Origin of the sequence: Streptomyces sp. MMBL 11-1, from assembly GCF_028622875.1 — a bacterium.
Taxonomy (GTDB): Bacteria; Actinomycetota; Actinomycetes; order Streptomycetales; family Streptomycetaceae; genus Streptomyces.
On record NZ_CP117709.1, the window covers coordinates 6892179 to 7353551 of the forward strand.

At 72.0% G+C, this 461373-nt stretch carries 362 protein-coding genes, 3 tRNA genes, 11 pseudogenes and 3 riboswitches (1 of these 379 cut by a window edge); of the genes and pseudogenes, 257 read left to right on the top strand and 119 right to left on the bottom strand.

All coding sequences use genetic code 11. The features are described 5' to 3' along the window. Nucleotides 1-224 precede the first annotated feature (224 nt). Nucleotides 225-2945 (bottom strand): non-ribosomal peptide synthetase, encoded by a 2721-nt coding sequence (locus PSQ21_RS30540; protein WP_274034535.1) that lies wholly within the window; start codon nt 2943-2945, stop codon nt 225-227. Nucleotides 2946-3193: 248 nt separating this feature from the next. Between PSQ21_RS30540 and PSQ21_RS30545 the strand changes: the two genes are divergently transcribed. The 9 genes from PSQ21_RS30545 (at nt 3194) to PSQ21_RS30585 (ending at nt 19246) form a co-directional block, all read left to right on the top strand. Beyond that, entirely contained in the window at nt 3194-4018 is an 825-nt protein-coding gene (locus tag PSQ21_RS30545) for an FkbM family methyltransferase (RefSeq protein WP_274034536.1), read from the top strand. Between the two features lies 1 nt (nt 4019). Further along, entirely contained in the window at nt 4020-4781 is a 762-nt protein-coding gene (locus tag PSQ21_RS30550) for a thioesterase II family protein (protein WP_274034537.1), read from the top strand. A gap of 34 nt (nt 4782-4815) precedes the next feature. Then, complete coding sequence (locus PSQ21_RS30555; RefSeq protein ID WP_274034538.1) at nt 4816-5820, top strand: ornithine cyclodeaminase family protein; 1005 nt, start codon at nt 4816-4818, stop codon at nt 5818-5820. Continuing rightward, nucleotides 5817-6737: an MBL fold metallo-hydrolase gene (locus PSQ21_RS30560; RefSeq protein WP_274034539.1), complete on the top strand. Its 921-nt coding sequence runs from the start codon at nt 5817-5819 to the stop codon at nt 6735-6737. Before PSQ21_RS30555 ends, PSQ21_RS30560 begins: the two co-directional genes overlap by 4 nt. A 203-nt stretch (nt 6738-6940) precedes the next feature. Further along, nucleotides 6941-8797, top strand: coding sequence for an FAD/NAD(P)-binding protein (locus tag PSQ21_RS30565; RefSeq protein WP_274034540.1), 1857 nt, complete (start codon nt 6941-6943; stop codon nt 8795-8797). 106 nt (nt 8798-8903) lie between these two features. Next, nucleotides 8904-12848 (top strand): non-ribosomal peptide synthetase, encoded by a 3945-nt coding sequence (locus PSQ21_RS30570; protein WP_274036015.1) that lies wholly within the window; start codon nt 8904-8906, stop codon nt 12846-12848. An 813-nt stretch (nt 12849-13661) separates the two neighbouring features. Then, complete coding sequence (locus PSQ21_RS30575; RefSeq protein WP_274034541.1) at nt 13662-15008, top strand: helix-turn-helix domain-containing protein; 1347 nt, start codon at nt 13662-13664, stop codon at nt 15006-15008. A 26-nt stretch (nt 15009-15034) separates the two neighbouring features. Continuing rightward, entirely contained in the window at nt 15035-17590 is a 2556-nt protein-coding gene (locus PSQ21_RS30580; protein ID WP_274034542.1) for an amino acid adenylation domain-containing protein, read from the top strand. Nucleotides 17591-17812: 222 nt separating this feature from the next. Then, a complete protein-coding gene (locus PSQ21_RS30585) occupies nt 17813-19246 on the top strand; it encodes a condensation domain-containing protein (RefSeq protein WP_274034543.1) in 1434 nt (477 codons plus the stop codon). On the opposite strand, the gene dpgD is transcribed toward PSQ21_RS30585, so the two are convergent. Next, entirely contained in the window at nt 19243-20046 is an 804-nt protein-coding gene (gene dpgD / locus PSQ21_RS30590; protein ID WP_274034544.1) for an enoyl-CoA-hydratase DpgD, read from the bottom strand. The genes PSQ21_RS30585 and dpgD overlap by 4 nt on opposite strands. A 153-nt stretch (nt 20047-20199) precedes the next feature. Here dpgD and dpgA point away from each other — a divergent pair, with 153 nt between their 5' ends. The 4 genes from dpgA to PSQ21_RS30610 are packed head-to-tail and all read left to right on the top strand — an operon-like array spanning nt 20200 to nt 24647. After that, on the top strand, nt 20200-21225 hold the full coding sequence (gene dpgA, locus PSQ21_RS30595; RefSeq protein WP_274036017.1) for a 3,5-dihydroxyphenylacetyl-CoA synthase DpgA: 1026 nt from the start codon (nt 20200-20202) through the stop codon (nt 21223-21225). Nucleotides 21226-21242: 17 nt separating this feature from the next. After that, the gene (gene dpgB, locus PSQ21_RS30600) at nt 21243-21971 is read left to right on the top strand and encodes an enoyl-CoA-hydratase DpgB (RefSeq protein ID WP_274034545.1); all 729 of its coding nucleotides are present in this window, start codon (nt 21243-21245) and stop codon (nt 21969-21971) included. Next, on the top strand, nt 21968-23326 hold the full coding sequence (dpgC, locus tag PSQ21_RS30605; RefSeq protein ID WP_274034546.1) for a (3,5-dihydroxyphenyl)acetyl-CoA 1,2-dioxygenase DpgC: 1359 nt from the start codon (nt 21968-21970) through the stop codon (nt 23324-23326). Before dpgB ends, dpgC begins: the two co-directional genes overlap by 4 nt. Nucleotides 23327-23339: 13 nt before the next feature. Then, entirely contained in the window at nt 23340-24647 is a 1308-nt protein-coding gene (locus tag PSQ21_RS30610) for an aminotransferase-like domain-containing protein (RefSeq protein ID WP_274034547.1), read from the top strand. A gap of 101 nt (nt 24648-24748) precedes the next feature. Here PSQ21_RS30610 and metH read toward each other — a convergent pair whose 3' ends face one another. Further along, nucleotides 24749-28339 carry a methionine synthase gene (gene metH / locus PSQ21_RS30615; RefSeq protein WP_274034548.1) on the bottom strand — a complete coding sequence of 1197 codons (3591 nt, stop codon included), beginning with the start codon at nt 28337-28339 and terminating at the stop codon, nt 24749-24751. 19 nt (nt 28340-28358) lie between these two features. Further along, a riboswitch (S-adenosyl-L-homocysteine riboswitch) is annotated at nt 28359-28436 on the bottom strand. A 175-nt stretch (nt 28437-28611) separates the two neighbouring features. Between metH and PSQ21_RS30620 the strand changes: the two genes are divergently transcribed. From PSQ21_RS30620 to PSQ21_RS30675, 12 genes are all read left to right on the top strand, one after another. After that, nucleotides 28612-28833 (top strand): MbtH family protein, encoded by a 222-nt coding sequence (locus PSQ21_RS30620; protein ID WP_274034549.1) that lies wholly within the window; start codon nt 28612-28614, stop codon nt 28831-28833. 37 nt (nt 28834-28870) lie between these two features. Continuing rightward, nucleotides 28871-29245 (top strand): ectoine synthase, encoded by a 375-nt coding sequence (locus tag PSQ21_RS30625; RefSeq protein WP_274034550.1) that lies wholly within the window; start codon nt 28871-28873, stop codon nt 29243-29245. A 41-nt stretch (nt 29246-29286) separates the two neighbouring features. After that, complete coding sequence (locus PSQ21_RS30630) at nt 29287-29967, top strand: cyclase family protein (RefSeq protein ID WP_274034551.1); 681 nt, start codon at nt 29287-29289, stop codon at nt 29965-29967. Between the two features lie 76 nt (nt 29968-30043). Then, complete coding sequence (locus tag PSQ21_RS30635; protein WP_274034552.1) at nt 30044-30628, top strand: cysteine hydrolase family protein; 585 nt, start codon at nt 30044-30046, stop codon at nt 30626-30628. A 15-nt stretch (nt 30629-30643) separates the two neighbouring features. Next, nucleotides 30644-31657 carry a hydrogenase expression/formation protein HypE gene (gene hypE, locus PSQ21_RS30640; RefSeq protein WP_274034553.1) on the top strand — a complete coding sequence of 338 codons (1014 nt, stop codon included), beginning with the start codon at nt 30644-30646 and terminating at the stop codon, nt 31655-31657. Nucleotides 31658-31689: 32 nt separating this feature from the next. Continuing rightward, nucleotides 31690-33993, top strand: coding sequence for a carbamoyltransferase HypF (gene hypF, locus PSQ21_RS30645; RefSeq protein WP_274034554.1), 2304 nt, complete (start codon nt 31690-31692; stop codon nt 33991-33993). 28 nt (nt 33994-34021) lie between these two features. Then, nucleotides 34022-36700, top strand: a complete 2679-nt coding sequence (locus PSQ21_RS30650; protein ID WP_274034555.1) for a non-ribosomal peptide synthetase — start codon at nt 34022-34024, stop codon at nt 36698-36700. Next, a complete protein-coding gene (locus tag PSQ21_RS30655) occupies nt 36697-41025 on the top strand; it encodes a condensation domain-containing protein (RefSeq protein WP_274034556.1) in 4329 nt (1442 codons plus the stop codon). The genes PSQ21_RS30650 and PSQ21_RS30655 overlap by 4 nt, the downstream gene beginning before the upstream one ends. A gap of 230 nt (nt 41026-41255) precedes the next feature. After that, entirely contained in the window at nt 41256-42008 is a 753-nt protein-coding gene (locus tag PSQ21_RS30660; RefSeq protein ID WP_274034557.1) for a thioesterase II family protein, read from the top strand. A 190-nt stretch (nt 42009-42198) separates the two neighbouring features. Further along, nucleotides 42199-43512 carry an MFS transporter gene (locus tag PSQ21_RS30665; protein ID WP_274034558.1) on the top strand — a complete coding sequence of 438 codons (1314 nt, stop codon included), beginning with the start codon at nt 42199-42201 and terminating at the stop codon, nt 43510-43512. Nucleotides 43513-43770: 258 nt separating this feature from the next. Next, a complete protein-coding gene (locus PSQ21_RS30670) occupies nt 43771-49455 on the top strand; it encodes a non-ribosomal peptide synthetase (RefSeq protein WP_274034559.1) in 5685 nt (1894 codons plus the stop codon). A gap of 94 nt (nt 49456-49549) precedes the next feature. Next, nucleotides 49550-53323 (top strand): amino acid adenylation domain-containing protein, encoded by a 3774-nt coding sequence (locus PSQ21_RS30675; protein WP_274034560.1) that lies wholly within the window; start codon nt 49550-49552, stop codon nt 53321-53323. Nucleotides 53324-53388: 65 nt separating this feature from the next. On the opposite strand, the gene PSQ21_RS30680 is transcribed toward PSQ21_RS30675, so the two are convergent. Continuing rightward, entirely contained in the window at nt 53389-56946 is a 3558-nt protein-coding gene (locus PSQ21_RS30680; protein WP_274034561.1) for a condensation domain-containing protein, read from the bottom strand. Nucleotides 56947-57269: 323 nt separating this feature from the next. On the opposite strand from PSQ21_RS30680, the gene PSQ21_RS30685 reads away from it, so the two are divergent. The 6 genes from PSQ21_RS30685 (at nt 57270) to PSQ21_RS30710 (ending at nt 62194) form a co-directional block, all read left to right on the top strand. Then, nucleotides 57270-57416, top strand: a complete 147-nt coding sequence (locus PSQ21_RS30685) for a hypothetical protein (protein WP_274034562.1) — start codon at nt 57270-57272, stop codon at nt 57414-57416. 3 nt (nt 57417-57419) lie between these two features. Continuing rightward, the gene (locus tag PSQ21_RS30690) at nt 57420-58184 is read left to right on the top strand and encodes a hypothetical protein (RefSeq protein ID WP_274034563.1); all 765 of its coding nucleotides are present in this window, start codon (nt 57420-57422) and stop codon (nt 58182-58184) included. A 4-nt stretch (nt 58185-58188) separates the two neighbouring features. Continuing rightward, nucleotides 58189-59763 carry an amino acid adenylation domain-containing protein gene (locus tag PSQ21_RS30695; protein WP_274034564.1) on the top strand — a complete coding sequence of 525 codons (1575 nt, stop codon included), beginning with the start codon at nt 58189-58191 and terminating at the stop codon, nt 59761-59763. A 76-nt stretch (nt 59764-59839) separates the two neighbouring features. Then, on the top strand, nt 59840-60214 hold the full coding sequence (locus PSQ21_RS30700; protein WP_274034565.1) for an acyl carrier protein: 375 nt from the start codon (nt 59840-59842) through the stop codon (nt 60212-60214). Further along, the gene (locus PSQ21_RS30705) at nt 60204-61316 is read left to right on the top strand and encodes an acyl-CoA dehydrogenase family protein (protein ID WP_274034566.1); all 1113 of its coding nucleotides are present in this window, start codon (nt 60204-60206) and stop codon (nt 61314-61316) included. The genes PSQ21_RS30700 and PSQ21_RS30705 overlap by 11 nt, the downstream gene beginning before the upstream one ends. Further along, on the top strand, nt 61313-62194 hold the full coding sequence (locus tag PSQ21_RS30710; protein WP_274034567.1) for an acyl-CoA dehydrogenase family protein: 882 nt from the start codon (nt 61313-61315) through the stop codon (nt 62192-62194). The genes PSQ21_RS30705 and PSQ21_RS30710 overlap by 4 nt, the downstream gene beginning before the upstream one ends. Nucleotides 62195-62304: 110 nt before the next feature. On the opposite strand, the gene PSQ21_RS30715 is transcribed toward PSQ21_RS30710, so the two are convergent. Further along, nucleotides 62305-62595 carry a phosphopantetheine-binding protein gene (locus PSQ21_RS30715; protein WP_274034568.1) on the bottom strand — a complete coding sequence of 97 codons (291 nt, stop codon included), beginning with the start codon at nt 62593-62595 and terminating at the stop codon, nt 62305-62307. A gap of 6 nt (nt 62596-62601) precedes the next feature. After that, entirely contained in the window at nt 62602-63870 is a 1269-nt protein-coding gene (locus PSQ21_RS30720; RefSeq protein WP_274034569.1) for an MFS transporter, read from the bottom strand. 320 nt (nt 63871-64190) lie between these two features. On the opposite strand from PSQ21_RS30720, the gene PSQ21_RS30725 reads away from it, so the two are divergent. The 3 genes from PSQ21_RS30725 (at nt 64191) to PSQ21_RS30735 (ending at nt 68332) form a co-directional block, all read left to right on the top strand. After that, nucleotides 64191-65264: a 2,3-diaminopropionate biosynthesis protein SbnB gene (locus PSQ21_RS30725; protein ID WP_274034570.1), complete on the top strand. Its 1074-nt coding sequence runs from the start codon at nt 64191-64193 to the stop codon at nt 65262-65264. A 339-nt stretch (nt 65265-65603) separates the two neighbouring features. Next, on the top strand, nt 65604-67421 hold the full coding sequence (gene ggt / locus PSQ21_RS30730) for a gamma-glutamyltransferase (protein ID WP_274034571.1): 1818 nt from the start codon (nt 65604-65606) through the stop codon (nt 67419-67421). Between the two features lie 173 nt (nt 67422-67594). Next, nucleotides 67595-68332: a glycoside hydrolase family 75 protein gene (locus tag PSQ21_RS30735; RefSeq protein WP_274034572.1), complete on the top strand. Its 738-nt coding sequence runs from the start codon at nt 67595-67597 to the stop codon at nt 68330-68332. 48 nt (nt 68333-68380) lie between these two features. Here the strand turns inward: PSQ21_RS30735 and map are convergent, their stop codons facing one another. Then, nucleotides 68381-69148 carry a type I methionyl aminopeptidase gene (gene map, locus PSQ21_RS30740; protein ID WP_274034573.1) on the bottom strand — a complete coding sequence of 256 codons (768 nt, stop codon included), beginning with the start codon at nt 69146-69148 and terminating at the stop codon, nt 68381-68383. 73 nt (nt 69149-69221) lie between these two features. Here map and PSQ21_RS30745 point away from each other — a divergent pair, with 73 nt between their 5' ends. The 24 genes from PSQ21_RS30745 (at nt 69222) to PSQ21_RS30860 (ending at nt 94085) form a co-directional block, all read left to right on the top strand. Further along, complete coding sequence (locus PSQ21_RS30745; RefSeq protein WP_274034574.1) at nt 69222-69491, top strand: helix-turn-helix domain-containing protein; 270 nt, start codon at nt 69222-69224, stop codon at nt 69489-69491. Between the two features lie 57 nt (nt 69492-69548). Then, nucleotides 69549-69929 (top strand): PPOX class F420-dependent oxidoreductase, encoded by a 381-nt coding sequence (locus PSQ21_RS30750; protein WP_274034575.1) that lies wholly within the window; start codon nt 69549-69551, stop codon nt 69927-69929. A 230-nt stretch (nt 69930-70159) separates the two neighbouring features. After that, complete coding sequence (locus PSQ21_RS30755; protein WP_274034576.1) at nt 70160-71002, top strand: nitrilase-related carbon-nitrogen hydrolase; 843 nt, start codon at nt 70160-70162, stop codon at nt 71000-71002. Beyond that, on the top strand, nt 70999-72282 hold the full coding sequence (locus PSQ21_RS30760; RefSeq protein WP_274034577.1) for an aspartate aminotransferase family protein: 1284 nt from the start codon (nt 70999-71001) through the stop codon (nt 72280-72282). The genes PSQ21_RS30755 and PSQ21_RS30760 overlap by 4 nt, the downstream gene beginning before the upstream one ends. 100 nt (nt 72283-72382) lie before the next feature. After that, on the top strand, nt 72383-73783 hold the full coding sequence (hydA, locus tag PSQ21_RS30765) for a dihydropyrimidinase (protein ID WP_274034578.1): 1401 nt from the start codon (nt 72383-72385) through the stop codon (nt 73781-73783). A 165-nt stretch (nt 73784-73948) separates the two neighbouring features. Then, nucleotides 73949-74947, top strand: coding sequence for a TIGR03842 family LLM class F420-dependent oxidoreductase (locus PSQ21_RS30770; protein WP_274034579.1), 999 nt, complete (start codon nt 73949-73951; stop codon nt 74945-74947). Between the two features lie 54 nt (nt 74948-75001). Next, on the top strand, nt 75002-75355 hold the full coding sequence (locus PSQ21_RS30775) for a YciI family protein (protein WP_274034580.1): 354 nt from the start codon (nt 75002-75004) through the stop codon (nt 75353-75355). A 38-nt stretch (nt 75356-75393) separates the two neighbouring features. Next, nucleotides 75394-76641, top strand: coding sequence for an RNA polymerase sigma factor (locus tag PSQ21_RS30780; protein ID WP_274034581.1), 1248 nt, complete (start codon nt 75394-75396; stop codon nt 76639-76641). A 220-nt stretch (nt 76642-76861) separates the two neighbouring features. Further along, entirely contained in the window at nt 76862-77350 is a 489-nt protein-coding gene (locus tag PSQ21_RS30785) for a PhzA/PhzB family protein (protein WP_274034582.1), read from the top strand. A gap of 45 nt (nt 77351-77395) precedes the next feature. Further along, the gene (locus PSQ21_RS30790; RefSeq protein WP_274034583.1) at nt 77396-78637 is read left to right on the top strand and encodes a 3-deoxy-7-phosphoheptulonate synthase; all 1242 of its coding nucleotides are present in this window, start codon (nt 77396-77398) and stop codon (nt 78635-78637) included. Further along, the gene (locus PSQ21_RS30795; RefSeq protein WP_274034584.1) at nt 78634-79257 is read left to right on the top strand and encodes an isochorismatase family protein; all 624 of its coding nucleotides are present in this window, start codon (nt 78634-78636) and stop codon (nt 79255-79257) included. Before PSQ21_RS30790 ends, PSQ21_RS30795 begins: the two co-directional genes overlap by 4 nt. Continuing rightward, nucleotides 79254-81128 (top strand): anthranilate synthase family protein, encoded by a 1875-nt coding sequence (locus tag PSQ21_RS30800; protein WP_274034585.1) that lies wholly within the window; start codon nt 79254-79256, stop codon nt 81126-81128. Before PSQ21_RS30795 ends, PSQ21_RS30800 begins: the two co-directional genes overlap by 4 nt. Nucleotides 81129-81151: 23 nt before the next feature. Next, nucleotides 81152-82300 (top strand): PhzF family phenazine biosynthesis protein, encoded by a 1149-nt coding sequence (locus PSQ21_RS30805; protein WP_274034586.1) that lies wholly within the window; start codon nt 81152-81154, stop codon nt 82298-82300. Nucleotides 82301-82310: 10 nt separating this feature from the next. After that, nucleotides 82311-82946, top strand: coding sequence for a phenazine biosynthesis FMN-dependent oxidase PhzG (gene phzG, locus PSQ21_RS30810; protein WP_274034587.1), 636 nt, complete (start codon nt 82311-82313; stop codon nt 82944-82946). 49 nt (nt 82947-82995) lie between these two features. Next, the gene (locus tag PSQ21_RS30815; RefSeq protein WP_274034588.1) at nt 82996-84618 is read left to right on the top strand and encodes a flavin-containing monooxygenase; all 1623 of its coding nucleotides are present in this window, start codon (nt 82996-82998) and stop codon (nt 84616-84618) included. 136 nt (nt 84619-84754) lie between these two features. Beyond that, nucleotides 84755-85084 (top strand): antibiotic biosynthesis monooxygenase family protein, encoded by a 330-nt coding sequence (locus PSQ21_RS30820; RefSeq protein WP_274034589.1) that lies wholly within the window; start codon nt 84755-84757, stop codon nt 85082-85084. 41 nt (nt 85085-85125) lie between these two features. Then, nucleotides 85126-86322 (top strand): FAD-dependent monooxygenase, encoded by a 1197-nt coding sequence (locus PSQ21_RS30825; RefSeq protein ID WP_274034590.1) that lies wholly within the window; start codon nt 85126-85128, stop codon nt 86320-86322. An 83-nt stretch (nt 86323-86405) separates the two neighbouring features. Further along, entirely contained in the window at nt 86406-87407 is a 1002-nt protein-coding gene (locus tag PSQ21_RS30830; protein ID WP_274034591.1) for a UbiA family prenyltransferase, read from the top strand. Nucleotides 87408-87584: 177 nt separating this feature from the next. Further along, complete coding sequence (gene mvk / locus PSQ21_RS30835; RefSeq protein WP_274034592.1) at nt 87585-88592, top strand: mevalonate kinase; 1008 nt, start codon at nt 87585-87587, stop codon at nt 88590-88592. After that, nucleotides 88582-89607, top strand: a complete 1026-nt coding sequence (gene mvaD / locus PSQ21_RS30840) for a diphosphomevalonate decarboxylase (protein WP_274034593.1) — start codon at nt 88582-88584, stop codon at nt 89605-89607. Before mvk ends, mvaD begins: the two co-directional genes overlap by 11 nt. Nucleotides 89608-89609: 2 nt before the next feature. Then, nucleotides 89610-90734: a phosphomevalonate kinase gene (locus PSQ21_RS30845; RefSeq protein WP_274034594.1), complete on the top strand. Its 1125-nt coding sequence runs from the start codon at nt 89610-89612 to the stop codon at nt 90732-90734. After that, nucleotides 90724-91839, top strand: a complete 1116-nt coding sequence (gene fni, locus PSQ21_RS30850; protein WP_274034595.1) for a type 2 isopentenyl-diphosphate Delta-isomerase — start codon at nt 90724-90726, stop codon at nt 91837-91839. Before PSQ21_RS30845 ends, fni begins: the two co-directional genes overlap by 11 nt. Next, entirely contained in the window at nt 91836-92897 is a 1062-nt protein-coding gene (locus PSQ21_RS30855) for a hydroxymethylglutaryl-CoA reductase (protein WP_274034596.1), read from the top strand. The genes fni and PSQ21_RS30855 overlap by 4 nt, the downstream gene beginning before the upstream one ends. 3 nt (nt 92898-92900) lie before the next feature. Continuing rightward, nucleotides 92901-94085 (top strand): hydroxymethylglutaryl-CoA synthase, encoded by a 1185-nt coding sequence (locus PSQ21_RS30860; protein ID WP_274034597.1) that lies wholly within the window; start codon nt 92901-92903, stop codon nt 94083-94085. A 94-nt stretch (nt 94086-94179) separates the two neighbouring features. Here the strand turns inward: PSQ21_RS30860 and PSQ21_RS30865 are convergent, their stop codons facing one another. Continuing rightward, the gene (locus PSQ21_RS30865) at nt 94180-95553 is read right to left on the bottom strand and encodes a hypothetical protein (protein ID WP_274034598.1); all 1374 of its coding nucleotides are present in this window, start codon (nt 95551-95553) and stop codon (nt 94180-94182) included. Between the two features lie 341 nt (nt 95554-95894). Here PSQ21_RS30865 and PSQ21_RS30870 point away from each other — a divergent pair, with 341 nt between their 5' ends. Beyond that, nucleotides 95895-98051: an MMPL family transporter gene (locus PSQ21_RS30870; protein WP_274034599.1), complete on the top strand. Its 2157-nt coding sequence runs from the start codon at nt 95895-95897 to the stop codon at nt 98049-98051. 43 nt (nt 98052-98094) lie between these two features. On the opposite strand, the gene PSQ21_RS30875 is transcribed toward PSQ21_RS30870, so the two are convergent. Next, a complete protein-coding gene (locus tag PSQ21_RS30875) occupies nt 98095-98856 on the bottom strand; it encodes a hypothetical protein (RefSeq protein WP_274034600.1) in 762 nt (253 codons plus the stop codon). A gap of 299 nt (nt 98857-99155) precedes the next feature. Here PSQ21_RS30875 and PSQ21_RS30880 point away from each other — a divergent pair, with 299 nt between their 5' ends. The 4 genes from PSQ21_RS30880 (at nt 99156) to PSQ21_RS30895 (ending at nt 105336) form a co-directional block, all read left to right on the top strand. Next, nucleotides 99156-99545 carry a hypothetical protein gene (locus PSQ21_RS30880; RefSeq protein ID WP_274034601.1) on the top strand — a complete coding sequence of 130 codons (390 nt, stop codon included), beginning with the start codon at nt 99156-99158 and terminating at the stop codon, nt 99543-99545. A gap of 138 nt (nt 99546-99683) precedes the next feature. Then, entirely contained in the window at nt 99684-101168 is a 1485-nt protein-coding gene (locus PSQ21_RS30885; protein WP_274034602.1) for an amidase, read from the top strand. Nucleotides 101169-101370: 202 nt separating this feature from the next. Further along, a complete protein-coding gene (locus tag PSQ21_RS30890; RefSeq protein WP_274034603.1) occupies nt 101371-103593 on the top strand; it encodes an NADP-dependent isocitrate dehydrogenase in 2223 nt (740 codons plus the stop codon). 123 nt (nt 103594-103716) lie between these two features. Further along, a complete protein-coding gene (locus PSQ21_RS30895; protein ID WP_274034604.1) occupies nt 103717-105336 on the top strand; it encodes a molybdopterin-dependent oxidoreductase in 1620 nt (539 codons plus the stop codon). Between the two features lie 52 nt (nt 105337-105388). Here the strand turns inward: PSQ21_RS30895 and PSQ21_RS30900 are convergent. Beyond that, nucleotides 105389-106445: pseudogene (locus PSQ21_RS30900) on the bottom strand (lipoate--protein ligase family protein). A gap of 385 nt (nt 106446-106830) precedes the next feature. On the opposite strand from PSQ21_RS30900, the gene PSQ21_RS30905 reads away from it, so the two are divergent. The 3 genes from PSQ21_RS30905 to cobF all read left to right on the top strand — a co-directional run bounded on the left by PSQ21_RS30905 (nt 106831) and on the right by cobF (nt 112587). Then, nucleotides 106831-109266, top strand: coding sequence for a protein kinase domain-containing protein (locus PSQ21_RS30905; RefSeq protein ID WP_274034605.1), 2436 nt, complete (start codon nt 106831-106833; stop codon nt 109264-109266). A 70-nt stretch (nt 109267-109336) separates the two neighbouring features. After that, on the top strand, nt 109337-111649 hold the full coding sequence (locus tag PSQ21_RS30910) for a protein kinase domain-containing protein (protein ID WP_274034606.1): 2313 nt from the start codon (nt 109337-109339) through the stop codon (nt 111647-111649). A 146-nt stretch (nt 111650-111795) separates the two neighbouring features. Beyond that, entirely contained in the window at nt 111796-112587 is a 792-nt protein-coding gene (cobF, locus tag PSQ21_RS30915) for a precorrin-6A synthase (deacetylating) (RefSeq protein WP_274034607.1), read from the top strand. 89 nt (nt 112588-112676) lie between these two features. Here cobF and PSQ21_RS30920 read toward each other — a convergent pair whose 3' ends face one another. Then, a complete protein-coding gene (locus tag PSQ21_RS30920) occupies nt 112677-112874 on the bottom strand; it encodes a hypothetical protein (protein ID WP_018961481.1) in 198 nt (65 codons plus the stop codon). A 328-nt stretch (nt 112875-113202) separates the two neighbouring features. Further along, nucleotides 113203-113417: riboswitch (cobalamin riboswitch) on the top strand. 165 nt (nt 113418-113582) lie between these two features. Here PSQ21_RS30920 and metE point away from each other — a divergent pair. Beyond that, the gene (gene metE, locus PSQ21_RS30925) at nt 113583-115907 is read left to right on the top strand and encodes a 5-methyltetrahydropteroyltriglutamate--homocysteine S-methyltransferase (RefSeq protein WP_274034608.1); all 2325 of its coding nucleotides are present in this window, start codon (nt 113583-113585) and stop codon (nt 115905-115907) included. Nucleotides 115908-116271: 364 nt separating this feature from the next. Here metE and PSQ21_RS30930 read toward each other — a convergent pair whose 3' ends face one another. Then, nucleotides 116272-117234 (bottom strand): electron transfer flavoprotein subunit alpha/FixB family protein, encoded by a 963-nt coding sequence (locus tag PSQ21_RS30930; RefSeq protein WP_274034609.1) that lies wholly within the window; start codon nt 117232-117234, stop codon nt 116272-116274. Nucleotides 117235-117306: 72 nt separating this feature from the next. Next, nucleotides 117307-118092 carry an electron transfer flavoprotein subunit beta/FixA family protein gene (locus tag PSQ21_RS30935; protein ID WP_274028607.1) on the bottom strand — a complete coding sequence of 262 codons (786 nt, stop codon included), beginning with the start codon at nt 118090-118092 and terminating at the stop codon, nt 117307-117309. 169 nt (nt 118093-118261) lie between these two features. Here PSQ21_RS30935 and PSQ21_RS30940 point away from each other — a divergent pair, with 169 nt between their 5' ends. Both PSQ21_RS30940 and PSQ21_RS30945 read left to right on the top strand, forming a co-directional pair. After that, nucleotides 118262-119059: a TetR family transcriptional regulator gene (locus PSQ21_RS30940; protein ID WP_274036019.1), complete on the top strand. Its 798-nt coding sequence runs from the start codon at nt 118262-118264 to the stop codon at nt 119057-119059. 126 nt (nt 119060-119185) lie between these two features. Further along, complete coding sequence (locus PSQ21_RS30945; RefSeq protein WP_274036020.1) at nt 119186-119554, top strand: Zn-ribbon domain-containing OB-fold protein; 369 nt, start codon at nt 119186-119188, stop codon at nt 119552-119554. Between the two features lie 36 nt (nt 119555-119590). Here the strand turns inward: PSQ21_RS30945 and PSQ21_RS30950 are convergent, their stop codons facing one another. Next, complete coding sequence (locus tag PSQ21_RS30950; protein WP_274034610.1) at nt 119591-120286, bottom strand: type 1 glutamine amidotransferase domain-containing protein; 696 nt, start codon at nt 120284-120286, stop codon at nt 119591-119593. A 459-nt stretch (nt 120287-120745) separates the two neighbouring features. Here PSQ21_RS30950 and PSQ21_RS30955 point away from each other — a divergent pair, with 459 nt between their 5' ends. The 5 genes from PSQ21_RS30955 (at nt 120746) to PSQ21_RS30975 (ending at nt 125821) form a co-directional block, all read left to right on the top strand. Next, entirely contained in the window at nt 120746-121591 is an 846-nt protein-coding gene (locus PSQ21_RS30955) for an inositol monophosphatase family protein (protein ID WP_274034611.1), read from the top strand. Nucleotides 121592-121685: 94 nt separating this feature from the next. Next, nucleotides 121686-123101, top strand: coding sequence for a phytoene desaturase family protein (locus PSQ21_RS30960; RefSeq protein ID WP_274034612.1), 1416 nt, complete (start codon nt 121686-121688; stop codon nt 123099-123101). A gap of 45 nt (nt 123102-123146) precedes the next feature. Beyond that, nucleotides 123147-123680, top strand: coding sequence for an O-acetyl-ADP-ribose deacetylase (locus tag PSQ21_RS30965; protein ID WP_007456644.1), 534 nt, complete (start codon nt 123147-123149; stop codon nt 123678-123680). A gap of 102 nt (nt 123681-123782) precedes the next feature. After that, on the top strand, nt 123783-125255 hold the full coding sequence (locus PSQ21_RS30970; RefSeq protein ID WP_274034613.1) for an AlkA N-terminal domain-containing protein: 1473 nt from the start codon (nt 123783-123785) through the stop codon (nt 125253-125255). 29 nt (nt 125256-125284) lie between these two features. Further along, a complete protein-coding gene (locus PSQ21_RS30975; RefSeq protein ID WP_274034614.1) occupies nt 125285-125821 on the top strand; it encodes a methylated-DNA--[protein]-cysteine S-methyltransferase in 537 nt (178 codons plus the stop codon). A gap of 44 nt (nt 125822-125865) precedes the next feature. On the opposite strand, the gene PSQ21_RS30980 is transcribed toward PSQ21_RS30975, so the two are convergent. Beyond that, a complete protein-coding gene (locus tag PSQ21_RS30980; RefSeq protein WP_097872151.1) occupies nt 125866-126450 on the bottom strand; it encodes a TMEM165/GDT1 family protein in 585 nt (194 codons plus the stop codon). A 376-nt stretch (nt 126451-126826) separates the two neighbouring features. Here PSQ21_RS30980 and PSQ21_RS30985 point away from each other — a divergent pair, with 376 nt between their 5' ends. Beyond that, complete coding sequence (locus PSQ21_RS30985) at nt 126827-127231, top strand: (2Fe-2S) ferredoxin domain-containing protein (RefSeq protein ID WP_274034615.1); 405 nt, start codon at nt 126827-126829, stop codon at nt 127229-127231. A gap of 133 nt (nt 127232-127364) precedes the next feature. Continuing rightward, nucleotides 127365-127565 (top strand): type II toxin-antitoxin system VapB family antitoxin, encoded by a 201-nt coding sequence (locus tag PSQ21_RS30990; protein ID WP_274034616.1) that lies wholly within the window; start codon nt 127365-127367, stop codon nt 127563-127565. A 71-nt stretch (nt 127566-127636) separates the two neighbouring features. Here the strand turns inward: PSQ21_RS30990 and PSQ21_RS30995 are convergent, their stop codons facing one another. Next, nucleotides 127637-128134: an NUDIX domain-containing protein gene (locus tag PSQ21_RS30995; protein WP_274034617.1), complete on the bottom strand. Its 498-nt coding sequence runs from the start codon at nt 128132-128134 to the stop codon at nt 127637-127639. Between the two features lie 138 nt (nt 128135-128272). Between PSQ21_RS30995 and PSQ21_RS31000 the strand changes: the two genes are divergently transcribed. Further along, complete coding sequence (locus PSQ21_RS31000; protein ID WP_274036022.1) at nt 128273-129391, top strand: glycerate kinase; 1119 nt, start codon at nt 128273-128275, stop codon at nt 129389-129391. A gap of 249 nt (nt 129392-129640) precedes the next feature. Here the strand turns inward: PSQ21_RS31000 and PSQ21_RS31005 are convergent, their stop codons facing one another. Then, nucleotides 129641-130360 (bottom strand): PucR family transcriptional regulator, encoded by a 720-nt coding sequence (locus PSQ21_RS31005; protein WP_274034618.1) that lies wholly within the window; start codon nt 130358-130360, stop codon nt 129641-129643. Nucleotides 130361-130623: 263 nt separating this feature from the next. Here PSQ21_RS31005 and PSQ21_RS31010 point away from each other — a divergent pair, with 263 nt between their 5' ends. From PSQ21_RS31010 to PSQ21_RS31030, 5 genes are read left to right on the top strand one after another with little or no spacing between them, the layout of a single operon-like run. Beyond that, nucleotides 130624-131421 carry an ABC transporter ATP-binding protein gene (locus tag PSQ21_RS31010; RefSeq protein WP_274034619.1) on the top strand — a complete coding sequence of 266 codons (798 nt, stop codon included), beginning with the start codon at nt 130624-130626 and terminating at the stop codon, nt 131419-131421. Next, nucleotides 131418-132218: an ABC transporter ATP-binding protein gene (locus tag PSQ21_RS31015; RefSeq protein WP_274034620.1), complete on the top strand. Its 801-nt coding sequence runs from the start codon at nt 131418-131420 to the stop codon at nt 132216-132218. The genes PSQ21_RS31010 and PSQ21_RS31015 overlap by 4 nt, the downstream gene beginning before the upstream one ends. Next, complete coding sequence (locus PSQ21_RS31020) at nt 132215-133105, top strand: branched-chain amino acid ABC transporter permease (protein ID WP_274034621.1); 891 nt, start codon at nt 132215-132217, stop codon at nt 133103-133105. Before PSQ21_RS31015 ends, PSQ21_RS31020 begins: the two co-directional genes overlap by 4 nt. Further along, the gene (locus PSQ21_RS31025; RefSeq protein ID WP_274034622.1) at nt 133098-134270 is read left to right on the top strand and encodes a branched-chain amino acid ABC transporter permease; all 1173 of its coding nucleotides are present in this window, start codon (nt 133098-133100) and stop codon (nt 134268-134270) included. Before PSQ21_RS31020 ends, PSQ21_RS31025 begins: the two co-directional genes overlap by 8 nt. Next, nucleotides 134267-135520 carry an ABC transporter substrate-binding protein gene (locus tag PSQ21_RS31030; protein WP_274034623.1) on the top strand — a complete coding sequence of 418 codons (1254 nt, stop codon included), beginning with the start codon at nt 134267-134269 and terminating at the stop codon, nt 135518-135520. The genes PSQ21_RS31025 and PSQ21_RS31030 overlap by 4 nt, the downstream gene beginning before the upstream one ends. A gap of 33 nt (nt 135521-135553) precedes the next feature. Here PSQ21_RS31030 and PSQ21_RS31035 read toward each other — a convergent pair whose 3' ends face one another. The 10 genes from PSQ21_RS31035 to PSQ21_RS31080 all read right to left on the bottom strand — a co-directional run bounded on the left by PSQ21_RS31035 (nt 135554) and on the right by PSQ21_RS31080 (nt 147829). Continuing rightward, on the bottom strand, nt 135554-137740 hold the full coding sequence (locus PSQ21_RS31035; RefSeq protein WP_274034624.1) for a bifunctional serine/threonine-protein kinase/ABC transporter substrate-binding protein: 2187 nt from the start codon (nt 137738-137740) through the stop codon (nt 135554-135556). A gap of 32 nt (nt 137741-137772) precedes the next feature. Then, a complete protein-coding gene (locus PSQ21_RS31040) occupies nt 137773-138621 on the bottom strand; it encodes a hypothetical protein (RefSeq protein WP_274036023.1) in 849 nt (282 codons plus the stop codon). A 286-nt stretch (nt 138622-138907) separates the two neighbouring features. Then, nucleotides 138908-139735 (bottom strand): CDP-diacylglycerol--serine O-phosphatidyltransferase, encoded by an 828-nt coding sequence (gene pssA, locus PSQ21_RS31045; RefSeq protein ID WP_179892369.1) that lies wholly within the window; start codon nt 139733-139735, stop codon nt 138908-138910. Nucleotides 139736-139757: 22 nt separating this feature from the next. Continuing rightward, nucleotides 139758-140405, bottom strand: a complete 648-nt coding sequence (locus tag PSQ21_RS31050) for a phosphatidylserine decarboxylase (protein WP_097869728.1) — start codon at nt 140403-140405, stop codon at nt 139758-139760. Nucleotides 140406-140585: 180 nt separating this feature from the next. Then, nucleotides 140586-141791 carry an acyl-CoA dehydrogenase family protein gene (locus PSQ21_RS31055; RefSeq protein WP_274034625.1) on the bottom strand — a complete coding sequence of 402 codons (1206 nt, stop codon included), beginning with the start codon at nt 141789-141791 and terminating at the stop codon, nt 140586-140588. Between the two features lie 49 nt (nt 141792-141840). Further along, complete coding sequence (locus tag PSQ21_RS31060; RefSeq protein ID WP_274034626.1) at nt 141841-142344, bottom strand: MaoC family dehydratase; 504 nt, start codon at nt 142342-142344, stop codon at nt 141841-141843. A gap of 2 nt (nt 142345-142346) precedes the next feature. Then, nucleotides 142347-143321, bottom strand: coding sequence for an HpcH/HpaI aldolase/citrate lyase family protein (locus PSQ21_RS31065; protein ID WP_274034627.1), 975 nt, complete (start codon nt 143319-143321; stop codon nt 142347-142349). After that, entirely contained in the window at nt 143318-145330 is a 2013-nt protein-coding gene (locus tag PSQ21_RS31070; RefSeq protein ID WP_274034628.1) for a protein meaA, read from the bottom strand. The genes PSQ21_RS31065 and PSQ21_RS31070 overlap by 4 nt, the downstream gene beginning before the upstream one ends. 9 nt (nt 145331-145339) lie before the next feature. Further along, on the bottom strand, nt 145340-146677 hold the full coding sequence (gene ccrA, locus PSQ21_RS31075) for a crotonyl-CoA carboxylase/reductase (protein ID WP_274034629.1): 1338 nt from the start codon (nt 146675-146677) through the stop codon (nt 145340-145342). Between the two features lie 354 nt (nt 146678-147031). After that, the gene (locus PSQ21_RS31080; RefSeq protein WP_274034630.1) at nt 147032-147829 is read right to left on the bottom strand and encodes a GNAT family N-acetyltransferase; all 798 of its coding nucleotides are present in this window, start codon (nt 147827-147829) and stop codon (nt 147032-147034) included. A gap of 156 nt (nt 147830-147985) precedes the next feature. On the opposite strand from PSQ21_RS31080, the gene PSQ21_RS31085 reads away from it, so the two are divergent. Beyond that, nucleotides 147986-148762 carry a restriction endonuclease gene (locus PSQ21_RS31085; protein ID WP_274034631.1) on the top strand — a complete coding sequence of 259 codons (777 nt, stop codon included), beginning with the start codon at nt 147986-147988 and terminating at the stop codon, nt 148760-148762. On the opposite strand, the gene PSQ21_RS31090 is transcribed toward PSQ21_RS31085, so the two are convergent. After that, entirely contained in the window at nt 148749-149567 is an 819-nt protein-coding gene (locus tag PSQ21_RS31090) for a TetR family transcriptional regulator (RefSeq protein WP_274034632.1), read from the bottom strand. The genes PSQ21_RS31085 and PSQ21_RS31090 overlap by 14 nt on opposite strands. A gap of 91 nt (nt 149568-149658) precedes the next feature. Further along, entirely contained in the window at nt 149659-151440 is a 1782-nt protein-coding gene (locus PSQ21_RS31095) for a 3-hydroxyacyl-CoA dehydrogenase family protein (RefSeq protein WP_274034633.1), read from the bottom strand. 356 nt (nt 151441-151796) lie between these two features. Here PSQ21_RS31095 and PSQ21_RS31100 point away from each other — a divergent pair, with 356 nt between their 5' ends. Then, entirely contained in the window at nt 151797-152381 is a 585-nt protein-coding gene (locus PSQ21_RS31100; protein ID WP_274034634.1) for an adenylosuccinate lyase, read from the top strand. Nucleotides 152382-152504: 123 nt separating this feature from the next. Here PSQ21_RS31100 and PSQ21_RS31105 read toward each other — a convergent pair whose 3' ends face one another. From PSQ21_RS31105 to PSQ21_RS31115, 3 genes and pseudogenes are all read right to left on the bottom strand, one after another. Further along, entirely contained in the window at nt 152505-154091 is a 1587-nt protein-coding gene (locus tag PSQ21_RS31105; protein WP_274034635.1) for an alpha/beta hydrolase, read from the bottom strand. A 155-nt stretch (nt 154092-154246) separates the two neighbouring features. Continuing rightward, nucleotides 154247-155284 carry an Rv2578c family radical SAM protein gene (locus PSQ21_RS31110; protein WP_274034636.1) on the bottom strand — a complete coding sequence of 346 codons (1038 nt, stop codon included), beginning with the start codon at nt 155282-155284 and terminating at the stop codon, nt 154247-154249. Between the two features lie 553 nt (nt 155285-155837). Beyond that, nucleotides 155838-156567 (bottom strand): annotated as a pseudogene (locus tag PSQ21_RS31115) (IS5 family transposase); the annotation flags it as partial. 36 nt (nt 156568-156603) lie between these two features. Between PSQ21_RS31115 and PSQ21_RS31120 the strand changes: the two are divergent. Continuing rightward, on the top strand, nt 156604-157233 hold the full coding sequence (locus PSQ21_RS31120) for a class I SAM-dependent methyltransferase (RefSeq protein WP_274034637.1): 630 nt from the start codon (nt 156604-156606) through the stop codon (nt 157231-157233). A 66-nt stretch (nt 157234-157299) separates the two neighbouring features. Here the strand turns inward: PSQ21_RS31120 and PSQ21_RS31125 are convergent, their stop codons facing one another. Continuing rightward, complete coding sequence (locus PSQ21_RS31125) at nt 157300-157581, bottom strand: hypothetical protein (protein ID WP_274034638.1); 282 nt, start codon at nt 157579-157581, stop codon at nt 157300-157302. A 768-nt stretch (nt 157582-158349) separates the two neighbouring features. Between PSQ21_RS31125 and PSQ21_RS31135 the strand changes: the two genes are divergently transcribed. Further along, entirely contained in the window at nt 158350-158754 is a 405-nt protein-coding gene (locus PSQ21_RS31135; RefSeq protein WP_274034639.1) for a hypothetical protein, read from the top strand. Here PSQ21_RS31135 and PSQ21_RS31140 read toward each other — a convergent pair. Together PSQ21_RS31140 and PSQ21_RS31145 are read right to left on the bottom strand one after the other, a co-directional pair. Continuing rightward, nucleotides 158719-159518 (bottom strand): annotated as a pseudogene (locus PSQ21_RS31140) (IS5 family transposase). The gene PSQ21_RS31135 and the pseudogene PSQ21_RS31140 sit on opposite strands and share 36 nt — an antisense overlap. 190 nt (nt 159519-159708) lie before the next feature. Continuing rightward, nucleotides 159709-160026 (bottom strand): DUF6221 family protein, encoded by a 318-nt coding sequence (locus PSQ21_RS31145; RefSeq protein ID WP_274034640.1) that lies wholly within the window; start codon nt 160024-160026, stop codon nt 159709-159711. A gap of 46 nt (nt 160027-160072) precedes the next feature. Between PSQ21_RS31145 and PSQ21_RS31150 the strand changes: the two genes are divergently transcribed. After that, nucleotides 160073-160840 (top strand): transposase, encoded by a 768-nt coding sequence (locus tag PSQ21_RS31150; RefSeq protein WP_274034641.1) that lies wholly within the window; start codon nt 160073-160075, stop codon nt 160838-160840. Nucleotides 160841-160903: 63 nt separating this feature from the next. Here PSQ21_RS31150 and PSQ21_RS31155 read toward each other — a convergent pair whose 3' ends face one another. Further along, nucleotides 160904-161059 carry an HNH endonuclease gene (locus PSQ21_RS31155; protein ID WP_274034642.1) on the bottom strand — a complete coding sequence of 52 codons (156 nt, stop codon included), beginning with the start codon at nt 161057-161059 and terminating at the stop codon, nt 160904-160906. Between the two features lie 1439 nt (nt 161060-162498). On the opposite strand from PSQ21_RS31155, the gene PSQ21_RS31165 reads away from it, so the two are divergent. The 6 genes and pseudogenes from PSQ21_RS31165 (at nt 162499) to PSQ21_RS31190 (ending at nt 169277) form a co-directional block, all read left to right on the top strand. Next, the gene (locus PSQ21_RS31165) at nt 162499-163299 is read left to right on the top strand and encodes a MerR family transcriptional regulator (RefSeq protein WP_274034643.1); all 801 of its coding nucleotides are present in this window, start codon (nt 162499-162501) and stop codon (nt 163297-163299) included. Next, nucleotides 163296-164510, top strand: a pseudogene (locus PSQ21_RS31170) (glycosyltransferase). The gene PSQ21_RS31165 and the pseudogene PSQ21_RS31170 overlap by 4 nt, the downstream one beginning before the upstream one ends. 144 nt (nt 164511-164654) lie before the next feature. Further along, nucleotides 164655-165087: pseudogene (locus PSQ21_RS31175) on the top strand (transposase family protein); the annotation flags it as partial. A gap of 811 nt (nt 165088-165898) precedes the next feature. After that, entirely contained in the window at nt 165899-166042 is a 144-nt protein-coding gene (locus tag PSQ21_RS31180; protein WP_274034644.1) for a hypothetical protein, read from the top strand. Between the two features lie 105 nt (nt 166043-166147). Then, nucleotides 166148-166591 (top strand): SRPBCC family protein, encoded by a 444-nt coding sequence (locus PSQ21_RS31185; protein ID WP_274034645.1) that lies wholly within the window; start codon nt 166148-166150, stop codon nt 166589-166591. A gap of 220 nt (nt 166592-166811) precedes the next feature. Then, nucleotides 166812-169277 carry an MFS transporter gene (locus PSQ21_RS31190; protein WP_274034646.1) on the top strand — a complete coding sequence of 822 codons (2466 nt, stop codon included), beginning with the start codon at nt 166812-166814 and terminating at the stop codon, nt 169275-169277. A gap of 139 nt (nt 169278-169416) precedes the next feature. Here the strand turns inward: PSQ21_RS31190 and PSQ21_RS31195 are convergent, their stop codons facing one another. Next, nucleotides 169417-170322, bottom strand: a complete 906-nt coding sequence (locus tag PSQ21_RS31195) for a LysR family transcriptional regulator (protein ID WP_274034647.1) — start codon at nt 170320-170322, stop codon at nt 169417-169419. Nucleotides 170323-170452: 130 nt separating this feature from the next. On the opposite strand from PSQ21_RS31195, the gene PSQ21_RS31200 reads away from it, so the two are divergent. Next, a complete protein-coding gene (locus PSQ21_RS31200) occupies nt 170453-171457 on the top strand; it encodes an aldo/keto reductase (protein WP_274034648.1) in 1005 nt (334 codons plus the stop codon). A gap of 20 nt (nt 171458-171477) precedes the next feature. Here PSQ21_RS31200 and PSQ21_RS31205 read toward each other — a convergent pair whose 3' ends face one another. Next, nucleotides 171478-171702, bottom strand: coding sequence for a hypothetical protein (locus tag PSQ21_RS31205; RefSeq protein WP_274034649.1), 225 nt, complete (start codon nt 171700-171702; stop codon nt 171478-171480). A 328-nt stretch (nt 171703-172030) separates the two neighbouring features. Here PSQ21_RS31205 and PSQ21_RS31210 point away from each other — a divergent pair, with 328 nt between their 5' ends. The 6 genes from PSQ21_RS31210 (at nt 172031) to PSQ21_RS31235 (ending at nt 179650) form a co-directional block, all read left to right on the top strand. Then, nucleotides 172031-172864 carry a M55 family metallopeptidase gene (locus tag PSQ21_RS31210; protein ID WP_274034650.1) on the top strand — a complete coding sequence of 278 codons (834 nt, stop codon included), beginning with the start codon at nt 172031-172033 and terminating at the stop codon, nt 172862-172864. After that, nucleotides 172857-174200, top strand: coding sequence for a M20/M25/M40 family metallo-hydrolase (locus PSQ21_RS31215; RefSeq protein ID WP_274034651.1), 1344 nt, complete (start codon nt 172857-172859; stop codon nt 174198-174200). Before PSQ21_RS31210 ends, PSQ21_RS31215 begins: the two co-directional genes overlap by 8 nt. A gap of 78 nt (nt 174201-174278) precedes the next feature. Next, nucleotides 174279-176294 carry a prolyl oligopeptidase family serine peptidase gene (locus PSQ21_RS31220; protein ID WP_274034652.1) on the top strand — a complete coding sequence of 672 codons (2016 nt, stop codon included), beginning with the start codon at nt 174279-174281 and terminating at the stop codon, nt 176292-176294. Then, on the top strand, nt 176291-177253 hold the full coding sequence (locus PSQ21_RS31225; protein ID WP_274034653.1) for a S66 peptidase family protein: 963 nt from the start codon (nt 176291-176293) through the stop codon (nt 177251-177253). The genes PSQ21_RS31220 and PSQ21_RS31225 overlap by 4 nt, the downstream gene beginning before the upstream one ends. Nucleotides 177254-177515: 262 nt before the next feature. Continuing rightward, the gene (locus PSQ21_RS31230) at nt 177516-179273 is read left to right on the top strand and encodes a CocE/NonD family hydrolase (RefSeq protein ID WP_274034654.1); all 1758 of its coding nucleotides are present in this window, start codon (nt 177516-177518) and stop codon (nt 179271-179273) included. Nucleotides 179274-179410: 137 nt separating this feature from the next. Then, nucleotides 179411-179650, top strand: coding sequence for a LapA family protein (locus PSQ21_RS31235; protein ID WP_274034655.1), 240 nt, complete (start codon nt 179411-179413; stop codon nt 179648-179650). A gap of 156 nt (nt 179651-179806) precedes the next feature. On the opposite strand, the gene PSQ21_RS31240 is transcribed toward PSQ21_RS31235, so the two are convergent. From PSQ21_RS31240 to PSQ21_RS31250, 3 genes are all read right to left on the bottom strand, one after another. Then, complete coding sequence (locus PSQ21_RS31240) at nt 179807-180160, bottom strand: VOC family protein (RefSeq protein ID WP_274034656.1); 354 nt, start codon at nt 180158-180160, stop codon at nt 179807-179809. A gap of 180 nt (nt 180161-180340) precedes the next feature. Continuing rightward, on the bottom strand, nt 180341-181150 hold the full coding sequence (locus PSQ21_RS31245) for a class I SAM-dependent methyltransferase (RefSeq protein ID WP_274034657.1): 810 nt from the start codon (nt 181148-181150) through the stop codon (nt 180341-180343). 117 nt (nt 181151-181267) lie between these two features. Next, entirely contained in the window at nt 181268-182782 is a 1515-nt protein-coding gene (locus PSQ21_RS31250) for a bifunctional phosphatase PAP2/diacylglycerol kinase family protein (protein ID WP_274034658.1), read from the bottom strand. A gap of 324 nt (nt 182783-183106) precedes the next feature. Between PSQ21_RS31250 and PSQ21_RS31255 the strand changes: the two genes are divergently transcribed. Then, nucleotides 183107-184339, top strand: a complete 1233-nt coding sequence (locus tag PSQ21_RS31255; protein WP_274034659.1) for an aminotransferase class I/II-fold pyridoxal phosphate-dependent enzyme — start codon at nt 183107-183109, stop codon at nt 184337-184339. A gap of 127 nt (nt 184340-184466) precedes the next feature. Here PSQ21_RS31255 and PSQ21_RS31260 read toward each other — a convergent pair whose 3' ends face one another. Together PSQ21_RS31260 and PSQ21_RS31265 are read right to left on the bottom strand one after the other, a co-directional pair. Then, complete coding sequence (locus PSQ21_RS31260; RefSeq protein WP_274034660.1) at nt 184467-185117, bottom strand: DedA family protein; 651 nt, start codon at nt 185115-185117, stop codon at nt 184467-184469. Further along, nucleotides 185114-185887: an MBL fold metallo-hydrolase gene (locus tag PSQ21_RS31265; RefSeq protein WP_274034661.1), complete on the bottom strand. Its 774-nt coding sequence runs from the start codon at nt 185885-185887 to the stop codon at nt 185114-185116. The genes PSQ21_RS31260 and PSQ21_RS31265 overlap by 4 nt, the downstream gene beginning before the upstream one ends. A 292-nt stretch (nt 185888-186179) precedes the next feature. Between PSQ21_RS31265 and PSQ21_RS31270 the strand changes: the two genes are divergently transcribed. Continuing rightward, nucleotides 186180-188357 carry a phage holin family protein gene (locus tag PSQ21_RS31270; RefSeq protein ID WP_274034662.1) on the top strand — a complete coding sequence of 726 codons (2178 nt, stop codon included), beginning with the start codon at nt 186180-186182 and terminating at the stop codon, nt 188355-188357. Between the two features lie 58 nt (nt 188358-188415). Here PSQ21_RS31270 and PSQ21_RS31275 read toward each other — a convergent pair whose 3' ends face one another. Beyond that, on the bottom strand, nt 188416-189468 hold the full coding sequence (locus tag PSQ21_RS31275; protein ID WP_274034663.1) for a LacI family DNA-binding transcriptional regulator: 1053 nt from the start codon (nt 189466-189468) through the stop codon (nt 188416-188418). Nucleotides 189469-190413: 945 nt separating this feature from the next. On the opposite strand from PSQ21_RS31275, the gene PSQ21_RS31280 reads away from it, so the two are divergent. The 3 genes from PSQ21_RS31280 to secD are packed head-to-tail and all read left to right on the top strand — an operon-like array spanning nt 190414 to nt 194251. Continuing rightward, entirely contained in the window at nt 190414-191130 is a 717-nt protein-coding gene (locus PSQ21_RS31280) for a rod shape-determining protein (protein WP_274036028.1), read from the top strand. Between the two features lie 47 nt (nt 191131-191177). Beyond that, nucleotides 191178-191780, top strand: a complete 603-nt coding sequence (locus tag PSQ21_RS31285) for a hypothetical protein (protein WP_274034664.1) — start codon at nt 191178-191180, stop codon at nt 191778-191780. Nucleotides 191781-191815: 35 nt separating this feature from the next. Next, nucleotides 191816-194251, top strand: coding sequence for a protein translocase subunit SecD (gene secD, locus PSQ21_RS31290; RefSeq protein ID WP_274034665.1), 2436 nt, complete (start codon nt 191816-191818; stop codon nt 194249-194251). Between the two features lie 129 nt (nt 194252-194380). Here the strand turns inward: secD and PSQ21_RS31295 are convergent, their stop codons facing one another. Beyond that, the gene (locus PSQ21_RS31295; RefSeq protein ID WP_274034666.1) at nt 194381-195211 is read right to left on the bottom strand and encodes a helix-turn-helix domain-containing protein; all 831 of its coding nucleotides are present in this window, start codon (nt 195209-195211) and stop codon (nt 194381-194383) included. Nucleotides 195212-195311: 100 nt separating this feature from the next. Between PSQ21_RS31295 and PSQ21_RS31300 the strand changes: the two genes are divergently transcribed. Further along, nucleotides 195312-195617, top strand: coding sequence for a 4a-hydroxytetrahydrobiopterin dehydratase (locus PSQ21_RS31300; protein ID WP_274034667.1), 306 nt, complete (start codon nt 195312-195314; stop codon nt 195615-195617). A 78-nt stretch (nt 195618-195695) separates the two neighbouring features. Here the strand turns inward: PSQ21_RS31300 and PSQ21_RS31305 are convergent, their stop codons facing one another. Then, nucleotides 195696-196658 (bottom strand): LysR family transcriptional regulator, encoded by a 963-nt coding sequence (locus PSQ21_RS31305; RefSeq protein ID WP_274034668.1) that lies wholly within the window; start codon nt 196656-196658, stop codon nt 195696-195698. A gap of 117 nt (nt 196659-196775) precedes the next feature. Further along, a complete protein-coding gene (locus PSQ21_RS31310) occupies nt 196776-197699 on the bottom strand; it encodes an NmrA family transcriptional regulator (protein ID WP_274034669.1) in 924 nt (307 codons plus the stop codon). A gap of 151 nt (nt 197700-197850) precedes the next feature. On the opposite strand from PSQ21_RS31310, the gene PSQ21_RS31315 reads away from it, so the two are divergent. After that, entirely contained in the window at nt 197851-198861 is a 1011-nt protein-coding gene (locus PSQ21_RS31315; RefSeq protein WP_274034670.1) for an AraC family transcriptional regulator, read from the top strand. After that, on the top strand, nt 198858-199823 hold the full coding sequence (locus PSQ21_RS31320) for a class I SAM-dependent methyltransferase (RefSeq protein ID WP_274034671.1): 966 nt from the start codon (nt 198858-198860) through the stop codon (nt 199821-199823). The genes PSQ21_RS31315 and PSQ21_RS31320 overlap by 4 nt, the downstream gene beginning before the upstream one ends. 45 nt (nt 199824-199868) lie before the next feature. Here the strand turns inward: PSQ21_RS31320 and PSQ21_RS31325 are convergent, their stop codons facing one another. The 4 genes and pseudogenes from PSQ21_RS31325 to PSQ21_RS31340 form a co-directional block, all read right to left on the bottom strand. After that, nucleotides 199869-200354 carry an RICIN domain-containing protein gene (locus PSQ21_RS31325; protein ID WP_274034672.1) on the bottom strand — a complete coding sequence of 162 codons (486 nt, stop codon included), beginning with the start codon at nt 200352-200354 and terminating at the stop codon, nt 199869-199871. Nucleotides 200355-200466: 112 nt separating this feature from the next. Further along, complete coding sequence (locus tag PSQ21_RS31330; RefSeq protein ID WP_274034673.1) at nt 200467-201303, bottom strand: aldo/keto reductase; 837 nt, start codon at nt 201301-201303, stop codon at nt 200467-200469. A 174-nt stretch (nt 201304-201477) separates the two neighbouring features. Beyond that, nucleotides 201478-203277, bottom strand: a complete 1800-nt coding sequence (locus tag PSQ21_RS31335) for an AMP-dependent synthetase/ligase (RefSeq protein ID WP_274036030.1) — start codon at nt 203275-203277, stop codon at nt 201478-201480. A 345-nt stretch (nt 203278-203622) separates the two neighbouring features. After that, nucleotides 203623-204515: pseudogene (locus PSQ21_RS31340) on the bottom strand (LysR family transcriptional regulator). A gap of 360 nt (nt 204516-204875) precedes the next feature. On the opposite strand from PSQ21_RS31340, the gene PSQ21_RS31345 reads away from it, so the two are divergent. Beyond that, nucleotides 204876-205901: a bile acid:sodium symporter family protein gene (locus PSQ21_RS31345; protein WP_274034674.1), complete on the top strand. Its 1026-nt coding sequence runs from the start codon at nt 204876-204878 to the stop codon at nt 205899-205901. A gap of 107 nt (nt 205902-206008) precedes the next feature. Here PSQ21_RS31345 and fdhD read toward each other — a convergent pair whose 3' ends face one another. Next, a complete protein-coding gene (gene fdhD, locus PSQ21_RS31350; protein WP_274034675.1) occupies nt 206009-206857 on the bottom strand; it encodes a formate dehydrogenase accessory sulfurtransferase FdhD in 849 nt (282 codons plus the stop codon). A gap of 250 nt (nt 206858-207107) precedes the next feature. On the opposite strand from fdhD, the gene PSQ21_RS31355 reads away from it, so the two are divergent. The 16 genes from PSQ21_RS31355 (at nt 207108) to PSQ21_RS31430 (ending at nt 228417) form a co-directional block, all read left to right on the top strand. After that, on the top strand, nt 207108-208067 hold the full coding sequence (locus PSQ21_RS31355) for a beta-ketoacyl-ACP synthase III (RefSeq protein WP_274034676.1): 960 nt from the start codon (nt 207108-207110) through the stop codon (nt 208065-208067). Nucleotides 208068-208237: 170 nt separating this feature from the next. Further along, nucleotides 208238-209419 (top strand): ROK family transcriptional regulator, encoded by a 1182-nt coding sequence (locus tag PSQ21_RS31360; RefSeq protein WP_274034677.1) that lies wholly within the window; start codon nt 208238-208240, stop codon nt 209417-209419. Nucleotides 209420-209631: 212 nt separating this feature from the next. Continuing rightward, nucleotides 209632-211155 (top strand): sugar ABC transporter ATP-binding protein, encoded by a 1524-nt coding sequence (locus tag PSQ21_RS31365; protein WP_274034678.1) that lies wholly within the window; start codon nt 209632-209634, stop codon nt 211153-211155. Then, nucleotides 211152-212204 carry an ABC transporter permease gene (locus PSQ21_RS31370; RefSeq protein WP_274034679.1) on the top strand — a complete coding sequence of 351 codons (1053 nt, stop codon included), beginning with the start codon at nt 211152-211154 and terminating at the stop codon, nt 212202-212204. The genes PSQ21_RS31365 and PSQ21_RS31370 overlap by 4 nt, the downstream gene beginning before the upstream one ends. 80 nt (nt 212205-212284) lie before the next feature. Beyond that, entirely contained in the window at nt 212285-213319 is a 1035-nt protein-coding gene (locus PSQ21_RS31375) for a substrate-binding domain-containing protein (RefSeq protein WP_274034680.1), read from the top strand. Between the two features lie 71 nt (nt 213320-213390). Then, nucleotides 213391-214635, top strand: a complete 1245-nt coding sequence (locus tag PSQ21_RS31380; protein ID WP_274034681.1) for a Gfo/Idh/MocA family protein — start codon at nt 213391-213393, stop codon at nt 214633-214635. A gap of 6 nt (nt 214636-214641) precedes the next feature. Then, nucleotides 214642-215646: a sugar phosphate isomerase/epimerase family protein gene (locus tag PSQ21_RS31385; RefSeq protein ID WP_274034682.1), complete on the top strand. Its 1005-nt coding sequence runs from the start codon at nt 214642-214644 to the stop codon at nt 215644-215646. 290 nt (nt 215647-215936) lie between these two features. Beyond that, nucleotides 215937-219647, top strand: a complete 3711-nt coding sequence (locus PSQ21_RS31390; RefSeq protein WP_274034683.1) for a ThuA domain-containing protein — start codon at nt 215937-215939, stop codon at nt 219645-219647. A 93-nt stretch (nt 219648-219740) separates the two neighbouring features. After that, complete coding sequence (locus PSQ21_RS31395) at nt 219741-220943, top strand: inositol-3-phosphate synthase (RefSeq protein WP_274034684.1); 1203 nt, start codon at nt 219741-219743, stop codon at nt 220941-220943. Further along, entirely contained in the window at nt 220940-222286 is a 1347-nt protein-coding gene (locus PSQ21_RS31400) for an SCO3242 family prenyltransferase (protein ID WP_274034685.1), read from the top strand. Before PSQ21_RS31395 ends, PSQ21_RS31400 begins: the two co-directional genes overlap by 4 nt. Further along, nucleotides 222283-223155 (top strand): sugar phosphate isomerase/epimerase family protein, encoded by an 873-nt coding sequence (locus tag PSQ21_RS31405; RefSeq protein ID WP_274034686.1) that lies wholly within the window; start codon nt 222283-222285, stop codon nt 223153-223155. Before PSQ21_RS31400 ends, PSQ21_RS31405 begins: the two co-directional genes overlap by 4 nt. Then, nucleotides 223149-223838 (top strand): EboA domain-containing protein, encoded by a 690-nt coding sequence (locus PSQ21_RS31410; RefSeq protein WP_274034687.1) that lies wholly within the window; start codon nt 223149-223151, stop codon nt 223836-223838. Before PSQ21_RS31405 ends, PSQ21_RS31410 begins: the two co-directional genes overlap by 7 nt. After that, entirely contained in the window at nt 223838-224686 is an 849-nt protein-coding gene (locus PSQ21_RS31415) for a TatD family hydrolase (protein WP_274034688.1), read from the top strand. The genes PSQ21_RS31410 and PSQ21_RS31415 overlap by 1 nt, the downstream gene beginning before the upstream one ends. A gap of 7 nt (nt 224687-224693) precedes the next feature. Then, entirely contained in the window at nt 224694-225869 is a 1176-nt protein-coding gene (eboE, locus tag PSQ21_RS31420; protein WP_274034689.1) for a metabolite traffic protein EboE, read from the top strand. Then, the gene (locus tag PSQ21_RS31425; protein WP_274034690.1) at nt 225866-227260 is read left to right on the top strand and encodes a nucleotide pyrophosphatase/phosphodiesterase family protein; all 1395 of its coding nucleotides are present in this window, start codon (nt 225866-225868) and stop codon (nt 227258-227260) included. The genes eboE and PSQ21_RS31425 overlap by 4 nt, the downstream gene beginning before the upstream one ends. An 80-nt stretch (nt 227261-227340) precedes the next feature. Next, on the top strand, nt 227341-228417 hold the full coding sequence (locus tag PSQ21_RS31430) for a sugar phosphate isomerase/epimerase family protein (protein WP_274034691.1): 1077 nt from the start codon (nt 227341-227343) through the stop codon (nt 228415-228417). 95 nt (nt 228418-228512) lie between these two features. Here PSQ21_RS31430 and PSQ21_RS31435 read toward each other — a convergent pair whose 3' ends face one another. Then, entirely contained in the window at nt 228513-229817 is a 1305-nt protein-coding gene (locus PSQ21_RS31435; RefSeq protein ID WP_274034692.1) for a DUF2254 domain-containing protein, read from the bottom strand. 164 nt (nt 229818-229981) lie between these two features. On the opposite strand from PSQ21_RS31435, the gene PSQ21_RS31440 reads away from it, so the two are divergent. The 12 genes from PSQ21_RS31440 to PSQ21_RS31495 all read left to right on the top strand — a co-directional run bounded on the left by PSQ21_RS31440 (nt 229982) and on the right by PSQ21_RS31495 (nt 246156). Further along, nucleotides 229982-230069 (top strand) — tRNA-Leu (locus PSQ21_RS31440). A gap of 612 nt (nt 230070-230681) precedes the next feature. After that, nucleotides 230682-231707: a YihY/virulence factor BrkB family protein gene (locus tag PSQ21_RS31445; RefSeq protein ID WP_274034693.1), complete on the top strand. Its 1026-nt coding sequence runs from the start codon at nt 230682-230684 to the stop codon at nt 231705-231707. A gap of 200 nt (nt 231708-231907) precedes the next feature. Further along, nucleotides 231908-232924 carry a LacI family DNA-binding transcriptional regulator gene (locus PSQ21_RS31450; protein WP_274034694.1) on the top strand — a complete coding sequence of 339 codons (1017 nt, stop codon included), beginning with the start codon at nt 231908-231910 and terminating at the stop codon, nt 232922-232924. Continuing rightward, nucleotides 232921-234507 (top strand): sugar ABC transporter ATP-binding protein, encoded by a 1587-nt coding sequence (locus PSQ21_RS31455; RefSeq protein WP_274034695.1) that lies wholly within the window; start codon nt 232921-232923, stop codon nt 234505-234507. Before PSQ21_RS31450 ends, PSQ21_RS31455 begins: the two co-directional genes overlap by 4 nt. Further along, a complete protein-coding gene (locus PSQ21_RS31460) occupies nt 234497-236455 on the top strand; it encodes an ABC transporter permease/substrate-binding protein (RefSeq protein ID WP_274034696.1) in 1959 nt (652 codons plus the stop codon). The genes PSQ21_RS31455 and PSQ21_RS31460 overlap by 11 nt, the downstream gene beginning before the upstream one ends. A gap of 56 nt (nt 236456-236511) precedes the next feature. Next, on the top strand, nt 236512-237435 hold the full coding sequence (locus PSQ21_RS31465) for a ribokinase (protein WP_274034697.1): 924 nt from the start codon (nt 236512-236514) through the stop codon (nt 237433-237435). Next, nucleotides 237432-237821: a D-ribose pyranase gene (rbsD, locus tag PSQ21_RS31470; protein WP_274034698.1), complete on the top strand. Its 390-nt coding sequence runs from the start codon at nt 237432-237434 to the stop codon at nt 237819-237821. The genes PSQ21_RS31465 and rbsD overlap by 4 nt, the downstream gene beginning before the upstream one ends. Nucleotides 237822-238106: 285 nt before the next feature. Next, on the top strand, nt 238107-239546 hold the full coding sequence (locus tag PSQ21_RS31475; RefSeq protein WP_274034699.1) for a hypothetical protein: 1440 nt from the start codon (nt 238107-238109) through the stop codon (nt 239544-239546). A 107-nt stretch (nt 239547-239653) separates the two neighbouring features. Beyond that, nucleotides 239654-240913, top strand: coding sequence for an AAA family ATPase (locus PSQ21_RS31480; RefSeq protein ID WP_274034700.1), 1260 nt, complete (start codon nt 239654-239656; stop codon nt 240911-240913). Beyond that, complete coding sequence (locus tag PSQ21_RS31485) at nt 240910-242154, top strand: vWA domain-containing protein (RefSeq protein ID WP_274034701.1); 1245 nt, start codon at nt 240910-240912, stop codon at nt 242152-242154. The genes PSQ21_RS31480 and PSQ21_RS31485 overlap by 4 nt, the downstream gene beginning before the upstream one ends. 227 nt (nt 242155-242381) lie before the next feature. Then, nucleotides 242382-242768 carry a hypothetical protein gene (locus tag PSQ21_RS31490; RefSeq protein ID WP_274034702.1) on the top strand — a complete coding sequence of 129 codons (387 nt, stop codon included), beginning with the start codon at nt 242382-242384 and terminating at the stop codon, nt 242766-242768. Nucleotides 242769-242844: 76 nt separating this feature from the next. After that, nucleotides 242845-246156, top strand: coding sequence for an NACHT domain-containing protein (locus PSQ21_RS31495; protein ID WP_274034703.1), 3312 nt, complete (start codon nt 242845-242847; stop codon nt 246154-246156). On the opposite strand, the gene sph is transcribed toward PSQ21_RS31495, so the two are convergent. The 5 genes from sph to PSQ21_RS31520 all read right to left on the bottom strand — a co-directional run bounded on the left by sph (nt 246056) and on the right by PSQ21_RS31520 (nt 251311). Next, nucleotides 246056-247036, bottom strand: a complete 981-nt coding sequence (gene sph, locus PSQ21_RS31500) for a sphingomyelin phosphodiesterase (protein WP_274034704.1) — start codon at nt 247034-247036, stop codon at nt 246056-246058. The genes PSQ21_RS31495 and sph overlap by 101 nt on opposite strands. Before the next feature lie 213 nt (nt 247037-247249). Next, nucleotides 247250-247897 (bottom strand): class F sortase, encoded by a 648-nt coding sequence (locus PSQ21_RS31505; RefSeq protein WP_274034705.1) that lies wholly within the window; start codon nt 247895-247897, stop codon nt 247250-247252. A gap of 102 nt (nt 247898-247999) precedes the next feature. Continuing rightward, on the bottom strand, nt 248000-248470 hold the full coding sequence (locus PSQ21_RS31510; protein WP_274034706.1) for a hypothetical protein: 471 nt from the start codon (nt 248468-248470) through the stop codon (nt 248000-248002). A gap of 104 nt (nt 248471-248574) precedes the next feature. Then, a complete protein-coding gene (locus PSQ21_RS31515; protein WP_443334411.1) occupies nt 248575-250611 on the bottom strand; it encodes a sensor histidine kinase in 2037 nt (678 codons plus the stop codon). Then, entirely contained in the window at nt 250604-251311 is a 708-nt protein-coding gene (locus PSQ21_RS31520; protein WP_274036035.1) for a response regulator transcription factor, read from the bottom strand. Before PSQ21_RS31520 ends, PSQ21_RS31515 begins: the two co-directional genes overlap by 8 nt. A 326-nt stretch (nt 251312-251637) precedes the next feature. Between PSQ21_RS31520 and PSQ21_RS31525 the strand changes: the two genes are divergently transcribed. The 15 genes from PSQ21_RS31525 to PSQ21_RS31595 all read left to right on the top strand — a co-directional run bounded on the left by PSQ21_RS31525 (nt 251638) and on the right by PSQ21_RS31595 (nt 274469). Next, nucleotides 251638-252939 (top strand): cytochrome P450, encoded by a 1302-nt coding sequence (locus PSQ21_RS31525; RefSeq protein WP_274034707.1) that lies wholly within the window; start codon nt 251638-251640, stop codon nt 252937-252939. Further along, nucleotides 252936-254186 (top strand): cytochrome P450 family protein, encoded by a 1251-nt coding sequence (locus PSQ21_RS31530; protein WP_274034708.1) that lies wholly within the window; start codon nt 252936-252938, stop codon nt 254184-254186. Before PSQ21_RS31525 ends, PSQ21_RS31530 begins: the two co-directional genes overlap by 4 nt. Nucleotides 254187-254217: 31 nt before the next feature. Next, nucleotides 254218-255042, top strand: a complete 825-nt coding sequence (locus PSQ21_RS31535) for an ATP-grasp domain-containing protein (protein WP_274034709.1) — start codon at nt 254218-254220, stop codon at nt 255040-255042. Nucleotides 255043-255159: 117 nt separating this feature from the next. Next, nucleotides 255160-256722, top strand: coding sequence for a VMAP-C domain-containing protein (locus tag PSQ21_RS31540; protein ID WP_274034710.1), 1563 nt, complete (start codon nt 255160-255162; stop codon nt 256720-256722). Continuing rightward, the gene (locus PSQ21_RS31545; protein WP_274034711.1) at nt 256719-257819 is read left to right on the top strand and encodes an AAA family ATPase; all 1101 of its coding nucleotides are present in this window, start codon (nt 256719-256721) and stop codon (nt 257817-257819) included. The genes PSQ21_RS31540 and PSQ21_RS31545 overlap by 4 nt, the downstream gene beginning before the upstream one ends. Then, nucleotides 257819-262273, top strand: coding sequence for an FxSxx-COOH system tetratricopeptide repeat protein (fxsT, locus tag PSQ21_RS31550; protein ID WP_274034712.1), 4455 nt, complete (start codon nt 257819-257821; stop codon nt 262271-262273). Before PSQ21_RS31545 ends, fxsT begins: the two co-directional genes overlap by 1 nt. Nucleotides 262274-262364: 91 nt before the next feature. After that, nucleotides 262365-263528, top strand: a complete 1164-nt coding sequence (locus PSQ21_RS31555) for an alpha/beta fold hydrolase (protein ID WP_274034713.1) — start codon at nt 262365-262367, stop codon at nt 263526-263528. Next, on the top strand, nt 263525-264664 hold the full coding sequence (locus PSQ21_RS31560; protein WP_274034714.1) for an effector-associated domain 2-containing protein: 1140 nt from the start codon (nt 263525-263527) through the stop codon (nt 264662-264664). Before PSQ21_RS31555 ends, PSQ21_RS31560 begins: the two co-directional genes overlap by 4 nt. Nucleotides 264665-264768: 104 nt before the next feature. After that, the gene (locus PSQ21_RS31565; protein WP_274034715.1) at nt 264769-264960 is read left to right on the top strand and encodes a hypothetical protein; all 192 of its coding nucleotides are present in this window, start codon (nt 264769-264771) and stop codon (nt 264958-264960) included. A gap of 68 nt (nt 264961-265028) precedes the next feature. After that, nucleotides 265029-266936, top strand: a complete 1908-nt coding sequence (locus PSQ21_RS31570) for an aKG-HExxH-type peptide beta-hydroxylase (protein ID WP_274034716.1) — start codon at nt 265029-265031, stop codon at nt 266934-266936. A gap of 212 nt (nt 266937-267148) precedes the next feature. Next, a complete protein-coding gene (locus PSQ21_RS31575; RefSeq protein WP_274034717.1) occupies nt 267149-268651 on the top strand; it encodes an aldehyde dehydrogenase family protein in 1503 nt (500 codons plus the stop codon). Between the two features lie 101 nt (nt 268652-268752). After that, on the top strand, nt 268753-270372 hold the full coding sequence (locus tag PSQ21_RS31580) for a GMC family oxidoreductase (protein ID WP_274034718.1): 1620 nt from the start codon (nt 268753-268755) through the stop codon (nt 270370-270372). Then, on the top strand, nt 270369-271508 hold the full coding sequence (locus tag PSQ21_RS31585; protein WP_274034719.1) for a quaternary amine ABC transporter ATP-binding protein: 1140 nt from the start codon (nt 270369-270371) through the stop codon (nt 271506-271508). The genes PSQ21_RS31580 and PSQ21_RS31585 overlap by 4 nt, the downstream gene beginning before the upstream one ends. After that, nucleotides 271508-273493, top strand: a complete 1986-nt coding sequence (locus PSQ21_RS31590; protein WP_274034720.1) for an ABC transporter permease — start codon at nt 271508-271510, stop codon at nt 273491-273493. The genes PSQ21_RS31585 and PSQ21_RS31590 overlap by 1 nt, the downstream gene beginning before the upstream one ends. Before the next feature lies 1 nt (nt 273494). Further along, nucleotides 273495-274469 (top strand): ABC transporter substrate-binding protein, encoded by a 975-nt coding sequence (locus PSQ21_RS31595; RefSeq protein WP_274034721.1) that lies wholly within the window; start codon nt 273495-273497, stop codon nt 274467-274469. Between the two features lie 58 nt (nt 274470-274527). Here the strand turns inward: PSQ21_RS31595 and PSQ21_RS31600 are convergent, their stop codons facing one another. From PSQ21_RS31600 to xylB, 5 genes are all read right to left on the bottom strand, one after another. Beyond that, nucleotides 274528-275895, bottom strand: coding sequence for a cytochrome P450 (locus PSQ21_RS31600; protein WP_274034722.1), 1368 nt, complete (start codon nt 275893-275895; stop codon nt 274528-274530). Between the two features lie 114 nt (nt 275896-276009). After that, a complete protein-coding gene (locus PSQ21_RS31605) occupies nt 276010-276450 on the bottom strand; it encodes a hypothetical protein (RefSeq protein WP_274034723.1) in 441 nt (146 codons plus the stop codon). A gap of 150 nt (nt 276451-276600) precedes the next feature. Beyond that, nucleotides 276601-277446 carry a hypothetical protein gene (locus PSQ21_RS31610; protein ID WP_274034724.1) on the bottom strand — a complete coding sequence of 282 codons (846 nt, stop codon included), beginning with the start codon at nt 277444-277446 and terminating at the stop codon, nt 276601-276603. After that, nucleotides 277446-278726 (bottom strand): VWA domain-containing protein, encoded by a 1281-nt coding sequence (locus PSQ21_RS31615; protein WP_274034725.1) that lies wholly within the window; start codon nt 278724-278726, stop codon nt 277446-277448. Before PSQ21_RS31615 ends, PSQ21_RS31610 begins: the two co-directional genes overlap by 1 nt. 157 nt (nt 278727-278883) lie before the next feature. Continuing rightward, the gene (xylB, locus tag PSQ21_RS31620; RefSeq protein ID WP_274034726.1) at nt 278884-280368 is read right to left on the bottom strand and encodes a xylulokinase; all 1485 of its coding nucleotides are present in this window, start codon (nt 280366-280368) and stop codon (nt 278884-278886) included. Between the two features lie 220 nt (nt 280369-280588). Between xylB and xylA the strand changes: the two genes are divergently transcribed. Further along, nucleotides 280589-281755 (top strand): xylose isomerase, encoded by a 1167-nt coding sequence (gene xylA, locus PSQ21_RS31625; protein ID WP_274034727.1) that lies wholly within the window; start codon nt 280589-280591, stop codon nt 281753-281755. Between the two features lie 101 nt (nt 281756-281856). Here the strand turns inward: xylA and PSQ21_RS31630 are convergent, their stop codons facing one another. The 4 genes from PSQ21_RS31630 to PSQ21_RS31645 all read right to left on the bottom strand — a co-directional run bounded on the left by PSQ21_RS31630 (nt 281857) and on the right by PSQ21_RS31645 (nt 285095). Then, nucleotides 281857-283104: an ROK family protein gene (locus PSQ21_RS31630; protein WP_274034728.1), complete on the bottom strand. Its 1248-nt coding sequence runs from the start codon at nt 283102-283104 to the stop codon at nt 281857-281859. Nucleotides 283105-283232: 128 nt separating this feature from the next. After that, the gene (locus PSQ21_RS31635; RefSeq protein WP_274034729.1) at nt 283233-283892 is read right to left on the bottom strand and encodes a DUF305 domain-containing protein; all 660 of its coding nucleotides are present in this window, start codon (nt 283890-283892) and stop codon (nt 283233-283235) included. Beyond that, nucleotides 283889-284539, bottom strand: coding sequence for a DUF3105 domain-containing protein (locus PSQ21_RS31640; RefSeq protein WP_274034730.1), 651 nt, complete (start codon nt 284537-284539; stop codon nt 283889-283891). The genes PSQ21_RS31635 and PSQ21_RS31640 overlap by 4 nt, the downstream gene beginning before the upstream one ends. 124 nt (nt 284540-284663) lie before the next feature. Next, nucleotides 284664-285095, bottom strand: coding sequence for a hypothetical protein (locus PSQ21_RS31645; protein WP_274034731.1), 432 nt, complete (start codon nt 285093-285095; stop codon nt 284664-284666). 135 nt (nt 285096-285230) lie between these two features. Here PSQ21_RS31645 and PSQ21_RS31650 point away from each other — a divergent pair, with 135 nt between their 5' ends. The 8 genes from PSQ21_RS31650 to PSQ21_RS31685 all read left to right on the top strand — a co-directional run bounded on the left by PSQ21_RS31650 (nt 285231) and on the right by PSQ21_RS31685 (nt 294173). Continuing rightward, the gene (locus PSQ21_RS31650; RefSeq protein WP_274034732.1) at nt 285231-286946 is read left to right on the top strand and encodes an FUSC family protein; all 1716 of its coding nucleotides are present in this window, start codon (nt 285231-285233) and stop codon (nt 286944-286946) included. Beyond that, entirely contained in the window at nt 286943-287449 is a 507-nt protein-coding gene (locus PSQ21_RS31655; RefSeq protein WP_274034733.1) for a MarR family winged helix-turn-helix transcriptional regulator, read from the top strand. Before PSQ21_RS31650 ends, PSQ21_RS31655 begins: the two co-directional genes overlap by 4 nt. Nucleotides 287450-287911: 462 nt before the next feature. Next, on the top strand, nt 287912-289552 hold the full coding sequence (locus tag PSQ21_RS31660) for a sensor histidine kinase (RefSeq protein ID WP_274034734.1): 1641 nt from the start codon (nt 287912-287914) through the stop codon (nt 289550-289552). Then, on the top strand, nt 289549-289956 hold the full coding sequence (locus PSQ21_RS31665) for a roadblock/LC7 domain-containing protein (RefSeq protein WP_006128841.1): 408 nt from the start codon (nt 289549-289551) through the stop codon (nt 289954-289956). Before PSQ21_RS31660 ends, PSQ21_RS31665 begins: the two co-directional genes overlap by 4 nt. Further along, complete coding sequence (locus PSQ21_RS31670; protein WP_026290056.1) at nt 289953-290324, top strand: DUF742 domain-containing protein; 372 nt, start codon at nt 289953-289955, stop codon at nt 290322-290324. The genes PSQ21_RS31665 and PSQ21_RS31670 overlap by 4 nt, the downstream gene beginning before the upstream one ends. After that, a complete protein-coding gene (locus PSQ21_RS31675) occupies nt 290305-290919 on the top strand; it encodes a GTP-binding protein (RefSeq protein ID WP_274034737.1) in 615 nt (204 codons plus the stop codon). Before PSQ21_RS31670 ends, PSQ21_RS31675 begins: the two co-directional genes overlap by 20 nt. Nucleotides 290920-291084: 165 nt before the next feature. Beyond that, the gene (locus tag PSQ21_RS31680) at nt 291085-292671 is read left to right on the top strand and encodes a cytochrome P450 (RefSeq protein WP_274034738.1); all 1587 of its coding nucleotides are present in this window, start codon (nt 291085-291087) and stop codon (nt 292669-292671) included. 155 nt (nt 292672-292826) lie between these two features. Continuing rightward, nucleotides 292827-294173: a 6-phospho-beta-glucosidase gene (locus PSQ21_RS31685; protein ID WP_274034739.1), complete on the top strand. Its 1347-nt coding sequence runs from the start codon at nt 292827-292829 to the stop codon at nt 294171-294173. An 85-nt stretch (nt 294174-294258) separates the two neighbouring features. Here the strand turns inward: PSQ21_RS31685 and PSQ21_RS31690 are convergent, their stop codons facing one another. From PSQ21_RS31690 to PSQ21_RS31700, 3 genes are all read right to left on the bottom strand, one after another. Further along, nucleotides 294259-294708 (bottom strand): SRPBCC family protein, encoded by a 450-nt coding sequence (locus PSQ21_RS31690; RefSeq protein WP_274034740.1) that lies wholly within the window; start codon nt 294706-294708, stop codon nt 294259-294261. A gap of 276 nt (nt 294709-294984) precedes the next feature. Next, the gene (locus PSQ21_RS31695; RefSeq protein ID WP_274034741.1) at nt 294985-295422 is read right to left on the bottom strand and encodes a hypothetical protein; all 438 of its coding nucleotides are present in this window, start codon (nt 295420-295422) and stop codon (nt 294985-294987) included. Beyond that, nucleotides 295416-295892: an ATP-binding protein gene (locus tag PSQ21_RS31700; protein ID WP_274034742.1), complete on the bottom strand. Its 477-nt coding sequence runs from the start codon at nt 295890-295892 to the stop codon at nt 295416-295418. The genes PSQ21_RS31695 and PSQ21_RS31700 overlap by 7 nt, the downstream gene beginning before the upstream one ends. A 207-nt stretch (nt 295893-296099) precedes the next feature. On the opposite strand from PSQ21_RS31700, the gene PSQ21_RS31705 reads away from it, so the two are divergent. The 4 genes from PSQ21_RS31705 to PSQ21_RS31720 all read left to right on the top strand — a co-directional run bounded on the left by PSQ21_RS31705 (nt 296100) and on the right by PSQ21_RS31720 (nt 298674). Continuing rightward, nucleotides 296100-296960 (top strand): helix-turn-helix domain-containing protein, encoded by an 861-nt coding sequence (locus tag PSQ21_RS31705; RefSeq protein WP_274034744.1) that lies wholly within the window; start codon nt 296100-296102, stop codon nt 296958-296960. Beyond that, the gene (locus PSQ21_RS31710) at nt 296960-297196 is read left to right on the top strand and encodes a DUF397 domain-containing protein (protein ID WP_018955330.1); all 237 of its coding nucleotides are present in this window, start codon (nt 296960-296962) and stop codon (nt 297194-297196) included. Before PSQ21_RS31705 ends, PSQ21_RS31710 begins: the two co-directional genes overlap by 1 nt. Before the next feature lie 158 nt (nt 297197-297354). Continuing rightward, nucleotides 297355-298164 (top strand): SAM-dependent methyltransferase, encoded by an 810-nt coding sequence (locus PSQ21_RS31715; protein ID WP_274034747.1) that lies wholly within the window; start codon nt 297355-297357, stop codon nt 298162-298164. Between the two features lie 75 nt (nt 298165-298239). Then, on the top strand, nt 298240-298674 hold the full coding sequence (locus tag PSQ21_RS31720) for a YchJ family protein (protein WP_274034748.1): 435 nt from the start codon (nt 298240-298242) through the stop codon (nt 298672-298674). 21 nt (nt 298675-298695) lie between these two features. On the opposite strand, the gene PSQ21_RS31725 is transcribed toward PSQ21_RS31720, so the two are convergent. The 7 genes from PSQ21_RS31725 to PSQ21_RS31755 form a co-directional block, all read right to left on the bottom strand. After that, nucleotides 298696-300789: an MDR family MFS transporter gene (locus PSQ21_RS31725; RefSeq protein ID WP_274034750.1), complete on the bottom strand. Its 2094-nt coding sequence runs from the start codon at nt 300787-300789 to the stop codon at nt 298696-298698. Between the two features lie 157 nt (nt 300790-300946). Next, nucleotides 300947-301810, bottom strand: coding sequence for a hypothetical protein (locus PSQ21_RS31730; protein WP_274034751.1), 864 nt, complete (start codon nt 301808-301810; stop codon nt 300947-300949). A gap of 129 nt (nt 301811-301939) precedes the next feature. After that, entirely contained in the window at nt 301940-302116 is a 177-nt protein-coding gene (locus tag PSQ21_RS31735; RefSeq protein WP_274034753.1) for a hypothetical protein, read from the bottom strand. A 484-nt stretch (nt 302117-302600) separates the two neighbouring features. After that, complete coding sequence (locus PSQ21_RS31740) at nt 302601-303821, bottom strand: acyl-CoA dehydrogenase family protein (RefSeq protein WP_274034754.1); 1221 nt, start codon at nt 303819-303821, stop codon at nt 302601-302603. 4 nt (nt 303822-303825) lie between these two features. Beyond that, complete coding sequence (locus PSQ21_RS31745; RefSeq protein ID WP_274034756.1) at nt 303826-304299, bottom strand: SCP2 sterol-binding domain-containing protein; 474 nt, start codon at nt 304297-304299, stop codon at nt 303826-303828. Between the two features lie 180 nt (nt 304300-304479). Further along, nucleotides 304480-304740 carry a hypothetical protein gene (locus PSQ21_RS31750; protein ID WP_274034757.1) on the bottom strand — a complete coding sequence of 87 codons (261 nt, stop codon included), beginning with the start codon at nt 304738-304740 and terminating at the stop codon, nt 304480-304482. A 203-nt stretch (nt 304741-304943) separates the two neighbouring features. Next, nucleotides 304944-306158: a helix-turn-helix domain-containing protein gene (locus PSQ21_RS31755; protein ID WP_274034759.1), complete on the bottom strand. Its 1215-nt coding sequence runs from the start codon at nt 306156-306158 to the stop codon at nt 304944-304946. 812 nt (nt 306159-306970) lie between these two features. On the opposite strand from PSQ21_RS31755, the gene PSQ21_RS31760 reads away from it, so the two are divergent. From PSQ21_RS31760 to PSQ21_RS31845, 18 genes are all read left to right on the top strand, one after another. Further along, a complete protein-coding gene (locus PSQ21_RS31760; RefSeq protein ID WP_274034760.1) occupies nt 306971-307906 on the top strand; it encodes a hypothetical protein in 936 nt (311 codons plus the stop codon). A 212-nt stretch (nt 307907-308118) separates the two neighbouring features. Further along, nucleotides 308119-308775, top strand: coding sequence for a hypothetical protein (locus PSQ21_RS31765; RefSeq protein ID WP_274034761.1), 657 nt, complete (start codon nt 308119-308121; stop codon nt 308773-308775). 448 nt (nt 308776-309223) lie between these two features. Beyond that, nucleotides 309224-310720 (top strand): DUF6801 domain-containing protein, encoded by a 1497-nt coding sequence (locus PSQ21_RS31770; RefSeq protein ID WP_274034763.1) that lies wholly within the window; start codon nt 309224-309226, stop codon nt 310718-310720. A gap of 532 nt (nt 310721-311252) precedes the next feature. Continuing rightward, nucleotides 311253-312239 (top strand): ABC transporter ATP-binding protein, encoded by a 987-nt coding sequence (locus PSQ21_RS31775; protein WP_274034765.1) that lies wholly within the window; start codon nt 311253-311255, stop codon nt 312237-312239. Beyond that, a complete protein-coding gene (locus tag PSQ21_RS31780) occupies nt 312236-313108 on the top strand; it encodes an MlaE family ABC transporter permease (RefSeq protein ID WP_274034767.1) in 873 nt (290 codons plus the stop codon). Before PSQ21_RS31775 ends, PSQ21_RS31780 begins: the two co-directional genes overlap by 4 nt. A 3-nt stretch (nt 313109-313111) precedes the next feature. Then, nucleotides 313112-313915 (top strand): MlaE family ABC transporter permease, encoded by an 804-nt coding sequence (locus PSQ21_RS31785; protein WP_007454792.1) that lies wholly within the window; start codon nt 313112-313114, stop codon nt 313913-313915. After that, nucleotides 313915-315204, top strand: coding sequence for an MCE family protein (locus tag PSQ21_RS31790; protein ID WP_274034770.1), 1290 nt, complete (start codon nt 313915-313917; stop codon nt 315202-315204). The genes PSQ21_RS31785 and PSQ21_RS31790 overlap by 1 nt, the downstream gene beginning before the upstream one ends. Next, nucleotides 315201-316232: an MCE family protein gene (locus PSQ21_RS31795; RefSeq protein WP_274034772.1), complete on the top strand. Its 1032-nt coding sequence runs from the start codon at nt 315201-315203 to the stop codon at nt 316230-316232. The genes PSQ21_RS31790 and PSQ21_RS31795 overlap by 4 nt, the downstream gene beginning before the upstream one ends. Beyond that, nucleotides 316229-317248, top strand: a complete 1020-nt coding sequence (locus PSQ21_RS31800; protein WP_274034773.1) for an MCE family protein — start codon at nt 316229-316231, stop codon at nt 317246-317248. The genes PSQ21_RS31795 and PSQ21_RS31800 overlap by 4 nt, the downstream gene beginning before the upstream one ends. A gap of 1 nt (nt 317249) precedes the next feature. Beyond that, on the top strand, nt 317250-318392 hold the full coding sequence (locus tag PSQ21_RS31805) for an MCE family protein (protein ID WP_274034774.1): 1143 nt from the start codon (nt 317250-317252) through the stop codon (nt 318390-318392). Continuing rightward, nucleotides 318389-319612, top strand: coding sequence for an MCE family protein (locus tag PSQ21_RS31810; protein ID WP_274034776.1), 1224 nt, complete (start codon nt 318389-318391; stop codon nt 319610-319612). The genes PSQ21_RS31805 and PSQ21_RS31810 overlap by 4 nt, the downstream gene beginning before the upstream one ends. Then, nucleotides 319609-320844 (top strand): MCE family protein, encoded by a 1236-nt coding sequence (locus PSQ21_RS31815; RefSeq protein ID WP_274034778.1) that lies wholly within the window; start codon nt 319609-319611, stop codon nt 320842-320844. Before PSQ21_RS31810 ends, PSQ21_RS31815 begins: the two co-directional genes overlap by 4 nt. Further along, nucleotides 320841-321362: a hypothetical protein gene (locus tag PSQ21_RS31820; protein ID WP_274034780.1), complete on the top strand. Its 522-nt coding sequence runs from the start codon at nt 320841-320843 to the stop codon at nt 321360-321362. The genes PSQ21_RS31815 and PSQ21_RS31820 overlap by 4 nt, the downstream gene beginning before the upstream one ends. Then, a complete protein-coding gene (locus PSQ21_RS31825; RefSeq protein WP_274034781.1) occupies nt 321359-322045 on the top strand; it encodes a hypothetical protein in 687 nt (228 codons plus the stop codon). The genes PSQ21_RS31820 and PSQ21_RS31825 overlap by 4 nt, the downstream gene beginning before the upstream one ends. 209 nt (nt 322046-322254) lie before the next feature. Then, on the top strand, nt 322255-322752 hold the full coding sequence (locus tag PSQ21_RS31830) for a hypothetical protein (protein WP_274036037.1): 498 nt from the start codon (nt 322255-322257) through the stop codon (nt 322750-322752). 50 nt (nt 322753-322802) lie between these two features. Then, nucleotides 322803-323564 carry a hypothetical protein gene (locus PSQ21_RS31835; RefSeq protein ID WP_274034782.1) on the top strand — a complete coding sequence of 254 codons (762 nt, stop codon included), beginning with the start codon at nt 322803-322805 and terminating at the stop codon, nt 323562-323564. Nucleotides 323565-323589: 25 nt separating this feature from the next. Then, entirely contained in the window at nt 323590-324873 is a 1284-nt protein-coding gene (locus PSQ21_RS31840; RefSeq protein WP_274034783.1) for a lytic transglycosylase domain-containing protein, read from the top strand. Nucleotides 324874-325035: 162 nt separating this feature from the next. Further along, the gene (locus tag PSQ21_RS31845) at nt 325036-325764 is read left to right on the top strand and encodes a hypothetical protein (protein WP_274034784.1); all 729 of its coding nucleotides are present in this window, start codon (nt 325036-325038) and stop codon (nt 325762-325764) included. 128 nt (nt 325765-325892) lie between these two features. Here the strand turns inward: PSQ21_RS31845 and ppk2 are convergent, their stop codons facing one another. Next, on the bottom strand, nt 325893-326861 hold the full coding sequence (ppk2, locus tag PSQ21_RS31850) for a polyphosphate kinase 2 (RefSeq protein WP_274034785.1): 969 nt from the start codon (nt 326859-326861) through the stop codon (nt 325893-325895). Nucleotides 326862-326993: 132 nt separating this feature from the next. Continuing rightward, nucleotides 326994-328055: an ATP-dependent DNA ligase gene (locus PSQ21_RS31855; protein WP_274034787.1), complete on the bottom strand. Its 1062-nt coding sequence runs from the start codon at nt 328053-328055 to the stop codon at nt 326994-326996. A 76-nt stretch (nt 328056-328131) separates the two neighbouring features. Between PSQ21_RS31855 and ligD the strand changes: the two genes are divergently transcribed. Further along, complete coding sequence (gene ligD / locus PSQ21_RS31860) at nt 328132-329160, top strand: non-homologous end-joining DNA ligase (RefSeq protein WP_274034789.1); 1029 nt, start codon at nt 328132-328134, stop codon at nt 329158-329160. Beyond that, nucleotides 329157-330221, top strand: a complete 1065-nt coding sequence (locus PSQ21_RS31865) for an ABC transporter permease (protein ID WP_274034790.1) — start codon at nt 329157-329159, stop codon at nt 330219-330221. The genes ligD and PSQ21_RS31865 overlap by 4 nt, the downstream gene beginning before the upstream one ends. Nucleotides 330222-330235: 14 nt before the next feature. On the opposite strand, the gene PSQ21_RS31870 is transcribed toward PSQ21_RS31865, so the two are convergent. Both PSQ21_RS31870 and PSQ21_RS31875 read right to left on the bottom strand, forming a co-directional pair. Continuing rightward, nucleotides 330236-332470 (bottom strand): OmpL47-type beta-barrel domain-containing protein, encoded by a 2235-nt coding sequence (locus PSQ21_RS31870; RefSeq protein ID WP_274034791.1) that lies wholly within the window; start codon nt 332468-332470, stop codon nt 330236-330238. Continuing rightward, complete coding sequence (locus PSQ21_RS31875; protein WP_274034793.1) at nt 332467-334971, bottom strand: ThuA domain-containing protein; 2505 nt, start codon at nt 334969-334971, stop codon at nt 332467-332469. Before PSQ21_RS31875 ends, PSQ21_RS31870 begins: the two co-directional genes overlap by 4 nt. A 270-nt stretch (nt 334972-335241) precedes the next feature. On the opposite strand from PSQ21_RS31875, the gene PSQ21_RS31880 reads away from it, so the two are divergent. Further along, nucleotides 335242-336291, top strand: coding sequence for a multicopper oxidase domain-containing protein (locus PSQ21_RS31880; RefSeq protein ID WP_274034795.1), 1050 nt, complete (start codon nt 335242-335244; stop codon nt 336289-336291). Between the two features lie 43 nt (nt 336292-336334). Here PSQ21_RS31880 and PSQ21_RS31885 read toward each other — a convergent pair whose 3' ends face one another. Next, entirely contained in the window at nt 336335-338551 is a 2217-nt protein-coding gene (locus PSQ21_RS31885; protein WP_274034796.1) for a DEAD/DEAH box helicase, read from the bottom strand. Between the two features lie 336 nt (nt 338552-338887). Here PSQ21_RS31885 and PSQ21_RS31890 point away from each other — a divergent pair, with 336 nt between their 5' ends. Together PSQ21_RS31890 and PSQ21_RS31895 are read left to right on the top strand one after the other, a co-directional pair. Next, nucleotides 338888-339682 (top strand): VOC family protein, encoded by a 795-nt coding sequence (locus PSQ21_RS31890; protein WP_274034797.1) that lies wholly within the window; start codon nt 338888-338890, stop codon nt 339680-339682. Between the two features lie 109 nt (nt 339683-339791). Then, on the top strand, nt 339792-340046 hold the full coding sequence (locus tag PSQ21_RS31895) for a WhiB family transcriptional regulator (RefSeq protein WP_274034798.1): 255 nt from the start codon (nt 339792-339794) through the stop codon (nt 340044-340046). A 137-nt stretch (nt 340047-340183) separates the two neighbouring features. On the opposite strand, the gene PSQ21_RS31900 is transcribed toward PSQ21_RS31895, so the two are convergent. The 4 genes from PSQ21_RS31900 to PSQ21_RS31915 all read right to left on the bottom strand — a co-directional run bounded on the left by PSQ21_RS31900 (nt 340184) and on the right by PSQ21_RS31915 (nt 346135). Beyond that, nucleotides 340184-341158, bottom strand: a complete 975-nt coding sequence (locus PSQ21_RS31900; protein WP_274034799.1) for an acyl-ACP desaturase — start codon at nt 341156-341158, stop codon at nt 340184-340186. A 187-nt stretch (nt 341159-341345) separates the two neighbouring features. Then, nucleotides 341346-343745, bottom strand: coding sequence for an excinuclease ABC subunit UvrA (locus tag PSQ21_RS31905; protein WP_274034801.1), 2400 nt, complete (start codon nt 343743-343745; stop codon nt 341346-341348). A gap of 133 nt (nt 343746-343878) precedes the next feature. Beyond that, nucleotides 343879-345510 (bottom strand): ABC-F family ATP-binding cassette domain-containing protein, encoded by a 1632-nt coding sequence (locus tag PSQ21_RS31910; protein WP_274034803.1) that lies wholly within the window; start codon nt 345508-345510, stop codon nt 343879-343881. Between the two features lie 208 nt (nt 345511-345718). Further along, entirely contained in the window at nt 345719-346135 is a 417-nt protein-coding gene (locus PSQ21_RS31915) for an SsgA family sporulation/cell division regulator (RefSeq protein ID WP_274034804.1), read from the bottom strand. Nucleotides 346136-346343: 208 nt separating this feature from the next. On the opposite strand from PSQ21_RS31915, the gene PSQ21_RS31920 reads away from it, so the two are divergent. Then, nucleotides 346344-347480 (top strand): WD40/YVTN/BNR-like repeat-containing protein, encoded by a 1137-nt coding sequence (locus PSQ21_RS31920; protein WP_274034806.1) that lies wholly within the window; start codon nt 346344-346346, stop codon nt 347478-347480. A 97-nt stretch (nt 347481-347577) separates the two neighbouring features. Here PSQ21_RS31920 and PSQ21_RS31925 read toward each other — a convergent pair whose 3' ends face one another. Together PSQ21_RS31925 and PSQ21_RS31930 are read right to left on the bottom strand one after the other, a co-directional pair. Continuing rightward, a complete protein-coding gene (locus tag PSQ21_RS31925) occupies nt 347578-348444 on the bottom strand; it encodes an alpha/beta fold hydrolase (RefSeq protein ID WP_274034807.1) in 867 nt (288 codons plus the stop codon). Nucleotides 348445-348514: 70 nt separating this feature from the next. Beyond that, nucleotides 348515-348811 (bottom strand): YciI family protein, encoded by a 297-nt coding sequence (locus PSQ21_RS31930; RefSeq protein WP_274034809.1) that lies wholly within the window; start codon nt 348809-348811, stop codon nt 348515-348517. A 106-nt stretch (nt 348812-348917) separates the two neighbouring features. Between PSQ21_RS31930 and PSQ21_RS31935 the strand changes: the two genes are divergently transcribed. The 3 genes from PSQ21_RS31935 (at nt 348918) to mmpA (ending at nt 350345) form a co-directional block, all read left to right on the top strand. Then, nucleotides 348918-349610 carry an endonuclease V gene (locus PSQ21_RS31935; RefSeq protein ID WP_274034811.1) on the top strand — a complete coding sequence of 231 codons (693 nt, stop codon included), beginning with the start codon at nt 348918-348920 and terminating at the stop codon, nt 349608-349610. Nucleotides 349611-349682: 72 nt separating this feature from the next. After that, complete coding sequence (locus PSQ21_RS31940; protein ID WP_274034813.1) at nt 349683-350120, top strand: glutaredoxin domain-containing protein; 438 nt, start codon at nt 349683-349685, stop codon at nt 350118-350120. 81 nt (nt 350121-350201) lie between these two features. Further along, on the top strand, nt 350202-350345 hold the full coding sequence (gene mmpA / locus PSQ21_RS31945) for a morphogenic membrane protein MmpA (protein ID WP_274034814.1): 144 nt from the start codon (nt 350202-350204) through the stop codon (nt 350343-350345). A gap of 21 nt (nt 350346-350366) precedes the next feature. Here mmpA and PSQ21_RS31950 read toward each other — a convergent pair whose 3' ends face one another. Next, entirely contained in the window at nt 350367-351557 is a 1191-nt protein-coding gene (locus tag PSQ21_RS31950) for a saccharopine dehydrogenase family protein (RefSeq protein ID WP_274034816.1), read from the bottom strand. 209 nt (nt 351558-351766) lie between these two features. Between PSQ21_RS31950 and PSQ21_RS31955 the strand changes: the two genes are divergently transcribed. The 4 genes from PSQ21_RS31955 to PSQ21_RS31970 are packed head-to-tail and all read left to right on the top strand — an operon-like array spanning nt 351767 to nt 357537. Next, nucleotides 351767-352915 (top strand): CaiB/BaiF CoA transferase family protein, encoded by a 1149-nt coding sequence (locus tag PSQ21_RS31955; protein ID WP_274034818.1) that lies wholly within the window; start codon nt 351767-351769, stop codon nt 352913-352915. Nucleotides 352916-352923: 8 nt separating this feature from the next. Next, nucleotides 352924-354066: an acyl-CoA dehydrogenase family protein gene (locus tag PSQ21_RS31960; RefSeq protein WP_274034819.1), complete on the top strand. Its 1143-nt coding sequence runs from the start codon at nt 352924-352926 to the stop codon at nt 354064-354066. Between the two features lie 42 nt (nt 354067-354108). After that, nucleotides 354109-355323, top strand: coding sequence for an acetyl-CoA C-acetyltransferase (locus tag PSQ21_RS31965; protein WP_274034820.1), 1215 nt, complete (start codon nt 354109-354111; stop codon nt 355321-355323). Between the two features lie 42 nt (nt 355324-355365). Then, entirely contained in the window at nt 355366-357537 is a 2172-nt protein-coding gene (locus PSQ21_RS31970; protein ID WP_274034821.1) for a 3-hydroxyacyl-CoA dehydrogenase NAD-binding domain-containing protein, read from the top strand. Nucleotides 357538-357561: 24 nt separating this feature from the next. On the opposite strand, the gene PSQ21_RS31975 is transcribed toward PSQ21_RS31970, so the two are convergent. Next, nucleotides 357562-358293 carry a MerR family transcriptional regulator gene (locus PSQ21_RS31975; protein ID WP_274034822.1) on the bottom strand — a complete coding sequence of 244 codons (732 nt, stop codon included), beginning with the start codon at nt 358291-358293 and terminating at the stop codon, nt 357562-357564. Nucleotides 358294-358841: 548 nt separating this feature from the next. Here PSQ21_RS31975 and PSQ21_RS31980 point away from each other — a divergent pair. Next, a complete protein-coding gene (locus PSQ21_RS31980) occupies nt 358842-360227 on the top strand; it encodes a M14 family metallopeptidase (RefSeq protein ID WP_274034823.1) in 1386 nt (461 codons plus the stop codon). A gap of 73 nt (nt 360228-360300) precedes the next feature. Beyond that, complete coding sequence (locus PSQ21_RS31985; protein WP_274034824.1) at nt 360301-362067, top strand: BCCT family transporter; 1767 nt, start codon at nt 360301-360303, stop codon at nt 362065-362067. A gap of 107 nt (nt 362068-362174) precedes the next feature. Here PSQ21_RS31985 and PSQ21_RS31990 read toward each other — a convergent pair whose 3' ends face one another. Then, the gene (locus tag PSQ21_RS31990; protein ID WP_274034825.1) at nt 362175-363116 is read right to left on the bottom strand and encodes an FAD-dependent oxidoreductase; all 942 of its coding nucleotides are present in this window, start codon (nt 363114-363116) and stop codon (nt 362175-362177) included. 124 nt (nt 363117-363240) lie between these two features. On the opposite strand from PSQ21_RS31990, the gene PSQ21_RS31995 reads away from it, so the two are divergent. After that, the gene (locus PSQ21_RS31995; RefSeq protein WP_274034826.1) at nt 363241-364878 is read left to right on the top strand and encodes an ABC-F family ATP-binding cassette domain-containing protein; all 1638 of its coding nucleotides are present in this window, start codon (nt 363241-363243) and stop codon (nt 364876-364878) included. Nucleotides 364879-364936: 58 nt separating this feature from the next. Here PSQ21_RS31995 and PSQ21_RS32000 read toward each other — a convergent pair whose 3' ends face one another. Next, on the bottom strand, nt 364937-367372 hold the full coding sequence (locus PSQ21_RS32000) for a Tex family protein (RefSeq protein WP_274034827.1): 2436 nt from the start codon (nt 367370-367372) through the stop codon (nt 364937-364939). Between the two features lie 201 nt (nt 367373-367573). Next, nucleotides 367574-368443, bottom strand: a complete 870-nt coding sequence (locus PSQ21_RS32005; RefSeq protein WP_274034828.1) for an SCO6745 family protein — start codon at nt 368441-368443, stop codon at nt 367574-367576. Nucleotides 368444-368682: 239 nt separating this feature from the next. Here PSQ21_RS32005 and PSQ21_RS32010 point away from each other — a divergent pair, with 239 nt between their 5' ends. After that, nucleotides 368683-369645, top strand: a complete 963-nt coding sequence (locus PSQ21_RS32010) for a GlxA family transcriptional regulator (protein WP_443334412.1) — start codon at nt 368683-368685, stop codon at nt 369643-369645. Between the two features lie 122 nt (nt 369646-369767). Then, nucleotides 369768-370403 (top strand): DJ-1/PfpI family protein, encoded by a 636-nt coding sequence (locus tag PSQ21_RS32015; RefSeq protein WP_274034830.1) that lies wholly within the window; start codon nt 369768-369770, stop codon nt 370401-370403. On the opposite strand, the gene PSQ21_RS32020 is transcribed toward PSQ21_RS32015, so the two are convergent. Then, nucleotides 370393-371157, bottom strand: coding sequence for an enoyl-CoA hydratase/isomerase family protein (locus tag PSQ21_RS32020; RefSeq protein ID WP_274034831.1), 765 nt, complete (start codon nt 371155-371157; stop codon nt 370393-370395). The two genes, PSQ21_RS32015 and PSQ21_RS32020, sit on opposite strands and share 11 nt — an antisense overlap. An 80-nt stretch (nt 371158-371237) precedes the next feature. Here PSQ21_RS32020 and PSQ21_RS32025 point away from each other — a divergent pair, with 80 nt between their 5' ends. Both PSQ21_RS32025 and PSQ21_RS32030 read left to right on the top strand, forming a co-directional pair. Then, nucleotides 371238-371879 (top strand): HdeD family acid-resistance protein, encoded by a 642-nt coding sequence (locus tag PSQ21_RS32025; RefSeq protein ID WP_274034832.1) that lies wholly within the window; start codon nt 371238-371240, stop codon nt 371877-371879. Nucleotides 371880-372025: 146 nt separating this feature from the next. Continuing rightward, nucleotides 372026-372481: an ATP-binding protein gene (locus PSQ21_RS32030; RefSeq protein WP_274034833.1), complete on the top strand. Its 456-nt coding sequence runs from the start codon at nt 372026-372028 to the stop codon at nt 372479-372481. A 27-nt stretch (nt 372482-372508) separates the two neighbouring features. Here PSQ21_RS32030 and idi read toward each other — a convergent pair whose 3' ends face one another. From idi to galE, 4 genes are all read right to left on the bottom strand, one after another. Then, a complete protein-coding gene (idi, locus tag PSQ21_RS32035) occupies nt 372509-373102 on the bottom strand; it encodes an isopentenyl-diphosphate Delta-isomerase (protein WP_274034835.1) in 594 nt (197 codons plus the stop codon). A gap of 147 nt (nt 373103-373249) precedes the next feature. After that, on the bottom strand, nt 373250-374518 hold the full coding sequence (locus PSQ21_RS32040; RefSeq protein WP_274034836.1) for a bifunctional class I SAM-dependent methyltransferase/N-acetyltransferase: 1269 nt from the start codon (nt 374516-374518) through the stop codon (nt 373250-373252). A gap of 239 nt (nt 374519-374757) precedes the next feature. Further along, nucleotides 374758-375699, bottom strand: a complete 942-nt coding sequence (locus PSQ21_RS32045; protein WP_274034838.1) for a cation diffusion facilitator family transporter — start codon at nt 375697-375699, stop codon at nt 374758-374760. Nucleotides 375700-375879: 180 nt separating this feature from the next. After that, nucleotides 375880-376857, bottom strand: coding sequence for a UDP-glucose 4-epimerase GalE (gene galE, locus PSQ21_RS32050; RefSeq protein ID WP_274034840.1), 978 nt, complete (start codon nt 376855-376857; stop codon nt 375880-375882). Nucleotides 376858-377199: 342 nt separating this feature from the next. On the opposite strand from galE, the gene PSQ21_RS32055 reads away from it, so the two are divergent. The 17 genes from PSQ21_RS32055 (at nt 377200) to PSQ21_RS32135 (ending at nt 395243) form a co-directional block, all read left to right on the top strand. After that, the gene (locus tag PSQ21_RS32055; protein ID WP_274034841.1) at nt 377200-378954 is read left to right on the top strand and encodes a DUF5941 domain-containing protein; all 1755 of its coding nucleotides are present in this window, start codon (nt 377200-377202) and stop codon (nt 378952-378954) included. Next, nucleotides 378951-379688: a phosphocholine cytidylyltransferase family protein gene (locus PSQ21_RS32060; RefSeq protein WP_007452390.1), complete on the top strand. Its 738-nt coding sequence runs from the start codon at nt 378951-378953 to the stop codon at nt 379686-379688. The genes PSQ21_RS32055 and PSQ21_RS32060 overlap by 4 nt, the downstream gene beginning before the upstream one ends. Continuing rightward, on the top strand, nt 379676-380737 hold the full coding sequence (locus PSQ21_RS32065) for an iron-containing alcohol dehydrogenase family protein (protein WP_274034843.1): 1062 nt from the start codon (nt 379676-379678) through the stop codon (nt 380735-380737). The genes PSQ21_RS32060 and PSQ21_RS32065 overlap by 13 nt, the downstream gene beginning before the upstream one ends. Next, nucleotides 380715-381494, top strand: coding sequence for a CDP-alcohol phosphatidyltransferase family protein (locus PSQ21_RS32070; RefSeq protein WP_274034844.1), 780 nt, complete (start codon nt 380715-380717; stop codon nt 381492-381494). Before PSQ21_RS32065 ends, PSQ21_RS32070 begins: the two co-directional genes overlap by 23 nt. An 8-nt stretch (nt 381495-381502) precedes the next feature. Further along, a complete protein-coding gene (locus PSQ21_RS32075) occupies nt 381503-382375 on the top strand; it encodes a glycosyltransferase family 2 protein (RefSeq protein WP_274036039.1) in 873 nt (290 codons plus the stop codon). Between the two features lie 102 nt (nt 382376-382477). After that, nucleotides 382478-383407, top strand: a complete 930-nt coding sequence (locus tag PSQ21_RS32080) for an ABC transporter permease (protein WP_274034845.1) — start codon at nt 382478-382480, stop codon at nt 383405-383407. Continuing rightward, nucleotides 383400-384185 (top strand): ABC transporter ATP-binding protein, encoded by a 786-nt coding sequence (locus PSQ21_RS32085; RefSeq protein WP_274034846.1) that lies wholly within the window; start codon nt 383400-383402, stop codon nt 384183-384185. The genes PSQ21_RS32080 and PSQ21_RS32085 overlap by 8 nt, the downstream gene beginning before the upstream one ends. A gap of 412 nt (nt 384186-384597) precedes the next feature. Beyond that, the gene (gene hpnC / locus PSQ21_RS32090; protein ID WP_274034848.1) at nt 384598-385509 is read left to right on the top strand and encodes a squalene synthase HpnC; all 912 of its coding nucleotides are present in this window, start codon (nt 384598-384600) and stop codon (nt 385507-385509) included. A gap of 29 nt (nt 385510-385538) precedes the next feature. Continuing rightward, the gene (gene hpnD / locus PSQ21_RS32095; protein WP_397992167.1) at nt 385539-386459 is read left to right on the top strand and encodes a presqualene diphosphate synthase HpnD; all 921 of its coding nucleotides are present in this window, start codon (nt 385539-385541) and stop codon (nt 386457-386459) included. Nucleotides 386460-386577: 118 nt separating this feature from the next. Further along, nucleotides 386578-387963, top strand: a complete 1386-nt coding sequence (hpnE, locus tag PSQ21_RS32100) for a hydroxysqualene dehydroxylase HpnE (protein WP_274034850.1) — start codon at nt 386578-386580, stop codon at nt 387961-387963. A 29-nt stretch (nt 387964-387992) separates the two neighbouring features. Further along, the gene (locus PSQ21_RS32105; protein ID WP_397992131.1) at nt 387993-389063 is read left to right on the top strand and encodes a polyprenyl synthetase family protein; all 1071 of its coding nucleotides are present in this window, start codon (nt 387993-387995) and stop codon (nt 389061-389063) included. Nucleotides 389064-389169: 106 nt separating this feature from the next. Then, on the top strand, nt 389170-391170 hold the full coding sequence (gene shc, locus PSQ21_RS32110) for a squalene--hopene cyclase (RefSeq protein ID WP_274034852.1): 2001 nt from the start codon (nt 389170-389172) through the stop codon (nt 391168-391170). Next, on the top strand, nt 391170-391817 hold the full coding sequence (locus PSQ21_RS32115; RefSeq protein WP_274034853.1) for a phosphorylase family protein: 648 nt from the start codon (nt 391170-391172) through the stop codon (nt 391815-391817). Before shc ends, PSQ21_RS32115 begins: the two co-directional genes overlap by 1 nt. 5 nt (nt 391818-391822) lie before the next feature. Then, the gene (gene hpnH / locus PSQ21_RS32120; RefSeq protein WP_274034855.1) at nt 391823-392842 is read left to right on the top strand and encodes an adenosyl-hopene transferase HpnH; all 1020 of its coding nucleotides are present in this window, start codon (nt 391823-391825) and stop codon (nt 392840-392842) included. Between the two features lie 95 nt (nt 392843-392937). Then, complete coding sequence (locus PSQ21_RS32125; RefSeq protein WP_274034857.1) at nt 392938-394335, top strand: aspartate aminotransferase family protein; 1398 nt, start codon at nt 392938-392940, stop codon at nt 394333-394335. A gap of 62 nt (nt 394336-394397) precedes the next feature. Continuing rightward, nucleotides 394398-395006 (top strand): helix-turn-helix domain-containing protein, encoded by a 609-nt coding sequence (locus PSQ21_RS32130; protein ID WP_274034859.1) that lies wholly within the window; start codon nt 394398-394400, stop codon nt 395004-395006. A 63-nt stretch (nt 395007-395069) separates the two neighbouring features. Continuing rightward, the gene (locus tag PSQ21_RS32135; protein WP_203685451.1) at nt 395070-395243 is read left to right on the top strand and encodes a DUF6126 family protein; all 174 of its coding nucleotides are present in this window, start codon (nt 395070-395072) and stop codon (nt 395241-395243) included. Nucleotides 395244-395276: 33 nt separating this feature from the next. On the opposite strand, the gene PSQ21_RS32140 is transcribed toward PSQ21_RS32135, so the two are convergent. Beyond that, entirely contained in the window at nt 395277-396089 is an 813-nt protein-coding gene (locus tag PSQ21_RS32140) for a tyrosine-protein phosphatase (protein ID WP_274034861.1), read from the bottom strand. 443 nt (nt 396090-396532) lie between these two features. Beyond that, a riboswitch (cyclic di-AMP (ydaO/yuaA leader) is annotated at nt 396533-396693 on the top strand. A 2-nt stretch (nt 396694-396695) separates the two neighbouring features. Between PSQ21_RS32140 and PSQ21_RS32145 the strand changes: the two genes are divergently transcribed. Then, nucleotides 396696-397643 (top strand): M23 family metallopeptidase, encoded by a 948-nt coding sequence (locus PSQ21_RS32145; RefSeq protein WP_274034862.1) that lies wholly within the window; start codon nt 396696-396698, stop codon nt 397641-397643. A gap of 161 nt (nt 397644-397804) precedes the next feature. Continuing rightward, nucleotides 397805-398632, top strand: coding sequence for an SGNH/GDSL hydrolase family protein (locus PSQ21_RS32150; protein WP_274034863.1), 828 nt, complete (start codon nt 397805-397807; stop codon nt 398630-398632). Nucleotides 398633-398655: 23 nt separating this feature from the next. On the opposite strand, the gene PSQ21_RS32155 is transcribed toward PSQ21_RS32150, so the two are convergent. Genes PSQ21_RS32155 through PSQ21_RS32180 form a run of 6 tightly spaced genes read right to left on the bottom strand, consistent with a single transcriptional unit; the run spans nt 398656 to nt 404923 of the window. Further along, entirely contained in the window at nt 398656-399579 is a 924-nt protein-coding gene (locus PSQ21_RS32155; protein WP_274034864.1) for an STM4011 family radical SAM protein, read from the bottom strand. Nucleotides 399580-399586: 7 nt separating this feature from the next. Then, nucleotides 399587-400972, bottom strand: a complete 1386-nt coding sequence (locus PSQ21_RS32160) for an STM4012 family radical SAM protein (RefSeq protein ID WP_274034865.1) — start codon at nt 400970-400972, stop codon at nt 399587-399589. Further along, on the bottom strand, nt 400969-401826 hold the full coding sequence (locus PSQ21_RS32165; protein WP_274036042.1) for an STM4013/SEN3800 family hydrolase: 858 nt from the start codon (nt 401824-401826) through the stop codon (nt 400969-400971). The genes PSQ21_RS32160 and PSQ21_RS32165 overlap by 4 nt, the downstream gene beginning before the upstream one ends. Nucleotides 401827-401869: 43 nt before the next feature. Then, nucleotides 401870-403027, bottom strand: coding sequence for an STM4014 family protein (locus tag PSQ21_RS32170; protein WP_274034866.1), 1158 nt, complete (start codon nt 403025-403027; stop codon nt 401870-401872). Next, entirely contained in the window at nt 403008-403967 is a 960-nt protein-coding gene (locus PSQ21_RS32175) for an STM4015 family protein (RefSeq protein ID WP_274034867.1), read from the bottom strand. The genes PSQ21_RS32170 and PSQ21_RS32175 overlap by 20 nt, the downstream gene beginning before the upstream one ends. Nucleotides 403968-403972: 5 nt before the next feature. After that, nucleotides 403973-404923: an STM4015 family protein gene (locus PSQ21_RS32180; protein WP_274034868.1), complete on the bottom strand. Its 951-nt coding sequence runs from the start codon at nt 404921-404923 to the stop codon at nt 403973-403975. A gap of 214 nt (nt 404924-405137) precedes the next feature. Between PSQ21_RS32180 and PSQ21_RS32185 the strand changes: the two genes are divergently transcribed. Next, nucleotides 405138-405464, top strand: coding sequence for a hypothetical protein (locus PSQ21_RS32185; RefSeq protein ID WP_274034869.1), 327 nt, complete (start codon nt 405138-405140; stop codon nt 405462-405464). 85 nt (nt 405465-405549) lie between these two features. Then, on the top strand, nt 405550-406551 hold the full coding sequence (locus PSQ21_RS32190) for a DUF6745 domain-containing protein (RefSeq protein ID WP_274034870.1): 1002 nt from the start codon (nt 405550-405552) through the stop codon (nt 406549-406551). Between the two features lie 146 nt (nt 406552-406697). Here the strand turns inward: PSQ21_RS32190 and PSQ21_RS32195 are convergent, their stop codons facing one another. Next, a complete protein-coding gene (locus tag PSQ21_RS32195) occupies nt 406698-407354 on the bottom strand; it encodes a TetR/AcrR family transcriptional regulator (protein ID WP_274034871.1) in 657 nt (218 codons plus the stop codon). A 119-nt stretch (nt 407355-407473) separates the two neighbouring features. Here PSQ21_RS32195 and PSQ21_RS32200 point away from each other — a divergent pair, with 119 nt between their 5' ends. Further along, nucleotides 407474-407914 (top strand): PPOX class F420-dependent oxidoreductase, encoded by a 441-nt coding sequence (locus PSQ21_RS32200; protein WP_274034872.1) that lies wholly within the window; start codon nt 407474-407476, stop codon nt 407912-407914. A gap of 98 nt (nt 407915-408012) precedes the next feature. Then, complete coding sequence (locus PSQ21_RS32205) at nt 408013-409212, top strand: MBL fold metallo-hydrolase (RefSeq protein ID WP_274034873.1); 1200 nt, start codon at nt 408013-408015, stop codon at nt 409210-409212. Nucleotides 409213-409258: 46 nt separating this feature from the next. On the opposite strand, the gene PSQ21_RS32210 is transcribed toward PSQ21_RS32205, so the two are convergent. After that, entirely contained in the window at nt 409259-409756 is a 498-nt protein-coding gene (locus PSQ21_RS32210; protein ID WP_274034874.1) for a hypothetical protein, read from the bottom strand. Between the two features lie 168 nt (nt 409757-409924). On the opposite strand from PSQ21_RS32210, the gene PSQ21_RS32215 reads away from it, so the two are divergent. Together PSQ21_RS32215 and PSQ21_RS32220 are read left to right on the top strand one after the other, a co-directional pair. Next, nucleotides 409925-410404: a hypothetical protein gene (locus PSQ21_RS32215; protein ID WP_274036044.1), complete on the top strand. Its 480-nt coding sequence runs from the start codon at nt 409925-409927 to the stop codon at nt 410402-410404. 140 nt (nt 410405-410544) lie between these two features. Continuing rightward, nucleotides 410545-410973 (top strand): pyridoxamine 5'-phosphate oxidase family protein, encoded by a 429-nt coding sequence (locus PSQ21_RS32220; RefSeq protein ID WP_274034875.1) that lies wholly within the window; start codon nt 410545-410547, stop codon nt 410971-410973. Nucleotides 410974-411136: 163 nt separating this feature from the next. Here the strand turns inward: PSQ21_RS32220 and PSQ21_RS32225 are convergent, their stop codons facing one another. Continuing rightward, nucleotides 411137-412582 (bottom strand): glyceraldehyde-3-phosphate dehydrogenase, encoded by a 1446-nt coding sequence (locus PSQ21_RS32225; RefSeq protein ID WP_274034876.1) that lies wholly within the window; start codon nt 412580-412582, stop codon nt 411137-411139. A 420-nt stretch (nt 412583-413002) separates the two neighbouring features. On the opposite strand from PSQ21_RS32225, the gene PSQ21_RS32230 reads away from it, so the two are divergent. Genes PSQ21_RS32230 through PSQ21_RS32250 form a run of 5 tightly spaced genes read left to right on the top strand, consistent with a single transcriptional unit; the run spans nt 413003 to nt 417170 of the window. Further along, nucleotides 413003-415183 carry a sensor histidine kinase gene (locus tag PSQ21_RS32230; RefSeq protein WP_274034877.1) on the top strand — a complete coding sequence of 727 codons (2181 nt, stop codon included), beginning with the start codon at nt 413003-413005 and terminating at the stop codon, nt 415181-415183. Beyond that, nucleotides 415180-415614, top strand: coding sequence for a roadblock/LC7 domain-containing protein (locus tag PSQ21_RS32235; protein ID WP_097870478.1), 435 nt, complete (start codon nt 415180-415182; stop codon nt 415612-415614). Before PSQ21_RS32230 ends, PSQ21_RS32235 begins: the two co-directional genes overlap by 4 nt. Before the next feature lie 2 nt (nt 415615-415616). Then, complete coding sequence (locus tag PSQ21_RS32240; protein ID WP_012378185.1) at nt 415617-415988, top strand: DUF742 domain-containing protein; 372 nt, start codon at nt 415617-415619, stop codon at nt 415986-415988. After that, nucleotides 415966-416589 carry a GTP-binding protein gene (locus PSQ21_RS32245; protein WP_274034881.1) on the top strand — a complete coding sequence of 208 codons (624 nt, stop codon included), beginning with the start codon at nt 415966-415968 and terminating at the stop codon, nt 416587-416589. Before PSQ21_RS32240 ends, PSQ21_RS32245 begins: the two co-directional genes overlap by 23 nt. Then, on the top strand, nt 416586-417170 hold the full coding sequence (locus tag PSQ21_RS32250; RefSeq protein ID WP_274034883.1) for a GAF domain-containing protein: 585 nt from the start codon (nt 416586-416588) through the stop codon (nt 417168-417170). The genes PSQ21_RS32245 and PSQ21_RS32250 overlap by 4 nt, the downstream gene beginning before the upstream one ends. 26 nt (nt 417171-417196) lie before the next feature. On the opposite strand, the pseudogene PSQ21_RS37845 reads toward PSQ21_RS32250, so the two are convergent. From PSQ21_RS37845 to PSQ21_RS32265, 3 genes and pseudogenes are all read right to left on the bottom strand, one after another. Then, nucleotides 417197-417644 (bottom strand): annotated as a pseudogene (locus tag PSQ21_RS37845) (substrate-binding domain-containing protein); the annotation flags it as partial. Between the two features lie 21 nt (nt 417645-417665). Next, on the bottom strand, nt 417666-418079 hold the full coding sequence (locus tag PSQ21_RS32260) for a hypothetical protein (protein WP_274034886.1): 414 nt from the start codon (nt 418077-418079) through the stop codon (nt 417666-417668). Nucleotides 418080-418226: 147 nt separating this feature from the next. Further along, nucleotides 418227-418421: pseudogene (locus tag PSQ21_RS32265) on the bottom strand (sugar phosphate isomerase/epimerase); the annotation flags it as partial. Nucleotides 418422-418589: 168 nt separating this feature from the next. On the opposite strand from PSQ21_RS32265, the gene PSQ21_RS32270 reads away from it, so the two are divergent. Next, entirely contained in the window at nt 418590-418988 is a 399-nt protein-coding gene (locus tag PSQ21_RS32270) for an MmcQ/YjbR family DNA-binding protein (protein WP_274034887.1), read from the top strand. A gap of 222 nt (nt 418989-419210) precedes the next feature. Here the strand turns inward: PSQ21_RS32270 and PSQ21_RS32275 are convergent, their stop codons facing one another. Together PSQ21_RS32275 and PSQ21_RS32280 are read right to left on the bottom strand one after the other, a co-directional pair. Further along, entirely contained in the window at nt 419211-420113 is a 903-nt protein-coding gene (locus tag PSQ21_RS32275; protein ID WP_274034889.1) for a transketolase family protein, read from the bottom strand. A gap of 69 nt (nt 420114-420182) precedes the next feature. After that, complete coding sequence (locus PSQ21_RS32280) at nt 420183-420893, bottom strand: transketolase (protein ID WP_274034891.1); 711 nt, start codon at nt 420891-420893, stop codon at nt 420183-420185. A 127-nt stretch (nt 420894-421020) separates the two neighbouring features. Here PSQ21_RS32280 and PSQ21_RS32285 point away from each other — a divergent pair. The 7 genes and pseudogenes from PSQ21_RS32285 to PSQ21_RS37910 all read left to right on the top strand — a co-directional run. Further along, nucleotides 421021-421094 (top strand) — tRNA-Pro (locus tag PSQ21_RS32285). 408 nt (nt 421095-421502) lie between these two features. Next, nucleotides 421503-422363 carry a DUF4132 domain-containing protein gene (locus PSQ21_RS32290; RefSeq protein WP_274034893.1) on the top strand — a complete coding sequence of 287 codons (861 nt, stop codon included), beginning with the start codon at nt 421503-421505 and terminating at the stop codon, nt 422361-422363. Continuing rightward, the gene (locus tag PSQ21_RS32295; protein WP_274034894.1) at nt 422360-427555 is read left to right on the top strand and encodes a hypothetical protein; all 5196 of its coding nucleotides are present in this window, start codon (nt 422360-422362) and stop codon (nt 427553-427555) included. The genes PSQ21_RS32290 and PSQ21_RS32295 overlap by 4 nt, the downstream gene beginning before the upstream one ends. Next, nucleotides 427552-428790: an AAA family ATPase gene (locus PSQ21_RS32300; RefSeq protein ID WP_274034896.1), complete on the top strand. Its 1239-nt coding sequence runs from the start codon at nt 427552-427554 to the stop codon at nt 428788-428790. The genes PSQ21_RS32295 and PSQ21_RS32300 overlap by 4 nt, the downstream gene beginning before the upstream one ends. Before the next feature lie 3 nt (nt 428791-428793). Continuing rightward, a complete protein-coding gene (locus tag PSQ21_RS32305) occupies nt 428794-432714 on the top strand; it encodes a vWA domain-containing protein (RefSeq protein ID WP_274034897.1) in 3921 nt (1306 codons plus the stop codon). After that, nucleotides 432711-434546, top strand: coding sequence for a hypothetical protein (locus tag PSQ21_RS32310; protein WP_274034899.1), 1836 nt, complete (start codon nt 432711-432713; stop codon nt 434544-434546). The genes PSQ21_RS32305 and PSQ21_RS32310 overlap by 4 nt, the downstream gene beginning before the upstream one ends. A 12-nt stretch (nt 434547-434558) precedes the next feature. Continuing rightward, nucleotides 434559-434651: pseudogene (locus PSQ21_RS37910) on the top strand (IS5/IS1182 family transposase); the annotation flags it as partial. Between the two features lie 60 nt (nt 434652-434711). Here PSQ21_RS37910 and PSQ21_RS32315 read toward each other — a convergent pair. After that, entirely contained in the window at nt 434712-435428 is a 717-nt protein-coding gene (locus tag PSQ21_RS32315) for a DUF899 domain-containing protein (RefSeq protein WP_274034901.1), read from the bottom strand. Between the two features lie 63 nt (nt 435429-435491). On the opposite strand from PSQ21_RS32315, the gene PSQ21_RS32320 reads away from it, so the two are divergent. Both PSQ21_RS32320 and PSQ21_RS32325 read left to right on the top strand, forming a co-directional pair. Next, on the top strand, nt 435492-436163 hold the full coding sequence (locus tag PSQ21_RS32320) for an alpha/beta hydrolase (protein ID WP_274036045.1): 672 nt from the start codon (nt 435492-435494) through the stop codon (nt 436161-436163). Nucleotides 436164-436297: 134 nt separating this feature from the next. Continuing rightward, nucleotides 436298-436727 (top strand): annotated as a pseudogene (locus PSQ21_RS32325) (phospholipase domain-containing protein); the annotation flags it as partial. Between the two features lie 90 nt (nt 436728-436817). Here PSQ21_RS32325 and PSQ21_RS32330 read toward each other — a convergent pair. Continuing rightward, entirely contained in the window at nt 436818-437723 is a 906-nt protein-coding gene (locus PSQ21_RS32330) for a DUF2510 domain-containing protein (protein ID WP_274036046.1), read from the bottom strand. Nucleotides 437724-437982: 259 nt separating this feature from the next. Between PSQ21_RS32330 and PSQ21_RS32335 the strand changes: the two genes are divergently transcribed. From PSQ21_RS32335 to PSQ21_RS32355, 5 genes and pseudogenes are all read left to right on the top strand, one after another. Continuing rightward, nucleotides 437983-438714, top strand: a complete 732-nt coding sequence (locus PSQ21_RS32335; RefSeq protein ID WP_274034902.1) for a FadR/GntR family transcriptional regulator — start codon at nt 437983-437985, stop codon at nt 438712-438714. A 269-nt stretch (nt 438715-438983) separates the two neighbouring features. Then, nucleotides 438984-439751, top strand: coding sequence for a (Fe-S)-binding protein (locus PSQ21_RS32340; protein WP_274034905.1), 768 nt, complete (start codon nt 438984-438986; stop codon nt 439749-439751). Further along, on the top strand, nt 439748-441301 hold the full coding sequence (locus PSQ21_RS32345) for a lactate utilization protein B (RefSeq protein ID WP_274034907.1): 1554 nt from the start codon (nt 439748-439750) through the stop codon (nt 441299-441301). The genes PSQ21_RS32340 and PSQ21_RS32345 overlap by 4 nt, the downstream gene beginning before the upstream one ends. Next, complete coding sequence (locus tag PSQ21_RS32350; RefSeq protein WP_274034909.1) at nt 441298-441930, top strand: LutC/YkgG family protein; 633 nt, start codon at nt 441298-441300, stop codon at nt 441928-441930. Before PSQ21_RS32345 ends, PSQ21_RS32350 begins: the two co-directional genes overlap by 4 nt. Nucleotides 441931-442037: 107 nt before the next feature. Continuing rightward, nucleotides 442038-442822, top strand: a pseudogene (locus PSQ21_RS32355) (sulfite exporter TauE/SafE family protein). An 18-nt stretch (nt 442823-442840) separates the two neighbouring features. On the opposite strand, the gene PSQ21_RS32360 reads toward PSQ21_RS32355, so the two are convergent. Then, entirely contained in the window at nt 442841-443302 is a 462-nt protein-coding gene (locus PSQ21_RS32360; RefSeq protein WP_274034911.1) for a hypothetical protein, read from the bottom strand. A gap of 111 nt (nt 443303-443413) precedes the next feature. Beyond that, nucleotides 443414-443893, bottom strand: a complete 480-nt coding sequence (locus PSQ21_RS32365) for a DUF309 domain-containing protein (protein WP_274034912.1) — start codon at nt 443891-443893, stop codon at nt 443414-443416. 110 nt (nt 443894-444003) lie between these two features. Here PSQ21_RS32365 and PSQ21_RS32370 point away from each other — a divergent pair, with 110 nt between their 5' ends. Both PSQ21_RS32370 and PSQ21_RS32375 read left to right on the top strand, forming a co-directional pair. Further along, complete coding sequence (locus tag PSQ21_RS32370; RefSeq protein WP_274034914.1) at nt 444004-446658, top strand: ATP-binding protein; 2655 nt, start codon at nt 444004-444006, stop codon at nt 446656-446658. A gap of 49 nt (nt 446659-446707) precedes the next feature. After that, nucleotides 446708-446781, top strand: a tRNA-Pro gene (locus PSQ21_RS32375). A 235-nt stretch (nt 446782-447016) separates the two neighbouring features. On the opposite strand, the gene PSQ21_RS32380 is transcribed toward PSQ21_RS32375, so the two are convergent. Further along, entirely contained in the window at nt 447017-450325 is a 3309-nt protein-coding gene (locus tag PSQ21_RS32380; protein ID WP_274034915.1) for an AAA family ATPase, read from the bottom strand. 231 nt (nt 450326-450556) lie between these two features. On the opposite strand from PSQ21_RS32380, the gene PSQ21_RS32385 reads away from it, so the two are divergent. Continuing rightward, a complete protein-coding gene (locus PSQ21_RS32385) occupies nt 450557-451837 on the top strand; it encodes a S8 family serine peptidase (protein WP_274034917.1) in 1281 nt (426 codons plus the stop codon). A gap of 84 nt (nt 451838-451921) precedes the next feature. On the opposite strand, the gene eccCa is transcribed toward PSQ21_RS32385, so the two are convergent. Continuing rightward, nucleotides 451922-455845 carry a type VII secretion protein EccCa gene (gene eccCa, locus PSQ21_RS32390; protein WP_274036048.1) on the bottom strand — a complete coding sequence of 1308 codons (3924 nt, stop codon included), beginning with the start codon at nt 455843-455845 and terminating at the stop codon, nt 451922-451924. Between the two features lie 273 nt (nt 455846-456118). Between eccCa and eccD the strand changes: the two genes are divergently transcribed. From eccD to PSQ21_RS32420, 6 genes are all read left to right on the top strand, one after another. Then, nucleotides 456119-457501, top strand: a complete 1383-nt coding sequence (eccD, locus tag PSQ21_RS32395) for a type VII secretion integral membrane protein EccD (RefSeq protein WP_274034919.1) — start codon at nt 456119-456121, stop codon at nt 457499-457501. A 116-nt stretch (nt 457502-457617) separates the two neighbouring features. Continuing rightward, nucleotides 457618-459063 (top strand): type VII secretion protein EccB, encoded by a 1446-nt coding sequence (gene eccB / locus PSQ21_RS32400; RefSeq protein ID WP_274034920.1) that lies wholly within the window; start codon nt 457618-457620, stop codon nt 459061-459063. Nucleotides 459064-459325: 262 nt separating this feature from the next. Then, nucleotides 459326-459673, top strand: coding sequence for a hypothetical protein (locus tag PSQ21_RS32405; protein ID WP_274034921.1), 348 nt, complete (start codon nt 459326-459328; stop codon nt 459671-459673). Between the two features lie 66 nt (nt 459674-459739). Continuing rightward, the gene (locus PSQ21_RS32410; protein WP_274034922.1) at nt 459740-460039 is read left to right on the top strand and encodes a hypothetical protein; all 300 of its coding nucleotides are present in this window, start codon (nt 459740-459742) and stop codon (nt 460037-460039) included. Between the two features lie 37 nt (nt 460040-460076). Beyond that, nucleotides 460077-460454, top strand: coding sequence for a hypothetical protein (locus PSQ21_RS32415; protein ID WP_274034923.1), 378 nt, complete (start codon nt 460077-460079; stop codon nt 460452-460454). A gap of 97 nt (nt 460455-460551) precedes the next feature. Next, nucleotides 460552-461373, top strand: the beginning of a protein-coding gene (locus PSQ21_RS32420; protein WP_274034925.1) for a hypothetical protein. The gene runs 1263 nt beyond the window's last position; only the first 822 of its 2085 coding nucleotides appear in the window; it begins with the start codon at nt 460552-460554; its stop codon lies beyond the right edge, outside the window.

Genomic DNA, 461373 nt, shown 5'->3' on the forward strand with positions numbered 1-461373 from the left:
AGGCCCCCTGACCGCGGTGCCCCGACGGTCCAGGACCGCCCCTGCCCGAGCCCGTGAGCCTCGCCCGCCAGGCCACGGCCCCGACCCTGAGTGGCGGGCGCGTCCCTCGCTCCTGCCCTCGTCGACTTCCGCCGCCGGATTTCCGCAAGCCCTTCGGCCCGTGGCCACCTCTACGCGAGGTGGCCACGGGCCGAAGGGCTTGGCGGGGCGTGGGTGGCGGGCGCTCAGGCGTCGGCCGCCCTGAGCGCCGCCACCACGGCGCGAATCGTGGGGTCCCGATAGAACTGCCGCAGCCTCAGAGTGGGCAGACCCTCCGCGCGCATCATCGCCGAACTCCTTACAGCGAGAACCGAGTTGCCGCCCACCTCGAAGAAGTCGTCGTCCAGTCCGATCGAGACGCCGAGCAGTTCGGTCCACAGCTCCCTCAGCCGGGCGGCCAGGTCGTCGTCGGCCGTGGGCGAGTCGTCGTCCTGTGCGGTCCGCCCGGTGGCAGTGGGCGCCGGAAGGCCGGCCACATCGACCTTTCCGCTGGTGGTCAAGGGCAGCGCGCTCAGTTCCGTCATCGTCGCGGGGACCATGTAGTCCGGCAGGACGCTCCCGGCCCGCTTGCGCACCACGGCCAGATCCTCGCCGCTGTCGCCGTCGAGCACCACATACGCGTCGATGCGGGCGTCCGTCGTGCGGTTGCCGTCCGCCTCGCGCACGACCACGGCGGCGGCCCGCACGGACGGGTCCTCGAGCAGCACCGAGCGGATCTCGTCCAGTTCGATACGGAAGCCCCGCACCTTGACCTGGTTGTCGATGCGGCCGAGGTGTTCCAGGACACCGTCGGGGCGCAGACGCCCCCGGTCGCCGCTGCGGTACATCCTGCCCCCGTTGTACGGGTCGGGCAGAAACCGCTCCGACGTCAGGGCCGGCTGGTTGACGTAGGCCTGCGCCACACCGGCGCCACCGACGTGGATCTCGCCGGCGACACCCGGCGGCACGAGGCGACCCGAGCTGTCCGTGACGTACACATGCCACCCCGGCAGCGGTGCCCCCACCGAGCGCGTGGCCTTGAGGGCCAGTTCCCGGCTCAGCGTCTGCGCGGTGACATGGACGGTGGTCTCGGTGATGCCGAACATGTTCACCACCCGGCACCGGTCCTCGGGATGCTCGTCGAACCAGGGAAGCAGCATCCTGGCGTCCAGCGGCTCTCCGCCCAGGATGACCAGGCGCACGGGCACGGCCGCATGGTCCACGGCGAGGAGATGACTGAGCGCCGAGGGCGTCTGGTTCAGCACCGTGACGCCCTCGCGCACCAGCAGATCCCGGAACTGTTCGGGGTCGCGCGAGGTGAAGTACGGCACGATCACCAGGCAGCCGCCGGTCAGCAGGCAGCCCCACATCTCCCAGACCGAGAAGTCGAACGCGCTCGAGTGGAACAGCGTCCAGACGTCCGACGGCGCGAGACCGAAGTCCTCACGGGTGGCCTCGATGAGGCTCAGGACATTGCCGTGCTGAACGGCGACTCCCTTGGGGCGACCGGTGGATCCTGACGTGTAGATCGCATACGCCGTGTCCCGCGCCCCAACCCCTCCGTCCGGTCCGGTCGCGTCCACGGACTCGTCGGCGACCAGCTCATCGGGCGTCAGCACGCGAAGGCCGCCCTGCCGCGGGAACTGGGCGAGCCTGGTGATCACCAGGCCCACCGCGGCGTCGTCCGCGGTGTAGGCGAGGCGCTCGGCGGGATACGCGGGGTCCATCGGTACGTACGCGGCGCCCGCCTTGAGCACGCCGAGCAGCGCGACGACCAGTTCCGCCGAACGCTCCAGGCACACGCCGACCCGGTCGCCGGGGCGCACGCCCCGAGCCCGGAGGCCGGCCGCCCAGAAGGCCGCCAGTTGATCGACCTCGGCGTAGGTGAGCTCGATGTCGTCCTCGCGTACGGCGACGGATTCCGGCGCGGCGGCTGCGACGCGGGCGAACGCCCCGTGCACCGTGCTCGCCGACGCGGGCGGCGCTTCGGCCGAGGTGCCCAGGCGTACGACCCTGGCCCTCTCCTCATCGTCGAAGAGGGCTGCATCGGCAGCGGAGATGCCCGGCGACGAAATCAACTGCGTGTGCACATGCGCCAGATGGCGTGCGAACTGTTCGGCCGTCGCCGGCGACACATGGCCCGGCAGATGGTCGCAGCGCAGCACCGGCCGGCCGGAATCCTCGCGGGTGACCGAGAACGTCAGCGGAAAGGCCGGTTCGAGGCAGGGGGCGTACTCCTCGCCCGCGCGTGGCTCCTCGTCGAGACCCGGCAGGATCCCCACCAGGACCGGGCGGTCCACAGGTACCGGTTCCCGCCCCCGTACGTCGTCGAGGGTGCCGTGCACCCGCAGGGCGACGACGCCCGCGTCGGTGCCGATGACGACCTCGTCCCCCGTGTCGCCCTCGTCCGAGCGGTCGGCGTAGCGGGACAGGGTCACGGCGAGCGCGGCGCGCCAGGTGGCCTCGTCGACGGACACGTCGAGCGGCAGGGCCACAAGCGTGGTGGCGAAAGGCCCACCCGGTGCGTCGGCGTTCCCCCAGTCGGGCGCGTCGGCGAAGACCGGCCCCGGCCTGGCGTCGCCGACGGGCGCACGCTCGAGCTCCGCGCGGGCAGCCGACAGGTCGCCGGCGGCCAACGCGGCGGCCAGACGGCGCAGTTCGGCACGGCCCCATTGCCCGCGCGGCGCGGTGACGACAAGGTCGGCGGGCCCGTCCGGGTAGCGCAGGAGTACGGCGTGGGCGCCGTCGCCGCCCTCGCCCGCGGTCGTGCGCCACAGCTGTGACGTACGGGAGTCGTCCGAGGGCGCCGCCGCGTGCGTGACCCGTATGCGGGGCACGTCGGCGGTGCCCCACCGACGCGTCACATCCTCCACCCGCGCCGGGTCGCTCAGTCGGACGCGAACCGCGTGGTTCAGTGCCGCCGCCATAGTGCGTGCTCCTCCACGTTCAGGGATGACCCGGGTACGGTACGGCGCCGGTCACGGGGCGAACGGCATTATCGGCGGCGTCTCGTCGGCAGTGCGTACCGCGTCCGAGCGGGCGTGAGCGGCAGCACGGATGCCGGCCGCGACCGGCAGCGCGCCGCTGGTCACAGGCCCTCCGACCGGCGAATCCGCCTACCGGCCGCCTCCGGTACTGCCGGTGCGCGCCCCGGCCGGTGCCTAGCCTCGGCGCCATGGCAGCAGGTGAAGGAGTCCCCACGGTGCCGGTGAAGCGAAAACTCCCCAACGGTCTTTCCGTGTACAGCCTCAACGGCAACGAGACGGACTACCTGTACCGGGAGATCTTCCACGACGAGTCCTATGTCCCGCCGCACGGAGTGCGCCTCGGGGAGAGCCCGACCGTGCTCGACATCGGTGCCAACATCGGCCTCTTCACCCTGTTCGCCCTGAACAAGTGGCCGGACGCACGGGTGTTCTCCTTCGAGCCGGTCCCGGATGTCTTCGACGTTCTGCGGCGCAACACCGGGCATCTGCCCGGCGTACGGCTGCACAACCTCGCCCTGGGCGACACCGACCAGCGCCGGCGGCTCACGTACTACCCGAACTACACGATGATGTCCGGCTTCGACGCCGACCCGAAGGTCGACAGGGCGCTCGCCTCGTCGTTCATCGGCAGCGTCGCCGACTCCCTCGACGAGGACCTGCGGGAGGCGTTCATCGACGAGGTGGAGGAGCTGGTCGACGACGCCCTCGACGAGCGGCGGTCCGTGGACTGCGACGTACGACGCGTGGACACGTTCGTCGCCGAGGCGGGCATCGGCCACATCGATTTCCTCAAGGTGGACGTGGAGGGGTTCGAGGTCCCTGTGCTGCGGGGCATCGGCGACGAACTCTGGCCGAGGATCGCCAACGCGGCGGTGGAGGTCGCCGACCGCGACGGCGCGCTCGCCACGGTGATCTCCCTCTTCGAGAGCAACGGCCTGCGCACCCAGGTCCGGCAGGCGACGGAGTACCGGGAGACCGATCTCCACACGGTCTTCGCTCGGCAGGTGGCGTGACGTGGCTCGATTCTCTCCGGCGTTGGACCCGCGCGGTCTCCTCGCCGCCAAGAGGTGGATCGTCCGTCCGCAACGGGTCGCGGAGCCCCGGCTCCGGCTGTTCTGCCTGCCGCACGCGGGTGCGGGGGCGGCGGCGTTCACTCCCTGGGCCAAGCTGGTCGGGCACGACGTCGAACTCTGCGCGGTCCGCTTCCCCGGGCGGGAGAACCGCATCGAGGAGCCGCTCTTCGAGGACCTCCAGCGGCTCGTCGACGAACTGGAAAGGGCGGTCACGCCGTTGACCGACCGGCCGTACGCCATCATCGGACACTGTTCCGGCAGCATCGTCGGGCTGGAACTGGCGCGCCGGCTGAGGGACCGGGGCAGGCCGGGGCCCAGGGCCCTGATCGTCTCGTCCATCCCGGGGCCGAGCCGGCGCACCTCGGAATCCATTCACCTGCTGCCGCGCACGGAGTTCTTCGAGCGGGTCGCGCGGTTCGGTGGCATCGACGAATCCGTGCTCGATTCGCCCGAGATGATGGAGCTTTTCGAGACCACCATGCGGACCGACTTCCGCATGGTCGAGCAGGCCCCGTACGTCCCGGCCGAGCCGCTGGACGCACCCGTCGTCGCGGTGGGCGGGCGCGACGACCCCTTCGTGAGCTACGACGACCTCGAGGCATGGCGCGGCGAGACGAGCGGGGACTTCACCCTCCACCACCTCGATGCCGGGCACTTCGTCCTGGACGAGGTCATGGATCTCGTGGTGAGGACTCTCGTGTGACCGACGCCCGACGCGACTTGGAGGAGATGGACAGATGGCGCTGATGCTGAGCGACGACGAGGTCAGAAAGGCGACGGACGTTCCAGGGGTGCTCGACGCACTCGACCGGGCCTATCAGGAGGAGCACGCCGGCCGCGCGACGATCACCGAGCGGGTGAACCTGCGCTTCGGATCGGGCTGGCTGCGCATCATGGCCGCCTCCCTGCCCGGCCTCGGAGTGGTCGGATACAAGGAATTCCACCTGGTGGGCAGCACGGTGAGGTTTCAGATCAACCTCTTCGACATCCACACCGGCGAGTTCCTCGCCGCCCTGGACGGCAACCACCTCACCGTCCTGCGCACGGCGTCGACCGCGGCCCTCGCGGCCGCTCGCCTGGCGCCGGACGCCTCCAAGGTCGGGATCATCGGCTCCGGCGCCGAGGCGCGGATGCAGGCCACCGTGCTCAGCCGGCTCATCGACGTGGAGCGCATGGTGGTGCACAGCCCCCGCAAGGAGCGGCGCGAGCTGTTCGCCACGGAGCTGTCCGAGCGGCTCGGCATCGGCATCGAGCCGAGCGCGGACGGCGCGGCGACGGCCGCCGACGCCGACCTCGTCATGGTGGCGACCAACACGGGAGGACGGGGACCGGCCTTCTACGCCGACTGGATCCCCGAGACGGCGCACATCAGTTCCACCGGATCGACCCTCCCCGAGGAGCGTGAGCTGGACTCCGAGGTGTGGCGCTTCCCCGAACTCATCGTGGTGGACCGCGCCCAGGCCCTGGAGGAGTCGGGCGACGCCATCGCGGCCGCCGAGACCGGCGCCCTGGACACCGCGCGGGTCATCACCCTCGCCGAGCTGTGCGGGCGGCCGGCGGACGGCCCGCGGCCGAAGCGCACCCTGTTCAAGTCCGTGGGCTCCCCGCTGCAGGACGTGGCAGTGGCCGCGTACGCCTATCGGAGCGCGAAGGACAGGGGACTCGGCACCCCGCTGCCGGACTTTCCGTCGGTGAAGGGCAGCGTTCCCGTGGTCGCCGGCGCGGGGCGGAGCGGCGCATGAGCCGTGAATTCGCCTCGCGGACCGTGGAGATCGCCGAGGGTGTGCACGCCTACGTGCAGCCGGACGGCAGCTGGTTCCTCAACAACACCGGCTTCATCACCGGCCGGCAGGGCGTCATCAGCATCGACACCTGCGCCACCGAACGCAGGACCCGCGCCTATCTCGACGCGATAGCCGACGTCACGCGCGCGCCGGTCCGCACCCTGGTCAACACCCACCACCACGCCGACCACACGTTCGGCAACCACCTTCTGCCCGGCGCCACGATCGTGGGCCACGAGCAGACCCGCGCCGAGGTCATGGCCTTCGGCCGACCCGTCAACCGCGGTGTGTGGAACGACGTGGAGTGGGGCGAGTTCCAACTGGCCCCGCCCTTCGTCACGTACACCTCCGGAGTCACCCTGTGGGCGGACGACGTGCGCTGCGACGTCACACACGTCGGCACGCCGGCGCACACGACGAACGACTCGATCGTCCATCTGCCCGACCGATCGGTGCTGTTCGCGGGCGACCTGCTCTTCGAGGGCGGCACACCGTTCGTCCTGATGGGATCGCTCGGCGGCACCATCGACGTCCTCGAAAAGGTCGTACGCCCTCTGGGCGCCCGGACCATCGTGTCGGGCCACGGCCCTGTCAGCGGCCCCGAGGTGATCGACGACATGCTCGCCTACCTGCGCTTCGTGGCGGACCTCGCCCGCCGTGCGAAGGCCGCCGGACTCACGCCCCTGGAGGCGGCTCTGGAGACCGACCTCGGCGCCTTTGCCGACCTCCTGGACGCCGAGCGCATCGTGGGCAACCTGCACCGCGCCTACGCCGAACTGGACGGGGCCGAGGCGGGGGCGCGCATCGACACCGCCGCGGCCTACCGGGACATGGTCACCTACAACGGGGGCCGCCCCCTCACGTCGCACGCCTGAGGGCGGGCACCGGAGCCGGACTCATCGACGACACCAGGCTCGCTGCCGCTCGCAGCCGCGCCACACGACGACAAGGACTCGGGCACACACATGCCGCACCGGTTGCACCCTGACGCACCATCGCCGGCCCGCCGACGGCTCCTCGCAGGTCGTTCGGGCCGTCGCACGCCGTTCCGCACCCCCGTGGGCAGGGCGGTGGCCTCATGACACGGCCCTGGCGCATCGCCGTCGTCGGCAGCGGCCCCCGCGGGCTCATGGTGACGGAGCGGCTGGCCGCCCGGCTCGCGCGGGAGCCGGCACACCGCCCGGTCGAGCTGTACGTGATCGACGAGGTCGAGGTGGGATGCGGCCGCGTCTACCGCACCGATCAACCGGAGTGGTTCCTGATGAACACTCCGGTGGGACTGATCACCGCCTTCTCGGGCGCGTCGGACGGCGGCCCCGCCCGCGCCGGGGCGGGCCCGTCACTCGGCCAGTGGTGGCAGGCCCACCTCCCCGGCCACCCGGGACCCGAGGGGTACGCGCCCCGCGCCGTGTACGGCAGATATCTGCGCTTCGCCCTGGACGCCATCGAGTCCGGGCTGCCGCCGCGTGTCCGGCTGACTCGCGTACACGACTCCGTCCTCGACCTGGAGCCGACGGCGAACGGCCACCGCTTGACACTGGCCGGCGGGACCTCCCTGGACGTGGACCGGGCCGTCCTGACCACCGGCCACGCCCGGCCACCGGTCGACGCACCCCTGCGGGACCTCGCGGAATTCGCCGCCCGCCATCCCGGACTGCGGTGCATCAGTGGCGACTCACCGGCCGAGATGCCCCTGGACACCGTGCCGGCCGGCGCGGCCGTCGGGGTGCTCGGCCTGGGGCTGTCGTTCTTCGACGTCATGGCGGCCTTCACCACGGGGCGAGGCGGCGTGTTCGCGGAGGGCGCGGACGGCGAACTCGTGTATCACCCGAGCGGTGCCGAACCCGTCATGGTCGCCGGGTCCCGCAGTGGGCTTCCGCTCATGGCCAAGGGAGACAATCGCAGACCGTCCGGGTTCGCCTACCGGCCGCTGCTGTTCACCTCGGAACTCGTACGGCGTCACGCCTCCGGGCCGACCCTGGACTTCGCCGCCGACGTCCTGCCGCGGCTCACCGCCGAGATCGAATGTGTCTACTACGCCACCGCGCTGCGGCGAGCACATGGCGAAAGGGCCGCCGCCGCCTTCACGGACGAGGTGGTGAGCCTCGACGGTGCCACGCTGCCGGACATACGCGCCGTCGCCGATCGGCACGGCGCCGCGGACCTGGCCCCGATCGACCTGGAGACACTGGGAAGGCCCTACGCGGGACGCACCTTCGATGACCCGAAGGAGTTCGACGGCGAGCTCGCCGGCCTGCTCCGCGTCGCCGTCGAGGAGGCCGAGCGCGGAAACGTCGACTCACCGCTGATGGCCGCTCTCGACGTCATCCGGGACACCCGCTGGGTGGTGCGCGAGTGCGTCGACTTCGGCCGGCTCAACCCCGCCTCGCATCGGGACGACTTCCTGGGTGCCTTCGTCCCGGCGAGCTCGGTCCTGGTGGCCGGCCCGCCACCGGTCCGCATACGTCAACTGCTCGCCCTGATGGACCGCGGTCTGCTGCGCGTGGCCGGACCGGAGACGTGTGTGGACGGCGACTCGGTAAGCGGCCGGTTCAGGATCTTCTCCCCCCGCGTCGTGGGGTCGAGCACACCGGTCGACATCGTCATCGACGCCCGCGTCCCCGTGCCCGACCTCGGCCGGGACCCCGCACAGCTGACCGCGAACCTGCGGGCGCGTGGTCTGTGGACGGAGTTTGTCAGCCAGGACGCCGACGACAGATTCGAGACGGGGGGCGTCGCGGTCACCACGGCGCCGTTCCATCCGGTGGATCGCGACGGCCGGCCGGGCACGGGACTCTACGTGCTCGGCGTGCCCACCGAGAACACCCGGTGGTTCACCCAGGTCGGATTCGCCCGCCCCGGTCCGTGGGGGGATTTCGTCCGCGACGCCGACGCGATCGCCGAGCACGCCCTCGCGGAGGCCGCGACCCCGTAGGCCGAGCGCTTCCGGGCGAACCTCCCTGTTGCCGGCACCTCGCCTTCTGCCCTGAAACGAAATGAGCCGCCGACCCGGCGTGAGGAAAGGGAGCTCCACCGTGTACATGCCGTCCGTCAGGCAGCAGGGTCTGTGGTTCCTGGGCCGCCAGGAGGGATGGTCGGCGACGTACAACGTGCCGGGTGCGGTGTGGCTCGCGGGCGCACTGGACCGGGAGGCGCTGTGTGCCGCGTTGGCCGACGTGGTGGGCCGGCACGAGAGCCTGCGGACCGTGTTCGAGGTGCGGGAAGGGGCGCTGTGGCAGCGGGTCGTGGAACCGGTGAACCTGGATGTGCCGGTGCTCGACGTGGTGCCGGACGACGTGCCCGGGATGTTGGCCCGTCTGGCACGGGTGCCGTTCGATCTGGCGGTGGATCTGCCTTTTCGGGCTCACCTGCTGAGAGTGGCGGAGCACCGGCATGTGCTGTTGCTGGTGCTGCATCACATCGCGACGGACGGTGCGTCGGACGGGCCGATGTGGCGGGATGTGGCGGTGGCGTATCGGGCGCGGTCGGCGGGCCGGGCGCCGGAGTGGGAGCCGTTGCCCGTGCAGTACGCGGACTTCGCGGTCTGGCAGCGGGAGTTCCTGGGGGATCCGGGGGACGAGGGAAGCGAGGCCTGGCGCCAGTTGGCCTACTGGCGGGAGGCGCTGGCGGGGCTTCCCCAGGAGGCGGTGGTGCGTCCGGACCGGGCCAGGCCGGCGGTGGCGTCGCATCGCGGTGTGACGCGTTCGGCGGTGTGTCCGCCCCAGGTGCACGCGCGCCTGGCGGAGATCGCGCGGGAGACGGGCACGTCGTTGTTCATGGTGGTACAGGCGGCGACGGCGTCGTTGTTGTCACGCATGGGCGCGGGCCAGGACATCCTCATCGGCGTCCCGGTCGACGGGCGTACCGACGAGGCCTTGGACGACCTCGTCGGCTTCTTCGTGAACACGCTGGTGCTGCGGACGCGTACGGACGGGGACCCGTCGTTCCGTCAGTTGCTGGAGCGGGTGCGGCGCACCGACCTCGAGGCGTGGGCGCATCAGGACGTTCCGTTCGACTGGGTCGTGGAGGCACTCAACCCGGAGCGGACCTCGGCCCGCAACCCCTTGTTCCAGGTGCTGATGACCCTGCACGACGGGGACGCCGTGTCCGTCGATCTGCCCGGTCTGAACACCCGCTTCGAGCCGGTGGACACGGGCATCGCCAAGTTCGACCTGTCCTTCGGCTTCACTCCACATCGCACCGACGCGGGCGGGACGGGCGAGTTGGTGTTGACCGTGGAGGGCAGCGCCGATCTGTACGAGCCGGAGACCGTCCACTCGCTGGCCGGGCGGCTGGTGCGGCTGATGGAGGCGGTGTCCGCCGACATGGACGTGCCGCTGTCGGCGATCGACTTGTTCGAGGACGGCGAGCGGGAACGGGTCACCTCGGGGCGGGCTCGGACGGGGGAGTTTCCCACCTCCACGTTGGTCGAGTTGTTCGAAGCACAGGTGGTCCGGCGACCGGACGCGGTGGCGGTGGTGTCGGACGACGAGCGGGTCTCGTACGCGGAGTTGAACGCGCGGGCGAACCAGCTGGCGCGGGTGCTGGTGGCGCGAGGTGCGGGGCCCGAGTCGTTGGTGGCGGTGCTGCTGGGGCGTTCCGTGGACCTGGCGGTGGCCCTGCTCGCGGTGCTGAAGTCGGGAGCCGCGTATTTGCCGATCGATCCGGAGTATCCGGCGGAACGGATCGCGGCGCTCTTCGAGGAGGCCGAGCCGCTCCTGGTCGTCACCACCACGGCGGCCACGTCATCGCCGCCCGGCCACATCGGCGCGTCATGCGTGGTGCTCGACGCGCCCGACACCCGCCTCACCCTGTCCGCGCAGGACACCACCGACCTCACGCACGCCGACCTCAAGGATCGGCTGCTGTCCACGCACCCGGCCTACGTGATCTACACCTCGGGCTCCACCGGGCGTCCCAAGGGCGTCACCATCGCCCACGGCAGCGTCGTCGCCATTCTCGACGCCACCAGGGAGCAGTTCCGCTTCGGCGCCGAAGACGTGTGGACATGGTTCCACTCCTACGCCTTCGACATGTCGGTGTGGGAGATGTGGGGCTGCCTCGCGTACGGCGGGACGTTGGTCACGGTGCCGTTCGAGGTCTCCCGATCTCCGCGGGACTTTCTGCGGCTGCTGGAGCGGGAGCGGGTGACCGTGCTGTGCCAGACACCCTCCGCCTTCTACCCGTTGATCCGCGAGGACGCCGAGGCGGCTCCCCGGCTCGCCCTGCGCACCGTCGTCTTCGGCGGTGAGGCCCTCGACTTCGGGCCGTTGGGGAAGTGGTACCAGCGGCATCCGGACGACGTGGTGACGCTGGTCAACATGTACGGGATCACCGAGACGACCATCCACGCCACCTATGCGGCTCTCGACCGGGAGATGGCGGCCGAAGCAGCCGGCCGGAGCCTGGTGGGATCACCGTTGGCCGGGCTGCGGACATGGGTGCTGGACGCGGCGTTGCGTCCGGTACCGGTGGGCGTGGCCGGCGAGTTGTTCGTCGCGGGACCGCAGTTGGCCCGGGGGTACCGGGAGCGTCCGGGGCTGACCGCGCAGCGGTTCGTGGCCTGTCCGTTCGAGCCGGGGGAGCGGATGTATCGCAGCGGGGACCTGGCCCGTTGGACCGGTGAGGGACAGTTGGAGTATCTCGGCAGGATCGACGACCAGGTACAACTGCGCGGATTCCGCGTTGAGCTGGGTGAGGTCGCGACCGTCTTCACCAGCCACCCGAAGGTGGCCAGGGGCGCGGTGACCGTGCGCGAGGACACCCCGGGAGACCAGCGTCTGGTGGCCTACGGAGTGCCCGTGGACGCCACGGTGACCAGTGACGAGCTGCACGCCCACCTGCGCGAGAGGCTGCCCGGCTACATGGTTCCCAGCGTGTTGTTGGTGGACGAGCTGCCGCTGACCGCGAACGGGAAGCTGGACCGCAGGGCACTGCCCGCGTGGGCCCCAGCCGGTCAGGAGGCGTCGCGCGCCGCCGTGACGCCTCTGGAGAAGCGGTTGTGCGCGCTCGTCGCCGGGGTGGTGGGCGTGCCCGAGGTGGGCGTGGACGACAACTTCTTCAACCTCGGCGGCCACTCCCTGCTCGCCGTCCTGTTCCTCGACCGCGTCAACGACCTCACCGACACCGACCGGGCCCTGACCATCCGCGACCTCTATCTGACCCCCACCGTCGCCGGGCTCGCCGAACGCCTGACCGCCGGCACCCCCGACCTCCCCAACAACCCCATGGAACCGGCCATCACCATGCGGGAGGGTGCCGGCGAGCCACTGTTCTGCCTGCCGATGAGCTCCGGACTGAGCTGGGCGTTCTCGGGTCTCCTGCCGCACATCGACGAGCGCAGGCCGGTTGTCGGGCTCCAGTCCGAACAACTCCTCGCCCCGGGGGCCGGGCCGCGCGACTTCGGCGTTCTGGCCGACGCTCACGTCGCACGGATACGGGAACTGCGGCCGCACGGCCCCTACCACTTGCTGGGCTGGTCGTTCGGCGGCGTCCTCGCGCACGCGGTCGCGGTGCGTCTGGAGGCGCTGGGGGAGCGGGTGGCGACCCTCGCCCTCCTCGACGCCCGGCCCCTGCCCGAGGAGCGGCCGGCGTCGGCGGATCGGCGCTGGGTCCTGCAGGTGCTGCTCGGTCAGGTGGCGGACACGGCCCCCACGCCCACGACGGACGAGGAACTGGTGGAACTCGTACGTGCGCACGATCCGCTCCTTGCCGCGCTCGAGCCGGAGCAGGCCGCGGCCGTCGTGACCACCACGATGGGGAACGGCGATGCGTTCCTGGGTCATCAGGTCCTCGACGAGTTCCACGGAGATGCCGTCTTCTTCAACGCGGCACGCACCAGTGTGAGCTCGGGCAAAGCGGCCTGGGGTCCTTATGTCCGGGGAAACATCCATGAATACGACATCGACTGCGGGCACATGGAGATGACGGGGCGTGGGCCACTGCGCGCCATCGGAAAACTGCTCGACGCCCACCTGTCAATGTGAGGCATTTCTCTTGAGGGGAGCCCGCAAGGCCACGATCGGATGTTCGGCGGATGTCACGAATGGTAAAGGTTTTTTCAAAACTCTCGGTTCGGTGATCGCCCGGACGGGAGGAGTTGAGCAATGTCCATCATGTGGACAGCGTGGTTCCGGGTTTCCCTGACGGGAGGGCGAACACGGCAATACGTGGCCGAAAGTAAGCTTGCGCGGTGGCGCGAAACGCCCACCTCATATGGGCGGGCTTCGACCGGTCGCCTAGCCTCCCGGCGGTTGTCCTTGCAGGTCAGGCGGGCGCTGAGGGGCGTCGGGAGGAGGCGCGGGGTGAGGAGGGGAGGGAGCGGCGGGTGCATGCTTCGTCCTTACGAACGCCAAAGCTGTGGCATGTGTTAATCCTCTTTCGTTGCGAACCTGTTGTGTGTTGTTATGTGTTTGCTGCGCGACCGCACGGTCGTCTCGGTAGTTGAGATTACGTAGTACGGGGGTATAGCGCGTGAATCCGACATCTGGCGCCTCGTGTGAGGAAACGATTTCTCGGTCCTGGGGTGGGAGAAAAACCGTGCCGAGTGAGCCGCCGACGGTGTGCGGGAGAACTCGATGGACGGGCGGTGCGGCGGCCGACTCATTGGCGAGCCGGTAGCCAGGAGCTCATTCACTGAATCTCTTGCGGCTGTCCCCTCGGGGGGCGGCCGAAATCTCGTGCCCTCATACGGCGCTGACTTCTCGGCTGTGCCGAGAACAGATTTCCCGGCGTAGTGGGCTCATCGATTCGGCACGTCCTGCGGCGAGTCGAAGGATCTTCGGGAGGCGGCAAACATCGTGAACCTCGGGTCGAACATACGGTTCGGTATCCTGTTGCGAAACGCGCGAAAGCGCGTCGGCATGACCCAGAGGCAACTCGCCGAGCTTTCCACCATCAGCGTCCGGGCCATCCGGGATCTCGAACTGGACTGCACCAAGGCCCCGCGCGCCCAGACGATCAGCCTTCTCGCGGACGCGCTGCGCCTCAGCAAGGCGCGCCGGGCGGAGCTGGAGGCCGCGGCGGGACTGGCCTCGGGCCATTCGCTCATCGAGGACCTGGTGGCACCGCCGGCCCTGCTCGGCCCGATCGTCGGCCGTGAGCACGAAACAGCCTCCCTGACCGACCTGCTGGAGTCCTCCGGGCATCGACTGCTCAAAGTCGTCGGCATGCCGGGCATAGGCAAGAGCCGACTCATTCAGAAGGTCGCGAACGACCTGCACCAGAGCGGCCGGATGTCGGTCATCCATCTGGCCCGGGAGTCGGCGGCCCAAGGGGGCAAAGGGGTTATGCCGAGCGGACTGATCGACCGGATCGCCGACCGGATCGGCTGTGAACCCACAGCGGACGACGTGACCGGCGCGCTCACGACCAACGAAGTCCTGCTCACCGTCGACGGCCGGGATCTGGACGAGGACGGCGAAATCGAACTGAGGCTGCTCCTGCACCGCTGTCCCGGACTTCGCGTGCTGTACGAAACCTGCGAGACCTCGTCGACCTCCGACACCTGTGCCTTCTCGGTCTTTCCGCTCGCCGTGCCCGAATGGCGTCAGGGCAAGCCGACCGGCGCGGACTTCGCCGCGTACCCGACGGTGCAGCTCATGCAGTCGCGCTGTGGGCAGTTGTATCCGCAGGCCGTGTCCGATCCGGACGTCCTGGCCGCGCTCGCCGGCATCTGCTGGCTGCTCGACGGCATTCCCTCGGCGCTCGAGTCGGCCGCTTCCTGGCTGCTCGTCCACGAACCGGCGCAACTCCTGGACGCCGCCGCGCGTTCGCCGCTGATGCTCCTGACCTCGCCGGTCGTCGCCGACGATGCGCTGACCTCGTGGCTCAGGCGGACCGTGGCGTCCTTGGCGCCGGACGACGCCGTCGGGCTCCGCCGCCTCGCAGGCGTCGACCCCTGGACCGCCGAGGAGGCCATCCGCCTCCTGCACCGCTCGCCTGCCGAAGCGCTGCGCGTCATCCATCTGCTGCGTGCCTGCGGCCTGGTGCGCCGGGTCAACTCCGGCAACGGCGAACGTCCCCGCTTCACGGTCCTGAATCTCGTACACCACCTCCTGGACGCGGAGGGGGCCGCCGCCCGCGGCCCGGTGCAGTGTGCGGCGGCCGGATCCGTCCACCGCACCGAGGCCGACCCGGTGCTGTGAGGACACGACTCAGACGAGGTGTGGAAATGTCCTTCTCTTTGGTGTGCCTGCCCTTCGCGGGGAGCGGCGCGGGGTTCTACCGGCAGTGGGCCCAACTGTCCGCGCCGGGCGTACGCGTGGTCGCGCTGCAGCTCCCGGGGCGCGAGGAGCTCTATAACGAGGAGCCGTACACGGACGTACGGCAAGCCGCACGTTTCGCGGCCGAGCAGACGATCCTGGCGACCGCCGACGGCGCCGGGCCGGTCGCCCTCTTCGGGCACAGCCTCGGCGCCGTGCTGGCGTACGAGACCGCGAGGGAGCTGCGGGCCCGGGATTTCGGCCGGCTGAACCACCTGTTCGTCAGCGGCTCGGCGGGGCCGTGGGAAACCCGTCCGCGGACCAGTGACCTCGACGACGACGCGTTGGCCGCCCACGTCGAGGAGATCACGGGATACCGGCACCCCGCGTTCGGCAACCCCGAACTGCGCGAGCTGTTGCTCCCGTTGCTCCGCGCCGACACCGTGATGCACGAGCGGTACCGGCCGGTATCCGGCGCATCGGCTCTGCCGATACCGGTCACCGCGCTGCGCGGCGCCGACGACACCCTCGTCGCGCGCGACAGCCTGGAGCAGTGGAGCGCGACCACCACGACGCGCTTCGCCATGGAGGAGGTCCCCGGCGGGCACATGTACCTGACCGAGCGGCCGGCCGAGCTGCTGGAGAGAATCGCCGGTCTGGTCGACGGCAGTGCCCACCCCGAGCCACCCCCGTCACCGCCGGCGCTCCACCGGGACGACACGGCCCGGCCGGTTCCGGAGGGGACGCTCCTCGATCTGTACGGGACGTGGGTCGAGCGGTCACCGGACACCGTCGCGGTGCGCAGCGGTGCGGACGCGTTGTCGTACGCGGAACTGGACGAGCGCGCCAACCGGCTGGCCCGCCGTCTGAGGAGCATGGGCGTGGGCCGGGAGACCAGGGTCGGCCTGTGCCAGCCGCGCGGGAACGACATCGTGGTGTCGATCCTGGCGGTGTGGAAGGCGGGTGGCGCCTATGTGCCGCTGGATCCCGAGCACCCCGAGGACCGGCTGGCCTACATGCTCCAGGACAGTGGCGCCGCGGTCGTGCTGGGCACAAGGGAGGCGGTCGAGGGCGTCCCGGTGGGCGAGGCGCGTGTCGTCCTGCTGGACGAGGCCGCCGATGCCATCGCCGCCGAGTCCGCCGAGCCCCTGGACACCGTGCTCGACCCGCGTCAACTCGCCTACGTGATCTACACATCGGGGTCGACGGGGCGGCCGAAGGGCGTGGCCGTCGCCCACCGCGGCCTGGTGAACCTGGCCGCGGCGATGCGCCCGGTCCTCGGCGTCTCCGAAGGAGTCGTCGCGTTGCAGTTCGCGTCGTTCAGCTTCGACGGCTCGGTGCTGGACCTGGCGGTCACGCTCGGGGGAGGGGGCACCTTGGCGATCGCCTCGCGCGAGGAACGCACCGAGCCCGTGGCCCTGGCGGACATGATCCGCTCGGCCGGGGTGAGCGTGGCCAGTGTGGTCCCGTCGCTCCTCGGTGTCCTCGAACCGGCCGCGGTCCCGGGGGTGGAGAACTGGGTGCTGGGCGCGGAACGCCTGAACGCGGCCCTGGCGAGTCGCTGGACCGCTCGCTCCCGGGTGTGGAACACCTACGGCCCCACCGAGGCGACAGTGATCACCACGGCCGACCCGGTCCCGCACGCGATCACGCCGGCGGACCCGCCGCCGGCCATCGGCCGTCCGATCGACAACGCATCGGTCTTCGTCCTCGACGACGCCCTGCGGCCGGTCCCCGTCGGTGCGACGGGGGAGCTGTACATCGCGGGGCCCGGCCTGGCCCGTGGCTATGCCGGACGGCCCGGTCCGACCGCCGAACGGTTCGTGGCCTGCCCCTTCGGCGAAGGCGCCCGCATGTACCGCTCGGGCGACCTCGCCCGCTGGTCCGAGGACGGGCAGCTGCAGTTCGTGGGCCGGGCGGACGAGCAGGTCAAGATCCGTGGCTTCCGGGTGGAGCCGGGTGAGGTCGAGGCCGTGGTCGCGGCCCACGGCGGCGTGGGCCAGGCAGTGGTCGTCGTCCGTGAGGACCGGCCCGGGAACAAGCGTCTGGTCGCCTACGTCGTGCCCGCAGCCGGCCACGAGGTGGACGTCGCCGAGGTCCGGGCGTTCGCGGGCGCCCGTCTGCCGGACTACATGGTGCCGACGGTCATGGTTCTGGACGCTCTGCCGCTCACGGTGAACGGCAAGACGGACAAGGCCGCCCTGCCCGCCCCCGATCCGGGGGCCGGTACGGGCAGGGCCGCGCGAACCGCCACCGAAGAAGTGCTGTGCGCGTTGTTCGCCGAGGTGCTCGGCCTTCAACACATCGCCGCCGACGACTCGTTCTTCGAGATCGGCGGCTCGTCGATCCAGTCGATGCTGCTGGTGTCCCGCGCCCGCAGGGCCGGGCTCGTCATCACCGCCCGTCAGGTCTTCGAGCGGCAGAGTCCGGCGGGTCTGGCCGCCGTGGCCGTCGCGGCCGAGGAGGGCACGGTGACGGCCGCCGCGCCCGCCGGGGACGTACCGTCGGCTCCCGTGAGGGCCTGAGCCCGGGCGGCGCGGCCTCCTCACGGCGGCCGCTGCCGCGGCCACGTGACGCCTCGGTACTGCCGCAGTAGCTGCCTCCGCCGGTCTCGCCCGACTCCTAGTCTCCGTAGGAACAGCCCTGCGGCGGGGCGTGGCGTTCGAGACCTGGCGCCGCGGTCTTCCTCGGCACCGGTGTCAAGGTGCGCGCCGGCATGAACAGCATGGAGGAGAACAGTGATTCCCGTGTCGCCGGGGCAGCACCGGCTGTGGCTGCTCGACCGGTTCGAGCACACCGGCTGGACCTACAACATCGTCGTCCAGGCCAGGATGGCGGGCCGGATGGACATCGCCGCGCTGGACGCCGCCGTCTCGGACGTCATGACCCGGCACGAGGCCCTGCGGACGAGCTTCCCCGAGGTGGACGGCACGCCGCACCAGCGGATAGCCCCCGCCGCGCCCGAGGACCGGCGGCTGCATGTGGTGCGGGCGCGGGACGCCGGCCCCTCCGCGTTGGAGGACAGCGGTCGGTACGTCTTCGACCTGACGCGCGAAGCGCCGGTCAGAGCTCTGCTGTTCGAGGTGGCCGACGGGGAGTGGGTGCTCCAGCTGGTGCTCCACCACATCGTGGTCGACGGATGGTCGGTGCGGCCGTTGATGCGCGACCTGGGGCAGGCGTACCGGGCGCGGTGCCAGGGAGAGGCGCCGGACTGGGAGCCCCTGCCCGTGCAGTTCGCCGACTTCGCCCTGTGGCAGCGGGAGGTGCTCGGATCGGCAGACGACCCGCGGTCGCTGCTGGCCGAGCAGACGGACTTCTGGCGTTCGGCCCTGGAGGGTATGCCTGCCGAGCTCGCGCTGCCCGTGGACCGGGAGCGTCCGCGGACCACCACCCGCCGCGGCGGTTCGGTGCCGTTCACGACGGACGCCCGCCTGCACCGGCGGGTGCGCGAGGTCGGCCACGCGTGCGGAGCCACGCCGTTCATGGTGTTCCACGCGGCGCTGGCCGCCCTCTTCAGCCGCCTCGGAGCGGGCGACGACATTCCGCTGGGCACGGTCACCGCCGGCCGCTCGGACGAAGCCCTCAACGATCTGGTCGGATTCTTCGTGAACACCCTCACCCTGCGGACGGATGTGTCCGGCGACCCCACCTTCCGTGACCTGATCGCCCGGGTCCGGGATTTCGACCTCCAGGCATTCGACCACCAGGACGTTCCCTTCGAGGCAGTCGTCCAGGCCATGGCTCCCCGGCGTCGGCCCGGCCGGCACCCCCTCTTCCAGACCATGCTGGCCATCCAGAGCCACGAACCGGCCGAACCGGACTTCCCCGGCCTGTCCGTCACGATGGAGAAGGCGGAGTCCATCGAGCTCCACTCGGCCAAATTCGACCTCTACTTCGACCTCGCCGAGACCTGGACGGCGGACGGCGAACCCGCGGGCATCGCGGGACACCTCGTCTACTCGGCCGACCTGTGGGAGGAGCGCTCGGCCGCCGCCCTCGCCGAGCGCCTGACCGTCGTACTGGGGGCGCTGGCCGCCGACCCCGGGACCCGTGTCTCCGAGCCCGACATCCTGCTCCCGTGGGAGCGCGCCCTGCTCACCGGGGAGGGGGACGACGGAAGCAGGGGAAGCCACGAGCGCTTCGCGGCTTCCCGGCCGATCCACACGTCGTTCGACGCCTAACGCGCTTTCCAGCGGGGAGCGCGCTTCTCGCTGAAGGCACGGGGACCTTCGATCGCATCCTCGCTGTGCATACGTCGTTCTTCCCACGGATAGCGGGTCGCAAATGCTGATTCCAATGACATGCTCGCCGACGTGATGGCGGCTTCCTTGATCGCGCGGACGGAGAGGGGGGCGCAACGCCGGATGTCGGCGACCCAGCTCTCGACACACGCGTCGAGTTGCTCGGCCGGCACCACCTCGTTGACGAGGCCGAGTTCAAAAGCGCGCCGCGCGTCCATCGGACGTCCGGTCAGAAGGTGCCCCATCGCGATCTTCCACGGTATCTGCCGGGTCAGTCGGAACACACCGCCCGCCCCTGCCATGAGCCCCAGTTTCGCCTCGGGAAGCGCGAACACCGCCTCCTCGGAGGCGATGACGATGTCGCACGAAAGGGCAAGCTCGAAGCCTCCCCCCATGGCGTATCCCTGGACCTTGGCAACGATCGGTTTGGCCAGGTCGAACCGTTCTGTCAACCGGGGCCAGCCAGGCTTTCCGCGACTGCCGAACGTGGAGGGAGACGCGGTCCCCGCGCGGTCTCGGCCGGCCAGCTCCTTCAGATCCTGACCCACCGAGAACGCTCGGGAACCGGAGCCGGAAAGGACGGCAACCCACATGTCATCGTCCGCCTCGAAATCATCCCATATCTCGGCGAGCTCCTCATGCATCTCCAGATCCATCGCGTTGAGGACCTCGGGCCTGTTGAGCGTTATCCGCGCAACGTTGTCCTTCTTGTCGTATTGCACTCGTGAAAGTCGCCGCATGGGCGTGATTATAGCCCCGGCGCCGGCGGCGGTGAAGTGTGAGTGCAACCATGTAGGTCTGGAGAATCTAGCGTGAAATTGGTTGAGGTGTCGGCACCCGAAATCGCGGGTGTGGGTACTGCCGTGCCGGTGACTTCTTATACGCAACAGGAAATGCTGGATGAGTTCGACATCGCCGATCCGCGGGTGCGGTCCATCTTCCTGAACAGCGCGATCGAACGTCGAGGCCTGACGCTGCCGCCGTCGCTGCCGGATGGTTCGCGCGCCACGGAGACCCAGGGCGAACTGCTGCGCAAGCATCGCGCCAACGGTCTGTCCATGGGGCGGGAGGCGTTGGAAGCGTGCCTGAAGAGCGCGAACGCGACGGTGGCGGATGTTCGCTACCTGTGCTGCGTCACGACCACCGGAATGCTGACCCCGGGCTTCTCCGCGCTCCTCATGAAGGAGCTGGAAATGGACCGGCACTGCTCGCGTCTTGATGTCGTGGGAATGGGGTGCAATGCTGGCCTGAATGCGCTGACGGCCGTGGCGGGGTGGGCGGAGTCGCATCCCGGAGAACTGGCGCTGATGGTGTGTATCGAAGCCTGTTCGGCGGCTTATGTGTTTGACGGGACCATGCGGACTGCCGTGGTCAACAGTCTTTTCGGCGATGGCTCGGCCGCCGTCGCGGTCCGATCGCCGGGGTACCGGCGTGCGACCGACCGGGAGGGAGTGGGGCTGGTCGGTGACACGCTGGCCCCGGCATTGCTGCGCTTTTCGAGTTTCATCATTCCGGAAGCAGTGGACGCCATGCGTTACGACTGGGACGACAGCCATGGAAAATACAGCTTCTACCTTGATCCCGATGTTCCTTATGTGGTCGGAGCGCACGCCGAGCTCGCCCTCGACCGGCTGCTCGAGGGAACCGGACTGCGGCGCTCGGACATATCCCACTGGGTCGTGCATTCCGGAGGGAAGAAGGTCATCGACTCGGTGCGTGTGAACCTCGGCCTGACCCGTCATGACGTACGCCATACGACCGGCGTACTCCGGGACCACGGCAATGTGTCGAGTGGATCGTTCCTCTTCTCCTATGAGCGACTGGTTGCCGACAACTGCGTCAAACCGGGCGAGTACGGCGTCCTCATGACCATGGGGCCCGGGTCGACCATCGAGATGGCTCTGGTCGGCTGGCGATGAAAGGTGACTCTGAATTCATGACCACAGAACTTCCCGGCGCAGCAGCACCAGAGGGAACCGGCCTCTACGTGAAGGTGGACGGTGCACGTGCACCGGCGGAACTGACGGCCTTGATCAACTCGGTCTGCGATCAGGCGGAGAAGCAGCCGGACGGAGCCGCGGTGATCCTCGATCTCGGCGAAGCGCCGGATGAGCACGGACCGTGGCCCGGCGATGTGACCATCCAGACGGTGAACCGCTGGGAGCGGGCCGTACGGCGTGTGGAGAGCCTCGACGGCATCACCATCGCCGTGGCACGGGGAACGTGCGGCGGGCACGCCCTGGACCTGCTCCTCGCCGTCGACTTCCGTATGGGCGTCCCCGGCCTCCAACTGCGGCTGCCCGTCAACGACGGCCACATCTGGCCCGGCATGCTGCTCTACCGCCTGGTGCGGCACCTCGGACTGGCGGCGGCTCGACGGATCGTCATGCGCGGCGCCGACCTGTCGCTCGGCCAAGCCGTCGACCTCGGCCTGATCGACCAGCTCGCCGACGACGTGGAGGGCGCCGTGCACGCCGCGACAGCACTCACGGGACGGATGGCGGACCGGGAGACGGCGGTGCGCCGGCAGCTGCTGCTCGAAGCCGCGTCCGTGGAGTACGACGATGCGCTGGGGGCCCACCTCGCCGCCTGCGACCGCGAGTTGCGCAGGCTGCGGAACGAGCGGCCCACCGCCTCGGTGCCGGCGGGGAGGTCTCGGGCATGAACACGGTGGATGCCTCCGACGCGGCGTCGGTGTGGTCGATTCCCGAGCCGAAGTTCATCGATGCTCTCGACAGCGACGCGCAGACCCTGGCCGGACATGTGGCCACGTGCGAGGCGGTCCTCGCCACGCTGCCGCCCCGACCCGGTCGGGACACCCCCCAGCAGCGCCGCGCCGAAGCGGCCCTCGCCGCGTCCAGGTCGGCGCGCCGCGGGTTCCTCGCCCTGCACACGGATGCCGTGTACGACGTACTGACCGAGGGCCGTTCCCGGTACGTGCGCCTGCCGAACCTGGTCCAGGCGGCGGCGGAACGTTTCCCGGGGCTGGTTCCCACCCCGGCCCACATGGCATCGGAGCGCGCGTTCATCCAGGCCGAGCGGGACGGGCGCGAGATCGACCAGGCCATCTTCTGCGGCGCCGTCCTGCACTCCCGGGCCGCGGGCACCCACCTCATCGACGCGATGCTGATGCCCACGCCGCGCGCCGAGCAACTGCTCGGTGACTTCCGCGCGACAGGACGCGTCGAGTTGACATCGGTGCACGTCGAGCGGCGGGGACACGTGGCCCACGTGACGTTCCGCAACGCGCACTGCCTCAACGCCGAGGACAACCAGCTGATCGCCGACATGGAGACGGCGGTGGACCTGGTCCTGCTGGACGACCGGGTCAGCGTAGGAGTCCTCCGCGGCGGGGAAGTCGAACACCCCCGGTACCAGGGCCGACGGGTGTTCAGCGCCGGCATCAACCTCAAGGACCTGCGCAACGGCGCCATTTCGTTCGTGGACTTCCTGATGGGGCGCGAACTGGGCTACATCCACAAGATGTCGCGCGGCCTCCTGACGGACCCGGCGGGTGTCATGGAGTCCGACCGGCTCACCCAGAAGCCGTGGATCGGGGCGGTCGACTCCTTCGCCATCGGCGGCGGGATGCAACTGCTTCTGGTCCTCGACCGGGTGATCGCCGAGGAGGAGGCGTTCTTCAGCCTGCCGGCCGCGGAAGAGGGAATCGTGCCCGGGCTGGGAAACCTGCGCCTGACGCGGCTGACCGGGGCGAGGTTCGCCCGGCAGGTGATTCTCGGCGGTCGCCGCATTCGGATGACCGATCCGGAAGCAGCCCTGGTGTGCGACGACATCGTGCCCGCGAAGGACCTGGACGAGACCGTGGAACGTGCCGCCCGCGAGTTGGGCGCACCCGCGGTGGCGGCGAACCGGCGGATGCTCAACCTGGCAGAGGAGCCGCTGGACCACTTCCGCGCATACCTGGCCGAGTTCGCGGTCACCCAGGCCGCCAGGGCCTACAGCGCCGACGTCCTGTCCAAGGTGGAACAGCGCTGGCAGCGTTCACTGCCCCGGACGTAGGAGGCCCATCCTCATGCGACTGCATTCCTCCTCACTGCACGGCTCACTGGAGGATCCCGTTCTGGGCTCCATCGGGTTCCTCAACGAGGTGATGGGCGACTTTCCGGAAGCCATATCCTTCGCGCCCGGCGCACCCCACCCGGACACGCTCGACGACGTCGACGTCCAGCGCTACGTGGACGCCTTTCTCGACCATCTCGTCCACGAGGGCAGAACCCCCGAGCAGGCACGCCGGCTGCTTCTCGAATACGGCCCCAGCCGGGGAATAGTCAACGGCGTCGTCAGTGACGCCCTGCGCCGGGACCACGGCATCGATGCCGCGCCCGGCGCGCTGGTCATCACCGTGGGCGCGCAGGAAGCGATGTTGCTGGTGCTGCGCGCGCTCTTCCGGCCGGCCCAGGGCGTGCTCGCGGTGGCCAATCCATGCTTCGTGGGCATCATCGGCGCCGCCCGGCTCCTGGACATCGACGTGAAGCCGGTCCACGAGAGCGCGCACGGGATCGACCTCGACGGTCTCGCGGAGACATGCCGTACGGCCCGCGAGGAGGGCCGGCCCCTGCGCGCGCTGTACGTGGCGCCGGACTTCTCCAATCCGGGCGGTGCCCGCATGTCGCTGCACTGCCGCCGGCAGCTTCTGGACCTCGCGGACCGCGAGGACTTCCTAATCGTCGAGGACAACGCGTACGGCTTCACGGCGACGAACGGGTCGGAGCTGCCGTCGCTCAAGGCCCTGGACGCCCGTCGGCGGGTGGTGCACATCGGCACCTTCGCCAAGGTCGCCTTCCCCGGGGCCCGGGTCGGCTATGTGATCGCAGACCAGCAGGTCACGTCGTCGAGCGGCACCAAGCTGCTCGCGGACGAGTTGGCGGCGCTGAAGAGCCTGGTCACCGTGAACACGTCCCCGCTGTGCCAGGCGGTGATCGGGGGGATGCTCCTCGAACACGGCGGCTCCCTGGTCGAACTGAGCCGCCGCAAGTCCGAGATCTACCAACGGAATCTGACCTGCCTGGTCGACGCGCTCGACCGGTATGTCGGTGACACGCTGCGCCCCGGCATCCGGTGGAACCGCCCCCAGGGAGGGTTCTTCGTACGGGTGCGCCTTCCGGTCCCCGTGGACGGCGCCCTGCTCCAGATCTCGGCCGGCGAATACGGAGTGCTGTGGACTCCGATGAAGCAGTTCTACCTTGACGAGGCCGGCGATCACCAACTGCGGCTCTCATGCAGCTACCTGGATGTCGACGACATCGAGGAAGGGGTACGGCGCCTGGCCGCGTTCTTCGCGAACGAGATCGCGTCCCCGCACCGGGGCCGCACGATGTGAGGTGCGCGCACAGCGGCATCGGGCGAACCGGCCGGACTCCAGCACGAAGTCCGGCCGGCTCTCGGCCGAGGTCCGGCCGGGCCCACTCGATCGTCAGGGGCTCAGGTCAAGTTGGGCCGCAGCCACTTCTCCACCTCGGCCTGCTCGCAGCCGCGACGGGCGGTGTAGTCGGCGAGCTGGTCCCGCCCGATGCGGCCGACGCTGAAGTAGCGCGACGCCGGGTGCGCGAAGATCAGTCCGCTGACGCTGGCGGCCGGGGTCATCGCGTACGACTCGGTCAGGCCGATCTGCTCGGACTCGGCGTCGAGCAACCGGAACAGCTCCTGCTTCTGGGAGTGGTCGGGGCTTGCCGGGTAGCCGAGCGCGGGCCGGATGCCGCGGAAGCGTTCCGCGTGCAGGTCCTCGAGGAGCGGGTCGGCGTCGGGCTCGAACCACTCCCGGCGCGCCTTGAGGTGGACGTACTCGGCGAACGCCTCGGCGAGCCGGTCGGCGAGGGCCTTGACCATGATCGCGCGGTAGTCGTCGTGCTCGGCCTCGTACCGGGCGGCCAGCGTCTCGGCGCCGTGGACCGAGACCGCGAAGCCGCCGAGATGGTCGCCCGACGGCGCCACGTAGTCGGCCAGGCAACGGTTCGGCCGGCCCATCGGCTTGACCGTCTGCTGGCGCAGCATCGGAAACGTGACGTCGCCGACCACAATGTCGTCGCCCGCGGAGTGCGCCGGCCAGAAGCCGTACCGGCCGCGTGCCCGGAAGGCGTCACCGGCCACGATCTCGTCGAGCATGGCCTGGGCGTCGTCGTACAGCTCACGGGCCGCGGGCTCCTTGAGGACCGCCGGGTACTTGCCCTTGATCCCCCAGGCGAGAAAGAGGAACTGCCAGTCGATCAGCTCACGCAGCGAGGCGATCGACGGCGACACGCTGCGTGCCCCGGTGAACTCGGGCGTCGACAGCTCGGAGAAGTCCACCGACTCGTGGTTGGCACGGGCCTCGGCGAGGCTCAGCTGCGCCGCGCGCTGCCGGTTCGCGTGCTGATCCCGCAGCCGTTCCTGCTCGGCGCGGTTGGCGACGTCCAACTCGGCCGCCCGACCGGCGTCCAACAGGTTCGACACGACTCCCACCACGCGCGACGCGTCGAGGACGTGCACGGTCGAACCGTCGTACTCCGGCGCGATGCGCACCGCCGTGTGCTGCTTCGACGTGGTCGCGCCGCCGATGAGGAGGGGCAGGGTGAGCCCGCGCCGGCGCATCTCGCCGGCGACCGCGACCATCTCGTCGAGGGACGGCGTAATGAGGCCGGACAGGCCGATCGCGTCGGCGTTCTCGGCGATGGCGGTCTCCAGGATCTTCGCCGCGGGCACCATCACCCCGAGGTCGATGACCTTGTAGTTGTTGCAGCCGAGAACCACGCCGACGATGTTCTTGCCGATGTCGTGGACGTCGCCCTTGACGGTGGCGAGCACCACCTTGCCCTGGCCGTGTCCGGAGGCCTTCTCCTTCTCCATGTACGGCTCGAGGTGCGCGACCGAGCGCTTCATCACCCGGGCGCTCTTGACCACCTGCGGCAGGAACATCTTCCCGGAGCCGAACAGGTCCCCGACGACCTTCATGCCGTCCATCAACGGCCCCTCGATGACATCGAGCGGCCGGCCGAACAGCTGCCTGGCCTCTTCGGTGTCCTCCTCCACGAAGTCGACGATGCCGTGCACCAGCGCGTGTGACAGACGCTCCTGGACCGAGCCCTCGCGCCACGACAGGTCGACGGCCCGCTTGGTGGCCGATCCGGTGACCGTGGAAGCGAAGGACACGAGGCGGTCGGTGGCGTCCGCGCGGCGGTCGAACAGCACGTCCTCGATGAGTTCCAGGAGATCGGCCGGGATGTTCTCGTAGACGGCGAGCTGGCCCGCGTTCACGATCCCCATGTCGAGGCCGGCGCGGACCGCGTGGAGGAGGAACACCGAGTGCATGGCCTCGCGCACCACGTCGTTGCCCCGGAAGGAGAAGGACAGGTTGGAGATGCCGCCACTGATCCGTGTGCCCGGGCACCGCTGCTTGATCAGCGGCAGGGCGTCGAGGAACGCCTTCGCGTACCCGTTGTGCTCGGCCATGCCGGTGGCCACGGCCAGCACGTTGGGGTCGAAGATGATGTCCTGCGGCCTCATCCCGACCCGGTCGACCAGCAGGTCGTAGGCCCGGCCGCAGATCTGCACCTTGCGTTCGGCGGTCTCCGCCTGCCCCTGTTCGTCGAAGGCCATCACCACGACGCCGAAGCCGAAGCCACGGATCTGCCGGGCCTGGGCGAGGAAGGCCTCCTCGCCCTCCTTCAGGCTGATCGAGTTGACGACGCCCTTGCCCTGCACGCACCGGAGACCGGCCTCGATCACGCTCCACCGCGAACTGTCGATCATGATCGGGATGCGGGCCACCTCGGGCTCGGTCGCGATCAGATTCAAGAAGGTGGTCATCGCCTGCTCGCTGTCGAGCAGATCGGCGTCCATGTTGACGTCGAGCAGGTTGGCGCCGCCACGGACCTGGTCCAGAGCGACATCGACGGCGGCCTGGTGGTCGTCCGCCTCGATCAGTCGGCGGAACTTCGCCGACCCCGTGACGTTGGTACGCTCGCCGATCATCACGAAACCCGTGTCGGCACCGATCTCGAACGGTTCCAGGCCGCTGAACCGGGTCATGGCGGGCCGCTCGGGCAAGGGCCGTGGGGTGCGGCCCCGCACGGTGGCGGCCACCTGCTCGATGTGTTCCGGCGTGGTGCCGCAGCAGCCGCCCACGATGTTGACCAGGTCGTCCTCGGCGAACTCGCCGATCAGCCGGCCGGTCTCCGCCGGACTCTGGTCGTACCCGCCGAACGCGTTCGGCAGACCGGCATTGGGGTGGCAGGCCACGTAGGCGTCCGCGATCCGCGCCAACTCGGCCACGTACGGGCGCATTTCGGCCGCGCCGAGCGAGCAGTTCACCCCGACCACCAGCGGCTCGGCCCGCTCGATCGACTGCCAGAACGCCTCCATGGTCTGGCCCGACAGGGTGCGCCCACTGAGGTCCACGATGGTGGCGGACAGCCAGAGCGGCAGCTGGGGAGCGGCCTCGCGGGCGGCGGCGAGCGCGGCCTTCGCGTTGAGCGTGTCGAAGATCGTCTCGATCATGAGCAGATCGACGCCGCCCTCGGCCAGGGCGGAGATCTGTTCCGCGTAGGCCGACTTGACCTGATCGAAGGTGACGGCCCGATACGCCGGGTCGTCCACCCGCGGCGACATCGACAGGGTGACGTTCAGCGGGCCGACGTTGCCCGCCACGAACCGGCCGCCGGCCTCGTTCGCCGCCTGCCGGGCGATTCGCGCGCCCTGCAGGTTCATGTCGCGGACCAGGTGTTCCAGGGCGTAGTCGGCCTGCCCGATGCTCGTCGCCGTGAAGGTGTTCGTGGTGACGATGTCGGCACCGGCCGCCAGGTACTTGCGGTGCACATCCAGGATCAGGTCCGGCCGGGTCAGATTGAGCAGGTCCGGGTCACCCGTCACATCACGGGTGTGCGACGCGTCGATGACGTCCCCGCGGAAGTCGGCGGGCTTGAGGTCGAGTCCTTGGAGCAAGGTGCCCGAGGCTCCGTCCAGGACCAGAATGCGCTCGCTCAGCATCCGTCGCAGAGCGGCGGTACCCCCGTCGCCCCGGTCGCTGTACACATCCATTGCCGACACCTCCGTCACATTCCCGGAGGCGCCCTTGTCGGATCGAAGCATGAGCCGAGCGTGGCGGGCTGAGCCCGTTGCAGCGCCTCTCGGCTCCCGAGATCCTATCGAATCATCTGATGCACCAGAAGACCAGGCTGACCGGCGCGGTTGCGGCCACTGAGCGCGAACTGCCGCCAGGGCGCCGCTCTCGTTGCCGATTCGGGGCCGCCGGGTCTCCTACCGTCCTTGCTCATTGGTTGTGTCGACGGTCATGCGCGAGGTGAAGATCGGTGAGCGCTCTATTCGATGATGCGGACGGCGAGTTCCTCGTCCTGGTGAACGCGGAGAAGCAGCACTCGCTGTGGCCCGCGCTCGTCGACGTGCCGGCGGGCTGGGAGACCGTGCGGGGGCGTGACACCCGGGAGAACTGCCTCGACTACATCGAGAAGCACTGGACGGACATGAGGCCGGCGTCCCTTGTCGCCGCCATGGAAAAGGAAGCACACAGCTGAATGCGTGTGCGCGGGGCATATGGGCGGGGAGGAACAGGTGATTGTTCGTCGACTTGACGAAGCGCTGTCGGTCGACTGGGGCAACGGCGTGAGTCGCCGTCTGCTGCTCGAGTCCGACGGCATGGGCTTCACGGTGGCCGACACCATCGTGAACGCTGGTACCAGTTCACGTCTTCAGTACCTTGACCATCTTGAAGCGGTCTACTGTATTTCCGGAACCGGCGAGATCACGGAGCAGAGCGGCGTGGTCCATCCCATCGGGCCCGGAACCATGTATGCGCTGAACGAACACGATGCGCATTCGATCACCGCGCATGCGGAGCAGGACCTGCATCTCGTGTCCGTGTTCTTTCCCGCCTTGCGCGGGCCGGAGCGGCACGACGTCCGGTCCACTGCCTATTCGAGCTACTGACCGGCACGGGCCGTTCTCGACACGAAGGAGAAATCTGATCCATGACCGCACGCGACGACTTTACTCTGGTGGATCTGAGCCACAAGATCTTCGCTGGGATGGAGACCTATCGAGGGCTGCCCGGGCCTGAGATATCCACACATCTGAGCCGTCAGGAATCTCGCGGTCACTATGCGCCGGGTACGGAATTCCACATCGGTCGGATCTCCATGGTCGGAAACACCGGCACCTATGTGGACAGTCCCTTCCACCGTTTCGAGAACGGCACCGACCTGGCGGACCTGCCGCTCGAGAGGCTGGCGCACCTGCCCGCCCTGCGTATCAGCGTCGACCCGGTGAAGCGCGCCATCGAGGTGGCCGACCTCGAGAAGTACGAGGTCTCCGGCCGCGCGGTCCTGCTGCACACCGGCTGGGACCGGCACTGGGGTCAGGAGGAGTACTTCCACGGTCACCCGTATGTCACCAGAGCGGCAGCCGTCTGGCTGGTCGAACAGGGCAGCAGCCTGGTCGGAATCGACAGCCTCAACATCGACGACACCGACGACTCGGAGCGCCCCGCGCACACCACGCTTCTCGACGGCGGAGTTCCCATCGCCGAGCACCTGACGAGGCTGGAACTGGTCCCTGAAGACGGAAGTCGCTTCTCGGCGGTGCCGGCCCCCGTCGCCGGTTTCGCGACGATGCCGGTACGCGCGTACGCCCTGGTGCCCGCGGCGGAGTGATGCCTGCCTGCTGGGCGAAGTCGGGAATGCCGGCCTCTCAGAAGTGGCCGGAAGATGAGGGACTAGGGAGCCTGTAATGCCCAAAGTGGCGGTGCTGACGAACGACCTCCAGTACGATCTGGTCAACAAGGACGAGGAACGCAAGGCCGTGGTTGGCGCGGTCATCCCGAAACTGGCCGCATTCTTGGACACGTTGCGTTCGCTTGACGTCCTCGTCGTCCATCTCCAGCTGATCAACCGCCCCGACGACCCGCGGGCGGAGCGTTACGACGGATGGCTGCCGGCGACCGAGGACTCTCCCGGCAACGCGGTGCTCGCCGAAATCGTGGCCGATGGCGACCTCATGGTGCGCAAACATCAGGCGAGCGGTTTCTTCGGAACCGATCTGGACGAGCAGCTTCGCAAGGCCGGGGTCTCCGACCTGATCGTGGTCGGCATGCATACGCAGATCTGCGTCCAGACCACGGCGGCGGACGGCTTCTTCCGGGGCTACAACGTTGTCGTACCCCGGGAGGGTGTTATTTCCATGCGGCAGGAGGATGCGCAGCGGGCGCTCGACTGGATCGCCTCCTTCTGCGGTGGTGTCACCGATATGGAAGATGTCGTCGACCGGGTGCGCGCGGGTCGACTTCACGACCTCATGCCGACCCCGGCTTCTTGAAAGAAGGCCGAGCCGATGTCCAACGAAACAATCAAGCTCGACCACGGTGCCGGCGGAGGGATGAGCCACGAGCTCATCAACGACGTCATCGCGAAGACGCTCGGTGACGTCTACACCGGGCTCATGGAGGACAGCGCGGATGTCCCCCTCGACACCGCCCGCATCGCGATCACGACGGACTCGTTCGTGGTCAATCCGCTGTTCTTCGGCAATGGCGACATCGGCAAGATAGCCGTCGCCGGAACGGTCAACGACCTGGCGGTTTCCGGGGCGAGGCCCCGCTATCTCACCCTCGCCCTCATCATCGAGGAGGGGTTCGCCATTTCCGACCTGGTCCGTGTGCTGGAAAGCGTGCGGGCCACGGCGCTGGAGGCCGGCGTGCTGATCGTCGCGGGGGACACCAAGGTGGTCCACCGGGGTGAGGCGGACGGGCTCTACATCAACACCGCGGGTGTCGGTCTGCACGACCGCCCGGAGCTGAAGCTCAGCTCGCGCGGCATCCGGCCGGGCGACGGCGTCATCGTCACCGGAAACCTCGGCGACCACAGCGTGCATCTGCTGTCGTTGCGCGAGGGCCTCGGCTTCGAGACGAGGGTGCTCAGCGACTGCGCCCCGTTGAACGGGGTGCTCGCCGATCTCTTCGACAGGTGCGGAGCCGGAATCCGATGCGTCCGTGACGTCACGCGTGGTGGACTCGGAACCGTGCTCAACGAGTTCGCCTCGGACTCCGCCGTGGACATCCAGCTCGAGAGTTCAGCCCTTCCCGTCCGGCACGAGACGCGCATGGCGGCCGACATGCTCGGTGTGGACGTGATGTACCTCGCCAACGAGGGCGTGCTCTGCGTCGTCGCCGACCCCGCCGCGGTGCCAGGCGTCCTGGAGGTCCTGCGCGACCACGAGGTGACGGCCACGTCACGGCTGGTCGGAGAGGCGATCGCCGGCGACGGGCGGGTGTGGCAGCAGGACGAGCAGGGGGCACGCACCTCGGTCGACCTGCTGTACGGCGCCCAACTGCCCCGTCTGTGCTGATCATGTCCGGACAGCGGCTGCTACGCCGAAGGATGAGCGTGAGCGGTGTGGTCCAGGGCGTGGGGTTTCGGCCCTTCGTCCACCGCATCGCGACCGAACGAGGTCTGGGCGGCTGGATCCGCAACGAGAACGGCGGGGTCACCCTCTGTGCGGAGGGGACCGCCGAGGCGGTCGCGGCGTTCACGGAGGCCCTGCGTACCGAGGCCCCGCCGTTGGCGGTCGTGGAGGACTGCGACTTCACCGACGAGCTCATCAGCCGCGCGGAACGGGAGTTCCGCATCGAGCAGAGCGTGGCCACGGGGCGGCAGCGGGCCTCCGTACCCGCCGACACGCACGTGTGCGACGCGTGTCTGGCCGAGCTCATGGACCCCGACGACCGGCGCTTTCGCTATCCGCTCATCAACTGCACCGACTGCGGTCCGCGCTTCAGCATCATCAGGGACACCCCCTACGACCGCCCGCTGACCACCATGGCGGACTTCACCATGTGCCCGGTCTGCCAGGCCGAGTACGACTCGGTGACCGACCGGCGGTTCCACGCGCAGCCCAACGCCTGCGCCACGTGCGGCCCACGGGTCACCCTGTCCGGGCACGACGGGGCCGGCCGGGACGAGGACGACGCCGTCGAGGCGGCGGCGAAGCTGCTGGGCGACGGGGCCGTCGTCGCCGTGAAGGCCCACGGCGGCTACCAGTTGATGGTCGACGCCCTCAACGACGAGGCGGTCGAGCGGTTGCGCCGCCGCAAGGAGCGGGGCGGCAAGGCCTTCGCGGTGCTCGTCAAGGACACGTCCGTACTCAAGGAGTACGCGTTCGTGTCCGACGCCGAAGCGGCCGCCCTCGAATCCCCGGCGCGGCCCATCGTGTTGGTGCGCGCCAGGCCCGATTCGGCGATCTCCCGGCATGTGGCGCCGGGGCTCGGCACCCTGGGCGCCATGCTGCCGTCCACCCCTGTGCAGCACCTGCTGCTCGCCTCGGGCCTGTCCGTGCTCGTGGCGACCAGCGGCAACGCCCCGGGCGAGCCGATGGCGACCACCGCCGCGGCGGCGCGGCGCGACCTGGCGCAGGTGTGTGACGCCTACCTGGAACACGACCGGCCGATCCAGTCACGCGTCGACGATTCCATCGTGCGCGTCGTCGATCTGCCCGACGGCCCGCGACGGCAGGTCATCCGGCGCGCGCGGGGCCATGTCCCGGCGTCGATCACCACGCCGGTCCCGGTGCCCGCCGTGCTCGCGCTCGGCGCCGAGCTGAAGAACACCGCCTGCCTGGCAGCCGGGCGCCAACTCGTCCTCTCCCAGCACATCGGTGATCTGAAGTCCGAAGGGAATCTTCAGTTCCTGAGCGAGGCGGTGACGCATCTGCGCGCGCTCACGGGGATCGAACCGGAGGCGGTCGCACACGATCTGCACCCCGACTTCCGCAGTACCAAACTGGCCGCCTGCCAGGGGCTGCCCATGATCGGCGTACAGCACCATCACGCCCACATGGCCGCCTGCATGCTCGACAACGGCTTGGACGAGCCGGTCATCGGGGTCATCTTCGACGGCACGGGGCTCGGCACCGACGGCACCGTCTGGGGCGGCGAGTTCCTCGTGGGCGACTACCGGGGGTTCGAGCGAAGGGGACACCTCGGGCAGTTCCGCCTGCCCGGCGGCGACAAGGCGGTGACGGAGCCGGACCGGGTGGCGGTGGCGCTCCTGGAGGCCGCGTTCGGCGCGGACGCCGTCGGACTCCTCGACATCGCAGGGCTCCGGGGCAGGGACCGGGGCGAGCGCGAGATCCTGCTCAAGATGGCCGCCCGCGGGGTCAACTCCCCCCTGACGTCGAGTGCGGGCAGGCTTTTCGACGGCATGTCCGCGCTGCTGGGTGTCTGTTCCCGGATCGGCTACGAAGCCGAGGCGGCCATCAGACTCGAGGAGCTGCTGGACGGCGACCACGGCGCCACCGACCCATGGCCGACCGTGCTGTACGCCGCCGAGGACCGGCACGTCGTCGATGTGCGCCCCTGGGTACGGGCCGTCGTCGCATCCGCGGGGTCGCTCGACGCGGCCGAGGTGAGCCGACGCTTCCACGAGAGCCTGTCCCACGCCGTCGTCGAGGTGTGCGCGCGGCTGCGGCGCGAGGCCGGCCTTGACGCCGTGGTCCTGAGCGGGGGCGTCTTCCTCAACCGGTACCTGTCGGAGCGGGTCGCGCACCTGCTGTCCCAGGCCGGATTCCGTGTCTACACGCACCAGCGGATCCCCATGACCGACGGCGGCATCTCGGCCGGTCAGGCCATGGTCGCCGGGGCGCTGCTGCGAGAGCGGGCCGACGCCGAGCGGCTCGTCACCGGTTGATCTGTTCGACTCAAGGATGGTCCTTGTCATGACACTTGCCCGCATCGCGGGAACCCCCCGGATTCCGCACGAGGAGATCCTGTGCGGTCTGTGCGCCGAGGTCCTGAACCTGGACGTGGTGTTCGGGCACGAGAACTTCGTCGCGCTCGGCGGCGACGCGGAGGCCGGGACGCGGCTGCTCGACGCCGTGCGTGCGGCGCTGCGGTGCGACGTGAGCCTGGAGGAGCTCCTTCAGGCACCGTCCCTGGCAGCCGTCGCCGCCCGCCTCGCCCCGCCTCGCCCCCGGGTCCCGGGGAGGACGGCGGCGGGGGAGTGGACGTCCTCGTCGCTCGCCTTCTGGCGCCGCGCACTGGAGGGCATGCCGCAGGCGCTCGAACTGCCCGCGAACCGCCCTCGGCGGAGCACCGCCGCACAGCGCGCCGAGAAGGTGCCGATCACGCTGGACGCCGCCTTGCACGCCCGGTTGGCGGGACTCGCCAGATCGCGGGGAGTGACGCTCTTCATGCTGCTCCAGGCCGGTCTGGCCGCCTTGCTGACGAGGCTGGGGTGCGGGGAGGACGTCCCGGTCGGCACCCATGTCGCCGGTCGTACGGACGAGGCGGCGGAGGACGTCGTCGGCGCCCTCGCCGACACGATGGTGCTGCGCACGGACACGACGGGAAACCCCACCTTCACCGAGTTGCTCGCCAGGGTGCGGGACTGGGACCTCGACGCTTTCGCGCACCGGGACGTCCCCTTCGACCGACTGGTCGACGAGATGCGCGCCACGCGGTCGTCCTCCCGGCACCCGCTGTTCCAGGTGCTGTTGGACGTCCATCGCCACAGCACCGCCCAGGGGCGCACAGCCGGCCCCGACGCACGTCCTGAGGCCGTGGACACCGAGGGCCCCCGGTACGACCTGGCCTTCGACGTCCACGAGAGCTTCCGGCCGGGCCACGCCCCGGACGGCATGACCGGCACACTCACGTACTCGGCCGATCTCTTCGACCAGGAGACGGCGCTGTGGCTGGTCCGCCGGTGGGTGTCGGTGCTCGGACAATGTGTGGACCGGCCGGACGTGAGGCCCGCGGATCTGGACGTCCTGGACCGGCAGGACGTGCGGCGGCTGCTCGTGGAGGGGAACGGCACGGGCACCCAGCACGCGGCGGACTCCCTCATCCACGAACTCTTCGAGGCGCAAGCGGCGTCGCTGCCCGATCACGTCGCCTTGACGCACGGCGACGCGTGGTTGAGCTACGCCGAACTCAACGCGAGGGCCAATCGCCTCGCGCACGCCCTGATCGCACGAGGCGCGGGCCCGGAGCGGCTCGTCGCCCTCGGCATGAGCAGGTCGATGGACCTGGTGACGTCGATTCTGGCGGTTCTGAAGGCGGGCGCCGCCTACGTCACCGTCGACCCGTCCCTGCCCGGCGAGCGGGTCCGGCTGATGCTCCAGGAGGCGGATCCCGCCCTCCTCGTCACGGTCGACGCGTGGCACTCGGGAGTCTTCGCGGGCCAACAGGTGCGGAGCCTGGTACTCGACGACGCACACGTCCAGGAGGAGCTGCGCTCACAGCGCGTGCACAATCCGGGCGACGCGGACCGCAACGGCCCCCTTGCCAGGGAGAACCTGGCCTATGTGTTCTACACGTCCGGCTCGACGGGCCGGCCGAAGGGCGTCGCCGTCACGCACACGGGCGTGAGCAGCCTCGCGTCGACCGTCCGGGAGAGGTTCGCGCTGGGACCCCACTGCCGGGTGCTGCAGTTCGCGTCCTTCATGTTCGACATGTCGGTGTGGGACCAGTGCATGAGCCTGTTCAACGGCTGCACGATGGTGCTCGTCGAGGACGACCGCCGGGTGGGCCCGGACCTCGTGGACCTCATCACGGAATGCGGGGTCACCCATGTGACGCTGCCGCCCGCCGCGTTGGCGTCCATCCCGGAGGACTGGGAGTTCCCGCCCGACCTGGTGCTGATCACCGGTGGTGAGGCGCTGTCGGTCGAGGACTTCCGGCGCTGGTCGAAGGTGGCGACCGTGCACAACTCGTACGGTCCGACGGAGACGACGGTGGTCTCCACCCTGTGGAGCGGCACGGAGGACGGCGTCGGCACGACGGTCCCCATCGGCGGCCCCATCCACAACACCGCACTGTACGTACTCGACGAGCGGATGCGCCTGGTGCCGCCTGGGATGATCGGCGAGCTGTACATCGCGGGGCCCGGAGTGGCGCGCGGGTACATGGCGCGCCCGGACCTCACCGCCGAGCGGTTCGTGGCGGACCCCTTCGGCGCCCCCGGGACCCGGATGTACCGCTCCGGAGACCGGGTGCGCAGGCGCCGCGACGGCGTCATCGAGTTCTGCGGCAGGAACGACGGGCAGGTCAAGATCCGAGGCTTCCGGGTCGAACTGGGCGAGGTCGAGGCCACGGCCCTGAACCACCCCCACGTTCGCGGTTGCGTCGTGATGCTCCGCGAGGACAGGCCGGGCGACAAGCGTCTCGTCGCCTACGTCGTCACCGACTCCTCCTCGACCGATGTGCCGGAGCTGCGGCGGCACATGCGCGGCAGGCTGCCCGAGTACATGGTGCCGGCGGCGTTCGTGCTCCTCGACGCCCTGCCGCTGGCGCCGAACGGCAAGGTGAACCGACGGGCACTGCCCAAGCCGGAGTTGGCCGGCTCGCTGGCGACCGGAGCGGTGGCCGGGGCTCGAAGCAGAGGAGAGACATGATCCCCCCGTCGTACGGCCGGCAGGTCACCCGGCCGGAGCGGCCGACAGGCCGGGCCGAGACCCTCACGGAGCCGGAGGGCGCCCGGAACCACGGCCCCTCGCTCGGTGTCCTGTTCGAGCGACAGGCGGATGCGCGGCCGAACGCGGTCGCTGTCGACTCGGGCGGCGAGCGGATGACGTACGCCGCACTGGACGCGCGGGCCAACCGGCTCGCCCACCATCTGCGGCGGCAGGGAGCCGTCCGCGGCACCGTCGTCGGGATCGGTGACGGTCCGGGCCTGGACGCGGTGGTGGCGCGACTGGCCGTGGTGAAGGCGGGAGCCGCGTACGTCACCGTGGATACCGGCGGCGATACGGCACAGCCGCTCGTCCCACCCCGGTTCCCGGTGAGCGTCGGTGTGGTGCTCGGCCGCGGAGCCGATCCGGCGCGCCTCCGGGGGCGACTGCCCGCGGGAGTACGCCTGATCGCGCTCGACGACGACGCGGCCCTGATCTCCGCCGAACCCGACACGCGGCCCTCGTCCTGCGTGAGCGGCCTCGACGTGGCCTGCCTGGTGCCCCGTCGAGCCCGCGACGGTCAGGCCCTGTGGGAGCTGGTCCCGCACCGTGCCGTGGCTCACCGCCTCTCCGGTCCGTCGTCCCCGGGCCCCGACGCCGACGCCGACGCCGACGCCGACGCCGACCGATCGTGGAGCGGGACGCCCCAGCCGGAAGGCCGCGGGGTGGACCGCTGGTGGGCGGCGCTGCTGCGCGGCGGGACGTGCACGGTCGCGGACGACACCGATCGGGCCGCCGAGCCACCGCACGAGGACCTGTGGCCCGTCCACCGCCCGGCCGGGGTGGGCGGTGCCTTCGTGCTGGACAGCCGCCTGAGACTGCTGCCCCCTGGTGTGGTGGGAGATCTGTACCTGGCCGGCGAGGGGCTGGGCTACGGATACGGTGACCGGCCCTCGCTGAGCGCGGAGCGCTTCGTCGCCCATCCCCTGGGCGCCTCCGGCCAGCGGATGTACCGCACCGGCGAACGGGCCCGCTGGCGGTACGACGGCTCCGTCGAGCTCGTGCCGCGGGACGCCGAGCCCCGGCCCGAACTGCTGCTGCCGGCCAGCGTGGGGGGAGCGCCCGCAGCTCCAGCCGCGCCGCGTACCTCGCGGCAGGAGATCCTCTGCGGCATCTTCGCCGACATGCTCGGACGGGAAACGGTGGGCGTCCATGACGACTTCTTCGACCTGGGCGGCCACTCGATCCTCGCGGCCCGGATCGCAGGCCGCGTACGCACCCTCTTCGGCGTCGAACTGGACCTGAGCGCCGTGTTCCGGGGCCCGACCGTCGCACAGCTGGACGCCAGGATCAGCCGGTCCGAGCAGGTGCGGGCCGTGCTGCGGCCCGTGGAACCGCGGCCGGCCCTGCTCCCGGCGTCACCGGGCCAGCAGGGCCTGTGGATGGTGGACCAGATCCAGGGCCCGAACGCCTCGTACAACATCCCCACCGCGCTGCGGCTCCAGGGCGCGCTGGACGCCGGCGCGCTCGAAGCGGCCGTGAACGACCTCGTCGTACGGCACGAAGCGCTGCGCACGACGTTCCGCAACCACGACGGCGCCCCCCACCAGCACGTCGTCCCCGAGCCCGAGGCCCGTGTCCACCTGGAGCGTTCCTCGTGCCGGCACGCCGAGCTCCCGGACTTCCTGGCGGCGTTGGCCGGCCGGCCCTGCGACCTGGGCGACGGACCACTGATCCGGGCGTTCCTCGTCTCGCTGGACCCCGATGAGCATGTGCTGCTGCTGCTCATCCACCACATCGTCTCCGACGGCGCGTCCCTGGATCCGCTCCTCGGGGACCTGTCGACCGCCTATGCGGCGCGACGCGAGGGAGCGGCTCCGCGCTGGGACCCGCTGCCTGTCCAGTACGTCGACTACGCCTTGTGGCAGCGCGAGTTGCTCGGCTCCGAGGAGGACCCCGACAGCGTGCTGTCGCGCCAACTCGACTTCTGGAGAGGCACACTTGCCGGGCTGCCCACGGAACTCGACCTGCCCGCCGCACGGCGCAGGCCCGAAACCCCCTCGTTCAGGGGCGAGCTGGTCCCCCTGACCGTCGGAGCCGACCTGCATCGCAGGCTCGTCGCCCTCGCCCGCCGGCAGGGCGCGACCATGCTCATGGTGCTCCAGACGGGCCTCGCGGCGCTGCTGTCCCGGCTCGGCGCCGGGACGGACGTCCCCGTCGGCACGGTGGTCAGCGGCCGGACGGACGAGGCGCTCGACCAGCTGATCGGGTTCTTCACGAACACGCTGGTGTTGCGTACGGACCTCTCGGGCAACCCGACGATCACCGAACTCCTGGACCGGGTACGGGCGACGGACCTGGCCGCCTTCGCACACCAGAACGCGCCCTTCGAGCGCCTGGTGGAGCTCCTCAACCCGGAGCGGGCCGCGGCACGGCACCCGCTGTTCCAGACGATGCTCGTACTGCAGGGGCGCGGGCAGCCCCAGCCGGACTGGCCGGACGTACAGGTCGAGCCGTTCGAAGTCGGCAACGAGACAGCCAAGTTCGACCTCTCCCTGTGGCTGCGCGAGGACTACGTCGACGATGTCCCCGCAGGGCTGAACGGCTCGTTCGAGTTCTCCGTCGACCTCTTCGACCGCACGACGGTCGAGGATCTCGCCACCCGCTTCGTACGTGTTCTGGAAGCGATGGCCACGGCCCCGGACACCCGTCTCGCGCAGGTCGATCTGCTGTCCGCGGAGGAGCGGCAGGCCGTGCTCGCGCTCAGCGGCGCCTCGGCGGACGTACCGGCGACCGGGCGGATCCACGAGCTGTTCGAGGCCCGGGCACGGCTGCACCCCGACGCGATCGCGACAGCACACGGTGACCGACAGCTCCGCTACGGTGAACTGAACGCCCGTGCCAACCGGTTGGGACGCCACCTGGTCGAGACCGGCGTGACACGGGGGATGTCCGTCGGCGTCTGCCTCGAGCGCGGTCCCGACCTGGCCGTGGCGGCCCTCGCGGTCCTCAAGACCGGCGCCGCCTGCGTCCTCCTCGATCCGACGCTCCCCCCTGAGGACATCGCCCGGGTGCTCGACGTGACGGCCGCCCGGCATCTCGTCGACCGGGCCGGTGACGCGACGGGCGTACGATCCGGGACGACCGTGAGCCTGGACCAGGACGCCGCGGCCATCGACGCGCGCTCCGCCGCGAACCTCGACATCGGCGGCCACTTCGGCGATCCGGCGTGTGCGACGGTCACCGCGGTGGCGGCGGGCGGGAAGCCGGAGGTCGTTGTGGCCTCGCACCTGGCCGTGGTGGGCACATGTGCCGCGCTCGGCCACCACGCGTTCGGTCCGGACGACGTGTACCTGCCGTGTTCGCCCCTGTCGGAGCAGACGTTCGTCACGGAGCTGTTCGGCGCGCTGCTGCATGGCGCGCGGTGCGTGCTGGACCCCGGACAGACCCCCGGTCCCGCAGCCGTCGAACTCCTCGTGGCGAAGCACGGGGTCACGGTCCTGCGGCTGCCGGAGAGCCTGTTCGCCCGGCTGCTCGACGAGCGTCCGGCGGCGCTGGGCGGAGTGCGGTACGTCCTGACCGGCGCACAGGACACGTGGGCCGCTCGTCTCGCCGAGGCACTGCGGGACTTCCCGGACCTGCGTGTGCTCAGCGGTTACGGCCCCGCGGAGAACACCGGCCTCACCACCTGCCATGAGGCGGTGGCCGAGGCACCGGAGGGGTCGCCCGTACCGATCGGCGTGCCGGTGACGAACCAGCGCGCCTACGTGCTCGGCCCCGGCCTGGAACTCGTCCCGGTCGGAGCCGTCGGCGACCTGTACGTGGCCGGAGTGGGGCTGGCCCTGGGCTATGCGCATCGACCCGCCTTGACGGCCGAACGGTTCATCGCGAATCCGTACGGCACGCCCGGCGAGCGCATGTACCGCGCGGGGCGGCTCGCGCGCCGAAGGGACGACGGCGTCCTGGAACTCGTCGGTCCGGTGGGCGGGCGGAAAGGGGCACCGGACCCCGGGGCGCTGCCCGACGGGGGAGCCCCCGGTGCGTCCGCCGAGGCGGAGGACAAGCCGCGAACGGAGCGCGAGGAACTGCTGTGCGCGCTGTTCGAGGAGGTCCTCGAGGCCGTGGGTGTCGGCGTCCACGACAACTTCTTCGACCTGGGCGGCCATTCGCTGCTCGCGTCCCGCCTGGTGGTGCGGATCCGGAGCCACCTGGGCATCAAGGCGTCCGTCGGCGATGTCATGGCGGCCCCGACGGTGGCGGGTCTGGCCGAACGACTGGAGCAGGCTCCCAAGGTCCGGCCGCGCCGCAGGAGTACGACACCGAGCTGACGGGCCGGTTCGCGGACCCGCCGAAGCCACTGCGGAGGAGGGGCGTCCTGGAGCACCCAAGATGCCGCCATGATGCCGCCCGAGGCTGCCGCTCGGTCAGGACCGGGGAGTTACGGTGAGGGCGGGCATCGGCCGGCGGCGGGCGAAGACGCCGGGGTGGACGCGTGATTTTGGCGCGGACGATGATTCCGGGCGGACGAAGATTTCGGGCGGACGAAGGGGAACGGACCGTGGCAGGAGCATCGAGGGCCGACGCCTGGATCCGGCGGTTCCATCCCTCCCCCCAGGCCACTGCCCGCGTCGTCTGCCTGCCGTACGCCGGTGGGGCCGCGCCGTACTACTTCCCCCTCTCGAAGGCGCTGTCGCCCATGACGGAGGTGCTGGCGGTCCAGTACCCGGGCCGGCAGGACCGGTACAACGAAGCCTGCATCGAGGACATGGCGACCCTCGCCGACCGGATCACCGACGAGCTGATCCCGTGGACCGACCGCCCGCTCGTGCTCTTCGGCCACAGCATGGGTGCCGGCGTGGGCTTCGAGATCGCGCTCCGGCTCGAAGAGCGAGGGATCAGGCCGCTCGGACTGTTCGCGTCCGCGCGGCGCGCTCCCTCGATCGCCGGTGACCAGCGCCACCACCTGGCCAGCGACGAGGAGTTGGTGAAGGAGCTGGTACGGCTGAACACATCCAACGCCGAACTACTCGCCGACGCTTCGCTGTTGCCCCTCGTGCTGCCGACCATCCGCAGTGACTACCGCGCCTCCGAGCTCCACCTGAGCCCGTCGTCCGCGCGGCTGCACTGCCCGATCATCGCCCTGACCGGCGACGACGATCCCGTGGTGGCCGCCGACGACGTGAAGGGCTGGAGCCGGCACACCTCGGGCGACTTCCGGATGCGGGTCTTCCCGGGTGGGCACTTCTACCTCGACGACCATGCCAAGGCGGTCCGGCAGGAGATCACCGAACACATCGCGTCCGCGGCCTGATGCCACGGCGGCAACGCCGGTAACTGCCTCTCTCCGTCCACCCGTTCCCGCCCGGGAGCGCAGGCCGTCGTGCGCGGGCTGCCTCCGGCCTGCCTCCCCAGCTGCCCGTCGACGCGGTCGGACTCGAGTACGGTAGCGCCGCACGACGCAGGAAGCCCTCTGAAAGGCGCGCCAGGTGACAGGAGACAGCATGACCGACCCGGGTGCCGGTGCCGGTGTCGGAGAGCGCAAGCGCCGCAAGGGGGTGCTGCGACACCGCGACTTCCGGTTGCTGTGGATCGGCGAGACCACGAGCAAGGTCGGCAGCAGTATGTCGATCGTCGTGATGCCGTTGGTGGCGATGACGACGCTGGACGCCAGCACCTTCCAGGTGAGCGCGCTCGCCGCGTTGACCTGGCTGCCGTGGCTCGTGGTGGGCCTGCCGGCCGGTGCGTGGGTCGACCGACTGCCCAGCCGCCGCGTCATGCTGGTCTGCAACGCGGTCTCCCTGGTCAGCCTCGGGAGTGTGCCGGTCGCCGCCTGGACGGGTGTGCTGACCATCTGGCAGATGATGATCGCGGCGCTCGTCGCCGGCACCGCGGCGGTCTTCTTCGAGACCGCGTTCCAGGTCTATGTACCCTCCCTGGTGCCCTCGGAAGAACTGGTCGAGGGCAACGCCAAACTGCAGGGCAGCGCCGCCGCGGCACATATCGCCGGGCCAGGGATCGGCGGTCTGCTCGCCCAAGCCGTCGGCGCGGTGTGGGGCGTGGCCGCGGACGCGCTGTCCTTCCTCGTGTCGTCGGCCTGTCTGGCGTCCATCCGGGACGACGCCGGGAGCGAACGGCCGCCCGCCCGCAAGAACGGGAGTCTCCTGCGGGACATCAGGGAGGGCCTGCGCTTCGTGTTCGGCGATCCCTATCTGCGTATCTTCACGCTGAACGGGGCGGCGGCGAATCTGGCGCTGCAGGGCTTCACGGCCGTCCTGGTGGTGTTCATGGTCAGGGAACTGGACGTCAGCGCCGGTGCGGCCGGCCTCGCGATGGCCGGAACCAGCGTGGGGGGAGTGATCGGGGCGACGATCGTCCCGTGGGTCACCCGCCGTTTCGGCAGCGCGCGCGGCGTGCTGCTCGGTCAGGTGACGGTCCCCTTCGCGTTGCTCATCCCGTTGGCAGGACCGGGCGCGGGACTGACGCTCGTGGTGGTGGGCGGACTCATCATCTCGCTCGGCGTCATGATCGTGTCCGTGGTGAAGCGCAGCTTCGTGCAGGAGTACTGCCCCCGGCCGATATTGGGCCGTGTGATGGTCAGCATGCAGTTCCTCAACTACGGGGCCATACCGGTCGGCGCACTGCTCGGGGGCGCCCTGAGCAGTGCGTTCGGATTGCGCGCCACGGTCTGGGTGATGACGAGCGCGTTCGTACTGACCACCTTGATGCTGCTGTTCAGTCCCATCCGCCGGCATCGAAACCTGCCCACCGCGCCTCCCGGACAGACGGAAGCCGACAGCCGGCCGGTCGCCCGGTGACCAGGCCGGACGCTGTGTGATCTGCTCCCCGCACATCGGTGCCCGCGCCTTCCTGTACGACACCCACGGCCCCGACGCTCCCGCCCCCTGCCGAGGCGCCGTTCCGTGGCTGGGGACAGCCACCGGCGTTCTGCCGCTCAAGGTGCCGCAGGCCGCCGGTCGAGCGCACTAGCGTGAGACAAACCTGACCTCTTGAAAGGAACCGAGCGATAGCGGGCGATGACGCCACAGGCTCGGGCAAGGAATTGGAGCCCCAGGTTGTTCTCACCCACCGTCAGACAGCAGGGTCTGTGGTTTCTGAGCCGGCAGGAAGGGCCGTCCCCGACGTACAACGTGCCGCTCGCCCTGTACCTCGAAGGGGATCTGGACCCCGAAGCCCTCCGGCTCGCCCTGGGTGATGTGGTCGGCCGCCATGACACACTGCGCACGGTCTTCGAGGACGTCGACGGCAACCCCCGCCCGCGCGTCCTTGAACACGAGGACGACGGCGTCGCACTCTCCGTGGCCGACGTCGCCGAGGAGGAGCTCGACGCGGCCCTGGTCAGGCTGAGCCGGATCCCCTTCGACCTCGGGAAGGACCGCCCGCTGCGCGCCCACCTGCTGGCCACCGGCGAGCGCGGGCACGTACTCCTCCTGGTGATGCACCACATAGCCACCGACGGCGCTTCGGTGCGGCCGCTCGTCAAGGACCTCGGCGAGGCCTACCGTGCGCGCACCGAGGGGAACGCGCCGGACTGGGAGACGCTCGCCACGACGTACGGCGCATATGCCGAGTGGCAGCGCGAGGACCTCGGCGACCCGTCGGACCCGGAGAGCGAGGCCGCCCGGCAACTGTCGTACTGGCGTCAGGCGCTCGCCGGTCTGCCCGAGGAAGCCCTGATCCGGCCGGACCGTCCGCGTCCCGCCGTCGCGTCGCACCGGAGCCGGACCCATACCGTCGGCTGCTCCCCGCGGATCCACGCCCGGCTCCTGGAGATCGCCAAGGAGACCGGCACCACGCTGTTCATGGTGCTCCAGGCAGCGACCGCCGTCCTGCTGTCCCGGACCGGCGCGGGCGACGACATCCCGATCGGTGTGCCCGTCGAGGGCCGGGACGACGAGGACCTGGAGGACCTGGTCGGCTTCTTCGTCAACAGCGTCGTGCTGCGGACGAGCACCGCGGGCAACCCGTCCTTCCGTGAGCTGCTCCAGCGGGTCCGCGACACCGACATCGCCGCCTGGTCGCACCAGGACGTGCCGTTCGACTGGGTCGTCGAGGACCTCAACCCCGAGCGATCCCACCAGCGCAACCCGCTCTTCCAGGTCCTCATGACCGTGAAGGACTCCGACGCCGGGGCGGTGGAGATGGCCGCCGGGCTGAGCGCCCGTATCCGCCCGGTCGACCTCGGCACCGCCAAGTTCGACCTCTCCGTCGGCTTCACCCCGGAGCGCACCGCGCACGGCGTCCCGGACCGCCTGATGGTCGAGGTCGAAGGCGCCACCGACCTCTACGAGGAGGCGACGGTACGCGCCGCCGCCGAGCGTCTGGCCCGGGTCCTGGAGGCGGCGGCAGCCGACCTCGACCGGCCGGTCCTGGACATCGACCTGCTGGACGCGCGAGAGCGCCGGCACGTGCTCACCGAGTGGAGCGGCACCCTCGGGGCCCGTCCCGCCGCCACGCTCACCGAGCTGTTCGAGTTCCAGACGGCGGACAGGCCCGACGCCGTGGCCGTCGTGGACGGAGCCGAGCGCCTCACCTACCGCGAGCTGAACGCGCGCGCCAACCGCCTCGCGCGGCTGCTCCGGGCGCGTGGGGCGGGCCCCGAGGAGCGCGTCGCGGTGCTGCTGCACCGCTCCGCCGACCTGGCCGTCGCCCTCCTGGCCGTCCTCAAGACGGGCGCGGCCTACCTGCCGGTGGACCCGGCCTATCCGGCGGAGCGCGTCTCGGTCGTCTTCGAGGACGCGCGGCCCGCACTGGTCGTCACGTCCGAGTCCGCGGCGGACCTGCTGCCGCCGACGACGGCGGCGCCGATCCGGCTCGGTGACGAAGGCGTCGAATCCGATCTCGCCGCCCAGGACCCCGCCGACCTCACCGACGCCGACCGGATCGCACCGCTCGACCCCCGGCACCCCGCCTACGTGATCTACACCTCCGGCTCCACCGGCCGCCCCAAGGGCGTCGCCGTCCCGCACGCGGGCGTGGTCGCGCTCCTGGACGCCACGCGTGAGCGGTTCGCCTTCGACGGCGACGACGTGTGGTCGTGGTTCCACTCGTACGCCTTCGACATGGCGGTGTGGGAGATGTGGGGCGCCTTCGCGTACGGCGGCTCCCTGGTCACCGTCCCTTACGAGGTGTCGCGCTCACCGCGGGACTACCTGGCCCTCCTCGCCGAGGAGAAGGTCACGGTCGCGTGCCAGACCCCGTCGGCCTTCTACCCGCTCATCGCGGAGGAGGCCAGGAGCACACCCCAACTCGCGCTGCGCACCGTGGTCTTCGGTGGTGAGGCGCTCGACCTCGCGCAGCTCGCCCCCTGGTACGACCGGCACCCGGACGACGGCGTGAGGCTGGTCAACATGTACGGCATCACCGAGACGACCATCCACACCACGTATCTGGCCCTCGACGCGCGCACGGCGGCCCGGTCGCCGGGGCGCAGCCTGGTGGGGCTGCCGGTCGCGGGCCTGCGCACCTTCGTCCTGGACGGCCGGCTCCAGCCGGTACCGGTCGGTGTGGTGGGTGAACTGTACGTGGCGGGACCGCAGTTGGCGCGCGGCTATCTGAACCGGCCGCATCTGACCGCCGAGCGGTTCGTGGCCTGCCCGTTCGAGAGCAACGGCGAGCGCATGTACCGCAGCGGCGACCTGGCCCGCTGGACCCCGCAGGGGCAGCTGGAGTACGTGGGCCGCGCCGATCACCAGGTCAAGATCCGCGGATTCCGCATCGAACCGGGCGAGATCCAGGCCGCGCTCGCCGAACACCCCGACATCGTGCGCAGTGCTGTGATCGTGCGCGAGGACACGCCGGGTGACAGGCGCCTCGTCGCCTACGTCGTGGCCGGCGAGGCCGGGGTGTCACCCAGCGATGTCCGAGGCCGGCTGCAGCGCAGGCTTCCCCACTACATGGTGCCGACGATCGTGCCGGTCGACGACCTGCCGCTCACGGTGAACGGCAAGCTCGACCGCGGGGCGCTTCCCGCGCCGGGTGCCGCGGGCCGGGCCGGCGACCGCTCCCCGATCACGACCCGCGAGCAGATCCTCTGCGAGCTGTTCGCCGAAGTGCTCGGCCTGCCCCTGGTCAACCCCGAGGACGGCTTCTTCGAGCTCGGAGGTCACTCACTGCTCGCCACCCAGCTGGTCAACCGCGCGCGGGCGGTCCTGGGGGTCGAGCTGCACGTGCGTGAGGTGTTCGAGCATCCGACCCCCGCCGACCTGGCCCGGGTGGCCCGGGAGGCCATCGCGGACCGCCCGGCGCTCGTTCCGATGGAGCGGCCACCACGCGTTCCGCTCGCGTTCCAGCAGCAGGGCCTCGGGTTCCTGCAGCGCTTCAACGGCCTCACCAGCGCCTACAACAACCCCTACGCCCTGCGGCTCACCGGTGGACTGGACCCCGAGACCCTGCGGCTGGCCCTGCGGGACGTCATCGACCGGCACGAGATCCTGCGTACGGTGTACCGGACCATCGACGGCGAACCCCACCAGGTCCTTCTCGACGACCCCACCCGGGCACCGGACTTCTGGCAGCAGCGGGAGTGCGACCCCGACGGGCTCGACGCGCTGCTCCGGGCGGAGGGGAACCGGCCCTTCGACCTGTCCGCCGAACTGCCGCTGCGCGCCCTGCTGCTGCGCACGGGACCCGAGGAGCATGTGCTCCTGCTGGTCTTTCACCACATCGCCGCGGACGGCTGGTCGGTCGATCCGCTCTTCTCCGACCTCGCCACGGCCTTCGCCGCCCGTGCCGGCGGGAAGGCCCCGGAGTGGCGTCCACTGCCCGTCCAGTACGCCGACTACGCGCTGTGGCAGCGGGCCCTGTTCGCGCCGGACGTGCGGGACCGCCACCTGGACTACTGGGTGCGGACCCTGCGCGACCTGCCGCGTCAGCTGCCGGTCAACACCGACCGGCCGCGGCCGGACACGGCGGGGCAGCACGGCGCCCACGTGGGCATCGCCATCGACGCCGACCTCCACGCCAGGCTGATCGAACTGGCGCAGAACCATCGCGCCACCCTGTTCATGGTGCTGCACGCCGCCTTCGTCGGCCTCCTTCACCGCAATGGCGCCGGCACCGACATCCCGATCGGCATCAACGCCTCCGGCCGCGACGACGACGCCCTGCGCCACCTCATCGGCATGTTCGTCAACACCCTTGTCCTGCGCGTCGATGCGGGCGGCGAGCCGACGTTCCAAGAGCTCCTTGAGCGCGTGCGGGAGACCGACCTCGACGCCACCGTCCACCAGGAAGTGCCCTTCGAGCAGGTCGTGCGGGCGGTGAACCCGCCGCGCACGGCCGCCCCCAACCCGCTCTTCCAGGTGATGTTCAGCGTCGGCACCAAGCAGGCGGCCCTCGAAACCCGACTGGCGGGGCTCCGCACGGAGGTGACCGCCCTGGAGACCACGGCCCCCAAGTTCGACCTCACCCTGAACCTGACGCAGCACCGGACGGCCACCGGGAGGCCCGGCGGCATCACCGGAGAGCTGCAGTACGACACGGCTCTGTTCGACCACACCACCGCCGAAGCCATGGTCGAGGAGTTCACCTCGCTCGTGGCCGAGTTCGAGGCCGACCCCTCGCGCCCGATCAGCGGGCAGGCCTCCCCTTCGGGGAAGGCGTCCGTCACCACCAGGGCCCCCCGGCCACCGGCGGCCCCGGCCGACGGCGGACCCGGCCCGCACCCGCGGACCACCGCGGCGCCCAACGCGTACACGCAGGCGGTCGCGGAGATCTTCGCGAAGGTCCTCGGGGTGCCGTCCGTGGGCCCCGAGGAGAACTTCTTCAACCTCGGCGGCTATTCGCTGCTCGCCGCCGAACTCGTCGAAGAACTGCGGTCCACGCTCGGTGTCGACGTCGCCATCCGTGACCTCTTCCGCGCGCCGACCGTGGCGGGGCTCATCGAGCAGACGCGCATGGGTGAACAGTCCGGGAACACCACGCTGTTGCCCCTGCGGACGTCCGGCGATCGCCCCCCGCTGTTCTTCGTCCATCCCGCGATGGGCCTGAGCTGGTGCTACAGCCACTTCCTGCCGCATGTTCCGGCGGATCGTCCGGTGTACGGACTCCAGGCCGGGGGAGGGACGACGCGGCCGGTCACGGTCGAGGAGATGGCCGAGGCCTACCTGGAATCGGTCCGCGAAGTGCAGCCGCACGGCCCCTACCATCTGCTCGGCTGGTCCTTCGGCGGGCTGGTCGCCCACGCGATGGCGACCCGACTGCAGCAGGACGGCGAGGACGTGTCGCTGCTCGGCGTCCTCGACGCCTACCCGGCCGACCCGACGGCCGGCCCGGTGGCCCCGGACCTGCGCAAGGCCGTCGCGTCGCTGCTCCACGATCCGACCACCCTCACCGACGAGCACGAGATCCACGACATCGCCCAGGCCGTGCGGTTCCTGCGCGACAAGGACCTCATCCTCGGCTCGTTCGACGACCGGACGATCCGTACGGCACTGGTGTCGACCACCCACCATGTCGCTCTCGCCCACGCGTTCACCCCCCGCCTCTATACGGGAGACCTGCTGCTCCTGCGCGCGATGTCCGACATCCACGGGGAGCCCCCTCCTCCGCAGGTGTGGGAGACGTACGTGGAGGGCCGGGTCATCGACCACCAACTGGACTGCGGACACCAGGAGATGAGCGACCCCGGGACCGCTGTCGAGATCGGCGCCGTCATCAGGCGGGCCCTGTCCGGGTCGAGCGTGACCACGGCCGACGCTTTGCCGGTCGAACCCGACCAGGAGACAGCCACCGCATGAGCGACCGACGCGCGGACTCAGCTTGGACCGTACGGAACGATGCCCGTGCCCTGACGACGGCAGAACGTCGACGAGACGAGTAGTGATGGTGAGCGTGGACAACGAAATCCAGCAGGGGCTCCGCGAGGTGTTCGCGGACGTCCTGGGCGTGGCTCGCGTGGAGGCGCAGGACTCGTTCCTCGCCCTGGGCGGCGACTCGCTGACCGCACTCCGGCTGAGCAAGCGGATACGCGCCCGGCTCGACGTGGAGCTGACGGTACGGGACGTCTTCGACGCCGGGACGCCGGCCGCCCTGGCCTCCCTGATCGCCGGGGCGCGAACCGCGCGGCCCCAGGACCCGCCGCCCGAAGCGCACCGGGACAGCGCCCCGCTGAGCTTCGCCCAACACGGCGTGTGGTTCCGCGAGCGGTTCGAGGGGCCCGGCGCCGACCTCACCGTGCCGCTCGCACTGCGGCTCGAGGGCACCCTCGACCGGGACGCGCTGCGCGCCGCCCTGGACGACGTGGTCGCCCGGCACGCGGCGCTGAGGACCGTGCACCGCGCCGTCGACGGCGTACCGACGCAGCAGGTGGTCGAGGCGCGCGCCGGGTTCCACTTCGAGCGGGTCGCGCAGGAGGCACTCGACGCGCGCCTCGCCGGCCTCGCCGCGTACACCTTCGACCTCACCACCGAGATCCCGCTGCGGACCTGGCTCCTGCGGACGGGCCCTGAGGAGCACGTCCTGCTGTGCCTCGCGCACCGCATCGCCGTGGACGAGACATCCCTCGGAATCCTGGCCGGGGACCTCCACACGGCCTACTCGGCCCGTCTCGCCGGCGCCGCCCCCGATGGGCGACAACCGAACGCGCGGTACGTGGACTTCGCGTTCCGCCAGCGGAACCGGGCGCGTACGGACCCGCTCGGCGCGTCCCGGCTCACGGAGCGCGTCAAGGCCCTCACCGGCATGCCGGACGAACTGGCCCTGCCCTACGACCGGCCCCGGCCGGCCGCCCTGTCGCACCGCGGCGGGGAGACACGGTTCCACCTCGGCGCCGAAGCCCACGGACAGCTGGCCGAGTTGGCCCGGGAGCGGCACGCCACCCTTTTCATGGTGGTCCAGGCCGCGGTGGCGACCGTGCTCGGCAAGCTCGGCGCCGGCGACGACATCCCCCTCGGCACCCGCGTCACGGGCCGCGTCGACGCCGCCCACGACGAGGTCGTCGGCCGGTTCGAGAACCTGCTCGTCCTGCGCACCGACGTCTCCGGCGACCCCGGCTTCGCCGACCTGGTCTCCCGGGTCCGCGAGGCGGACCTCGACGCCTACGCCGACCAGGACATCGCGTTCGAGCAGCTGGTGCACGCGGTCAATCCGCCCCGCTCGCAATCCCGGCACCCCCTCTTCCAGGTCCTCGTCACCACCGGGCCGGGCGCACCGGCGATCCGTCTGGCCGGCCTCGTGGCACAGCGGCTCGACCGGTGGCGCGCACCGGTCCGGCACGACCTCACCGTCCACTTCGAGGCGCGGCACACCGCGGACGGCACCCCCGACGGCCTCGACGTCGAGGTCGGCTACAGCACGGACCTCTTCGACCGGGACACCGCGCAGGCCCTGGGCGAACGGCTGCTCCGGGTGCTCACCGCCGCGGCCGGCGACCCACTGCGCAGGCTCGGGGAGATCGACGTACTCGATCCGGCCGAACGGCATCGGCTGCTGGTCGAGTGGAACGACAGGGCGACGTTCGACGTCCCCCGCGTCACCCTGCCCGACCTGCTCGCGGCCCAGGCCGCCCGCGCCCCCGGGCTGCCCGCCGTGCAGATGGACGACACCGTCCTCACGTACGCCGAACTCGACGCCCGGTCCAACCGCCTGGCTCGGCACCTGATCGCCCACGGCGTCGGCCCGGAGACCGTGGTGGCGCTCGCGATGCCCCGCTCCGTCGACGTGATCGTGGCCCTGTGGGCGACGCTCAAGGCCGGCGGCGCCTATCTGCCCATCGATCCGAGCTACCCCGCCGACCGCATCGCGTTCATGCGCGAGGACGCCAAGCCCGTCCTCACCCTGACCGAACCCGTGGACGTCGACCACCTGCCGGCGACCGCCATCACGGATGCCGACCGCCTCGCGCCGCTGCGCCCCGAACACCCCGTCTACGTCATCTACACCTCCGGCTCCACCGGCCGCCCCAAGGCCGTCGTCATGCCGGGCCACTCCCTCGTCAGTCTGCTCACCTGGTACGGGACCACCCTCACCCCGGGCCGGATGGCGCAGTTCTCCTCGCTGAGCTTCGACACCTCCGCCTTCGAGGTCCTCTTCGCCACCCTCAGCGGCGGCTGCCTCGTGGTGCCGCCCGAGGAAGTGCGGCGCGACATCGATCTGTTCGCGCGCTGGCTCGTGGACCACGACGTCCACGACATGAACCTGCCCAACCTGGTGCTCGACGCCCTCTGCGAGGTCACGGAGCGCACCGGCATCGAGCTTCCCGAGCTGCGGATGATCGCCCAGGGCGGCGAGGCGCTGACCCTCTCGCCGCGCCTCATGCGCTTCTTCGAGCCGCCCCGGCGCCGACTCGACAACTACTACGGGCCCACCGAGACCCATCTGGCGATCGCCCACTCCTTCCCGGCGGCGCCCGCCGACTGGCCCGACGAGCCGCTGCTCGGCCGGCCGATCGGCAACATGCGCGGGTACGTGCTCGACGGCCGGATGAAGCCCGTGCCGGCCGGTGTCGTGGGCGAACTGTATCTGGCGGGCGAACAGCTCTCCCGCGGCTACCTCAACCGTCCGGGCGCGACGGCGTCCCGCTTCGTCGCCAACCCCTTCGACCGGCCGGGCAGCCGGATGTACCGCACCGGCGACTTGGTGCGGTGGCGCAAGGACGGCCACCTGGTCTTCCTCGGCCGGGTCGACCACCAGGTGAAGATCCGCGGCTTCCGCATCGAACTCGGCGAGATCGAGGACGTGCTGCGCCGCCATCCCACCGTGGCGCAGGCGGCGGTGCTCGCTGTCGAGGACCGCCCCGGCACCAAGCGCCTGGTCGCCTATGTGGTCTCCGAAACCGGCCCGGTGGACCCCGCCGCGCTGCGTGCGCACGTCGCCGGGACGCTGCCCGACTACATGGTGCCGTGGGCGTTCGTCCAGCTCGACGAGATGCCGCTCAACCCCAACCGCAAGCTGGACCGCAAGGCCCTGCCCGCGCACCGGGGCCACACCGCGGGGCGTGCCCCGCGCACTTCCGTGGAGAAGGCGCTGTGCGGGATCTACGCCGAGGTGCTCTCCGCGTCGGCTGTCGGCATCGACGACGACTTCTTCGATCTGGGCGGCAGTTCGCTGACCGCGCTCGAACTGACCGCGCGCATCGGTGCCGCCCTGGGGGTCGAACCACCGCTCAGGACGGTCTTCGAGCAGCCCACCCCGGCAGCACTGGGCCGGCTCATCGAGGCCCGCGAGGGGGAGCACCGCCCCCAGGAGCCGGGCAGCGTGCGGGACGCGGGACCCACCGCCTCGCCCACCGCGTCCGCGGACAGGAGTCGCGCGGCCGCCACGGAGGGCCGGCGCCAGGGCCTGTCCGGTGCCGTCCCGGGCCGGCGTCCGGGCCTGCCCGGCCCCGAAGCGCGCACGAGCCTGCTGCGCGATCTGTTCGCCGAGGTCCTGGAGAGCGACCCGGTGTCCGAGGACGACAACTTCTTCGCCCTGGGCGGCCATTCACTGCTCGCCACCCGTCTGCTCAACCGCGTCAAGGACGACTTCGGGGTCGAGGTCCCGCTGAAGTCCCTGTTCGACCACCCCACACCGGCGGGGTTGGCGGGGGCCCTCGACGCCGCTCGCGCAGCCCGCCCCGCGCTGCGGACCCGACCCGCGCTGCGGCCACGTCCGCGCGACACCACCTGATTCACGGGGGCGTACGCACCCCGAAGCGTCGGCGCTCCCGGCACAGCCTGGGAGCGCCGACGCTTTCAGCCGTCCGCGTCGACGACGCCCAGAGCCGACAGGCGTACGTCCGGATCGTCGAGGACCGCCTTGAGGACGGCCTTGTAGTCGTCGACGGCGCGCGCGATCGTGGTGCGCTCGTAGAGGGCGACGGGGAACTCCACGGTTCCGGTGATGCCGGCGGGCGCACCGTCGTCGTCGAGCCGCTCGGTCAGCGTCACGTCCAGATCGAGCTTGGCGGTGACACCGCGCATGGGCACCGGCTCGACGGCGAGGCCGTCCGCGGCGAACGCGAGCGGTGCGTGGTGCTCAAGGGCGAAACCCACCTGGAACAGCGGATTGCGGGAGACGACACGCGGCGGATTGAGCTCGTGGACGACAAGGTCGAACGGGACGTCCTGATGCCCGAACGCGGCCAGGTCCGCGTCGCGTACGTGCCGGAGGAACGCGCGGAAGGGGACGTCCCGCGACAGGTCGGTGCGCAGAACGACGGTGTTCGTGAGGAACCCGACCAGATCGTCGAAGGCCTCTTCCACCCGCCCCGCGACCGGGGTGCCGACGGGAATGTCGCTTCCCGCGCCGAGGCGGGCGAGCAGCGCGGCGAACCCCGCGTGCAACACCATGAACAGGGTCGTCCCCGTCTCCCGCGCCAGGTCCGCGAGGCCCCGGTGCAGCTCCGGCGGCACCGTGAACGCGACGGTGTCCCCGGACGAGTCGTACGCGCCCCGTCTCGGGCGGTCCGGCGGGAGCGTCACCTCGTGCGGCAGCCCCGCCAGCGTGTCCCGCCAGTGCCGCAGCTGCCGAGCCGCCAAGGAGTCCGCGTCGGCCGCGTCGCCCAGCGTGGCGAGTTGCCAGAGAGCGTAATCCGCGTACTGCAGAGGCTCGTTGGCCGGCCGGTCGGGGGCGCGCCCGGCGCGCCGGGCGGCATAGGCGGCCCCGAGGTCCCGCAGGAACGGCTCATGGGAACCACCGTCGAACACGATGTGGTGCATCACAAGGAGCAGCACATGGTCGCCCGCGCCGATCTCGATGAGGTGCGCTCGGATCAGGGGGCCGTCGGCCAGATCGAAGACATGGGAGTAGCAGGCCGTCAGGAGATCGGACAGGGCCGTCTCGGAGCTCCCGGCACGCCGCAACTCGACGTGGGCCTCGCCCGGCGACAGCAGGTACTGGAAGGGCTCGCCCTCGTCGGCGGGGAAGATCGTGCGCAACGCCTCGTGCCGGGTGACGACGTCGCCGATCGCGTGGCCGAGCGCGGTCGCGTCCAGGTCGCCGCGCAACCGCAGGGTGACGGGGACGTTGTAGGAGGCGCTCGGCCCCTGGATCTGGTCGAGCATCCACAGTCGCAGCTGGGCCGGCGAGAGCGGAACGTGCTCGGGGCGCGGCGTGACCCGCCGTGGTGCGGCCCCGGCGCCCCGGGCCGACCGCCGGATCAGGGCGCCGAGCCGGGCCGGTGTGGGCGCCCGGAAAACGGAGCCGAGTTCCAGATCGATCCCGAACAGCGCCCGGATCCGGCCGACCACCCGCACCGCCAGGAGCGACTGACCGCCGAGGTCGAAGAAGTCGCCGTGGACGTCGACGGACGCGACGCCCAGGACGTCGGCGAAGATGCCGCAGACGACCTCCTCGGCGGCCGTGCGCGGCTTGCGGAGCCCACCGTGCGAGGCCGTCGCCCCGGTGACGGCGTCGTCCCCGGCGCGCGGCGGGAAGTCGATCAGGCCGTCGGCCCCGCGTCGCGCGCTGTGTCCGGTGGGCCGGGGCGAACCGTCGTCGACGAGGGTGTGCAGCTCGCCGAGGACACCGAGCGGGGCGAGCCTGCCGGTGGCGTCGAGGACGCGGAGGGCGCGGGCGTGCGCGCCGTCCGGGACGTAGCGCACGCGCAGGCGCGGGTGATCCTCCAGGAGGGCCGACAGGACGCCGGGCGGCGGGAGTTCACCGGCGACGGTGACACGGCGCAGGCCGTCGAAGAGCGAGGGGTGCTGGGCGAGCATCGTGGCCAGCGTGCGCGTGGGCAGCCCCAGCGCGCCGGCGTCGTGCTCCCTGACGAGGTCCGCGACGCGCGTGGGGTCGGCACCGGCGCCCGCCACCACGGCGATGCCGTCGTGCGACCGCGCGAACCACCAGGGCCGGTCCGCCTCCCCGCCGGCCCCGGACGGGTCCAGCAGCAGGATGTCGCTGTCGCCGATGCCGTCGTCGTGCGGCCGCTCGGTGGCCGACTCCCCGGTCAGGAAAGGGCGTTCCCAGTCGAGCAGGAGATCGGGTCCGGACAGGTGCGCGTCGGGGTCCTCGGCGAGGGCCCCGAGGAGAAGGGTGAGCCGCTGCGAGATCGCGGCGGCCGATCGCTCGTCCCACAGGTCGGCGGCGTGGACGAGATGCCCCCGGAGGCCGGCCGGTTCGCCGTCGGCGTCCCAGGTCTCGGACAGGTCGAAGTACAGATCGAACTTGGCGGAGTGGAGTTCTACGGCCTCCGACTTCTGCATCGTCACCGAGAGGCCGGGAAAGTCCGGCTCGGCGGGCTCGTGGCTCTGGATGGTGAGAATGGTCTGGAACAGCGGGTGGCGACCGGGCAGACGCGGCGGCCTCACGATGTGAACGACGTCCTCGAACGGGGCGTCCTGGTGGTCGAACGCGTCCAGGTCGAAGTCCCGCACACGTGCGATGAGTTCACGGAAGGGGGGATCGCCCGACACGTCCGTGCGCAGCACGAGGGTGTTGACGAAGAATCCGACCAGGTCGTTGAGGGACTCGTCCGCACGCCCCGCGGTGACCGTGCCGACGGCGATGTCGTCGCCCGCTCCCAAGCGGTGCAACAGCGCTGCCAGAGCCGCGTGCACCACCATGAACAGGGTGCCGCCGCACTCCTGGCCGAGCGCGCGCAGCCTGCGATGAAGGACCGCGTCCGTGCTGAAGGGCACGGCGCCGCCCCGGTGCCCGGGTACCGACGGCCGCTCCCGATCGACGGGCAGCGGCAGTTCGGCCGGCAGACCCGCGAGCGCCGACCGCCAGAAGTCCAGTTGCGCGGAGAGCAGCGACGACGGGTCGTCGGCGGAGCCGAGCACATCGCGCTGCCACACGGCGAAGTCGGCGAACTGCACCGGCAGCGGCTCCCACGAGGGCCGAGCGCCGGTGCTGCGGGCCGCGTACGCCTGTGCCAGATCGTGCATCAGGGGACGTACCGACCACCCGTCGACCACGATGTGGTGGAGCACCAGCTGCAGGACGAACCGGCCTTCGGCCACGGTGAAGAGCACCGCCCTGACCGGTGCCTCCCGCGTCAGGTCGAAGACGTACCGGGCGTTCTCGTCGAGGGCGGCGACTTCGCCGCCGGGCAGGTCCACGACGTCGAGCCGGCCCGCCTCGACGTCGGCGGGTGCGATCAGCTGCCGCGGTGCGCCGTCCACCTCGGGAAAGCTCGTGCGCAGCGCCTCGTGCCGCGCGAGCACATCGCGGACCGCCGCGTCCAGCGCCTCGACGTCCAACGGCCCCTCGATCGCGGCCTGGACCACGACGTTGTACGTCCAGGCGGTCCGCTCGAAGCGGTCCAGGAGCCACAGCCGGTGCTGGCCGAATGAAACTGGAATCACGGCTCTCCCTCAGGCGTCTCCCGGCGACGTTAGAGGCAGCGCCTGCCCGGCACGGGCACTCCGTGCGGCACTACCGAGGCACTCGCGCAGGTCGTGAACGGGACAGGGGGCCGGCGCGCACAGGGCGCGGGCGCGGTGACGCACGAGCCGTCGCGACAGCCGACGCACGAGGTGACGCACGAGGTGACGTACGAGGAGAGGCGGGGCGAACTGCCGCCCGGCCGCCGCCGCCGCTGCCGATCCCGAAGCGCCAGGTCTCCTACGTTCGGGACGCATCGTATGCGGCCGTCGCAGCTCGACACAGGCAAGGTGGTGGGGATCCGGTGGGCGTTCTGTTCGATGACGCGGACGGTGGGTTCGTCGTCCTGGAGGGGGCGGACACGCGCACCGCGTCGCTGATCACCGCCAAGGAGCGGGACGCGCGTGGTGCCGCACCGGTGGCCGACGCGCCGGCTCCGGCCGGGAGGTAGCCCGTGGTGACCGGCGCGTACACGATCCTCGCCCTGGAGTTCCGAGGCGTCGGGGACCGGGCCGATTTCGGCTTTCTGACCCGTGAGGTCGACGGGGTCGACCTCACCCGTGTCGACCCGCTCGTCCACCATGTCGAGCAGCCGCTCGGACTCGCCGAGCAGGCCTCGCTGCTGGCCGAGGCCCTGCCGAACGCGCCCGCACTGGTCCTGGCGTACTGCGGCACGGCCGCTCTCGCGCTGCATGTCGCCGAGCTGACCGGCGCGCCCTCGTTGCTCGTGGACCCGTATCCCGTCACGGCCGACGACATGCGCCGCGACTTCATCGGTCTGTGCGAGTCGACCGGCGCCGATCCGACCGGCCTCGTGGACCCCGCGGCCGACCCCGATCCGGCGCGCTGGGCCAAGGAGCTGTACCGGGCCCGCGACGCCATGGCGGCACCGCACGGCGGCGACGACGTGGCCTATGAGCTGGTCGACGACATGCTCGACCGCTATCGCGCCTGGCTGCGCTTTCTGCAGGCGAGCAGGTCCGCCGCGCCCGCCGCGCCCGGCGGTGCGGTCACCGCGATCACGGCCCGGCCCGATCCGCGGCTCGGTCTGCTCCTCGTCGACAGCGGCGTCGCACAGGTGCACCGGGTGGAGGGCGGGACCGGAATTCTCGACTCGCCGGAGGTACGCGGCCTGCTGGCGGCCACCGTCGAACGGCACCGCCCCGCGAGCGACGCCCCGGGCGAGCCGGCAGCCGTCGATTTCCGTGATGGAGGGTGAGTTCATGCAGCGTGTACCGGTCGCCGCGCAGGCCACCTTCGAACAGGCCGTCCCCGACAAGCCCGGCGCGCACGCGGGCACCTTGCCCGCCCTGATCGGGGCGACCGCCGAGCGTGTCCCGGACGCGGTCGCCGTCGTGGCCGCGGGGGAGTCGGTCACGTACGCCGAACTCGTGGCGCGCGCACGCGGGCTGGGGCGTGAGCTGGTGCGTGCCGGCGCCGAGCCGGACGGGTTCGTCGGAGTCGCCGTCGACCGCTCGGTCGACAGCGTCGTCGCTCTCCTGGGCACACTGTTCGCCGGGGCCGCGTACGTTCCCATCGCCGTGGACCTGCCCGAGGACCGCGTCCGGCTCATCGCGTCCGACGCCACCCTGCGGCTCGTCACCGGTGTCGACGCGGCGATCGCCCGGGCCGCCGGCGCGCGTTTCGTGCCCGTCGACGCCCCGGCCGGGCTCGACACCGCCGCGCCCGCGCCCCCCGAGGTCCACCCGGACCAAGCGGCGTACGCGATCTTCACCTCGGGCTCGACCGGGCGCCCCAAGGGTGTGGTCATATCCCACCGCTCCGTGGTGGGATCGACCCTGGCCCGCTTCGGGGTCTACCCCGAGCCGGTGGCGTACGCGGTGCTCGCGCCGCTGACCATCGACGCCGCCGCCGCGGGGCTCTACTTCACCCTCGTGGCGGGCGGCCGGGTGGTGATACCGGACGAGGAGTCGATCCGCGATCCGCAACTCCTCGCCGACCTCCTCGTCGGCGAGCGGGTCAGCCACCTGGACGGGCTCCCCTCGCAGTACGCCGCGTTGCTGAGCTTCCACCCGGAAGCCGCGGCGGGCCTGCGCTGTGTGATCACCGGCGGCGAGGCCCTGCCGTTCCCGCTGGCACGCAAGCATGTGACCGACCTGCCGGGCGTGGAGCTGCACAACGAGTACGGTCCGACCGAAAGCACGGTGTGGGCCACCACGCACCGGTGCACGGACGCCGACACCGGCCCGCACGTCCCGATCGGCAGGGCGGTCGCGGGGTTGCGCGCCGAGGTCCTCGACGACGAGCTGCGGCCCGCGGCGCCCGGTGAGGCCGGCGAGATCTGGCTGTCGGGACCCGGGCTCGCGCGGGGCTATCTCGCCCGGGCGGCCCTGACGGCCGAGCGCTTCACCGCCCGTGTCGACCCGGGCGGATCCGGTGAACGCATGTACCGCACCGGCGACTTGGGCCATGTCGACGAGGCGGGGGAGATCGTGTACCACGGCCGTTCCGATCACCTGGTCAAGGTGCGGGGCCACCGGGTCGAACTCGGCGAGATCGAGGCGCGGCTCCGGGAGCACCCGGGCCTGCTCGATGTCGTCGTGGTCCCGCACAGCGGCGTCACCGGCGTCCGACTGGTCGCCGTGACCGTGCTCGCCGCCGACGCGACCGTGGGAGCGCGGGAGCTGACGGCCTTCGCGGCGCGCCGACTGCCCTCCTACATGCTGCCCGTCCTGTGGCGCAGTACCGACGCGCTGCCGCTGGCACCGGGCGGCAAGGTCGACCGGCTGCGACTGCGGGCCGAGGCGACCACCGTGGGCTCGGCGCTGCCCGCCTGACCCGCCACCCGACCAGACCCGCGTGGGGCGCACCGTCCCGCCGGGACACAGCACCGAGAAGCGGAGGTCCAGCACCATGATCGACCGTGCCGATGAAGTGAACCAGGCCCGGCAGGACGGCACGGGGACGAGCGACGCGGACGATGTGTCCGCGCTTGTGCTGTCCCTCGCGGGCGAACTCCTGGAGCGCGCCGACGTCGCGTTGGACGAGGACTTCTTCTCCGCCGGGGGCGACAGCGTCCTCGCGATGCACCTCGTCGGCCACCTGGCCCGGCAGACCGGCGTCAGGGTGCGGGTGTCGCTCCTCTTCAACCACCCGGTGCTGCGGGACTTCGTCGAGCAGGTCGAGCAGCTGCGCGCCGACAGCGACGCGTCCGAGGCCGCCGGTGCCGCGCCGGCCGGATCGCTGGCCGCCGCCCTGAACGCCCGGAGCGCCGCCGGTGCGTCGTGAACTCGAACCGGGACAGGCGGCGCTGGTCGCCGAGGTCGACGAGGTGCTCGACGCCCTCGGCCCGGACCCGGACGTCCACGAGGCGTTCGCGGCCCTCGGCGAGGCCCGCCTGATCGCCGTGCACTACCCCGCCGCGTACGGCGGCCGTGATCTGTCGTTCGCCCACCACGCGGCGGTGTCGGAACGCATCGGACTGCGCGGCCTGCCGGACGTGGCCCACCTGATCACCGTCCAGGGCGTCGGCTGCCCCATCCTCGTGTTCGGCACCGACGCGCAGCGCGGGCGCTGGCTTCCCGAGATCGCCTCCGGGCGTCTGCTCGCCAGCCTGTTGCTCTCCGAGCGTGACGCCGGCAGCGATCTGACGCGCATCACCACCCGTGCCCGGCCCGACGGCGACGGCTGGCTGATCAGCGGCCGCAAGACCTGGAGCCTGCTCACCCCGTGGTCGCGGGTCGCGCTGTGCTCGGTGCGGACCCGCAGGGAAAGCAGCCGCTACGACGGGATCTCGCTTTTCCTGGTCGACCTGGCCGACCCGGGCGTCGACATCGCGCCGACCCCGCGCGCCGCCGGTGAGCCTTACTACACGGTGACCCTGAACGACGTACGCGTCACACGTGACGCCCTCGTCGGCGAGGAGCACAAGGGGTGGGCGCTGCTGCCCACCGTGATCGGCTTCGAACGCGGGGGTTTCGACTACCTCACCCGGGCCCAGTCCTGGCTGGCCGCGGCGGGCGCGGAGCTCGCCGCCCTGCCGGCCGGCGAACAGGAGGCGCAGGCGGCCGATCTCGTACGGTGCGAGTTCCTGGTCGAGAGCGCCCGCGCGCTCGCCTACCACGCGGCCGGCACCGCCGACGGCCTGGAGACCGACGAGATCGACACCGCCTACGCCAAGCTCTCCAGCGGCCTGGCCGCGCAGGCCCTGACGCGTTGGGCCACCGAGGAGTTGCTGTCCCGCCCGGCCGCCGGCGAGGACGGCCGGCATCGTGCCGTGCTGCGCGCGGCGGCGGCCGAGGCCCCGGAGCTGACGGTCTCCGGCGGCGCGCAGGAACTCCAACTCGACCTCATCGCGGGCGAACTCATGATCGGCAGGTCCATCCGGTGAACCTCGAACTGGATCCCGTACAGCGCCGGCTGGTCGAGACCATCGCCAAGGGCGACGCGGCGGCGCCCCCGCAGGCCTCGGGCTGGGACGTGTTCGACGCCATCGGTCTGTCCGCGCTGCTGGCGCCGGAACCCGGCGCCGCACCGCTGCTCGGCACCCTCGAATGGTGCCTCGTCCTGGAGGAGCTGGGGGCCGGCCTTCGCTCCCACACGCTGGTGCGGTCGGTGCACGCCTTTCTCGACGTGTACGTGGCACGGGCGCGGGACGGGGCCGCCGCCGAGGCGTTCCGGACCTGGGCCGACGCGCAGGGCGCGGCGCCGCGCGCCGATGACCCGCTGCTGCTGCGGGAGGCCGACGACGTGTGGCGGTTCGTCGATCCGTGTCCGCCCGCGTTCGCCGCGCTGCCGGACGGGATCACCCTGGACGCCTCGACCGCGCGGGCCGTCCACGACCGTGGGCTGCTGCTGGTCGCCGCGTACGCGTGCGGAGTGGCACGACGCTGCCTCGCGTCGGCACAGGACCGTGCCGGTAGCAGGGTGGTCGCCGGCCGGCGCCTGCTCGAACACCAGGGCACCGGACATCGCATCGCGCGGGGCGCCGTCGATCTCACCCTCGCTCGCGCCGGGTTGTGGCGCGCGGCGCAGGCCGAGGACGAGTCGGAGCGCGCCGGACATCGGGCTCCGGCGGCAGCGGCGGCGTGTGTGTCGGCCGCACTGGACTGCGCCCATACGGTCGTCCAGGTCTTCGGCGCGGCCGGCACGAGCGCCCCGCAGGTCGTCGCGATGTTCCGTACGGCCTGCGCACTTCCGGCGGTGAGCGGCTCACCGCGTGCCCTGTGGGCCGAGGCCGGTGCACGCAGGATGAGAAGCCTCGTCTGACAACGGCGACGGCCGGTGCCACGAGAGTTCCTCGTGGCACCGGCCGTCGCCGTGCCGGGCGTCGCGGGCCGGACGAGACTTCGCGGACACGACCTCCCGGGCTCGTACACCTACGGCTCGCGGCTCACACGCCGGGTCAACGGTGCCGGGGCCTTGGGCGCCTGGGCCGCGCGGACCGCGAGCTCGGCGACCGTGGGGGCGGCGAAGACATCCGGGACGGAGATCTTCACACCGAGGCGCGTGCGGATCCTGGCGGCCAGGCGTATGGCGAGCTGGGAGTGCCCGCCGAGATGGAAGAAGTCGTCGTCCGTGCCGATGTCCTGCGGCGGCAACTCCAGTATCTCGGAGAAGAGTTCGCGCAGTGCGGCTTCCGCGTCGACGGTGGAGAGTTCGGTGGTCATGGCGATTCACTGCCCTGGGGTCGGAGTCGGGTGGGGTGGGGTGCCGGGCTGTTTCGGTTCCGGGGCGAGCGCGGTCGGTGTCATGTGCCGCCACACGACGGGCGTCAGGACGCACATCGCGGCGAAGGCCACCCAGAACGGGGCCGTGATGCCGAGGGCGCGGGCCACGAAACCGCCGAGCAGCGCGCCGATGGCGTAGCCGCCCATGCTGAAGAGCAGACAGACGCTGTTGACCCGGCCGAGCATCTCGGCCGGTGTGACCCGCTGGCGCAGCGTGACGCCGATGATGCCCCAGATCGTGGCGTGCGCGCCGAAGACGACCAGCGTGATCGCGGCCACCCAGGGCAGCCGCGTCGCCGCCAGGACGAGATGCGTCAGGGTCTCCGTGATCAGGCCGAACCTGAGGAGCGCGGCCGAACCGAACCGTGCCTCCAGGCGGGAGACCGCGAGGGTGCCCACCACGCCGCCCACGGCCGTGGCGGCGAGCAGGAAGCCATAGCCGACTTCGGTGAGGCCGAGACGTTCCCGCGAGAACAGCACGTACGTCGCGTAGGTGCCGCCGTACGTGACGTTCATGAGCCCCATGGTCACCGCGAGCGTGCGCAGCGCCCGGTGATTCCACAGCCAGCGCAGCCCCTCGGCCATCTCCTTGCGGATGGATCCACGGCGGGCGGGCCCGGCCCGTGCCGTGTCGACTGCGCCGGGCCCCCGGCGCGGCAGGCTGAGGACGAGCAGCGCGCCCAGGGCGTAACAGGCCGCGTCCATGCCGAACGGGACGGCGGCCGCGACGGCGAACAGCCAGCCGCCCAGGGGCGGTCCCGCGAACTGGTTGCAGACCATGCGGATGCCCGAGAGCCCGGCGTTGGCCCTGGGCAGATCGGCGTCGGCGACCACGCTCGGCAACAGCGCCTGGCCCGCGTTGTCCGACAGAGTGGCGCCGACGCCGAGCAGGAAGACCGCCGCGTAGACGGTGGGGACGTTCGCCCATCCCTGCCACACCAGAAGGGCGAGTGCACCCATCACCACCGCACGCATGACGCCCACGGCGCCCACGACCAAGCGGCGGTCGACGCGGTCCACCAGCACACCGCTGACGAGGGAGAAGAGCAGCCACGGCAGCTGTTGGGCGAACACCGCCCCCGCGACGACCGCCGGGTCGCCGCTGATGCTCGCCATGAGCAGCGGGCCGGCCGCGACCGTGACGCCGTCTCCGAGGGTGGACATACCGGAGGCGAGCCAGAGTCTGGCGAAGTCACCCTTGAAAAGGACAGTCATGAAGGCGAGATCCCGGTGAGCACGGTCGGAGCCGACGGGCGACTCGTGGGCGGTGGAGGATCAGGAGATCCGCGAGCTGTGAGCCAGCGGCCCCGGCCGAGGTGAGCGGTGCGGACGGGAACGAGCACGGTCCGATCGCGCAGGTCCCGCTGTCGAGGCTAGGCCCCGGGCTCCGCACGCACCGGCACTTTCGGGAGCACTTTCGGCAGCACGAAGGAGGCGGAAGAGCGGCAGAACCGGGGCGGTTCCGCGGCAACTACCGAGGATCGCGGGCAGGTTGCCCGCACACGCTCCGCACACCGCTCTGCTCCGGTGCACCCTTGGACACGATCCGCGCGGACCCGCGTGGCCGGCAGTGGACCTGTGTGACCGAGGAGGGGGAACGGGCAATGGGCGACGGGGTTCTGGTGCTGGGCCGAGAGCAGGTGGCCGCCTGTCTGGCCGACCGTCACCAAGAGATCGTGACGGCGGTACGGTCGGCCTATGAGGCGCACGCGGCCGGAACGGCGACCGTGCCGTTCTCCGTCTTCCTCACCGATCCCTCGCGCCCCCGGGACCGCATCGTCGGCATGCCCGCATACCTGCGCGCCGACGAACGCGCCGGAATGAAGTGGATCTCGTCCTTTCCCGGCAACGTCGATGCCGGAAAGGACCGGGCCTCCTCCGTCATCGCCGTCAACTCCCTCGCCGACGGCCGTGTGACATCGTTGATGGAAGGCTCCGAGGTCAACTTCGCCCGCACAGGGGCAAGTGCGGCCCTCGCGGCGCGGACGCTCCACACCGAGGAGCGGCTCAGCACGCTCGGTGTCATCGGCTGCGGCCCGATCAATCTCGCCATCGTGCGGAATCTCCTCGCCGAGTACGGCGGAGAGTGCCGCGTCCTGCTCTTCGACGTCGTCGAGGACCGCGCCCGCCTCTTCGCGACCCGGGTGCGCGCGTTCGCGCCCGGGTCCGACGTCGGGACGGCGGGGTCGACCGATGAGGTGCTCGGCGCCGCGCCGTTGGTGTCGATCGCCACGAACGTCCGAGAGCCGCACATCGCGAGCCTGACCGGCTGTCCCGACGGCGCCACGATCCTGCACATGTCGGTGCGCGACATCGCCCCCGGGGAACTGGAGCGGCGCGACAACGTCGTGGACGACCCCGACCACATCTGCCGGGTCGGCACCTCGCTGCACCGGATCGAACAGCGGCACGGCAACCGGGACTTCATCCGCTGCACGCTGGGCGATGTGCTCCTCGGCCGCTCCGCGCCCCGCCGTGACCGGGACGAGGTGCTCGTCTACTCGCAGTTCGGCCTCGCGATGCTCGACATCGCGGTGGCGGCCCATGTCCAGGAGACGGCGGAGAAGGCCGGCATCGGCACCCGGGTCCCCGACTTCCACGGAGGATGACCCCGAGGCCGCCGGATCGCTCGGAGCGAGGCGGGATCGACCGCGTGCACCACGGGAGGCACAGCAGGGCAGGCGCTGGGTCGAAGACCGTGGGCCGAGGCGATGAAGAGGCATCCGTCACCGCGACCGGCCCTCCTCCGTCCACCGGGGACGCCGCCGTACGCGGGCAAGCAGAGCCCGAGGCGCCACCCGCGAAGCGGCGTCCGCCCGGACTGCCGGCCCGGGCCGCCCCGGGCGCGCGATGGTGTCGGTCATCCGGGTAGCCGTTCGAGGCGGTCCTGACGATCCGGCTCCCCCGGGGCTAACCTGCGGCGGGAGATCCGTTGACTGGAGGTACGTATGCGCCGTTCCGTCGGCCGGAAAACGTCGCTGTTGGCCGTCCTCGCCGTGGTCGCGTCGGTGGGGGCCGCCGCCCCGGTGGCCTCGGCACCGTCCACCGCCCCGCGCCCCGTGCCACCCAAGTCCCCGGTGGCGGTGGGCCACGGGGGAGCGGTGGCGAGCGTCGACCCGGACGCGTCCGCCGCCGGGATCGAGGTGCTGCGCAAGGGCGGCAACGCGGTGGACGCGGCCGTGGCCACCGCCGCCGCTCTCGGCGTGACCGAGCCGTACTCGGCGGGCATCGGCGGCGGTGGCTACTTCGTCCACTACGACGCGAAGAAGCGCACCGTGCGGACGATCGACGGCCGCGAGACCGCACCGCGCAGCGCGGACGCCTCGCTCTTCCTGGAGAACGGCAAACCGATCCCCTTCGAGGAGGGGGTGACCAGCGGCCTCGGTGTCGGGACCCCCGGCACCCCGGCCACCTGGGAGCGGGCCCTGGACGCGTGGGGCAGCAAGTCCCTGCGTACGCTGCTGAAACCGGCCGAGCGCCTGGCCCGGGACGGCTTCGTCGTGGACGACACCTTCCGCTCGCAGACCGCCGCCAACCAGGCCCGGTTCGCCGACTTCCCCGCCTCCGCCGAGCTCTTCCTGCCGGGCGGTGAACTTCCCGCCGTCGGCTCGGTGTTCAAGAACCCCGACCTGGCCCGTACGTACGAGAAGCTCGGCCGTAAGGGCGTCGGGGAGCTGTACCGGGGCGAGTTGGCCGACGACATCGTCCGTACGGTGCGCAGGCCGCCCGTCGACCCGGACGCCACCCGGGTGGTGCGGCCCGGCGATCTGACCCGCGCGGACCTCGCCGCCTACCGGACCCTGCGCAAGGACCCGACGAAGGTGAACTACCGGGGCCTGGACGTCTACGGCATGGCCCCCTCGTCGTCCGGCGGCACCAGCGTCGGCGAGGCGCTCAACATCCTGGAGTCCACCGACCTCTCGCGCGCCGACCGGGTGCGCTACCTGCACCGCCTGATCGAGGCGAGCCGGATCGCGTTCGCCGACCGGGGGCGCTGGGTCGGCGACCCCGCGTTCGAGGACGTCCCCACCAAGGAGCTGCTGAGCCAGCGGTTCGCCGACGCGCGCGAGTGCCTGATCCGGGACGACAAGGCGCTGACCAGCCCCCTGGCGCCGGGCGACCCGCGCGACCCCGAGCGGTGCGGCAGCGGCGGCACGGCCGCGCCCACCACGTTCGAGGGGGAGAACACCACCCACCTGACGACGGCCGACAAGTGGGGCAACGTCGTCGCCTACACCCTGACCATCGAGTCCACCGGCGGCAGCGCCATCACCGTGCCAGGCCGGGGCTTCCTGCTCAACAACGAACTGACCGACTTCTCCTTCGCGCCCGCCAACCCGGCGGTGCACGATCCGAACCTGCCGGGACCGGGCAAGCGGCCGCGCTCGTCGATCTCCCCGACCATCGTGCTGAAGCACGGCGAGCCGGTGCTCGCGCTCGGCTCGCCGGGCGGGGCCACGATCATCACGACCGTGCTCCAGTCGCTCACCGGACACCTGGACCGGGGACTCCCGCTGGTCGACGCGATCGCCGCGCCGCGCGCCAGTCAGCGCAACGCGCCGACGACGGAGATCGAGCCGGAGCTGTGGAACAGCCCGGTCCGCGCGGAGCTGGAGAAGCTCGGCCACTCCTTCAAGCGGAACCCGGAGATCGGGGCCGTCACCGGGGTGCAGCGACTGCCCGACGGCCGCTGGCTGGCGGCGGCGGAAAAGGTGCGCCGGGGCGGCGGCTCGGCCATGGTGGTGCATCCGGGCGGCGGTCACTGAGCCGGCCGGACGCAGCAGGGGCCCGGGGCCGGTATCGCGTGGCACAGCGCGCGGTGCCGGCCCCGCGGCCTTGGCGCGCGACCACCCTGCCGGTCCGGGACGGGCGGGGAGGGGCGCGCCGCCGCAGGGGACCCGTACGGGTCTCTCGTCCACGGGAAGGGGCCCTCCGCACGATGCGCACCCGCATGCTCGCCCTGACATCCGCCGCCTGCGGCGCCGCGCTGCTCGGAGCGGCGGCTCTGCCCGCCTCCGCCACCGGCGCCGGACTCGGCCCCGGCCAGGAGCCGGAATCGGCCGCGGTGGACGCCGCCGGAGAGGAGGCGACCGCGGTGACCGCCGCGGAACTGCTGGCCGAGGTCCGCGCCTGCGCCCGGATCTCGAAAGGCGCGTACCGCACGGACAGCGGCAGCGCGAAGGCCACGGTTCCCGTCTGCGGCGCCCAGGACGCCGTCTTCTGGAAGGCGGACATGGACATCGACTGCGACGGCCGCAGGACCGAGGCCTGCAACCGGAGGACCGATCCGAACTTCCTGCCGGAGACCGCGTTCCAGACCTCCCGCGGCGAACCCCTGGACTCGGCCGAGCTCCCCCACGTGGTCGTGCCGGGCCCGGGCAAGGTGTGGGACTACCGGAAGTCGGGGCTCACCGGCGGCAGTGTCGTGGCGGTCGTGTACCGGGACCGGGTGCGATACGGAGTGATCGGCGACACCGGCCCCACGGGCATCATCGGGGAGGCGTCGTACGCCATGGCGAAGGCCCTGGGCATCGACCCCGATCCGTCGACCGGAGGGGCCGAGTCCGGGGTCACCTACATCGCGTTCACGAACTCCCGTGTCTCCCCGATCGAGAGCTCCGCGCGGGCGCGGAGCCGGGGAGCGGCCCTGGCCAGGGAGTTCGTCGGACGCTCCTAGGTTCTGTCGGTCCGGAGCGGTCCGCGGCCCGTGGCCCGTACGGTGTGCTCACAGCGTGGTCAGGACGCGCGGGCCGTCGTCCCGGATCGCCACCGTGTGCTCGGCGTGCGAGGCACGGCTGCCGTCCGTCGTCCGCAGCGTCCAGCCGTCCTCGTCGTGGCGGAACTCGTCGCCGCCACCGCCGATCAGCATGGGTTCGATCGCCAGGACCATGCCGTGCCGCAGCACCATGCCGCGCCCCGGCCGCCCCTCGTTCGGTACGGACGGGTCCTCGTGCATGGACCGGCCGATCCCGTGGCCGCCGTAGCCCTCCAGGATGCCGTAGCCCGCGTTCCGGCAGACCGTGCCGATCGCGTGGGCGATGTCGCCGATCCGGTTGCCGACCACGGCCGCGCCGATCCCGGCCGCCAGGGCCTCGTACGCGGTGTCGACGAGCCGGGTGTCCTCCGGGCGGGCCTCTCCCACGATGAAGCTGATCGCCGAGTCACCGGCCCAGCCGCCCAGGAGGGCCCCCGCGTCCACGCTGACCAGGTCCCCGTCGCGCAGCGGTTCGGCCGAGGGGATGCCGTGCACGACCGCGTCGTTGACCGAGACGCAGACGACGGCCGGGAACGGGGTGGACGCGAAGTGCGGCTTGTAGTTGAGGAAGGGGGAGGCGGCTCCGGCCCCGCTCAGCACTTCGCGGGCCGCCTCGTCCAGGTGGCGGGGGGTCACGCCGACCGCCGCCACCTCCCGCGCGCGGGTCAGCATCTGCGCGACGACCCGGCCGGCCTCGCGCATCGCTTCGATGGACGTATCTGTCTTGATGTGCACCATGCCGATTACTATACCGGTCGAAGTGGTATAGTAATGACGGTATAGAAATGGCATTCCGTAGTAGGATGGGCCCATGGTCCGCACCCCCCTGACACCCGAAGAGCGCCTGCGCGGCGAACGGCTCGGCATGGTGCTCCGTGCGGCGCGCGGGGAACGCAGCATGGCCGCCGTCGCCGCGAGCGCCGGAATCTCCGCGGAGACGCTCCGGAAGATCGAGACCGGCCGCGCGCCCACGCCCGCCTTCTTCACCGTGGCCGCCCTCGCCGGAGCGCTGGGCCTCTCCATGGACGAGATCCTCGGCCGCTGCGCGCCGGAACCGGCCGCCGCTCCGCTGATCGCGTAGGGCCCTGGGGCGCGCCCCGACCGGCGGGCCGCCCCTCCGGACGCGTAGGGTCGCGCCGTGACCCTCCAGGACTTCGCACGCAGCGAGTACGTCAGCCTGACCACGTACCGGAAGAACGGCACACCCGTCGCCACGCCCGTCTGGGCCGCCGCCGATGGCGGTGTGCTGTACGTCTGGACCCGCTCCGACTCGTGGAAGGTCAAGCGGCTGCGCAACAACGGCAAGGTCGTTGTCACCGTCTGCGACGTGCGCGGCAGGATCGCCGAAGGGGCCCCCAGCGCCGAGGGCGCCGCGAAGCTCCTCGACGAGGACGGCACCCGCGCGGTGCGCGGACTGCTGGCGCGCAAGTACACCTGGAAGTTCTGGCTCGTCGACCGGCCCGCGACGGTCGTACGGCTCGGCAAGCGCCCGCACACCGGGATCGCCATCACCTTCTGAGCCCGGCCCGCCGAGGCGGCCGAGGCCCCCGGAGTCACCTTGAACGCCACCGGAGACCGGGACCGTATCCGTTGTGGACCGGTCGGGTGCGAAACATGATCGACTCCGCCGGTTCACGGCGATGGTCTTGCCCCGCCGGACGGAGGGGCTTACGTTCTCCATCCATGCACCGATCTACGTGCGTAGAGAACGCGTGCAGGCTCTCTGACGCCGCGTCGAAGGAGCAGCTCATGTCCCACGTCGTACGCGCCGCACTCGTCCAGGCGACCTGGACCGGCGACACCGAATCCATGATCGCCAAGCACGAGGAGCACGCGCGCGAGGCCGCCCGGCAGGGCGCGAAGATCATCGGCTTCCAGGAGGTGTTCAACGCCCCCTACTTCTGCCAGGTCCAGGAGCCCGAGCACTACCGCTGGGCCGAGCCGGTACCCGACGGGCCGACCGTCAGGCGTATGCGGGACCTGGCCCGTGAGACCGGCATGGTCGTCGTCGTACCGGTCTTCGAGATCGAGCGGTCCGGCTTCTACTACAACACCGCGGCCGTGATCGACGCCGACGGCTCGTATCTCGGCAAGTACCGCAAGCACCACATCCCGCAGGTCAAGGGATTCTGGGAGAAGTACTACTTCAAGCCCGGCAACGCCGGCTGGCCGGTCTTCGACACCGCGGTCGGCAAGGTCGGCGTCTACATCTGCTACGACCGGCACTTCCCCGAGGGCTGGCGCCAACTCGGACTCGGCGGAGCCCAGTTGGTGTACAACCCCTCGGCCACCTCGCGCGGACTCTCCAGCCACCTGTGGCAGTTGGAGCAGCCCGCCTCCGCCGTCGCCAACGAGTACTTCGTCGCCGCGATCAACCGGGTCGGCCAGGAGGAGTACGGCGACAACGACTTCTACGGAACCAGCTACTTCGTCGACCCGCGCGGCCAGTTCGTCGGGGACGTGGCCAGCGACAAGGAAGAGGAACTCCTCGTCCGCGACCTGGACTTCGACCTGATCGAGGAAGTCCGCCAGCAGTGGGCCTTCTACCGGGACCGACGGCCCGACGCCTACGACGGGCTGGTGGAGCCGTGACCGGACTGCACGAGCGCCACCTCGCCGTCAGCCCCGAGTGGCTGGCCCTCTACTACCGCCACCCCCTGGAACTCACCCACGGCGAGGGCCGCCACGTCTGGGACGCGGACGGCAACCGCTACCTCGACTTCTTCGGCGGCATCCTCACCACGATGACCGCCCACGCCCTGCCCGAGGTGACCAAGGCCGTCGCCGAGCAGGCCGGGCGCATCATCCACTCCTCCACCCTCTACCTCAACCGCCCCATGGTGGAGATGGCCGAGCGGATCGCCGCCCTCTCCGGCATCCCCGACGCCCGGGTCTTCTTCACCACCTCCGGCACCGAGGCCAACGACACCGCGCTGCTGCTCGCCACCGCGTACCGCCGCTCCAACCAGATCCTCGCGATGCGCAACAGCTACCACGGCCGGTCCTTCTCCACGGTCTCCATCACCGGCAACCAGGCATGGTCGCCCACGAGCCTGTCCCCGCTCCAGACCTTGTACGTCCACGGCGGCGTCCGCAGCCGGGGACCGTACGCCGAGCTCAGCGACGAGCGGTTCATCCAGGCGTGCGTCGCCGACCTGGAGGACCTCCTCGGGCACACCCGCCGGCCCGCCGCCCTGATCGCCGAGCCCATCCAGGGCGTCGGCGGCTTCACCTCTCCGCCCGACGGCCTGTTCGCCGCGTTCCGGGAGGTCCTGGACCGGCACGGGGTGCTGTGGATCTCGGACGAGGTGCAGACCGGCTGGGGCCGTACCGGCGAGCACTTCTGGGGCTGGCAGGCGCACGCCCAGAACGGGCCGCCGGACATCCTCACCTTCGCCAAGGGCATCGGCAACGGCATGTCCGTCGGGGGAGTGGTGGCCCGCGCCGAGGTGATGAACTGCCTCGACGCCAACTCCATCTCCACCTTCGGCGGTTCGCCGGTCACCATGGCCGCGTCGCTCGCCAACCTCTCGTACCTCCTGGAGCACGACCTCCAGGGCAACGCGCGGCGCGTCGGCGGGCTCCTCATCGAACGGCTGCGGGGCGTCGCCGCCGGCTCGCCCGCCGTACGCGAGGTGCGCGGCCGCGGCCTGATGATCGGCATCGAGCTGGTGAGGCCCGGCACCGACGAGGCCGACCCCGAAGCCGCCGCGGCCGTCCTCGAAGCGGCCCGCGCGGGCGGGCTGCTCATCGGCAAGGGCGGCGGCCACAGCACCAGCGTTCTCAGGATCGCCCCGCCGATGACCCTGACCGTCGCCGAGGCCGAGGAAGGCGCGGCGATCCTCGCGGAGGCCCTGCACGCGGCGGGCTGACCCCCGCCCGGCGGAGCCCGTACGTACCCGAACCGCGCGGGGCGGCCCCCCGGCCGTACGCCCAGAGGGCCGGCGGGCGCCCCGAGTTAAGGAGACTCCCATGAGCCGCACCGTCATCCACGGCGGCCTGGTCATCACCGCGTCCGACGAGATCCACGCCGACGTGCTCGTCGAGGGCGGCCGGATCGTCGCCCTCGCCGCCCACGGAACCGACGCCGCCGCGAGCTGGAGCGCCGACCGGCGGATCGACGCGGCGGGCAAGTACGTCATCCCGGGCGGCGTCGACGGGCACACCCACATGGAGATGCCGTTCGGCGGGACGTACGCCGCCGACACCTTCGAGACCGGCACCCGGGCCGCCGCCTGGGGCGGCACCACCACCATCGTCGACTTCGCGATCCAGAGCGTGGGCCGCTCCCTGCGCGAGGGGCTCGACGCCTGGTACGGGAAGGCCGACGGCAACTGCGCCATCGATTACGCCTTCCACATGATCCTCGCGGACGTGAACCCCTCCTCGCTCAAGGAGATGGACCTCCTCGTCTCCGAAGGGGTCACCTCCTTCAAACTGTTCATGGCCTACCCCGGCGTCTTCTACAGCGACGACGGCCAGATCCTGCGCGCCATGCAACGGGCCTCCGGCAACGGCGGGTTGATCATGATGCACGCGGAGAACGGCATCGCCATCGACGTCCTGGTCGAGCAGGCGCTCGCCGAGGGCCGCACCGACCCCCGCTACCACGGGGACGTACGCAAGGTCGCCCTGGAGGCCGAGGCCACCCACCGCGCCGTCCAGCTCGCCCGGGTCGCCGGATCCCCCCTCTACGTCGTCCACGTCTCCGCCGACGAGGCCGTGGCGGAGATCGCCGCCGCCCGCCACCGGGGCCTCCCCGTCTTCGGCGAGACCTGCCCGCAGTACCTGTTCCTGTCCACCGACAACCTCGCCGAGCCCGGATTCGAGGGCGCCAAGTACGTCTGCTCCACCCCGCTGCGTCCCAGGGAACACCAGGAAGCCCTGTGGCGGGGCCTGCGGAACAACGAACTCCAGGTCGTCTCCACCGACCACTGCCCCTTCTGCTTCTCGGGTCAGAAGGAGATGGGCCGCGGCGACTTCTCCAAGATCCCCAACGGCATGCCGGGCGTCGAACACCGCATGGACCTGCTGCACCAGGCCGTCGTGGACGGGCACATCACCCGCCGCCGCTGGATCGAGATCGCCTGCGCGTCCCCGGCCCGGATGTTCGGCCTCTACCCGAAGAAGGGGACCATCGCCCCGGGCGCCGACGCCGACATCGTCATCTACGACCCGGCCGCCGAGCAGACCCTCTCCGCCGAGACCCACCACATGAACGTCGACTACTCGGCGTACGAGGGCAAACGCATCACCGGAAAGGTCGAGACCGTGCTGTCGCGCGGCGAACTCGTCATCGAAGGACGGAAGTTCACCGGCCGTGCCGGACACGGCATGTACACCCCCCGCGCCACCTGTCAGTACCTGGACTAATCTCGCCGATCACGCCGGGCTCGCGGGGTCTGGTGCCGCACCTCGCGGCGTTGTCGTCACTACCGACGCTCCGCGTCGACTCCCTCCTCCGCCTTGCGATGCACGGCACCAGACCCCGCTCCCTGATCCGGCCTGATCGACAAGACACCCCTAGGAGATCCCGCCATGGACTTCGGACTCGTCCTCCAGACCGACCCGCCCGCCTCCGCCGTCGTCGGCCTGATGCGCCGCGCCGAACGCAACGGCTTCCGCTACGGCTGGACCTTCGACTCGGCGGTGCTCTGGCAGGAGCCGTTCGTCATCTACAGCCGCATCCTGGAGCACACCGACCGGATGACCGTGGGCCCGATGGTCACCAACCCGGGCACCCGCACCTGGGAGGTCACCGCCTCCACCTTCGCCACCCTCAACGACATGTACGGCAACCGCACCGTCTGCGGCATCGGGCGCGGCGACTCCGCGATGCGCGTCGCGGGCCGCCGGCCCAACACGCTGGCCCGCCTCGGCGAAGCCATCGACGTGATCCGGGACCTCGCGGAGGGCCGGGAGGCGACGGTCGACGGGCGGCCGGTGCGGATCCCGTGGGTGAAGGACGGGCGGCTGCCGGTGTGGATGGCGGCGTACGGGCCCAAGGCCCTGGCCCTGGCCGGGCAGAAGGCCGACGGCTTCATCCTCCAGCTCGCCGATCCCTTCCTCACCGAGTGGATGATCAAGGCGGTACGGGACGCGGCCTCCGACGCCGGGCGGGACCCGGACTCCGTCACCATCTGCGTCGCCGCCCCCGCCTACGTCGGCGACGACCTCGACCACGCCCGGGAGCAGTGCCGCTGGTTCGGCGGGATGGTCGGCAACCACGTGGCGGACCTGGTCGCCCGCTACGGCGAGCACTCCGGCCTGGTCCCCGATGAGCTCACCGACTACATCGCCGGACGCTCCGGCTACGACTACAGCCACCACGGGCGCACCGGCAACCCGGACACCACCTTCGTCCCGGACGGGATCGTCGACCGGTTCTGTCTGCTGGGTCCCGCCGAGGCGCACATCGAGAAGCTGCGGGCGCTGCGGGACATGGGTGTCGACCAGTTCGCGCTGTACGACATGCACGACGCCCGGGAGGCGACCATCGACGCCTACGGAGCCGAGATCATCCCGGCCCTGAGCTGATCGGTACGGTAGCCTGTGCAGCCGTTCGGGCATCGACGGGGGAGGCACGGATACGTGGCGCAGTACTTGTTGTTGGTGTACGAGGACGAGCCCATGACGAGTGCGCTGCCCTCGGAGGAGGAAGCGGCGCTCGTGGGCCGGTTCCAGGACTTCATGCGGCGCAACGGGGCGAGCGTGGAGCGGGGTCAGCGGCTCCACCCGACCTCCACGGCCACCTCGGTGCGGCGGGACGCCGAAGGCGGCGTCCGGATCAGTGACGGGGCGTTCGTCGAGTCCAAGGAAGTCGTCGCCGGGTACTTCCTGATCGAGGCGGAGAACCTCGCCGAGGCGCTCAGGCTGGCCGAGGAGGTTCCCGTGCCCAACGGCGGGATCGAGGTCAGGCCGATCCGTTCCGTGCCGGGCGCCTGAATCGCTGTCGCCCGCGCACACGAGTTCTCGGAGCGGCCATGGATGCGACCGTCGCGGACGCCGTCGCCAGGGCACACAGCAGGCAGTGGGGTTTCGTGCTCGCGGCCACCGTGCGCGTCGCCCGGGATCTCGACCTCGCCGAGGAGTGCGTCCAGGAGGCCTATGCCCAGGCGTTGCGGCAGTGGCCGCAGGAAGGGGTGCCGAAACGGCCCGAGGCATGGCTGACCACGGTCGCCCGGCGCCGTGCCGTGGACGCCCTGCGCCGCCTCGACACCTTGCGCGGCAAACTGCCGCTGCTGGCCGGTGACGACACCGCTCCGCCCGCGGACCAGGACCTCGTCGACCGCGATATTCCGGACGACCGGCTGCGGCTGATCTTCACCTGCTGCCACCCCTCGTTGGATGCCGACACCCGGGTCGGTCTCACCCTGCGGCTGGTGTGCGGTCTGTCCACCGCCGAGGTCGGCCGGGCGCTGCTCGTCTCGGAGCCGACGATGGCGGCCCGTATCACCCGTGGCAAGAAGAAGATCAAGACCGCCGGAATCCCCTACAGGGAACCGTCGCCCGAGGAGCTTCCCGCTCGGCTCGACGCCGTGCTGGACGTCGTGCACCTCGTCTTCAGCACCGGGCACACCGCGCCTTCCGGGGAGCGACTGCAGCGACGTGACCTGATCGAGCGGGCGCTGCATCTCGCGCGCGTACTGCACCAGTTGCTGCCCGCCCAGTCCGGCGCGGCGGGGCTGCTCGCGCTCGTTCTCCTCACCGACGCGCGCCGCCGCGCCCGCACCCGTCCCGACGGTTCGCTGGCGCTGCTCTCCGAGCAGGACCGGACGCTCTGGAACGCCGAGGAGATCCAGGAGGGGCTGCGGCTGGCCGCGTCCGCCCTGCGGCACCGGCCGCCGACCCGGTACGCGCTGATGGCGGCGACCGCCGCCGTGCACGCGCGGGCTCCGAGCTGGGAGGCCACCGACTGGCCCCGCATCGTCGACCTCTACGACGACCTGCTGCGGATCTGGCCGTCACCGGTGGTGGCGTTGAACCGCGCCATCGCCGTCGGACAGGCGTACGGCCCGGAGGCCGGCCTGCGGTGTCTGGCGCAGCTCTCCGCCGAACCCAAGCTGACCGACTACCAGTACTTCGCCGCTGCCCGGGCGGACTTCCTGCGTCGGCTGCACCGCTTCGACGAGGCACGGGCCGCCTATCGGGAGGCGCTCGCGAGGACCACGAACGCGGTGGAGCGGGAGTTCCTCCGGTCGCGCATCGATGAACTGGGTGCTCTCCCGTAACCACTGCCGGCCCTGTGCATTGCTCCTGAAATGCCGAGATTCCCCGCCCGGTCGCCACGGAATGATCGGTATCCATGCCTCCGCTTAAAGTGCGCAGAGCGCAAGCGGAAGGCGCGCATTCTCGTGAGGCAGCCGAAAATTGCCGCCGCGGAGGGCGCATTGGTACTGTCCGGCGGACGTCGAACATCTAACGTCGAAAACTTCATCAGGCGGGGGAAAAATGTCTGAGTCGAATGCTCTTGTCGGCGCCGAGGAAGCAACCCGGACGCGCGAGCACAATCGCAAGATCGTTTCGCGGTACATGAACACGCGCGGTCAGGATCGCCTACGGCGTCACGAATTGTTCACCGAGGACGGACAGGGCGGTCTCTGGACCACGGACACGGGTGAGCCCATCGTCATCCGAGGCCGTGACCGGCTGGCCGAGCACGGGGTGTGGTCCCTGCGCTGCTTCCCCGACTGGCAGTGGATCGACATCGAAATCTTCGACACGCAGGACCCGGACCAGTTCTGGGTGGAGTGCAACGGTGTCGGAAAGATTCTCTTCCCTGGTTACCCGGAGGGGCGCTACGAGAATCACTTCCTGCACCACTTCACCTTCGAGGGTGGAAAGATCAAGCGGCAGCGGGAATTCATGAACCCCGTCCAGCAGTTCCGCTCCCTGGGAATCGAGGTGCCGAAAATCGTGCGGGAGGGAATCCCGACGTGAATCGGAAAAGAAATCTGCATCTCGTTCTCTGGTAACCCTACGGGGGTGGGATCGAACGTGAAATGTCAGGCTTCTTCGAAGCAATCACTGTCGGCTGCTCAGCAGCCGGAATGGGGCGATCGGCATCAGGTTGCCCAGGTCCGCAACGTCCTGGCGGCCACCGGTTCGCTCGTCGACACCGAACAGGTCCTCGCGTTGCGCGGGGCGCTGGCGGCGGCGGCGCGCGGTGAGGCTCTCGTCCTGCAGGCCGGCGACTGCGCCGAGCATCCCGACGAATGCCGCGCGACCCCCCTGGAGGCCAAGGCCGCCCTGGTCCACCGACTCGCCGATCTGCTGGGCGCGGAGTCGGGGCTGCCGGTCATCCGGGTCGGCCGGATCGCCGGCCAGTTCGCCAAACCCCGCTCGCGTCCCTTCGAGGAGACGCCCGGGAGCGGCCGGCTCCCCGTCTACCGGGGACACATGGTCAACCTGCCCGCACCGGACGCTCACAGCAGGCGGCCCGATCCCCTGCGGCTGCTCATGTGCTTCATGACGGCCCGCGAGGCGATGGAACACCTCGGATGGCGGGCCGACGCGGACTGGCAGGCGCGACAGGCCGAGGACCGGCTGTGGACCAGCCACGAAGCGCTGCTGATGGATTACGAGCAGCCGCAGCTCCGTCCGGCCGGAGACGGCCGCCTGCTGCTCGGGTCGACGCACTGGCCGTGGATCGGCGAGCGCACCCGGCAACTCGACGGCGCCCATGTGGACCTGCTGTCCCGCGTCGTCAACCCGGTCGCCTGCAAGGTCGGGCCGGACATGACACCGGACGAGCTGGTCGGACTGTGCGCCCGTCTGGATCCACAGCGCGACCCCGGCCGGCTCGCGCTGATCGTGCGGATGGGCCCGGACCTGGTCACCGCTCGGCTGCCCGCCCTGGCCCGCGCGGTCCAGGACGCGGGCCACCCCGTGCTCTGGCTCTGCGATCCCCTGCACGCCAATACCGTCAAGCGTCCCGACGGGACCAAGACACGCCACGTCGCCACGGCCGTGGACGAGGTCCGCAGGTTCTCGGAGAGCTTGAACGGCGTGGGCGCGCAGGGCCGCGGTCTCCATCTGGAGACCAGTCCGTACGCGGTGGACGAGTGCGTCGGGGGTCCCGCGGGCGCGGTGCCGGAGGCCGTGGGCGCCGCCAGCCTGTGCGATCCCAGGCTCGGTCCGGCGCAAGCCGCCGAGGTCGTCTCGGCGTGGTCGGCCGTGGGCGGTCCGCGCGGCGCATCTGTTCTGACGAGGCGGGGGTTGTCATGAGCCTGAAAATCGAAGTCGAACCGTACGACCTGCCCACCCGGCGGGACATGCCCGTCGGCGTGGTCGACTGGACCGTCCGGCCCGAACGAGCCGTGCTGCTCGTCCACGACATGCAGAGGTACTTCCTCGAGCCGTTCGAACCCGGTATGCGCGCCCGGTTGATCGATACCGCGGCCGCCCTGCGCAAGCGCTGCGCGGCTCAGGGCGTCCGTATCGCCTACACCGCCCAGCCGGGCCGTATGACGCCGAAGGACCGGGGCCTGCTCCGGGACTTCTGGGGACCAGGTATGACCAGCTCGGAAGCGGACCGCGTGATCACCGACGAGCTGACCCCGGGCGCCGAGGACTGGACGTTCGTGAAGTGGCGTTACAGCGCCTTCTTCCGCACCGACCTGCTGGAGCGGATGCGGGCCGAAGGCCGCGACCAGCTGGTGGTGTGCGGCGTGTACGGACACGTCGGCATCCTCACCACCGCCCTGGAGGCCTACAGCAACGACGTACAGGTCTTCCTCCCCGGGGACGCGATCGGTGACTTCTCCGCCGACCGGCACCGGCAGACGCTCCAGTACGCCGCCGACTGCTGCGCGAGGGTGGCCACGGCCGAGGACCTCGTGCCGTGACGGCCGATCTGCTCGACGCCGTGCTCGATGACACGGTCGGGGACTACGCCCTGATCTGTCGCAGTGACGAACGCGGCCGACACGTGCAAGTGATCGCGGGGGAGACCGGTCGTCCCGCGTCGCTCGCGGCGATCGACTTCCCTCGCCGCCCGGCCGCCGGCACCGCCTCCAGCGACATGCTGGTCGTGGTCCCCTACCGGCAGCTCGCCGAGCGCGGTCATCCCGCGGTCGACGACGGCGCGCCCCTCCTCGCGATGCGGGTGACGGCCCAGGAGCGCCACCCGGTCCCCTCGGTGCTCGGCCGGCTGCCGGACCGCCGCGTAAGCCTGGAGAACGGTCACTTCGACGCGGACGACCGTGAGTACGCCCAGTGCGTCGCATCGGTGCTGGCCGACGAGATCGGCACCGGGCAGGGAGCCAACTTCGTCATCAAGCGCACCTACCTCGCCGACGTCGTCGATCCCGGTCCGGACGCCGCCCTGTCGGCGTTCCGTCACCTGCTCGCGGCCGAGCGGGGAGCGTACTGGACCTTTCTGGTGCGCACCGCCGGATCCACCATCGTCGGCGCTTCACCGGAGCGCCATGTCGGTCTGATCGACGACGTCGTCCGGATGAACCCGATCAGCGGCACCTACCGCTACCCGGCCGGCGGCCCGACGCTGAGCGGTGTGACCGACTTCCTCGCCGACCGCAAGGAGGCCGAGGAGCTGTACATGGTGGTCGACGAGGAACTGAAGATGATGTGCCGGCTCTGTCTGCCCGGGACGGTGTCGGTGACCGGCCCGCACCTCAAGGAGATGGCCAGGGTCGCGCACACGGAGTACCACATCGAGGGACGCACGGACCGGGGCGTCCCGGAACTGCTGCGCGAGACGATGTTCGCGCCCACGGTCACCGGCAGCCCGGTCGAGAACGCGGCACGGGTGATCCAGCGCCACGAGCCGGGCGGCCGACGCTATTACAGCGGCATCATCGGCCTGGTCGGCAGCGACGGCGCCGGCCGCCCCACGCTGGACTCGGCGATCGTGATCCGCACCGCCGAGATCGACCCCGCCGGGCGCCTGTCCCTCTCGGTCGGCTCCACCCTGGTGCGCCACTCCGATCCGCTGGGCGAGGTGGCCGAGACCCGGGCGAAGGCCTCGGCCCTGCTGGCGGCGTTCGGGGAGACGGAGCCCCGCCGAGGGTTCGCCGCCCACCCCGAGGTGCTCTCCTCCCTGCGCCGGCGCAATGAGGGCATCGCCGGCTTCTGGACCACGTCCGACCCCGTGGGACACGCCCGCTCCACCGCGCTGGACGGGCACAAGGTGCTGGTCGTCGATGCCGAGGACACCTTCACCTCCATGCTCGAACACCAACTGCGCGCGCTGGGGCTCGGCGTCACGGTGCGGCGTTTCGACGAACCGTACGAGACCCGGGACCACGACATGGTCATCCTGGGCCCCGGACCGGGTGATCCCCGCGACCCCGGCGATCCGAAGGTCGCCGCGCTGGACGCCGTCATCGCTGAACTGCTCGCCGCGCGCCGTCCGATGCTGGCCGTCTGCCTGAGCCATCAGGTCCTCTGCCGACGGCTCGGCCTCCCCGTGCTGCGGCGCGCCCGGCCCAACCAGGGCGTGCAGCGGCGGATCAGTCTCTTCGGCAAGTCCGAACGCGTGGCCTTCTACAACACCTACGAGGCCCGTGCCACCGCCGACCGCCGGGACACGGGAGCGGGAGTGCCGGTGGAGATCTGCGGCGATCCGGACACCGGGGAGATACACGCGCTGCGCGGCCACCGGTTCGCCTCGTTGCAGTTCCACCCGGAGTCGCTGCTCACGGTCGACGGGCCTCGCATCCTCACTGACATGACGGAATGGGTACTGGGCGAATGAATCCAAGGGAACGGACGAACCCCATGAACCTGGAGATCGCCTGGTGGGATCTTCAGGACGCCTTCACCACGGTGGACGACCTCGAACGGCACCTGCGCGAGGACGGCGTCGTCGAGGAGTGGAAGCAGGTCAGCGGCCTGCACGAGAAGCACTGGATCGCCGACCGGGCAGGCAACCGCTGGGGCGCGGTCATGATCTGGGACGGCGAGCGTCCCGCCGGCCTCCCCGAGAACAAGGCCGCGCAGCTGATCGGCGCTCCCGTGACGCACCGCGAGCGGTTCGAGGTCCAGGCCGCGGTGCGCGGGCCGGGCAGCGGACGCGGCGCCTCCCATCGGTACGTCGTCGTCGACGCCTTCGCGAACGAGCCCCTCCGGGGCAATCCGGTCGCGGTCTTCTTCGGGGCGAGCGACCTGACCGCCGATCGGATGCAGCGGATAGCGCAGGAGATGAACCTCTCCGAGGTGACGTTCCTGCTGCCGCCCACCACCGGTGACGCGGACCTGCGGGTCAGGATCTTCACCCCGGTCAACGAACTGCCCTTCGCCGGGCACCCGTTGCTTGGGACCGCCGTCGCGGTCGCACTGGACCGCGGAAGGGACCGGCTGCGGCTGGAGACCGCGATGGGCGTCGTGCCCTTCGAGGTCGTCCGCGCTCCCGGCGGAGACAGGGCGCATGTCTCGATGGAGCAGCCGATCCCCGAGTGGCGCCCCTACGAGCACGCCGACGCCCTGCTCGCGGCGCTGGGCCTCGACTCCTCCACCCTGCCGGTGGAGATCTACCGCAACGGCCCCCGGCATGTGTTCGTCGGACTTCCCGACGTCGCCGCGCTCAACGCCCTGCACCCCGACCACCGGGCGCTGGCCGCGTTCGAGGACATGGCCGCGAACTGCTTCGCCCCGGACGGCGAGCACTGGCAGACCCGGATGTTCTCGCCCGCGTACGGCGTGGTCGAGGACGCGGCGACCGGCTCCGCGGCCGGCCCGCTCGCCATCCACCTGGCCCGGCACGGACTGGTCCCGTACGGCAGGACCATCGAGATCCACCAGGGGGTCCGGCTCGGCAGGCGCTCGGTCATGGCCGCCGAGGCGACGGTCGACACCGCCGGAGAGATCGACCGCGTACGGGTCGGCGGCCACGGGGTCGTCGCCGCGGAGGGCACCATCCGCGTCTGACGGGGGAGAAGTGAGCAGCGAACTGGAAAGCATCACCGGCGTCGTCGACCTCGACTTCCCGGAATACGACAACCCGCCCCCCGAACCGATGAAGCCGGCCCTCGCCTGGTTGCGAGCGGCCGTCGAGGGCGGTGTCCGCGAACCGTACGCCCTGGCCCTGGCCACGACCGACAGCGCCGGCCGCCCCTCCAACCGGATGGTCGCCGTCAGCGACGCGTCCACCGAGGGGCTGCTGTTCACCACGCACAGCACCAGCCGCAAGGGCCGTGAGATCGCCGCGACGGGCTGGGCGTCGGGCCTGTTCTACTGGCGGGAGACCGCACGGCAGCTGTGCTTCTCGGGCCCCGTGGCCCTGTTGGACGAAGAGGAGAACGACCGGCTCTGGCACGGCCGCGCGCCCGGTCTGCACCCGATGACCACCGCCTCCAGGCAGAGCGAGTCGCTCGACGATCCCCGGCGGCTGCGGCAGGAAGCCGACCGGTTCGCGGCCGAGGGCGCCCCCCTGCCGCGACCGGAGCGCTTCGTCGGATACCGGCTCCGGCCGCACTCCGTGGAGTTCTGGTCCGCCGCGGAGAGCCGCCTCCACCGGCGGCTGCGATACGAGCGGACGGACACCGGATGGCATGTCACCAGGCTCCAGCCGTGATCCTCGGCACCGCGCACGCCCACACCCGTCGAAGCTTCGAAAGGCAGCCATGAAGGACCGACCGACCCACCTGGACTCCATCGTCATCGGTGCCGGAATCGCCGGCATCTACATGCTGCACAAACTGCGGGACGAGGCCGGCCTCACCGTACGAGCCTTCGACAAGGCCGGCGACGTCGGCGGCACCTGGTACTGGAACCGCTACCCGGGCGCGGCCGCGGACGTCGACAGCATCGTCTACCGCTACTCCTTCGACAAGGAGATGCTGCGGGAGTGGCAGTGGAAGACCCGCTACGCCACACAGCCGGAGATCCTCGCCTACCTGAAGGCGGTCGTCGACCGGCACGACCTGCGCAAGGACATCCAGTTCGACACGGCCGTCGAGTCGCTGACGTACGACGGAGCGACCCGGCTGTGGACCGCGCGGACCGACAGCGGCGAGGTTTTCACCGCGCGGTACGTGGTCAGCGCGCTCGGACCGCTGTCGAGCGCCAACTTCCCGGACATCCCGGGCCGTGAGAACTTCGCCGGCCCGATCGTGCACACGGGGGCCTGGCCCGCGGACCTCGACATCGCGGGCAAGCGCGTCGGGGTCGTCGGCACCGGCTCCACCGGTACGCAGTTCATCTGCGCGGCCGCCAGGACGGTCGAGCACCTCACGGTCTTCCAGCGCTCCGCGCAGTACGTCGTTCCCTCCGGCGACAGGCCGCTCAGCGAGGAGTACCTGGCGGAGGTCCGGGAGAACTACGACGAGATCTGGGAACAGGTCTTCGACTCCCGGGTCGGCTGCGGATTCGAGGAGAGCCGGACTCCGGCGATGAGCGTCTCCGCGGCCGAACGCGAGCGCGTCTTCGAGGAGGGATGGCAGGCGGGCAACGGCTTCCGGTTCATGTTCGGCACGTTCGCGGACCTTCCCTTCGACCCGGCGGCCAACGAAGCCGCCGCCTCCTTCATCCGCTCGAAGATCCAGCAGACCGTGCGGGACCCGGAGACGGCCCGCAAGCTCATGCCGACGGACTTCTACGCCAAGCGGCCGATCTGCAACACCGGTTACTACGAGACCTACAACCGCGACAACGTCACCCTGGTGTCCACCAAGGAGACCCCGATAGCGAGGATCACACCGACCGGTGTGGTCACCGAGGACGGAACGGAGCACGAACTGGACGTCCTGGTCTTCGCCACCGGCTTCGACGCCATGGAGGGCGGCTACCACCAAATGGACATACGAGGGCGCGACGGCGTGCGGCTGGGGGAGCACTGGGGCGACGCTCCGAGCAGCTACCTCGGCATCGCCATGAACGGATTCCCCAACCTCTTCATGGTCTTCGGACCCAACAGCGTCTTCTGCAACCTGCCGCCCGGACTGGAGACCCAGGTCGAGTGGATCGCGCGGCTGGTCGGCGCGGCGGAGGAGCGCGGGATCACCCGCATAGAGGCGACCGCCGCCGCCGAGGAGGGCTGGACCACACAGTGCCGGGAGATGGCGGAGCACAGCCTGTTCGCCCAGACCGAGTCCTGGATCTTCGGCACGAACATTCCCGGCCGCAAGCGGCGCACGCTGTTCTTCTTCGGCGGCCTCGGCGCCTACCGGCAGCGGCTGAGCGAGATCGTCGCCGCCGGCTACGAGGGCTTCACCCTCGACGGCCGGACGGCGCCCGTGGCGGTCTGAGCCAGGGCACGGCGCGGCCGGCGGAACTCGCGCTCCGTCGGCCGCGCCGGCTCGATCGAATTACCTCCGACGCGCATTCCGTATGAGTCAACGCAGCTGTTGTCCAGGGCTTTTGGCCGTCGATATTTTGGGCGTCATGAGTGAGACGATAATTCGCCCGAGTGGCCATCTCGTAACTCTGGTCAATGTCTTCGATGTGGATCCGGTGAAACAGGAAGAACTCGTCACCGTACTCAACGAGGGACTTGAGAAGGTCTTCCGCCACCGGCCCGGATTCGTGTCCGCGCACATCCTCGCCTCCAAGGACGGCAGCCGCGTCGTGAACTACGTCCAGTGGCGCAGCGCGCAGGACATCCAGAACACCCTCGCCGACCCCGCCGCGCAGGAGTACGCGCGGCGCACGGGCGCGCTCGGAAAGCCCGCGCCCGCCGTGTACTCGGTGGTCGCGGCGGTCACCGCCGCCTGACCCGTCCCACGCCCGCCCCGGGCAGAAGGGTGACAGCCGCCATGAGCAAGGCTGCACAGACCGCCGTCGTGATAGCCGGCGCGGGCATCGGAGGCCTCACGGCCGCGCTCGCCCTGCACGCACGAGGGCTCCCCGCCACCGTCCTGGAGGCCGCCGCGGAGATCCGGCCGCTCGGTGTCGGTATCAATATCCAGCCCGCGGCGGTCGCCGAGCTGATCGGACTCGGTCTCGGCGACGCTCTGGCGGCCACGGGGATACCCACCCGCGAGCACCGGTACCTGAACCACCGCGGGGCCACCCTGTGGACCGAACCGCGAGGTGCGGCGGCAGGTCATCCGGCGCCGCAGTACTCCCTCCACCGGGGCGAGTTGCAGATGCTGCTGCTCGAAGCGGTGAAGGAGCGGCTCGGGGCCCGGGCGATCCGCACCGCGACCGAGGTGCGCGGATTCCACCAGGCCGGAGACCGGGTGTTCGTGCACACGACCACGCCGTCCGGCGAGGCGGAGGTGACCGAGGCGGACGTGCTGATCGGCGCGGACGGACTGCGATCGGCGGTACGGTCCCAACTGCACCCGGACGAACCGCCCCTGCGCACGACGGCGGTGCGGATGTGGCGGGGGCTGACCGAGCTGCCCGCGTTCATCGACGGGCGGACGATGATCATCGCTGCCGACGACCGGGCCAGCCGGTTCGTCGCCTACCCGTGCTCCAGGCGGCACGCCGAGCGCGGCACCGTCCTGCTCAACTGGGTCTGCCTGGCCGTTGCCGAGGGCGGCGGCCCGGGCTCCGGTGTCGAACCGGGCCGACTGGAGGACCTGCTGCCGCACTTCGCGGACTGGGAGTTCGACTGGCTCGACATCCGCGGGACGCTCGCGGCCAGCCCCGAGATCCTGCACTACCCGATGGTCGACCGCGACCCGCTGCCCACCTGGGGCGACTCGCGGGTCACCGTCCTCGGTGACGCGGCCCATCCGATGTATCCCATCGGCGCGAACGGCGCGAGCCAGGCCGTCCTCGACGGTGTCGCGGTGGCGGCCGAGCTGTCCGGGGGCGGTGATCCCGCCGCCGCGCTCCACCGGTACGAGGCGGCCCGCCGGCCCGCCACGACCGCGATCGTGGAGGCCAACCGCGCGATGGACCGTTCCGAACGCGCCCTCGCCGCACGCCTGGACGGCGATGTCTCCACCGAACTCCGCACCATCACCGATGACTACCGCGCGGCCGTCGAACGGCCGTGACCGACGCCGGGCCCGCTCACCCGGGCAGGCCCTCCGTCCCAGCGCCTGCTTCTTTCGTTCCGAACGAGAAGGGTACGCACTCCGTGTCCAGCACGAGCGCCACCACACTCGGCTCACAACTCGCCGAGGTATTCACCGACTCCCGCGGCGTGCCCGTCGAACGTGCCCCCCTGGGCACGCGCCTCAAGTACGCCCTCGTCATCCGCCGCATCGAGTTCCTCCCGATCCACCTGGTCATCGGCCTCGTGCCGACCGTGCTGGGAGCCCGTACCTGGGGTGAACTCGCCTCGGTGAACGCGATCGTCGCCTTCCTGTTCTGCGTCACCCACATGCAGGTCGCGGACATGCTGAACGCCCTGGCCGACCGCCGGCTGGACGCCACGTACAAGGCCCGCCAGCCCCAGGCCGTCTACGGCCTGGGCGTACGCAAGGTCATCGTCCACATCGCGGTCACGACAGCCCTCTACCTCGGCGCGTCGGTCTTCCTCGCCGTCCGCACCGGCCACTGGGACCTGGTGGTGATCGCGTTCGCCGGCTGGCTGACGGGCGTCCAGTACTCGCTGCCCCCGCTGCATCTCAAGAGCGCCGGAATCCGGCAGCTGCCCACCCTGCAGTTCGGTTGCGTCTTCATCCCCGGCATCTTCGCCCTGCGGTCCTTCGAGCACGGCCTGGAGTGGGGCAGCGTCGTGATCATCATCGGCCTGTCGCTGGCGCTGACGGGCACGTTCGTCACCAACCACGCCGAGGACTACCTGGAGGACCGGCAGTTCGGCATCCGCACCTACGTCCTCGCCCTGGGGATCCGCCGGGCGATGCTGGTGCAGTCGACGATGCTCGCCATCGGCGCGCTCCTCGTCCTCGGCGCGGCCTGGTTCGCGTCCGGCTTCACCTGGGGGCTGGTCCTCTACGCCGTTGTCTGGGTGGTCACCCAGCGCTTCATGTGGACGGTCACCCGGGGCACCCGCGGCTCGTTCGACGAAGCGCTCGCCACCGTGCGCAAGCACGCGCTGTCGCTGCCGTACCACGGTGTGGCGATGGGCTTCACGAACGTGGCCCTGGCCCTCTTCGTCCTCGGGGGGCGCTGAGACCGTGGCCGGTGGACCGGCGCCGGCGGTGACCCCGCCGGCCCGGCCCCCGGCCCCCGGCGACCGGGGAACGTCATGCGAGCATTTCCGGCGATTCCATGGATCTGTTGTCCGCCGCTATCCGGTCATGGATTCTCGACGGAGAAATTCGACGCAGGGAAAAAGGAGTTGAGTGCGTTGACTTTGCCGACCTCGGCACAGGGCGCGCCGGGCAACTCGAAAAGCCGGGAGTTCGGCATCGGATGCGCCCACGGGAAAGTGATTCTGCTGGGGGAGCACGCCGTCGTCTACGGGGCCCCGGCGCTGGCCCTTCCGGTCGCGGAGCTGACGGTCACGGCGAGCGCCGCGCGGTCCTCGCACCCCTCCGCCGTCGCCGGGGACGTCACCTTCACCGTGGCGGGGGCATCCGGACCGGTGGTGCTGGAGGGCGCCGACGGACTCCGGAGCCTGGTGGCGGAATTCGAGCGAGCGGCGGGTGTCACCGGCCGTCCGCATCTGGACGTGATCATCGACTGTGTGATCCCGGCCGGCCGGGGGCTCGGCTCCAGCGCCGCGTGCGCGCGGGCCGTGGTCCTCGCGCTCGCCGACCTCTTCGGCGTCGAACTCGACGCCGGAACCGTGTTCGACCTCGTGCAGGTCGCCGAGAACGTCGCGCACGGCCGGGCGAGCGGCATCGACACCCTCGCCACCGCTTCGCCGTATCCCGTGCTGCTGTCCGGTGGCGTCGCCCGCGAACCGCGGATCGGGTTCGACGGCCGGATCGTCGTCGCGGACAGCGGGGTCGCCGGCCGGACCAAGGACGCCGTCGAACTGCTGAGGCGTGGCTTCGAGAGCGACCCGGCGGCGGGGGAGGAATTCGTCACCGCGGCCACGGAGCTGACACGCGGGGCCGTGCGCGACCTCGCCGACGGTCGGGCCGCGGCCTTCGGGAGACGGCTGACCGCCTGTCACGAGCTGCTCGCCGGAGCGGGACTCAGCACCGACCGCATCGACGCGCTGGTCCGGGCGGCACTCGCCGCGGACGCCTTCGGGGCCAAGATCAGCGGCGGCGGCCTGGGAGGCTGCGTGATCGCCTCGGCCGAGGGGCCGGAGCACGCCCAGCGGGTCGAGCGGCGGATGCGTGCGGCCGGGGCGGTGCAGACCTGGGTCGTGCCGATCGAGAGGTACACCGGACATGCCCGTTGACGCCCGCGTCCCGGACGACGGCGCCACCGCGGTCGCTCATCCGAACATCGCCCTGGTCAAGTACTGGGGCAAACGCGACGAGCGGCTCGTCCTCCCCGTCACCGACAGCCTGTCGCTGACGCTGGACGCCTTCCCGACGACCACCTCCGTACGGCCGGGCCCGGCCGTGCCCACGGACGAGGTGACGCTGAACGGCGAACCGGCCGACGACGGGTTCCACCGCCGCGTCACCGCCTTCCTGGACCTGGTCCGGGCCCGGGCGGGGAGGACCGAGCGAGCTGTCGTGACCACCCTCAACTCGGTCCCGACCGGGGCGGGCCTGGCGTCCTCCGCGAGCGGCTTCGCCGCCCTGGCCGTGGCCTCGGCGGCCGCGTACGGGCTCCGGCTGGACGCCACCGCGCTCTCCCGGCTGGCCCGGCGCGGATCGGGTTCGGCCGCCCGGTCGGTCTTCGGGGGGTTCGCGGTCTGGTACGCGGGCCCGGAGGCCGACGCGGGGGAGGACAGGGGCCGGGACCTCGCCTCCTACGCCGAGCGGGTCCCCGCCGAACTCGATCCGGCGCTGGTGATCGCCCTGCTGGACAGCGGCCCCAAGGCGATCTCCAGCCGGGTGGCCATGAGGCGGACCGTCCAGACCTCACCGCTGTACCGGCCGTGGGCCGAGTCGAGCCGGGCGGACCTCGCCGGGATGCGCGAGGCCCTGTCCCGCGGAGACCTCGAAGCGGTCGGGGAGATCGCCGAACGCAACGCACTCGGCATGCACGCCACGATGCTCGCCGCGCGCCCGGCGGTGCGCTACCTGTCGCCCGCCTCCCTCACCGTGCTCGACGCGGTGCTGGAACTGCGGCGGGCGGGTGTGCCGGCCTACGCGACGATCGACGCGGGACCCAACGTGAAGGTGCTGTGCCGGCGTGTCGACGCGGACCGGGTCGCCGGGGCGGTGCGTGCCGCCGCGTCGTGCCGAACGGTCGTCACCGGTCGCGGTCCGGGCGCCCGACTGCACAGCGGGGTCCGGTGACCATGACCCGCACGGTGACCCGGCACGCGCCGGGCAAACTGTTCGCCGCCGGGGAGTACGCGGTCGTGGAGCCGGGCAACCCGGCGATCCTGGTGGCGGTCGACCGGCGGGTCTCCGCCACGGTGACCGCCCCCGGCAGCGCCGGCGCCGATGTCGTGATCACCTCGGACCTGCTCGCTCAAGAGGTGCGGTTGCGATGGCACGGTGACCGGCTCGCCGGCCTCGGCCCGGTGGACGACCGACTGGCGCACGAAGCCCTGGCGCACGTGGTGTCGGCCGTCGAGGTCACCGACCGGCTGCGGGCCGAGCGCGGGCTGCCCGCCTCCGCGCTCCACATCACGATCGGCAGCCGGCTGCACGACCGGGGCAGGAAGTACGGCCTGGGCTCCAGCGGAGCGGTCACCGTGGCGACCGTCGAGGCCACGGCCGCGTACCGCGGGATGGAACTGCCGCCCGGGGCACGGTTCCGGCTGGCCCTGCTCGCGACGGCGCGGATCGACCCCGGCCCCTCCGGCGGTGACCTCGCCGCCAGCACGTGGGGTGGCTGGATCGCCTACCGGGCGCCCGACCGCGGGGCCGTGCTGGAGTCGGCCCGGCGCCGGGGCGTGGAGGAGACACTGCGTGCCCCCTGGCCCGCGTGCGAGGTCCGGCCGCTGCCGTCGCCCCGCGGACTCGCCCTCGTCGTCGGCTGGACCGGACGGCCCGCCTCGACCGCGGCCCTGGCGTCGGGCCTGGACACGAGCGACTGGCGGGGCGGCCCGTCCCACCGGGACTTCCTGGCCGCCAGCGCCGACTGCGTCCGTGCCGCGATCCGCGCGATCGAGGACGGCGACCGAGCCGGCCTGCTGGACCGGTTCCGTGCCGCACGGCAGCTGCTCGCCCGCCTGGACGAGGAGACCGGACTCGGCGTCTTCACCCCGGAGCTGCGTGCGCTGTGCGACGAGGCCGAGGCCGCCGGCGGAGCGGCCAAACCCTCGGGCGCGGGCGGCGGCGACTGCGGCATCGCCCTGCTGCCCGACGAAGCACCGGAGCGGATCGCGCGGCTGAGGGCCCGCTGGAAAGAGGTCGGAATCGTGCCGTTGCCCCTCCGCCCCGCCGACCGAAGGGACCAGAGCAATGATCGCTGAACGCAAGGACGACCATGTCCGGCTCGCCGTCGAGCAGCAACACGGACCCGGCGGCCGCAACCAGTTCGACGACGTGTCCTTCGTCCACCACGCGCTGGCCGGCCTCGACCGGCCGGAGGTGTCCCTGCGGACCCGGTTCGCGGGCATCGAATGGCCGGTCCCCCTGTACATCAACGCGATGACCGGCGGCAGCGCCAGGACCGGCGTCATCAACCGGGACCTGGCGATCGCCGCGCGCGAGACCGGCGTGCCGATCGCGTCAGGATCCATGAGCGCCTATTTCAAGGACCCGTCGTCGGCCGACACGTTCGCCGTGATGCGCCGGGAGAACCCGGACGGGTTCCTCATGGCGAACATCAACGCGACGACCACCGTCGACGACGCGCGGCGGGCCGTCGGTCTGCTGGGGGCCGACGCCCTGCAGATCCACCTCAACACCGTCCAGGAGACGGTGATGCCGGAGGGCGACCGGTCGTTCGCCTCCTGGGGCCCGCGGATCGAGGAGATCGCGGCCGGTGTGGACGTACCGGTGATCGTCAAGGAGGTCGGGTTCGGGCTGAGCCGCGAGACCGTGGCCCTGCTCCAGAAGCTCGGCGTCCGGGTCGCCGATGTCGGCGGTCGCGGCGGGACCGACTTCGCCCGCATCGAGAACGGCAGGCGCGATGGCGCCGACTACGCCTACCTCGACGGCTGGGGGCAGAGCACGGCCGCCTGTCTGCTGGACGGGCAGGGAGCGGGCATTCCGCTGCTCGCCTCCGGTGGCGTCCGCCACCCGCTCGACGTGGCCCGCTCGCTGGCCCTCGGCGCCGCCGCCGTCGGTGCCTCCGGCGGATTCCTGAAGACCCTTCTGGACGGCGGGGTGTCCGCGCTGGTCGAGCAGATCTCCACCTGGCTCGATCATCTGGCGGGACTGATGACCGCGCTCGGCGCGCGCACACCGGCCGAGCTGACCCGGTGCGACGTGCTGGTCCACGGGGCCCTGCGGGACTTCTGCGTCGACCGGGGCATCGACACGCGCCGGACAGCCCAACGGTCCGGCTTCCTCAACACCACGGACCGCACCACGGACCGCACGATGGACCGCACGACGGGGAGCACACGATGAACGACACGTACGAGACCGCCGGGGTCCCCATGAGATGGGTGGGGCCGTTGCGGATCTCCGGGAACGTCGCCGTCACCGAGACCGAAGTGCCGCTAGCCACCTACGAGACACCCCTGTGGCCGTCCGTGCAGCGCGGCGCGAACATCTCCCGGCGCACCGAGCGGGGGATCGTGGCCACGCTCGTCGATGACCGGATGACGCGATCGGTGCTCGTCGAGGCGGAGGACGCGCAGGCCGCCCATGCCGCGACCCGGCAGCTCGACGCGCGTATCGACGAACTGCGTGAGGTGGTACGCGGTTGCAGCAGATACGCCGAACTGCTCGGCATGCGGTACGAGATCGCGGCCGATCTGCTGTTCATCCGGTTCGAGTTCAGCACCGGTGACGCCTCCGGCCACAACATGGTCACCCTCGCGGCCGACGCCCTGCTGGCCCACATCCTGCGGACCGTTCCGGATATCGCGTACGGGTCGATATCCGGGAACTACTGCACGGACAAGAAAGCCACCGCCGTCAACGGAATTCTGGGCCGCGGCAAGAACGTCGTCACCGAACTCCTCGTGCCGCGTTCGGTGGTCGTCGAGAGGCTGCACACGACGGCCGCGAAGATCGCTTCCCTGAACGTACGCAAGAACCTCATCGGCACGCTGCTGGCGGGCGGAATCCGCTCGGCCAACGCCCATTACGCGAATATGCTGCTCGCCTTCTATCTGGCGACCGGCCAGGACGCGGCCAACATCGTCGAGGGATCGCAGGGCGTCACCATCGCCGAGGACCGCGACGGTGACCTGTACTTCTCCTGCACCCTGCCGAACCTGATCGTGGGCACGGTGGGCAACGGCAAGGGACTGGGCTTCGTGGAGGCCAATCTCATCCGCCTCGGCTGCCGGGCCGACCGTCCCACCGGAGAGAACGCGCACCGACTCGCGGTCGTCGCGGCCGCGACGGTCCTGTGCGGTGAACTCTCGCTCCTCGCCGCGCAGACGAACCCCGGCGAACTCATGCGCGCGCACGTCCGTCTGGAACGCGACAACGAGACGACCCGGATCGGGGTGTAGGACATGACCGGGAACGGCGTCACCGGCACCGTCGGAATTCACGACCTGTCCTTCGCGACGACACGGTTCGTCCTGCCCCACACGGAACTGGCCCTCCACAACGGCGCCGACATAGCCAAGTACCACATCGGTATCGGCCAGCGGGCGATGAGCGTGCCCGCCGTCGACGAGGACATCGTGACCATGGCCGCGACCGCGGCCGCCCCGGTGGTCGCCCGGCACGGCACCGACGGCATCCGGACGGTGGTGCTCGCGACGGAGTCGTCCATCGACCAGGCGAAGGCCGCCGGTGTCTACGTCCACTCGCTCCTCGGCATGCCCTCCGCCGTCCGGGTCGTGGAACTGAAGCAGGCCTGCTACGCCGGCACCGCCGCACTCCAGTTCGCCCTGGGGCTCGTCCACCGGGACCCCGCCCAGCGCGTCCTGGTGATCGCCACCGATGTCGCGAAGTACGACCCGGACAGCCCCGGTGAGGCGACCCAGGGGGCGGCCGCGGTCGCCATGCTGGTCTCGGCGGACCCCGCGCTCGTCCGCGTGGAGGAGCCCTCGGGGCTGTTCACCGCCGACGTCATGGACTTCTGGCGTCCGAACTACCGGGAGGCCGCACTGGTGGACGGGCAGGAGTCCATCTCCGCCTATCTGCAGGCGGTGGAAGGGGTGTGGAAGGACTACCGGGAGAAGGGCGGGCGGGCGCTCGGCGAGTTCGCCGCCTTCTGTTACCACCAGCCGTTCACGAAGATGGCCTACAAGGCGCACCGGCACCTGCTGCACTGCTGCGGCGAGGACACCGATGACGCCGTGGTGGACCGTGTCCTCGGGCGGACCACGGCCTACAACACCGTCATCGGCAACAGCTGCACCGCCTCCGTGTACCTGGCCCTGGCCGCGCTGCTCGACGACGCGGACGACCTGAGCGGGCGGCCGGTCGGGTTCCTCAGCTACGGGTCCGGCAGTGTCGCGGAGTTCTTCGCGGGGACCGTCGTTCCCGGCTACCGCGCGCACCTGCGGACCGCCGCCCACCGCGAGGCGGTCTCCCGCCGCCGGCCGATCGACTACGCCGCCTGCCGCGAGCTGCGCGCGCACTCCCTGCCGACCGACGGCGGCGACCACCTGGTGCCGACGCAGACAGAGGGGCCCTACCGGCTCGCCGGGATCAGCCGGCACAAGCGCCTGTACGAGGCGCGCTGAGGGCTGTCCCGTCCACCCCTGGTGGCTGCCCGCCCGGGTGCGTCCCGCGGCCGCCTCGGGCCGCGGGACGCACCGCCGCACATCGGCTCCTCCGTCAGGAGGCGGCGCCGGGTGCCCGATGGTGGGTGCGCGGCAGGGCGGCCCGATGCGCGGGCTCCGTCCCGCCCGCTGCCATCAGGTGCAGCCGGCTGGTCATCTCCATGCTCCGGCGGTGCAGATCCGCCGGGTTGAGGCAGGCGTAGGTGTCCGCGACGATCGCCTTGTCGTGGGCGGTGACCTCGTGGTGGCGCAGAGTGCGGTGGTACGGGGTGGCCGTGTCGTACTCCTTGCGGCGCGGGCCCCCGTTCTCATCGGCGGGCACGGAGTGCTGCTGCGGGTAGAAGTAGTTGGTGAGGGTGGACAGCGCCGCCCAGATCTGGTTGAGCAGCACCAGTTGCGCGGTGGTGTCGTACCGGTGGTCGCCGGTGATGGTCCGCAGCAGGCTCCAGTTCTTCTGGCCGACGTGGTGGTTGCCGCTGTACGTCGGGCGTGCGTGCGTGAACGTCACCCGGCGCTGCCCGCACCAGCCCAGCAGGATGTCCTCGGCCTCGGAACCGGAGTTGCCCGAGTCGAGCCCCAGCATCGGGAACGGCAGGATCCGGGCGACCTCGTCCAGCGCGTACGGCACCCGGTTGACGTTGCGGATCGTGCGGTTCTCCGACCAGCCGGTGGCGATGTCGGTGACGGTCACCGTCCGCAGGCAGCCGTCCTCCGGCCCGTCGCCGTCGTGCCGGACGACCGTGATCTCCATGAAGCCCGGCCGGGTGTGGTCCCACTCGGCCCAGTTGAGCAGGGGGAGTTCGTTGCGCAGCAGCGATCCGGCCCGGATGTGCTTGGGCACCACGGTCCGCTGCCGCTGCTCCGCCAGCCGTCGGTCGATCGTCGCCGCCGACATGCCCATCAGCAACTCGGCGGTCTCGTCACTGATGTCCAGCTCGCCGTGGCGGCGCAGCACCGGCACCAGGTGGGGCAGGACCGGGGCCAGCCGCTTGCCCGCGGGCCGGTCCAGTACCTTCCAGCAGAGCGTCAGGGCGGCGACGACATCGGCGTCGTACTTGGTACGACCGGTGCGCGGCGGCCTGGCGGCCTGCGGGCGCGCCACCCTCAGCAGCGCCTTGCGGGCGTGGCTGCGGTGCCATCCGGTGACCGCGCACAGGTGGTCGAGGATCTCCGACTTCTCCTGCTTGCCCGCCTGGGCGTAGCGGGTGGCGACCGTGTTGGCCAGGGCCTTGCGTTCGGCGAGCGTGCAGGCCGTCGTTCCGGTCGGGACGACGGCGGATTCGGTGGCGGGCGCGTCCGGTTCGCCCGGGAAGGAGCGTCGCGGTGTCCGGGCCGGCCGGCCGGCCCAGGGCGCGAGCGCCCCCGCGAGGCCGGGCCCGGGTCTGTTCCCTGTGTCGATCCGCAGTTCGGTGATGGCTGAGTCCGTCACTGTGTCCCCCATGATCGGCGGCCTCTTGATGAGACCCTCGCCCTATGCGTCGAGCGGGGGACGCGCCAGATCGACAACCTGGCTGCGGAAGGGGCGATTTTTCGACGACGTTGGCTGAATGCGCACGCGCACTTTTCGTGCGGCAACCCAGCCGTAGTGATCGGTTCGGCGGCTGCCTACGCTCGCTGTGTTCATCGCAGGCAACGAGATCAGAGGTGGCCGGTGGCAGGGGTGCAGGGATGCTGACCCGAGTTGTTCGTCTTGCAATCAACCGACCCAAGATGGTGCTCATCGCCACGCTGATCACGGTGTTTGTGTGCGGGGTTTTCGGGGCGTCCGTCATGGACCGTCTGAAAGCCGGTGGTTACACTTCCCCGGATTCCGAGTCGGCGCGGGCCGTGACCGTCGTCAACGACCATTTCAGCGGCGTGCAGCCGAACCTCATTGTCGCGGTCACCTCCGACGAGGGCGCGGACAGTGCCCAGGCGCGCTCCGCGAGCGAGACCCTCGCGTCATGGCTCGGCCAACGCGACGACGTGGACGGCATCCAGTCCTATTGGAGCCTCGGCCCGGAGGCCGGATCCCCGCTGCGCAGCGAGGACGGTGACACCGGGCTCGTCACGGCCCACATCGACGCCAGTGAGACCGAGCTGCCGAAGGTCTCCGACGAGCTGCTGGACGAGGCGCCGCGGCCGGACGGGGTGACGGTCCGCGTCGGCGGCTACGGCCCGCTGATGGCGGAGATGAACTCCACGGTCACCAGGGACGCCACCATCGGCGAGGCCGTGGCCTTCCCGATCGCGCTCATCGTGCTGATGATGGTCTTCGGCAGCCTGATCGCGGCCGGTCTGCCGCTCCTGATCGGTGCCGTCTCCATCGTGACGACGCTCGCGGTCCTGCGCCTGGTGACCCTGTTCGCCGATGTGAACATCTACGCGCTCAACATGACGACCGTGCTCGGCCTCGCGCTCGGCATCGACTACAGCCTCCTCATGGTGAGCCGCTACCGCGAGGAACTGCGCGCCGGGCTCGCCCCCGCGGACGCCGTGCTGCGCGCCGGTCAGACGGCGGGCCGTACGGTCGTGTTCTCCGGGATCACCGTCGCGCTCGCGCTGGCCGCCCTGTTCGTCTTCCCGGTGTTCTTCCTGAGGTCCTTCGCCTACGTGGGCGTCGCCGTCGTCCTGGTCAGTGTCCTGACGGCGGTGCTCGTCCTGCCCGCGGCCCTCATCCTGCTCGGCGACCGGGTCGACAAGTACGACATCCGGGTTCCCCTGCGACGCCGCCTCAAGCTCAAGCCGCCGCGCGCGGTCGAGCCCGAGGACACCCGCTGGTACCGCATGGTCGTCGCTGTCACCCGGCGCGCCGTCCCGGTCGCCGTCCTGACCACCGCCCTGCTGCTGCTCCTCGGCGCACCCTTCCTGTCGTCGAAGTGGGGCTATCCGGACGACCGGGTGATCAGCGCTTCCGTCTCGGAGAGCCGTCAGGTCGGCGACATGCTGCGCGAGGACTTCGCGGAGGACGCCGCCGCCTCGACCACCATCGTGCTGCCCGACTTCGACGGCCCGGACCAGAAGCTCGCCGCGTACGCGACAGAGCTGTCCCGGGTCGACGGGGTCTCGGACGTGGCCAGCGGCGCCGGCTTCTTCACCGACGGCGCGCAGGTCGGGCCGGGACGCGCGGCCCTCACCAACGAGGCGGGCGCGGTGCTGCGGGTCGGTACGGCCCTGGACCCCTACGCGGAGGAGGGCAAGCAACTGCTGGCGGACCTGCGCGCCGTGGACAGCCCCGGGAAGACCCTGTTCGCCGGAGCCGCCGCGGAGAACCAGGACGTCATCGACGCGCTCACCGAGCCGTTGCCCTACGCGGTGGCGCTGATCGCGCTCGCCATGTTCGTGCTGCTGTTCCTGTTCACGGGCAGCGTGGTGCTGCCCCTGAAGGCGCTGGTGATGAACACGCTGTCACTGGCCGCCGCGTTCGGCGCGATGGTGTGGGTGTTCCAGGAGGGGCACCTGTCCGGGCTCCTGGGCTTCACGGCCACCGGTTATCTCGTCGCCAACGTGCCCGTCCTCATGTTCTGCCTGGCCTTCGGCCTGTCGATGGACTACGAGGTATTCCTGCTCTCCCGCATCCGTGAGGAGTGGCTCGCCTCGGGCCGCACCACCACCGAGGACAACACCCACGCCGTGGCCATGGGCGTCGCCCGCACCGGGCGTGTCTTCACCGCCGCAGCCGTCCTCATGGCCATCGTCCTCACGGGCATGGGCATCTCGAAGGTGTCCTTCATGCAGCTCTTCGGTCTGGGGCTCGCCCTGACCGTTCTGGTGGACGCCGTGATCGTCCGATGTCTGCTCGCCCCGGCGATGATGCGTCTGATGGGCCGCTTCAACTGGTGGGCGCCGGCTCCGCTGCGGCGCCTCCACGACCGTATCGGCCTGACCGAGGAGACGGCACCGCCGTCCGGGAGGACCGCCGCCGGTCAGGGGGCGATCACCCCCTGACCGGCTCCGGGCGTCCGGCCGTCCAGGAGGACGGCGCCGCGGGCTATACGGGTTTGACGCTGCGGCCCAGCAGGGCCGTGACGTCCACCGTCTCGTCGGCCGGGGGAGTGGCCGTCGGCACCGGCCGGTCGAAGCCGGAGAAGTCCACGGTCCCTTCCTCGTCGGCGTTCCGCACGGTGATCCGCACCGGGTACGGCGTGCCCTCGGCGGCCACGTAGGCCGTCAGCCGCTCGCCGTCCTCGGTCCGGGTCACCGGTACGGCGGGCGCGCCGTTCACCTCGGTCTTCTCGCCCTTCGTCAGCGTGCCCCGGTCAGCGGTGCCGGCGTTGTCGCTGATCAGTTCGCGGAAGGTGTCGAGGTCGCAGACCTCGGTGACGCTGAGCAGCCGGGGGTTGTCCGCCGAGGCCTTCATGTAGCGGCCGTCGAGGATCGCGTCGAAGGTGGTGCCGCCGATCGGCACGTGCTTCTTCCAGAAGGCGGCGTCCGGCTTCAGCCAGACGTCGTCGCCGCGCTTGACGATCTCCACCGAGCCGTCGTCTCCCATGTCCACACTGCCGGTGCAGTTCCCCTCGCGGTCCAGAGTGAGGTCGAGGTTCATGTCCGGGCCGCTGCCGTCGAGGCTGCCGCGCGCGCTGAGACGCAGGGAGTCCACATCGAGCAGTGCGTCGCGCGAGCGTTCGACGATCTCCTCGGCGCTGAGCGAGTCGAGGTCGTCGTCAGCCTGCGGCAGGGTGCCACCCGTCACGGTGAGAGCGACGGCCGCCGCACCCGCGGCCGCCCGCGCGGCCCATCGGTGTCCGCTCACGTCGCCTCCTCGCAAAGGCCCCGGTCAGGGGTCGCGATCCATGGTGGCCGGCACTTTCGAGCGTACGCCGACAGCCCGGGCGCCGCCCGGCGCGTGCACGGAGAGTGAAGCGCGGCGGTGTTTTCGGCCACGGAGGGTGGGCAGAGCTGCGGTGATCCCGCCCGGGATCACGTACGCGACGCACCACGAGCACGTACGCGACGCCGTACCGGAAACGCACCCGCACCGGAAGCGCACACGCCACCGGAAACGCACGCCGCACGCACCGCGGAGAACCGCACGCACCACGAAGGAGCACCATGAACCTGTTCACGGGGACGAGGAGCAAGGGCGGCACGGCCAGGGGGAAGCGCCCCCGGTCCGCCCTGCCGGCGCTCGCCGCCGCGTCGACGGCGGCCGCGCTGGCCGTGGTCCCGGTCACCGCGACCACGGCGACCGCCGCCCCGGGCGCCATTCCGCCCGGCCTCTCCTGCGACACCGGCAAGCACGCCATCGACGACTACACGGGCTTCGCGCTCTGCCGCAACAACGGCAGCCGGACGGAGACCTTCTGGGTCCACCTCGTCTGCGGCTGGTCCCCGGACGTCGACGGCAATCACGTCACTCTCAGGCCCGGCGAGTCCGGCCAGTCCACCGCCCACTGCGGGAGCCTGGGCACCGGCATCGGCGAGATCCACGTCCGCCCGTGACCCCGGGGCGATAGACCCGGGCCCCGTTCCGGCCGGAACGGTTGAGCGGGCCGCCTCCGCTCGTTACCCTCCAGTAAGTACGGGCGGGCGCAACCGGGTCGACCGGTCGGCCCGCACCACGAGGGAGGCGGCACGCCCATGTCCTCAACCGAGCCCACCGACCGGACCGGCCCGGCCGTACGGGATCCCGCTCGCGCCCCCCGCCCCGCGGCTCCCGGGCCGCGGCCGGGGCCCGGACTCGCGGAGAGCGCCCGCAGGCTCGCCGACGCCACCACCACCTCCTCCGCCCTCGTGGCCGACGCCCTCGCCCGCGTCGAGGCCACGCAGCCCACCCTCAACGCCTTCCGCCACCTGCGGACCGAAGCGGCCCTCGCCGAGGCGGCGGAGGCCGACCGGCGGCTGGCGGCGGGGGAGCGGCTGCCGCTCCTCGGCGTGCCGGTAGCCGTCAAGGACGACACGGATGTGGCGGGCCTGCCCACCCACTTCGGCTGCGACGGGGAGCTGCCCCCGGCCGCCCACGACAGCGAGGCGGTCCGACGGCTGCGCGCCGCCGGGGCGGTCGTCGTCGGCAAGACCAACTCCTGCGAGCTGGGCCAGTGGCCCTTCACCGAAGGCCCCGCCTTCGGCGCCACCCGCAACCCGTGGAACACCGCGCACACCCCGGGCGGCTCCTCCGGCGGATCGGCGGCGGCCGTCGCCGCCGGGCTCGTCCCCGCCGCCCTCGGCTCGGACGGCGCCGGATCCGTGCGCATCCCGGCCGCGTGGACCCACCTCGTCGGCATCAAACCGCAGCGCGGGCGCATCTCGGTCCACCCGCACCGCGACGCCTTCCAGGGGCTCACCGTGAACGGCCCCCTCGCCCGTACGGTCGCCGACGCGGCGCTGCTCCTGGACGTCGTCGCCGGAGCGCACCCCGAGGACTTCCACCGCCCGCCCGCCGTGCGCGCCGCCGACGCCGCCCGCCGCGACCCGGGCCGGCTGCGCATCGCCCTCGCCTGGCGCCCCCCGCTCACGCTCACCGGCGCCGGACCGGACCCGGAGGTGCGCCGGGCCGTCGCCGCGCTCGCCGAGACCCTCGCCCGGCTCGGTCACCACGTCGAGGAGGCCCGCCCCCGGTACGGGCTGATCGGCCTCGCCTTCGTGCCCCGCGCCACCGCCGGCATCGCCGAATTCGCCGCCCGCCACCCCGAACCGGCCCTGCTCGACCCGCGCACCCGCAGCGCCCTGCGGACCGGGAAGCGGCTGGGCGGGCGGGTGGTGCGGGCCGCCCGCGCCCGTGAAGTGCGCCAGCACCGCAGGATCGGCGCCCTCTTCGACGCCTCCGGATTCGACGTGCTGCTCACCCCGACCACCGCCGCGCCGCCGCCCCGGATCGGCGCCTTCGACCGCCTCGGCGCCTGGCGCACCGATCTCACGATGACCGCCGCCTGCCCCTACGCCTGGCCGTGGAACGTCCTCGGCTGGCCCGGGGTGAACGTCCCGGCCGGCTTCACCCGGTCCGGGCTCCCCGTCGGCGCCCAGCTCCTGGGCCCCTCCCGGAGCGAGGAACGGCTGATCGCGCTCGCCGCCCAATTGGAGGACGACCTGCGCTGGCACGAGCACCGGCCCCCGAACCACCCGTGACACCCCCCCGAACCGCCAGTGACACCGGCCCCGGCCCCGTGACGCGGGCCCGGCGCCTCACGCGGCGAGCCGACGGAGGCCGGGCCCCGGGGCGCCGAGGCACCCACGGTGCGTGAAGCCGTACGGGGGCCTTGTGGAGCCCGGCACGGTGAAGAGATATCTTGATGTCAAGCAATGTTGCAGACGTGGAGCGGAGCACCCGGTGACTGACTCGACCATCATCTATACGCACACCGACGAGGCCCCTGCCCTGGCGACCTACTCGTTCCTGCCCGTCGTCGAGGCCTACGCCTCGACCGCAGGCGTCACGGTCGAGCGCCGTGACATCTCCCTCGCGGGCCGGATCATCGCCAGTTTCCCGGAGCACCTCAAGGCCGAGCAGCGTATCGATGACGCACTCGCCGAGCTCGGCGAGCTGGCCAGGACCCCCGGCGCGAACATCATCAAGCTGCCGAACATCTCGGCCTCGATCCCGCAGCTCAAGGCCGCCATCGCCGAGCTCCAGGAGCAGGGCTACGCCCTTCCGGACTACCCGGACGAGGCGCGGACCGACGCGGACAAGGACGTCCGCGCCCGCTACGACAAGGTCAAGGGCAGCGCCGTGAACCCGGTGCTGCGCGAGGGCAACTCCGACCGCCGCGCCCCCGCGTCCGTCAAGAACTACGCCAAGGCCCACCCGCACCGCATGGGCGCCTGGACTGCCGACTCGAAGACGAACGTCGCCACGATGGGCGTCGACGACTTCCGCTCCACCGAGAAGTCCGCGGTCGTCGCGGAGGACGGTTCGCTCCGCATCGAGCTGCACGGTGACGACGGCACCACCACCGTGCTCCGCGAGTCCGTACCCGTCCTCAAGGGCGAGGTCGTCGACGCGGCCGTCATGCGCGTCGCCGCGCTGCGCGAGTTCTTCACCGCGCAGGTCGCCCGCGCCAAGGCCGAGGGCGTGCTGTTCTCCGTGCACCTCAAGGCCACCATGATGAAGGTCTCCGACCCCATCATCTTCGGCCACGCGGTCCGCGCGTTCTTCCCGAACACCTTCGCCAAGTACGGCGAGCAGCTCGCGGCGGCCGGCCTCACCCCGAACGACGGCCTGGGCGGCATCCTCAAGGGCCTCGACTCGCTTCCGGACGTGGGCGCCGAGATCCAGGCGTCCTTCGAGGCCGAGCTGGCCGAGGGCCCCGCCCTCGCGATGGTCGACTCGGACAAGGGCATCACCAACCTGCACGTCCCCAGTGACGTCATCGTCGACGCCTCCATGCCCGCCATGATCCGCACCTCGGGTCACATGTGGGGCCCCGACGGCAACGAGGCCGACACCATCGCCGTCCTCCCGGACAGCAGCTACGCCGGTGTCTACCAGGTCGTCATCGACGACTGCCGCGCCAACGGCGCCTTCGACCCGTCGACCATGGGCTCCGTGCCCAACGTCGGTCTGATGGCGCAGAAGGCCGAGGAGTACGGCAGCCACGACAAGACCTTCGAGATCCCCGCCACCGGCACCGTGCGCGTCGTCGACGCGAACGGCGCGGTCGTGCTGGAGCAGGCCGTCGGCGCCGGTGACATCTTCCGGATGTGCCAGACGAAGGACCTGCCGATCCAGGACTGGGTCAAGCTCGCGGTCACCCGCGCCCGCGCCACCGGCAACCCGGCCGTGTTCTGGCTGGACGAGACCCGCGCGCACGACGCCAACCTGATCGCCAAGGTGAAGACGTACCTCGCCGACCACGACACGGACGGCCTGGACATCTCCATCAAGTCCCCGGTCGAGGCCACCGCCTTCTCCCTGGAGCGCATCCGCCGCGGCGAGGACACCATCTCCGTCACCGGCAACGTGCTCCGTGACTACCTCACCGACCTCTTCCCGATCCTGGAGCTCGGCACCAGCGCGAAGATGCTCTCCGTCGTCCCGCTGATGAACGGCGGCGGCCTCTTCGAGACCGGTGCGGGCGGCTCGGCGCCCAAGCACGTCCAGCAGCTCGTCAAGGAGAACTACCTCCGCTGGGACAGCCTGGGCGAGTTCCTGGCCCTCGCGGTCAGCTTCGAGCACCTGGCGACCACCACGGACAACGCGCGGGCGCAGGTCCTCGCCGACACCCTGGACCGGGCGACGGGCACCTTCCTCAACGAGGACAAGTCCCCGAGCCGTCGCCTCGGCGGCATCGACAACCGCGGCAGCCACTTCTACCTGGCCCTGTACTGGGCCCAGGAGCTGGCGCGGCAGACCGACGACGCGAAGCTCGCCGAGGCGTTCGCGCCGCTCGCCAAGACGCTGACCGAGCAGGAGGAGACCATCGTCGCCGAGCTGATCGCGGTGCAGGGCTCCCCGGCCGAGATCGGCGGCTACTTCCAGCCCGACCCGGCCAAGGCCGAGGCGATCATGCGCCCGTCCGCCACGTTCAACCAGGCCATCGCGACCCTCGGCTGACCTGACGCGAGGCGGCCCCGTCCGCCTCACCGCCCCGCCCCGGCAGGCTCCGCGCCCGCCGGGGCGGTTCGCGTTCGGAGCCCGTACGGGTCACGGACCAATCCACCGGGGCAAGGGCTCCGAATGACGACCGTGAGGATCACCCGGAAAGCACTGACCCGCTCCACGCTCGCCGCCCTGAGCGGACTCCTCGCGGGATGGGCCTCGCTGGCCGTCGCCGAGCTCGTCTCGGCGGCCGTCCGGCCCGAGGCGGGTCCCGTGACAGCGGTCGGCGGAGCGGCCATCGACCGGACGCCCGCCGGGGTGAAGGACTGGGCGATCCGGAACTTCGGCGAGGACGACAAGCTCGTCCTGCAACTCGGCATCGTCGTCACGCTCGCCCTCTTCGCCCTGGCCGTCGGCCTGTTGGCGCTGCGGCACCGGCGGGCCGGCTCCGCGACCGTCCTGCTCTTCGGTGCGGTCGGCGCGGCGGCCGCCGTCGGCAGGCCGGACTCCACGGGCCTCGTGGACGGTCTGCCGTCCCTGCTGGGGGCGGTCGTCGGGGCCGTACTGCTGTACGTCCTCATCGGCCGGCTCACCCGCCCGCACCGGATCACCGGTCAGGAGCGGGGGCGGGGGAGCGGGCAGGACGACGAGCAGGAGCGCGAGGCCGGCTGGGACCGGCGGGGCTTCGTGATCGCCGCCACGGCCGCGGCCGCCGCGTCCACCGCGGCGGGCGCCGTCGGCCGGATGCTGAACGGCCGCAGCAGCCGGAACGCCGTCGCCTCCCGCGAGGCCGTGACGCTGCCGGCGCCGGCCTCACCCGCGCGACCGGTCCCGGCGGGCGTACAGGTGAGGGCCCGCGGCATCAGCTCCTTCACCACGCCGAACGACACGTTCTACCGCGTGGACACCGCCCTCGTGGTCCCCAAGGTCGACGCGGACTCCTGGCGGCTCCGCATCCACGGCAAGGGCGTACGGCGCGACCTGGAGTTCACCTACCAGGACCTGCTGGAACGCCCGTTGATCGAGCGGGAGATCACGCTCACCTGCGTCTCCAACGAGGTCGGCGGCCCCTACGTCGGCCACGCCAGGTGGATCGGCGTCCGGCTCGCCGACCTGCTCAGGGAGGCCGGGGTGAAGCCGCCGTCCCGGCGCGGCCCGGCCGACCAGCTCGTCGCCCGGTCCGTGGACGGCATGACGCTCGGCACCCCCGTCGAGGACGTCATGGACGGCCGCGACGCGATGCTCGCGCTCGGGATGAACGGCGAACCGCTGCCCTTCGTCCACGGATTCCCCGTCCGCATGGTCGTCCCCGGCCTGTACGGGTACGTCTCGGCCTGCAAGTGGATCGAGGACATCGAGCTCACCACGTTCGACGCGTACGACCCGTACTGGGTGAAGCGCGACTGGGCGCGCGAGGCCCCGATCAAGACCCAGTCCCGGATCGACACCCCCAAGCCCTTCGGGCGCCCGGAGGCCGGAACGGTCATGGTGGCCGGAGTGGCCTGGGCCCAGCACCGCGGCATCGAGAAGGTCGAGATCCGGGTGGACGACGGGCCGTGGCGCCCGGCGCAACTCGCCGAGGAGGCCACCGTCGACACCTGGCGCCAGTGGTCCTACCCCTGGAAGGCGACCCCCGGCGTCCACACCCTGACCGTCCGCGCCACCGACGGCACCGGCGAGCTCCAGACCGAGGAGCGCACCAGGACCGTCCCCGACGGCGCGAGCGGCCGGCACTCCGTCGTGGTGACCGTCGACTGACCGCCCGGGCGCATCCGGGCACCACGTTTCCACCGCGCCCCGGGCCATCCTTCTACGGCACCCGGGCGGTCCACTCCGAACTTGGTGCGTACGAGCTCCTCGGCGCGCGCCAGCTCGGCGTCCGTCACGCTGCCCGCGGTGAGCCCGTGACGCTTGCGGAACGACTCGATCATGCGCTCGATGACGGTCCGGCGGGGGAGCCCGGTCTGCCGCCGCAGCGGGTCGACGCGCTTCTTCGCGGACCGGGTGCCCTTGTCGGACATCTTCTCCCTGCCGATCCGCAGCACCTCCAGCATCTTGTCGGCGTCGATGTCGTACGCCATGGTCACGTGGTGCAGCACGGCGCCCGGCCCGCCGTCCGGCCCGACCATCCGCTTCTGCGCGGCCCCCGCGATCTTGCCGACCTCGGTGGCGATGTCGTTGAGCGGCTGGTACCAGGCCTTGATGCCCATGTCGCCGAGGGCTTCCAGGACCCAGTCGTCCAGGTAGGCGTAACTGTCGGCGAACGACAGCCCGGAGACCAGGGACTGCGGGACGGCGAGCGAATAGGTGATGGTGGAGCTCGGCTCGGCGAACATCGCGCCACCGCCGGAGATCCGGCGTACGACGTTCACCCCGTGCCGCTCGACGCCCGCCGGGTCCACCTCGTTGCGCAGCGACTGGAAGCTGCCGATGATCACGGCGGGGGAGTCCCACTCCCAGACCCGCAGCGTCGGCGGCCGCAGCCCCGCCGCGACCTCGGCGGTGATCACTTCGTCCAGCGCCATGTGCAGAGCGGGCGACTGCGGGGCCTCGTGGATCAGCTGCCAGTCGTAGTCGCTCCACTCCGTGGCCTGCGCGAGCGCCCGGCGTACGGCGACGGCGACGCCCTCCGCGCTCAGGCCGAGCATCACCGTGGAGTCGGGCAGCGCCGCCTCGATCCGGGCCGCGAGCCCGGCCGTGTCGGTGTTGGCCGGGGCGCCCTCCAGGGCCGCGTCGATCGCCAGGATCGCCTCGTCGGGTTCGAGGAAGAAGTCCCCGGCGACGCGGACGTCCCGCAACGCCCCGCCCGCCACCTCCAGATCCACCACGACCAGCTTGCCGCCGGGAACCTTGTACTCACCGTGCACAGCGCCGCCTCCAGCTTTCGTTCCGCGGTCCGGCTCGGGGAATGAGCCGGACACAACCGGATGTAACGCGCATCGGGGCGTGGATCATCCCGCGCCGCCGGGCCCCGGCCCCGACCGGGCGCCTGAGCGGGGACCGTGCGCTGGTCAGGGCGGCCGTGGACGGTCCGGCGGCCGGGCCGGCCCCCGGCCCCCCTCCATGGGGTGGTCTGCGACGCGCCCGCATGCGAGGGTGATCACCGATACGCAGTGATGACCAGCGACATCTCAACAGGGGGACGCGTCATGCAGGTTCGCCGGGCCGGAGCCACGCCACCACCACCCGCGGCCCATGCCCCGGGCGTCACCCGCAGGTGCCCCACGACGTGCGGGGGGAGGGCGCGGCAGCATGCTCGGTGAGCTCCTGGACCGTTCCCCCCGCCGGATCGGCCCCTACCGGACCCTCGCCCGCCTCGGCGCGGGAGGCATGGGCGAGGTGTATCTGGGGGCCGATACGCGGCCCCGGCGTCCCCACACCGGCCCGCAGCTCGTGGCCGTCAAGACGGTGAGGGCGGAACTGGTCGGCGACCCGGCGCTGCGCGACCGGTTCCGCCGGGAGACGGAGACGGCCCGCTCGGTCGACAGCCGGTTCACGGCCCGGCTGCTCGCCGCGGACGCGGATGCCGCGGAGCCGTGGCTGGCCACCGAGTACGTGGCGGGGCCGACCCTGGAGCGGGCGGTCCGCGCGGCGGGCCCCCTGCCGGTCGAAACGGTCCACCGCCTCGGTCTCGGCCTCGTACGGGCGCTGCGCGGCATCCACCACGCGCGGGTGCAGCACCGCGACCTGAAGCCGACGAACATCCTTCTCGGCGCCGAAGGTCCCAAGGTCATCGACTTCGGCATCGCCCGCGACTTCGGGGCCGGCACCCTGACGGCGACCGGCGTGATGGTCGGGTCGCCGGGCTACATGTCGCCGGAGCACGTGCGGGGCGGACGGCATGTGGTGGCCGCGTCGGACATCTTCTGCCTGGCGTCGGTGCTGTGTTACGCGGCGAGCGGTACGCCTCCGTTCGGGGAGGGTCCGCTGGCCGCCGTGCTCTACCGGATCTCGCAGGCCGACGTCGATCTGACGGGCGTACCGGACCCGGTGCGAGAACTGATCGAGGACTGTCTGCACCCGGACCCCTCGTCCCGCCCCGACACCACCGTCCTCGAGACCCGCTTCCGGACCGTGACCGACCTGCCGGACGCCGCGTACGACGGCAGCCTCTGGCCGCCCGGCGTACGGGAGTTGGTGGCGGCGGACGAGGCCGAACTGGCCGGACTGCTGGAGGCGGCGGGCGCGATCGCCGCCGCGCCCCCCACGATGCCGGGCGCGCCCCCGGTGCACAGCGCGGAAACGGTCACCGGCCCTCCGCCGCCTCCGGCGACCCCGCCGGCCGGCCCGCGGTCCGGACCGCGCCGGCGCACGGTCGTCGCCGTGATCGCGGCGGCGCTCGCCGCCGGTGTGCTCGGCGCCTTCGGGCTGCGGGCCCTGGAGGGCGGCGGGGACGACGGCGACAAGGCGTCCGGTGCCGCATCCGGCTCCCCCTCGCCCTCCGCGTCGGCGGACATCGCTCCCGGGGCCGGTCTCAACCGGTACGGCGTCGACGGCAGCCGCTACTTCCCCGTCGACTCGACGGTCCGTCCGGACGGCTGGAAGCCATGGTCGGCGAAGCTGGACACGCGCCCCTGGGACTGCGCCCTGAACCGTGTGCTGTTGGTCTGCCGCACCGTGGACGGAGGCCTCGCGGCGGTCCGCGCGTCCGACGGGGAACCGCTGTGGAACGCGGCGTCGCCCGACCCCGGCGGCCTGCCGGACAGGGGTAACCGTGGTATGCGCATTCCGGGCAACGGCAGCGCCCCCCTGATCCAGGGCGACACGGTCGTCTCCGCCGAGGCCGGCATGGTCCGCGGCCGGTCCGCCGCGGACGGAGAGGTCCGCTGGGAGCACGACACGGGTCTGGGGCCCGAGGCGGAGAGCGTCGGAAACGCACTGCTGGGCGACGGCGTCGCGTTCTTCACCCTGGGCTCCGGGCCGAGTCCGACCGTCCACGCCTACGACGTCGGCACGCGAAAACACCTCTGGAAGCGGTCCCTGGTGTCGCATGACGCGCCGATGGCCGCATCCGGGATGTACGGCCCCGACGCGTTCACGGAGGGCAGGCTCATCGCCCGGACGGACGGCGGCATGACCGCGTTCGGCGCGAGGACCGGGGAGCCGACTCCCCTGGGGGTGCCCGGGAACGGCTTGTGCGGTGCCGTGCTGGTCCACAACGGCCACATCTACTGCGACACCGAGAAGCCCGCGAACGCCGGGGAGGCAGGGGAGGGGACCACCGTGACGCTGGACGCGGTGACGCTGCGGCCGGTCGACGAAGGCGGCCCGCGCACCGCTCTCGAACGGAACGGGGCAGAGGGCGCGGTCCCCGCCAACGGCATGACGTACAGCCTGCGGTTCGGCGCTGGAGGCCGTGTCGAGCTCACACCCCATGGCCCTCCGCACGGGACCCACACGGTCGCCCCGCCCCGGGAGGAAGGGGAAGAGGGCGGAGAGTTTCCCTCCATGGAACCGGTGATCGTCGGAGACACGGCGGTGTACGCCGACAACCGTCGCCTCTACACACTGCCGTTGGACGGCGACGAGCGAGCCCGGCGTGAGATCGACGGCGGGCCGGGCGATCGAGGCCCGGCCGGCCTCGATTCCGAGCACCTGGCCTGGGCGCCGCACGTGATCTCCCTGGGCGGAGCGCTCTTCGTGATCTACCACGACGGAACCGTGCGGTCCATGAAGCTTCCCGCCTGAGACACCCGTCCCCGCCCACTCGGCCCATCGAACCACCCCGGCCCGGTAACTGACTTGGAGTCCCTTCGTCGTGTTGCGTCCGCTCGACGCCGATGCCCCTGACCACGTGGGCCCGTACCGGCTGCTCGCCGGCCTCGGCTCCGGAGGCATGGGTACGGTCCACCTCGCCCTGCCACCGGACGGCGGCCCCGACGACCTCGTCGCACTGAAGACCGTCCGCCGCGACCTGGACCTCGAGGGCGACTTCCGGATCCGGTTCCGACGCGAGGCGGAGGCGGCGCGCGCCGTACGCGGCCCGTACGTCTCCGCGCTCGTCGGCGCCGAACCGGAAGCCGAACGACCCTGGCTGGCCACCCAGTACGTCGCCGGGCCCTCGCTCGCCGACGCGGTGGCCCGGCACGGCCCGCTGCCCGTCGACGCGGTGCGCCGACTCGGTGCGGACCTCGCGCGGGGCCTGGCCGCCGTGCACGGGGCGCGACTGGTGCACCGGGACCTGAAACCTGCCAACGTCGTCCTCGGCGCCTCGGGCCCACGGCTCATCGACTTCGGCATCGCCCAGGCCTACGACGCGACGGCGCTCACCGCGACCGGCATCATGGTCGGCTCGCCGGGCTTCATGTCCCCCGAGCACATCGACGGCGGCCGTTCGGTGACCTCCGCGTCGGATGTGTTCTGTCTCGGTGCCGTCCTCTGCTTCGCCGCCACGGGGCACGGGCCGTTCGAGGACAGTGAACTCGCCGCGATGGTGCACCGCATCGTGCAGGGAGAAGCTGAACTCTCCCATGTTCCGACGGAGTTGCGGGATGTCGTGGCCGACTGTCTGCGACAGGAACCCGGCCGCCGCCCGACGACGGACGACCTGATCCGCACCCTGGACCCGGACGCCGCCTCGGCCCGCCCGGGAGCCGTGCGGGCCCCCCGCCGGGAGCCCTTCCCCTGGCCGGACGGTGTGCGCGGCGCGATCCGCGCGTACGAGACGGCCGTTGGCCGAGCGCTCCTCGCACCCCCGGCCCCCCGGAAGGCACTCGTCGGTACGCCGCCGGGCCCCGGCGCGCCACCCCCGGTTCCCCCGCAGTCCTCGGCGCCGACCCCGAAACGGGCGGGAAGCCGGTTGCGCCGGTCCCTCGGTGCCGGTGCCGCTCTCCTCGTCGGCACGCTCACGGTCGTCCTGCTGAACCTGCCGGGCGACGAGAAGGGCCCGGGCGGGGGTGCGGCGTCCTCGGGGAACCCGGGCGGGTCCCCGGAGAGCACGAAGAGCCCCGGCCCCGCCACCGTCCGCACCGCCCCCGTGGCCGTCGACGCGACGGGTGACTTCGGACCGGACGCGCTGGACCGCACGCTGCAGCCCGAAGGCTGGCAGCCGTGGATCACGTCCGTCGAAGGAAGAGGCGGCGCGTCGGACTGTTCGCTCAGCGGCACCGTGCTCGTCTGCGTCCGGTGGGACCGGGACAGGAGGCGAGGCCACCTGGAGGCGAGGAACGCGGCCGACGGCACACCCGCGTGGCGCTACCCCGCCGGCAGCGGCGGAGAGGACCTCACCTCACTGCCCTACGCCGAACTGGACACCAGGCACGTCTACACCACCTCGACCGACGGCACCGGTGTCGACGTGCTCGATCTCGGCGATGGAAAGCGGGTGGCGAGGCTGCCGGGCCGCACGGGGTACCTGTCGGCCGCCGCCCGGGTCCACCAAGGACAGCTCTTCGTCTCCTACGTCGCGGAGGGCGGGCCGGCCGAGGCCGGGGACGTGTTCCTCCGCGCGTACTCCGTCAAGGACCGCGAGAAGCAGTGGGAACGCGCGATGCCCTCCGCGCAGGCCCAGTCGTTGGACATCGCGGGCGACCGTCTCTGGGTGACCGGCGGGGACACCCGCACCCTGGACCCGAAGACCGGCGAGGACCTGGACAGGGTCTCCGACCACTGTCCCCGTCCGAGGCGGGGGGACCCGTACGTCGCCTGTCTGGACGCGGTGCGGGAGACCCGAACGCTCAGGAAGGTCAGCGACACACGTGTCGACATGCTGCACGGCGCGCGGCACGAGAAGGTGGTGTTCGTACGAGGCAGGGGTACGGCGAAGGGCTCCGCGTACCTCAGCGCGCTCGACCCGCGGACCTGGCGCGAGCAGTGGTCGCTGCCCTGGAACGGCGAGGACTCCGTCATCGTGGCCGGTGACCGGGTCCTGGTGATCGGGGCCGGCGAGCTGCGGGGATTCGACCTGGAGCAGGGCACGGCCGTGGCGAGCCGGTCCACGCTCCGCGGCTGGCCCCGGGAGGGAGAGGCCGTCGACGCTCCCTCGATGCGGCCGTCCAGCGTCCTGGTGTCCGGCGGCTCCTTCTACCTGACCTTCGAGGACGGCACCCTTCTGTCCGCCCCCGTTCCCTGAGCCGGTGACCCGGGACCGGGTGGGTGGGGCGCCGGCGGCGGCCGGGGCCCGCGGCCCCTTCTCCACCGCGCCACCGCCCTGCCCGCGCACCTGGCCGGACGTCCCGGCAGGACCGCCTCGTCCCGTTCCTGGCATGATCGGCCGACATGAGCGACGCACCCCGCCACCTCCTCGTCATCGGCATGGGCGCCGGCGACCCCGACCACCTGACCCTCGCCGCGGTGAAGGCCATGCGCCGGGCCGACGTCTTCTTCGTGGTCGGCAAAGGCAAGGAGAAGGAGTCCCTCACCCGGCTGCGGCGGGACATCCTCGACGAACACCTCACCGGCCCCTACCGCGTCGTCGAGGCCGAGGACCCGTGGCGGGACCGCACCCAGCAGGACGGCGGGCGCTACACCTCGGCGGTGCGCGACTGGCGTCACCGCCGCGCCCACATCTGCGAACGCCTGATCATCGAGGAACTCGCGCCGGGACAGTGCGGAGCCTTCCTGGTGTGGGGCGACCCGTCCCTGTACGACAGCACCCTCGCGATCCTCGACGACATCCGGGGCCGGGGCACGGTGGAATTCGGCCATGAGGTGATCCCCGGCATCAGCAGCGTCTCCGCCCTCGCCGCACGCCACGGCGTCACCCTGAACCGGGTCGGCCGCCCCATCCACATCACCCCCGGCAGGCGTCTCGCCCAGGGCTTTCCCGAGGACGACGGCGACATCGTCGTGATGCTCGACGGCCACGAGAGCTTCACCCACCTGACGGGCAGGGGCCTGTGGATCCACTGGGGCGCGTACATCGGCACCCCCGACGAGATCCTGGTCTCCGGCCCGCTCGACGAGGTCGCCGGCCGGATCAGGCGGCTGCGCGCGGAGGCCCGCGAACGGCACGGCTGGATCATGGACACCTATCTGCTGCGCCGACCGCCCGGCACGGGCGGCGACTGACGGCCGATGGCGGACGGGCCCACGTCGAGGCGCGGGCGGCGAGGGTCTCCGCACCTCGTCGTCGGACCCGACAGCGGTCCCGGGAGTGCTCAGCGCCGGGTCTCGTGCGCCCTGATCACGCCGAGCCCGTGCCCCAGGCTCGGGCATTCGGCGGTGAGGTCGTCGCCCCGCACCAGGTAGTCGTGCACCCGGCCGTCCGCCGGCCGTTCGATCGCGCGATACAGCGTGCCGTTCACGGTGATCGTCCAGTCGTCGCCGTCCTGGGCCCACCCGACTGTCTTCTTCATCTGGCGTTTTCCGTTTCCTCGGTCGGCCTCGCCGTGGGTCGGCGGCCGTGTAGTGGGAAGAAGAACGGCTTGTGACGCTCGGTGGTTCCGCAGTCCCTACGCCATTCGGTTACATCTGTGTCACTGTCACGCCCAGTGGACGCGCCTGACCTGACCAGCGGTCAGCACGCGGCCGACGAACGGCCGAACGAGCGGAAAACGGGCGTGGCAGGCCGCGGTGCCCCGCCGCGACGGAGTCCGACCCGGGGACGGGAGCGCTCGCCGCCCCGTCGCCCCGTGGCACCATCCGAAGTGTGAACAACAGTGCGCACGGGCCGGGCGTCCGTCTAGGCTGACCGGCGCAGCTGGTTCGCCCTGTCCGCCAGGCAGGGTGTCGTAAGAGGGAACCCGGTGGGAATCCGGGACTGCCCCGCAGCGGTGAGTGGGAACGACCGCCGTCATACGCACTGGGCCCGGCCGGGTCTGGGAAGCGACGGTCATTAGGTGTCTGCCCCGGCAGACGTGCCCGCGAGTCCGAAGACCTGCCCGTTGCCCGCACGCGACCGTTCGCGTGCGGAGATCTCGGTGACCTCGTGGGCGGGTCGGCGTGACCAGCGGGCGGACGGACACGGTTCTACGTGTTCCGGTCTCCGCCCGACGTGTCATCCCCTCGCGTTCGCGTCCCGTCCCGGGATCTGTCCCGCAGACACGCTCGCGAAGGAGAGTCACGTGACAGCGAAGCCCGCAGCCGCGGCAGCACAGACCACCGTGTACGGCTACCCCCGCCAGGGCCGGAACCGCGAACTGAAGAAGGCCATCGAGGGTTACTGGAAGGGCCGCGTCGACGCCGACGCCCTCCGGGAGACCGCCGCCGAGCTGCGCCGGGGAACCTGGCGGCAGCTCGCCGAGGCCGGAGTCCACGAGGTGCCGACCGGTGACTTCTCGTACTACGACCATGTCCTGGACACCAGCGTCATGGTCGGCGCAGTCCCCGAGCGGCACCGCGAGGCCGTCGACGCCGACGCCCTCGACGGCTACTTCGCCATGGCCCGGGGCACACAGGACGTCGCCCCGCTGGAGATGACGAAGTGGTTCGACACGAACTACCACTATCTGGTACCTGAGTTGGGCCCGGACACGGTGTTCTCCGCCGACTCCGCCAAGCAGGTCGCGGAGTTCCAGGAGGCGCTGGCCCTCGGTCTCACGCCCCGACCGGTGCTGGTCGGACCCATCACCTATCTCCTGCTCGCCAAGGCGGCTCCCGGCGTGGCGGTGGACTTCGAGCCGCTGACCCTCCTGGACCGGCTGCTCCCCGTGTACGCGGAGGTCCTCGCCGACCTGCGCGCGGCGGGCGCCACGTGGGTGCAGCTCGACGAACCCGCGCTCGTCCAGGACCGCACCCCTGCCGAGTTGAACGCCGCCGCCCGCGCCTACCGCGAGCTCGGCGGACACGCCGACCGGCCCCGACTGCTGGTCGCCTCCTACTTCGGGCGGCTCGGCGAAGCGCTGGCGGTCCTGGCCAAGGCCCCCGTCGACGGGCTGGCCCTGGACTTCACCGAGTCCGGCGCGGGGAACCTCGACGACCTCGCGGCGGCCGGCGGGCTGCCCGGCAAACGGCTGGTCGCCGGTGTCGTGAACGGCCGCAACATCTGGATCAACGACTACGAGAAGTCGCTCGCCACCCTCGGCACTCTCCTCGGCCTCGCCGACCGGGTCGACGTCTCCGCCTCCTGCTCCCTCCTGCACGTCCCGCTGGACGCCGACGCCGAGCAGAGCATCGATCCGGGCATCGCCCGCTGGCTCGCCTTCGCCCAGCAGAAGACCCAGGAAATCGTCGTCCTGGCCCGTGGTCTGGGCGGCGGCACGGACACCATCGCGGCCGAACTCGCCGCCAACCGCGCCGACCTGGCCTCCCGCACCGACGCGGCGCTCACCCGCGACCCGGCCGTCCGCGCCCGTGCGGCGGCCGTCACCGACGCGGACGGCCGCCGCTCCCAGCCGTACCCGGAACGCGCCGCCGTCCAACGCGCCCACCTCGGACTGCCGCTGCTGCCGACGACCACCATCGGCTCCTTCCCGCAGACCACCGAGGTGCGCACCGCACGCGCCGACCTGCGGGCGGGGCGGATCGACGAGGCCGGATACGAGGAGCGCGTCAAGAACGAGATCCGCGAGGTCATCTTCTTCCAGGAGAAGGCCGGACTGGACGTCCTGGTGCACGGCGAGCCCGAACGCAACGACATGGTCCAGTACTTCGCCGAGCAGCTCACCGGATACCTCGCCACCGAGCACGGCTGGGTGCAGTCCTACGGCACCCGGTATGTCCGGCCGCCGGTCCTCGCGGGCGACATCTCGCGTCCCGGGCCGATGACGGTGCGCTGGACGACGTACGCGCAGTCGCTGACCGCACGCCCCGTCAAGGGCATGCTCACCGGTCCGGTCACGATGCTGGCCTGGTCCTTCGTCCGCGACGACCAGCCGCTCGCCGACACCGCCCGTCAGGTGGCTCTCGCCCTGCGTGACGAGGTGAACGACCTGGAGGCGAGCGGCGCTTCGGTGGTCCAGGTCGACGAGCCCGCGCTGCGCGAGACGCTGCCGCTGCGGGCGGCGGAGCACGCCGCGTACCTGGAGTGGGCGACGGAGTCCTTCCGGCTCGCCACCTCCGGGGTCCGGCCGGACACCCAGATCCACACCCACATGTGCTACGCGGAGTTCGGTGACATCGTCCAGGCCATCGATGATCTCGACGCCGACGTCATCAGCCTGGAAGCGGCCCGCTCCCATATGCAGGTCGCCCGCGAACTGGCCGCCCACGGCTACCCCCGCGAGGCGGGCCCGGGCGTCTACGACATCCACTCCCCGCGCGTCCCCAGCGCCGAGGAGGCGGCGTCCCTGTTGCGCGAGGCACTTGAGGCCATCCCGGCGACACGCCTGTGGGTGAACCCGGACTGCGGCCTGAAGACCCGCGGCTGGCCCGAGACCCGGGCCTCCCTGGAGAACCTGGTCGCCGCCGCGCGGGAGATCCGCGCGGAGCTGCCCACCGAAGCGGCGTGATCCGGGCCGCCCTGTCCCGACTACGCTCCGGGGAACGGTAGGTCGGGCGCCGGCGGGACGACCGTACTGCGGCAACGCGTTCCTTCGCGCGGTCGGAGTGGGGTCAGCCTCACCGGCGGGTGCCCGGCGGTGGATCTTTCCGTGACCGGTGCCGCCCCGCGCACGGGACGGCACCGGTCACGGGGCGGGTGGCCCGCTGGGCCGCTCGATCCGCGCGCCCCGGCGCCCCGACGCCCTGAAGAAGTCGGTCACCCTCCGGGCAGCTCGGCCGCCGGGAGTTCGGCGACGGGGGACCTTGCGGTGGCCGAAGCGGAGGCGGCCGAGGATACCGATCCCCCCGGGGCGGGGGGTGTTCGCCGGGGGGTCAGCCCTTGCGGGTGTTGATCTCCTCGGTGAGCTGGGGCACGACGGCGAAGAGGTCGCCGACGACGCCGTAGTCGACGAGTTCGAAGATCGGGGCCTCGGCGTCCTTGTTGATCGCGACGATCGTCTTCGAGGTCTGCATGCCCGCCCGGTGCTGGATCGCTCCGGAGATGCCCGAGGCGATGTACAGCTGCGGGGAGACGGACTTGCCGGTCTGCCCGACCTGGGAGGTGTGCGGGTACCAGCCCGCGTCGACCGCCGCACGCGAAGCGCCCACCGCCGCCCCCAGACTGTCCGCGAGGGCTTCGATGAGCGGGAAGTTCTCCGCGCCGTTGACGCCCCGGCCGCCCGAGACGACGATCGCGGCCTCGGTCAGCTCCGGGCGCCCCGTCGACTCACGTGCCGTCCGCGAGACCACCTTCGTACCCGAGGCCGTCTCGCCGAACGACACCGTCAGCGCCTCGACCGTGCCGGCGGCGGCGGCCGGCTCGACGGGGGCGGAGTTCGGCTTGACCGTGATCACCGGAACGCCCTTGGAGACCCGGGACCTGGTGGTGTAGGAGGCGGCGAACACGGCCTGCGTCGCCACCGGGCCCTCGTCCCCGGCCTCCAGATCGGTGGCGTCGGTGATGATGCCCGACCCGATCCGCAGCGCGAGACGAGCGGCGATCTCCTTGCCCTCGGCCGAGGACACCACCAGCACCGCCGCGGGGGAGACGGCGTCGAACGCGGCCTGCAGCGCGTCGACCTTCGGCACCACCAGGTAGTCCGCGAACTCCGGGGCATCGGAGGTGAGGACCTTCACCGCACCGTGCTCACCCAGCACACCCGCAGTGTTCCCGGCACCCGCGCCCAGGGCCACCGCGACCGGGTCACCGATCCGACGCGCCAGCGTCAGCAACTCCAGCGTCGGCTTACGGACCGCACCGTCCACATGATCGACCAGAACCAGAACTTCAGCCATGACAACGCACTCCAGACAGACGAGAGAAGAGAAGGAGAAAAGAGAGGGAGAGGGAGGACCGGCCGTGCGGGATCAGATGAACTTCTGGCCCGCGAGGAACTCGGCGAGCTGCTTACCGCCCTCACCCTCGTCCTTCACGACCGTGCCCGCCGTGCGCGCCGGACGCTCCGTCGCGGAGTCGACCGCCGTCCACGCACCCGCCAGACCGACCTCGTCCGCGTCCAGCTCCAGGTCCTCCAGATCCAAGGACTCCACCGGCTTCTTCTTCGCCGCCATGATCCCCTTGAACGAGGGGTAACGCGCCTCACCCGACTGGTCGGTCACCGACACCACCGCCGGCAGCGACGCCTCCAACTGCTCCGAAGCGGTGTCACCGTCACGCCGCCCGGTCACCACACCCCCGGCCACCGACACCTCGGACAACAGCGTCACCTGCGGCACCCCCAGCCGCTCCGCCAGCAGCGCGGGCAGCACACCCATCACCCCGTCGGTGGAGGCCATCCCACAGATCACCAGGTCGTACCCGGTCCTCTCGACCGCCTTCGCCAGCACCAGCGACGTGCCCATCACATCACTGCCGTGCAGATCGTCGTCCTCGACGTGAACCGCCTTGTCCGCACCCATCGACAACGCCTTGCGCAACGCGTCCTTGGCATCCTCCGGACCCACCGTCACCACGGTGATCTCCGCATCGTCCGCCCCGTCCGCGATCTGCAACGCCTGCTCGACCGCGTACTCGTCCAGCTCCGACAGCAGACCGTCGACATCCTCACGGTCCAGCGTCAGGTCATCGGCGAAACGCCGGTCACCGGTCGCGTCGGGCACGTACTTCACACAGACAACGATCCTCAAACTCACGCCGGCTCTCCTGCCTACCTGGGTGTGGTCCCACCTGGGTGTCATTCGTACTGATGGAGAGATTATGGCACTCAGTACCCTCTGTAAAGGTACGCAGTGCCAAAATGCTCCTTCCGGTGCTACGTTTCGCCGCATGAGCGAGGCACGAGGATCCGAGAAGAAAGCGCCCATGCGGGAGGTGCTCGCCCAGGCGGCCTTCCAGCTCTTCCTGGAGCGGGGCTTCGAGCGGACGACCGTGGACGACATCGTGGCGCGGGCCGGAGTGGGCCGCCGCTCGTTCTTCCGCTACTTCCCCTCCAAGGAGGACGCGGTCTTCCCGGACCACGAACGCTGCCTCGCCGAGACGACCGAGTTCCTGGCAGCCGTCGACGACAGCGACCCGGTCGGCGCGGTGTGCGACGCCGCGCGCATCGTGCTGCGGATGTACGCCGCCAACCCCGAGTTCTCCGTGCAGCGTTACCGCCTCACCCGGGAGGTGCCGGGGCTGAGGACGTATGAACTGTCGGTGGTGCGCCGCTACGAACAGATTCTCGCCGGGCACCTGCGGAGCAGGTTCGGCCGGGATGGCGACGGGGAGCTGCGGGCCGAGGTGATCGCCGCCTCGGTGGTCGCCGCGCACAACAACGGGCTGCGGCTGTGGCTGCGTTCGGGCGGGGTGGGCGACCCCGAGGTGGCCGTCGATCACGCGCTCGCCCTGGTGCGCGAGGTGTGGGAACGGCCCGCGGGGAAGGAGGGCGGCCCGTCCCCGTCATCGTCGCCGACGCTGCCGTCGCCGGAGGGGCGGAGGGAGGGCGGGCTCCCGGTCGGTTCCGCGTCCGGCCCCGCCGCGGCCCTTCCCGCGACCGGGCTTCCCGCTGCCTCCTTTCCCGTCTCCGGCGACGGTGAGGTGATCGTGATGGTCGCGCGGAAGGGCACCCCGATGTGGCGTGTCGTGCGGCAGATCGAGGCAGCCGTCGGAGAGAGCTGAGTACCAATGGGCACTCAGTGCCTTTACGGTCCGGCACTGAGTGCCATATGGTGCGGACGCGCCCGCAGTGCAGGTGCGAGCGCGTCCGAGTCGAGCGCAGGGGGTCGAGCCGTGTCCCAGACAGTCATGGGCACCGTCCAGAAGGCGCACGAGGAGTGCGGCCTCTCCTACAACCGCTGCCGCTGGTGCGGCACCGCCTCGTTCCGGCGGCTGCTGTGCCCGGTGTGCGCGTCGAGCGAACTGGAATCCGAACGCACCACCGGCCACGGCGTGGTCGTCCGGACCGCCGTGGTCCACCGCTACACCGAGGCGGCGCGCAACGAGTCCCTCGTGCGGTTCTCCGAAGGGTTCGTCTTCCGCTGCCGGATCGTGGGGGCGGCTCCGCACCTCGTGACGGTCGGCGCCCGCGTCCGGCCCGTCCCCGGGGGCGAGCCGGAGACGGGCGAGGTGGTCCTGGAACTCTGTGACCCGCCCGCACGGCGCGACTGGGTCTGAACGTCCCGGCCGGCCGGTGAACCGCCGGTCGGCCGGTCAGCTCAACCGGTTGAGCATCTCGGCGGCCAACGGCGCGGAGGACGCCGGGTTCTGACCGGTGATCAGGTTGCGGTCGGTGATGATGAACGGCGCCCAGGGCTCGCCCTCCTGGAAGTCGGCGCCGAGCGCCACCAGTCGGTCCTGGAGCAGCCACTTCGCCTTGTCCGCGAAGCCAGCCTGGGTCTCCTCGGCGTTGGTGAAGCCGGTCAGCCGGTACCCGGCGAACGCGTTCCCGCCGTCGGGTCCGGTCGCGGCCAGCAGCGCCGCCGGACCGTGGCAGACCACGCCCAGCGGCTTGCCCGAAGCCAGCACCCGGGCGAGCAGCCGCCCGGAGACGGGGTCCACCGCGAGGTCCTCCATCGGGCCGTGGCCGCCGGGGTAGAAGACGGCGTCGTACGCGTCCGGGTCCACGTCCTCCAGCGCGACCGGCCGCCGCAGCTCCTCGAACGCCTCGAGACCGGCCGCCACCGCGTCGGCGCCCTCCTGGCCGCCGTTGACGTCGGGCGTCAGGCTGCCGCGGTCCACGGTCGGGACGACGCCGCCCGGGGTGGCGACGACCACCTCGTGCCCGGCGTCGGTGAACGCCCGGTAAGGAGCCACGGCCTCCTCGGCCCAGAAGCCCGTGGGGTGGGCCGTGCCGTCCGCCAGGGTCCAGTGGTCCGCGCCGGACACCACGAAAAGGATCTTTGCCATGTCGTACATCTCCGTTGGTCGGGGTGGCTGACCAGGCCGACGGTAGGCCCGGCCGGGCCAGGATCCGCCTCCCGCCCGCGTGTGCCGTGAAGAGGCTTCCGACGGGGCGGCGGCGATCGGCCGTCCGGCGGATCGCCTGCCCCCTCGAAACGCTCCGAATCATCCGGAGCGCTCCCGGCGAGCTCAGTCCCGGTGCCTCCCGGCCGCTCGCGCGACCAGCGCCTCCGCGTTGCCCGAGAGCCGGGCGGCGACCGCGTCGGCGCGGAGCGGGTGGGCGGCCGGCTCAGCGGCCGGCGGTCCCGTCGGGCCCGGATCGACCCGGGTCGAGGCACCGAACCCGACCCGGTCACGGGCCGTCCCGCGGGCGTGGGGGAGCAGCGGTTCCCAGCCCGAGCCGGGCTGGGACGTGGGGCGTCACCCGGGGGCGAGGGCTGCTCCCGGCCGTGTTTAGCTGGAGCCATGATCGATGACTTCCTGTACGGGACCGACGGACACACCGGAGCGACGGCCGAGGTCGAGGCCGCCGTGCGCGCCGCCGCCGCGGCCGAGATCATGCCGCGCCACCGGAAGCTGGCCGCCCACGAGATCATCGAGAAGAACGGCCCGCACGACCTGGTCACCGCCGCCGACAGGATGGCCGAGGAACATCTCACCGCCGCCCTCACCGAGCTGCTGCCCGGCTCGGTCGTCGTCGGCGAGGAGTCCGTGCACGCCGACCCGGCGGTCTACGACGCCCTCGGCGGCGACGCCCCGGTCTGGATCGTCGACCCGGTCGACGGCACCCGCCAGTTCGTCCGGGGCGAGGCCGGCTTCTGCACCCTGGTCGCCCTCGCCCAGCACGGCGAGGTCCACGCCTCCTGGACGTACGCCCCGGTCCTGGGCGAGATGGCCGTCGCCGTACGCGGCCGGGGCGCCACGCTGAACGGGACGCCGATACGCTCCGGGTCGCCCGCACCCGGCGCCGTGCTCAAGGTGGCGATGTCCCACCCCGACTACACCGACGAGGCCCAGAAGCGGGCCCTGTTCGGCCTGCGCGTCGAAGGCGTCGCGGCCCGCCCCTGCGGCTCGGCCGGTCTCGAGTACCTCGCCGTCGCCCGCGGCGCCCTGGACGCCACCGCCTTCAGCTGGGAGTACGCCTGGGACCACGCCGCGGGTCTGCTCCTGGTCACCGAGGCGGGCGGCGCCCAGTCGACCCTGTCCGGCGCCCCGTTCCGTATCGCGGGCGGCAATGACCTGCCGTTCACGGCCGCCCGCGACGGGGCCACCGTCCAGCGCGTCCTGGCCGCCCTGCGCACGGACGGCTGACCGGCCCGGCCGGACCCGGGGTACCCGCGTCCGCACGGTCGGTGGCGGCGCATACCCTGGGGGTCCGTCTGCCGGCCGACGAAGGAGTCCCAAGGTGCCGTCGATGCTCGATGCGGTCGTGGTGGGCGCGGGGCCCAACGGACTGACCGCCGCAGCCGAACTGGCCCGCCGGGGCCTCGCGGTGGAGGTCCACGAGGCGCACGACACGGTCGGCGGGGGAGCCCGCACCGAGGAGCTGACCCTTCCGGGGTTCCGGCACGACCCCTGTTCCGCCGTACACCCCCTCGCGATCGGCTCACCCGCGTTCCGGGCGATGCCCCTGGCCCGGCACGGCCTGGAGTGGCTGCACCCCGAGGTCGACCTCGCCCACCCCTTCCCGGACGGCACCGCCGCCGCGCTCACCCGCTCCGTCGGCGAGAGCGCGATGTCGCTGGGGGCCGCCGACGCCGGTGCCTACCGCCGCCTGATGGCGCCCTTCGTCGGCCGCTGGGACACCCTGGCCGCCGACTTCCTGCGCACCCCCTGGGACGGCCTGCCCCGCGACCCCTACCGGCTGGCCCGCTTCGGTCTGCTCGGCCTCCGGCCCGCCACCTGGGTCTCCCGCCGTTTCTCCGGCGAGAAGGCCCGCGGCCTCTTCGCCGGGCTCGCCGCCCACGCCATAGCTCCCACCAGCGGATTCGCCACCTCGGCCATCGCCCTCGTCTTCGCGCTCGCCGCCCACGAGAACGGCTGGCCGGTGCCGCGCGGCGGCTCCCAGGCCATCTCCGACGCCCTCGCCTCCTACCTCCGTGAACAGGGCGGCACGATCCGCACCGGCAGCGAGGTCAAGCGCCTGGACGAACTCCCGCCCGCCCGCGCCTACATCTTCGACACCTCGCCCTCCGCGCTCGCCCGGATCGCGGGCCTCGGCTCCGCGTACCACCGCTACCGCTACGGCGCCTCCGCCTTCAAGATCGACTACGCGCTGTCGGGCCCCGTCCCCTGGACCGCGCCCCAGGCCCGCCGCGCGGGCACCGTCCACATCGGCCCCGACGCCGGAACCATCGACACCGCGCTGAAGGCGGCCGTCGAGGGCCGCGACCCGAGCGTCCCCTTCCTCATCACCGCCCAGCCCAGCATCGTCGACCCCTCCCGGGCCCCCGACGGGCGCCATGTCTTCTGGGTGTACGGGCACGTCCCGGCGGGCTGGGAGGGCGACGCGACCGACGTCATCGAACGCCAACTGGAGCGCTTCGCACCCGGGTTCCGCGACCTGGTGCTGGCCCGCGCCCTCTCGGGCCCGCCCCAGCTCGCCGCGCGCAACGCCAACTACGTCGGCGGCGACATCGCCTGCGGAGCCTTCGCCGGCCTCCAGACGCTGATCCGCCCCAAGCTCGCCCGCGTCCCCTACGCCACCGCGCACCCCGCGGTCTTCCTCTGCTCCTCGGCCACCCCGCCCGGACCGGGGGTCCACGGCATGTCCGGCCACCACGCCGCCAAGGCCGTATGGCGACGGCTGCGGGCCTCCTGAACGGACCGGGCGGCGCGGCCCCCCGGCGCGCGGCATGATGTCCGCATGAGTACATCTGTCTCCCCCGCCGTACGCCTGGTCCGCGGCGACATCACCGACCAGTCCGTCGACGTCATCGTCAACGCGGCGAACTCCTCGCTGCTCGGCGGGGGCGGAGTCGACGGCGCCATCCACCGGCGGGGCGGGCCCGACATCCTCGCCGCCTGCCGCGAGTTGCGCGCCTCGCACTACGGGAAGGGGCTGCCCACCGGGCAGGCCGTCGCCACCACCGCCGGACGCCTCGACGCCCGGTGGATCGTGCACACGGTCGGCCCGGTCTTCTCCGGCGCTCAGGACCGCTCCGCCCTGCTCGCCTCCTGCTACCGCGAATCCCTGCGCCTGGCAGCCGAGTTGGGGGCCAGATCCATCGCGTTCCCGGCGATCTCCACCGGCATCTACGGCTGGCCGATGGACGACGGGGCCAGGATCGCCGTACGCACGGTCCTGGCGGAGACCGTGGAGCCGGTGGAAGAGGTGCGCTTCGTCCTCTTCGACGCCCATGCGTACGTGGAGTTCGAGGAAGTCCTCGCGATGCGCTGAGACCGCGCCCCGCGGTCACCGGGACGGCTGTCGGATTTCCGCGCGAGGGCCCTGTCGGATTTCCGCCAGCCAAGCCGCTGACCGGTGCACCATCCTGGAACCATGCACACCGACACCGAGCGCTGCGTGCGGGCCGTCCAGTCCAAGGACGCCCGCTTCGACGGCTGGTTCTTCACCGCGGTCCTCACCACCCGGATCTACTGCCGCCCCAGTTGCCCCGTCGTGCCGCCCAAGGTCCGCAACATGACCTTCTACCCGAGCGCCGCCGCCTGCCAGCAGGCCGGATTCCGGGCCTGCAAGCGGTGCCGCCCCGACACCAGCCCCGGATCCCCCGAGTGGAACGCCCGCGCCGACTCCGTCGCCCGCGCCATGCGCCTGATCCGGGACGGGGTCGTCGACCGCGAGGGCGTGCCCGGGCTCGCCTCCCGGCTGGGCTACTCCGCGCGACAGATCGAACGCCAGCTGCTGGCCGAGCTGGGCGCCGGCCCGCTGGCCCTGGCCCGCGCCCAGCGGGCGCAGACCGCCCGCCTCCTCATCGAGACGACCGCGCTGCCCATGGCCCAGGTGGCGTTCGCCGCGGGCTTCTCCTCGATCCGCACGTTCAACGAGACGGTCCGCGAGGTCTTCGGCCTGGCCCCCGGCGAACTGCGCACCCGGGCCGCCCGGGGGCCCCGGCCCGCCGCCGTACCGGGCGTCATCGCGCTCCGCCTCCCGTACCGGGCCCCGCTCAACCCCAGCAACCTCTTCGGCCACCTCGCGGCGACCGCCGTCCCCGGCGTCGAGGAGTGGCGGGACGGCGCGTACCGGCGCACCCTCACCCTCCCGTACGGGCACGGCGTCGTCGCCCTGAGTCCGGCGCCCGACCACATCGCCTGCCGTCTCTCCCTCACCGACCCCCGCGACCTCACCCGGGCCATCAGCCGCTGCCGCTGGCTCCTCGACCTGGACGCGGACCCGGTCGCCGTCGACGCCCAGCTGCGCACCGATCCGCTGCTCGCCCCGCTGGTCGACGCGGGCCCCGGCCGTCGGGTGCCCCGCACGGTGGACGGGGCGGAGTTCGCCGTACGCGCGGTGCTCGGCCAGCAGGTCTCCACCGCCGCCGCCCGCACCCACGCCGCCCGGCTGGTCACCGCCCACGGCGTCCCGGTCGAGGACCCCGAGGGCGGGCTGACCCACCTCTTCCCGACCCCGGAGTCGCTGGCGGGCCTCGACCCGGAGGCCCTCGCGCTGCCGCGCACCCGCCGCACCACGCTCACCACCCTCGTCGCCGCCCTCGCGGAGGACCGGCTCCGGCTCGACACGGACACCGACTGGGACGGGGCCCGCGCCGAACTGGCCGCCCTGCCCGGCTTCGGCCCCTGGACGGTCGAGTCCATCGCCATGCGGGCCCTCGGCGATCCCGACGCCTTCCTCCCCACCGACCTCGGCATACGCCGGGCGGCCGAGCGGCTCGGCCTGCCGGCCACCCCCGCCGCCCTCACCGCACGGGCCGCTGGCTGGCGCCCCTGGCGGGCGTACGCCGTGCAGTACCTCTGGACGGTGGACGACCACCCCATCAACCACCTGCCCGGCTGACGCCGGACGCTGACAAGGAAACGGCTCCCATGACCACGACCACCATCACCCCCACCTCTCCGGTGACCAAGCGGCACACGGTCCTCGACAGCCCCTTCGGCCCGCTCACGCTCGTCGCCACCGACGGGGTCCTCTCCGCCCTCTACATGACCGACCAGCGCCACCGCCCGTCCCAGGAGACGTTCGGGGTCCCGGACCCGGAGCCCTTCGGCGAGGCGATCCAGCAGCTCACCGCGTACTTCGCCGGGGACCGCACCACCTTCGACCTCCCGCTGAACATGGCGGGCACGCCGTTCCAGCGGAGCGTGTGGGCGGAGCTGCTGAAGATCCCGTACGGGGAGACCCGGACGTACGGCGAGCTGGCCGAGGAGCTCGGCAAACCGGGCGCCTCGCGGGCGGTCGGACTGGCCAACGGCAAGAACCCCGTCGGGATCATCGTGCCGTGCCACCGGGTGATCGGAGCCTCCGGGAGCCTCACCGGCTACGGCGGCGGCCTGGACCGCAAGCAGCGGCTGCTCGCCTTCGAGAGCGGGCGGAAGGACGACGGGGTGCGGACGCTGTTCTGAGAGCGGACCGGGGGCGTGCCGAAGCCGGTACGCCCCCGCGCTCCTCAGCCGGTGAAGATCTCCACGGCCGTCCAGACGGCGAGGCCCAGCATGCAGATCCCGCCGATGCGCTGCACGGTCTTCAGCGGTACGCGCTTCGCGATGAACCGGCCCGCCAGCAGCGCCAGCGCCGACACGGACATCAGGGCGGCGGCCGCACCGATCGCCGTGGACCAGGTGCCGTTGCTCGCCGCGAGGTTGGCGGTGGTGATCTGCGTCAGGTCGCCCCACTCGCTGATGAAGACCGCCATGAACGCGGTCGTGTACACCGGCCAGAACCCGGTCACCGTCTTCACCTCGGCGTCCTCGTCGTCGTCCCCGCCGCTGCCGCGCAGCAGCATGAACGCGCCGAACGCGAAGAGCGACGCCGAGACGAGCTTGACGATCCAGTCGGGCAGCAGCCCGATGAGGCTGCCCGCGCCGACGGCGATGGCGACGTGCACGAGGAACGCGGACGAGGTGCCGAACCACACGTAGAGCGGGCGCATCCGCGTGCCCATGGCCAGCGACGCGAACATCGTCTTGTCGGGGAGCTCCGCGAGGAAGATCAGCCCGAAGGCGGTGATGATCGCCAGAGGGTCGAGGTGCATTCCGGGTGGCTTTCTGTTCGAGCCGGGCCCCGGATCTTCGCGAAGCGCCGCTCGGGCTCTCGGAGGACCACTCGGCCCGGCATGACGGCAGCGCCCACAGGACGTGGACGTGTTCATACAGGACCGAAGGTCTCGCCCGCCCGTGCCCGTCCCTCGCGGGACACACGAGCCCGGCCACCGGGAACCCGAAGGCTCCAGTATGTCGACGACCGGTTTGCGGGGCTACTCCCCTTCGCAGCCGTCCATACTACCTCACCCGGACGGACACGGGTGCTGGTGTTCGAACCGCAGGCGCCTCGGTAGAGTCGTGATGATCACCCGGCCGGCGTGGTCCGCAGCCATCCGACTCCATCCCACCGCGACGGGAAGTGCCCCCATGAGCCGCCGCCCCCGCAAGGACGCGCCCGCCCAGGGCGCCCCCCGGCCCACCGTCAGCGTCTGCCGGGGCTGCTGCTGCGGCACCGGGAAGATCCCGGGCGTCGACCACGCGGCCCAGCTGGCACGGCTGCGCACCGGTCTTGAGGGGGCCGCCACCGTACGGGCGGTCGAGTGCCTGGACGCCTGCGAGCAGGGCAACGTGATCGTCGTGCAGCCCTCCGCCGAGGGCCGCCGCGCCGGGGGCAGGCCGGTCTGGCTGGGCCTGGTCAACGACGAGCACGCCGAGCAGGACATCGTGAACTGGGCCTCGGCGGGCGGCCCGGGGCTCGCGGACGCCCCGGACATCCTCGACCTGTACGTCTTCCAGCCGTCGCGCCGGGTCAGGGCGGGTCTGGACGACTGAGACCGCCTCCCCGGACGGTCACCGGTACGGGGTGGGCTCTGACGCGCGCACCGATCCACCGGGAATCGCGGGCAGCCCGGAGAGAATCGGCGACCCGGCGTGCGAGCGCATTTCGCCGGTGTACAGTCCGCGCATGGCCAAGGTGACTGTCAGTCTGGATGCCGAACTCGTCGTCGAAGTCATGGTGCTCGCCGGAGTCGGAAGCCCCCAGGACGCCGTGGAACTGGTGGTGCGCGACTACATCGCGCGCGGCCACCGCACGGAGGCCCTGGTCGCCGACCGCGAGGGGGCGGTCCGTGACGTGGAGGTCAAGCCGGAGGCACAGCAGGGCTGACCGCCGGACACGGACCGGGCGAGCACGGCCGACCGCCTGTCCGGCGGCGGGGCCGGGCAGCTCTGGCCGGCCTACGCGACCGGCTCGCCGTCCTCCAGCTCCACGGCCCCGCCGCCGGACGCCAGGGCCGCCAGCGCGGACCGTACCCGGCCGCCGAGCGAGCCGAGCAGATAGCCGTCCAGATCGGCGGGCGCCACCAGCCTCCAGGAGAGCAGTTCGTCCTCCTGGAGCCGGATCGCCGCCAGTTGGTCCGCGGTGAGCACCCCGCCGTCGTACAGGTACGCGACGATCGGCGGGCGGCCGGCGCCCCGCACCCAGTCCACGGCGAGCAGGCGCCCCGGCGCCAGGTCGAGGCCGATCTCCTCCGCCGTCTCGCGCCGCGCGGCCTGCCGGGGGCCCTCGCCCGTCTCCGACTCGACGGTGCCGCCGGGCAGCGCCCAGCCCTCGCGGTAGTTCGGCTCGACGAGCAGGAGCCGTCCCTCGACGTCGCGGAAGAGCGAGGCGGCGCCGGACAGGACCCGGGGGAGCCCGGCGATGTACGTGGTGTAGCCGGCGTCGGGAGTCGTCACGGCCGACAGCGTAGTGGCGTGAGCCGGATCGCGCGGCCGTGGACGGCCATGGGCAGATCCGGGGGTGTGCGGATAAGGTCGGGGCGGCGCGACTGCCTGTTCGAAAGCAAGGGATGCAAGGTGACGGACGGAGCAGATGTGGAGACCGCGCGCGTGCTCGTGGCGGCGGACAAGTTCAAGGGCTCGCTCACGGCCGTGCAGGTCGCGGAGCGGGTGACGGCCGGGCTGCGGCGCGTCGTCCCCGAGGTGCGGGTGGAGACCCTGCCGGTCGCGGACGGCGGCGACGGTACGGTCGCGGCGGCGGTGGCCGCCGGATTCGAGCGCCGCGAGGCGCGGGTGACCGGCCCCCTCGGGGACCCGGTGACGGCGGCGTACGCCCTGCGCGGGTCCACCGCCGTGGTGGAGATGGCCGAGGCCTCGGGCCTCCAGCACCTGCCCGACGGGGTGTTCGCCCCGCTCACGGCCACCACGTACGGCTCGGGCGAGCTGCTGCTGGCCGCCCTGGAGGCGGGGGCGACGACGATCGTGTTCGGGGTCGGCGGCAGCGCCACCACGGACGGCGGCGCGGGCATGCTCGCCGCCCTCGGAGCGCGCTTCCTGGACGCGGACGACAAGCCCGTGGGCCCCGGCGGCGGCCCTCTCGCGGAGCTGGCCCGGGCCGACCTCTCGGGGCTCGACCCCCGGCTGGCGGACATCGACCTGGTCCTGGCCAGCGACGTGGACAACCCGCTGACGGGGCCCAAGGGCGCCCCCGAGGTGTACGGCCGTCAGAAGGGCGCGAGCGAGGAGGACATCGCGGTCCTCGACGCGGCCCTGGCGCACTACGCCTCGATCCTGGGTCCGGAGACGGCGGGCCTGCCCGGCGCGGGCGCGGCCGGAGGCATCGGCTACGGGGCGCTCGTCGCCCTCGGCGCCCGCTTCCGCCCCGGCATCGAGGTGATGCTCGACGTGCTCGGCTTCGCCCCCGCGCTCGCCCGCGCCACGCTGGTCATCACGGGCGAGGGCTCGCTGGACGAGCAGACGCTGCACGGCAAGGCCCCGGCCGGGGTCGCCGCCGCCGCCCGCGCGGCCGGGATCGAGGTCGTCGCGGTCTGCGGCCGGCTCGCCCTGGCCCCGGAGGCCCTGGAGAAGGCGGGCATCAGCCGCGCCTACGCCCTGGCCGACCTGGAACCGGACCCTGCCGTCTCCATGGCCCAGGCCGGGCCGCTGCTGGAGCGGACGGCGGAGTCGATCGCCCGGGACTTCCTGCCGCGCTGATGGGGAGCGGGCGTACGGGGGGCAGGCGTGCGGGTAGCTGACCGTTGGGGGAGAGCGCGGGGAGGGGCCCGAGCAGACGCCGGGCCTTTACCGCACCCCGGGCCGTCGCGCCTCGCGTCGGCCCGGGGTGCGCCGCATCCTGGGCCGTCGCGCCTCGCCTTGCCGCGCCCGCGCCTCGCCTTGCCGCGCCCGCGCCTCGCCGCGCCGGGCCCGCATCTCGCCCCGCCCGCACCACGCACGCCCCTCGCCTCACGCCCGGGCGGACGACAGTCTCAGTACGTCCAGCGCCAGCACCAGGTCGACCAGCTCACGTGGCCGTGACAACGAGCGCCCGGTCAGCCGCTCCAGCCGTCGCAACCGGTTGAACACCGTGTTGCGATGACACCGCAGCCGTACCGCGGCCCGCCCCACCGAACCCCCGCACTCCAGCCACGCCTCCAACGTCCCCACCAGCACCGCCCGCTCCGCCGGAACCAGTGCCAGCAGCGGGCCGAACACCTCCGCGAGGAGCCGGGCCGACAGCTCCGGACCGCTTACCAGCAGGGCCGTCGGCAGCCGCTCGTCGAGCCGTACAACCTCCCGGCTCGCGGGCGCACACGTCAGCAGCGCCGTGCCCGCGAGCCGCCGCGCCGCGCCCAGCTCCGCCGGCGAGCCCACCACCGGACTCATGCCTCCCGGCCCCGCCCCGTGCGCCCCGAGCCACGCCACCGCCCCGGCCGGGCCCGCCGCACCCAGCAGCACCACCGCGACGTCCCCGTCCTCCGCACCGCACCACCACCAGCGCGCCCCGTCCCCGTCCGGGCCCTCCGCCACCGCGCCCTCCGGCACGGGCGCGCCCAGCACCACCACCGCGTAACGCCCTCGTTCCGGCAGCCCGAGGCCGCGCGCCGCACGCTCCACCAGGTCCGGTGGCGCCCCGCCGGCAAGCAGCGGGCCGAGCAGGGCCCCGTACCGCGTCCCACGCCGCATCCGCCGCTCCGTCCCCGGTTCCGGGCGTTCCTGATGACCGATGAGGATGCCAGCGCCCGCGCGGGCGGGCGCCCGCCCGTCACCGCGTCTGTGCGCGTGCACAACGAGGCCCTTCGTTCGCTGGTCGCCCGCATCGAGTCGGTCCCGCGCCGTGGACGCGCCTCCCGCCCGGTGCTGGTCTGTGGCACCACACACGACGCCATGCCTTCACCGATGAGCACGACAGGTGAACACGGGACGACAAGGCGGAAGGAGGAGGACGCATGGCAACGCTAGAGATCCGCGGGCTGTCCGTCGGCTACGGCCCGGTCCGGGCGCTGCGCGACATCTCCGTCGATGTGCCGGACGGCGGGATCACCGCCGTGCTCGGCGGCAACGGCGCGGGCAAGACCACGCTGCTGCGGGCCGTGTCGCGGACCCTCGGCTTCCACCGCGGGACGGGCACCGGCACCATCCGGTTCGACGGCCGCCCCCTGGAGGGGCTGCGGCCCGCCCAGGTGGTGGCCGCCGGAGTGGTCCAGGTACCGGAGGGCCGACAGGTCTTCGCCCGGATGACGGTGGCCGACAACCTGCGGGCGGGCGCCCTCGGGGCGCGCGGCGGACGCAAGGAGACGGGCGCCGCACTGGCCCGCGTCCATGAGCTGTTCCCGGTGCTCGCCGACCGCGCGCACCAGCGGGCCGGGCTGCTGTCCGGCGGCGAGCAGCAGATGCTGGCGATGGGCCGCGCCCTGATGGCGGGGCCCCGGCTGCTCCTGCTGGACGAGCCCTCGCTCGGCCTCGCCCCGCTGATGGCGGCCAGGATCGCCGAGACCGTCCAGGAGATCAACGCGAGCGGCACCTCCGTCATGCTCGTCGAGCAGAACGCGGCGATCGCGCTGCGGCTCGCCTCCACGGCGTACGTCCTCGACGTCGGCGAGGTCGCCCTGTCCGGGCCCGCCGACGAACTCGCCACGTCCGACGAGGTCCGCCGCCGCTACCTCGGCGTCGTCGACGAGGACGCGGCGGCGGACGCGGACCCGGCCGCCCGCACCCGGCGCACCCTGAGCAGGTGGTCCGCGTGACCACCACCGCCACGGCCTCCGCGCACAGCACGACGGCCGCACTCGCCGTCCAGGACGTCACCGTCCGCTTCTCCGGACTCACCGCCCTCGACGGCGTCTCGTTCACCGTCGAACCCGGCAGTGTGCACGCCGTCATCGGGCCCAACGGCGCGGGCAAGTCCACCTGCTTCAACGTCCTGTCCGGCGTCTACCGCGCCACCTCCGGACACGTCCGCCTCGGCGGCACCGAACTCACCGGGCTTCCGCCGCACGCCATCGCGGACCTCGGGGTCGCGCGCACCTTCCAGAACCTGGCGCTGCCCCCGCACGCCACCGTCGCCGACAGCCTCCTGCTCGGCCGCCACCGGCTGACCCGCTCCGGGTTCCTCGCCACCGGCCTGCGGCTGCCCTCCGCGGCCCGCGAGGAGAGACGCCACCGCGACCGGGTCCGCGAGATCGCCGGATTCATCGGCCTGGAAGGGGAGTTGGAGCGCCCGGCGGGATCGCTGCCGTACGGACAGCAGAAGCTCGTCGAGCTGGGCCGTGCCCTCTGCATGGAGCCGAAGGTCCTGCTGCTGGACGAGCCGATCGCCGGGATGACCGCGGACGAGCGCCGCCGTACCGCCGCCGTCGTGGCCGACGTACGCGACAGCCTCGGTATCTCCATCGTGCTGGTCGAGCACGACATGGGGGTGGTGATGCGGCTCGCGGACGCGGTGACCGTACTCGACTTCGGACGACGGATCGCCGGGGGCACCCCCGCCGAGGTCCAGAACGACCCGGCCGTCGTCCAGGCCTACTTGGGAGCACCTCAATGACCACGTCTCTCGAACTCCTCCTCGGCGGCCTGTCGATCGGCTCGGTGTACGCGCTCATCGCACTCGGGTTCGTCGTCATCTTCAAGGCCACCGAGGTCGTCAACTTCGCCCACGCCTCCCTGCTGCTGGCGGGCGGCTACGTCACCGCCGTGCTCCACGACGACATCGGGTTCTGGCCCGCGCTGCTCGTCGGGATCGCGGGCGCGGCGTCGGTCGGGGCGGCCATCGAGTTCTTCGTGATGCGCCGCTACCGGGGCAGCGACCACAGCGTCCTGGCCATCGTCACCATCGGCGTCGACATCCTCCTGATCACCGAACTCACCCGCCGGATGGGCACGGACGTGCTCGCCCTCGGAGACCCCTGGGGCAACGAGGTCGTCCACATCGGCGGCATCACCCTCGCCCAGACCCGGATCGCCGCGTTCCTCGCCGCCGGGCTGCTGATCACGGTGTTCCTGCTCGCCTTCCGCTACACCTCGTGGGGCGTCTCGATGCGCGCCGCCGCCGAGAACCCGCAGACGGCGGCGCTCATGGGCATCAAGCTGGGGCGGGTCTCGCTCGCCGCCTGGGCGGTCGCCGGAGCGCTCGCCGCCGTCGCCGCCCTCTTCCTCACCGTCTTCCCGACCCCGGGCCTGGAGCGTGCCACCTCGCTCGCCGCGCTCAAGGCGTTCCCCGCCGCGATCCTCGGCGGACTCGACTCCACCACCGGGGCGCTCGCCGGGGGACTCATCGTCGGCGTCACCGAGTCGTTCGCCACCGGCTACCAGAGCGACCTCTCCTTCCTCGGCCGGGGCATCGGCGACCTCGCGCCCTACCTGGTGATGGTGGCGGTCCTGCTCATCCGGCCCGCGGGACTCTTCGGCACGAAGGAGCTGGCCCGTGTCTGACACCACCGCCGAAGCCGCCCCGGCCCCCGACGCCCCCGCCACGCAGGCCACCGCACCCGGCGGCAGCACGGAGAGCCTCACCGACCGGCTGCGCCGACCCCGTACGTACGCCGTCCTCATCGGCTCCCTCCTGCTCCTCGTCCTCCCCTTCTACCTGGACCGCTTCTGGCTCCAGGCCGGACTCTTCGCGATGGCGGCGGCGATCGGCGCCATCGGGCTCAACCTGCTCACCGGCGCCACCGGGCAGCTCTCCATGGGCCACGCGTTCTTCCTCGCCGTCGGCGCGTACGGCTACTGCGTCCTGGCGGGCGGGAGCAGCACCGAGAACGGGCACACGCTGACCGGACTCGGGCTGCCCACCTGGCTGGCCGCGATCCTCGCCGTACTGCTCGCCGGAGCGGCGGGCGGGCTCTTCAGCCCCATCGCCGGCCGGCTGCGCGGCGCCTACCTCGGCATCGCGACCCTCGCGCTGATCTTCATCGGGCAGCACGTCCTGTTCAACGCGGGCTCACTGACCGGCGGATACAACGGCCGGGCCGTACCGCCGCTGTCGCTGTTCGGCTTCACCTTCGACGACACCGAAGTCGTCGTCGCCGCGGTGCCGTTCGGCTCCTCGGAGAAGCTCTGGTACGCGGGCCTGGTCGCGCTCCTGCTGAGCGCGCTGTTCGCCCGGGGGGTGCTGCGCGGACGGCCCGGACGGGCCATGAACGCCATCCGCGACCACCGGATCGCCGCCGGGGTGATGGGCGTGCCGGTGGCCCGCTACCGGGCCGGCGTCTTCGTCCTGTCCTCGATGTACGCGGGCCTCGCGGGCGTCCTGCTCGCCCTGGTCTTCCAGCGGACCGTGCCCGAGTACTTCGGCATGATCCTCTCCCTCGAATACCTCGCCATGATCGTCATCGGCGGGCTCGGCAGCGTCGGCGGAGCCGTGATCGGCGCCGCCTTCGTCACCCTGCTCCCGCAGGTGTTCACGCACTACAGCGACTCCCTGCCGCTGGTCTCCGCCCCCGGCACGGGCGGGCTGGCACCCGGGGAGGCATCCCGCTATCTGTACGGCGCCGCGGTGGTCGCGGCGGTCCTGTTCCTGCCCGGCGGCCTCGCCCGCCTCGGCCTCGCCCGCACGAAGAACCCGAAGACTCCGAAGAACCCAGGGGAGAAGTCATGAAACTCAGAGTGCTCACGGCCGTGGTCGCGACCCTCGCCGTCACCCTCGTCGGGTGCAGCGGAAAGGCGACCGACGACAAGGCGGCCGAGGAGGGCGAGGGCGGGATCAAGACGGGCCCCGGGGTCTCCTCCTCGACGATCTCCCTCGGTGCGCTGACCGACATGACCGGCGTCTACGCCTCGCTGGGCAAGAGCGTCACGCAGGCGCAGCAGCTGTGGGTCAAGCAGACGAACGAGGAAGGCGGCATCTGCGACCGGAAGATCGAACTGACGGTCCGCGACCACGGATACGATCCGCAGAAGGCGATCGCCGCCTACACCGAGCTGGAGCCGAAGGTGGTGGGCTTCGCCCAGTTCATCGGCTCCCCGTTCGTCGCCGCCGTCGAGCAGCGCATCGACGGCCAGGACAAGGGCCTCGTGCTGCCGCAGGCCTGGTCGGCGAATCTGCTGGGCTCCGCGTACATCCGGGTCATCGGTGCCTCCTACGACGTCGAGACGATCAACCTCATCGACTATCTCCTCGCCGAGAAGCGCATCGCCAAGGGCGACAAGATCGGCCATGTGTACTTCGAGGGCGACTACGGCGAGAACGCGCTCGTCGGCGCGAAGCACGCGGCGAAGGAGGCCGGGCTGACCATCGTCGAGCAGAAGATCAAGCCGACCGACAACGACATGACGGCCCAGGTCGCCGCCCTCAAGCAGGCCGGGGTCAAGGCCGTGATCGTCAGCGCGGGCCCGCGCCAGGCGGCCTCGCTCGTCGGCGTCGCGGCGGCCACCGGCTTCGCGGTCCCGGTCGTCGGGAACAACTCGGCCTTCGCCCCGCAGCTGCTGAAGACCCAGGCGGGCCCCGCCCTGCTCAAGGACTACTACATCGCCGCCTCCACACTGCCCATCGGGGACCCGGGCGACGGCCCCGCCAAGCTCGCGAAGGAGTACGCCGCCCAGTACCCGAAGGACGTCCTCGACAACGGCGTCGTCGCCGGCTACACGGCGGCCTCCGTGTTCGGCGAGGCCCTGTCGAAGGCCTGCGACGACAAGGACCTGACCCGCGAGGGCATCGACAAGGCGCTGCTCACGATCAAGGGGTACGGGAGCGAGTTCGGGGTGTCGCACGACTTCTCGGACCCGAAGGCACCGTCCACCCGGGAGAGCGTCATCATGAAGCCGGACGCCGGTGCCGCCGGCGGGCTGAAGGTGGTCCGGCCGGCCGAGGTCGCCGAGGCCGCCGAGTCCTTCACCGCCGGTTCCTGACCGCCGCCGGGGGGTCCGGCCGGTGACGCCCGGTCAGACCTCCCGGCCGTCCGTCCCGATGTAGCGGAAGCGCCCCCGCTCCACGCGGTAGACGAAGACCCCGGTCCCGGTGTACATCCCGTTGGCGGGCTCGAAGGCGTAGCTCTTGGACACGCCCTTGTACGAGGTCGTCCGCAGCGCGGGCAGCAGGTCCTGGCGGCTCACCTGCTCCCGGCCCAGCCCCTCGACGCAGGCGGCGATGAGTCCCACCGCGTCGTACGCCTCCGCCGCGAACAGCGGGGGCGCGCCGCCGAAGCGCTTGCGGTAGGCGGCGGCGAACGGGTGCACCGAGGGCACCGAAGCGGGATCGGCGGCCGTCGAGACGACCAGCCAGCCCGCCGCGTCCTCGCCCGCCTCCGCCAGGAACCGGGGGTCGTGCACGGCCTGGGTGGCGATCTTCGGCCCCAGGAACCCGGCCCTCGTCAGCGACTTGGCGAACCGTCCGGCATCCCGCCACCCGCCCCCGTACACCACCGCGCCCGGCCGCTTCGCGGCGATCCGCACGGCCTGCGCGTCCAGATCGCGGGCGCCCTCCCGCACGGTCTCCGCGAGCACCGTGCGCCCGTTGCCGCGCAGCCCGGTGTCGAGGAAGCGGGTGGTCTGCCGGCCGTACTCGGTGCCGTCGTCCACCAGCGCGACCCGCTCGATCTCGTACGCCCCGAGGAACTGGGCCACCGGCAGCATCTGCATGTCGTTGCGCGGCCGGGCGCACAGGAAGATCCGGTTCAGGTGCCGGATGTCCCCGTCGACCACGCTGAGCAGGGGCAGCGCCGCCTCGTCGTACGCGACCAGCGCCTCCCGCGCCGCGTCCGTGCCGGTCGCGCCCAGGGCGGCCACCAGCAGCGGGTCCTCGGCGAAGCGGCGCACCGCCGCCCTCGCCCGCTGCTCGTCGCCCCCGTCGTCGATCGTGGTCAGCCGCAGCGTGAACGGCGCGTCCCCGCGCGCGTTGTGCTCCGCCACCGCGAGCCGCGCCGCCCGGTCCTGTCCCGTGCCGAGGGCCGCCGACGGGCCGCTGAGGTCGGCCTGGAGTCCGATGCGCAGCTCCGGGCGGGCCGTCTTCCCGCCACCCCCCTCGCCGCCGCCCGTTCCCCCGCCGTCGCCGGAGGAGACCAGCCAGGCGGCGGTACCGCCCGTCGCCGCGAGCGCCGCGCCGCCGGCGACGTACGCGAGGAAGCGGCGACGGGCGGGGGAGGCCGGCAGGGCGGCCGTGTCCCGGCTGCCGGTTCCGGTCCCCGCCGTGCCGGTGCCCGGCTCCGCGCCCGGGCCGCCCGCCGTGCCGGCGTCCAGGCTCGTCGCGTCGATGTCGGGCAGGGCGAGCATCCGCGCCGAGCGCTCGGCGATCAGATGGGTGACCGGACCGGGCAGCCAACTGCCGCCCGACACGTCCTCGGCGAACGCCCGGCGGATGTCCGCCGCCGCCGGACGGTCCCCGGGGTCCTTGGACAGGCACGCCTCGACGACCGGCACCAACCCGGGCGGCAGCGCGCTCAGGTCCGCCGCGTCGTGCACGGTGCGGAACAGCATCGCCTCCGCCGGACCGCTGCCGAACGGCCGCCCGCCGGTGGCCGCGTACACCAGGACGCAGCCCAACGAGAAGACGTCGCTCGCCGGGCCGATCCGCCGCCCCTGCGCCTGCTCGGGCGAGAGGAAGCCGGGGGAGCCGACGATCACGTCCGTCGCCGTGAGGACGGTGTCGTCCAGGGCCCGCGCGATCCCGAAGTCGATCAGCCGGGGCCCGTCCAGCCCCAGCAGGACGTTGCCGGGCTTCACGTCCCGGTGCACGAGCCCCGCCGCGTGGACGGCCTCCAGCGCCTCCGCGAGCATCGAGCCCAGCGCCCGCACCCCGCGTTCCGGCAGCGGCCCCCCGCTGCCGACCGCCTCGCTCAGCGCGGGCCCGGGCACGAACTCGGTGGCCAGCCACGGGGCCGGCGCCTCGGTGTCGGCGTCGACGACCGGCACCGCCCACCGGTTGCGTACCTGCCGGGCGATGGCCACCTCCCGCCGGAAGCGGGCGCGGAAGGCGCTGTCGTCGGCGTACTCCGCGCGGATCAGCTTGATCGCCACCAGCGCGCCACCGGGCGACCGGCCCAGCAGCACCACGCCCATGCCCCCGGCGCCGAGCCGGCCGAGGACGCGGTACCCGGCGACGCGTGCCGGGTCGGTGGAACGGAACGGTTCCATCAGGGGTCAGTGCCTTTCGTCCGGGCCGGCGGTCACTTCAGTTCCAGCTCGACGCGGTAGAGCACCTTGGCGCCGCCCTCGGCGGCGATCCGCAGCAGGTCGCTGTTCTTGTAGCCCTTCGCGCCCTTGACCGACACGGCCGTCGTCACCGGACCGATCCGGGACTTGGTCCACACGTAGTCCTGGATCCCGCCCGACCCCGGGCCGCTGTACTTTCCCGCCTCGAACAGCGACGCGTCCGCGTTGCGCACGTCCTTCTGGTCGAACCGCAGCGACATCAGACCGCTGAGGCGCTGCCCGCCGCCCAGCTCCTGCCGCGGGCAGCGGAAGCTCTCCTGGACGGTGTCCTCGATCTCCTTCTCGGCACCCGCCACGCTCCGGTGCACGGTCACGGTCACCGCTCCCCGGACGCGGCCCCTGCCGTCCCGCGCCGGTACGTCGAGCCGCCGGGTGAAGCTGTCCAGCACCCCATCGGGCAGTGCGGAGCGGCTCCAGACACAGGAGTCCGCCAGCACGGGCCAGGTGCCACCGCTCTCGTACGGTGTGTGCCGGACCATCCCGGCGGTCCAGTCGGTCTCCCCGAGCGCGGCGCTACGGGTCAGCTCCCGCGCCCGGTCCGCGTCCTTCGGCACCCGCGCCGGGTTCGGCGTGAAGGAGTAGGCGCTGGGCAGCACCCCGGGCAGCGTGGACTCCTTCGTGTCCGGCTTCCCCGTCACGTCCGTCTTCGTGCCGTCGGCCGCCCGGCCGCCCTGCTTCGCCGATCCGCTCGGCTCCGGGTCCGGCCCGCTCCCGTCCTTGGACGCCGACCCGCCGCACCCGGCCAGTAGCACCCCCGCCGCCGCGACCGCCACTACGCGTGTTCCCACCGGCATCAGCTTCATCATCGGGCCCCCGGTCCCCTGGTCCGTACCCCGGCCGAACAGCCCGGGCGTCGGTAGCGAGGCGACTCTAGAAGCGGGCAGCGCCCCGGTGACGGGAAGCCGGTACTCAACCGGTCGGCGGAACGGCTCAGCCGACAGCGGGGTTTCGCCTCTGGCGCACCGGCGCGCGGGATGGTAAGCGCCGCACACGAGTGCCGGGGAACGCCCGAGCGTGCCGGGGACACGCACGAGGGCCCCGGATGCCGGGAAGCATCCGGGGCCCTCGCCCTGATTCGTTCATCCGCCGCTACGGCAGCTGTGCCGCCCGCGCCTCGCGCCGGTTGTCACGGAACGTGTTCACCCGTCGTGCCGTGGCGAACAGCGGGATCACCGCGCCGAGCACCACCTGGAGCGCGCAGCCCGTCTGGAGCAGCAGCTGACCGCCGGGCGCGTCGAACGCCCACGCGGCGAGCAGGCCCATCGCGGCCACGATCCAGCCGAGCATCGCCACCGCGAGGATGCCCCGCGGCTTGGGGTACTCCACCCGGCTCACCATCAGCCATGCCACACCGACGATCGCCAGCAGGGTCGGCGGGAAGGGCAGCTCCAGGAGCACGATCGAGACGACCGTCAGCGCTCCGAAGGGGCTCGGCATGCCCTGGAACATGCCGTCCTTCAACGTCACGCAGGAGAATCTCGCAAGCCTGAGCACCACCGCCAGCAACACGACGATCGCCGCCAGCGCCGACACCCGCTGATGGGCGTCGTCGGCGACCATGCCGTACACGAGCACGAAGTAGGCCGGTGCGAGCCCGAAGCTGATGAGGTCCGAGAGGTTGTCCAGCTCGGCGCCCATCGGCGAGGAGCGCAGTTTGCGCGCCACGAGACCGTCGAACAGGTCGAAGATCGCGGCCATCAGCATGAGGATCACGGCGGTGGCGGCCGAGTGCCGGGCCATGCCCGTCTCGTCGCTGCCCGTGAGGTGCGGGATCAGAATGCCCGTGGTGGTGAAGTACACCGCCATGAACCCGCACGTCGCGTTACCGAGCGTGAGCGTGTCCGCTATCGACAGCCGCATCGAGAGCGGCATCTCCTCCGCGCCGTCGACGTCGCTCTCGTCGTCGGCCTCCGGCACCCAGCCGGCCTTGGTATCAGGATCAATCACGGTCAATTCGAGTCACCCCCGCGGTGGTGGCCTGACCGACCTCGACCGCGACATCGATACCCTCCGGGAGGTAGATGTCCACGCGGGACCCGAAGCGGATCAGGCCGATGCGCTCGCCCTGCTCCACCTTCGTGCCCTGGGGGAGGTACGGCACGATCCGACGGGCGACCGCTCCCGCGATCTGCACCATCTCGATGTCGCCGAGCTCCGTGTCGAAGTGCCAGACAACGCGCTCGTTGTTCTCGCTCTCCTTGTTGAACGCCGGAACGAAGCCGCCCGGGATGTGCTCGACCGACGTCACGGTGCCCGCCAGCGGAGCACGGTTGACGTGGACGTTGAGCGGGCTCATGAAGATCGCGACGCGGGTGCGCCCGTCCTTCCACGGCATGATGCTCTGCACCACACCGTCGGCCGGGGAGATGACCCGGCCGTCAGTGATCTCGCGCTCGGGGTCACGGAAGAACCACAGCATGCCCGCCGCGAGCGCGGTGGTGGGCACAGCCGCTGCTGCCCAGCGCCCCGACTTGCGGGCGCGGGCCAGGCTGAGGGCTGCGGTGGCGACGGTCGGCAGGAGCCACGGCGATGCTCCGCGGGCGATGCGGACCCCGCCGCGGGATGCGGAGGAAGTGCTGTCGGGCATGAATGACCTTCGTAGCGGATGATGCCGCGCTGGCAACGGGGGACGGCGGCTTTCCGGCGATGCTATCGGTTGCCGGGCGCAACTGGGCAAGCCAGCAGCCGAGTCGGACGGCGGAATGGCACCCGCCGAGGGTGACCTGGTGTGATGTTCTTCGCCACCAAATCGCCTCGAAAGGGACAATCAGCCCTGGAATCGGTACTCCTCCAAGAGGCGCCGGCCAATGATCATTTTCTGGATCTCGGCGGTACCTTCACCGATCAGCAGCATCGGTGCCTCACGGTAGAGGCGCTCGATCTCGTACTCCTTGGAGAAGCCGTAACCGCCGTGGATACGGAAGGCGTCCTCGACGACTTCCTTGCAGTACTCGGAGGCGAGGTACTTCGCCATCCCTGCCTCCAGGTCGTTTCGTTCCCCGGAGTCCTTTTTGCGTGCCGCATTGACCATCATCGCATGAGCGGCTTCGACCTTGGTGGCCATTTCGGCCAGTTTGAACTGGATCGCCTGGTGCTGGGCGATCGGTTTGCCGAAGGTGTGGCGCTGCTGTGCGTACGAAACGCCCAGCTCGAACGCACGTTGCGCGACCCCGCAACCACGCGCGGCGACATTCACCCGCCCGACCTCGACGCCGTCCATCATTTGGTAAAACCCTCGGCCGGTCGTGCCCCCGAGGACACGATTGGCCGGAATGCGCAGGTCGTCCATGATGAGCTCGGTCGTGTCGACGCCCTTGTAGCCCATCTTGTCGATCTTTCCGGGGATGGTCAGGCCGGGCCGGACCTCTCCGAAGCCGGGCTCCTTCTCGACCAGGAAGGTCGTCATCGACTTGTGGGGCGCCGTGCCCTCCGAGTGGCCTTCGTCACTTCGGCAGAGCACGGCCACCAGAGTCGACGTTCCGCCGTTCGTCAGCCACATCTTCTGGCCGTTGAGAACGTACTCCTCGCCGTCCCTCACGCCCTTCGAGGAGATCGCCGAGACGTCCGAGCCGAGCGCCGGCTCCGACATCGAGAAGGCCCCGCGCACCTCGCCCAGCGCCATCCGCGGCAGGAAGGTGTCCTTCTGCTCCTGCGTGCCGTGCTGCTTGAGCATGTAGGCCACGATGAAGTGCGTGTTGATGATGCCCGACACGCTCATCCAGCCGCGAGCGATCTCCTCCACGCACAGCGCGTAGGTGAGCAGCGACTCGCCCAGACCCCCGTACTCCTCGGGGATCATCAGCCCGAACAGGCCGAGTTCCTTCAGTCCCTCGACGATTTCCGTGGGGTACTCGTCGCGGTGCTCCAGCCGGGTCGCGACAGGAATGATCTCCTTGTCGACGAAATCCCGGACCGTGGCGAGGATTTCCCGCTGGATGTCGTTCAGACCGGCGGTCTGGGCGAGTCGCGTCATGGCTGCTTCTCCTGTGGCTTCACGCGGATGGTCTCGGGGCGTCGGGCGGTCAGCTGGCGGGCGTCGGGCGGCCGGGCTGCTCTCCGCCGCGCTCCTTGATGTACGTCTCGGTGGGGACCATCACCTTGCGGCGGAACACGCAGACGACGGTGCCGTCCTGCTTGTAGCCCCTGGTCTCCACGTACACGACGCCGCGGTCGCTCTTCGACTTCGACGGCGTCTTGTCCAGCACGGTCGTCTCGCCGTAGATCGTGTCGCCGTGGAAGGTCGGCGCGATGTGCTTCAGCGATTCGACCTCAAGATTGGCGATGGCCTTTCCGGAGACGTCCGGCACCGACATGCCGAGCAGCAGCGAGTAGACGTAGTTGCCGACGACCACGTTCTTTCCGAAGTCGGTGGTGCTCTCCGCGTAGTTGCTGTCCATGTGCAGCGGGTGGTGATTCATGGTCAACAGGCAGAAGAGGTGGTCGTCGTACTCCGTGACCGTCTTTCCGGGCCAGTGCTTGTATACCGCACCGACCTCGAACTCCTCATAGGTGCGTCCGAACTGCATGATCAGGCCTCCGGGGCTTCGAACTTGGAGGTGCGCCGCATTCCGGCGGCCCGGCCCTTGCCCGCGATGACGAGCGCCATCTTGCGGCTGGCCTCGTCGATCATCTCGTCGCCGAGCATCGCGGAGCCCTTCTTGCCGCCCTCCTCGGAGGTGCACCAGTCATACGCGTCGAGGATCAGCTCCGCGTGGTCGTAGTCCTCCTGCGAGGGCGAGAACACCTCGTTCGCCGCGTCGACCTGACCCGGGTGCAGCACCCACTTGCCGTCGAAGCCGAGCGCGGCGGCGCGGCCGGCCACCTCGCGGTAGGCGTCCACGTCGCGGATCTGGAGGAACGGGCCGTCGATCGCCTGGAGGTCGTGGCTGCGGGCCGCCATCAGGATGCGCATCAGGATGTAGTGGTAGGCGTCCGCCGGGTAGCCGGGCGGCTGCTGGCCGACGACCAGGGTCTTCATGTTGATCGAGGCCATGAAGTCGGCCGGGCCGAAGATCAGCGTCTCCAGGCGGGGCGAGGCGGCGGCGATGGCGTCGATGTTCACCAGGCCCTTGGCGTTCTCGATCTGCGCCTCGATGCCGATCCTCCCGACCTCGAAGCCCATCGTCTTCTCGATCTGGGTCAGCAGCAGGTCCAGCGCCACGACCTGCTGGGCGTCCTGGACCTTCGGCAGCATGATGCAGTCGAGGTTCGGACCCGCGCCCTCGACGACCGTGATGACGTCCCGGTACGTCCAGTGGGTCGTCCAGTCGTTGACCCGCACGACCCGGGTCTTGCCGCTCCAGTCACCGTTGTTCAGCGCGTCCACGATGGTGTGGCGCGCGCCCTCCTTGGCGAGCGGCGCGCAGGCGTCCTCCAGGTCCAGGAAGACCTGGTCCGCCGGGAGGCCCTGGGCCTTCTCCAGGAAGCGCGGGTTCGAGCCCGGCACGGCCAGACACGAACGGCGCGGGCGCAGACGGTTGACCGAGGGGGTGGGCGTGGTCATGCGGGGACCTCCAGAGGGTCGAGCTTGTTCGCTTTCCGGATCTCGTCGACGATACGGCCGATGATCTCGGTGATGCCGAAGTCCTTCGGGGTGAAGACGGCGGCCACACCGGCTTCGACGAGTGCGGCGGCGTCGGCCGGCGGGATGATGCCGCCCGCGATCACCGGGATGTCCGGGGCCCCGGCCTCGCGCAGCCGGTGCAGGACGTCGGGGACCAGCTCCGCGTGCGAGCCGGACAGGATCGACAGGCCCACGCAGTGCACGTCCTCGGCGATCGCCGCGTCGGTGATCTGCTCGGGGGTCAGCCGGATGCCCTGGTAGACGACCTCGAACCCGGCGTCCCTGGCCCGTACCGCGATCTGCTCGGCCCCGTTGGAGTGCCCGTCCAGCCCCGGCTTGCCGACCAGCAGGCGCAGCCGCCCCACGCCCAGGTCGGCGGCGGTACGGGTGACCTTCTCGCGGACCAGGGCGAGCGTGCTGCCCGGCTCGGCGGTGACCGCCACCGGGGCCGAGGAGACCCCGGTGGGCGCGCGGAACTCGCCGAAGACGTCCCGCAGGGCCCAGGACCACTCGCCGGTGGTGACGCCCGCGCGGGCGCACTCGACGGTGGCCTCCATCATGTTCTCGGTGCCCGCGGCGGCCTTCTTCAGCGCGGCCAGCGCCTCCGAGGCCCGTGCGTCGTCGCGGTTGTCCCGCCACTCGTGCAGGGCGGCCACGACCCGGGCCTCGTTCTCGGGGTCGACCGTCATGATCGCGCCGTCGAGGTCGGTGGTGAGCGGGTTGGGCTCGGTGGTCTCATAGATGTTGACGCCGACGATCTTCTCGTCACCCGCCTCGATCCGGGCCCGCCGCGCCGCGTGCGAGGAGACCAGCTCCGACTTGAGGTAGCCGGACTCGACGGCCGCCATCGCGCCGCCCATCCGCTGGATCCGGTCGATCTCCGCCAGCGACTCCTCGACCAGCGAGTCCACCTTGGCCTCGATGACGTGCGAACCGGCGAAGATGTCCTCGTACTCCAGCAGGTCGCTCTCGTGCGCCAGCACCTGCTGGATCCGCAGCGACCACTGCTGGTCCCAGGGCCGGGGCAGCCCCAGCGCCTCGTTCCAGGCCGGCAGCTGTACGGCGCGGGCGCGGGCGTCCTTGGAGAGGGTGACGGCCAGCATCTCCAGGACGATGCGCTGGACGTTGTTCTCCGGCTGCGCCTCGGTCAGCCCGAGGGAGTTGACCTGGACGCCGTAGCGGAAACGCCGCTGCCTGGGGTTCTCGATGCCGTACCGCTCGCGGGTGACGCGGTCCCAGATGCGGCCGAAGGCGCGCATCTTGCACATCTCCTCGATGAAGCGGACGCCCGCGTTCACGAAGAACGAGATCCGGGCGACCACGTCCCCGAACTTCTCCTCGGGCACCTGGCCCGAGTCGCGGACCGCGTCGAGCACCGCGATGGCGGTCGACATGGCGTACGCGATCTCCTGGACCGGGGTGGCCCCCGCCTCCTGGAGGTGGTAGCTGCAGATGTTGATGGGGTTCCACTTGGGGATGCGGTTGACCGTGTACGTGATCATGTCCGTGGTCAGCCGCAGCGAGGGCACCGGCGGGAAGACGTGCGTCCCGCGCGAGAGGTACTCCTTCACGATGTCGTTCTGCGTGGTCCCCTGGAGCTTGTCGGGGTCGGCCCCCTGCTCCTCCGCGACCACCTGGTAGAGCGCCAGCAGCCACATGGCGGTCGCGTTGATCGTCATCGAGGTGTTCATCTGCTCCAGGGGGATGTCCTGGAACAGCCGCCGCATGTCACCGAGGTGCGAGACGGGAACACCGACACGGCCCACCTCGCCGCGGGCGAGGATGTGGTCCGGGTCGTATCCGGTCTGCGTGGGCAGATCGAAGGCGACCGAGAGCCCCGTCTGGCCCTTGGCGAGGTTGCGGCGGTACAGCTCGTTGGACGCCTCGGCGGTCGAGTGACCGGCGTACGTCCGCATGAGCCAGGGCCGGTCCTTCTGACGTTCGTTCATCGGGGAACCTCAGACGTTGCGGAAGCGGTTGATGGCGTCGATGTGCTGCTCGCGCATGTCCTGGTCGCGCACGCCGAGGCCCTCGCGGGGGGCCAGGGCGAGGACGCCGACCTTGCCCTGGTGCAGGTTGCGGTGGACGTCGTACGCGGCCTGGCCGGTGTCCTCCAGGGAGTAGACCTTGGAGAGCGTCGGGTGGATCTTGCCCTTGGCGATGAGCCGGTTGGCCTCCCACGCCTCGCGGTAGTTGGCGAAGTGCGAGCCGATGATGCGCTTGAGGGACATCCACAGGTAGCGGTTGTCGTACTCGTGCATGTAGCCCGAGGTGGAGGCGCAGGTCGTGATGGTGCCGCCCTTGCGGGTGACGTAGACCGAGGCTCCGAAGGTCTCGCGGCCCGGATGCTCGAAGACGATGTCGATGTCCTCTCCGCCGGTGAGTTCGCGGATGCGCTTGCCGAAGCGCTTCCACTCCTTGGGGTCCTGGGTGTGCTCGTCCTTCCAGAACTTGTAGCCCTCGGCGTTGCGGTCGATGACCGCGTCCGCGCCCATCGCCCGGCAGATGTCGGCCTTCTCCGGGGAGGAGACGACGCAGATCGGGTTGGCGCCGCCGGCCAGGGCGAACTGGGTGGCGTAGGAGCCGAGTCCGCCGCTGGCGCCCCAGATCAGCACGTTGTCGCCCTGCTTCATGCCCGCGCCGTTGCGCGAGACGAGCTGGCGGTACGCGGTCGAGTTGACCAGGCCCGGGGACGCGGCCTCCTCCCAGCTGAGGTGCCGGGGCTTGGGCATCAGCTGGTTGGACTTGACGAGCGCGATCTCCGCCAGGCCGCCGAAGTTGGTCTCGAAGCCCCAGATCCGCTGCTCGGGGTCGAGCATCGTGTCGTTGTGGCCGTCGGAGGACTCCAGCTCGACCGAGAGGCAGTGCGCGACGACCTCGTCGCCCGGGTTCCAGGCGTTCACGCCGGGCCCGGTGCGCAGGACGACGCCCGCCAGGTCGGAGCCGATGACGTGGTACGGCAGGTCGTGGCGCTTGGACAGCTCGCTGAGCTTTCCGTAGCGCTCCAGGAAGCTGAACGTCGACACGGGCTCGAAGATCGAGGTCCAGACGGAGTTGTAGTTCACCGAGCTGGCCATCACGGCGACGAGGGCCTCGCCGGGGCCGAGTTCGGGGACCGGGACGTCGTCGAGGTGGATCGACTTGCGCGGATCCTTGTCGCGGGATTCGAGCCCCGCGAACATCTCCGCCTCGTCCTTGTGCACGGTGATCGCGCGGTAGGACTCGGGGAGGGACAGGGCCGCGAAGTCCGCGGCGGTGCTGTCGTGCGATTGGATCGCGTCCAGGATTTCCTTCACGGTGTTGCCTCCGGTGATGCGGCGTCGAGGGAACGCTCGAGGGGCCCTGCTGGCAGGGGGAGCGGTGCGGTGTGGAGGTGTTGCCGTCGGTTCGGCAGGTGGAGCTGGCTTTGCCCGGTGGAGCAGAAGGTGCCTGTGACGCAGGCGTCCGGGCGCGCAGCACGGTGGTTGCGGGGACAGCCGGCGTACGTATGAGGTCTCAGCACGCCGGCCGCCCGGACACCTTCAACGTATGGCACTCCGTGACACCTGACAAGGCACCCAGTGCCAACAATTTCTCTCACTTGTCATCCCGTGGGCACGCATGAGCAACACGATGGGCGTTACGGGACGTTCTGTCCTGCTGGCAGGCGGTTACCCGGCCGGGCGGTACACATACGGCGTCGTCGTGCCGAGCGCCGTGAAGCCGAGCCGGGTCAGGATCGGGGCCGACATGTCCGTCGCGTCGACCTGGAGGTAGCGGTAGCCGCGCTCGGCGGCCACGGCCGCCCGATGGGCGACCAGGGCCCGGTACAGGCCTCTGCCACGCCACTCGGCGACCGTTCCGCCGCCCCAGAGTCCGGCGAACGCGGTACCGGGACACAGCTCCATACGGGCCGAGCTGACCGGCTCCCCACCGGCCATCGCCACCAGCGCCACGAAGTCGTCCGGAGCCCGCTCCAGCCGCGTCAGCACCTGGTGGCGCAGCCGGCCCGCGTCCGTGCCGAACGCCCGCTCGTGGGCCAGCGCCATCAGCTCGGCCCCGGCCGCGTCGGTCACCGGGCGCAGGGTGACGCCCTCGGGCAGCCCGGGACCGGGCAGGGAGGTCAGGGCCTCGACCGGGGCGACGAGCAGCGTCTCGGGCGGATCCGGTACGAATCCGGCCTCCCGCAGCCGGTCGCCCAGGTCGGCCGGCCGGTCATGGGAGTACAGCTTCCACTCGAATTCCGTGTGGCCCAGTGCCGTGTAGTGCCCGATCTGGGCCCTGATCGCCGCGTCGGCCCCCGTGGCGTCCAGCTCGGGGTCCGACCAGACGACGCCGTTCCAGTCGTCGGGGCCGCCGACCTGGCGCACCACGGGCCCGGCCCGCCCGACCTCGACCCCGGGGCCCTCGGGGCGGGCGTGCTCGCGCATCGTGCGGTCGTACAGGTCACGTACTTCGTCGGTTCGCATCCGCGCACCTCAGCACAGCGGTGATCGGTAAACCAGCGGGTTTCGGTCGCCGCCCGCGCGGAACGGCTCGGTGCGGACGCGTCGAAAGCCCAGCTCGGGGCAGGTGTGCGGAAGCAAGTGATCATGAAATGGTGAGAAAGCGGAGGTGCGGCACCGATGGCGATACCGATCCGCAGACGGAGCACCCGGGAGCGACGCGCTTCCTTCGACCTCCGGCGCACGGCCTTCGGCTTCGTGCTGTGCGCGCTGATCCTCGTGGGCGGCGGCATGGCGCTGCGGGCCGCCTGGCGCAGCGCCGGACTTCCCCCGCTCGCCGCCGTGCCGGCGGCCGTCCTGGCTCTCGCGGCTGCCCTCGTGGTGCTGCGCCGCCGTAGGGCGCGCCGGGTCGCGGCGGCCGTCACGGACGCGGCGTACGGGGTCGTCGACGCGGGCCTCGCGGAGCTGGACGCCGCGGAAGCGGCTCGCGACCAGGCCCGTCCGGAGCCCCCGGAGCACGCCGGTCAGGTCGACTACGCGGAGCTGGACCCGTACGCCTTCGAGGAGGCCGTGGCCGAACTCTGCCGGCGCGACGGCTGCCCGGAGGCCGAGGTGGTGGGCGGCGCGGGCGACCTGGGCGCGGACGTCCTGGCGACCACCCCGGACGGCCGCCGTCTGGTCGTGCAGTGCAAGCGATACGGCCCTACGAGCCGGGCCGGATCCCAGGACCTCCAGCGGTTCGGCGGCACCTGCTACGCGGTGCACGAGGCGGATGTCGCGCTCGTCGTCTCCACCGGAGGCTTCACCGGACCCGCGCTCGACTACGCGGAGCGGTGCGCCATCCTCTGCTACGGCCCCGAGGAGCTGACGGCCTGGAGCGAGGGCGTCGCACCGCCGCCCTGGGAGGCGGCGGTGGTCCCCGCCGAGGGGCCGGCCGCCGAACTCAGCGGTCCTTGAGCGCCTGTTGGATCGTCCGCATGACCTCGTCGAGGGGGGCGTCGGTGCGCGCCACCGCGACGAGCACCTCGCCGTCCGCGGCCACCGTCGCGGCCGGGGCACGCTCGGGCTCGGCCCCGGGCGCCCGGCCCGCTCCGATGCCCGTGCCGAAGGTGTCGCGCACGATGGCGAAGGCACGGTCGAGCTGCGCCTCCACATCGCCCTGCCCGCCCGCCCGCAGCCAGCGGCGCAGCACATGGTTGTGCGCGGTGACCACGGCGGACGCGGCGACCTCCGCGAGCAGCGGGTCGTCGTTGCCCACATGGTGGTCGCGCTCGTCGAAGTGGCCCAGGAGATAACGGGTGAACAGCCGCTCGTAGCGGGCGACCGAGGCGATCTCGGCCTCCCGGAGGGTCGGCACCTCACGGGTCAGTTTGTAGCGGGCCACGGAGACGGCGGGCTTGGCCGCGTACATCTTCATGACTTCCTTGATGCCGCGGCAGACGGTGTCGAGCGGGTGCTCGTGAGCGGGGGCGGCGTTGAGGACGGCCTCGGCCCTGACGAGGGTGTCGTCGTGGTCCGGGAAGATGGCCTCTTCCTTGGAGCGGAAGTGGCGGAAAAAGGTCCGCCGGGCGACGCCCGCGGCACCCGCGATCTCGTCGACGGTGGTCGCCTCGTAGCCCTTCGTGGCGAAGAGCTCCATCGCGGCGGCGGCCAGTTCACGGCGCATCTTGAGCCGTTGGGCGGCGGCACGCGTCCCCGCGGTGGTGGTCTCCGGGGCGTCGGTCGCGGCGGTGGCACGGGGTGACTTGGCGGGCTGGGACATGGCATGAACGTAACGCATCGGTGCGGGAGAGCGCGCCTGCGGGGGCGGACCGCCGGAGGGTCCCAGCAGCCCGCCCCACCCGGCTCCCGGGTCAGCGACGGGCATATTCGCGGAAGCCGCGCCCCGTCTTGCGGCCGAGGCACCCCGCGGCGACCAGGTGCTCCAGCAAAGGCGCGGGGGCCAGGCCCGGGTCGCGGAACTCCGCGTGCAGCACCTTCTCGATGGCCAGCGACACGTCCAGGCCGACCACGTCGAGCAGTTCGAACGGGCCCATCGGGTAGCCGCCGCCCAGCTTCATCGCCGCGTCGATGTCGTCCAGCGAGGCGTAGTGCTCCTCGACCATCTTGATCGCGTTGTTGAGGTACGGGAACAGCAGCGCGTTCACGATGAACCCGGCCCGGTCCCCGCAGTCCACCGGGTGCTTGCGGATCTTCGAGCACACCGCGCGGACCGTGGCGTGCACGTCGTCGGCGGTCAGGACGGTCCGGACCACCTCGACCAGCTTCATCGCGGGCGCCGGGTTGAAGAAGTGCATCCCGATCACGTCCTCGGGCCGCGCGGTCGCCCGGGCGATCGCGACGACCGGCAGCGAGGAGGTGGTGGTGGCGAGCACCGCGCCCGGGCGGCAGACCTTGTCCAGCGTGGCGAACAGCTGCCGCTTGATCTCCAGGTCCTCGGCGACCGCCTCGACGGCGAGGTCGACCTCGGCGAACGCGTCCAGCGAACCGCCCGCCGTGATCCGCGCCAGCGTCCCGTCCCGGTCCTCGGCGGTGAGCCGTCCCTTGGCCACCGAACGCTCCAGCGACTTCGCGATCCGGCCCTTGGCGACGTCGGCCTTCTCCTGGGACCTGGCGGCCAGCACCACGTCGTATCCGGCCTTCGCGAAGACCTCCGCGATCCCGGAGGCCATCGTCCCGGAGCCCGCGACGCCGACCGACGCCACCTCGCGCCCGGCCCCGGAGACGGCGTCCGCCGCCGGGGTCAGCGCGTCGGGCACCACGGCCTGACCGCCCGGGGGGTCGTAGGTGTAGAAGCCGCGCCCGGCCTTGCGGCCGGTCAGCCCCGCGCCGCTGAGCTGGCCGAGGACGGGGGCCGGGGCGTGCAGCCGGTCGTGGGACGCGGCGTACATGGCCTCCAGGACGGTGCGGGCGGTGTCGATGCCGATCAGGTCCAGCAGGGCGAGGGGCCCCATCGGCAGCCCGCAGCCCAGCTTCATCGCGGCGTCGATGTCCTCGCGGGAGGCGTAGTTCGCCTCGTACATCGCGGCGGCCTGGTTGAGGTAGCCGAACAGCAGCCCGTCCGCGACGAACCCGGGCCGGTCGCCGACCGCGACGGGCTCCTTGCCCAGCTCCCGGGCCAGCGCGGTGACGGCCTCGACGGCGGGCGGCGCGGTCAGCACCGAGGAGACCACCTCGACCAGCTTCATCGCGGGCGCCGGGTTGAAGAAGTGCAGGCCGAGGACGCGCTCGGGGCGCTGGGACTCGGCGGCCAGGCGGGTCACCGACAGGGCGTTGGTGCCGGTGGCCAGGATCGCGGTGGGGGAGACGATCGCGTCGAGCTCCCGGAACACCCGCTGCTTGATCTCGTACGTCTCGGGCACGACCTCGATGACCAGCTCGGCATCGGCGGCGGTGCCGAGGTCGTCGGACGTACGGAACCGGGCCAGGGCGTCGGTCCGCTCCCGCTCGGTGATCCGGCCGCGGCGCACGGCCCGCGCGGTGGACGCTTCCAGGGAGGCGACGGCCCCCAGGGCGGCCGCCTCGCTGATGTCGATGCCGATGACCTCGCGGCCCGCCAGGGCCAGGACCTCGGCGATGCCGGTGCCCATGGTGCCGAGGCCGACGACGGCGATGGTGGAGAGAGAGGTGTCCATCAGGGGACTCCAGGGTGAGTGACGGCTGTGGGAGCACGGAACGCGCGGCGATGAGGAGCGGCGCGTGGCGTACGGAAGCTGCGTGTCGTGGAGCACGGGGCCGGCGCGCGGGGAGCGCGCCCGGCCGTGGGGTGACGGACCCTGTCCCGGGGTCGCGTCGCACGGAAAAGCCGAACCGACAGGCACTCCGGACGGCTGCGTCACCAGGCCACCGGAGCTTGCGGGGAGTGTGCCCCGCTCAGATGAGATTAACCGGCGAGTAACGAGCGCGCCACCCCTGGATCCTTGTGCCCTGGGCCACACGAACTCGCCGATGCCGCCCCGTACGGAGCGTGCCCGTCGATACGCTGAGCGTCATGGATGACGTCATGGACGAGGAGTTCCGTTCACTCGTGGACCGGCTGGAACAGGAGGCTGCCGGGTCGCCGCAGTACGCCCGGCTCGTCGCCGCCGAGGACCCCGAGGAGCTGGCCCGGGTCCTCGTGGAGCCGCACCGCCCCCTGTGGGCCCGCGAGATAGCCGCCTTCCGGCTCGGCTGCGCGGGCGACCGGCGGGCCTTCGAGGCGCTGGTGCTCCTGCTCAACCACCGGGACCCCGAACGCTGCGTCTCCGCCGCCCACGCGCTGGCCCGACTGAACGACCCCCGCACGCCGAGGGCGGCCGCCGCCCTCGCCACCAACGCCCTGCGCACCGCCTACGCCCTGCACCCGGTGCGCCTGCTGACCGACCTACGGGCCCCCGAGTCGGTCCCCGCCCTGGTCGCCACCCTCCAACGCCTGCTGGCCCCCGGCGAACCGCACTGGCGCGTCGCCCTGGCCTGCGTCGAGGGCCTCGGCCGCCTCGCCGACGAACAGGCCCGCCCGGTCCTCACGGCGGCCCTGCCGCACCCGCGCCTCGGCACGGCCGCGGCGGAGGCGCTCAGGCGGCTGCCGGGGGAGTGAGCGGCGGACGCCGCCCCGCACCGCGGACGGACCTCCCCGCTCCCTGGCGTGGCGTACGCCCCCAATCTCCCACGGACCGCCCGTGCGCCCGCTGTCGCCGGGTGCGCGGGCGGTCCGTCCCGCTCAGCGGCGGAAGCCGAGCAGGCCGTGCAGGCGGCTGCCCTTGCTGTTGTCCACCGACTGGGCCGCCGCCTTCTCGGCGGGCAGCGGCTTGGGGTCCGGGAGGGCGGCGCAGACCGCGTCCGCCTCGCCCCGGCCGCGCGGGACCGTTCCGTCGGTCAGATACGCCGCCAGGTGCCTGTCCAGACAGTCGTTGCCGCTCAGCGCGATGCCGTGGTTGCCGCCGCCCTCCTCCACGACGAGGCTGGAGCCCTTGAGCTTGCGGTGCATGCTGACCGCGCCGCCGTACGGGGTCGCCGCGTCGTCCGTGGCCTGGAGGATGAGCGCCGGAGGCAGCTGACGGTTGTTCACCCGGACCGGCCGCAGCGGCGCCACCGGCCAGCTCGCGCACGGCGCGTTGTACCAGGTGTTGTTCCAGGTCATGAACGGCGCCTTCTTGTGGATCCGGCGGCTGTCGTTGCGCCAGGTGCTCCAGTGCTCGGGCCAGCCGGCGTCGCGGCACTGGACGGCCGTGTAGACCGAGTAGCCGTTGTCGCCGCTCGCGTCGACCGCGCCGAAGTCCTCGTACACCTCGACCAGCGCCTCGGCGTCCCGGTTCTTCACGTACGCGGCGAACGCCTCGGCGAGGTAGGGCCAGTAGCCGTTGTAGTACCCGCCGGGAATGAAGGTGTCCTCCAGCTCGCTCGCGCCGACCGTGCCGCCCGCGGGCTCCCGCGCCACGTCCGCCCGCATCCGGTACCAGGCGGCCTCGACGACCGCCGGGTCGCTGCCCAGGCCGTACGCGGAGTCGTTCTTCGCGACCCACGCGGCGAAGGCCTTGTGCCGGTCGTCGAAGGCGTGGTTCTGGCCGAGGTTGCCCTCGTACCAGACGTCGTCCGGGTCGACGACCGAGTCGAGGACCAGGCGGCGCACGCGCTCCGGGTACAGCTTGGCGTAGACCGCGCCCAGGTAGGTGCCGTAGGAGTAGCCGAAGTAGTTGATCTGCCGGGAGCCCAGCGCCCGGCGGATCACGTCGAGGTCCTTGGCGGCGCTGACCGTGTCCATGTACGGCAGGACGTCGCCGTGCTTCTCGCCGCAGGCCCGGGCGAAGGACTCCGCCCGGTCGCGGTTGACGCGCTCCGCCCGGTAGGACGTCGGCACCGAGTCCGGGCGCACCGGATCGAAGTGCCCGGGCAGGCAGTTCAGGGCGGGCGTGCTCCTGCCGACGCCGCGCGGGTCGAAGCCGATCACGTCGTACTGGGCCGCGACCTTCTTCGGCAGCGAGGACGCCACGAACCCGGCCATCGACAGGCCGCTGCCGCCGGGGCCGCCCGGGTTGACCAGCAGCGGGCCCTGGAAGGTCTTCGCGGTGTGCGGGACGCGCGAGAGGGCGAGGGTGATCTGACGGCCCGACGGGCGGCGGTGGTCCAGCGGGGCGCTGACCTTCGCGCACTGGAGCGTCGGGTAGCTGTCGGTCGGACAGTCGGTCCACTTCGGTTTCGGGGCCGGCGGCGTGCTCGCCGAGGTGGCGGCGGCCGGCGCGGGCGCGGCGGTCAGCAGACCGGCGACGGTCGCACCGACGGCGACCAGAATTCCTGCACGTTTCGTCATGGGGTCTCCCGGGGTGACGGGACGCGGCGCCGGATCACCGGTCCCCGCCGCATGCTCCCCGAATACCCCCGCCGAAGGACCCGTTCCGCGCGGAGCCGACCCGTACGGTCACGCCATCGGCCCTGCGGGCGGCCGCCCGCACTCCGCCACGGCCCTCACAGCAGGGTCAGCTGGGTGGGCCCCGTCTCCGGCGCGGCGGCCGGAGACGGAGCCGGGCCGATCCGCCGGGCCTCACCCCGGTGCGCCGGGCCGATCCCGAACTCGTCCGCCAGCTCGTGCACCTGGCGCGTGATCCGGCGCTGGTACCAGGTGGGGGCGTACGCCCCGTCCGCGTACATCCGCTCGTAGCGCTCCACCAGCCGCGGATGGTGCTGCCCCAGCCAGTGCAGGTACCACTCGCGCGCGCCGGGGCGCAGATGCAGCACCAGCGGGGTCACCGAGGCCGCCCCCGCGTCCGCGATGGCGGCGACGGTGGCGCGCAGTTGCTCCGGGCGGTCGCCGAGGAACGGGATGACCGGGGCCATCAGGACCGAGCAGCCGATCCCCGCGTCGGTGAGCGCGCGCACCACGTCCAGCCGGCGTTCGGGGGAGGGGGTGCCGGGTTCGACCGTCCGCCACAGCTCCCGGTCGACGAAACCCACGGAGACCGAGACACCGACCTCGGCGACCTCCGCGGCCTGCCGCAGCAGCTCCAGGTCCCGCAGGACCAGCGTGCCCTTGGTGAGGATGGAGAAGGGATTGGCCCGGTCGCGCAAGGCGGTGATGATGCCCGGCATGAGCCGGTACCGACCTTCCGCCCTCTGGTAACAATCGACGTTCGTACCCATGGCGACGTGCTCGCCCCGCCAGTGCCGGGAGGCCAGCTCCCGCTGGAGCAGCTCTGCGGCGTTGACCTTGACGACGATCTGGGAGTCGAAGCCGACGCCGGTGTCCAGGTCCAGATAGCTGTGGGTCTTGCGGGCGAAGCAGTACACACAGGCGTGCGTGCAGCCCCGGTACGGGTTCACCGTCCATTCGAACGGCATCCGCGAGGCGCCGGGCACCCGGTTCAGGATCGACCGGGCCCGGATCTCGTGGAAGGTGATGCCCCGGAATTCCGGGGTGTCGAACGTGCGCGTGGTCACCGCGTCCGCGGCGAAGAGCGCGCTGTTCCCGGTCGTCGAGTTCTTCTCGACCAGATTGTCCCAGCGCATGGACGCCTCCTCGGTAGCACTCCCCGCAGAATAGAACACTTGTTCCCTTGATCGTGCGCGGTGGGCCCGTGGCGCCCCACGACTGCCGTGTCGCCCCTGGTGGACCCGCTCTGTCCGACCGACTGGGAGGTCCCGACCATGGCCAGTAGGTTCACCGAGCTCGCGATCGACTGCGCGAATCCCGTCGTCCTCGCCCGGCTCTGGTGTTCGGCCCTCGTAAAGGGTGTCAACCCACGTGAGTGCACGTGAGACACAGGGAGCCCCGCCCGGCGGATGCCGAACGGGGCGTTTTGCTGTCTTGGGCTCTTGACTGCGGGGCTCGCAACGCGTCGTCGGGGGCCGGGCCTGCGCCGAGCCTCACCACGTGGTCGGGGCGCGCGTAGAGGGTCGTCCCGGGGTCGCTAGCGCTCTGAATCCAGCGGGCGGGGACCGGGGCGCGCGTGAGGGTCTTGCGCTCGATACGCAGCGCGACACGACCCGCGAGGACGACCGGGAACAGCTCGTCGGCAGTCATGCGGCCACCCGCCCACGGCGCACGATCGAGCGGAGCGGCATCGAAGGTTGGCGGCCGGCCGCCGAGGGCTCCGCGTCGATGGCGGTTCGCCGCCTCGTCGCGGCGCTCGGGGATCGTGGCAGCGATGCCCCGGCGCCTCAGCAGATGGCGGATGGCCCTACTGGAATACGCCTTGTCACCCAGCACACGGTCCGGTGTCGTGCGCGGGCGGCCCGTGCCGAGGCGCGGGGTGCGGATGCCGTCGAAGACCTGGCCGAACGCCGTCGCGTCGTTGACGTTGCCGGGCGTGAGCACAATCGACAGGGGCAGGCCCCGGCCATCGACGGCGAGATGGACTGTGGTGGTCAGTCCGCCTCGGGAGTGGCCGAGGGCCTGGCGCGCCTGCGAGCGGCCCGGATCTTCCAGTTCGTCCCCGTTCACATCCCCCTTTTGCGGGCGCCGACTGCGTGCTGGTGGGCTCGGTTGATGGTGGAGTCGACGGAGACGGTCCATTCCACCCGGCCCACCGCGTCATCGCGGACCTGAACGTGCTCCAGCAACCGTGCCCAGGTGCCGTCCGCCTCCCAGCGGGCAAACCGCTCGTAGACGGTCTGCCACGGCCCGAACCGGTCGGGAAGATCCCGCCACGGAGCCCGGTCCGCAGCCGCCACAGCACCCCGTTGACCACCTGCCGGTGATCACGCCACGGACGGCCCCGTCCGTCCACCTGAGGCAAAATGGGCTCTATCCGCCTCCATGCCGCATCCGTCAGCTCGCCTCGACCTGCCACAAGATCAATCATCAGACCGGCTATAGAGTCCTGCCCGTGGTGAATCATCAGGACGAGACCAGGACGGCCTACGACGGTGTCGTCGAGCTGTACGCATCGCTGTTCGCAAATCGGCTAGAAACACAGCCCTTCTCCCGGGCCATGATCGGCACCTTCGCCGAACTGGTGCGCGCGACGGGCAACCTGCGGACAGCGGACGTCGGGTGCGGTCCCGGACATCTGACAGCCATGCTGCACGAACTCGGCCTGGACGCCTTCGGACTAGACCTTGCCCCCGGCATGGTCGACCACGCCCGGCAGGCCCATCCGGCGCTGCACTTCCAAGAGGCGCGGATGGAATCCCTGCCGATCGAGGACGCCGCGCTCGGCGGCGTGCTGGCCCACTACTCAATGATTCACACCCCTCCGTGGGAACTACCGGAGCTGCTCGCCGAACAGGTACGCGTCCTGGCACCGAACGGTCTGCTCCTGGTCTCCTTCTTCGGGACCGACGGACAAGTACCGGTCCGGTTCGACCACAAGGTGGCGCCCGCCTACAGCTGGCCGGTGGATCGCCTCGCCGAACTGCTGGGCGATGCCGGGCTCGATCCCTTCGCCCGGCTGCTCCACGATCCATCCTCTGATCGGGGCTTCCTCGACACCCATCTACTGGCCCGCCGTTCGTAGCCACTGCCCAGTCCCCCCAGCCGATCGGCGCACCTCCGGATTGCCAGCTCAGCCGAATCCCCCTGATCAGACCGGAATTGTCAGACACCCCCCCCAGCCCTCCTCTCCCTCGTTGTATTCGGGGAACAGGTGCGGGTGTTCCTTTGTCAACTCCCTGGCAAGCGCCTCTTTGATGGGGTCGGTGACATCCCATCCGTGGGCGGTCGGGTGACCCTCGAACAGCCAGCACGCGGCCTGTTCGTCAGGCGTGAGACTGGCGCACCAAGCGAGGGACGAGAGCTGTAGCCCCTTGTCGTTCCACCTGGCCCGTACTGCGCCGCCGGGGCCGCTGTCCTGGTCCCAGAGCATCGTTGCGTGGTCACCCTTGTGTGCCTCGCCCAGTTCACAAAGCACATGGCTGGCCTGCAACTCTCAAAACACGGATAGCAGGGTGATGATGTGCGCCGGGGCTGTCATCACCATGACAACAGCGCACTGATCCATTGGGCTGGGTGGCCCTTTCACTCGTCGTTGCCGTCGTCGGGGTCGCCCTCGGATGTAAGTCGTCGACTGCCCGCGTTGTCCGGACGGGCCAACCCGCGAGGGTCATGCACAGTCCAACGGCGGGGTCGGTCACGGTGAGCAACACAGGGCACCCGGATTCCAGGGCACGTATGGCGTCGTCCTGGCGCTCAATGTCGTCGGCCCACGCCCGAAGCGCTTCGGGGGCGTCCGCGCTGTAAAAGTTGACCGGCTGGACACCCCTCGGGAACGCCAGAGCACCCGGGACCACAACGGGTCCGTGCCCGTTCGCGAGGTGTAGCGCCTGTCTGCGGAGCCACCGGAGTACGAGCCGACGATTTGGCACTTTGACCCCGCCGAGCGAGGACACGCGCTGTCTGTCCGTCACGGTCACATGCGCGGCGTAGGGAAACTTCCCAACGACGCTGCCAGCCTGCCGACAGCGCCGCTGGTTCGGCAGCGTGGCCGCAAGCTTCTGCTGTGCGGTTCGCGCCATGTCCGGGCCCTCCCTAGCAGTGTCATCCCTTGTGGTGGTGTTCGCACTAAGAACTCCTAACGGAATGACTCTTTGGGGTCGGTTGCCCGACGTGAGGTGCGGTCGGGCAGCATGGGGCGATGGACGTTGAGCGGCCGCTGCCACGCGAGGTGAAGGCCATCGATTCGGCCTCGTTGTTCCGGCTGGAAGAGCGGGCGGGTGGCCTCGGCCTGAGCCAGCGGTTGGACCCGACGTGGGTGCGGGCGAATGCGGCGCCCGGCGGCACCCACTATCTGTGGCCGGCCTTGTGGCACACCCTGCCCCACCGCCCTGACGTTCCCGATCACGTGCGGTGGGAACTGCTGATCACTCTGCGTACGGGAGACCGCGTGGTGAGCTGGCTGGACGTGATCCCCGACGACTTCACCCCTCTGCCGAAGATGACCTCACGCGAAGAGGGAATGCAGGTCAGACAGCTCCTTGACCAAGCTCCTTCGGTCCGGGAGTGGCTACTGCGAGAGGGCGAGGGATCGGGTCGGCTGTGACAGGCGTCGCCAGCAGATGAGTGCGCATCCCAGGGTAAGGAGGGCCTCGTGGATGTCGTCGCGGATCTCCCAGCGGATCCGCAGGCGGCGGAACCAGTGCAGATGGGCGAAGGCGCGCTCGACAACCCAGCGTTGAGTGCCGAGTCCGGAGCCGTGTTCAGTGCCACGTCGCGCGATCAGTGGCTTCACGCCGAGCGCGCGGACGAGGCGGCGGTACTTGTCGTGGTCGTAGCCGCGGTCACCGAGCACGACGTCGGGGCGGCGCCGAGGTCGGCCACGCTTGCCCCGCACGGGTGGCACTGCCTGGAGCAGCGGGATGAGCTGGGTGACGTCGTTGCGGTTGCCACCGGTGAGGGTTGCGGCGAGCGGGATGCCGGTGGCGTCCGCGATCAGGTGGTGCTTGCTGCCCGTTCTGCCCCGGTCGACAGGGCTTCGTCCCGTCTTGGGGCCCCTCTTAATGCTCTGATGTGGGAGCCGTCGACCGCCGCCGCAGAGAAGTCCAGGGCGTCCGCGCTGCGGAGCTTGGTCAAGAGCGCTTCGTGGAGCCGGGGCCACACGCCGGCGTCGGTCCACTCGGCCAGGCGTCGCCAGCAGGTCATGCCCGAGCCGGAGCCGAGTTCCTGCGGCAGGTGTTCCCAGGCGATCCCGGTATGCAGGACGAACAGGATGCCCTGGAATACCAGCCGGTCCGGATGCCGCTTCCGCCCGGGATGATGAGTGCGACGTTCGATCTTCGGCAGTAGAGGCTCGATCACCGCCCGCAGCTAGTCATCGACGTCCCACGGCTTCCGCCGAGCCACTCCGCACCCCAGATCAACGGCCCCGGAGTGATCCAACCACCTCGAAGATCATTTCGTTAGGAGTTCTAAGTCCTGTCCCGTAATGATCTTCCGGGGCGACGTGACGCCCGGTCTCGCGGCTTTGCTGGGGCTTCTACCCATGTACTGCGCCACTTCAGGCCCTTGCGGGGAAGTCAGGATGGTCGGTGTAGGGCGAGGCAAGGTCACGCAGGTCGTGGCACGGCCAGGGGTCGCGGGCGTGACGGGCCAGGATGCGCCGCTTGGCCTCGATCTCGCGCAGGACGCGGGCCGGGTCGTGCAGAGCCACGTGCAGAGCAATCGTGGGGTGGAAGCCAGTGAGGTCAACCTGGCAGAAGTCGACCGTGTGACCTTGGGCCGACCATTGCCCGCATCCGTCACCGTCGCAGCGCCGAGCCAAGTCGGCCTCCTCGTCCAGCCGCGCCTCGATGAACCTCGCTAGTTCTTCAGTCATAGGGACATTCTCGGTGCTGTGCTGGGCGGCATGGAATGATCTTGTGGTGTCTGATGTGATCGCGGCGTCGGAGCCGTCCTGGATGGCCCCGTTCACCGGGCTGAGCCCTCGTCTGTTCGGGAAGTTGGTGACCCTTCTGCGGCGTGAGGGTGCGGACGCGGTCCGCAGGGGCCGGCCGTGGAACCTGCCGCTGGAGGACCGGGCCCTGCTGGTCGCGGCCTACTGGCGCACGAATCTGACCATGCGGCAGCTCGCTCCGCTGTTCGGGGTGTCCAAGTCGGCCGCGGACCGGATCATCGATTACCTCGCCCCGATGCTCGCCCTCCAGCCCCGCAAGCGGTTCGCGAAGGACACCGTGCTCATCGTGGACGGCACCTTGGTGCCCACCCGCGATCACACCATCGCCGAGCAGTCCAAGAACAACCGGTACTCCACGAACCACCAGGTCGTCATCGATGCCGACACTCGGCTCGTCGTCGCGGTTGGCCGACCGTTGTCCGGGAATCGCACCGACTGTAAGGCGTGGGAGGAGTCCGGCGCGAAGGCTGCAGTCGGCGAGACCATGACGATCGCCGACGGCGGCTATCCGGGCACCGGGCTCGTGATGCCCCACCGCCGCCGCAAAGGCGAAGAGCTGCCTGACTGGAAACAGGTGCACAACAAGTCCCACAAACAGGTCCGAGCCCGCGTCGAGCACGTCTTCGCCCGCATGAAGACCTGGAAGATCCTCCGCGACTGCCGCCTCAAAGGTGACGGTGTCCACCACGCCATGCTCGGAATCGCCCGGATGCACAACCTCAACCTCGCCGGATAGGCGAGCAGTCGGGTTGGTCACCGACCACGTCCTCACCGGTCAAGATCATTTACGGGACAGGTCTTAGGCCACGTCACGGGCTCCGCCGAACTCCGTAGCCGTCTTGAGCTGGTGGCCGTCGTGGCAGAGCACTTGGACGTTGCTGTCAACGTCTTCACCGCCGAGCGCGAGGGGCCGCACATGGTCCACGTCCACCTCGTTCGCGGGGAAGTCGCCCATGCACCGGTCGCACCAGGCCGAGCCCCGTTTCTGCACTCGCCGGCGAAGCCTCGCGGCAGCGTCCCGGCGGCTCGCCCGTCGTCGCCCCCGCGCACGTCTGGAACGGACACTCGGCCGTCCCTCGTACGCCCCGTGGTGCGTGTTGCAGCGTCCGCGGTGCGTCGCGGGCTCGGTGCAGTCGATACGGCGCATGTGCGACCCCTGGTGGTCGTCCTGGTCCTGCTCTGTGAGCGACCTGATGGGCAACATGCCTGGACCCGTGGGCAGCGTGCCCAAGGGAATGAGGTTGCTCGTCGCCCTGGCGCTCGTTGGCGATGGGTGGAACTGCCCGAAGATCACGACGTTGACGGAAGTCGTTATCCGGATCAGGTTCCGATTGGTCTGCGCCCGGCCCCGGACTCGAACCGGGGAACTCTGCGGGTTCGTTCCGGGTCTTCCCGAGGGGGCCGGTACCGCGCACCTCTAGCCGTTGGGTCAGCGGGCGTAAAGGGTCGTCCTGGCGCTCATAGACGCGTCGGGACGACCGTGGGGACCGCACGGTCTTGCAACCCCGTTCAACGCCCCGTCAGGGCGGTTACTGGTGGGCGGTGCGGTCCCCGCGTGCGTTGCCTCACGACCCCTGCGGCCACCCTCGCGGGTGCGTGGTGCACGGGCAACGCTGAGAAAACGGGCACTCGGACCGCCGCTTTCCCCCTTGGGCGAGAACCCGATACGCCCGTGCGCGGGCAGCAGAAAGTCCCGGCGGGTCCACGGGGCGGGGCAGTCCGAGTCTATCGGGGCCCTACGCGGCGACCAGTTCCCGGACGGGCTCGGCGACCGTGGCGGGCTCGACCAGGCGCGCGGACGCGCCCTCGGTCGGAGACGTCGCGCACGGGGCGTCCCTGTGCATCTTCCAGCCGAGCAGCGTTTCGTTCGGAGTATCCGCGTGATGACAGCGGGGGTCCACTTGAACACGTCGCGGACGACGTGCGACCCCTTGGCCCCGCCGGTCTTTCCGCCCTTGTCGCGCTTCATCACCGCCCAGTGATCGCGCGGGCTCAGGATGATGTCCGCGTTGAGCCCTGCGGCAATAGCCGAAACGGTCGCCCCCTCCCACAGCCCACGGACGATGCGTTCAATGACCTTGACCGCGTCGGGGTCCGGTACGAGCGTCCGACCGACCCCGCCGAACTCTGCGGGCAAGGGGGTGTGCACGTAGCCGTACGGGGGACGACCGCCACCGCGCCACCGAAGCACCATCTTTCGGATGGCAGCCATAGCGCCGGTAACGCGGTCACTGAGGTTCTTCGGCGGTGCCGCTCCGGGGTGGGTACGGCTCTGGCAATTGACGTCATGTGCTTGCGGCGGCCGGGCGGAACATCCTCCGAGGCCCGGAGAGCGGGAGTTGACCCTCCCCTTACGTCAGGCTTGAGGCTGGATGTCGACGAAAGGGCAGGTGGATGAGTTACTCCGTGGGGCAGGTCTCGGCCTTCGCCGGCGTGACGGTGCGGACACTGCATCACTACGACAAGGCGGGGCTGCTCTCGCCCAGTGACCGCAGCCCCGCCGGTTACCGGCTCTACAGTGAGGCTGACCTGGTCCGTCTCCAGCAGATCCTCTTTTACCGTGAGCTCGGCTTCTCTCTCGATGAGATCGCCGGGATCTTCAAGGATCCGCAGGTGAACCCGTTGGAGCAGCTCCGGGCCCGGCAGCGGCAGCTGCGTGAGGAGATCGCCAGGCTGCAGCGGCTGGCCGAGGTGGCGGAACGGGCGATGGAGGTCCAGAAGACCGGGGTGTCCCTGACTCCTCAGGAACGCTTCGAGGTCTTCGGTGAGATCACCTTCGACCTGAGCTATGCCACCGAGGCAGAACTGAAGTGGGCGCACTCGGAGGGACAGCGCGAGGCGATGGCGCGCGCGGCTGCTCACACCAAAGAGGATTGGCGTCAGCTCATGGGCGAGACCGCCGCCTGGCGCGCGGAGCTGCTCGCGGCCTTCGACGAGGGGGAGCTGAGCAACGGCGAGCGGGCCATGGACCTCGCCGAGGAGCACCGCTTGCACATCTCACGATGGTTCACCGCCTGCCCGCCCGACATGCACCGGCGTATCGCGGACGACTTCGTCGCCGACCCGCGCGCGTTCGCTCTGGTCATACCGCCGTCGCAGCAACGCCCGGGCCTGGCCGCCTATACGCGCAAGGCGGTTCACGCCAACGCGGCCCGCCACGCAGGTGGTCGTACCGGTTCCCAGGAGGACCAATGAGAATCCTTATCGCCGCAGCCGGATCGCGCGGCGACGTCGCGCCCTACACGGGTCTGGGATCCGAACTACGCCGGGCCGGATACGACGTTACCCTCGCCACCACAGACACCTTCGCACCACTCGTACACGACGCAGGGCTGGAATTTCGCAGCCTCCCCGCCGACACACGGGTCCGTGGCAGCATCACAGGCAAACGTGAACTCATGCGCACTGCTGCCACGTTCATCACCGAACTGGGTCAGGGCTTCGCCGACGTGATGGACGAAGGCACGGACCTGCTCCTGCTGTCGACCACCACGACTCCGCTCGGCTGGCACCTCACCGAGGCCACGGGCACACCCAGCCTCGGCGTGTACCTCCAACCCACCCAACCGACCGGCGACTTCCCGCCCGTCGTCACAGGCTCCCGCTCACTGGGCCGTCTCGCCAACCGAGCCACCGGACGCTTCGCACTGCACATGGCCGACCGCGTCTACGAACAGGCTGTCGCATAGCTGCGCCGCCGCCTCCAACTGCCCCCGGCCTCACCTTCCGAGATGCGTCGACGGCAGGAACAGGCGAATTGGCCCATCCTGCATGGCTTCAGCACGGCCCTGGTGCCTCGTCCCTCCGACTGGCGCGCCGGCTTGGAGGTCGTGGGCAACTGGTGGCCCCATCAGGAGGCGGCCGAACGGCTGCCTCCTGATCTGGAGGACTTCCTGCGTGCCGGACCCCGACCCGTCCTCATCGGCTTCGGAAGCATGGCAGCCGGTGACGGGGAGAGGCTGAGCGAGATCGCTGTGCAAGCCCTGCGCCGCGCCGGACTGCGCGGCATCCTCCAAGCCGGCAGTGCCGGGCTTGCCGCCGACGGGAACGACGTGCTCACGATCGGGGACGTACCGCACGCCTTGCTGTTTCCACGGCTGGCCGCGGTGGTCCACCATGGCGGGGCCGGCACCTCGGCCGCCGCGTTGCGTGCTGGAGTGCCCGCGGTCACCGTACCGGTGACTGCGGACCAGCCGTTCTGGGCGGGGCGACTTGCCGCCATCGGCGCCGCCACCGTCCCGATCCCCTTCCGATCCCTCACCGTCGAACGGCTTGCCGACTCACTTCACCAAGTAGTGAAGCAGCAGGCACACAGTCGAGCCGCCGCAAAGGCGGCGCAACATCTGATGACCGAGAACGGAGCAGGTCAGGCGCTCAAGGTCATCCAACAGCTGACCGATGGATGACGCCAGTCCGTTCCTCGTCCTCGTCACTGCGCTTCTTCAGTCTGGGCACCGATCGGCTGACGGCTGAGGGCGCGCAACAGGCCAGGCCCCCGGATTGTTGATGGAGATGTCTGACGTCTCAACCAAGCAGCCCTGGAGACCTCGTTGGTCATCTACCCAGCCGCACTCGACGCGCCGCACGCGCTCGTGGGGTGGGTCACCATGCTCATCGTCACCCGCGAGGGGGACCGGCTCTGCAAGCTGCGCCCGTGCGCCCGTCTCAACGCGCGATGGTGGCGCTCGTGTACTTACGCGAGCACATCACGTTGGCGCAGATCGCCGCAGGTTTCGGGATCAGCGAGTCCACCGCCCACGCCTACACCATCGCGGTCACCGACCTGCTCGCCGAGCGCGCTCCGGGTCTGCTCAGGACACTGCGTGAAGCCGACCCGGACTTCGTCCTGCTGGACGGCACTTCGCCGAGTGCGACCGCGTCGCTGACGGGCGGGCGGACTACTCGGCCAAACACCGCCGCCACGGCGTGAACGTGCAGGTAGTCACCGATCCTTGCGGCCGGCTGCTGTGGCCTTCCCCTGCTGCCGCTCGGGGCTGGTGGTCTCGTCGGTCAGGACGGACAGGCGTACGCACCGCACACCCCGGAGGGTCGCGGTTTCGTAAGCCGTGCCCGTGATGGGGTTCCGGGGTGCACTGCGCATGTCCCCCGTAGGGACCGAGGGGTTCCCCGTGCTGCTGCGCTCCCTGACCAGGACCGATGCACCCACGACAACACTCCAGAACTACTAGTTCCGTGTGTTGGGAGACCCGGAGGGCAACGAGTTCTGTGTGCTCGGGAACCGCCGACCCTGAACCCGGGCGACCCGGGCGACCCGGGCGACCCGGGCGACCCGGGCGACCGGGGGACGGTCGCGTCGCCCGCCCGGGTGATCGTCTGCGCCGCTGACGACTCCGGTCCGGACCGGCCTCCCCGCTTCGCGGCCTACGGGTGCGGCGCGGCCGTGCCAGTCGCAGAACCGACAGTCGGGTTTTCCGGCCACCCGCAGCGAGGACGCGTGCTCGGTACCCGTCACGGGACGGCGAAGCACCACCGCCGTACGGCCACCGCGTCGGCAGCCGCCGCCAACGGATCCAGAACCGGCCGACAGGGCGTCACCGCACCGGAGTCGCCTTCGTGACCTGCCGAAAGAGGGTGGTGCGCACGCTGGGCCGGCCGCCCAGGTGTGAGGCACGGAAGGAGGTGCCCCAGCTCAGCGACGTGCCCGCTCGGGTCCGTGCGCCCCCTTGTGCCGGCGTGCACCGATCAATGCGTACACACGGATAGTTATGATCCGTGGCACCACGTGGGCACCATCCGAGTGCGTCGCTTCATCTCGTCGAGCAGGGAGAGCGCCATGCCGTCCACACCCACCCGTCCCGCGTTCGAACTACGCGTGGGGGAAGTCCACTTGACCGTCCAGCGCATCCCCGGATGGCTGGTGACAGCCCTCGCCACCGCGGTGGGCAGCGCGTTCGCCGCATGGTTCACGTCCCTGTGACCCGGGTGCGTGGAACCGGTCGCGGCCGGGCGTGATTTTGAGCGGCTGTGCCCGAGGTGGTTGGCTCAGCCCACCACCGAACAACCGAGTGCTGGAGGAACAGCCATGGCGCAGGTCGAGGCCACGACGGAGCGGATCATCGCGGCGGACGCGGAGGACGTGTTCGACGCGCTGGCCGACTACAAGGACGTCCGCGGCAAGGTGCTGACCGGGCACTTCAGCGAGTACGAGGTCCGGGAGGGCGGCGACGGCGAGGGCAGCCTCGTGCACTGGAAGCTCCAGGCGACCAGCAAGCGCGTCCGTGACTGCCTGGTGGAGGTCAGTGAGCCGACCGACGGGCAGCTCGTCGAGAACGACCGCAACTCCTCCATGGTCACCACCTGGACCGTCACCCCGGCCGGTGACGGGAAGTCCAGGGTCGTCGTCACCACGGTCTGGGACGGCGCGGGCGGCATCGGCGGGTTCTTCGAGCGGACCTTCGCGCCCAAGGGCCTCGGCCGGATCTACGACGAGCTGCTCCAGAACCTCGCCACCGAGGTCGAGAAGTAATTCCCTTTCACCGCACCGGAGGCCGGAGATCCGGCCTCCGTGAGCGCGGCCGGCCTCACCGGAACGGGTGGTTTTCCGGGGTGGCCGGTTGTGCGCCGTAGTGGCTCCCACCGGCGCATAAGCCCTCCGTGCGCGCCGCGTACGCCCCTCGTCACGTTTGCCCCGCCTTGCCGCACGATGCGAGAAATGGGCGGCGCAGGTGCGACGAGGGGAGCGTTACGTGGTGGGTGGTATCACGCTGGTGAAGGACGAGCCGGAGGGCCCGGGACCGGACGGCACGACTCCGGACGGCACGGCGGCCACGGTCGAACTCCCCGCCGCACCGCCCCCGCCACCCCCTCCGGCCGGACCCGGCCCGGACGCGGTGGAGATCAGCCCCCGCAAGGTCCGCATGGTCTTCCTCGGGCTGATGCTCACCCTGCTGCTCGCGGCGCTCGACCAGATGATCGTCGCCACCGCCCTGCCCAGAATCGTCGGTGAGCTGCACGGCCTGGAGAAGATGTCCTGGGCGGTCACCGCCTACCTCCTCGCCTCCACCATCGTCCTGCCGCTCTACGGCAAGCTCGGCGACCTCTTCGGCCGCAAGGGCGTCTTCCAGTTCGCCATCGTCGTCTTCGTCATCGGCTCCGCCCTCGCCGGCTGGTCGCGCACCATGGACGAGCTGATCGCCTTCCGCGCCGTCCAGGGCATCGGCGGCGGCGGCCTCATGATCGGTGTCCAGGCGATCATCGCGGACATCGTCCCGCCCCGGGAGCGCGGCCGCTACATGGGCCTCATCGGCGCGGTCTTCGGCCTCGCCTCGGTCGCCGGCCCCCTGCTCGGCGGGTTCTTCACCGACCACGCCTCCTGGCGCTGGTGCTTCTACATCAACGTCCCCTTCGGCCTGGTCACCCTGGCCGTCATCGCCGTCGTCCTCAAACTGCCCAGGCCCGCCGTACGGCCGCGGCTCGACGTCCTGGGCGCGGTGCTCCTGGCCGTCGCCTCCACCTGCCTGGTGCTGGTCACCAGTTGGGGCGGCACCGAGTACGCCTGGGGCTCGCGCACCATCCTGGGGCTCGCGGCGGGCGCGGTCCTCACGACGGTGCTCTTCGTCGCCGCCGAACACCGGGCCGCAGAACCGATCATTCCGCTGCGGCTGTTCCGCGACTCCGTCTTCAACGTCACCGGCCTGGTCGGCGCGGTCGTCGGTATCGCGCTCTTCGGGGCCGCCAGCTACCTCCCGACCTACCTCCAGATGGTCGACGGGGCCAGCGCCACCGAATCCGGGCTGCTGATGCTCCCGATGATGATGGGCATCGTCGGCGGGTCCGTCGTCTCCGGCCAGCTCATCACCCGCACCGGCCGCTACCGGATCTACCCGATCGTCGGCAGCGCCGTCTCGGTGGTCGGCATGTGGCTGCTGTCCCTGCTGGAGGCGGACACCTCGCCCCTGGCGTACAGCTTCTACCAGGCCGTCCTCGGCACCGGCATCGGACTGGTCATGTCCGTCCTCGTGCTCGCCGTGCAGAACTCCGTACGCCCCTCGGACCTCGGCACCGCCACCAGCGCCAACAACTACTTCCGGCAGATCGGCGGCAGCGTCGGCGCGGCGATCTTCGGCACGCTGTTCGCCGGGCGGCTCTCCGACGCCCTCGGCGTACGCCTGCCCGCGGGCGCGGAGCTGCCCGACCCCGAGTCGATCACCCCGCAGATCGTCCACGCGATGGAACCCGCGTTGCGCGACGCGTACATCCAGGCGTACGTCGACGCGATGCCGCGCATCTTCCTCTACCTCGTGCCGGTGCTCGTGCTCGGCCTGGTCCTCGCCTTCTTCCTCAAGGAGAAACCGCTGGTGTCCCACCACAGCCCCGAAGCCGCAGCAGAGATCACGGCCTCCCCGATCCCCGCCGCCCGCGCCGACTCCGGGCGGCCCGCCTCCGGCTACCTCTCCGGGGTCCCGGTCCACGGGAGCGTCCAGCACCCGGACGGCACCGCCGTCCCCCGCGCCGCCCTCACCCTCATCGACGTCCAGGGGCGGCAGATCGGGCGCGGGGCCAGCGGTGAGGACGGGCGGTACGCGCTGAGCGTCCCCGGCGCCGGCTCCTACGTACTGATCGCCGCCGCCGGCGGACACCAGCCGCAGGCCGTCAGCGTGACCGTGGGCGAGCGCCCCGTCGAGCTGGACGTGGTGCTCGGCGGCGCCGGCCGCCTCGCCGGGTCCGTCCTCACCCCCGACGGGGCCCCCGTCCGCGACGCGGCCGTCACCCTGACCGACGTACGCGGCGAGGTCGTCGCCTCCACCCGTACCGGCCATGAGGGCGGCTACGTCATCGGCGAACTGGTCGCCGGCGAGTACACCCTCGCCGCCAGCGCCCCCGCTTTCCGCCCCGCCGCCCTCCCGGTCAGCGTGCAGGCCGCCCGGGAGACCCGGCAGGACATCGAGCTGGCGGGCGGGGCCGTCCTGCGCGGCGTCGTCCGGGCCACCGCCGGGCGCCCCGTCGAGGACGCCCGGGTCACCCTGCTGGACGCGGCGGGCAATGTGGTGGACACCCTCACCACCGGACCCGACGGATCGTTCCGGTTCGTGGACCTGTCGTCCGGCGAGTACACGGTGATCGCCGCCGGGTACCCGCCGGTCGCCACCGTCCTCCAGGTCGCGGGCGGCGGCCGCACCGAACGCGACCTCCAACTCGGCCACGAGGACTGAGACGCAGGGGGCTGAGACGCGGTGGGCTGAGACGCGGTGGGCTGAGACGTACGGGCTGAGACGTACGGGGCTCAGGAGTACGGAGTACAGGGCTCAGGAGTACGGGGGCGGCCTCCCGGAGCAGGTGGTGTTCCGGGGCTCAGCCCCGGGCCGGCTCCCGTACCGGCTCCTCCCGCACCAGCCGCATCAGGGCCCGTGCCCCCGGGCTCAGGCTCCGCGCCGCCGGAAGCACCACCACGCTCTCGTACACCGGCCGGCGCGCGCCCCCCAGCTCCACGGCGACCAGCCGGGCCGCCTCCGGCTTGCGGGAGAAGTGGTGCGGCACCACCGCGATCCCCAGCCCTTCCTGCACCAGCTCCAGCAGGCTGTGCACATCGTTGACCTCCAGGCCCACCGTCCGGCGCACCCCCGCCGCCGCGAACGCCTCGTCGGCGGCCCGCCGGGGACCCCAGTCCGGATGGAAGTCGATGAACGACGCCCCCCGCAGCTCCTCCCACCCCACCTCCGGCCGCCCGGCGAACGCGTGCCCCGCCGCGCACAGCAGCACCATCGGCTCCCGGGCCAGCGGCACCAGCTCCCCGCGCCACTCCGCCGGGCCGACCGTCGCGGCGAACGCCAGGTCGAGGCGTCCACCCGCCACCCCGTCCAACAGGCTGCTGGTGCCCTCCTGCCGCAGCCGCAGCTCCATCTGTGGATGCTCCCGGTGGAACGCAGCCAGCAGCCGCGCCGGACTCACCCCCGCCACGCACTGCTCGACCCCGATGGTCAGCGTCCCGCGCAGCAGCCCCCGTACGGCATCGACCGCGTCCCGCGCGGCCCGCGCGCCCGCCAGCGTGCGCTCCGCCTCCACCAGCAGCGCCCGCCCGGCCTCGGTGAGCAGGACCGAGCGCGTGGTACGGCTGAACAACGGGGTCCGCAGCTCCTGCTCCAGCGCCCGTACGGAGGCGGAGAGCCCGGACTGCGAGACGGCGAGGCGCGCTGCGGCGCGGGTGAAGTGCCGCTCCTCGGCCACGGCGACGAAGTGTTCCAGCTGACGCAATTCCATGATTGAGCAACCTAAACGATGAATCCGAGCGGAATCTCCTGTTGGACTGCTGGATCGATCTGCGGAAGCCTGGACCGGGTGCGCGCCGGTCCCGGCGCGCCACCCCCGTACCCCTACCGCGGAGCCTCGTATGTACCTGCCGTCCGCCGACCGCTACTCCGCCATGCCCTACCGGCGCACCGGCCGCAGCGGTCTGCTGCTGCCCGCGCTCTCCCTCGGCCTCTGGCACAACTTCGGAGGCGACAGGACGCCCGAGGAACAGGGCCGCATCCTGCGCCGCGCCTTCGACCTCGGCATCACCCACTTCGACCTGGCCAACAACTACGGCCCGCCGCCCGGATCCGCCGAACTCACCCTGGGCCGCGCCCTGGCGACCGACTTCGCCCACCTGCGCGACGAGATCGTCATCTCCACCAAGGCCGGCTACCACATGTGGGACGGGCCGTACGGGGAGTGGGGCTCCCGCAAGTACCTGCGCTCCTCCCTCGACCAGAGCCTGAAGCGCCTCGGCGTCGGTTACGTCGACATCTTCTACTCCCACCGGCCCGACCCCGAGACCCCCCTCGAAGAGACGATGGGCGCACTCGACGCCGCCGTACGGCAGGGCAAAGCCCTCTACGTCGGCCTGTCCAACTACTCCGCCGCGCAGACCCGTGAGGCCACCGCGATCCTGAAGGACCTCGGAACTCCGCTCCTCATCCACCAGCCCCGCTACTCGATGCTCGACCGCCGCATCGAGGACGACGGGCTGCCGGACCTCCTCGACGAGCTGGGCGTCGGGTCCATCGCCTACTCGCCGCTGGAGCAGGGCATCCTGACCGACCGCTATCTGAACGGCATCCCGGCCGGCTCCCGGGCCGCCGGCGCGAGCCCCTTCCTGACGCCCGACGCCGTCACCCCGCAGCTGGTGGACCGGCTGCGCGCGCTGGACGCGCTGGCGAAGGAGCGCGGTCAGTCGCTCGCGCAGCTGGCCCTGGCCTGGGTGCTGCGCGGTGGCCGTCTCACCTCCGCCGTGGTCGGCGCGAGCAGCGTCGCCCAGCTGGAGAACAGTGTCGAGGCCGCCCGGAACCTGGAGTTCACCGAGGACGAGCTGTCCCGGATCGAGGAGCTGCTGCGGGACGCGAAGACGGGCTGACGACGGTCGGGCGCGTGCACTCAGTGCGCTCCGTCGCCGCCCTGTCCCGTGGGGCACTGGGCCTTTACGGCCGGCGCCACCGGGCACGCGGCCCCGGTCGGCGCCCCGGCCGGGGCGGGCGTCGCGGGAGCCTTGCCCGCCGCGCCGAGGAGCAGGGCAGCGAACGTGGCGGCCAGGGCGGCGGAGCGGAGCCGGTGGCGGCGGTACAGCGGCCGTACGGGGGCGGGCACGTGGGGGGAGTTCACGGGGGGCGGCTCCTGGCCTGTCTGCCCGGCGCGGAGGTGCGCGGGGCCTCTTCCCCGGATGCTAGGAAGCGCCGCACCCGGGGAGAAGGCCCGCGCACATTGCGTTCATAGTGTTCGCCCCGGGCGCCCGAAGAGGCCGTCGGCGGGCGCCCGAAGACGCCCAGCGGCGGGAGGAGCGACGGAGGCGGCGGGAGCGACGACGGGACCACCGGAGGGACCGACGACGGGACCACCGGAGGGACCTTCGGCGGACTGGACCTCTGACGGGCCGCCCCGCCGGCCGCCCCTCCCTGGCCCACGCCGCTCACGGCGCGTACGGTGTGGCGGCATGAAGATCCTCATCAGCGCGGACATGGAAGGCGCCACCGGAGTGACCTGGCCGGCCGACGTGCTGCCGGGGACGCCGCAGTGGGAGCGCTGCCGGTCGATGTTCACCTCGGACGTGAACGCGGCCGCGCTCGGCTTCCTGGACGGCGGTGCCGACGAGGTCCTGGTCAACGAGGCCCACTGGTCGATGCGCAACCTGCTGCTGGAGCGCATGGACGAACGGGTCCAGATGCTCACCGGCAAGCACAAGTCGCTGTCCATGGTGGAAGGCATCCAGCACGGTGACGTGGACGCGGTGGCCTTCGTCGGCTACCACACCGGAGCCGGTACGGAGGGCGTCCTCGCCCACACCTACCTCGCCAACTCCATCACCGGCGTCTGGCTGAACGGCGTCCGCGCGAGCGAGGGGCTGCTCAACGCGCACGTCGCCGCCGAGTACGGCGTGCCCGTCGTGCTCGTCACCGGAGACGATCTGACCTGCGTGGACGCCCAGGGATACGCCCCCGACGCCCGGAAGGTCGCCGTCAAGGACTACGTGTCCCGCTACGCCGCGGTGTGCCGCACCCCCGCCCGTACCGCCGCCGACATCAGGGCGGCGGCGAAGACGGCCTGCGCCCTCGCGGGCCGGCGGGAGCCCGTCACCGGTTCCTCGTTCACCGTGGAGCTGGAGTTCGACGCCGAACATCTGGCGGCCGCGGCGACCGTGGTCCCCGGCGTGGCGGCGAGCGGGGAGAGGCGCGTGGCGTACACCAGCGCGACGATGTACGAAGGAATTCGCACGTTCAAGGCGGTGACGACGATCGTGTCGGCCGCTGTGGAGGAACAGTATGGCTGACGTCCCCGACCTGCTCGGCCCCGTGGACCGGCAGGCCCTCGACGAGGTGGTGACGTTCACCTCCGAACTCATCCGCATCGACACCACCAACCGGGGCGGCGGCGACTGCCGTGAGCGCCCGGCCGCCGAGTACGTCGCCCAGCGGCTCGCCGACACCGGAATCGAGCCGACGCTGCTGGAGCGGACCCCCGGCCGGACCAACGTGGTCGCCCGGATCCCCGGCACCGATCCGTCGGCCGACGCGCTGCTCGTCCACGGCCACCTCGACGTGGTGCCCGCCGAGCCCGCCGACTGGAGCGTGCACCCCTTCTCCGGCGAGGTGTGCGACGGAGTCGTGTGGGGGAGGGGTGCCGTCGACATGAAGAACATGGACGCGATGGTCCTCTCCGTCGTACGGGGCTGGGCCCGCGAGGGCTTCCGCCCCCGGCGCGACATCGTCATCGCGTACACCGCCGACGAGGAGGACAGCGCCGCCGACGGCTCCGGCTTCCTCGCCGACCAGCACGCGGGGCTGTTCGAGGGCTGCACGGAGGGCATCAGCGAGTCGGGGGCCTTCACCTTCCACGCGGGCGACGGTCTCTCGCTGTACCCGATCGCGGCGGGCGAGCGCGGCACCGGCTGGCTGAAGCTGACCGCCGAGGGCAGGGCCGGGCACGGCTCCAAGGTCAACCGGGAGAACGCGGTGAGCACCCTGGCCGCCGCCGTGGCCCGGATCGGCGAGCACGAGTGGCCCATCCGCCTCACCCCGACCGTCCGCGCCGCGATCATCGAGATCGCCGCCCTGCACGGCATCACCGCCGATCTGGACGAACCCGGCTTCGACATCGCCCAACTCCTGGGCAAGCTCGGCCCGGCCGCATCCCTGGTCGAGAACACCGTCCGCAACAGCAGCAACCCGACGATGCTGGACGCCGGTTACAAGGTCAACGTCATCCCCGGCCATGCCGCCGCCTTCATCGACGGGCGCATGGTCCCCGGCGGCGACGACGAGTTCCACGCCACCCTGGACCGGCTCACCGGCCCCGCGGTCTCGTGGGAGTTCTACCACCGCGAGACGGCCCTGGAGGCCCCCGTGGACTCCCCGACGTACGCCAAACTGCGCGCCGCCGTCGAGCGGTTCGACCCGGAGGCGCACACCGTCCCGTACTGCATGTCGGGCGGCACCGACGCCAAGCAGTTCTCCCGCCTCGGCATCACCGGCTACGGCTTCACCCCGCTGAAGCTGCCCGTCGGCTTCGACTACCAGCGGCTCTTCCACGGCGTCGACGAACGCGTCCCCGTCGACGCCCTCCACTTCGGCGTCCGCGTGCTCGACCACTACCTGCGCACCGCCTGACTGCCTGACTGCCTGACTGCCTGACCGCCTGCCTGACCGCCTGCCGACCCGATCCGTGCCCCGGGGGGACCGACCTACGTGAACACCGTGCCAGCAGCCCCGTACGGAACCTGGCCGTCGCCCGTCGACGCGGCACTCGCCGCCTCGCACGACGGCCGCCCCGACCACCTCGGCACCGTCGGGGACGAGGTGTGGTGGACCGAGCCGCGCCCCGCCGAGGACGGCCGGCGCGCACTGATGCGCCGCCGCGCCGACGGCACCACCGCCCCCGTGCTGCCCGCCCCCTGGAACACCCGCAGCCGGGTGATCGAATACGGCGGGCAGCCCTGGGCCGGCACCGTGCGCGAGGACGGCGAAATCCTCGTGGTGTTCGTCCACTTCCCCGACCAGAGGCTCTACGCCCACGCCCCCGACGGGCCCGGCGAGCCGTGGCCGCTCACCCCGGTCTCGGACGTCGGCGGCGGACTGCGCTGGGTGGACCCGCAGGTGCGGCCGGAACACGGGGCATCGGGCGAAGTCTGGTGCGTGCTGGAGGAGTTCACCGGGCCCGCGCCCACCGACGTGCGACGCGTCGTCGCCGCCGTACCGCTCGACGGCTCGGCGGCCAACGACCGCGCGGCGGTCCGTGAACTCTCCGACGACCGGCACCGCTTCGTCACCGGGCCCAAGGTCTCCCACGACGGGCGGCGGGCGGCCTGGATCGCCTGGGACCACCCCCGGATGCCGTGGGACGGCACGGTGGTCATGCTGGCGGACATCGACGACTCGGGTGAGTTCACCGGCGTACGGCCCCTCGTCGGCGACCTCGACGAATCGGTCTGCCAGGTGGAGTGGGACCGCGACGGCAGTCTCCTGTTCGTCTCCGACCTCGCCGACTGGTGGGAGCTCCAGCGCATCCGCCCCGACGCTCCTGCGGGCGGCGCGTTCCCCAGCAGCCGCCTCCTGCCGCCCCGGGGCGAGGAGTTCGGCGGGGCGCTCTGGAAGATCGGGCTGCGCTGGTTCCATCCGCTGGACAACGGGCTGGTCGCCGTCCTGCACGGCAGGGGCGACATGCGGCTCGGCATCCTCGACCCGGAGACCGGCGAACTCGCCGACGTGCCGGGCCCCTGGACCGCCTGGGCCGACACGCTCGCCGTCCACGGCAGCCGGGTCGTCGGGGTCGCGGCCGGCCCCCGCGGCGGCCCCGAGATCGTCGAGCTGGACACCGCGACCGGGCACACCCGCGTCATCGGCGCACCCCACCACGACGCGGTCGACCCCGCGTACTACCCGGTGCCCGAGGACCGCACCTTCGCGGGTCCCGACGGCCGCGAGATCCACGCCCACATCTACCCGCCGCACAGCCCCGACCGCACCGGCCCCGAGGGCGAGAAGCCCCCGTACGTCGTCTGGGCACACGGCGGGCCCACCGGCCACGCCCCGCTCGTCCTCGACCTGGAGATCGCCTACTTCACCTCGCGCGGCATCGGCGTGGCCGAGGTCAACTACGGCGGGTCCACCGGCTACGGCCGCGGCTACCGCGAACGCCTGCGCGGCCAGTGGGGCGTGGTCGACGTGGCCGACTGCGCGGCCGTCGCCTCGGCCCTCGTCGAGGAGGGCGCCGCCGACCCGGACAAGCTCGCGATCCGGGGCGGCAGCGCGGGTGGCTGGACCACCGCCGCCTCGCTGACCAGCACGGACCTCTACGCCTGCGGGACGATCCTCTACCCGATCCTGGATCTCGAAGGGTGGGCCACGGACGAGACCCACGACTTCGAGTCGCGGTACCTGGAGTCCCTCGTCGGCCCGTTCGCCGAGGTGCCCGAGCGCTACCGGGAACGCTCGCCGCTCCACCGGACCGACCGGCTGAACACCCCCTTCCTGCTGCTCCAGGGTCTGGACGACGTGATCTGCCCGCCCGCCCAGAGCGAGCGGTTCCTCGCCGCCCTCGCCGGCCGGGGCGTCGCCCACGCCTATATCGCCTTCGAGGGGGAGGGGCACGGATTCCGCCGGGTGGAGACCCTGGTCCGCGCACTGGAGGCCGAACTCTCCCTCTACGCTCAGACGTTCGGCATCGAGCGCCCCGACGTACCGCCCCTGGAGCTGACCACGTGACCCGCGAGGAGCACGGCTTTCCGGCGCCTCTCGCCCGGCCGTCCCGGCTGCGCCCCGGCTCCCGGGTCGCCGTCGTCGCGCCCAGCGGCCCCGTCCCCGCCGACCGGCTGGAGGAGGGGCTCGCCGTCCTGCGCGACTGGGGCCTCGAACCCGTCATCGGTGGCCATGTCCTCACCACACACCCGGAGTTGGACTACCTCGCCGGGTCGGACGCGGGCCGCGCGGAGGATCTTCAGCAGGCGTGGTGCGACCCGTCCGTGGAGGCCGTGCTGTGCGCCCGGGGCGGCTACGGCGCGCACCGGATGGTCGACCTGGTCGACTGGGCGGCGGTCCGGGCCGCCGGGCCCAAGGTGTTCGTCGGCTACAGCGACATCACGGTGCTGCACGAGGCGTTCGCCCTGCGGGCCGGGTTCGCGACCCTGCACGGGCCGATGGTCGCCACCGAGACGTTCCTCAGGGACGCGGCGACCCGTGAGCACCTGCGCGCCACGCTCTTCGCGCCGGAGACCGTGACCGTCCTCGGCCTGGAGTCGGCCGGGGCGCTGGTCCCCGGTCGGGCGCGGGGCGTCCTGTACGGCGGTTGCGTCAGCCTGCTCGCCGCCGGAACCGGCGCCCCGGGCGGCCGGACCCACGCCCGGGGCGGACTGCTGGTGATCGAGGACACCGGGGAGGAGCCCTATCGGCTGGACGGCATCCTCACCCGGCTCCTGCGGACCGGAGCCCTGGACGGAGTCGCCGGGGTGGCCTGCGGGTCCTGGCAGGAGTGCGGCCCGTACGAGAAGATCCGCGCCGTGCTCGCCGACCGGCTCGGTCCGCTGGGCATACCCGTGGTCGAGGAGCTGGGCTTCGGGCACGGTCCGACCGCGCTGACGATCCCCCTGGGTGTGCCCGCGGTGCTCGACGCACCGGCGGACGGCGGGCGTTGCACGCTGACCGTCGACGCCCCCGCCCTGCGCTGACCCACCCTCCTCCTCGGCCGCCCGGCCCAGCCCGGTCCCACCCGTATCCGCGTTCCGTATCCGCGTCCCGCGTCCACGTCGCTGTCCGCACGGCCGCCCGGATGTGTGTTCTCGTGCGGGGAACGTGAACGTCCGTCAAGTACCGCTGACCGATGCGTTGACACGGCTCCGAGCGGTGTCACAGCATGGGCGCGACCCAATACTTACCGGTCGGTAAGGTGTCCTCGGTGTGGAGGTCTTCGTGTCAGGTGCTGTTTCCAGAGTGCGCGGCCCGCTCGTGGCGGTCGCCGGGGCGGCCCTCGTCGCCCCCCTCGTCCTCGCCGGCCCGGCCCACGCCGATGCCGATCCGTACACCGTCACCCCGCTGACGTTCACCGTCGAGGCGGGCGACCGTGCCTGCACGGTGGACGCCGACCTCTACCGGCCCGCCGGGGCCGACGCGGACAGCCCCGCCCCCGCCGTCCTCGCCACCAACGGCTTCGGCGGCAGCAAGTCCGACGGCTCCACCGACGCCATCGGCAGGGCCTTCGCCGAGCGAGGCTACGTCGGGCTCGTCTACTCGGGTCTCGGCTTCGGCGGGTCCGGCTGCCTGATCACCCTCGACGACCCCGCCATCGACGGCGAGGCCGCGACCGAACTCCTGGACTTCCTCGGGGGAGTTCGCGCGGCCGACGACGGGACCAAGGCCGACTTCGTCACCAGGGACGCCGACGGCGACCCGCGGGTCGGCATGATCGGCGGCTCCTACGGAGGCGCGATCCAGCTGGCGACCGCCGCCGTCGATCCCCGCGTCGACGCCCTCGTCCCGCTGATCACCTGGAACGACCTCGGCTACGCACTGGCCCCGAACAACACCGGGGCGCGCACCGGCGTCACCTCCGACACCCCGGGCGTCTTCAAGTGGCAGTGGACCAACGGCTTCTACCTGATCGGCGAGGGCCAGCCGCTCCTCAACCCGAACCTGGACCCCTCCCGCGTCAACCGGCTGGACTGCCTGCACTTCGCCACCCGCGCCTGCGAGACCATCCGGCTGCTCAACTCCGGCCGCTACCCCGCCGACCGGACCGAGAAGATGCTCGCCTACGCGCGCAGCGTCTCGCCCGTCTCCTACCTCGACCGGGTCGAGGCCCCCACGCTCATCGTCCAGGGCCAGGCCGACAGCCTGTTCAACCTCAACGAGGCCACCGCCACCTACCGGACGCTCAAGGAGCAGGGCACCGAGACGAAGATGATCTGGCAGGCCTGGGGTCACAGCGGCGGCCAGGTCCCCGGCGAACTCGACCTGAGCCAGGGCAATCTGGAGACCAGCCACGTCGGACAACGGGTACTGGCCTGGTTCGACCGCTACCTCCACCGGAAGACGGACACCGACACCGGACCCGCCTTCTCCTACTACCGGGACTGGCGGAGCGGCTACGGCTCCGCCGCCGACGTGCCCGCGCTCTCGCACTCCCTGTACCTCTCCGGCGACGGCAAACTCGTCGACAACCGCTCCAAGGTGGCGCGCGGCAGCCGCCAGTACACCAATTGGCTCGTGCCCACGAGCCACTCCGAGAGCTCCATCGCCCCGCTGATCGGACTGCCCGACCCCGAGCCGTACGACACCAGGGGAACCTACCTCGGCTGGCGCAGCGAACCCCTCACCGAGCCCCTCGACGTCGTCGGCGCGCCGAAGGCCACCCTGAAGGTCGTCTCGCCGATGACGGAACGGGTCCAGAACAGCGGCGACGCCTCCGACAAGCTCGTCCTGTTCGCCAAGGTCTACGACGTCGCGCCCGACGGCGGCCGTACGCTGGTGAACCGGCTCGTCTCCCCGGTCAGGATCCCCGACGTCACCCGGCCGTTCACGGTGGAGCTGCCCGGCATCGTCCACCGGTACGCGAAGGGGCACCGCCTGGAGTTCGTGATCGCCGCCAGCGACACCGCCTACTTCGGCAACCGGGGCGTCAAGCCCGTCACCGTCGTCCACGCCCCCGAGGACACCGGCGTACTGGAACTCCCGGTCGTCCCGGCCGGCTGACGCCCGCCGCCCCGTTCACCCGAACGGCCGTACACCACCGCCCCCCGGGCCCGGCGGCCCGACATGCTGGGATCCCGGGGGCGGTCGCGCGCACGACGGCGGGCCGGACGGCGAGCAGCGAGCGGAAGGGCCTGACCATGAGCCCCAAGGACGTATCGAGCGGCAGCGGGCGCGGAACGGGGTGGCTCACTCCGGGGCGCGTCGTGGTCGCCGTGGTGGTCGTGCTCGTCATCGTGTTCATCTGCGTGAACACGAACAAGGTCACCATCCGGATGCTGATCCCCGAGGTGACGATGCCCCTGTGGTTCGCGCTGCTGGCCATGTTCCTGATCGGCCTCGGCTGCGGCGGCTACCTCTTCCGCCGAAGGGGCAAGTGACCGAGGCCCCCGCCCCAACCCTCCCGCGGGCCCCGAACGGCACACCTGTCCGCCGGACGGCCCGGGGCGGTCCGGACGCCGCTGACCGGGGCCGCCGGGGGCGATCCGTGAGCGCGGAGGCTTCCGGCTGCTCCTCGCCCGGACCCTGGCCGCCGGTCAGACGGTGACGTTGCGGTCCACGTACTCGAAGACCGAGCCGTCCGGGTGCAGCGCGATGAGGTTACGCCCGGCCGGGGTCGGCACCGGCCCCGCGATGACCCGCGCACCCGCCCTGGTCAGCGCCGCGCTCGCCTCGTCGACGTCCTTGACGGCGATGGTCGCGCCCACCTTGCGCAGCACCTCCAGCTCCGTCTCGGGCCCGCTCATCAGCAGAAAGCAGCCGATCGCGGCCACCGACACCCCACCGCGCTCGAAGCGCAGGGCCGACGTGCCCGTCAGCCCCTCGTAGAAGGCCACCGAGGCCTCCAGGTCGTCGACGCAGATACGCAGCGTGGTTCCGAGGATCTCCATGTGTACGAGGGTAGTTGGCGGCCGCCTCGGGCGTGATCGATTCGGGTCCGCCGCAGTCCTCTCGCTCCGGTCCGGGGGCCGGCCGAGGTGCGGAACGGCTCGGAGCCCGCGGGCGACGAGCGGTTTTGGGCGACCGGTCACGTCATGCGATGGCGCCGCCCCTGATGGGGATGGCTGACGTCACACCCGGCAGAGCACCTCGCCGTGCGGGACCATGAACCAGCCGTCGTCCTCCTCGCCCCAGGAGCGCCAGGCCCCCGCGATGGCGGTGAGCTGCTCGGCGCTCGCGTGGTCGCCCCGGACGGCGAGTTCGGCGTAGACCGAGTCCGTCGTACGGTCCGCCCACAGTCCGCTCCACCAGGCGCGGCTCTCCGGGGTGGCGAAACACCACGCGGCCGCGGTCGGGGTGATATCGGTGAACCCGGCCCGCCGCGCCCACGAAAGGAGCCTGCGCCCGGCGTCCGGCTCGCCTCCGTTGCCGCGAGCCACCCTGCCGTACACCTCCTGCCACTCCCCGAGGCCGGGAGTCTCCGGGTACCAGGTCATCGCCGCGTAGTCGCTGTCGCGCGCCGCGACCACACCGCCGGGGCGGCAGACGCGCCGCATCTCGCGCAGCGCCTGGACCGGGTCGCCCACGTGCTGGAGCACCTGGTGGGCGTGGACCACGTCGAACGAGTCGTCCGGGTAGTCCAGGGCGTGGACGTCGGCCACCGCGAACTCGACGTTCTTCAGGCCCCGTTCGGCCGCCACCGCGGCGGCCTGGCCGAGAATGTCGTCGGCGGTGTCCACCGCGGTGACCCGGCCCGGCGCGACCAGTGCGGCCAGATCGGCGGTGATCGTACCGGGGCCGCAGCCGACGTCCAGCACGGCCAGGCCGGGGCGGAGTTCGTCGAGGAGGTACGCCGCCGAGTTGGTGGCGGTCCGCCAGCGGTGCGAGCGCAGAACCGACTCGTGGTGGCCGTGCGTGTACACGGCGGTCTCCTTCGGCATGGCGTTGCGTCCTCTCCCGAAAACCTCGCGCCGACGGGCGCGGCGACAGGGACCACCGTACGCCGCGATGTCGAATGATGAGATACGCGTCTTGCCATGTGGACCGGCTGGTCCGGGTCAGGCCGGCATCGGGCAGTAGACGGTCAGCGCCTCCGGCAGTTTGTCGATCGTCAATTCCGTTCCGGAGTGCGCCACTTCACCGTCGTACGCGTACGGAGTCCCCGGCGCGAGGCCGCCGATCCGCACCCGGCGGCGCCGCACGGCGGCATGGGCGGGGGAGCGGGTCAGCGGTCCCGCCACCGCCGCCGCCAGCAGGCGCAGCGCCGGTGTCCGGCCGCCGTGCACCACACGGACGTCCAGCAGTCCGTCCGCCAGATTATGGCGGCGGCCCGGGGCGGGCCCGACCCGCTGGAAGAGCCCGTTGCCGACGAAGAGAAGCCACAACGGCCGCCTGCGGCCCTGCAGTTCCGCCTCCAGCGGCCGCTGTCCGCGCAGCACGTGGAACGCCGCGAGCAGGCCCGCGGGCCAGCCGCCGATCCGGGGCGACCAGTGCTCGCGGGTGCGCACCAGATCCGGATAGACGCCCAGCGAGAAGGCGTTGAGGAAATAGCCGTCCGCCCCCTCCTCGCCCTTCGGTCCCGGCCGGAAGCGGCCGAGGTCCACCCGGATCGCGTCCCCCGCCGTCAGGGCGGCGGCGGTGTCGTGGACGGTCTCGATGCCCAGGTCGTAGGCGAAGTGGTTGAGCGTGCCGCCGGGGAAGACCGCCAGCGGCATCCCGTGCGTCGCCGCCACGGAGGCCGCCAGGTTCACCGTGCCGTCGCCTCCGCAGACGCCCAGCGCCCGGCCCTGGCCCGCCGCCTCGTCCAGAGCCGCCGACAGCTCCTCGGGAGGCACCTCCACCACCTTCGCCGCGGGCAGCGCCTCGCGCACCAGCTGCGCGGTCGCGATGGCCGTGCCCGACTCCTGGTTCACCACCACGACGAGGTCCTTCCCCGCGGGCAGCGCCGGGGCCTCGCCCGGCGGACGGCCCGGAGCGGGCAGCTGGCCTCGGGTGGGCACGACCCCCCGCAGCGCGAACGCGGCTCCTATGCCGAGCGCCGCACCCGCCAGCACATCGCTCGGATAGTGGACCCCGGTGTAGACGCGGGAGGCCGCCACGGCCACCGCGACCGGGGCCACGACCGCGCCCCAGCCCTTGGACTCCAGGGCCACCCCGGTGGCGAAGGCCGCCGCCGACGCCGCATGGCCCGAAGGGAAGGAGGTCGTGACCGGCTGCCGCTTGAGCTGGCGGACCACCGGCACCAGATCCGCCACCGGCCGCTCGCGGCGCACCGCGCCCTTGCCGACCGTGTTGATCGCCGCGGAGGCCACGGCGAGGGACGCCACCCCGCGCAGCGCGGCCCGGCGCGAGCGCGCACTGCTGCCGAGGGCCGCGATGCCGGCCGCCGCCCCGAACCAGAGCAGCCCGTGGTTGGCGCTCCGGCTCAGCCGCGGCAGCAGCGGGTCGGCGCCCGGCCAGTGCCGGTCCGCGACGCTCCGGAAGACGGCCAGGTCCCGCCCCTGCAGCCAGCCGCGCAACCGGGCGACGGCGGGAGCGGCGGCGGTGGCGGATGAGGTTCTCGGTGAGGACATGGCTCAGCGAATACCCGGCCCGGCCACGCTGAACCAGCAGGCGCGCTGAGACCCCGGCCACGTGTCCCGCACCGACCGGTAGAACGGCGCACGCGGCGACCGCCCCGGCGGGGGCGCGCGACTGGGCGGGCGGGCGGCCCGGATCCTCCGTATAAAGAAGCCAGCGGCCGTCGACATAAAGAAGCCAGCGGCGGTCGACCCAACGTGTCGGAGGCCGTCGACCCGGAGAGCGAAGCCGGAGAACCCGGATCCGGAGCCGATGTTCCCGGGCGGCGCGGCGCAGTCGCCGCGGACGTCGAGCGAAGAGTGGCGGAGGAGAGCCGGATGCACGGGACCGAGGACCACGCACCCGCGCACGAGAACCACGGCCCCGTGCGCTACGGGCCGCCCGCCCCCGACCCCTGCCTCCCGGTCCTCCCCGAACTGGCCGCCGTCCTCGCCGCCGCCTCCGACCGGACCCGCCCGGAACCACCCGGGGGAGGGCCGGTCCTGCGCGAGGCGGCCCTCGGCTACTGGGACAGGCGCGGACTGCACGGTACGGCGGGCGGCATCGCCGCCGCCCCCGGCGCCCAGCCGCTCCTGCTGGCCCTGATCGGCGCCCACGGCGGCGATGTCCTCATGCCGCGCCCCTGCCCGGCCGCCTGGATGCCGCAGGCCCGCCTGCTGGGCCGCCCCGCCTACCACGTGCCGACCCCGGCCGAATGCGGCGGCGTGCCCGACCCGTACGCCCTGCTGGAGACCGTCCGCAGGGTCCGCGCGGAGGGCGGCCGGCCGAAACTGCTGCTGCTGTCCGTCGTGGACGACCCGACGGCCACCGTCGCCCCGCCCGAACTGGTCCACGAGGCGTGCGAGGCGGCGGTCGGGGAAGGCCTGCACATCATCAGCGACGAGACCTGGCGCGACACCGTGCACCGGCCCCGTGACACCGTCCTGCTCAGCCCCGCGGAGATGTGCCCGGACGACGTCACGGTGCTCAGCGACCTGTCCGGAGCCCTCGTACCGGCCGCCTGGCCGGTCGCCGTCGCCCGCTTCCCGGACACCGCCCGGGCCGCCGTCCGGCACGCCCGCACCCTGGACATCCTCACCGCGCTCGGCGCCCTCGTCGCCGCTCCGGTCGCCCGGGCCGCCGCCCACGCCCTGGGGGAGCCGGAGTCCGTACGCGAGCGGATCCGCGGGGCCGCCGCTCTCCAGGCCGAGGTCGCCGCCGCCGCCCACCGAGCGGTCCTCGGCTCCGGCGCGCTGGCCCGCCCCCCGCAGGCGGGCCGTCACCTCTATGCCGACCTGGGTCCGTTGCGCTCCCGGCTGGCGGGCCTGGGCGTGACGGACTCCATGGAGCTGGAGGAGTACCTCACCGACCGGCTCGGCGCACCGGCCCCGGGCGGTCACCGCTTCGGGGACGAGCTGGGAGCCCTGCGGGTACGCCTGGGCACCGGGCCGCTGCTGGGGGCCACGCCGGGGCAGCGGACGGAGTCCCTCACCGCCGCGAAACCCCTGGAGCTCGCGCATGTGGCGCGGGCGCTGGACGGCTTCGCCGCGGTGTTCGGCGCGCTGCGCTGACCATGGTCGCCGGGAAGCCGGAGCCGGCGGAGAAGCCGGGCTCAGGGGCGCCGGCGAGGCGTCACGGCCGCTCGCGCGGGCGACCCGACGGGCTGAACGTTCAGCCCGTCGGGTCGGGGCAGAACGTTCAGCCCGTCGCGTCGCCCGTCCCCTGGCCGAACCGCGACCGCAACCTGCGCCACAGCGCCGGAACCCCGCTGATCAGCAGCGTCAGCGCGACCGCCGCGACCACTCCCTGCCACGGCTCCGGGAACAGCGAACCGCCCAGGATGCCGATCAGCTGGTACGTCGCCGCCCAGGCGAGACAGGCCGGAACGTCGCCCCGGGCGAACTGCCGCAGCGGCATCCTGCCCAGCAGACACGCCAGCATCACCGGGATCCGGCCGGCCGGCACGAGGCGGGACAGCACCAGCACCGTCCCGCCGTGCTCCTCCAGCTTCTCCTGCGCCCGGGCCAGCCGCTCCGGCGCGGCCCGGCGGGTGATCGCCCCCAGCCACTTCGAGCCGTTCCTCGACCGGACCCCCCGCTGCCCCAGCCAGTACAGGCAGATGTCCCCGAGGAACGCGGCCGCCGACGCCACCAGGAACACGAAGAGCAGGGCGAGCGGCGACGTCTGGTGGAAGGCCACCACCGCCGCCGAACTCACCAGCGCCCCCGTCGGCACCACCGGCACCAGGGACCCCAGCGCCACCAGGGCGAACAGGGTCGGATAGCCGATCGCCTGCTGGGTCGACTCGGCGGGCAGCTCCCGCACCGCCTGCTGGATCTCCTGGATCACCGGCCTGCCTCCGGTCTGACGCGTTCGCCGTGCCCCAGCAGATGCACGGTCACCTCGGGCGCCAGCTTCGCCGCATGCCGTACGAACTCGTCACCCGGCGCGTGGAACTCGTGCGGGCGCACCCCGTCCAGACCGATCGGCCAGTACGTGCCGTAGTGCACCGGCACCGCGGACCTCGGCGCGAGACGGGTCAGCGCCTCGGCGGCGCGGGCCGGGTCCAGATGGCTGTGCCCCAGGTAGGGCCCCCAGCCGCCCACCGGCAGCAGCGCCACGTCCACCGGCCCCACCGCGTCGGCCATCCCGTCGAAGAGGCCCGTGTCCCCGGCGAAATACGTCCGGGCCTCGCCCTCGATCACATACCCGAGCGCCGGAGCCCGGTGCGGCCCGACCGGCAGTCGCCGCCCGTCGTGCAGGGCGGGGACCGCCCGCACCCGCACCTCGCCGATCCGCACCGTGTCGCCCGGCCTCACCTCGGTGATGCGCAGCTGCCGCAGCCTCCGCAGTCCCGGCACGGCCGCCACCGCCCCGCTCGGCACGACCAGCCGGGTCCCGGGAGCCAGCCGGGCCAGCGACGGCAGATGCAGATGGTCGGAGTGCAGATGGGAGACCAGCACCACGTCGGCGACCGCGGCCCGCGGTGGCGGTACCTCGCCCCGGCGGCGGCGCAGATGCGCGAGACGCCGTACGAACAGGGGGTCGGTCAGCACGCGCACCCCCGAGTCCTCGATGGTGCAGGTGGCATGACCCCACCAAGTGACCTCCACCGGCACCCCGGCCTCCTCGCTCGATCCCCGTCATCCGTCGTCCGTCATCCCGCACAACCGTGGTCCCGCGAGCCCGTGGCCCGAGGGCACCGGGGCGCCGCGACCGTGTCCCGGCGCGGCGCGCGCGGCCCGTACCCGGGTGCGCTGCCGGTACGAGCCTATGCGCCCCCCGTTCCGTCCCGCCGAACCCCGGGGCCTCCCACCGGAGCCGCTGACCGGCGGCGGCGCTGTGAAAAGCTGAAGCGCGGGCTCCGGACGGCCGGGGCCGCGGGGGCGGAAGGGCGTGAGGTGGACCGGCGTGGGTGACGGGAAGTGGCGTACGGCGGGCAGAGCCCTGATGCGAGTGATCATGGTCTGGGCGGTGTCCACCCTCACCATGCTCGTCCTGGCCGGAGCCCTGCCCCACTTCCAGCTGGAGGCCGACGACGGCGACACCATCACCAAGACGGCCTTCACCGCCGCCTGGGGCGCGGGCGCCTTCGGCCTCCTGTCGGCCCTGGTCTGGCCCGTCCTCGTGCGGGCTCTGCTCATCGTGCCCGCGCTCGTCCTGGGCGCCCTGGTCTTCTTCCTCAACGGCTCGCTGCTGCTGATCGCGCTGCGCCTCATCCCGGACGGGCGCGGCGCGGCCGACCCGGAGACGGCGGTCGTCGTCGCCGCCGTGATGTCCGCCGTCGCCTCCGCCACCTCCACCGCCCTCGCGGTCCGGGACGACGAGGCCTACCGCCGCCGGCTGTCCCGGCTCGCCGACCGGCGCCGCCGGCGCGGACGCTCGCCGGGCCCACCGGAACCCGGCCGCGACGGGCCGCCCGGCACCGTCTTCCTCCAGCTCGACGGAGTCGGCCACGACGTCCTGGTGAAGGCCGCGGCCGACGGCCTCATGCCGACCGTCGCCGGCTGGCTCGCCGACTCCTCCGGGCACCGGCTCACCCCCTGGCGCACCGACTGGTCCAGCCAGACCGGCGCCAGCCAGCTCGCCATCCTGCACGGCAGCAACCACGACGTGCCCGCGTTCCGCTGGTACGAGAAGGAGACCCGCACCGTCATGGTCTCCAGCCGCCCATCGAGCGCCCTCGAAATGCAGCGCCGGGCCATCGAGCGCACCCGCGACGGCGGTCTGCTCACCGTCGACGGCGCGAGCCGGGGCAACCTCTTCAGCGGCGGGGCCGGACAGCTGGCCCTCGTACTCTCCATGGCCGCCCGGCGCGGCAAGGGCCGCCGCTCCCGCGCCGGATACTTCGCCTACTTCTCCGACCCGGCCAACGCCACCCGTACGGCGCTGTCGTTCGTCGCCGAGGTCTTCCGCGAGATCGGCCAGTCGACCCGAGCCCGCGCCCGTAAGGTCACCCCGCGGATCAAGCGCGGCGGGCTCTACCCCTTCATCCGCGCCTTCGCCACCGTCGTGGAGCGCGACGTGGTCGCCGCCGCCGTCCTCGGCGACATGTTCGCCGGACGCACCGCCGTCTACGCCGACCTCGTCGCCTACGACGAGGTCGCCCACCACTCCGGCCCGCACAGCCGCGACGCGGAGAAGGTCCTCGTACGCCTCGACCGCTCCCTCGCCCTGATCGCCAAGATCGCCGACCACACGCCGCGCGCCTACCGGATCGTGCTCCTCTCCGACCACGGCCAGAGCCCCGGGGAGACGTTCGCGGGAAAGTACGGGCTCACGCTCAAGGAGCTCGTCCGGGCGGGCTGCGGGTTGCCGGTGCCCCGCCGGGCCCAGCGCTCCCGCAGTGCCTCCGAGGCCCGGGACGCGGTCCGGATCGCGCTGCACCGCCCCGTCGAGGGCCAGGAGGCCGAGCACCCGGCCAAGCTCTCCGACCCGATCGTGCTGGCCTCCGGCAACCTCGGGCTGATCTCCTTCCCCGACATCGAGGGCCGCGCCTCCCGCGAACAGATCGAGCGCCGCCACCCGGCGCTGCTCTCCACACTCGCCAACCACCCGGGGATCGGCTTCCTCCTCGTCCGCTGCGGGGAGCGCGGCTCCGTGGTGCTCGGGCCCGGCGGGGCCGAGGTGCCCGTCGCCGACCTGACGGACGGGGAGGGCCCGCTCGCGGTCTTCGGCGTGGGGGCGGCGGCCGCCGTACGGCGCACCGACACCTTCCCGCACGTCGCCGACGTGATGGTCAACTCCTGTTACGACCCCGCCACCGGGACCGTGCACGCCTTCGAAGAACAGGTCGGCTCCCACGGCGGGCTCGGTGGCGAGCAGTCCCGGCCGTTCCTGCTCTGGCCGCGCGGACTGACGGACCCGCTCGACATCGTGGCCGCCGAGACGGCGGAGGGCGCACCCCCGCCGCCGGGCGGCGGGCTGGTGGGCGCCGAGGCGGTGCACCGGGTGCTGACCCGCTGGCTCCAGGAGTCCTCCGGCCCGCAGGTGCCGGTGCGGGGCGAGGGGTTCGGCGGGGCGGGCCTGGCGGACGAGCCGTTCCCGGGCGATGCCCCGGTGCCGGACACGCCGGGTGCGACGGCCTGACCGGCGGGCCGCCCTCCGGCAGGCAGTCCGCCGCCGGATCAGGCAGGCTGCCGTCGGATCAGGCCGACTGCCGTCGTACCAGTGTCGGCGGGAAGAGCACGGAAGGCGAGGGGCCGCGCGGCTCGCCGATCTGCTTCAGCAGCAGCCGGGCCATCTCCGCGGCCATCTCCTCCACCGGCTGCCGGACCGTGGTCAGCGGCGGGTCGCAGGCCGCCGCCGCACTGCTGTCGTCGAAACCGACCACCGCCACGTCGGACGGGACCTCGCGCCCGGCCCGGAGCAGGACCGGGAGCGCGCCCAGGGCCATCAGGTCGGAGGCGATGAACACCCCGTCGAGGCCGGGACGGTCCGCCAGCAGCCGCCGCATCGCCGCGGCCCCGCCCAGATGCGTGAAGTCCCCCTCGGCGCAGGCCACGTCGTCGATGCCGTGCGCGGCGAGGGCGTCGAGGAAGCCGGTCAGCCGCACCTGCCCCGCGGGCATGTCCTGGGGCCCCGAGACGGTGCCGATGCGCCGTCGGCCCAGAGAGGCCAGGTGATCGGCCGCCAGCCGGGCCCCGGCGTGCTGGTCCACCTCCACATAGGCCAGCGGGGACGGACGGTGAGGGCGGCCCGCGAGGACGGCGGGCATCCTGGTCTCCTGCAGCAGTCCGGGAAGCGGGTCGTCGGCGTGCGTGGTGATCAGCACGACCCCGTCGACATGGCCGTGGCGCAGATAGGAGAGCAACTGGCTCCGGGACGCCTCGTCGTCGGCCAGCATCACGACCATCTGGATGCCCGCCGGGCGCAGCACCTCCAGCAGTCCGCTGACGACCCGCCCGAAGTACGGGTCCGAGAACATCCGGCCGACGAACGGCTCGGACATCGGCCGCCGTTCCCGCTCCGAGACCACCAGGGCCACCGAGTCGGTGCGCCGCGTCACCAGCGAGCGGGCGGCCCGGTTGGGCACGTAACCGGTGGTCGCCACCGCCTCCTCGACCACGGCGCGCAGGGCGGGATCCACCGTGGTCGCCCCGTTGATCACCCGGGACACCGTCGCCCGTGACACACCGGCCACCGCCGCCACATCCTCCAAGGTCGCGGGGCGTACGGGCTGCGGCACTTCGGCTGTCATGGAGCCCTTTATACCCGCCGCCCGGCCGCCCGGTTCGGCCGAGGGCCGCGCCCCGTGCCCGGCACCCGTTCAACTCAGCTGCTGTGCTCGAAGCTCGTCGGCTACTCCTGGATCTCGTACTGAACGGGGTCAGCTGAGCTGCTGGAGCCCGGCCTCCGGGATGATCGGCTCGTGGCGTCGATCTTCTTATGCAGAAATGCGCCGAGGAATCGCGGTGCCGGGGGAGTTCGCGGAGCTGGTCGGCGCCGTCCTGGCGGCGGGGGAGGAGAGCTGAGCCGGTGACTGCCGTACGCGGTGTATCGGCGCGCCTGTGAATCAGCGCGGAAGTGGCGTTCCACCACCCCGTATTGCATAGTGATGGCTCGGTCGTGCCTCACTATCAGTGGGGCGACGGGTGCGTGGGCGGCCGCGATGGACGGCCGGGGGTGAGGGACGATGCGTTCTGTGCACGACGGACAGCGACCGGGTCGCGCCGTCCCGCCGTCATCCGCTGACCTCGGCGCGGGCCGGAGGTTTCCGGTCCCCTGCGGACCGGGAGGCCTTGATGCATCCGTCGGCCCTGACAAATCCGGGGGACCTTACGGCCCTGACGGATCCGACGGCCCTGACGGAGCGATGGCTGCCTCGCTCCTTCCTGCCCCGGCCGTGCCCGCCCTGACCGTTACTCCTCCGGCCACGTCGGCCCCGGCCGTTCGCGGTCCGCTCACTTCCGCGCCCGGCGAGTGGCGAGGGCCGCTCCGCCCGGGTGCGGGCCCATGGGGGAAGGGCCCCGGACCGCTTCGTGACGGGAGCGGTGCCGGGGCGTTCGGGGCGGGGCGTTTCCACGGCAGTTTCCGCACGCACCACCAGCACCTGCGCGCACCGGGCGCCCAGGGCGCACCGGGCGTTCCCACGGCCGCCCGGGGACTGGCTCTGGACCTGGGCAGCTCGCGCACCCGCGCCTGGGTGCCCGGCCGGGGACTGGTCCTCGACCCGTTCCCCGGCTCCGGTCCCCACGGGGGAGACGAGCGGCCGGTCCGGCGCGGGCGCATCGTCGACGCCGAGTCCTGCGGCCGACTGCTCGGCCGCATCGCTGACGCGGCCCTGGGCCCCGACCGCAGCGACAGCGTGATCGTTCTCAGCCACCCGGTACTCGCCGGGGCCGAGCACCGCACAGCGGCGCGTGCTCTGCTCGCGGGGCTCGGGACGTCGCGCGTTCTGGTTCTCAGCAGCGCCCGGGCCGCCGCCGCGTACGCCGGTCCGAGGGAGACGGGCCCTCTTCTCGTCGTCGACATGGGGGCCGAGCTGACCGAGGTCACGCTCCTCGTCAACGGTCTGGTCGCCGACGCCCGGCAGGCCGAGAGCGGGCTCGACGACCTCGACCGCCTCGATCCGGCGAACCTTCCGGCCGTCCTCGTCCAAACGGTGCTCGACATGATCACCTCCATGTGGCGGCACGACCGGCACGGCGCGGTCCGCGGGGCCCTGCGCAAGGGCCCCGTGCTCGCGGGCGGCGGCGCGCTGCGAGCCGATGTCACCGAGCGCATCGCCCACTGCCTCGGCACACGGGTGCGCTTGGCCGACGACCCCTCCACCACGGTCGTCCGCGGCGCCGGACAGATCCTCAGCTCCGTGCTCCGCCATCGGACGGCGTCGCCCGAGCCATTCGGCCTACCGAGGTGACGCCGGACCCGGGGCCTTCCCGGTCGAACGCGTCCCGGGTGCGGAGTGTGCTGGCCACGCTGGTCCTCACCGTTCTCACCCTGGTCGGTGGCGCCGCTTCGGCGACCGGCGCCGTGCCCGCTCCGGCCTCCCGGAGCCTCGCACCCGCCGTCACCGGAGCCGCATCGGTGCCCGCCGCCCCGCAGACCCGGCACACCGGGCACCGCGCCGGGTACGACGTCCGGCACCGCGCGGGGCATGGCAGCGGCCACGACGTCCGGCACCGCGCGGTCCAGCTCGGCGGCTCCGACCGCGAGAGGCCGGCGCACGCGTGCGGGGGTGTGGCCGAGCCGGGCCCCGGTGCGGTGGCGCGGGCCGGGCACGAGCAGCCCAGGACGGCGGCCGATCCGGCGCAGGCTCCCCGGGCGGGCACCGGCCGGGCGTACCTGCTCCTTCACGCGCCACCGCCGCCGCACGACGCGCTGACGCCGGCTCCGGCGGGGCCGGCCGAGCCGCGCGGCGGCGTACAGCACGTCGCCGCGGATTCCTTCGACGTCCCCGGCAGCCGCAGGGGCGCGCTCCCCGGCGTACGGGGCCCTCCGGGCAGGAACGCCGGTCCCACGACCGGTCATCCGTCCTGTTCTGCCGATCCGGCGCAGCGTCCTCACTGAGGTGAGGGCGCTCGACGCCCCACCGGAGGATTTCCATGACTCGCGCCACCACGGTGCGAGCGGTTCTGGCTGTCGCCGTCCTGCTCGTCTCCGTCTACATCAGTTTGACCATGTCGCCCAGACTCGGCCTCGATCTCCAGGGCGGCACCCGTATCGTGCTCCAGGCCCGGGACACCGCCACCGTCGAGGCGGACCGGGAGACCACCGACCGCACTCTGGAGGTGCTGCGGCAGCGCATCGACTCGCTGGGCGTCACCGAGCCGACCCTGACCCGGTCCGGCGAGGACCGGATCATCGTCGAACTGCCCGACGTCCAGGATCCGCGCCAGGCCGCCGAAGTGATCGGCCGGACGGCTCAGCTCACCTTCCACGCGGTCGAGGGCCCGGCGGCCGAGAAGCCGGCCGAGAAGCCGGCCGAGAAGCCGGACGCGAAGCCGGACGCGAAGCCGGACGAGAAGCCCTCGGCCTCCGACCCCACCACCGCCGCGGATCCCACCGCCGACCCGGACCCCACCACCGACCCCAGCCCCCCTGCCGACCCCGACCGGCTGACTCTTCCCGACGAGCAGGGCCGTGCTCTCGCCCTCGGTCCCGCCCGGCTCTCCGGCGCGGGCGTCGAGGACGCCACCGCCGGCTTCGACGCGCAGGGGGGAGCGGGCTGGAGCGTCTCGCTCGAATTCCGCAAGGACGCCGGTCAGGACTGGAAGCGGCTGACCGGCGAGGCCGCCTGCCATCCGGCCGGGGACGACCGCCGGAGGGTCGCCATCGTCCTCGACGAGAAGGTCATCTCCTCGCCCCAGGTCGACCCCTCGGTCGGCTGCCGGGTCGGACTGCCGTCCGGGGCCACCCAGATCACCGGCTCGTTCAGCGCGGACGAGGCACGTGACCTGGCCCTGCTCGTCAAGGGCGGAGCCCTGCCCGTGCCCGTCGAGATCGTCGAGCAGCGGACCGTCGGCCCGACGCTCGGCGCGGCGGCCATCGACGCGAGCGCCCGGGCGGCCCTCATCGGAGCTGCCGTCACCGCACTTTTCATCACCGTCGTCTACCGTCTCTTCGGCGCGCTGGCCGCCGTGGCGCTGGGCGCGTACGGGGTGATCTCCTACGCGGCGCTCGTCGCCCTCGGCGTCACGCTGACGCTTCCCGGTCTGGCCGGTTTCGTCCTCGCGATCGGGATGGCGGTCGACGCGAACGTCCTGGTCTTCGAACGGGCCAGGGAGGAGTGTGCCGAACGGCCGAAACGCACCCTGCGCTCCGCGCTGACCACCGGGTACAAGAAGGCGTGGAGCGCGGTCGCCGACTCCAACGCGACCACCCTGATCGCGGCCGGACTGCTCTTCTTCCTCGGCTCGGGTCCGGTCAAGGGCTTCGGGGTCACCCTTGCCATCGGCGTCATCGCCTCGATGTTCTCCGCGCTGGTGATCGCCCGCGCGCTCACCGAGATCGCCGCGAAATCCCGCTTCGTCAGCGACTACCGGAGCGTCAACGGCATCGCGCGCCCCGGCGCCGTACGGAACTGGCTGGTCCGTAAGGACCCCGATCTCTTCCGGAAGCCGGTCCGCTGGCTTGTCGTCTCGGCGGCACTGGTCGCCGTCGCGGTGGCCGGGATCGTGGTCCGCGGGGTCGATCTGGGCGTCGAGTTCACCGGGGGCCGGCTGGTGGAGTACAGCACCAGCCGCCCGGTCGACGTCGAGACGGCCCGGGACACGCTCGCCGCCGCGGGTTTCGGTGACGCCGAGGTCACCACGGCCGGGGAGGGCGACCTGTCCGTACGCACCGGGAAGCTCGACAACGACGGCGAACACGCCCTGCGGACGGCGCTCTCCGAGGAGGGCGGGGAGACGACGAAGGTGCGGGACGAGCTGATCGGCCCGAGCCTCGGCGACGAACTGCGGCGCAACGCCCTGATCGCCCTGGGGGTCGCGGTGGCCGTTCAGCTGGCCTACCTGGCGTTCCGGTTCCGCTGGACGTTCGCCGTGGCCACCGTCGGGGCCATGGTGCACGACGTGATCCTCGTGGTGGGGGCCTTCGCCTGGCTGGGGCGGCCGGTGGACGGCATCTTCCTGGCCGCCCTGCTCACCGTCATCGGCTACTCGGTCAACGACTCGGTGGTGGTCTTCGACCGGGTACGGGAGCTGTGGGGGGCGAACCGGCGGACACCGCTGGACACCATCGCCCGCCGGGCCATCCTCCAGACCGTTCCGCGCACGGTGAACACCGGGATGGGCGCCCTGTTCATCCTGTCCGCCCTCGCGGTGCTGGGCGGTGACTCGCTCGCCGGCTTCGCGCTCGCCCTGCTCATCGGCATCTGCGCCGGCACCTGGTCCTCGGTGTTCACCGCCGTACCCGGTGCCATCGTCCTGGAGCGGAACGCCGAGACCCCGCCGCCCGCCCCCGGGAAGCGGAAGGGCTCGGCACGCGGACGGCCGGGGGCGACCCGGCGCGACCCGCTCGACAACGGGGCACGCGTCTGAGGTGATCCCGCGCTCCGGCGCCACGACCAGCCGCCCCGGCCGGTCGTGGCGCCCGGGGGCCGGAGGCCGGGGGCCGGGGGCCGGGGCAGTGGGACAGCGGTCCAGGAGGGAAGCGGCCAGGGGAAGAGGTCAGGACGGGACGTGGGCGTGCAGATAGGCGGCCGTCTCCCGGTCGGCGGGCAGGAACGTCTCGATGGCCAGCTCGGCCACCGTCACGTCCATCGGCGTGTTGAACGTCGCGATCGACGACACGAACGACAGGACCCGGCCCCCGTGTTCGAGCAGCATCGGCAGCGCGAACGCGGCGGAGCGCTCCCGCCCCGCACCGCCCGGACCGTCGGTGCGACGGCCCGCGCCGCCCGCCCGCGCGGGGGCCGGATAGGCGGCCACCTCGTCGTACAGCTCACGCAACTCCGGCGAGCGTACGAGGGCGATCTGGCGGTCCATCTGTGCCAGCAGGTCCGCCCGCCACTCCGGGAGGTTCACGATGCGCGGGGCGAGCCCCTCCGGGTGGAGGGTGAGCCGCATGGCGTTGACCGGCGGGGCCAGCAGCTTCTCCGGCACCCCCTCCAGCAGCAGCGCGATCCCCCGATTGGCCGCCACCACCCCGTAGGTGCCGTCCACCACGAGCGCCGGATACGGCTCGTACGCCGCGAGCAGCCGGTCGAGGCTCTCCCGGAGGGAGGCCATCGCGGGGGCGTCGAGCGGCGTCTGCGCGTAGCGGGGCGCGTAACCGGCGACCACCAGGAGGGCGTTGCGTTCACGGACCGGGACGTCCAGCTGTTCGGCCAGCCGCAGGACCATGTCCTCGCTGGGCCGGGCGCGGCCCGTCTCGATGAACGAGATGTGGCGGGCCGAGGAGTCCGCGCGAAGAGCCAGCTCCAACTGGCTGATGCGCCGTTGTTCCCGCCAGTCCCGCAGCAGCGGCCCTACTCCCGTGTCGGGCAAGACAGTCGTCATGCCAAGACCGTAACGTCACCGGCGGGCCGGGGCCGGTACGGGCCGCCCCGGCCCGCTGTGACGCATGCGCCGATCCACCGAGACCCACGGGAGCCGTTCCATGAGCGCAGAACCGCTGTCGCCGAGCGAGATCGACCGCCGGCTGGAGAACCTGCCCGGCTGGGCGTTGGAAGGAGACCGGATCACCCGGACCTTCCGGCTGCCCTCCCACGTCGCCGCCGCCGCGCTGACGGTCCACATCGCACGGATCCAGGACGAGCTGAACCATCACTCCGACCTGACGCTCGGATACAACACGGTGGCCCTCTCGGTCCACACGCACGACGCGGGAGGCGCGGTCACCGAGAAGGACCTCGCGCTCGCCGCCCGTGTGGCGTCCGCCGCCCCGGCCCACGGAGCCGAATAGTCCGGCGGGGCCGAGCAGCCCACCGCCGGGCCGCGCCGCGGTGGGCCAAGGGCCGTCCCGGCCCCGGTCGGTCCGGCCTCAGGCCACCGTGCCGAACCTCGGGTGCGCGCCGAGCCACCGCGCGTAGCCCGGGCTGCGTGACACCGCCTCCGCGTAGGCGGCGCGGGTCGCCCCGGCCACCGTTGTCGCCGCGGCGTCCGCGGCGGGGGAGTGCGGGTGCCAGCCCACCAGATGACGCCAGCTGAGGGGCGCGCCGGCCAGCGGTCTGGTCACCAGGCCGGGCGTCGGCGGGAACGTCGCCCGGCACAGCCCTATCGCCCGCCCCACCTGCACCAGATGGACGACGGAAGAGGTGTCCGTCTCGTACACCGACGCCGGGGTGAAGCCCGACCGCGCGCAGGCCGCGGTGAAGCAGTCGGCGAAGCAGCCGTCGCCGGGCACGTCCGCCCAGCGCTCGTCCGCGAGCGCCGCGAGCTCCAACTCCGCTTCACCGGCCAGGGAGTGATCCTCCGGCAGCATCACGAAGACCGGGTCCACGCCGACGACCTCCCAGACCAGCCGGTCCGCCAGCGGCGGCGAACTCTCGCCACACGTCCCGATCAGCGCGAAGTCCAGCCGGCCGTCGATCACCAGGGAGGCGATCTCGTCCACCGACCACGCGGTGTACGTCGACACCGGCACCGACGGGTGCGCGGCGGCCATCCGGTCCACCAGACCGCCGAGCAGCGGACCGTGCGTGCCGCCCAGCCGGAACCGGTCCAGCGACCCCGTGGCATTGGCGAACCGCACCGCCTCCGCCTGCAGTTCACTGACCGCGGGCAGTACCACCCGGGCCCGTTCCAGCACCAGTTCGCCGAGCGGGGTGGCGCGGGCTCCGGTGTGGTCGCGGTTGAAGAGAGCGCCCCCCAGGGCCTTCTCGATCCGCCGCAGCTGAGCGCTGAGAGCAGGCTGGGCAAGCCCCAGTGTGGCGGCGGCCTTGGTGAGGCTGCCCGTGTCGGCAATGGCACGGACCGTTCGTAGATGGCGCAACTCCAGCTCCATAAGGGCAAGTTATGGGCCCGGAAAGCACCCCGGCAATATGTGTGCTCCGCCTACCGTTCGGTCGGTGTATACCGGGGGTACCCCGCCGGGCCGGCCGACGGGGCACGGCGTTCCGTTTCAGCCGTGCCAGGCGCCGTCCCCGGCGGCCTCGCGGACGAAGACGGAGAAGTCCTTCGGCTCCCGCCCCAGGACCCGCTTCACATCGTCCGACGTCGCCGTGTTGTGGCCGTCCAGCAGCTGCGCGAACAGCTCGGCCAGGAATTCCGCCTCCGGACCCGGCACCCCGAACTCCTCCAGCAGCGACGCGTACGCGGGCCCCGTCACCGGCACGTACCGCACCGCCCGGCCCGCCGCCCGGCCCAGCTCCTCGGCCGCCTCCGCGAACGTCAGGCTCCGGGGGCCCGTCAGCTCGTACACCGCCCCCGCGTGCCCGTCCCCGGTCAGCGCGGCCACCACGACATCGGCCAGGTCGTCGAGGTCCACGAGCGGTTCCGCCGTCGTGCCCGCGGGGAACGCCACCTCACCGCCGAGCACGCCGTCCAGCAGCGCGCCCTCGCTGAAGTTCTGCGCGAAGAACGCCGACCGTACGACGGTGATCTCCACCGTCCCGGCCGCCCCGCGCAGCGCCTCCTCGGCGACGGCCGCCCGCGGTTCGCCGCGACCCGACAGCAGCACCACCCTGCGCACCCCGCACGCCGCGGCGGTCCGCCCGAAGGCGGCCATGGCCTCCGCCGCTCCGGGCACCGCCAGGTCCGGGTAGTACGCCACATAGGCGGCCCGGGCACCGCGCAGCGCCGCAGCCCAGCCCGATGCGTCCTGCCAGTCGAACCGGACCTCGCCCGTGCGTGAACCCGAGCGGACCGGCACCCCGAGGGCCGTCAGCCGCTCCACCACCCGACGGCCGGTCTTGCCGGTGCCGCTCGTCACCAGAACCGTGCCCGCGGCCACTGCCGCTCCCTTCCCCGTCATCCGTCCCGCACCCCGTCCGCCGTCCTGGCCGTCGCTGTCGTCGTCTCGTCGTGTGAACGCGTTCTCCGTCATGGCTCCAGACTCCCGGGCCCGCGACCGTCCGGACATGCTCCAGAGACTCAGCCGCCTACTCCTCCGTCCACGCGTCCCCACGTCCCACCTCGTCATCTCGTCACCTCGTCATCTCGTCAGCTCCGCACGTCCACGCGTCTAGGCTGGCGCCATGGACGCTCTCGCCGGACTCCTTGACGGACCACGGGCCCGGGGCGCGTTCCTGCTCCGCATGGTGATGGAGCCGCCCTGGGCGATACGGGTCGAGGACCGGGCACCGATCTGCCTCATGTCGGTCCGGCGCGGCACGGCCGTCATCGTCCCGTCCGACGGGGGCGAACCGGTCCGGCTCGGCCCCGGTGACATCGCGGTGGTCCGCGGCCCCGATCCGTACACCGTCGCCGACGCACCCGGGACCACACCCCACGCCCTCATCGGTCCCGGCGGCGTCTGCACCACGCTGCACGGCCGGCCGCTCGCCCAGGACATGGTGCTGAACGTACGGACCTGGGGAAAGGCGGCCGATGGCGCTACGGCGGTCCTCGTCGGGACCTATCTGCTGGAGGGCGAGATCAGCCGCCGTCTGCTGGACGCCGTTCCCCCGCTGCTCACGGTGCCCGCCGACACGCGGACCCGGCCGCTGCTGGACCTGCTCGACGCGGAGATCGCCCAGGACGAGCCGGGCCAGCGCGTGGTCCTGGACCGTCTGCTGGACCTGCTGCTCATCGCCGTGCTCCGCGCCTGGTTCGCCCGGCCCGGGGCGGACGCTCCCGCCTGGTACCGCGCGATGGGCGACCCCGTCGTGGGCACGGCACTGCGGCTGCTCCAGCACGAGCCCGCGCACCCCTGGACCGTCGCCGCGCTCGCCGCCCGCGCTGGGGTGTCCCGGGCCGGTCTCGCCCGGCGGTTCACCGAGCTGGTCGGTGAGCCGCCGATGGCGTACCTGACCGGCTGGCGGCTCGCCGTCGCGGCCGACCTGCTGCGCGAGAGCGACGCCACGGTGGAGGCCGTGGCCCGGAAGGTCGGCTACAGCACCCCCTTCGCCTTCAGCGCCGCGTTCAAGAGGGTCAGGGGCGTCAGCCCGCAGGAGTACCGCGGCGGCCCGCCGGGCGAGCGCCGCGACTTGCCGGATCGGCAACGTGGTTTGCCGAGGGGGCTTCCGTTGGGGAGGCTGCGTCCATGAACAGCCACGCCGGTCACGGCCACCACGACGCGTACGCACCCGCCCCGCCCGTACACGCCCATGCTCATGCCCACGCTCACGCCCACGCTCATGCCCACGGATCGGGTGGCGGTCCGGCGACGGACATCGACTGGGACGTCCTGGGCCCCCTCCTGGAGCAGGAGGCCGAACTCAACGGCGCGCAGTACGAGGAGGCGGCCCGCTGGATCGCCGCCCTGCCCACCGCGCCGAAGGTCCGCCGGGTCCTGGACGTCGGCAGCGGCCCCGGAGTCGTCTCCTGCCTGCTGGCCGAGGTCTTCCCGGAGGCCGAGGTGGTCGCGGTGGACGCCACTCCCGCTCTCCTGGAACGCGCGAGGAACCGCGCGCGGCGCCTCGGCGTGATCGACCGCTTCCAGACCCTGGAGGCCGAACTCCCCGATGACTTCGACCGTTTGGGCGAGGCCGATCTGATCTGGGCGGGCAACTCCCTGCACCACTTGGGCGACCAGCGCGCCGCCCTGGCGGGCTTCGCCGGGCTCCTGCGGTCCGGCGGCACGGTCGCGCTCGTCGAGGGCGGTCTGCCCACCCGGCGGCTGCCCCGCGACATCGGCATCGGACAGCCCGGCCTGGAGGCCCGTATGGGCGCGGCCGCCGCCACGCGCTTCGAGCACATGCGGTCCGAACTCCCGGCCGCGAAGCGGGAGACCGAGGACTGGAGCGCGCTCTTCACCGCGGTCGGCCTCGTCCCGCAGGGCACCCGAAGCTTCCTCCTCGACCTGCCCGCCCCGCTTTCCCGCCCCGCCCGCGACCATGTCGTCGCGAGCATCACCCGCGAGCGGGAGGTGCTCGGCGAGCTGGTGACGGCCGAGGACAGCGCGGTACTGGACCGTCTGCTGGACCCCGAGGACCCCGAAGGCCTCTACCACCGCCCCGACGTCCACCTGCTCTCCGCCCGCACGGTGCATCTGGGCCGAAGGCCCTAGATGTATTGGCCCGCCGCGTTGTTGACGCGGCCGATCCGGTGAGGATCAGCTGACAGACGTTGCCCGCGACACCGGCTCCAACCGCCACCACTGGAAGGGGGAGTCGGTGTCCTCCCACTGCTGAACCGTGCCCCCGGCCTCGGTGGAACGGTCCGCGACCTCCATGACGAGGCCGCTGATGAAGCTCACCAGGGTCACCGTCCCGGGCGCCTCCGGGTGCTGCTCGATCAGCCACTCCTGGGCGCCGAAGTTGTTGGCCTTCCACTGCTGGATCCGGGTGCCGTTCTCCGTGTCGGCGTTCGCCACGTCCAGCCGCTTCCCGCTGTGTTCGTTGACCAGGTGGAAGAGGGCCGCGCCCTCGTGCACCGGGGCCAGCCGCCACACCTGCGCGGCGGTCCCGTCGTCCTTGCCCTGCTGGACCAGCGCCCCGCTGCCCTTGGCCGCGCCGTACACCTCCAGCACCAGCCGGCTGCCGACGTTGCGCAGGCGGTACGGGCCCGCCTCGACGACGGGCGCGAGTTCGCCGCTCATGTTTTCCTGTCTCCCCGGTTCGACGTGTGTACTGCGGGCCGGCACGGGCCGGCACACCGGCTGACGACGGCGCCCCCACCGGGATCACGGTGGGGGCGCCGTCGCCGGACGCTCAGGCGCCGGCGCTGAACTCCGCCGGGTCGGGGCCGAGCCGCTTGCCCTCGTCCAGGGCCGCGAAGGCGGCGAGGTCGTCGGTGTCCAGCTCGAAGCCGAACACATCGAGGTTCTCCTCGATCCGCGACGGTGTCACGGACTTCGGGATCGCGATGTTGCCGGTCTGCAGATGCCAGCGCAGCACCGCCTGGGCGGGCGTACGGCCGTGCTTCCGGGCGATGGCGACGACCGTCGGCACCTCCAGCAGGCCCTTGCCCTGACCCAGCGGCGACCACGCCTCGGTGGCGATGCCGTGATCGGCGTGGAAGGCGCGGAGCTCGGCCTGCTGGAGCTGCGGGTGCAGCTCGATCTGGTTGACGGCCGGAACCACGGAGGTCTCGGCGAGCAGCCGCTTCAGGTGCTCGGGGTGGAAGTTCGACACACCGATGGCCTTCGCGCGGCCGTCGGCGAGGATCTTCTCCAGCGCCTTGTACGTCTCGGTGTACGCGTCCTTCGCCGGGACCGGCCAGTGGATCAGGTACAGGTCGACGTAGTCCAGGCCGAGCTTGTCCAGCGAGGCGTCGAAGGCCCGCAGGGCACGGTCGTGGCCCTGCTCGCCGTTCCACAGCTTCGTGGTGACGAAGAGCTCGTCGCGGGCGACGCCGGAGGCGGCGATGGCCTTGCCGGTGCCGGTCTCGTTCTCGTAGATCGCGGCGGTGTCGATGCTCCGGTACCCGGTCTCGATGGCCGTGGCGACCGCCCTCTCCGCCTCGTCGTCCGGCACCTGCCAGACACCGAAACCGAGCTGCGGCATGTCGAGGCCGTTGTTGAGGGTGATGGAGGGGACCTGGCTCACGAGCGGTCGATCCTAACGTCGTCGGTGGATACTCCCCACGACAACGACCGTCCGGGTCCAGGCATTCCCGCCCCGGGGTTCCGCAGGACAGCGGCCCGCCCCGGGGTCCCGCAGGACTGCGGTCCGCCCCGCCCCCCCCGGGGTCGGTGGTACGCGGTCCGCCCCGTCCCCGGGTCAGTGGTAGAGCGCGTCGACCTCGACCGCGTACGCCGTTTCGATTGCCTTGCGCTTCAGCTTCAGCGAGGGCGTCAGCAGCCCCAGCTCCTCGGTGAACGGATGGGCCAGGATCCGGAACGTACGGATCGACTCGGCCTGGGACACTGCCGTGTTGGCGGCCACCACCGCCCGGCGGACCTCCATCTCCAGGTCCGGGTCGCGCACCAGGTCGGCCGGGCCGAGCGGGCTGCGGCCCCGCATCGACAGCCAGTGGTCCACGGACTCCTGGTCGACCGTGACGAGCGCCGCGATGTACGGGCGGTCGTTGCCGACGACGATGCACTGCGCCACCAGCGGATGCGCCCGTACACGTTCCTCCAGACCGGCGGGGGAGACGCTCTTGCCGCCGGACGTCACCAGGATCTCCTTCTTCCGCCCGGTGATCGTCAGATAGCCGTCCGCGTCCAGCGCGCCGAGGTCCCCGGTGGCGAGCCAGCCGTCCCGCAGCACCGTCCGGCTGGCCCCGGGGTCGCTCAGATAGCCGGAGAACACGTTCGGCCCGTGCAGCCACACCTCGCCGTCGTCCGCGATGTGCACCGACGTCCCCGGAATCGGCTGCCCGACCGTCCCGTACCGGGTGCGCTCGGGAGGGTTCGCCGTCGCCGCCGCGGTCGACTCGGTCAGCCCGTACCCCTCGAAGACGCTCACCCCGGCGCCCGCGAAGAACAGCCCGAGCCGGCGGTCCATGCCCGAGCCGCCCGACATCGCGTGCCGCATCCGGCCGCCCATCGCGTCGCGGACCTTCTTGTAGACGACCTTGTCGAAGAACTGGTGCTGCATCCGCAGCCCGGCCGAAGGCCCCGGCCCGTCCCCGAACGCCTTCTGCTCCATGGCCTCGGCGTACTTCACCGCGATGTCGACGGCCTTGTCGAACGGCCCGGCCCGGTCCTCCGCCTCGGCCTTGCGCCGGGCCCCGTTGAACACCTTCTCGAAGATGTACGGCACCGCCAGGATGAACGTCGGCCGGAACGTCACCAGGTCCGGCATCAGCGCGTTCGCGGACAGCTCCGGCTGATGGCCGAGCTTGACCCGGCCGCGGACCGCGGCGATCTCGACCATCCGCCCGAAGACGTGGGCCAGCGGCAGGAAGAGGAGCGTGGCCGCCTCGTCGCCGGGCCTGGAGTGGAACACCGGCTCCCAGCGCGTGACCATCGTGTCGCTCTCGAACATGAAGTTCGCGTGGGTGATCACACACCCCTTGGGGCGGCCCGTCGTCCCCGAGGTGTAGATGACGGTCGCCACGGAATCGGGCGTCACCGCGCGCCGGTGCCGCTGCACCACCTCCTCGTCGATGCCCGCGCCCGCCCCGTACAGCTCGTCCACCGCTCCGGCGTCCAGCTGCCACAGCCGCTGGAGACGCGGCAGCCGGTCGATCACCGAGCCGACGGTCATCGCGTGGTCCTCGTGCTCGACCATCACCGCCACCACCTCGGCGTCGTGCAGCATCCACAGGACCTGCTCGGCGGAAGAGGTCGGGTAGATCGGCACCGACTGGGCCCCGACGGTCCAGAGCGCGAAGTCGAAGAGCGTCCACTCGTAGCGCGTGCGGGACATCAGCGCGACCCGGTCGCCGAACCGCACCCCGTGCGCGATCAGCCCCTTGGCCAGAGCCAGCACCTGATCGCGGAAGTCCCCGGAGGTCACATCACGCCACTGGCCACCGGCGTCCTTGCGGCCGAGCGCGACCCGGTGCGGATCGTCCTCCGCGTAGTCGAAGACCACATCGGCCAGACCGCCGACCAGAGGTGCCGCCGGCAGGGGTGGGACAGTGAAATCGCGCAATGACATGCTCCTCGTGGCGCTCCGCACAGCGCCGCGACGCTACCCCAAGCGGGGGCCCGGCGGGAGGGGACCGGACGCTCCGCGCACTGTGCCGTCCGCCCGGATCGACCGTCGAAATCCGGCCAGATGGGCAAGGCTCGGGCGCCCGGCCGGCCCAGTTCTGACGGAGGGGTAAGCGGCTCGCGCCGGAATCTCCACCGAATCCGACCGCCGCGGCCACTGCGACCGCTCCGATCGCCGCGACCGCGACCGCGGCCGGTCCGCGGAGTGGCACGGACTCTCCCCGCCGCCGGTTCCGCTGTGCGGCCGGTGGGAGTGTGGCTACCGGCCCTCCCCGCCGCCGGTCCCGCGGTGCAGCCGGTCGCCGCCCGCCAGGATCGCGGACGCCAGCGCGTCTGCCGCATCCTGGGCCGCACCCCGGCGGTTCCCGTACAGCAGTACGAAGTCGACGCCGCCGAGCTCCGGCAGACCTGCCCTGGCCGGAACCGGCGCCAGCCCCGGCGGGACCATCCCCCGGGAGTGCGCCATCACCCCCAGGCCCGCCCGCGCCGCCGCGACCAGACCGCTCAGGCTCGTACTCGTACAGGCGATCCGCCACGCCCGCCCGTGCTCCTCCAGTACCTCCAGGGCGCGGGCCCGGGTGATGGCGGGTGGCGGGAAGACGACCAGCGGCACGGGGCGCTCCGGATCGACGCGCAGCTGTGGCGCGCCGATCCAGTCCAGCGCGTCCTGCCACATCAGCTCCCCGTGGGTGTCGCCGGTCCGCCGCTTCGCCAGCACCAGATCCAGCCGGCCCGCCGCGAGCTGCCGGTGCAGCGTCCCGGACAGTTCCACGGTGAGCTGGAGCTCGACCTCCGGATGGTCACGGCGGAAGGACTCCAGGATCTCGGGGAGCCGGGTCAGCACGAAGTCCTCGGAGGCCCCGAACCGCAGCCGGCCGCGCAGCCGGGTGCCCGTGAAGAACGCCGCGGCCCGCTCGTGCGCCGACAGGATCGTCCGGGCGAAGCCGAGCATCGCCTCGCCGTCCTCGGTGAGGTCGACGCGATGGGTGTCGCGGGTGAACAGCTGCCGCCCGGCCGCCCCCTCCAGCCGCCGCACATGCTGGCTGACCGTGGACTGGCGGATCCCCAGTCTGCGCGCGGCCGGGTGAAGCTCAGCGTCTGGGCCACGGCGAGGAAGGTACGCAACTGGGTGGGGTCGTACGTGGCGTCCATGGCGCCACGTTATCGGGATCCGTGATGACAGTCAGAGCGGTATGTGTGATTCCCGATGAGAGGGTGCGGGAGCAGGATGGATGCCGACACGACCCGCTGCCCGACCGCTCGCCCGCACGACCGACCGCCCCCCTCGCCCGCCCGCCGGCATGACCGCCGCCCGCACGCCCGCACGACCGCCCGCACCCGAGGCCGCCCGCAGGCAGCGGCACGCGACGCCCGGCATATCCGGCCCGTCCGTCCGGCACGCCCGGTACGCCCGGCACACCCGAGATGCCCGGGACGCACGGGAGGTCCGGGACGCCCGGGAGATCCGGGACGTCCGTCCGGCGTCCGGCCGACCCCTGGAGACCCGAGCAGATGACGCGCCGCATCCCGAGACCGCCGTCCTGGCCGCCCGTCGACCCCTACGTCCTGGCGCTGGCCGGGACCGTGGCCCTCGCGGCGCTGCTGCCCGCCCGGGGAACCGCCGCCGACGTGGCGGGCGGGGCCTCCACCGCCGCGGTCTCCCTGCTGTTCTTCCTCTACGGGGCGCGGCTGTCCACGGCCGAGGCGCTCGACGGGCTCAAGCACTGGCGCCTCCACCTCACCGTCCTGGCCTGCACCTTCGTCCTCTTCCCGCTGCTGGGGCTGGCGAGCGGCGGGCTGGTGCCGTACGTGCTGACGCCCGAGCTCCAGGCGGGCTTCCTCTTCCTCTGCCTGGTCCCCTCGACGATCCAGTCATCCATCGCCTTCACCTCGATCGCCCGGGGGAACGTGCCCGCCGCGATCTGCGCCGGGTCCTTCTCCAGCCTCGCCGGGATCCTCGTGACCCCGCTGCTCGCCGCGCTGCTCCTCGGTTCGGCCGGGGGCGGGTTCTCGGCGGACTCCCTGCTGAAGATCGTGCTCCAGCTGCTCGTCCCGTTCCTCGCCGGACAGCTGCTGCGCCGATGGGTCGCCGTCTTCCTCGCCCGGCACAAGAGAATTCTCGGCCTGGTCGACCGGGGGGCGATCCTGCTCGTCGTCTACAGCGCGTTCAGCGAAGGCATGGTCGCCGGCATCTGGCACCGGGTCACCCCGGCCCGCCTCGGCGGGCTGCTCGCCGCCGAGGCGGTCCTGCTGGCGCTGATGCTCACCCTGAGCTGGTACGGGGCGCGGCGGCTCGGGTTCGGCCGGGCGGACCGGATCGCCATCCAGTTCGCCGGGTCGAAGAAGAGCCTGGCGGCCGGGCTGCCGATGGCGAGCGTGATCTTCGGGGCGCACGCGAGCCTGGCGGTGCTGCCGCTGATGCTCTTCCATCAGATGCAGCTGATGGTCTGCGCGGTGATCGCCAAGCGCCGCTCCCGCGACCCCGAGCCCTCCCAGAACCCGGCGGTTACGGTAGCCGGTAGCGACGAAGCGCCATGAGCAGGGAGGAAGCGCCATGACTGACGAGCCCGGATCTCCCGCTCCGGGCTCTCTGGCCGGATCTCCCGCTCGGGCCCTCCCGCTCCGGATCTCAGCCGCTCCGCGCCTCAGCCCTGGTGGGCCCCCGCCTCCAGCGCGATCCGGTGCTCACCGGCGTACACGTTCATCGACGGGCCGCGCAGGAAGCCGACCAGTGTGAGGCCGCTCTCCGCCGCCAGGTCCACGGCCAGCGACGATGGCGCCGAAACCGCCGCGAGCACCGGGATCCCCGCCATCACGGCCTTCTGCGCCAGCTCGAAGGAGGCCCGCCCCGACACCAGCAGGACGGCCCGTGACAGCGGCAGCCGGTGGTCCGTCAGCGCCCGCCCCACCAGCTTGTCGACCGCGTTGTGGCGGCCGACGTCCTCGCGGACGTCCAGGAGTTCGCCCTCCTCGGAGAACAGCGCGGCGGCGTGCAGGCCGCCCGTCCGGTCGAAGACCCGCTGTGCGGCCCGCAACCGGTCCGGGAGGGCGGACAGCAGCTCCGGGGTGACCCGCACCGGGGGCGCGTCGGCCACGGGGTGCCGGGTCGCGGTGCGTACCGCGTCAAGGCTCGCCTTGCCGCACAGACCGCACGAGGAGGTGGTGTAGACGTTGCGCTCCAGCGTGATGTCGGGGACGCGGACTCCGGGCGCGAGCCTCACGTCCACCACGTTGTAGCTGTTCACACCGTCCGCCGTCGCCCCGGCGCAGTAGACGATCGACTGCACTTCGTCCCCCTCCGCGATCACCCCTTCGCTGACGAGGAAGCCCGCCGCCAGCGCGAAATCGTCGCCCGGCGTACGCATCGTGATGGCCAGCGGACGGCCGTTCAGGCGGATCTCCAGAGGTTCCTCCGCCACCAGGGTGTCCGCGCGGGAGGAGACGGCACCGTCCCGGATACGGAGGGTGCGGCGGCGTTCGGTGGCCCGTCCCATGGAAGTGAACCCCGATTCTGTTCGTGTGCGATGGCTTCTGTCCGTATGGTCGGAAGCCGGGACCTGACCGTCATTGTCCGGCACCCGCACCCGCACCGGCGCGTCGCAGGCACGGCTTCTACATGCCGACCAGGCTGTTGTCAATGCTCCAACGTGTGGGCCGGATTCCTGTGGGATCACGTGCCCCTGTACCCGGCGGTAGCGACCAAGACTGGGATGGCTCCTGCCCCACCCGACGATGGGAACCCGTATGACCGGCTCACGTGTCGTGGCGCTCGGCCACTACCAGCCCGCCAAGGTGCTCACGAACGATGATCTGGCGGCCATGGTCGACACGAGCGACGAGTGGATCACCAGCCGGGTCGGTATCAAGACCCGCCACGTGGGTGGCCCCGACGAGCCGGTGGACGAGATGGCCGCGCACGCGGGAGCCAAGGCGCTGGCCACGGCCGGGCTGGTGCCCTCGGAGATCGATCTGGTCCTCGTCGCCACCTCCACCGCGATCGACCGGTCCCCGAGCATGGCGGCGCGGGTCGCGGCCCGGCTCGGCATGGGCTCGCCCGCCGTGATGGACATCAACGTGGTGTGCTCCGGCTTCACGCACGCGCTGGCCACCGCCGACCACGCGATCCGGGCCGGCGCGGCGACCCGGGCCCTGGTCATCGGCGCCGACAAGATGGCCGACATCGCGGACTGGACCGACCGCTCCACCTGCGTCCTGCTCGGCGACGGCGCGGGCGCCGCCGTCGTCACCGCCGACCCGACGGCCCCCAACGCCCCGGACGGGCCCGGCATCGGACCGGTGCTGTGGGGCTCCGTGCCGGAGATGGGCAACGCGGTCCGGATCGAGGGGACGCCGCCGCGCTTCGCGCAGGAGGGTCAGTCCGTCTACCGCTGGGCCACCACTCAGCTCCCCCCGATCGCCCGCCGGGTCTGTGAGAAGGCGGGGATCGCCCCGGAGGACCTGGCCGCCGTCGTCCTGCACCAGGCCAACCTGCGGATCATCGAGCCGGTCGCCCGCAAGATCGGCGCGGTCAACGCCGTCATCGCCCGGGACGTGGTGGACTCCGGCAACACCTCGGCCGCCTCCATCCCGATGGCCCTGTCCAAGCTGGTCGAGCGCGGCGAGGTCGCCTCCGGCGCGCCCGTCCTGCTCTTCGGATTCGGCGGAAACCTCTCCTACGCCGGCCAGGTCATCCGCTGCCCCTGACCGTTTCCCGGGCGTCCCGGTGACCTCCGGCCGAGAACCTTTGTCCTGGGTGTGGAGAAAGTTGGCATGGATTCCTGCGCAACTTCTTCCCACTCCGGGAAAGCGCTGCTACGTTCCCCTCGAAAGCCCGACGGACTGGCCGATGTGGCGGGGAGGGACGCGTGAGACGCATGACGGCACGACCCGCGAACGCGCATCAGGCACGGCTGCTCCGACTGCTGCGCGACGGGGGCCCCAACTCCCGTGCGCAACTGGGTGATCAGGTCGAGCTGTCGCGCTCGAAGCTCGCCGTCGAGGTGGACCGGCTGCTGGACACCGGCCTGGTGGTGGCCGACGGACTCGCCGCATCGCGCGGCGGGCGCCGCTCGCACAACATCCGGCTCGCTCCCGAACTGCGTTTCCTCGGGGTCGACATCGGCGCCACCTCGATAGACGTGGCCGTCACCAACGCGGAGCTGGAGGTCCTGGGACACCTCAACCACCCGATGGACGTGCGCGAGGGCCCCGTCGCCGTCTTCGAGCAGGTCCTGTCGTTGGCCGCCAAACTGCGGGCCTCCGGGCTCGCCGAGGGCTTCGACGGCGCGGGCATCGGGGTCCCCGGCCCCGTCCGGTTTCCCGAGGGCGTGCCGGTCGCGCCGCCGATCATGCCCGGCTGGGACGGGTTCCCGGTCCGCGAGGCGCTCAGCCAGGAGCTGGGCTGCCCCGTCATGGTCGACAACGACGTGAACCTCATGGCGATGGGGGAGCAGCACGCGGGCGTGGCCCGTTCCGTGGGCGACTTCCTCTGCGTCAAGATCGGTACGGGCATCGGCTGCGGCATCGTGGTGGGCGGCGAGGTCTACCGCGGTACGACCGGCAGCGCGGGGGACATCGGGCACATCCAGGTGGCCCCGGACGGCCGGGCCTGCGCCTGCGGCAACAAGGGTTGCCTGGAAGCCCACTTCAGCGGCGCCGCCCTCGCGCGGGACGCGGAGTACGCGGCCCGGGAGGGCCACTCGCCCGAGCTCGCCGCCCGGCTGGAGGCGGCGGGCAGCCTCACCGCCGCCGACGTGGCGACCGCCGCCGCTGCCGGGGACGCCGCCGCGCTCGACCTGATCCGCGAGGGCGGCAACCGGCTCGGCCAGGTGATCGCGAGCCTGGTCAGCTTCTTCAATCCCGGTCTGGTGGTGATCGGCGGCGGGGTCACCGGCCTCGGTCACAACCTCCTCGCCAGTGTCCGCACCCAGGTCTACAAGCAGTCCCTCCCCCTGGCCACCGGCAATCTCCCCATCGTGCTGGGCGAGTTGGGGCCCACCGCCGGAGTGATCGGCGCGGCCCGGCTCATCAGCGACCACCTCTTCTCACCGGCCTGACCACAGGGCCGTAGCATCACCGTCTTGGTCAGGTATCCGACGTCCGTCCGGTACCAGTCAGGTACTCGCTCATCAGGTACCAGTCAGCAGCCGTTCGCGGTGCCGCCGGCTCCACGGCACCTCCAGCCCTGCGCCCTGTCCGCTCACCGGCCCTCCCCGGCCCCTCGGCACCGCCCGAGCAGGGGAGACCCCATTCGCCGAGGGGATTCGTCATGGCACCAGAACCACCCCTGCTCACCATGTCCGGCATCACCAAGCTCTTCCCGGGCGTCCGCGCCCTGGACGGCGTCGACCTGGAGGTCCAGGCCGGCGAGGTCCACTGCCTCCTCGGCCAGAACGGTGCGGGCAAGTCCACCCTCATCAAGGTGCTCGCCGGAGCCCACCAGCCCAACGATGGCGAGATCACCTGGCGCGGCGAAACCGTCCAGCTCAAGTCGCCGATCGCGGCCATGCGCCTGGGCATCGCGACCATCTACCAGGAACTCGACCTGGTCGAGGGCCTGTCGGTCGCCGAGAACGTCTTCCTCGGCCACGAGCCGACCAGCGCCGGCTTCATCGTCCGTACGGGGGAGGGGCGTTCCGCAGCGAAAGCGCTCCTGGCGCGACTCGGGCACCCGGAGATCGACCCCGCCCGGCAGGTCGGGGACCTCTCCGCCGCCCAGCAGCAGATCGTCTCCATGGCCAGGGCGCTCTCCCACGACGTCCGGCTCATCGTGATGGACGAGCCCTCCGCCGCCCTCGACCCCGACGAGGTCGACAACCTCTTCCGGATCGTCGACGGCCTCACCGCCGACGGGGTGGCCGTCGTCTACATCTCGCACCGCCTGGAGGAGATCCGCCGCATCGGCGACCGGGTCACCGTCATCAAGGACGGCAGGACCGTGGCCGTCGGGCTGCCCGCCGCCGGCACACCCACCCGCGACATCGTTGCCATGATGACCGGCCGGGACGTCGCCTATGTCTTCCCGCCGCGCCCGGAAGAGCCGGCCCCCGCCGCCACCGAACCCGTGCTCCGCGTCCAAGGTCTCTCCCGCAAGGGCGAGTTCGCCCCCGTCGACCTGGAACTGCGGCCCGGCGAGATCGTCGGCCTCGCCGGACTCGTCGGCTCAGGACGCTCCGAGATCCTCGAAACCATCTACGGAGCCCGTAAGGCGTCCACCGGGACCGTCACCGTCGCCGGAAAGCAGCTCCGCCCCGGCAGCGTCCGCGCCGCCGTCGCCGCCGGCATCGGTCTCGCGCCAGAGGAACGCAAGGCGCAGGCCCTGCTGATGACCGAGTCGGTCACCCGTAACGTCTCGGTCTCCTCCCTCTCCCGCTTCGCCCGGGTCGGCTGGATCGACCGGGGCGGGGAGCGGAAGGCCGCGCGGAACGCCACCCGTGAGCTGCAGATGCGGCCCGACAATCCGGATGCCGCCGTCCGCACCCTCTCCGGCGGCAACCAGCAGAAGGCCGTCCTCGCCCGCTGGCTGCTGCGCGGCTGCCGGGTCCTGCTGCTGGACGAACCCACCCGTGGCGTCGACGTCGGCGCGCGCGCCGAGCTCTACGCCGTGATCCGCCGGCTGGCCGACGAAGGCCTCGCCGTTCTGCTCGTCTCCAGCGAAGTGCCCGAAGTCCTGGGCCTCGCCGACCGGGTGCTGGTCCTCCGCGAGGGCGAAGTGGTCCACACGGCCCCCGCCCAGGAGCTCGACGAGCACCGCGTACTCGACCTCGTGATGGAAGGGAGCCCGACGCCATGACACAGCCCGCCCCGTCGGCGCAGCACAACGGGCCGGACAAGGGGTCCCTCACCGGACCCTCCGACACGCCGCCCGCGAAGTCGGGCGGCGGCAGGCCGGCCCTCGGTCTGCGGCTCGACGTCCGGATCCTGTCCCTGCTCGGCGTCCTCGCCGCCCTGATCCTGGTCGGCGGCATCACCGAACCGGACGCCTTCCTGGACACCGGGAACCTCCAGCTGATCCTGACCCAGGCCTCCGTCATCGGCGTCGTCACCGTCGGCATGACCTTTGTCATCATCAGCGGCGGCATCGACCTGTCCGTCGGCGCGATGGTCGCCCTCGCCTCGGTGTGGGCGACGACCCTGGCCACGCAGGAGTACGGGTTCGCCGGCATCGCGTTCACCGCGGTCATCGTCGGCCTCGCCGCCGGACTCGTGAACGGCGTCCTCATCGCGTACGGGGGAATGGTCCCCTTCATCGCGACGCTGGCCATGCTCGCGTCGGCCCGCGGGCTCGCCCTCCAGATCACCGACGGCAAGACCCAGATCGTCACCGTGGACTCGGTCCTGGACCTCGGCCTGCCCGACTCCTACATCCTGGGCATCCCGCCACTGGTCATCATGTTCGCCGTGGTCACCGTCGTCGGCTGGCTGATCCTGAACCGGACCACCTTCGGCCGCCGCACCGTCGCCGTCGGCGGCAACGCGGAGGCCGCCCGGCTCGCCGGGATCGACGTCCGCCGCCAGCGCCTCTACCTCTACCTGCTGTCCGGGCTGTGCTGCGGCATCGCCGCCTTCATGCTGATCGTGCTCGCCGGCTCCGGCCAGAACACCAACGGCAACCTGTACGAGCTCGACGCCATCGCCGCCGCGATCATCGGCGGGACCCTGCTCAGCGGCGGCCGGGGCACCATCGTCGGCTCCGTCCTCGGCGTCCTGATCTTCACCACGATCACCAACATCTTCGCTCTCAACAACCTCCAGAGCGACGTCCAGCAGATCGCGAAGGGCGCCATCATCGTCGCCGCCGTCCTCGTCCAGCGCCGCACCATGCGCGGCAGGGAGACCTGAGCACCCCGCGCGCCCCGGCCCCTGAACGCCCCGCACCCCCGCACCTCGTACGCACCCACCGGATGAAGGGTCAGACCGTCATGCCAGAAACCAGCCGCAGAGGGCTGCTGTTCGGAACCGCCGCCGTCTCCGCGGGCGCGCTCCTCACCGCCTGCACCAGCAACGAGCCGAAGAAGACCGAGCCCGCCGCCAAGAGCGCCCCCGCCGACGACAAGCCGGGCAAGGCCGTCACCATCGGCTTCGCCGGACCGCAGGCCGACCACGGCTGGCTCAACGCGATCAACGTGAACGCCAAGTCCCGGGCGGAGACGTACTCCGACGTCACCCTGGAGATCACCGAGGGCTCCAACGACACCGCCGCCCAGATCGGCCAGGTCAAGACCCTCATCAACAAGAAGGTCGACGTCCTCGTCGTCCTCCCCGCCGATGGCAAGGCCCTCACCCAGGTCGGCCTGGAAGCCATGAGGGCGGGCATCCCCGTCGTCAACCTGGACCGCATCTTCGCCTCTCCGCAGGCCTACCGCTGCTGGGTGGGCGGCGACAACTACGGTATGGGGCTCAACGCCGGGCACTACATCGGCGAGCAGCTCAAGGACAAGCCGAACGCCAAGGTCGTCGAACTCGCCGGGATCGACAACCTGGAGCTGACCAAGCAGCGCAGCCAGGGCTTCGCCGACGCGCTCAAGAACTACTCCAACATCAAGCTGGTGGCCCGCCAGGCCGCCGACTTCACCGTCGAGTCCGGCCAGGCCAAGATGGCCCAACTCCTGCAGGCACAGAAGCAGTTCGACGCCCTGTGGAACCACGACGACGACCAGGGCGTCGGCGCGCTCCGTGCCATCAAGCAGGCGGGCCGCGACGAGTTCATCATGGTCGGCGGCGCCGGCGCCAAGTCCGCGATGGACGCCATCAAGGCCGACGACTCGGTCATCAAGGCGACCGTCCTCTACCCGCCGACGATGGCCGCGTCCGCGATCGACCTGGCCCGGGCCCTCGGCCAGTCCAAGGGCATCAGCGGGCTCTCCGAGATGGAGATCCCGACCTCCCTGACCCTGTACTCCGCGGTCGTGACGAAGGACAACATCGACCAGTACCTGCCGACGGGCTTCAACTGACCGGGACTCCGGGGGGTGCTCAGAGCGCATCCCCCGGCCCGTTACCGCACACCGATGAGGAGGAAGTCCGCATGGCCCGTAGTCAAGAGACGGAAACGCAAGCCCCAGCACCCTCGCCGCGGGAGGCGCCAGGAACGCTCGGGGTCGGCATGGTCGGATACGCGTTCATGGGCGCCGCCCACTCGCAGGGGTGGCGCACCGCGGGACACGTCTTCGACCTGCCCCTGCGGCCCGCTCTCGCCGCGATCTGCGGACGCGACCGTGCGGCGGTCGAGGACGCCGCCGCCCGGCACGGCTGGGCGGCGGCGGAGACCGACTGGCGGGCACTGATCGCCCGCGACGATGTCCAGCTGATCGACATCTGCACCCCCGGCGACAGCCACGCGGAGATCGCCATCGCCGCCCTGGAGGCGGGCAAGCACGTCCTGTGCGAGAAGCCGCTCGCCAACACCGTCGCCGAGGCGGAGGCGATGGTCCGCGCCGCCGAGGCGGCCTCCGCCCGCGGACAGGTGGCGATGGTGGGCTTCAACTACCGCAAGGTGCCCGCGATCTCCTTCGCCCGGCAGCTCATCGCCGAGGGCCGGCTCGGGCCCCTGCGCCATGTGCGCGCCACCTACCTCCAGGACTGGCTGGTGGACCCGGCCTCACCGCTCACCTGGCGGCTCAAGCGCGAGCACGCCGGGTCCGGCGCGCTCGGGGACCTCGGCGCCCACATCGTCGACCTCGCCCAGTACCTTTCGGGTGAACTGCTCACCGGGGTGTCCGCGGTGGCCGAGACCTTCGTACGGGAGAGGCCCCTGCTCGCCGGGGCGTCCGCCGGGCTCTCCGGCAGCGCCGATGCGGTGGAGCGGGGCGAGGTGACCGTCGACGACGCGGCGATCTTCACCGGCCGCCTCGCATCCGGCGCCCTGGCCTCCTTCGAGGCGACCCGGATGGCGGCGGGACGCAAGAACGCCCTGCGCCTGGAGATCAACGGGGAGCGGGGCTCGCTCGCGTTCGACCTGGAACGGCTCAACGAGCTGTCCTTCCACGACCACACCGAGCCCGCCGCCACCGCGGGCTTCCGGCGCATCCTCGTCACCGAACCCGACCACCCCTACCTGGAGGCCTGGTGGCCGCCGGGCCACGGACTCGGCTACGAGCACACCTTCGTCCACCAGGCCCGCGACGTGGTCCACACGATCGCCGACGGCGCCGCGCCCGTACCGTCGTTCGCGGACGGGCTCCAGGTGCAGCGGGTGCTCGCCGCCGTGGAGGAGAGCGCCGCCAAGAACTCCGTGCACACCCCGGTCCCGTCCTCGGACATCAGGAGGTAGCCGCCCATGCCCCGCCCCTTCACCCTGTTCACCGGCCAGTGGGCCGACCTCCCGCTGGAGGAGGTCTGCAAGCACGCCCGGGACTTCGGCTACGACGGTCTCGAACTCGCCTGCTGGGGAGACCACTTCGAGGTCGACAAGGCGCTGGCCGACCCCGGGTACCTGGACACCCGGCACCAACTGCTCGACAAGTACGGGCTGAAGTGCTTCGCGATCTCCAACCACCTGGTCGGCCAGGCCGTCTGCGACAACCCGATCGACGAACGCCACCAGGGCATCCTGCCTGCCCGCATCTGGGGCGACGGCGAGCCCGAAGGCGTACGGCGACGGGCCGCCGCCGAGATCGCGGACACCGCCCGGGCGGCCGCCGCCTTCGGGGTGGACACGGTCATCGGGTTCACCGGCTCCTCGATCTGGCACCTCGTCGCGATGTTCCCGCCCGTCCCGCCGCACATGATCGAGCGGGGCTACGAGGACTTCGCCGAGCGCTGGAACCCGATCCTGGACGTGTTCGACGCCGAGGGGGTGCGCTTCGCCCACGAGGTGCACCCGAGCGAGATCGCGTACGACTACTGGACCACCCAGCGCGCGCTCGAAGCGGTGGACCACCGGCCCGCGTTCGGCCTGAACTTCGACCCGAGCCACTTCGTCTGGCAGGACCTGGACCCGGTGGGCTTCCTCTACGACTTCCGCGACCGGATCTACCACGTTGACTGCAAGGAGGCCCGCAAGCGCCTCGACGGCCGCAACGGCCGCCTCGGCTCGCACCTGCCGTGGGGCGACCCCCGGCGCGGCTGGGACTTCGTCTCCGCCGGCCACGGAGACGTGCCCTGGGAGGACGTCTTCCGGATGCTCCGGTCCATCGGCTACCAGGGCCCGGTCTCCGTGGAGTGGGAGGACGCCGGCATGGACCGGCTGACCGGCGCCCCGGAAGCGCTTGCCAGCCTCAAGCGGTTCGACTTCGACCCGCCGTCGGCCTCCTTCGACGCGGCCTTCGGCGGCGGCGAGTAGGCACGGACGATCAAGCCCCGGGGGCATGACCCGGTCCACGGCCCCCAGCCCCCGGGGCTGCCTCGCGCTGCCCGAAAACCGCTTTGTCCTGGCGGAAGCAGAAGTTCGACTTACCTGTCGCACAAGGGCTTTCCGTCGAGGACGAACAGGTCTACCGTCCATTTCGTGTACACGACATGACTCGCGTCACCGGGGTCGCTCCCGTCCCCGGTGACGCATGCGCGGCAGTCCCCGCGCGGCACGGCACGGCTACACCCGCCCGTACAACCGGCACTCTCCGGAGGACCTACGTGCACAGAACCAGAAAGCGGCTCCTGGCCCGGACCCGCGTCCGCAAATCGCTCGCGCTGTTCACCGGCGGCCTACTCGCCGCCGCCACCCTGACCCTCGGCTCCGCCCCCGGCGCCACCGCCCACCCCGGACACGACGAGTCCCTGGCGGAGGACTTCCAGCAAGTCACCCTGGCCAAGGGCGCCGAGGAGACCGGCGAGCCCATGTCGCTCGCCGTCCTCCCCGACCGCAGCGTGCTGCACACTTCGCGGGGCGGCGAGCTGCGGATCACCGACAGCGCCGGCAACACCAAGATCTCCGGCACCCTCCCCGTGTACACGCACGACGAGGAAGGCCTCCAGGGCGTCGGCGTCGACCCCGACTTCGCCGAGAACCGGGCGATCTACCTCTTCTACGCACCGCCGATGGACACCCCCGCGGGCGACGCCCCGGAGACCGGCACCCCCGCCGACTTCGCGAAGTTCGAGGGCGTCAACCGGCTCTCCCGCTTCGTCCTCAACGAGGACGGCACCCTCGACACCGCCAGCGAGAAGAAGGTCCTGGACGTCGCCACCTCGCGCGGCACCTGCTGCCACGTCGGCGGCGACATCGACTTCGACGCCGAGGGCAACCTCTACCTCTCCACCGGTGACGACACCAACCCGTTCGCCTCCGACGGCTTCACCCCGATCGACGAACGCCCCGACCGCAACCCGGCGTTCGACGCCCGGCGCACCTCGGGCAACACCAACGACCTGCGCGGCAAGATCCTGCGCATCAAGGTCGCCGACGACGGCTCGTACACGATCCCGGAAGGGAACCTCTTCGCTCCCGGGACGGACAAGACGCGCCCCGAGATCTACGCGATGGGCTTCCGCAACCCCTTCCGCTTCTCCGTCGACCAGGCCACCGGCACCGTGTACGTCGGCGACTACGGCCCCGACGCGGGCGCTGCCGACCCCAAGCGCGGACCCGCCGGGAAGGTCGAGTTCGCCAAGGTGACGAAGGCCGCCAACTTCGGCTGGCCCTTCTGCGTCGGCGACAACGAGCCCTACATCGACTACGACTTCGCCACCAAGGCATCGGGCGCCGCCTTCGACTGCGCCGCCCCGAAGAACGAGTCCCCGCACAACACCGGGCTCGTCGACCTGCCGCCGGCCCAGGCCGCGTGGATCCCGTACGACGGCGGTTCGCTGCCCGAGTTCGGCACCGGCTCCGAGTCCCCGATGGGCGGACCCGTCTACCGCTACGACGCGGACCTGGACTCCCCGGTCAAGTTCCCCGAGGCCTACGACGGCGACTTCTTCGCCGGTGAGTTCGGCCGCCAGTGGATCAAGCGCATCGAGCAGGACGCCGGCGGCGCTGTCCAGTCCATCAACGACGTGCCGTGGTCCGGCACGCAGATCATGGACATGGCCTTCGGCCCGGACGGGGCCCTGTACGTCCTCGACTACGGCCTCGCCTGGTTCGGCGGCGACGAGAACTCCGCGCTCTACCGCATCGAGAACGCCACCGGAGGCCGCTCACCCATCGCCGAGGCCTCGGCCGACAAGACCTCCGGCACCGCGCCCCTCAAGGTGAGGTTCTCCTCGGCCGGCACCGCCGACGGCGACGACGACCCGCTCACCTACGCCTGGGACTTCGGGGACGGCGGAAAGTCCACCGCCGCCAACCCCACGTACACGTACAAGAAGAACGGCACCTACACCGCCACGCTCACCGCCGAGGACCCGACCGGCCGCACCGGCTCGGCCAGCGTCCACGTCACCGTCGGCAACACCGCCCCCACCGTGGAGCTGGAACTCCCCGAGGACGGACAGCTCTTCGAGTTCGGCGACGCCGTGCCGTTCAAGGTGAACGTCAGCGACCCGGAGGACGGGACCATCGACTGCACCAAGGTCGAGGTCAAGTTCACCCTGGGCCACGACAGCCACGGCCACGACATCACCACCGAGCACGGCTGCGAGGGCACCATCAAGACCGCCATGGAAGGCGGCCACGACCCCAACGCCAACATCTACGGCGGCATCTCGGCCTCCTACACCGACAACGGCGGCGGAGGCCAGGCCAAGCTGACCGGCAAGGACGCCTCCCGGCTCCAGCCCAAGCACCGCCAGGCCGAGCACTTCGACGCCTCCTCCGGCGTCACCACGCCGAGCAAGTCCAGCGCGCACGGCGGCAAGACGGTCGGCGACATCCACAACGACGACTGGATCTCCTTCAAGACGTACGTCCTGGGCGGTACCACCAAACTCACCGCCCGCGTCTCGTCCGCCGGTTCGGGCGGCTTCCTCGAAGTGCGCACCGGATCGCCCACCGGCAAGATCCTCGGCTCCGGACCCGTCCCCGTGACCGGCAGCTGGGACACCTTCCAGGACATCGACATCCCGCTGCGCGGCGCGCCCAAGAAGCAGACCGACCTCTTCCTGGTCTTCAAGGGCGGCGACGGAGCGCTCTACGACGTCGACGACTTCGAACTGTCCAACACCCCCGCCGACAGGACCGCCAAGCGCGTCCTGGTCTTCTCCAAGACCGCCGGCTTCCGCCACGACTCGATCCCCACGGGCATCGCGGCCCTGAAGGAGATCGGCAAGGACACCAACATCACGGTCGACTCCACCGAGTCCGCCGCCCAGTTCACCACCAGCAACCTGGCCCGCTACGACGCCGTCGCGTTCCTCTCCACCACCGGTGACGTCCTCAACGCCGAGCAGCAGAAGGCGTTCGAGAACTACGTCGCCACCGGCGGCGGCTACGTCGGCATCCACGCGGCCGCCGACACCGAGTACGACTGGGAGTTCTACGGCGGCCTCGTCGGCGCCTACTTCGACTCCCACCCGCAGATCCAGCCCGCCACCGTCCGCGTCGAGGACCACGACCATCCCGCCACCGCCCACCTGGACGAGGAGTGGGAGCGCACCGACGAGTGGTACAACTACGGCACCAACCCCCGCGACAAGGCCAAGGTCCTCGCCACACTCGACGAGACCACCTACACCGGCGGGAACATGAAGGGCGATCACCCGATCTCCTGGTGCCAGACCTACGAGGGCGGCCGTTCCTTCTACACCGGCCTCGGCCACACCAAGGAGTCCTACGCCGAGCCGGCCTTCCGCAGCCACGTGCTGGGCGGCCTGCGCTACGCCACCGGCCAGGTCAAGGCCGACTGCAAGCCGGACAAGGACTACCGGCCCATCTTCAACGGCAAGACGCTGGAAGGGTGGAAGCAGGCGGGCCCGGGGAAGTTCTCCGTCAGTGACGGCGCCCTGCACTCCGAGGGCGGCATGGGTCTGCTCACCTACCAGGCCAAGGAGCTGAAGTCGTACTCGCTGAAGCTCGACTGGAAGATGAGCGGCGACGACAACTCCGGCGTCTTCGTGGGCTTCCCGGAGTCCGACGACCCGTGGTCGGCGGTCAACAACGGGTATGAGATCCAGATCGACGCCACCGACGCCGCCGACCGCACCACTGGCGCCGTCTACACCTTCAAATCCGCCAACATCAAGGCCCGCGACCGCGTCCTGCGGCCACCGGGCCAGTGGAACAGCTACGAGATCAAGGTCCAGGGCGAACGTCTGCAGGTCTTCCTCAACGGAGCGAAGATCAACGACTTCACCAACACCGACCCGGCCCGCAGTCTGAAGGACGGCTACATCGGCCTCCAGAACCACGGAGCCGACGACCAGGTGTCGTTCCGCGACATCCAACTGAAGGAGCTGCCCTCGAAGTAGGGCGGCCGCCTCTGCCGACGACGGGCGGGGGAAGCACCCACCTTCCCCCGCCCGCCGTCCCCCACCCCCGACATCGCCCCAGGGAGGCAGCCCGTGACCGCACGCGCCGATCGTGAAGGCCGAACCGACGCCCCAGGCCGCATCGACACCCCGAGCCCCTCGGAGGCCACCGGCCCCGTGAGCGCCGCGGGCCGCACCGGCGTCTGGTTCATCGGAGCACGCGGCTCCGTGGCGACCACCGCCACCGCGGGCTGCGCCGCCATCGCCGCGGGCCTGCACCCGCCGACCGGCATGGTCACCGAGACGCCCCCCTTCACCGACAGCGGCCTGCCCGCCCTGACCAGCCTGGTCTTCGGCGGCCACGACACCCTCGACTGCCCGCTCGCCAAGCGGGCCGAGGCCCTGGCCGACGGCGGTGTACTGCCCCACGGACTGCCCTCCGCCGTACGCGCCGACCTCGACGCCGCCGACGCCGAGATCCGCCCCGGCGGACCGCTCCCCGGCGACACCCGCACCGACCAGGAACTCATCGCCGCGTTCGCCGCCGACCTCACCGACTTCGCCCACCGCCACGCCCTGGCCCGCACCGTCGTCGTCAACGTCGCCTCCACCGAACCCGCGCCAGGACCCGACGACACCCGGCTGCCCGCCAGCTCGCTCTACGCGGCCGCCGCCCTGCGCGCCGGCTGCTCCTACGCCAACTTCACCCCGTCCACCGGCCTGCGCGCCCCCGCGCTCACCGACACCGTCGCCTCCAGCGGACTTCCCCACGCCGGACGCGACGGCAAGACCGGCCAGACGCTGCTCCGTTCCGTGCTCGCCCCGATGTTCCTCCAGCGCGCCCTCGCCGTACGGGCGTGGTCCGGGTCGAACCTGCTGGGCGGCGGGGACGGGGCGGCGCTGGCCGATCCGGCCGCCGCCGCAGCCAAGAACGCCGGCAAGGAACGCGTCCTGGCCGACACCTTCGGCACCGCCCCCGAGGGCGAGGTGCACATCGACGACGTGCCCGCGATGGGGGACTGGAAGACCGCCTGGGACCACATCGCCTTCGACGGCTTCCTCGGCTCCCGCATGATCCTCCAGACCATCTGGCAGGGCTGCGACTCGGCCCTCGCGGCCCCGCTCGTCCTGGACCTGGCCCGGCTGCTCGCCCGCGCCCACGAGGCCGGGATCAGCGGCCCCCTGCCGGAGCTGGGCTTCTACTTCAAGGACCCGGACGGCGGCACCTCGGCGGCGCTCGCCGAGCAGTACACGACGTTGCTCACCTTCGCCGAGCGGCTGCGGGCCCAGGCATGAGGCGGCGACGGCGAGCCCTCCCGGCCGTGCTCGCGGCGGCCCTGTCGGTGCTCCCGGCCGGGCGACGGAACGGCTTCGCACACGGCGGGCGAACGACCGCCGCGGCCGATGATCGTCTGTCCGGTGCGGGTGGGACTGCGCCCGCACCGGACAGGCCCGAACCACCCCGCACCGGCCGGAGCGGGGAGCCGGGCGCGGGCCCCGGCCCGGCCCGGCCCGACGCGGGACCCGCCCGGGGCGTGCCCCGGGACCGGCTGCGGGCCTGGGCGGAACTGCTGCGGGTCTCCGCCCTGTTCTCCGTGCCCGGGGACGCCCTGGCGGGCGCGGCGGCGGTGGGCCGCCGCCCCGGCCGGGGCACCGCCCTGGCGATGGGCGCCTCGCTGTGCCTGTACGAGGCGGGGATGGCCCTCAACGACTGGGCCGACCGCGACGAGGACGCCGTGGACCGGCCGCACCGCCCGATCCCCTCGGGCCGGATCAGCCCGGCGGCGGCCCTGGGCGCGGCCGGAGTGCTGACCGCGGCGGGCCTCGCCCTGGCGGCCCGGGCCGGCCGCCCCGCGCTGACCGTCGCCACGGGCCTGGCCGCCACGGTCTGGGCCTACGACCTGCACCTGAAGCACACGAAGGCGGGCCCCGCGGCCATGGCAGCGGCCCGCTCGCTCGACCTGCTGCTGGGCGCGACGGCGACGGCGACGGGGCCCGGAGCGCCGACCGGGGGAGGCCGCCCCGACAACGTTGCCGCAGCGGCGGCCCCGGCAGGGGCCGTACCGGCCCTCGCGACCCCGGCGGCGGCCCGCGGCACGGCGGTGTCGGGACCGGCCCGCGGCGGCCTGACCGCATCCCTGCCCGCCCTGCCCGCCGCCCTGGTGCTCGGGGCCCACACCTACGGCGTCACCGCCGTATCGCGCCACGAGGCGCAGGGCGGCTCCACCGCCACCCCGCTCGCGGTGCTGGCCACGACGACGGGACTCGCGGCAGCGGTGCTGAGGCAGCCCCGGGGACAGGCCCCCGACCGGCCCGGCGCGAGAAGGGCCGAGGCCGACGGCGGCACCGTCGCGCCGCGCCTCGACGCAGGCCCGCTCGGGAAGGTCACCGACCCCGTCCGGCTCCTGGTCATCGCGCTCGCCGGCGCCTACCTCCGTACCGCGGGCCCGCCCCTCCTGCACGCCGCGCTCAACCCGTCCCCGCCCCTCACCCAACGCGCGGTCGGCGGAGGCATCCGGGCCATGATCCCGCTCCAGGCCGCGCTCGCCGCCCGCGCCGGGGCACCCGTCACCGGTCTCGCCGTCATGGGGCTCGTCCCCCTCGCCCGCAGCCTCGCCCGGAAGGTGAGCCTCACATGACCCTCCACCTCGGATACGGCACCAACGGGCTCACCGACCTGCGCATCGACGACGCCCTCGGCCTGCTCGCCGACCTCGGCTACGAGGGCGTCGGCCTGACCCTCGACCACATGCATCTCGACCCCATGGCCCCGGACCTCGCCGAGCGCACCCGGCAGGTCCGGCGCAGGCTCACCTCCCTCGGGCTCCGGGTCACCATGGAGACCGGCGCCCGCTACGTCCTCGACCCCCGCCGCAAACACGGCCCCTCCCTCCTCGACCCGGACCCCGACGCCCGGGCCGCCCGCACCGCCCTGCTGGTCCGCGCCGTCGACGTCGCCGCCGAACTCGGCGCGCACGCCGTCCACTGCTTCAGCGGCATCACCCCGCCCGGCACCTCGCCGGACACCGCGTGGCAGCGGCTCACCGAAGCGATCGCCCCCGTCCTCGAAGCCGCCGACCGGTCCGGCATCCCTCTCGCCATCGAGCCCGAACCCGGTCACCTCCTCGCCACCCTCGCCGACTTCCACCACCTGCGCGGCCTCCTCGGCGACCCGGGACCGCTCGGCCTCACCCTCGACATCGGCCACTGCCAGTGTCTGGAGGACGCGACGCCCCTGGAGTGCGTCAAGGAGTCCGCCCCCTGGCTCCGGCACGTCCAGATCGAGGACATGCGGCGCGGAGTCCACGAGCACCTCCCGTTCGGCGAGGGGGAGATCGACTTCCCGCCCGTGCTCGCCGCCCTGGCCGCATCGGACTACCGGGGCCTCACCGTCGTCGAGCTGCCCCGCCACTCCCACGCGGGGCCCGAGCTGGCCCGCACGTCGATCGACTTCCTGCGCGACGCCATGACACGCGGCACCGCGCCCCAGGGAGCCGCCTCGTGCTGAAGTCCCGCGAGGAACTCGACGCCGAACTCGGCGGGGCCGCCAGGGCCTGGCTCGACGAGGCCCTGGCCGAGGCCGCCCACGACGCGGCCACGCCCCACGCCCCCGGCCGGGCGGCGACCGGCCCGTACACCTCCCCGCCGTGGGAGCTGCGCTACGCCGCCGCCGGCCGGCACTGCGGACCGGAGCACGCCGACTCCGTACGCTCCCTCCTGCTCGTCGAGGCACGCGCCACGCCGCCCTCCGTCACCCGGCTCTACGAACAGGGCACCGCCGCCGAACGCCGCGCCGTCCTGCTCACCCTGCACCGCCTCGACCTCGGCTCCACCGCGCTCCCGCTCGTCGAGGACGCGCTGCGCGCCAACGACACCCGGCTGGTCGCCGCCGCCGTCGGCCCCTACGCCGCCGAGCACCTGGACGCCCATGCCTGGCGGCACGCCGTACTGAAGTGCCTGTTCACCCACGTGCCGGTCGCGGCCGTCGCCCGGCTCGGCGACCGGGCCCGCGGGGACGCCGAACTGGCGCGCATGCTCAGCGACTTCGCCGCCGAACGCACCGCCGCCGGCCGCGATGTCCCCGAAGACCTGCGCACGGTTCTCGCTCTCACCGCCCCGGCCGGCGAGGGCGAGAACCAGGCCCCGCCGACCGCAGCTCCCGCAGCCCCCGCCCCCACGGAGGAGTCCTGATGCGCATCTTCGACCCCCACATCCACATGACCTCCCGCACCACCGACGACTACCAGGCGATGTACGACGCGGGCGTCCGCGCGCTCGTCGAACCCTCCTTCTGGCTCGGCCAGCCCCGCACCTCACCCGCCAGCTTCTTCGACTACTTCGACGCGCTCCTCGGCTGGGAGCCCTTCCGCGCCTCCCAGTACGGCATCGCGCACCACTGCACGCTCGCCCTCAACCCCAAGGAGGCGAACGACCCCCGCTGCACCCCAGTCCTGGACGCGCTGCCCCGCTACCTCGAAAAGGACGGGGTCGTCGCCGTCGGCGAGATCGGCTACGACTCCATGACCCCCGCCGAGGACCACGCCCTGGCGGCCCAGCTCCAGCTCGCCGCCGACCACGGGCTGCCCGCCCTCGTCCACACCCCGCACCGCGACAAGCTCGCCGGTCTGCACCGCACCATCGACGTCATCCGCGAATCGAACCTCCCCCCGGAGCACGTCCTCCTCGACCACCTCAACGAGACAACGGTAAAGGCCGCCACCGACAGCGGCTGCTGGGCCGGATTCTCCATCTACCCGGACACCAAGATGGACGAGGACCGGATGGTCACCATCCTCCGGAACCACGGCACCGAGAAGATGATCGTCAACTCGGCCGCCGACTGGGGAAAGAGCGACCCCCTCAAGACCCGCAAGGTCGCCGACGCCATGCTGAAGGCCGGCTTCACCGAGGACGACGTCGACCAGGTCCTGTGGCGCAACCCGGTCGCGTTCTACGGTCAGAGCGGCCGCCTCCAGCTGGACGTCGCCGCCCCCGATCCACTCCACGAGGGCAACTCCATCCTGCGCGGCGGGGAGTGAGGCGGGCATGCGCTTCCGCCACCCGGACGGCTCCACCGTCCACCTCGCCTACTGCACCAACGTCCACCCCGCCGAAACCCTCGGCGGCGTCCGCGCCCAGCTCCGCGACCACTGCGAACCCGTCCGCCGCCGACTCGGCCGGGACCGGCTCGGCATCGGCCTCTGGCTCGCCCGGGACGCGGCCCGCGCCCTGATCAACGACCCCGCCGAACTCCGCGCGCTGCGCGCCGAACTCGACAGCCGCGGCCTTGAAGTGGTCACCCTCAACGGCTTCCCGTACGAAGGATTCGGCGCCGACGAGGTCAAGTACCGGGTCTACCGGCCGGACTGGACCGAACCCGACCGCCTCGCCCACACCACCGACCTCGCCCGCCTCCTGGCCGCCCTGCTCCCGGACGACACCACCGAGGGCACCATCTCCACCCTGCCGCTCGCCTGGCGCACCCCCTACGACGCCGACCCCGAGGCGGCCCGCGCCGCCCGCGCCGCCCTCACCACGCTCGCCCAGCGCCTCGACGCACTGGCCGAACTGACCGGCAAGTCCATCCGCGTCGGCCTCGAACCGGAACCGGGCTGCACGGTCGAGACCACCGCCGACGCCATCGCCCCGCTCAGGGACGTGGCCCACGACCGGATCGGCATCTGCGTCGACACCTGCCACCTCGCCACCTCCTTCGAGGACCCCGGCACCGCACTCGACGCGCTGACCGCCGCCGGCATCCGCGTCGTCAAGTCCCAGCTCTCCGCCGCCCTGCACGCCGACCACCCCCACCTGCCCGAGGTCCGCACCGCGCTCGCGGCCTTCGCCGAACCCCGCTTCCTGCACCAGACCCGCACGAGCACCGCCGCCGGGCTGCGCGGCACCGACGACCTGGACGAAGCCGTCGCCGGCCGGGCGCTCCCCGACAGCACGCCCTGGCGCGCCCACTTCCACGTACCGCTCCACGCACCCCCGGCGCCCCCGCTGACCTCGACGCTCCCCGTGCTCCGCGACACGCTCACCCGGCTCGTCGGCGGACCCGTGCCCCTGACCCGCCACCTGGAGGTCGAGACGTACACCTGGCAGGCGCTGCCCGCCGAACTGCGCCCCCGCACCCGCACCCAGCTCGCCGACGGCATCGCCGCCGAACTCACGCTCGCCCGCGACCTCCTGGTCGACCTCGGCCTCAAGGAACTGCCATGACCGACGAAGCCGCCCCCGGCCCCACCCCCCTCCTGGTCCTCGACGTCGTCGGCCTCACCCCGCAGCTCCTGGCCCACATGCCGAACCTCCGGGCCATGGGGGAGCAGGGGGCGAAAGCACCGCTCTCCACCGTCCTGCCGGCCGTCACCTGCGCCGCCCAGTCCACCTTCCTCACCGGCGCCATGCCCGCCGAACACGGCATCGTCGCCAACGGCTGGTACTTCCGCGAGCTCGGCGACGTCCTGCTGTGGCGCCAGCACAACGGGCTCGTCGCGGGCGACAGACTCTGGGACGCGGCCCGCCGCGCCCACCCCGGCTACACCGTCGCCAACATCTGCTGGTGGTACGCGATGGGAGCCGACACCGACTGGACGGTCACCCCGCGCCCCGTCTACTACGCCGACGGCCGCAAGGAACCCGACTGCTACACCCGGCCCCCCGCCCTGCACGACGAACTGACCGACAAGCTCGGCACGTTCCCCCTCTTCCACTTCTGGGGGCCCGGCGCCGACCTCGTCTCCTCCCAGTGGATCATCGACGCCACCCGGCACATCATCGCCACCCGCACCCCCGACCTCGCCCTCTGCTACCTGCCCCACCTCGACTACGACCTCCAGCGCTACGGCCCCGACGACCCCCGCTCCCATCGGGCCGCCGCCGACCTCGACCGGGCCATGGCCCCGCTGCTGGCCGACGCCCGCGCCGAGGGGCGTACCGTCGTCGCGCTCTCCGAATACGGCATCACCCGCGTCGACCGCCCCGTCGACATCAACCGCGCCCTGCGCCGGGCGGGCCTCCTGGAGGTCCACACCCAGGACGGCATGGAATACCTGGACCCGATGACCTCCCGGGCCTTCGCCGTCGCCGACCACCAGATCGCGCACATCTACGTACGCCGCCCCGAGGACCTGGAGGCGACCCGGGCGGCCCTCGCGGACCTGCCGGGCATCGAGCAGCTCCTCGACGACGAGGGCAAGAAGGCGCACCACCTGGACCACCCCCGCTCCGGCGAACTGGTCGCCGTCGCGGAGAAGGACGCCTGGTTCACGTACTACTACTGGCTCGACGACGCCCGCGCCCCCGACTTCGCCCAGCTCGTCGAGATCCACCGCAAACCCGGCTACGACCCCGTCGAGCTGTTCATGGACCCCCAGGACCCCTACGTCCGGGTCAAGGCCGTCTCGGCGGTCGCCCGCAAGAAGCTCGGCCTGCGCTACCGCATGGCGGTCGTCCCCCTGGACCCCTCACCTGTTCGCGGCAGCCACGGCCGCCTCCCCGAGAGCGACGACGAAGGTCCGCTCATCCTCTGCTCCACCCCCCACGCATTCACCGAACGGGTCAGGGCCACCGAAGTGAAGTCCCTGCTCCTCCAGCTTGCCGGACTGCACTGACATTCCCCGTCACGCACCCGGCACCGCACCACTCCACCCCGTAACCCACCCCGTCAGGTCACCAAGGGAGTCACGCGAACATGAGCCGCACCTCCAAGGACACCGAACTCGCCCGCAGACTGAGCCGCCGCAACATCCTCGGTGTCGCCGCCGGAGCCACCGCCGCCACGATCATCGGCACGGCGAGCGCCCAGGCCGACAGCCGCGACCGCGGCCAGGGACACGGCAAGGGCCACGGTCACGGCCACGGCCACGGCAAGGGCAAGCCCGTCCTGCCGCCCGGCCGCCTCGGCATCCAGCTCTACAGCCTCCGCGACCAGATCTCCACCCTCGGCTTCGCCCCCGTCTTCGCCGAACTGGAGAAGTACGGCTACGACGAGATCGAGCTCGCGGGCTACACCCAGGGCTCGGCCGGCCCCATCACCCTGGCCCGGCTCAAGCGGCTGGCCCGGGACCACGGCCTCAACCCGATCGGCAGCCACGTCGGCTACTACGACGACAACAACCCCGGCGCCTACACCTTCGCCCAGAACCTGGAAAAGGTCCTGGACGACGCCCAGGCCCTCGGCCTCAAGCACATCGGCACGGCATCGGGCCCGTTCCGCTACGGCTCCACGGTGGACGGCTGGAAGCGGGCGGCCGAGGACTTCAACACCTACGGGGCGGCCGCCCGCAAGCGCGGCATGAAGTTCTACCAGCACAACCACGCCGAGGAGTTCTCCTTCGCGACCGACAAGCCGAACGTGCGCCTCTACGACGTCCTGCTCGCCGAGACCGACCCGGACCTCGTCTACCTGGAGCTGGACATCTACTGGGCCTACTGCGCCCAGTTCCGCTTCAGCAAGCGCGCGGACGGCAGCCCGGCCCCGCTCGACCCGCTGAAGTACGTCCTGAAGCACCCGAACCGCTACCCGCTCTTCCACGTCAAGGACGGGGTCCGCGACGAGACGACCCGCGACGGTTACCGCATGTCGGACGTGGGCGACGGGGACATCGACTACAGGACGTTCCTGTCCAAGGTCACCCAGCGCACCCACCACGGCCGGAGCTACCACCACTGGCAGGCGGAGCACGACAACCCGGTCGATTCGCTCGCGTTCGCCCGCAAGTCGAGCGAGCACCTGCACGCGCTGCGTGAGGGCCGCTGCGGCGACTGACCCGAGGGCCGCCGCGGCGACCGAGGTACGGGGCCGGGCCCGCCGGAACCACTCCGGCGGGCCCGGCCTCCGCCCTGCTCACGGCTCCAGGGCCACTACCCGATGCCCTGCCGGTCCGGAAGCAGGGCGAACTCCCGGTCGGCGGCCACCGGCACGTTCCGCTCCACGGTCTGCACGAGCAGCTCACGGTGCCTGAGCAGCGCCTTCCTCCGGTCCTCCGGGGCGAGCAGCAGCAGGTCGTCCAGTGCCGCCATGAGCCGGCGCGTCACCTGGGGGCTGCCGGCGACACACCACCGGATCTCCTCGAAGGCGAGGTCGACCAGGTCGTCCCACCCCGGGCCGTCCTGCACCAGGCGGACCCGCCCGTCCCGGTCCCGGTGGTGGACGGCGCCGAGCGGCAGGTGCGCCACGGCCGCCAGGAACTGCACGATCCGGTCCAGGCACTGCACGGCGGTGGTCGGATCGTTCACGGACGCCGACAGGGCCCGCAGGGCGATGTCCGCGAGCTGACGCAACCCGAACGCCAGATCCTGGTGCAGGGTCCGCTCCACCGAGACGGAGACCGTGTACCGCAGGCGGCGCGGAGGGGGCGCGGACCCGCCGTGGACGGCGAGCACCGGCGTCCCCGGCACCACGAAGTCCCCGATGCGTGGAATGAGCCGCAGCACGACGTCCTGCCGCCGCGCGGCCCGGACCAGCCGCGCGGTGTTGACGTCCCGCAGCACCCCGGCCCGCCCCTCGTGCAGCACCCGCGCGGTCTCCGGCCCCGGCCCGCCCTCCTCCCGCGGCCCCCTCGGCATCCGGTCCAGCACCCGGAACGAGTCGCGCGCGATCCTGTCCACGACCGGCCCCACCTGCATCAGCCGCAGTGTCGCGCTCACATAGACGACGAAGAGCAGCAGGCTCAGCCCGAGCATCACCAGGATGAGCAGGCTCTGCACCAACGGGACCGAGACCACCCGGCGCGGATCGCTCTCGCTCTCGTACGAGGAGAGCACCAGCAGCGAGAAGAGGAACGTCGCCAGGAACACCGTCAGTGTGAGCTTGCTGATCCGGCTCCTGACGAAGATCCGCACCACCCGGGGCGTCAGCTGGCCGCTCGCCATCTGCACCGCGACCAGCGAGATGCTGAACACGACGCCGATGAAGGTCATCATCGCCGAGCTGATCGTGGTGACGATCGTCTTCGCGTCCTGGGAGAACGCCATCAGCCGGCCCAGCTCGTCGTACGCCCCCTCCCGCTGGAGCAGCGCGACGATCGCGTCGTCCAGTTCGGTGGCGAGCAGCCACAGCACGAACACGCAGACGAACCCCATGATCGGAGCGGACCAGAAGGTGTCGCGCAGGTGCTCGCGCAGAGGGGACAGCGGGCGGGGCCGGCGATAGCCGCGATCACTCATGGACGCGAAGGTAGCCCCGGCACGTCCGAGGACCGGGGAGGCCGAGGTCCCACCGGCACGCCGCACCGCACTGACCACCGGATATGCGGGTGAAGGGCGCGCCGAACCCCTGGTATTGTTTTCCATGTCGCCGCGGGAAACACACCGCGAACGGCAGACACCTTGTCCGGGTGGCGGAATGGCAGACGCGCTAGCTTGAGGTGCTAGTGCCCTTTATCGGGCGTGGGGGTTCAAGTCCCCCCTCGGACACCAGCGAAGACCCCAGTTCATCTGGGGTCTTTTGCGTTGTGCCCCTGCGCATCCCGTGTCCCCGCCACGCCGGTCTGACGTAACGGTGGGCGCGTGTGTGCGGTGCGTGATCACTGCCCGTGGCTGACCGGGTCCTTCTCGGCGCCCATCCACACACTCGACAGGACTTGTCGGTGTCAGCGCACTGGAACATGGTTCATCGCGGAAAAGGGGGTACTCGCATCCACCGACCCGTACGGGACGACCGAGGAGGAACACTGAGTGACTTCGACGGTGGAAACCGTCCGCACGATGATGCGGCCGCGGCCGTGCAGCGGACGGCGCGAGCGAGAGCCGGCGAGGGCGCCGAGCCGGTGGGTGAGAAGGCGACGGACGTCGTCGGCACCGCCGGGCAGCACGCGGGCGAGAAGGCCGGCGAGGCCTCCGCCCGGGACGTGCGCGACCAGTCGGGCCGCCGGCCGGGCTGAGTGCCCACGCCGGGGGAGGGGCGTTCGCCGCGCCTTCACCCGAACGTGGCCCACCCGTCGTGCGAAGCCGCCCGTTCCCGGACAGTCCGCGCGCCGCGCACGCGTGATCGTCGCGCGGCGCTCCTCCGCATGAGTGGGGTGCACCTCGATGAAACAGACCGGCAACCCTCCCGATTCCCCCGCAGACGTTTCCCGAAAGTCCTGGGTCCAGGTGCTGAAACGCACGGCCAAGGGGTTCAAACGGGACGAACTGGCCGACAGGGCCGCGGGACTGACCTACTACGGCATCCTCGCCCTCTTTCCCGCCCTGCTGGTGCTCGTGGCCCTGCTCGGCATCGCGGGCGATGCGGCCACCCGCGCCGTCCTGGAGAACATCCAGAAGCTCGCGCCCGGTTCGGCCCGTGATGTGCTGACCGACGCGGTGACGCAGCTCCAGTCCAGCGGTGGGACCAGTTCGGTGCTGGCCGTCGTCGGCCTGCTGGGCGCTCTCTGGTCCGCCTCCGGATACATCGCCGCGTTCATCCGCTCCTCCAACGCCGTCTACGACATGCCGGAGGGCCGCCCGGCCTGGAAGGTGCTGCCGGTGCGCGTGGGGCTGACCCTGGTGCTGATGGTCCTCGCCTGTGCCGCCGCGCTGATCGTCGTGCTCTCCGGTGGCATCGCCCGGCAGATCGGAACGGCGCTGGGGGTGGGCGACACCGCGATGACGGTCTGGTCCATCGCCAAGTGGCCCGTCCTCGTGGTGCTGGTGGCCGCCATGCTGGCGCTCCTGTACTGGGCCGCCCCGAACGCCAAGGGGCGCGGTTTCAGGTTCGTGTCCCTGGGCAGCCTGCTGGCCCTGCTGATCTGGATGGCCGCATCGGCGGCCTTCGCGTTCTACGTGGCCAACTTCGGCTCGTACAACAAGACCTACGGAACTCTCGCCGGGGTCATCATCTTTCTCGTCTGGCTGTGGATCACGAACCTGGCGATCCTGCTGGGCCTCGAGTTCGACGCGGAGACGGCCCGGGAGCGGTCGGTCCTGAGCGGCCGGCCCGTCGACGAGGAACCGTACGTCGAGCCTCGCGACACGCGGAAGTGGACCGAGGAGGAACGGCGGTCCGCGGACCACCTCGACCTCGGGGCCACCGGGCGCCGAGGCCGTGACGCGCAGCAAGGGGGTGAGAGCGGCTGACGCGCGGGAAAGACTGATTGGCCCCTCCGCCCCCCTCCCGTCACGATCCGGTCTCGGACGCGGGAGGGGGGCTTGTTTTTGGCCATGGAATCGATTCCAATCATCCGTGTAATCGATTCCATGGCGTCGGTCCACCGATCCACCACCGGTCGGCGCACGAGTTTCGAGGTGTACGGAAACCACAAGGAGGTGGTCCGGACATGGCGGGCATCAAGGATGTCGCGGCCGAGGCGGGTGTGTCCGTCGCCACGGTGTCGCGCGTGCTGAACAGCCATCCGTCCGTCAGCGAAGAGGCGCGCACCCGCGTCCTCGCCGCCGTCGAGGCCCTCGGCTACCGGCCCAACGCGGTCGCCCGCTCGCTGCGCACCGCGCAGACCCGCACCCTCGGCCTGGTCATCAGTGATGTGCTCAACCCGTACTTCACCGAGCTGGCCCGCTTCGTCGAGGAGGAGGCCCGCGCGCTCGGCTACAGCGTCATCATCGGCAACGCCGACGAGCGGCCCGAACTCCAGGACCACCACATCCGCACGCTCATCGACCGCAGGATCGACGGGCTCCTCGTCTCGCCCGCCGACGGGGGCTCCCCGCTGATGCGGGACGTCGCCCTGAGCGGCACCCCGATGGTCTTCGTCGACCGCTGGATCCCCGGCATCGACGTCCCCGTCGTCCGGGCCGACGGTACGGGCGCGGTCGGGGAGCTCGTCGCGCATCTGCACGGCCTCGGTCACCGCCGGCTCGCCATCATCGCCGGGCCCGCCGCCACCACCACCGGCAACGAGCGCGTCGAGGCCTTCCGGGACGCGATGCGTGAACGCGGGCTGGCCCTGCCCGAGGCCTACATCGGGCAGGGGGACTTCCAGGCGGCCAGCGGCCGCCGGGCCACCGAGCGCTTCCTCGCCCTGGCCGAGCCCCCCGAGGTCGTGTTCGCCGCGGACAACCTGATGGCCCTCGGCGCCCTGGACGCGATCCGGTCCCGAGGACTGCGGGTCCCCGAGGACATCGCGCTCGCGGCCTTCGACGACATCCCGTGGTTCGTCCACACGGACCCACCGATCACCGCCATCGCACAGCCGACCGCGGACCTGGCGCGCGCCGCCGTGCGCGCGCTGGCCGACCGCATCGAAGGACGGACCCCGCAGTCCGTCACCCTGCCCGCCCGCCTCGTCGTACGCCGCTCGTGCGGCGGGGCCGCACCGAACCAGAGGAGCGACCGGTGACCGCACCGGAAAAGCCACGGGTGACCGCACCGGACGAGTTGCTGCGCATCGAGGGTCTGCGCAAGACCTTCCCCGGCGTGGTGGCGCTCGACAACGTCGACTTCGACCTCCGCAGAGGCGAAGTGCATGTCCTGCTCGGCGAGAACGGCGCGGGAAAGAGCACCCTCATCAAGATGCTCTCCGGCGCCTACCGCCCCGACCGCGGCCGCATCCTGGCCGAAGGGCGTGAGGTGCGCATCGAGGGTGCGCAGGACGCCGAACGGCTCGGGATCGCCACCATCTACCAGGAGTTCAACCTCGTCCCCGACCTGACGGTGGCGGAGAACATCTATCTCGGCCGCCAGCCGCGCCGGTACGGACTCGTCGACCACCGCCGGATGCGCCAGGACGCGGCAGAGCTGTTGCGCCGGGTCGGCGTCGATGTGCGCCCCGACGCCAAGGTGCGTGAACTGGGCATCGCCCGGCTCCAGATGGTGGAGATCGCCAAGGCGCTCAGCCTGGAGGCCCGCGTCCTGATCATGGACGAGCCGACCGCCGTGCTCACCTCCGAGGAGGTCGACAAGCTCTTCGCCATCGTCCGCCAACTCCGCGAGGACGGCGTCGGAATCGTCTTCATCACCCACCACCTGGAGGAGATCGCCGCACTCGGCGACCGCGTCACCGTCCTCCGCGACGGCCGCAGCATCGACCAGGTCCCGGCCTCCACCCCCGAGGACGAACTCGTCCAGCTCATGGTGGGCCGCAGCATCGAGCAGCAGTACCCGCGCGAACGCCCCGATGCGGGCGACGCGTTGCTGTCCGTGCGGGGGCTGACCCGTAACGGCGTCTTCCACGACATCAGCTTCGACGTGCACGCCGGTGAGGTCGTCGGCCTCGCCGGACTCGTCGGCGCCGGGCGTACGGAGGTGGCGCGCGCGGTCTTCGGGGCCGACCCGTACGACGCGGGCACCGTCGACGTGCGCGGCGTACGCCTCGCCCGGCACGACGTCCCCGCCGCGATGGGCGCCGGGATAGGCCTCGTACCCGAGGACCGCAAGGGCCAGGGGCTGGTGCTCGACGCCTCCGTGCAGGAGAACCTGGGCCTGGTCACCCTGCGGTCCGCGACCCGCTCCGGGCTCGTGGACCTCAAGGGCCAGCGCACGGCCGCCGCCCGCATCGCGAAGCAGCTCGGCGTCCGCATGTCCGGCCTCGGCCAGCATGTCCGCACCCTCTCCGGTGGCAACCAGCAGAAGGTCGTCATCGGCAAATGGCTGCTGGCCGACACCCGGGTGCTCATCCTCGACGAACCCACCCGGGGCATCGACGTCGGGGCCAAGGTCGAGATCTACCAGCTCATCAACGAGCTGACCGCCTCCGGCCACGCCGTCCTGATGATCTCCAGCGATCTGCCGGAGGTCCTCGGCATGAGCGACCGGGTCCTGGTCATGGCCCAGGGCCGGATCGCCGGGGAGCTCCCCGCCGACGAGGCCACCCAGGACGCCGTCATGGCCCTCGCGGTCGGCACCCCGGCCGTGGCCCAGGGCCACACCCCCACCGAACACCCCGCACCGAAGAAGGAAGAGGAGGGCCCCCGTGGCCACTGAGACAGCCAAGAGTGACGCGGGAACGGGCGGCGGAGTCTCCGTGATACGCCGCGTCCTGCTCGACAACGGCGCGCTGAGCGCCCTGGTTGTCCTGGTGGTGGCGATGTCGCTGCTCTCCGGCGACTTCCTGACGACCCAGAACCTGCTGAACGTCGGCGTCCAGGCGGCCGTCACCGCCATTCTCGCGTTCGGCGTCACCTTCGTCATCGTCTCGGCGGGCATCGACCTGTCCGTCGGTTCGGTGGCGGCCCTGTCCGCGACGGTCCTCGCCTGGTCCGCCACGTCGGCAGGCGTGCCGGTCGTCCTCGCCGTCGTGCTCGCCATCGTTACGGGCATCGCCTGCGGTTTCGTGAACGGCGCCCTCGTCTCGTACGGCAAACTCCCGCCGTTCATCGCCACGCTGGCCATGCTCTCGATCGCCCGAGGCCTCTCCCTCGTCATCTCGCAGGGCAGCCCGATCGCCTTCCCCGACTCCGTCTCGGTGCTCGGCGACACGCTCGGCGGGTGGCTCCCCGTGCCGGTCCTCGTGATGATCGCGATGGGCCTGATCACCGCACTGATCCTCGGCCGCACCTTCATCGGCCGCTCGATGTACGCGATCGGCGGCAACGAGGAGGCGGCCCGGCTCTCCGGGCTCCGCGTCAAGCGCCAGAAGATCGTCATCTACGCGCTGTCCGGCCTCTTCGCCGCCGTCGCCGGCATCGTCCTGGCCTCGCGCCTCGTCTCCGCCCAGCCGCAGGCCGCCCAGGGGTACGAACTCGACGCCATCGCCGCCGTCGTCATCGGCGGGGCGAGCCTGGCCGGGGGCGTCGGCAAGGCGTCCGGCACCCTGATCGGCGCGCTCATCCTCGCCGTCCTCCGCAACGGCCTCAACCTCCTCTCCGTGTCCGCCTTCTGGCAGCAGGTCGTCATCGGCGTCGTCATCGCGCTCGCCGTCCTGCTGGACACGCTGCGCCGCAAGGCCGGTGCGGGTGCGGCCTCCTCCGCGGGCGCCGCCCCCGGCGCACCCGGGGCCGGCCGCAAGGGAGCGCTCAAGCTGGCCGGTGCCGCACTCTGCGTCGCCCTCGTCGTCGGCGCGGTCTCCTTCTTCAACTCCGGCTCCTCCGGCGGCACGACGAAGGTCGGCATGTCCCTCTCCACCCTCAACAACCCCTTCTTCGTGCAGATGAAGGAAGGCGCACAGGCCGAGGCGGAGAAGGCGGGCATCGACCTCACCGTCACCGACGCCCAGAACGACGCCTCCCAACAGGCCAACCAGCTCCAGAACTTCACCAGTTCCGGCGTCTCCTCGATCATCGTCAACCCGGTGGACTCGGACGCCGTCGGGCCGGGCGTCCGCAGCGCCAACAAGGCGGACATCCCCGTGATCGCCGCCGACCGGGGCGTCAACAAGGCGGACACCGCGACGCTCGTCGCCTCGGACAACGTGGCGGGCGGCAAGCTCGCCGCCGACGCACTGGCCGACCAGCTCGGCGGCAAGGGCAGCATCGTCATCCTCCAGGGCACGGCGGGCACCTCCGCCAGCCGGGAGCGCGGGGCCGGCTTCGCCGAAGGGCTGAAGGCGTACCCCGGCATCAAGGTGGTCGCCAAGCAGCCCGCGGACTTCGACCGCACCAAGGGCCTGGACGTCATGACCAACCTCATCCAGTCGCACCCCGGCGTCACCGGTGTCTTCGCCGAGAACGACGAGATGGCGCTCGGCGCGGCCAAGGCGCTCGGCAGCAAGGCAGGGAAGTCCGTCTCGGTCGTCGGCTTCGACGGCACCCCGGACGGTCTCAAGGCGGTCGAGGCGGGCACGCTCTACGCGTCGGTCGCCCAGCAGCCCGCCGAACTCGGAAAGATCGCCGTGCGGAACGCGGTCAAGGCCGCGAAGGACGAGAAGGTCGCGAGCACGGTGAAGGTGCCGGTCAAGGTGGTCACCCGGGAGAATGTCGCCGACTTCTCCTGAACCCGCCTCGCAACCAGGCTTGTTGACCCGGACCGACGAAAGCAGGAAGCACGCCCATGCACGACAACGCCCCCGACGACCGGTACGACCTGCTGGTCGTCGGGTCGGCCAACGCCGACCTGGTGATCGGCGTCGAGCGCCGCCCCGCGCCCGGTGAGACGGTCCTCGGCTCCGACCTGGCCGTCCACCCCGGTGGCAAGGGCGCCAACCAGTCGCTGGCCGCCGCCCGTCTCGGCGCCAGGACGGCTCTGCTCGCCCGGGTCGGCGACGACGACCACGGACGCCTCCTGCTGGAGACCCAGCGCGCGGCGGGCGTGGACACGGACGGCGTCCTGGTGGGCGGGGCCCCCACCGGTGTCGCCCTGATCACCGTCGACCCCTCGGGCGACAACAGCATCGTGGTCTCCCCGGGCGCCAACGGCCGCCTCACGCCCGAGGACGTCCGGGCGGCGGCCCCGCTGCTGGCCGCCGCCCGGGTGATCTCCGTACAGCTGGAGATCCCGCTCGACACGGTGGCCGAGACGGTACGCGGCCGGGGGCCGGGCGCCCGGCTCGTCCTCAACCCGTCCCCGCCCGCCCCGCTCCCCGAGGAGGTGCTCGCCGCCTGCGATCCGCTGGTGGTCAACGAGCACGAGGCGCGGTACATCCTCGGCGACGACGCAGGGGAGGGGCCGCACGACTGGGCCCCGGCGCTCCTCGCGCTCGGCCCGCGCTCGGTCGTCGTCACCCTCGGCGCGGCCGGGGCCCTGGTGGCGGACAGCCGTACGGAATCCCTGGACCACCTCGTCAGCCCGAAGGTCGAGGCCCTCGACACGACCGGCGCCGGGGACGCGTTCACGGCTGCCCTGGCCTGGCGTCTCGGCCGGGGCGACGAGCTGCGGGAGGCGGCGGCCTTCGCCGTCCGGGTGGGCGCGGCGGCGGTCACGGCACGAGGGGCGCAGGAGTCCTTCCCGACGCTGGAGGAGGTCGACGCGCTGTGAAGAAGTCGGGCATCCTCAACCGCCACCTGGCGGGCGCGATAGCCGAACTCGGCCACGGCGACACCGTCCTGGTCTGCGACGCCGGCATGCCGATCCCGCCCGGCCCCCGCGTGATCGACCTGGCCTTCCGCGCCGGAACTCCGTCGTTCGCGGAGGTGCTGGACGGCCTGCTCGACGAGCTTGTCGTGGAAGGAGCGACCGCCGCCCGGGAGATCCGTGAAGCCAACGCGGAGGCCGCGGCGCTGCTGGACGGCCATTTCCCCTGGCTCGAACTGATCCCGCACGACGACCTCAAGGCGCTCACGCCGGCGGCCCGCCTGGTCGTACGGACGGGGGAAGCCCGGCCCTACGCGAACGTGCTGCTGAGGTGCGGGGTCTTCTTCTGAGCGGGTGCGCTCTCCCGACCGGTCGCGACGACGGTACGAGACCTCGGACCGGCCCGGTGGAGCGTGCCGTGGGCCGCACGTTCCGCCGGGCTGAACGCCCCGTTCGTCCAGCGGTCGCCCCCGCCGAGAGGCGATCTGGTCCACGCGAGGTGAAGTGCGCGGCGGAGAGGAGCAGTTCGGGCCGCGAGGATATTCCTGGCGCATCCCGCCGAGGCGAGCTAGGCTCCCCGCGATGACTCACTCCATGAACAGATTGGGGGACCCGTCCGCGCAAGGTGAGTGCTGATGCTCACTTCGACCGCGAACCGGGATACCCACCCAACCCTCCCGTCCTTCTGGCCGCGCGTACGCGAGTTCGCCGTGCCGGCCCCGATGATCGAGACCGCGACCGCCCGCCGTGAGGCCGGGGACTGGGCCGGAGCGTGCGCCGCAGCAGGCGTCGACATCGATTTCCGCCTCCGGTCCGTGGCGCGCGGCCACGGCCGCGAACTCACCGCCCGCATCCGGGCGGACCTGCGCCGGCTGGCTCCTGACCTGCTGCGCTGGCACCTGCCGAGAATCGCCCCGAACGGGCTGCTGCGCCCGGGACTGACGATCGCCCTGGCCCGCTACGACCCACCGGAACGCGACGGGCCGGGCCCTCTGCACCTGGTCGTCCGGACCCCGCCCGCCTGGGCGGACGCCGGGCAGCGGATCAGCCTCGCGCTCTGGGACGGTTCCCCTGCCGAGCCCGCCGCCCGCCGTCATCCTCACCCGCGTCCGAGCCGGCGCTTCCGCCTCGATCTGCACCGCCACCTGTGGGACGCGGACAGGACCGACGAGCTCCGGATCCGCTCCGGCCTCGCCGACCGGCCCGCCTGCCGGGAAACCGAGGCCGCCGCCCCGGACCCGTGGGGCGCCGTTCCGCCGGACCTCCCCTGCGCCGTCGACCGCTGGGCGGCGGAGGCCGCGATCCTGCTCCGCGCCGAGGGACAGGGGCCGGGCGGCACGGTGAGCGTGCGGCTGGGCGGCCGGCGCCGGCTTCTGCTGGAACTGGACGCCGGCACGGACGGCCGGGGAACGCCTGTCGCGCGGGTCGCGGCGGCTCCGGTCCCGGCTCCGTCAGCATCACCGGTGCTCCCGGACGCGGCCACCTGGATCCTGCCCGACCTCGATCTGCTCCGTACCGGGGCGATCGGGGCCGGTCAGCTGCACCCGCTGGTCGCGCGGGCCCTCGTGCCGGATCTCCCGCCGCCCGCTCCGGCGTCGGCCCCCTCACGTACCGGCGACGGGGCGGGAGCACCACGCCTCGTGGCGTGCCGGGGAGCGCGGCACCGGATCGGCCTCGTCGAAGGGGCCCTCGCTCCCCTGGACCACGATCCGGACGAGGTCCGCCGCGAAGAACTGCTGGTCGCCCTGACCGGCACGCCGCTGCCCTGTCTCCAGGCCATCGACGAGGCGCACCGACGCCCGGACTGCCTCACCGGCGTCCGCGAACGCCTCGACCACGGGGACATCGCCGGTGCGCTGGCCGTCGTCGAAGGGCTGCTCGGTCCCGGGGCGGTGCTGCGCGACGGTCCTCTGCGGGACGAACTGGAGGCCGCCGCGCAACGGCGGATCACCTACGGGCTGTTCCGGGCCGACCTGCTCGGTCCCGGACCCGTCCGCCACCGCTCCGACCCCCGCCGTCCCGTCGACCCCCGTCCCCGGCGGGCCCGGCGCCCGCGCCGCACAGCCGCCCGCTGACCCCGGGGCCGCCGGGCGGCCGGGCGGTCCCCGAACCGTGACCGCCCCCGCCCGCCCCGTCCTCACCCATGCTCATTCGCCCTCGCACACCCTTCAGGTGATCACCCATGCTGATGAACACTCCGTCCGCCGTGCCATCGGAAGCCGCTCCCGGCGCCCAACTCGCCGTCGCCGAAGCGCTGATGAGTCTGCTCCGCGACACCACCACCGAGCCGCGCCCCGACGTCCAGCTGGAGGCGCTGACCCTGGCAGTCTCCGCCGACCTGCCCGTGCTGCTCTGGGGCGAGCCGGGCATCGGCAAGACCGCGGCCCTCACCCAGCTCGCCGCCTCCCTGGACCTGCCGCTCACCACGGTCATCGCCAGCGTGCACGAGCCGTCCGACTTCTCCGGGCTGCCCGTCGTCGGCGACGACCCCGCCGAACAGGGAGTGCCGATGGCCCCGCCGGACTGGGCCGTCCGCCTCGTACGGGCGGGGCGCGGGCTGCTGTTCCTCGACGAACTCTCCACCGCACCGCCCGCCGTGCAGGCCGCGCTCCTCCGTCTCGTACTGGAGCGGCGGATCGGAGCGCTGCGGCTTCCGCCCGGCGTACGGATCGTGGCCGCCGCCAACCCGCGCTCCTCGGCGGCCGACGGCTGGGAGCTGAGCCCGCCGCTCGCCAACCGTTTCGTCCACCTCCAGTGGACCCACGACCACGAGGTGGTCGTACGGGGACTCGCCGGCACCTGGCCCCGCGCGACGCTGCCCCGCCTCGACCCCGGAAAGCTGCCCGAGGCCGTGGACTTCGCCCGCCGCGCGGTGTGCGGGCTCCTCTCCGCCCGCCCCACGCTCGTGCACCGGCTGCCCACCACGGAGACCCGCCGGGGCGGGCCGTGGCCGTCGCCGCGCAGCTGGGACATGACGCTGAACCTGATCGCGTTCGCGACCGCCGCCGGATCCTCCCGGGACGTGCTGTCCTTGCTGGTCCGGGGGACGGTGGGGGACGGCCCGGGGCTGGAACTGCTGGCGAGCCTGGACCGGATGGACCTTCCGGACCCCGAGGACCTCCTCGCCGACCCGGCGGGAGCCGTCCTGCCCGAGCGCGGCGATCTCCGCCAGGCCGCGCTGGATGGGGTCGTCGCGGCGGTCCGTACCCGCCCGGACCGAACCCGCTGGGACGCGGCGTGGGCGTTGCTCGTCCGGGCGCTGGAGTCCGGAGCCCCGGATCTGGTGGTCGTCCCGGCGACCACCCTCGCAGCGTTGCGCCAGGAGGACTGGGACGTACCGGCCTCCATCGAACAGCTCGCGGGCGTCGTCTCCCTGTCCGGGCGCGCGGACCGGGCGGCCGCCCGGGTCACGGCGAAGGCGAAGGCGACGGCGGGCCGATGACGACGACGGACACGTCGAGCGCGCTCGACCTCGACAAACTCTTCGCCGCCCGCCTGCAGGCGGCCCGGGTCCGCCCCTACCTGGCGACCGCGCTGTTCGCCCTGCACACCGTGGAGTCACGGCAGGTCCCGACCATGGCGGTCGACCGGCACTGGCGGGTTTACGTCTCGCCGTCCTTCGTGGCCCGTACCCCGGTCGAGGAGTTGGCCGGGGTCTGGGTCCACGAGGTGTCGCACCTGCTGCGCGACCACCACGGCCGCAGCGACCGGGTCGCCCGCCAGCGCGGGCTGACCGGACCGGGGGAGCGGCTGCGGATGAACATCGCCGCCGACTGCGAGATCAACGACGACGTGTACGGCGACGGACTGGCCCGGCCGAAGGGCATCGTCTACCCGTCGACGCTGCACCTGCGCCCCGGCGAGCTGATGGAGGACTACCTGTACCAGTTCCGCCTCGGCACGCGCACCCAGAACCTCGCCTGGCTGGACTGCGGAAGCGGCGCCGACGGGCTGGAGCGGGAATGGGACCTGGGGCCCGACGGCGCGCACGGGCTCAGCGCGCACGAACAGGACGCGGTCCGCTTCCGTGTGGCGCAGGGCATCACCGGCCGGCCGGGAAACGCGTCGAAGGGGTGGAAGCGGTGGGCGGAGGAGGCGTTCCATCCTCCGCAGCCCTGGCGGGATCTGCTGGGCGCCGCCGTCCGTTCGGCCGCCTCGGGGCCCGGCGCGGGGGAGGACTACACCTACGGCCGCCCGTCGCGACGAGCCACCGGACTGCCCGGTGTCGTCCTGCCCAGCCTGCGGCGCAGACCACCCCGGGTCTCCGTCGTCATCGACACCTCCGGCTCGGTCAGCGACGCCGAACTGGGCAGTGCCCTCCTGGAGGTCGCCGCCATCTCGCGCGCGGTGGGCGGCCGCCGCGACCTGGTCACCGTCCTCGCGTGCGACGCGGCGACCCGGGTCGTGCACCCGCTGTGCCAGGCCGAGGGCATCCCGCTGGTGGGAGGCGGCGGCACGGACCTGCGTACGGGCTTCGCCAAGGCGCTGCGGGGGCATCCCCGCCCCGACGCCATCGTGATCCTGACCGACGGGCAGACCCCCTGGCCGGCCGCGCAACCGGCGTGCCGGACGGTCGTCGGCCTGTTCCCGAGGGACCACAGGCGCCGCTCCTGGGACGAGAACAACCCCGACCACGTCCCTCGCCGGCCGCCGGCGTGGGCGCGGGTGGTGGAGATCGGGTAGCGCGCGACGCCGCCCCCGGGGCCCATCGAAGCGTGAGCGCGATCGTGCCGCGCCCCTGACCCGCTCCGGTCCCGGCTCGCTCCGATGCCCGGCTCGCTCCGATCCCGCCTGCGGCCGGGCCGTACTCACCGAACCGCGGGACGGCGGCAGTGGTCTTCCATCACGATGGAGGGCAGGTAACCGATGGAGCGGCTGTGTCATCGGTCGTCGACGCGGGAGGAGCACCTGTGGAGCCGATTTCGGAGGGACTGCTGATGGCGCTGGCCGGCGGGGCGGCGGGAAGCGCCGGCCAGCAGGTCTGGCATGCGCTGCGCGACCTGGTCGCACGGAGGGAAGCGACCACGGGGGTTGAACCGCCGCGGAGTTCGATCGAGGGCGAGCTGACGCTGCTCGAACAGCGCCCGCACGACACCGAGCGGGCTCGTTCTCTGGCAGGAGCCCTCAGTGAGCGGGCCGAGCGGGATCCCGCCTTCGCCGCCGCTCTCGCAGGCCTGCGGGAACAGGGCGAACGCGCGCACGGGACACCGGGGGCCGCGAGGTTCGAGATCAGTGGAGGGACCCAGCACTCCGTCGTCCAGGCTCAGAACGTGCACGGTGACATCACCTTCAACTGAGAGCGGAGACACGGCGCCGCGCCATCCGGCCGGCGACGGACCCCGCTTCGAGGTCTCGGGCGGGCGTCAGCGGAACGTGATCCAGATCGCCCACGTCGACCGGCTCGAACTGGCGGCGGTGACGGATGGCCCGTCCGACGGGCGCCGCCGACCCGGGACGGGCGCCTGGTTCGGCAGGGCCGCCGGGTTCACGGGAGCCGCGTTCGCCGTGATGCTGCTCCTCGCCCGGCCGGACCTGCCGCTCCCGCGTGGGATCGATCCCGGCCCCGTGGCGGCGGGCTGGCTGGTCCTGACAGGCGTCCTCGTGCTGTCCACGGGCCGCTGGGCCCTCCTGCGCGCCCGTGAGCGCCGTATGCGCCGGTGGATGTCGGACCCCTATCTGGCGCGCGCTGTCGAGGATCTCACCGAGGACCTGTCACTCCGCTACGGCGGGGACGAGCGTTGGGAGCTGATCCGCAACCCGGAGCCCATCGAGGTCCCGTGGCGGGAGGAGGAGGGAGGGGGCTCCGGTGCGCCCGGCAGCGGCTCGGTCGCCGCGTACTTCCGCGCGACGCCCGCCCGTCGCCTGGTGATCACGGGGGGCCCGGGTGCGGGCAAATCGGTTCTGGCCCTGCGCCTGGCGACCGAACTGCTCCAGGAGCGGCAGACCCGAGAGGGGCGGGAAGGGCCCGTACCGGTCATCGTCCCCCTCGCGTCCTGGGACCCCCGGGAGGGCCTGTACCCGTGGATCGCGCGGCACGTGGCGGCCGAGCACGCCCGCGCCTGCACTCCCGTGACGGGCGCCCCACCGGTGGCGGTCGCCCTGGTCCTCCTGCGGACGAGGCGGGTCCTGCCCATCCTGGACGGCTTCGACGAGATCCCCGCGGATGTGCGCAAGCGCGCCATGCGCCGGCTCAGGGAAGGCACGAAGGGCGGCTTCCCGTTCGTGCTCACGAGCCGCCGGGACGAATACCACGAACACGTTCCTGAACAGAACGTGTTCTCGCGTACGGAGATCACCCTGTGTCCCCTGGCGGACAGCGCCGTGGCCGCGTATCTGAATCCCGGCGCACGGCCGGGGGCGCGCTGGACCGAGGTGCTCTCCCGGTTGGCGGAGGCCGCCGACGGTTCTCCGGAGGACCGTTTGCGGAGCGTGCTCCAGGTGCCGCTGATGGCGAACCTGGCCCGCGAGGCGTTCAGCGAGGAGGGCGCGGACCCTCGCGAACTGCTCGCCCCGGGTGCCTTCGCCGACACCACCGCCATCGAACGTCGCTTCTACGACGCCTATCTCGACGCCATCTACAGCCCGTCCCACGAGGAACGGACGGGCTGGGATCCCCGGACCGCGCGCGGCTGGGCGGGCTTTCTGGCCGCCCGGATGAAAGCCGACACCCTGGAGTACCTCGCCTGGTGGCGCCTCGACGAGCACGTGCCCCGGCACATCCGCGTCCTCGCTCTCGTTCCGGCCTTCACGCTGAGCGTCGCGCTCCTGGTACGGCTCGATCTGGGGTCGTGGGGCTGGCCGGGCGGGATCGGCCTCTCGCTGTGGCAGGCGTACGCGATCGTGTGCGCGCTCGCTCTCCTTCAGACGGCGCTCTCGGCGGCGGACGAGGAGCACCGTCAGCCCCAGCAGATCGTCCGCCCCACCGGTGCGCGTCTGCGCGAGGCGGTGAGGGGGTGGCGCGGCACGACCCTGGCAGTCCTCACCGCGGTCGGTCTCGCGGCGGGTTGGTCAACAGCGGTCTCCACACGCTCCGGACTGTGGCTGTGGGCCTTGACGGCGATCAGCTGGGTGACGGTGCGATGGTGCGGCCGACGGCTGTTCCTCGCCGCCGACGACCCGTTCCTGGCGCGTTCGCCGGGGGCGCTGCTGCGGTCGGACCGGCGCTCCACGTTCGCCCTCGGCTGGCTCTTCACCGCCGGGCCACCGGCTCTGACCGTCCTGTGCGGCCTGCCTCTTCTCCTGCTGGGGTTCTGGTTCGCGGCCAGGGCCGTGAACGCTTCCGCCGGATCCAGCGCCGACGAGACCGCGGTGGGGTTTTTCGTCGATGTGCTGACGGAGTCTCCGTTCATCGTCGTGCTCGTCATGTTGAACGCAGCCTCGTCCCACCGCGACCGGCTGGTCCCGCTCACGCTCGTGCTGCCGTTGATCATGCTGGCCCTGTATGCCGCCACCCCGGCGGCGCGGGGCGCTGTCACCACCGGCGACTGGGCCTTCACCGTGCTGGCGACGCTGGTCTGCTGGCTGCTCCACGGAACGGCCGTCTCCGCATGGGGCCGGTTCCAGCTGGCCCGCCTGTACCTTGCGGCTACCGGCAGCCTGCCTTTGGGGCTCATGGCGTTCCTGAAGGACGCACACCAGCGCGGTGTGCTCCGTCAGTCCGGAGGCGCCTACACCTTCCGCCACATCGAACTGCGCGACCGTCTGGCGCAAGCGGTGGCCGAGGAGACGCGGAGAGACGTCCGGCGGCAGCTGCCGGGGCGGCAGCTTCTGGCGGGAGCGTTCGCCCTCGCGCTCATCGCGGGAACCTACGCGGTGACACTCCAGGGAGCCGCGCAGGCCGTGCCCGGCTCCGGGCCGGTACGCTCACTGCCCGCCGCGTGCCGTCTCCTCGACGGTGGGCTCGTCGCCGAACTCACCGGCGGTCCGGACGCCTCCCCGTCGACGCCGGCATCGGCGTCCGTGCTGAGCCCGTGGGAGCCGGACTGCGTGGTGACTGAACAGCCGACGTTCTCGCGAGTGGTGCGCGTCGAGGCCGGCACGCGGCTGTTCGAGCCCCTCTTCGACCAGAGCGCGGTGACCCTCGCGGCACGTCAGTTCGCGTCCTGGCGGAGTTCCTCCTTCCGGTTCGGGCTGGTCACCGAGGGGGATCCGCGGAGCCTGGAGGGGCTCGGGGACGAGGCACGCCTGCACACGGGACGCCACCTGGTCGACGACATCGGCCGACAGATCCTCATGGCCGCTGTGGTGGAAGTGCGCAAGGACAACGCGGTACTGACCGTTCGCTACACGGAGGAGCACGCGGACCGGGAACGAGTCGCCACGGTCGCGCAAGCCCTCGCCCGCACCGCGCTGCGCAAGGCGGGGCTCGCTCCCGCACCCGCTGACGGCACGACGCCCGAGCCGCAGGCGTCGGCGGCCGTGGGCGCGGGGGGCGCAGTCCCGGTGGCCGGCCGGGGCGGCGGCGAGGAGCGGCCCCCGGCCGCCTTCCCGTCGGCCGACGGATCGCCGAGCACGGGCGGTCCGTCGGAGCGGCCCGGGCGGACGGGAAGGCGAGCGGAGGGGGACGGCGGGCCGGATGGTACGGCTACTGGCCGGAGCCGATCACCGGGTAGTGGTCGGAGAGGTTCGTGTAGGTGTAGCTCCTGCCCCAACTGGAGACCGTCCAGGGGGCGCTCCGCTCCTTGACCACGTCGTTCCTCCAGCCCGACGGCTTGGCGTGCCCCGTACGGTGCAGGACGTGGTCCAGGTCCTCGCGCGGGTCGTCGGGGTAGCGCTCGGAGGCTATGGAGTTGTCACGGGTGTCGAAGGAGTACGGGTGGCCCGTCCGGGTCTCCGGCGCGGTCAGGCCGGCGTCGGCGAGGAACGACGCGTACTCGGCCGAATGCCTGTCGACGTTGAAGTCGCCCGCCACGACAACCTGTTCGGAGGCCGGGATGTTCTTCGCGTCGAGGAACGCGTCCATCTGCCGGAACTGCCGGCTGCGCATCTGTGCGGCCTCGCCCGCCGAGCAGCCCGGGTCGGTCGACTGGGCGTGGGTTCCGACGACGTGGACCCGGGCGCCGTTGACGTTCAGCACCGTGTAGGCGAAGCCCTTGTTCGAGAACCAGTCGCCGCCGCACGCGTCCTTGAAGACGAACTGTTCCTTGCGCACGATCGGCCACTTGCTCAGGATCGTGACGCCGCCGTCCTCCGGCGTCGCCGCCGCGTACGAGCCGCCCGTCGCGTCCCAGCCGCTCTTGCTCCGGCCGACCACCGGGGTCTGGTACGGGTACGGGGACGCGGAGTTCCGCAGCAGCGCGTCGGAGGCCCCGTTGTCGAAGGCCTCCTGGATCACCACGACGTCATTGCCCTGGAAGAACGACGTCTTCGGGATCTCGGCCGCTCGGTGGTCCTGACCCCAGTTGGGGTAGAGGGACTTGCTGAAGAGGAACGCGTTGTACGAGAGCACGCGCAGGGACGGGGTCTCGGCAGCCGCCGCCTGCGGAGCGTTCACGGCGAGGGTGACGGTGGCGAGGGTGGCGGACAGGGCCACGCCGGTCAGGCGGCGGAACGCGGTGTTCGGCACGAGGTCTCCTGGGGTCGAGTGGGGGGCGTACCGGGCGACCCCCATCCAAGCAGCGGCAGTTACCCGCGGGTAGACATCGGGTGGCACGAGTCTGTCAGGCCGGCTGCCATCCGGGTTCCCGGACGGGGGCGCCGCTCCCCGGACAGGCACTGCCTCCCGGACGGGCACTGCCTCCCGGACGGGGATGCCGCTTCGCCGCCGAGCACACCGGTCTCAGGCGAGTGCGCCGTACACGATGAGGTTGTCGACCGTATGACCCTGGGAGTCGAACTCCCCGTCGCAGGTGACGAGCCGCAGGGTGCTGCCCTTCGTCGCGCCGTAGACCTTCTCGGTGGGGAACGCCTTCTTGCTGACCGCTTCCTTGCCCGTGACCGTGAAGCGCAGGGTCTTCCCCTCCCCGTCGCGGACCAGTACCTCGGCACCCTTGCGGATGTTCTTGAGGTCGTGGAAGACGGCCCGGCCGAAGCGGGTTTCGTTGTGGCCGATCAGCACGGCGGGACCCGGCGCCCCGGGCACGGACCCGCCGGTGTACCAGCCGACCGTCATGCCCTTGTCCGGCGGCGGGACCTCGACCGTGCCGTCCGTGTTGAGCCCCAGCTCCATGAGAGTGCTCCGTATGCCGATCGAGGGAATGGAGACCTCCGTGGGAGCCTGCCGGTCCGCCTCATCGGCCCCGGTCGATCCGCTCGCCCCGGACGCCGACCCACCGTGCGCGGAGGAGGCGGAGGGCGCGGCGGACGAAGCGGCGGGGGAGGACGCGGAGGGCTCGGCGGACGAGCACGCGGCCAGGGCGGCGCAGGTCGCGAGGGCGGTCAACAGGGCGGCGGTCCGCCGGACGCGGCGGGGTGTACGGGACGGCACAGAGGACTCCGGAATCGGTGCGGTGCGGGGATGGCGGTGAGCAGGCGTGGCGCCGCCCCGGTGCGGGGCGGCGCCACGGTCAGCGGTGGTGAGCGGTGCGGGTCAGCCGTTGAGGCCGGCCGCCGAGCGGCGGCGCAGCACGATCGTGCCCACGCCCGCGAGCAGCACGGTCCCGGCCACCGAACCGGCCAGCACCGCGGTGCTGTTGTCGCCGCTGCCGGCGGGACGTTCACCGGCGGCGACACCGCCGCGCGGCGCGACCACCGGGGCGGCCTCCTTCGGCGCGGGGCCCTCACCCGCGGCCACTCCGCCGCGCGGCTTCACCGCCGGCCGGGTGGCCTCCTTCGCGGCGTCATCGGCGGCCTTGCGCTCGGACAGGTCGACCACGGGGGGCTTGCTCTCGGACAGGTCGACCACGGGGGTCTTGCTCTTGGACAGGTCGACGGCGGCGGGCTCCGACGGCTTCGGGGAGGAGTCGGCGAAGGCGGCGGCGGACGGGACCAGCACCGCGCCGGCCGCGACAGCGGTGAGCACGGCGGCACGCAGGGAGAAGCGTGCGGTGAAAGCGGTCATACGGATGGCTCCATTTCATACGCGGCCCCGTGACGGTCCCGGACACGGGTTCGTGCCGGGGACGGGGCATGCCGCCAGGCTTGCGTGGAGATATGAAGAAGCTGTCAGAACGTTGTGGTCATCCCATCAGGGCCGGACGGTGCGGTTCCGGGCAGCCGCAGGACGAAGGCCGATCCCTCGCCCTCGACGCTCGTCGCGTCCACCGTGCCGCCGTGGGCCTCGACCAGTTTGCGGACGATGGCGAGGCCCAGGCCGCTGCCGCCCGTACGGCGGCTGCGGGACTTCTCCGCACGCCAGAACCGGTCGAAGACATGGGGAAGGTCCTCGGGCGGGATGCCGGATCCGGTGTCCGCCACCTCCACCAGCACCGTCCCCCCACCCTCCTCGGAGGTGGACGCGCGCAGCGTCACCCGCCCGCCCTCCGGTGTGTGCCGTACGGCGTTGGACACCAGGTTGCCCACCGCCTGCCGGAGTCTGACCGGGTCCGCGCGCAGGGCCAGGTCCGGGGCGGTGGCCTCGACCGCGAGTGTGACGCCCGCGTTCTCCGCCCGCGCCTGGTGGGCGGCGGCGACCTGGCTCAGCAGCTCCCCGGCCCCGACGGGTTCGGGACGCAGGCGCAGCTCCCCGGCGTCGGCGGCGGCCAGGTCCTGGAGGTCGTCGATGATGTGCTGGAGCAGCACGGCCTCCTCCAGCAACGAGGAGACGAACGCCGGGTCGGGGTCGGCGAGTCCGTCCTGCGCGGCCTCCAGCCAGCCCCGGATGTTGCTCAGCGGGGTGCGCAGCTCATGGGCGACGTCGCTCACCATGGCCTTGCGCTGCTCCTCCAGCCGCGCCCGGTGCGCGGACATGTCGTTGAACGCCGCGGCCAGCCGGCCGACCTCGTCGTCCCCCGAGACGGGCACCGACTCCGGCCGCTCCCCGTCGCGCATACGCTGCGCGGCGCCGGTCAGCGCGTGCAGCGGACGCACCAGCCGGGCTCCCGCGAACACCGAAGCGCCCACGGTGAGGGCCAGTACGAGCGCCGCCGCGCCGGCGATCCTGGCCGTGTTCGCGGGGGAGAGGTCGAAGCCGGGCAGCGTCGCGCCGCCCTCGTCGCCGATGAAGAGAAGGGCGGGGGAGGCCACGTACGAGCTGAGCTGTTCGCTCCGGGCCGTGCCCACACAGGACGCGATCGCCCGGTCGTTCTCCCCGGTGCGCTCGGGCGTCACGACGGACGGCTTCGTGGCCTCCGAAGGGGCGTCGCGCGGTGCCGGAGACGGCAGCGGCACCCGTGGCACCAGCTGTCCGAGCTCCACCGGCAGGGGCGAGGTACGCGGACCGTCCCAGGAGAGATCGCTGTTCAGCCGTACGCCCTCAAGGCCCTGGCGCTCCAGACAGGCGTCGGCCAGCTCGGTGAGCGCGTCGAGCGCCTTCCGTTCCGAGGGGGTGGGGGCGTCCAGGGCGGCGAGATCGCAACGGGTGCCCAGTACGCGGTCGGGATCGTTGCCCACGATCTGCACCCGGGGCCGGCCGCTCGCGCCGACCACCACGTCCGAGGCGATCCCCGCCCGGTTCAGACACTCCACCTTGGCGTCGGCGGTCCGCCGCAACGCCCTGCTGTCGGCCGCGGACAGCAGGAACGGCCCCACCGCCCGGGGATCGATCCGGTCGGCGGCCGTGCCCTGCCCATCGGCGCCCCGCGCCGCCAGGACGGTGTCCACGGACAACGGGTCGACCACGGCGGACGCCTGCGGCGGGAGTGCCGGGGCGGACGCCGAGGTGGCCGAATCGGCGAGCGGCTGCCTGGCCTGGGTGGTCAGGGCGACCCGGCGGCCCGACTCCCGGGCCAGCTTCCGCACCGTCGCACCGACCCCGTCCCAGGTCGGGTTGCGGGCGGCGTAGTCCAGCAGGGTGTCGTAGATGCGGGCGTCCGCGGTGAGGTTCTGTCCCTGCTCCTGCTTGATCGCGCCCGAGGTGGTCTGCACGGCGATCCAGGCCGTGGCCGCCACCGAACACGCGGCCACCAGCGCCGAGACGGCGAGCAGCCGCCCCAGCAGGCTACGGCGCAGCGGCAGCCGCGCCCGCCCGGGCGGCTTTTGCCGGCCCTCGCGCCCCCGGCTCCGGCCACCCGCCCCGCCGTCCCCGCCGCGCGCCCTACGCACCCCGGGCCGCCTTCGCCGGGTCGGTGAGCTTGTAGCCGACGCCGAACACCGTGAGCAGGCGTTCCGGCCGCCGCGGGGCGCGCTCGATCTTCTTGCGCAGGTTCATGACGTGCACGTCGACGGTCCGGGCGCTGATGTAGCGGTCGAACCCGTGGAGTTCCTCCAGCAGCCGCTGACGGCTGAAGACCCGGTCCGGTCCCGCCGCCAGGGCCGCCAGGATCCGGAATTCGCCCGGGGTGCACTCCACCCTCCCGCCGTCCACGGACACCTCGTGCCGCGCGGGGTCGACCACGAGGGCGCCGACGCGCAGGACGGAGTCCTCGGCGACCGGCTCCGGCGCGGCGGTCCGCCGGGTACGCCGCAGCAGGGTACGGACGCGGGCCATCAGCTCCCGAGGGCTGTAGGGCTTGGTCATGTAGTCGTCGGCGCCGAGGTCGAGACCGAGCAGGAGATCGTCCTCGGTGGAGCGGGCGGTCAGCATCAGCACCGGCAGTTCGCGGTTCTCGGACCGCAGTACCCGCACCACGTCGAGGCCGTCGGCCCGGGGCATCATGACATCGAGAACGAGCAGGTCGGGTTCCTGGTGCCGGACGGCGTCGAGCGCGGCGAGGCCGTCGCCCACGATCCGTACGGCGTGTCCTTCCCGTTCCAGATAGCGGCGTACGAGCTCGGCCTGCTTCTCGTCGTCCTCGGCAACCATGACGTCTGCGCACACGCCCCCGATCGTAGAGCGCGGGATCGCGGTGCGGGACCGGGGCGGCCACCAGGCCGCCCGCGCCCCGGACGTGACCCCGGCCGGGTCCGACGGCAGCCGGCGCCCGACGCGGCCTCCGCGCCGATGCCGACCTTGTGATCAAAGGTATGCAGATGTCAGGGGAGAAAGGGCGGAAGGTGAGGCCGAATCGGTCGGAGGCCGTTCGAAAATGAACGCGAACAGCTTCGGTGGTTCACGCAACCTCCTTATAGTGGTGACGCGTTGATCGTATGGTCGCAACGCGTGAAGCCGCCGCCCCTGGAGTCCGTACGATGACGAACCCCTCCTCCGCCACGCCCGCGTCCACGGCCGGTGCCGGCGGAGGCTGCCCGGCGGGCGCCGGTGCGGGGGCCGTCCCGCTCGGTGGGGCCGGCTTCTCCACCGAACCGCAGGTGCTCTACCGGTCCATGCGGCGCGACCACGGGCCGGTCGTCCCGGTCGAGCTGCCCGGCGGCTTCCCCGCCTGGCTGGTGATCGGCTACCGGGAACTCCACCAGGTCACCAGCGACGGGGAGCTGTTCCCCCGGGACGTCTCCCTCTGGAACCAGTGGGGACAGGTCCCCGCCGACTGGCCGCTGCTGCCCATGGTGGGCACCCCCATGCCGTCCATCTACTTCACCGCCGGAGCCGAGCACCGCCGGCACGTCGACATGGTCGTACCGGCGCTCGAAGGGGCGGATCCCTTCGAGATCCGGCAGCACTGCGAGGAGTTGGCCGACCGGCTCATCGACGCCGTGTGCAGCCGGGGAACCGCCGATCTCGTCGCCGAGTTCGCGGAGCCGCTGCCCGTCCTCGTGCTCGCCCGGCTCGTCGGCTTCCCCGACGACGAGGGCGCCGACATCGCGCGGGTGCTCAAGGACCTCGCCGACGGCGGCCCCGGCGCGCAGAAGGCGCACCTGAGCTTCGGCGAGCACATGCGGCGCCTGGTCGAGGCCAAGCGGGCGAGGCCCGGCGACGACGTGACCTCCCGGATGCTCGCCCACCCCGAACCCTTCACGGACGAGGAGTACGCGCTCGACCTGATGGCCATCACGGCCGCCGGACACCTCACCACCGCCGACTGGATCAGCAACTCCACCCGGCTGATGCTCACCGAAGACCAGTTCGCCGACGCCCTGTCCGGCGGCCGGCACAGTGTCGCCGAGGCCATGAACGAGGTGCTCTGGGAGGACGGCCCCACCCAGATCCTCGCCGGTCGCTGGGCCGCGCGCGACGCCCGGCTCGGCGGGCGGAACATCGCCCGCGGCGACATGCTGCTCCTCGGGCTCGGCGCGGCCAACGCCGACCCGCACATCCGCCAGCAGGTCACCGCCGCCGCCGTCCGCTCCGGGCAGGGCGGCAACAGCGCGCACCTGGCGTTCAGCCACGGCGAGTACCGCTGCCCCTTCCCCGCCCAGGAGATCGCGGAGATCATCGCCCGTACCGGCATCGAGGTGCTGCTGGACCGGCTGCCCGACCTCGAACTGGCCGTCCCCGCGACCGAACTGGTCCGCCGGCCGTCCGCCTTCCTGCGCGGGACGACCGCCCTGCCCGTCCGCTTCACTCCCGTACGCACGACAGGAGACGCGTTGTGAACTGTCCGCACACCGGCGCCGCGGCCGACCGGGACGCCGGGACCGTCGTCATCGACCCCATGGTCCAGGACCTGGACGGCGAGACCGCGCGGCTGCGCGACGCCGGGGTCCTCGCCCGGATCGACCTGCTCGGCGTCCCGGCCTGGGCGGTCACCCGGCACGCCGAGGCACGCCAACTCCTGCTCGACCCGCGGCTGGTGAAGGACATCGACGCCTGGGGACTCTGGCAGAGCGGCGCGGTGACCCACGCGTGGCCGCTGATCGGCATGATCGACGCCGGGCGCTCCATGTTCACCGTCGACGGGGCCGAACACCGGCGGCTGCGCACCAAGACCTCGCAGGCGCTCACCCCCCGCCGCCTGGAGGCGATCCGCCCGGAGATCGAGAAGTTCACGCAGGAGCTGCTGGACGCCCTCGACGCCGCACAGGGGGACGACGGGGTCGTCGATCTGAAGGCGGTGTTCGCCCAGCCCCTGCCGATGCGGGTGGTGGGCATGCTGATGGGCGTGGACGAGTCCCAGCACGCCATGCTGACCAGGCAGTACAAGGCGTTCTTCTCCATGCTCACCCCCCAGGACGAACGCCTCGCGCTGCTCGCCGAGTTGGACGTCTTCTACACCGGCCTCGTACGGGAGAAGACCGCCCGGCCCACGGACGACCTCACCAGCGCGCTGATCCTGGCCGATGAGGGCGGCGAGCCGCTCACCGAACAGGAGGTGGTGGGCAACCTCAAGGCCATGGTCGCCGCCGGGCACGAGACCACCATCGGCCTCGTCCTCAACGCCGTGCGCGCCCTCCTCTCCCACCCGGACCAGCTGCGCATGGTGCTCGCCGGGGAGGTCGGCTGGGACGCGGTGATCGAGGAGACGCTGCGCTGGGACACGCCCACCACCCACCTGCTCATGCGGTTCGCCACCGAGGACATCCCCGTCGGCGACGACGTGATCCGCCGGGGCGAGGGAGTCGTCGTCTCCTACCGGGCCATCGGGCGCGACCTCGAGCAGCACGGCCCCGACGCCGACGCCTTCGACATCACCCGCCCCACGCGAAACCGCCACATGACCTTCGGCCACGGCCCGCACATCTGCCCCGGAGCGGCCCTGTCGCGCGTCGAGGCGGGCATCGCGCTGCCCGCTCTGTTCAGACGCTTCCCCGGGCTCCGCCTCGCCGTCCCGGACGAGGAGATCACCAAGCTTCCGGTGATGACGCAGAACGACATGACCGCCTTCCCGGTCCTCCTGGGCTGACGACGAAACCGGCGGACAGGGGAGGTGCCGTATGCCGTCGGGACCGGGGTTCCTGGCGCTCGCGCCGCACCGCTCCGGCACGGCCTCCCTCCTGTCCGACGCGGCACGCCGACGCGGCATGGAGGTGACCGTGCTGCCCGCCGACGGAGTCCCCGAGCGGTACCGGGGGAGGGGGGACGGGCACTACTACGGAGGCCCGCGCTTCGGCGCCCGGGTCGCGGACCCGCTCGGGGTCGCGCTCCTGGAGCCGCACGACGGCTGGCTGGACACCCTCCCGGGCGCCTTCACCGGCCGGAGCGTCAGCCGGGTGCCCCTCTCCGAGGCCCGCAGGCGCACCGGCCCGATCTTCGTCAAACCGCCCACCGACAAGAGCTTTCCCGCCGCCGTCCACCCGGACGGCGCATCGCTCCCGCAGCCCCCGCCGGGCTCCGGTGACCCACTCGTCCAGATCAGCGAAGTCGTGGTCTGGGAGGACGAGTTCAGACTCTTCCTGCTCGACGGTGAGATCCGCACCGGATCGCGCTACGCCGTGCACGGTCGGCTCGAAGCGGCCCCTCTGGCCGGCCACCCGCAGGAGGCAGCCGTACACGCCTTCGCCGACCGGCTCACCGAGGAGTGCGGGGACACCCTGCCGGGAGCCGTCGTCGTGGACGTCGGGCGGATGCGCCGCCCGGGCCGGGACACCGAATGGGCCGTCGTCGAGGCCAACATGGCCTGGTTCAGCACCGTCTACGCCGCCGACCCCGACCGCGCCCTGGACGTGGTGCTCCGGTCGGCGGGCCCCGGCGCCCTGGCCCGGGAGCGGGACCTGGCGTTCCGGCGGGACCGTTCCACCCGGCCCGCGCCAGAGGGCTGAGGCGGTGCGCCGAGCAGGGCCGCGGGGGCACGTGAAGATCCTGGTTGCCGAAGATTCAATCATGGTAACTTCGCGTTCAGCCATGTGAGTTGGACCGACTCGGCGGGGGGTGGCCCGATGGATGCTGTCCCGCACGGGCACCCGGGACCGGATCTGGTGCAGGCCATGGTCGACGCGCTGACCCTGCTCGAATGTGTCAGGGACCGGACCCAGCGCGTCGAGTTCGTGGAGACGGTGGCCTACAGGCTCGGCGTCGAGCTGACCTACCCGGACAGCACGCCCCGGATCGACATGACGCATCTGGTCCGCAAGGTGATCCACCGGCCCGGCGGCCCCGAGGCGCTCGTCTACGCGGTCCGCACCGTGTCCGGCAAGGACGAGGCCGAACGGATAGCCGCCGAGGCGGGCGTCCGGATCGACGCCGACCGGCCGGGCCCCGGGCCCGCGCCCGTCTTCGCCGAGGACGTCGCCCGGCAGGCGCGCCGACTGCTCGCCGAGGCGAAGGACATCGACGGCGGGCGCCTGACCGCACTCCTCGGCGAGGAACTGCCCGGGGACCTGCCGGACAGCGGAACACCGGCCGAACTCTTCGACCACGCACTGGACATGACCGCGCTCGCCGACGGCCTCCCCGCCGCGGTGGTCCTCGTCGAGGCCGCCGCCGCCCTGTCGGACGGGTGGGGCGCACCGCTGCGCCGGTGGGCGGACCGCTGGGCGGCCGGGGACCCCGCCGCGCCGCCCGACGACCCCCGGGCGTGGGTCTCCGGGGCGGCGGAGGCGCTCGCCGACTGCCGGCGGCGCCTTAAGCGGCCCGCCGCCCCCGACCCGACGGTCCCCCGGTGTCTGGTCGTGATGGTCGAACCGGCCCGGGACGGTTCACCGGACGTCTTCGTCCGCCACTGGGTCAACAAGGTCCCCGGCTACTGGCGGCCGGAGCCGAGCCCCGTGGAGACCGTCACCCTGGACACCCTGGCCGCGGCGGTCGAACGAGCCGTCGACCGAGGTGAGGCGCTGTGGGCCGATGCGCGGAAGGGGACGGCGGGGCGGACGGAGGCACCGGGACCGACGGAGGGGGCGGGGGCCCGCGGAGGACCGGTCCACGTCGAGTTCCTGCTCCCCTTCGACCTGCTCAACCATGACATGGCCCGCCTGGAACTGGGCACCGGAGACCCGAGGCCCCGGCCGATCGGCATGCACTACCGGGTCCATCTGCGCAGCCTGGACCGGATGCGCGGCGACGCCGGGCAACTGCGCCGCTGGCAGGCCCGCTGGGATCAGCTGCGGACCGCGACCGCCCCGGCCGCCCACCGCTGGAGGGCCGCCGACCGCGACGGGCTCGAACGCTGGCGCGCCCACCTCGCCGGGGACGAGTCGCTCACCGCGGTCATCCTCGACGCGCCCGCCGTCCAGGGGCACGGCCTGGAGGCGTTGCAGGCCGCCGTCGTCGAGGGCGTGGGTCTCGCCGCCTGGGACCGCAGGGCCGACAGCCCTTCCCCGTCCAGCGAACTGCTCACGCTGCTTCTGGGGCACACGTACGCACAACTGCCGGAAAAAGTGCACAGGCTGAGGGCGGGAGCGGAGATCGAGGAGGACGGCCCCCTGTGGGTGGGCAGGCACATCGCGTTCTTCTGGGACGACCCGTACCGACTGGTCGATCGTGAGGAGTTGTTGTCGGCATGACCGCAGAGGCCTCTGCCGTACCGCCGCCGCCCGCGTGGTGGGTCTTCCACGCGACCGGAAGGGCGCCCGGGGGCGAGCCGCCGGAGCTGCCGGCGCCACCGCCCTGGCGGACGTTCCCCGGCGGACCGCTCCAGCCGCCACCGCCCGAGGACGACCGCGCCGCGGAGCGCCGCCTCGGCCGGATCCAGGACGGTCCGCAACTGCGGCGCGAGGAGATCGACGCGGTCAACGCGGCCCTGCTGCTGCGCCGCCCCCTGCTCATCACCGGCCCGCCCGGCGTCGGCAAGTCCACCCTCGCCTATCTGATCGCCCGTGAGCTGGGACTCGGCCGGGTCCTGCCCTGGAGCGTCGTCAGCCGCAGCACGCTCAGGGACGGCCTGTACGCGTACGACGCGATCGGCCGCGCCCAGGCCATCGCGGCCTGGCGGGCGGCCGATGCCGGCGCGCACGGCCCCGCCGCCGGGTGCGCTCCCGACACGGCCGACGGAGCACCGGGCGAACGCGGCCCGGCCACCGAAGGGCCGCCCGCACTGGGGGACTTCGTCACCCTGGGCCCGCTCGGCACCGCCCTGCTCGCCTACGGGCGCCCCCGGGTGCTGCTCGTCGACGAGCTGGACAAGAGCGATATCGACCTGCCCAACGACCTCCTGCACGTCCTGGAGAACGGCAGTTACGAGATTCCTGAACTCGTACGCAGCAACGAGGAGTCGGCGACCGTGTTCACCGACGACCCGCGCGGCTCGGCGAGGGTCGAGGGCGGCCGGGTGGAATGCGCGCAGTTCCCCGTCGTGGTCATCACGAGCAACGGCGAACGGGAGTTCCCCGCCGCCTTCCGCCGCCGCTGCCTGCCGCTGGAGATGCTGCCGCCGGGACGCGAGCAGCTGATCGGCATCGTCGTCAGTCATCTGCGGCAACGCCCCGAAGGCGTCGAGGCGCTGGTGGACGAGTTCGAGAAGCGTCTGCGCGGTGGCGGCACCCAGTCGATCGACCAGTTGCTCAACGCCGTCCAGCTGACGACCGCGGGCGGTTTTCAAGCGGATGCCGACGGGCGTAAGCTCGTCGAGATGCTCCTCCGAGACCTCTCGAAGGGCCGCTGATGAACGGCTTGCCCAGGGAGCGTGCTCCGGACACCGAGTCCGTGCGGGCCGGCTCCCCCGATCCCACCACCGGCGACCGGCACGAGGACGACAGTCCGTTGGACCCGGGCGAGGCCGACTGGACGGGGCTCGCCGACGCCGCCTGGCTCGCCGCCGCCCGCATCGAGGCCGAGCGCACCCCCGGCCCCACCCCGGGCCGCCCGGCCCCCGCCGAACGGCACCCCGGCGCACCCGGTCCCGACACGCCCGACCCCGGCCACCTGCCGCCCCGCGACCCTCCGCCCGACCGGGAGCCCGGCCCGCTGCTCGGCCCCGTCCCCGGCACACCGGCCGACCCCGCGCCCGACGCCGTGCCCGGGGTCTCCGGGCTGCCCGGGCCACCGGCGTACGAACGGGAGGTCCGGACCGTCCAGGAGCGCACACGCACCGGCCCCGACCGGCTGCCGGGCCCCCGCCCCCGGGACGGGCGGACGGCCCCGCCGCGGCTGGCCAGGTCCCTGCGCGGGCTGGGCCGCAGGGTGCCCACCGGCGGCCGGAGCGCCCTCGACGAGGAGAGCACGGCCGAGCACGGGCTCACCGACGGGCTGTGGGTTCCCTATTTCCTCCCCGAACGCGAGCGGGCGTTCGACCTGGTGCTCCTCGTCGACCGGGCCCCCACCATGCCGCCGTGGGGCGCCACCGTCCGGCGGATCGCCGAGGAGGCCGCCCGCAGCGGAGCCTTCCGCGATGTCCGCACGGTCGGGGTGGCCCCGCCCGCCGGGTGCGGGGAGCCCGCGCTGCGCTGGCCCGGCGGCCGCGACGGCGACCCCGCCGAACTGCTCGACGGCCGCGGCTCGCGGCTCTTCCTCGTCGTCACCGACGGGCTCGCCCACGGCTGGGCGGGCCCCGGAGCCGACCGGTTACTGGAACGGCTCGCGTCCGGCGGGCCCACCGCGCTCGTCCACCTCCTGCCGCCCTACCTGCGCCACCGCTCCTCCCTGTTCCCCTTCCGCGCCCAACTGGACGCCGGAGGCTTCGGCGCACCGAACCGGCGCTACCGCTTCCGCCCGCCGCTCGGCGCGCACGACCCCGTCCGGCCGCTGCCCGAACCGGACGACGACACCGTGCCCGTACCGGTGCTCAGCGTGCGCGCCGGGTCCTTCCGCGCCTGGGCCGACCTGGTGACCGGCGAACGAGGGGTGCGGCGGATCCTGCCGGTCGTCCTGGCGGGCGCGATGGCCAAGGGAGCCTCCGCCCCGGGGCTGCGCGCCCCCGTCGTCGACGGCCCCAGGGCGGCGGCCGCCGCCGTACGCAGGTTCCGCTCGCTCGCCAGCCCGCTGGCCCGGCAGCTCGCCGTGCTGCTGGCCCTCGCCCCGATGGACTTCGCCGTCATCGACGAGCTGCGCGACCTGGCCCTGCCGGACGCCGGGCCCGAGCACCTCGCCGAGGTCATGATGGGCGGGCTGATCGACTGGGACGCCGACGCCGGGAGCGGTCCGGACTTCGCCGACGACGTACGCGAAGCGCTGCTCGCCACCAGCACCAGAACCCAACTCGCCCGCACGGTCGGGCTGCTGGCGGAGCTGCGTACCGGGCAGGGGCACGGCGCCCGGCTCCGCGCGGCCATCCACGACCCGGTGCGCACCGCCCTGCCCGGAGCGGAACCCGGCGCCCGCCCCTGGCTCCGGATCGAACTGGCGGTCCTGCGAGCGCTGGCAGGCCCCTACGCCGGCCGGGCCGCCAGGGTGGCCACCCGCCTGGTGCGTTCGCCGGACCAGCCCCCTGCCCGGCCGGGTGAGATCGCCGAGGAATCGATGAAAAATGCCCCGAGCTGGGAAAAGCTGGCACCGGACAGCGTCGTTACACCAGGAGGACCCGTGCCGCCCACGACACCACCAGCAGCTGACCCCTCGGCACCAGCTGACAACACCGCCCGGAGGGCTCACGAGGAGATGGAAGTCAAAGCGCCGGAAGCACGCGTCGTCCGTTCGGGCCAGCCGAGGATCATGGGCAACGTGCCGCCCAAGAACCCCAACTTCACCGGCCGCGAGTCCCTTCTCGCGGCCGTGGAGCGGCAGCTGACCGAGGACGAGACGACGGCCGTCCTCCCGCACGCGCTGCACGGCCTCGGCGGCGTGGGCAAATCACAGATCGCGGTGGAGTACGTCTACCGCCACAGCGGCGAGTACAACGTCATCTGGTGGATCCCCGCCGAGCAGGAGAGTCTGATCCTGGCCGCGCTCGCCGAGCTGGCGACCGCCCTCGGCCTGGAGGTCGGACCGCAGGCGAACACCGCCGTGCCCGCCGTCCGCGAGGCCCTGCGCACCGGCAAGCCCTTCGACAACTGGCTGCTGGTCTTCGACAACGCCGAGGACATCGAGTCGGTGCGCTCGTACTTCCCCAACGGCGGACCGGGAAAGATCATCGTCACCTCGCGCAACCGGGAGTGGGAACGCGTCGCCACCCCTCTCAGCGTCGACGTCTTCTCCCGTGAGGAGAGCATCTCCCTGCTCCAGCGCCGGGCCCGGGGCCTGAGCACCCATGACGCCGGCCGCCTCGCCGAGGCGCTCGGCGATCTGCCGCTGGCCGTCGAACAGGCCGGCGCCTGGCACGCCGCCACCGGCATGCCGGTCGACGAGTACCTCCAGCTGCTGGCCGAACGGCGCCCCGAGATCCTCGAACTGACCCCGTCCCCGGACTACCCCCTGCCCGTCGCCGCGGTCTGGGACATCTCGCTCGGCCGGCTGTCCGCCGAGAACCCGGCCGCCCGCCAACTGCTGCAGATCTGCGCCTGCATGGCACCCGAACCCATCCCGCTCAGCATGCTCCGCGGCGGCCGCAACGTCCAGATCACCCCGGAGCTGGACCGCGTGCTGCGCGACCCGCTGCTGCTCGCCCGCGCCACCCGTGACCTGAGCAAGCTCTCGCTGGTGCGCCTCGACCACAAGGCCGGCACGCTCCAGATGCACCGGCTGATGCAGAACGTGATCGTCGCCCGGCTGGATCCGGAGGAGCGGGAGACGATGCGCAACGCCGCCCACCTGCTCCTGACCACCGCCAAACCCGGGCTGCCCGCCTCACCGGAACAGTGGCCCGCCTACCTCGGACTGCTGCCCCACGTGATCGCCTCCGACGCCGTCGACAGCTCCGACGGCTGGGTGCGCGACCTGCTGTTCGACATGGTCACCTTCCTCTACTACTGGGGCGCCCACGAGGCGGGCGCGGACCTGACCCGCCGGGCGTGGGAGGCCTGGAGCGAGCAGTCGGCCCAGGACGACCTGCATGTCATCCGGATCACCAAGATGCTCGGCTTCTACCTCCAGCACCTCGGCCGGATCCCGGAGGCCGTGGCGTTGGGCGAACAGGCCATGGAGGTCTCGCGCAGCGCGCCGATCCCGGAGGAGGAGCTCATCGACTCCATGCTCCAGATGGCCGGTTCGCTGCGCTACCGGGGCGACTTCCACGCCGCCCGCGAGCTGAGCGCCGAGGCCTTCGAGCGGTCGGGCGACCTCTACGGTCCGGAGGACCCGACAACCCTGAACGCGGCCCACAACTACGGCGTCTCGCTCCGCGTGAACGGCGAGTTCCGACTGGCGAAGGAGATCGACGAGGAGACCGCCAGGCAACGCCAGTTGCTCTACGGTCCGACCAGCGGCCTCACCCTCAACACGCTGAGCGCCGTAGCGGCGGACACCCGCGAGGCGGGCGACTTCCTGGGGGCCCGGATCCTGCAGGAGTCCACGTACCAGACCTACCGGACCCATTTCGGCCCCACCAACGCGGCGACGATCCGGGCCGCCCTGAATCTCGCGATCTGCCGGCGCCGGGCCGGATTCCTGGAGGGGGCGGCCGAACTGGTCGAGGAGATCCTGGAGCGCTTCACCAACCGGTACGGCGCCGAGTACCCGGAGACCCTGGGGGCCGCCCTGGCGGCGGTCGTCGACCGCAGGATCGCGGGCAGGCTGGAGGACTCCCGGCGCCTCGGCCGGCAGATCCTCGACCGCTACCGGGACATCTTCGGCGAGCACCACCCGTACACCCTGTGCGCCATGGTCAACGTGGCCGCCACCCTGCGCGCCATGGGCGAGGTGGAGGAGGCCGAGCGGCTGGACACGGTCGCCGGGACACGGCTGCGGGCGGACCTGGGCCAGCGCCACATCTACACCCTGGCCGCCGCACTGGGCCGGGCCAACGACCACTACGCCCGGCTGGACTTCGCGGGCGCCCTGGAGGTGGACAGCGCCACGCTGCCGCTGCTCACCGAGATGGCCGGCGCGGACCATCCCTGCACCCTCGTCTGTGTCGCGAACCTCTCCCTGGACCAGCGTGGACTCGGCCGCCCCGCGGAGGCGGACCGGCTCAACGCCCAAGCGGTGGAGGGCCTGACGCGGGTCCTGGGGGACCAGCATCCGTGGCGGACCTCGGCCCGGCTGCATCAGCGCATCGAGTACGACGTGACGGTGATTCCGTTGTGAGGCGACGGACCGGGCCGGGGCTCCGAGCGCCGGTCCGGACGGACCACGCTCCCGGCCCGGAGGGCAGGGAGACCACGGACGGGGGCGACGCTTGACCACGGTCATATTCATCCACGGCACGGGCGTGCGACCGCCGCACACCGAGGCCCTGTACGCACGGGTCACGGCCTCGCTCGCCGAGGCCGCCCCGGGCGCGCGGGTCGTGCCGCTCGACTGGGGCCGGCGGTACGGTGCCCGGCTCGCCGCGGGCGGGGCCAGCATCCCGTACGACGGGGCCGGAGCCACCGGACGGGACGCGGGGAGCGAGGAGGACGACGAGACCGCCGCGTGGGCGCGCCTCTACCGCGACCCGGAGGCGGAGCTGGCCCTCGCCGCCGCACGCGGCCCCTCGGACGAGCTCCCGCCGGGCGCGGCCTTCCCCGACGAGGAGATCCGGGAACGGCTGGCGGCACTGGCCGCCCGGGGCGAGGAGGCCGCCCCGGAGCTGGGCCCCGGACTCGGCGCGCAGGCCGTCGCCCTGGCCCGCAGCCCGCTGCTCACCCCGGCCGCCGAAACCCTCGGCCCCGAAGCCCTGGCGACGCTGCTGGCCCGTGCGCTGGCCGCCGCCGTGACCGGCGCGGCCCTGGACGAGGACGCGCCGGTGATCCTCGACGGCGCCACCCGCGACGCCGCCGTGGACCGGATCGCCCGGCAGCTCGGCGCCCCCGCGCCCGGCACCGGCAGGGGGCCGGTGGGCCGTCTGCTCGGCCGGCCCGTGACGCGGCTCGGCTCCCGCTACGCGGTGCGCCGCCGCCGCGCCCTCACCGGGGCCGCCCACCCGGCGGCCGGCGACGTGCTCAGATTCCTCGTCCGCGGCGGCCCCCTGCGCGCCGCCCTGCGCGAGCTGGTCGCCGCCGTGGAGCCCCCGGTCGTCCTGCTCGGACACAGCCTCGGCGGGATCATCGCCCTGGACACCCTGATCGAGGCCCCGCTGCCCGGCGTCCGGCTGCTGGTCACGGTGGGCTCACAGGGGCCGTTCCTGTACGAGACGGGGGCGTTGCCCCACCTCGACCACCCGGAACCGCTGCCCGTCCATGTCCCCGCCTGGCTGAACATCCACGACCGCCGCGACCTGCTCGGCTTCGCCGCCGCACCGCTGTTCCCCGGCCGGGCCGTGGACGTGGCGACCGACAACCGGCAGCCGTTCCCCGCGGCCCACAGCGCCTACTGGACCGACCCGGCCGTCTACCGCGCCATCGCGGAGCGGCTGCCGTGAGCGCGGGCGGTGTCGACCCGGCACGCGTGGTGGCGCTCGTCGTCGGCGTCGAGGCCTATGCGGCGGGCCCGCGCTGGACGCTGCCGGGTCCGGTCCACGACGCACTGCGCTTCCGGGACTGGCTGCGGTCCACCGGCGTGCCGGACGCCAACATCCTGCTGCACCTCGCCCCGGCGGAGGGGACGGACGCGGTCGCCGGCCATCGCGCCGCCGACCACGAGACCCTGCGGCGGGTGCTGGTCCACGAACTGCCCGCCCGCCAGGGGGACGTGCTGTGGGTCTGGTGGGGCGGGCACGGTGTCCTGGACCGGGACGAACACCTGCGGCTCTACTGTGCCGACGCCACGGACGCCGACCGGCGCAACATCGACCTGGAGTCCGCCCGCCGCCGTCTGAGCAGCGATGTCCTGCCCGGGTTCGCGGAGCAGAACTGGGTGGTGGACGCCTGCCGGACCTTCGAGGAGCGCCACCGCCCGGCCGTCACGATCCCGGACGGAAGCCTCCCCGCGGGGCAACGGCTGCGGATACACCGGCAGAACGTGCTGCTGGCCGCCGACCGGGGGCAGCGCGCGGCCAACGATCCCGTGCGCCGCCTGGGCGTGTTCTCGGACATCGTCCTGCGCGAGCTGACCGCCCTGCCCGGCGGTCCGGCTCCCGACCCGGAGGCGCTCTTCGCGGCCGTCCGGAACCGGTTCGACCGGCTGCGCGCCGAGGGCGGCCACTCCCAGCTCCCCACACTCCAGCTGCACCGCCCCGGACACGCGGAGTACCTCCCCGACCGCCCGGCGGCACCGGCGCGGGCGAACGGAGTCCGCTCCGGACCCGAGCGGACGGGCGGCGGGCTGCTCCGGGTGGTCGAAGCGCTCCTCGCCTATCCGCTGATGAGCGACCGGGACGAACGCCAGACGATGGTCGCGGAGCTGGACCCGGTCCTGGTGGCGCGCATGCCGCGGCACGCGGTGCCCCGTACGGACGTCCTGGGCATTCTGCGGACGCTGCGGGGGCGGCCGGAGGGGCCCTGGGACCTCTACCGGGCCGTCACGCTGCTGGACGACGATCCCGGCAGGGCCGCCGAACTGGAGGAAGCCCTGCGGGAGTTCCTGGCCGAGGGTCGGACCGGTCCGCCGGGCCCGTGATCGTACGGCGTGATCGCACGGGTTTCCGGAAGGCCACCCGTTCGTCATGATGGGAAGGGACGGGTGGCATGGTGTGCCGCCGGACCGAAAAGGGGGAGAAGGCCTTGCAGCAGACGGCATCGGCCGGTGATCCGGCCGACTACCTGGAGTCCGATGTGGCGGATCTCGCGGAGATGGGCGTCGCCACCGTGCGCGCCCTCGCTCCCGCTCCCGGCCGGCGTCTGCTGGAGGAGATCCGAAGAGCGCGTACCAGCACGCTGTCCGGCAGCGGCCCTCCTGGCGGTCTCGCCGACTGAGCGCTGTGCGGCTCTCCCGGAAACGGCCCCGGCGGGCCGCGTCGGGACCACGACGAAGGAGCGCGGGTGTGCACGGACCGATGCGGATGCCCGGCCACTGGTTCGACGAACTCGCCTCGGGCGGTGGGTCGGTGGAGGCCGTCGGCTTCCTCGCGGAGGGTGAGCGGTCCCGACGTCTGGTCCTGCTCCGCGAGTTGCTGTGCCGGCTGGAGGAGCGGCCGGCTCTGCTCGGCCCCGTCGACCTGGGCGTCACCTGGCGGGCCGTCGAACGGGCCGAGGCCCGAAGGCCCGGCTGTGTCGAGGAGTTGCTCGTCAGCCCGCAGGTGGGGAGCTGGCTCGCCCACACACTGCGCCGCTTGCACGGTACCGCGGCCGGCCCTCCGCTGTGGGTGGACGCCGGACACCTGGCCGGCGTCGCCCTGGTGGCCGCGCTGAGGTCCGGGACGGCCACCGAGCTGGTCGTGCCCGCGAGGGAGGGCGCGGTGGCCCTGCCGACGCTCGGCCTCGCCCGGCTGCCGGGCATCCCGCTGCTGGGCTTCCAGCCGGTCCACGCGCGTGTCCGGGAGGGGGAGTTGCTGCTCGCGCCGACCGGACGGGGCAGCGGGGCGACGGCGCTGACCGTACGGCCGCTCACCGCGCCGCCGAGCGCCCTGTGGTGGCCGACGCACCGGCTGCCGGTGCGGCCGGGCGGGCCCGAGGTCGCCCTCGACGACACCGACCCGTACCGCGACCTCGGCCACCCGATCCCGCCCCGCCGACTCACACCACGCGAACTCGGCACCTGGCGGAGCCTCTTCGCCGAGGCGGTCGCCCTGCTCGCCCCTGGCTCCGTCTCCGGCCCGCGTTCCCCCGGCACCGGGCCGGGCACGGTGCGACCCGAGGAGATCAGGCGCATCGTTCCCTGGCCCGGACCGTCAGGCCCCGGACCCGTCGCGGGGCTCAGCGCCTCCACCGCCGACGCGTTCGGCTCCATGGTGGTGGCCCGGCCCCCGGACGGCGCGGCGCTCGCGGAGACGATGGTCCACGAGTTCCAGCACAGCAAACTGGGGGCGCTGCTGCACCTCTTCGCGATGCTCGACGACGATCGCGAGGAGGAGCACTACGCCCCGTGGCGCCCGGACCCGCGTCATCTGCCGGGGCTCCTCCACGGGGCGTACGCGTTCGTCGGCGTCGCCGGATTCTGGCGGGACCGGATCGGGGACCGGGCGGCCGATCCGCTGGACCTCGCGCCCTTCCGGTTCGCGCTCCGCCGCATCCAGACCCGTACGGTCCTGCGGACCCTGGCCACCCGCGCCGCACTCACCGGGCCCGGCCGCCGGCTGGTCGCCGGGCTCACGCGCACCGTCGACGGCTGGCTGCGCGAACCGGTGGACGGGCGGGCCGTGGCGCGGGCCCGTGCGGCGGCCACCGGTCACCGGGTCGAATGGCGGCTGCGCAATCTGCGGTGCGCGGACGAGGAGCGTGCCGGGCTGGCGGCGGCGCTGCGAACGGGGGCCTTGCCGCCCGTACGGCAGCCCCTGCTCCTCCCCGCCCTCGAACGCACGCACTGGCAGGACGTGCGGGGCGCGCTCTACCTCCGCCCGGACATCGCGCCGGACAGCATGCCGGCCGTCACCGCTCCGGACATCGCCACGGACATCGCGACGGACGTGGTTTCGGACGCCGCGTCGGACGCCGCGTCGGTCGCCGTCGGCCGCGGCGCGCGTCCAGGGGCCATGGAACCGGTCCGCGCCGATGTGCTGCTGGTCCGGGGGGAGGCCGCGGCGGCGCGGGTGGCGTACCAGGAGCGCGGGGCCGAGGCCCCGGGGGATCCGCATCCGCTGGCGGGCTGGCTGCTGGCGCACACCGCGCTCCACCCCGGCCACCGGCGGCTCCTCGCCCGCCCGGAGCGGTTCGCCGCCGCTGTCGCGGGGGAGGGGCCGGAGGTGTGGGAGCGCGCCGCCCACCGGCTGGCCGCCCCCCAACCGCGCGCCTGACCAGCACCGGGTCACCTGTGGCGAGCCCTGGGCGAGCAGCCAGGGGAGTCCTCCTCGCGTGAGGAGCATCACTCTGCGTGAATTTCTCGGCATACATTCCGCCGGACCGGGGAGGGGTCCAGGCCGCTGGTGCGGCGGTACCCCGGTTCACCACGCAGCACGCCCCGACCGATCCGGAGGGGGCATTTCAGGCACGGAAGGCGAAAATCGACATGTCGGCGCTCAAAACCATCCACATCGACGGCACCTGGCGGGCCGCCGGATCCGGCGCGACGCGCGAGGTCATCGACCCCGCCGACGCCACGGTCCTGGCCGTCGTCGCGGAGGGCGGGGCCGAGGACGCCGATGCGGCGATCGCGGCGGCGCGGCGCGCCTTCGACGACGGCCCCTGGCCGCACAAGCCCGTCGCCGAGCGGGCCGGGCTGCTGCGCCGGGTGGCCGAGCTGCTCCAGCGGGACCGCGAGGAGATCGCGATCACCGAGAGCCGCGACACCGGCAAGACCCTCGAAGAGGGCCGGGTCGACGTCGACGACGTCACAGGAGCCTTCCGCTACTTCGCCGACCTCGTGATGAACGAGAGCGGTGGCCGGGTCGTCGACGCGGGCGACCCCGAGGTCCACAGCATCGTCGTCCACGAGCCCGTCGGCGTCTGCGCCCTGATCGCCCCCTGGAACTACCCCCTCCTCCAGGCCAGCTGGAAGATCGCCCCGGCCCTCGCCGCGGGCAACACCTTCGTGCTCAAGCCGAGCGAGGTCACCCCGCTCTCCACCGTCCACCTGATCCGGCTCCTCTCCGAAGCGGGCCTTCCCGACGGCGCGGCCAACCTCGTCACCGGCGCGGGCGACCCGGTGGGCGCCCGGCTCTCCGAACACCCCGACGTCGACCTGGTCTCCTTCACCGGCGGCCTCGCCAGCGGTACGAAGGTGGCCCGGGCCGCCGCGCCGACCGTGAAGAAGGTCGCCCTGGAGCTGGGCGGCAAGAACCCCAACGTGGTCTTCGCCGACGCCTGCGCCACCGAGGAGGGCTTCGACACCGCCGTCGACCAGGCACTGAACGCCGCGTTCTTCCACAGCGGCCAGGTCTGCTCCGCCGGGGCCCGCCTGATCGTCCAGGACTCGGTCAGTGAGCGGTTCGTCACCGAGCTGGCCCGCCGCGCCGACGCCATCCGCCTCGGCCGGGGCACCCTGGAGGGCGTCGAGTGCGGCCCCCTCGTCTCCGCCCAGCAGCTCGCCAAGGTCGAGGCGTACGTCGCCTCCGCCCGCGAGGAGGGCGCGATCGTCCGGGCCGGCGGCGAACGCCCGGCCCCCAGCGACGTACGGCCCGAGGGCGGCTACTTCTACCGGCCGACCGTCCTCGACGGCTGCCACCGCGAGATGCGGGTGGTCCGCGAGGAGACCTTCGGCCCGATTCTCACCGTCGAGACCTTCCGCACCGAGGAAGAGGCCATCACGCTGGCCAACGACACCGACTACGGACTCGCCGGCGCCGTCTGGACGACCGACGCGGGCCGGGCCCGCCGGGTCGCCGGACGGCTGCGCCACGGCACCGTCTGGATCAACGACTACCACCCCTACCTGCCGCAGGCCGAGTGGGGCGGCTTCGGGAAGTCCGGCACGGGCCGCGAGCTCGGCCCGACGGGGCTCGCCGAGTACCGCGAGTCCAAGCACATCTACCAGAACCTCAACCCGCGCCCCCAGCGCTGGTTCGCCGGCTGACGCCTGCGGGGGCCGGGCGCCCTCCACGGAAGCCGCCCGGCCCGTCCGGCTGTTCGCAGCACCACGTACACGCACGAACCTTGCAGAAGGAGCAGTGACCGATGCCCTCCACCCCCCGCAGCACCGCAGTCCCCGACGGCCCCGTGGCCGACTACGTGATCGTCGGCGGCGGCACCGCCGGATCGGTCATCGCCTCCCGGCTCACCGAGGACCCGGACGTCACCGTCACGGTCATCGAGGGCGGCCCCACCGACATCGACCGCGACGACGTGCTGACCCTGCGCCGCTGGCTCGGCCTCCTCGGCGGGGACCTCGACTACGACTACCCGACCACCGAGCAGCCGCGCGGCAACTCCCACATCCGGCACAGCCGGGCCCGGGTACTCGGCGGCTGCTCCTCGCACAACACGCTGATCAGCTTCAAGCCGCTGCCCGGCGACTGGGACGAGTGGGCCGAGGCCGGCGCCGAGGGCTGGGGCGCGGCCGCGATGGACCCGTACTTCGCCAGGCTGCGCAACAACATCGTCCCGGTCGACGAGAAGGACCGCAACGCGATAGCCCGCGACTTCGTCGACGCCGCCCAGCAGGCGGCCGGGGTCCCGCGCGTGGACAGCTTCAACCGCAAGCCGTTCCACGAGGGCGTCGGGTTCTTCGACCTCGCCTACCACCCCGAGAACAACAAGCGCTCCTCCGCCTCGGTGGCCTACCTCCACCCGCACATCGAGGCCGGCGACCGGCCCAACCTGCGGATCATGCTGGAGACGTGGGCGTACCGGCTGGAGTTCGACGGCGCCCGCGCCACCGGCGTACACGTGCGGACGAAGGACGGCGAGGAGATCCTGCTGCGCGCCGCCCGCGAAGTCATCGTCTGCGCGGGAGCGGTGGACACGCCCCGGCTGCTGCTGCACTCGGGGATCGGTCCGCGCGAGGACCTGGCCGCGCTGGGCATCGACGTACGCCACGATCTGCCGGGCGTCGGCGAGAACCTGCTCGACCACCCCGAGTCCGTCATCGTCTGGGAGACCGACGGGCCCATCCCGGAGAACTCCGCGATGGACTCCGACGCGGGCCTCTTCGTCCGCCGCGACCCCGAATCCCGGGGCCCGGACCTGATGTTCCACTTCTACCAGATCCCGTTCACCGACAACCCGGAGCGGCTCGGCTACGAGAAGCCCGAGCACGGGGTGTCGATGACCCCGAACATCCCCAAGCCGCGCAGCCGGGGCCGCCTCTACCTCACGAGCGCCGACCCCGAGGTCAAGCCGGCCCTGGACTTCCGCTACTTCACCGACGAGGACGACCACGACGGCCGGACCCTGGTCGACGGCATCAAGCTCGCCCGTGAGATCGCGGCCACCGAACCGCTGGCCCACTGGCTCAAGCGCGAGGTCTGTCCGGGCCCCGAGGTCACCTCGGACGAGGACATCAGCGAGTACGCCCGCAAGGTCGCCCACACCGTCTACCACCCGGCCGGCACGTGCCGGATGGGCGCGGCCGACGACCAGCAGGCCGTCGTGGACCCGCAGTTGCGCATCCGGGGCCTGGAGGGCATCCGGATCGCCGACGCCTCCGTCTTCCCGACGATGCCCGCCGTCAACCCGATGATCGGCGTCCTGATGGTCGGAGAGAAGTGCGCCGAACTCCTCGCGGACCAGGCGCGTGTCACCGCCCCGGTCACCAGCACCAGCACCAGCACCAGCACCGGAGGCGATGTCCGATGACCGGAACCGAGACCCTCAAGGCCACCGGGAAGGCCGGGGACGCCGAGGCCGACGAGAACCCCGTGTTCTCCGTCCGCAACCTGTGGAAGGTCTTCGGCCCCAAGGCCGACCGGATCCCCGGCGGCGAGCACGCGGCGCTCCCGCCCGCCGAACTGCGTGAGGCCACCGGCTGCACCGCCGCCGTCCGCGACGTCTCCTTCGACGTCCGCAAGGGCGAGGTCTTCGTCGTCATGGGCCTGTCGGGCTCCGGCAAGTCGACCCTCGTGCGCTGTCTCACCCGGCTGATCGAGCCCACCAGCGGCACCCTCGCCATCGACGGCGAGGACGTCCTCGCGATGGACCGCTCCCGGCTGCGCGAACTGCGCCGCCACCGCGCCGCGATGGTCTTCCAGCACTTCGGACTGCTGCCGCACCGCACGGTGGTGGACAACGTCGCCTACGGCCTGGAGATCCAGGGGCTGAGCAAGGCCGAACGCCGCGTGAAGGCGGCCGAGTTGGTGGCGAAGGTCGGCCTCGCGGGTCTGGAGGACCGCCGTCCGTCCCAGCTCTCCGGGGGCCAGCAGCAGCGCGTCGGGCTCGCCCGCGCGCTCGCCGTCGACCCGTCCGTCCTCCTCTTCGACGAGCCGTTCAGCGCCCTGGACCCGCTGATCCGCCGCGAGATGCAGGACGAAGTGGTCCGGCTGCACCGCGAGGAGGGCCGCACCATGGTCTTCATCACCCACGACCTCAGCGAGGCACTGCGCCTGGGCACCCGGATCGCGCTGATGCGTGACGGCGGCATCGTCCAGCTCGGCACCCCCGAGGAGATCGTGGGCTCGCCCGCCGACGACTACGTGCGCGAGTTCGTCCGCGACGTGCCGCGCGAGCAGGTCCTCACCGTCGCCACGGCCATGCGGCCCGCGCTCGCGGGGGAGAGCGAGCGCGGCCCGGCGGTGCGCCCCGACGCCACCGTGTACGAGGCCATCGAAGCGGTCTCCCGCTCCGGCGACCCCGCCGCCCGCGTGATGGACGGCGGCCGGCTCGTCGGCGTCGTCGACCACGCGTGCCTGCTCGACGTCGTCGCCGGAACGACCGGCGCCCCGGACACCCCTGCCGTGCCGGACGCGCCGGACGGCTCCCGCGAGGTGACCCTCTGATGGCCACCGCACAGGCCACCCCGGCCCGCCCCGTGCGAGGGAGCGCGCGCCGGGGACCGCTGGCCCCGCTCCGCGACCGCCCGGCCGCCGCGAAGCTCCTGCTGCTCGCGCTCGTCGCCGTCGTGGCCGTCCCTCTCGTGCACGGCCGCTGGGGCGGTGGCGTCTGGCCCGACGCGCTGACCGCCGACCTCTCCGGGCCGCTCGGCGACGTGACGGACTGGATCGTCTCCAACCGCGACAGCCACCCGCTGTTCCTCTACTTCTTCGGCCACATCAGTAACGCCGTCGTGCTGTCCGTACGCGGTGTCTACCTGGTTCTCCTGGCCCTCGGCTGGGCCGGCGTCACCGTGTTCGCCGCCGCCGTCGCCTGGCGCGTCGCGGGGATCCGGCTCGCGCTCACCGCGGCCGCGTCGTTCCTGGTCTGCGGGCTGCTCGGCATGTGGGTGCCGACGATGCAGACACTCGCGCTGATGGTCGTCGCCGTCCTCGCCTCCGTCGTGCTCGGGCTGCTCCTCGGCCTGGCGGCCGGGCTGTCCGACCGCACGTTCCGCCTTCTGCGCCCGGTGCTCGACACCATGCAGGTGCTGCCCGCCTTCGCGTATCTGCTCCCGGTGGTACTGGTCTTCGGCATCGGCGTCCCCGGTGCCGTCCTCGCCACCGTCGTGTACGCGGCTCCGCCGATGGCCCGGCTCACCGCGCTCGGCCTGCGCGGCGCGGACAGCGGCGTCATGGAGGCCGTCGCCTCGCTCGGCGCGACCGGCCGGCAGCGGCTGCTGAGCGCCCGGCTGCCGCTGGCCCGCAAGGAACTGCTCCTCGGCCTCAACCAGACCATCATGATGGCGCTCTCCATGGCCGTCATCGCCTCCGTGATCGGCGCGGGCGGCCTCGGCGACCGGGTCTACCAGGCACTGTCCTCCGTGGACGTCGGCGCCGCGCTCGCCGCGGGCATCCCGATCGTGCTGCTTGCCGTCGTGCTGGACCGTACGACGGAGGCGGCCGGCCGCCGCATCGGCGCCGAGCCCACCGGCCCGGCCCTGCTGCGCGGCCTGCGCGGCTGGTCCCTGGCCGCCGCGGTCACCGCGGCCGTCGCCGTCGCCGGACGGGCCACCGACGGCCGGGTCTGGCCCGAGGACGTGACCGTGGCCATCGCCGGACCGGTCAACACCGCCAAGGACTGGATGGTCGACCACCTCTACACCGGGGTGCCCGTCATCGGCGGCACCGCCGACCTCGCCTCCCACTTCACCAGCGGCGTCCTCAACCCGCTGCGCGGCGGGCTCACCGGCCTGCCCTGGTGGTCGGTGCTGCTGATCGTCGCCGCCCTCGCCTGGACCATCGGCACCTGGCGCACCGCCGCCACCGCCGTCCTCGCCATGGCCGCGATCGGCGTACTCGGCGTGTGGGAGCCGTCCATGGACACCCTCAGCCAGGTGCTCGCCGCCGTCGCCGTCACCCTGGTCATCGGCTTCGGCATCGCCGTCGGAGCCGCTCGCAGCGAGCGCCTGGAGAGGCTGCTGCGACCGGTCCTGGACGTCTTCCAGACGATGCCGCAGTTCGTCTACCTGATCCCCGTCGTCGCCCTCTTCGGCGTCGGCCGCGCCCCCGCCGCCGCTGCCGCGGTGATCTACGCGCTGCCCGCCGTCATCCGCATCACCACCCAGGGACTGCGGGGTGTCGACCCGGCGGCGATGGAGTGCGCCCGCTCGCTCGGCGCCACCCCGGGCCAGCAACTGCGCCAGGTCCAGATCCCGCTGGCCAGGCCCTCCCTGCTGCTCGCCGTCAACCAGGCGGTCGTCCTGGTCCTCGCCGTCGTCATCATCGGCGGACTCGTCGGATCGGGCGCGCTCGGTTACGAGGTGGTCCTCGGCCTCGCCCAGGGCGACCTGGCCACCGGCCTCGTCGCCGGAGCGGCGATCGTCTGCCTCGGCCTGATGCTCGACCGGGTCACCCAGCCCACCGCCCGCCGCCAGCGACAGGAGAGCTGAGATGAACCGCTCCCGCACCCGCCTGCCCGTGGCGCTCGCCTCGGCCGGGGTCCTGCTGGCCACGGCCGGCTGCGGCGCCGCCGACATGACCAAGCAGGCCTCCCCCTTCGCGGCCCCCGCCGGGGTCAAGACGGTCACGCTCTCCGTCCAGTCCTGGGTCGGGGCGCAGGCGAACGTCGCCGTGGCGGAGCAGCTCCTCAAGGAGGAGCTCGGCTACCGCGTCGACCTCGTCCAGACCGACGAGGTCCCCGCCTGGGACGCCCTCAGCCAGGGCCGGGTCGACGCGATCCTGGAGGACTGGGGCCACCCGGACCAGGAGAAGCTGTACGTCGAGGAGAAGAAGACCATCGTCCGGGGCGGCGACCTCGGGGTCACCGGCCACATCGGCTGGTACGTGCCGAAATACTGGGCCGACGAGAACCCGGACGTCACGGACTGGAAGAACCTCAACAAGTACGCGGACCAGCTGAGGACCGCCGAGAGCGGCGGCAAGGGCCAGCTCATGGACGGCTCGCCCTCCTACGTCACCAACGACGTGGCGCTGGTGAAGAACCTGGACCTGGACTACAAGGTGGTCTTCGCCGGTTCGGAGGCCGCCCAGATCACCCAGATCCAGCAGTTCGCCAAGGAGAAGAAGCCCTTCCTCAGCTACTGGTACCAGCCGCAGTGGCTCTTCAACGAGGTGCCGATGGTCGAGGTGAAACTCCCCGCCTACACCGACGCGTGCGCGGCCAAGGATCCGGCGGACATCGACTGCGCGTACCCGACGACACCGCTGCAGAAGTTCCTCAACGCCGACTTCGCCGAGCGCGGCGGCGAGGCGTCCGCGTTCCTGAAGAAGTTCCAGTGGTCGGAGAAGGACCAGAACGAGGTCTCCGAGATGATCGCCCAGCAGAAGCTCACGCCCCAGGAGGCGGCGGAGCGCTGGATCGAGCGCCATCCGGACGTCTGGAAGAAGTGGCTTCCGCGGGACTGAGCCCGGTGCCCGGCTCCCTCCGGGGAAGCCGGGCACCGACCGCTCTGCTCCCGGTCCGTCACCGCGCCCGGACCGTCGCCAGCACGTCCCGGTCCGGCTGGAGGGTCAGACCGGTCAGCGGCGTGATCTCGCCCGGGTCGACGTCCAGGGTGAAACGGCGGGCCAGCACGGCGAGGAGGAGGACGGACTCCACCATCGCGAAGCGCGTGCCGATGCAGACCCGGGGCCCGCCGCCGAACGGGAACCACGCGTACTCCGGGATCTCCTCGCCGTCCCTCTCGTCCCAGCGCTCGGGCCGGAACTCCTCCGGCTCGGGGAACCATCGCGCGTCGCGGTGCGTGGCCCACTGGCTGCTCCACACCCGGGTGCCCTCCTCGACCGGCAGGCCGCCGATCGTCGCCCCCTCCTTCGCGATCCCGGTGATCAGCCAGACCGCCGGGAACAGCCGCAGGGTCTCCTTCACCACGGCCTGGGTGTACGTCAGCCGCGCGTAGTCCTCGAAGCCGGGCTCCCGGTCGCCGAGCACCCGGTCCAGTTCCCCGGCGAGCGCGTCGCGGACGCGGGGGTTGCGGGCGAGCAGGTACCACGCCCACACCAGGGTCGTACTCGTCGTCTCGTGACCGCCGATGTACAGCGTGACCGCCTCGTCCCGGATCTCCTCGTCGGTGAGGTGTGCCCCGCTGTCGTCGACGGCGGTGAGCAACCGGCTGAGCAGGTCGGGGCGTTCCTCCTCACCGTCCCGGTGCCGGGCGACGACCCGGCGCACCTCGGCGTCGATGACGGCGGCGGCCTTCCTGATCCGTGCCCGGCCCGGTGTCGGCACCCAGTCCGGCAGCAGTGCGCCGAGCCCGGCGAACTCCTTGCCGATCTCCATCTGGGCGATGTCCATCGCCCGCCCCATCGCCTCGGAGTCCGCGGGGGTGTCCACCCCGAAGATCGTGCGTACCGCGATCTTCTGGGTCAGCGCGGACATCTCCCGCTTGACGTCCACCCGTTGCCCGTCCGCCAGGCGGTCCGCCAGCTCCACCGCGCAGTCCGCCATGGTGGTCGCGTACGACTGGACCTGCTTGGGCCGCACGGAGGGCTGCACCAGCGAGCGCTTGCGCCGCCAGTCCCGGCCGCGCGCCACGAGCATCCCGTTGCCCAGCACCGTGCGGAACGCGATGCCGAGCTCCGGCTGGTCGAAGGTGTGCTCCGTCTTCGTGAGCAACTCGCCTATGCAGCCGGGGTCGGAGAGGAAGACGCACCGTTTGCGGCCGAACCTCCAGCGCACCATGTCCCCGTGGCCGCGCAGCAGTTCGAAGAAGGCGAGCGGGTTCTTCCCGAACCGCGGCAGATTCCCCACGAGCGGCAGCCCCTTGGGCCCCGGCACGAACGCGTGGCCGCGAGGCTGGGTGTCGGGCGCCGGACCGGTCTGCGTGGACATCGAGGAACTCCGCTCCCTGGGGCGCGCCACTGCCGGCGCGCAACCGTTCGAACCCCATCGAACAGGATGGGGGCGGCGCTCCACCAGGGCGACGACAGGCGTGGCCGGATTCCGTCAGGCACCGTGCGGAGCACGCCAGTTGTGGGCAGGCGCCGGGGCCCCGCTCCTGGCGCGGGGCACCACGACGACCTGGTGTTCGTCCTCGTACACGACCTGCCCGGGGTCCGTGGACTCCAGCCGCTCGCACGGCACCCCGTGCGCGTCCAGCAGCGCGAGATAGCCGGGGATCCGGTCCAGCAGGTGGGTCGCCGTCCCTTTGAACCAGGCCACCGCCCCCGGATTCACCCCAGGGTCGTACACCGCCGGATCGACCCGCGAGGGGTCGGTGTAGGCGGCGTCGTACCAGTCGTTCGCCGCCCGCCAGAACCGGTGCTGCTCCTCGGTCAGGCGACCCTCCCGGGCCAGGCCGTTGGCCAGGGCGAAGATCCCGGGGAAGTGGCCCCGGGGGCTCCGTTCGGTGCTCTGGAACCGTACGTACGCCGTCGTCCCGCCCATCCCGCTCCCTCCGCCGCTGCCGGTGCGGGGTTCAGCGTAGGCCCGGGCCGCACGATGTGGGAGCCCGCGACGACGACCGGCGGCCACGGACGATCGTGACCGGCTCCGGGGCGCCGCCCCCCCCGGGGGGGGGAGCGGGCGGCGCGAACCTCAGACGCCGGGCGGAACGTGGGCCGGCCGGCCCCTGCCCCGCGTCAGCGAGTAGCCGAACACGGCCGCCAGAGCGGCGAGCACACCGCCGCCCACGGTCCACAGCCAGCGGTCGGTCCACCAGCCCGAGGCCCAGCCGTCCTCCGGCTCACCGGCCTTCGGCGCAGGCGGAGCGGCCGAGGCCCCCGCGTCGCCCGCCGAGGCGACCGACACGCCCGGCACCAGCGGCTCGGAGAGCGAGCCGTCCACGTCATGGGCGCCGTCCTGCTCCTTCGAGACCGCCTTCACCTCGACGCCGACCGGCAGCCCGAGGTCGGCGGCGGGCAGGTCCACCACGGTGAGGCGGATGTAGTAGCTGCCGGGCAGCGGGTCGTCCGCCCACGGTTCGGACCAGGACCGCACGGTCCGCAGCACGCAGGACAGCTCGACGGAGGCCGCGTCGGCCGCCGCCTTCCTGGTCTGGTGCCCGTACATGCAGGCCTGGCGGCGGCGCAGCCCGTCGTACACATCGATCTGCCAGGTGGACGTGGAGCTCCGGGCGCTCGAAGGCAGCTTCACGGTGGCCTCGACGGTGGGCCGCTGACCGGCGTCGGCCGGGAACACCCAGTACAGGTAGTCGCCCGCCGAGGCCCGGGCGGTGCCCGTCCGCCCCTGTTCGAGCGCGGTGGCCGTACGGAACGTGGTTCCGGCCTCGGTGGGGCCCGCCTCGTCGTCGGCGGGGCTCGCGCTCGCCGACGGGTCGTCCGCCACGGCCGCACCCGCGGAGGTGAGCAGGGTCAGTCCGGCGAGCAGCGCGCCGGTGAGCGCGCGTCGGGCGCCGTGGGTACGGCGAGTGGTCGTGCGCATCAGTTGGTCCTCCATACGGCGACGCGCCAGCGCGAGATCCAGCCGGTCAGCAGGCCCGCGACCAGTCCGGTCAGGACGAGTGCGCCGAGCAGCCACCAGCCGCGGCCGAGCCCGAAGGCCGCCACGTCCGAGGCGTTGTCCGGCCCGTCCACCAGGTCCACGGTCAGTTCGACCGGCAGACCGGGTGACCTCTTCACCGAGGCGGGCGCGGAGAAGGAGTGGGCGAGCTGGAGGCAGACGGTCTCGGCGGCGGGCTTGCCGTCGCCGTCGTCGCCGTCCTCCACCTCGGGCTTCGGATACCGCAGCCCGGACGAGATCACGTTGGTGCGGCCGGTCCCGGCCTCGGAACCCCGGACGATCTCCCGTCCGTGCACGGTCACCGCGCGCAGCAGTACGCCGTAGTCGTTGTCCACGGCACGGTCGGCCGCCACGCTCGCCGAGGCGCGCAGCTCCTGACCGGGCAGCACGTCGACGCGGTACCAGCGGTGCTCGCCGATCTTCTCGCGGTCGGTGTAGAGCCCCGGCTCCAGTTTGGGCGCCGCGGAACAGCTCCCGGCCCCTTCCGTCGCCACCGGGGTGACGACGGGCTCGGCGGCCCGGTCCACCAACTGCTTGACCCGGCCGGAGAGTTCTTCCTTGTGCTGCACGGCGGTGTACGTGCCGCCGGTGGCCTCCGCGATACAGGTCAGCTGCTGGCGGATCTTGGCGTTGGGCACCAGGCCCAGCGTGTCCACGACCAGGTGGGTGCCGCGTGCGGCGATCTCCCGGGCCACCTCGCACGGGTCGAGCGGCCCGCAGGTGTCCTCGCCGTCCGTGATGAGCACGATCCGGCGCGAACCGTCCCCGCCCTCCAGGTCGTCGGCCGCGCCGAGCAGGGCCGGGCCGATCGGGGTGAAGCCGGTCGGAGCGAGGGTGGCGACGGCCGCCTTGGCCTCGGTGCGGTCCAGCGGGCCGACCGGGTAGAGCTGCCGGGTGTCCTTGCAGCCGACCTTGCGGTCCTCGCCCGGATAGTCGGCGCCGAGCGTCCGGATGCCCAGGTGCACCTCCTGCGGCGCCGCGTCCAGGACGTCGTTGAACGCCTGCTTGGCGGCGGCCATCCGGGACTGGCCGTCGATGTCGCGGGTCCGCATCGAGCCGCTGACATCGAGCACCAGCTCGACCTTGGGGGAGGGGGTGGCGGGGGCTTCGTCGGCGGCGGCGGGGATCGCGGTGCCGAGCCCGGCGGCCAGGGTGGCGAGCGCTATGCCCACCCCGGTCGTCAGCCGTTTACTAGTGATCATCGCCGGATCTTATGGAAAATCAGTTCGTATTCCCAACCGGGCCACTCGGGGCCGGGGCTTCCCGGCGCGGGGCGGGTGAACTCCCCGGCGGCGGCGGCCGGGTCGTCGTGGTCGCGGCGTGGGCGGACATCTGCGGACCGGGAGCGGTCCGCAGGCGTCAGGGACCGGTGAGCAGGGGCCCGGAGGCGCGCTCCAGGACCGAGGTGACCCGCTCCCAGGTCTCCCTGTCCCGTTCCACCGGCGGAAGCCGGCGGTCCGTCCCGGACCGCTGCCAGGCCGTCGCCAGCGCCACCGGATCACCGCCGCCCGCGGCCGACGCGGCGAGCGCCGCCGCGCCGAGGGCGACCAGCTCCCCGCTGCCCGGGATGACGAGCGGCCGGCCGGAGAGCCGGCGCACCGTCTCCACCCACATGCGCCCCTGCGCCCCGCCGCCGATCAGGCGCAGCGGGCGGTCGGCGACCTCCGGCGCCTCGGGATCGAGACCGCAGGCCGACAGCAGGCCGTCCAGGGCACGCAGCACGGTGACGGCCGCGCCCTCGTAGGCGGCGCCCAGCAGCTGCTGCCGGGTCGTGTCGTGGCGCAGCCCGGTCAGCAGCCCGGCGGCGGTCGGCAGGTCGGGGGTCCGTTCGCCGTCGAGGTAGGGGAGCAGGACGGCCTCGCCGCCGGGCACCGCGTCCTCGCGGTCCAGGCCGAGCAGGGCGGCCACCTTGTCGACGGCGAGCGTGCAGTTGAGGGTGCAGGCCAGCGGCAGGTACGTACCGTCCGCGGCGGCGAACCCGCTCAGCGCGGTGGAGGCGGGCCGGGTGCGGGAGGCGGCGAACACCGTGCCGGAGGTGCCGAGGCTGAGGGCGGGGTGGTCCAGCAGCCCGCCGCCACCGAGACCGAGCCCCACGGCGGCGCTCATGTTGTCGCCGGTGCCGGCCGCCACCGCGATGCCCGCGGGCAGCCCGAGCGCCTGCGCCGCCGACGCGGTGAGCGAGCCGACCCGGGCCGCCCCGGTGGGCGCGACCTCCGGGAGCAGCGCCGCGTCCAGGCCGAGCAGTTCCAGCAGGCCGGGGTCGTAGGCGCCGGTGGCGGTGGAGTACCAGCCGCTGCCCGAGGCGTCCCCGGGGTCGGTGGCGGCGACGCCCGCGAGGCGCTCGGTCAGGAAGTCGTGCGGGAGCCGGACCGCCGCCGCCCGCGCGGCGCTCGCCGGGTCGTTCTCCCGCAGCCACTGCCACTTGGAGGCGGTGATGGCCGCCACCGGTACGGACCCGGTCCGCTCCGTCCAGGCCCGGGGCCCGCCGAGCGCCGCGGTGAGGGCGGCGGCCTGCGGCGCGGAGCGGGTGTCGTTCCACAGCAGCGCGGGACGCAGCGGCCGGCCCGCCCCGTCCAGCACGACGAGTCCGTGCTGCTGTCCGGCGACCGCGATGCCGGTGACCGCGCGGGCGGGGAGCCCGGACTCCTTCAGCCCGGCGGCCACCGCCTCACACAGGGCCCGCCACCAGATCTCCGGATCGCTCTCCCGGGCCCCGGCCTCCCCGGTGACCACGTGCGGGGCGCGCCCCACGGCGAGCTGCTCGCCGGTCGCGGCGTCGACGAAGGCGGCCTTGGTGGACTGGGTCGAGCTGTCCACGCCGATGACGACGGCGGGTGACGGCATGGGGAGCCTCTTTCGCACGGGACGGTCCGATCATTTGGCTGGAGCATGAACAAATTACGGGATGAGCGCCGCCCTGCACAGGGGGTGGGACCGGCTGCGCCCGGCAGGGGGGTTCCATGCCCGGGGTGCGGTGTGCTTGATTAGTCATGACATTGAACAAATAGGGGTGCCGGGCTGCTGGCCGGGCGTCCCGACAGCAGGCGAAGGCGGTCGGACGACCATGACGGAACGCTTCACCCCCACCCCCGAGGACAAGTTCAGCTTCGGCCTGTGGACCGTGGGCTGGCAGGGCCGGGACCCCTTCGGCGACGCGACCCGCGCGGCCATCGACCCCGTCGAGTCGGTGCGGCGGCTCGCGGAGCTGGGCGCCTGGGGGGTGACCTTCCACGACGACGACCTGATCCCCTTCGGGGCGCCGGAGACCGAGCGCGAACGGATCGTCAAGCGCTTCCGCACGGCGGTCGACGACAGTGGGCTCGTCGTGCCCATGGTGACGACGAACCTCTTCACCCACCCCGTCTTCAAGGACGGCGGATTCACCGCCAACGACCGGGGCGTACGCCGGTACGCGCTCCGCAAGACCCTGCGCAACATCGACCTCGCCGTCGAGCTCGGCGCGAGCACCTTCGTGGCGTGGGGCGGCCGTGAGGGGGCCGAGTCCGGCGGGGCGAAGGACGTCCGCGTCGCCCTCCACCGGATGAAGGAGGCCTTCGACCTGCTGGGCGAGTACGTCGTCGAGCAGGGCTACGACCTCCGCTTCGCCATCGAGCCCAAGCCGAACGAGCCGCGCGGCGACATCCTGCTGCCCACCATCGGCCACGCCCTGGCCTTCATCGAGCGCCTGGAGCGCCCCGAGCTGGTCGGCGTCAACCCGGAGACCGGTCACGAGCAGATGGCCGGGCTCAACTTCCCGCACGGCATCGCCCAGGCCATGTGGGCGGACAAGCTCTTCCACATCGACCTCAACGGCCAGTCCGGCATCAAGTACGACCAGGACCTCCGCTTCGGCGCGGGCGACCTGCGCCAGGCGTTCTGGCTCGTCGACCTGCTGGAGAGCGGCTACGAAGGACCCCGCCACTTCGACTTCAAGCCCCCGCGCACCGAGGACTACGACGGTGTCTGGGCCTCGGCCGCGGGCTGCATGCGCAACTACCTCATCCTCAAGGAGCGGGCCGCCGCCTTCCGCGCCGACCCCGAGGTCCGGGAAGCCCTGCGCGCGTCCCGCCTGGACGAACTGGCGCGCCCCACCGCCGGCGACGGCCTGGCGGGCCTGCTCGCCGACCGCGGCGCGTACGAGGACTTCGACGTGGACGCCGCCGCGGCCCGCGGCATGGCCTTCGAGGCGCTGGACCAGCTCGCCATGGACCACCTCCTCGCCGTGCGCTGACCCACCGGGCCGACCGGCCGGGTCGGCCCACCGGGCCGCCCGCCCGCCGGCCCGGCCCACCGGGCCCGCCCACCGGCTGAGCCGGAGCCGTCCGGCCCGGCTCAGCCGCCGGACGGCTCCGCGTACGCCACCGGATCGTCCAGCACGTCCTGCACCACGAGCGCCGCCGCGCCCCGCGCCGCGTCGCCCGCCACCGACGACGCCCGGAGCCGCCCGCTGCCCGGGGACCAGAGCCCCGACACCACCCGGCCGGTCAGCTCCTCGTCGGCGGGCGGCGCGAGCCACGGCATCAGTCCCCGGTAGATCCCGCCGAGCACCACCGCGTCCGGGTCGATCAGGTTCACCGCCCCCGACAGCACCCGGCCCAGCATCCGGCCCGCCTCACCGGCCGCGGCCACCGCGCGCGCGTCCCCGGCTCCGGCGCGCCGCTCCAGCTCCAGCACCCCGGAGGCGCCGCCGAGGCCCTCGATCCCGGCCGCCCGCAGCAGCGCCGCCTGCCCGGCGTACTGCTCCAGGCACCCCCGCGAACCGCACCGGCACTCCGGCCCCGCCGGATCCACCACCACGTGCCCGATCTCCCCGGCGAAACCGTGGGCACCGCGCAGCAGTTCGCCGCCCAGGACGAGGGCGCCGCCGACCCCGATCTCCCCGGTCAGATAGAGGAAACTCCGCACGTCCCCGAGGCCGCCGAACCACAGCTCGGCCAGCGCCGCGAGATTGGCCTCGTTCTCCGACGCGACCGGCAGCACCGGGTGGCCGGGGCGCAGGGAAGCCAGCGCCTCGGCGAACAGCTCCTGCGCCGGGACCTCGTTCCAGCCGAGGTTGGGGGCCTGCCGCACCGATCCGCCGGAGACGAGACCCGGCAGCGCCAGTGTCGCACCCACCGGGCGCAACTCCTGCTCGTACGCCGACTCCAGGGTCCGCGCGGCGATCCGGGCCGCCCGGGCAAGGGCCTCGGCCGCGGGCGCGCCCCGGTTGTCGAGGTGTTCGGTCTGCCGGACCCGGCCGGTGCCCGCCAGGTCCACCACGCACACCGAGACGTAATCGATGTTGATCTCCACGCCGAGCCCGGCCGGGCCGGTCCGGGCCACCTTCAGCGCGGTGCCGGGGCGGCCGGCCTGCCCGCTGAACGTCTTGCCCGACTCCGTGAGAAACCCGCACTCCATCAGCTGCTCGACGAGCGAGGACACGGCGGCCCGGGTCAGGCCGACCCGGGCGGCCACCCCGGCCCGGGTCGCCTCGCCGCGCTCGCCCTCGTCCCGTACGGCGCGGAGTACCAGGCTCAGATTGTGCCGTCGCACGGTGTCCTTGTCGGCCTTGGGCCCCAGCGGAGTGAGGATGCTCTTCATATCGTCGCCGAGCCTATGTGATGCGGGGCTCCCGCCGGGGGTGCGGGAACGTGCGGTATCGGGGAGGCGGGGGAGGGGGGTGGTTCCGGCCGTCCGGCCGGAACCACCCCCCTCCGATCGGGCTCCGCTCAGGGCTTGGCGCCCCGGTCCTTCAGCATGGTGGTCATCAGGCCGATCTCCGACTGCTGGCCGCTGACCATGCCCGCCGCCAGATCCCGGATGGCGTCCGTCTTCGCCGCACCGGCGGCCGCCTGCGCCATGTCCGCGCCGGCGCGGTGGTGCACGGTCATCAGGCGCAGGAACAGCACCTCGGCCTTCTCGCCCTTCGCGGCCGTGAGGGCCGCCAGCTCCGCGTCGGTGGCCATGCCCGGCATCAGCGAACCGTCGTCGGTCGGTGTGACGGTGTGGCCCATCCACTCCATGGGCGGCCCGGCCGCGCTCTTCGGCAGCCCCCACAGCTCCAGCCAGCCCAGCATCATGCCGCGCTGGTTGGCCTGGGTGTTGATGATGTCGTACGCGAGACGCCGCACGTCCTCGTCGTCGGTGCGGTCCCGCACGATGAACGACATCTCGACCGCCTGCTGGTGGTGGATCGCCATGTCGCGGGCGAAGCCCGCGTCCACGGAGTCATCCGCCGGGGCGGACCGCGCCGCCGGGGACGCCCCGGACGGGGAGGCCGCGGAGGGGCGTACGACCATCAGTGCCACCAGCCCCAGCGCCACGAGCAGCACGGCGGCCCCCGCGAGGACCATCCGGCGGGTGGAGCCGGAAGGCGCCAGGGCGGTCACTTGTCCAGCCCGCCGGTGCAGGCGGCCCCCGGCTCGGGGGTCTGCGGACCCTGCACGTACTTGGTGAAGAACTGTGCGACCCGGTCGTCCGTGGCGCTCTTGACCGTCACCTGCTTGCCCCACGCGCTGAGCATCAGCGGGTCCTTCTGGTCCTTGACCGGGCTCATCAGGGAGTAGGGGGTCGACTTGACCTTCTTGGTGAGCGCCTCGATGTCGGCGTCCGAGGCCTTGTCGTTGTACGTGACCCAGACCGCGCCGTGCTCCAGCGAGTGCACGGCGTTCTCCTTCGGTATCTCGTCGGTGTAGACGTCGGCGTTGCAGTTCATCCAGACCTGGTTGTGGTCGCCGCCGACGGGCGGGTTCATCGGGTAGTCGACCTTGGTCGTCACGTGCTCCCGCCCCAGCTCGTCCCAGCTGCGCTCGCCGGTGACCGGCGAGGTCTTGGCCTGCTCCTCCTTCTTGTCCTTCTCGTTCGCCTGCGCCATCAGGTAGCCGCCGCCGGCGACCAGGGCGGCGACCACGGCCACCGAGGCGCTGATGGTGATGATGCGGACCCGCCGCTCGCGGGCGCGTTCCTTGCGGCGGGCTTCTTCGAGCTTGGCGCGGCGCGCGGAGGCCGGGTTGTTCTGGTTCTTGGCGGAAGCCATGGGAGTCCTCGTCGTTCAACCGATGCATACAGGCGATGCATGAAGGGGGAAGGGATGCGGGCAGGCGAAGGACCGCTCCCGGTGAACCGGCGCCGGGGCGCGGCGGGAGAGCGGGATCCGGCCTCTAGATCCGCTGGACCTGAAGGCGTAGTTGATCGACGGAACGCACACCGTCGTGTGCGGGACCCCGGATGGCCGCCGCGCCGGTGAGCGGCGTGGCGGCGACGAAGGCCACGGGCGAGGGAACGGTGACGGGGGCGGACGCGGCCGGAAGCACGACGGCCGCCGTGTGCGCCGAGCCGCCGTGGCACGACGTCCCGAGCCCGCGGTCCGCCGGGGAGGCCATGACGACCGGCTCGAAGGCGGCGTCGGGCGTCGGGGTGAAGGCCCGGACGGCGCCCGTCCCGGCAGGGCCCGCCGCGACCGGGGCGACGGCGGACGAGGTGGTGACCGAGCAGCAGAAGACCATGGCCAGCAGGGAGAGTGCCCAGCCCAGGGCGAGGGGCGTGCGGGAGCGGCCCCGCTGCCGGTCGGTCCGCGTGCTCACCCTGGTCATCGCCCGCCATCGTAGTGGGTGCATGAAAGTTCAAAGAATATGGGTCGCGCTGTCCGCGGGACAGTGTGCCCGAGTCGTCGCCGCTCGAACAGAGTCCACATGATTTACAGGTGTAATACCTGTTAACGTATATGCGTGACCGATACACCTATCTCCCGGGGGAAGCCTCCCGCCCGCGGTCTCCCGTGGGCCTCGGCCTTCCGGCTCTCGCGACCCTCGGACACCTGGTTCAAGCCCGCCCTCAGCGTGGTCGTCGCCTCCGCCGTACCGCAGCTGACGCTCCTGGCCATCGGCCGGTTGGACCTCGTGATGTACACCATGGCCGGTTCGCTCTGCGCGCTCTACGGGCACGGACTGCCGTACGCCCGACGGGCCGGGGCCGTCGCGGGCGTGGTGCTCGGCATGGCGGCCTCGCTCGCCGTCGCGCTGGTCACCGCGTCGCTCACCGGATCGACCGCCGTGCTCGTCGCGGTCGGGGCGCTGCTCGCCGCCGCCCAGAAGGTGCTGTGCGACGCCACCCGGATCGGACCGCCCGGTCATGTGATCTTCACCTTCGTCAGCTCCGCCGCGCTCTTCGCCCCGCAGCGCCCGGAGCAGATTCCCGGCCACCTCGCCCTGACCCTCGGCGCGGGCGCGTTCGCCTGGCTGGTCGCCGTCGCGCCCGCACTGGTCCGCCGCGAGGGACCCGAACGCCGGGCCGTCGCCCGCGCACTGGCGGCAGCGGCCGCGTGCGCCGCCGACCCCGGCCCCCGGACCCGCAACGCGGCGGCCGCCGCCGTGCACGCCGCCTGGCAGTGCCTGCTGGCCTCCGGCCGCCCCACCCCCGTACGCCGGTCGCTGGAACGCCTGGTGGTGCACGCCGAAGCGGCCTTCGTGGCCCCGGGCCCCGGGGGCGGGGCGGCTGATCCGGACCGGCTGCGCGACTGGGCCGCCCTGACCCGGGCCCGGGGCCCCGTGCCCACGCCGCCGCCGGCCCCCGGCACCCCCGACGAGCTGTACGGCATCGACGCCGAACGCGCCGCCCTGCGGGCCCCCGAGGGGCGCCGCGCGGCCCGCCGAGCCCTGCTGCGCCGGCTCGGCCCCGGATCGCCGCTGCTGCCGGTCGCCCTCCGCACCCTGGCGGGCTGTGCGCTCGCCGGTCACCTCTGCGCCGTACTCGGCGTCGGCCGCCCCTACTGGGCGATCGTCACCGCCGCCTCTCTCTGTCAGGCCAACCTGACCCTGTCGTGGAACCGGGCGCTCCAGCGCACCCTCGGCAACCTCCTGGGCGTGCTCGTCTTCGCCGCCGTCCTGCCGGTCTCCAGGATCAGCCCGCTCGCCCTCGTCTGCTGCTGCCTCTTCTTCAGCTTCGCCGCCGAGGCCCTGATCACCCGCAACTACTGGCTCGGCTCCGTCGCGGTGACCCCGATGGCCCTGCTGGTCCTGGAGTTCGGCGGCGCCCATCCGGCCGGGGAGCTGATCGGCGACCGGGTGCTGGACACCGTCCTCGGCGCGGTCGCCGGCTTCCTGGCCGCGACGCTCGTCACCAACCGGCGGGCGGCGGGGCGCGTCGAGCGGGCGCTCGACGCCACCGGCCGGGCCCGCGCCGACGCGAGACGGACCGGCGCCGACCCCGGGGCCGCGCCCGCGACACGGGACCGGGCGCGCCGGAAGCTCACCGCGAGCCTCGTCGAACTGCGCGAGGCCGGTGACGCCGCGGCGGGCGAATGGTGGCAGCGGGCCCTGCCCGAGCAGCGCCTTCTCGCGGCCGAGCGGGCCGGACACCGTACGCTCGCCGCGACAGCACAACGGCGGGGGTCCGGGGGCGCTGCACCTCCCGCGGTCCACGCCCCTTCGATCGGAGCGGAGTGACCGACGACATCGTTGCCTCGGTGGTCCGGCAGTGGCAGGCCGTCAACCCGGGGCTCGACACCGGGCCGATGGAGATCATCGGCCGGATCAACCGCTGCGCCGCCCTGCTCCAGCAGGCGGAGGACGCCCCCTTGCGTTCCGCCGGGCTGACCCGCGCCGAGTTCGACCTCCTCGGCGCCGTACGCAGGACGGGCCGGGAGCTGACCCCCGGTGAGCTGGCCCGCGAGACCTTCTCCTCCGGAGCCGCCGTCACCAAGCGGTTGCGCGCGCTCCAGGACCGCGCCCTGGTCGAGCGCCGTGGCGACGCCCGCGACCGGAGGGTCGCCCATGTCCGGCTCACCGAGGAGGGCCGGGCCCTCGTCGACCGGCTGCTGCCCGAACAGCTCGCCTACGAACGCGCGGTGCTCGCCGGGATGGGCGACGGTGAGCGCGACGAACTCGCCGCCGGACTGGGTGAGTTGCTCGTGCAGCTTGAGGGGCGGCTCGGCGGAGCCAGGCGCTGATCCAGCGGTCCGGCGGTGCGTTTCCACGGGCGCGTCAGTGTGGCGCTTCCGCGCGTCACTCGCGCGTCGGTCAGGAATCTGCACCTTTCGATCCGGTTCGATCATCTGTGCCGTTGTCCTGTTCTGCAGGGTGAAAGTCGTTGACGCGAGGGCGATTTGCCCCGGAAAGAGTCACTTACTGAGATCGGTTGTTCCGGGCGTCCGCTGCTGGGGAGTGCGGTAGCGGCGCTTTCTCGCCACGTTCACTCACTGCGCATGCTCCATCGCGCAGCGTGCAAAAACTGGTGAGTGTATTCCTCTCGGCGAGCTTCCGCAGAGGGTTGGGTGAATATGCCGAAGCACTGATCTGATCTGGCTAAGCTCACGCGCAGTGAAGTCGAGTTGAGATGAATTCGAGCGCTTGTTCACAAGTCTCCGCTCACGTGCGCATACATCCCGGAATCAACCGCCAGAGGGTTTTAGATGGTCCGTGTTGAATCACCGCCGACCGACAGAGAAATTCCCGTCGTCCGCGTAGTCCTGCTGCCCGTGGCCCTGGTCCTCGGCGCCACCGCCGCCGGCTCGGCCCTGGTCGTACCGGCCGCGCGGATACCAGTCGCCGTGTGCGGCGCGATCGCCACGCTCGTGGTCGCCGTACTCACCGTGGCGCTGCACCGCCGTCGGCGCGCCATGCGCGTCCAGCGCGCGGAGTACGAACAGCGCGTCGCCTACCTGGAACACCGCATCCTCTCGCACGACGCCGAGACGGTACGGCTCACCAAGGACGTCATGCCCGCCGCCATCCGACGGCTGCGCGTGGGCAATTCACCCGAAGAGGTGATGCGCGACGTCGTCGACGCGGACGCGGCCAACCGCCATCTGCCCAAGGCGCTGCGCGAGCAGATCTACCAGGTCCTCGAAGTCATCGACAACGAGGAGGCGCGGCGTGACTCCGCTCAGCGCGCCTTCGTCAGCGTCGCCCGCCGCGTCCAGGCGATCGTGAACCGCCAGGCCAGTGAACTGCGGGAGATGGAGAACCACTACGGGCGCAACCCCGAGGTCTTCGACGACCTGCTGCGCATCGACCACGGCACCGCGCTGATCGGCCGCCTCGCCGACTCCATCGCCGTGCTCGGCGGTGCCCGCCCGAGCCGCCAGTGGCCCAAGCCCGTACCGCTGTTCAGCGTGTTGCGCGGTGCGATGTCCCGCATCCTGGAGTACCAGCGCGTCGACCTCCACTCGATCGCCAAGGTCGCCATCGTCGGCACCTCGGTCGAACCGCTCATCCACGCCTGCGCCGAACTCCTCGACAACGCGACCCGCTACTCGCCGCCCCAGACCCGGGTGCACGTCACCGCGGTCGAGGTGCAGACCGGCATCGCCATCGAGATCGAGGACGGCGGCGTCAGCCTCAGCGAGGAGGCCCGCGCCCGCGCCGAGAACATGCTCGCCCAGGCGCAGGCCGGCATCAACATGAACGACCTCGGGGAGTCCCCGCGCCTCGGCATGGCCGTCGTCGGCCGGCTCTCCCGGATGTACCAGCTCCAGGTGTCGCTGCGTCAGTCGGCCTACGGCGGCGTCCGCGCCGTCCTCATCGTGCCGCGCGACATGATCACCACCGGGCCCGCCCCGGGCATCGCCCACGGCATCGGCGCCACCTCGCGGCCCACCAGCTCCCTGGACATGTCGCAGCTCCAGCACGTGGTGCCGCCGCCCGGCAAGCGCAAGCCCAAGCCCGCCGCCACCGGCCCCGTGCCGTCCGTGGCCGCACCGGTCTCCACCGGAGCCCCCGCGGCCACGTCGCACCCGGCCCCTCCCGCGGCAGCCATGGAGGACGACCTTCCCGTGGTCACCGAGTGGACCGAGAACGGGCTGCCGCAGCGCCGCAGCCGGGGCCGCGCCCCGCTCGGCTCGCACAACCTCCCGCAGCAGCCCCCACCGACCCCCGCACCCGCCAACGGGTTCCGGCCCGGCGCGGACGGGGGCGCGGACGACGGACGCGGCGAGGAGAAGCCCCCCGGCCTCTGGCTGGAGGCCTTCACCAAGGCCGTCAACGGCGTACCGCAGGAACGAAAGCACGGCGAAGACTCCGATGACGCGTGGGACAAGGGAGACCTGAAGTGATCCAGCAGCGGGGAAACATGGACTGGATGCTCAAGGAACTGGCCGACGACGTTCCGAGCATTCACCAGATCGTGGTGCTCTCGTCGGACGGCCTGCGCATCGCGATGCACGGCGGCGACCCCGACGTCGCCGACCGGCTCGCGGCGGCCTGCGCCGGACTGCAGAGCCTGGCCGCCGCGGTGGCCACCGAGATCCCGTACAGCGACGGCCTCATGAAGCTCGTGGTCATCGAGGTGACGGGCGGGTTCTTCTACCTGATGGCGGCCGGGACCGGCGCCTATCTCGCGGTCCTGGCCGGCGAGACCGTCGACGCCGGACTCGTCGGAGCCCGGATGCGGGACATGGTCGTGCGGATCGGAGCCCACCTGACCAGCCCGCCCCGCCACGGCGGGCAGTCCGGATGAGTGGACCTCGACGAGAACGCCGCAAGGCCGATCCGGACCTGCACGACCCGGAACGGCTGTACGTGATCACCGGTGATCTCGACGACAGCGAACGGTCCGCGCTCGACCTGGTCACGATGGTCGTCGCGAAGGCGGAGCCCTCGCCGACCTTCCAGCCCGAGCAGGCAGCCATCCTGCGGCTCTGCCAGGCGCCGTTGTCCGTCGCCGAGATCTCGGCCTACCTCAGCCTGCCGTTCAGCGTGGTCACCTCGCTCCTGAGCGATCTCCTCGCGACCGATCTCATCCAGTCGCGGGCGCCGATCGTCCGCGCCACGCTCCCCGACAGGTCCCTTCTCGAAGCGGTGATGCATGGACTTCAGAAGCTCTGACACGATCACCGGACCCCGTAGCGAGGACGTCCTTCCCACCACGGCCACCGCCGCGGTGAAGGTCGTGATCGTCGGCGGGTTCGGCGTCGGCAAGACGACCATGGTCGGCTCGGTGAGCGAGATCCGGCCGTTGACGACCGAAGAGACCATGACCCAGGCCGGCGTCGGCGTGGACGACAACGCCGGGGTGGAGACGAAGACCGCCACCACGGTCGCCATGGACTTCGGACGGATCAGTCTCAGTGAGGAACTGATTCTCTATCTGTTCGGCACCCCCGGCCAGGAACGCTTCTGGTTCCTCTGGAACGGCCTCTTCGAGGGCGCCCTCGGCGCGGTCGTCCTCATCGACACGAGACGGCTGGAGGTCAGCTTCGACGTCATCGGCCGGCTGGAGGAGCGCGGAGTGCCCTTCGTGGTGGCCGTGAACACCTTCCCCGACGCGCCGCACCACCCGGTCGAGGCCCTGCGCACAGCCCTCGACCTGCCGGACGAGGTCCCGATGATCGACTGCGACGCCCGGCTGCGGGTCTCCAGCCGCGATGTGCTGATGACCCTGATGCGCTATCTGCACAGCCTGGCCGTCCCCCTCGCCTGACGCCGAACCGTCCTTCGCGACACCCCGGTCCACCGGGTCCACGACCGGATCCACGACCGGGGGCGCGCGCCATCCCGCGGCGCCTGCCCCCGGCCCGGTCCAAGCCCCGCGGGCCGTCCCGCCCGCCTGTGCACCAGCCCTGGAATCCTGATCCCTGGAGACCCTGTGACAACCCCCTTCCACCACGAACCCGGCGCCGTGCCCCCGCCCCAGTGCCCGGCCCACAACCTCGACATCGGCCCCGGCGGACTGCGCCGGCTCTACGGCCCCGAGGCGGAGAACGACCCGGCCGGTCTCTACGACAAACTCCGCGCCGAACACGGCACGGTCGCCCCGATCCTGCTCCACGGCGACGTGCCCGCCTGGCTCGTGCTCGGCCACAGCGAGAACCTGCACGTCACCCGTACGCCCTCCCAGTTCTCCCGGGACTCGCGGCGCTGGCGGGCCCTCCATGACGGCAGCGTCGCCCCGGACCACCCGCTCGCCCCGATCTTCACCTGGCAGCCCGTCTGCGTGTTCGCCGACGGTGCCAAGCACGAGCGGCAGCGCGGCGCGGTCACCGACAGCATGGAGCGCATCGACACCCGCGGGGTGCGCCGCCACATCAACCGCTTCAGTAACCGCCTCGTCAACGACTTCTGCGAGAAGGGCTCCGCCGACCTGGTCGGCCAGTTCGCGGAGCACCTGCCGATGATGGTGGTGTGCGCGATCTTCGGCATGCCGGAGGAGTACGACGAGCGTCTCGTCCAGGCGGCCCGGGACATGACACGCGGCACCGAGACCGCCGTGGCCAGCAACGCCCACGTCGTGTCCGTGCTGACGCGCCTGGTCGAGCGCCGCCGCGCCGAAACCGCGCCGGACCTGGCCTCCTGGCTCGTCGAGCACCCCGCGAAGATGACCGACACCGAGGTCATCGAGCATCTGCGCCTCGTCATGATCGCCGCCTACGAGTCCACCGCCAACCTGATCGCCAACGTGCTGCGCATGGTCCTGATCGACCCGCGCTTCCGTGCCCGGCTCAGCGGCGGGCACATGACCGTCCCCGAGGCGGTCGAGCAGACCCTCTGGGACGAGCCGCCGTTCACCGCCGTCTTCGGCCGCTGGGCGGTCGGCGACACGGAGCTGGGCGGCCAGCAGATCAAGGCGGGCGACGCCCTGCTCGTCGGCATCGCCCCGGCCAACACCGACCCCACGGTCCGCCCGGATCTGACCGCCGACATGAGCGGGAACCGCGCCCACCTCGCCTTCAGCGGCGGCCCCCACGAGTGCCCGGGACAGGACATCGGCCGGGCCATCGCCGACGTCGGGGTCGACGCGCTCCTGATGCGCCTGCCGGACCTGGAGCTCGGCGTCGCGGAGAGCGAGCTGCGCTGGGTCGGCAACATCATGTCCCGCCACCTCGTCGAGCTGCCGGTGAAGTTCGCCCCCAGCCCCCAGCAGAAACTGGACGCGGATCCGCTCTCGGTGATGGCCCGCGCCGCCCGCCCCGCCGACGCCTGGGAGATCTCCTCCCCGGCCACGCCCGTCCCCGAGCCCCGGCACGAGGCTGTGGCGCAGCCCGCGCACGCCCCGGGCGCCACACCCGCTCCCGCCCCGACCGCACCCCCCACCCCCGCCCCGGCCGCTCCCCCCGCCGCCGAACCGGCCCCTGCCCCCGAACCCGCTCCGGTGGCGACGGTCCCGCAGCAGCGCCGGCCGACCGCTCCCGCCCGGCTCTGGCAGGCGGTCGCCCGCTGGTGGAGCGGCTACTGACACACCGTCGGCCATCCGGCCGCGGCGGCCCCGGATCCCGCCCACGGCCCGGGGCCGCCGCACCGTGTTCCGGGGCGGGCGCGGGCGGCGCCGGGGAGGCCCGTCCCGCGCCGCCGACGCCGGGAAGCCCGGACCTGCCCGTACCATCGAGCAGCGTGAAGCTGACAATTCTTGGCGGTGGCGGATTCCGGGTGCCTCTCGTGTACGGGGCCCTCCTCGGCGATCACGCCGAGGGCCGCGTCTCCCGGGTCACGCTGTACGACACCGACGCCGACCGGCTCACCGCCGTCGCCCGCGTCCTCGCGGAACAGGGGAGGGGCATCGCGGACGCCCCCGCCGTCGTCGCCACCACGGAACTCGACGAGGCGTTGCGCGGAGCCGACTTCGTCTTCTCCGCCATCCGGGTCGGCGGGCTGGCCGGACGCGCCGCCGACGAGCGGGTGGCCCTCGACGAAGGCGTCCTCGGCCAGGAGACCGTCGGCGCCGGCGGCATCGCGTACGGACTGCGCACCGTTCCCGTCGCCCTCGACCTCGCCCGCCGCATCGCCCGGCTCGCCCCGCAGGCCTGGGTCATCAACTTCACCAACCCCGCGGGCCTCGTCACCGAGGCGATGTCCCGGCACCTGGGCGACCGGGTCATCGGGATCTGCGACTCGCCGGTCGGACTGGGGCGGCGCGTCGCCCGCGTCCTGGGCGCCGACCCGGACCGGGCCTGGATCGACTACGCCGGGCTCAACCACCTCGGGTGGGTACGGGGGCTGTACGTGGACGGGCGGGACGAACTGCCCCGGCTGCTCGCCGACCCGAAGCTGCTGGAGTCCTTCGAGGAAGGCCGCCTCTTCGGCGCGGAACTGCTCCGGTCGCTGGGCGCGATCCCCAACGAATACCTGCACTACTACTACTTCAACCGGGAAGCCGTCGCCGCCTACCAGGAGGCCGAACAGACCCGGGGCGCCTTCCTCCGGGATCAGCAGGAGGGCTTCTACGCCCGGATGCGGGAGCCCGGAACCCCCGCCCTGGCCACCTGGGACCGCACCCGCGCCGAACGTGAGGCGACGTACATGGCGGAGAACCGCGATGTAGCCGGGGCGGGGGAGCGGGAGGAGAGCGACCTGGAGTCCGGCGGCTACGAACAGGTCGCGCTCGCCCTGATGCGGGCCGTCGCCCGCAACGAGCGCACCTGTCTGATCCTCAACGTCCGCAACCGCACCGCCCTTTCGGCGCTGGACGCGGACGCCGTCGTCGAGGTGCCCTGTCTCGTCGATGCCAACGGGGCCCACCCGGTGGCCGTCTCGCCCCTCCCGGACCACGCGGTCGGCCTCGTCAGCGCGGTGAAGGCCGTGGAGCGGGCGGTGCTGGAGGCGGTGGAGGGCCGGTGCCGCGCGGCTGCCGCCCGGGCGTTCGCGCTGCACCCGCTGATCGACTCCGTGGCAGTGGCCCGGCGGCTGCTCGACAGGTACACCGAAGTCCACCCGGGGCTCGCCTACCTCGCCGGGCCCTGACCCGATCCACGCCGGGCCGGTCCCGCCACCCCGTCACTCCGGGGCGGCGCCGCGAGGGCGCCGCCTCCGGAAGGCGAGGCCGCTGTCAGGCCGTGCCCCGCCAGGCGCCGGTCGCGGTGCCGCGGGCCTCGATGAACTCCTTGAAGTTCTTCAGGTCGCCCTTGGCCTGGCGGCGGACGAATCCGAGTTTGTCGCCCACCGTGTCGGCGATGCCCTGCGGGTCGTGGTCGAGCTGCAGCATGACCTTGGTGTGCGTGTCGTCCAGGCGGTGGAAGGTGACGACTCCGGCCTGGCGGACCTCGCCCGCCACCGTGGACCAGGCGACCCGTTCGTCGGGGATCTGCTCGGTGATCTCCGCGTCGAACTTCCGGGTCACCCCGTCGACCTTGGTCTCCCAGTGGGTCAGGGTGGGCGTGCGTTGTTCGATGCGTTCCACCGCGTCCATGAACTGCGGGAACTCCTCGAACTGCGTCCACTGGTCATAGGCCGTGCGCACCGGAACGGCGACCTCTACGGACTCCTCGATCTTCGACATGCTCACTCCCTGTGGCAATCGGAATCGGATGGTGACGCAACGCCGCGTACCCGAGTACCTCCGTCCGACACCGGTCAGGACGAAAAGTCGGCCCGGCCGCTTCGACCTGGTCTTCCACGGACCCCGACAGCACGGTGCGGCCGGACCGGCTCGCCCACCAGCCGGCACGCGCCGCCGAAGCCGGCGTCAGCGTCACGGCGACGGCCCCCGACGCCGACCGCGGGCGCATGCCGAAGGAGGTCAACCGCGGGCGCATGGCCAAGGGAGAGTGTCGCCCTAAGGCGCTGACACGACGCTCGGCGCACCGGCGGTGGCCCAGGTCGGCGCCACCCCGGTCACCTGGCAGACCATCAGGAAGAGCGGAATGGGCGGGGTGTACGGCGTGAGGCCGTCCGGTGAGTGGATCAGCCGGGGCCGCCCGGCGGGCACGTCCGCGTCCCGCGCGTACGTCACCTGCTCGGGCCAGGCCAGATCCAGGTCGGAGTCGGCCGGGACGATCCACCACCACCGGTCCGCGTCGGCGAAGACACATCCGGTGCGGGGCAGATGGGACATGAGATGGAAGCCGTGCCGGGCGGGCACCCCGACCGCGTCGCATCCCAGCGTGGCCGACATCGAGGCCGGCAGGACCAGCCGCACCCTGCCGCCACGGGCCTGCTCGGGCGTCCGGGCCCGGTGTGCCGCGCGCAGCCTGGCCAGCGCGTTCTTCAGCATGGCTGCTCCGGGCCGGACAGCTGCTCGGCGTCGTGCGGCAGCTCCGCCCAGACGATGCGCCCGGAGGCGTACCCGGCGTCGTACGAACCCCAGGCGCTGCTCATCGCGTCGACGAGGAGCAGACCACGGCCGTGCTCGTCGTCGGACGAGCGGCGCAGCCGCGGGCCGCCGGGCTGGTGCCCTTGGTCCTGCACGGCTATCCGCAGTCGTCTGCCCAACCGGCTCAGCTCGCACACCACCTGGGTGCTCGCGGTGTGCACGACGGCGTTGGTCACCAGCTCGGAGACGATGAGGACGGCCGCGTCACAGGCGTCGCGCCCCAGCTTCCAGGCGTCCAGCCGGGTGCGCGTCAGCTCGCGCGCGCGGGCCACCGACTCGGGGTGCGCCGGCAGCGCGAAGCAGTGACGGAGCGTATCCGTCCCGGGGCTGAGATCCATGAGCCGGGGGATGAGCGCACTGCCAGGTGCCACGACCGATTCCTCACAGTGGGGGCTGCGTCACACGTCGTTCCCCGGGTGATCGGGGGCGGGCATGACTGAGCGAACTGGTTCGGGAGTCAACTCTCCCCCTGACGATGACACTTGGCAAGAGGCACTCTGAAATTTCCAGAGTGACTGTGTCGTTGGGAGCGCGCGCATGGCACACTGCTCGCAAAACAGCGCATGGGGAGGTCTGAAGTGAGCGAACCGCGGTCCGCCCCGACCGTGGGCCAGGTCGTTCTCGGCAAACGCCTGCAGGATCTGCGCGAGCGTGTCGGCCTGACCCGTGACCAGGCGGCGAAGGTGCTCAGGGTCGCACCGGCGACGATACGCAGAATGGAGACGGCCGAGGTCGGGCTGAAGATCCCCTACGTTCAGCTGCTGCTGAAGGCGTACGGCATCGCCGACCAGGAGGCCGACGCCTTCGTCGACCTGGCCGAGGAGGCGAACAAGCCGGGCTGGTGGCAGCGTTTCCACGATGTCCTGCCCGACTGGTTCAGCATGTACGTCAGCCTGGAGGGCGCGGCGAGCCTGCTGCGCATGTACGAGCCGCACTTCGTGCCCGGACTCCTCCAGACCGAGGACTACGCACGTTCCGTGATGCGGACCGGGGCGGTCGGCCAGACCCGGCCCGAGGACATCGAGCGCCATGTGGCGCTGCGGATGGAGCGCCAGTCCCTGCTGGCCAAGGACGACGCCCCCCGACTGTGGGCGATCATGGACGAGACCGTGCTGCGGCGGCCCGTCGGCAGTGCGCAGGTGATGCGCGGGCAGATCGACAAGCTGCTCGAGTTCACCGACCTCCCCCACGTCACGCTCCAGATCGCGGAGTTCGCCACCGGCCACCACCCGGGAACCTACGGGCCGTTCGTCCTCTTCCGGTTCGCCGTTCCCGAACTCCCCGACATGGTCTACAGCGAGTACCTGACCGGAGCCGTCTACTTCGACGCCCGCCCCGAGGTGGCCTCCTACCTCGAAGTCATGGACCGCATGGCGGCTCAGGCCGCGACTGCACAACGCACGAAGGAAATCCTCCGGGACTTCCGCAAGGAGCTGTGATGAACCACATATACAACGGCATGCCTGCCGGTGACCTCGGCTCCGAAGGCTGGTACAAGCCGTGGAGCGGAGGGAACGGCGGCAACTGCGTCGAGGCCATGAAACTCGCCGACGGGCGGGTCGCCGTACGCCAGTCCGCCGACCCGGACGGTCCCGCTCTCATCTACTCCAACGGCGAGATCGCCGCGTTCATCCAGGGCGCCAAGGCCGGCCAGGCCGATTTCCTTCTCACCTGAGACCATCCTCCCCCTCCTGTCCGGGCGACGAAGGGCCCGGCGCGGGGTCCGGCACGGGGGCCGGCGAAGAGCCCGGCCCGGCACAGCGCTTGAGCACACCCCCTTCCTTCGCTTGTTCCCCATCGTCGACGTACGGACCCCTGACCACGGAGCGCGCCATGACCGGGCAAGACCACCACTCCATCGAGATCGACACCAGCAAGCCGCACCCGGCGCGGATGTACGACTGGTTCCTCGGCGGCAAGGACAACTACCCGGTCGACGAACAGATGGCGCGACAGCTGCTCGCCCTGGACGCGCGGGGCCGTGACATGGCGCGGGTCAACCGGGCGTTCATGCACCGGGCCACCCGCTGGCTCGCCGAGAGCGGCGTGCGCCAGTTCCTGGACATCGGCACCGGCATTCCCACCGAGCCGAACCTCCACCAGATCGCCCAGCGGGCCGTCCCCGACGCGCGCGTCGTCTACTGCGACAACGACCCGATCGTGCTCGCCCACGCGGCGGCGCTGCTGCGCTCCACGCCCGAAGGAGCCACCGAGTACATCCAGGCCGACGCCCGCAAGCCGGAGACCATTCTGGCGGAGGCCGGCAAGGTCCTGGACTTCGACGAGCCGATCGCCCTGTCGCTGCTGGCCCTGCTGCATTTCATCGACGACGAGGACGGTGCGGGCGAGCTGGTCGACCAGCTGGTCGAGCGGCTGCCCTCCGGCAGCTATCTGGTGCTCTCGCACACCACGGGCGACTTCAACCCCGAGGGCGCCGCGCAGGCGCGGGCCATGTACAAGGCGCGCGGGATGACGCTGCGGCCCCGAAGCCACGCGGAACTCACGGCGTTCTTCGACGGCCTCGAACTGGTCGAGCCGGGTGTCTCGCTCTCCGCCGACTGGCACCCGGAGCTGGGTGAGGTCATCGACGTCCCGGGCGACGAGCCGATCCCCGGCTATGCCGGCGTGGCCCGCAAACCCTGACCTCCGGCCCGCCTCCCCCGGACCGGGCGGGCGGGCGAGGCTCGTCGAGCCCGCCCCACGCGTCACAATGGAGCCATGTCACGACGCACCTCCCGGCCCCGGGGGCCGGCCGCCGCGCGGATCACCTCCGCCTCCCCGTGCCCCTGCGGCCTGCCCGCCGCCTACGGGCAGTGCTGCGGCCGGTTCCATTCCGGCAGTGCCGCCGCGCCGACCTGCGAGGCCCTGATGCGTTCCCGTTACGCGGCCTTCGTCGTCCGGGACGCGGCGTACCTGCTGCGCACCTGGCACCCCGGGACCCGGCCGCCCGGCGTCGACTTCGACCCCGCGATGCGCTGGGCGGGGCTGGACATCCTGGACACCACCGAGGGCAGCGCGTTCCACTCCACCGGAACGGTCACCTTCCGCGCCCACTACACCGACGACGGGCGTCCCGACTCCCTCCACGAGAAGAGCCGCTTCGTCCGGCACGAGGGCGCCTGGGTCTACACGACGGCGGTCTTCGTCGACTGAGCCGGGGTCCGGGTCGCCGCCTCAGACCGGGGCCCCCACCCGCCTCGATCCACCGGGACCGGCCGCGGGGGACAGCTCCTGGGCCAGGTCCTCCGCCAGCAGCCGTTTGGCGATCACATCCACGGTGGCCCGGAGCTCACGGTCGTCGGGGCGGGCGCCGTCCTCGGCCAGGCGTTCGTTGAGCCAGCGGCCCCAGGCGTCGGAGATCACCGAGGCTTCACGGCGGCCCGCCGCCGTGTGCGAGAAGATCCGGCCGTCGCCCGTCAGATAGCCCTCCTCGATCATCCGGTCGAAGACGGGCACCAGCACCTCCGGCGGGATGCGGTGCCGGGCCGCGATCAGCCCGAGGCCCGCGTGACCGACCATCCTGGTGAAGAGGTCGACCTGCATCACCGCCCAGGCCCCCGCCATGTCGAGGCGGGTGTCGGACTCGGCGGTGATCCGCCGGGCGGTGTCCGGGCCCGCGCCGTGCAGGATCGTGGCCACGGAGTACTCCAGGACCTTCGCCGAGTCCCCGCTGCCCGGCTGGGCGAAGCCCTCGCCCATGTCCGTCGACCCGAGCCGCGCCGAGTCCCGCAGCTTCACCTCCTTCAGGAACAGCGCGACGACGAAGCCGATCAACGCGACGGGCACCGTCCACAGGAACACGGTGTGCAGGGTGTCCGCGTACGCCAGCGCCAGCGGCTCCGACTGGGCGGCGGGCAGTGCGTGCAGGTCCTGCGGGTTCTGCGAGGCACGGGCCAGGGCCGCCGGGTCGCCGCCCGCCGCCACCGCCCGCGCGACGCCGTCGGTGAGGTTGGGCTTCAGCGCGTTGGCGTAGATGGTGCCGAACACCGCCGTGCCGAAGGCGCTGCCCAGGGTGCGGAAGAACGTCACGCCCGACGTGGCGGTGCCCAGGTCCGCGTAGTCGACGGTGTTCTGCACGGCGATCGTCAGCACCTGCATGGCCAGACCGATGCCGAGCCCCAGCACCACCATGTAGAGCGACTCCAGCCAGAGGCCGGTCCCCGGCCCCATCCGGGACAGCAGGAACAGGCCGGCCGCCATGACCAGGGTTCCCACGATGGGGAACACCCGGTAGCGGCCGGTCTTGCTCACCACGTTGCCGCTGAAGATCGAGGCGGCCAGCAGACCGGCGACCAGCGGCAGCGTCCGCACCCCCGAGAGGGTCGCCGAGTCCCCGTCAACGTACTGGAGATAGGTCGGCAGGAAGATCATCGAGCCGAGCATCGCGAAGCCCACGATGAAGCTGAGGATCGAGCAGACCGTGAACACGGGGTTCCGGAACAGCCGCATCGGCAGCATCGGTTCCTTCGCCCGCGTCTCCACCAGGCAGAACAGCGCCAGGGCGATCAGCCCGCCGACGAACAGCCCGATGATCATGGGTGAGCCCCAGGCGTACTCGTTCCCGCCCCAGCTCGTCGCCAGGATCAGCGCGCTCGCCCCGACGGTGACCAGCGCGATCCCGGCGTAGTCGATGACCGGCCGGCCGGCCGCCTTCACCGACGGAATGTTCCGGGCCGCGGCGATCACCACCACGATGGCGATCGGCACATTGACGTAGAACGCCCACCGCCAGGTCAGATGATCGGTGAAGAGCCCGCCGAGCAGCGGCCCGATCACGGTCGAGATGCCGAAGACCGCCCCGATCGCGCCCTGGTACTTACCCCGTTCGCGCAGCGGGATGACATCCGCGATCAGGGCCATCGACGTGACCATGAGGCCGCCCGCGCCGATGCCCTGCATACCGCGCCAGATGATCAGCAGGAGCATGTCGGAGGCGAGGCCGCACAGGAACGAGCCCGTGATGAAGATGATCGCCGAGACCTGGAAGACCAGTTTCCGCCCGAACAGGTCACCGAACTTGCCGACCAGGACGGTGGCCACCGTCTCGGCCAGCAGATAGGCGGTGACCACCCACGACATGTGCGCGGCGCCGCCCAGCTCCGAGACGATCGTCGGCAGGGCCGTGCCCACGATCGTCTGGTCCAGCGCCGCGAGCAGCATGCCCAGCACGATCGTCGCGAAGACGATGTTCCGCCGCCGCCGGTCGAGGACGGGCGGCGGCGCGGCGGCACTCTGCGCGGCGGGGGCTTGCTCGCTGGCAGTGGTCACCTCTGCACCCTCACACCGGCCCCCCGCCCCCGCATGCGGGGACGGGCCGGACGGGGGCGGGGTCGTGTCGCGAAAGGAGCGACGTCCGCCCGGAGGCGTCGGGACGTCCGAAGCACGCCCCAGGTGTATTGATCACGAGCGTTGACAACGCTCGTGATCAATCCACCTGGCGTGGCAGCGAGGCGACCGAGGCCGTCAACCGCGCCACGAACGCCTCGCGGACGTCCTCGCCGACCCGGTCGAGCGACAGATACGGATTGAGGTCCTCCAGCTCCACGAGCAGCAGCGCGCCGTCCGCCGCACGGCAGGCGTCGACCCGCTGGATCCCGTGCGTGAGGGAGTTCCAGGCGATGAAGCGCCGGGCGAACTCCAGGTCCTCCGGGCTCGCCGCGTACGGCTCCAGCACCCAGCGCCGCTCCGGGTCCGGGGCGTACAGCGCGTACTGGAAGTCGTGGTCGACGAAGTAGAAGGACACCTCGTGGCGGAAGTCGATCCGCGGCTGGACGAGAAGCGAGCCCTCGGCCGCCCGCTCCAGTGCGGTGGCCGCCTCGGCCGCCGTGACGAAACGCAGCCCGACCGAGTCCGCCCCCAGCTTCGGCTTGACGACGTACCGGGGGGCGTCGGGCAGCCGCGCCAGATCCGCCGCCCGGTCGACCGTGGGGATGACCGGGAAGCCGGCCCGGTCCAGCTTGACCAGGTAGTCCTTGCCCGCCATGTCGCCACGGCCGCACAGCGGGTTGTAGACCGGCGTCCGCAGTTCCCGGGCCCGCGAGCGGAACGCGTCGTACGCCTCCCGGTAGTGCAGCACGGGCCCGCTGTTGCGGATCAGCACGGTATCGAAGCCCGCCAGCAGCGCGGCCGCGTCCCGGGGATGACAGAGCGCGACGTCGAACGTCTCGCGCAGCCGGGAGCCGAGGAAGATGTCCTCTTCGCAGTAGCGGCGGCCGCGGGCCTCGTACGCGAGATCGGTGACGAGCAGCAGGGACGAGCGGCGGGCGCCGACGGGTGACGCGGCGGTCATGAGGTTCTCCCGGGATGAGGACGCGGACGGACGATCACTATCGCCGACGCCCGGGCGGCCTCGCGGAGCGGGTGGTTCCCGTGGTGCCCGGGCCCTCGCCGCTCCCGGCCTGCGCCCGCCGTCCCGCGGTCAGACAGCTTCCGGGGACCCGCCCCGTACGGCCGCCACCCACTCGACGAGGAGCCGCTCGTACTCCCGCCGGCCCTCGGGCGACACCACACCGCCGTCGGCGACCAGGGCGCGGATCTCCGCGTTCAGCTCAACCATCGGGCGGGCAGGCGTCGGCTCGGTCGAAGTGGAGGTCATGTGAAGAGGCTAGTGGCAGGCGACCCGGAGAGGCACCGGGTAAACGTGTGGGGCCCACCACGGGCACCGTTCGCCCCCGGCCCCGAAGCGTCGCCGACCCGTCCTCGCACCGTGCCGCGACCCTCTCCACACCGTCGTCACGGATCGCCGCGGATCGTCATGACCGGGCGATCCGAGCCCTGTTGCCGCACGTCGGCGGGGTGTGGAGGGTCTTCGGCGTTGTTGCTTACGCGTCCCGACGCGCTCGGTGACGATCTCCCTCCGGCCTGGCCCGACGAAGATTTCCACGGGTCCGTTCCCCGTCGGCGCACCCGTTCGGGGCGACGAGAATCACACGGATGCGGGTCGGTTCCGGCCCGGATCAGGGACCGGACCGGCAGGAGGGAAGGGCGTCCCGGCGGGCGGCTGAGCGATCGGCGGAACGACCTCCTTCCCCCTCCCGCCCGCCGCGACGCCGGACCCGCCCCGCGGCGCCGCCTCCCCGTCAGCGGATGTGCCGACCCGAGATCGCCCGCGCGATGACGAGGCGCTGGATCTCGCTGGTGCCCTCGAAGATGGTGTAGATCTTGGCGTCGCGGTACATCCGCTCCACCGGGTGCTCCCGGCTGTAGCCCGCGCCACCGAGGATCTGGACCGCCTTCTCCGTCGCCGAGACCGCGAGTTCGCCGGCCCGCAGCTTCGCCATGGAGCCCTGCCCGGCGTCGAAGGTCCGGTCGTTGCGGGCCATCCAGGCGGCCTGCCAGATCAGCAGCCGTACGGCTTCGATCTCCGTCCGCATATCGGCCAGGGCGAAGGCGATCGACTGGTTGTCGATGATCGGCCTGCCGAACGCCTCGCGCTCACCGGCGTATTCCAGGGCGTATTCGTAGGCGGCCCGGGCGATGCCGAGCGCCTGCGCCGCGACGGTCGGGCGGCTGACCTCGAAAGTCGCCATCGCCGCCTGGCCCCTGCCCTTGCCGGCGCCGCCCTCACGCGCCCTGGCCAGGCGGGCGTCCAGCTTCTCCTTCCCGCCCAGCAGGCAGTGGCCCGGCACGGTCACCTCGTCGAGAAAGAGATCCGCGGTGTGCGAGGCGCGCAGTCCCAGCTTCTTGACCGTGCGGCCGGCCGTCAGGCCCTCCGTGCCGGGCGGCACGATGAACGCGGCCTGTCCGCGGGCCCCTAGCGCCGGATCGACGGAGGCGACGACGACGTGGACCTCGGCGATGCCGCCGTTGGTGATCCACGCCTTCTGACCGGAGATCACCCATGCGTCGCTCGCCTCGACGTAGCGGGCCCTCGTCGTCATCGCGGAGACGTCCGAACCGGCCCCCGGCTCGGAGACGCAGAAGGCGGCGACCTTCGGGTCGTCCTCGTCCCCGTAGCACTGCGGTACCCACTCGGCGAGCTGGTCGGGGGTGCCGGCGGCGAAGATTCCGGCGACCGCGAGCGAGGTGCCGAACAGGGCCATGCCGATGCCCGCGTCGCCCCAGAACAGCTCCTCGTTGGCGATCTGGAGGGAGAGCCCGGTGGGGTCCCCGTACAGGTCGGCGAGCGACTCGAATCCGTACAGCCCGATCCGCGCGGCCTCCTGGATCACGGGCCAGGGGGTCTCCTCCCGGGCGTCCCACTCGGCGGCGGCCGGGCGGACCACCTGGGCGGCGAAGCCGTGCACCCAGTTGCGCAGGTCCTGTTGCTCCTCGGTCAGGGCGAGGGAGAAGAAGCTCACGCGCTCACACCTTCGGGATGTCGAAGTAGCGGGTCAGGCCGGAGGCGAGGGCGACATCACCGGCGACCTTGAGCTTGCGCGTCATGAACATGGTGACCGGATTGCCGTTGCCGGAGACGAGCTTGAGGAACTCGGCGTCGCCCATCACCAGCGTGGTACGTGGCTCGGCGTCCGAACGGCCGGGGGTGACCCGGCAGACGCCGTCGGCTATCGCCGTCTCGTAGACGACGTCGCTCTCCCCGGTGATCTTCCAGCGGATCAGTGCGGTGAGGCCGGCGGCCGCCTCGGGCCGGAACCGCTGCTTCATCCGGCCGAAGACCTCTCCGAGTATCCGGGTGCGCAGCTCGCCCCGCATGACCTCGGCGAGCTGCTTGGCGGACAGGCTCTTGACGATCCGGGCGAACTCCTCGGGCGCGACCGCCGCGAGGTCAAGCCCGGACAGGTCGTCGGTGAGGTTGCCGCTACTGGTTCCGTCCACGCCAGTTCCTTACTCCAAAGTAAACTTACTTTTGAGTAAGGTAAGCGGGGGTGGGGGCGCCCCGCAAGGCCGAACCACCGCCCGTCGAGCCGAGTTGAGGCGCCATGCGCCATTCGGCAGGCGAGAGGCGACATGCGACAGGCGGGAGGTGACAGGCGGGAGGTGACAGGCGGGGGCCGGTCAGGGCGAGTGCGGCCTTACGGCCAGCCCGGGGTGGTGCGCGGCCAGCACCTTGTTGGCGCGCGCCAGATCGGACAGGGCCTGTTCGCGGTCGGCCTGGTCCTCGACGCCGAGCCGGGGGCCGCGGAACCTGCGTACCTCGCGGGCGGCGCAGTCGGCGAGGAGCTCCGCCTGGAGGATGTGCGGCGGAACGCACGAACCGATCAGCGCGGCGACCCGGTCCGGGATCGGCACGGGGACGAGGAGGTGCGAGGCGGTCATGGAGCGTTCCCTCTCGGATGGTTGGCCAGGAGGCGGTGCACGGAGCCTGTCGCCTGATGGGCGGCAGGTTCCTTCCTGTGTACGGGACGCGGTTCCGCGTTTCTCGTCGGATACGTCTCCGTGTCGCAACCGTTGGGGACTGACCGTCTTTTTCGCCTTACGCGTCGGTAAGTTGACCCGCCGCGCCGAACGTGATCCGCGGATCAGGGGGGTGTGTCCGTGGACCGGGAGCGCAGCCGCAGCGCGCGCAGCACGGCCTCGGTGGCGAAGCGTCTCTCGGGGTCGACGAGTTGGTCGCCGAAGATGGTTTCCAGGCTCCGCATGCGGTAACGCACGGTCTGCGGGTGGACATCCAGCAGGGCGCCCATCTGGGCCGCGGTTCCCCGGGTGTCGAGCCAGATCCGCAGCGTCTCGACCAGCCGTTCACGGCGGCCGGCGCTGATCCGCGCCACGGCGGCCAGCTCGCGCTGGGCGAGCTGGTCCAGCAGGGCGGGGTCGGACAGCAGCCACAGGGTGGTGAGGTGGTCCTCGCAGTGGATCAGCGGAGCGTCGTCGATCACGCCGGAGTCGACGAGCTCCAGAACCCGGCGGGCCCAGCGGATCGACTCGCAGGCCTGCGCCGTGGGGACGGTCAGCCCGATCGCCGCGCGGCCGGCCGGCAGGGCCAGTTCCAGCATCGATCTTCGTGCCTCGTTCAGTGCTCCGGGGATCAGCAGGTGCGGCTGCGGGGCGCTGAGATCGACGAGAAGGTCGCGGTCCACGCTGAGCCGGTCCAGTTCCGCCGGGGCGCGGAAGGCGATCAGCGTGACCTCCTTCGGCAGCGTCCACCCGACCTGCTCGCACAGATCGGCGATGGCGGTGCCGGGGGCCGGGCGTCCAGCGAGGATGAGGTGGAGCAGCCGGCGGCGCAACGCCTCACTGTGCTCGCCCGACTGGGACCGCACCTCCAGGAATCCCTCCCGGGAAAGCGATTCCAGCTCGTCGATGTAGGCGAAGAGCGCGTCGGCGAAGCTCAGCATCAGCGAGGGGGAGAGGTGGTAGCTCTGCCCGACCTTCTTCGCCCGCCGCAGGGCCACCCGTGCGCCCAGCCGGTAGGCCCCCTGGAGGGTGTCCATGCTCCGGCCCTCGTACGCCTCGAACCGTCCGAAGCGCCGGCACATGTCGTCCCGGAGTGTGGTGGGGGAGGAGGGCTCGGCCACCAGATCGACGAAGGAGGAGAGGCTCTGCTCCACGCCGACCCGGATGGCCTGGCCGTTCGGGCCGTCGAGCAGTCGGGCGTATTCCGGATAGGCCCGGGTGACCTCGATGCCGATTTCCTTGATGAGGCTGGGCAGTTCGGGCCGCATGATCGCCGCGAATTCCTGGGGGAGCGGCCCCAGGGGGTCTTCGGTGTCCAACGGTTGTATGAGATGTGGCATGACATGTCCCCTTGCTCTCGGCGCCCGGTGGTGGGGTGAGGCGGTGGGGGGAAAGCGCTCCCACGAACCGACAGGTGCGTACCAAGTTCGCGACGAAGATAGACCAACGAACTGGCACTGCACACCACTTGGACAAGATCGAAGTGCAGGGGGCACACATCCCGGCCGCACTGTGCGACTTCTGTGCAGGTCGGGCGGGCTACGCGCTTTCGGACAATGAATTTCGGCCGTGTGCTCCGACGATGACAACAAAACCGTTCCGCTGCCCCGTCGTGTTCCCGGCGTGGGGTACGTGGGCCCGGTCGATCCTGGTGGCGACAGGGCGTGCGGGCGGCTCACCACGGCGAATGTGCGCGGGTGGCCCTCCGGTGACGGGTGTTTTCGGCCGACTGGCTGAATCGCACGCCATCCGTGAGGGAGCGGAGGCGGTACTTCCGCGGCCCCCCCCGTCCGTGCGCCGCCGCGTAAGCACAGCATGCGGGGTTCCGGTCGCCGGTGCGCAATTCCATGCCCTCGGGTGCGCATTCCTTGATAAGGAGGCGGTGCCCCGATGCTCATTTCCGGATCAAAAAGAGTGCGGTGCAAAGAATCTTAGACGGACGGATTGTGTCGCCCTGTTTCCCGCGAGTAACATCACGCCTCGATCAATTCGGTCACGAAATCTGCCCGAAATTTGATGCTCCGATCCTCCGCCCCCGGGCCCACCCGAGGATCCATCACCGTCGAGAAGGTGTCGCGGTACGGGCTCGCGTTGCAGAACCGGTCAACTTCGTGCACGAGGCCGCGCCACGGCGGCCGACAGAGGGGACGACATGAGATCCGTTTCCAATCGAACCCGCGTAGGTCTGCTCGCGGCGTTCACGGCATTCAGCGCTCTGCTCTCCACGGGCTCGGCCACCGCCGCCACCCAGCTCAACGGTGACTGGGCGCCCTTCGACCGCTGCCCGGTCGACGCGCCCGCCATGCTGGCCGCGGACGGCCTCAGCACCATCGCCACCTGCATAGCGTCGAGCTCGGCCACCGGAACCATCACGCTGGGCAAGACGAAGGTCTCCACCGGCCATACCGATCTGCAACTCGGGGTCATCCAGCGCCCCGACGGCTCCGCCTCCCTCGTGGCCCCGCCCGAGGGGGCGCTGACCGCGGACCCGGCGGAGATCCCCGGCGGACTCATCGGGCTCATGTGTCCCAGCGGAATTCCGATCGTATCGGGAATCTGCCGCCAGCTGACGGACAACAATCTCAACCGCGTGACGGCCACCATCGAACCGGCCGGAGCGCCACGCGACTTCCATATGAACGCGGCGTTCTCCACCGGTGAGCCCATTCTCACCATCCCGGTCCGCATCCACCTCAAGAATCCGTTCCTCGGTGACAAGTGCTACATCGGGACCGCTTCCAACCCGGTGCTCCTGAAGCCGCAGAACGTGACGGCGCCGAGCCTCTCGCTGCAGCGGTTCTCGGCCGACGGGACTCCGAACGACGACGAGGGCGAGATGGGGCGCTACACCTTCGACGGCGCCGACCAGGGGGACGCCACGTTCGCCGTTCCCGGGGCCAGCGGCTGCGGTGCCGGCCTCCTGGACTGGGCGGTGAATCTCAAGACCGGCCTCCCGTCCGCCGCCGGAAAGAACAGCGTGACGCTCGACGCCACCACGACGTACTTCGGCAGCCCCTACGACCCCGCCGGCCTCGCGCCGAACGAGGGCAGGAAGCTGGCCGAATTCTGGCACTCCGCGAAGCGGTAGGCCCCGGTTCCGATCCGCCGGACCCGCCCCGACCCCCAGCAACAGGAGGTGAAGCGCAACCGCCCCCACGCCCCTGTCCGCGCACCCCGGCACGAGCCGGTGTCGTGGCCCCGCCGAGTGCCGCACCGTCCGGCCCGGCGAGCAACCGAACAAGCGCCTCTCCAGTCACGTTCAGTCGCATCCCCAACGGAACGAGAAGAGGGAGTACCCCCATGTTCAAGCGAACCGGAGTCCTGACCGCGATCGGTGCCGCCGCGGCATCCGTCGTCCTGGCCGCCCCGTCGGCCGTCGCCGCGCCGACCAGCTGGACGATCAGCCCGACCGGCGCCTTCAACGGCAGTGCCGGAGTGACCGTCCTGACCGACAACAACGGAAACAAGATCCAGTGTGCGACCTCCGCCGCCTCGGGCTCGGCGCCGACCTCCCCGGTCGCAGGGAGCCCGGCCAAGCTCGCGTCGATCTCCGCGATCTCGTTCAACTCACCGTGCACCGGGCCGTTCAGCTCCCAGTGGACGGTGGCCACCACGCCGCCGTGGGAGATCTGGGGCCTGGACTACGCGGCGGGCGCCGGCACCAACTCCACGGGCCAGGTGACCGGTGAGATCAGAGCGATCAAGGCGAAGGTGTCCGGGAGCAGCATCCTCGGCCCGTGCACCTTCGACGTGACCGGCAAGGTCGCGGCCAAGTACAACAACCCGAGCACGGGCGGAAGCAACGGCACGCTGAACACCGCGGGCGGCGGGCTCACCCTGTCCATCACCAACAAGACCGGCGGCGGCTGCGGCATCGTCGGCACCAGCGCCAGCTTCCAGGGGCTGTACACCATCGTGAACCAGGCGACGGGCAAGTCCCCGGTCATCAGCGGGTGACCCACCGCCGATGACGTCCCGTACCTGAACGTCGTGCCCGGCCGTGTGCACCCGGCGGCCGGGCACGACGGCGAGTTGGGGGCTCCGGGACGCGTCGGCCGGAGCCACTCGCACCGCCCCGCCGCGCCGACCGCACACACCCCGTTCTCGCGCACTTGCCGACAAGGGCGCGGCCGTGCGTTGTCACCGGCTGCCAAAGTCCGGGCACCGTCGATCCGATCGGAAACCCTGCCCTTCCCAGGCGTCGTCGGCGTGCGTACCGTACCCGTCGGTAGGGGCCGTACGCCGTCCCGTCGGCGGACGGCGGAGCCCGGTCCCCGTACAGCCAAGCCCGCCCGACGTCCGTTCGAAGTCCGCTCGACGTCCGCCCGCAGGGGCCGTTGCCGAGAAGTGGACCCGCTTTCCGCAGCCATCCCTGGGCCCACGCGCGCCGGAAGGACACATCCGTATGACCGTCGATGCACGCGCCGCGGCGAGACGACCGATCCACTGGGCCGTGGGCGGGGCGCTCGTCGTCGCCACCGCGCTCGTACCCAGTGCCGAATCGGCCGCCGCGGAACAGACCTCGGAGGTCGCCCTCCGCTACGCCTGCCCGTTCCCCTCCGGGCCCGAGGAACTGGACGTCGTCGTCTCGGCGGTGCTGCCCACCTCGGTCCGCACCGGCGAGGAGGTCCGCCCGTCCCAGGTATCCGTCGAGGTGAACCTGGAGCCCACAGCGCTCGCCCGGTTCGGGGAACTGGACGCCGCCACCCTGTCGGCCGTCGCCCGGCTCACCGTCCGCAACACCGTCGGCGACCGGTCCGCCGACGCCTCCTGGCAGGACCTGACCGCTCAGCCCGTCGCCCTGCCGGGGCCCGACGGGGGCGGCCTGGCCCTGACGGCCACCGGTGACGTGCCGACGGTCTCCTTCGGCAGCCCCGGGCGCGCGACGCTGGCCCCCGCCGAACTCGCCCTCTCGCTGTCCTCGCTCACCGGCGCGGGCGAGCCGACCACGCCCCCCGGGCTCGACGTCACCTGCGAACCGGCCCCGGGCCAGGAACCCGAACTCGCCGCGATCACGGTCCGCGGCGACGGCGACCCCACGGCGCCCGCTCCTCAGCCGGGGGAGAGCGATCCCGCACCGGACCCGAGCCCCACCCGCCCGGCCGAGGACCTGCCGCCCAGCGCCCGGGAGAAGATCGACGCCCTCACCGACGAACGGCTCGAAGCCCTCGACGGCGAGGACCCGGGCAGCTGCCCGATCGAGATCCCGCCCGAGTGGGTGATGACCACCGCCGAGACGTACGCGGCCGGCTTCGCCAACGCCGCCAAACTGGACGGCGCGGCGGCGCTGGGGCCCGCGTTCATGAAGGTGGTGCTCAACAAGCGCTACATCAACGACTCCTGCGCCTCGACCGTCGACGTCAGCTCGGAGGTGAACTTCGACTACCAGGGCCGCCGACAACTGCCCCCGACGAAGGCCACGTTCCTCAGCTACGGCTTCATGCCGACGACCGCGACCATGACGCTGGAGCAGGTCGGCCCGCCGGCCGCGATCCACACCCACACGGTCACCAACACGCCCACCTACCCGGAGGAGACGACCGTCACGGCCCAGCTGGTGATGCGGCTCTCCGACGTCGAGGTGAACGGCGTGCCCCTGGACGTGGGCCCCGACTGCCGCACCGAGCGCCCCTTCGAGCAGGTGCTGAGGGGGTACGGCCAGAGCTATCCGCCGGCCGGCTACCTCGTGGCGTACGGCGGCACCCTGACCGGCTACGCGCACATCCCGCCGTTCGAGGGATGCGGTGTGGATGAGGACCTCGACCCGATCTTCACCTCGGCCATCTCCAGCCCGGGGAAGAAGGCCGACAACTACACCAAGATGACGCAGGCGCCCCTGTGCGTGGCCACGAACCCGGAAGGACCGGACTGCCCGCCGAAGGTGCCCGACCCCGAGCGCTGACCCGAACACACCCCCCGAGCCCTTCCGGTTTGACGACCGGAGGGGCTCTTTCCTGCCCACCGGCCGCCGTGTGATTCCTCATCATCCGACAGGTTTGGATCGCGGACTACTCACCCGTGAACAATCCCGCGCCCCGGGTGAATTCTCGCCGAGGAAAATCTGTACCCAGTATTGCGAAGTCAGGTTACCGGCCCGTAGCGTCCCAGAGGTGCCGATCGAAATCGCCTGCTCACCTGCTCGGGGGGCACACCCGGGCCCGGTTCGCTCCGCTCCGGTCCAGGGACGCCACGGATCAGACGCCCACTGCTTGCGCAGATTTCGACAAGGACCGGAACCGGCCTTGTCACCGAATGACAAGTGATCCATTCGCTGCCCAGCGTTCGTCGATCTCCGCTGTTCAACGGCTTGCCCTGGCGGTTTCGGCGGACATAACGTGCGCCCCCTGGTGCATGTGTGACGAGCCGCCATCGCTTTTCTCAGAGCCGGAGCGCCAATCGATGAACACGTTCACCGCCACTTCGAGGGAGGGCCGATGGGAATCGAAGTAGTCGTGGAGGGCCTCACGAAGTCCTTCGGCAAGCAGAACATCTGGCAGGACGTCAGCCTCACTCTGCCCGCCGGTGAAGTGAGCGTCATGCTCGGTCCTTCCGGAACCGGAAAGACCGTTTTCCTGAAATCCATCATCGGGCTGCTCAAGCCCGAACAGGGACGTGTCCTCATCAACGGCGTCGACATGGTGAACAGCTCCGAGCGCGCCATCATGGAGACCCGGAAGCTCTTCGGCCTCATGTTCCAGGACGGGGCCCTTTTCGGCTCGATGTCGCTCTTCGACAACATCGCCTTCCCGCTGCGGGAGCACACCCGCAAGAGGGAATCCGAGATCCGCCGTATCGTCATGGAGCGCATCGACATCGTCGGGCTCCTGGGCGCCGAGGGAAAGCTGCCGGGCGAGATATCCGGCGGTATGCGCAAGCGCGCCGGCCTCGCCCGGGCCCTGGTCCTGGACCCGCAGATCATCCTCTGCGACGAGCCGGACTCCGGCCTCGACCCGGTCCGCACCGCCTATCTGTCGCAGCTCCTCATCGATCTCAACGCGCAGATCGACGCGACGATGCTCATCGTCACCCACAACCTCGACATCGCGGCGACCGTCCCCGACAACATGGGCATGCTGTTCTGCCGCAACCTCGTCACCTTCGGCCCGCGCGAGGTACTGCTCACCAGCGACACCCCGGTCGTCTCCCAGTTCCTCGCCGGACGGCGCGAAGGGCCCATCGGCATGTCCGAGGAGAAGGACGCCGCCACCCTCGCCGCCGAGCAGCTGGCCGACACCGCCCCGCCGCGCACCGGGCCCCGCAGCGTCGTCCCCCAGCTGGAGCCCTCGCCCGGGATGCCCGTACGCCAGGGCGCGCTGCGCCGCCGGGAGCGGGTCATGTCGATGATGGGCCAGCTGCCGGAGGCCGCCCGTACGGCGATCCTCAACAGTTACGCCCCGGCCGCGGGAGGTGCGCGCGCGTGACCGCCCCGATGCCGGTGCGGCCGCCCGAGCCGCCCGAGAGACCCCCGCCCGCCGCCGGCCCGGCGGCGACCGCCCCGGCCGCGCCCGGACAGCGCCGCCCCTCCCGGCTGCTCGCCCCGCTCCGCGAGACCGGGAAGCTGTTCGCACTCGCCGTCGCGGTGGCCCGTGCGATCTTCCGCAGACCGTTCCAGGTACGTGAGTTCATCGAGCAGTTCTGGTTCGTCGCGAGCGTCACGATCCTGCCCGCCGCCCTCGTCTCCATCCCGTTCGGCGCGGTCATCGCCCTCCAGGTCGGCTCCCTCACCCAGCAGCTCGGCGCCCAGTCCTTCACCGGCGGCGCCAGCGTCCTCGCGGTCATCCAGCAGGCGAGCCCGATCATCGTCGCGCTGCTGATCTCCGGAGCCGCCGGATCCGCGATCTGCGCCGACCTCGGCTCCCGCAAGATCCGCGAGGAGCTGGACGCGATGGAGGTCATGGGCGTCTCGCCCATCCAGCGCCTCGTCGTCCCCCGGGTGCTCGCCACCATGCTCGTCGCCGTCCTGCTCAACGGCCTGATCTCCGTGGTCGGCACCCTCGGCGGCTACTTCTTCAACGTGATCATGCAGGACGGCACCCCGGGCGCGTACCTCGCGAGCTTCTCCGCCCTCGCCCAGCTGCCCGACCTCTACATCAGCGAGTTCAAGGCCCTGATCTTCGGCTTCATCGCGGGCATCGTCGCCGCCTACCGGGGCCTCAACCCGCGCGGCGGCCCCAAGGGCGTCGGTGACGCGGTGAACCAGTCCGTCGTCATCACCTTCATGCTGCTGTTCTTCGTGAACATGGTCCTCACGGCGATCTACCTCCAGATCGTCCCCGCGAAGGGGAGCTGACCGATGGCGATGCTCAGCTGGCTCGACCGATCGGGCGACCAACTCACCTTCTACGTCAAGGCGCTCGTCTGGATCCCGCGCACCCTGCGCCGCTATCTGCGCGAGGTGCAGCGGCTGCTGGCGGAGGTCGCCTTCGGCAGCGGCGGACTCGGCGTCATCGGCGGCACCATCGGCGTGATGGTCGCCATGACCCTGTTCACCGGCACCGTCGTCGGACTCCAGGGGTACGCGGCCCTCAACCAGATCGGCACCTCGGCGTTCACCGGGTTCATCTCCGCCTACTTCAACACCCGGGAGATCGCCCCCCTGGTCGCCGGCCTCGCCCTCTCCGCCACCGTCGGCGCGGGCTTCACCGCCCAGCTCGGCGCGATGCGGATCAACGAGGAGGTCGACGCCCTGGAGGCGATGGGCGTCCGCTCCATGCCCTACCTCGTCACCACCCGGATCATCGCCGGAGTCGTCGCGATCATCCCGCTCTACGCGATCGGGCTGCTCTCCTCGTACGTCGCCTCCCGCTGGATCACCATCTTCTTCAACGGACAGTCGGCGGGCACCTACGACCACTACTTCAACCTCTTCCTCTCCCCCGAGGACGTGCTGCTGTCGGTGCTCAAGGTGCTGATCTTCAGCGTGCTGGTGATCCTCGCCCACTGCTACTACGGCTTCCACGCCACCGGGGGACCGGCCGGCGTGGGCGTGGCGGTCGGCCGGTCGGTGCGCAACGCCATCGTCCTCATCAGCGTCACCGACTTCTTCCTCTCGCTCGCCATCTGGGGCGCCACGACGACGGTGAAGGTGGCCGGCTGATGAGCGCATCCCGCACACGCACGGTCCGCCGGCGGCTGGCCGGAGTCGCCTTCCTGGTGGTGCCCGCCGTCCTGGTGTGGGTCTCGGTCTCCGTGTACGAGAAGGACTTCACCGACGACGCCACCGTCACGGTCCGCACCGGAGCGGTCGGCAACGAGATGCACACACACGCCGACGTGAAACTGCGGGGCGTCGTCATCGGGCAGGTCCGCTCCATCGCCACCGACGGCGACGGCGCCCGCCTCACCCTGGCCATCGACCGGGACAAGCTCGATCAGGTGCCCGCCGACGTCACCGCCCAGATGCTGCCCACCACCCTCTTCGGCGCGCGGTTCGTCGCGCTCGTACCGCCCCGCATCCCCACGGGCTCCACCCTGCGGGCCGGGGCGGTCGTCCCGCAGGACCGCTCCAGCAACGCCATCGAGCTGGAACAGGTCCTGGACAACGTCCTGCCGCTGCTGACCGCCGTGAAGCCCGAGAAGCTCTCCGCCACCCTCAACGCCGTCTCCCAGGCGCTGGAGGGGCGCGGGGAACGCCTCGGCGAGACGCTGACCACGCTGGACGGCCACCTGAAGAAGTTCAACCCCCAACTCCCCACCCTCAACGCCGACATCAAGGAACTCGTCAAGGTGAGCACGCTCTACGCGGACGCCGCGCCGGACGTCCTCGACGCGCTGACCGACGCCACGGTCACCAGCTCCACCCTCGCCGACCAGGAGGCGCGGCTCGCCGGGCTCTACGGCACCACCACGGCCGCCGCGCGGGACGTCACCTCCTTCCTCCGGGAGAACAGGAACAACCTCATCCGGCTCTCCGCCGCCGGCCGGCCCTCCCTCGAACTCCTCGCCGAATACGCCGAGTCGTTCCCCTGCACCCTGCGCACCATGGCCGGCTTCGTGCCCGCCATGGACAAGGCGCTGGGCAAGGGGACCGACGAACCGGGGCTCCACGTGTCGATCAAGTCCGTTCCCTCCAAGGGGAAATACGTTCCCGGTAAGGACGCGCCGGTCTACAGCGCGAGCGGTGGGCCCGCCTGCTACTCGGTGCCGTACGTCGGCAAGCACGCCCCGACCGCCGACACCCGCCGGGCCGCCGACGTCACCGCACCCCCGGCGGACCGGGGCGACGAGGCGGACGCCGGGCTCGGGCTGCCCAACTCGCCCCAGGAATCCCGGCTCGTCAACGAACTGGTCGCCCCCTCGCTGAAGGCCCGGCCGGGAGACCTGGCCGACTGGAGCAGCGTGCTGATCGGCCCGGCCTTCCGAGGCGCGGAGGTGAAGCTCAAGTGAAACGCCGCTCGCTCGCGGGACCGGTCACCAAGTCCCTCGTCTTCATCGTCGTCACCGTGCTGGCCACCACCGTCCTCGGGCTCTCCATCGCCAACACGGGCGTCGGGGACACCACCACGTACAAGGCCCGCTTCACCGACGCCACCGGCCTCATCCCCGGCGACAGCGTCCGGATCGCCGGAGTGAAGGTCGGCCAGGTCGAATCCGTGAAGGTCGCCGACCGGCGGGTTGCCGAGGTCGCCTTCGCCGTACGCAGGGGACGCACCCTTCCCGCCTCGGTGACGGCGTCCATCAAGTACCTCAACATGGTCGGCCAGCGGTACGTCGACCTCGACCGGGGCCCAGGACCCGTGGGCCGGGCCTTCGCGCCCGGGGACACCATCCCGCTCGCCCGCACGACCCCGGCCCTCGACCTCACCCAGCTCTTCAACGGCTTCCAGCCCCTCTTCGAAGGGCTGTCCCCGCCCGACGTCAACCAGCTCGCCGGCTCCATCGTCCAGGTCCTCCAGGGCGAGGGCGGCACCGTCGACAGCATCCTGCGGCACGTCGGATCGCTCACCACCACCGTCGCCGCGAAGGACAAGGTGATCGGTGAGGTGATCAAGAACCTCAACACGGTCCTCAAGACGGTCAACGACCGGGAGGCGGGCTTCGACGACCTGGTCGTCACCCTCCAGAAGCTCGTCACCGGATTCTCCGGCGACCGCAAACCCCTCGGGGAGGCCGTCACCGCGATGGGCGCGCTCACCACCGTCACCGCCGACCTCTTCCAGGACGGCAGGAAGCCGCTCAAGGACGACATCCGCCAACTCGGGCGACTCAGCGGACAGTTGGAGAAGGGCACCCCGCAGATCGAGAACTTCCTGCAGAAGACACCGGCCAAGATGGCGGCCATCAGCCGACTGACGTCCTACGGATCGTGGCTCAACCTCTACCTCTGCGAAGCGAAGGTCAGCGGCGTCACCCACGACGACGGCAGCAAGCCGCCGGGCGGCATCGCGATCACCCAACCGAGGTGCCTGGCATGAGAATCACCCCCATCCGGGAACGCAACCCGGTCGCCGTCGCCCTCGTCGGGCTCCTCGTCCTGACCCTGCTCGGGCTCGCCGCCTGGCGCGCCGACTCCCTGCCCTTCGTCGAGGGCGGCACCTCCTACAGCGCCGACTTCACCGAATCCGCCGGACTCGCCGACGGCGACGAGGTGCGCATCGCCGGAGTGAAGGTCGGCCAGGTCACCGGCGTCTCTCTCGACGGCGCGAAGGTCCGGGTCGACTTCCGGGTGAAGAACGCCTGGATCGGCGACTCCTCCACCGTGGGCATCGCCGTCAAGACCCTGCTCGGCGACAAGTACCTCGCCGTCGACCCCCTCGGCGACGCCCCGCAGGATCCCGGCTCCCGCATCACCGCGAGCCGCACCACCTCCCCGTACGACGTCACCCAGGCGTTCAACGGGCTCGGGGAGACCATCGGGGAGATCGACACCGAGCAGCTCGCCAAGAGCTTCGAGACGATCTCCGCCACCTTCAAGGACTCCCCGCCCCACGTCCGCAGCGCCGCGGACGGGCTCTCCGCCCTCTCCCGTACGGTCTCCCAACGCGACGCCCAGCTCGCCACCCTGCTCCGCAGCAGCAAGAAGCTCACCAAGACCCTCGCCGGGAAGAAGAGCAGCTTCGAAACGCTCCTGGAGGACGGGAACCTGCTGCTCGGCGAGATCCGGGCCCGCCGCGACTCCATCCACCTGCTGCTCACCGGCACCCGCGACCTCGGCACCCAGCTCACCGGGCTCGTCCGGGACAACGACAAACAGCTCGGGCCGACCCTGGAGTCCCTCGGGCGGGTCACCGCCGTCCTGGTCAAGAACCGCAAGAGCCTCGACAAGGTCCTCGCCATGACTGGCTCCTACAGCCGGCTCGTCGGCAACACCCTCGGCAGCGGGCGCTGGTTCGACAACTACGTCTGCGGCGTCGTGCCCAAGAACTACCTCCCCGCCGGCACACCTCCGGCGACCGGATGCATGCCACCCCGGCAGCAAGGGGGACGCTGACATGAGACGCACCCGCATCATCGGCATCACCGCGGGCCTCGCCCTCGTCGCCGTCGCGGCCGCCACCGGCGTGAGCGCCCTGGAGGAGGACGGGAAGACCACCGTCACCGCCTACTTCGAACGCGCCACCGGCGTCTACGCCGGATCCGACCTGCGGATCCTCGGCGTCAAGGTCGGGACCGTCGCATCCGTCGAACCCCGCGGCAAGGAGGTGAAAGTCGTGCTGCGCCTCGACCGTGGCATCGACGTCCCCCAGGACGCCCACGCCGTCGTCGTCGCCCCCAGCCTCGTCGCCGACCGCTACGTCCAGCTCGCCCCGGCCTACGACGGCGGCCCCCGGCTCGCCGACGACGCGGTCCTGCCCGCCGCCCGCAACGCCACCCCCGTCGAGGTCGACGAGCTGTACGCCTCCATCACCGAACTCTCCACCGCGCTCGGCCCGAACGGAGCCAACGCCGACGGGGCGCTCGCCCGGCTCCTGGACACCGGGGCGAAGAACCTCGACGGCAACGGCAAGGCCATCGGGGACTCCATCGAGCAGTTCGGCAAGGCCACCAAGACGCTCGACAAGTCCAGCGGCGACCTGTTCGACACCCTGGCCCACCTCCAGTCCTTCACCACCATGCTCAAGGAGAACGACGGCAACGTCCGCAGCGCCGAGCAGCAGCTGAACACGGTCACCTCCTTCCTCGCCGACGACAAGAAGAACCTCAGCGCGGCCCTCAAGGAACTCGGCACCGCTCTCGGCCAGGTCAAGACGTTCATCGCCAAGAACCGCGGCGCGCTCAAGAAGAACGTCGAGGCGCTGGTGCCCGTCACCCAGGCGCTCGTCGACCAGCGCGCCTCGCTCGCCGAGGCGATGGACACCCTCCCGCTCGCCGCGGGCAACGTCCTGAACGCCTACGACCCCGCCAACCGCACCCTCAACGGGCGCACCAACCTCAACGAACTGTCCATGGGCGGGCCGCTCGTCGACCCCGGGGCCGCCTCCGCCGCCGGCCGGCTCACCGGGCTCGCACCCGTCGACGCGATCCGCCGCGAGGCCCTGCCCGTCCTGCCGCTCCCGGAGGTCGGCACGGTCTACGGCACCCCGAAGAAGCAGCCCGGCAAGCAGCCCGGCCAGGAGAAGGGGGCGCGAGGATGAACGACGACGACCGGCGCAGACCCGTCGCACGGGCGGCCCTCGGAGCCGTGGCCCTGCTCGCCACCGGAGCGCTGATCGCCCTGGTCGTGGTCCGCCCCGACGGCCCCTCCTTCACCGGCATCGAACAGATACCCCTGCCCGGCGGCGCCGACCTCGGCGACCGGCCGTACGAGGTCACCGCCGAGTTCGGCGACGTCCTCAGCCTCGCACCGCAGTCCTCGGTCAAGGTCAACGACGTGGCCGTGGGACGCGTCACGAAGATCGCACTGGCCCCGGACGGCTGGCGGGCCCGGGTCACCATGCGGGTGAACGGGAAGATCGAACTCCCCGCGAACTCCTACGCCCGCCTCGAACAGTCCAGCCTGCTCGGCGAGAAGTTCATCCAGCTCGCCCCGCCCCCCGAGGGCACCGCACGCGGGTCGCTCGCCTCCGGCGGCCGCATCCCGCACTCCCGCACCAACCGGAACCCGGAGGTCGAAGAGGTCTTCGGCGCCCTGTCCCTGCTCCTCAACGGGGGCGGCGTCCAGCAGCTCAAGACCATCACCACCGAACTCAACAAGGCGCTCGCCGGGCAGGAGCCGCAGATCCGCTCCATGCTCAACCGGGTCGACACCCTCGTGACCGACCTGGACGAGAACAAGGGCGACATCACCAAGGCCCTGGACGGCGTCAACCGCCTCGCCGCCACCCTCGCCACCCGCAAGCAGGACGTCGGCACGGTCCTCACCGGGCTCAGCCCCGGACTCAAGGTCCTGGAGAAACAGCGCGGCTCGCTGCTGACCATGCTGCGCTCCCTCGACACCCTCTCCACCGTGGCCGTCGACACGATCAACCGGAGCAAAGCCGACATGATCGCGGACCTCAAGGCGCTCGCCCCCACTCTCAAGGCGCTCGCCGACTCCGGCCAGGACCTCCCCGACTCCCTCCAGGTGCTGTTGACCTACCCGTTCACGGACGAGGTGCTGCGCGGCGTCAAGGGCGACTACCTCAACGTCTACCTGGACGTGACGGCCCTGCCCGGTACGCAGATCATCCCCGCCCTGACCCCGGATCCTCCCGGGATCCCGCTGCCGCCGGCCGAGGGAGGGGGCGCGGTCGCCCGGGGCGCGCTGCCCCTGCCGCTGCCCACCGTGGCGGGAACGCCGAAGCCCGACGCCTCCGGAACCTCGAGGACGGCCGCGCCCGAGGCGTCGAGGCCGGAGAAGGAGGCGACACCGTGATCACCCTCTCCATCCGGCTGAAGAACCTCGCCTTCCTCGTCATCGCCGTTCTGGTCCTCGGCTACCTGGGTGTGCGGTACGCCGATCTCGGCCACTACGTCGGACTGCGCAGCTACTACACCGTCACGGTCCAGCTCCCGCAGACGGGCGGCCTGTACACCCATTCCAACGTCACCTACCGGGGCGTCTCCGTGGGCCGCGTCGGCCCCATTGAGCTGACCGACGACGGTGTCGAGGCCGAGCTGCGGATCGAGAAAGACGCGCCGCCGATCCCGGACAGCCTCACCGCCGTCGTCGCGAACCTCTCGGCGGTCGGCGAGCAGTACGTCGATCTGCGGCCCACCCGCGAGGACGGCCCCTTCCTGGGCAACGGCTCGGTGATCGACGAGGCCGACACCACCACCCCCGCGCCCCCCACCGATGTCCTCACCAGCGTCGACGACCTGGCGAGCTCCGTGGACCTGGAGAGCCTGCGGACCGTCGTCGAGGAGTTCGGGGCAGCCTTCGAGGGGCGCGGCGACGACCTCCAGGTCCTGCTGGACACCAGCGGTGACTTCATCGAGGCCGCGGACAAGGCCCTGCCGGTCACCACCCGGCTGATGGCCGACGGCGAGCGCGTCCTGCGCACCCAGGCCGAACAGGGACAGGCGCTCAAGGGCTTCGCCTCGGGGGCCAAGGAACTGGCCGCCGAACTCAAGGGCTCCGACGCCGACCTGCGCCGCCTCATCGCGACCACCCCGGACGCCGCCGTCCAGATCAGCGGGCTGCTGCGCGACCTGGACCCCGCCTTCGGTGTCGTCGTCGCCAACCTCCTCACCACATCGGAGGTCGCCGTCACCCGTCAGCGAGGCCTGGAGGAACTCCTCGTGAAGCTGCCCGCCGTCGCCGCCGCCGGAGCGAGCGCGGTCGACGACGACGGCGCCCGGTTCGGGATGTCCGTCACCTTCTTCGAACCGCTCCCGTGCACCGCGGGCTACGGCGGCACGGTCTACCGCAACGGCCTCAACACCTCGGACGGACCCGCCGTGAACACCGCCGCCCGCTGCACGTCCTCGCCCGGCACCGGCATCAACGTCCGGGGCAGCGCCAACGCCCCCAAGGGCGGCCCGGTGCCGGAACCAGCCGTTCCGGGCAGGATGAAGCTGCCCGGAACGACCAACTCCGGTTCCGCGCCCGCGCAGCCGCCGACCGAAGGCATGGCCGGGCTGCTGGGTCTGGAAGGCGGCTCATGACCCCCCGCACCCGCCGCCGGACCGGCTGGGCCGTCCTGCTCGTCGCCGCCCTGCTCTGCGGCCTGGGCGCCTGGTCGTACGGGCAGGCGCGCGGGGACCGCTCCCTGTCCTACGCGAAGGCCCGCGACGCGGCCCTGGCCGACGGCAAGCGGCACCTCGCGACGCTGAACAGCCTGGACGGCGAGAGCGCGCAGCGGGTCGACGACGGTCTGCGGGGCTGGCTGGACTCCTCCACGGGGCCGCTGCGCGACCAGCTGGAGCGGACCCGGAAGGCCGACGCGAAGTCCCTGACGACCGCGGGTGACTCGGCCCGGGGCAAGGTCACGTCGGCGGCGCTGACGGCACTGGACGAGCGCACGGGCACGGCGGAGCTGATCGCCACCGTGGACGTCGAGGTCACCCCGCGCTCCGGCGCGGCCGGCACCCAGCGCAAACGGTTCGAGGCGACCCTCGCGCGTACGGCCGACGGCTGGAAGGTCAAGGCGCTCACAGCGATCGGGACGGGCGGTGGCCGATGAAGCAGCGGGGAGGAACGACCACGGTGGACGACACGGCTACGGACGTAACGAACGTATCGGACCCGACGGACGCCACGGACGCCACGGCGGAGACGGCCGAGACGGCCGCGGTGGACACGACGGACGTGCCGGAAGCGACCGCGGTGGACACGAAGGACGCGACGGATGCGACGGACGTGTCCCGCCGCCGGTGGCCACGCGTCCTCGGCACACTGCTGACGGTCGCCCTGATCGCCACCGGCGGGGCCCTGTACGCCGAGGGCCGCCACCTGCGGGACACCCCGGCCACGGCGAACCTCGCGCTCACCGACGCGGAGGCGACGGCCCGGGTCACCGGCGACGTCAGCAGCGCGCTCGGGAAGATCTTCTCGTACGGCCCCGGGGCCACCGCCGTGACCAGGGCGGCGGCGAAGGAGGTCCTGGCGGGCAAGGCGCTCCAGCAGTACGCGGCGCTGTTCGGCCAGGTCGAGCGGCAGTCCGCCGACCAGAAGCTGACGCTCACCACCGAGGTCGTCCGGGCCGGGGTGACCCGGCTGACCGACAGCAGTGCCCACCTCCTGGTCTTCCTCGACCAGGTCTACGAGCGCCGGGGCCGCGCCCCCACCACCGCCTCCGCGCAGCTCACGGTGGTCGCGGAACTGCGCGACGGGCGCTGGTGGATCGTCGGGATCGGCTCCACGTGAGGGCGGGCCGGAGGCGATGGCGCACCGGTCCGGTTCGGCAGGCAGGGGAGAGGCAGCACATGGCACGGCAGGAAACGGGACGACAGGACTCGGCACGGCAGGACATGGCACAGGAGGACACGGCACGGCAGGACTCGGCGCGGCAGGGCACGGCACAGGAGAGCACGGTGCCCGCAGAGGCGGTACGGACGCCGGCGAGGAACCCGCTGGTGATCGTCGCGCTGGCCCTGGCGATATGCGCGGCCGGAGCGGCGGGCTGGGGCGGCTGGCTGCGCTACGAGGCCACGCACGACGACGCGGCGTCCTTCGCGCGGACGCGGGACGACGCGCTGGCGGCGGGAGAACAGGCGGTGCAGAACATGAACACCCTGGACCACCGGTCGCTGGAGAAGGGGCTCGACAGCTGGGAGCAGTCCACCACCGGCGACCTGCACCGCCAACTTGTGGACGGCCGCGATGCGTTCGCCGGGCAGATCGCCGAGGCGAAGACGGTGAGCACGGCCGAGGTCCTCTCGGGCGCGGTGACCGAGCTGGACCAACGGGCCGGCCGGGCGGGGGTGATGGTGGCGCTACGGGTCACCGTGACCGCGCCCAAGGGTGAACCGGCGGTGAAGGAGAGCCGGTTGCTCGGGAGTCTCACCCGCACCGCCGATGGGTGGAAGCTCAGCGCGCTGGGCCAGGCACCCGTCGGCGGCACCGGCGGCTGACCTCCGCCCGCACCCGCCCCGCCCCGCACGCCCCGGAGAGGACCCCGCCCATGTCGACGACCCGTCACCTCGTGAACCGCCGCCGCCGGCTGGCCACGGCACCACCGCGTACGGCGGGGGCCGAGACGGAGCCGGCACCCGAGCAGGTCACCGCTGATACCACCGCCGCCGCTGATACCGGACCGCAGGCGACGGCAAGCGCGGCAGCCGATGGCGATGCCGACACCGACCTCGGTGCCGCCCGGCCCGACACCGCTCCGGACGCGCCGGCGGCCGACCCCCGTGGCCGGGCGTCCCGCCGGCGCGTCGTCGTCCTCGCCGCGCTGTGCGCCCTCACGGTCCTCCTCGGGGCCTTCGCCGCCTGGGCGTTCGCCTCGGCCGACGGCCTCCGTGACGAACCGGCCCGGCAGAACTCCGCGCTCACCGACATCGGCCGGACCAGCGAGGTGAAGGGCCGGATCAGCGAGGCGGTCGGCGCGGTGTTCTCGTACGACTACGCCTCGCCCGCCCGGTCCGACCGCGCCGCGAGCACGTATCTGACCGGCCGGGCCGTGCGGCAGCACAAGGACATGCTCGCCGACGTCCGGGAGCAGGCCCCGAAGCAGAAGCTCGTCCTGACCACCACCGTGACCGAGAGCGGGGTCGAGTTCCTCGACGGCGACCGCGCCCGGCTGCTGATCTTCGCCGACCAGAGCAACACCCGTACCGGCAAGGACGAGGAGACGACGTACGCGGCGGCCATGTTCGCCGTGGACGCCGTCCGCCGGGGGGACACCTGGCTGATCGCCGCCATCGACACGTTCACCCGCTGAGCCCCGGAGAGGGAGTGGAGTCCGGATGAGCATCAACCGCACGGTGCGCCGCAGGATCGGCGCCACGGCCACCGCCGTCGCCGCGATGACCGCGCTCACCACGTCCCAGGCCCCGGGGTTCGCGGTGCCCGAGCCCCGGCCGGGCAAGGCGGCGACCTCCGACGACGTCGTGTGGAGCGAGGTGCCGGGCGACGACGCCTATCACACCGAGTTACCTCCGCTGCGGTCCCCGGAGCCGCCCGCGCCCCTGAAGCCCGGGGCGAAAACCGACCCGCTCGTGGCCCGCGCCTGGTCCGAGGCGGGCATTCCGGCGACCGTGCTGGCCGCCTACCGCAAGGCCGAGAGCGCGATGGACCGCGGCGACCCGGGCTGCGGGCTGCCGTGGCAGCTGCTCGCGGCGATCGGCAAGGTCGAGTCCGGCCAGGCGTCCGGCGGCAGGGTCGACGCGCGCGGGACGACGCTCACCCCGATCCTCGGCCCCGCGCTCGACGGGAACGGCTTCGCGTTGATCCGGGACACCGACGACGGGGCGTACGACGGGGACCGCGCCTACGACCGGGCCGTCGGGCCGATGCAGTTCATCCCCTCGACCTGGGCCGCCTGGGGCGCGGACGGCAACGGTGACGGCCGCCGGGACCCGAACAACATCTACGACGCGGCGCTCGCGGCCGGGCGCTACCTCTGTGCCGGGTCCCGCGATCTGACCCGCCGCGCCGACCTGGACCGGGCGATCCTCAGCTACAACCGCTCCGACACGTATCTGCGGACCGTGCTGTCGTGGCTGGAGTTCTACCGCAACGGCAGCCACCCGGTCGCCGACGGCAAGGGCGTCCTCCCGGTCAGTCCCGGCCCCGGCGGGAAGACCCCGCCCAAGGCCCCGGTCGGCGGGCCCGGCGCGCCGGAACGTCCCGGCAAGGGCGACGGAGGCGTCGTCGTCGGCCCGCAGCCCACCCGCCCGCCGGGTCCGACGCCCACCCCCCGTCCCACCGGCCCCGGCTCACCGAGCCCGAGCCCCGACCCGACGGACCCCGGCCCCACCGACCCCGGCCCGAGCCCCAGCCCCGACCCGACCGACCCGGGCCCGAGCCCCAGTCCCGACCCGACCGACCCCGGCCCCACCGATCCGGGCCCGAGCCCCAGCCCCGACCCGACAGACCCCGGCCCCACCACACCGCCCGACCCCGGCCCGGGCTGCCCCGACGACACCCCGTCACCTTCGCCCTCGGATTCCTCTCCGAGCGAGGAGCCCCCGGGGAGCCAGGACGAACCCGGCGATCCGTGTGTGCCGGGCGAAGGGTCCGGCGGCTGAGCCCGGTTCGGTCCGCGCGTTTCGCTCCTGTGCCCGGCCCAGGCGCTCTCCGGGGCCGGAAATGCACGTGTGCGGGAGACGCATAGGTGCGATTCCGATTTCGTCGGGTAGCCGGGCAGGTGAAGGCCCGCAGCGGTCCTTCACTATTCCTGGGAGGAAACAGTGGCGAAGAAGGCGTTTCTGGCTGTGGTTTCGGTTTCTCTGGGTGCGACCGTGCTCGTCGGATGCGGCGGGGAGAAAAGCAGCGAGGAGGCGTTCGGCGGAAAAAGCGCGGATACCATCGCGGCGGACGCGGTCAAGGCGACGCGTGACGCGAAATCCGTACGGATCGAGGGGAACGCGCGGCAACAGGGTGGGGGCGAGATAGGTCTCGATTTCCATGTCGACAATCAGGACCGGTGCAAGGGCACGATGACCGGCCAGGGTGCCAAGGCCGATGTCCTGCAGATCGGGCAGCAGGTCTATGTGCGCGGTGACGAGAAGTTCTGGCAGAACTCGCTCCAGGGCAAGCCCGGTACCGACGGGGCGGTCGAGCAACTGCAGGGCAAGTGGGTGAAGTCCGAACCGGGCCAGTCCGGCACCGAGGGAATGTGTGACAAGCAGGCGTTTCTGGCCTCGCTGGACAGCGACAAGTCCGAGCGGAAGGGATTGAAGAAGGGGGACACCACGGAGATCGACGGGCAGTCGGTACTGGCCCTGGAGAAGAAGCAGTCGGGTGGTGAGAAGATCACCATGTACGTCGCCACCGAGGGTGAGCCCTTTATCCTCAAGGCGGTCACGGAGGGCGGAGACGCCCCGGGTGAGGTCGTGCTGAGCGATTACAACAAGAAGGTCGAAGCGCAGGCGCCGGCCGACGCCGACCTGGTCGACCCGAAGGAAATCACCGCCTGACCGGGGAAGCGTTTGTGTGCGTGACGCATGACCCATGAGGCCCTTCGCGCGGTGCGTTCTCGCCTCCGGCACGGAACTGCTCTCCCCGAGGGAGAGCGGACGGTGCCGGAGGCGGGAACGCGCCGGGGTCACGCCCGCCCGGGATGGTCGCCCGGCCCGTGTGCCCGGCCTGCCAGAGGAGTGGGCGAGAGGTCGGTCCGTTCCTCGCCGGGTTCCAGCAGGGTGTCCGCCGGGCCGAGGATGAGCGGGTCCGGTGTGCCTACGGCCTTCTCGTCCTTGCTGTCGTAGTCGAAACGCCACAGAAGACTGCGCATCGCCTCCAGCCTGCCGCGCTTCTTGTCGTTGCTCTTCACCACGGTCCACGGCGCGTACTCGGTGTCCGTGGCCCGGAACATCTCGACCTTCGCGGTGGTGTACTCGTCCCAGAGATCCAAGGAAGCCAGGTCGGTCGGCGACAGCTTCCACTGGCGCACCGGGTCGACCTGCCGGATCGCGAAGCGGGTCCGCTGCTCACCGCGGGAGACCGAGAACCAGAACTTCACCAGCAGGACACCGTCGTCGACGAGCATCCGCTCGAACTGCGGGGCCTGCCTCAGGAAGTGCTCGTACTGCTCCGGCGTGCAGAAGCCCATCACCCGTTCCACCCCGGCCCGGTTGTACCAGGAGCGGTCGAAGAAGACGATCTCGCCGGCGGTCGGCAGATGAGCCACGTACCGCTGGAAGTACCACTGCCCGCTCTCGCGCTCGGTGGGCTTCTCCAGGGCGACCACGCGCGCCCCACGCGGGTTGAGCCGCTCGGTGAACCGCTGGATCGTGCCGCCCTTGCCCGCCGCGTCGCGGCCCTCGCACAGGACCACCAGCCGCTGCCCGCTCTCGCGGACCCACCGCTGGAGCTTCAGGAGCTCGATCTGGAGGAAACGTTTCTCCCGTTCGTACTCCCCGCGGCGCACCTTCCGGTCGTACGGGTAGTTCTCCCGCCATGTCTCAAGAGGACGGCCCTGCTCGTCGAGGAGCACGGGCTGCTCGGGGCGCCGGCCGTCGACGGTCAGTCCCTTCAGCAGCTCCGCGGGGTCGGTGTTCCGGCCGTCGTCGGTCATGGTCGTGTCCCCGTTCGCTTCACGGTCCGGTGCGGCGGGAGAGGCCCCGGCCCGCCGCGGATGAGGCCTCTCCCGCACGGGCGTGTGCCCCCGCAGCCGCCCGGCATGTCCGAGCCGCCGCGGTGGCCGGGATCAGCCGCCTGACAACACCTCGGACAGGTCGAAGGAGACGACCTCCTCCAACTGTGCGTACGTACAGTCGGCGGGGGACCGGTCCGGCCGCCACCGACGGAACTGGGTGGTGTGCCGGAACCGGTCGCCCTCCATGTGGTCGTAGGCCACCTCGCACACCCGCTCCGGGCGCAGCGGCACCCAGGACTGGTCCTTCTTGCCCGACCAGCGGTTCTGCGTCCCCGGCAGCCGGGACTGCTCGTGCGCCGCCGCGTCCGCCCAGGCGGCCCACGGATGTTCGGCGGACCCGACGCGCAGCGGCACGAGTTCCTCGGCCAGCTCGGCGCGCCGCTTCATCGGGAAGGCGGCGCAGACACCGACGTGCTGGAGCACGCCGTCGGCGTTGTACAGGCCGAGCAGGAGCGAGCCGACGACCGGGCCACTCTTGTGCTCGCGATAGCCCGCCACCACGACGTCGGCGGTCCGCTCGTGCTTGATCTTGTACATCGCCCGGGCATCCGGCCGGTAGGGGAGATCGAGCGGTTTGGCCACGATCCCGTCGAGCCCGGCCCCCTCGTACCGGTCGAACCACTCCCGGGCGACCTCGATGTCCGTGGTGGCCGGGGCGAGGAAGACGGGCGCGGACGCTTCCGAGAGCGCTGCCCCCAGCACCTCCCGCCGGTCCGCCTGCCGGGTGGGGAGAAGGGAGGTGTCGTCGACGGCGAGGACGTCGAAGGCGATCAGGCTCGCCGGGGTCTGCTCGGCGAGCAGCCGCACCCGGGAGTCCGCCGGATGGATGCGCTCGCTGAGCCGCTCGAAGTCGAGGCGCCCCTCGTGGGCGATGACGATCTCCCCGTCGATCACACAGCGCGGCGGCAGGTTCTCCCGTACGACGTCGACCAGGTCGGGGAAGTAGCGGGTCAGCGACTTGCCCGTGCGGCTGCCGATCTCCACCTCGTCGCCGTCCCGGTACACGATCGCCCGGAAGCCGTCCCACTTCGCCTCGTAGCTCATGCCCGGCGGGATCTTGGAGACCGACTTGGCGAGCATCGGCTTCACGGGCGGCATCACCGGCAGGTCCATGCGCCGATTCTGGCCCGCCCGCCCGCCCATGTCTCCCGATGTGCGGCATATGTGCGACCGGCCTACGGTGGCCGTCATGGGAGCAGCGGTGGAGCTGGACGCGGGCGGACGGGCCGTGAGGCTGTCCAACCCGGACAAGGTGTACTTCCCCGAGAAGGGCTACACCAAGAGGGACGTGGCCGAGTACTTCCTGGCGGTGGGGCCGGGGATCACCCGGGCCCTGAACAACCGGCCGACCACGCTCCAACGCTTCGTGGACGGGGTGGAGGGCGAATTCTTCTACCAGAAGCGGGCCCCGAAGAACCTTCCCGAGTGGATCCCCACCGCCCACATCGCCTTCCCGAGCGGCCGTTCCGCCGACGAGATCTGCCCGACCGAACTCGCCGCCGTCATCTGGGCCGCCAACCTCGGCACCCTCACCTTCCACCCCTGGCCCGTCCGTGGCGGGGACACCGACCACCCGGACGAACTCCGCATCGACCTGGACCCGCAGCCCGGCACCGACTACGCCGACGCCGTCACCGCCGCCCACGAAATGCGCTCCGTCCTGGAGGACCACGGCGTACGCGGCTGGCCCAAGACCTCCGGAGGCCGGGGCATCCACATCTTCGTGCCCATCGAGCCCGTCCGGACCTTCACCGAGGTGCGCCGCGCGGCCATCGCCGCCGGGCGCGAGCTGGAGCGGCGGATGCCCGAGCGGGTGACGACCGCCTGGTGGAAGGAGGAGCGCGGCGAGCGCATCTTCGTCGACTACAACCAGACCGCCCGCGACCGCACCATCGCCTCCGCCTACTCCGTACGCCCCTTCCCGCACGCCCCGGTCTCCGCGCCGCTGCGGTGGGAGGAGATCGACGACGCCGAACCGCGCGACTTCGACATCGTCACGCTCCCGGCGCGCTACGCCGAACTCGGCGACGTCCACGCCGACATGGACCAGGAGGCGTTCCGGCTCGACGCCCTGCTGGAGCTGGCCGACCGGGACGGGAAGGAGCGCGGGCTCGGTGACATGCCCTATCCGCCGGAGTATCCGAAGATGCCCGGCGAGCCCAAGCGCGTCCAGCCCAGCCGCGCCCGCCACGACGACGATGACGGCGAGATGGCGTGAGCGGGAGCGGCGAGCACGGCGCGCACGGTCGGACCCCGACTCTCCGCGAGCGCTGGGAGGCGTACAAGAACGGCCCGTTCCTCCCCGCGACCGTCCTCGTCCTGATCGTCGCCGCCGCGGCCGGCCTCTTCGCCGGCTCCTACACGTACGCGATGGCCGACCCGACCCCGCACCGCATCCCCGCCGCCCTGGTCACCCGGCCGGAGGCGGCGCGCGGCGAGACGTTCGTCGCGGGCATGGAGAAGGCCCTGGACGCCTCCCTCGAACTGCGCGAGTATCCCGACGTCGCCGACGCCCGCCGCGCCCTGAACGAGCAGAAGGTCTTCGCCATCGTGCGCGCGTCGGACGGGGGAGTGGCGCTCGACGTGGCCGGAGCCTCCGGCGCGTCCGTGGCCGAACTGCTCGGCAGGGCGGGTCTGGAGGTGGGGGAGGCCACCGGCGTCGAGGTCACGGTCCGTGACATCAAGCCGCTCCAGCGGGGCGACCCGCGCGGACTCGCCCTGTTCTACATCTCGCTGGCCGCCGTGATCATGGGCTTCCTCGGCGCGATCCAGCTCAGCGTGCACGCCCACGGCCTCAATCCGGCCGAGCGGATCGCCTTCACCGTCGCCTACGCCCTGCTCGGGGGGTTCGCCATCGCGGCGGCGGTGGACTGGTGGCTCGGGGCGGTGAACCTGCCGTTCGTCCAGTCCTGGCTGATCCTGGCGTTCACGATGTTCACCTCCGGCATGGTCTTCACCATGTTCAACACGTTGATGGGCCGCTGGGCGATGATCCCCACCTGGGGCGTCATGGTGCTGCTCGGCAACCCGTCATCCGGCGGCGCGGTGTCCTGGCCGCTGCTGCCCTCGGCGCTCGGGCACATCGGCCGCTGGCTGCCGCCGGGAGCCTCCGTCAACGCCCAGCACACCGCCGTGTACTACCAGGGCCACCAGTTCGTCTTCCCGTACCTGGTCCTCGCCGGCTGGGCGCTGGTCTCCTGCACGGTGTTCTGGGTGTGGCGCCACCGGCACCCCGGTGGCCGCGCCCGCACGCCGGAGCATGCGGACGCGGCCACCTGAGCGGGCCCCGCGGTCTACAGCTCCTTGATCCGGATGTCGCGGTACGAGATGACGTCGGTGACGCCGTGCACCTGGAGCCCGATGTAACCGGAGGCGAACCGCCGGCCGTCGGTGCCCGGGTCGTCGCCCCGCGGCGGCTCGAAGAGCTGGCCCCGGGTGTTGTCGAACTCGTTGATCAGGACACCGTTGCGGTAGATCTCGTAGTGCTGGTCCACCACCTTGATCTCGTAGTCGTTCCAGGTTCCCTTCGGTGTGACCCCGGCGCCGCCGAGCCCCACCCGGTCGAAGCCGTACACCGAACCGGTCTTGTACATGTCGCCGTCCGGCCGGTCGTTGATCTGGATCTCATGGCCGTACTTGATGGCGACCCACTCCGGACGTGACTCCTCCGGGTGGTCGTGGACCTTCGGGAAGCGGACGAAGACCCCGCCGTTGGCGTTGCCCGAGCCCGGGGCGTCGTCCCGCCACTGGAGCTTGAGCGAGTAGTCGCCGTAGGCCCGGTTCGGCAGCCACAGCATGCCCATCCCGTCCACCGTGGTGGAGCTGGTGATGGAGCCCTCCTCCTCGTTCAGCTCGAACTTGCCGCCGCCCACGTGGCTCCATTTGGCGAGCGAGGCCGCCGTGCCGTCGAAGAGCTTGGTGTAGCCCTCGACCTGGCCCGGCTTCCCGATGCCCGACTCCTTGGCGGCCTGGTAGATCGCCCGGCGCTCACGCCGGTCGATGACGCCGTCGGTCCTCAACTTGTCGAGCACCGTCGTCACGTGCTTGAGGAACAGCGCGTGCGAGGACCAGTCCTTCTCGTCCTCGATCAGTTCGTTGATCGTGCAGCGGTTACGGGTGATCCGGTTCGGGACGCCCGTGTCGACCGTGCCGACGAAGACGGTGTGCCGCTCGTCGAACTCCGCGCAGTTCGGCGCGGGAACCCCACCGCCCTGGGCGATGGTGAACGACACCTTCTTCGCCTCGGAGGTGTTGCCCGCCTTGTCCGTCGCCCGGTGGGCGATGGAGTGGTAGCCGACCCGGTCGACGATCACCGGAGCGGTGTACGCCAGATAGGGACCGCCGTCGAGGGAGTACTCGACCTTGTCCACGCCCGAGTCGTCATCGGTCGCCGAGACGGCGGCCTTGGCGCTGGTGATGAACGCCCCGTCGCTGTTCTTGTCGCCCTCCACCTTCACCGAGGTCTCCGGAGCCGTCCGGTCCTGGGACGGCGGCTCGACCACGGTGAAGTCGACGGCCTTCCCGTCCGCCACGTTGCCCGACCGGTCGGTGGCCCGGTAGCGGACCTGGTGCTCGCCGAGCTCGTGGACCATCACCGGTGCGGTGTACGGCTGCCAGGCGCCGTCCGCGCCGAGCGCGTACTCGATGGTGTTGACGCCGGACCCGGTGTCGGACGCGGTCACGGTGACCGTGGCCATCCCCAGGTACGCGCCCGCGTCGTCCTTCTCGCCCGAGACGGTCGCCGAGGTCTCCGGCGGCGTCGTGTCGTCGGTCGGCGGCGCGGCGACCGCGAAGTCGACGGACTTCTCCGCCGCCACATTGCCCGCCTTGTCGGTGGCCCGGTAGCGGACCGTGTGGTCGCCGACCTCGTTCACCACGACGGGCGTGGTGTAGGGCTGCCACGCGCCGTCCGCCCCGAGGGCGAACTCGACGGTGTCGACGCCGGAGCCCGTGTCGGTGGCCTCGACGGCGACGGTGGCCTGGCCGATGTAGGCGCCGTCGCCGTTCTGGTCGCCGTCGACCTTCGCCGAGGTCGCGGGGGCCTCGGTGTCCTCGCCGCTGCCCTCGGTGACGGTCAGGATGCCCTGCATCATGCCGTGGCCCGGGATCGTGCAGTGGTAGAAGTACCGGCCGGGCGACAGCGTGACCTCCACGCTGTGCTTGCCGCCCTCGGCGTCGCCGGGGTTGGCCAGGATGTTCAGCTGGACGTCGTTGTTGAACTCCGGGTCCGACACGCCGAACGTCAGCGTGTGCGGCATGCTCGTCGTGTTCCCGGTGGCCGTGCTGTTCTCGAAGACGATGGTCGCCCGGCCGGCCACCGCCGTCTTCGGCGCGGACAGGTAGCGGTCGATCGGGTCGCCCGCGGTCCAGGTCAGCACCTGGTCGGCGGCAGCGGCGGGAGCGTCGTCCCCCTTGCCGTACGCGGCCGTCGAGGTCAGGCCGAGGACCATCAGGAGGGAGGCCAGCAGGGCCACCCAGAAGCTCGGCGGACGGTGCCGCCCGCGTGTCAGGAGCGAGTGGTGTCTCACTTCGCCGCCGCCTTTCCGACGAGATCCTTGGCGGCCGGGGTCGCGGCGCCGCCCTTGTACGTCACGCGCCACAGCGCCGACTTGGAGTCGGAGGTGAAGAAGCCTCGCCCGTAGTCCAGGACGTACAGCGAACCGTCCGGCGCGAACTTCCAGTCCATCAGGTTGCGGATGCCGTCCGCCCCGACCGGGATGATCTTCTTCAACGACTCGGCGTGCGTGGGCAGTCCGCCCTTGCCGACCGTCTTCGGGTCGGTGAGCACCGCGTGCCGGGGCTGGGTGGCGTCGTAGAAGTCGCCGACGAACCACTTGCCGTCCCAGTAGGCGGGCCACTTGGCGGTGGACTCGCTCTGCGCGTCGTAGCGGTAGACCGGGCCGTTCATCGTGGCCTGCCCGCCGCCCTTGAGCCAGGGGAGCAGTTCCGTGCCCTCCTCCGTCTTGTAGCTCGGTACGCCGTTCTCGTCGCGCGGGTAGTCGACCCCGCCGCCCTGCGGGGAGTACCAGATCGTGTTCGGGGTCACCGGCGGCAGCTTGACCAGGCCGTCGTTGTGCGGCGACTCGTTCTTCGGGGCGTCGCAGTCGTACCAGCCCAGCGGCTTGGTCGGGTCGGGCAGATTACGGTCCCGGTAGGGCTGGTTGTTGCCCATGCAGTACGGCCAGCCGTGGTTGCCCGCCTTGGTGATCGCGGCGAACGTGTCGTACTTCGCCGGACCCCAGGTGGTGGACGGGGAACCCGCGTCGGGGCCGACCCAGCCCGCGTACAGCGTGTCCGTCGAGGTGTCGATCGAGATCCGGGCGGGGTTGCGCACGCCCATCACGTAGATCTCGCCACGGGTCTTCCCGCCGCCCTCGTCCGGCTCCTTGCCGGTGAAGAGGTTGCCTTCGGGCAGGGTGTACGTGCCGTCGTCCTCCGGGTGGATCCGCAGGATCTTCCCGTTGAGGTTGTTGGTGTTGCCCGCGGTGCGCCGCGCGTCGGCGAAGGCGACGCCCTTGTAGTTCGGCTGCGGGTTGTTGCCGGAGTAACCGTCGCTGAATCCGGAGGAGTTGTTGTCACCGGTCGCGATGTACAGGTTGTCCTGCGAGTCCCAGGCCATGCCGCCGCCCGCGTGGCAGCAGCTGTTGATCTGCACCGGCCAGCCGAGCAGCACCTTCTCCGAGGCCAGGTCCAGCTTGTTGGTCGCGGAGTCGAAGGTGAACCGGGAGACCTGCCGGGTCGCCATGCGCTTGTCGCGGTCGATCTTCGCGTGCGGGGTGTAGTGCAGGTACACCCATCCGTTGGAGGCGAAGTCCGGGTCCAGCTCGATACCGAGCAGCCCCTCCTCGACCTTGACCAGTTCGTCGCCGCCGCCCTTGTTGCCGAAGACGTCCAGCGCGCCCGCAAGGGTGACCTTCTTGGTCTTCGGGTCGTAGACGTGGATCTCGCCCTTGCCCTTGCCGATGTCCGGGTCGTTCCAGTCGATGACGACGGGGGCGGAGCTGTCGGCCCCGCCGCGCCCGATGTAGAGGACCCGCCCGTCCGGCGCGGTCACCAGACCGTGCGGTTCACCGATCTGGTCGTTCTGGCCCGGCTGGTTGGGCTGGGTCAGACGCTCGGCGGTGTAGTTGGAGGTGATGGTCGCCTTGCAGTCGGCCTGCGAGGTCCGGTTCGTCCAGGCGAGGGCGCCGCGCAGATGGTCGCGGAAGTCGGTCTCCGCGAAGCTGTTGACCGTACCGCCCATGGCCGTGTAGAAGGACCGGCCGCCGTCGTAGTCGCGGCACCAGGAGACCGGGTGGTCCCAGCCGTTGGCGCTCGCGCCCGGCTTGTACGTCGTCTCCCGTACGCGCGCCACGGTGTGCACGTCACCCGACGGGTTCTTCGTCCAGTTCAGCCACTTGTCCGGGCGCTTCCACTCCAGCGGCAGATTCTTGGTGGCCGGGTGGATCCGGTCCCCGATCTCGACGGTCGCCCGCTGCGTGGAAGCCGGGCTGTTCGCCGCGGGGCGGGCGCCGACCAGCCCGGTGAACCAGTCCGAGTACGGCTCCGTGCGCGCCGCGTCATGGATGCCGAGGAAGCCGCCGCCCGCCTCCATGTAGGCCTCCAGGCCCGCTTCCTGCTCCGGGTCGAGGACGTCGCCCCCGCCGGTCAGGAAGACGACGGCATGGAAGGAGCCGAGCCGCTTGCCGTTGGTGAAGACCCTGGGGTCGGCGGTGGCCACGGTGGCGAACCGCCCGGCCTCCGGGCCGCTCAGCCCGATCTTCTCGATCGCCGCGATGCCGGCGTCCGTGTACGGCGCCTCGTCGCCGGCCGAGGCGTGGAAGACCAGCACCTTGACCTGCTTGGCGGAACCGGGCGGAGTCGGCAAGGACAACGTTGTCGCCATCTTCTCGACCAGGGCCCGGTCCGGCGACGGATCCGCGCTGGCCGGGCCGCCGCCGCCCAGCATGGACACGGTCAGTGCGCCGGCCGCCACGGCCGCCGCGAGGCCGCGTCGTGATCTGGACCGGTGATGTGATGCGCGCTGCATGTGGTCACCCACCCCTCTGGGTCACTGCACCTCTCGGTGACTGTGGCTTGCTCACTCTTCGTCGGTACCTCTTGATTCACTGTGACAGCGCACGAAGCTAGACCTCTTTTCGCGGTAGGCCAATAGGTATGGCAGCAATCGTGTGAACTTTGTCCTGGGTGTGGATAAACGAGGGTGCCCCGGCTACGGTGTGGCCCGTTCCGGAATCCCGTGAGCGCCGTTCCGTTCCTGCGGCATCGCCAGTTCTCTTCTCGCAGTAGGGAGTTCGACATGGACCGAAGGACCTTCAGCCGGCGGATGCTGGTCGGGGGCGCAGCCGCGGCCGCGACCGGGGTGACATCGTTGTCGCTCGGGGCGGTGGAGGCGCGCTCGGCCGAGAACCCGCCGCGTACGGCCCCGGCCGGCGGAGTGGTGCGCCGACTCAGGATGTACGCCGAGAAGTTGCCGAACGGCGAGCTGGGTTACGGCTTCGAGAAGGGCAAGGCCTCGATCCCCGGCCCCCTCATCGAGCTGAACGAGGGCGACACGGTCCACATCGAGTTCGAGAACCTCACCGATGTCGACGCCAGCCTCCACGTCCACGGCGTCGACTACGACATCGCCAACGACGGCACCCGGATGAACAGGAGTCACGTCGAGCCCGGCGGCACCCGGACGTACACCTGGCGCACCCACGCCCCGGGCCTCCGCAAGGACGGCACCTACGAGCCGGGCAGCGCGGGCTACTGGCACTACCACGACCACGTCGTCGGCACGGATCACGGCACCGGCGGCATCCGCAAGGGGCTGTACGGGCCGGTCGTCGTGCGCCGCAAGGGCGACATCCTGCCCGACCAGACCTGCACGGTCGTCTTCAACGACATGATGATCAACAACAAGACGGCCCACAACAGCGTCAACTTCGAGGCCACGGTGGGTGACCGGCTCGAATTCGTGATGATCACGCACGGCGAGTACTACCACACCTTCCATATCCACGGTCACCGCTGGGCGGACAACCGGACCGGCATCCTCACCGGCCCCGACGACCCGAGCCGGGTCATCGACAACAAGATCTGTGGCCCCGCGGACTCCTTCGGCCTCCAGATCATCGCGGGCGAACGCGTGGGCGCGGGCGCGTGGATGTACCACTGCCACGTCCAGAGTCACTCCGACATGGGGATGGCGGGGCTGCTGCTGATCAAGAAACCCGACGGCACGATCCCGGGCTACGAGCCCCACCATGCGGCGGGCGGCGCGGAGAAGAAGGCCGAGGAGAAGAGCGGCACGAAGAGCGCCGAGGAGAAGGCCGGGACGGGCGCGGGGGAGCACCGGCACTGACCCCGCCCGTCCGTGCGGGGCCCGCGCCGAGGGGCGGGCCCGGTCACGGGCGGCGGGTGCCGTCCGCGAGCCGCCGCTGCTCCTCCTCGACGATCTGCCGGGCCAGCTCGGCGTCGGAGACGTCCACCGCGTCCGGGGTGGTCTCCGCCAGGTCGCTGCGCCGGGCGTAGGCGTCGAAGAGCCGGTCCTTGCGGGCCAGCAGCTCCACCAGGCGCTGGTCGACGCTGTCCGTGGCCAGCAGCCGGTGCACCTGGACCGTGCGCACCTGGCCCATCCGGTGGGCGCGGGCGACCGCCTGGTGCTCCAGCGTGGGCTTGATCTGCGGCTCGCACAGGATGACCACGGAGGCGGCCTGCATGTTCAGTCCAGTGCCCCCGGCCTGGATCTGGCTCAGCAGCACCGCGTGCCCGTCCGCGGCGGAGAAGGCGTCGACCAGCTCCTGCCGCCGGGCCGGCGGGACGCTCCCGGAGAGCGGCCCGTGGGCATCCGGCCCCAGGGCTTCCCCGACCGTCGCGAGGACTTCGCGGAAGTAGGAGAACACCACCACTTTCAGGCCGTTGTCCCGCGCCTCGTCGACGAGTTCGCGCAGCCGTTCCAGCTTGGCGGAGGACCCGGGCACGGCGTAGGCGGCCCGGCGCATCCGCGTGAACCGACCGGAGGCGACCGCCCGGCGGTAGGCGTCCCGGTCCTCGGCGCCGAACTCCTCCCACTCGTCCACGTGGACCAGCGCCGGGAGTTCGGCCAGCACGTCGACCTGGTTGCGGCGCAGATAGGCGGGGGCGACGGCCCGGCGGAAGGCCCGCGAACCGGCCGCGCCGTGCGTGGAGCTGACCGCCGGCGCGAGTTCGGGGCGCAGCTGGCGCACGAGGCTGCGGAACTCCTCGACCCGGTTCTCCATCGGGGTGCCCGTGAGGAACAGCACCCGCTCCACGTGCTCCGCCCAGCCGGCGACCGCCCGCGACCGCCGGGCCGCGGGGTTCTTCACGAAGTGGGCCTCGTCCACGACCAGCATGCCGGGCCGCGCCGAGTCCGCCGCCACGGGCAGCAGGTGCAGCGCGTCGAAGGTGGTCACCGCCACCCCGCCGTTCTCCCGCCAGTCCGTGAACGCCTCCGCCCGCTCCGCGCCGTGCACCGGCACGGCGCGCAGGGTGGAGCGGGCCCGGATCTCCCGGGTCCAGTTGATCAGCACGCTCGCCGGGCAGATCACGAGGAAGTGACTCTCGCCGCGGGCGGCGAGATGGGCGAGGGCCGCGATGGCCTGCACGGTCTTGCCGAGCCCCATCTCGTCCCCGATGACGACCCGCTTCTGCGCCAGTGCGAAACGCGCCCCGAACGCCTGGTACCCCCGCAGGGACACCCGCAGACGCGTGTCGTCGAGGCGCAGCGCGCGCACCCGGTCCGCGATCCCGGCGGGCAGGAACCCCTCGGAGGCGTCCCGGTCCGGACCGCTGCCGGACAGCTCGGCGAGCAGGCTGTAGTACTCGGCGGACCGCAGCTCGAAGTCCACCCAGGCCTCGGCGGGCGACGCCGGGGAGCGCAACAGGTCGGCCGACGCCTGCGCGAAGAGCACCGGCAGCTCCCGCTCCACGGCGTCCGCCACCGCCGCGTGCACCGCGCCGACGGCCTCGCGCGCCCGCGCCCGCGCCTCCCGCCCGGTGAACAGCATCCGCAGCCGGCTCCCGGCCGGGGCGGCCGCAGCCACCGGGGGGCCGAGCCGCTCGGCGAGCCGTCGGGCCGCGTCCACCGCCCGCCGCGCGTCCGCTCCCGCCTCGGCCAGCCGGTGCAGGGCGATGACCAGCGCGGTGCTGGTGTCGTCCGGGGCGTCCACGTCGATCCGCACCGAGACGGTGTCCCGCACGGCGTGGGCGATCTGCGCGGCGGCGGCCAGCGCCTGGTCGGCGGTGTGGGCACCGACGCCGGGAAGCTGCCGGAGCTCGTAGCGGTTCGTGCCGTGGAGCTGGCCGACCGTGCCGAACCCGGCCTGCTCCAGCGCCCCGAGACGCAGCCGCCCCTCGGTGACGTCCTTGAGCCGGGAGACGGGAATGACGGCCAGCTCCCGGCCCACCAGGGAGTCGAGCAGCGGATCGAGCACGGAGCGTACGGCGGCCACGGCGTCTCTTCGGTCCGCCGGCACGGCACGGGCGCTCTCCAGGAGCCGCTCCGCCCGTGCGAGCAGCTCACGGACCGCGCCACCCGTGGGGACCGGGCTCTCGGCGGCCCCCTGCGTGAGTGTCCTGCCCGCCGTCCCGCTCCGCTTCATGTACGTCCTCATGTTCCCGGAGGGGGCTCACCGCCCCGGGCCCCCGCTCCGTCGGCCATCGCCCCATCGTGCCACGCCCCACCGACAGGCCCCGGGCGCGCACCGTCGACCCCGCCCCCCGACGGCCGCGCGACGCGCCGCTCCAACGCTTCGCCCCGGCAGGCGGGCGATGCCTAACCTGAGCGCGCGGCGGACGCGAGCACCGCCGGTCCGACCGCGACCCGGTCGGCCCCGCGCGGACTGCGGCGGTCGGTGCCCGGTGCGAGACTCGAATGGAGAGGAACCGACCGGCAGCACAGCACGCGCAGGATCACCCGGACCGACCAGGAGCACGCCATGATCAGCCCCACCTTCCTCGACGGAGCGCCCAACTGGGTCGATCTCGGCACCCCCGACCTCGACGCGGCGGCCGCCTTCTACCGGGAGCTGTTCGGATGGGGCCTGGTCCCCGGCGGCCCCGAGGTCGGCGGCTACGGGATGTTCACGCTGGACGGCCGGTACGTCGGCGGTGTGATGACGGTGCCGGAGGAGGAAGCGCCGAGCGCCTGGTCGGTCTCCTTCCAGTCGCCCGACATCGCCGCCACCGCCGCGGCGGTGGCGCGGGCGGGCGGCAGCGCCGCGTTCGAGCCGATGGACGTCCTGGATCTCGGCAGCATGGGCGGCTTCACGGACCCCGCCGGAGCGTATTTCGGTGCCTGGCAGCCGAAGGAGCATTCCGGCTTCGGCGTCGTCCAGGAGCCCGGCTCGTTCCTCTGGGCCGAGCTGTACACCTCCGACGTCCCGGCGGCGTCCGCGTTCTTCGCCAGTGTCTTCGGCTGGGGGACCGACCAGTTGAAGGTGGAGGGCACCGACTACACCTACACCACCGTCCACCCGGCCGGCGCCGGCCCGGACGCGTCCTTCGGCGGTCTGGTCCGGATGGGCGACGTCCCGTCCGAGGCCGCGCGCGGCCCGCACTGGCTGCCGTACTTCGCCGTGGCCGACGTCGACGCCACGGTGGCCGATGCGAAGCGGCTCGGCGGCACGGAGACCCTGGCCGCCATGGACGTGCCCGGCGTCGGCACGATGGCCAACGTCGCAGACCCGTACGGTGCGGTCTTCGCGGTCATGCGGCCCGAGCCGAGGCAGTAGACACGGGCTGCGCCCGCCGGCACGGGCGACGACTCGGGCGAGGCCGCGCCCGGAGCGGATTGATGAATCGTTGATCAGTTGTTTATCGCCACCGGGCACGGTGTGCACCATGCTGATCAATACCGTGACCGACGACGCGCTCGCCTGGCAGGAGACCGCGTTGTGCGCGCAGGCCGGGCCAGAGTTCTTCTTCCCGGCTCCGGGCAGTTCGACCCGCGAGGCCAAGCAGCTGTGCAACGCCTGCGAGGGCCGGATGGCCTGCCTGGAGTACGCACTCGCCAACGACGAGCGGTTCGGCGTCTGGGGCGGCCTGTCGGAGAAGGAGCGCGAGCGGCTGCGCAGAGAAGGCCGCGGCCGGGTCTGAACACCCCGGCCGCACACACCCGGCCGCACCACGCACCGTGAACGGCTGGGGTGTTCGGCCCGGGCCCAGCGCGATCGGGCCATGACCGACGGCCCGGCGGGCCCGGGGAACCTGATGGATCAGGGTGCCGGTGGGGATCAGGCGCGGCCGCGCGCCACCATCCGGGCCTTGCGGGCGGCGAGCTTCTCGTCGAACTTCGACGCCTCGCTGTCCAGGCCGCTCATGTACAGACCGAGCTCCTCCTGGGCCTTCGCACCCTCCGGGCCGAGCCCGTCGATCTCCATGACCTTCAGGAAGCGCAGCACGGGCTGGATCACGTCGTCGTGGTGGATGCGCATGTTGTAGATCTCGCCGATCGCCATCTGCGCGGCGGCCCGCTCGAAGCCGGGCATGCCGTGTCCGGGCATCCGGAAGTCGACGACGACATCGCGCACGGCCCGCATGGTCAGGTCGGGAGCCAGCTCGAAGGCCGCGCCCAGGAGGTTGCGGTAGAAGACCATGTGGAGGTTCTCGTCGGTCGCGATCCGGGCCAGCATCCGGTCACAGACCGGGTCGCCGGACTGGTGGCCGGTGTTGCGGTGCGAGACGCGGGTGGCCAGCTCCTGGAAGGCGACGTACGCGACGGAGTGCAGCATCGAGTGCCGGTTGTCCGACTCGAAGCCCTCCGCCATGTGCGCCATGCGGAACTGCTCCAGCTTGTCCGGGTCGACGGCGCGCGAGGTGAGCAGATAGTCGCGCATCACGATGCCGTGGCGGCCCTCCTCGGCGGTCCAGCGGTGCACCCAGGTGCCCCACGCGCCGTCGCGCCCGAACAGGGAGGCGATCTCGTGGTGGTAGCTGGGGAGGTTGTCCTCGGTGAGGAGGTTCACCACGAGGGCGATCTTGCCGATGTCGGTGACCTTGGACTGGTCGGCCGCCCACGCCTCGCCGTCCTCGAAGACGCCGGGGAAGTTCCGGCCGTCGGAGAAGGGGACGTACTCGTGGGGCATCCAGTCCTTGGCGACCTTGAGATGGCGGTTGAGTTCCTTCTCCACCACCTCTTCCAGCGCGTACAGCAGCTGGGCGTCGGTCCACGCCTTGGAACTGCCGAGGTGGGGAGAGGTGATCGTCACGGGGAGCTCCTGGGGACGGGAGAATTACCTACGGCTTCGTAGGTTACGTGACCGTAGGTTAAGGCGACCGTAAGGCCAAAGCCAAGCCCGTCCCCGGAGGTGAGCGGATACACGGAGTCATACGACCAGGTGGGAAGGTGTCCGAGCGCCCTCCCGGCGCCTTCCGGGGCTCTTTCCCGGCCCCTTCTCACCGCTCCGGAACGGGTTGTTCCACTCCCGGATCGCGAGGCTGCTCCACCCCTGGGTTACGGGGCCGCTCCATCCCGGGACCCAGGGGTGGTTCCACTCCCGGGTCCTTGCGCAGATAGTGGCCGGTGACGGACGTCGGATGCGCGAGCAGATCCGCGGGCGTCCCCTCGAACACCAGCTCCCCGCCGCCCTTGCCGCCGTCCGGACCGAGGTCGATCACCCAGTCCGCCCGCTTGACCACATCCAGGTTGTGCTCCACGCAGATCACCGTGTTCCCCGCGTCGACCAGCCGGTCCAGCAGATCCACCAGCCTGCCCGTGTCCGCCAGGTGCAGTCCGGTCGTCGGCTCGTCCAGCACGTACACGCTGGAGGTGCGGTGCAGCTGGGTGGCGAGCTTGATCCGCTGGCGCTCACCGCCCGACAGCGAGGAGAGCGGCTGCCCCAGGGTGAGGTAGGTGAGGCCGACCGCGTCGAGGGTGCGCAGCTTCCGCAGCAGCACCGGATCCTCGAACAGCCCGGCCGCCCGCGCCGCCGTCATGTCCAGGACGTCCACGATCGAACGGCCGCCGACCCGGTGCTTCAGGACGTCGTCGTGGAAGCGGCGGCCCTCGCACTCCGGGCAGGTCGTGGTGACCGGATCCATGAACGCCAGATCGGTCGAGATCTCGCCGCGACCCGAGCACCCCGCGCAGGCCCCGGCGGAGTTGAAGCTGAACAGCCCCGCGTCCACGCCGTTCTCCCGGGCGAACACCTTGCGGATGGCGTCCAGCGCGCCGATGTACGACGCGGGGGTGGAGCGCGACGAGGCCGTGATCGCGCTCTGGTCGATCACCACCGCCTCCGGGTACGCCGCTGTGAACACCCGCGACACCAGGGTCGACTTCCCGGATCCCGCGACCCCCGTCACCGCGGTCAGCACCCCGGCGGGGAACGACACGTCGAGGCCCTTGAGGTTGTGCAGGTCGGCCCCGTACACCGGTAGCCGGCCGGTGGGGGACCGGACGGTCTCCTTCAGCGGGATGCGGCGGCGCAGCGACCGGCCGGTGAGCGTGTCGGCCCCGCGCAGGCGCTCGAAGGGCCCCTCGAAGACGATGTGCCCGCCGTCCGCCCCGGCCTGCGGCCCCATGTCGACGACATGGTCGGCGACGGCCATCACGTCCGGGTCGTGCTCGACGACCAGCACCGTGTTGCCCTTGTCCCGCAGCCGTACCAGCAGATCGCCCAGCCGCCCGACGTCGCGCGGATGCAGACCGACGCTGGGCTCGTCGAAGACGAACGTCAGCCCGGTGAGCGAACTGCCCAGGTGCCGCACCATCTTGAGCCGCTGTCCCTCGCCCCCCGACAGGGTCGTGGTCTCCCGGTCCAGGCTCAGATACCCGAGCCCGATGCCGGCCAGCCGCTCCAGCCGTTCCCGGGCCGCGGCGGCGATGGGCCCGCCCACCGGATCGACGATCCGCTCCAGGACGCCGACGAGTTCGGAGACCTCCATCCGCCCGTAGTCGGCGGGCGAGAAGCCGTCGATCCGGGTGGCGAGAGCCGCCGCGTTCAGCCGTGCCCCGCCGCAGGCCCCGCACACCCGCTCCACGGTGAACCGGGCGGCCGCCTCGCGCCGCTTCTCGGACAGCGAGGCGGTGTCGCGCTTGAGGTACAGGCGCTCGAAGCGCGTCACGACCCCCTCGAACCGCATGTCGGCCGAGCCGGTCCGCATGCCGACGCGGACGGTGAAACCCGAACCGTGCAGCAGGGTCCGCCGCTCCTCCTCGCCGAACTCGGACAGGGGCAGATCGTTGTCGAAGCGCCCCGAGTCCCCGTACAGATTCCACTCCCAGCTGCCCACCGCCAGCCCGGGCAGCAGCAGCGCCCCCTCGTTCAGCGACTTCGACCAGTCGATCGCCCGGTCGAGGTCCAGCTGGACCGTGTGCCCCACCCCGTCGCACTCCGGGCACATCCCGCTGGGGTCGTTGAACGAGTACGCGGTCGCCCCGCCCGCGCTCGGGGTCCCGCACCGGGAGAACAGCACCCGGATCACCGACCAGATGTCGGTCGCCGTGCCCACCGTGGAGCGGACATTGCCGCCCAGCGGCTTCTGGTCGATCACGATGGCCACCGAAAGGTCCTCGATGGACTCGACGTGCGGCCGCTCGTACTTCGGCAGCCGGTTGCGGAGGAACGAGGTGAAGGTCTCGTTCAGCTGCCGCTGCGACTCCACGGCGATCGTGTCGAAGACGACCGAGGACTTGCCCGAGCCGGACACACCGGTGAACACCGTGATGCGGCCCTTGGGGATCCGGAGGGAGACGTCGCGCAGATTGTTCTCGCGCGCGCCGGTGATGACGATGTCGCGGTGCGCGGAGCCGGGGGCGTCCGGCTCCGCACAGCGCTCGGGGAAGGGATTCATGAGCGCGACGCTAGGCGGGATACCCGACAGCTTCTGTCTCCTTTTCCGCGTGATCCGCGTGATCCGCGTGATCCGTGCGATCTCCGCGCTGTCGCCTCCCCGCGCCTGCCGTGCGGACCTCCCCCGTACGGTCTCAGCGGCCCTCGCGCACGGCCTGCGCCGTCGTGTCCCGCAACGCCCCGTCGAGCCGGAGCCAGCGGGTGATCCCGACCGACTCCAGGAACGGCACGTCATGGCTCGCCACGATCAACGCCCCCTCGTACGCCTCCAGCGCCTCGGTCAGCCGCCGTACGCTCGCCAGGTCGAGGCTGTTCGTCGGCTCGTCGAGCAGCAGCAGCCGGGGCGGAGGATCGGCCAGCAGCAGCGTCGCCAGGGTCGCCCGGAACCTCTCCCCGCCCGACAGGGTCCCCGCCGGGCGGTCCGCCGCCGCCCCCTTGAACAGGAAGTGGGCCAGCCGGGCCCGGACGGCGTTGTCCGTGCGGTCGGGGGCCGACCGCGCCACGTTCGCCGCCACCGACGACGCGTCGTCGAGCACGTCCAGCCGCTGCGGCAGGAACCCCGTCGCGACCAGGGCACACGCCTCGCCCGAAAGGGGCGCCAGCTCACCGGCGATCAACCGGAGCAGCGCCGTCTTGCCCGCCCCGTTGCGACCGGTCAGCGCGATCCGCTCGGGGCCCCGCACCATCAACTCGCCCCGCAGCGGCGGACCGTAGGGCGGCACCGGATCGCGCAGCAGCAGTACCTCGCTTCCCGGATGGACCCGGGTCCCCGGCAGCTCGACCCGGATCTCCTCGTCCTCCCGCACCGCCAGCTCCGCCTCGTCGAGACGCTCCCTGGCCGCGGCCAGCCGCTCGGCGTGCAGGATGCGGTGCTTGCCGGCCGACTCCTGCGCGGAGCGCTTGCGTTGCCCCATGACGACCTTGGGCTCACGCTTGCTGTCCCACATCTTCTGCCCATAGCGCTTGCGCCGGGCCAACTTCACGTGAGCGTCAGCCAGTTCGCGCTTCTGTCGCTGTACGTCCGACTCGGCGACCCGCACCATGCGCTGCGCCGCCTCCTGCTCGACGGCAAGCGCCTCCTCGTACGCCGACAGGTTTCCGCCGTACCAGGTGACCGAACCCTCGCGCAGGTCCGCGATCCGGTCGACCCGTTCCAGCAACTCCCGGTCGTGGCTGACGACGAGCAGGGCGCCGGTCCAGGCGTCGACCGCGTCGTACAGCCGTCGACGGGCGTACGCGTCCAGGTTGTTCGTCGGCTCGTCAAGCAGCAGCACCCCGGGCCGCTCCAGCAGCAGCGCGGCCAGCCGCAGCAGGACGCACTCGCCGCCGGACATCTCTCCGATGGCGCGGTCGAGACCGATGTGCCCGAGGCCGAGCTTGTCCAGAGTGGCGAGGGACCGTTCCTCGATGTCCCAGTCGTCGCCGATCACCGCGAAGTGCTCGGGCCGGACGTCGCCCGACTCGACCGCGTCGAGCGCCGCGCGCCGGTCCGCGACGCCGAGCACCTCGTCGACCCGCAGCGCGGTGTCCAGCACCAGCGCCTGGGGAAGGTAACCGAGCTCGCCGCCGGTCCTGATCACCCCGGATTGCGGCACGAGTTCACCGGCGAGCAGGCGCAACAGAGTGGACTTGCCGCAGCCGTTCAGGCCGATGAGACCGGTACGGCCGGGCCCCACGGCCAGATCGAGGCCGGTGAAGACCTCGCTGCCGTCGGGCCAGGAGAAGGTGAGGGAGGTACAGCTGAGATGGGTGTCGGTGGCAGACATACGGATCTCCCGTTGTGCGTCGGGAACGACAGGGACGGCTGGAAGAAGCTGAGATCGCACACGGGCGCTCCGGCCGCGGCATGACGCGGCGGGCGCTGCACGGTGTGCACAGGACCTCAGATCAGCAACGTCCCACTCCGATCGGCGACAACAGGAACGCTCACGAAGGTAGGGCCGGGGCGCGGGCCCGGCAACCGGATTTACGGGGTCAGCGAGGACCGCCCAGCAGTTCGGTCAGGCTCCGGTCCAGGTCCAGATACCGGTGCTCGTCGCCCACCGGAACCAGCTCCTGCGCCCGCTGGAGGAAGTGCCTCAGCTCCTCGGTGCGCACATGGACCATGGCGATGCCCTCGGGGGCGTGGAACTCCAGCACGGTCCGCTCGTACCCGAACGGCCGTACGCGTACGTCTCCCTGCCCGGCGGGGGAGTCCACCCCGGTGGACAGCAACTCGCGGGAGAACTCCCAGGACACCTCGGTGCCTTCCAGAGTCGCCGGGGCCGGGAACGCCATACGCACGGCGAAGGGGTACTGGCGGTCGTACTGAAGAGTGGCGGGCAGGGTCTCCATCCGCGGTGCGGACGCGACCATGCGGGCCTGCACGGACTGCTCGATAACGCTGGACAAGACCTGCTCCCTCTCGCGCGGCCGGGTAAACGGTTCCCGGCATTGGAGTAGACGACGGAACTCCTCGTTTCGTGCACCGGCGCGCGGCGTGAGCTGCGTCACCGGCTTCCGACGGCCCCCTCCGGGACCTCCGGCACCCCGCTCTCCTGCCCGATCGGCGGCGACGCACCCTGGACGGGCCGGAACCCGTCGGCTAGCTTCCAGCGCCATGAAGGCCATGGGGAACACGAGACGGCTGATGGCACTGGTGACCGGCGGCGCGGCACTGGCCGCCGCACTGGTCGCTCCGGGCGCACACGCGACGCCGGCGGACGACCCGGCCGGGACACCGGCCGGGGGAGCCGCGTCCCGGGAGACGAGCGCCCGCGGGCTCCTGCCCGGCTGGCGGCTCACCGACACCGGCACCGACGCCCGCTTCCGGGGGCTCGCCGCGGTCAGCCGCACCACCGCCTGGGTCGCCGGGTCGAAGGGCACGGTCCTGCGCACCGGCGACGGCGGCCGCACCTGGCGCGACGTGTCACCGCCGGGCGCCGCCGAACTGGAGCTGCGGGACATCGAGGCGTTCGACGCCCGCCGGGCCGTCGCCCTGGCCATCGGCGAGGGCGAGGCGTCCCGGGTCCTGCGCACCGACGACGGCGGGGCCACCTGGACCGAGTCCTTCCGCAACACCGATCCCCGAGCCTTCTTCAACTGCCTGACGTTCTTCGACAGCCGGCACGGTCTCGCGGCGGGCGACCCGGTGGACGGGAAGTTCCGGGTCCTGTCCACGGCGGACGGCGGCCGCTCCTGGCGGGTCCTGCCCGACGCCGGGATGCCCGCCGCCCAGCCGGGCGAGGCGGGCTTCGCGGCGAGCGGCCAGTGCCTGGTCAGCTCCGGCTCCAAGGACGTCTGGCTGACCACCGGGGGAGCGGCGACCGCCCGGGTCCTGCACTCCCGGGACCGGGGCCTGACCTGGACGGCGAGCGCGTCGACCCTCCCGGCGGGCGACCCGGCCCGCGGGGTCTTCGCCGTCGCCTTCCGCGACCGGGGGCACGGCATCGCCGTCGGCGGGGACTACCGCCCCGACCAGGCCTCCCCGGAGGCCGCCGCCGTCACCGGGGACGGCGGCCGGAGCTGGCGGGCGTCCGCCACCCCGCCGCCCGCGTACCGCTCAGGCGTCACCTGGCTGCCCCACAGCCGCTCCGCCGCCCTGGCCGTCGGCCCGACGGGCACCGACCTCACCCTGGACGGCGGGCGCACCTGGCGGACGGTCGACGCCGGTTCGTACGACACCGTCGACTGCACGCCCGACCTGGGCTGCTGGGCGGCGGGCGAGAAGGGGCGGGTGGCCCGGCTGGGACTCTAACGAGCTCGTTAGGTCCTGTCGTCAAACTGCCGTCTGCCGCGCGGCGTCCGGCACGCATGCTCGCGGGGTTTGTCCCGGTCCGGGTGACCGGCCTCGATCAGGCGCCGTCGAGCACCTCCCGCAGCCGCCGCCCGAACTCGTCCGGCTTTCCCGGGTAGCCGAACTCCCCGTCGAGGAAACCGCCGTGATGGCTCGGGAAGACGGTCGCCCGCTGTCCGAGCAGTTCCGCGATCGCGGCGGACGTACGCCCGGTCTGCACGCTCCGGGACTCCTCGCCCACGGCGATCACCACGCGGGTGGCGGCAGCGGAGAGGGCGGCGACGTCCGGCCGGTAGTCGCTGATCGCCCATGACCGGTCGGACAGCAGCGGGTCGCCGCGCGTGCCGTCGTCCTCGACGGGCATGCCGAACGCTGCGGGATCGGGTTCGGGCTGCGCGAAGTACGCGTCGGTGAACTCGCCCTCCCACGAGGTCATGGCGACGAACGCGGCCATCCCGGCCCCCCACCCCCGCTTCTCGTACGCGTCCCGGACCCCGGCCCGCGCCCGGACGGCCGCCGGGCCGTCCGGGGTGAGCGTGATGAGCGGCGGCTCGTGCGCGACGAGGGTCGTCACATCACCGGGGTGGCGCGCCACGAGGGCGAGAGCGGTGACCGCTCCGCCACTGCTGGCGAACATCTCCACCGGCCCGGCCCCGAGCGCCTCGATGACGGCGTGCACGTCGTCGGCCTGGGTCTCGGGCGTGTGGTCGGTCCGCCCGTCCTTGCGGATGCTGCGGCCGAGCCCCCGCGGGTCGTAGGTCACCACGGTCCGCTCCGGAAAGCGTGCCGCGAGCGCGACGAACCCGGTCGCGTCCATGGGCTGCCCGATCATGAACAGCGGCGGGCGGCCGTCAGCGGTCGGCAGGGGGCCGCGTACGTCGTGGACGAGGTCGGCGCCGGCTGTCTTGAGTGTGTACGTTTCCATACCCGTGCAGACCGGTCCCGCCCCGGAAACTCATCGGCCGGGGCGGCACCGGGTCCGGGCGGGCCCCCCGCTACGGCAATTGCTGCTGGTACGGGACGAGTCCGGGCGCCGTTCTGGTGGCGATGAACTCGGTGATCCGGTACGCGCACACACCGTGCTCGGCGAAGGGATCGGCCGCCGCGGTCCTCTCGATCGCCGCCCGGTCCTCCCCGACGGCCAGGATCACTCCGCCGTCCCGAGGGTTCTTGCGGCCCGAGGCGATGAAGACGCCCGCCGTGTACTGCTCGTCGAGCCAGGCGAGGTGCTCCCGCATCAGCGCGTCGACGCGTTCGACCGGAGCCGTGTAGGTCAATTCGAGTACGAACATGATCGTCAGGCTACGGGATCCCGGCCGCCCGTCCCGGGGCCTCGCGGCGGGGTCCGCCCAACGCCGCGTCACGGGCCGGGGCCCGTCACCGCATAAGCTTCCGGACATGACGACCTCCCCCACCCCCGCCCACGAGACCCCCGCCGACGAAGCCGAGGGCCGGGCGATCCAGGACCGGCTGCGCGGCCGGGTGATCCTGGACGAGGCGGGGCCGGAGCCCGGAACCGGGCTGGTCACCGGGGTGGACGTGGCCTACGACGATGTGAAGGACGTCGTCGTCGCGGCTGCCGTGGTGCTGGACGCGGTGACCCTGGAGACCGTCGACGAGGCCACCGCCGTCGGCCGGATCACCTTCCCGTACGTCCCCGGGCTGCTGGCCTTCCGGGAGATCCCGACGGCGCTGGAGGCCCTGGAGCAGCTGAGCGTCGACCCGGGACTCGTCATCTGCGACGGCTACGGTCTGGCGCACCCGCGCCGCTTCGGGCTCGCCAGCCACCTGGGCGTGCTCACCGGGCTGCCGGCCATTGGCGTCGGCAAGAACCCGTTCACGTTCACCTACGAGGCCCCCGGCCCGCGTCGCGGCGACTTCTCCCCGCTGCTGGACGGCGAGGAGGTGGTCGGCCGGGCGCTGCGCACCCAGGAGAACACCAACCCGGTGTTCGTCTCCGTGGGCCACCGCATCAGCCTCGACAACGCCTGTGCCCACACGCTCCGCCTCGCCGGCCGCTTCCGCCAGCCGGAGAGCACCCGCCGGGCGGACGCCCTGTGCCGGCAGACCCTGCGGGAGGCGACCGCCTGACGCGGGCCCTGCGGCCCCGGGCGGGCGGCCCGCCTCGATGGGCGGGGCCGCGCGGGGATAGCGTGCGTCGTCATGACGCGTGTGTGGATGCTGCCGGTCGTGCTGGTGCTCAGTGGAGCCGTCGTCGCGACGGGACTCGCCCGCAGGGGCGACCCCGTCATGGCGGCCGTGCTCCTGGTGCTGTTCGCGCTGTTCGCCGGGATGAACTCGCCCCTGATCTTCCCGAGGACGGTCCCCGCCGCCGAGGCCCGCCGGCGCAGCGCCGTCGACGGCCGCCCGGTGGTCTACTGGCGGCCGGGCTGCACGTACTGTCTGCGGCTCCGTCTCCGGCTGGGCCGCGACGCCTCCCGGCTGCACTGGGTCGACATCTGGCGCGACCCGGCGGGAGCCGCCGAGGTGCGGGCGGCCAACGGGGGCGACGAGACCGTGCCGACCGTCTTCGTGGCGGACCGGCCGCACACCAATCCGGACCCGTCGTGGGTACGCGAACAGCTGCCGCCCGCCGCGTGACGGTCCCGGGCGTGGAACAGTCCTGCAACTGAGTACGCGTACGGATGGCGTAGATCCGTACAGCTGGGCAGGCTGACACATATGAACGCTTCTCGTACAGCTGTCCGCACCGAGCCCTTCGGCCCCGCTCAGCGCCGCATGGCCCTCGGCATGCTCCTCGGGAGCGCCGTCGGGCTGGTCTGGGTGGGCGCGATGCTCTACACGCTGGCCAACTGGCTCCTCTAGGGAGAGTCCCAGAGGTATCCGTCACCGCACCGCCGCCACCCGGAACCGCAGCCCCGCCGCCGTCAGCCGCTCCAGGAGCGCGTCACCCATGGCCACGGCCGTGGTGACCTGCCCTGAGGTCTCCGGCAGCTCGTCCAGGGCCAGGCACACCGCCGACTCGGCGAGGATCTTCGCCGTCTCGCCGTAACCCGGGTCGCCGCCCGACACCTCGGTGAAGACGCGCCGCCCGCCGCCCTCGCCGACGAAGCGGATGGTGAACCAGCTCCGCCCGCGGCGCTCCGCGTCCGGCCCCTGCCCCGGCTCGTAACGCCTCATCATCCACTCCCGGGCGCCCTCCACCTGCGCGGCGGCCACCAGCGCGCCGATCGCCACCGGGGCGCCGAGAGCCATCGGCAGCGTCTTGACCGAGGCGAAGTGCCGGTAGCGGAAGTCGGGGCCGTACCGCTCCAGGGACCGCGCGGAGCGGCCCACGATCGTCGGGTCCACCGTCGGCAGCGGCAGCGCCCACGTGCCGACGGGCCCGCTGAAGTGCGGGGAGCCCGCGGGGGTGCGGACGCGCCGGCCCACCAGGCGCGGCTCGTGCAGCCGGCGTTCCCGGGCGGCGGCCAGCATCTGCGGGCCCCGGCCCATCGCGGTCAGTGCCGAGGCGAACGTCCCGCCGGAGAACACCGCGTCGGTGCGGACGAAGCCGTCGACGGTCAGGGGTACGTCCTCGGGCAGCTGCTTGACGGTGAAGTACGCCCCCAGATCATGGGGGACGGAGTCGAAGCCGCAGGCGTGCACGATGCGCGCTCCCGTCTCGCGGGCCCGTGCGTCGTGCTCCAGATACGTCCGGTCGATGAACTCCGCCTCGCCGGTGAGGTCCGCGTAGTCCGTCCCGGCCTCCGCGCAGGCGGCGACGAGCTTCTCGCCGTAACGGACGTACGGTCCCACCGTCGTGGCCACCACCCGGGTGGAGGCGGCCAGTTCGGCCAGTGCCTCGGCGTCGTCCGCGTCGGTCTCCAGCAGCGGCAGTTCCGCGCAGCCGGGCGCGATCACGGTGAGCCGTCGGCGCAGCGCCTCCAGCTTGGTCCGGCTGCGCCCGGCCAGGGCCCAGCGCAGGCCCGCGGGGGCGTGTGCCGCCAGGTATTCGGCGGTGAGCGTCCCCACGAAGCCGGTGGCACCGAAGAGGACGACGTCCAAGGGGCGGGGCGCGTCGTTCTGCCTGTTCACGAGTACCTCCGGCTGGGAGACGGGTGCCGACGTGGCAGGCAGAGGGTAGCGGAGAGCGCCGTGGCGGCGTGCGGCCGGGCGGGCCGGATGCGAGAGGATCGGAGGGAGGAACTAAGCGCTTGCTCGGCCCGAGGGGTTGTGCGGAGCCGGGCGGCTTCTTAGCATCACTGATGTTACATCGGTTGTGTCACACCCTTGGGGGCTCACAGATGGCGCATGGTCCAACGCCCGGGCACGGTCCGCTGACCGGTGTCCGTGTCGTCGAGCTGGCGGGCATCGGGCCCGGACCGTTCGCCGCGATGCTGCTGGCGGACCTCGGGGCCGACGTCGTACGCGTCGACCGGCCCGGCACCGCGGGGCTCGGCATCGATCCCGCGTCCGACCTCACCAACCGCAACAAGCGCTCCGTCCTCCTGGACCTCAAGAGCGACGAGGGGCCGGCCCGCGTCCTGGACCTCGTCGAACGCGCCGACATCCTGATCGAGGGCTACCGCCCCGGCGTCGCCGAACGCCTCGGCGTCGGGCCCGACGCCTGTCTCGCCCGCAACCCGAAGCTCGTCTACGGCCGGATGACCGGCTGGGGCCAGGACGGACCGCTCGCCGAGCGCGCCGGACACGACATCGCCTACCTCGCGCTCACCGGCACCCTGTCCATGATCGGCAAGCCGGACGAGCCGCCCGTGGTCCCCGCCAACCTGGTCGGCGACTACGCGGGCGGCTCGCTCTACCTCGTCGTCGGCGTCCTCGCCGCGCTCCAGCACGCCCGCGCCCACGGTGAGGGCCAGGTCGTCGACGCCGCCATCGTGGACGGCGCCGCCCATCTCGCCACGATGATCCACGGCATGCTGGCCGCCGGGAGCTGGCAGGACCGGCGCGGCACGAACCTCCTCGACGGCGGCTGCCCGTTCTACGGAACCTACGCCACCTCCGACGGCGGCCACCTGGCGGTCGGCCCGCTGGAGGAGAAGTTCTACGCGGAGTTCGTCGGCCTCCTCGGCCTCGCGGAAGCCTTCCCTGACCAGTGGGACCTCGCCCGCTGGGACGAGCTGCGCGCCGCCGTCACCGAACGCTTCCTGACCCGTACGCGCGCCGAGTGGACCGAGGTGTTCGACGGCACCGACGCCTGCGTGGCCCCCGTGCTCTCGCTCACCGAAGCGCCGCACCACCCGCACCTCGCCGCCCGCTCCACCTTCGTCGAGCACAGCGGTCTCGTCCAGCCCGCCCCCGCCCCGCGCTTCTCGGCCACCCCCGTCTCCGTACGCGGCGGGCCCGCCCTGCCCGGCGGCGACACGGCCGCCGTCGCCGCCGACTGGAACGTCCCCGCGCTGCGGCCCGCCGACTCACCCGACACCTACTAGGAGCCCCCGTGCAACGGCAGATCTTCACCGAGGAGCACGACGCCTTCCGCGAGACCGTCCGGGCCTTCCTGGCCAAGGAGGTCCTCCCGTACTACGAGCAGTGGGAGCAGGACGGCATCGTCTCCCGTGACGCCTGGCTCGCCGCCGGACGCGCGGGGCTGCTGGGCCTCGCCGTCCCGCAGGAGTACGGAGGCGGCGGCAGCGACGACTTCCGCTACAGCGCCGTCCTCGCCGAGGAGTTCACCCGGGCCGGGGCCCCCGGCCTCGCGATCGGCCTGCACAACGACATCATCGGCCCCTACCTCACCGGCCTGGCCACCGACGAGCAGAAGCGCCGCTGGCTCCCCGGCTTCTGCTCCGGCGAGACCATCACGGCGATCGCGATGACCGAGCCCGGCGCCGGCTCCGACCTCCAGGCCATCCGCACCACCGCCGAGGACAGGGGCGACCACTGGCTGCTCAACGGCTCCAAGACCTTCATCTCCAACGGCATCCTCGCCGACCTGGTCGTCGTCGTCGCGAAGACCACCCCGGAGGGCGGGGCCAAGGGCCTGTCCCTCATCGTCGTCGAGCGCGGCGCCGAGGGCTTCGAGCGGGGCCGCAACCTCGACAAGATCGGCCAGAAGTCCCAGGACACCGCCGAACTGTTCTTCCACGACGTCCGCGTCCCCAAGGAGAACCTCCTCGGCGAACTCGACGGCGCGTTCGCCCACCTGATGACCAACCTGGCCCAGGAACGCATGGGCATAGCGGTCGCCGGGATCGCCGCCGCCGAACACCTGCTGGAGATCACCACCCAGTACGTCAAGGAGCGCGAGGCCTTCGGACGTCCGCTCTCCAAGCTCCAGCACATCCGCTTCGAGATCGCCGAGATGGCCACCGAGTGCGCCGTCACCCGGACCTTCCTCGACCGGTGCATCGTCGACCACTCCGACGGCGTCCTGGACGCCGTCCACGCCTCCATGGCCAAGTGGTGGGCCACCGAACTGCAGAAGCGCGTCGCCGACCGCTGCCTCCAACTCCACGGCGGCTACGGCTACATGAGCGAGTACAAGGTTGCCAAGGCGTTCACCGACGGCCGGGTCCAGACCATCTACGGCGGCACCACCGAGATCATGAAGGAGATCATCGGCCGCTCGCTGCTTGCCTGAGTCTCCGCTCCCCCTCTCCACCACCCTCGAAAGGCAGCTGTCTTGAGTACCGAAGCATTCGTCTACGACGCGATCCGCACCCCGCGCGGCCGCGGCAAGGCCAACGGCGCCCTGCACGGCACCAAGCCGATCGACCTCGTCGTCGGCCTCATCCACGAGATCCGGGGCCGCTTCCCGGACCTCGACCCGGCCGCCATCGACGACATCGTCCTCGGCGTGGTCAGCCCGCTCGGGGACCAGGGCTCCGACATCGCCCGCATCGCCGCCATCGCGGCCGGCCTGCCGGACTCCGTCGCGGGCGTCCAGGAGAACCGCTTCTGTGCCTCGGGCCTGGAAGCGGTCAACCTGGCCGCCGCCAAGGTCCGCTCCGGCTGGGAGGACCTCGTCCTGGCCGGGGGCGTCGAGTCGATGTCCCGGGTGCCGATGGGCTCCGACGGCGGGGCCTGGGCCATGGACCCGATGACCAGCTTCGAGACCGGCTTCGCCCCGCAGGGCATCGGCGCCGACCTCATCGCCACCATCGAGGGCTTCAGCCGCCGCGACGTCGACGAGTACGCCGCCCTCTCCCAGGAACGCGCCGCCGCCGCCTGGAAGGAGGGCCGCTTCGCCCGCTCCGTCGTCCCGGTCAGGGACCGCAACGGCCTTCTCGTCCTCGACCACGACGAACACCTGCGCCCCGGCACCACCGCCGACTCCCTCGCCGCGCTCAAGCCCTCCTTCGCGGGGATCGGCGAGATGGGCGGCTTCGACGCGGTGGCCCTCCAGAAGTACCACTGGGTCGAGAAGATCGACCACGTCCACCACGCGGGCAACTCCTCCGGCATCGTGGACGGCGCGGCCCTCGTCGCCATCGGCTCCCGGGAGGTCGGCGAGCGCTACGGCCTGACCCCCCGCGCCCGCATCGTCTCCGCCGCCGTCTCCGGATCCGAGCCCACCATCATGCTCACCGGCCCCGCCCCCGCCACCCGCAAGGCGCTCGCCAAGGCCGGGCTGACCATCGACGACATCGACCTCGTCGAGATCAACGAAGCCTTCGCCGGAGTCGTCCTGCGCTTCGTCAAGGACATGGGACTCTCCCTGGACAAGGTCAACGTCAACGGCGGCGCGATCGCGCTCGGCCACCCGCTCGGCGCGACCGGCGCGATGATCCTCGGCACCGTCATCGACGAACTGGAGCGCCGCGACCAGCGGTTCGGCCTGGTCACCCTCTGCGTCGGCGGCGGCATGGGCGTCGCCACCGTCGTCGAACGCATCTGACCGTCCCGCCCCGGCCCCTCTGCCTACGGAGAAGACACCGACATGACCGAGAGCACCACCATCCGCTGGGAACAGGACGACACCGGCGTCGTCACCCTGGTCCTCGACGACCCGAACCAGTCGGCCAACACGATGAACCAGGCCTTCAAGGACTCCATCGCGGCCGTCGCCGACCGCGCCGAGGCCGAGAAGGACACGATCCGCGGCATCATCTACACCTCCGCCAAGAAGACCTTCTTCGCCGGCGGCGACCTCAAGGACATGATCAAGGTCGGCCCGGAGAACGCCCAGGACGCCTTCGACGCCGGCAACGCCATCAAGGCATCCCTCCGCCGCATCGAGACCCTCGGCAAGCCCGTCGTCGCCGCCATCAACGGCGCGGCCCTCGGCGGCGGTTACGAGATCGCGCTAGCCTGCCACCACCGCGTCGCCCTCGACGCCCCCGGCTCCCGCATCGGCCTGCCCGAGGTCACCCTCGGCCTGCTCCCGGCGGGCGGCGGCGTCACCCGGACCGTACGCCTCATGGGCATCGCCGACGCCCTGCTCAAGGTGCTGCTCCAGGGCACCCAGTACACGCCCCGGCGCGCCCTGGAGAACGGCCTCGTCCACGAGGTCGCCGCCACCCGCGAGGAGATGATCGAGAAGGCCCGCGCCTTCATCGACGCGAACCCCGAGTCCCAGCAGCCCTGGGACGTCAAGGGCTACCGCATCCCCGGCGGCACCCCCTCCAACCCCAAGTTCGCCGCCAACCTCCCCGCCTTCCCGGCCAACCTGAAGAAGCAGCTCGGGGGCGCGCCCATGCCCGCGCCCCGCAACATCCTCGCGGCGGCCGTCGAGGGCTCCCAGGTCGACTTCGACACCGCCCTGACCATCGAGGCCCGGTACTTCACCGAGCTGGTCACCGGCCAGGTCGCCAAGAACATGATCCAGGCGTTCTTCTTCGACCTCCAGGCCGTCAACTCAGGCGCCAACCGTCCCAAGGACATCCCCGAGCGGCCCGTCCGCAAGGTCGCCGTGCTCGGCGCCGGGATGATGGGCGCGGGCATCGCGTACTCCTGCGCCAAGGCCGGGATCGAGGTCGTCCTCAAGGACGTCTCCACCGAGGCGGCCGCCAAGGGCAAGGCGTACAGCGAGAAGCTGCTCGCCAAGGCGCTGTCCCGGGGCCGTACGACCGAGGCGAAGCGCGACGAACTGCTGGCCCTGATCACCCCCACCGGCGACGCCGCCGACCTCGCGGGCTGCGACGCGGTGATCGAGGCCGTCTTCGAGGACACCGCCCTCAAGCACAAGGTGTTCCAGGAGATCCAGGACGTCATCGAGCCGGACGCGCTGCTCTGCTCCAACACCTCCACCCTCCCGATCACCGTCCTCGCCGAAGGCGTCTCGCGCCCCGTCGACTTCATCGGGCTGCACTTCTTCTCGCCCGTCGACAAGATGCCCCTCGTCGAGATCATCAAGGGCGAGCGCACCGGCGACGAGGCGCTCGCCCGCGCCTTCGACCTGGTCCGCCGGATCAAGAAGACGCCGATCGTCGTCAACGACTCGCGCGGCTTCTTCACCTCGCGCGTCATCGGCCAGTTCATCAACGAGGGCGTCGCCATGGTCGGCGAGGGCGTCGAGCCCGCTTCGATCGAGCAGGCCGCCGCCCAGTCGGGCTACCCGGCCAAGGTGCTTTCCCTGATGGACGAGCTGACCCTGACCCTGCCGCGCAAGATCCGCGACGAGACGAAGCGCGCGGTTCAGGAGGCCGGCGGCAGCTGGCCCGGCCACCCCTCCGACGCGGTCATCGACCGCATGGTCGACGAGTTCGGCCGCCCGGGCCGCAGCGGGGGAGCGGGCTTCTACGACTACGACGAGGACGGCAGGAGGGCAGGCCTCTGGCCCGGACTGCGCGAGCACTTCGCCAAGCCGGACGCCGATGTGCCCTTCGAGGACATGAAGGAGCGGATGCTCTTCTCCGAGGCCCTGGACAGCGTCCGCTGCCTGGAGGAGAACGTCCTGATCTCCGTCGCCGACGCCAACATCGGCTCCATCATGGGCATCGGCTTCCCGCCGTGGACCGGCGGCGTGCTCCAGTACATCAACGGGTACGAGGGCGGCCTGCCCGGCTTCGTGGCCCGCGCCCGGGAACTCGCCGAGCGGTACGGCGACCGGTTCCTGCCGCCCGCCCTGCTGGTGGAGAAGGCGCGGAAGGGCGAGACCTTCCACGACTGAGGCGCCCGCGCGCCGCGTCCACCGTCACTCGGCGGTGAACGCGGCCCGCAGCTCCTCCTTCAGCGAACGCTGAAACGCCGTCACCAGCGCCTGCACCACGATCGGTTGCATATCGGCGGACAGTGACTTCATCGCCGCCACATGCTCCGGGTCGCCCTCGCGCTCCCGGTAGGGGCTCCACACCTCGTCCCGGAACAGCCGGGTCATCTCCTGGGCGGCCGAGCGGGTGTGCTCCAGCAGAACGGTCCGCGCCGCCAGGATCGTCTCGTGCGCGATCGGCACGTCCAGCAGCTCCACCCCGAGCCGCAGCAGCCCCAGATCCACCCGGTGGTGCCCGCCGGGCTCCTGCGGACGGACCAGCACCCCCATCGCCGCCAGCCGCTCCACGTCCGGCTCCGACAGTGCCCGCCCGGCGCGCCGCTCCAGCTCGGCCCGGGAGAGGTCCTCGGTCCGGTCCGGCGCCCAGGAGGCGACCAGCGCCCGGTGGATCGCCAGATCGTGGGCGCTCAGGTCGGGCGGCAGCTGTTCCAGATAGCGTTCGATCGCCGCGAGCGTCATGCCCTGCTGCTGGAGCTCCTCGATCAGCGCGAGCCGCGAGAGATGGTCGGGCCCGTAGTGCCCGACCCGGCGGGGGCCGATGACCGGGGGCGGCAGCAGGCCCCGGGTGCTGTAGAACCGCACGGTGCGCACGGTCACCCCGGCGCGCGCCGCCAGCTCGTCCACCGTGAGTGTCGGCCCGTCGGTCCCCGTCGCCATCTCTGCTCCCCGCCGTCGAACCCTCGTATCGGACAGTGCCGCTGTCTCACCATTACTGTGAAAGTCTCCGGCACCATCGCCCCGCCGTCCACCCCGGGCCCGCCCCGGACCCCGCCGCCGGGGTCCTTCCGCGAGCGAGGGACCAGGGGCGGAAGGAGACGGGCAGCGCCGCGTCGCGTACGGCGGGACGCGCCTCCCGCGCCGCCGAGGCGCGTCGGAACGGCTGACCGCCCGCCGTTCCGTCGGACGACGACGGAGAGGTCCTCGCCCTTCACCGGGGAGCCGCCGGGGGAGCCGCCGGGGTGACCTCCCGTTCGTGAACGCCGGTCGTGGCGGACCGGACCGGGGCGGGCCGGGGCGGGCCGGGGCGGGACGGGCCATTTCGGGCGCTCCGGCCCCCGTTCGCCATGCCGTCGTCACGGACGGCCGTACGGACAGTGGTGATCACCCCCTGTCGCCCAGGAGTTCGCCGGGGTAACGTCCGCACATCGCCGACAGCCGGACGGGCGTCACGGCGCCCGCCCCCACCCCTCCGGAGGCAGCCGCTGATGACCCCCCGCATCGCTCGCGCGCTGCGCATGCTCAGCCCGCAGCCGTGGCTCGCGCCGGTCGCCGACCCCGCCCGGCGGCAGTCCGTGCCCCCGCGGCCCGGGGCGAAAGCGATGCGCCGGACGGCCGTGGCGGCGACGCTCGCCGGGCTGGCCCTCCCGTTCGCCATCGCGCCGGCCGAGGCCGCCCACCGTCCGCCGCGCACCGGGTTCGAGACGAGCGAGGGGGCCCGCTGGACCGGCGAGGCGGAGGAGCGGTCCTTCCTCGCCGCGGTGGACCGGGGGAGCGACCGGGTCTTCGTGGACCGCGTCGGCACGACCGTTCAGGGTCGGCCCCTGCGGCTCGTACGCGTCGGACAGGAGCGCCCCGGGGCCACCACGGTGCTTCTGATCTGCAGCCAGCACGGGGACGAGCCCGCCGGGCGCGAGGCCTGTCTGACCACCATCCGGGACCTCGCGTTCGCCGAGGACCGGGCGACCCGCGCCTTCCTGGCCCGTACGACGTTGCTGGTGCTGCCCACGGCCAACCCCGACGGACGCGCCGCCGACACCCGAGGCAACGCCGACGGGGTCGACGTCAACCGCGACCACATCGCCCTGAAGACCGCCGAGGCGCGAGCCGTCGCCACCGTCGTACGCGACGAACGGCCCCAGGTGATCTACGACTTGCACGAGTACGGCGCGACCCCGCCGTACTACGACAAGGACCTGTTCGCGCTGTGGCCGCGCAACCTCAACGTCGACGACCGGGTCCACGACGTCGCGCGCACCCTCTCCGAGCGCTACGTCCGCCCCGCCGCGACGGCGGGCGGCTACAGCAACGGCCACTACGACATCTGGACCGACCCGGCCACCGGGGAGCCCGTCAAGCAGGTCGCCGGCGACGGCCAGGAACGCATCCTGCGCAACACCTCGGGCCTCAAACACGCCGTCGGGCTGCTCATCGAGTCCCGGGTCGACGCGCTGAGCGACGCGGAGAAGGCGGATCAGGCGCTCAACCACCGGCGCAGGGTCCACTCCCAGCGGACCGCGCTCGGCGGTCTCTTCGCCTTCACCGACGAGCAGCGCGCCCGGCTCCGGACGGCCACCGCCCTCTCGCGCCTGACCGGCCTCGCCGACCGGGGCCCGGTGTACCTCGGCGGCGCCGACAACGACCCGGCCGAGCCCGCCGAGACCCTCGCCGACCCACCGTGCGGCTACTGGCTGGGCGGGGCCCAATACGCGGCGGTCAAGGGCGAGCTGGCCCTGCACGGCGTCACGGCCCGCCCGGAGGGAGATGGCGCGTTCGTGCCCATGCGTCAGTCGGCTCGACGCCTGATTCCGCTGCTCCTCGATCCGCGGGCGACCTATCACCTCGCAAACGGTCGAGCCAGAACGGCTTGTTGATTCCTTGAGATTCCGGGCAGGTGTGGTACTGCCTACGGACAGCCTCAATCAGACTCGGTGAAAGGTGCCACTTGTGCCCCAGGACGACCGGACAACGGACGGGAGGGAAGGGCTGCCGGTCACGGCGGACCTTCCCCCCGATCCGGTCAGCACCAGAACCCCGACCACCGACCGGGTGGTGTTCGGCGTCGCGGCGGTCCTCACGCTTGCCTTCGTCGTCTGGGGCGCGACCGCCACCGACTCCCTGGAGAGCGTCTCCGGCAAACTGCTCGAGGGGCTGATCCACAACGGCGGCTGGGCCTTCATACTGGCCGCGTCGGCCTTCGTCATCTTCGCCCTGTGGCTGGCCGTCAGCCGGTACGGAAGGATCTGCCTCGGCCAGGAGGGCGAGAAGCCGGAGTTCCGGACCATCTCCTGGATCGCGATGATGTTCAGCGCCGGCATGGGCATCGGGCTGATGTTCTGGGGCGTGGCCGAGCCCCTCGCCCACTTCCGGACCCCGCCGCCCGGCACCGACCCCGCCGATTCGGCCGAGGCCATGCAGACGGCGATGGCCACCACGCTCTTCCACTGGACGCTGCACCCCTGGGCCATCTACGCCGTGGTCGGGCTCGCCATCGCCTACAGCGCCTACCGGATGCGCAGGCGGCAGACGATCAGCGCGGTCTTCGAACCGCTGATCGGCAAGCGCCACGCCTACGGCGGCGTCGGCCGCGTCATCGACATCCTGGCCATCTTCGCCACCCTGTTCGGCTCCGCGGCCTCCCTGGGCCTCGGCGCGCTCCAGATCGGCAGCGGCATCCAGGAACTGGACTGGCTGGAGAAGGCGGGCACCGGACTTCTCGTCATGGTCATCGCCGTGCTGACCGTCGCCTTCGTCGCCTCCGCGGTCTCCGGCGTCGAGAAGGGCATCCAGTGGCTGTCCAACATCAACATGGTGCTGGCTCTCCTTCTCATCGTGTTCGTCTTCATCGCCGGCCCCACGATCTTCGTACTCGACCTGGTGCCCACCTCCCTCGGCGCGTACATCACCGACCTGGGGCAGCTCGTCGGCCGCACCGAGGCGACCGGCGGCGGTGACGTCGCCGACTGGCTCGGCGGCTGGACCGTCTTCTACTGGGCCTGGTGGATCTCCTGGACGCCCTTCGTCGGCATGTTCATCGCCAGGATCAGCCGCGGCCGCACGATCCGTCAGTTCGTCGGCGGCGTCATCCTGGTGCCCAGCACCGTCAGCCTGATCTGGTTCGCCGTCTTCGGCGGCTCGGCCATGAAGCTGGACGAGGCCGGGAAGCTCACCGGCGCCGACACCCCGGAGGCGCAGCTGTTCGGCGTCCTCCAGGAGTTCCCGATCGCCACGCTCACGAGCATTCTGGTGATGGTCCTGGTCGGCATCTTCTTCGTCTCCGGAGCCGATGCCGCCTCCATCGTCATGGGCACCCTCTCGCAGCGGGGCGTCCTCGAACCGGGTAAGTGGGTCGTCGTCTTCTGGGGCGTAGTGACCGGGGCCGTGGCCGCGATCATGCTCCTCATCGGCGACGGGAAGGACGACGCGCTCGCAGGGCTCCAGAACCTCACCATCCTGGTCGCCGCCCCCTTCACCGTGGTGATGATCGGGATGTGCGTGGCCCTGATGCGGGATCTGCGCAAGGACCCGCAGATCGTCCGCCAGGAGTTCGGCGTGGAGGCGGTCGAGTCCGCGGTGATCGAGGGGCACGCCAAGTACGACGGCGACTTCGAGATCCGCATCGGCCCCGGGGCCACCACCGTCACGGACGAGCGCCCCAAGCCGGGTCCCACCGGTTCGGGCTCCACGGCCACGGAGAAGCGCCTCTCCGACTGACCGGGCAACCGCCCGCCCGTACCGGAGCCCGCGACCGCCGACCGGCCGCGGGCTCCGGCACGTCGTGTCCCATGTGACCGTGGCCTGGGGGTGCGCCCGGGCCCCGGTCAGCCCACCAGCGCCGCCGCCGCCCGCGCACACCCCCAGGCCACGGTCACGCCCGCGCCACCGTGCCCGTAGTTGTGCACCAGCAGACCGCCGCCCGGCAGCGTCTGTGCCTCGATCCGCACCCCGGCATCCCGCGCCGGCCGCAGCCCCACCCGGTGCCCGAGCACCCGGGCTCCGGCGATCTCCGGCCGGATCCGCGCACACCGCGCCACGATCTCCCGCGCCGTCTCCCGGTCGGGCTCGGTACGCGGATCGTCCGCCTCGGCCGTACCGCCCAGCACCAGGCGGCCCGGCTGCGGGAAGAAGTACGTCGTCGCGGCCGACGCCGGATCCGCCTCGGTGTACCACTCCTCGATCCCCGGGTTCTCCACCGCGACCAGCTGCCCCCGCACCGGCCGCACCCCGGCGTCGGGCACCAGCGCGCGCGCCCCGAGCCCCGTGCAGTTCACCACCACCGGGCTCCGCTCCGCCGCCTCGGCGAGCCCCGTCACCGCCCGCCGCTCCACCGTGCCGCCCGCGGCCGCGAGCCGTCGCTCCAGCCACGCCAGATGGACGGGCATGTCCAGCAGCGGCAGCGTCACCCGCAGACCTTCGGGCACCTCCACCGCGTCCTTCAGCCCGGCCGACCAGTCGCCCAGCGCCGCGAGCCGCTCCCCGGCGTGCAGCCCCGCCACCCGCCGTACGCCGGTCTCCTCCGGGGCGCCCGACAGCCCCTCGTAGACCGCCAGCGTCGCCAGCGACCAGTCGCCCACCCGCTCCGCCGGTTCGATCCGGTACGGCCACCACAGGGCGCCCGCCACCGCCGACGTCGTCGCTCCGGCCGGATCGCGCGACCAGACCCGCACGCGCAGCCCACGCTCCGCCAGCGTCACGGCGGTGGTCAGCCCGATGACCCCGCCGCCCACCACGGTCACATCCGCCCTCACGGTCACGTCCCCCATCACGGTCACTCCTGTCACATCGGTGCACCCGGTCGCTGCGTGGACGCTAACGGACACCGGAAACCGGAGGCCAGGGGTACAGGGCGCTGGGCACGGAGCGCCGGCGATTAGGATCGGCACCCTGATGACTGCCACTCTCGTCGCCAAGGACCTCGCCGCCGGACACGGCGACCGCACGCTCTTCGCCGGGCTCGACCTCGTCGTCGCCCCCGGTGACGTGATCGGTCTCGTCGGAGTCAACGGCGCCGGCAAATCCTCCCTGCTCCGGCTGCTCGCCGGACTCGACCGCCCGGAGGAGGGCGAGCTGCGGCTCTCCCCGCCCACCGCCACCGTCGGCCACCTCCCGCAGGAACCCGAGCGCCGCGACGGCGAGACGGTGTCCGCGTTCCTGGCCCGCCGCACCGGCGTCGCCGACGCCCAGCGCACGATGGACGAGGCGACCGAGGCCCTCGTCGCGGGCGCCCCGGGCGCGGACGACGCGTACTCCGAGTCCCTGGAACGCTGGCTCGCCCTCGGCGGCGCGGACCTGGAGGAGCGGGCCGGGCAGGTCGCCGCCGAGCTGGGCCTGACCGTGGGCCTCGACCGGCCCATGACCGCGCTCTCCGGCGGACAGGCGGCCCGCGCGGGACTCGCCTCGCTGCTCCTCTCCCGCTACGACGTCTTCCTGCTCGACGAGCCCACCAACGACCTCGACCTGGACGGCCTGGAGCGCCTGGAGCGCTTCGTGTCCGGCCTGCGCGCGGGCACCGTCGTCATCAGCCACGACCGCGAGTTCCTGATGCGCACGGTCACCAAGGTGCTGGAGCTGGACCTCGCCCAGCAGCAGATCAACCTGTACGGCGGTGGCTACGCGGCCTACCTGGAGGAGCGGGAGACCGCCCGGCGCCACGCCCGCGAGGACTATGAGGAGTACGCCGACAAGAAGGCCTCCCTCGAAGCGCGCGGCCACATGCAGCGCTCCTGGATGGACAAGGGCGTCAAGAACGCCCGCCGCAAGGCCACCGACGGCGACAAGCTCGGCCGCAACGCCCGCAGCGAGGCCAGCGAGAAGCAGGCCGCGAAGGCCCGCCAGACCCAGCGCATGATCGAACGCCTCGACGCCGTCGAGGAACCGCGCAAGGAGTGGGAGCTGCGGATGGAGATCGCCTCCGCCCCGCGCTCCGGATCCGTCGTCGCGACCCTGCGCGAGGCCCGCGTGGCGCGCGGCGACTTCTCCTTCGGACCCGTCTCGCTCCAGATCGACTGGGCGGACCGCGTCGCCATCACCGGGGCCAACGGCGCCGGCAAGTCCACGCTGCTGGCCGCCCTGTTGGAGCGGCTGCCACTGGACTCCGGGAACGCCAGCCTCGGTTCGGGCGTCGTCGTCGGCGAAGTGGACCAGGCCCGCAAGCTGTTCCTCGGCGCGCAGTCGCTGCTGGACGCGTTCTGCGCGGCCGTGCCCGACACGGAACCGGCCGAAGTCCGTACCCTGCTCGCCAAGTTCGGCCTCCGCGCCGACCATGTGACGCGGCCCGCGACCAGCCTGTCCCCGGGGGAGCGCACCCGCGCCGCCCTCGCCCTGCTCCAGGGCCGGGGCGTCAACCTCCTGGTGCTCGACGAGCCGACGAACCACCTGGATCTGCCCGCCATCGAGCAGCTGGAGGCGGCCCTGGAGACGTACACGGGCACCCTGCTGCTGGTCACCCACGACCGGCGGATGCTGGAGGCGGTCCGCACGACCCGGCGCATCGAGGTGGCGGACGGCCAGGTCAAGGAAGTCTGAGCACGGTTACGGGGGTGGGGGCGGGCCGCACACGCGACCCGCCCCCACCCCGCTCCGTTCAGCGCCCCCGGCCGCCCCGCTTCGGGTCGGTCAGCCCGGCCCGCCGCAGCGCGTCCGCCATCGCGCTGTTGGCCGGAGCCGGGGCCCCCTGGCCCTGCCGGGACGCGCCACCGCCACCGGCGCGCCGGTCCCGGCCGCCGCCCTGCCGGCCCTGGCCGCCACCGGACGGCTGTCCCTGGCCCTGGCGCTGCTTCGGGGGACGGCCGCCCCGCTCGCCCCGGCCCTGCTGCCCGCCACCGGAGCCGCCCGCGCCGGGCTCGTCGTCAAGGCGCAGCGTCAGCGAGATCCGCTTGCGCGGCGCGTCGACGTCCATGACCTTGACCTTCACGATGTCCCCGGGCTTCACGACGTCGCGCGGGTCCTTCACGAACGTCCTCGACAGCGCCGAGACGTGCACCAGACCGTCCTGGTGGACGCCGACGTCGACGAACGCGCCGAACGCGGCCACATTGGTGACGACGCCCTCCAGCACCATGCCGGGCTCCAGGTCGCCCAGCTTCTCGACGCCCTCCTTGAAGGTCGCCGTCCGGAACGCCGGGCGCGGGTCGCGCCCCGGCTTCTCCAGCTCCTTGAGGATGTCCGTCACGGTCGGCAGCCCGAACATGTCGTCCACGAAGTCCGCGGCCCGCAGGGCGCGCAGCGCCTCCGCGTTGCCGATCAGCGACGCCACCTCGCTGCCCGCGCTCTTCCCCATCCGCCGCACCACCGGGTAGGCCTCGGGGTGCACGCTGGAACCGTCGAGCGGGTCGTCGCCGTCCCGGATCCGCAGGAAGCCCGCGCACTGCTCGTACGCCTTCGGGCCGAGCCGCGCCACGTCCTTGAGGGCCTTGCGGGACCGGAAGGGGCCGTGGGAGTCGCGGTGCGCGACGATGTTCTCGGCGAGCCCCGAGCTGATGCCGGACACACGGGAAAGCAGCGGCGCGGACGCGGTGTTGACGTCCACTCCGACCCCGTTCACACAGTCCTCGACGACCGCGTCCAGCGAACGGGACAGCTTCACCTCGGACAGGTCGTGCTGGTACTGGCCGACGCCGATCGACTTCGGGTCGATCTTCACCAGCTCCGCCAGCGGGTCCTGGAGGCGCCGGGCGATGGAGACGGCGCCGCGCAAGGACACGTCCATGTCGGGCAGTTCCTGCGAGGCGAACGCGGAGGCGGAGTACACCGAGGCGCCCGCCTCCGAGACCATCACCTTGGTGAGCTTCAACTCAGGGTGCTTGTCGATCAGTTCACCGGCGAGCTTGTCCGTCTCGCGGGACGCCGTACCGTTGCCGATCGCGATCAGGTCGACCGCGTGCTCCTTCGCGAGGTGCGCGAGCTTCGCGAGCGCCTGGTCCCACTTGTTCGCGGGCACGTGCGGATGGATCACATCGGTGGCCACCACCTTGCCGGTGGCGTCGACGACCGCGACCTTCACCCCCGTACGGAAGCCGGGGTCCAGGCCCAGCGTGGCCCGGGTCCCGGCAGGGGCGGCGAGCAGCAGATCGCGCAGGTTCGAGGCGAAGACCCGCACGGCCTCGTCCTCCGCCGCCGTGCGCAGCCGCAGCCGCAGATCGATGCCGAGGTGCACCTGGATCCGGGTCCGCCACGCCCAACGCACGGTGTCCCCGAGCCACTTGTCGCCCGGGCGGCCCCGGTCGGCGATCCCGAAGCGGCGGGCGATCATGTTCTCGTACGTGGACGGGCCCGGCCGGTCGGCGGCCTCCGGCTCCTCCGGTTCCAGGACCAGGTCGAGCACGTTCTCCTTCTCGCCGCGCAGCATCGCGAGCACCCGGTGCGAGGGCAGCGCGGTGAACGGCTCCGCGAAGTCGAAGTAGTCGGCGAACTTCGCGCCGGCCTCCTCCTGGCCCTCGCGCACCTTCGCCGCCAGCCGGCCGCGCGTCCACATGCGTTCGCGCAGCTCGCCGGTCAGGTCGGCGTCCTCGGAGAACCGCTCGGTGAGGATCGACCGGGCCCCGTCCAGGGCGGCGGCCGCGTCCGCGACGCCCTTGTCGCCGTCCACGAACGCGGCGGCCGCCGCGAGCGGATCGACCGACGGGTCGCCGAGCAGGCCGTCCGCCAGCGGTTCGAGCCCCGCCTCCCGGGCGATCTGCGCCTTCGTCCGCCGCTTCGGCTTGAACGGCAGGTAGATGTCCTCCAGGCGCGCCTTGGTCTCGGCGGCCCGGATGCTCGCCTCCAGCGCCGCGTCGAGCTTGCCCTGTTCGCGTACGGAGTCGAGGATCGACGTACGCCGCTCCTCCAGCTCCCGCAGATAGCGCAGCCGTTCCTCCAGCGTGCGCAGCTGCGCATCGTCGAGGGATTCGGTCGCCTCCTTGCGGTAGCGCGCGATGAACGGCACGGTCGATCCGCCGTCGAGCAGCTCGACGGCTGCCCTGACCTGTCGTTCACGTACGCCGAGCTCCTCGGCGATCCTGCCTTCGATGGACGTCGTCACGGTTTTCCCGACTCGCCTTCTCGTACTGGCTGTGCTGGCCGTGCTCGTGTCGCGATGAGCACGTTCTTGCTTGCCGGGGGGCATCCCCCCTGGCCTGCATTGTGCCGGGTGGCCGGGGGCCGTGTCGCGTGACCTCGGGCAACACGCCCGGGGCCCCGGCGCCGGGGTGGGGCCCCGGGCGGGGCCGGGGAGCGTTCCGGGTCAGCCCCGGCCGGTCGCCGAGGCCGGGAAGGCGCCCGCGGCGGCGGCCGTGAGGAGGAAGCCGCGCGCGAGATCGGTGAGGCGCTCCACGCCCTTGGCGCCCAGGTGCTCGTACGGGGCGGTGTCCATGCGGTCCGTCGCCTCCTCGACCTCCGCGCGCAGCGCCGTGCCCGCCTCGGTCAGCGCCAACTCCTCGCCGTCGGCCAGCAGCCCGCGCTCCCGCAGCCGGGCGGACGCCGCCTCCCAGTCGGAGCGGCGCCAGCCCCGGGTGGAGAGGATCCAGCCGATCGCCATGCCCTTGCCGGTGGCCGTGTGGCTCACGAGCGACTCCAGCGGGTCCAGGCCGGCCGCGAGCAGGACGGCGAGATGCGCGTCGCCCCGGTGCTCGCGCAGCAGGGTCGCGGCGTGCCAGAACGCCAGATGCGGCTCCTCGGGCACCGGCAGATCCGCGTGCGCGGCGTACAGCGGGCGGGCGTGCGGGGTGCACGCCTCGGTGGCGCGCAGCGCGAGCCGGGCCGCCTCCGCCATCTCGTCGGAGGCGATGACCTCCTCGCCGAGCAACCGCCGCAGCGTCGAGTCCGCCGCCCGCATCCGGGCGTCGAGGACGACGTCGGGTGCGGCGGTCCTCCAGACGGCGGGCACATGGCGGGCCACCAGCACGGGGTTGAAGTTGTAGAAGGTGGCGGCGACGGTCCCCGCTCCCACCGCGCCGAGCGCGGCGGCCCGGGTCGCGAAGTAGACGGCGGCGGGGTCCTCGATGCCTATCCCCGCCATCTCCGCGCCCAGGTCGGGAGAGAAGAAGAGGCAGGAGTGCAGTGGGTTGACGGCGTTGTGGCAGCGGCGCTCCGCGCGGGCCGGGAGAGAACTCATACCAGCACGTTACCGACTGGTTGGTACGGAGCGGAACCCCCCGGGGAGCGGGGCGGTCCGCCATACAGGTCCGGCAGGTCCGGCAGGTCCGGCAGGTCCGGCAGGTCCGGCAGGGGGGCCTCACAGGCCGACGGCGGCCGATGGAGGGGCGACAGCAGGACAGGCGGGCGGGCCGGTGGCAGGAAAGGTGGGGTACTCGTCATTGCGGCCACCGTCGCCCGCCGCCCAGGATGGCGGACGTGAAGCAGCGAACCGTGCTCGTCGTGCTCTTCGACGGCATCCAGAGTCTCGACGCCACCGGCCCGATGGAGGTCTTCGCCGGGGCCTCCCGGGCTCCGGGCGTCTCCTACGACCTGCGCACCGCCTCGCTCGACGGCGGCCCCGTCCGGTCCTCCAGCGGCCTGACCCTGATGCCCGACGGCTGCCTGGCCGACGCACCCGTACCGCACACCCTGCTGGTGCCCGGCGGACAGGGCACCCGCGGCTCACACCCGGAGCTGACCGGCTGGCTGCGCGAGCACGCGCCGCGGGCGGAGCGGCTCGTCTCCGTGTGCACCGGTGCGCTGCTGCTGGCCGAAGCGGGCCTGCTGGACGGACACCGGGTCACCACCCACTGGAACTACTGCGAGCAGTTGGCCCGCGACTACCCGGCCGTCCGGGTCGACCCCGAACCGATCTTCGTACGGGACGGGCGGCTGGCCACCTCGGCGGGCGTCACCGCGGGCATCGACCTCGCCCTCGCGCTCGTCGAGGAGGACCACGGGCGCCACCTCGCCCTGGACATCGCCCGGCACCTCGTGGTGTTCCTGCGCCGTCCCGGAAACCAGGCCCAGTTCAGCGCCCAGCTCAGCGCCCAGACCGCCCGGCGCGAACCGCTGCGCGAGGTCCAGCACTGGATCACCCAGCACCCGGACGCCGACCTAGGGGTCGACGCGCTCGCGGCCCGCGCCCGGCTCTCGCCCCGGCACTTCGCCCGCGCGTTCCGGGCGGAGACCGGAACGACCCCGGGGCGGTACGTCGAGCGCGTCCGTCTGGAGCACGCCCGTCGGCTTCTGGAGGACACCGCCGACGGCGTCGAGCGGATCGCCCGCGCCAGTGGCTACGGCACCCCGGAAGCCATGCGCCGCGCCTTCGTGAAGACCCTCGCGACGGCGCCCGCCGAATACCGGCGCCGCTTCCGCACCCCCGCGTCCAGCACCTGACCGCCGACAGCACCGCCACCGCCCCTTCCACCGCCCCTTCCACCGCCCCCCTCCACCTCCACGTTCTCCGCATCCACCACCTTCTCCGAATCCGCCACCGACCGAACCGAGAGGCAGCTCCCGTGCAGATCGCCATCCTGCTCTTCGACCGATTCACCGCCCTGGACGCGGTGGGCCCCTACGAGATCCTCAGCCGGGCCCCCGGCGCCGAGCCCGTCTTCGTCGCCGAACGGACCGGCCCCGTCCGCAACGACAGCGGCAGCCTCGCGCTCATCGCGGAGAAGACGCTCGCCGAGGTGCCCGCCCCGGACCTGGTGATCGTCCCGGGCGGTCCCGGCCAGAGCGACCAGATGGAGAACGAGGCCCTCCTCGGCTGGCTGCGCTCGGTCGACGCCACCAGCACCTGGACGACGTCCGTCTGCACCGGCTCGCTGCTGCTGGCCGCCGCCGGGCTGCTGACGGACAGGCGGGCCACCTCGCACTGGCTGGCGCTGGAGGCGCTGAGGGGGTTCGGCGCCGAGCCCACCGGGGAGCGCGTCGTCCTCGACGGCAAGTACGTCACCGCCGCCGGGGTCTCCTCCGGCATCGACATGGGGCTGACCCTGCTCGGCCGGATCGCGGGCGACGACGTGGCGCGCTCGGTGCAGCTGCTCACGGAGTACGACCCACAGCCGCCCTACGACTCCGGGTCGCCCGAGAAGGCCCCCGCGGCGCTGGTCGAGGAATGGCGGGCCAAGAGCCGCCACATCACCCGGTAGCTCCCGCGGTCCAGGTGAACCGGGGCGCGCGCCGCTCCAGGAAGGCGGCGACGCCCTCCGCCGCGTCACCGCTGCCGCGCGCCTCACCGGCCCAATGGGCGTCCCGGTCCGTCCGGCCCGCGGCGAACTCCTTCGCGGCGGCCTGGGTGAGCCGGGACCGGGACGCCAGGACCCCCGCGTACTCCTCGACCCGCCCGTCCAGGCCGCCCACGGGCAGCACCTCGTCTATGAGGCCGGTGCGCAGCGCCCGTTCCGTGCCGATCAGCTCGCCGGAGAACAGCAGGTGCTTGGCCGTGGCCGGGCCGACGAGCGCGACCAGCCGCCGGGTCGAGGAGGCGGGATAGACGATGCCGAGCTTGGCCGGGGTGACCCCGAAGGAGGCCCCCTCCTCGGCGAACCGCAGATCGCAGGCGGCGGCGAGCTGGCCGCCGCCGCCCACGCAGTAGCCGCGCACCGCGGCCAGCGTCGGCAGGGGGAACGCGGCGAGCGCTTCCTCGGCCGCCACCGCCAGGCCCTGGGCGGTGTCCGCGCCCTCCCGCAGCGTGGAGATGTCGGCCCCCGCGCAGAAGGTGTCCCCGGCCCCGGTCAGCACCAGCGCCCGGACCGCCGGATCGGCCGCGAGCCGCTCCAGCAGCTCCGGCAGACTCCGCCACATCGCGGTGGTCATCGCGTTGCGCTTGGCGGGGTTCGCGATCACGACGGTGGCGACGCCGCGCTCGACGGACGTGATCAGGCGGGGTTCCGTACGGTCCATGCGCCGGATGCTATCCGGAGGGTTCGAACCTATGATCAAGAAGGGGTCGCGGGGCGGGCACGCACCGTAAGGAGTCGTCGATGAACGCACCCACCGCCGAGGGCCGGAAGCTCAGCCGCAGTTTCGGCTGGCTCGCGCTGCTCGGGACCCTGCTGGTGATCGCGGGCGTCATCGGCCTCGTCCACACCGGTGTCGCCACGCTCACCTCGATGCTGCTCTTCGGCTGGCTGCTGCTCGTGGGCGGTCTGGTCGGACTGCTGCACGCGATCGAGTCACGCGGCACGAACTACTTCTGGCTGGGCGTGGTGGTCGCCGCCCTCAACCTCGCCGCGGGCGTCGTCGTCATCAAGCACCCCGAGGGCTCGGCCGAGGCGCTGACCATGTTCGCCGCCCTGCTCTTCCTGACCGGCGGGGTCTTCCGGCTGGTCGGCAGCGTCGTCGTGCGAGGTCCGCAGATGGGCTGGACGCTGTTGCAGGGAGCCTTCGGCCTGCTGCTGGGCCTGCTGGTGCTGTTCGACTGGCCCCACAGCAGCCTCTACGTTCTCGGCTGCTTCTTCTCGCTGGCCCTGCTGTTCGACGGGCTCGGCCTGATCGCCATCGGTGTCGGCGGCCGGCGCATCGTCAGCATGGTCACGGAGAGGCTCGACGAACCTGCCGCGCCCACTGCCCCGGCCCCGGCCCCGGACGAGCCGAACACGTCACCAGGAGACGAGCAGAAGTAGTCCCCGCGCGGCCAGGGACACGCGTGTTTGGTCAAATAGCGCCGATACCTGGCTACTTCCGATCAGTGGCACGGCCGGGACCGGGCCATTCCCAAGACTCTTTACTCGACGGTCAGTGCAGTGCGAGTGAGAGCTGGTGCCGGACGATGGAGAGCCTCGGGAGTGCCCCTGCCGACCCCGCTTCCTACGAGGGGGTGTGGCGCTTCACCGCCTCCGCCGTGGACGCGTCCGTGCCGGGCGCCCGGCACGCCGTACGCGACCTCCTCGACCGGCAGGGCGTGCCGATCGAGGACGACATCCTCCAGGGGCTCCTGCTGATCGTCTCGGAGCTGGTCACCAACGCCGTCAAGCACGCGGCGCTCCTCTCGCCCGAGCTGGCCGTCGAGGTGGCCATCGCCGCCGACCGGGTCAGAGTCTCGGTCGAGGACAACCACCCCTACCGGCCCACCGCGCTGGAGACGGACTGCGCGCAGACCGGCGGCCGGGGCCTGCTGCTGGTCAAGGTGATCACCGCGGAGGCGGGCGGCACCTGCGACGTCGAGCACACCGCGAACGGCGGGAAGATCATCTGGGCGGCGCTGCCGTTGAAGACGCAGCTCTGACCGCCCCGTACGGATACGAGCGAGGGTTCACCAGCCCGCCGAGGGACCCGTCAGCTCACGGATCGCCGGCCGCGCCGCGTCCAGCACCGTCATGAACCACGCCGAGAACGGCGCCCGCGCGTGCCGCTCGGCGAGCTCCGCCGCCGTCACGAAAGCCGTCTCCTCGACCTCCTCGGGGTCCGGCTCCGGCGCCGTCTGCGCCATCCCCACGAACAGGTGGTTGAACTCCTGCTCCACCAGCCCCGAGGCCGGGTCCGGATGGTTGTAGCGGACCGTTCCGGCCTCGGCCAGCAGCGAGGGGGAGAGCCCCAGCTCCTCGTACGTACGCCGGGCGGCGGCGGCGAACGGGGCCTCGCCCGGATAGGGGTGCCCGCAGCAGGTGTTCGACCAGACGCCGGGGGAGTGGTACTTGCCGAGTGCCCGGCGCTGGAGCAGGAGCCGCCCCTGCTCGTCGAAGAGGAACACGGAGAACGCGCGGTGCAGCTGCCCGGGGGCCTGGTGGGCCGCCAGCTTCTCCGCGGTGCCGATGGTGGTGCCGTTCTCGTCGACCAGTTCGAGCATGATCGCTTCTGCGGTGCCGTTCGACGAGCTGTGCGTCGCGGTGGCTGGTGTGATCGGCATACCCATCCTTCGCTTTGGTCCCCGGCCTCGTGCGCCGGGCCCCTGGAGTCCGGTCAAGTCTGCCGTACAAAAGCCGCTTGTCCGCACTTCGGGTAGGGGCATGTCCGCCCCGCCGCGGCCCCCGGGCACGGCGGGACGGACGGGCCGTCAGACCCCGAAGGCCGCCGGATAACGGATCACGCCCGCCGGAACAGGGACGGAATCGTCCAGCACCAGGGCCATCATCGCCTCGTCCGGCACCTCGAAACCTGGCCGGATCCCGTAGCGCGATGCCGGCACGAAACCGAAGCGCGGGTAGTACTCGGGATGACCGAGCACCAGCACCAGCGCCTCGCCGCGCACCCGGGCGGCATCGAGCGCCGCCCGCACCACGGCCTGCCCCGCACCCTGCCGCTGGTACGCCGGAGAGGTGGCCACCGGGGCCAGTGCGAGCGCCGGGGCGTCGCCGACCAGGCAGCGGGTCAGCAACGCGTACGCCGCGGGGGAACCGTCCGGGGCCTCGGCGATGTGCCCGAGTCCGGGCAGCCAGGCCCCGGTGTCGGCCCGCAGGGCGTCCACGAGGTCGGCCTCGCCCCGGGTCGGGAACGCGGCCGTGTTGACCGCGTGCACGGCCGCACGGTCCGCCGGTGTCTCCGGACGGGTGGTCCACCGGCGATCGGCCGGGCGCAGCAGGTACGCGGCGTAGCCGTACTCCGCGCCGTGCTCCCGTCGTACCGCCAGCTCCTCACGGGTGGCGGCGAGAGCCCACTCCATACCGGGAGCGCCCGGGTCGGCGCCGGCGACCCGTTCGGCGAGCGGCGCGTAGTACGCGTCCCAGTCGCTCTCGGGCTGGACCAGCACGGTGTCGACCGTGCAGCCGCCGGCGACGGCGGCCGCCGTGGTCTCCGACAGGGTGCGCAGGGGGCCGTTGCGGTCCCAGAAGTCGCGCGCCCCGGCGGACGGCGCGTCCGTGGTCCAGACGCACTCGGAGATCATCATCGAGCCGCCCGGGGCCAGCAGCCGCTGCCAGTCGCGGACGGCGGTGTCGAACCCGACGCAGTACGCCGAACCCTCGGCCCAGATCAGGTCGAAGGACCCTTCGGGGAACGCGGGGCCGGTGAGATCGCCCATGTCGGCCCGGACCGTACGGATCCGGTCACCGAGGCCGCGGGCCCCGGCCGCCTCGCCCAGCTCGTCCAGGAACGGCTGGTGCAGGTCGACCGCGGTCACCTCGGCGCCCGCCTCGGCGGCGAGCAGCAGAGCGGCCCGGCCCGGCCCGCAGCCCAGGTCGAGGACGCGCGGACGGTCGGGCAGGGGACCGGCGAGAGCCAGCAGCCGACGCGTGGTCGCGTCGGAGCCGGGGCTCTGCCGGGGAAGACGGTGGTGCAGGGTGAAGAACGCCTCGGTGCGCGAGGCGTTGTCAGTGTGGTCGGTCAACGTGGGAACCCTTGAGTGTGAGGGCTCCGACCCGATCCGAGAGGAAATTGGACCTAGCCGGAAACCCGGGAGATGAGGAAGGACCGATTGCCGCGCCGGGAAGGCGTCGTCGCGACCGTCATCAACCTCAGCTCCTCTCGAAAGGGGTCCCGGTGTCACCGGGGTCCGCTCCACCGCGAGACTCGAACGTCTCAGCGAAGCCACCCTAGCACCAGCTCGGCCCGCACCCGGAGGGCGCCTCAGTGGCAGAGCCGCGCCTCGTGCTCCGCGTGACCGCTCGGCTCCAGCTGGAAGGTGCAGTGCTCCACGTCGAAGTGGTCCCCGAGGCAGCCCTGCAGCTCGTGCAGCACCTTCTCGTGGCCTATCGAGTCCAGCATCTCCTGGCGCACCACCACATGGGCGGAGAGCACCGGCATCCCCGAGGTGATCGTCCAGGCGTGCAGATCGTGGACGTCCAGGACCCCGGGCAGCTCCGTGATGTGGGCCCGTACCTCCGCCATGTCCACACCCTTGGGCGCCGCCTCCAGCAGCACGTTCAGGGTCTCCCGCAGCAGCTTCACGGTCCGCGGAACGATCATCAGACCGATCACCAGGGAGGCGATCGGGTCGGCGGCCTGCCAGCCGGTCGCCATGATGACGCCCGCCGAGACGATCACGGCGAGCGAGCCCAGGGTGTCGGCCAGCACCTCCAGATACGCGCCCCGCACATTCAGGCTCTCCTTCTGCCCACGCATCAGCAGGGAGAGGGAGACGACATTGGCCACCAGACCGACGACGGCGAACATGATGGCCAGGCCGCCCTTCGTCTCGGCCGGGGTGATGAACCGCTCGACCGCCTCGAAGACCAGATAGCCGCCGACCCCGAGCAGCAGCAGACAGTTCGCGAGCGCCGCCAGGATCTCCGCGCGGGCGAAACCGAAGGTGCGGTTCGGCCCGGCCGGGCGGTTGGCGAAGTGGATGGCGAGCAGCGCCATCCCGAGCCCCAGGGCGTCGGTGGCCATGTGGGCGGCGTCCGCGATCAGGGCCAGTGAGTCGGAGAGCACCCCTCCCACGATCTCCATGATCATCACGCTCAGCGTGATCCCCAGGGCCACCCGGAGCCTGCCCCGGTACGCGGCGGCCGCCGTGCCGGTCGGGGGTGGCCCGCCGTGTGTATGCCCGTGATCGTGGCCAGCCCCCATGCGAAACGCCTCCAGGTCCGTGCGACGGCGCCGGTGCGAAACCGCCCGACGTCGCCAGTGAACTACGGGTGGGGGGTATGAGGCAACACGGCACTGAACACCGTTGTCATCTCCTCTGACCTGCGGAAACGTTCCGCAGGTCAGGGTGTCGGCACGATCACCGGGGCCGCCCGCGACCGATCATGAACGGGCCTCGGGGTGGCGCAGGCACCAGCCCTCCCAGGCCGACTCCACCATCTCGCGCACGCTCCGCCGCGCGGTCCAGCCCAGCTCCTCGGTGATCCGCGCGGCCGACGCCACCGCCCTCGGCGCGTCACCGGCCCGGCGCGGCTCGACCACCGGCTTCAGGCTGTGGCCCGTCACCTCGCCGATCACCTCGGCCAGCTCCCGTACGGAGACGCCCTCGCCCCGGCCGACGTTCAGCGTCAGGTCGCCGGCGCCCGTCTCGTCCAGCCGCCGCGCGACGGCGAGATGGGCCTCCGCCAGATCGGCGACGTGGATGTAGTCACGGACGCAGGTGCCGTCCGGCGTCGGGTAGTCGTCACCGAAGATCCGCGGGGCCTCGCCGCGCGTCAGCCGCTCGAACATCATCGGGACGATGTTGAAGACCCCGGTGTCCGCGAGCTCCGGCGCGGCAGCGCCCGCCACGTTGAAGTACCGCAGGCAGGCGGTCGAGAGCCCGTGGGCCTTCCCGGTCGCCCGCACCAGCCACTCGCCGGTGAGCTTGGTCTCGCCGTACGGGTTGATGGGCAGGCAGGGCGTCTCCTCCGTGATGAGGTCCACGTCCGGTACGCCGTAGACGGCCGCCGAGGAGGAGAAGAGGAAGCGCCGCACACCCGCGGCGACCACGGCCTCCAGCAGCACGCCCAGTCCGGCGACGTTCTCCCGGTAGTACAGCAGCGGCTTCTCCACCGACTCGCCGACCTGCTTCTTCGCCGCGAGATGCACCACCCCGCTCACCGCGTGACCGGCCAGGACCCGGTCCAGCAGGGCGCGGTCGGAGGCCGAGCCCTCCACCACCGTGACGGCGTCCGGCAGCCGGTCCACGATCCCGCTGGAGCGGTCGTCCAGCACCACGACCCGCTCGCCCGCCGCCACCATGGCCCGCGCCATGTGTGCCCCGATGTATCCCGCCCCGCCTGTGATCAGCCATGTCATGACCGTCAGCCTAAGGGCCCGCCGTCCTGACCATGCCGGGCTCGTCCGTCCACCGGCGTCGGGCGGCGGTTTGTGGGCCGGGCCCCGGATCGATGATGATGATCGCCAACGCCGCCCAGGCGTGCGGGTCCACCCGTACAGCACGCGAACGGGCGGTGAACTCGGCCTTCCGTTCATCCGATAGCCTCAGCCGACACGCCGCCGGCCCGCCTCGTGGCCGTGCCACCGTGTGTCGTCCACGTCAGTGCCAAGGAGTGAGTTCGTCTGTCGACCGCCATTCTCACCGGTACGCCGGTACCCGGGTCGTCGCTCGCGGACGATCTGCGGTCCCTGGGCTTCGACGTGCGGACCGCCGCCGACGCCGCTGACGCCGCAACGCTCCTCGCCGCCGTCCCGGCCGGCCGCCGGGTCGCCCTCGTCGACCCGCGTTTCGTGGGCCACGTCCACGCGCTGCGGCTCGCGCTGACCGACCCGCGCTTCCCCGCCGCCACCGTCCCCGGCGCGCTCACCGCCCAGCCCGAGGCGCGCGGCGCCCTGCTCCAGGCCCTGCACCGCACCGCCGCCGCGGTCGGCGCGGGCGCCCCGGTCGTCGAACCGGACGCCGACCCCGCGCCCGAGGACCGCACCGTCCCCGGCCGGATCGCCGTCGCGCTGGAGGCCGAGGGCACCGCCGTGCAGCGCCCCGCTCTCGGCTCGCTCGTCGCGGCCGTCCCCACGGACCCGGAGCAGCGGGCCGCCGCCGAGGCGGGCCTCGCCGCGGTCGACGACGAGGCGGTACGGCTGCGCAACGCGGTCAAGGCCCACGACGGCTTCTTCACCACGTACTGCGTCAGCCCCTACTCCCGCTACATCGCCCGTTGGTGCGCCCGCCGCAACCTCACCCCGAACCAGGTCACCACCGCCTCGCTGATCACCGCGCTCATCGCGGCCGGCGGCGCGGCCACCGGAACCCGGGGCGGCTACGTGGCCGCCGGGATCCTGCTCCTGGTCTCCTTCGTCCTGGACTGCACCGACGGGCAGCTCGCCCGCTACTCGCTGCGGTACTCCACGATGGGCGCCTGGCTGGACGCCACCTTCGACCGGGCCAAGGAGTACGCGTACTACGCCGGGCTCGCCATCGGCGCCGTACGCGGCGGCGACGACGTGTGGGTCCTCGCGCTCGGCGCGATGGTCCTCCAGGCCTGTCGCCACGTCGTGGACTTCTCGTTCAACGAGGCCAACCACGACGCGGTCGCCAACACCAGCCCCACCGCCGCCCTCTCCGACAAGCTCGACAGCGTCGGCTGGACGGTCTGGGTGCGGCGGATGATCGTGCTGCCGATCGGTGAGCGCTGGGCCATGATCGCCGTGCTCACCGCGCTCACCACCCCGCGCGTCGTCTTCTACGCGCTGCTCATCGGCTGCTCCCTGGCCGCCTGCTACACCACGGCCGGCCGTCTGCTGCGCTCGCTGACCCGCAGGGCCGGCCGCACCGACCGCGCCGCGCGGGCCCTCGCGGACCTCGCCGACTCCGGCCCCCTCGCCCGGGCCGTCGCCGCCGTCGTCCCCGGACTCCGGGGCGCGTTCACGGCCCCGGCCGTCGCTCTGCTCGGGACGCTGATCATGATCGGCGGCGCCCTTCTCCTCCCGTACGGCAGCCGGCTCACCGTCGCCGCGGCGGCGGCGTACGTGCTCCTCTCCGGCCTCGCCGTCGCCCGCCCGCTCAAGGGTGCGCTGGACTGGCTGGTGCCGCCGTTCTTCCGGGTCGCGGAGTACGTCACGGTCCTGGTGCTGGCGGCCCGCAGCGACGTCCCGCACGCCGTTCCGGCGGCCTTCGGGCTCGTCTCGGCCGTCGCCTACCATCACTACGACACGGTGTACCGCATCCGCGGAGGCACCGGCGCGCCGCCCCAGTGGCTGGTGCGGACGATCGGTGGACACGAGGGCCGGACCGCGCTGGTGGTCGTCCTCGCCGCCGTACTCACCCACACCTCAGGTTTCACCACGGCCCTGACCGCGCTCGCGGTCGCCGTGGCTCTGGTGGTGCTCGTGGAGTCCATCCGCTTCTGGGTGTCCTCCTCGGCCCCCGCCGTACACGACGAAGGAGAACTCGCATGATCGGCCTCGTACTGGCAGCCGGTGCAGGACGACGTCTGCGCCCCTACACGGACACGCTTCCCAAGGCGCTCGTCCCTGTCGACGGCGACAAGACGGTCCTCGACCTCACGCTCGCCAACTTCGCCGAGGTCGGACTCACCGAGGTCGCGATCGTCGTCGGCTACCGCAAGGAGGCCGTCTACGCCCGCAAGGCCGAGCTGGAAGCGACCTACGGCGTCACCCTCACGCTGATCGACAACGACAAGGCCGAGGAGTGGAACAACGCCTACTCCCTCTGGTGCGCCCGTGACGTCATCAAGCGCGGCGTGATCCTCGCCAACGGCGACACCGTGCACCCGGTCTCGGTCGAGAAGACCCTCCTGGACGCCCGCGGGAAGGGCCAGAAGATCATCCTCGCGCTGGACACCGAGAAGGTCCTCGCCGACGAGGAGATGAAGGTCATCACGGAGGAGGGCAAGGGCGTCCAGCGCATCACGAAGCTGATGGACCCGGCCACCGCGACCGGCGAGTACATCGGCGTCACCCTCATCGAGGCCGAGGCCGCCGAGGAGCTGGCGGACGCGCTGAAGACCACCTTCGAGCGCGACCCCGACCTCTACTACGAGGACGGCTACCAGGAGCTCGTGAACCGTGGCTTCACCGTCGACGTGGCCCCCATCGGCACGGTGACCTGGGTCGAGATCGACAACCACGACGACCTCAAGAAGGGCCGTGAGATCGCGTGCCAGTACTGACCCGGCTCATTCCGTCCCCGGTCGTCGTCGACATCCGGCGCGGCGCCATGGACGATCTGGCGGGTCTCCTGGCCGATCAGCGGATCTCCTCCTCGGGCAAGCTCGCCATCGCGATCAGCGACGGCTCCGGGCGCGCCCTGCGGGAGAGGCTCGCCCCGGTCCTGCCCGGTGCCGACTGGTATCCGGTGTCCGACGGCACGATCGACTCCGCCGTGAAGCTCGCCGACGGCATCAAGGGCAACCGGTACGACGCCGTCGTCGGCCTCGGCGGCGGCAAGATCATCGACGTGGCGAAGTACGCCGCGGCGCGGGTCGGGCTGCCCATGGTCGCCGTCGCGACGAACCTCTCGCACGACGGCCTGTGCTCGCCGGTCGCCACCCTGGACAACGACAACGGGCGCGGCTCCTACGGGGTCCCCACCCCGATCGCCGTGGTCATCGACCTCGACGTGATCCGTGAGGCGCCCGCCCGTTACGTCCGTTCCGGCATCGGCGACGCGATCTCGAACATCTCCTGCGTCGCCGACTGGGAGCTGGCCCACGAGGTCAACGGCGAGGAGATCGACGGCCTGGCGGCCGCGATGGCCCGCCAGGCGGGCGAGGCCGTGCTGCGTCACCCCGGCGGGGTCGGCGACGACGCCTTCCTGAAGGTGCTCGCCGAAGGGCTCGTGCTGACGGGTATCTCCATGTCGGTCGCGGGCGACTCCCGCCCGGCCTCCGGGGCCTGCCACGAGATCAACCACGCCTTCGACCTGCTCTACCCCCAGCGCGCGGCCAGCCACGGCGAGCAGGTCGGCCTCGGCGCGTGCTTCGCCATGCATCTGCGCGGTGCCCGGCAGGAGTCCCTCCTGATGGCATCGATACTGCGCCGCCACGGTCTGCCGGTCCTGCCGGAGGAGATCGGGTTCAGCGTCGACGAATTCGTCAAGGCCGTCGACTACGCGCCGCAGACGCGTCCGGGACGCTTCACCGTCCTGGAGCACCTCAACCTGTCCACCGACCAGATCAGGGACGCGTACGCCGACTATGCGACGACCATCAGTAGCTGAACTCCGTCCGGTCGTGCACCCCCCGGGGGTGAAGGACCGGCGCAGCGGCGAGCACTGGGCCGGGCGCATGTACATGCGCGAGGTCTCGCTGCGCGTGGACCGCTACCTGGTCAACACCCGGGTCACCCCGAACCAGGTCACGTACGTGATGACGCTGGCGGGGGCCCTGGCCGCCCCGGCGCTGCTGGTGCCGGGCGTGTGGGGCGCCGTGCTCGGTGTGGTGATGGTCCAGCTCTACCTGCTGTTCGACTGTGTGGACGGTGAGCTGGCCCGCTGGAAGAAGCAGTACTCGCTCAGCGGGGTCTACCTGGACCGGGTCGCCGCCTATCTGTGCGACGCGGCGGTGCTCGTCGGCCTAGGCCTTCGCGCTGCCGACATCTGGGGCGAGGGCCGGATCGACTGGCTCTGGGCCTTCCTCGGAACCCTCGCCGCCCTCGGCGCGATCCTCATCAAGGCCGAGACGGACCTGGTCGGCGTCGCCCGCCACCAGGGCGGGATGCCACCGGTGAAGGAGTCGGCGTCCGAGCCGCGCTCCTCCGGCATGGCGCTGGCCCGCCGGGCCGCGGGGGCGCTCAAGTTCCACCGGCTGATCCTCGGCATCGAGGCCTCGCTGGTGATCCTCCTGGTGGCCGTGATCGACGCGGTCGGGGGCGACCTCTTCTACACCCGCCTGACCGTTGCGGTGATGGCCGGCATCGCGCTGCTGCAGACCCTGCTGCACCTGGTGTCCGTCCTGGCGTCCAGCAGGCTGAAGTGACCTTCCCCATGAAACTGGGCGCGGTGATCATCACCATGGGCGATCGCCCGGACGAGCTCCGCGCACTCCTCGATTCGGTCACCGCCCAGCACGGTGACCGGATCGAGGTCGTGGTGGTCGGCAACGGAGCCCCGGTCCCCGCCGTGCCCGCGGGGGTGCGCACGGTGGAACTGCCCGAGAACCTGGGCATCCCCGGTGGCCGCAATGCCGGCATCGAGGCGTTCGGCCCCTGCGGGGCGGACGTGGACGCGCTGCTCTTCCTCGACGACGACGGGCTGCTCCCGAACCGGGACACCGCCGAGCTGTGCCGACAGGCGTTCGCGGCGGACCCGAAGCTCGGGATCGTCACCTTCCGGATCACCGACCCGGACACCGGCGCCACCCAGCGGCGGCACGTGCCCCGGCTGCGGGCCGCGGACCCGATGCGCTCCTCGCGCGTGACGACGTTCCTGGGGGGCGCCAGCGCCGTACGCACCCGGGTCATCGCCGAGGTCGGCCCGCTGCCTGAGCACTTCTTCTACGCCCACGAGGAGACGGACCTGGCCTGGCGGGCGCTGGACGCGGGGTGGGCGATCGACTACCGCGCGGACATGGTGCTGAACCACCCCACCACCGCCCCGTCCCGGCACGCGGTCTACCACCGTATGGTCGCCCGCAACCGGGTCTGGCTCGCCCGCCGGAACCTGCCCGCCCCGCTGGTCCCCCTCTACCTGGGGGTCTGGCTGCTGCTGACCCTGGTCAGACGTCCTTCGCCGCCCGCGCTGAAGGCCTGGTTCGGCGGATTCGGAGAAGGCTGGTCGACCCCCTGCGGGCCCCGGCGGCCGATGAAGTGGCGTACGGTGTGGCGGCTGACGAGGCTGGGCCGACCTCCGGTCATCTGAGACGCTTTCCTCTGAGAGCATGAGGCGTATTTTCTTTCCGGAACCTGTCCGCCTGAGCCGCGCCCGCGACTGGCTGCGCGTGAAGACGAGAGTTTCAAACTTGTGAGTGACACGACCCACGACGGTGGGGTAGCCCTCGGGACCCCGCCGTCCGCCGACGAGGGCCTCGACGCGGCCCAGCTGGCCGCCAAGTACGGCCTGACCGTGAGCGGCGCCAGGCCGGGGCTGTTCGCGTACATGCGACAGCTCTGGGGACGACGCCACTTCATCCTGGCCTTCTCCCGGGCGAAGCTGACCGCGCAGTACAGCCAGGCCAAACTGGGCCAGCTGTGGCAAGTGGTCACGCCCCTGCTGAACGCAGCGGTCTATTACCTGATCTTCGGGCTGATTCTGGGGACCAGGGAGGGGATCTCCCACGACGTCTTCGTGCCGTTCCTGGTCACCGGCGTCTTCGTCTTCACCTTCACCCAGAGCTCGGTGATGGCGGGCGTCCGCTCGATCTCCGGCAACCTCGGACTGGTCCGGGCCCTCCACTTCCCCAGAGCCTCGCTGCCCATCTCCTTCTCGCTCCAGCAGCTCCAGCAGCTGATGTTCTCGATGATCGTGCTGGTCGCGGTCGCCGTCATCTTCGGCAGCTACCCCTCGCTGTCGTGGCTGCTGGTGATCCCCGCCCTGATTCTCCAGTTCTTCTTCAACACGGGCCTCGCCCTCGTCATGGCGCGGCTCGGCTCCAAGACCCCCGACCTCGCGCAGCTGATGCCGTTCGTCATGCGGACCTGGATGTACGCCTCGGGCGTCATGTTCTCCATCCCGGTGATGCTCAAGGACAAGCCGGCCTGGATCGCGGACGTGCTGCAGTACAACCCGGCGGCGATCTACATGGACCTGGTCCGCTTCGCCCTGATCGACGGGTACGGCTCCGAGAACCTGCCGGACCACGTCTGGGCCGTCGGCCTGGGCTGGGCCGTGCTGCTGGGTGTCGTGGGATTCGTGTACTTCTGGAAAGCAGAGGAACGGTACGGCCGTGGCTGAGGACAACGCACAGGGGCGCATCCCCACGGTGATCGCCGACGACGTGCACATCGTGTACCGGGTCAACGGCACGGGCGGCGGCCGGGGCAGCGCCACCGCCGCGCTGAGCCGCATGATGCGGCGGGGCAAGGGCGAGCCGCGCGGCGTCCGGAAGGTGCACGCCGTGCGCGGTGTCTCCTTCACCGCCTACCGCGGCGAGGCCATCGGCCTCATCGGCACCAACGGCTCCGGCAAGTCGACGCTGCTGCGCGCCATCGCCGGCCTGCTGCCGACCGAATCCGGCCAGGTGTACACGGACGGTCAGCCCTCGCTGCTCGGCGTTAACGCCGCGCTGATGAGCGACCTGACCGGTGAGCGCAACGTCGTGCTCGGCGGTCTGGCGATGGGCATGAGCCAGGACGAGATCCGCCGGCGCTACCAGGAGATCGTGGAGTTCTCCGGCATCAACGAGAAGGGCGACTTCATCACCCTGCCGATGCGGACGTACTCCTCCGGCATGGCCGCCCGGCTGCGCTTCTCCATCGCCGCCGCCAAGAACCACGACGTCCTCATGATCGACGAGGCGCTGGCCACCGGTGACCGCAAGTTCCGCGTCCGCTCCGAGGAGCGGATCCGCGAGCTGCGCAAGGAGGCGGGCACCGTCTTCCTGGTCAGCCACAACAACAAGTCGATCAGGGACACCTGCGACCGCGCGCTGTGGCTGGAGAAGGGCGAACTCCTGATGGACGGCCCCACCGAGGAGGTCCTCAAGGCGTACGAGCGCGAAACGGGCAAGTAGCCCGAGCGTTCACCGAGGCCCCCGCCGGACCGGTCCGGTGGGGGCCGTGCGGTGCCCGGCGCCGCGCGGACCGTCCGCAGTAGGGCCCGGGGCCGATCTCCTACCGGCGGATGACGTCAATTCCGCCGCGCGCGGGGAAGGTTGACGGGCACGGCCGGGAAGCGCCGGCGGGCGTCCACCCCGCCGGTCCCCTGTGAGCTGTACAACGTAAGCTGTAGCGGTGCTGATTCATGGCAAGTAGGGCGATACGCCCCGGCACCGGCCGCTCTGCCGCGGTGCACTCGGAAGGCCGAGCGGCGTGTCCGAAAAGGGTTGTTTTGGGTCAGCAGTGTAGAACGGGAGATGTGACGGCAATGACGGAAGATCTCCAGCTCCGGCGTGGTCTCGCCGTCCCCGCGCCGGGCGGTCCGCAGTGACCCCGCCCTCCGAGACGCGCATCGGTGACGCCACCCTCGGCAAGGCCGCGGACGAGAACTTCCCCGTGGCGCCCTTCTTCCTGCCCCGGGCCTGGCGCGACGACCTGATGGCGGTCTACGGCTTCGCCCGGCTCGTCGACGACATCGGCGACGGCGACCTCGCCCCCGGCGGCGCGGACGCCCGCCACCTCGGCCTGGACCCGGAGCGGAGCGACGACCGCCTCGCCATGCTCGACGCCTTCGAGGCCGACCTCCACCGGGTCTTCTCCACCACCGGCCAGGAGCCGCACCACCCCCTGCTGCGCAAGCTGCGTCCCACCGTGCGGCGCCGGGCGCTCACCCCCGAGCCCTTCCTCGGCCTGATCGAGGCCAACCGCCAGGACCAGAAGATCCGCCGCTACGGCACCTACGCCGATCTCGCCGCCTACTGCGAGCTCTCGGCGAACCCGGTCGGCCGCCTGGTACTCGCCCTCACCGGCACCGCGAGCCCGGAACGCGTCCGCCGCTCCGACGCGGTCTGCACCGCGCTCCAGATCGTCGAGCATCTGCAGGACGTGGCCGAGGACCTGGAACGCGACCGGATCTATCTGCCCGCCGAGGACATGGAACGCTTCCGGGTCACCGAATCCGACCTGGCCGCGCCGTCCGCCGGAGCCTCCGTGCGCGCCCTGATCGCGTACGAGGCCCAGCGCGCGAGCGACCTGCTGCGGGAAGGCCCCCCTCTGGTGGGAAGCGTCGACGGCAGGCTCAAGCTGCTCCTCGCCGGATTCGTCGGGGGCGGGCGCGGCGCGCTCACGGCGATCTCGGCCGCCGGGTTCGACGTACTGCCCGGACCGCCCAAGCCCACCAAGCCCAGCCTGCTGCGCGAAGTGGGAATCGTCTTGCGAAGAGCGCGTGGAGAGAGGTGAGCCGGACCGTGGAGGGACAGACGACGTACATGTCGCCGCCGGTGCAGGCCGCATACAGTTACTGCGAGGCCGTCACCGGACAGCAGGCCCGTAACTTCGCCTACGGCATCAGACTGCTGCCGTACGAGAAGCGGCAGGCCATGTCGGCGCTGTACGCCTTCTCCCGTCGCGTCGACGACATCGGCGACGGGGAGCTGGACCCGGAGACCAAGCGGGCCCGGCTGGAGAGCACCCGTGAACTGCTGGAGCGGATCCGCAAGGACGCGGTCGACGAGGACGACACCGACCCGGTGGCCGTCGCGCTCGCCGACGCCGCCCGCCGGTTCCCGCTCCCGCTCGGCGGGCTCGACGAACTCATCGACGGCGTCCTGATGGACGTCCGGGGCGCGACCTACGAGACCTGGGACGACCTGAAGTCCTACTGCCGGTGCGTCGCCGGAGCCATCGGACGCCTCAGCCTCGGAGTCTTCGGCACCGCGCAGGGCGCCCGCGGGGCCGAGCGCGCCGCGGAGTACGCCGACACCCTCGGCCTCGCCCTCCAGCTCACCAACATCCTGCGCGACGTCCGCGAGGACGCCGCCAACGGGCGCACCTACCTGCCCGCCGACGACCTCGCCAAATTCGGCTGCTCGGCCGGTTTCCACCGGACCACCCCGCCCCCCGGCTCCGACTTCGCGGGCCTCATCCACTTCGAGGTCCGCCGCGCCCGCGCCCTGTTCGCCGAGGGCTACCGGCTGCTGCCGATGCTCGACCGCCGCAGCGGCGCCTGTGTCGCGGCGATGGCCGGGATCTACCGCCGCCTCCTCGACCGGATCGAGCGCGACCCCGAGGCCGTGCTGCGCGGACGGGTCTCGCTGCCCGGACACGAGAAGGCCTACGTCGCGGTGCGCGGCCTGTCCGGACTGGACGCCCGCCACATCTCGCGGCTCACCGCCAGGGGGCGAACCTGATGCGTCTTCGCAGCCTCGGCCCCTGGGCAACCCTCCAGTGGCCCGACGCGTCACTGACTGCGACGATCGCCAGGGTGAGGACCCGGCAGAGCGCACCGACCCGGCGAGAGGGGCCCGCATGAACGACGAGAGCCCACGCCCCGTCGCCGTCGTCGTCGGCGGTGGACTCGCCGGCGTCACGGCGGCGCTCCGCCTCGCCGACGCCGGACTCGACGTGACACTCCTGGAAGGACGCCCCCGCCTCGGCGGCCTCGCCTTCTCCTTCCAGCGGGGCGACCTCACCGTCGACAACGGCCAGCACGTCTACCTGCGCTGCTGCACCGGCTACCGCTGGTTCCTCGACCGGATCGACGCCGCCCGCCTGGCCCCGCTCCAGGACCGCCTGGACGTGCCCGTGCTGGACGTCGGCCGGGCCGCGGGACCGCGCCTGGGACGGCTGCGGCGCACCGGCCTGCCCGTGCCGCTGCACCTCGCCGGCGGACTCGCCGCCTACCCCCACCTCTCGCTCGCCGAGAAGGCGGGCGTGGGCCGCGCCGCCCTCGCGCTCGGCCGCCTGGACCCCGCCGACCCCGAGCTGGACCGCATCGACTTCGCCACCTGGCTGCGCCGCCACGGCCAGTCGGAGCGGACCATCGAGGCGCTCTGGGACCTCGTCGGCGTCGCCACACTGAACGCCACCGCCCCGAACGCCTCCATGGCGCTCGCCGCGAAGGTCTTCAAGACCGGCCTGCTCTCCGAGCCCGGGGCCGCCGACATCGGCTGGGCGACCGTGCCGCTCGGCGAACTCCACGACACCCTCGCACGCAAGGCCCTGGACACCGCGGGCGTCCGCACCGAGCTGCGCGCCAAGGTCGGCTCCCTCGCCCGCACCGAGGACGGCCGCTGGAACGTCGAGACGGCGGGGGAGCGGATCACCGCCGACACCGTCGTGCTGGCCGTGCCGCAGACCGAGACCCACGACCTGCTGCCCGAGGGCGCCCTGGACGAACCCGACCTGCTGCTCGACATCGACAACGCGCCCATCCTGAACGTCCATGTCATCTACGACCGCAAGGTGCTGCGCAGGCCGTTCTTCGCCGCGATCGGCTCCCCCATCCAGTGGGTCTTCGACCGCACCCACTCCTCGGGCCTCACCGGACCCGGGCAGTACCTGGCCGTCTCGCAGTCGGCCGCCCAGGACGAGATCGACCTCCCCGTCGCCGAACTGCGGGCGCGCTATCTGCCCGAGCTGGAACGGCTGCTCCCCGCCGCCCGCGGCGCGGGCATCCGCGACTTCTTCGTCACCCGGGAGCGCACCGCCACCTTCGCGCCCGCCCCGGGCGTCGGGCGGTTGCGCCCCGGCCCCCGCACCCGGCTGCCCGGCCTCCAACTGGCGGGGGCCTGGACCGACACCGGCTGGCCCGCGACGATGGAGGGTGCCGTGCGCAGCGGCGCCGGCGCCGCCGACGCGGCGCTCCACGACCTCGGCCGTCCCCCAGGACATCCGCTGCAGGAGGCGGCATGAGCAGTACCACCGGAACAAGAGGAGAGTCTGTGACCCCGGCGAATCCGGCTTTCGACACCGTGGCGGACACCGCGGACGTCACCGCGCTTCTGGAGCGCGGACGAGCCCTGTCAGCGCCGGTCCTGCGGGCTGCCGTGGGCCGGCTCGCGCCGCCCATGGACACCGTCGCCGCCTACCACTTCGGCTGGATCGACGCCGAGGGGCGGCCCTCGGACGGCGACGGCGGCAAGGCCGTGCGCCCCGCGCTCGCCCTGCTGTCCGCCGAGGCGGCGGGCGCCCCCGCCGAGGCCGGCATCCCCGGCGCGGTGGCCGTCGAACTCGTGCACAACTTCTCGCTGCTGCACGACGACCTGATGGACGGCGACGAGCAGCGCCGCCACCGCGACACCGTGTGGAAGGTGCACGGCCCGGCCCAGGCGATCCTGGTCGGCGACGCGCTCTTCGCGCTCGCCTACGACCTGCTGCTGGAGCTCGGCACGGTCGAGGCGGGCCGCGCGGCCCGCCGGCTGACCACCGCCACGCGCAAGCTCATCGACGGCCAGGCCCAGGACATCTCCTACGAGCACCGGGAGCGGGTCACCGTCGAGGAGTGCCTGGAGATGGAGGGCAACAAGACCGGCGCCCTGCTGGCCTGCGCCGTCTCCATCGGCGCGGTGCTCGGCGGCGCCGACGACCGTACCGCCGACACCCTGGAGGCGTACGGCTACCACCTCGGCCTCGCCTTCCAGGCCGTCGACGACCTCCTCGGCATCTGGGGCGACCCGGAGGCCACCGGCAAACAGACCTGGAGCGACCTGCGCCAGCGCAAGAAGTCCCTGCCGGTCGTCGCGGCGCTCGCCGCGGGCGGCGAGGCCTCCGAGCGGCTGGGCGAACTGCTCGCCGCCGACGCCAAGAGCAACGACTTCGACAGCTTCTCCGAAGAGGAGTTCGCCGCCCGTGCGGCACTCATCGAGGAGGCGGGCGGCCGCGAGTGGACCGCCCAGGAAGCCCGTCGTCAGCACGCGGTCGCCATCGAGGCGCTGCACGCCGTCGACATGCCCCACCGGGTGAGGGAGCAGCTCATCGAGCTCGCCGACTTCGTGGTGGTACGAAAGAGATGATCACTCTTCGTATATGACTCGCAGTCGCCGGCCGGCGCCCCTCACCGGGCGCCGGCCGACGGAGACCCCAGCACAGCAGAGAATCGACTGCACGAAGGGGAAGCTCATGACAGCGACGACCGACGGATCGACCGGGGCCGCGAACCTCTCCGGGGCCCTGGCAGACGATCCGACCGACACGAGAACCGCCGCGGACGACGTGACCGTCGCCGCGCGACGGGCCGCGGAACGCTCCGTGGAGCATCTCCTCGGCAGACAGGACGAGCAGGGCTGGTGGAAGGGCGACCTCGCCACCAACGTCACGATGGACGCCGAGGACCTGCTCCTGCGTCAGTTCCTCGGCATCCAGGACTCCGGGACCACCCGGGCGGCCGCCCTCTTCATCCGCGGCGAACAGCTCGGCGACGGCACCTGGAACACCTTCTACGGCGGGCCGGGCGACCTCTCCGCCACGATCGAGGCGTACGTCGCCCTGCGGCTGGCCGGGGACCGCCCCGACGAACCGCACATGGCCCGCGCCTCCGGCTGGATCAGGGAGCAGGGCGGCATCGCGGCGGCCCGCGTCTTCACCCGTATCTGGCTGGCCCTGTTCGGCTGGTGGAAATGGGACGACCTCCCCGAACTGCCGCCCGAGCTGATGTTCTTCCCCAAGTGGGTCCCGCTCAACATCTACGACTTCGGCTGCTGGGCCCGGCAGACCATCGTGCCGCTCACGGTCGTCTCCGCGAAACGTCCGGTGCGCCCCGCTCCCTTCGCCCTGGACGAGCTGCACACCGACCCCGACCACCCCGACCCGGCCAGGAAGCTGGCCCCGCCCACCACGTGGGACGGGCTCTTCCAACGCCTCGACAAAGGGCTCCACGTCTACCACAAGGTCGCCCCGCGCCCGCTGCGCCGTATCGCGATGAACCTGGCAGCCCGGTGGATCATCGAGCGCCAGGAGAACGACGGCTGCTGGGGCGGGATCCAGCCGCCCGCCGTCTACTCCATCATCGCCCTGCACCTGCTCGGTTACGACCTCGACCACCCCGTGATGAGGGCGGGGCTGGCCTCGCTCGACCGGTTCGCCGTCCGGCGCGAGGACGGCGCCCGCATGGTCGAGGCCTGCCAGTCGCCCGTCTGGGACACCTGCCTGGCCACCATCGCGCTGGCCGACGCCGGACTCAGACCCGACCACCCCGCCCTGGTGAAGGCCGCCGACTGGATGCTGGCCGAGGAGATCACCCGGCCCGGTGACTGGTCGGTGCGCAAGCCCGAACTCGCCCCAGGTGGCTGGGCGTTCGAGTTCCACAACGACAACTACCCGGACATCGACGACACCGCCGAAGTCGTCCTGGCGCTGCGCCGGGTGCGCCACCCCGACCCCGCCCGCATGCGGGCGGCCATCGACCGCGGGGTCCGCTGGACCCTCGGGATGCAGTCCCGCAACGGAGCCTGGGGCGCCTTCGACGCCGACAACACCAGCCCCTTCCCCAACCGCCTGCCCTTCTGCGACTTCGGCGAGGTCATCGACCCGCCCTCGGCCGACGTCACCGGCCACGTCGTGGAGATGCTCGCCGTCGAGGGGCTCGGCCAGCACCCCCGTACCCGCGAGGGAATCGCGTGGCTGCTCGCCGAACAGGAGGCGTGCGGCGCCTGGTTCGGCCGCTGGGGCGTCAACTACGTGTACGGCACCGGGTCCGTGGTGCCCGCCCTGATCGCCGCCGGACTGCCCGCCGGACACCCCGCGATCCGCCGGGCCGTCACCTGGCTGGAGTCCGTCCAGAACGACGACGGCGGCTGGGGCGAGGACCTGCGCTCCTACCAGGAGGAGAAGTGGATCGGGCACGGTGAGTCCACGGCCTCCCAGACCGCCTGGGCGCTGCTCGCCCTCCTCGCCGCGGGCCGCCGGGACACCCGCTCGGTCGCCCGCGGCGTCACCTGGCTGACCGAGGCGCAGCAGGCCGACGGCTCCTGGGACGAGCCGTATTTCACCGGCACCGGCTTCCCCTGGGACTTCTCCATCAACTACCACCTCTACCGCCAGGTCTTCCCTCTCACCGCACTCGGGCGTTATGTGTACGGCGATCCGTTCGCCGACCGCGCGGACGCCGCCGGGGGAGTCTGATGGATGTTCCGGGAGAGCACGGGAGCCCCGTGACACCGCTGCTGGTCGCCTGCGCCCTCGGCATCGAGCAGGTGGCCCTGCGCAGCGGCAGAGGCGCCCCCGGCCCGGTGCGGGTGCTGCGCACCGGCATGGGCCCCCGGGCGGCGGAGGCGGCCGTGGCGCGCCTCCTGGGCCCCGGCCTGATCCCCGGCGCCGCCGTGATCGCCGCCGGCTTCTGCGCCGGTCTCGCCCCGGGGATGCACCCCGGGGACCTGGTCGTCGCCGAGGAGACCCGGGACGCGGACGGCACCACGCCCTGCACGGGCACCGGCGTCCTGGTCGCGGCGCTCGCCAGGGCCGTTCCCGGCCGTACGGTCCACACCGGCCCGCTGACCGGCTCCGACCATGTGGTTCGCGGCTCCGAACGGGCCGCGCTGCGGGCGGGCGGGGCCATCGCGGTGGACATGGAGTCGGCCGCGACACTGCGTACCGCCCTGTGCCACGGACCACGCCCGGTTGCGGCCGTCCGGGTGGTCGTGGACGCTCCAGAGCATGAGCTCGTCCGCATCGGCACGGTACGCGGGGGAATATCCGCGTTCCGCGTTCTTCGTTCCGTCCTTCCGGCGTTCTACGAATGGCACCGATCCTTAACGCTCCCCAGGAGGTGAGCCAGATGGCCATGCCGCTCCGTCAGTCCATCAAGGTCGCGACGTATCTCTTCGAACAGAAGCTCCGCAAGCGTGAGAAGTTCCCGCTGATCGTCGAGCTGGAGCCGTTGTTCGCCTGCAACCTCGCGTGTGAGGGCTGCGGGAAGATCCAGCACCCGGCCGGTGTCCTGAAGCAGCGTATGCCGGTCGCCCAGGCGGTGGGCGCGGTGCTCGAATCCGGTGCCCCCATGGTGTCCATCGCCGGTGGCGAACCACTGATGCACCCCCAGATCGACGAGATCGTGCGTCAGCTCGTCGCGAAGAAGAAGTACGTCTTCCTCTGCACCAACGCGATGCTCATGCGCAAGAAGCTCGACAAGTTCACCCCGTCCCCGTACTTCGCCTTCGCCGTGCACATCGACGGACTGCGTGAGCGGCACGACGAGTCGGTCGCCAAGGAAGGCGTCTTCGACGAGGCCGTCGCCGCGATGAAGGAGGCCAAGCGGCGCGGGTTCCGCGTCACCACCAATTCCACCTTCTTCAACACCGACACCCCGCAGACCGTCATCGAGGTCCTCAACTACCTCAACGACGACCTGCACGTGGACGAGATGATGATCTCGCCCGCCTACGCCTACGAGAAGGCCCCCGACCAGGAGCACTTCCTCGGCGTCGAGCAGACCCGCGAGCTGTTCAAGAAGGCTTTCGCGGGCGGCAACCGGGCCCGCTGGCGGCTCAACCACTCCCCGCTCTTCCTGGACTTCCTGGAGGGCAAGGCGGACTTCCCGTGCACCGCGTGGGCGATCCCGAACTACTCGCTCTTCGGCTGGCAGCGCCCCTGCTACCTGATGAGCGACGGCTACGTACCGACGTACCGTCAGCTCATCGAGGAGACCGACTGGGACAAGTACGGCCGCGGCAAGGACCCGCGCTGCGCCAACTGCATGGCGCACTGCGGCTACGAGCCCACGGCGGTGCTCGCCACCATGGGGTCGCTCAAGGAGTCCCTGCGCGCGGCACGGGAGACCATCAGCGGCAACCGGTGAGGCGGTGACCGACGGGGTACGGCCGGCCGCCACGGGCTTCCGGGGCGGCCGGCCCCCCCTCCGCAGCAGCACACCTCGAAGGAGAAGGACGGGCGATGACGGACGGCGGATCCCAGGGCTTCGACCTGACTCGGCTCCTCGCCGAGCGCGGCGCCGAGCGGTACGAGCTGCACGCGCGCCACCTCAACCACCAACTGCCGCGCATGCTGCGCACCATCGGCTTCGACAAGGTCTACGAGCGGGCCGAGGGCGCGTATTTCTGGGACGCGGAGGGCAACGACTACCTCGACATGCTCGCCGGGTTCGGCGTCATGGGTCTCGGCCGTCACCACCCCGTCGTCCGCCGGGCCCTGCATGACGTCCTGGACGCCCAGCTCGCCGACCTCACCCGCTTCGACTGCCAGCCGCTGCCCGGCCTGCTCGCCGAGAAGCTCCTCGCCCACAGCCCGCACCTGGACCGCGTCTTCTTCGGGAACAGCGGCACGGAAGCGGTCGAGACAGCGCTGAAGTTCGCCCGCTGTGCCACCGGGAAGCCCCGGGTCCTCTACTGCGACCACGCCTTCCACGGACTCACCACCGGATCCCTGTCGGTCAACGGGGAGGCGGGTTTCCGCGACGGATTCGCCCCGCTGCTGCCGGACACGGCCGTCCCGCTCGGCGACCTGGACGCGCTGCGCCGCGAGCTGAAGCGGGGTGACGTCGCGGCCCTGGTCGTGGAGCCGATCCAGGGGAAGGGCGTGCACGCCGCGCCACCCGGCCATCTGCGTGAGGCGCAGGAGCTGCTGCACCGGCACAAGGCGCTCCTGATCGTCGACGAGGTGCAGACGGGTCTCGGCCGGACCGGGGACTTCTACGCCTACCAGCACGAGGAGGGGGTGGAGCCCGATCTGGTGTGCGTCGCCAAGGCGCTCTCCGGCGGCTATGTGCCGGTCGGTGTGACCGTCGGCAAGGAGTGGATCTTCCGCAAGGTCTACTCCTCGATGGACCGCGTCCTCGTCCACTCCGCGAGCTTCGGCTCCAACGCCCAGGCGATGGCGGCCGGGCTCGCCGTCCTGAGCGTCATGGAGGACGAGGAGACCGTGGCGAACGCCCGGCGCACCGGCGATCTGCTGCGCGAGCGTCTGGCCGCCCTGGTGGACCGCTACGAGCTGCTGCACGAGGTGCGCGGCCGCGGGCTGATGATCGGCATCGAGTTCGGCCGGCCGTCGTCGCTGAAGCTCCGTGGCCGCTGGACCATGCTCCAGGCGGCCCGCAAGGGGCTCTTCGCCCAGATGGTCGTGGTGCCGCTGCTCCAGAAGCACCGGATCCTCACCCAGGTCTCCGGCGACCACCTGGAAGTGATCAAGCTGATCCCGCCGCTGGTCATCGGGGACGCGGAGGTGGACCGCTTCGTGGAGGCGTTCACCGCCGTCATGGAGGACGCGCACAGCGGCGGCGGACTGATGTGGGACTTCGGCAGGACGCTGGTCACGCAGGCCGTGGCCCACCGCTGAGCGACATTTGCCTCTGAGGCAAGTAATTTGCCTCAGAGGAAAGATCCTGGCCCAATGGAGGCATGAACCCTCCGGACGAAGGGCCGCTGGACGAGCTCCCCGGCGTCGCACCCCGACTGCGCGATCTGCGCCGTGCCCGCGGCCTCACCCTGGAGACCGCGGCCCAGCGGGCGGGGCTCTCCCCGGCCCATCTCTCCCGGCTGGAGACCGGCCGCAGGCAGCCCTCGCTGCCCATGCTGCTGGGGCTCGCCCGTATCTACGGTACGACGGTCTCCGAGCTGCTCGGCGAGCAGCCGCCCGAACGGGACGCGATCATCCGCGGCGGCGGCTTCGAGGGGGCGGAGGCCGACGGCTGGATGTACCGGCGGGCGGGCGGCTCCGGCCGGGCGATGCAGGCGCTGCGGGTGCGCGTCCCGTACGGGGCCCAGGGCGACCTGGTCAGGGTCCACCCCGGCGAGGAGTGGCTGTACGTCCTGGACGGCCGGCTGCGGGTCGGGCTCGGCGACACCGTCCACGACCTCGAACCCGGCGACAGCGCCCACTTCGACTCGCTCACCCCGCACCGGATCGCGGCCGTCGACCGCTGCGGCGCGGAGCTGCTCTTCGTCCACTCCCTGCTGCAGAGTCCCGCCGCCGAGCTGTGCCTCGGCAACGCCCTCCACGCGCGCTGACCGGCCGCCCCGCCGGCTCCATCCTTCGCTCCACCGGCCGCGAGGCCGACAGAGAGGACCGTCATGTCCGATTCCGAACACTACGACCCGCTGGGCCCCGGACGCCGCGCGAACGAGGACCCCCAGGAGAAGCGGATGCCGCGCGGCGTGATCATCCGGCTCTTCGCCTATCTGGTCGCGGGCCATGTCATCGCGGCCTTCCTCTACCTGCTCTTCGTGGTGGCCGGGAGCAAATGAAGGACCGTCCGGGGCGAGGAGGCGCCGGAGGGGTCAGCCCTCGTCGAGCAGCCGCTCGCGCAGCCGTTCGCGGGTCCCGGGGGAGATCTTCAGCCCCTCGGTCAGGTAGCGGTCCGCCGTTCCCCAGTTCTCCTCGATGGTCGCGAAGGCCGCCGCGAGATAGGCGGGCCGCGCCCCGAACAGCGGGTCCAGCAGCTCCTGCACCTCGGCCGACATGCCGGCCCCGGACGGGTCGGAGCGCTTCACCTCGTACCGGCGGTGGAGGTCGTTGGACTTGAGGTAGTCCTCCTCGATCGCCTCCGGTACGACGCCGACCGCCAGCAGGGCGACCGCGATCGAGAGACCGGCCCGGTCCTTGCCCGCCGCGCAGTGCATCAGAGCGGGGACGCTGTCCTCGGCCAGGGCGTGCAGCACCCGGCTGTGCTCGGCGGTGCGGTCCAGAATCGTCGCGCGGTACATCCGGATCATGCGGTCGACGCCCTTGTCACCCGAGAGGACCGAGCGCAGCTGCTCGATGTTCCCGCTGCCCACCAGCCGCCAGAACTCGGCCCCGTCGGCCGGGTCCGAGAGTGGAATGCTGACATTGCGGACACCGGCCAGCTCGATGTCGTACCCGTCGAGCCGGTGGTCGGCGGAGTGGCGGAAGTCGAAGATGGTGTGCAGCCCGAGCCCGCCGAGGAAGACCGCGTCCTCGGCGGTGGCGTGGGCCAGGTGGCCGCTCCGGTAGAGCCGCCCGAAGGCGGTGCGCCGTCCGTCCGCGGTGGGGAGCCCGCCCACGTCGCGGAAGTTGCGGACTCCGGTCAGCGCGGTCTCTGTCGGCGGGACCTGCGGCACCTGTTGCGTCACGGTGGCTCCTGGGATCTCTGGCGTCGGCGCGGCTCGCCGGCGAGGGCGCTCCCGTGACGATACGACATCGATTCGACGGAAAATCATCACGGTCGCGCGCCCCGGTGCGAGTGCCGGGGCGGTCTGTCTGACCGGGCGTCAGGAATGACGGAGACGTCATGTCCGTATTGGTGCATTTCGCAGAACATGCCCCGCTAATGGGGGAGATGGGATTGCCGAGGTGAGCGGGATCATATCCGTGACGGTCCGTGGCGAGCGCACACCGGAGTCTTCCCGTTGCCCGTACGGAAATCCAAGATCCGTAATCCACGGAGTGTGACGGGAATAGTGGGGCGATAGCGAATCGATGATTCCGGTGCGCAACCGATGGCTTGTTCTGCTCGTCCTGACTCGTTTACGGTCGCCGCAATCCGGACGGACCGCCTAATCCTGCCGCCGCCCGGAATTCGCACCCACCCACTCACGCGTGGCAGGAGCGGGGGAACCAGGTAAGCCGCCGGTCCGGAGCGATCCGGACCGGCTCGGGGTGAAGTCGCCGCAACGCGACCGGGCATCTCCAGCCCGAACCCGACAGCTCACCTCGCAGGCGCCGGAGAGGAACTTCCCATGCCCGCAAAGGGTAAGCACCGCCGTCCGAAGTCCGGCCCGATCTCCCGCGGCGTCCTCGCCGCTGGGACCGGCGGCGCCGCACTCGCCCTTCCGCTCATCGGCGCCACCGTCGCGAACGCCGCGGACCAGGCGGCTCCGGCGGCGAAGCCCGCCGCCGCCTCGGTCGCCGCCGCGCACACCGCACCGGCCGCCGCGCCCGCCGCGTCGAAGGACGTCCCGAAGACGTACGCCGTCGTCTCCGGCGATTACCTGGCGAAGATCGCGGCCGAGCACCAGCTCAAGGGCGGGTGGCAGAAGCTGTACCAGGACAACCGCTCCACCGTCGGCGAGGACCCCGGCCTGATCCACCCGGGCATGAAGCTGACCCTCGGCGCCAAGGGCTCCGCCCCGGCCGAGAAGTCCGCGGCTCCCGAGGCCGCCCCCAAGAAGGCCGAACCGGCACCGAAGGCCGCGCCGAAGACGGCCCCGAAGGCGGACACCGCCTCCGCCGACGACTCCAGCAGCCCGTCGCGGACCGGCTCCTCCGAGGCCACCGGCTCCGGCTGGTCCGCCCCGCTGGCCAACGCCAACGTCACCACCCAGTACCGGGCTTCCGGCGCCAGCTGGTCCAGCGGCTACCACACCGGCTCCGACTTCCAGGCAGCCTCCGGCACCCCCGTACTCGCCATCGGCCCGGGCACCGTCGTCTCGGCCGGCAACAGCGGCTCGTACGGCAACGAGGTCGTCATCCAGCACGAGGACGGCATGTACTCCCAGTACGCCCACCAGTCCTCGCTCAACGTCTCCGTCGGCCAGACCGTCACCGGCGGCCAGCAGATCGGCCTCTCCGGTTCCACCGGGAACTCCACCGGCCCGCACCTGCACTTCGAGGTCCGCACCGGCCCGAGCTACGGCTCGGACGTCGACCCGATCGCGTACCTGCGTCTGCACGGCGTCTCCGTCTGACCGGGCGCGGCACACAGTGAACGAGGGGCGGTGCGCGACGGCGCACCGCCCCTCCACTTATTCCGGGTTTACCAAAAACTGACCGGGTGGTCTATCTCACCACCAGTCAACCCCGTATTACGGTCGCGTAGGTCACATCGCACGATGCAGGATAAGTCCTTGTGGCAGACGATTCGAGAAAAAACCAGCAGCACATCATCGGGTCGTACGCGGCGATTGGCGACAGTTTCACCGAGGGCGTCGGCGACCCCGGCCCCGACGGGACCTTTGTCGGCTGGGCGGACCGCTTCGCGGTGCTTCTCGCCGACCGGCTCCCGGCCCCCGACGCGGCGGCCGGCCCCGAGGACTCCCCGCACGGGGACTTCCGCTACGCCAATCTCGCCGTACGAGGACGTCTCCTCGACCAGATCGTCGAGGAGCAGATCCCGCGCGCCAAGGAACTGGCCCCCGACCTGGTCAGTTTCTGTGCGGGCGGCAACGACATCATCCGGCCCGGCACCGACCCCGACGACCTCGCCGAGCGTTTCGAACGCGCGGTCGCCGACCTGAGCAACGCCGTCGGCACGGTCATGGTCACCACCGGCTTCGACACCCGGGGCGTTCCGGTGCTGCGCCACATGCGCGGCAAGATCGCCACGTACAACGTCCATCTGCGGGCGATCGCCGACCGCTACCACTGCCCCGTGCTGGACCTGTGGTCGCTGCGTTCCGTCCAGGACCGGCGCGCGTGGGACAACGACCGGCTGCACCTGTCGCCCGAGGGACACACCCGCGTCGCGCTGCGCGCCGCACAGGTCCTCGGCCACGACGTGCCCGCCGACCCCGACCAGCCCTGGCCGCCGCAGGCCCAGCGCAGCCCCTTCGACGCACGGCGCGACAACATCCAGTGGGCCCGCGAATACCTCGTGCCCTGGATCGGCCGACGGCTGCGCGGAGAGTCCTCCGGCGACCACGTCGAGGCGAAGCGCCCGGACCTGCTGCCGCTCTAGGATCTGTCGTCCTCCGGAGACGGTCAGGGCTCCAGCAGCGGAAGCACACGCCCGGGTGGGCTCGGCACCACGAGACCACCCGGCGGCGTGCCCGCGCCCGGAGGATGTCCTGCCGGTATCCGTTCCAGGACACCGCCCGCGAAGACGTCGTACAGCGGCAGCGACTCCAGATGCACATAACCGATGTGGCAGTCGCACACCGCGAGCGGACAGGCCCGCGGGCCGAGCGCCCGGCGGTAGCTGCCGTCGTAGAGGTTGCCCAGCTCCGCCTTGACGAAGTGACAGCGCCGCACCGTGCCGTCGCCGTCCACCGAGATCACCGACTCGCCCGTCCGGCAGGGCAGCCCCGCCGAACGGTGCGGATCACGGCTGTAGGGGAACAGCGGATCAAGCTCCGTCCACCGCGCCGCCTCCTCGTCGGTGTAGGTGTGCCCCTCGGCGGCGTTCACCCAGAGATAGACCTCGTCCGGCAGCGCCGCCCGCAGCCGCCGCGCCTCCTCCAGATGGGCGTCGAAACCCACCACCCCCACGCTGTAGCGGATCCCGAGCCCCGACAGCTCCCGGCACCGGCCGAGGAACCGCTCGTACGGTGTCTGCCCCGGGTGGTAGGTGCACCAGAGCGCGATCCGCTCCGGATCCGCGTCCGCCAGCCAGCCGGTGCGGCAGCTCAGGTTCGTCTGGATCGCCACCCGCCCGATGTTCGGCAGCCGCGACAGCTCGGTCAGCGCCCGCCGGTACCAGGAGCGCACCAGCCCTTCGCCCCACGGCGTGAACAGCACGGACAGCCGGTCGCCGGTCCGCGCCGCCGCCCAGCCGGTGAACCGCTCCAGCGCCTCGCGGTCCGCCGTCAGCTGCGCGCGACTGTCCCGCCGTTTGGCGAACGGGCAGTACGGACAGTCGTAGTCGCAGGAGGCGAGCGGGCCCCGGTAGAGAATCGTCAGGTCCACGGCCCGGTCACTTCCGTTCGTACGCGGCCATCGCGGCCCGCACCCCGGGGGAGAACAGCGCCGGACCCAGCGCGTCGGAGTGGGCGAGACCTCGCGGGGAGAGACGCAGCAGCCCCTCGGGCGCCGATGGGTCCAGCCACCCCCGGGCCGCGAACCCCGCCAGTTCGACCGGGAAGTCCGCGTCCGGATCCGTACCGAACCGGGCCCGGTAATCCGCGACCGGCAGCCCTGCCGCCTGGAGCAGCGACTGCAGCAGATGCCTCCGTCGCGCCTCGTCGGCGTCGACGTACCGGCCGACCTCGGCCCGGGAGAAGTCCTCGGTGGCGGCGAAGCGGTCGATGATCGACCGGATCTCCCGCATGTCCACCGCGTAGTCGAAGGAGTAGTGCAGGGCCGCCGTGTACGAACGGGCCCCGCAGCCCAGGCCGATCATGCCGTCGGTCTGACAGGCGTAGTCCTCGGGCCCCTCCTGCTCCCGCGGGGCACCGGCCCGCCGGAACATCCGCATCGACACCTGCTCGTAGCCGTGCGCCCGCAGATGGTCCCGCCCCACCGCGTACAGCCGCAGCCGCTGCTCGTCCCAGGCGGTCTCCGCCTCCGCCTCCGCCTCGGCGCCGGCCGCCGGACCCAGCCGGTGCAGACCCGTGAGCGGGCGGACGTACAGCGGATACAGATACAGCTCCTCCGGCCGCCAGGCCAGCGCCGCGTCCAGGGAGGCGAGCCAGCTGCGCTCGGTCTGCCCGTCGATGCCGTAGATCAGGTCGATGTTCAGCACCGGGATGGCCGCCTCGCGGATCCGGCCGAGCGCCGCCTCCACATCGGCGCGGCGCTGCGGGCGCACGGCCGCCCGTGCCTCCTCGTCCACGAAACTCTGCACACCGATGCTGATCCTCGTCGTGCCCCGGTCGGCCAGCACCGACAGCCGGTCCGCCGTCGCCGTCGAGGGGGACGTCTCCACCGACAGCGGCACCGAGCGCAGTCCGGCGCCCATCCGCTTCTCCGCTATGTCGCAGAGCCGCTCCAGCTCCCCGGCGGTCAGGAACGTCGGCGTGCCCCCGCCGAACGCCGCCGCGGCGAACCGCACCGGCCCCTCGTCGCCCAGCGCGTCCCGTACGGACACGGCCTGCCGCTCCAACGCGTCCAGGTAACGCGTCGTCAGCTCCTCGGGCGCGCCGATCCGGGTGAACAGGTTGCAGAAGCCGCAGCGGACCTCGCAGAAGGGTATGTGGAGATAGAGGGAGAGCGCGTCCTTCGGCTCCGCCGCCCACAGCGCGCGCAGCGACGGGCGGTCCTCCAGCGGCCGGTAGGCCGTCTTGTGCGGATAGGCGTAGACGTAACTCTCGTACGGGCGGACGGCGGGGAGCCCGGCGGCGGCTTCGGTGGTGGTGGTCATCGGGCGGCCCCCGGGTCGAGCGGTGCGAGAGGTGCGAGCGGTTCGGCGGCGTCGAGTGGTTCGAGGACGAAATGGGCGTACGGGACGGTCCAGACGGCCGGGTGGCCGAGCCGGTGACCGGTGTAGCCGTCGTCGCCGTAGGCGGTCCCGTGGTCGGAGCAGACGATGGCGAAGCACCGGCGGCGGCTGCTCGCCGCGGCGAAGAGGCGGCCGATGTGCCGGTCCACATACTCCAGGGCCGCCGCGTGCGTGGCCCGGGAGTCGCCCGCCTCACGGGTCGCCCCGGGAAGGTGGAACCAGTTCGGCTGGTGCAGCGCGGACACGTTGACGAAGAGGAACAGCCGCTGCTCCCGGGGGAGCGCCGCGACGACCTCCTCCGCCCTGGCCACCTGCTCCTCGAACGAGGTGGGCGAGGCGACGCCGAAGCCGGGCTCCCAGTGGCTCTCCTGGAACATCCCGGGCAGCACCGAACCGAGCGGCCCCTGACGGTTGAAGAACCCGACCCCGCCGACGCACACCGTGCGATAGCCCTCGGCGGCCAGCCCCGACACCAGATCCGGAGTGTCGAACACGAACGTGCCCTCCGCCGTCGTCTCACTGCCCGCGAACCGTGCCGCGAACAGCCGGGGATGCGGCCCCGGGGAGGCGGGCGTCGGCAGGAACCCGGCGAACATCGCCTGGTGCGAGGCGTAGGTGAAGCTGCCCGGGGCGTGCCGCTCCTCCCAGACACCGCCGGGCAGATGCCGGGCGAGGTTCGGGATGCGCCCGGCGGCCGCCAGCTCGACGGCGACGTCGTGGCGCAGCGTGTCCAGGGTGACCAGCAGCAGATCGTGGCTGCCCACGACCTCGCTCATGTCGGGCCGGCCGGCCCCGCCGGGCGGCCGGGACGTGTCGGGGTCAGGAAGGGGTGAGGGCACGGTGGTTCCTTGCTCGGTCCAGTACGGCGGCGACCTGCGCCGCATAGGTGTTCAGGCCCTCGGCGCCGCTGCCCGGCAGACCGGTCAGTCCGGGCAGCAGATCGCCGAAGGCGTTGACCTCCCCGACGGCGAAGCGCCGCCAGCCGGCCGTCGGCAGGAGGTCGACGCCCACGCAGGGCGTCCCGGGGAAGCAGGCCGCCGCCCGCTCGCACATCGTCAGTGCCTCGCGCCAGCAGCCGCCGGCCGCCGCCACGGCGGCCCGGGCCTCGTCGAGGTCGCCGCGCGCGCCGCCGAGATGCAGATTGGTCATGGGGCTCGTGCTCGTCCGCACCACGGCGTGCGTCGCCCGGCCGCCGACCACCACGATCCGCAGATCCGCGGCCCGCCCCCGCTGGGACGCCTTCGGCAGCCAGCGCTCTATGTGCAGCCCGTCCGGGGCCAGCGCGTCCACGACCGCGCCGACCTCCGCCTCCGAGGTGTAGCGCCGCACCCGGAGCGAGTTGAACAGCCGCCCCGACGCGTCCCGCTCCACCGAGGTGCTCGCCCGGACCCGGCCGGGCCCCGCCGTCTCCACCGCCAGCACCCCGGAGGCCGAGGAGCCGTGCGCGAGCTTCACGAACGCCCGGGGCATCCGGTGTTCGCGCAGCGACTCCCGTACGTCGGACCAGCCGCGCACCGGGGCCGCCCCCGGGCCCGATGTCGGCGAGGCGGGCACGGGGACCCCCGCGCGGTCGAGCAGCCCGTGGCACAGCCGCTTGTCGAAGAGCACGGCGATGTCACCGGGGGAGCCCAGCACCTCGGCGCCCGCGGCGGAGGCCGCGCCCGCCACCGCCCGCACGGCCGCGGTGAAGCGCGCGTACCACCGGGCCGAACCCTCCACCCGGGTCGGGTCGTCGACTCCGCGGAGCAGCCGCTCCACCTCGGCGTCCTCACCGGGCGAATCGATCCGGACGCTCTCGCCCGCCGCGAACACCGCCTGGCCGCGCAGCACCTGGAGCCAGGGCACCACCCGGACCGCCGGCAGCCCGGCGGAGCGCACGGCCTCCTCGAAGAAGGCGACCCGGCGGTTGTCCGGATTGCCGACGACCACGAAGCGCGGCGCCGGGCCGTCCTTGCCGCTACTCACTGACCGCGACATAGCGTTCCGGTTCGTCGTCCTCGTCGTCCGGGTCCGCGTAGTCGTCCTCGGCCTCGCCCGCCTCGACGACGGCCGGGGCGCACGCGGCCCGCACACGGTCCAGCACCGGCTCGGTGAGGTAGTGGTGGCGCAGGTCCAGCGTGGACAGATGGCTCAGGGGCTGCCCGTTGAGCAGGGCCTCGCCGCCCGTGTCGCTCAGGGTGCCCATCGACAGCGCCAGGGTCTCCAACTGGGCGACCACGGGCGCGGAACCGACCGCGGCGGCGATCTCGTCCTGGATCTCGCTGTTCTGCAGCCCCAGGTGGCGCAGCCGGGGGAACACGCCGCCCGACAGGATCGGCCCGATGTCGTCGACGGTGGCGTCGCCGCCGTACCACGAGCTGCCGAACCACAGGTCCAGCCGCTCCAGCGCGGGCAGTTCGCTCGCGGCGACCGCCCGCACCAGCCCGCCGGGCAGGCCGCCGGATTCGAAGCGCAGCGACTTCAGCGCCGTATGGCGCAGCGGGCGCAGCCCCAGCCCCTCCCGGCCGCAGCCACGCACGCCGAACTCCTCCAGCTGCGGCAGCGCTTCGAGCACCGGGGTGATGTCGCACATCCGCAGCCAGGAAACCTCGCACTCCTCGCCCACCACATCGGCGAGGAAGAGCCCGCGCAGGGCCGGGAAGCGGTCCGCGTGGGCGACGATCAGCTCCATCACCGGGGCGAACGGCGTGTACTCGCCGCTCCACCAGGGGCCGAGGACGAGCGCCCGGACCCGGGCCGTGTCCACCGTGTCCAGGAACTCCTGCCACCAGCCGGCGAAGTCCCTGCCCTCCTCGTTTTCGCACTCCAGCCGCCAGGCCACGCTGTCGGCGGCGGGCAGGAACCCGGACGACGGCGCCGGGGTGTGGACCGGCAGCCCGTGGAAGCGGTCGAGATGCTGGATACCGAGATACGTCATGACACCTACTCCGAGACGGCGGTGTAGCGGCCCTCGGCGCCCCGGTCGCCCCAGGGCTCGCACGGCTCGGAGAGATCGACCCGCACCCCGTGCGGCTCCAGGGCCGAACGCACCCGCTCCGCCATCGCGTCGGTGAGGAAGTGGTGGTGGAGATCGAGGAGTTCCAGGTGGGTCAGCGGCTGCCCTTCGAGGAGGGCGGCCGCCCCTTCGTCGCCCAGTGTCCCGTTCGACAGGTCGAGAGCCCGAAGCTGGGCGACGACCGGAGCCGAGGCGATGGCCGCGGCGATCTCGTTCTGGATCTCACTGTTGCGCAGGCCCAGGTGGATCAGCCGGGGGAAACGGGTGCCGGAAAGCAGCGGAGCGAGGTCGGCGACGCCGGTGTTCCCCTCGTAGGCGGAGACTCCGAGCCAGAGGTCCAGCCGCTCCAGCGCGGGCAGTTCGCTGTCCAGCACCCCGCGCACCACCTCCACGGGCAGTCCGCCCGCCTGGACGGTCAGCGACCGCAGCCGCTCGTGCTTCGTCGGCGGGAACACCAGCTCGGAGCCGCCGCGCACGCCGAGCTCCGTCAGGGCGGGGAAGGCGGTCAGCAGCGCCGTCACGTCCGACTGCTCGATCCAGGTGATCTCGGCCTGCTCCGCCTCCAGGTCACCGACGAACACCGACTCCAGCGAGGTCAGCCGGTCGGCGGCGGCGATCACCAGGTTGATCGGCATGGAGGAGTTCTCGTCGTACGCCTCGCCCCACTGGCCGATGATCAGGGCCCGGACACCGGCCGGATCGACCTGGTCCAGGAAGTCGGCGAACTCCTCCTCCCAGGGCCGGTCGTCGTCGTACGGGTCGACGGAGACACGCCAGGCCACGGCGTCCGCGGCGGGCCGGGAGCCCTCGTCGGTCGTGTGCTGGAAGTCGACGGCCGGAAGGCCGCCGAACTCGTGCAGATGCTGCGCACCGTACATGGCCCTGAGCTCCTGATCCTGGGGACGGCTGATCTCCGCAAGGTTTATCAAGCCGCACTGACAACGCCGCGACCGGGACCCGTCCACGGCCGCCGGGGCGGTCCGTCGTGCCGGACCCCCGGGCGATGCCGCCCGCGTCCTCACTGTCAGACCCTGCCCGTAGCGTTTTTCCCACGGTCGGCACAGCGGGTGCCGCGACCGAGGGGAGACGTCTGTGTACCGGCAGGGCGATGTACTGATCATGGAGCTGGAGGAGTCGGCTGTGCCCGCCCCCTTCCTGGAGGCCCCGGGCGAACTGCGCGACGGGCGGGGGAGGCTGGTGCTCGCGCTGGGAGAGGTCACCGGACACGCCCACGCCGTGCAGGGCCCCGGCCGGCTGATCCGGGAAGCGGGCCGGTTCGGTCCGATGCTGCTCCATCTCCCCGAGGGCGGGCGGGTGGTGCACGAGGAGCACGCGGCGATCCCGCTCCCCAAGGGCTGGTTCCGCGTCGTGCGGCAGCGGGAGTACGCACCCGGCGCGATCCGCGTCGTGGCGGACTGACCGCTCCGCGATGCCGGAGCGAACACGGCTTTCCAGAACGAGCACAGCCATCCAGAACGAGCACAGCAGGGGACGGGGACAACCGATGCAGAACGTGGATTCCTGGCGGAGCGTGGCGGCGGCGACCGGCCGGGCGGACCGGGCGGCGGCCGAGGCCGGGGTGCGGCGTGCCTATCGCACCGCCGGCCTGGCCGAGCCCGACCGGATCATCTGGGCCGCATCGCCCCGGGCCGCCGTCGAAACGGTGGAGAAGCTGGTCGACGCCGGCCGGTCGGTGCGCGAGGAGGTCCGCACCCGCCCGTGGGCCGAGGAACGCCGCCGGATGCACGACGAGCTGGGCCCGGCGGGCTGGTCGGCGCTCTGGTCCGCCACCGGAGCCCAGCTGTGGGAGACCACGGGCGCGCTCGCCGAGCGCATACGGACCGGTGTCGTCGCCGACCTGGCCCCCCGGCCCGAGGACGGGACGGCCGTGCGGCTGGTGCTCCTGGACGCCGTGCTCGGCCAGCACGACGCCGCCTGGCTCGCCGCCTTCGACGGGCGGGGCGACCGGCTGGCGGGCCTCGCGGAGGTGGCCCGCAGCGCCGGCTGGTGGTGGCCCTACGAGCACGCCGCGGTCATCAGTGAGCGGCCCGACGTCCTCCACCGCGACGAGGCGGGCCGGCTCGACCACGGCGAGGGACCGGCCCTCGCCTACGGGGACGGGTTCGCCCTCCACGCCTGGCGCGGCATGCCTGTTCCCGCCGCGTTCCTGGCCGAGCTGTCCTCCCTCACGCCCGAGCGGATCCGCGCCGAGGAGAACGCGGAGCTGCGCCGCGTGATGCTGGAGTTCTACGGCTACGACCGGTATCTCACGGAGTCGGGCGCCGAGCCCGTCCACCGTGACGGGACGGGCGTCCTCTGGCGCATCGCCCTCGACGGGGACGAGGACGTGGTGATGGTCGAGGTGGTCAACTCCACCCCCGAGCCGGACGGCAGGTACCGCACCTACTGGCTGCGCGTGCCGCCCGCCACCCGGACCGCTCAGGACGGCGTCGCCTGGACGTTCGGACTGGACGGGGCGGCCTACGCACCGGTGCGCCAGACCTGACCCGAGAGGCCGGGGGGGCAGCGGAGCCGGGCCGGGAAGCCGAGGCCAAGGGACCGAGGGGCAGGCGAGCAGGGGAGCAGGGGGGGCGGGCCGGGCGGGGGACACGGCGCGGCCGGTGCGCCGGGTGTCCGGGCCCGGCCTTGCCGTCAGCCGGTCGCGGAAGGGTCCGTTCCGTGGGGATCGGCGGCCGGCGGACCGGTCAGTTCCGCCGGGTCGATGCCCAGCTCACGGGCGAGCGCCTCATCGGTCCACCGCAGCATCGTGGTCCGGGAGAGCGGACCCGCGTACGAGGTCGTCTGCACCGCCATCCCGTCCAGCAGGGCGGTCAGCCGCCAGGCCGCCGCCCGGGGGTCCTGGCACCGGAACTCTCCGGCCGCGGCGCCCTCCTCGATGACCCGGGCCAGTTCGGCCTTCCACCGCTGGTCCAGGTCGCCCGCGACCTCCCGGAGAGCGGGATCGCGCAGGGACGCCGCCCAGCCCTCGATCCACAGCCGCCAGCCCTTGGCCTGCCCCGTCGGCGCGTACCACCGCACGGCCGTCCGCAGCCGTCGTACGGCGCTGGTGCGACCGGCCAGCAGCTTGCGGAGATGGGCGAGGTCGGCCTCGGCGGCGTACGCGAAAGCCGCCGCGACCAGATTCTCCTTGGTCGAGAAGTGGTAGAGCACGAGAGCGTTACTCACGCCCAGCACCGAGGCCACATCGGCGATCCGCACGGACGAGACCCCGCGGGCCTCGATCTGGCCGACCGCAGCGCGCAGCAGCTCCTCACGCCGCTCAGCCACGTTCAACCGGACTCTGGTCACCGGGTCACCCTAACCAGCGCGCCGGGTCACGACGGTGGGACGGCGTCCGACGGAGGCGACGGGGGACGAGGGATACGGCGCACCGGAATCCTCCGGACCGCCCGGACGTTGCCATCTGCATGACGCGAATCGAACCGGTACAGGCAGCACTGCTCCGTCTCTTCGGTGAGCACGACGGCGGAGTCCTGGTCACTCTGAAGCAGGACGGACGCCCCCAGCTGTCCAACGTCAACCACGCCTTCTACCCGGAGGAGCAGGTGGTCCGCGTCTCGATCACCGAGGGCCGGGCCAAGACCCGTAACCTGCGGCGAGACCCCCGGGCGAGCTACCACGTCACCAGTGAGGACCGCTGGGCCTGGACCGTCGCCGACGGGACCGCCGAACTGACCCCGCCCGCCCTGGCGCCGGACGACGCCACGGTGGAGGCGCTGATCACGCTCTACCGGGATGTCAGGGGAGAGCACCCCGACTGGGACGACTACCGGCAGGCCATGGTCCGGGACCGCAGGGTGGTGCTCACCCTGCGCATCGACCACGTCTACGGGCAACCACGTGGCTGACGACGCCGGCGGGCCGGTTGCCCCGTTCAGCATCTACTGCTCGCCCCGTCGTACAGGCCGATCATAATGAGACGACACCGACTCCCTCAGGAGATGTTGTGACCGGCGCTGACTACTTGCTTCCGCTCCGCACGAAACTGCGCTCGATGCGCACCGAGCCCTTCGGGGCCGATCCGGCCGGAGCACGGATGGAGCGCATCCGCCGCTCGCCCCATTTTGTCGACGGAGCGTTCCAGAACCCGGTGGGGGCCCGGACCAGGCCCTCCGGGTCCACCGTCGAATTCGCCAAGATCTACTTCCACAAGGAGCAGCGGGCCCGCAGGGCGCCCACGGGCACCGTGCCCGTCCACGGTACGACCCTCGCCGATCTGGCCGTTCCCCCTGCCACCGGTCTCCGGCTGACCTGGATGGGCCATTCCAGTGTGCTGGCGGAGATCGACGGCCGACGGATCCTGTTCGACCCGGTCTGGGGCGAGCGCTGTTCCCCGTTCCCGTTCGCCGGGCCCAAGCGCCTGCACCCCACTCCGCTGTCGCTGGCCGCGCTCGGGCCCGTCGACGTGGTCGTGATCTCCCACGACCACTACGACCACCTCGACCTGCCGACGATCCGTGCCCTGGCCGGCACCGACACGGTCTTCGCCGTGCCACTCGGGGTCGGAGCCCATCTGGAGCGCTGGGGCGTACCCGCGAGCCGGATGCACGAACTCGACTGGAACGAGACCGCGACCGTCGCCGGGATCAGCCTCACCGCCACCCCCGCACGCCACTTCTGCGGTCGCGGGCTGCGCAACCAGCAGCACACCCTGTGGGCCTCGTGGGCCGTCACGGGGCCCGAGCACCGCATCTACCACAGCGGGGACACCGGCTATTTCCCCGGCTTCCGGGACATCGGCGCCGAGCACGGGCCCTTCGACGCCACCATGATCCAGATCGGCGCGTACTCGAAGTACTGGCCGGACATCCACATGACCCCCGCCGAAGGCATGCGCGCGCACCTGGACCTCCAGGGCGGCCGCCCCCACGGAGTGCTGCTGCCGATCCACTGGGGCACCTTCAATCTGGCGCCGCACGCCTGGGCGGAGCCGGGCGAGTGGACGAAGGACGCCGGCGAGGAGGCCGGGCAGGCGGTGGCGTTCCCTCGGCCGGGTGAACCCTTCGAGCCGGACGGAACTCTCCCCGTGGAGCCGTGGTGGCGACCGCTGTCCACCTCGCTCGCCCGCCCGTGGCGCCGCACCGAAGCGCAGGCCGGCCCCGCGCCGGCGGCGCGGGGCGATCTCGACCTCGCCGGCGAGCGCTGACCGGATACGCCGCGGGGCGGCCCGCCCGCAGGTTGTCCGGCCGGTTTCAGCACCGGCCCTCCGCGACGGTGATGGAGAGGCTGACCGTGATGTTCTCCAGCGCCGACTCGGGCTCCGGCGGCGACACGCTCAGACAGAACGTGGCGTCGACGTCCTTCGCCGTGACCTCGAACAGGTCGACGGACGGGTCCGCGTCCTCGTCGTAGGGATCGTTCGCGTCCTCGACGTACACCACGCCGCCGGTCGAGGGGCCTTCGCCGCTCTCCTCCAGCGCGTCGCGGATCAGACGGTCGTAACCGCCGGTCCATGTGCTGAAGGTGTGCCGCTCCGACTCCAGGTCCCGGACGGCCGTGTGCACGGCGTCGCGCAACTCACCCTCGCTCCACGAAGAACTCGCGAAGAGGTAGTACATGCCCCCGGCGGCGAACAGCAGGGATCCGATGATGAGGGCGACACCGATCGGATGGTTCGGGTTGTAGACGTATCGACTTGTCCCCCAGTTCGAGCGGACGAATACCGGTTCGTCGTCATGGTCCTTGCTCATGTACGTGAGCGTAGGGCCACCTGGTTGATCATGCCGGGGCGTTGGGGTCACGCCGGGCTCGTCACCGACGAACCACGGCTCTCCGGACGGGCCGTAGCGTTCCCGGCACGCACCCGACACCGTCCGCGACGCAACGATCAGCGGCCGGTGAGCGTCTCATCGGGTGTGATGGACCTTCCTGAGACCACGGACACCGTCGACACCCAGGACGAGCACGAGGACGAGCGGGTGCGGTCCGGCCCGCTGTGGCGCCATGCGCTGTGGGCGGCGCTCGTCACCGCCGCCGGAGTGACTCTGGGGTGGCTGGGCGCGCTGTTCCGCATCGGCCCGGAGGAGTACGGCCTGCCGCCCGCCGCTCCGGGGGCGCTCTGGCCCTATCTGCTCGCCTGGGCCGTGACCGGCCTGGTGCTGGGCGCCATCCTGCGGTTCGTGGCGGCCAAGGTGCCGGTCTACTCCCCGTCGGAGGTGCTCCTCGGTACCGTCATGATCGGTACCCGGCTGTCCTTGGGCTGGCGGCCGGAGCCCCTCGAAGTCGCGGGCCTGGCCGCGATCGCGCTGCTCCTGGTGGCCGTCTGGTGCGCTGTCGCCCTGCGTGGGGCGGCCGTCGTACGACGGTCCCAGGACGCTCAGGGCGTTTTTCCAAAGTAGCGCCGGACCACGAGGTGTTCCGCACGGCCCGGAAGCACCTCGTACGACACGCCGTGCACCCCGGCGCGGGGGGCGGGGACATGCCCGGCGCGCGGGGCACACTGGGGCGGCCCCCGGATCCCCGTACGAAGGAGTGTGCCGTGGCACTCACCCGTGAAGAGCGCGAACAGTTCCTCGCCGAACCCCATGTCGCCGCACTGGCCGTCGCGTCGGGGAGCAGCGGCCGGGCCCCGCTCAGCGTCCCCATCTGGTACCAGTACACGCCGGGCGGCGACGTACGCGTTCTCACCGGCCGCACCTCGCGCAAGGCCGAACTGATCGACGCGGCGGGCCGGTTCACGCTCCTGGTCGACCGGCTGGAGCCGACCATCCGTTACGTCTCCGTCGAGGGACCCGTCGTCGACACCCGCCCCGCCACGCGGGCGGACCTGGAGGAGGTGTCGGCGCGCTACCTTCCGGCCGAGAAGGTCGCCGGTTACGTGGACTACGCCTGGGAGAACCACGGGGAGCAGGTGGTGATCACCCTGCGCCCCGAACGCTGGGTCAGCTCGGACCTCGGCCAGGTCTGAGCCTCGGCCGTGTCGTCAGCCCGGGGGAGTTCCGCCCCGCGGGTCCCGCCGACCTGCCTTCTGCGTCGACCCGCCCGCAGCGCCGACTCCCACTCGCCGGAGACGGCCCGGTGCCCGGCAGGAGGATCTGCCGGGCACCGGGCCGAACGCGGCGGGCCCGGGGTCAGACCGCCGGGGCCGGGTACGTCGGGTACTCCACGCCGGAGACGTGCTGGACGACCCGGATGACCTGGCACGAGTAGCCGAACTCGTTGTCGTACCAGAGGTAGAGGATCGCGTTGTCGCCGTCGACCTTGGTGGCGCCCGCGTCGACGATCGAGGCGTGGCGCGAGCCGATGAAGTCGCTGGAGACCGCGTCGGGCGCGCTGATGAAGTCGATCTGCCGCTTGAGCGGCGAGGCCAGCGACACGTTGCGGAGGTAGTCGAGGACCTCCTCGCGGGTGGTCTCGCGCTCCAGCCGCAGGCTGAGGATCGCGATCGAGACGTCCGGCACCGGGACGCGGATGGAGCTGCCGGTGATCGGGGCGTCCAGGTCGGGCAGCGCCTTCGCCACGGCCGAGGCGGCACCGGTCTCGGTGATGACCATGTTGAGCGCCGCCGAACGGCCGCGGCGGTCTGAGCTGTGGTAATTGTCCAGCAGGTTCTGGTCGTTGGTGTAGGAGTGGACGGTCTCCACGTGCCCGCGCAGCACGCCGTACTCGTCCGCCATCGCCTTCAGCGGCGGCACGATCGCATTGGTCGTGCAGGACGCGCAGGACAGGATCCGCTCGTCCGGCTTGATCGTGTCGTGGTTGACGCCGTGCACGATGTTGGGGACGTCGCCCTTGCCCGGTGCGGTGAGCACGACCTTGGCGATGCCCGCCCGGAGGTGCTTGGAGAGCCCCTCCCGGTCGCGCCACCGGCCGGTGTTGTCGATCAGGATGGCGTCCTTGATGCCGTACGCCGTGTAGTCGACCGTCGTCGGGTCGTCGGAGTAGATCACCTGGATCTCGTTGCCGTTGGCGATGATCTTGCTGTTCGCCTCGTCGACGGTGATCGTGCCCTGGAACTGGCCGTGGATCGAGTCGCGCCGCAGCAGCGAGGCGCGCTTGACGATGTCCTGGCCGGAGCCCTTCCGGACGACGATGGCCCGCAGGCGCAGGCCGTTGCCCGAGCCGGCCTTCTCGATGAGCAGACGGGCCAGGAGCCGGCCGATGCGGCCGAAGCCGTAGAGCACCACATCACGGGACGCGCGGCGCTCGATCTTGTTGTCGCCCGTCGCCCCGGCGACGGCCTCGGCGGTGAACTCCTCGACCGAGAGCCCGCGCCCGTCGGCCCGGTACGTCGCGGCCAGCATGCCTATGTCGATCTGGGAAGGGCCGAGATCGAGCGTCGTCAGAGCCTTCAGGAAGGGCATCGTCTCGGTGACCGAGAGCTCCTCGCCCGCGATCTGCCGGGCGAAGCGGTGGGTCTTGAGGATGCTGACCACCGACTTGTTCACCAGGGAGCGGCTGTGCAGCAGGACGTTGACGTCCTGCTCGCGGTGCAGCTTCCCGATGATCGGGATCATCGACTCCGCGATCTCCTCGCGGTGCATCCAGTTGGTGAACGAGTCGTCATTGACAGTCACAAGTTTATCTTTCGAGCTAGGCGGCGCTCATATGGTAACCGGCAGCCTTGCTGCCCCTTCGGGTGGCCCCTGCCTGCGGGTGAACCCCGTGGCGGCGCCCTGTGCGCGGTCCTGGCGGGCCGGAAGTGTCCAGCATGTGGGCAGCCGCCGACGCTACGGGGCGATCGGGGGTCAAGGCGGTGCAATCGGGCGCACGTACGAGGGCTCATACCAGAGTGGGACGGATGGCGGGCAAGTTCGACAACTGCCCGTCGCGCATACGTCATTGACGACTACCGTGTGTGCCCGGTGATCAACGGTGGGCTCATGACGTTCGGCCCGCCCGACCGATGACCCGCGCCCGACCGACCACCGTAGGGGCCACCACATGGACGCCGGCATGACCGTCGATCCCCGGTGCCCCCTGTACCGAGGACGCTGATGTCTCAACTTCGCGCACCCGACGCGCGACCGGACCGCCGTGAAGGCGGGCGGCACGGCCGCCCCGGCACGCGCGCCCACTCGGCCACGAGCAGGCCGCGTGCCGCGGGGCCTCCTCCCGAGGCCCGCATGCGCCCCCAGCTGCTTCGGACCGCACTGCTCCCGGCCATCGCTGCCGTGCTCAGCGGCGCCGCGGCCGTCATCTTCACCGTCCGCGCCGGAGCCGTCGGCTCCTCGCCCAGCCTCTGGGCGGCGCTCGGTGGATCCGGTGCGCTCGCCGTCGCCGCCGTCGCCGCCGCCTACCTCGGCGCCAACCGCGTCGCGGGCCAGGTGCTCGACCGGGCCCTCGCGCTCCGGCGTCTCAGCGCCCAGGGCCAGGCGGAGCTGCAACGGGTGGTGGAACAGCTCCGTAACGGGGAAACCGTCGCCACCCGGCAGCCGCCGCAGCCCACCGCGCCCGGTTCCGACGCCTTCGACCTGCTCGGCCAGGAGATGGCGCGGTCCCAGGAAGCCGCCGTCGCCGCGGTCCTCCAGGCGTCCCAGCTCTTCAGCAACGCGGGCAACGAACAGAAGGTCGAGGTCTTCGTCAACCTCGCGCGACGGCTGCAATCCCTCGTCCACCGCGAGATCCAGATCCTCGACGAGCTGGAGCACGAGGTCGAGGACCCCGACCTCCTCAAGGGCCTCTTCCACGTCGACCATCTCGCCACCCGGATCCGCCGCCACGCGGAGAACCTCGCCGTGCTCGGCGGGGCCGTCTCCCGGCGGCAGTGGAGCAACCCGGTCACCATGACCGAGGTGCTCCGCTCGGCCATCGCCGAAGTCGAGCAGTACCCCCGGGTCAAGCTGGTCCCGCCGATAGAGGGCACCCTGCGCGGCCACGCCGTCGCCGACGTGATCCACCTGCTGGCCGAGCTGGTCGAGAACGCCACGGTGTTCTCGGCCCCGCACACCCAGGTGCTGCTGCGGGTCCAGCACGTCACCGCCGGCCTCGCCCTGGAGGTGGAGGACCGGGGTCTGGGGATGCCGGACCACGAACAGCAGCGGATGAACGCCCTGCTCTGCGACCCCGACCAGGTCAACGTCGCCCACCTGCTGCAGGACGGCCGGATCGGCCTGTTCGTCGTCTCGGCCCTGGCCCGCCGCCACGGCATCGCCGTCCGGCTGCAGAGCAACATCTACGGCGGTACGCAGGCGGTGCTGGTCCTCCCGCAGTCGCTGCTCGGGACCGATCCCGACGCCCCGCAGCCGCCCGACGCCGCGCCCGTACCGCCCCCCGGCGCCGTGCACCGGCCGCCCGTCGAGGCCGGAACCCCCGTCGCCCCGCCGAAGAGCGGGGCGTCGAGGCCCGAGGCCCCGGCCGGGACGTCCGCGGACGGCTCGCACCAGGGGACCGGCCACGGGCAGAACGGCCGCCCCCAGGCCCGGGCGGCCGATCAACGGCAGGAGGACGGCCGCCCGCAACCGGCAGCGGGCGGCGCCCCGCCCCTCCCGCTGCGCGCCGAGCGCGCCGACCGCCCGACTCCGCACGCCTCCCCGCCCGGGCACGGGAGCAGGACCGACCCGGCGGCCCTCCACGAGCGCGAGGACCGGCCGGCCCCGTCCCGCTCCCGGCCCGAACTGCCGAAGCGGACGAACCAGGAATCCCTCGTCCCGCAGCTGCGCGAGGCGCCCGCCCCGCGTGTCGAGGACGAGCACGCCGTCCACGACCCCGGGCTCATGGCGGCCTTCCGGCGCGGCGTCGATCTCGCCGAGGCCCGGACCGCCCAGGAGGAGAGCCCCGACGGCGGACACGGGGCCCCCGGCCGCACGGGGGCCGGGGGGCAGACCGCGCTCGACGCCCCGCTGGAGTGCCTCGCGCCCCTTCCCGTACGCGGAGCCACCGCCCCGCCGGACCTCCCCGCCCCGCCCGACCGCCCGGGCCCGCCCGACCTCCCCGGTCCGGCCGTCGCGTCGCGGCCGGACCACCCACTGCCCGCGGCCGGCCCGCCCGTACCGGACAGCTACCCGCCTGACGCGTATCCGCACGACAGCCCCGCCTACCAGCGCGGCACCCACGCCGAGAGGGCCCACGACCGCGAACCGGGCCGGCCCGGAGCGTTCGCCGGGGATCCCTTCCTGCCGGGCCGGACGGTCCCGGAACCCCGCAAAGACACCACCTTCAAGGAGCAGACACCATGACGACCGATATGCCGTCCGGTCAGGTCTCGGACCTGGACTGGCTGCTGAGCGGACTGGTACAACGCGTGCCCTACACACGCAGCGCGGTCCTGCTCTCCGCCGACGGGCTGGTGAAATCCGTGCACGGCATGGACCCCGACAGCGCCGACCACATGGCGGCCCTGGCCGCCGGCCTGTACTCGCTCGGCCGCAGTGCCGGGGCCCGCTTCGGCGACAACGGGGACGTACGACAGGTGGTCGTCGAACTGGACTCCACGCTCCTGTTCGTCTCCACCGCGGGATCCGGCACCTGTCTCGCCGTCCTCTCGGGACGCGAGGCGGACGCCGCGGTGCTCGGCTACGAGATGGCGATGCTGGTCAAGAGCGTCCGCCCCTATCTGACGACCCCGCTGCGGCAGCCGGCCGGGGCGCCGTTCCCTCCGGGGCGCTGAGGATGCCGGCCCCGCAGGACGGGCCCCTGCTCGACGACGCGGCAGGCCGGCTGATCCGCCCGTACACGATCAGCAACGGCCGCACCCGGCCGTCCACCGCCTTCGACCTGCTGTCCCTCATCATGGCCACGGGCATCGAGCCGGACATTCCGCTCGGCCCGGAGCACGCGGTGGCCCTCGGTATGTGTGAAGGGCCGATGTCCGTCGCCGAGATCGCCGCGCACCTCCGACTGCCGGCGGTCGTCGCCAAGGTCATCCTCTCCGACCTGGTCGCCTGCGGCGCGGTCACCGCGCACGCTCCCGCCTTCCACGACATGCCCACCGACCGATCCCTGCTGGAGGCAGTGCTCGATGGTTTACGACGACAGCTCTGACCGCACCCGGACCTCCGAGTTCTTCCCCGTGGCACTCAAGGTCCTGGTCGCCGGTGGATTCGGTGTCGGCAAGACGACGTTCGTGGGCGCGGTGAGCGAGATCGCCCCGTTGTCCACCGAGGAACTGCTGACCCAGGTCAGTGTGGGGACGGACGATCTGGAGGGCGTCGAGTCCAAGACGGCCACCACCGTCGCCATGGACTTCGGCCGCATCACCCTCTCCGAGCAGCATGTGCTCTATCTGTTCGGCACACCGGGCCAGGAACGCTTCTGGTTCATGTGGGACGAACTCTCCCAGGGCGCCCTCGGCGCCGTGGTGCTGGCCGACACCCGGCGCCTCGCCGAATGCTTCGCCGCGGTGGACTTCTTCGAACGGCGCGGCATCGGATTCATCGTCGCCGTCAACGAGTTCGACGGCGCCTACCGCTACGAGCCCGACGAGGTCCGTGCCGCGCTCGACCTGGGACCCGAGGTGCCCGTCGTGCTGTGCGACGCCCGGATCGCCAGCTCCGGCACGGGCGCGCTCGTTACCCTCGTACAACACCTCATCAACGCCACCACGGCGCCCGCCCCACTGCAGACCTTCGGAGCCCACCCGTGACATCCTTCGCCACCGGCCGGATGCTCCTGACGCCCACCGACCGGCACGGGCCGGCCCGCGCACAGCGGCTGCGCGAGCTGGATCTCGGCGAACGCCCCGACTCCTCCTACGACGACTTCGACGCCTTCGCCGACAAGGTGGCCGAAGTCACCGCCACGCCCTTCTCGATGGTCAACTTCATCGACGAGAACCGGCAGTTCTTCGCGGGACTGCACACCCCGACGGGCAACCGCGGCGGCCGGGACCTCGGTTCGGCCGCGGCGCGCAGCAACCGCAGCGGCCGGTACATGGCCCGCGACCACGGCTACTGCCCGCACGTCCTCGTCCGGCGCAAGGCCCTCGTCCTGGACGACGTCTGCGACTACCCGCGATTCGCGGGCAATCCGGTGGTCGACGACATAGGCATCCGCTCCTACCTCGGGGCGCCGCTGATCGACCGCACCGGCATTGCGCTGGGCACCGTCTGTGCCGTCGACACGGTGCCGCGCCCCTGGGGGCGGGCCGGGCTCGACACCATCAAGTCACTCGCCCATGAACTCGTCCGGCAGATCGACGACCGGGAGGGCCTTCACCCTCTCTGACGCCACCGTTGCCGACGGTGCCGTGCTCAACTCACCGGCGGCGCACCGGTACTGCCCCGAAGAACCACCTTCCCCCCGATCCGCAGCACCCGTGAGCCTCCCGCACCCGACGGTGTCCGCAACGCGAGAGCGATCACCTGCTCGCCCATCTCCGTGAGCGGCAGCGCCACCGTGGTCAGCGGCGGCGACACCTCACGTACGACGGGAATGTCGTCGAACCCCGCGAGCGACATGTCCTCCGGGACGCGTACGCCGGCCTCCCGCAGCGCGGAGAGCGCGCCGACGGCCACGCTGGGCCCGCAGCATCGAGACGTACGCGATCTCCCGGGCGGGTTCGCGGAAGGTGGAGGCCAGCATCACCAGCAGGTCCTGCTCGGCGGCCGCGCGCATCACTCCACCGGCGATGCCCGCGAAGTAGGGGTCGCCGACGTCGTGGCAGATCAGCCCGCACGGTCGCGTCACGGACGCCGGGGCGCGTCGACCCTTTCGGGAGGGCTACGGCTGCCGCACCGCTTCGGCCACGACGCCGGCCGCGCGAAGCCTCCGCGCCAGGAGTTCGATCTCGGGCCCGGTGCCGTGGTGGCCGCCGTCGAGTATCCGCTCCAGCAGCGCCCGTGCCCGGGGGAGCGACCGCCCCTCATCGGTCCGCAGGACGCGGAGGACCGGCAGCCGCCGGACCGGGGCTTCCACCAGGACCAGCCGGGCCGCGCCGTGCTCGGCGAGCATGCGGGCACGCAGGTGATCGGGGAGCTCGCCGTCGCACACCAGCACCGTCGAGTCGCAGCGGGAGCACTGGTGCTCCTCGTCCCACCACACGCGGTCCTCCCGCACGGACTGCGTCCCCGAACAGCGCAGTTCCGCCCCGCAGGTCTCGCAGGGGGCGGACCAAGAGACCGTGGCGATGTCCATCTCGGCACCCTCCCGGCAAGGGGTCTCGGTAGCATTGAGGAGGCTCATTATGGGCGCTCGTGGTGCTGGACCCGGAATGCGGTACGGCCCCGGGCGCCGAACCGCGCACCTGGGGGCCCTTCGTACCGTCGCTCAGTAGCGCAGCCGGTCGCCGCCGTGATGGTGGTGGAGCAGCTTCAGCCCCGACTGCCTGGCGGCCGGCCCCGCACGGTTGAACTGCCGTGCCACCTCCCGGTATCCGGCCGGCGAGTGCAGCGAACCCGGCAGGCTCGGGACCACGATCCACCTGCCGCCCAGCGTACGGACGTCCTCCAGCGCCTGCGGGAGCCCGGAGCCGGTCACGGTGGTGGGTCTGCGGGGCGCACGGCGCCGGGCGGGGCCCACCGTGCTGGGCGGGGTCCACGGCGCTGGGTGGGGCGCGAGCCGCGGGCGCGCGTGGGTGTCACTGCTGGGCGTTACGGTCGAAGCCCGGCGAGAAGCCGCCGGGACCCCTCGAAACGGAGGCCCGGGATGCCCGCCGACGCCGTGATCACCGCCGCCGATGTCCGCTCGGCCGCGCTGTCCTTGCCCGCCACCACGGAGAAGCTCGCCTGGGGGCAGCCGGCCTTCCGGGTGGCGGGCAAGATCTTCGCCTCGCTCGGCGACGACGAGACGGCGATGGGTGTGAAGTGCCCCCGGGAGGACCGTGCCGAGTTGATCGCCGCCGAGCCGGAGAAGTTCTTCATCCGTGAGGGCCACGACGACCACTACGCCTGGATGCGCGTCCGGCTGTCCGCCCTGGAGGACGCGGCTGAGCTGGCCGCCATCCTCGCCGACTCCTGGCGGCAGGCCGCCCCGCGCCGGCTGGTGGCGGAGCACCCGGAGCTGGACGTGCCGGGGGGCGGGGCGGCGGGGCAGAGCGAGGAGTGAGCGCGGCGGGCGACCGGTAGGGGGCCGATGGGCGGTGTGCGGGCCGGGTGAACGGTCGCGCGAGCGGGCCGGGCAATCCGGGTGAGCGGGCCGGGCTGTGAGGCTGTGCGGGCGGGCGGCTCGGGCTGGGGGACCGGCCCGGCGGATCGGCCCGGCGGCCCGGCCTGGCGGCCCGGCGGCCCGGACCGGCGGCCCGGCACGCCGGGCTCGTGGGCCCGTGGATCAGGGGCGCAGGAATCCGGTGATCTGCTCCCGCAGACCTTGCGGGTCCAGGCCGTGCGCCGTGAGGTGCTCCTCCAGCTGCCCGTACCGGCGCAGCTCGGCGCGTCCCACGCCCAGCCCGAGCACCCGGTGGGGCAGGTCGATCAGCGCTTCGCCCGTCGCGGTGACGGAGGTGCCCGCCAGATAGGGCTCCACGACCACCACGTCCGCGGTCGCCTCCGCACGGACGGCCCGGCGCACCCCCGCCGTGTCGAACGGCCGCACGGTCGTCGCGTACAGCACGGTGACGTCCAGCCCCTCCGTGGCGGCGATGACGTTGTCGAGCATGGGGCCGACCGCGATCACGGTCCCGCGCCGCCCTTCGCGCACCACGGTGAACCCGGCCGTGCCGCTCACCGGCAGCGCCTCCCGGTTCGCCTGGAGCGAGAGGCGTACGTACACGCGGTCGTCGCCGGCGACCGACTCCCGCAGCAGGGCCTCGGCCTCGTCCGGATGGCCCGGCACGTGCACGGTCCAGCCTTCGAGCGTGTCCAGGAGGGCGACGTCACCGGGTGACATGTGCGTGAATCCCCCGGCCGGCCAGTCGTACGAGCCGCCGGCGCTCACCAGGATTCCGCCGACCCCCTGGTGCCCGAAGTCCAGCTTGACCTGCTCGAACGGCCGCTCGACCAGGAAGCTGGCGAAGGTGTGCACGATCGGCCGCATTCCCGTCAGCGCCATTCCCGCGCCGGCCCCGATGAGCAGCTGCTCCCGGATCCCGACGTTGATCACCCGGTCCGGGTGGGCGCGCAGAGCCGGGGCGAAGCCGTCGGTGCTGATGTCGGCGAGCACGACAGCCAGCCGGGGCTCCTCGTCCAGGAGTCGCGAGGCGGTGCTGATGAATCGGTCACGCATGGTGTCCATGAAGGGGTCCTCCTCGGGGCTCCGGTGTGCGGAGCCACGGTCGAGCGGTGGTCGTGCGGGTGGTGCTGGTCAGCTCTTGGGCTCGACGCGGGCGACGACGGCCAGCGGTTTGCCCGGGTGGGGCGTGGTGAACGCCGCGTACAGGGCCTCGTGGTCGCGACCGTCCACGGTCATCGCCGCCCACCCGGCGGACGCGAAGCGGGAAGCGATCCCGCCGGGCCAGCCGTGGGTGGCGGACGCGTTGTCGATCACCAGCGTGTGGAGTTGTTCGAGCCCGGCGGGGCCCGCGTGGGCGATGGCTTCGTGGTTGCTGCCCTCGTCCAGCTCGGCGTCGCCGATCAGGACCCATACCCGGGGATCCGTGAGGCCCTGGGCGCGCAGCCCCAGTACGGTTCCGACGGCGAGCGGCAGTCCGTGCCCCAGGGACCCGCTGCCGATCTCCGCCCCCGGCACCAGAAGCCGGTCCGGGTGGTGCCCGAGCGGTGAGTCGTACGCTCCGAAGCCGGGCAGCAGTTCCTCTCCGAAGAAGCCGTGCGCGGCGAGGATGGCGTAGTAGGCCATCGGCCCGTGCCCCTTGGACAGCAGGAAGCGGTCCCGCCCGGGGTCGTCGGCCGTCTCCGGTGTGACTCGGAGCACCCTGTCGTAGAGCACCCACAGTGCGTCGAGCGTGGAATGGGCGGCGGGAGCGTGCTTCTCGGCACCGGTCATCAGGGCGATCAGGCGGCCGAGGTCAGGGAATGCGCGGGGGCCGCGCACAGGCGCGGCGGTTGTGTTCGTCACGACACAGAGCGTTCAACATCAACTGCGGTTGAGGTCAAGCGCGGCATGGTGTTGGTGACCACCTGCTGGAGTGCGGTATTGTTCTCATGCGCGTTCAGCCAGGGGAAACCCCAGGTCAAACGGGCAGCGGGACGTGGCGCAGCTTGGTAGCGCACTTGACTGGGGGTCAAGGGGTCGCAGGTTCAAATCCTGTCGTCCCGACTGGAGACAGTCGTAGATCAGGGGCCGGTTTCGGAGCAATCCGAAACCGGCCCCTGATCCTTTTTGGGGACCAACCGGGTACCAGCCGGGGGCCAACCGGAGGCCCGGCGTCCCCCGGCCTCATCCGCCGACACCCCCGCACGTGCTGCGGACCGCCCGTCGCTCCGGCGTGTTCCCGGCGTCGCCCCGGAGGGTTCCACGGCTTCACGGACCGGGCCCCGGAGCGACGGTGGGCACGTCGGGAGGTCCTGCGGGGCGCTGGCCGAGGGGCGGTGGGGAGGGGGTCCGAACGCATTGTCACTGGGGCCGCCTAGAGTCTCTCCCACTCGTCACGGTGCGTTGCCGTCGACGGGTCTCATCAGCGTGCCACCGGTTCGGCGGCCGTTCGGAAACAGGGGAGAACAGCGCATGGGGTGGGTGTCGGCAGGCGACTACGAAGTCGCTCTCGAGGCGGGCAAGGTGGTCTGCCGCAACGGGAAGGGGCGGCGGCTGAAGTCCGTTCCGGCCAAGTTGAAGGACGATCCGGCGGTCGTGGGTCTCCGGCAGCTGACCGAGTGGATGGAGCGGCACGAACGCCGGTGCCTGACCGACGTCGAGCAATGGATGGTGCGTTCGCTTCCCGTTCCCACGGCCGTGCTCGCCAGGGTCTGGCCCGACCCGGCGTGGCAGGCGGCCCTGCGGGACGTCGTGGTCACCGGCGCCGACGGCGGGGTCGCGGGGTTCCTGCGCGATGTCGATCCCGAGCGCGGTCTCGGCCTCGTCGACCTGGACGGCGACACGGTCCGCATCACCCCGGACGTGGTCAGCGTGCCCCACCCCGTCCTCCTCGACGACCTCGACGACCTGCGGGAGTTCGCGGTCGAGCTGGAGGTGCGCCAGCACGTGGAGCAGCTGTTCCGTGAGGTGTGGCACCGCCCGCCCGGCCTCGCCCCGGAGACCACTTCCGTGGATACCTACGCCGGCGGCGTGTTCAAGGAACTGCGCTTCCTGCACGGCCGCGTCACTCAACTCGGGTACCGGTCGCGCGGGGGATACGCGGTCTGCCCGGTGGTCGAGGACGGCGCCGTCGCCGAGGCGCGCATCTGGATCGGTGAGCACGACGGATACGACGAGTACGACACCGAGACGGGCCCCCTGGGCTGGACCGACCCCGCCGGGCGCGCGCTGACGGCCGCCGAGGTCGGCCCCGTGGCCTGGTCGGAGGGCATGCGGATGGCGGCGGCACTCTACGCCGGCCGCGACGTGGCGGACGAGGAGCGGGCGGCATGAGCATCACGACGACGAACACGGACGCGAAGGCGACGGCCCGGGACGCGGCGTTGCTTCCCGGCCAGGCCCGGGGCGAGAGCACCTCGGTCCCCGCCGTCGAGGCCCGGGCGACGGCCCTGCTGGACGCGGGCGCGATCCTCCCGGCCGGCACCACCGGCCGGGACGACGCCGACGCGCTGACCGCCCGCACCTACACGCACACCGCCCTCGGCGACCGCCCCGTGGTCCGGCTCGTGCCCGGCACGCTCGGCGAAGCCGAGGACCTGGCCCTGGAGTTCCTCGGGCTGGCCCGGACCGCCGAGGCCCCCGTCGTCGGTCAGGTGCGCCGCGAGACGCTGGGCTTCCCGGCCTGGGCGCTGGTCAACGACCCGGCCAACGGGCACCACGCCCTGGCCCTGGTCAAGGACATCGAGCGGCTGGGCCGGCAGGCCAAAAGCCGTGCCGGAGCGGCCAAGGACGGCTTCGACGCCCTCGGCACCCGGCTCGGCCGGGCCGTGCCCCACTTCCTTCCCACCTACTACGAGCAGGTGGCACGCCTCTTCCTCCAGGCCGAGAACACCAGTTACGCCGCCTCCTTCTTCGGCAAGGCCCGCGAAGCCGAGCGGGTGCACGGACTGGTCGTGGACGAGGAGCGGCAGCGGGCCGTCTTCCTGGAGTTCGCCCTCGTCGGCGCGCTGACCGTCAAGGCGCTCCGGCAGTACGTACGGGACCTGGTGGCCCGGCTCGCACCGGCGGACGCCTGGGCGCAGTACCGCCGTCTGCTGGTCGAGCGCTGCGCGGCCGGCATGCCGCCGTACGCGGCGCTGCCGCAGGACGTGCGTGCCCTGGTCAAGGCCGCCGGGCTGGACCGCGAGGCCGCCGAACAGGAGCTGGTGGCCGATCTGATCGGCTCGCCGGGGGTCGTCCGCGCTCCCGCCTCGTTCTGGGCGGCGTACCGCTCCTCGCTCATCGTCCTGGCCCGACGGGACGCGGCCGTGAGGACCCGCCTCCTGGGCTTCTTCCCGGAGACCTTCGACGAGAGCGGCCGGGACGCGGACGGCGAGCCCGGCTGGCTCGCGTTGCTGGCCGAGTCCGGCGCCGAGGAGCTGCTGACCGCCCTCCCGGACACCTCCGCGACCGTGCCCTCCGACTCCGCCGCCCTCGCCGCGCCGCCCGTCTCCCCGGCGGACTGGCTCGCCCGCTGGGAGGCACACCGCAGGCACAGCCGGGTCACCTCGGGCCGCTGCCCGGGGACCCTCGGTCTGGCCGCCCGGATGGTGGACCGGCTGCGTGCCGACGGGCGCCCCGTCGAACTGTTCCAGGGCCGCTGGCAGCGCACCGCCGACCTGGACCTTCTCGATCTCTGCCTGGCCTCCGGCGTCCCCGTCGCCGAGCCGGACGACCAGGACGCGGGGACCGCGCGGTCCCTCGGTGTCCCGATCGGCCCGTGGCTCACCGACACCACGCCCGGCGCGCGGGATCTCACCGCCGTAGCCGAACGGCCGGTCTTCCGCGCCCTGCTGAGCCGGAACGTCGGGAACCTGGGCGACGGACACCGGCAGCGGCTGAGCGACGCCGGCCTGGCGAAGATCGCGGCGCACCCGGTGCTCTCCGTCATCCTGCGGGAGTGGCTGACCGCCCGGGCCGAGGAGTACACGGCCGCACGCGGGCTCCCAGGGCTGCGTACCGCCCTCAACAGGCTCTCGTCGTTCCGCCCGGTGGTCGCGGACGTCGCCCCGGAAGCCGTACGACTCCTCGAGAACCACGAAGTCGTGCCGCTGCTCGCCTCCACCCTGCGGGCCGGTGTCCTCGACGAACTGGGCTGGCCCGCGCTCGACGAGACCTACGCCGAACTGGCCGCCGAGGCCGCAGCCGCCGGGCGTCAGCAACGCAACCGGCGGGAGAGCGTCGGCGTCACCGGCGCCTGGCCCGCGCTGATCCTGAACACCCTCGAACGGGCCGTCGTCGTCGGCCCGGAAGGCGTTCTGCTGCGGCACACCCTGCGGCTCCCCGCCACCGTCGACCACTGGCGGACGATCGCCCTGCGTTACGTCGACGGGGAGTTGCTGGTCATCTGGTGGGAGGACGGCAAGCAGCGCGGCTACTGGTCGCACCGCCCCGCCGAGGTCTTCACCGTCGGTGGCGAGCAGATCCCCCGCTGGGGCGGCTCCGGCGCCTCGGACGACATCTGCCTGCCGCTGCCCGGCGGCGGCAGGGCCACGGGCGGCAAGGCCCTGCACGCGGGAGACACCTCCCTGCCGCCCCAGCGCGCCGTCATCTCCGACGGCACGGGTCACTGGCGAGAGGGCCACCAGGGCACGCGGCGGGTGTGGCTGGAGTACGACCCGGCCGCCGGCACGCACGGCCGCGCCTCCCTCCCCTTCTTCCTCCGCTCCGGCGTGCACGACGGAACCCGCCTGCTCGCCGAGCACTGCCAGGTGCTGCCCCTCCAGCCCGGCCTGGAGACCACCCCGTTCGGCACGGACGGCGCGGTCCTCGGCCGCTGGGTCCGTCGTACGGTCTCCGAGACCGGCACGGCCGCCCCCGCCGACGGGCATCGCATCGTCGCCGGCACTCCCGACGGCCACACGGTCACCCTGCCGGACCCGCTGCCCGGCGGAGCCTCCCGCGTGCCGGTCGGCGCCCTCGTCCTGCCCGGCGGTGCACGGCCGGTCGCGGCCCTGAACCACCGCTCCGTGGAAGCGCACTCGGCGGACACGGACGGCACCGGGGGCAGCCTGTGGTCCGTCACCACCGACTCCTCCGGCGGAAACGACGCGGCGGGCACCCCCTATGTGCCTCCCGTCGCCTACTGGCACGCCCTGCGCCCGAGGGACGAGCGGGGCTCCTTGGCTCTGCGGAACCTGACGGACGCCCGGGCGGAGGAGCTGTTCAATGAGGTCGCCGCCGCGGTCGCCCGGCACCTGGAGGCGTTCCGGGCCGTCGAGGACTACACCGGGCCCTCCGCGCGGGAGCTGACCGAGGAGGCCGCCGCCCGGGTGCTGCCCGAGGTGTCCGACGCACGGCTTCTCGCGGGCGTCACCGCGCTCGCCCGGAACGCGGTGGACCGGGCTGTCTCAGCCGCCCGGTATCTGGAACCGCCCGAGGACGTTCAGCCGGTCACTCCCCGGGACACCGCGCGCACCAAGGGCATGTTCTTCGATCACGAGCCCGAGCACGGCGACGACACGACGCTGCGGGACGCCTCCGCCTGGGGTCACGAGCGGATGCGCGGCAGCTGGTGGAGCGGCGGGCGCCGATGGACCGTGATCCGGCAGATCCTCGCCGTCAACCACGTCCTCGGCGGCGGGCCGGCGTACGGCCCGCCCACGCCGTCGAAGGTCCCGTTCACCCCTGTGGACGGCTGGCAGCGGGACGAGTACACCGTGCCCGGCGACGCCCTCACCTGGACCTCCGTCCTCGACAGGCTGCCCGAACTGGCCTACCGGGCCTCCTCGGCGGCCACCTCCCCCGAGCACCGCACCGGGCTTCTCGTACTGCTGGAAGCACTCGCCGCGGGGCCGCTGGCCGACCCGGCGGGCACGGTCAGGCTGGTGGAGCTCGTCGAACCGCTCGGCGGAGGTGCCCCCGGGCGCGGTCGTCCCGAGGCCGTGCACCGCCTCGGCCAGGTGCTCCGCAAGGACGCCCGCACGGTCGTTGTCATCGACGACCGCGGCCGGAACTCCCGGGACGACGCCGCGCGCTGGCTCGCCCTGGACCACGATCCGACCGGCGCCTTCGGCCCCGTCCCCGGCTTCACCCTCGACCGCGAGCGCGTTCACCGGCAGGGCATCGCCCGCGACCGGCTCACCCGGCTTACCGCCCTGGTACGGGAGAAGGGCCCTGCGCCCTGGCGCCCGGAGGCCGTCGAGGCGTTCCACACGGCCACCGGAATCGGTCCCCTCCAGGCCGCCGCCCTGGTGTCGGCAGCCGTTGAGGAGCCCGGCGCCGAGGCGCTCGCGCTGCTCGGCGCGAAGACACGTGCCTTCGAGGAGGCCCAGGCAAGGCTGGACGCCCTGCCCCGCGACGACCGGCACGCCCTGCTCCGGGCGCTGCTGCCCGCGGACCCGGCCGAGCTGTGGTCCACGGGCCCCGACGTCCGGGCCGCCGCCGAGGTCTGGCAGGAGCGCCTGGCCTCCCTCGTACGCGTCCCCGAGGAGCTGGACCTCGACCTCTCGGGCACCACCCCGGACGCCGTCGACCTGATCCTCAACGCGCACTCCCGGGCCTGGCTCGCCCACGGCACCGCCGTCCAGGACGGCACCGGCCGTCCGGGCCCGCGCCTGACGGGCGCACGCGGTACGGTCACCTCCGCCCTGACCGCCCTGCGCACCCTCGCCTACACGCTGCCGTACGGGCACCCGCTGCGGGCGCACCTGCCCGTCGGGCTCGCGGCTCTGCGCAGCCGCCTCGCCGACCCGGATCTGGTGCTGGACCTCGGTCTGCACTGGACCGAGTCGGGCCCGATCGGCGCCGCGGTCCGCGCCGCCCACGGGCTCCCCGAGTCCGGCGGCGCCGACGCCGACGGGCTGGTCAGGGTCGGCACGGCGCTGCTCCTCGCCCCCGGTTACGGCGACAACGAGAAGCTGCTGATTCGCCCGGCCGGCCTGGCAGGCTCCGACGACCCGGTGTTCGGCCTCGTCGAGGGCACCGTCAGCAGCCACGGCACCGGCGATCTGCTCGCCCTGCGCGCACTGCTGGGAGAGGAGACCGACCTGCTGGCCACGGCGGGCGCCCCCGACGGCTCCCCGCCCCACCCGGCCCAGGACCCGACGCGTGCGGTGCCGGACCTGGTGGCCGAGGCAGCCGACGCCCTCGGCCTGAGCGCGGACGCCTCCGCGCTCTACCTGATGCTGCTCGCCCTGCCCGACCCCACGGACCGCAACTGCGTCCGCTGGACCGGGTGGAAGCCGGCACGGGTCAAGAAGGCCCGTGCGGAACTCGCCGCCACCGACCTCGTCGTGGAGGCCAAACGCCCCCGCGCCGGCCGCACGTTGTTCCTCCCCTGCGGCTGGCTGGAACGCCGTGCTCCCGGGCTGCCGCTGGAGACCTGGAAGGAACGCCTGTACCCCGTGGCAGGGTCCGCCCGGACCGTGCCCCACCTCCCGGTGTCCGGGCTGTTCGCGGCCGCCTGGGCACGGGCGCGGGGCGGCGACGCCCCCGCCTTCGAAGAACTGGACACCCGCGCAACCCGGAAGGGCCGCCGCCGATGACGAACGACGCCATGATCACCACGGACAGCACCACTACGGATAGCACCGCCACGGGCGGCGTCCCGGGCCAGGCGACGGCGCCCGGCCGGGAGCGCCGCCAGATCACCCTTCCCGAGGACCGGTACGCCACCGAGCTGGCCTTCCTCGCCGCCCACGACCCCGGGCCCCGGCCGCCCGGCTGGCTGCTCACCCCGCGTGCCGTCGTCACCTTCGTGACAGGCAGCGCGGGTGAGGCGCTGGGTCTGCCGAAGGGCGCCAGGCCCGGTGCCGGGGTACCGGGCCGCCTGGTGATCGAGCAGAAGTTCGTCGGCGAACGCGCCCTGGTCGAACGGTGTGTGGTCACCCTCGCCGGAGAGCGCGGACTTCTCCTCGTGGGCGAACCCGGCACCGCCAAGTCCATGCTCTCCGAACTGCTGTCGGCGGCCGTCTGCGGGACCAGCGCGCTCACCGTGCAGGGCACCGCGGGCACCACCGAGGACCAGCTCAAGTACGGCTGGAACTACGCGCTGCTGCTCGCCCAGGGACCCACCGAGCAGGCCCTGGTGCCCTCCCCGGTTCTCACCGCCATGACCCGGGGGGCCGTCGCGCGGGTCGAGGAGGTCACCCGCTGCCTGCCGGAGGTCCAGGACGCTCTCGTGTCGCTGCTCTCCGAACGGCGGATCGCCGTCCCCGAGCTCGCGGGCAGCGAGGGCGCCCAGGTGCACGCGGCCCCCGGGTTCACGCTCATCGCCACCGCCAACCTGCGGGACAAGGGAGTCTCGGAGATGTCCGCCGCGCTGAAGCGGCGCTTCAACTTCGAGACCGTGGGCCCCATCGGGGACGTGGACGCCGAGACCGCGCTCGTACGGCGCCAGTCGCGGGCGGCCGTCGAACGTGTGGGAGCCGCCTACCAGGTGGACGACGCGGTCCTCGAAGCGCTGGTCACCGCCTTCCGGGACCTGCGCGAGGGCCGCTCCGTGGAAGGCTGGGAGGTCGAGCGCCCCTCCACGGTGATGAGCACGGCGGAGGCGGTCTCCGTCGCGGGCTCCCTGGGTCTGGCCGCCGCCTACTTCCCCGGCGACCGGGACGTGCTCTCCCTCCTGCCCGGCCATATCCTCGGCGTCGTCCGAAAGGACGACCCCGCCGACGCGGCACGGCTGCTGGGGTACTGGGACGGCCCGGTGCGCAGGCGCGCCGAGCAGGGGTCGGCCACCTGGCGTGCCCTGTGGGACCTGCGCGCGGTGCTGGAGAACTGACGGATGAGCGAGTCGACCATCCCCGAGACACGGTCCGCCGCGGAGGTGGTGCCCCCGACGGAGGCGCCGCCCACCGGCCCCGTGCCGGGCCCCGCTTCCCCGGCCCGGGGCCCGGCGGCAGCGCCCGCCGCCCCGGCTTCCGGGCCCACCACCTCGGAAGCCGCGGTCGCCGCCCTCGCGGCGACCGGCCCGGGGCTGCCGTTCCTGATCGGGGTGCGTCACCACGCGCCCTCGCTGGCGGCAGCACTGCCGGCACTGCTCGACGCGGCGGCCCCCGACGTCCTCCTCGTCGAGCTGCCCGCCGAGTTCCAGCCCTGGCTGGGCTGGCTCGCCCACGAGGAGACCGAGGCACCGGTAGCGCTGGCCGCCGTACCCGCCGACGGGCCCGGAGCCGGTTCGGACGGCGAACGGGGTCCGGCCTTCTACCCGTTCGCGGACTTCTCGCCGGAACTGGTCGCCCTGCGCTGGGCGGCGAGAAACGGAGTCCCGGCGGTGGCCTGCGATCTGCCGCTGGCCGACCGCGCGTGGCAGGGGGGCGGCCCCGACACCCCCGTTCCTGTCCCCAGCGCCGAGTCCGCGACCGGGCCGGGGGAGGGGCGCGGGCTGTCCGCCGCGCTCCGGTCCCGGCTCACAGGCCGGGACGGCGACGACCTGTGGGACCGACTGGTGGAGGCCCTCGCGCCCGGCTCGACACCCGAGGCGCTCCGCCGCGCCGCCCTGCTCACCGGCTGGGCGCTGCGCCACGAGGCCGAGGCGCGGGGCGGCGTGCAGGGCACGGACCTGGTGCGCGAGGCGTGCATGCGCCGACATGTCGCCGAAGCCCTGGCGAGCGGGCGGCGGCCCGCCGTGGTGGTGGGAGCCTTCCACACCCCGGCGCTGCTGCCGTCCGCCGCCGAGACCGCCGGAGGTCCCGCACCGGAAGCACCGGAAGCACCGGAAGCACCGGAAGCGCAGGCACCACCGGCAGCACCGGACCGGCCCCCCGTGCCGGAGCCGGGTGGCCACAGGCAGGGCACCGCGGGGACGACGGCGTGCACGGTCTCCCTGGTCCCGTACACGTACCCGCTGCTCGACTCACGCTCCGGCTACCCGGCCGGCATCCGGGACCCGGAGTGGCAGCACACCGTCCTGGACGCCGCCGGGGACCCGGCGGCACTGCACGAGGCGCTGATCCGCACCGCGGTCCGCCTCTGCGCCGCTCTGCGTGAACAGGGCCACCCCTACGGTCCTGCGGACGGCCGGGAGATCGTACGGGTGGCCGGCGACCTGGCCCGGCTGCGCGGCCTGCCGGCCCCCGGCCGCGGTGAGCTCCTGGAAGCCGTGCAGACGGTGCTGGGGCGCGGCGAGACCTACGGCACCGGCCGCGCCGTCGCCCGCGCCCTCGAACGCGTACTCGTCGGAGCCCGCACCGGACGGCCCGCACCCGCCGCTCCGCGCAGCGGACTGGGCCCCGCCGTGGAGGCCGAGACCGAGGCGCTCGGGCTCCCCGGGCCGACGGACACGCACGAGAAGGCACCGCGCGACCTCCGGCTCGACCCGGCGCGCTCCAGCCTGGACCGACGCCGCGAACTGCTGCTGCGCAGGCTGACGGTGTGCGGCATCCCGTACGCGCGGGAGCAGGGCGTGGCCGGTGCGGCGGGCAGCGAAGGACTCACGACGCGCTGGCAGGTGCGGTGGACCCCGGCGACAGCCGCGATGCTCACCGCGGCCGGAGCCCGCGGCGTCACCCCGGCCCAGGCGGCCGAAGGCGTACTGCGGCAGCGGCACGCGGCCGAGCGCGCGGAGGGCGGCCCGACGGCCGCCCAGGTCGTGGGCGGCCTCACCGGTGCCGCCGAGTGCGGGCTCCCCGCCCTGGCCGACGAACGCCTGACGGAACTCGCGGCCGTCCTCCCCGCGAGCGGCACCCTTCCCGAACTCCTCTCCGGACTCGACCTGCTGGACCGCCTCGACGCCGGCCACCTGCCGGGCTCGGGCCTGCCCGACGCCACCGCGAAGCCGGACGCGACGGCCACCGCACGAGCCGCCCGCACCGCGCACGTGGCCGAGCTCCTGACCTCGGCCGCGGTACGCCAGGTCGACGGTCTGACCGGCTCCGAGGACCCCGAGGACGCCCGGGCGCTCCTCGAACTGGCCCAGCGGGCCGACCGCGTGGGCGGCATCCGGCTCACCGACGCCCTCGCCCGGCTGGCCGCCGACGGCACCCCGTTGATCGCCGCGGCCGCCGGAGCGGTCAGGGTGCTCACGGGCCACGAAGAGGCGGAGGCCTTCGGGGGACGCGTCGCCTCCTGGGTGGACGGAGCCGTGGACAGCTCCTCCAGGGCTGCGCTCACCGCCCGGCTCACCGGCGTCCTGACGGTGGCGGGCCCGCTCCTGACCGTCGGGGTCGGCGCCCTGGACCCGCTGCTGCACCGGGTCGTCGAGCTGGACGACACCGCGTTCCTGGCCCGGCTGCCGGCCCTGCGCGGTGGCTTCGACACCCTGAGCCCGGCCGCCCGGGACCGGCTGCTGGACACCGTCGAGGAGCGGCTCGGCGAACGGGTCGACACCCTCGACGCGGACGACCCGGCCGAGCTGGCCCGCCGGACGACTGCCGACCTCGCGGCCCGCCGGCTCCTGACCGGCCTCGGCCTGCCCGTCCCGCCACCCGCGCGCGACGACCGGACCCCACAGCCGCCCGACCGCCCCACCGCGGCGAGCCCCACCGCCGCACCCGACGCCGAGGCCGCCACCGCGTCCGCTGTCGTACCCTCCGCCGAGGACGCCACCGCGCCCGTCCTCGTACCCTCCAGCCAGGACGCCCCCGCGCGGACCCTCGCGCCCGCCGACCGCTGGAGGCTCGTGCTCGGCAGGCGCGCTGACCAACTCCCCTCCGGGGCCGCCCGCCTGGCGACCGCTCTGGACGAGCTCTACGGCGCGGGGCACGGCGAGGGATCCCGCGGCGGCCTGCCCGGTCACGGCGGCTCCGGACCGCGCGGTGGCCGGGAGCCGTCCTTCCCCGGAGTCCGCGAGTGGTCCGAGGAACTGGCCGCGCTGTTCGGCCCCGGCGTCCGCGAGGAGGTCCTCGCAGCGGCAGCCGGTACAGGACGGCAGGACATCCTCGCCGAAATCGACCCGACAGCCGTCACCCCCTCCGTGGAACTGCTCCGGACGATCCTGCGGTACGCCGGCGGGCTCCCCGAAGCCCGCCTCGCGGCGCTCCGGCCCCTGGTCCGCCACCTGGTCGACGAGCTGACCCGCCAGCTCGCCACCCGGCTGCGGCCCGCCCTCACCGGTACGATGCTGGCCCGGCCCACCCGCCGCCCCGGCGGCAGGCTCGACCTGCCGCGCACGCTGCGCGCCAACCTGGCCACCGCTCGCCGCACGGCCGACGGTCCGATCCAGGTGATCCCGGAGAAGCCCGTGTTCCGCAGTCGCGCCCGCCGGTCGGCCGACTGGCGTCTGATCCTGGTCACCGACGTCTCCGGATCCATGGAGTCGTCCACGATCTGGTCCGCGCTGACCGCCTCCGTGCTCGCCGGAGTGCCGGCCCTGAGCACCCATTTCCTGGCCTTCTCCACGGAGGTCGTCGACCTCACCGGCCATGTGCACGATCCCCTCTCCCTCCTGCTGGAGGTCAGCGTGGGCGGGGGCACGCACATCGCCGCGGGGCTGCGGCACGCCCGCAGCCTGATCGCGGTGCCCAGTCGCACCCTCGTCGTCGTCATCAGCGACTTCGAGGAGGGCGCGCCGCTCGCCGGGCTGCTGGCCGAGGTGCGGGATCTGGTATCCACCGGCTGCCATGTGCTCGGGTGCGCGAGTCTCGACGACGCCGGCCGGCCCCGCTACTCGACGGGCGTCGCCGGGCAACTCGTGGCCGCCGGCATGCCCGTGGCCGCCCTCAGCCCACTCGAACTGGCCCGCTGGATAGGGGAGAAGACCGCATGACCGCCGCCCAGTTTCCCCCTGTCGCGCCGGAGGTCACGGCCACCCTCGTGGAGGACCTCTCGCCCCGGCTGCGCAAGCGCCTGGACGCGGCCGTCACCAAGCTCGGCGCCCGCCCGACGCGCCGCGACGGGGACACGGTGACCATCGAGGTCGACGACGAGACGGAGCTGCGCCTGCACGCCCCGGGCGGCGTGGTGGCGACGACGGACGCCATCACCTGCGGTTGCCTCCTCGCCCCGGCCTGTGTCCACCGGGCGGCCGCCGCCTGCGCCGCCCCCGCGGCGGACCCGCCGCCGGAGTGCGCCGGCCGGCCCACCACCGCGGCGCCCGAACCCACCTCCGTAACGGACCCCGCCTCCGCGACCGGCCCCGCTCCCGTAACCGGTACCGCCGCCGACTCCGACACCCCGCCCGAGGTGGCGAGCCCGTCCCGGCGTGCCGCCGCCGACGCCCTGTGGTCGGCGGGCGCCGCCGTGCTGGAGGCCGGTGTCGACGGGGCCGGTGCCGTCGCCCAGTCGGCGCTCCTGCGCGCCGCGCACACCGCCCGGCTCCGGCAACTGCCGCGTGCCGCGGGCGCCGCGCTGTCCGTCGTCACGCTGCTGCGCGCGGCCCGTGCCGGCGATCCGTCCTACCGCACCGCCGACCTCGTCACGGCCCTGGCCGAACTCCTGGGCACCGCACACCGAGTGAAGACGGCGTCCGGGCCGGAGCTGGCCGCGGCCATGGGCCGGGCGCGCCGCCCGTACAGCCCGGACGGCTCGCTGCGCCTGTACGGCCTGTTCACCGAGCCCGTCGTCACCGACTCGGGCCATGGCGGGGTCCGCACCTGGGTCGCCGGGTCCGACGGCCGTCTCTTCACGGTCGGCGATGTGGCGCCCGGCGGCGTCGGACGCGCCCTGGGCGTGGCCGACCGGGCCGTGCGCCTGGGGGACTGCGCGCTCACCCACCGGGAGCTGGGCCGGGCCGGCCTGGCGGTCTCCGGGGCGACGGTCTCGCCGGACGGCAGACTGGGCGCCGGGCAGGGCGTCAAGGCCGTTACCGCCCGGGGCGCGGCGTGGACGGAGCCGCCGCTCGCAGCGCTGTGGGAGACGCCGCCCTCCGAACAGGCCGCCCGCGCCCTGCGGTCGGCCTCCCGTTACGCGGATCCGGAGGGCGGCGGCAGCGACCTGCTCTTCCTGGACGTCGAACTCCTCGGCGCGGTCAGGGAGTCGGGCGGCTCCTGCCTGCTCGCGCGGTGCGAGGGAGGCGTTCTCGTCCGGCTCACCGTCGCCGACGACGACCCCGCGCTGGCCCACCGTGACAACGTGATGCTGCTGGCCGCGGCGCCGGGGACACGGCTCAGAATCATCGGCCGCCTGGTGCCCGCCCCTCACCCCCGGCTCACTCTCCTCGCCTGCTCGCACCTCTCCGGCGAGGGCACGATCGACCTCGGCTTCGACCGCCTGCGCCGTGCCGACCTCCCGGACCCGACCGCCCCCGTCCACCCCGCCCCGCTCCAGCCCGGCGGGTCCGGCGCCCACTCGCCCCTGTACCTCCTGGAGCGCCGGGTCGAACAGACGGTCCCGGCGGGCCGCGCCGCCCTCGGCATGCTCGGCGACGTCACCGCCGAGACCCGGCGAATCCGCCGCGCCGGTCTCCCCACGGCCGCCGGACTCCTCACCGCCCTGTGTGCCTCTGCGGCCCAACGCGGTCGCGATTCTTTCGGCCGCCTGCTCCCTGCCGACACCGACGGCTTCGCCACTCACTGGCTGGCCGCCGCCCGCTACACGGCCGCCGTCGCCGAATCCCTGTGCTCGGCGGCCTGGGAACCGACTCAGGAGGAGGTTCGATAGGCGGTGCTCGTCAGGATCCTCGGCGACTGCCGGCAACGAGGCAACGGCCTCCACCACGCCGTCCAGGCCGTTGCCGCACTCCACGACCACGCCCTGTCCGCATGATCCCCAAGGGCACAGAACGCAGCGTCACCCGACCGATCCCAGGCTCTTCTGCAACACGCTTCAGCCGCCGTAGTCGTCGTGGTGGCGGACCCAGTCCATGATCCCGGACTCCTCCTGGCGCCCGAGGGGAGTCAGGTCCAGGTAATTGAAGGTGCCGTTGAGGAGATCGGTGCCACGCGAGTAGGTGGAGTAGGTGTGAAACACGCGGTCGTCCTCGCGGAGGAAGACACTCAGGCCGTGCTGCTCGCCGCTCAGGGCCCAGGATCCGATTCCGGCCTCCCGCAGTTCCTCCTTCGTGCGGAAGTTGAAGAGTACGGGGGTCACGGATTCATCCATGGTCACGTGGAAATCATGGTTGAACGACGTTCCATGGGAGGAAAACCAGGGAAAAGTCCACTTCATGCGTTCACGGAATTTCGTGATCTTCGCGAGAGGTGCGCGCGAGACCGCGGCGAAGGATGTTCGGGCGGCATGCAAATGCGCCAAGTGGCCGATGTTGTCCGCGAGGAGGGAGCATCCGGTACAGCCGGCATCCCAGTCGGGTCCCAGCATGAAGTGGTAGACGATGAGTTGACTGCGACCGTCGAACAGGTCGACGAGGCTTGCCGTGCCGTCCGGGCCGTCGAAGACGTACGGCTCGGTGATCTCGACCATGGGCAAGGCCCGGCGCTGCGCGCTGAGCGCGTCCCGTTCCCGGTCGAACTGCTTCTCCCGCGCCAGCAGTTCCTTCCGGGCCGCTAACCACTCGTCTCTCGACACAATCGCCGGACTCTTCATTCCGATCCCCGCTTTCGTTGTACATTCCCAGCAACCGGAACTCTATGTGAGGAGGCGGGAGCGCTGGCTGCCGTTGTGCTCGTTCATGGCCTGTACCACCGTCCCGAGCACTTCGACAAGGTGACGGAACGCTTGCGGACCGAAGGAATCGAGGTCGTCGCTCCCGAACTCCACCGAGGCTCGCTCCCCGCCGACACCGCGGCGGTCCAGGCCGCCGTCGACTCACTGGCGGAGCCTCCTCTCGTGCTCGGCCACTCCTACGGCGGGTCGGTGATCACCGGAGTGCGCGGAGCGGGACATCTGGTCTATCTGACGGCCTTCGTACCGGACACCGGCGAAAGCGCTGCCACCCTGAGCGGGGCGTCGCCGCGACTCCAGGAGGCGATCACACCCGAGCCCGACGGATCGACCAGTCTGCGTCCCGACCTTGCCGCCGAGGCTCTCTACCACGGCTGCTCCGAACCCCTCGTCGACTGGGCGGTCGGCCTGCTCCGTCCGCAGGCCCGGGGCTGCGCCCGAGGGGTCCCGACGCATCACGGCTGGAAGGACACGCCCTCCACCTACGTGGTCTGCGGCCAGGACCGGGTCCTCGATCCCGCTCTGCAACGGAAGATGGCCTCGCGCTGCACCGACATACGTGAGTGGCCGACGGGCCATTCGCCGTTCGTCGGGCACCCCGGGCTCCTGCTGGAACTCCTGAGCGAACTCCTCGCCGCCACTACCCCGCGGAAGTGAGACGGGGAAGGCGCCGCCACCACGCTCCCTCCGCCGCCCGGAGGGCCGTGAAGCTCAGCGGGCAGCCGCGCGGTGGGACCGGCGCGCGCCGGGCGTACGGTCGGCGTTGACCGATCCGTCACGGCCCCTGACGTCAGGGCCTGTCCACGGCCGACACCTCCACCGAGGTGTACGCGGGCGGTTCCTCGTACGGCCCCGGCGTACGCCCCGGCGTCTACGGGCTCGGGCCGCGCGTCCCGATGCTGGTCGTCCCGCCCTGGAGCACCGGCGGCCACGTCTGCTCCGAGACCTTCGACGGCGCGCAGTTCTACGTCACCTCCGGGAACCGGACCGACGCCCCGTGGACCTACACCGCCGAGGCCGGCAGAACGGTGTCGGACGCCTGGAACTCCGCCTGCTCCGGCGGTGCCCACGACCTCACGGTCCATGGACCTGAGGTCGGGGAGGCGCTGGTACGACGTGTCCTTCACGACCGAGGGCGCCCCGGGCCTCCTGCGCCGCTTCGCCGGTCACGTCGGGACGGGGGCCGTCGGGGTCAGCGACCCGGCGACGGCCACGGACTGACGGCGAGAAGGACTCAACAGCGAAACGGCGGGGGCCCGGACCGTCCCCATCCAGGCCCCCTGCCCGACACGCACACGACGGGCGGGCCGCTCAGACGGCTCCGCCGGTGCCTCCTCCGGCACCGGACGCGGCCTTGATCCCGCGGGTGATCTCGTCCAGGACGGACAGCTTCGGCGCGGCCTCGTTGACGTCGAACCCGGACCGGACCACGACGAGCATGTCCTTGGAGACGGGGGAGGGGAACACCAGCGATTCCACGTAGCCGTCGTCGCCCTTCTCCGTCACCACCTTCCAGCGCACGGCGTAGCCCTTGCCGCCCGCCACCGTGACGGCCTCGGACTTCAGCTCCTTGTGCGAGGAGATCTTCCCGTAGCTCTTACCGCCGTAGGACTCCTGTGCGTTGAGGGCGATGTCCTTCTTGGCCGCCGCCTCGGGCGTCCCCGCGGTGAGCTTCACGGCTGCCGCCGGGGCGGAGAACACTCCACCGCGCACGCAGGTCTCCGCGGTGTCGCCGGGGCACGCGTGCTCACCCGTCGTCAGTCCGGCGCCGACCGCCCCGGACGTTCCCTTCCACCCTTTGGGCACCGGGAGGCTGATCCCCGCGGCCAGGTCCGTGGCGAAGCCCGGTTCGGTCGGCGGCAGCTGCTCATCGGGCCCCTGACCGTCGCCGTTCTCCCCGCCGTTGCCCTCGTCGCCCTTCCCTCCGTCCTTCTCGCCGTCCGGCGCGCCCGGAAGATCAGGGACGGTGGTCGGGGAGGAGGCCGCCGTGTCCGGCCGGCCGCCGACGTCCTCGCCCAGCAGGTACACGCCGCCCCCGATGGCGGCGAGCACCACCGCGCCCACGGTCACACCGACGCCGACACGGATCCCGCGACGCCGCGCCGCGCCGGGCGACGCGCGGACATGGCCGGTCCACCGCGCTCCGTCCCACCAGCGTTCCTGAGCGGGGCCATTGCCTGAGTGCCCGGGGTCTGGATGCCAGCCGGGCGGGGTCATCTGGGTCACGGGGGCACCCTATGCGGACCGGGTGAGAATCACATGAACTGCCCGCACGCGCTCGGGGGCCGATCAGCCCGGCATGGATCGCGTGGCGAGAGAGCTTCCGGCACCGCGCGGCCGGAGCTTCTGGTGTCAGGAGCGATGTCGATGAGGTCGGACCACACGCTCCGCGATCCGTCCACCGCTCTGAGTCCGACCCCATGCGCGGTGTGACATAGGCTGCATGTCCGGATCCGGCCGAGGCAGGGAGTGACGGATGCCCGTCGAATGGCAGCCCGTACGGCAGTCCCGCACCCATGAGCTCGTGCTCCACAGCATCGAGGAACGGGTATTCGCCGGAGAGCTCCGCGCCGGCGACAGGCTGCCGCCCGAACGGGAACTTGCCCCGGTGCTCGGCGTCAGCCGCTCCGCCCTGCGCGAGGCGCTGAGGGTGCTGGAGACCGTCGGCGTCCTGGTGGCCCAGCCCGGGCGGGGACCCGACGCCGGGGCCCGCATCGTGCGCAACCCGGACGACGCCCTGGGCCGGCTGCTCCGTCTGCACTTCGCCCTCGGCAGCTACAGCCTCCAGGACGTTCTGGAGGCCCGGGTGGTCCTGGAGCGGTCCAGCTTCGAGGCCGCCGCCTGCCACGCACCGCCCGAGGACCTCGACGAGGCGGAGGAGCTGGTGGCGGGAATGGCGGAGCCGGGCATCGCGGTGAGCGGGTTCAACGATCTGGACACCCGCTTCCACGTACTCATCGCCCGCAGCTGCGGAAACGCGCTGACGTCGACGCTCACCTCAGCCGTACGGGAGTCGGTGCGCCCGCTGATACTGGGCGCCCTGGAAGCCACTGACGACTGGCCGGCCACTGCTCGCGCCCTCAACGCCGAGCACGGGGCCCTTCTCGCGCTGGTACGGGAAGGGCGGGGCGAGGAAGCCGCGGACCTGGTGGAACGGCATATCCAGGGGCTGCACGGCACGCTGGTGCAAGGCTCCTTCGCGCCGTAGGCACCCGAGCGGGCCCCGTCGGCACGCGACGCGACGCCGGGCGCATCGTGCCGTACGACGCGTACCGCGAACGTTCCACTCAGCACGGACGTTCTACTCAACGGCCTGCGTCAACGACCTGCGTCAACGGTCTGTGTCAACGGTCTGTGTCAACGGTTTGTGTCGCCGGCCCTTGCGAATGACCTGCGCCTAGTATGGTCCGACCATAGAAACCTCGTATGAACGCGCGGGCACCCGACCGCCGCGAACCACCCGACCGGGGAGGCTCCATGCGCATCGGACTCTTCGCCACCTGCCTGGGAGACACGCTCTTCCCCGACGCGGTGAAGGCCACCGCGATCCTGCTCACGCGCCTCGGCCACGACGTGGTGTTCCCGCCGGGCCAGACCTGTTGCGGACAGATGCACATCAACACCGGCTACCAGCGCGAACCCGTGCCCCTGGTACGCAACTTCGCGGACGGGTTCGGCGACGCCTCGATCGAGGCGGTCGTGATGCCGTCGGGCTCGTGCGCCGGTTCCGTACGGCATCAGCACCGGATCGTCGCCGACCGCTACGGGGACGCCGCGCTCCGCGCCGGAGTGGACGCCGTCGCCGCGAAGACGTACGAGCTCTCCGAACTCCTCGTGGACGTCCTCGGCGTCACCCGGGTCGGCGCGTACTTCCCGCACCGGGTGACGTACCACCCCACCTGCCACTCGCTGCGGATGCTCCGGGTCGGTGACAAACCCCTCCGGCTCCTGCGCGCGGTCGAGGAGATCGATCTCGTCGAGCTGCCGGGGGCCGACTCCTGCTGCGGATTCGGCGGCACGTTCGCGCTCAAGAACGCCGAGACGTCCACCGCGGTGCTCCACGACAAGACGGCGAGCATCGCGGCCACGGGGGCACAGGTGTGCACCGCCGGGGACTCCTCCTGCCTGATGCACATCGGCGGCGGCCTCTCCCGGATCCGGTCCGGGACCCGCGTCCTGCACCTCGCCCGGATCCTCGCCGCGACCCGCACCGCGCCCGACGTCCTGACGGAGGCCTCCGTATGAGCACGTTCCTCGGCATGCCCGCCCCGCCGCCCCGCTCCCCCTACGGCACCGGCAACCTCCGTGGCGACCAGGCCTTCCCTCACGCCGCCCACGACGAACTGGGCAACGAACAGCTCCGCCGTAACCTCGGCCGGGCCACCGGCACCATCCGCGCCAAACGGCTGAACGTCACCGGCGAACTGCCCGACTGGGAGGCCCTGCGGGACGCGGGTTCCGCTATCAAGACCGACGCCTTGAACCGGCTGCCCGAACTGCTCGAACAGCTGGAGCGCCAGGTCACCGAGCGCGGCGGCACCGTGCACTGGGCGCGCGACGCCACCGAGGCCAACGAGATCGTCGCCCGGCTCGTGAAGGCCGCGGGCAGCGACGAGGTGATCAAGGTCAAGTCGATGGCCACCCAGGAGACCGGACTCAACGAGCACCTGGAGTCCGTCGGTATCACCCCGCACGAGACCGACCTCGCCGAACTCATCGTGCAACTCGCCCACGACAAGCCCTCACACATCCTGGTGCCCGCGATCCACCGCAACCGGGACGAGATCCGGCAGATCTTCCTCGACCGGATCCCCGGCGTCGACCCTGACCTGGACAACGTCCCCGCCCACCTCGCCGCCGCCGCACGCCGCTACCTCCGCGAGAAGTTCCTGACGACGAAGGTCGCCGTCTCCGGCGCCAACTTCGGCGTCGCCGAGACCGGCACGCTCGCCGTCGTCGAGTCCGAGGGCAACGGACGCATGTGCCTGACCCTGCCCGAGACGCTCATCACCGTGATGGGCATCGAGAAGGTGATTCCGCGCTACCAGGATCTGGAGGTCTTCCTCCAGCTCCTGCCCCGCTCCTCGACCGGGGAGCGGATGAACCCCTACACCTCGCTGTGGACCGGGGTGACGCCCGGCGACGGCCCGCGCGACTTCCACCTGGTCCTCCTCGACAACGGCCGCACCGCCGCCCTCGCCGACGCCGTCGGACGCGCGGCCCTCAACTGCATCCGCTGCTCCGCCTGCCTCAACGTCTGCCCGGTGTACGAGCGGACCGGCGGCCACGCCTACGGATCGACCTACCCCGGGCCCATCGGCGCCGTCCTCACTCCGCAACTGGCCGGAATGCACGCGACGAAGGACGACCCGAACAGTTCCCTGCCGTACGCCTCCAGCCTCTGCGGGGCCTGCTTCGACGCCTGCCCCGTGAAGATCGATATTCCGTCGCTGCTGGTGGAGTTGCGACACCAGCACACCGAACAGGTGGGCGTCTCACCGGAGAAGCTGGCGATGAGGGCGGCGGCCGCCGTGATGCGCCACCCGGCCCTGTACACCGCCGCGCAGAAGGCGTCCGGGCTCGGCCGCGTCATCGCGGGGCGCGACGGGAGGATCTCACGGCTGCCGCCACCGCTCCGCGGCTGGAGCGACAGCCGTGACACCGCGGCTCCGCCCCGGCAGACGTTCCGCTCCTGGTTCGCCTCCGACGAGGGCGCGGCCGCCCTGCGGGCCGCGGCCGCCGAACACGACACCGCGGCCCCCGGCGGCGAGCACGACGAGGAGGACGCCACATGACCAGTGCCCGTGACACCGTGCTGGGCCGGATCCGCGACGCCCTCGCGCTGGCCCCGACACCCGCCGTCGTCGTCCCGCGCGACTACCGCACCGGGCGCGCCCTGCCCGACGACGAACGCCTCGCCCTGTTCACCGACAGGCTCCTCGACTACAAGGCGCGGGTGCACCCCTGTACGGTCGGCCGCACCCCCGAGGTCATCGGCGACATCCTGCGGGAGCACGGCGTACGCCGCATCGGCGCCCCGCCCGGGCTGGACGCCCGCTGGCTCGCCCGGTACGACGGAGAGGTGCGGCAGGACGAAGCCGATGTCCCGCCCTCACGACTCGACACCCTGGACGCGGTGGTGACGGCGTCGGCAGCCGGCTGCGCCGAGACCGGCACGATCTTCCTGGACGGTTCGCCCGGCCAGGGACGGCGGGCACTGTCCCTCGTCCCTGATCTGCACCTCTGCGTGGTGGACCTCTCCACCGTCGAGGCGGGCGTGCCCGAGGCGGTCGCGCGCCTGGTGCCCGAACGGCCGACGACGCTGATCAGCGGCCCGTCCGCCACGTCCGACATCGAGCTGGAGCGGGTGGAGGGCGTGCACGGCCCCCGGACACTGGTGGTGGTGATCCGTACGGACGCGTAGCCCTGGTGCGTGTTACCGACGGCCAGTGATTCACCGTCGCCGCCACCGCCGCACCGCCGCCTCGATCCGTTGGCCGGAAAACCGGTGCGCTTACCATCTTTCCCGACATGGACACCATCAGCCTCTGGCAACTGGCCGCGCTCGCGGCGGCATCCACTCTCGTCGGCTTCTCCAAGACAGCTGTCAGTGGTGCCAATACCATCAGCCTCGCGATCTTCGCCGCTGTGCTCCCGGCCCGCGAATCGACCGGAGTGCTACTCCCGATCCTCATCGTCGGCGATCTTCTCGCCGTACGCGTCTACCGCCGCCACGCCCACTGGCCCACGCTGCTCCGGCTGTTCCCCGCCGTCGCGGTGGGCGTCGTCGCGGGCACCCTGTTCCTGCTGTGGGCCGACGACGCGGCGGTGCGCACCTCCAGCTGTTCATGACGGGCGTCACCCTGTGGCGCCGCCGGACCGCGGACAAGGAGACCGGGCCCGAGGCGGGCGCGGGGGCGGACAGCGGAGCCGGGGAAGCAGGTGAGGCCGCTACCGGCACCGGTCGGGCCGCGGCGCGCGGTTACGGGGTTCTCGGCGGCTTCACCACGATGGTCGCCAACGCTGGCGGACCGGTGATGTCGCTCTATCTGCTCTCGGCCGGCTTCCGCAAGCTCGGCTTCCTCGGCACCTCGGCCTGGTTCTTCCTGATCCTGAACGTGTCCAAGGTGCCGTTCAGCGTAGGTCTCGGCCTGATCGACGCCCGCTCCCTGCTGCTCGACGCCTGTCTGCTGTTGTTCGTCCTGCCCGGTGCCTACCTCGGCCGGGCATGCGTCGACCGGATCAACCAGAAGGTCTTCGACCGGATCGTCATCGGTGCGACGGTGATCGGCGGACTCCAACTGCTGCTGATCTGAGGCCGCCGGGACACCGCATCAGGGAAGCAGCAGCCAGTCCGCTCCCACGGCGGCCAGCAGCCCCACCCCCAGCAGCCAGCTGGCCAGCCGGGTACGGCCGTTCCTGCTCAGCTCGATCACCACGCCGCACAGGATGAGCGCCAGCCCGTAGACGCCGACGACGAGGACCGACGAGCGGCTCGCGATGCGCAGCCCGAGCACGAGGGCCATCGCCGCCATGCCCACCGAGGAGAGCATGATCCGCAGCCGCCGGGCCTGGCGCGGGGTGAGTCTCATCCCGTCCCGGCCGTCCTGTTCATCCCCACGGTCCTCACCGCCGGGAACATCGACTCCGTCCGTCGCCGTCGCCGCTTCCGTCCGGCCAGGCGCGTCGGCTATCGGGGAGCTGTCCCGGTCCTGGTCCTTGTCCTGGTCGGGCTGTTCGTCGTTCAGCCTGTCCTCGCGCTGGTCCTGGTGCTGGTCCTGGTCAGAAGTGCTCATGGAGCCGGATCGTAGTAGTTGTAGGGACCCGGGGTCCGCGGACCCGGGTCTTCCGCTCCCGGCTCCGCTCCGGGCCACACGCGTGGCTCTGCCCCTGGCCCCGCCCTCGGGCTACCTCCGCAGGCGGGGCGACTCGGCCGCCGCGTCGACCGTCGGGCCCGACTCCACCCGGCCCGCCAACTCCCGCGCCCAGTCGGACAGCCCGGCGACGGCGATCCCGTGCGGCCCGGACCCGGCGAACGGGGCGAGCGCCCCCGCGCCCCGGCGCAGCAGCCGCGCCCCGCCCGCGGCGTTGCCCCGCGCGGAATGGGTCAGCCCCACCGCGAGCTGGGCCAGCCCCCGCCAGAGCTCCCGTTCGTCCTCCGGACCCGACTTCCAGGCGTCCTCGAAGACCTCGTGCGCGTGGAACGGCATTCCCGCGTCCAGGAGTCGCTGCGCCTCCCCGAGCGTCTCCGCAGGTGTGCGGACGACCCCCTCCGGCTGTCGTTCGACGCCGGGTGTCCCGTACGGCAGGGGGCGTCCCAGCCCGTCACGGGGGCGCGCGTTGCGCGCCCGGCCCTCGGCATCACGGTCTCTGCGCGTCTCGTTCACCACTCGATTGTGCCCCGCACCTGCGGAGAATCATGCGAACCCTGTCGACGAGCACCCGCGCACGACTAGGCTCGACAGTCGAGAAGACTGCCTCTGTGGGAAGGGTGGGCATGAAGCCGTCCCAACCGTTGTACGAGCGTGAACCGGAACTCGCCGCCGCCGCGGAGGCGGTGGACGCCCTGTGCGGTGCGCAGGCCGTCGGCGGACTCCTGGTATTCAGCGGAGAGGCGGGGATCGGCAAGACCGCACTGCTCGCGGAGATCCGGGGGATGGCCGCCGACCGTTGCACCGTCTGGTCCGCCCGGGGAGGTGAGACCGTCACCTCCGTACCGTTCCACGTCGTACGGCAGCTGCTGCAGCCCGCACTCGACCAGTTCCCGCCCGACGAGACCCGCGCCCTGTTCGGCGACTGGTACGAGACGACCGCCCCTGCCCTGGGTCTCGCCGAGCCGAGCGGCCTGCAGCCCGACCCGCAGGGTGTGCGCGACGGCTTGGACTACGTCGTCGGCCGACTCGCGTCCCGGCTCAGCCACCGGCCGTTACTGCTGATGGTGGACGACGCGCACTGGGCGGACGGCGAATCCCTCGCCTGGCTGGCCTCGTTCACCGCTCGGCTCGGTGAACTGCCGGTCCTGGTGGTGCAGGCCCACCGCCCGCAGGAGCTGGCCGAGCGCGACGCCAACTACATCGCCGACCGCGAGGCCGAGCGCGGCCTCGGCAGCCAGGGCACGGTGGTCCGGGTCGCCCTGCGGGCCCTGACCCCGGACGCCACCGCCGTACTGGTCCGCGCGGGCCTCGGCGATCACGCCGACGACCCGTTCTGCCGCGAGGTGTGGGCCGTCACCGGAGGCAATCCGTACGAGGCGGTCGAGCTGGTCGCCAAGGTCCAGGACCGTGAACTGCCGCCGGTGGAGGAATCCGCGGGCGAACTGCGCGAGCTCGGCGCGTCCGCCAGGGGCAGCGGCCTCGTCGCCCGGCTGGAGCGGCTCGGCACGAACGCCAACCGGTTCGCCTGGGCCGCCGCGGTGCTCGGCACCGACATCTCGCAGGAACTGGCCGCCACGCTCGCCGGAATGAGCTCGGCGGAGGCCGCCGACTGCACGGCCCGGCTGCGCGACGCCCGTATCGTCAGCGGCTTCGACCCGCTGGAGTTCGTCCACCCGCTGATCGCGACAGCGGTCTACCGCTCGATCCCGCCGGCCACCCGCACCGCCATGCACGGACGCGCCGCCTGGGCGATCACCCGGGCCGGCCTCGGTGCCGCCGCGGCCTCCCGGCACCTGCTGGAAGTCCACCCGGACGACGACCAGGAACTGGTCGCGCAACTGCGGGAAGCCGCCGGCCAGCACCTCGCCGTCGGTGCGCCCGAAGCGGCCCGGCGCTGCCTGGAGCGGGCGCTGGAGGAGCCGCCGCGCCCCAAGGACCGGGCCGTCCTGCTGTACGAGCTGGGCTGCGCGACGCTGCTGAGCTCCCCGCCCACCACGGTCCAGCACCTGCGCGCCGCCCTGGACATGCCGGGCCTCGACGACGGCCTGCGGGTCGACGCCACCTTCCGGCTCGCGGCCGCGCTCGCCCACAACAACCAGCTCAAGGACGCGGCGCTCTCGCTGGCCGCCGAAGCCGCGCGCACCGCACCCGGCCCCGGGCTGATGCGCCTGCAGGCCGCGCACTTCATGTGGGAGGGCATGCAGGCCACCGAGGACGACGGACCGGCCCGCTCCCGGCGGCTCACCCGCAACGCCGACCACCTCAAGGGCCGCGACAACGCGGAGCGGGCGCTGCTCACCCTGCGGGCCTTCGACGCCATGGTGCGCGGTGAGAACGCCCAGCTCATCGTGGACCTGTGCGAACGCGCCCTGATCGACGGCAGCCCCGCCCGGGGCCTCGGCTGGACCGACTCCGAATGGGGCTTCGAACTCCCCACCATGGTCGGCATCACCTACACCTTCGTCGACCAGCTGGACCGCGCCGAGAGCCTCTTCGGCGAAGCCGTCCGGGCCTTCGAGATCTCCGGCTGGAGCGGGGCCCACCTGGCGTTCGCCCACACCCTGCTCGGCATGGTCCACCGCCGTCGCGGGCGCCTCGCCGAGGCCGAGGGCTTCCTGCGCGAAGGGCTCCGCCTCGCCGACCGCGTCGGTTCCGGGCTCCCTGTGCACTGGGACGCGGCCTGCCTGCTCATCGACACCCTGCTGGCCCGCGGACGCACGGAGGAGGCCCGCCGCATCGCCGACCGCTACCACTTCGGCCCGCCCTACCCCAGCGCCATGGTGCTGCCCGACGGACCGTGCATGCGGGGCCGCCTGCTGCTGGCGGAGGGCCGTAAGGAGGAAGCGATCGCCGAGCTCGAAGCGGCGGGCGCCGCTCTGGAGTCGCGCGAACGGTTCAACGGCATCTGGGCTCCCTGGGCCGGCGATCTGGCACGGGCCCTGGCCGAGGACGACCCGGCCCGCGCGGCCCACCTCGCCGCCCGGAACCGGGTGCACGCCGAAAGGTTCGGCACGCCCACCGCCATGGGCGAGGCGCTTCGCTGCGTCGCCCTCTTCGCGCCCCCGGAGCGGGCCGCGCAGCTGCTCGCCGAGGCGGTGGGGCACCTGGAGAAGTCCTCCTCCGCCTACGAGCACGCACTCGCCCGAGTCGACTACGGCATCGCGATCGGTTCCCACCGGGAGCTCGCCCGGGCCCAGAAGCAGGCGATGGCCTGCGGCGCCGAGGGACTGGCCGCTCGCGCCCAACGGGCACGCGCGTCGATACGGTCCTCGGAGTGAGGTAATGTTTGTCCTGCGCGGTCACCCGGGGCAACCGGGGAGAACGCGGCGGGACGTGGCGCAGCTTGGTAGCGCACTTGACTGGGGGTCAAGGGGTCGCAGGTTCAAATCCTGTCGTCCCGACTGGAGACAGTCGTAGATCAGGGCCGGTTTCGGAGCAATCCGAAACCGGCCCTGATCATTTTGGGGACCGGTCGGGGTTCTCCGGGGTCCAGCGTCATGTCAGTGTGGATGCTCGTGGCCGAGCCCGGTGAGCACGTCCTCCCAGCGTGCGGCGTCGCGCGGGACAGCGGGGGACCGTAGCCCCCCTTCGCCCCTGCCCTTCAACCGGGCCGCGACGCGAGCGGCAGCGGCTCCGTCATCGTGCGGAGAGGTCCTCGGGGAGCAGCAGCCGCAGATCGTCCCTGCTCGGCGTCGCGACGGTGCTCAGCCGGCCGGCCTGCCGGGTCATCATCTGCTCCAGCGTCTGCCGTGCCAGCCGCGCGTTACCGAAGGCCGTCCCCCTGGGGATGCCGTCGAAGTGGTCCCGCAGGGCGAGGGCCGTGCCGGGTGCGCACTCGTAACCGTTCTCGGCGGCGTGCAGGCGGACGATCGTGACCAGCTCGTCCGACGAGTAGTCGGGGAACTCGATACGCCGTGGGAAGCGGGAGGCGAGGCCGGGATTCGAGCCGAGGAACCGGTTCATCTCCGCGGTGTACCCCGCTGTGATCACCACCAGCTCGTCGCGGTGGTCCTCCATCAGCTTCAGCAGCGTCTCCACCGCCTCCTGCCCGAAGTCCGAGGAACCGGGACCCGAGTGCGGCGTCAGTGTGTACGCCTCGTCGATGAACAGGACTCCGCCCAGGGCCCTCTCGAAGACCTCCCGGGTCAGCTGTGCCGTGTGACCGACGTAGCGGCCCACCAGGTCCGCCCGGGAGACCTCGACGAGCTGGCCGCGCGGCAGGACGCCCAAGGACGCCAGCAGCTCGCCGTACAGCCGCGCCACCGTGGTCTTGCCGGTGCCGGGCGGGCCCGCGAAGACCAGATGGTTGCTGATCCTGGGCGCCGGCAGACCGGCCTCCTTCCTGCGCCGTGCGGAGCCGAGCAGGTTGACCAGGTCGCCGACCTCACGCTTGACGGCCGAGAGACCCACCAGGGCGTCCAACCGCGCCAGCGGCCCCTCCTCCCGCGCGTTCTCCGGCGAGTCGGCCGCCACGTCGCCCACGTCCATCGCGGTCAGCAGGGCCAGTTCCCGCTCACCGGCCTCCGGCAGGGTGGCGAGGCGGGTCGCCTGGCGGTCCACCATCTCCTCGAAGACCTTGCGGGCGGTGCGGCCGTTGCCGAAGCCGGCGTCGCGGGGTATCCGCTCGAAACGGGTGAACAGAGCCGTACGGGCCGCGGGATCCAGCTCGTACCTGTGGCTGGTGCACATCCGTTCCACGATGGTGACCAGCTCGCCGGAGGTGTAGTCGGAGAACTCGACGCTGCGCGTGAAGCGCGAGGCGAGACCAGGGTTGGAGGCCAGGAAATCCGTCATCTCCTTCGGATAGCCGGCCGCCACCACCACCACGTCCTCCCGGTGGTCCTCCATCAGCTTCACCAGGGTGTCGATCGCCTCGCGCCCGAAGTCGGCCCCGCTGCCGCCGTCGGAGAGCAGGGTGTACGCCTCGTCGACGAACAGCACCCCGCCGAGCGCCTTGGTGAACGTCTCGGTGGTCTTGATGGCCGTCCCACCGATGATCTGCGCCACCAGGTCCGCCCGCGACACCTCCACCAGATGCCCGGAGCGCAGCACACCGAGCGAGGCCAGGATGGACCCGTACAGCCTGGCCACCGTGGTCTTGCCGGTGCCGGGCGGGCCCGCGAAGACGAGGTGGCGACTCATCGGCGGTGCGGGCATGCCGATGCTCGCCCTTCGCTGCGCCATCCGGTTGAGGTTGATCAAGGTCAGTACCTGCTGCTTGACCTCGTCGAGGCCGATCAGCGACTCCAGTTCGGCCACCGGGCCCGTGCCCTGCCCGGAGGGGGCCGCGACCGGGGCGGCACCGCCGGGGAGCCGCCCGTCGCCCGCTGCCTCCGCGTCCTGTGTGGTGCCCCAGGAATCCGGGGCGCCGTTCTCCGTGCTGGCCAGTCCCTCCACGGTGAGCCGGTCGCCGGGCACCGTCTGGCGCACCCCGCTGCCCCGGTTGCCGCGCACGGTGCAACTGGTCAGGGACACCGCGTCGGTGCCCTCCACCCGTACGCCGTCGGCGCCGGAACCGGTCGCCTCGCAGGTGCCGAGGGAGGCCCGCGCTCCCGCGGACACGAGCACGCCGCACTCGCCCGATCCCGTCACCACGGCACGTACGGCCGACAGTTCGCCCTCGGGCGCGACATGGACGCCCGCGCCGCCCGAGTCCTCGATCCGGGTGTCGCGGAGCGTGAGCACGCCCAGTGCGCCGATGTGGACACCGGCCTTGCCGGACGTACGCAGCGCGCCCTTGCCGACGTAGAGGTTGCCGTGGCCCGAGACGTGCACCGCCGAGCCGCCCGACCGCTCGACGACGCCTTCCTCCAGCCGCCCCCTGCCGTCCTTCACGACCTCCACGCCATGGGTGCCGGACCCGGTGACGGTGGCCCGCACCAGCAGCGGATTGGCGCCGCCGCGGATCACCACACCGGACGCGCCGCTGTCCCGCACCTCGAGGCGGTCGAACTCGGCGGCCGAGTCCTCGTCGAGCAGCACCCCGATGCCCTTCGCGTCGTGGACGAGGGTGCCCGTCAGCACCGGCGAGGAGAAGGCGGTGACCCGTACGGCGGGTTCCTCGGCGGTGGCGAACACACACGCCTCGAACGTGCCGCGGCTGCGTTCGGTCACCAACAGGCTGTGCCCGCGCGTCCGTTCGGCTGAGCAGCGGGTCAGATGCGGTGAACTGCCCCCGCCCAGCACGAAACCGTGGCCGCTGACATCGCTGACCGAGACGTCCTCCAGGACCACCGGCCCGTCACTGCTCACGAACACGCCGACGGCGGCCTTGCGGACGCTGCCGCGCACCATCCGCACCGCACTCTCCTCCTCCACGGCGACCCCGGGCTTACCGGTCGCCGATATCGCGCACTCCTCCAGAAGGACATGCGCCTGTCCGTTGGCGAGGACGCCGTTGCCCTTGGCGTCCCTGAGCCGGCTGGAACGCGCGGTGATCCGTCCCCGCTCACCGGCCACCACGGCGGAGGTCCCGAGGTGTTCGACGACGCAGTCCTCCAGGAAGCTCTCGGCCTCGGAGGTGGACACCACACCCGCGCCCCCCGGGTTGCTGATGCGGCACTGGCGCAGCGCCAGCGATCCGCCGTCCCGTGCGAACAACGCCGACCAGGCCGAGCCGCGGATGTCGCACCGGTCCATCGCGAGCTGCCCGCGCGGCGCGTCGACCACCGGCAGTTCGTCGTCGTGTCCTCGCAGGACGAGGTCCCTGACCATCACCGCGTCCCCGGTGAGTGTCAGCGCCGTTCCGCGCCGGGGCGCCAGCTCCACCGTGCCCTCGCCCTCGGCGGAGGTCAGGGTGATCGCCGCCGAGATCGTCAGGCACTCCTCGTACCGCCCCGGGCCGATCCTGACGACCGCTCCGGCACGGGCCCGTGCGACGGCCTCCCCGACGGTGCGGTGCTCGCCCGTCCCGTCGGCGGCGACGGTGAGTATCTGACGTGACACGTATCTGACCTTCCGGACCCCCGCGCCGGGTTACGGGGCGCAGGCGGCATGTGGGGCGCGGGAAACTGCTGGGCCCATCATGCCTGTTGCCGCAGGTCGCCCGCCATGGTGATCGCCGCTCACCGGCCGCGCGCCCATCGCTCCGCGGCGCGTACCGGGGCGGATTCAGGCGGCCTCGGCGCGTACCGGGGTGGATCCCGGTGGCGGAGCGGGCGTCGCTACCATCGGCGTATGCGATCTTCGAGGCCCCCGGTGTTCCACGCACTCGGACCGGCCGCACTGGCCGCCCTTCTCCTGATACCCGGCACCGCGACTCCGGCCGGGGCGGCGGAGGGCGCGGACAGTCCCTCACTGCCGGGCATGCCCGCCACCGTCGCCGACGGGCGGCCCTGCACGAAGGCCTCCACCAAAAAGTCGGCCCAACTCCCTTGGGCGCAGAGCTTCCTGGGGATCGAAAGGGCCTGGGAACTGAGCCGGGGCGCGGGGGTGAAGGTCGCCGTCGTCGGTACGGGAGCCGACCTGGAGCGGGTACCCGCGCTCGACGGCGCGGTCACCGGCGGCCCGGACGTGGTGGCGGGCGGCACCGTACGGGACGACTGCGTCGGATACGGCACCTTCCTCGCGGGCATTGTGGCGGGCCGTCAGCAGCCGGGTGTCAAGGCGGCCGGGGTCGCCCCGGAGGCCGAGGTGTTCGCGGTGCGGGCCACCGACCGGACCGGCGCGACGACACCCGGGGAGCTGGCCGAGGGGATCAGGGCGGCGACCGGCTCCGGCGCGCGGATCGTCCACGTGGCACTCAGCGTCCCGTCCGCGCCGAAGGAGTTGAAGGAGGCGGTCCGGGCCGCGCGGAAGGCCGGGGCCCTGGTGGTGGCGCCCGCCTCCGCACGGCAGTGGGAGAGCGGCACGGCGTCGCAGGCGGTGAACGGCCCCGCCTACCCGGCCGCGCTGCCCGGGGTGCTCGCCGTCGCCTCGGTGGGGCCGGGCGGCGAGCCCGAGACGCCCGGCCCGGAGAAAGGGCGGCGGACGGAGCCCGAACTGAACGCCCCCGGCGTCTCGGTGACCGGCCCGGGGCCCGGCGGTCGCGGTCAGTTCACCGGCCACGGCGACGCGGTGGCCGGCGCCTTCGTCGCCGGTACGGCCGCGCTGGTCCTCTCGTACCATCCCCGGCTGACCGCCGATCAGGTGGCGCACAGGCTGCGCTCCACGGCCTACGGAGCCCCCGGTGACACGCCGGGCCTGGGTCTTGGGCCGGGAATCGTGGACCCCGTGCGGGCGCTGTCCGCCGTACTTCCCGAAGAGCACACGGCCGCCCCCGTGGCGGGGGAGGACGCACCGGCGCCGGCTGTACCGCCGCTCGACCCGCCGGAGGCGCGAAACCGCGCGCTGGCCGTGGCGGGCGTGGCGGCCGGGGTGGCGCTGCTCGTCGCCTTCCTGGGGTTCGTCCTTCCCCGAGGGGTTCGCAGGGGATGGCGGCCGGGCCGGGCGGCGGAGCCCGTCACCGAAGCGGACTGACTCCCCGGCCTCGCAGTTTTCGACGAAGGGCAGGGCGAGCGGGGGCGCCTGCCCGGACCGCTCTCCCGGCCGGGGCGCGCGGGCCTACCGGGAGCCCTCGGTCTCCGGCAGCAGCGGGGTCTGCACCTGAACCACACCCCTGCGTGTGATCAACTGAGCCCGTCCCGGCGGCAGTTGCCTCGGCTTGGTGTCGTTGAACAGATAGCCCTCCGACGGCGGGCAGGAAAGCAGCGCCGCGGGCGTGTTCACCTCCAGCAGACGGCGCAGCAGCGGGTCGTTCATCGCCCGCGACGCGCCGTTGGCGCTCCGTGCGACGATCAGGTGCAGCCCGAGCTCCGCGCCCTGGGCGAGGTAGTCGAGCAGCGGCCCGAAGTGGTTGCTCATGTTGCCGCCGGACACCATGTCGTAGTCGTCCACGACCAGGAACACCTGCGGACCGTTCCACCAGTCCCGCCGCTTCAGCTGTTCGGGCGAGACGTCCGCGCCGGGCAGGCGCTCCTTCATGGCCCGTGCGACGCCGTCCACCGCCTGCTTGAGCACGTCGACGGAGACGGCGTAGCCCAGCCGGTGCGACTCGGGGACGCTCTTCAGCAGCCCACGCCGGTAGTCGACCAGCATCACCCGGGCCTGGTCGGGGGTGTAGCGCTCGGTGAGCGCCTGGCAGACCGAGCGCAGCAGGTTGGTCTTGCCGGTCTCCGCGTCGCCCACCACCACCAGGTGCGCGCTCTGGGCGAAGTCGTGCCACATGACGCCGAGCTGATTGGCCTCCAGGCCCAGCGGCAGGCGCAGATCGCCGTCCGTGTCGACCTCGGCGGCGGGCAGCTCGGAGGGTTCCAGGATCGTGGGCAGCGTGCGGACCGCGGGCGCGGGCCGACCCTGCCAGTGCTCGGCCACACGGGCCACCGCGTCGGCGACGCCCGCCCCGAGGTCCGAGGCGCTGTCGCCGCCGTCCAGCCGGGGCAGAGCGGTGAGGAAGTGGTGCTGGGAATCGGTCATGCCGCGGCCGGGCGATCGGGGGACGGTCGCGGCGGCCCGCATATTGATCATGGAGTCCATGCTGTCGCCGAGCCGCAGTTCGAAGCGGGTGCCGAGCTGGTCCCGCAGCGCGGTGGGAATCTCCGACCAGCGCCCCGACGCGACGACGAGGTGCACCCCGTAGTTGAGGCCCCGCGCCGCCAGCGCGGTGAAGGTGTCCATGATGTCCATGAAGTCCTGGCGGACCGTGCCCCAGCCGTCGACGACGAGGAACACGTCGCCATACGGCTCATCGGGCATCTCGCCGGCGGCCCGGCGGGCACGCAGAGTCGCCATGGAGTCGATGCCCAGCTCGGAGAACTGCCGCTCGCGCCGGGCCACCAGCCCGTGCATCTCGGCCAGTGTGCGCTGGACCCGCTCCGGGTCCAGCCGCCCCGTCACCCCGCCCACATGGGGCAGGTCGAGGAGCGAACCGAGCGAGCCACCGCCGAAGTCCAGGCAGTAGAACTGGACTTCGCGCGGGGTGTGCGTCAGGGCGAGTGACATGATCAGGTCGCGTACGAGTGTGGACTTGCCGCTCTGCGGGCCACCCGCGATACCGATGTGCCCGCCCGCGCCCGACAGCTCGGCCACCAGGGGCTCGCGACTCTGGTCGAAGGGGCGGTCGATGATGCCCACCGGCACCGTCAGCTTCCCGTGCAGAGCGGTGTCCACGCTGGTGAGCCCCCGCCCGGGGTGCGGCTCCACCCCCATCAGCAGAACGTCCAGGGACAGCGGGCTGTCCAGCGGCGGCAGCCAGACCCGGTGCGCGGGCCTGCCGCCCTCCCGCATCCGGGAGACGGCCAGCGCGAGCAGGGACTCCTCGCTCTCCTCCACCACCGGCCGGGGGTCCGGGTCGGGAGCGGGGAGCCGGGGCGCGGTCCACTCCGTGCGGTAGGCGACCACCTGACCGGCGACGGCCGACGGTCCGACCCTGCGGACACCCTGGTAGGGCCCGGAGACGTACGCGGCCTTGAACCGGACCAGGGTCCCGGTGTCCTTCTTCAGGATGGCGCTGCCGGGCACCGAGGGCAGCTGATAGGCATCCGGTACGCCCAGGACGCCGCGGCTCTCCATCGAGGAGAACGTGCGCAGCGCGATCCGGTACGACAGGTGGGACTCCAACTGGGTCATCCGGCCCTCGTCCAGCCGCTGCGACGCGAGCAGCAGATGCACGCCCAGGCTGCGGCCCAGCCGGCCCACCATCACGAACAGATCCATGAAGTCGCGGTGCGCGGAGAGAAGCTCGCTGAACTCGTCGACCACGACGAAGAGCGTCGGCAACGGCTCCAGTTCGGCCCCTGCGGCCCGCGCCGCCTCGTACTCGTACGCCGACGTGTAGTTCCCGGCGCTGCGCAACAGCTCCTGGCGGCGCATCAGTTCGCCGTGCAGCGCGTCCTGCATGCGCTCGACCAGGGAGGACTCGTCGGCGAGGTTGGTGATCACGGCGGAGGTGTGGGGCAGGCCGTCCAGGCCGAGGAAGGTGGCGCCGCCCTTGAAGTCGACCAGGACGAAGTTCAGCTTCTCCGAGGAGTGGGTGAGCGCCAAGGCCAGTACCAGGGTCCGCAGCAGTTCCGACTTGCCGGAGCCCGTCGCACCGATCAGCACGCCGTGCGGGCCCATCCCGCCCTGTGCCGCCTCCTTGATGTCCAGTTCCACCGGGGTGCCGTCACCGGCGAGTCCCAGCGGCACGCGCAGCCTGGCCCGTTCGCCGCGGTCCTCGCGCACGGCGTCCAGATCGACGGTGTGCAGATCGGGGAGACCGAGCAGAGTGGTCAGCTGCACGTCAGAGGTGAGCGCCTCCCCGTTGTCCGTGGTGATGCCCATCCGGTACGGCGACATCAGCGCGGCCAGCGCCCTGGCCCGCCGGGGGCCCAGCACGTCCGGCCTGCCGAGCGCGGACACGGTCTCCTTGCCCGAACGGTCGGTGCTGACCAGCTCGAGCCGCTGCCGCCCGATCCGCAGCCGCAGTGTGTGGCGGGACTGACGCCAGGGCAGGGACCCGGCCACGTCCAGGGTCACCACGTTGCGGTAGCCGTCGGTGGCCAGCCGGGAGTCGGCGGGGGTGCGTGCGCTGTCCAGCACCACGACGCAGTAGGGCTCCTCGGCGCTGGGAGCGGCGTCCGCCTCGAAGGCGGGCCGGCCGGTCAACTCCTCGCCGAGCAGGGATTCGAGACCCATCACGGAGTCGGTGACCAGCCGCACGGGGCCGCCGCCGTCGACGTCCGTCGGGTGCTGGGCGTGGGGCAGCCACTTCACCCACTCCCAGGAGCCCCGGCGGTCGTGGTCCGCCAGCACCACGATCCGCAGGTCCTGGGGCGCGTGGAACACGCTCAACTGGGCCAGCAGGGCCCGGACCATCCCGTGCGCGGCCTCCTCCTCGGCCTGGAGCAGGACACGGGCGTAGGTGCGCAGATAGACCGCGACCGGCTGGTCGGGCACCGTGCCGTAGGCCTTGATGAAGCGTCGCAGGGCGTGCGCGGACAGCGGCTCCAGGTCCTCGACCGGCTTGGTACTCAACGGCGTCAGTTTCGTGGCCAGTTGCTGTTCGCCCACCGCGATCCGCACCTCGGCGAAGTCCGCGTGCGCCGCTCGACGCTCCCAGAGCCTGGACGTCGGCACCAGGCCCCACAGGGACAGCGGGTCCGGGTGGGACCACGCCTGCGCCTCCCGCTGCTGGGTGATCACCTTGCGGACGCGCCTGCGGCTGATCGACAGGTACCGCATGTAGTCGCGCCGCTCGCCGAGCAGCGCCCGCTTGCGGTCCCCGGACGCCCGGACGATCTGCGACACCAACATGCCGACGGCCGACAGTGCCATGAGTCCGATGGCGACGTACATCATGGGGCCGCCACCGCTGCCGGGGCGAAGGAAGATGAGCACCATGCCGAGCGAACTGAGCGCCATCGGCATGTACGTGATCATGTTGCCCATCGCGCTCTGCGTCTCCGGCACCGTGGGCGGCTCCTGGAGGCTCAGTTCGCCTTGGGGCATCTCGGGGCCAAGACGCCGGGGAGGCCTCTTGAAGAGGACCACGCTCAAAGGGAATCGCCTTCCTGGGGGTGTCGACGGTCGCCGGAACGCGTCTTCCGGGTGACAGGAAAACAGACGCTCCGGGTACGGCCGACGGTGCGGGAGTGCAGGCCGGAGCGGGCGGGACGCGGCCGCTGTTCCCGGCGGCACCCCACAACGTACAGACTGCACGCACAAGTTAATGTGATCAATCTGACCGCGTCGACCACTGTCATGGAAGGCGATGAAACGCGCTTGACCGACATTTCCGCGGCACCTCTGTGCCGCCTCACGGTGCTGACGCCCGATCGCTCCGTGGAACTCGCCGTACCGTCCGACATCGTGCTCGCCGACCTCATGCCGACCATCGTCGACCACGGGGGCGCCGACCTCTACGAACGTGGCGCCCAGGCGGGCGGCTGGGTCCTGCAACGGCTGGGCCAGGAACCCCTCGACGACGAGAACACCCTCGGCGACCTCGGCCTGCACGACGGCGAGACGGTGCACCTGCGGCTGCGGGGGGACGCACTCCCCGAGATCCACTACGACGACCTCGTGGACGGACTCTCCACCCGGCTGAGGGAACGCCCCGACTCCTGGCGGCCCGTGTGGTCGCACCACCTCATGACCGGTCTCGCCCTGAGCGCCCTCGCCACGGGGCTGCTGCTCCTGCTGCTGCCCGGGCCCCCGGGCCTCAGGGCGGTCATCGCCGCGGCGACCGCGGTCCTCCTGCTGGCCGGTGCGGCGGCCGCCTCCCGGGCGGTCGGCGATGTCGGCGCGGGCGGTGCGCTCGGCGCGGCGGCCATTCCCTTCTTCGCCCTGACCGGCGCCCTGGTGCCCCAAGGCGCCGCGTCCGACGCGGAACTGGGCGCACGTCTGCTGGCGGGCTGCTCCGCGGCGGCCGGCGCCGCCGTGCTCGCGCTGGCCGCTGTCGGGGCGTGCGCCCCGCTGTTCCTGGCCGCCGCCCTGGCCGCCGTCCTCGGCGCCGTCGCGGGAGCGGTCATGCTCTTCGGCGTCCCCGTGACCGGCACCGCCGCGCCGCTGATCCTGGCGATCGTCCTGCTGGGGAACTTCCTGCCGTCGCTGGCGTTCCGTCTGTCCGGTCTGAAGGTGCCGCTGCTGCCCACCAACGCGGGGCAGCTCCAGGAGGGCATCGAGCCCACCCCCGACGAGCGGATCGCCGCCCGCGGAGCCGTTGCCGACGGCTATCTCACCGGCCTCTACGGTGCCACCGGCCTGGTCGCCGCGGGCTGCCTCACAACCCTGGCGCTCGAGACGTCCTGGGCGCCGCTGACCCTGGCCGCGGTCCTGTGCGCGCTGATGTTCACGCACGCGCGGGGGATCGGCGGCGCCTGGCAGCGCCTCGCCGTCGTCCTGCCCGCCGCCTACGGTTCCCTGGCCCTGGTGGTGCAGCTCGTCCTGCGTACCGACGAGGGCTCCCGGCCGCTGCTGCTCGCCGGTCTGCTGGCCGTCGCCGCGGTGCTCGCGATCACGGGCTGGACGCTTCCCGGCCGCCGCCTGGTGCCCTACTGGGGTCGCGCGGTCGACCTGCTCCAACTGCTCTTCGCCATCGCCCTCGTCCCGCTGGCCCTGCTCGTCGCCGGTCTCTACGGGTATCTGCGGGGCCTCAACAGCTGAGCCGACGCTCCGGCGTCCGCTGCCGGAAAGCCGGAAGATCCCGGGGGCCGAGGCGCAGAGCCCCGGACCCACGGGCCCTCGCGCGCCGGGCCGACGCCCGGTCGGAAAGGCAAGGAATGCAGTCCAGGCGGGACCAGGTCCACGCGCACATGTTCGTCATGAGCCGGCTGTCACTGGGAATGCTCCGGGACGACCCGGACGCCCCCGAGTCGGCCCACCGGCGGACCACGAAGGGGTTCGTCATCGGTCTCGTGGTCGCGGCGCTGGCCGCGCTCGTCGTCGCGGTGTACGGGCTGGTGGTGCCCGGCGGTTCGAACGCGTGGAAGGCCACCGGAACGCTGGTGATCGACGAACGTTCGGGCGCCCGCTACCTCACCCTCGACGGAGTCCTCCACCCGGTCCTGAACGAGACCTCCGCCCGGCTGCTGGCGGGCGACCGGATGAAGGCCGTGAGCGTGGAGCCGGCCTCCATCGAGGACGCGCCGCGCGGTGCGACCGTGGGCATCGTCGGCGCACCGGATCCGCTGCCGCGGGCGGACTTGCTCAGTCGCGAGGCCTGGTCGGTGTGCGCCACCCGGCCCGACGCCGCCGAGGCCCCCCTGCTCACCCTGGCCGTCGGTCAGTCCGCCAAGGGCAGGCCCGTCGCCTCGGACCGCGCCACTCTGGTCCGTTCCGTCCCGGGCGATGACACCTACCTCCTCTGGCACGGCACCCGGCTACGGCTGAGCACCGCGAACTACGCGCTCCAAGCGCTGGGTTACGACCCGGGCGGGGCGTACCCGGTACCCGACGCCTTCCTCAACGCGCTGCCCCCGGGCCCGGACCTGGCGGTGCCGGAGGTGGCCCGGCGCGGCAAGGCGGGCCCGACGCTGGCAGGGCGCCCGACACGGATCGGGCAGCTCTTCGAAGGTCCCGGCGGCCGCTATCTGTTGACGGAGAGCGGGCTGACCGAGGTCACCGCACTGGAGGAGGCGCTGTTGAAGGGCGACCCGCGTACCCAGCGGACGGCCTACGACGGCGAGACGGTGGTTCTTCCCACGATCGGTCCGGACGATCTGGCACGCCATCAGGACCCCAAGCCGACCCGGCTCGTCGGGGCCGGCGGAGGTAACGTGCCGACCGGTCTGCCCACGCCCAGCCCCGTCGGCGCGGGCGAGGGCGTCTGCGCCGTCGTCGGCAGTGCGGACGGCAGGCCGACGGTCTCGGTCGTCCTGCCCCGCGCGGCTTCGGTGAGCGGCCGTCCGGTCTCCAACCAGCCCGGGATCTCGGTGGGTTCCGGAGCAGCGGACCTGTTCGCGGTGCGTCCGGGAGGCGGAGCGCTCGTCACGGCGCTCTCCTCCGCGGGGACGGCCACGGCGCACTACCTGGTGACGGAGTCGGGCGCCAAGTACCCGGTACCCGGGGGCGAGAAGGGGCTCCAGCGGCTCGGATACGGAGTGGATCGGTCCGTGCCCGTCCCCTCGGGGGTCCTCGGGATGCTCGCCTCCGGACCCGCGCTCGACGGAACGGCCTTGTTGGAGCGAGGACTCGTGGAGGCGTCGCGGAGCACGGCGCCCCGATAGTCGATTCGCCCGCCGGTGAGAAGAATTGAGGTTTCTCTGAGGAAGGGCGAGCCGAGGGATACAGGCCTTCTACGGCATTCGCGCAGCTCACGGCCGTATCGAAGAGGAACGCTCAGATTGTCGGGGAGCACAGGTGCCAATACCCCGGGCGGCGTATTAACCTGATCATCCGTCGGCTACCGGAGGGCGTGATTCCCGGTGCGGTCCGGCTGCCGTGCACCTGTGGTGCCGTCGTGTTGCCCCAGCGTCCAGGAGGACTCCCATGACTGATGTCTCCGGTTTCAACGTCAATTCGGCCGACGGTCTGTCCAACGACGAAACAGCGATGCTGGAGACACTGAAGACGTTGGACCAGCATCTTCGCGACATGGATGAGGCCGGCCGCAAGGTCAGGGCCATCCAGGGTCAGGTCCGGGCCGCATACCAGGCGGTTTCCTCCGAGACCCACGCGGCCGGCATCGACGAGTGGCTCAGGACGCATGCCCGGGTCATGGAGCGTACGCAGTTCTTCCGCGAGGGCACCGCGATGGCCAACCGGCTTCTCGGGGACGCGGAGCACGAGGCGAACTCCTACGCCGCCGGCATCTCCGGCATGATCAACCCCGGGTGACTTTCTCCGTGCGTCTCTCCGCAGTTCGTTCCCCGTTCTCTTAACGCCTCATGAGGAGTTCCGCCAATGTCTGTCAAGATCAGCCACCAAGGGGTCCAGGACGCCGTCAGGAACATGGACGCGGCCCAGCGGGAGATGAAGGAGGCGCTCGCGTGGATGGAGAAGAACTTCGGCTCCCTGCGCGACACCCTGAGCGGTCAGACCCGTACCTCCTGGGAGGATTTCCAGGCTGAGCTGGCCAAGATCAAGCTTCAGCTCGACGAGCAGTACGGCGTCGCCCGGACCACTCTCCAGCGCATGCACGCCCGGCAGATCGACGGCGACCTCGACGGCGGCCGTGGCCTGAACAACCTCCAGGGCAGCTGACCCGACCGATCGAGTCCGACTTCCGCGAGGAGCGAGCATGGCCAGCGACGAGACCCCGGGCGACATCTTCCAGTCGACCGAGGGCGTCTATCTCAGGTACGCCAACCAGGAGATTCCCAGGTTCCGCCGCGATATCACGGTCAAGGCGGAGTACGTGAGCCTGGGGTCGAAGATTCCGCTGGCGGTCGGCCTCCCCGAGAAGTGCGCGCAGGCGAAGGCACTGGAAGGCCAGTTGGAGGCGTACCGCACCAGCATGCGGACCCGGTACGACACGGCCGTCACGCTCATGAACAACCTCTCCGCGAGCCTGCGTGACGTGGAGACCAAGCACAAGGACGCCGAGGACGACTCCACGAGCATCGGCGGCACCCTCGTCGAGGAGTTCTCCGAGATCCTGACCCCGAAGGGCAAGTGAGACCGTGGTCGAGGTGCCTCCCGGGATGCCGGCCACGTGGGAGGGCATCCTCGCCATGTTCCACGACGGAACCACCAAACTCCCGGACCGGAACCAGGTGGCGGGCGCCTCGTCGAAGAAGTGGATCACCAAGGAGGTCAACGGCGCCTGGCACTCGGAATCCCCGGAGTCCAAGGCGAAGGAGTGGCAGCTGGACGGTTGGTATGCCTTCGACTTCCCGGCCCGCGGGGACAATCGATATCTGATGTTCGGATTCGGTTACAACTGGACCGACTTCGGCAACGACGGCGGCGCGTTGTCGGAATTCACCAGCGCGACCGAACCGATACTCGGATCGGCCGTGTCCGGAGGGAACAAGGACACCAATCCGCTGATGTCGAGCCTGGCGTCCGACGTCTTCGAGAACATGGATATCTGGACCGGCGGATGGGTGGCCCAATTCCATGAATGGGCCGAGAAGGTAGGCAATGGGTCCGAAGAACTGGAAGGTGAATCTGCCGCTCTCTTCGAAGCTGTTCTCCAAGGAGTGAAGCGTTCACTTCTGGAGACGCAGTCCTTCTACATGAGCGGTGCGATAAAGGACGATCTCGAAGCGGTGAGCGTTCAGCTGACGGCCACCCTCCAGGTTCTGCAAAAGAACTTCTGGGCCTGGTTCGGCAAGGAAGTAACCGTGGAAAGCGCCCTCGACACGTCCCGCCTGGGGTCCGTCTCCATGGCGTTTCCCCATCTGCGTGCGGAGTTCCTGAAAGCGATTGGTGCCAGGACGTTCCTGTCGGACCACGATCCGACGGTCAGCGGTTTGGACTGGAGCGGTATAGAGAGCGCTGCGAAGCAGCGCTGGCTCGCGGAAGTCGAGACCGGCCTCGATCTGGCGTCGGCGCAGACGATGGTCGATCTGGCGACGGCGTACGACAAGGCG

Excerpts from the sequence above, each read along its gene's own strand:
- PSQ21_RS31835 (WP_274034782.1), top strand. The coding sequence starts at position 322,803 with ATGTCGACGACCCGTCACCTCGTGAACCGCCGCCGCCGGCTGGCCACG.
- PSQ21_RS32200 (WP_274034872.1), top strand. The coding sequence starts at position 407,474 with ATGACGCGAATCGAACCGGTACAGGCAGCACTGCTCCGTCTCTTCGGT.
- PSQ21_RS30940 (WP_274036019.1), top strand. The coding sequence starts at position 118,262 with ATGCGGGAGGTGCTCGCCCAGGCGGCCTTCCAGCTCTTCCTGGAGCGG.
- PSQ21_RS32230 (WP_274034877.1), top strand. The coding sequence starts at position 413,003 with ATGTCTCAACTTCGCGCACCCGACGCGCGACCGGACCGCCGTGAAGGC.
- PSQ21_RS31370 (WP_274034679.1), top strand. The coding sequence starts at position 211,152 with ATGACACAGCCCGCCCCGTCGGCGCAGCACAACGGGCCGGACAAGGGG.
- PSQ21_RS32025 (WP_274034832.1), top strand. The coding sequence starts at position 371,238 with ATGAACGCACCCACCGCCGAGGGCCGGAAGCTCAGCCGCAGTTTCGGC.
- PSQ21_RS30885 (WP_274034602.1), top strand. The coding sequence starts at position 99,684 with ATGTCCTCAACCGAGCCCACCGACCGGACCGGCCCGGCCGTACGGGAT.
- PSQ21_RS31480 (WP_274034700.1), top strand. The coding sequence starts at position 239,654 with ATGCTGATGAACACTCCGTCCGCCGTGCCATCGGAAGCCGCTCCCGGC.
- PSQ21_RS32330 (WP_274036046.1), bottom strand. The coding sequence starts at position 437,723 with ATGACCCCGCCCGGCTGGCATCCAGACCCCGGGCACTCAGGCAATGGC.
- PSQ21_RS31080 (WP_274034630.1), bottom strand. The coding sequence starts at position 147,829 with ATGCGAACCGACGAAGTACGTGACCTGTACGACCGCACGATGCGCGAG.
- PSQ21_RS31520 (WP_274036035.1), bottom strand. The coding sequence starts at position 251,311 with ATGGTTGCCGAGGACGACGAGAAGCAGGCCGAGCTCGTACGCCGCTAT.
- PSQ21_RS32350 (WP_274034909.1), top strand. The coding sequence starts at position 441,298 with ATGACCAGTGCCCGTGACACCGTGCTGGGCCGGATCCGCGACGCCCTC.
- PSQ21_RS30860 (WP_274034597.1), top strand. The coding sequence starts at position 92,901 with ATGACCGGGAACGGCGTCACCGGCACCGTCGGAATTCACGACCTGTCC.
- PSQ21_RS30665 (WP_274034558.1), top strand. The coding sequence starts at position 42,199 with ATGACCGACCCGGGTGCCGGTGCCGGTGTCGGAGAGCGCAAGCGCCGC.
- PSQ21_RS31445 (WP_274034693.1), top strand. The coding sequence starts at position 230,682 with ATGAAACAGACCGGCAACCCTCCCGATTCCCCCGCAGACGTTTCCCGA.
- PSQ21_RS31690 (WP_274034740.1), bottom strand. The coding sequence starts at position 294,708 with ATGTCGAAGATCGAGGAGTCCGTAGAGGTCGCCGTTCCGGTGCGCACG.
- PSQ21_RS31580 (WP_274034718.1), top strand. The coding sequence starts at position 268,753 with ATGCCCTCCACCCCCCGCAGCACCGCAGTCCCCGACGGCCCCGTGGCC.
- PSQ21_RS32240 (WP_012378185.1), top strand. The coding sequence starts at position 415,617 with ATGCCGGCCCCGCAGGACGGGCCCCTGCTCGACGACGCGGCAGGCCGG.
- xylA (WP_274034727.1), top strand. The coding sequence starts at position 280,589 with ATGACGGAACGCTTCACCCCCACCCCCGAGGACAAGTTCAGCTTCGGC.
- PSQ21_RS32385 (WP_274034917.1), top strand. The coding sequence starts at position 450,557 with ATGCGATCTTCGAGGCCCCCGGTGTTCCACGCACTCGGACCGGCCGCA.
- PSQ21_RS31095 (WP_274034633.1), bottom strand. The coding sequence starts at position 151,440 with ATGGACACCTCTCTCTCCACCATCGCCGTCGTCGGCCTCGGCACCATG.
- PSQ21_RS31710 (WP_018955330.1), top strand. The coding sequence starts at position 296,960 with ATGAACCACATATACAACGGCATGCCTGCCGGTGACCTCGGCTCCGAA.
- PSQ21_RS30920 (WP_018961481.1), bottom strand. The coding sequence starts at position 112,874 with ATGAAGAAGACAGTCGGGTGGGCCCAGGACGGCGACGACTGGACGATC.
- PSQ21_RS30745 (WP_274034574.1), top strand. The coding sequence starts at position 69,222 with ATGGTCCGCACCCCCCTGACACCCGAAGAGCGCCTGCGCGGCGAACGG.
- PSQ21_RS31320 (WP_274034671.1), top strand. The coding sequence starts at position 198,858 with ATGAACAGCCACGCCGGTCACGGCCACCACGACGCGTACGCACCCGCC.
- PSQ21_RS30695 (WP_274034564.1), top strand. The coding sequence starts at position 58,189 with ATGCAGCGTGTACCGGTCGCCGCGCAGGCCACCTTCGAACAGGCCGTC.
- PSQ21_RS32125 (WP_274034857.1), top strand. The coding sequence starts at position 392,938 with ATGACGGACGGCGGATCCCAGGGCTTCGACCTGACTCGGCTCCTCGCC.
- PSQ21_RS30545 (WP_274034536.1), top strand. The coding sequence starts at position 3,194 with ATGGCAGCAGGTGAAGGAGTCCCCACGGTGCCGGTGAAGCGAAAACTC.
- PSQ21_RS31875 (WP_274034793.1), bottom strand. The coding sequence starts at position 334,971 with ATGCAGCGCGCATCACATCACCGGTCCAGATCACGACGCGGCCTCGCG.
- PSQ21_RS31730 (WP_274034751.1), bottom strand. The coding sequence starts at position 301,810 with ATGACCGCCGCGTCACCCGTCGGCGCCCGCCGCTCGTCCCTGCTGCTC.
- PSQ21_RS30980 (WP_097872151.1), bottom strand. The coding sequence starts at position 126,450 with ATGCACCTCGACCCTCTGGCGATCATCACCGCCTTCGGGCTGATCTTC.
- PSQ21_RS30735 (WP_274034572.1), top strand. The coding sequence starts at position 67,595 with ATGCGCACCCGCATGCTCGCCCTGACATCCGCCGCCTGCGGCGCCGCG.
- PSQ21_RS30565 (WP_274034540.1), top strand. The coding sequence starts at position 6,941 with ATGACACGGCCCTGGCGCATCGCCGTCGTCGGCAGCGGCCCCCGCGGG.
- fdhD (WP_274034675.1), bottom strand. The coding sequence starts at position 206,857 with ATGGGACGGGCCACCGAACGCCGCCGCACCCTCCGTATCCGGGACGGT.
- PSQ21_RS31640 (WP_274034730.1), bottom strand. The coding sequence starts at position 284,539 with ATGGCTTCCGCCAAGAACCAGAACAACCCGGCCTCCGCGCGCCGCGCC.
- PSQ21_RS32075 (WP_274036039.1), top strand. The coding sequence starts at position 381,503 with ATGAAACTGGGCGCGGTGATCATCACCATGGGCGATCGCCCGGACGAG.
- PSQ21_RS30755 (WP_274034576.1), top strand. The coding sequence starts at position 70,160 with ATGTCCCACGTCGTACGCGCCGCACTCGTCCAGGCGACCTGGACCGGC.
- PSQ21_RS30990 (WP_274034616.1), top strand. The coding sequence starts at position 127,365 with ATGGCCAAGGTGACTGTCAGTCTGGATGCCGAACTCGTCGTCGAAGTC.
- PSQ21_RS31145 (WP_274034640.1), bottom strand. The coding sequence starts at position 160,026 with ATGACTGAAGAACTAGCGAGGTTCATCGAGGCGCGGCTGGACGAGGAG.
- PSQ21_RS30975 (WP_274034614.1), top strand. The coding sequence starts at position 125,285 with ATGACCACGACCACCATCACCCCCACCTCTCCGGTGACCAAGCGGCAC.
- dpgD (WP_274034544.1), bottom strand. The coding sequence starts at position 20,046 with ATGCGGCGACTTTCACGAGTGCAATACGACAAGAAGGACAACGTTGCG.
- PSQ21_RS30555 (WP_274034538.1), top strand. The coding sequence starts at position 4,816 with ATGGCGCTGATGCTGAGCGACGACGAGGTCAGAAAGGCGACGGACGTT.
- hypE (WP_274034553.1), top strand. The coding sequence starts at position 30,644 with ATGTCCAACGAAACAATCAAGCTCGACCACGGTGCCGGCGGAGGGATG.
- eboE (WP_274034689.1), top strand. The coding sequence starts at position 224,694 with ATGCGCTTCCGCCACCCGGACGGCTCCACCGTCCACCTCGCCTACTGC.
- PSQ21_RS31355 (WP_274034676.1), top strand. The coding sequence starts at position 207,108 with ATGACCGGCTCACGTGTCGTGGCGCTCGGCCACTACCAGCCCGCCAAG.
- cobF (WP_274034607.1), top strand. The coding sequence starts at position 111,796 with ATGAGCGACGCACCCCGCCACCTCCTCGTCATCGGCATGGGCGCCGGC.
- PSQ21_RS31090 (WP_274034632.1), bottom strand. The coding sequence starts at position 149,567 with ATGTCCCAGCCCGCCAAGTCACCCCGTGCCACCGCCGCGACCGACGCC.
- PSQ21_RS32210 (WP_274034874.1), bottom strand. The coding sequence starts at position 409,756 with ATGAGCAAGGACCATGACGACGAACCGGTATTCGTCCGCTCGAACTGG.
- PSQ21_RS31305 (WP_274034668.1), bottom strand. The coding sequence starts at position 196,658 with ATGGAGCTGGAGTTGCGCCATCTACGAACGGTCCGTGCCATTGCCGAC.
- PSQ21_RS31105 (WP_274034635.1), bottom strand. The coding sequence starts at position 154,091 with ATGACGAAACGTGCAGGAATTCTGGTCGCCGTCGGTGCGACCGTCGCC.
- PSQ21_RS31050 (WP_097869728.1), bottom strand. The coding sequence starts at position 140,405 with ATGCCCGACAGCACTTCCTCCGCATCCCGCGGCGGGGTCCGCATCGCC.
- PSQ21_RS31040 (WP_274036023.1), bottom strand. The coding sequence starts at position 138,621 with ATGAAGCTGATGCCGGTGGGAACACGCGTAGTGGCGGTCGCGGCGGCG.
- PSQ21_RS31980 (WP_274034823.1), top strand. The coding sequence starts at position 358,842 with ATGACCCCCCGCATCGCTCGCGCGCTGCGCATGCTCAGCCCGCAGCCG.
- PSQ21_RS30955 (WP_274034611.1), top strand. The coding sequence starts at position 120,746 with ATGATCGATGACTTCCTGTACGGGACCGACGGACACACCGGAGCGACG.
- PSQ21_RS31855 (WP_274034787.1), bottom strand. The coding sequence starts at position 328,055 with ATGGACCTGCCGGTGATGCCGCCCGTGAAGCCGATGCTCGCCAAGTCG.
- PSQ21_RS32270 (WP_274034887.1), top strand. The coding sequence starts at position 418,590 with ATGCCCGCCGACGCCGTGATCACCGCCGCCGATGTCCGCTCGGCCGCG.
- idi (WP_274034835.1), bottom strand. The coding sequence starts at position 373,102 with ATGCCGATCACACCAGCCACCGCGACGCACAGCTCGTCGAACGGCACC.
- hydA (WP_274034578.1), top strand. The coding sequence starts at position 72,383 with ATGAGCCGCACCGTCATCCACGGCGGCCTGGTCATCACCGCGTCCGAC.
- PSQ21_RS31840 (WP_274034783.1), top strand. The coding sequence starts at position 323,590 with ATGAGCATCAACCGCACGGTGCGCCGCAGGATCGGCGCCACGGCCACC.
- PSQ21_RS32315 (WP_274034901.1), bottom strand. The coding sequence starts at position 435,428 with ATGAAGAGTCCGGCGATTGTGTCGAGAGACGAGTGGTTAGCGGCCCGG.
- PSQ21_RS31385 (WP_274034682.1), top strand. The coding sequence starts at position 214,642 with ATGCCCCGCCCCTTCACCCTGTTCACCGGCCAGTGGGCCGACCTCCCG.
- PSQ21_RS31510 (WP_274034706.1), bottom strand. The coding sequence starts at position 248,470 with ATGACCGCTTTCACCGCACGCTTCTCCCTGCGTGCCGCCGTGCTCACC.
- PSQ21_RS30780 (WP_274034581.1), top strand. The coding sequence starts at position 75,394 with ATGGATGCGACCGTCGCGGACGCCGTCGCCAGGGCACACAGCAGGCAG.
- PSQ21_RS31380 (WP_274034681.1), top strand. The coding sequence starts at position 213,391 with ATGGCCCGTAGTCAAGAGACGGAAACGCAAGCCCCAGCACCCTCGCCG.
- PSQ21_RS30610 (WP_274034547.1), top strand. The coding sequence starts at position 23,340 with ATGCGACTGCATTCCTCCTCACTGCACGGCTCACTGGAGGATCCCGTT.
- PSQ21_RS32410 (WP_274034922.1), top strand. The coding sequence starts at position 459,740 with ATGTCTGTCAAGATCAGCCACCAAGGGGTCCAGGACGCCGTCAGGAAC.
- PSQ21_RS31060 (WP_274034626.1), bottom strand. The coding sequence starts at position 142,344 with ATGCAGTTCGGACGCACCTATGAGGAGTTCGAGGTCGGTGCGGTATAC.
- PSQ21_RS31895 (WP_274034798.1), top strand. The coding sequence starts at position 339,792 with ATGCTGATCAATACCGTGACCGACGACGCGCTCGCCTGGCAGGAGACC.
- PSQ21_RS31670 (WP_026290056.1), top strand. The coding sequence starts at position 289,953 with ATGAGTGGACCTCGACGAGAACGCCGCAAGGCCGATCCGGACCTGCAC.
- PSQ21_RS32275 (WP_274034889.1), bottom strand. The coding sequence starts at position 420,113 with ATGGACACCATGCGTGACCGATTCATCAGCACCGCCTCGCGACTCCTG.
- dpgB (WP_274034545.1), top strand. The coding sequence starts at position 21,243 with ATGACCACAGAACTTCCCGGCGCAGCAGCACCAGAGGGAACCGGCCTC.
- PSQ21_RS30630 (WP_274034551.1), top strand. The coding sequence starts at position 29,287 with ATGACCGCACGCGACGACTTTACTCTGGTGGATCTGAGCCACAAGATC.
- PSQ21_RS31765 (WP_274034761.1), top strand. The coding sequence starts at position 308,119 with ATGTTCAAGCGAACCGGAGTCCTGACCGCGATCGGTGCCGCCGCGGCA.
- PSQ21_RS31930 (WP_274034809.1), bottom strand. The coding sequence starts at position 348,811 with ATGTTCGTACTCGAATTGACCTACACGGCTCCGGTCGAACGCGTCGAC.
- hpnE (WP_274034850.1), top strand. The coding sequence starts at position 386,578 with ATGAACGACGAGAGCCCACGCCCCGTCGCCGTCGTCGTCGGCGGTGGA.
- fni (WP_274034595.1), top strand. The coding sequence starts at position 90,724 with ATGATCGCTGAACGCAAGGACGACCATGTCCGGCTCGCCGTCGAGCAG.
- PSQ21_RS31750 (WP_274034757.1), bottom strand. The coding sequence starts at position 304,740 with ATGACCGCCTCGCACCTCCTCGTCCCCGTGCCGATCCCGGACCGGGTC.
- PSQ21_RS31465 (WP_274034697.1), top strand. The coding sequence starts at position 236,512 with ATGCACGACAACGCCCCCGACGACCGGTACGACCTGCTGGTCGTCGGG.
- dpgC (WP_274034546.1), top strand. The coding sequence starts at position 21,968 with ATGAACACGGTGGATGCCTCCGACGCGGCGTCGGTGTGGTCGATTCCC.
- PSQ21_RS31450 (WP_274034694.1), top strand. The coding sequence starts at position 231,908 with ATGGCGGGCATCAAGGATGTCGCGGCCGAGGCGGGTGTGTCCGTCGCC.
- PSQ21_RS32005 (WP_274034828.1), bottom strand. The coding sequence starts at position 368,443 with ATGAGTTCTCTCCCGGCCCGCGCGGAGCGCCGCTGCCACAACGCCGTC.
- PSQ21_RS32190 (WP_274034870.1), top strand. The coding sequence starts at position 405,550 with ATGCAGAACGTGGATTCCTGGCGGAGCGTGGCGGCGGCGACCGGCCGG.
- PSQ21_RS32160 (WP_274034865.1), bottom strand. The coding sequence starts at position 400,972 with ATGACCACCACCACCGAAGCCGCCGCCGGGCTCCCCGCCGTCCGCCCG.
- PSQ21_RS32070 (WP_274034844.1), top strand. The coding sequence starts at position 380,715 with ATGCGACGACCATCAGTAGCTGAACTCCGTCCGGTCGTGCACCCCCCG.
- PSQ21_RS31400 (WP_274034685.1), top strand. The coding sequence starts at position 220,940 with ATGAGGCGGCGACGGCGAGCCCTCCCGGCCGTGCTCGCGGCGGCCCTG.
- mvaD (WP_274034593.1), top strand. The coding sequence starts at position 88,582 with ATGCCCGTTGACGCCCGCGTCCCGGACGACGGCGCCACCGCGGTCGCT.
- PSQ21_RS32260 (WP_274034886.1), bottom strand. The coding sequence starts at position 418,079 with ATGGACATCGCCACGGTCTCTTGGTCCGCCCCCTGCGAGACCTGCGGG.
- PSQ21_RS31070 (WP_274034628.1), bottom strand. The coding sequence starts at position 145,330 with ATGAACGAACGTCAGAAGGACCGGCCCTGGCTCATGCGGACGTACGCC.
- PSQ21_RS31425 (WP_274034690.1), top strand. The coding sequence starts at position 225,866 with ATGACCGACGAAGCCGCCCCCGGCCCCACCCCCCTCCTGGTCCTCGAC.
- PSQ21_RS30540 (WP_274034535.1), bottom strand. The coding sequence starts at position 2,945 with ATGGCGGCGGCACTGAACCACGCGGTTCGCGTCCGACTGAGCGACCCG.
- PSQ21_RS31790 (WP_274034770.1), top strand. The coding sequence starts at position 313,915 with ATGAGCGCATCCCGCACACGCACGGTCCGCCGGCGGCTGGCCGGAGTC.
- PSQ21_RS31785 (WP_007454792.1), top strand. The coding sequence starts at position 313,112 with ATGGCGATGCTCAGCTGGCTCGACCGATCGGGCGACCAACTCACCTTC.
- PSQ21_RS30785 (WP_274034582.1), top strand. The coding sequence starts at position 76,862 with ATGTCTGAGTCGAATGCTCTTGTCGGCGCCGAGGAAGCAACCCGGACG.
- PSQ21_RS30720 (WP_274034569.1), bottom strand. The coding sequence starts at position 63,870 with ATGACTGTCCTTTTCAAGGGTGACTTCGCCAGACTCTGGCTCGCCTCC.
- PSQ21_RS32130 (WP_274034859.1), top strand. The coding sequence starts at position 394,398 with ATGAACCCTCCGGACGAAGGGCCGCTGGACGAGCTCCCCGGCGTCGCA.
- PSQ21_RS31585 (WP_274034719.1), top strand. The coding sequence starts at position 270,369 with ATGACCGGAACCGAGACCCTCAAGGCCACCGGGAAGGCCGGGGACGCC.
- PSQ21_RS31155 (WP_274034642.1), bottom strand. The coding sequence starts at position 161,059 with ATGGGCGACTTCCCCGCGAACGAGGTGGACGTGGACCATGTGCGGCCC.
- PSQ21_RS31825 (WP_274034781.1), top strand. The coding sequence starts at position 321,359 with ATGAAGCAGCGGGGAGGAACGACCACGGTGGACGACACGGCTACGGAC.
- PSQ21_RS30880 (WP_274034601.1), top strand. The coding sequence starts at position 99,156 with ATGAACCTGTTCACGGGGACGAGGAGCAAGGGCGGCACGGCCAGGGGG.
- PSQ21_RS31695 (WP_274034741.1), bottom strand. The coding sequence starts at position 295,422 with ATGCTGAAGAACGCGCTGGCCAGGCTGCGCGCGGCACACCGGGCCCGG.
- PSQ21_RS30815 (WP_274034588.1), top strand. The coding sequence starts at position 82,996 with ATGAAGGACCGACCGACCCACCTGGACTCCATCGTCATCGGTGCCGGA.
- shc (WP_274034852.1), top strand. The coding sequence starts at position 389,170 with ATGACAGCGACGACCGACGGATCGACCGGGGCCGCGAACCTCTCCGGG.
- PSQ21_RS31245 (WP_274034657.1), bottom strand. The coding sequence starts at position 181,150 with ATGCCGAAGGAGACCGCCGTGTACACGCACGGCCACCACGAGTCGGTT.
- PSQ21_RS31920 (WP_274034806.1), top strand. The coding sequence starts at position 346,344 with ATGAAGGCCATGGGGAACACGAGACGGCTGATGGCACTGGTGACCGGC.
- PSQ21_RS31545 (WP_274034711.1), top strand. The coding sequence starts at position 256,719 with ATGACCGCAGAGGCCTCTGCCGTACCGCCGCCGCCCGCGTGGTGGGTC.
- PSQ21_RS31215 (WP_274034651.1), top strand. The coding sequence starts at position 172,857 with ATGGCTGACGTCCCCGACCTGCTCGGCCCCGTGGACCGGCAGGCCCTC.
- PSQ21_RS30825 (WP_274034590.1), top strand. The coding sequence starts at position 85,126 with ATGAGCAAGGCTGCACAGACCGCCGTCGTGATAGCCGGCGCGGGCATC.
- PSQ21_RS30580 (WP_274034542.1), top strand. The coding sequence starts at position 15,035 with ATGTCCTTCTCTTTGGTGTGCCTGCCCTTCGCGGGGAGCGGCGCGGGG.
- PSQ21_RS31005 (WP_274034618.1), bottom strand. The coding sequence starts at position 130,360 with ATGCGGCGTGGGACGCGGTACGGGGCCCTGCTCGGCCCGCTGCTTGCC.
- PSQ21_RS31970 (WP_274034821.1), top strand. The coding sequence starts at position 355,366 with ATGACCGAGAGCACCACCATCCGCTGGGAACAGGACGACACCGGCGTC.
- PSQ21_RS31345 (WP_274034674.1), top strand. The coding sequence starts at position 204,876 with ATGACGCGCCGCATCCCGAGACCGCCGTCCTGGCCGCCCGTCGACCCC.
- dpgA (WP_274036017.1), top strand. The coding sequence starts at position 20,200 with ATGCTGGATGAGTTCGACATCGCCGATCCGCGGGTGCGGTCCATCTTC.
- PSQ21_RS31525 (WP_274034707.1), top strand. The coding sequence starts at position 251,638 with ATGACGAACCCCTCCTCCGCCACGCCCGCGTCCACGGCCGGTGCCGGC.
- PSQ21_RS32300 (WP_274034896.1), top strand. The coding sequence starts at position 427,552 with ATGACGAACGACGCCATGATCACCACGGACAGCACCACTACGGATAGC.
- PSQ21_RS30985 (WP_274034615.1), top strand. The coding sequence starts at position 126,827 with ATGAGCCGCCGCCCCCGCAAGGACGCGCCCGCCCAGGGCGCCCCCCGG.
- ppk2 (WP_274034785.1), bottom strand. The coding sequence starts at position 326,861 with ATGACCGACGACGGCCGGAACACCGACCCCGCGGAGCTGCTGAAGGGA.
- PSQ21_RS32170 (WP_274034866.1), bottom strand. The coding sequence starts at position 403,027 with ATGTCGCGGTCAGTGAGTAGCGGCAAGGACGGCCCGGCGCCGCGCTTC.
- PSQ21_RS30945 (WP_274036020.1), top strand. The coding sequence starts at position 119,186 with ATGGGCACCGTCCAGAAGGCGCACGAGGAGTGCGGCCTCTCCTACAAC.
- PSQ21_RS31595 (WP_274034721.1), top strand. The coding sequence starts at position 273,495 with ATGAACCGCTCCCGCACCCGCCTGCCCGTGGCGCTCGCCTCGGCCGGG.
- PSQ21_RS31935 (WP_274034811.1), top strand. The coding sequence starts at position 348,918 with ATGACGACCTCCCCCACCCCCGCCCACGAGACCCCCGCCGACGAAGCC.
- PSQ21_RS31905 (WP_274034801.1), bottom strand. The coding sequence starts at position 343,745 with ATGAATCCCTTCCCCGAGCGCTGTGCGGAGCCGGACGCCCCCGGCTCC.
- mmpA (WP_274034814.1), top strand. The coding sequence starts at position 350,202 with ATGAACGCTTCTCGTACAGCTGTCCGCACCGAGCCCTTCGGCCCCGCT.
- PSQ21_RS32145 (WP_274034862.1), top strand. The coding sequence starts at position 396,696 with ATGCCCGCAAAGGGTAAGCACCGCCGTCCGAAGTCCGGCCCGATCTCC.
- PSQ21_RS31085 (WP_274034631.1), top strand. The coding sequence starts at position 147,986 with ATGGCGATACCGATCCGCAGACGGAGCACCCGGGAGCGACGCGCTTCC.
- PSQ21_RS31540 (WP_274034710.1), top strand. The coding sequence starts at position 255,160 with ATGGATGCTGTCCCGCACGGGCACCCGGGACCGGATCTGGTGCAGGCC.
- PSQ21_RS31615 (WP_274034725.1), bottom strand. The coding sequence starts at position 278,726 with ATGATCACTAGTAAACGGCTGACGACCGGGGTGGGCATAGCGCTCGCC.
- PSQ21_RS31275 (WP_274034663.1), bottom strand. The coding sequence starts at position 189,468 with ATGACAGCCGAAGTGCCGCAGCCCGTACGCCCCGCGACCTTGGAGGAT.
- PSQ21_RS31675 (WP_274034737.1), top strand. The coding sequence starts at position 290,305 with ATGGACTTCAGAAGCTCTGACACGATCACCGGACCCCGTAGCGAGGAC.
- PSQ21_RS31660 (WP_274034734.1), top strand. The coding sequence starts at position 287,912 with ATGGTCCGTGTTGAATCACCGCCGACCGACAGAGAAATTCCCGTCGTC.
- PSQ21_RS30560 (WP_274034539.1), top strand. The coding sequence starts at position 5,817 with ATGAGCCGTGAATTCGCCTCGCGGACCGTGGAGATCGCCGAGGGTGTG.
- PSQ21_RS30700 (WP_274034565.1), top strand. The coding sequence starts at position 59,840 with ATGATCGACCGTGCCGATGAAGTGAACCAGGCCCGGCAGGACGGCACG.
- PSQ21_RS31940 (WP_274034813.1), top strand. The coding sequence starts at position 349,683 with ATGACGCGTGTGTGGATGCTGCCGGTCGTGCTGGTGCTCAGTGGAGCC.
- PSQ21_RS31605 (WP_274034723.1), bottom strand. The coding sequence starts at position 276,450 with ATGGGCGGGACGACGGCGTACGTACGGTTCCAGAGCACCGAACGGAGC.
- PSQ21_RS31210 (WP_274034650.1), top strand. The coding sequence starts at position 172,031 with ATGAAGATCCTCATCAGCGCGGACATGGAAGGCGCCACCGGAGTGACC.
- PSQ21_RS32175 (WP_274034867.1), bottom strand. The coding sequence starts at position 403,967 with ATGACGTATCTCGGTATCCAGCATCTCGACCGCTTCCACGGGCTGCCG.
- PSQ21_RS31995 (WP_274034826.1), top strand. The coding sequence starts at position 363,241 with ATGACTGCCACTCTCGTCGCCAAGGACCTCGCCGCCGGACACGGCGAC.
- PSQ21_RS31810 (WP_274034776.1), top strand. The coding sequence starts at position 318,389 with ATGAACGACGACGACCGGCGCAGACCCGTCGCACGGGCGGCCCTCGGA.
- PSQ21_RS32215 (WP_274036044.1), top strand. The coding sequence starts at position 409,925 with ATGGACCTTCCTGAGACCACGGACACCGTCGACACCCAGGACGAGCAC.
- PSQ21_RS31315 (WP_274034670.1), top strand. The coding sequence starts at position 197,851 with ATGGACGCTCTCGCCGGACTCCTTGACGGACCACGGGCCCGGGGCGCG.
- PSQ21_RS31180 (WP_274034644.1), top strand. The coding sequence starts at position 165,899 with ATGCCGTCCACACCCACCCGTCCCGCGTTCGAACTACGCGTGGGGGAA.
- PSQ21_RS30870 (WP_274034599.1), top strand. The coding sequence starts at position 95,895 with ATGGACCGTCTGAAAGCCGGTGGTTACACTTCCCCGGATTCCGAGTCG.
- galE (WP_274034840.1), bottom strand. The coding sequence starts at position 376,857 with ATGACATGGCTGATCACAGGCGGGGCGGGATACATCGGGGCACACATG.
- PSQ21_RS31755 (WP_274034759.1), bottom strand. The coding sequence starts at position 306,158 with ATGCCACATCTCATACAACCGTTGGACACCGAAGACCCCCTGGGGCCG.
- PSQ21_RS30635 (WP_274034552.1), top strand. The coding sequence starts at position 30,044 with ATGCCCAAAGTGGCGGTGCTGACGAACGACCTCCAGTACGATCTGGTC.
- PSQ21_RS31135 (WP_274034639.1), top strand. The coding sequence starts at position 158,350 with ATGGACGTTGAGCGGCCGCTGCCACGCGAGGTGAAGGCCATCGATTCG.
- PSQ21_RS30795 (WP_274034584.1), top strand. The coding sequence starts at position 78,634 with ATGAGCCTGAAAATCGAAGTCGAACCGTACGACCTGCCCACCCGGCGG.
- PSQ21_RS31435 (WP_274034692.1), bottom strand. The coding sequence starts at position 229,817 with ATGAGTGATCGCGGCTATCGCCGGCCCCGCCCGCTGTCCCCTCTGCGC.
- xylB (WP_274034726.1), bottom strand. The coding sequence starts at position 280,368 with ATGCCGTCACCCGCCGTCGTCATCGGCGTGGACAGCTCGACCCAGTCC.
- PSQ21_RS31880 (WP_274034795.1), top strand. The coding sequence starts at position 335,242 with ATGGACCGAAGGACCTTCAGCCGGCGGATGCTGGTCGGGGGCGCAGCC.
- PSQ21_RS31125 (WP_274034638.1), bottom strand. The coding sequence starts at position 157,581 with ATGCTCTGGGACCAGGACAGCGGCCCCGGCGGCGCAGTACGGGCCAGG.
- PSQ21_RS31885 (WP_274034796.1), bottom strand. The coding sequence starts at position 338,551 with ATGAAGCGGAGCGGGACGGCGGGCAGGACACTCACGCAGGGGGCCGCC.
- eccCa (WP_274036048.1), bottom strand. The coding sequence starts at position 455,845 with ATGCCCCAAGGCGAACTGAGCCTCCAGGAGCCGCCCACGGTGCCGGAG.
- PSQ21_RS31770 (WP_274034763.1), top strand. The coding sequence starts at position 309,224 with ATGACCGTCGATGCACGCGCCGCGGCGAGACGACCGATCCACTGGGCC.
- PSQ21_RS30950 (WP_274034610.1), bottom strand. The coding sequence starts at position 120,286 with ATGGCAAAGATCCTTTTCGTGGTGTCCGGCGCGGACCACTGGACCCTG.
- PSQ21_RS31820 (WP_274034780.1), top strand. The coding sequence starts at position 320,841 with ATGACCCCCCGCACCCGCCGCCGGACCGGCTGGGCCGTCCTGCTCGTC.
- PSQ21_RS31715 (WP_274034747.1), top strand. The coding sequence starts at position 297,355 with ATGACCGGGCAAGACCACCACTCCATCGAGATCGACACCAGCAAGCCG.
- PSQ21_RS30770 (WP_274034579.1), top strand. The coding sequence starts at position 73,949 with ATGGACTTCGGACTCGTCCTCCAGACCGACCCGCCCGCCTCCGCCGTC.
- PSQ21_RS31195 (WP_274034647.1), bottom strand. The coding sequence starts at position 170,322 with ATGGAATTGCGTCAGCTGGAACACTTCGTCGCCGTGGCCGAGGAGCGG.
- PSQ21_RS31575 (WP_274034717.1), top strand. The coding sequence starts at position 267,149 with ATGTCGGCGCTCAAAACCATCCACATCGACGGCACCTGGCGGGCCGCC.
- ligD (WP_274034789.1), top strand. The coding sequence starts at position 328,132 with ATGGGAGCAGCGGTGGAGCTGGACGCGGGCGGACGGGCCGTGAGGCTG.
- PSQ21_RS31610 (WP_274034724.1), bottom strand. The coding sequence starts at position 277,446 with ATGCGCACGACCACTCGCCGTACCCACGGCGCCCGACGCGCGCTCACC.
- PSQ21_RS31200 (WP_274034648.1), top strand. The coding sequence starts at position 170,453 with ATGTACCTGCCGTCCGCCGACCGCTACTCCGCCATGCCCTACCGGCGC.
- PSQ21_RS31240 (WP_274034656.1), bottom strand. The coding sequence starts at position 180,160 with ATGGAGATCCTCGGAACCACGCTGCGTATCTGCGTCGACGACCTGGAG.
- PSQ21_RS31010 (WP_274034619.1), top strand. The coding sequence starts at position 130,624 with ATGGCAACGCTAGAGATCCGCGGGCTGTCCGTCGGCTACGGCCCGGTC.
- PSQ21_RS31600 (WP_274034722.1), bottom strand. The coding sequence starts at position 275,895 with ATGTCCACGCAGACCGGTCCGGCGCCCGACACCCAGCCTCGCGGCCAC.
- PSQ21_RS31185 (WP_274034645.1), top strand. The coding sequence starts at position 166,148 with ATGGCGCAGGTCGAGGCCACGACGGAGCGGATCATCGCGGCGGACGCG.
- PSQ21_RS30905 (WP_274034605.1), top strand. The coding sequence starts at position 106,831 with ATGCTCGGTGAGCTCCTGGACCGTTCCCCCCGCCGGATCGGCCCCTAC.
- PSQ21_RS31360 (WP_274034677.1), top strand. The coding sequence starts at position 208,238 with ATGACGGCACGACCCGCGAACGCGCATCAGGCACGGCTGCTCCGACTG.
- PSQ21_RS32295 (WP_274034894.1), top strand. The coding sequence starts at position 422,360 with ATGAGCATCACGACGACGAACACGGACGCGAAGGCGACGGCCCGGGAC.
- PSQ21_RS31035 (WP_274034624.1), bottom strand. The coding sequence starts at position 137,740 with ATGGAACCGTTCCGTTCCACCGACCCGGCACGCGTCGCCGGGTACCGC.
- PSQ21_RS32115 (WP_274034853.1), top strand. The coding sequence starts at position 391,170 with ATGGATGTTCCGGGAGAGCACGGGAGCCCCGTGACACCGCTGCTGGTC.
- PSQ21_RS31535 (WP_274034709.1), top strand. The coding sequence starts at position 254,218 with ATGCCGTCGGGACCGGGGTTCCTGGCGCTCGCGCCGCACCGCTCCGGC.
- PSQ21_RS32030 (WP_274034833.1), top strand. The coding sequence starts at position 372,026 with ATGGAGAGCCTCGGGAGTGCCCCTGCCGACCCCGCTTCCTACGAGGGG.
- PSQ21_RS31775 (WP_274034765.1), top strand. The coding sequence starts at position 311,253 with ATGGGAATCGAAGTAGTCGTGGAGGGCCTCACGAAGTCCTTCGGCAAG.
- PSQ21_RS32165 (WP_274036042.1), bottom strand. The coding sequence starts at position 401,826 with ATGAGCGAGGTCGTGGGCAGCCACGATCTGCTGCTGGTCACCCTGGAC.
- PSQ21_RS32180 (WP_274034868.1), bottom strand. The coding sequence starts at position 404,923 with ATGTACGGTGCGCAGCATCTGCACGAGTTCGGCGGCCTTCCGGCCGTC.
- PSQ21_RS31430 (WP_274034691.1), top strand. The coding sequence starts at position 227,341 with ATGAGCCGCACCTCCAAGGACACCGAACTCGCCCGCAGACTGAGCCGC.
- PSQ21_RS31235 (WP_274034655.1), top strand. The coding sequence starts at position 179,411 with ATGAGCCCCAAGGACGTATCGAGCGGCAGCGGGCGCGGAACGGGGTGG.
- PSQ21_RS31800 (WP_274034773.1), top strand. The coding sequence starts at position 316,229 with ATGAGAATCACCCCCATCCGGGAACGCAACCCGGTCGCCGTCGCCCTC.
- PSQ21_RS31760 (WP_274034760.1), top strand. The coding sequence starts at position 306,971 with ATGAGATCCGTTTCCAATCGAACCCGCGTAGGTCTGCTCGCGGCGTTC.
- secD (WP_274034665.1), top strand. The coding sequence starts at position 191,816 with ATGACTCGCGCCACCACGGTGCGAGCGGTTCTGGCTGTCGCCGTCCTG.
- PSQ21_RS31365 (WP_274034678.1), top strand. The coding sequence starts at position 209,632 with ATGGCACCAGAACCACCCCTGCTCACCATGTCCGGCATCACCAAGCTC.
- PSQ21_RS32310 (WP_274034899.1), top strand. The coding sequence starts at position 432,711 with ATGACCGCCGCCCAGTTTCCCCCTGTCGCGCCGGAGGTCACGGCCACC.
- PSQ21_RS31910 (WP_274034803.1), bottom strand. The coding sequence starts at position 345,510 with ATGTCTGCCACCGACACCCATCTCAGCTGTACCTCCCTCACCTTCTCC.
- PSQ21_RS32370 (WP_274034914.1), top strand. The coding sequence starts at position 444,004 with ATGAAGCCGTCCCAACCGTTGTACGAGCGTGAACCGGAACTCGCCGCC.
- PSQ21_RS30570 (WP_274036015.1), top strand. The coding sequence starts at position 8,904 with ATGCCGTCCGTCAGGCAGCAGGGTCTGTGGTTCCTGGGCCGCCAGGAG.
- PSQ21_RS30715 (WP_274034568.1), bottom strand. The coding sequence starts at position 62,595 with ATGACCACCGAACTCTCCACCGTCGACGCGGAAGCCGCACTGCGCGAA.
- PSQ21_RS32020 (WP_274034831.1), bottom strand. The coding sequence starts at position 371,157 with ATGGACCGTACGGAACCCCGCCTGATCACGTCCGTCGAGCGCGGCGTC.
- PSQ21_RS31065 (WP_274034627.1), bottom strand. The coding sequence starts at position 143,321 with ATGACCACGCCCACCCCCTCGGTCAACCGTCTGCGCCCGCGCCGTTCG.
- fxsT (WP_274034712.1), top strand. The coding sequence starts at position 257,819 with ATGAACGGCTTGCCCAGGGAGCGTGCTCCGGACACCGAGTCCGTGCGG.
- PSQ21_RS31890 (WP_274034797.1), top strand. The coding sequence starts at position 338,888 with ATGATCAGCCCCACCTTCCTCGACGGAGCGCCCAACTGGGTCGATCTC.
- PSQ21_RS32245 (WP_274034881.1), top strand. The coding sequence starts at position 415,966 with ATGGTTTACGACGACAGCTCTGACCGCACCCGGACCTCCGAGTTCTTC.
- PSQ21_RS30655 (WP_274034556.1), top strand. The coding sequence starts at position 36,697 with ATGATCCCCCCGTCGTACGGCCGGCAGGTCACCCGGCCGGAGCGGCCG.
- PSQ21_RS32135 (WP_203685451.1), top strand. The coding sequence starts at position 395,070 with ATGTCCGATTCCGAACACTACGACCCGCTGGGCCCCGGACGCCGCGCG.
- eccB (WP_274034920.1), top strand. The coding sequence starts at position 457,618 with ATGCAGTCCAGGCGGGACCAGGTCCACGCGCACATGTTCGTCATGAGC.
- PSQ21_RS30930 (WP_274034609.1), bottom strand. The coding sequence starts at position 117,234 with ATGGCTGAAGTTCTGGTTCTGGTCGATCATGTGGACGGTGCGGTCCGT.
- PSQ21_RS31110 (WP_274034636.1), bottom strand. The coding sequence starts at position 155,284 with ATGCGCTGGGACAATCTGGTCGAGAAGAACTCGACGACCGGGAACAGC.
- PSQ21_RS30820 (WP_274034589.1), top strand. The coding sequence starts at position 84,755 with ATGAGTGAGACGATAATTCGCCCGAGTGGCCATCTCGTAACTCTGGTC.
- PSQ21_RS31255 (WP_274034659.1), top strand. The coding sequence starts at position 183,107 with ATGCACGGGACCGAGGACCACGCACCCGCGCACGAGAACCACGGCCCC.
- PSQ21_RS32305 (WP_274034897.1), top strand. The coding sequence starts at position 428,794 with ATGAGCGAGTCGACCATCCCCGAGACACGGTCCGCCGCGGAGGTGGTG.
- PSQ21_RS31645 (WP_274034731.1), bottom strand. The coding sequence starts at position 285,095 with ATGACCAGGGTGAGCACGCGGACCGACCGGCAGCGGGGCCGCTCCCGC.
- PSQ21_RS31720 (WP_274034748.1), top strand. The coding sequence starts at position 298,240 with ATGTCACGACGCACCTCCCGGCCCCGGGGGCCGGCCGCCGCGCGGATC.
- PSQ21_RS31030 (WP_274034623.1), top strand. The coding sequence starts at position 134,267 with ATGAAACTCAGAGTGCTCACGGCCGTGGTCGCGACCCTCGCCGTCACC.
- PSQ21_RS31250 (WP_274034658.1), bottom strand. The coding sequence starts at position 182,782 with ATGTCCTCACCGAGAACCTCATCCGCCACCGCCGCCGCTCCCGCCGTC.
- PSQ21_RS30895 (WP_274034604.1), top strand. The coding sequence starts at position 103,717 with ATGACGACCGTGAGGATCACCCGGAAAGCACTGACCCGCTCCACGCTC.
- PSQ21_RS31300 (WP_274034667.1), top strand. The coding sequence starts at position 195,312 with ATGAGCGCAGAACCGCTGTCGCCGAGCGAGATCGACCGCCGGCTGGAG.
- PSQ21_RS31055 (WP_274034625.1), bottom strand. The coding sequence starts at position 141,791 with ATGACGCGACTCGCCCAGACCGCCGGTCTGAACGACATCCAGCGGGAA.
- PSQ21_RS31100 (WP_274034634.1), top strand. The coding sequence starts at position 151,797 with ATGGATGACGTCATGGACGAGGAGTTCCGTTCACTCGTGGACCGGCTG.
- hpnH (WP_274034855.1), top strand. The coding sequence starts at position 391,823 with ATGGCCATGCCGCTCCGTCAGTCCATCAAGGTCGCGACGTATCTCTTC.
- PSQ21_RS32415 (WP_274034923.1), top strand. The coding sequence starts at position 460,077 with ATGGCCAGCGACGAGACCCCGGGCGACATCTTCCAGTCGACCGAGGGC.
- PSQ21_RS31975 (WP_274034822.1), bottom strand. The coding sequence starts at position 358,293 with ATGGCGACGGGGACCGACGGGCCGACACTCACGGTGGACGAGCTGGCG.
- PSQ21_RS32405 (WP_274034921.1), top strand. The coding sequence starts at position 459,326 with ATGACTGATGTCTCCGGTTTCAACGTCAATTCGGCCGACGGTCTGTCC.
- PSQ21_RS31955 (WP_274034818.1), top strand. The coding sequence starts at position 351,767 with ATGGCGCATGGTCCAACGCCCGGGCACGGTCCGCTGACCGGTGTCCGT.
- PSQ21_RS32335 (WP_274034902.1), top strand. The coding sequence starts at position 437,983 with ATGCCCGTCGAATGGCAGCCCGTACGGCAGTCCCGCACCCATGAGCTC.
- PSQ21_RS31415 (WP_274034688.1), top strand. The coding sequence starts at position 223,838 with ATGCGCATCTTCGACCCCCACATCCACATGACCTCCCGCACCACCGAC.
- PSQ21_RS31925 (WP_274034807.1), bottom strand. The coding sequence starts at position 348,444 with ATGGAAACGTACACACTCAAGACAGCCGGCGCCGACCTCGTCCACGAC.
- PSQ21_RS31630 (WP_274034728.1), bottom strand. The coding sequence starts at position 283,104 with ATGAAGAGCATCCTCACTCCGCTGGGGCCCAAGGCCGACAAGGACACC.
- PSQ21_RS32060 (WP_007452390.1), top strand. The coding sequence starts at position 378,951 with ATGATCGGCCTCGTACTGGCAGCCGGTGCAGGACGACGTCTGCGCCCC.
- PSQ21_RS31485 (WP_274034701.1), top strand. The coding sequence starts at position 240,910 with ATGACGACGACGGACACGTCGAGCGCGCTCGACCTCGACAAACTCTTC.
- PSQ21_RS30805 (WP_274034586.1), top strand. The coding sequence starts at position 81,152 with ATGAACCTGGAGATCGCCTGGTGGGATCTTCAGGACGCCTTCACCACG.
- PSQ21_RS30650 (WP_274034555.1), top strand. The coding sequence starts at position 34,022 with ATGACACTTGCCCGCATCGCGGGAACCCCCCGGATTCCGCACGAGGAG.
- PSQ21_RS31375 (WP_274034680.1), top strand. The coding sequence starts at position 212,285 with ATGCCAGAAACCAGCCGCAGAGGGCTGCTGTTCGGAACCGCCGCCGTC.
- ggt (WP_274034571.1), top strand. The coding sequence starts at position 65,604 with ATGCGCCGTTCCGTCGGCCGGAAAACGTCGCTGTTGGCCGTCCTCGCC.
- PSQ21_RS31325 (WP_274034672.1), bottom strand. The coding sequence starts at position 200,354 with ATGAGCGGCGAACTCGCGCCCGTCGTCGAGGCGGGCCCGTACCGCCTG.
- PSQ21_RS31165 (WP_274034643.1), top strand. The coding sequence starts at position 162,499 with ATGAGTTACTCCGTGGGGCAGGTCTCGGCCTTCGCCGGCGTGACGGTG.
- PSQ21_RS30965 (WP_007456644.1), top strand. The coding sequence starts at position 123,147 with ATGAGTACATCTGTCTCCCCCGCCGTACGCCTGGTCCGCGGCGACATC.
- PSQ21_RS31805 (WP_274034774.1), top strand. The coding sequence starts at position 317,250 with ATGAGACGCACCCGCATCATCGGCATCACCGCGGGCCTCGCCCTCGTC.
- PSQ21_RS32045 (WP_274034838.1), bottom strand. The coding sequence starts at position 375,699 with ATGGGGGCTGGCCACGATCACGGGCATACACACGGCGGGCCACCCCCG.
- PSQ21_RS31310 (WP_274034669.1), bottom strand. The coding sequence starts at position 197,699 with ATGACGGAGAACGCGTTCACACGACGAGACGACGACAGCGACGGCCAG.
- PSQ21_RS32360 (WP_274034911.1), bottom strand. The coding sequence starts at position 443,302 with ATGAGCACTTCTGACCAGGACCAGCACCAGGACCAGCGCGAGGACAGG.
- PSQ21_RS31020 (WP_274034621.1), top strand. The coding sequence starts at position 132,215 with ATGACCACGTCTCTCGAACTCCTCCTCGGCGGCCTGTCGATCGGCTCG.
- PSQ21_RS30845 (WP_274034594.1), top strand. The coding sequence starts at position 89,610 with ATGACCCGCACGGTGACCCGGCACGCGCCGGGCAAACTGTTCGCCGCC.
- PSQ21_RS30970 (WP_274034613.1), top strand. The coding sequence starts at position 123,783 with ATGCACACCGACACCGAGCGCTGCGTGCGGGCCGTCCAGTCCAAGGAC.
- PSQ21_RS32235 (WP_097870478.1), top strand. The coding sequence starts at position 415,180 with ATGACGACCGATATGCCGTCCGGTCAGGTCTCGGACCTGGACTGGCTG.
- PSQ21_RS31475 (WP_274034699.1), top strand. The coding sequence starts at position 238,107 with ATGCTCACTTCGACCGCGAACCGGGATACCCACCCAACCCTCCCGTCC.
- hypF (WP_274034554.1), top strand. The coding sequence starts at position 31,690 with ATGAGCGTGAGCGGTGTGGTCCAGGGCGTGGGGTTTCGGCCCTTCGTC.
- PSQ21_RS31295 (WP_274034666.1), bottom strand. The coding sequence starts at position 195,211 with ATGACGACTGTCTTGCCCGACACGGGAGTAGGGCCGCTGCTGCGGGAC.
- map (WP_274034573.1), bottom strand. The coding sequence starts at position 69,148 with ATGGTGCACATCAAGACAGATACGTCCATCGAAGCGATGCGCGAGGCC.
- PSQ21_RS31590 (WP_274034720.1), top strand. The coding sequence starts at position 271,508 with ATGGCCACCGCACAGGCCACCCCGGCCCGCCCCGTGCGAGGGAGCGCG.
- metH (WP_274034548.1), bottom strand. The coding sequence starts at position 28,339 with ATGGATGTGTACAGCGACCGGGGCGACGGGGGTACCGCCGCTCTGCGA.
- hpnD (WP_397992167.1), top strand. The coding sequence starts at position 385,539 with ATGTCGCCGCCGGTGCAGGCCGCATACAGTTACTGCGAGGCCGTCACC.
- PSQ21_RS32290 (WP_274034893.1), top strand. The coding sequence starts at position 421,503 with ATGGGGTGGGTGTCGGCAGGCGACTACGAAGTCGCTCTCGAGGCGGGC.
- PSQ21_RS32345 (WP_274034907.1), top strand. The coding sequence starts at position 439,748 with ATGAGCACGTTCCTCGGCATGCCCGCCCCGCCGCCCCGCTCCCCCTAC.
- PSQ21_RS31990 (WP_274034825.1), bottom strand. The coding sequence starts at position 363,116 with ATGGGGGACGTGACCGTGAGGGCGGATGTGACCGTGGTGGGCGGCGGG.
- PSQ21_RS31405 (WP_274034686.1), top strand. The coding sequence starts at position 222,283 with ATGACCCTCCACCTCGGATACGGCACCAACGGGCTCACCGACCTGCGC.
- PSQ21_RS31735 (WP_274034753.1), bottom strand. The coding sequence starts at position 302,116 with ATGACCTCCACTTCGACCGAGCCGACGCCTGCCCGCCCGATGGTTGAG.
- PSQ21_RS32340 (WP_274034905.1), top strand. The coding sequence starts at position 438,984 with ATGCGCATCGGACTCTTCGCCACCTGCCTGGGAGACACGCTCTTCCCC.
- PSQ21_RS30855 (WP_274034596.1), top strand. The coding sequence starts at position 91,836 with ATGAACGACACGTACGAGACCGCCGGGGTCCCCATGAGATGGGTGGGG.